The organism is Natrialbaceae archaeon AArc-T1-2 (assembly GCF_030273315.1).
Lineage (GTDB): Archaea > Halobacteriota > Halobacteria > Halobacteriales > Natrialbaceae > Tc-Br11-E2g1.
On record NZ_CP127174.1, the window covers coordinates 1,454,869 to 1,904,017 of the forward strand.

At 64.6% G+C, this 449,149-nt stretch carries 452 protein-coding genes and 7 tRNA genes (2 of these 459 running past the window's edge); 205 read left to right on the forward strand and 254 right to left on the reverse strand.

From position 1 onward, the window contains the following. The 3 genes from QQ977_RS07485 to QQ977_RS07495 all read right to left on the reverse strand — a co-directional run. Window positions 1-47, reverse strand: partial view of a 2'-5' RNA ligase family protein gene (locus tag QQ977_RS07485; protein ID WP_285928533.1) — the start only. Its footprint begins 454 nt before the window's first position; only the first 47 of its 501 coding nucleotides appear in the window; it begins with the start codon at window positions 45-47; the stop codon falls past the left edge of the window. An 88-nt stretch (window positions 48-135) separates the two neighbouring features. Next, on the reverse strand, window positions 136-777 hold the full coding sequence (gene serB / locus QQ977_RS07490; RefSeq protein ID WP_285928535.1) for a phosphoserine phosphatase SerB: 642 nt from the start codon (window positions 775-777) through the stop codon (window positions 136-138). A gap of 67 nt (window positions 778-844) precedes the next feature. Then, window positions 845-1,294, reverse strand: a complete 450-nt coding sequence (locus tag QQ977_RS07495) for a universal stress protein (protein WP_285928537.1) — start codon at window positions 1,292-1,294, stop codon at window positions 845-847. Window positions 1,295-1,472: 178 nt separating this feature from the next. On the opposite strand from QQ977_RS07495, the gene QQ977_RS07500 reads away from it, so the two are divergent. Next, window positions 1,473-2,372: a DMT family transporter gene (locus tag QQ977_RS07500; RefSeq protein ID WP_285928538.1), complete on the forward strand. Its 900-nt coding sequence runs from the start codon at window positions 1,473-1,475 to the stop codon at window positions 2,370-2,372. A 53-nt stretch (window positions 2,373-2,425) separates the two neighbouring features. On the opposite strand, the gene QQ977_RS07505 is transcribed toward QQ977_RS07500, so the two are convergent. Together QQ977_RS07505 and QQ977_RS07510 are read right to left on the reverse strand one after the other, a co-directional pair. Beyond that, window positions 2,426-2,569 (reverse strand): hypothetical protein, encoded by a 144-nt coding sequence (locus tag QQ977_RS07505; RefSeq protein ID WP_285928541.1) that lies wholly within the window; start codon window positions 2,567-2,569, stop codon window positions 2,426-2,428. A gap of 80 nt (window positions 2,570-2,649) precedes the next feature. Continuing rightward, window positions 2,650-2,940 carry a DUF7562 family protein gene (locus QQ977_RS07510; RefSeq protein ID WP_285928542.1) on the reverse strand — a complete coding sequence of 97 codons (291 nt, stop codon included), beginning with the start codon at window positions 2,938-2,940 and terminating at the stop codon, window positions 2,650-2,652. A 94-nt stretch (window positions 2,941-3,034) separates the two neighbouring features. Between QQ977_RS07510 and QQ977_RS07515 the strand changes: the two genes are divergently transcribed. Next, complete coding sequence (locus QQ977_RS07515; RefSeq protein ID WP_285928683.1) at window positions 3,035-3,517, forward strand: RNA-binding protein; 483 nt, start codon at window positions 3,035-3,037, stop codon at window positions 3,515-3,517. Here the strand turns inward: QQ977_RS07515 and QQ977_RS07520 are convergent. After that, window positions 3,499-4,692: an MFS transporter gene (locus tag QQ977_RS07520; protein ID WP_285928543.1), complete on the reverse strand. Its 1,194-nt coding sequence runs from the start codon at window positions 4,690-4,692 to the stop codon at window positions 3,499-3,501. The two genes, QQ977_RS07515 and QQ977_RS07520, sit on opposite strands and share 19 nt — an antisense overlap. 89 nt (window positions 4,693-4,781) lie before the next feature. After that, entirely contained in the window at window positions 4,782-5,495 is a 714-nt protein-coding gene (locus QQ977_RS07525; protein WP_285928545.1) for a DUF1028 domain-containing protein, read from the reverse strand. 109 nt (window positions 5,496-5,604) lie between these two features. Here QQ977_RS07525 and QQ977_RS07530 point away from each other — a divergent pair, with 109 nt between their 5' ends. Together QQ977_RS07530 and QQ977_RS07535 are read left to right on the forward strand one after the other, a co-directional pair. Then, a complete protein-coding gene (locus QQ977_RS07530) occupies window positions 5,605-7,401 on the forward strand; it encodes an SLC13 family permease (protein ID WP_285928547.1) in 1,797 nt (598 codons plus the stop codon). A gap of 33 nt (window positions 7,402-7,434) precedes the next feature. After that, on the forward strand, window positions 7,435-7,791 hold the full coding sequence (locus QQ977_RS07535; RefSeq protein WP_285928549.1) for a cell division protein SepF: 357 nt from the start codon (window positions 7,435-7,437) through the stop codon (window positions 7,789-7,791). Window positions 7,792-7,973: 182 nt separating this feature from the next. Here QQ977_RS07535 and QQ977_RS07540 read toward each other — a convergent pair whose 3' ends face one another. Further along, on the reverse strand, window positions 7,974-10,160 hold the full coding sequence (locus QQ977_RS07540) for an elongation factor EF-2 (RefSeq protein WP_285928551.1): 2,187 nt from the start codon (window positions 10,158-10,160) through the stop codon (window positions 7,974-7,976). Between the two features lie 207 nt (window positions 10,161-10,367). On the opposite strand from QQ977_RS07540, the gene QQ977_RS07545 reads away from it, so the two are divergent. Beyond that, complete coding sequence (locus tag QQ977_RS07545) at window positions 10,368-11,120, forward strand: DUF5781 family protein (protein ID WP_285928553.1); 753 nt, start codon at window positions 10,368-10,370, stop codon at window positions 11,118-11,120. Window positions 11,121-11,436: 316 nt separating this feature from the next. Here QQ977_RS07545 and QQ977_RS07550 read toward each other — a convergent pair whose 3' ends face one another. Both QQ977_RS07550 and QQ977_RS07555 read right to left on the reverse strand, forming a co-directional pair. Further along, window positions 11,437-12,480 (reverse strand): CARDB domain-containing protein, encoded by a 1,044-nt coding sequence (locus QQ977_RS07550; protein ID WP_285928555.1) that lies wholly within the window; start codon window positions 12,478-12,480, stop codon window positions 11,437-11,439. Window position 12,481: 1 nt separating this feature from the next. Beyond that, on the reverse strand, window positions 12,482-14,359 hold the full coding sequence (locus QQ977_RS07555; RefSeq protein WP_285928557.1) for a LamG-like jellyroll fold domain-containing protein: 1,878 nt from the start codon (window positions 14,357-14,359) through the stop codon (window positions 12,482-12,484). 486 nt (window positions 14,360-14,845) lie between these two features. Between QQ977_RS07555 and QQ977_RS07560 the strand changes: the two genes are divergently transcribed. After that, window positions 14,846-15,409, forward strand: a complete 564-nt coding sequence (locus QQ977_RS07560) for a DUF305 domain-containing protein (protein ID WP_285928559.1) — start codon at window positions 14,846-14,848, stop codon at window positions 15,407-15,409. A gap of 61 nt (window positions 15,410-15,470) precedes the next feature. Here the strand turns inward: QQ977_RS07560 and QQ977_RS07565 are convergent, their stop codons facing one another. The 7 genes from QQ977_RS07565 to QQ977_RS07595 form a co-directional block, all read right to left on the reverse strand. Continuing rightward, window positions 15,471-16,079 (reverse strand): 30S ribosomal protein S7, encoded by a 609-nt coding sequence (locus QQ977_RS07565; protein ID WP_285928560.1) that lies wholly within the window; start codon window positions 16,077-16,079, stop codon window positions 15,471-15,473. A 2-nt stretch (window positions 16,080-16,081) separates the two neighbouring features. Next, window positions 16,082-16,510 carry a 30S ribosomal protein S12 gene (locus tag QQ977_RS07570; protein WP_285928561.1) on the reverse strand — a complete coding sequence of 143 codons (429 nt, stop codon included), beginning with the start codon at window positions 16,508-16,510 and terminating at the stop codon, window positions 16,082-16,084. Window positions 16,511-16,745: 235 nt separating this feature from the next. Continuing rightward, window positions 16,746-17,948: a DNA-directed RNA polymerase subunit A'' gene (gene rpoA2 / locus QQ977_RS07575; RefSeq protein WP_285928562.1), complete on the reverse strand. Its 1,203-nt coding sequence runs from the start codon at window positions 17,946-17,948 to the stop codon at window positions 16,746-16,748. Next, window positions 17,941-20,865, reverse strand: a complete 2,925-nt coding sequence (locus QQ977_RS07580; protein WP_285928564.1) for a DNA-directed RNA polymerase subunit A' — start codon at window positions 20,863-20,865, stop codon at window positions 17,941-17,943. Before QQ977_RS07580 ends, rpoA2 begins: the two co-directional genes overlap by 8 nt. 3 nt (window positions 20,866-20,868) lie before the next feature. After that, window positions 20,869-22,698 (reverse strand): DNA-directed RNA polymerase subunit B, encoded by a 1,830-nt coding sequence (gene rpoB / locus QQ977_RS07585; protein WP_285928565.1) that lies wholly within the window; start codon window positions 22,696-22,698, stop codon window positions 20,869-20,871. A gap of 1 nt (window position 22,699) precedes the next feature. Further along, entirely contained in the window at window positions 22,700-24,274 is a 1,575-nt protein-coding gene (locus QQ977_RS07590) for a DNA-directed RNA polymerase subunit B'' (protein WP_285928567.1), read from the reverse strand. Further along, window positions 24,274-24,501 carry a DNA-directed RNA polymerase subunit H gene (locus tag QQ977_RS07595; RefSeq protein ID WP_285928569.1) on the reverse strand — a complete coding sequence of 76 codons (228 nt, stop codon included), beginning with the start codon at window positions 24,499-24,501 and terminating at the stop codon, window positions 24,274-24,276. The genes QQ977_RS07590 and QQ977_RS07595 overlap by 1 nt, the downstream gene beginning before the upstream one ends. Window positions 24,502-24,781: 280 nt before the next feature. Between QQ977_RS07595 and QQ977_RS07600 the strand changes: the two genes are divergently transcribed. The 5 genes from QQ977_RS07600 (at window position 24,782) to QQ977_RS07620 (ending at window position 27,837) form a co-directional block, all read left to right on the forward strand. Further along, window positions 24,782-24,854, forward strand: a tRNA-Asp gene (locus QQ977_RS07600). Window positions 24,855-25,160: 306 nt separating this feature from the next. Then, window positions 25,161-25,233: transfer RNA gene (locus QQ977_RS07605), tRNA-Asp, on the forward strand. A 463-nt stretch (window positions 25,234-25,696) separates the two neighbouring features. Then, entirely contained in the window at window positions 25,697-26,626 is a 930-nt protein-coding gene (locus QQ977_RS07610) for a replication factor A (protein WP_285928571.1), read from the forward strand. A gap of 1 nt (window position 26,627) precedes the next feature. Then, window positions 26,628-27,254 (forward strand): RPA family protein, encoded by a 627-nt coding sequence (locus QQ977_RS07615; protein WP_285928574.1) that lies wholly within the window; start codon window positions 26,628-26,630, stop codon window positions 27,252-27,254. 184 nt (window positions 27,255-27,438) lie between these two features. Further along, window positions 27,439-27,837, forward strand: coding sequence for a CopG family transcriptional regulator (locus QQ977_RS07620; RefSeq protein ID WP_285928577.1), 399 nt, complete (start codon window positions 27,439-27,441; stop codon window positions 27,835-27,837). 12 nt (window positions 27,838-27,849) lie between these two features. Here QQ977_RS07620 and QQ977_RS07625 read toward each other — a convergent pair whose 3' ends face one another. After that, window positions 27,850-28,305 (reverse strand): DUF5814 domain-containing protein, encoded by a 456-nt coding sequence (locus QQ977_RS07625; protein ID WP_285928579.1) that lies wholly within the window; start codon window positions 28,303-28,305, stop codon window positions 27,850-27,852. A gap of 154 nt (window positions 28,306-28,459) precedes the next feature. Between QQ977_RS07625 and QQ977_RS07630 the strand changes: the two genes are divergently transcribed. Then, window positions 28,460-28,532 (forward strand) — tRNA-His (locus QQ977_RS07630). Window positions 28,533-28,718: 186 nt separating this feature from the next. Here QQ977_RS07630 and QQ977_RS07635 read toward each other — a convergent pair. Then, window positions 28,719-29,942 carry a CBS domain-containing protein gene (locus tag QQ977_RS07635; RefSeq protein WP_285928581.1) on the reverse strand — a complete coding sequence of 408 codons (1,224 nt, stop codon included), beginning with the start codon at window positions 29,940-29,942 and terminating at the stop codon, window positions 28,719-28,721. 332 nt (window positions 29,943-30,274) lie between these two features. On the opposite strand from QQ977_RS07635, the gene QQ977_RS07640 reads away from it, so the two are divergent. From QQ977_RS07640 to QQ977_RS07650, 3 genes are all read left to right on the forward strand, one after another. Beyond that, a complete protein-coding gene (locus QQ977_RS07640; RefSeq protein ID WP_285928582.1) occupies window positions 30,275-30,502 on the forward strand; it encodes a MarR family transcriptional regulator in 228 nt (75 codons plus the stop codon). Window positions 30,503-30,636: 134 nt separating this feature from the next. Continuing rightward, the gene (locus QQ977_RS07645; protein ID WP_285928583.1) at window positions 30,637-31,167 is read left to right on the forward strand and encodes a 50S ribosomal protein L16; all 531 of its coding nucleotides are present in this window, start codon (window positions 30,637-30,639) and stop codon (window positions 31,165-31,167) included. Between the two features lie 77 nt (window positions 31,168-31,244). After that, window positions 31,245-32,114: an ATP-grasp domain-containing protein gene (locus QQ977_RS07650; RefSeq protein WP_285928585.1), complete on the forward strand. Its 870-nt coding sequence runs from the start codon at window positions 31,245-31,247 to the stop codon at window positions 32,112-32,114. Window positions 32,115-32,141: 27 nt separating this feature from the next. Here the strand turns inward: QQ977_RS07650 and QQ977_RS07655 are convergent, their stop codons facing one another. The 4 genes from QQ977_RS07655 to QQ977_RS07670 form a co-directional block, all read right to left on the reverse strand. Next, a complete protein-coding gene (locus QQ977_RS07655) occupies window positions 32,142-32,537 on the reverse strand; it encodes an Hsp20/alpha crystallin family protein (protein ID WP_285928587.1) in 396 nt (131 codons plus the stop codon). Window positions 32,538-32,600: 63 nt separating this feature from the next. Further along, the gene (locus tag QQ977_RS07660; protein ID WP_285928589.1) at window positions 32,601-33,614 is read right to left on the reverse strand and encodes a type II glyceraldehyde-3-phosphate dehydrogenase; all 1,014 of its coding nucleotides are present in this window, start codon (window positions 33,612-33,614) and stop codon (window positions 32,601-32,603) included. A gap of 129 nt (window positions 33,615-33,743) precedes the next feature. Further along, complete coding sequence (locus QQ977_RS07665; protein ID WP_285928591.1) at window positions 33,744-33,905, reverse strand: hypothetical protein; 162 nt, start codon at window positions 33,903-33,905, stop codon at window positions 33,744-33,746. Window positions 33,906-34,002: 97 nt separating this feature from the next. Further along, window positions 34,003-34,542, reverse strand: a complete 540-nt coding sequence (locus QQ977_RS07670; RefSeq protein WP_285928592.1) for an HTH domain-containing protein — start codon at window positions 34,540-34,542, stop codon at window positions 34,003-34,005. Between the two features lie 120 nt (window positions 34,543-34,662). On the opposite strand from QQ977_RS07670, the gene QQ977_RS07675 reads away from it, so the two are divergent. Together QQ977_RS07675 and QQ977_RS07680 are read left to right on the forward strand one after the other, a co-directional pair. Continuing rightward, the gene (locus QQ977_RS07675) at window positions 34,663-35,181 is read left to right on the forward strand and encodes a gamma carbonic anhydrase family protein (RefSeq protein WP_285928594.1); all 519 of its coding nucleotides are present in this window, start codon (window positions 34,663-34,665) and stop codon (window positions 35,179-35,181) included. A gap of 60 nt (window positions 35,182-35,241) precedes the next feature. After that, on the forward strand, window positions 35,242-36,297 hold the full coding sequence (locus QQ977_RS07680) for a hypothetical protein (RefSeq protein WP_285928596.1): 1,056 nt from the start codon (window positions 35,242-35,244) through the stop codon (window positions 36,295-36,297). On the opposite strand, the gene QQ977_RS07685 is transcribed toward QQ977_RS07680, so the two are convergent. The 4 genes from QQ977_RS07685 to QQ977_RS07700 are packed head-to-tail and all read right to left on the reverse strand — an operon-like array spanning window position 36,294 to window position 43,574. Beyond that, complete coding sequence (locus tag QQ977_RS07685) at window positions 36,294-36,800, reverse strand: 8-oxo-dGTP diphosphatase (protein ID WP_285928598.1); 507 nt, start codon at window positions 36,798-36,800, stop codon at window positions 36,294-36,296. The genes QQ977_RS07680 and QQ977_RS07685 overlap by 4 nt on opposite strands. A gap of 49 nt (window positions 36,801-36,849) precedes the next feature. After that, window positions 36,850-40,404 (reverse strand): ATP-dependent DNA helicase, encoded by a 3,555-nt coding sequence (locus tag QQ977_RS07690; protein WP_285928600.1) that lies wholly within the window; start codon window positions 40,402-40,404, stop codon window positions 36,850-36,852. Further along, window positions 40,397-41,425, reverse strand: coding sequence for a hypothetical protein (locus tag QQ977_RS07695; RefSeq protein WP_285928602.1), 1,029 nt, complete (start codon window positions 41,423-41,425; stop codon window positions 40,397-40,399). Before QQ977_RS07695 ends, QQ977_RS07690 begins: the two co-directional genes overlap by 8 nt. After that, window positions 41,418-43,574 (reverse strand): hypothetical protein, encoded by a 2,157-nt coding sequence (locus QQ977_RS07700; protein WP_285928603.1) that lies wholly within the window; start codon window positions 43,572-43,574, stop codon window positions 41,418-41,420. The genes QQ977_RS07695 and QQ977_RS07700 overlap by 8 nt, the downstream gene beginning before the upstream one ends. 98 nt (window positions 43,575-43,672) lie before the next feature. On the opposite strand from QQ977_RS07700, the gene QQ977_RS07705 reads away from it, so the two are divergent. Both QQ977_RS07705 and msrB read left to right on the forward strand, forming a co-directional pair. Next, window positions 43,673-44,077 (forward strand): CBS domain-containing protein, encoded by a 405-nt coding sequence (locus QQ977_RS07705; RefSeq protein ID WP_285928604.1) that lies wholly within the window; start codon window positions 43,673-43,675, stop codon window positions 44,075-44,077. A 61-nt stretch (window positions 44,078-44,138) separates the two neighbouring features. Continuing rightward, complete coding sequence (gene msrB / locus QQ977_RS07710; RefSeq protein WP_285928606.1) at window positions 44,139-44,543, forward strand: peptide-methionine (R)-S-oxide reductase MsrB; 405 nt, start codon at window positions 44,139-44,141, stop codon at window positions 44,541-44,543. Between the two features lie 27 nt (window positions 44,544-44,570). Here msrB and QQ977_RS07715 read toward each other — a convergent pair whose 3' ends face one another. Beyond that, entirely contained in the window at window positions 44,571-45,194 is a 624-nt protein-coding gene (locus QQ977_RS07715) for a phosphoribosyltransferase (protein WP_285928607.1), read from the reverse strand. Window positions 45,195-45,298: 104 nt separating this feature from the next. Here QQ977_RS07715 and QQ977_RS07720 point away from each other — a divergent pair, with 104 nt between their 5' ends. The 3 genes from QQ977_RS07720 to QQ977_RS07730 all read left to right on the forward strand — a co-directional run bounded on the left by QQ977_RS07720 (window position 45,299) and on the right by QQ977_RS07730 (window position 47,661). Further along, complete coding sequence (locus tag QQ977_RS07720; protein WP_285928608.1) at window positions 45,299-45,928, forward strand: metallophosphoesterase family protein; 630 nt, start codon at window positions 45,299-45,301, stop codon at window positions 45,926-45,928. A gap of 94 nt (window positions 45,929-46,022) precedes the next feature. Beyond that, window positions 46,023-46,688 carry an MBL fold metallo-hydrolase gene (locus QQ977_RS07725; RefSeq protein WP_285928610.1) on the forward strand — a complete coding sequence of 222 codons (666 nt, stop codon included), beginning with the start codon at window positions 46,023-46,025 and terminating at the stop codon, window positions 46,686-46,688. 733 nt (window positions 46,689-47,421) lie between these two features. Continuing rightward, entirely contained in the window at window positions 47,422-47,661 is a 240-nt protein-coding gene (locus tag QQ977_RS07730; protein ID WP_285928611.1) for a helix-turn-helix domain-containing protein, read from the forward strand. A 150-nt stretch (window positions 47,662-47,811) separates the two neighbouring features. Here QQ977_RS07730 and QQ977_RS07735 read toward each other — a convergent pair. From QQ977_RS07735 to QQ977_RS07775, 9 genes are all read right to left on the reverse strand, one after another. Beyond that, window positions 47,812-47,883: transfer RNA gene (locus QQ977_RS07735), tRNA-Ala, on the reverse strand. Between the two features lie 82 nt (window positions 47,884-47,965). Continuing rightward, the gene (locus tag QQ977_RS07740; protein ID WP_285928613.1) at window positions 47,966-49,123 is read right to left on the reverse strand and encodes a M48 family metallopeptidase; all 1,158 of its coding nucleotides are present in this window, start codon (window positions 49,121-49,123) and stop codon (window positions 47,966-47,968) included. Between the two features lie 76 nt (window positions 49,124-49,199). Next, a complete protein-coding gene (locus QQ977_RS07745; protein WP_285928615.1) occupies window positions 49,200-49,817 on the reverse strand; it encodes a rhomboid family intramembrane serine protease in 618 nt (205 codons plus the stop codon). 100 nt (window positions 49,818-49,917) lie between these two features. Further along, a complete protein-coding gene (gene rpsJ, locus QQ977_RS07750) occupies window positions 49,918-50,226 on the reverse strand; it encodes a 30S ribosomal protein S10 (protein ID WP_004215311.1) in 309 nt (102 codons plus the stop codon). Beyond that, on the reverse strand, window positions 50,227-51,489 hold the full coding sequence (gene tuf, locus QQ977_RS07755) for a translation elongation factor EF-1 subunit alpha (RefSeq protein WP_285928638.1): 1,263 nt from the start codon (window positions 51,487-51,489) through the stop codon (window positions 50,227-50,229). Between the two features lie 184 nt (window positions 51,490-51,673). Further along, window positions 51,674-52,621: a homoserine dehydrogenase gene (locus tag QQ977_RS07760; RefSeq protein WP_285928639.1), complete on the reverse strand. Its 948-nt coding sequence runs from the start codon at window positions 52,619-52,621 to the stop codon at window positions 51,674-51,676. Continuing rightward, window positions 52,621-53,172: an amino acid-binding protein gene (locus QQ977_RS07765; protein ID WP_285928641.1), complete on the reverse strand. Its 552-nt coding sequence runs from the start codon at window positions 53,170-53,172 to the stop codon at window positions 52,621-52,623. Before QQ977_RS07765 ends, QQ977_RS07760 begins: the two co-directional genes overlap by 1 nt. A 112-nt stretch (window positions 53,173-53,284) precedes the next feature. Beyond that, window positions 53,285-53,653 carry a NifU family protein gene (locus QQ977_RS07770; protein WP_285928643.1) on the reverse strand — a complete coding sequence of 123 codons (369 nt, stop codon included), beginning with the start codon at window positions 53,651-53,653 and terminating at the stop codon, window positions 53,285-53,287. A gap of 74 nt (window positions 53,654-53,727) precedes the next feature. Then, a complete protein-coding gene (locus QQ977_RS07775) occupies window positions 53,728-54,678 on the reverse strand; it encodes an aminopeptidase (RefSeq protein ID WP_285928644.1) in 951 nt (316 codons plus the stop codon). Between the two features lie 143 nt (window positions 54,679-54,821). On the opposite strand from QQ977_RS07775, the gene QQ977_RS07780 reads away from it, so the two are divergent. Next, window positions 54,822-55,763: a phosphatase PAP2 family protein gene (locus QQ977_RS07780; RefSeq protein WP_285928645.1), complete on the forward strand. Its 942-nt coding sequence runs from the start codon at window positions 54,822-54,824 to the stop codon at window positions 55,761-55,763. A 7-nt stretch (window positions 55,764-55,770) separates the two neighbouring features. Here QQ977_RS07780 and serS read toward each other — a convergent pair whose 3' ends face one another. Further along, entirely contained in the window at window positions 55,771-57,150 is a 1,380-nt protein-coding gene (gene serS, locus QQ977_RS07785; RefSeq protein ID WP_285928646.1) for a serine--tRNA ligase, read from the reverse strand. 338 nt (window positions 57,151-57,488) lie between these two features. Between serS and QQ977_RS07790 the strand changes: the two genes are divergently transcribed. From QQ977_RS07790 to QQ977_RS07800, 3 genes are all read left to right on the forward strand, one after another. Next, a complete protein-coding gene (locus QQ977_RS07790; protein ID WP_285928647.1) occupies window positions 57,489-58,787 on the forward strand; it encodes an ATP-dependent carboxylate-amine ligase in 1,299 nt (432 codons plus the stop codon). 71 nt (window positions 58,788-58,858) lie between these two features. Then, window positions 58,859-60,118, forward strand: coding sequence for an antibiotic ABC transporter permease (locus QQ977_RS07795; RefSeq protein WP_285928648.1), 1,260 nt, complete (start codon window positions 58,859-58,861; stop codon window positions 60,116-60,118). A gap of 160 nt (window positions 60,119-60,278) precedes the next feature. Then, window positions 60,279-61,295 (forward strand): GNAT family N-acetyltransferase, encoded by a 1,017-nt coding sequence (locus QQ977_RS07800; RefSeq protein WP_285928650.1) that lies wholly within the window; start codon window positions 60,279-60,281, stop codon window positions 61,293-61,295. On the opposite strand, the gene QQ977_RS07805 is transcribed toward QQ977_RS07800, so the two are convergent. From QQ977_RS07805 to QQ977_RS07820, 4 genes are all read right to left on the reverse strand, one after another. Next, complete coding sequence (locus QQ977_RS07805) at window positions 61,269-62,213, reverse strand: proline dehydrogenase family protein (protein WP_285928651.1); 945 nt, start codon at window positions 62,211-62,213, stop codon at window positions 61,269-61,271. The genes QQ977_RS07800 and QQ977_RS07805 overlap by 27 nt on opposite strands. Before the next feature lie 80 nt (window positions 62,214-62,293). Then, window positions 62,294-62,440 carry a hypothetical protein gene (locus tag QQ977_RS07810; protein ID WP_285928652.1) on the reverse strand — a complete coding sequence of 49 codons (147 nt, stop codon included), beginning with the start codon at window positions 62,438-62,440 and terminating at the stop codon, window positions 62,294-62,296. Window positions 62,441-62,668: 228 nt separating this feature from the next. Further along, window positions 62,669-63,247, reverse strand: a complete 579-nt coding sequence (locus tag QQ977_RS07815) for a magnesium transporter (RefSeq protein WP_285928653.1) — start codon at window positions 63,245-63,247, stop codon at window positions 62,669-62,671. After that, entirely contained in the window at window positions 63,247-63,819 is a 573-nt protein-coding gene (locus QQ977_RS07820) for a magnesium transporter (RefSeq protein WP_285928655.1), read from the reverse strand. The genes QQ977_RS07815 and QQ977_RS07820 overlap by 1 nt, the downstream gene beginning before the upstream one ends. Before the next feature lie 214 nt (window positions 63,820-64,033). On the opposite strand from QQ977_RS07820, the gene QQ977_RS07825 reads away from it, so the two are divergent. From QQ977_RS07825 to QQ977_RS07835, 3 genes are read left to right on the forward strand one after another with little or no spacing between them, the layout of a single operon-like run. Then, entirely contained in the window at window positions 64,034-64,201 is a 168-nt protein-coding gene (locus tag QQ977_RS07825; RefSeq protein WP_285928656.1) for a hypothetical protein, read from the forward strand. Next, complete coding sequence (mgtE, locus tag QQ977_RS07830) at window positions 64,188-65,225, forward strand: magnesium transporter (protein WP_285928657.1); 1,038 nt, start codon at window positions 64,188-64,190, stop codon at window positions 65,223-65,225. The genes QQ977_RS07825 and mgtE overlap by 14 nt, the downstream gene beginning before the upstream one ends. Window positions 65,226-65,268: 43 nt before the next feature. Further along, entirely contained in the window at window positions 65,269-65,703 is a 435-nt protein-coding gene (locus QQ977_RS07835) for a universal stress protein (RefSeq protein ID WP_285928658.1), read from the forward strand. On the opposite strand, the gene QQ977_RS07840 is transcribed toward QQ977_RS07835, so the two are convergent. Both QQ977_RS07840 and QQ977_RS07845 read right to left on the reverse strand, forming a co-directional pair. After that, entirely contained in the window at window positions 65,704-66,099 is a 396-nt protein-coding gene (locus QQ977_RS07840) for a fluoride efflux transporter FluC (protein ID WP_285928659.1), read from the reverse strand. It lies immediately after the preceding gene. Beyond that, window positions 66,096-66,488 carry a fluoride efflux transporter FluC gene (locus tag QQ977_RS07845; protein WP_285928660.1) on the reverse strand — a complete coding sequence of 131 codons (393 nt, stop codon included), beginning with the start codon at window positions 66,486-66,488 and terminating at the stop codon, window positions 66,096-66,098. Before QQ977_RS07845 ends, QQ977_RS07840 begins: the two co-directional genes overlap by 4 nt. A gap of 209 nt (window positions 66,489-66,697) precedes the next feature. On the opposite strand from QQ977_RS07845, the gene QQ977_RS07850 reads away from it, so the two are divergent. Continuing rightward, entirely contained in the window at window positions 66,698-67,621 is a 924-nt protein-coding gene (locus tag QQ977_RS07850) for an MBL fold metallo-hydrolase (RefSeq protein ID WP_285928661.1), read from the forward strand. Here the strand turns inward: QQ977_RS07850 and QQ977_RS07855 are convergent. Continuing rightward, on the reverse strand, window positions 67,597-67,875 hold the full coding sequence (locus QQ977_RS07855; RefSeq protein ID WP_285928663.1) for a hypothetical protein: 279 nt from the start codon (window positions 67,873-67,875) through the stop codon (window positions 67,597-67,599). The genes QQ977_RS07850 and QQ977_RS07855 overlap by 25 nt on opposite strands. A gap of 188 nt (window positions 67,876-68,063) precedes the next feature. Here QQ977_RS07855 and QQ977_RS07860 point away from each other — a divergent pair, with 188 nt between their 5' ends. Further along, entirely contained in the window at window positions 68,064-70,013 is a 1,950-nt protein-coding gene (locus tag QQ977_RS07860) for an AMP-dependent synthetase/ligase (RefSeq protein WP_285928665.1), read from the forward strand. A 156-nt stretch (window positions 70,014-70,169) separates the two neighbouring features. Here QQ977_RS07860 and QQ977_RS07865 read toward each other — a convergent pair whose 3' ends face one another. Continuing rightward, window positions 70,170-71,381: a potassium channel family protein gene (locus QQ977_RS07865; protein ID WP_285928667.1), complete on the reverse strand. Its 1,212-nt coding sequence runs from the start codon at window positions 71,379-71,381 to the stop codon at window positions 70,170-70,172. A gap of 217 nt (window positions 71,382-71,598) precedes the next feature. On the opposite strand from QQ977_RS07865, the gene citZ reads away from it, so the two are divergent. Next, a complete protein-coding gene (gene citZ / locus QQ977_RS07870) occupies window positions 71,599-72,741 on the forward strand; it encodes a citrate synthase (RefSeq protein ID WP_285928668.1) in 1,143 nt (380 codons plus the stop codon). 37 nt (window positions 72,742-72,778) lie between these two features. Here citZ and QQ977_RS07875 read toward each other — a convergent pair whose 3' ends face one another. After that, window positions 72,779-73,558, reverse strand: a complete 780-nt coding sequence (locus QQ977_RS07875) for an enoyl-CoA hydratase/isomerase family protein (protein ID WP_285928669.1) — start codon at window positions 73,556-73,558, stop codon at window positions 72,779-72,781. A 109-nt stretch (window positions 73,559-73,667) separates the two neighbouring features. On the opposite strand from QQ977_RS07875, the gene QQ977_RS07880 reads away from it, so the two are divergent. The 3 genes from QQ977_RS07880 (at window position 73,668) to QQ977_RS07890 (ending at window position 77,299) form a co-directional block, all read left to right on the forward strand. Continuing rightward, window positions 73,668-74,090 carry a gamma-glutamylcyclotransferase family protein gene (locus QQ977_RS07880; protein WP_285928670.1) on the forward strand — a complete coding sequence of 141 codons (423 nt, stop codon included), beginning with the start codon at window positions 73,668-73,670 and terminating at the stop codon, window positions 74,088-74,090. A gap of 249 nt (window positions 74,091-74,339) precedes the next feature. Then, on the forward strand, window positions 74,340-75,551 hold the full coding sequence (gene ilvA, locus QQ977_RS07885) for a threonine ammonia-lyase (RefSeq protein WP_285928671.1): 1,212 nt from the start codon (window positions 74,340-74,342) through the stop codon (window positions 75,549-75,551). Between the two features lie 476 nt (window positions 75,552-76,027). Beyond that, window positions 76,028-77,299, forward strand: a complete 1,272-nt coding sequence (locus tag QQ977_RS07890; RefSeq protein ID WP_285928672.1) for a polysaccharide deacetylase family protein — start codon at window positions 76,028-76,030, stop codon at window positions 77,297-77,299. A 162-nt stretch (window positions 77,300-77,461) separates the two neighbouring features. On the opposite strand, the gene QQ977_RS07895 is transcribed toward QQ977_RS07890, so the two are convergent. The 3 genes from QQ977_RS07895 to QQ977_RS07905 form a co-directional block, all read right to left on the reverse strand. Further along, a complete protein-coding gene (locus QQ977_RS07895) occupies window positions 77,462-78,073 on the reverse strand; it encodes an MBL fold metallo-hydrolase (RefSeq protein ID WP_285928673.1) in 612 nt (203 codons plus the stop codon). Window positions 78,074-78,110: 37 nt separating this feature from the next. Further along, window positions 78,111-79,313 carry a hypothetical protein gene (locus tag QQ977_RS07900; protein ID WP_285928674.1) on the reverse strand — a complete coding sequence of 401 codons (1,203 nt, stop codon included), beginning with the start codon at window positions 79,311-79,313 and terminating at the stop codon, window positions 78,111-78,113. A 71-nt stretch (window positions 79,314-79,384) separates the two neighbouring features. Then, on the reverse strand, window positions 79,385-81,157 hold the full coding sequence (locus QQ977_RS07905) for a tryptophan--tRNA ligase (RefSeq protein WP_285928675.1): 1,773 nt from the start codon (window positions 81,155-81,157) through the stop codon (window positions 79,385-79,387). Window positions 81,158-81,320: 163 nt separating this feature from the next. On the opposite strand from QQ977_RS07905, the gene QQ977_RS07910 reads away from it, so the two are divergent. The 7 genes from QQ977_RS07910 to thsB all read left to right on the forward strand — a co-directional run bounded on the left by QQ977_RS07910 (window position 81,321) and on the right by thsB (window position 90,775). Beyond that, window positions 81,321-82,235 (forward strand): TSUP family transporter, encoded by a 915-nt coding sequence (locus QQ977_RS07910; RefSeq protein ID WP_285928676.1) that lies wholly within the window; start codon window positions 81,321-81,323, stop codon window positions 82,233-82,235. 351 nt (window positions 82,236-82,586) lie between these two features. Next, window positions 82,587-83,828, forward strand: coding sequence for an NAD(P)/FAD-dependent oxidoreductase (locus QQ977_RS07915; protein WP_285928677.1), 1,242 nt, complete (start codon window positions 82,587-82,589; stop codon window positions 83,826-83,828). 122 nt (window positions 83,829-83,950) lie between these two features. After that, window positions 83,951-84,175, forward strand: coding sequence for a hypothetical protein (locus QQ977_RS07920; protein WP_285928678.1), 225 nt, complete (start codon window positions 83,951-83,953; stop codon window positions 84,173-84,175). 55 nt (window positions 84,176-84,230) lie between these two features. Further along, entirely contained in the window at window positions 84,231-84,641 is a 411-nt protein-coding gene (locus QQ977_RS07925) for a DUF7124 domain-containing protein (RefSeq protein ID WP_285928679.1), read from the forward strand. A 63-nt stretch (window positions 84,642-84,704) separates the two neighbouring features. Beyond that, window positions 84,705-85,238, forward strand: coding sequence for a DUF5815 family protein (locus QQ977_RS07930; RefSeq protein ID WP_285928680.1), 534 nt, complete (start codon window positions 84,705-84,707; stop codon window positions 85,236-85,238). Window positions 85,239-85,440: 202 nt separating this feature from the next. Next, window positions 85,441-88,629 (forward strand): carbamoyl-phosphate synthase large subunit, encoded by a 3,189-nt coding sequence (gene carB / locus QQ977_RS07935; RefSeq protein ID WP_285928681.1) that lies wholly within the window; start codon window positions 85,441-85,443, stop codon window positions 88,627-88,629. Window positions 88,630-89,107: 478 nt separating this feature from the next. After that, window positions 89,108-90,775, forward strand: a complete 1,668-nt coding sequence (gene thsB, locus QQ977_RS07940; protein ID WP_285925126.1) for a thermosome subunit beta — start codon at window positions 89,108-89,110, stop codon at window positions 90,773-90,775. Between the two features lie 199 nt (window positions 90,776-90,974). On the opposite strand, the gene lrp is transcribed toward thsB, so the two are convergent. Beyond that, entirely contained in the window at window positions 90,975-91,436 is a 462-nt protein-coding gene (gene lrp / locus QQ977_RS07945; protein ID WP_285925127.1) for an HTH-type transcriptional regulator Lrp, read from the reverse strand. Window positions 91,437-91,561: 125 nt separating this feature from the next. On the opposite strand from lrp, the gene glnA reads away from it, so the two are divergent. Then, window positions 91,562-92,917, forward strand: coding sequence for a type I glutamate--ammonia ligase (gene glnA, locus QQ977_RS07950; RefSeq protein WP_285925128.1), 1,356 nt, complete (start codon window positions 91,562-91,564; stop codon window positions 92,915-92,917). Window positions 92,918-92,981: 64 nt separating this feature from the next. Here the strand turns inward: glnA and QQ977_RS07955 are convergent, their stop codons facing one another. Both QQ977_RS07955 and QQ977_RS07960 read right to left on the reverse strand, forming a co-directional pair. Continuing rightward, on the reverse strand, window positions 92,982-93,881 hold the full coding sequence (locus QQ977_RS07955) for a phosphatase PAP2 family protein (protein ID WP_285925129.1): 900 nt from the start codon (window positions 93,879-93,881) through the stop codon (window positions 92,982-92,984). A 217-nt stretch (window positions 93,882-94,098) separates the two neighbouring features. Continuing rightward, a complete protein-coding gene (locus QQ977_RS07960; protein WP_285925131.1) occupies window positions 94,099-95,370 on the reverse strand; it encodes a YihY/virulence factor BrkB family protein in 1,272 nt (423 codons plus the stop codon). Between the two features lie 144 nt (window positions 95,371-95,514). Between QQ977_RS07960 and QQ977_RS07965 the strand changes: the two genes are divergently transcribed. Continuing rightward, window positions 95,515-96,699, forward strand: a complete 1,185-nt coding sequence (locus QQ977_RS07965; protein ID WP_285925133.1) for an inorganic phosphate transporter — start codon at window positions 95,515-95,517, stop codon at window positions 96,697-96,699. A 36-nt stretch (window positions 96,700-96,735) separates the two neighbouring features. Beyond that, window positions 96,736-97,164: a universal stress protein gene (locus QQ977_RS07970; RefSeq protein ID WP_285925135.1), complete on the forward strand. Its 429-nt coding sequence runs from the start codon at window positions 96,736-96,738 to the stop codon at window positions 97,162-97,164. 91 nt (window positions 97,165-97,255) lie between these two features. Here the strand turns inward: QQ977_RS07970 and QQ977_RS07975 are convergent, their stop codons facing one another. Continuing rightward, window positions 97,256-97,624 carry a hypothetical protein gene (locus QQ977_RS07975; RefSeq protein ID WP_285925136.1) on the reverse strand — a complete coding sequence of 123 codons (369 nt, stop codon included), beginning with the start codon at window positions 97,622-97,624 and terminating at the stop codon, window positions 97,256-97,258. A gap of 214 nt (window positions 97,625-97,838) precedes the next feature. Next, window positions 97,839-98,957 (reverse strand): tRNA (guanine(26)-N(2))-dimethyltransferase, encoded by a 1,119-nt coding sequence (locus tag QQ977_RS07980; protein WP_285925138.1) that lies wholly within the window; start codon window positions 98,955-98,957, stop codon window positions 97,839-97,841. Between the two features lie 132 nt (window positions 98,958-99,089). Between QQ977_RS07980 and QQ977_RS07985 the strand changes: the two genes are divergently transcribed. Further along, the gene (locus tag QQ977_RS07985) at window positions 99,090-99,446 is read left to right on the forward strand and encodes a hypothetical protein (protein WP_285925139.1); all 357 of its coding nucleotides are present in this window, start codon (window positions 99,090-99,092) and stop codon (window positions 99,444-99,446) included. A 61-nt stretch (window positions 99,447-99,507) separates the two neighbouring features. Next, complete coding sequence (locus QQ977_RS07990) at window positions 99,508-99,945, forward strand: DUF7344 domain-containing protein (protein ID WP_285925141.1); 438 nt, start codon at window positions 99,508-99,510, stop codon at window positions 99,943-99,945. Window positions 99,946-99,948: 3 nt separating this feature from the next. On the opposite strand, the gene hisH is transcribed toward QQ977_RS07990, so the two are convergent. Further along, window positions 99,949-100,611, reverse strand: coding sequence for an imidazole glycerol phosphate synthase subunit HisH (gene hisH, locus QQ977_RS07995; RefSeq protein ID WP_285925143.1), 663 nt, complete (start codon window positions 100,609-100,611; stop codon window positions 99,949-99,951). An 82-nt stretch (window positions 100,612-100,693) separates the two neighbouring features. Continuing rightward, complete coding sequence (locus QQ977_RS08000) at window positions 100,694-100,876, reverse strand: DUF7470 family protein (protein ID WP_285925144.1); 183 nt, start codon at window positions 100,874-100,876, stop codon at window positions 100,694-100,696. Window positions 100,877-100,997: 121 nt separating this feature from the next. Here QQ977_RS08000 and eif1A (QQ977_RS08005) point away from each other — a divergent pair, with 121 nt between their 5' ends. After that, the gene (gene eif1A, locus QQ977_RS08005) at window positions 100,998-101,285 is read left to right on the forward strand and encodes a translation initiation factor eIF-1A (RefSeq protein ID WP_285925146.1); all 288 of its coding nucleotides are present in this window, start codon (window positions 100,998-101,000) and stop codon (window positions 101,283-101,285) included. 84 nt (window positions 101,286-101,369) lie between these two features. Here eif1A (QQ977_RS08005) and mdh read toward each other — a convergent pair whose 3' ends face one another. Then, window positions 101,370-102,284, reverse strand: coding sequence for a malate dehydrogenase (gene mdh / locus QQ977_RS08010; protein ID WP_285925147.1), 915 nt, complete (start codon window positions 102,282-102,284; stop codon window positions 101,370-101,372). Window positions 102,285-102,451: 167 nt separating this feature from the next. Between mdh and QQ977_RS08015 the strand changes: the two genes are divergently transcribed. Beyond that, window positions 102,452-102,898 carry a TIGR00725 family protein gene (locus QQ977_RS08015; protein ID WP_285925148.1) on the forward strand — a complete coding sequence of 149 codons (447 nt, stop codon included), beginning with the start codon at window positions 102,452-102,454 and terminating at the stop codon, window positions 102,896-102,898. Between the two features lie 114 nt (window positions 102,899-103,012). Here the strand turns inward: QQ977_RS08015 and QQ977_RS08020 are convergent, their stop codons facing one another. Beyond that, window positions 103,013-103,306, reverse strand: a complete 294-nt coding sequence (locus QQ977_RS08020) for a hypothetical protein (protein WP_285925149.1) — start codon at window positions 103,304-103,306, stop codon at window positions 103,013-103,015. 107 nt (window positions 103,307-103,413) lie between these two features. Here QQ977_RS08020 and QQ977_RS08025 point away from each other — a divergent pair, with 107 nt between their 5' ends. Further along, window positions 103,414-104,136 carry an Sjogren's syndrome/scleroderma autoantigen 1 family protein gene (locus QQ977_RS08025; protein WP_285925150.1) on the forward strand — a complete coding sequence of 241 codons (723 nt, stop codon included), beginning with the start codon at window positions 103,414-103,416 and terminating at the stop codon, window positions 104,134-104,136. On the opposite strand, the gene QQ977_RS08030 is transcribed toward QQ977_RS08025, so the two are convergent. Both QQ977_RS08030 and QQ977_RS08035 read right to left on the reverse strand, forming a co-directional pair. Next, the gene (locus tag QQ977_RS08030) at window positions 104,124-106,565 is read right to left on the reverse strand and encodes a DEAD/DEAH box helicase (protein ID WP_285925151.1); all 2,442 of its coding nucleotides are present in this window, start codon (window positions 106,563-106,565) and stop codon (window positions 104,124-104,126) included. The two genes, QQ977_RS08025 and QQ977_RS08030, sit on opposite strands and share 13 nt — an antisense overlap. A gap of 76 nt (window positions 106,566-106,641) precedes the next feature. Next, complete coding sequence (locus QQ977_RS08035; protein WP_285925152.1) at window positions 106,642-108,297, reverse strand: HTTM domain-containing protein; 1,656 nt, start codon at window positions 108,295-108,297, stop codon at window positions 106,642-106,644. A gap of 95 nt (window positions 108,298-108,392) precedes the next feature. On the opposite strand from QQ977_RS08035, the gene QQ977_RS08040 reads away from it, so the two are divergent. The 3 genes from QQ977_RS08040 (at window position 108,393) to QQ977_RS08050 (ending at window position 110,752) form a co-directional block, all read left to right on the forward strand. Further along, on the forward strand, window positions 108,393-108,896 hold the full coding sequence (locus tag QQ977_RS08040; protein ID WP_285925153.1) for a TspO/MBR family protein: 504 nt from the start codon (window positions 108,393-108,395) through the stop codon (window positions 108,894-108,896). Between the two features lie 84 nt (window positions 108,897-108,980). Next, window positions 108,981-109,916, forward strand: coding sequence for an ABC transporter ATP-binding protein (locus tag QQ977_RS08045; protein ID WP_285925154.1), 936 nt, complete (start codon window positions 108,981-108,983; stop codon window positions 109,914-109,916). Further along, window positions 109,913-110,752, forward strand: coding sequence for an ABC transporter permease (locus QQ977_RS08050; protein ID WP_285925156.1), 840 nt, complete (start codon window positions 109,913-109,915; stop codon window positions 110,750-110,752). The genes QQ977_RS08045 and QQ977_RS08050 overlap by 4 nt, the downstream gene beginning before the upstream one ends. On the opposite strand, the gene QQ977_RS08055 is transcribed toward QQ977_RS08050, so the two are convergent. The 3 genes from QQ977_RS08055 to QQ977_RS08065 form a co-directional block, all read right to left on the reverse strand. Continuing rightward, the gene (locus QQ977_RS08055) at window positions 110,753-111,343 is read right to left on the reverse strand and encodes a dolichol kinase (RefSeq protein WP_285925157.1); all 591 of its coding nucleotides are present in this window, start codon (window positions 111,341-111,343) and stop codon (window positions 110,753-110,755) included. 44 nt (window positions 111,344-111,387) lie between these two features. Next, the gene (gene glyS, locus QQ977_RS08060; RefSeq protein ID WP_285925158.1) at window positions 111,388-113,145 is read right to left on the reverse strand and encodes a glycine--tRNA ligase; all 1,758 of its coding nucleotides are present in this window, start codon (window positions 113,143-113,145) and stop codon (window positions 111,388-111,390) included. A 180-nt stretch (window positions 113,146-113,325) separates the two neighbouring features. After that, entirely contained in the window at window positions 113,326-114,183 is an 858-nt protein-coding gene (locus tag QQ977_RS08065; protein WP_285925159.1) for a CBS domain-containing protein, read from the reverse strand. A gap of 126 nt (window positions 114,184-114,309) precedes the next feature. Here QQ977_RS08065 and QQ977_RS08070 point away from each other — a divergent pair, with 126 nt between their 5' ends. Continuing rightward, window positions 114,310-114,483 carry a DUF7556 family protein gene (locus QQ977_RS08070; RefSeq protein WP_285925161.1) on the forward strand — a complete coding sequence of 58 codons (174 nt, stop codon included), beginning with the start codon at window positions 114,310-114,312 and terminating at the stop codon, window positions 114,481-114,483. A gap of 64 nt (window positions 114,484-114,547) precedes the next feature. Then, window positions 114,548-115,021 carry a hypothetical protein gene (locus tag QQ977_RS08075; RefSeq protein WP_285925162.1) on the forward strand — a complete coding sequence of 158 codons (474 nt, stop codon included), beginning with the start codon at window positions 114,548-114,550 and terminating at the stop codon, window positions 115,019-115,021. Window positions 115,022-115,087: 66 nt separating this feature from the next. Here QQ977_RS08075 and QQ977_RS08080 read toward each other — a convergent pair whose 3' ends face one another. The 5 genes from QQ977_RS08080 to QQ977_RS08100 are packed head-to-tail and all read right to left on the reverse strand — an operon-like array spanning window position 115,088 to window position 121,184. After that, window positions 115,088-116,395, reverse strand: a complete 1,308-nt coding sequence (locus QQ977_RS08080; protein WP_285925163.1) for an ABC transporter ATP-binding protein — start codon at window positions 116,393-116,395, stop codon at window positions 115,088-115,090. After that, window positions 116,388-117,518, reverse strand: a complete 1,131-nt coding sequence (locus QQ977_RS08085; RefSeq protein ID WP_285925165.1) for an ABC transporter ATP-binding protein — start codon at window positions 117,516-117,518, stop codon at window positions 116,388-116,390. The genes QQ977_RS08080 and QQ977_RS08085 overlap by 8 nt, the downstream gene beginning before the upstream one ends. A gap of 1 nt (window position 117,519) precedes the next feature. After that, a complete protein-coding gene (locus QQ977_RS08090; protein WP_285925166.1) occupies window positions 117,520-118,518 on the reverse strand; it encodes an ABC transporter permease in 999 nt (332 codons plus the stop codon). Between the two features lies 1 nt (window position 118,519). Continuing rightward, window positions 118,520-119,518 carry an ABC transporter permease gene (locus QQ977_RS08095; protein ID WP_285925167.1) on the reverse strand — a complete coding sequence of 333 codons (999 nt, stop codon included), beginning with the start codon at window positions 119,516-119,518 and terminating at the stop codon, window positions 118,520-118,522. A 49-nt stretch (window positions 119,519-119,567) separates the two neighbouring features. Further along, window positions 119,568-121,184, reverse strand: coding sequence for an ABC transporter substrate-binding protein (locus tag QQ977_RS08100; RefSeq protein ID WP_285925168.1), 1,617 nt, complete (start codon window positions 121,182-121,184; stop codon window positions 119,568-119,570). 253 nt (window positions 121,185-121,437) lie between these two features. Here QQ977_RS08100 and QQ977_RS08105 point away from each other — a divergent pair, with 253 nt between their 5' ends. After that, complete coding sequence (locus QQ977_RS08105; RefSeq protein WP_285925169.1) at window positions 121,438-121,902, forward strand: PPC domain-containing DNA-binding protein; 465 nt, start codon at window positions 121,438-121,440, stop codon at window positions 121,900-121,902. A gap of 1 nt (window position 121,903) precedes the next feature. Beyond that, complete coding sequence (locus tag QQ977_RS08110) at window positions 121,904-125,506, forward strand: DNA polymerase II large subunit (RefSeq protein ID WP_285925170.1); 3,603 nt, start codon at window positions 121,904-121,906, stop codon at window positions 125,504-125,506. Window positions 125,507-126,138: 632 nt separating this feature from the next. Here the strand turns inward: QQ977_RS08110 and QQ977_RS08115 are convergent. The 3 genes from QQ977_RS08115 to QQ977_RS08125 form a co-directional block, all read right to left on the reverse strand. Next, window positions 126,139-127,134 (reverse strand): cytochrome d ubiquinol oxidase subunit II, encoded by a 996-nt coding sequence (locus QQ977_RS08115; RefSeq protein WP_285925172.1) that lies wholly within the window; start codon window positions 127,132-127,134, stop codon window positions 126,139-126,141. After that, the gene (locus QQ977_RS08120) at window positions 127,127-128,578 is read right to left on the reverse strand and encodes a cytochrome ubiquinol oxidase subunit I (RefSeq protein ID WP_285925173.1); all 1,452 of its coding nucleotides are present in this window, start codon (window positions 128,576-128,578) and stop codon (window positions 127,127-127,129) included. Before QQ977_RS08120 ends, QQ977_RS08115 begins: the two co-directional genes overlap by 8 nt. Window positions 128,579-128,754: 176 nt before the next feature. Next, the gene (locus tag QQ977_RS08125; RefSeq protein WP_285925174.1) at window positions 128,755-129,000 is read right to left on the reverse strand and encodes a hypothetical protein; all 246 of its coding nucleotides are present in this window, start codon (window positions 128,998-129,000) and stop codon (window positions 128,755-128,757) included. A gap of 401 nt (window positions 129,001-129,401) precedes the next feature. On the opposite strand from QQ977_RS08125, the gene QQ977_RS08130 reads away from it, so the two are divergent. Together QQ977_RS08130 and QQ977_RS08135 are read left to right on the forward strand one after the other, a co-directional pair. Then, entirely contained in the window at window positions 129,402-130,835 is a 1,434-nt protein-coding gene (locus QQ977_RS08130) for a cytochrome ubiquinol oxidase subunit I (RefSeq protein ID WP_285925175.1), read from the forward strand. A gap of 9 nt (window positions 130,836-130,844) precedes the next feature. After that, window positions 130,845-131,891, forward strand: coding sequence for a cytochrome d ubiquinol oxidase subunit II (locus tag QQ977_RS08135; RefSeq protein WP_285925176.1), 1,047 nt, complete (start codon window positions 130,845-130,847; stop codon window positions 131,889-131,891). A 27-nt stretch (window positions 131,892-131,918) separates the two neighbouring features. On the opposite strand, the gene QQ977_RS08140 is transcribed toward QQ977_RS08135, so the two are convergent. From QQ977_RS08140 to QQ977_RS08190, 11 genes are all read right to left on the reverse strand, one after another. Next, entirely contained in the window at window positions 131,919-132,686 is a 768-nt protein-coding gene (locus QQ977_RS08140) for a helix-turn-helix domain-containing protein (protein WP_285925177.1), read from the reverse strand. A 237-nt stretch (window positions 132,687-132,923) separates the two neighbouring features. Next, window positions 132,924-135,236 carry an amino acid permease gene (locus tag QQ977_RS08145; protein ID WP_285925179.1) on the reverse strand — a complete coding sequence of 771 codons (2,313 nt, stop codon included), beginning with the start codon at window positions 135,234-135,236 and terminating at the stop codon, window positions 132,924-132,926. 437 nt (window positions 135,237-135,673) lie between these two features. After that, window positions 135,674-137,524 (reverse strand): cation:proton antiporter, encoded by a 1,851-nt coding sequence (locus tag QQ977_RS08150; protein ID WP_285928684.1) that lies wholly within the window; start codon window positions 137,522-137,524, stop codon window positions 135,674-135,676. A 76-nt stretch (window positions 137,525-137,600) separates the two neighbouring features. Then, window positions 137,601-138,635 (reverse strand): sulfite exporter TauE/SafE family protein, encoded by a 1,035-nt coding sequence (locus QQ977_RS08155; protein WP_285925181.1) that lies wholly within the window; start codon window positions 138,633-138,635, stop codon window positions 137,601-137,603. A gap of 3 nt (window positions 138,636-138,638) precedes the next feature. Beyond that, window positions 138,639-138,782, reverse strand: a complete 144-nt coding sequence (locus QQ977_RS08160) for a DUF7512 family protein (protein ID WP_285925182.1) — start codon at window positions 138,780-138,782, stop codon at window positions 138,639-138,641. Window positions 138,783-138,816: 34 nt separating this feature from the next. Beyond that, entirely contained in the window at window positions 138,817-139,989 is a 1,173-nt protein-coding gene (locus tag QQ977_RS08165) for an MBL fold metallo-hydrolase (protein WP_285925183.1), read from the reverse strand. Window positions 139,990-140,220: 231 nt separating this feature from the next. Continuing rightward, window positions 140,221-141,060, reverse strand: a complete 840-nt coding sequence (locus QQ977_RS08170) for a universal stress protein (RefSeq protein WP_285925184.1) — start codon at window positions 141,058-141,060, stop codon at window positions 140,221-140,223. A gap of 171 nt (window positions 141,061-141,231) precedes the next feature. Then, window positions 141,232-141,912 (reverse strand): peroxiredoxin, encoded by a 681-nt coding sequence (locus QQ977_RS08175; RefSeq protein ID WP_285925185.1) that lies wholly within the window; start codon window positions 141,910-141,912, stop codon window positions 141,232-141,234. Between the two features lie 256 nt (window positions 141,913-142,168). After that, window positions 142,169-143,014, reverse strand: a complete 846-nt coding sequence (locus QQ977_RS08180) for a DUF1641 domain-containing protein (RefSeq protein WP_285925186.1) — start codon at window positions 143,012-143,014, stop codon at window positions 142,169-142,171. A gap of 3 nt (window positions 143,015-143,017) precedes the next feature. After that, window positions 143,018-144,190, reverse strand: a complete 1,173-nt coding sequence (locus QQ977_RS08185) for an NAD(P)/FAD-dependent oxidoreductase (RefSeq protein WP_285925187.1) — start codon at window positions 144,188-144,190, stop codon at window positions 143,018-143,020. 123 nt (window positions 144,191-144,313) lie between these two features. Beyond that, window positions 144,314-145,423, reverse strand: a complete 1,110-nt coding sequence (locus QQ977_RS08190) for a rhodanese-like domain-containing protein (RefSeq protein ID WP_285925188.1) — start codon at window positions 145,421-145,423, stop codon at window positions 144,314-144,316. A 654-nt stretch (window positions 145,424-146,077) separates the two neighbouring features. On the opposite strand from QQ977_RS08190, the gene QQ977_RS08195 reads away from it, so the two are divergent. Next, window positions 146,078-146,977: a ketopantoate reductase family protein gene (locus QQ977_RS08195; RefSeq protein ID WP_285925189.1), complete on the forward strand. Its 900-nt coding sequence runs from the start codon at window positions 146,078-146,080 to the stop codon at window positions 146,975-146,977. 4 nt (window positions 146,978-146,981) lie between these two features. Here the strand turns inward: QQ977_RS08195 and QQ977_RS08200 are convergent, their stop codons facing one another. Both QQ977_RS08200 and QQ977_RS08205 read right to left on the reverse strand, forming a co-directional pair. Further along, window positions 146,982-147,335 (reverse strand): NifU family protein, encoded by a 354-nt coding sequence (locus QQ977_RS08200; protein ID WP_285925190.1) that lies wholly within the window; start codon window positions 147,333-147,335, stop codon window positions 146,982-146,984. 50 nt (window positions 147,336-147,385) lie between these two features. Further along, a complete protein-coding gene (locus QQ977_RS08205; protein ID WP_285925191.1) occupies window positions 147,386-147,703 on the reverse strand; it encodes a DUF5783 family protein in 318 nt (105 codons plus the stop codon). A 161-nt stretch (window positions 147,704-147,864) separates the two neighbouring features. On the opposite strand from QQ977_RS08205, the gene QQ977_RS08210 reads away from it, so the two are divergent. Further along, entirely contained in the window at window positions 147,865-148,254 is a 390-nt protein-coding gene (locus QQ977_RS08210) for a hypothetical protein (protein WP_285925192.1), read from the forward strand. A gap of 300 nt (window positions 148,255-148,554) precedes the next feature. Beyond that, a complete protein-coding gene (locus tag QQ977_RS08215; RefSeq protein WP_285925193.1) occupies window positions 148,555-149,307 on the forward strand; it encodes a CehA/McbA family metallohydrolase in 753 nt (250 codons plus the stop codon). A gap of 3 nt (window positions 149,308-149,310) precedes the next feature. On the opposite strand, the gene QQ977_RS08220 is transcribed toward QQ977_RS08215, so the two are convergent. The 3 genes from QQ977_RS08220 to QQ977_RS08230 form a co-directional block, all read right to left on the reverse strand. Then, a complete protein-coding gene (locus tag QQ977_RS08220; RefSeq protein ID WP_285925194.1) occupies window positions 149,311-150,741 on the reverse strand; it encodes a DHH family phosphoesterase in 1,431 nt (476 codons plus the stop codon). A gap of 56 nt (window positions 150,742-150,797) precedes the next feature. Further along, a complete protein-coding gene (locus QQ977_RS08225) occupies window positions 150,798-151,292 on the reverse strand; it encodes a 2Fe-2S iron-sulfur cluster-binding protein (protein ID WP_285925196.1) in 495 nt (164 codons plus the stop codon). A 115-nt stretch (window positions 151,293-151,407) separates the two neighbouring features. Continuing rightward, on the reverse strand, window positions 151,408-151,542 hold the full coding sequence (locus tag QQ977_RS08230; protein ID WP_285925198.1) for a transporter: 135 nt from the start codon (window positions 151,540-151,542) through the stop codon (window positions 151,408-151,410). Window positions 151,543-151,659: 117 nt separating this feature from the next. Between QQ977_RS08230 and QQ977_RS08235 the strand changes: the two genes are divergently transcribed. After that, a complete protein-coding gene (locus QQ977_RS08235; RefSeq protein ID WP_285925199.1) occupies window positions 151,660-152,355 on the forward strand; it encodes a helix-turn-helix domain-containing protein in 696 nt (231 codons plus the stop codon). Here the strand turns inward: QQ977_RS08235 and QQ977_RS08240 are convergent. Continuing rightward, entirely contained in the window at window positions 152,339-152,728 is a 390-nt protein-coding gene (locus tag QQ977_RS08240) for a MoaD/ThiS family protein (protein ID WP_285925200.1), read from the reverse strand. The two genes, QQ977_RS08235 and QQ977_RS08240, sit on opposite strands and share 17 nt — an antisense overlap. Before the next feature lie 101 nt (window positions 152,729-152,829). Here QQ977_RS08240 and QQ977_RS08245 point away from each other — a divergent pair, with 101 nt between their 5' ends. The 3 genes from QQ977_RS08245 to QQ977_RS08255 are packed head-to-tail and all read left to right on the forward strand — an operon-like array spanning window position 152,830 to window position 155,987. Further along, window positions 152,830-153,582, forward strand: a complete 753-nt coding sequence (locus QQ977_RS08245) for a DUF91 domain-containing protein (RefSeq protein WP_285925202.1) — start codon at window positions 152,830-152,832, stop codon at window positions 153,580-153,582. A 50-nt stretch (window positions 153,583-153,632) separates the two neighbouring features. Beyond that, on the forward strand, window positions 153,633-154,673 hold the full coding sequence (endA, locus tag QQ977_RS08250; protein WP_285925203.1) for a tRNA-intron lyase: 1,041 nt from the start codon (window positions 153,633-153,635) through the stop codon (window positions 154,671-154,673). Window positions 154,674-154,718: 45 nt separating this feature from the next. Continuing rightward, a complete protein-coding gene (locus QQ977_RS08255) occupies window positions 154,719-155,987 on the forward strand; it encodes an MFS transporter (RefSeq protein WP_285925204.1) in 1,269 nt (422 codons plus the stop codon). Here the strand turns inward: QQ977_RS08255 and QQ977_RS08260 are convergent. Both QQ977_RS08260 and hemC read right to left on the reverse strand, forming a co-directional pair. Beyond that, a complete protein-coding gene (locus QQ977_RS08260) occupies window positions 155,984-156,715 on the reverse strand; it encodes a uroporphyrinogen-III synthase (protein WP_285925205.1) in 732 nt (243 codons plus the stop codon). The two genes, QQ977_RS08255 and QQ977_RS08260, sit on opposite strands and share 4 nt — an antisense overlap. Beyond that, window positions 156,715-157,812, reverse strand: coding sequence for a hydroxymethylbilane synthase (hemC, locus tag QQ977_RS08265; RefSeq protein WP_285925206.1), 1,098 nt, complete (start codon window positions 157,810-157,812; stop codon window positions 156,715-156,717). Before hemC ends, QQ977_RS08260 begins: the two co-directional genes overlap by 1 nt. 103 nt (window positions 157,813-157,915) lie before the next feature. On the opposite strand from hemC, the gene QQ977_RS08270 reads away from it, so the two are divergent. From QQ977_RS08270 to serA, 4 genes are all read left to right on the forward strand, one after another. Beyond that, window positions 157,916-159,667: an excinuclease ABC subunit C gene (locus tag QQ977_RS08270; protein ID WP_285925207.1), complete on the forward strand. Its 1,752-nt coding sequence runs from the start codon at window positions 157,916-157,918 to the stop codon at window positions 159,665-159,667. A gap of 54 nt (window positions 159,668-159,721) precedes the next feature. Next, window positions 159,722-160,018, forward strand: coding sequence for a translation initiation factor (locus QQ977_RS08275; protein WP_285925208.1), 297 nt, complete (start codon window positions 159,722-159,724; stop codon window positions 160,016-160,018). 83 nt (window positions 160,019-160,101) lie between these two features. Further along, window positions 160,102-160,584: a GNAT family N-acetyltransferase gene (locus QQ977_RS08280; protein ID WP_285925209.1), complete on the forward strand. Its 483-nt coding sequence runs from the start codon at window positions 160,102-160,104 to the stop codon at window positions 160,582-160,584. Window positions 160,585-160,704: 120 nt separating this feature from the next. Next, window positions 160,705-162,291 (forward strand): phosphoglycerate dehydrogenase, encoded by a 1,587-nt coding sequence (gene serA / locus QQ977_RS08285; RefSeq protein ID WP_285925210.1) that lies wholly within the window; start codon window positions 160,705-160,707, stop codon window positions 162,289-162,291. A 4-nt stretch (window positions 162,292-162,295) separates the two neighbouring features. Here the strand turns inward: serA and QQ977_RS08290 are convergent, their stop codons facing one another. Next, window positions 162,296-162,439 carry a hypothetical protein gene (locus tag QQ977_RS08290; protein WP_285925211.1) on the reverse strand — a complete coding sequence of 48 codons (144 nt, stop codon included), beginning with the start codon at window positions 162,437-162,439 and terminating at the stop codon, window positions 162,296-162,298. A gap of 189 nt (window positions 162,440-162,628) precedes the next feature. On the opposite strand from QQ977_RS08290, the gene hisI reads away from it, so the two are divergent. Then, entirely contained in the window at window positions 162,629-162,997 is a 369-nt protein-coding gene (hisI, locus tag QQ977_RS08295; protein WP_285925213.1) for a phosphoribosyl-AMP cyclohydrolase, read from the forward strand. Further along, complete coding sequence (locus QQ977_RS08300) at window positions 162,994-164,121, forward strand: DUF7118 family protein (protein ID WP_285925214.1); 1,128 nt, start codon at window positions 162,994-162,996, stop codon at window positions 164,119-164,121. Before hisI ends, QQ977_RS08300 begins: the two co-directional genes overlap by 4 nt. Before the next feature lie 3 nt (window positions 164,122-164,124). Here the strand turns inward: QQ977_RS08300 and QQ977_RS08305 are convergent, their stop codons facing one another. The 8 genes from QQ977_RS08305 to QQ977_RS08340 all read right to left on the reverse strand — a co-directional run bounded on the left by QQ977_RS08305 (window position 164,125) and on the right by QQ977_RS08340 (window position 172,108). Then, entirely contained in the window at window positions 164,125-165,123 is a 999-nt protein-coding gene (locus QQ977_RS08305) for a WD40/YVTN/BNR-like repeat-containing protein (protein WP_285925215.1), read from the reverse strand. A 61-nt stretch (window positions 165,124-165,184) separates the two neighbouring features. Next, window positions 165,185-166,384 (reverse strand): redox-regulated ATPase YchF, encoded by a 1,200-nt coding sequence (locus QQ977_RS08310; RefSeq protein WP_285925216.1) that lies wholly within the window; start codon window positions 166,382-166,384, stop codon window positions 165,185-165,187. A gap of 100 nt (window positions 166,385-166,484) precedes the next feature. Continuing rightward, window positions 166,485-167,033, reverse strand: a complete 549-nt coding sequence (locus QQ977_RS08315) for a hypothetical protein (RefSeq protein ID WP_285925217.1) — start codon at window positions 167,031-167,033, stop codon at window positions 166,485-166,487. Between the two features lie 119 nt (window positions 167,034-167,152). Continuing rightward, a complete protein-coding gene (locus tag QQ977_RS08320; protein ID WP_285925218.1) occupies window positions 167,153-168,223 on the reverse strand; it encodes a pyridoxal-phosphate-dependent aminotransferase family protein in 1,071 nt (356 codons plus the stop codon). Window positions 168,224-168,455: 232 nt separating this feature from the next. Next, window positions 168,456-168,908 (reverse strand): SHOCT domain-containing protein, encoded by a 453-nt coding sequence (locus tag QQ977_RS08325; protein WP_285925219.1) that lies wholly within the window; start codon window positions 168,906-168,908, stop codon window positions 168,456-168,458. A gap of 213 nt (window positions 168,909-169,121) precedes the next feature. Further along, on the reverse strand, window positions 169,122-169,772 hold the full coding sequence (locus QQ977_RS08330; RefSeq protein ID WP_285925221.1) for a class I SAM-dependent methyltransferase: 651 nt from the start codon (window positions 169,770-169,772) through the stop codon (window positions 169,122-169,124). A gap of 73 nt (window positions 169,773-169,845) precedes the next feature. After that, window positions 169,846-170,970, reverse strand: a complete 1,125-nt coding sequence (locus QQ977_RS08335) for a class I SAM-dependent methyltransferase (RefSeq protein WP_285925222.1) — start codon at window positions 170,968-170,970, stop codon at window positions 169,846-169,848. After that, a complete protein-coding gene (locus QQ977_RS08340) occupies window positions 170,963-172,108 on the reverse strand; it encodes a 60S ribosomal export protein NMD3 (RefSeq protein ID WP_285925223.1) in 1,146 nt (381 codons plus the stop codon). Before QQ977_RS08340 ends, QQ977_RS08335 begins: the two co-directional genes overlap by 8 nt. 315 nt (window positions 172,109-172,423) lie before the next feature. Between QQ977_RS08340 and htpX the strand changes: the two genes are divergently transcribed. The 5 genes from htpX to radA all read left to right on the forward strand — a co-directional run bounded on the left by htpX (window position 172,424) and on the right by radA (window position 176,650). Beyond that, a complete protein-coding gene (htpX, locus tag QQ977_RS08345; protein ID WP_285925224.1) occupies window positions 172,424-173,293 on the forward strand; it encodes a zinc metalloprotease HtpX in 870 nt (289 codons plus the stop codon). 75 nt (window positions 173,294-173,368) lie between these two features. Next, window positions 173,369-173,644 (forward strand): hypothetical protein, encoded by a 276-nt coding sequence (locus QQ977_RS08350; protein ID WP_285925225.1) that lies wholly within the window; start codon window positions 173,369-173,371, stop codon window positions 173,642-173,644. Window positions 173,645-173,737: 93 nt separating this feature from the next. Then, window positions 173,738-174,751, forward strand: a complete 1,014-nt coding sequence (locus QQ977_RS08355; RefSeq protein ID WP_285925227.1) for a TIGR04024 family LLM class F420-dependent oxidoreductase — start codon at window positions 173,738-173,740, stop codon at window positions 174,749-174,751. An 80-nt stretch (window positions 174,752-174,831) separates the two neighbouring features. Further along, complete coding sequence (gene pspAB / locus QQ977_RS08360) at window positions 174,832-175,437, forward strand: PspA-associated protein PspAB (RefSeq protein WP_285925228.1); 606 nt, start codon at window positions 174,832-174,834, stop codon at window positions 175,435-175,437. A 181-nt stretch (window positions 175,438-175,618) separates the two neighbouring features. Then, window positions 175,619-176,650, forward strand: coding sequence for a DNA repair and recombination protein RadA (gene radA / locus QQ977_RS08365; RefSeq protein WP_285925229.1), 1,032 nt, complete (start codon window positions 175,619-175,621; stop codon window positions 176,648-176,650). Between the two features lie 34 nt (window positions 176,651-176,684). Here the strand turns inward: radA and QQ977_RS08370 are convergent, their stop codons facing one another. The 5 genes from QQ977_RS08370 to QQ977_RS08390 all read right to left on the reverse strand — a co-directional run bounded on the left by QQ977_RS08370 (window position 176,685) and on the right by QQ977_RS08390 (window position 180,357). Beyond that, window positions 176,685-177,077 (reverse strand): hypothetical protein, encoded by a 393-nt coding sequence (locus QQ977_RS08370; protein ID WP_285925230.1) that lies wholly within the window; start codon window positions 177,075-177,077, stop codon window positions 176,685-176,687. Between the two features lie 222 nt (window positions 177,078-177,299). Then, on the reverse strand, window positions 177,300-177,719 hold the full coding sequence (gene sufU / locus QQ977_RS08375; RefSeq protein WP_285925231.1) for a Fe-S cluster assembly sulfur transfer protein SufU: 420 nt from the start codon (window positions 177,717-177,719) through the stop codon (window positions 177,300-177,302). Between the two features lie 96 nt (window positions 177,720-177,815). Continuing rightward, window positions 177,816-179,108: an aminotransferase class V-fold PLP-dependent enzyme gene (locus QQ977_RS08380; protein WP_285925232.1), complete on the reverse strand. Its 1,293-nt coding sequence runs from the start codon at window positions 179,106-179,108 to the stop codon at window positions 177,816-177,818. Window positions 179,109-179,287: 179 nt separating this feature from the next. After that, window positions 179,288-179,581 (reverse strand): DUF424 domain-containing protein, encoded by a 294-nt coding sequence (locus tag QQ977_RS08385; RefSeq protein WP_285928685.1) that lies wholly within the window; start codon window positions 179,579-179,581, stop codon window positions 179,288-179,290. Then, a complete protein-coding gene (locus QQ977_RS08390) occupies window positions 179,578-180,357 on the reverse strand; it encodes a tetratricopeptide repeat protein (RefSeq protein WP_285925233.1) in 780 nt (259 codons plus the stop codon). Before QQ977_RS08390 ends, QQ977_RS08385 begins: the two co-directional genes overlap by 4 nt. 451 nt (window positions 180,358-180,808) lie before the next feature. On the opposite strand from QQ977_RS08390, the gene QQ977_RS08395 reads away from it, so the two are divergent. Both QQ977_RS08395 and QQ977_RS08400 read left to right on the forward strand, forming a co-directional pair. Continuing rightward, window positions 180,809-181,552, forward strand: a complete 744-nt coding sequence (locus QQ977_RS08395; protein WP_285925234.1) for a hypothetical protein — start codon at window positions 180,809-180,811, stop codon at window positions 181,550-181,552. Between the two features lie 56 nt (window positions 181,553-181,608). Beyond that, the gene (locus tag QQ977_RS08400; RefSeq protein ID WP_285925235.1) at window positions 181,609-182,265 is read left to right on the forward strand and encodes an ArsR/SmtB family transcription factor; all 657 of its coding nucleotides are present in this window, start codon (window positions 181,609-181,611) and stop codon (window positions 182,263-182,265) included. On the opposite strand, the gene QQ977_RS08405 is transcribed toward QQ977_RS08400, so the two are convergent. Then, window positions 182,266-182,856, reverse strand: coding sequence for a DUF5336 domain-containing protein (locus tag QQ977_RS08405; protein ID WP_285925236.1), 591 nt, complete (start codon window positions 182,854-182,856; stop codon window positions 182,266-182,268). It lies immediately after the preceding gene. A 114-nt stretch (window positions 182,857-182,970) separates the two neighbouring features. Here QQ977_RS08405 and gatD point away from each other — a divergent pair, with 114 nt between their 5' ends. The 8 genes from gatD (at window position 182,971) to QQ977_RS08445 (ending at window position 187,504) form a co-directional block, all read left to right on the forward strand. Next, window positions 182,971-184,215, forward strand: coding sequence for a Glu-tRNA(Gln) amidotransferase subunit GatD (gene gatD, locus QQ977_RS08410; RefSeq protein ID WP_285925237.1), 1,245 nt, complete (start codon window positions 182,971-182,973; stop codon window positions 184,213-184,215). A gap of 4 nt (window positions 184,216-184,219) precedes the next feature. Beyond that, complete coding sequence (locus QQ977_RS08415; RefSeq protein ID WP_285925238.1) at window positions 184,220-185,143, forward strand: GNAT family N-acetyltransferase; 924 nt, start codon at window positions 184,220-184,222, stop codon at window positions 185,141-185,143. 141 nt (window positions 185,144-185,284) lie between these two features. Beyond that, on the forward strand, window positions 185,285-186,004 hold the full coding sequence (locus tag QQ977_RS08420; RefSeq protein WP_285925239.1) for a DUF2103 domain-containing protein: 720 nt from the start codon (window positions 185,285-185,287) through the stop codon (window positions 186,002-186,004). 59 nt (window positions 186,005-186,063) lie between these two features. After that, the gene (locus tag QQ977_RS08425; RefSeq protein ID WP_285925241.1) at window positions 186,064-186,330 is read left to right on the forward strand and encodes a 50S ribosomal protein L37ae; all 267 of its coding nucleotides are present in this window, start codon (window positions 186,064-186,066) and stop codon (window positions 186,328-186,330) included. A gap of 2 nt (window positions 186,331-186,332) precedes the next feature. Continuing rightward, on the forward strand, window positions 186,333-186,467 hold the full coding sequence (locus tag QQ977_RS08430) for a DNA-directed RNA polymerase subunit P (protein WP_285925243.1): 135 nt from the start codon (window positions 186,333-186,335) through the stop codon (window positions 186,465-186,467). A gap of 7 nt (window positions 186,468-186,474) precedes the next feature. Further along, the gene (locus QQ977_RS08435) at window positions 186,475-186,738 is read left to right on the forward strand and encodes a KEOPS complex subunit Pcc1 (RefSeq protein ID WP_285925244.1); all 264 of its coding nucleotides are present in this window, start codon (window positions 186,475-186,477) and stop codon (window positions 186,736-186,738) included. A 137-nt stretch (window positions 186,739-186,875) separates the two neighbouring features. Further along, window positions 186,876-187,259, forward strand: a complete 384-nt coding sequence (locus QQ977_RS08440; protein WP_285925245.1) for a prefoldin subunit beta — start codon at window positions 186,876-186,878, stop codon at window positions 187,257-187,259. After that, window positions 187,259-187,504: a DUF3194 domain-containing protein gene (locus QQ977_RS08445; RefSeq protein ID WP_285925246.1), complete on the forward strand. Its 246-nt coding sequence runs from the start codon at window positions 187,259-187,261 to the stop codon at window positions 187,502-187,504. The genes QQ977_RS08440 and QQ977_RS08445 overlap by 1 nt, the downstream gene beginning before the upstream one ends. Before the next feature lie 110 nt (window positions 187,505-187,614). Here QQ977_RS08445 and QQ977_RS08450 read toward each other — a convergent pair whose 3' ends face one another. After that, a complete protein-coding gene (locus tag QQ977_RS08450) occupies window positions 187,615-187,776 on the reverse strand; it encodes a preprotein translocase subunit Sec61beta (RefSeq protein WP_285925247.1) in 162 nt (53 codons plus the stop codon). A 147-nt stretch (window positions 187,777-187,923) separates the two neighbouring features. Between QQ977_RS08450 and QQ977_RS08455 the strand changes: the two genes are divergently transcribed. Continuing rightward, on the forward strand, window positions 187,924-188,193 hold the full coding sequence (locus QQ977_RS08455) for a thioredoxin family protein (protein ID WP_285925248.1): 270 nt from the start codon (window positions 187,924-187,926) through the stop codon (window positions 188,191-188,193). 60 nt (window positions 188,194-188,253) lie between these two features. On the opposite strand, the gene npdG is transcribed toward QQ977_RS08455, so the two are convergent. The 6 genes from npdG to QQ977_RS08485 all read right to left on the reverse strand — a co-directional run bounded on the left by npdG (window position 188,254) and on the right by QQ977_RS08485 (window position 191,979). Further along, window positions 188,254-188,922, reverse strand: coding sequence for an NADPH-dependent F420 reductase (gene npdG / locus QQ977_RS08460; RefSeq protein ID WP_285925249.1), 669 nt, complete (start codon window positions 188,920-188,922; stop codon window positions 188,254-188,256). Between the two features lie 87 nt (window positions 188,923-189,009). After that, on the reverse strand, window positions 189,010-189,267 hold the full coding sequence (locus QQ977_RS08465) for a hypothetical protein (protein WP_285925250.1): 258 nt from the start codon (window positions 189,265-189,267) through the stop codon (window positions 189,010-189,012). 86 nt (window positions 189,268-189,353) lie between these two features. Next, window positions 189,354-190,472: a putative sulfate/molybdate transporter gene (locus QQ977_RS08470; RefSeq protein ID WP_285925252.1), complete on the reverse strand. Its 1,119-nt coding sequence runs from the start codon at window positions 190,470-190,472 to the stop codon at window positions 189,354-189,356. 204 nt (window positions 190,473-190,676) lie between these two features. Next, window positions 190,677-190,838, reverse strand: coding sequence for a hypothetical protein (locus QQ977_RS08475; RefSeq protein WP_285925253.1), 162 nt, complete (start codon window positions 190,836-190,838; stop codon window positions 190,677-190,679). A gap of 267 nt (window positions 190,839-191,105) precedes the next feature. After that, window positions 191,106-191,209: transfer RNA gene (locus tag QQ977_RS08480), tRNA-Arg, on the reverse strand. A gap of 302 nt (window positions 191,210-191,511) precedes the next feature. Then, window positions 191,512-191,979 carry a hypothetical protein gene (locus tag QQ977_RS08485; RefSeq protein ID WP_285925254.1) on the reverse strand — a complete coding sequence of 156 codons (468 nt, stop codon included), beginning with the start codon at window positions 191,977-191,979 and terminating at the stop codon, window positions 191,512-191,514. 364 nt (window positions 191,980-192,343) lie between these two features. On the opposite strand from QQ977_RS08485, the gene QQ977_RS08490 reads away from it, so the two are divergent. After that, the gene (locus tag QQ977_RS08490; RefSeq protein ID WP_285925255.1) at window positions 192,344-192,913 is read left to right on the forward strand and encodes an AAA family ATPase; all 570 of its coding nucleotides are present in this window, start codon (window positions 192,344-192,346) and stop codon (window positions 192,911-192,913) included. Continuing rightward, complete coding sequence (locus tag QQ977_RS08495; RefSeq protein WP_285925256.1) at window positions 192,910-193,320, forward strand: RNA-binding domain-containing protein; 411 nt, start codon at window positions 192,910-192,912, stop codon at window positions 193,318-193,320. Before QQ977_RS08490 ends, QQ977_RS08495 begins: the two co-directional genes overlap by 4 nt. Here the strand turns inward: QQ977_RS08495 and hisB are convergent, their stop codons facing one another. Continuing rightward, complete coding sequence (gene hisB / locus QQ977_RS08500) at window positions 193,321-193,914, reverse strand: imidazoleglycerol-phosphate dehydratase HisB (RefSeq protein ID WP_285925257.1); 594 nt, start codon at window positions 193,912-193,914, stop codon at window positions 193,321-193,323. Between the two features lie 257 nt (window positions 193,915-194,171). On the opposite strand from hisB, the gene QQ977_RS08505 reads away from it, so the two are divergent. Further along, on the forward strand, window positions 194,172-194,441 hold the full coding sequence (locus QQ977_RS08505) for a hypothetical protein (RefSeq protein ID WP_285925258.1): 270 nt from the start codon (window positions 194,172-194,174) through the stop codon (window positions 194,439-194,441). 2 nt (window positions 194,442-194,443) lie between these two features. On the opposite strand, the gene hisA is transcribed toward QQ977_RS08505, so the two are convergent. The 3 genes from hisA to QQ977_RS08520 all read right to left on the reverse strand — a co-directional run bounded on the left by hisA (window position 194,444) and on the right by QQ977_RS08520 (window position 198,154). Beyond that, on the reverse strand, window positions 194,444-195,169 hold the full coding sequence (gene hisA / locus QQ977_RS08510) for a 1-(5-phosphoribosyl)-5-[(5-phosphoribosylamino)methylideneamino]imidazole-4-carboxamide isomerase (RefSeq protein WP_285925259.1): 726 nt from the start codon (window positions 195,167-195,169) through the stop codon (window positions 194,444-194,446). 48 nt (window positions 195,170-195,217) lie between these two features. Continuing rightward, window positions 195,218-196,339 carry a M20 family metallopeptidase gene (locus tag QQ977_RS08515; RefSeq protein WP_285925260.1) on the reverse strand — a complete coding sequence of 374 codons (1,122 nt, stop codon included), beginning with the start codon at window positions 196,337-196,339 and terminating at the stop codon, window positions 195,218-195,220. A 156-nt stretch (window positions 196,340-196,495) separates the two neighbouring features. Next, complete coding sequence (locus tag QQ977_RS08520; RefSeq protein WP_285925262.1) at window positions 196,496-198,154, reverse strand: globin-coupled sensor protein; 1,659 nt, start codon at window positions 198,152-198,154, stop codon at window positions 196,496-196,498. Between the two features lie 194 nt (window positions 198,155-198,348). Here QQ977_RS08520 and QQ977_RS08525 point away from each other — a divergent pair, with 194 nt between their 5' ends. Continuing rightward, window positions 198,349-200,217, forward strand: a complete 1,869-nt coding sequence (locus QQ977_RS08525) for a PINc/VapC family ATPase (protein ID WP_285925263.1) — start codon at window positions 198,349-198,351, stop codon at window positions 200,215-200,217. Between the two features lie 66 nt (window positions 200,218-200,283). On the opposite strand, the gene glmS is transcribed toward QQ977_RS08525, so the two are convergent. The 5 genes from glmS to QQ977_RS08550 all read right to left on the reverse strand — a co-directional run bounded on the left by glmS (window position 200,284) and on the right by QQ977_RS08550 (window position 203,812). Next, entirely contained in the window at window positions 200,284-200,727 is a 444-nt protein-coding gene (gene glmS / locus QQ977_RS08530; RefSeq protein WP_285925264.1) for a methylaspartate mutase subunit S, read from the reverse strand. Between the two features lie 125 nt (window positions 200,728-200,852). Continuing rightward, complete coding sequence (locus QQ977_RS08535) at window positions 200,853-201,254, reverse strand: hypothetical protein (protein WP_285925266.1); 402 nt, start codon at window positions 201,252-201,254, stop codon at window positions 200,853-200,855. A gap of 82 nt (window positions 201,255-201,336) precedes the next feature. After that, on the reverse strand, window positions 201,337-201,630 hold the full coding sequence (locus QQ977_RS08540; RefSeq protein ID WP_285925267.1) for a MarR family transcriptional regulator: 294 nt from the start codon (window positions 201,628-201,630) through the stop codon (window positions 201,337-201,339). 177 nt (window positions 201,631-201,807) lie between these two features. Next, complete coding sequence (locus QQ977_RS08545) at window positions 201,808-202,467, reverse strand: class I SAM-dependent methyltransferase (protein ID WP_285925268.1); 660 nt, start codon at window positions 202,465-202,467, stop codon at window positions 201,808-201,810. Window positions 202,468-202,522: 55 nt separating this feature from the next. Beyond that, window positions 202,523-203,812 (reverse strand): hypothetical protein, encoded by a 1,290-nt coding sequence (locus QQ977_RS08550; protein WP_285925269.1) that lies wholly within the window; start codon window positions 203,810-203,812, stop codon window positions 202,523-202,525. 127 nt (window positions 203,813-203,939) lie between these two features. Between QQ977_RS08550 and QQ977_RS08555 the strand changes: the two genes are divergently transcribed. After that, a complete protein-coding gene (locus QQ977_RS08555) occupies window positions 203,940-204,569 on the forward strand; it encodes a metal-dependent hydrolase (RefSeq protein ID WP_285925270.1) in 630 nt (209 codons plus the stop codon). A gap of 53 nt (window positions 204,570-204,622) precedes the next feature. Here the strand turns inward: QQ977_RS08555 and QQ977_RS08560 are convergent, their stop codons facing one another. The 6 genes from QQ977_RS08560 to QQ977_RS08585 form a co-directional block, all read right to left on the reverse strand. Further along, the gene (locus QQ977_RS08560) at window positions 204,623-206,236 is read right to left on the reverse strand and encodes a long-chain-fatty-acid--CoA ligase (protein ID WP_285925271.1); all 1,614 of its coding nucleotides are present in this window, start codon (window positions 206,234-206,236) and stop codon (window positions 204,623-204,625) included. A 112-nt stretch (window positions 206,237-206,348) separates the two neighbouring features. Next, window positions 206,349-207,536, reverse strand: coding sequence for a DUF5305 domain-containing protein (locus QQ977_RS08565; protein ID WP_285925273.1), 1,188 nt, complete (start codon window positions 207,534-207,536; stop codon window positions 206,349-206,351). A 154-nt stretch (window positions 207,537-207,690) separates the two neighbouring features. Next, a complete protein-coding gene (locus tag QQ977_RS08570) occupies window positions 207,691-208,860 on the reverse strand; it encodes a signal peptidase I (protein WP_285925275.1) in 1,170 nt (389 codons plus the stop codon). 137 nt (window positions 208,861-208,997) lie between these two features. Further along, window positions 208,998-210,197 carry a CARDB domain-containing protein gene (locus tag QQ977_RS08575; RefSeq protein ID WP_285925276.1) on the reverse strand — a complete coding sequence of 400 codons (1,200 nt, stop codon included), beginning with the start codon at window positions 210,195-210,197 and terminating at the stop codon, window positions 208,998-209,000. A 73-nt stretch (window positions 210,198-210,270) separates the two neighbouring features. Next, on the reverse strand, window positions 210,271-210,813 hold the full coding sequence (locus QQ977_RS08580) for a hypothetical protein (protein WP_285925277.1): 543 nt from the start codon (window positions 210,811-210,813) through the stop codon (window positions 210,271-210,273). A 234-nt stretch (window positions 210,814-211,047) separates the two neighbouring features. After that, window positions 211,048-211,182, reverse strand: coding sequence for a hypothetical protein (locus QQ977_RS08585; RefSeq protein WP_285925278.1), 135 nt, complete (start codon window positions 211,180-211,182; stop codon window positions 211,048-211,050). A 512-nt stretch (window positions 211,183-211,694) separates the two neighbouring features. Here QQ977_RS08585 and QQ977_RS08590 point away from each other — a divergent pair. From QQ977_RS08590 to QQ977_RS08605, 4 genes are all read left to right on the forward strand, one after another. After that, window positions 211,695-212,231: a DUF7344 domain-containing protein gene (locus QQ977_RS08590; protein WP_285925279.1), complete on the forward strand. Its 537-nt coding sequence runs from the start codon at window positions 211,695-211,697 to the stop codon at window positions 212,229-212,231. 2 nt (window positions 212,232-212,233) lie between these two features. Then, a complete protein-coding gene (locus tag QQ977_RS08595; RefSeq protein WP_285925281.1) occupies window positions 212,234-212,761 on the forward strand; it encodes a hypothetical protein in 528 nt (175 codons plus the stop codon). A 186-nt stretch (window positions 212,762-212,947) separates the two neighbouring features. Continuing rightward, window positions 212,948-213,274: a hypothetical protein gene (locus QQ977_RS08600; protein ID WP_285925282.1), complete on the forward strand. Its 327-nt coding sequence runs from the start codon at window positions 212,948-212,950 to the stop codon at window positions 213,272-213,274. A 3-nt stretch (window positions 213,275-213,277) separates the two neighbouring features. Next, entirely contained in the window at window positions 213,278-215,092 is a 1,815-nt protein-coding gene (locus QQ977_RS08605; protein ID WP_285925283.1) for a ribosome biogenesis/translation initiation ATPase RLI, read from the forward strand. On the opposite strand, the gene QQ977_RS08610 is transcribed toward QQ977_RS08605, so the two are convergent. Both QQ977_RS08610 and QQ977_RS08615 read right to left on the reverse strand, forming a co-directional pair. Next, window positions 215,093-215,743 (reverse strand): class I SAM-dependent methyltransferase, encoded by a 651-nt coding sequence (locus QQ977_RS08610; protein ID WP_285925284.1) that lies wholly within the window; start codon window positions 215,741-215,743, stop codon window positions 215,093-215,095. Between the two features lie 43 nt (window positions 215,744-215,786). Further along, window positions 215,787-216,308: an archaemetzincin family Zn-dependent metalloprotease gene (locus QQ977_RS08615; protein ID WP_285925285.1), complete on the reverse strand. Its 522-nt coding sequence runs from the start codon at window positions 216,306-216,308 to the stop codon at window positions 215,787-215,789. A 39-nt stretch (window positions 216,309-216,347) separates the two neighbouring features. Here QQ977_RS08615 and QQ977_RS08620 point away from each other — a divergent pair, with 39 nt between their 5' ends. From QQ977_RS08620 to QQ977_RS08630, 3 genes are all read left to right on the forward strand, one after another. Continuing rightward, a complete protein-coding gene (locus QQ977_RS08620) occupies window positions 216,348-216,776 on the forward strand; it encodes a UPF0146 family protein (RefSeq protein WP_285925286.1) in 429 nt (142 codons plus the stop codon). Between the two features lie 50 nt (window positions 216,777-216,826). Further along, window positions 216,827-217,051 (forward strand): hypothetical protein, encoded by a 225-nt coding sequence (locus QQ977_RS08625; protein ID WP_285925287.1) that lies wholly within the window; start codon window positions 216,827-216,829, stop codon window positions 217,049-217,051. A gap of 83 nt (window positions 217,052-217,134) precedes the next feature. Beyond that, window positions 217,135-218,013 (forward strand): TIGR01548 family HAD-type hydrolase, encoded by an 879-nt coding sequence (locus QQ977_RS08630; protein WP_285925288.1) that lies wholly within the window; start codon window positions 217,135-217,137, stop codon window positions 218,011-218,013. Between the two features lie 12 nt (window positions 218,014-218,025). Here the strand turns inward: QQ977_RS08630 and QQ977_RS08635 are convergent, their stop codons facing one another. Further along, entirely contained in the window at window positions 218,026-218,277 is a 252-nt protein-coding gene (locus QQ977_RS08635) for a hypothetical protein (RefSeq protein ID WP_285925289.1), read from the reverse strand. A 201-nt stretch (window positions 218,278-218,478) separates the two neighbouring features. Between QQ977_RS08635 and QQ977_RS08640 the strand changes: the two genes are divergently transcribed. Together QQ977_RS08640 and QQ977_RS08645 are read left to right on the forward strand one after the other, a co-directional pair. After that, complete coding sequence (locus QQ977_RS08640; protein WP_285925290.1) at window positions 218,479-219,243, forward strand: SIMPL domain-containing protein; 765 nt, start codon at window positions 218,479-218,481, stop codon at window positions 219,241-219,243. Between the two features lie 71 nt (window positions 219,244-219,314). Then, the gene (locus QQ977_RS08645) at window positions 219,315-220,853 is read left to right on the forward strand and encodes an FAD-dependent oxidoreductase (RefSeq protein WP_285925291.1); all 1,539 of its coding nucleotides are present in this window, start codon (window positions 219,315-219,317) and stop codon (window positions 220,851-220,853) included. Window positions 220,854-220,937: 84 nt separating this feature from the next. On the opposite strand, the gene QQ977_RS08650 is transcribed toward QQ977_RS08645, so the two are convergent. After that, a complete protein-coding gene (locus QQ977_RS08650; protein ID WP_285925292.1) occupies window positions 220,938-221,786 on the reverse strand; it encodes a glycerophosphodiester phosphodiesterase in 849 nt (282 codons plus the stop codon). 47 nt (window positions 221,787-221,833) lie between these two features. Beyond that, the gene (locus tag QQ977_RS08655; protein WP_285925293.1) at window positions 221,834-222,310 is read right to left on the reverse strand and encodes a hypothetical protein; all 477 of its coding nucleotides are present in this window, start codon (window positions 222,308-222,310) and stop codon (window positions 221,834-221,836) included. Window positions 222,311-222,545: 235 nt separating this feature from the next. On the opposite strand from QQ977_RS08655, the gene QQ977_RS08660 reads away from it, so the two are divergent. From QQ977_RS08660 to fabG, 5 genes are read left to right on the forward strand one after another with little or no spacing between them, the layout of a single operon-like run. Next, complete coding sequence (locus tag QQ977_RS08660; RefSeq protein WP_285925295.1) at window positions 222,546-222,782, forward strand: acyl carrier protein; 237 nt, start codon at window positions 222,546-222,548, stop codon at window positions 222,780-222,782. Continuing rightward, on the forward strand, window positions 222,782-223,999 hold the full coding sequence (locus QQ977_RS08665; protein ID WP_285925296.1) for a beta-ketoacyl-[acyl-carrier-protein] synthase family protein: 1,218 nt from the start codon (window positions 222,782-222,784) through the stop codon (window positions 223,997-223,999). Before QQ977_RS08660 ends, QQ977_RS08665 begins: the two co-directional genes overlap by 1 nt. Window positions 224,000-224,017: 18 nt before the next feature. Beyond that, on the forward strand, window positions 224,018-224,518 hold the full coding sequence (locus QQ977_RS08670; protein WP_285925298.1) for a holo-ACP synthase: 501 nt from the start codon (window positions 224,018-224,020) through the stop codon (window positions 224,516-224,518). Further along, window positions 224,515-225,471: an ACP S-malonyltransferase gene (locus tag QQ977_RS08675; protein WP_285925301.1), complete on the forward strand. Its 957-nt coding sequence runs from the start codon at window positions 224,515-224,517 to the stop codon at window positions 225,469-225,471. The genes QQ977_RS08670 and QQ977_RS08675 overlap by 4 nt, the downstream gene beginning before the upstream one ends. Next, window positions 225,468-226,229 (forward strand): 3-oxoacyl-ACP reductase FabG, encoded by a 762-nt coding sequence (gene fabG / locus QQ977_RS08680; protein WP_285925303.1) that lies wholly within the window; start codon window positions 225,468-225,470, stop codon window positions 226,227-226,229. Before QQ977_RS08675 ends, fabG begins: the two co-directional genes overlap by 4 nt. Before the next feature lie 434 nt (window positions 226,230-226,663). Here the strand turns inward: fabG and thsA are convergent, their stop codons facing one another. From thsA to QQ977_RS08705, 5 genes are all read right to left on the reverse strand, one after another. After that, window positions 226,664-228,340 (reverse strand): thermosome subunit alpha, encoded by a 1,677-nt coding sequence (gene thsA, locus QQ977_RS08685; protein WP_285928686.1) that lies wholly within the window; start codon window positions 228,338-228,340, stop codon window positions 226,664-226,666. Window positions 228,341-228,524: 184 nt separating this feature from the next. Continuing rightward, entirely contained in the window at window positions 228,525-229,082 is a 558-nt protein-coding gene (locus tag QQ977_RS08690) for a KH domain-containing protein (RefSeq protein ID WP_285925305.1), read from the reverse strand. A 97-nt stretch (window positions 229,083-229,179) separates the two neighbouring features. Further along, the gene (locus QQ977_RS08695) at window positions 229,180-229,392 is read right to left on the reverse strand and encodes a metallophosphoesterase family protein (protein WP_285928687.1); all 213 of its coding nucleotides are present in this window, start codon (window positions 229,390-229,392) and stop codon (window positions 229,180-229,182) included. Between the two features lie 24 nt (window positions 229,393-229,416). Then, window positions 229,417-230,361, reverse strand: a complete 945-nt coding sequence (locus QQ977_RS08700) for a hypothetical protein (RefSeq protein WP_285925307.1) — start codon at window positions 230,359-230,361, stop codon at window positions 229,417-229,419. Window positions 230,362-230,503: 142 nt separating this feature from the next. Beyond that, on the reverse strand, window positions 230,504-232,288 hold the full coding sequence (locus tag QQ977_RS08705) for a helicase C-terminal domain-containing protein (protein WP_285925309.1): 1,785 nt from the start codon (window positions 232,286-232,288) through the stop codon (window positions 230,504-230,506). A 145-nt stretch (window positions 232,289-232,433) separates the two neighbouring features. Between QQ977_RS08705 and QQ977_RS08710 the strand changes: the two genes are divergently transcribed. Both QQ977_RS08710 and QQ977_RS08715 read left to right on the forward strand, forming a co-directional pair. Beyond that, window positions 232,434-232,628: a DUF7511 domain-containing protein gene (locus tag QQ977_RS08710; RefSeq protein ID WP_285925310.1), complete on the forward strand. Its 195-nt coding sequence runs from the start codon at window positions 232,434-232,436 to the stop codon at window positions 232,626-232,628. Window positions 232,629-232,756: 128 nt separating this feature from the next. Next, window positions 232,757-232,844: transfer RNA gene (locus QQ977_RS08715), tRNA-OTHER, on the forward strand. 164 nt (window positions 232,845-233,008) lie between these two features. On the opposite strand, the gene QQ977_RS08720 is transcribed toward QQ977_RS08715, so the two are convergent. The 9 genes from QQ977_RS08720 to ahaH all read right to left on the reverse strand — a co-directional run bounded on the left by QQ977_RS08720 (window position 233,009) and on the right by ahaH (window position 242,013). Beyond that, window positions 233,009-233,662: a GNAT family N-acetyltransferase gene (locus tag QQ977_RS08720; protein WP_285925311.1), complete on the reverse strand. Its 654-nt coding sequence runs from the start codon at window positions 233,660-233,662 to the stop codon at window positions 233,009-233,011. A 146-nt stretch (window positions 233,663-233,808) separates the two neighbouring features. Continuing rightward, window positions 233,809-235,227 (reverse strand): ATP synthase subunit B, encoded by a 1,419-nt coding sequence (locus QQ977_RS08725; RefSeq protein ID WP_285925312.1) that lies wholly within the window; start codon window positions 235,225-235,227, stop codon window positions 233,809-233,811. A 3-nt stretch (window positions 235,228-235,230) separates the two neighbouring features. Continuing rightward, window positions 235,231-236,994: an ATP synthase subunit A gene (locus tag QQ977_RS08730; RefSeq protein ID WP_285925313.1), complete on the reverse strand. Its 1,764-nt coding sequence runs from the start codon at window positions 236,992-236,994 to the stop codon at window positions 235,231-235,233. 4 nt (window positions 236,995-236,998) lie between these two features. Then, on the reverse strand, window positions 236,999-237,328 hold the full coding sequence (locus QQ977_RS08735; RefSeq protein ID WP_285925314.1) for a V-type ATP synthase subunit F: 330 nt from the start codon (window positions 237,326-237,328) through the stop codon (window positions 236,999-237,001). Next, window positions 237,325-238,377: a V-type ATP synthase subunit C gene (locus QQ977_RS08740; RefSeq protein WP_285925315.1), complete on the reverse strand. Its 1,053-nt coding sequence runs from the start codon at window positions 238,375-238,377 to the stop codon at window positions 237,325-237,327. Before QQ977_RS08740 ends, QQ977_RS08735 begins: the two co-directional genes overlap by 4 nt. Further along, a complete protein-coding gene (locus tag QQ977_RS08745) occupies window positions 238,374-238,955 on the reverse strand; it encodes a V-type ATP synthase subunit E (RefSeq protein WP_285925316.1) in 582 nt (193 codons plus the stop codon). Before QQ977_RS08745 ends, QQ977_RS08740 begins: the two co-directional genes overlap by 4 nt. Window positions 238,956-238,973: 18 nt before the next feature. After that, window positions 238,974-239,249 (reverse strand): hypothetical protein, encoded by a 276-nt coding sequence (locus QQ977_RS08750; protein WP_285925317.1) that lies wholly within the window; start codon window positions 239,247-239,249, stop codon window positions 238,974-238,976. A 222-nt stretch (window positions 239,250-239,471) separates the two neighbouring features. Then, complete coding sequence (locus QQ977_RS08755; protein WP_285925319.1) at window positions 239,472-241,694, reverse strand: V-type ATP synthase subunit I; 2,223 nt, start codon at window positions 241,692-241,694, stop codon at window positions 239,472-239,474. Continuing rightward, entirely contained in the window at window positions 241,681-242,013 is a 333-nt protein-coding gene (gene ahaH / locus QQ977_RS08760) for an ATP synthase archaeal subunit H (RefSeq protein WP_285925320.1), read from the reverse strand. The genes QQ977_RS08755 and ahaH overlap by 14 nt, the downstream gene beginning before the upstream one ends. 124 nt (window positions 242,014-242,137) lie before the next feature. On the opposite strand from ahaH, the gene QQ977_RS08765 reads away from it, so the two are divergent. Next, a complete protein-coding gene (locus QQ977_RS08765; RefSeq protein ID WP_285925322.1) occupies window positions 242,138-242,770 on the forward strand; it encodes a methyltransferase domain-containing protein in 633 nt (210 codons plus the stop codon). Window positions 242,771-242,783: 13 nt separating this feature from the next. Here the strand turns inward: QQ977_RS08765 and QQ977_RS08770 are convergent, their stop codons facing one another. Continuing rightward, window positions 242,784-243,272, reverse strand: a complete 489-nt coding sequence (locus QQ977_RS08770; RefSeq protein ID WP_285925323.1) for a type IV pilin N-terminal domain-containing protein — start codon at window positions 243,270-243,272, stop codon at window positions 242,784-242,786. 57 nt (window positions 243,273-243,329) lie between these two features. Beyond that, window positions 243,330-244,523, reverse strand: coding sequence for a DUF7096 domain-containing protein (locus QQ977_RS08775; RefSeq protein WP_285925324.1), 1,194 nt, complete (start codon window positions 244,521-244,523; stop codon window positions 243,330-243,332). A gap of 137 nt (window positions 244,524-244,660) precedes the next feature. Here QQ977_RS08775 and QQ977_RS08780 point away from each other — a divergent pair, with 137 nt between their 5' ends. Continuing rightward, on the forward strand, window positions 244,661-245,707 hold the full coding sequence (locus QQ977_RS08780; RefSeq protein WP_285925325.1) for a phytoene/squalene synthase family protein: 1,047 nt from the start codon (window positions 244,661-244,663) through the stop codon (window positions 245,705-245,707). Window positions 245,708-245,837: 130 nt separating this feature from the next. Here QQ977_RS08780 and QQ977_RS08785 read toward each other — a convergent pair whose 3' ends face one another. Then, window positions 245,838-246,692, reverse strand: coding sequence for a 3-hydroxyacyl-CoA dehydrogenase family protein (locus QQ977_RS08785; RefSeq protein WP_285925326.1), 855 nt, complete (start codon window positions 246,690-246,692; stop codon window positions 245,838-245,840). A gap of 169 nt (window positions 246,693-246,861) precedes the next feature. Here QQ977_RS08785 and QQ977_RS08790 point away from each other — a divergent pair, with 169 nt between their 5' ends. From QQ977_RS08790 to QQ977_RS08800, 3 genes are all read left to right on the forward strand, one after another. Continuing rightward, on the forward strand, window positions 246,862-247,422 hold the full coding sequence (locus QQ977_RS08790; protein WP_285925327.1) for a DUF7409 domain-containing protein: 561 nt from the start codon (window positions 246,862-246,864) through the stop codon (window positions 247,420-247,422). A gap of 113 nt (window positions 247,423-247,535) precedes the next feature. After that, complete coding sequence (locus QQ977_RS08795) at window positions 247,536-248,330, forward strand: class I fructose-bisphosphate aldolase (protein ID WP_285925328.1); 795 nt, start codon at window positions 247,536-247,538, stop codon at window positions 248,328-248,330. Window position 248,331: 1 nt separating this feature from the next. Continuing rightward, a complete protein-coding gene (locus tag QQ977_RS08800; protein ID WP_285925329.1) occupies window positions 248,332-249,183 on the forward strand; it encodes a class 1 fructose-bisphosphatase in 852 nt (283 codons plus the stop codon). Between the two features lie 111 nt (window positions 249,184-249,294). Here QQ977_RS08800 and QQ977_RS08805 read toward each other — a convergent pair whose 3' ends face one another. Both QQ977_RS08805 and ppsA (QQ977_RS08810) read right to left on the reverse strand, forming a co-directional pair. After that, window positions 249,295-250,506 (reverse strand): RimK/LysX family protein, encoded by a 1,212-nt coding sequence (locus QQ977_RS08805; RefSeq protein WP_285925330.1) that lies wholly within the window; start codon window positions 250,504-250,506, stop codon window positions 249,295-249,297. Window positions 250,507-250,513: 7 nt separating this feature from the next. Beyond that, a complete protein-coding gene (ppsA, locus tag QQ977_RS08810; protein ID WP_285925331.1) occupies window positions 250,514-252,784 on the reverse strand; it encodes a pyruvate, water dikinase in 2,271 nt (756 codons plus the stop codon). 98 nt (window positions 252,785-252,882) lie between these two features. On the opposite strand from ppsA (QQ977_RS08810), the gene QQ977_RS08815 reads away from it, so the two are divergent. Together QQ977_RS08815 and QQ977_RS08820 are read left to right on the forward strand one after the other, a co-directional pair. Further along, the gene (locus QQ977_RS08815) at window positions 252,883-254,127 is read left to right on the forward strand and encodes a glycosyltransferase (protein ID WP_285925332.1); all 1,245 of its coding nucleotides are present in this window, start codon (window positions 252,883-252,885) and stop codon (window positions 254,125-254,127) included. A 180-nt stretch (window positions 254,128-254,307) separates the two neighbouring features. Then, entirely contained in the window at window positions 254,308-255,195 is an 888-nt protein-coding gene (locus QQ977_RS08820) for a universal stress protein (protein WP_285925333.1), read from the forward strand. 33 nt (window positions 255,196-255,228) lie between these two features. Here QQ977_RS08820 and QQ977_RS08825 read toward each other — a convergent pair whose 3' ends face one another. After that, window positions 255,229-256,191 (reverse strand): sugar phosphate nucleotidyltransferase, encoded by a 963-nt coding sequence (locus QQ977_RS08825; protein ID WP_285925334.1) that lies wholly within the window; start codon window positions 256,189-256,191, stop codon window positions 255,229-255,231. A gap of 277 nt (window positions 256,192-256,468) precedes the next feature. Between QQ977_RS08825 and QQ977_RS08830 the strand changes: the two genes are divergently transcribed. Then, complete coding sequence (locus QQ977_RS08830) at window positions 256,469-257,845, forward strand: ADP-dependent glucokinase/phosphofructokinase (protein ID WP_285928688.1); 1,377 nt, start codon at window positions 256,469-256,471, stop codon at window positions 257,843-257,845. Window positions 257,846-257,865: 20 nt separating this feature from the next. On the opposite strand, the gene QQ977_RS08835 is transcribed toward QQ977_RS08830, so the two are convergent. Together QQ977_RS08835 and QQ977_RS08840 are read right to left on the reverse strand one after the other, a co-directional pair. After that, window positions 257,866-258,075 carry a hypothetical protein gene (locus QQ977_RS08835; protein WP_285925335.1) on the reverse strand — a complete coding sequence of 70 codons (210 nt, stop codon included), beginning with the start codon at window positions 258,073-258,075 and terminating at the stop codon, window positions 257,866-257,868. 2 nt (window positions 258,076-258,077) lie between these two features. After that, on the reverse strand, window positions 258,078-259,250 hold the full coding sequence (locus QQ977_RS08840) for a hypothetical protein (RefSeq protein WP_285925336.1): 1,173 nt from the start codon (window positions 259,248-259,250) through the stop codon (window positions 258,078-258,080). A 312-nt stretch (window positions 259,251-259,562) separates the two neighbouring features. Between QQ977_RS08840 and QQ977_RS08845 the strand changes: the two genes are divergently transcribed. Further along, window positions 259,563-260,018: a pyridoxamine 5'-phosphate oxidase family protein gene (locus QQ977_RS08845; protein WP_285925337.1), complete on the forward strand. Its 456-nt coding sequence runs from the start codon at window positions 259,563-259,565 to the stop codon at window positions 260,016-260,018. A gap of 99 nt (window positions 260,019-260,117) precedes the next feature. On the opposite strand, the gene QQ977_RS08850 is transcribed toward QQ977_RS08845, so the two are convergent. Next, entirely contained in the window at window positions 260,118-260,792 is a 675-nt protein-coding gene (locus tag QQ977_RS08850; RefSeq protein ID WP_285925339.1) for an HD domain-containing protein, read from the reverse strand. Between the two features lie 329 nt (window positions 260,793-261,121). Here QQ977_RS08850 and QQ977_RS08855 point away from each other — a divergent pair, with 329 nt between their 5' ends. From QQ977_RS08855 to QQ977_RS08870, 4 genes are all read left to right on the forward strand, one after another. Beyond that, on the forward strand, window positions 261,122-261,538 hold the full coding sequence (locus QQ977_RS08855) for a cobalamin B12-binding domain-containing protein (protein ID WP_285925340.1): 417 nt from the start codon (window positions 261,122-261,124) through the stop codon (window positions 261,536-261,538). After that, window positions 261,535-262,617, forward strand: a complete 1,083-nt coding sequence (gene meaB, locus QQ977_RS08860; protein ID WP_285925341.1) for a methylmalonyl Co-A mutase-associated GTPase MeaB — start codon at window positions 261,535-261,537, stop codon at window positions 262,615-262,617. The genes QQ977_RS08855 and meaB overlap by 4 nt, the downstream gene beginning before the upstream one ends. Before the next feature lie 44 nt (window positions 262,618-262,661). After that, window positions 262,662-263,591, forward strand: coding sequence for an alpha/beta fold hydrolase (locus QQ977_RS08865; protein ID WP_285925342.1), 930 nt, complete (start codon window positions 262,662-262,664; stop codon window positions 263,589-263,591). 102 nt (window positions 263,592-263,693) lie between these two features. Beyond that, window positions 263,694-263,933 carry a PRC-barrel domain containing protein gene (locus QQ977_RS08870; RefSeq protein ID WP_285925343.1) on the forward strand — a complete coding sequence of 80 codons (240 nt, stop codon included), beginning with the start codon at window positions 263,694-263,696 and terminating at the stop codon, window positions 263,931-263,933. 78 nt (window positions 263,934-264,011) lie between these two features. Here QQ977_RS08870 and QQ977_RS08875 read toward each other — a convergent pair whose 3' ends face one another. Both QQ977_RS08875 and QQ977_RS08880 read right to left on the reverse strand, forming a co-directional pair. Further along, window positions 264,012-264,398, reverse strand: a complete 387-nt coding sequence (locus QQ977_RS08875) for a Zn-ribbon domain-containing OB-fold protein (protein ID WP_285925345.1) — start codon at window positions 264,396-264,398, stop codon at window positions 264,012-264,014. Window positions 264,399-264,494: 96 nt separating this feature from the next. Next, window positions 264,495-265,661, reverse strand: coding sequence for a thiolase domain-containing protein (locus tag QQ977_RS08880; protein WP_285925346.1), 1,167 nt, complete (start codon window positions 265,659-265,661; stop codon window positions 264,495-264,497). A 127-nt stretch (window positions 265,662-265,788) separates the two neighbouring features. Between QQ977_RS08880 and QQ977_RS08885 the strand changes: the two genes are divergently transcribed. The 4 genes from QQ977_RS08885 to QQ977_RS08900 all read left to right on the forward strand — a co-directional run bounded on the left by QQ977_RS08885 (window position 265,789) and on the right by QQ977_RS08900 (window position 270,360). Then, complete coding sequence (locus QQ977_RS08885) at window positions 265,789-266,856, forward strand: M42 family metallopeptidase (RefSeq protein WP_285925347.1); 1,068 nt, start codon at window positions 265,789-265,791, stop codon at window positions 266,854-266,856. 122 nt (window positions 266,857-266,978) lie between these two features. Next, on the forward strand, window positions 266,979-267,932 hold the full coding sequence (gene kdgK1, locus QQ977_RS08890) for a bifunctional 2-dehydro-3-deoxygluconokinase/2-dehydro-3-deoxygalactonokinase (protein WP_285925349.1): 954 nt from the start codon (window positions 266,979-266,981) through the stop codon (window positions 267,930-267,932). Window positions 267,933-268,023: 91 nt separating this feature from the next. Next, window positions 268,024-269,097: a type I glyceraldehyde-3-phosphate dehydrogenase gene (gene gap, locus QQ977_RS08895; protein ID WP_285925350.1), complete on the forward strand. Its 1,074-nt coding sequence runs from the start codon at window positions 268,024-268,026 to the stop codon at window positions 269,095-269,097. Between the two features lie 54 nt (window positions 269,098-269,151). Beyond that, entirely contained in the window at window positions 269,152-270,360 is a 1,209-nt protein-coding gene (locus tag QQ977_RS08900) for a phosphoglycerate kinase (protein WP_285925352.1), read from the forward strand. Between the two features lie 66 nt (window positions 270,361-270,426). Here QQ977_RS08900 and QQ977_RS08905 read toward each other — a convergent pair whose 3' ends face one another. Then, on the reverse strand, window positions 270,427-270,993 hold the full coding sequence (locus QQ977_RS08905) for an SRPBCC family protein (protein ID WP_285925353.1): 567 nt from the start codon (window positions 270,991-270,993) through the stop codon (window positions 270,427-270,429). A 93-nt stretch (window positions 270,994-271,086) separates the two neighbouring features. Here QQ977_RS08905 and QQ977_RS08910 point away from each other — a divergent pair, with 93 nt between their 5' ends. Then, complete coding sequence (locus QQ977_RS08910) at window positions 271,087-271,824, forward strand: NAD(P)/FAD-dependent oxidoreductase (RefSeq protein WP_285925354.1); 738 nt, start codon at window positions 271,087-271,089, stop codon at window positions 271,822-271,824. 16 nt (window positions 271,825-271,840) lie between these two features. On the opposite strand, the gene QQ977_RS08915 is transcribed toward QQ977_RS08910, so the two are convergent. Continuing rightward, a complete protein-coding gene (locus tag QQ977_RS08915; RefSeq protein WP_285925355.1) occupies window positions 271,841-272,503 on the reverse strand; it encodes a helix-turn-helix domain-containing protein in 663 nt (220 codons plus the stop codon). A 93-nt stretch (window positions 272,504-272,596) separates the two neighbouring features. Here QQ977_RS08915 and QQ977_RS08920 point away from each other — a divergent pair, with 93 nt between their 5' ends. Beyond that, a complete protein-coding gene (locus QQ977_RS08920) occupies window positions 272,597-272,944 on the forward strand; it encodes a DUF7344 domain-containing protein (protein WP_285925356.1) in 348 nt (115 codons plus the stop codon). A gap of 5 nt (window positions 272,945-272,949) precedes the next feature. On the opposite strand, the gene QQ977_RS08925 is transcribed toward QQ977_RS08920, so the two are convergent. Next, window positions 272,950-273,603 carry a DUF7095 family protein gene (locus QQ977_RS08925; protein ID WP_285925358.1) on the reverse strand — a complete coding sequence of 218 codons (654 nt, stop codon included), beginning with the start codon at window positions 273,601-273,603 and terminating at the stop codon, window positions 272,950-272,952. Window positions 273,604-273,691: 88 nt separating this feature from the next. Here QQ977_RS08925 and QQ977_RS08930 point away from each other — a divergent pair, with 88 nt between their 5' ends. The 3 genes from QQ977_RS08930 to ncsA all read left to right on the forward strand — a co-directional run bounded on the left by QQ977_RS08930 (window position 273,692) and on the right by ncsA (window position 275,883). After that, entirely contained in the window at window positions 273,692-274,042 is a 351-nt protein-coding gene (locus QQ977_RS08930) for a hypothetical protein (RefSeq protein ID WP_285925360.1), read from the forward strand. Window positions 274,043-274,134: 92 nt separating this feature from the next. Then, the gene (locus QQ977_RS08935) at window positions 274,135-274,854 is read left to right on the forward strand and encodes an alpha/beta fold hydrolase (RefSeq protein ID WP_285925361.1); all 720 of its coding nucleotides are present in this window, start codon (window positions 274,135-274,137) and stop codon (window positions 274,852-274,854) included. A 57-nt stretch (window positions 274,855-274,911) separates the two neighbouring features. Then, a complete protein-coding gene (gene ncsA / locus QQ977_RS08940) occupies window positions 274,912-275,883 on the forward strand; it encodes a tRNA 2-thiolation protein NcsA (RefSeq protein WP_285925362.1) in 972 nt (323 codons plus the stop codon). A gap of 131 nt (window positions 275,884-276,014) precedes the next feature. On the opposite strand, the gene ftsZ is transcribed toward ncsA, so the two are convergent. From ftsZ to QQ977_RS08955, 3 genes are all read right to left on the reverse strand, one after another. Beyond that, the gene (gene ftsZ, locus QQ977_RS08945) at window positions 276,015-277,202 is read right to left on the reverse strand and encodes a cell division protein FtsZ (protein WP_285925363.1); all 1,188 of its coding nucleotides are present in this window, start codon (window positions 277,200-277,202) and stop codon (window positions 276,015-276,017) included. Window positions 277,203-277,205: 3 nt separating this feature from the next. Further along, window positions 277,206-277,385 carry a ribbon-helix-helix domain-containing protein gene (locus QQ977_RS08950; protein WP_285925364.1) on the reverse strand — a complete coding sequence of 60 codons (180 nt, stop codon included), beginning with the start codon at window positions 277,383-277,385 and terminating at the stop codon, window positions 277,206-277,208. A 210-nt stretch (window positions 277,386-277,595) separates the two neighbouring features. Then, complete coding sequence (locus tag QQ977_RS08955) at window positions 277,596-278,267, reverse strand: double zinc ribbon domain-containing protein (RefSeq protein ID WP_285928689.1); 672 nt, start codon at window positions 278,265-278,267, stop codon at window positions 277,596-277,598. 133 nt (window positions 278,268-278,400) lie between these two features. Here QQ977_RS08955 and QQ977_RS08960 point away from each other — a divergent pair. The 12 genes from QQ977_RS08960 to QQ977_RS09015 all read left to right on the forward strand — a co-directional run bounded on the left by QQ977_RS08960 (window position 278,401) and on the right by QQ977_RS09015 (window position 287,652). Continuing rightward, window positions 278,401-278,474: transfer RNA gene (locus QQ977_RS08960), tRNA-Tyr, on the forward strand. Between the two features lie 804 nt (window positions 278,475-279,278). Then, the gene (locus QQ977_RS08965; protein ID WP_285925365.1) at window positions 279,279-279,647 is read left to right on the forward strand and encodes a DUF5789 family protein; all 369 of its coding nucleotides are present in this window, start codon (window positions 279,279-279,281) and stop codon (window positions 279,645-279,647) included. Between the two features lie 74 nt (window positions 279,648-279,721). Then, window positions 279,722-280,336, forward strand: a complete 615-nt coding sequence (locus QQ977_RS08970) for a translation initiation factor IF-2 subunit beta (RefSeq protein WP_285925366.1) — start codon at window positions 279,722-279,724, stop codon at window positions 280,334-280,336. A 467-nt stretch (window positions 280,337-280,803) separates the two neighbouring features. After that, window positions 280,804-281,430, forward strand: coding sequence for an HAD family hydrolase (locus tag QQ977_RS08975; RefSeq protein ID WP_285925367.1), 627 nt, complete (start codon window positions 280,804-280,806; stop codon window positions 281,428-281,430). 52 nt (window positions 281,431-281,482) lie between these two features. Further along, window positions 281,483-282,457: an adenosylcobinamide-phosphate synthase CbiB gene (gene cbiB, locus QQ977_RS08980; protein ID WP_285925368.1), complete on the forward strand. Its 975-nt coding sequence runs from the start codon at window positions 281,483-281,485 to the stop codon at window positions 282,455-282,457. Beyond that, window positions 282,454-283,209: an adenosylcobinamide-GDP ribazoletransferase gene (gene cobS / locus QQ977_RS08985; RefSeq protein ID WP_285925369.1), complete on the forward strand. Its 756-nt coding sequence runs from the start codon at window positions 282,454-282,456 to the stop codon at window positions 283,207-283,209. Before cbiB ends, cobS begins: the two co-directional genes overlap by 4 nt. Then, a complete protein-coding gene (locus QQ977_RS08990; protein ID WP_285928690.1) occupies window positions 283,209-283,790 on the forward strand; it encodes an NTP transferase domain-containing protein in 582 nt (193 codons plus the stop codon). Before cobS ends, QQ977_RS08990 begins: the two co-directional genes overlap by 1 nt. After that, the gene (cobT, locus tag QQ977_RS08995) at window positions 283,781-284,803 is read left to right on the forward strand and encodes a nicotinate mononucleotide-dependent phosphoribosyltransferase CobT (protein ID WP_285925371.1); all 1,023 of its coding nucleotides are present in this window, start codon (window positions 283,781-283,783) and stop codon (window positions 284,801-284,803) included. Before QQ977_RS08990 ends, cobT begins: the two co-directional genes overlap by 10 nt. Then, window positions 284,793-285,809, forward strand: a complete 1,017-nt coding sequence (cobD, locus tag QQ977_RS09000) for a threonine-phosphate decarboxylase CobD (RefSeq protein ID WP_285928691.1) — start codon at window positions 284,793-284,795, stop codon at window positions 285,807-285,809. Before cobT ends, cobD begins: the two co-directional genes overlap by 11 nt. Then, on the forward strand, window positions 285,796-286,569 hold the full coding sequence (locus QQ977_RS09005) for an adenosylcobinamide amidohydrolase (RefSeq protein ID WP_285925372.1): 774 nt from the start codon (window positions 285,796-285,798) through the stop codon (window positions 286,567-286,569). Before cobD ends, QQ977_RS09005 begins: the two co-directional genes overlap by 14 nt. A gap of 88 nt (window positions 286,570-286,657) precedes the next feature. Further along, a complete protein-coding gene (locus QQ977_RS09010) occupies window positions 286,658-287,107 on the forward strand; it encodes an acyl-CoA thioesterase (RefSeq protein WP_285925373.1) in 450 nt (149 codons plus the stop codon). An 80-nt stretch (window positions 287,108-287,187) separates the two neighbouring features. Then, complete coding sequence (locus QQ977_RS09015; RefSeq protein ID WP_285925374.1) at window positions 287,188-287,652, forward strand: universal stress protein; 465 nt, start codon at window positions 287,188-287,190, stop codon at window positions 287,650-287,652. 3 nt (window positions 287,653-287,655) lie between these two features. Here QQ977_RS09015 and QQ977_RS09020 read toward each other — a convergent pair whose 3' ends face one another. Further along, window positions 287,656-288,069: a hypothetical protein gene (locus QQ977_RS09020; protein ID WP_285925375.1), complete on the reverse strand. Its 414-nt coding sequence runs from the start codon at window positions 288,067-288,069 to the stop codon at window positions 287,656-287,658. Window positions 288,070-288,215: 146 nt separating this feature from the next. Here QQ977_RS09020 and QQ977_RS09025 point away from each other — a divergent pair, with 146 nt between their 5' ends. Beyond that, window positions 288,216-289,193: an ROK family protein gene (locus QQ977_RS09025; protein WP_285925377.1), complete on the forward strand. Its 978-nt coding sequence runs from the start codon at window positions 288,216-288,218 to the stop codon at window positions 289,191-289,193. 50 nt (window positions 289,194-289,243) lie between these two features. Further along, on the forward strand, window positions 289,244-290,530 hold the full coding sequence (locus tag QQ977_RS09030) for an LVIVD repeat-containing protein (RefSeq protein ID WP_285925378.1): 1,287 nt from the start codon (window positions 289,244-289,246) through the stop codon (window positions 290,528-290,530). Window positions 290,531-290,623: 93 nt separating this feature from the next. On the opposite strand, the gene QQ977_RS09035 is transcribed toward QQ977_RS09030, so the two are convergent. Continuing rightward, window positions 290,624-291,439 (reverse strand): ABC transporter permease, encoded by an 816-nt coding sequence (locus tag QQ977_RS09035; RefSeq protein ID WP_285925379.1) that lies wholly within the window; start codon window positions 291,437-291,439, stop codon window positions 290,624-290,626. Between the two features lie 232 nt (window positions 291,440-291,671). On the opposite strand from QQ977_RS09035, the gene QQ977_RS09040 reads away from it, so the two are divergent. Then, a complete protein-coding gene (locus QQ977_RS09040; protein WP_285925380.1) occupies window positions 291,672-293,657 on the forward strand; it encodes a primary-amine oxidase in 1,986 nt (661 codons plus the stop codon). 1 nt (window position 293,658) lies between these two features. On the opposite strand, the gene QQ977_RS09045 is transcribed toward QQ977_RS09040, so the two are convergent. Beyond that, window positions 293,659-294,207, reverse strand: coding sequence for a DUF6789 family protein (locus QQ977_RS09045; RefSeq protein WP_285925381.1), 549 nt, complete (start codon window positions 294,205-294,207; stop codon window positions 293,659-293,661). 123 nt (window positions 294,208-294,330) lie between these two features. On the opposite strand from QQ977_RS09045, the gene larE reads away from it, so the two are divergent. Together larE and QQ977_RS09055 are read left to right on the forward strand one after the other, a co-directional pair. Continuing rightward, window positions 294,331-295,176 (forward strand): ATP-dependent sacrificial sulfur transferase LarE, encoded by an 846-nt coding sequence (gene larE, locus QQ977_RS09050; RefSeq protein ID WP_285925382.1) that lies wholly within the window; start codon window positions 294,331-294,333, stop codon window positions 295,174-295,176. 156 nt (window positions 295,177-295,332) lie between these two features. Then, entirely contained in the window at window positions 295,333-295,716 is a 384-nt protein-coding gene (locus QQ977_RS09055) for a hypothetical protein (RefSeq protein WP_285925383.1), read from the forward strand. A 9-nt stretch (window positions 295,717-295,725) separates the two neighbouring features. Here QQ977_RS09055 and QQ977_RS09060 read toward each other — a convergent pair whose 3' ends face one another. Then, entirely contained in the window at window positions 295,726-296,697 is a 972-nt protein-coding gene (locus QQ977_RS09060; protein WP_285925384.1) for a twin-arginine translocase subunit TatC, read from the reverse strand. Between the two features lie 149 nt (window positions 296,698-296,846). On the opposite strand from QQ977_RS09060, the gene QQ977_RS09065 reads away from it, so the two are divergent. Together QQ977_RS09065 and QQ977_RS09070 are read left to right on the forward strand one after the other, a co-directional pair. Further along, window positions 296,847-299,192, forward strand: coding sequence for a twin-arginine translocase subunit TatC (locus QQ977_RS09065; protein ID WP_285925385.1), 2,346 nt, complete (start codon window positions 296,847-296,849; stop codon window positions 299,190-299,192). Window positions 299,193-299,233: 41 nt separating this feature from the next. After that, window positions 299,234-299,410: a ribbon-helix-helix domain-containing protein gene (locus QQ977_RS09070; protein ID WP_285925386.1), complete on the forward strand. Its 177-nt coding sequence runs from the start codon at window positions 299,234-299,236 to the stop codon at window positions 299,408-299,410. On the opposite strand, the gene QQ977_RS09075 is transcribed toward QQ977_RS09070, so the two are convergent. After that, window positions 299,407-300,180, reverse strand: coding sequence for a 23S rRNA (uridine(2552)-2'-O)-methyltransferase (locus tag QQ977_RS09075; protein ID WP_285925387.1), 774 nt, complete (start codon window positions 300,178-300,180; stop codon window positions 299,407-299,409). The two genes, QQ977_RS09070 and QQ977_RS09075, sit on opposite strands and share 4 nt — an antisense overlap. 304 nt (window positions 300,181-300,484) lie before the next feature. Between QQ977_RS09075 and QQ977_RS09080 the strand changes: the two genes are divergently transcribed. The 4 genes from QQ977_RS09080 (at window position 300,485) to QQ977_RS09095 (ending at window position 303,113) form a co-directional block, all read left to right on the forward strand. After that, a complete protein-coding gene (locus QQ977_RS09080) occupies window positions 300,485-300,778 on the forward strand; it encodes a UPF0175 family protein (protein WP_285925389.1) in 294 nt (97 codons plus the stop codon). Beyond that, complete coding sequence (locus QQ977_RS09085) at window positions 300,778-301,266, forward strand: hypothetical protein (protein WP_285925390.1); 489 nt, start codon at window positions 300,778-300,780, stop codon at window positions 301,264-301,266. Before QQ977_RS09080 ends, QQ977_RS09085 begins: the two co-directional genes overlap by 1 nt. Before the next feature lie 391 nt (window positions 301,267-301,657). Continuing rightward, window positions 301,658-302,245 carry a hypothetical protein gene (locus QQ977_RS09090; RefSeq protein ID WP_285925391.1) on the forward strand — a complete coding sequence of 196 codons (588 nt, stop codon included), beginning with the start codon at window positions 301,658-301,660 and terminating at the stop codon, window positions 302,243-302,245. A gap of 124 nt (window positions 302,246-302,369) precedes the next feature. Further along, the gene (locus QQ977_RS09095; protein WP_285925393.1) at window positions 302,370-303,113 is read left to right on the forward strand and encodes a DNA polymerase sliding clamp; all 744 of its coding nucleotides are present in this window, start codon (window positions 302,370-302,372) and stop codon (window positions 303,111-303,113) included. Between the two features lie 172 nt (window positions 303,114-303,285). Here QQ977_RS09095 and QQ977_RS09100 read toward each other — a convergent pair whose 3' ends face one another. After that, window positions 303,286-304,146, reverse strand: coding sequence for an alpha/beta fold hydrolase (locus QQ977_RS09100; RefSeq protein ID WP_285925395.1), 861 nt, complete (start codon window positions 304,144-304,146; stop codon window positions 303,286-303,288). A 146-nt stretch (window positions 304,147-304,292) separates the two neighbouring features. Between QQ977_RS09100 and QQ977_RS09105 the strand changes: the two genes are divergently transcribed. Together QQ977_RS09105 and priL are read left to right on the forward strand one after the other, a co-directional pair. Next, entirely contained in the window at window positions 304,293-304,703 is a 411-nt protein-coding gene (locus QQ977_RS09105) for an SHOCT domain-containing protein (RefSeq protein WP_285925396.1), read from the forward strand. Between the two features lie 68 nt (window positions 304,704-304,771). Beyond that, window positions 304,772-305,839 (forward strand): DNA primase regulatory subunit PriL, encoded by a 1,068-nt coding sequence (priL, locus tag QQ977_RS09110; protein ID WP_285925398.1) that lies wholly within the window; start codon window positions 304,772-304,774, stop codon window positions 305,837-305,839. Between the two features lie 148 nt (window positions 305,840-305,987). On the opposite strand, the gene QQ977_RS09115 is transcribed toward priL, so the two are convergent. After that, on the reverse strand, window positions 305,988-306,968 hold the full coding sequence (locus QQ977_RS09115) for a DMT family transporter (RefSeq protein ID WP_285925399.1): 981 nt from the start codon (window positions 306,966-306,968) through the stop codon (window positions 305,988-305,990). Between the two features lie 245 nt (window positions 306,969-307,213). On the opposite strand from QQ977_RS09115, the gene QQ977_RS09120 reads away from it, so the two are divergent. Next, window positions 307,214-308,008, forward strand: a complete 795-nt coding sequence (locus QQ977_RS09120) for a helix-turn-helix transcriptional regulator (RefSeq protein ID WP_285925401.1) — start codon at window positions 307,214-307,216, stop codon at window positions 308,006-308,008. A 117-nt stretch (window positions 308,009-308,125) separates the two neighbouring features. Here QQ977_RS09120 and eif1A (QQ977_RS09125) read toward each other — a convergent pair whose 3' ends face one another. Next, complete coding sequence (gene eif1A, locus QQ977_RS09125) at window positions 308,126-308,416, reverse strand: translation initiation factor eIF-1A (protein ID WP_285925403.1); 291 nt, start codon at window positions 308,414-308,416, stop codon at window positions 308,126-308,128. A gap of 204 nt (window positions 308,417-308,620) precedes the next feature. On the opposite strand from eif1A (QQ977_RS09125), the gene QQ977_RS09130 reads away from it, so the two are divergent. Continuing rightward, on the forward strand, window positions 308,621-308,800 hold the full coding sequence (locus tag QQ977_RS09130) for a hypothetical protein (RefSeq protein ID WP_285925404.1): 180 nt from the start codon (window positions 308,621-308,623) through the stop codon (window positions 308,798-308,800). Between the two features lie 51 nt (window positions 308,801-308,851). On the opposite strand, the gene QQ977_RS09135 is transcribed toward QQ977_RS09130, so the two are convergent. From QQ977_RS09135 to QQ977_RS09165, 7 genes are all read right to left on the reverse strand, one after another. Continuing rightward, window positions 308,852-309,907: a Leu/Phe/Val dehydrogenase gene (locus QQ977_RS09135; RefSeq protein ID WP_285925405.1), complete on the reverse strand. Its 1,056-nt coding sequence runs from the start codon at window positions 309,905-309,907 to the stop codon at window positions 308,852-308,854. A gap of 166 nt (window positions 309,908-310,073) precedes the next feature. Then, window positions 310,074-310,907 carry a hydroxyethylthiazole kinase gene (gene thiM, locus QQ977_RS09140; RefSeq protein WP_285925406.1) on the reverse strand — a complete coding sequence of 278 codons (834 nt, stop codon included), beginning with the start codon at window positions 310,905-310,907 and terminating at the stop codon, window positions 310,074-310,076. Next, window positions 310,900-311,535, reverse strand: a complete 636-nt coding sequence (gene thiE, locus QQ977_RS09145; protein WP_285925407.1) for a thiamine phosphate synthase — start codon at window positions 311,533-311,535, stop codon at window positions 310,900-310,902. The genes thiM and thiE overlap by 8 nt, the downstream gene beginning before the upstream one ends. Before the next feature lie 151 nt (window positions 311,536-311,686). After that, a complete protein-coding gene (locus tag QQ977_RS09150; RefSeq protein WP_285925408.1) occupies window positions 311,687-312,115 on the reverse strand; it encodes a hypothetical protein in 429 nt (142 codons plus the stop codon). A 158-nt stretch (window positions 312,116-312,273) separates the two neighbouring features. Then, window positions 312,274-313,428, reverse strand: a complete 1,155-nt coding sequence (gene trpB, locus QQ977_RS09155) for a tryptophan synthase subunit beta (protein ID WP_285925409.1) — start codon at window positions 313,426-313,428, stop codon at window positions 312,274-312,276. Between the two features lie 133 nt (window positions 313,429-313,561). Beyond that, window positions 313,562-315,733: a DNA mismatch repair endonuclease MutL gene (gene mutL / locus QQ977_RS09160; protein ID WP_285925410.1), complete on the reverse strand. Its 2,172-nt coding sequence runs from the start codon at window positions 315,731-315,733 to the stop codon at window positions 313,562-313,564. 185 nt (window positions 315,734-315,918) lie between these two features. Next, a complete protein-coding gene (locus tag QQ977_RS09165) occupies window positions 315,919-316,065 on the reverse strand; it encodes a hypothetical protein (protein ID WP_285925411.1) in 147 nt (48 codons plus the stop codon). A gap of 461 nt (window positions 316,066-316,526) precedes the next feature. Between QQ977_RS09165 and QQ977_RS09170 the strand changes: the two genes are divergently transcribed. Beyond that, entirely contained in the window at window positions 316,527-317,228 is a 702-nt protein-coding gene (locus QQ977_RS09170) for a hypothetical protein (RefSeq protein WP_285925412.1), read from the forward strand. 132 nt (window positions 317,229-317,360) lie between these two features. On the opposite strand, the gene QQ977_RS09175 is transcribed toward QQ977_RS09170, so the two are convergent. Both QQ977_RS09175 and QQ977_RS09180 read right to left on the reverse strand, forming a co-directional pair. After that, window positions 317,361-318,353 carry an ornithine cyclodeaminase family protein gene (locus QQ977_RS09175; protein WP_285928692.1) on the reverse strand — a complete coding sequence of 331 codons (993 nt, stop codon included), beginning with the start codon at window positions 318,351-318,353 and terminating at the stop codon, window positions 317,361-317,363. A 69-nt stretch (window positions 318,354-318,422) separates the two neighbouring features. After that, the gene (locus QQ977_RS09180; RefSeq protein ID WP_285925413.1) at window positions 318,423-319,418 is read right to left on the reverse strand and encodes an NAD-dependent epimerase/dehydratase family protein; all 996 of its coding nucleotides are present in this window, start codon (window positions 319,416-319,418) and stop codon (window positions 318,423-318,425) included. A gap of 127 nt (window positions 319,419-319,545) precedes the next feature. Here QQ977_RS09180 and rtcA point away from each other — a divergent pair, with 127 nt between their 5' ends. The 4 genes from rtcA (at window position 319,546) to QQ977_RS09200 (ending at window position 323,870) form a co-directional block, all read left to right on the forward strand. After that, on the forward strand, window positions 319,546-320,571 hold the full coding sequence (gene rtcA / locus QQ977_RS09185; protein WP_285925414.1) for an RNA 3'-terminal phosphate cyclase: 1,026 nt from the start codon (window positions 319,546-319,548) through the stop codon (window positions 320,569-320,571). Window positions 320,572-320,682: 111 nt separating this feature from the next. After that, window positions 320,683-321,636 (forward strand): bifunctional 2-dehydro-3-deoxygluconokinase/2-dehydro-3-deoxygalactonokinase, encoded by a 954-nt coding sequence (gene kdgK1 / locus QQ977_RS09190; protein WP_285925415.1) that lies wholly within the window; start codon window positions 320,683-320,685, stop codon window positions 321,634-321,636. Window positions 321,637-321,712: 76 nt separating this feature from the next. Further along, complete coding sequence (locus tag QQ977_RS09195; RefSeq protein WP_285925416.1) at window positions 321,713-322,672, forward strand: succinylglutamate desuccinylase/aspartoacylase family protein; 960 nt, start codon at window positions 321,713-321,715, stop codon at window positions 322,670-322,672. A 1-nt stretch (window position 322,673) separates the two neighbouring features. Next, window positions 322,674-323,870: a threonine synthase gene (locus QQ977_RS09200; RefSeq protein WP_285925417.1), complete on the forward strand. Its 1,197-nt coding sequence runs from the start codon at window positions 322,674-322,676 to the stop codon at window positions 323,868-323,870. Here the strand turns inward: QQ977_RS09200 and QQ977_RS09205 are convergent. After that, window positions 323,867-324,748, reverse strand: coding sequence for a universal stress protein (locus tag QQ977_RS09205; RefSeq protein ID WP_285925418.1), 882 nt, complete (start codon window positions 324,746-324,748; stop codon window positions 323,867-323,869). The two genes, QQ977_RS09200 and QQ977_RS09205, sit on opposite strands and share 4 nt — an antisense overlap. A gap of 224 nt (window positions 324,749-324,972) precedes the next feature. On the opposite strand from QQ977_RS09205, the gene fer reads away from it, so the two are divergent. After that, window positions 324,973-325,362: a ferredoxin Fer gene (gene fer / locus QQ977_RS09210; RefSeq protein WP_285925419.1), complete on the forward strand. Its 390-nt coding sequence runs from the start codon at window positions 324,973-324,975 to the stop codon at window positions 325,360-325,362. Between the two features lie 154 nt (window positions 325,363-325,516). On the opposite strand, the gene QQ977_RS09215 is transcribed toward fer, so the two are convergent. The 5 genes from QQ977_RS09215 to pyk all read right to left on the reverse strand — a co-directional run bounded on the left by QQ977_RS09215 (window position 325,517) and on the right by pyk (window position 330,298). Then, window positions 325,517-326,134 carry a winged helix-turn-helix transcriptional regulator gene (locus tag QQ977_RS09215; RefSeq protein WP_285925420.1) on the reverse strand — a complete coding sequence of 206 codons (618 nt, stop codon included), beginning with the start codon at window positions 326,132-326,134 and terminating at the stop codon, window positions 325,517-325,519. 84 nt (window positions 326,135-326,218) lie between these two features. After that, entirely contained in the window at window positions 326,219-327,373 is a 1,155-nt protein-coding gene (locus tag QQ977_RS09220; RefSeq protein ID WP_285925421.1) for an SPFH domain-containing protein, read from the reverse strand. Window positions 327,374-327,452: 79 nt separating this feature from the next. Further along, complete coding sequence (locus tag QQ977_RS09225) at window positions 327,453-328,067, reverse strand: NfeD family protein (protein WP_285925422.1); 615 nt, start codon at window positions 328,065-328,067, stop codon at window positions 327,453-327,455. Between the two features lie 56 nt (window positions 328,068-328,123). Continuing rightward, window positions 328,124-328,465: a DUF7312 domain-containing protein gene (locus QQ977_RS09230; RefSeq protein ID WP_285925423.1), complete on the reverse strand. Its 342-nt coding sequence runs from the start codon at window positions 328,463-328,465 to the stop codon at window positions 328,124-328,126. A 72-nt stretch (window positions 328,466-328,537) separates the two neighbouring features. Next, window positions 328,538-330,298 carry a pyruvate kinase gene (gene pyk, locus QQ977_RS09235; protein WP_285925424.1) on the reverse strand — a complete coding sequence of 587 codons (1,761 nt, stop codon included), beginning with the start codon at window positions 330,296-330,298 and terminating at the stop codon, window positions 328,538-328,540. A gap of 73 nt (window positions 330,299-330,371) precedes the next feature. Between pyk and QQ977_RS09240 the strand changes: the two genes are divergently transcribed. After that, a complete protein-coding gene (locus QQ977_RS09240; RefSeq protein WP_285925425.1) occupies window positions 330,372-330,542 on the forward strand; it encodes a hypothetical protein in 171 nt (56 codons plus the stop codon). Between the two features lie 65 nt (window positions 330,543-330,607). Continuing rightward, the gene (locus QQ977_RS09245) at window positions 330,608-331,285 is read left to right on the forward strand and encodes a hypothetical protein (RefSeq protein ID WP_285925426.1); all 678 of its coding nucleotides are present in this window, start codon (window positions 330,608-330,610) and stop codon (window positions 331,283-331,285) included. Between the two features lie 23 nt (window positions 331,286-331,308). Here QQ977_RS09245 and QQ977_RS09250 read toward each other — a convergent pair whose 3' ends face one another. The 5 genes from QQ977_RS09250 to nikB all read right to left on the reverse strand — a co-directional run bounded on the left by QQ977_RS09250 (window position 331,309) and on the right by nikB (window position 338,401). Then, a complete protein-coding gene (locus QQ977_RS09250) occupies window positions 331,309-332,733 on the reverse strand; it encodes a hypothetical protein (RefSeq protein ID WP_285925427.1) in 1,425 nt (474 codons plus the stop codon). A gap of 107 nt (window positions 332,734-332,840) precedes the next feature. Next, window positions 332,841-334,376, reverse strand: a complete 1,536-nt coding sequence (locus tag QQ977_RS09255; RefSeq protein WP_285925428.1) for an ABC transporter substrate-binding protein — start codon at window positions 334,374-334,376, stop codon at window positions 332,841-332,843. 12 nt (window positions 334,377-334,388) lie between these two features. Beyond that, complete coding sequence (locus tag QQ977_RS09260) at window positions 334,389-336,536, reverse strand: dipeptide ABC transporter ATP-binding protein (RefSeq protein ID WP_285925429.1); 2,148 nt, start codon at window positions 336,534-336,536, stop codon at window positions 334,389-334,391. Beyond that, window positions 336,537-337,463 carry a nickel transporter permease gene (nikC, locus tag QQ977_RS09265; RefSeq protein ID WP_285925430.1) on the reverse strand — a complete coding sequence of 309 codons (927 nt, stop codon included), beginning with the start codon at window positions 337,461-337,463 and terminating at the stop codon, window positions 336,537-336,539. Next, the gene (gene nikB, locus QQ977_RS09270) at window positions 337,460-338,401 is read right to left on the reverse strand and encodes a nickel ABC transporter permease (protein ID WP_285928693.1); all 942 of its coding nucleotides are present in this window, start codon (window positions 338,399-338,401) and stop codon (window positions 337,460-337,462) included. The genes nikC and nikB overlap by 4 nt, the downstream gene beginning before the upstream one ends. A 413-nt stretch (window positions 338,402-338,814) precedes the next feature. Here nikB and QQ977_RS09275 point away from each other — a divergent pair, with 413 nt between their 5' ends. Both QQ977_RS09275 and QQ977_RS09280 read left to right on the forward strand, forming a co-directional pair. Then, window positions 338,815-338,958 carry a hypothetical protein gene (locus tag QQ977_RS09275; protein WP_285925431.1) on the forward strand — a complete coding sequence of 48 codons (144 nt, stop codon included), beginning with the start codon at window positions 338,815-338,817 and terminating at the stop codon, window positions 338,956-338,958. Then, the gene (locus QQ977_RS09280) at window positions 338,942-340,201 is read left to right on the forward strand and encodes a transposase (RefSeq protein WP_345783328.1); all 1,260 of its coding nucleotides are present in this window, start codon (window positions 338,942-338,944) and stop codon (window positions 340,199-340,201) included. Before QQ977_RS09275 ends, QQ977_RS09280 begins: the two co-directional genes overlap by 17 nt. A gap of 81 nt (window positions 340,202-340,282) precedes the next feature. Here QQ977_RS09280 and QQ977_RS09285 read toward each other — a convergent pair whose 3' ends face one another. The 3 genes from QQ977_RS09285 to metG form a co-directional block, all read right to left on the reverse strand. Beyond that, complete coding sequence (locus QQ977_RS09285) at window positions 340,283-340,549, reverse strand: AbrB/MazE/SpoVT family DNA-binding domain-containing protein (RefSeq protein WP_285925433.1); 267 nt, start codon at window positions 340,547-340,549, stop codon at window positions 340,283-340,285. Between the two features lie 93 nt (window positions 340,550-340,642). Then, window positions 340,643-341,557: an ATP-grasp domain-containing protein gene (locus QQ977_RS09290; RefSeq protein WP_285925434.1), complete on the reverse strand. Its 915-nt coding sequence runs from the start codon at window positions 341,555-341,557 to the stop codon at window positions 340,643-340,645. Window positions 341,558-341,567: 10 nt separating this feature from the next. Continuing rightward, entirely contained in the window at window positions 341,568-343,658 is a 2,091-nt protein-coding gene (gene metG, locus QQ977_RS09295) for a methionine--tRNA ligase (RefSeq protein WP_285925435.1), read from the reverse strand. Window positions 343,659-343,906: 248 nt separating this feature from the next. Here metG and QQ977_RS09300 point away from each other — a divergent pair, with 248 nt between their 5' ends. Next, window positions 343,907-345,292, forward strand: coding sequence for a sodium-dependent transporter (locus QQ977_RS09300; protein WP_285925436.1), 1,386 nt, complete (start codon window positions 343,907-343,909; stop codon window positions 345,290-345,292). 89 nt (window positions 345,293-345,381) lie between these two features. On the opposite strand, the gene QQ977_RS09305 is transcribed toward QQ977_RS09300, so the two are convergent. Continuing rightward, the gene (locus QQ977_RS09305; RefSeq protein WP_285925437.1) at window positions 345,382-345,777 is read right to left on the reverse strand and encodes an OsmC family protein; all 396 of its coding nucleotides are present in this window, start codon (window positions 345,775-345,777) and stop codon (window positions 345,382-345,384) included. Between the two features lie 181 nt (window positions 345,778-345,958). Between QQ977_RS09305 and QQ977_RS09310 the strand changes: the two genes are divergently transcribed. Then, window positions 345,959-346,678 (forward strand): DsbA family protein, encoded by a 720-nt coding sequence (locus tag QQ977_RS09310; protein WP_285925438.1) that lies wholly within the window; start codon window positions 345,959-345,961, stop codon window positions 346,676-346,678. A gap of 679 nt (window positions 346,679-347,357) precedes the next feature. Here QQ977_RS09310 and QQ977_RS09315 read toward each other — a convergent pair. Further along, the gene (locus QQ977_RS09315) at window positions 347,358-349,274 is read right to left on the reverse strand and encodes an aconitate hydratase (RefSeq protein ID WP_285925439.1); all 1,917 of its coding nucleotides are present in this window, start codon (window positions 349,272-349,274) and stop codon (window positions 347,358-347,360) included. A 147-nt stretch (window positions 349,275-349,421) separates the two neighbouring features. Between QQ977_RS09315 and QQ977_RS09320 the strand changes: the two genes are divergently transcribed. Further along, window positions 349,422-349,760 carry a hypothetical protein gene (locus QQ977_RS09320; protein WP_285925440.1) on the forward strand — a complete coding sequence of 113 codons (339 nt, stop codon included), beginning with the start codon at window positions 349,422-349,424 and terminating at the stop codon, window positions 349,758-349,760. A gap of 69 nt (window positions 349,761-349,829) precedes the next feature. Here the strand turns inward: QQ977_RS09320 and QQ977_RS09325 are convergent, their stop codons facing one another. Both QQ977_RS09325 and QQ977_RS09330 read right to left on the reverse strand, forming a co-directional pair. Further along, entirely contained in the window at window positions 349,830-350,195 is a 366-nt protein-coding gene (locus tag QQ977_RS09325; RefSeq protein ID WP_285925441.1) for a Rieske (2Fe-2S) protein, read from the reverse strand. Then, window positions 350,192-351,268 (reverse strand): amidohydrolase family protein, encoded by a 1,077-nt coding sequence (locus QQ977_RS09330; protein ID WP_285925442.1) that lies wholly within the window; start codon window positions 351,266-351,268, stop codon window positions 350,192-350,194. The genes QQ977_RS09325 and QQ977_RS09330 overlap by 4 nt, the downstream gene beginning before the upstream one ends. Window positions 351,269-351,547: 279 nt before the next feature. Here QQ977_RS09330 and QQ977_RS09335 point away from each other — a divergent pair, with 279 nt between their 5' ends. The 7 genes from QQ977_RS09335 (at window position 351,548) to QQ977_RS09365 (ending at window position 359,185) form a co-directional block, all read left to right on the forward strand. Continuing rightward, window positions 351,548-352,618 (forward strand): mandelate racemase/muconate lactonizing enzyme family protein, encoded by a 1,071-nt coding sequence (locus QQ977_RS09335; protein ID WP_285925443.1) that lies wholly within the window; start codon window positions 351,548-351,550, stop codon window positions 352,616-352,618. 280 nt (window positions 352,619-352,898) lie between these two features. Beyond that, the gene (locus QQ977_RS09340; RefSeq protein ID WP_285925444.1) at window positions 352,899-353,666 is read left to right on the forward strand and encodes an IclR family transcriptional regulator; all 768 of its coding nucleotides are present in this window, start codon (window positions 352,899-352,901) and stop codon (window positions 353,664-353,666) included. 601 nt (window positions 353,667-354,267) lie between these two features. Then, window positions 354,268-354,699 carry a universal stress protein gene (locus QQ977_RS09345; protein WP_285925445.1) on the forward strand — a complete coding sequence of 144 codons (432 nt, stop codon included), beginning with the start codon at window positions 354,268-354,270 and terminating at the stop codon, window positions 354,697-354,699. Window positions 354,700-354,718: 19 nt separating this feature from the next. Then, entirely contained in the window at window positions 354,719-355,906 is a 1,188-nt protein-coding gene (locus QQ977_RS09350) for an MFS transporter (RefSeq protein ID WP_345783329.1), read from the forward strand. 294 nt (window positions 355,907-356,200) lie between these two features. Continuing rightward, the gene (locus QQ977_RS09355) at window positions 356,201-357,079 is read left to right on the forward strand and encodes a tripartite tricarboxylate transporter substrate-binding protein (RefSeq protein WP_285925446.1); all 879 of its coding nucleotides are present in this window, start codon (window positions 356,201-356,203) and stop codon (window positions 357,077-357,079) included. Between the two features lie 2 nt (window positions 357,080-357,081). Then, window positions 357,082-357,630: a tripartite tricarboxylate transporter TctB family protein gene (locus QQ977_RS09360; protein ID WP_285925447.1), complete on the forward strand. Its 549-nt coding sequence runs from the start codon at window positions 357,082-357,084 to the stop codon at window positions 357,628-357,630. Window positions 357,631-357,688: 58 nt separating this feature from the next. After that, window positions 357,689-359,185: a tripartite tricarboxylate transporter permease gene (locus QQ977_RS09365; protein ID WP_285925448.1), complete on the forward strand. Its 1,497-nt coding sequence runs from the start codon at window positions 357,689-357,691 to the stop codon at window positions 359,183-359,185. A gap of 202 nt (window positions 359,186-359,387) precedes the next feature. On the opposite strand, the gene QQ977_RS09370 is transcribed toward QQ977_RS09365, so the two are convergent. Both QQ977_RS09370 and QQ977_RS09375 read right to left on the reverse strand, forming a co-directional pair. Beyond that, a complete protein-coding gene (locus QQ977_RS09370; RefSeq protein ID WP_285925449.1) occupies window positions 359,388-360,911 on the reverse strand; it encodes an amidase in 1,524 nt (507 codons plus the stop codon). Window positions 360,912-360,933: 22 nt separating this feature from the next. Beyond that, a complete protein-coding gene (locus QQ977_RS09375; protein ID WP_285925450.1) occupies window positions 360,934-362,448 on the reverse strand; it encodes a sodium:solute symporter family protein in 1,515 nt (504 codons plus the stop codon). 356 nt (window positions 362,449-362,804) lie between these two features. On the opposite strand from QQ977_RS09375, the gene QQ977_RS09380 reads away from it, so the two are divergent. The 4 genes from QQ977_RS09380 to QQ977_RS09395 are packed head-to-tail and all read left to right on the forward strand — an operon-like array spanning window position 362,805 to window position 367,008. Then, complete coding sequence (locus QQ977_RS09380; protein WP_285925451.1) at window positions 362,805-363,014, forward strand: hypothetical protein; 210 nt, start codon at window positions 362,805-362,807, stop codon at window positions 363,012-363,014. Between the two features lie 4 nt (window positions 363,015-363,018). Beyond that, window positions 363,019-364,461: a sodium:solute symporter family protein gene (locus tag QQ977_RS09385; protein ID WP_285925452.1), complete on the forward strand. Its 1,443-nt coding sequence runs from the start codon at window positions 363,019-363,021 to the stop codon at window positions 364,459-364,461. 7 nt (window positions 364,462-364,468) lie between these two features. Further along, on the forward strand, window positions 364,469-365,557 hold the full coding sequence (locus QQ977_RS09390; RefSeq protein ID WP_285925453.1) for a hypothetical protein: 1,089 nt from the start codon (window positions 364,469-364,471) through the stop codon (window positions 365,555-365,557). Between the two features lie 23 nt (window positions 365,558-365,580). Continuing rightward, a complete protein-coding gene (locus tag QQ977_RS09395; RefSeq protein ID WP_285925455.1) occupies window positions 365,581-367,008 on the forward strand; it encodes an aldehyde dehydrogenase family protein in 1,428 nt (475 codons plus the stop codon). Window positions 367,009-367,019: 11 nt separating this feature from the next. Here QQ977_RS09395 and QQ977_RS09400 read toward each other — a convergent pair whose 3' ends face one another. From QQ977_RS09400 to QQ977_RS09455, 12 genes are all read right to left on the reverse strand, one after another. Beyond that, window positions 367,020-367,760: an SDR family NAD(P)-dependent oxidoreductase gene (locus tag QQ977_RS09400; RefSeq protein WP_285925456.1), complete on the reverse strand. Its 741-nt coding sequence runs from the start codon at window positions 367,758-367,760 to the stop codon at window positions 367,020-367,022. A 90-nt stretch (window positions 367,761-367,850) separates the two neighbouring features. Next, window positions 367,851-369,368 carry a tripartite tricarboxylate transporter permease gene (locus QQ977_RS09405; protein ID WP_285925457.1) on the reverse strand — a complete coding sequence of 506 codons (1,518 nt, stop codon included), beginning with the start codon at window positions 369,366-369,368 and terminating at the stop codon, window positions 367,851-367,853. 12 nt (window positions 369,369-369,380) lie between these two features. Further along, entirely contained in the window at window positions 369,381-370,097 is a 717-nt protein-coding gene (locus tag QQ977_RS09410; protein WP_285925458.1) for a tripartite tricarboxylate transporter TctB family protein, read from the reverse strand. A gap of 46 nt (window positions 370,098-370,143) precedes the next feature. Further along, on the reverse strand, window positions 370,144-370,989 hold the full coding sequence (locus tag QQ977_RS09415) for a tripartite tricarboxylate transporter substrate-binding protein (protein WP_285925459.1): 846 nt from the start codon (window positions 370,987-370,989) through the stop codon (window positions 370,144-370,146). 517 nt (window positions 370,990-371,506) lie between these two features. Beyond that, complete coding sequence (locus tag QQ977_RS09420) at window positions 371,507-372,439, reverse strand: sulfide-dependent adenosine diphosphate thiazole synthase (RefSeq protein ID WP_285925460.1); 933 nt, start codon at window positions 372,437-372,439, stop codon at window positions 371,507-371,509. A 375-nt stretch (window positions 372,440-372,814) separates the two neighbouring features. Further along, window positions 372,815-373,243, reverse strand: coding sequence for a universal stress protein (locus QQ977_RS09425; protein ID WP_285925461.1), 429 nt, complete (start codon window positions 373,241-373,243; stop codon window positions 372,815-372,817). Between the two features lie 142 nt (window positions 373,244-373,385). Continuing rightward, the gene (locus tag QQ977_RS09430; protein ID WP_285925463.1) at window positions 373,386-374,576 is read right to left on the reverse strand and encodes a CaiB/BaiF CoA transferase family protein; all 1,191 of its coding nucleotides are present in this window, start codon (window positions 374,574-374,576) and stop codon (window positions 373,386-373,388) included. A 158-nt stretch (window positions 374,577-374,734) separates the two neighbouring features. Next, window positions 374,735-375,802, reverse strand: a complete 1,068-nt coding sequence (locus tag QQ977_RS09435) for a phosphate acyltransferase (protein ID WP_285925464.1) — start codon at window positions 375,800-375,802, stop codon at window positions 374,735-374,737. An 84-nt stretch (window positions 375,803-375,886) separates the two neighbouring features. Further along, the gene (locus QQ977_RS09440; protein WP_285925465.1) at window positions 375,887-377,614 is read right to left on the reverse strand and encodes a sulfoacetaldehyde acetyltransferase; all 1,728 of its coding nucleotides are present in this window, start codon (window positions 377,612-377,614) and stop codon (window positions 375,887-375,889) included. Between the two features lie 308 nt (window positions 377,615-377,922). Next, window positions 377,923-378,141: a HalOD1 output domain-containing protein gene (locus tag QQ977_RS09445; protein ID WP_430540826.1), complete on the reverse strand. Its 219-nt coding sequence runs from the start codon at window positions 378,139-378,141 to the stop codon at window positions 377,923-377,925. 240 nt (window positions 378,142-378,381) lie between these two features. After that, window positions 378,382-379,812, reverse strand: coding sequence for an acylating sulfoacetaldehyde dehydrogenase (sauS, locus tag QQ977_RS09450; protein ID WP_285925467.1), 1,431 nt, complete (start codon window positions 379,810-379,812; stop codon window positions 378,382-378,384). A 107-nt stretch (window positions 379,813-379,919) separates the two neighbouring features. Continuing rightward, complete coding sequence (locus QQ977_RS09455) at window positions 379,920-380,471, reverse strand: rubrerythrin-like domain-containing protein (protein WP_285925468.1); 552 nt, start codon at window positions 380,469-380,471, stop codon at window positions 379,920-379,922. Window positions 380,472-381,042: 571 nt separating this feature from the next. Here QQ977_RS09455 and QQ977_RS09465 point away from each other — a divergent pair. The 10 genes from QQ977_RS09465 to QQ977_RS09510 all read left to right on the forward strand — a co-directional run bounded on the left by QQ977_RS09465 (window position 381,043) and on the right by QQ977_RS09510 (window position 389,899). Next, window positions 381,043-381,813 (forward strand): IclR family transcriptional regulator, encoded by a 771-nt coding sequence (locus QQ977_RS09465; RefSeq protein ID WP_430540827.1) that lies wholly within the window; start codon window positions 381,043-381,045, stop codon window positions 381,811-381,813. Window positions 381,814-382,837: 1,024 nt separating this feature from the next. Then, on the forward strand, window positions 382,838-383,632 hold the full coding sequence (locus QQ977_RS09470) for a hypothetical protein (RefSeq protein WP_285925469.1): 795 nt from the start codon (window positions 382,838-382,840) through the stop codon (window positions 383,630-383,632). Between the two features lie 94 nt (window positions 383,633-383,726). Then, on the forward strand, window positions 383,727-384,332 hold the full coding sequence (locus tag QQ977_RS09475; RefSeq protein WP_285925470.1) for a hypothetical protein: 606 nt from the start codon (window positions 383,727-383,729) through the stop codon (window positions 384,330-384,332). Between the two features lie 59 nt (window positions 384,333-384,391). Continuing rightward, window positions 384,392-384,760 carry a DUF7475 family protein gene (locus tag QQ977_RS09480; RefSeq protein ID WP_285925471.1) on the forward strand — a complete coding sequence of 123 codons (369 nt, stop codon included), beginning with the start codon at window positions 384,392-384,394 and terminating at the stop codon, window positions 384,758-384,760. Further along, window positions 384,750-385,556, forward strand: a complete 807-nt coding sequence (locus tag QQ977_RS09485) for a hypothetical protein (protein WP_285925472.1) — start codon at window positions 384,750-384,752, stop codon at window positions 385,554-385,556. Before QQ977_RS09480 ends, QQ977_RS09485 begins: the two co-directional genes overlap by 11 nt. Then, on the forward strand, window positions 385,553-386,299 hold the full coding sequence (locus QQ977_RS09490) for a CDP-alcohol phosphatidyltransferase family protein (RefSeq protein ID WP_285925473.1): 747 nt from the start codon (window positions 385,553-385,555) through the stop codon (window positions 386,297-386,299). The genes QQ977_RS09485 and QQ977_RS09490 overlap by 4 nt, the downstream gene beginning before the upstream one ends. A gap of 111 nt (window positions 386,300-386,410) precedes the next feature. After that, complete coding sequence (locus QQ977_RS09495) at window positions 386,411-387,424, forward strand: zinc-dependent alcohol dehydrogenase (protein WP_285925474.1); 1,014 nt, start codon at window positions 386,411-386,413, stop codon at window positions 387,422-387,424. A 39-nt stretch (window positions 387,425-387,463) separates the two neighbouring features. Next, complete coding sequence (locus QQ977_RS09500; RefSeq protein ID WP_285925475.1) at window positions 387,464-387,841, forward strand: 6-pyruvoyl trahydropterin synthase family protein; 378 nt, start codon at window positions 387,464-387,466, stop codon at window positions 387,839-387,841. A 7-nt stretch (window positions 387,842-387,848) separates the two neighbouring features. Beyond that, window positions 387,849-388,994, forward strand: a complete 1,146-nt coding sequence (locus QQ977_RS09505; RefSeq protein WP_285925476.1) for a glycosyltransferase family 4 protein — start codon at window positions 387,849-387,851, stop codon at window positions 388,992-388,994. Continuing rightward, window positions 388,991-389,899 (forward strand): class I SAM-dependent methyltransferase, encoded by a 909-nt coding sequence (locus QQ977_RS09510; RefSeq protein ID WP_285925477.1) that lies wholly within the window; start codon window positions 388,991-388,993, stop codon window positions 389,897-389,899. Before QQ977_RS09505 ends, QQ977_RS09510 begins: the two co-directional genes overlap by 4 nt. A 27-nt stretch (window positions 389,900-389,926) precedes the next feature. Here the strand turns inward: QQ977_RS09510 and QQ977_RS09515 are convergent, their stop codons facing one another. The 10 genes from QQ977_RS09515 to QQ977_RS09560 all read right to left on the reverse strand — a co-directional run bounded on the left by QQ977_RS09515 (window position 389,927) and on the right by QQ977_RS09560 (window position 400,847). After that, window positions 389,927-391,375, reverse strand: coding sequence for an aldehyde dehydrogenase family protein (locus tag QQ977_RS09515; RefSeq protein WP_285925478.1), 1,449 nt, complete (start codon window positions 391,373-391,375; stop codon window positions 389,927-389,929). A gap of 121 nt (window positions 391,376-391,496) precedes the next feature. Beyond that, the gene (locus tag QQ977_RS09520; RefSeq protein WP_285925479.1) at window positions 391,497-392,237 is read right to left on the reverse strand and encodes an SDR family oxidoreductase; all 741 of its coding nucleotides are present in this window, start codon (window positions 392,235-392,237) and stop codon (window positions 391,497-391,499) included. Window positions 392,238-392,599: 362 nt separating this feature from the next. Further along, entirely contained in the window at window positions 392,600-393,655 is a 1,056-nt protein-coding gene (locus tag QQ977_RS09525) for a phosphotransacetylase family protein (protein ID WP_285925480.1), read from the reverse strand. Between the two features lie 7 nt (window positions 393,656-393,662). Beyond that, window positions 393,663-395,759, reverse strand: a complete 2,097-nt coding sequence (locus QQ977_RS09530; RefSeq protein WP_285925481.1) for an acetate--CoA ligase family protein — start codon at window positions 395,757-395,759, stop codon at window positions 393,663-393,665. Between the two features lie 48 nt (window positions 395,760-395,807). Continuing rightward, on the reverse strand, window positions 395,808-396,911 hold the full coding sequence (locus QQ977_RS09535; protein ID WP_285925482.1) for a metal ABC transporter permease: 1,104 nt from the start codon (window positions 396,909-396,911) through the stop codon (window positions 395,808-395,810). Continuing rightward, complete coding sequence (locus tag QQ977_RS09540) at window positions 396,908-397,651, reverse strand: metal ABC transporter ATP-binding protein (RefSeq protein ID WP_285925483.1); 744 nt, start codon at window positions 397,649-397,651, stop codon at window positions 396,908-396,910. The genes QQ977_RS09535 and QQ977_RS09540 overlap by 4 nt, the downstream gene beginning before the upstream one ends. Window positions 397,652-397,712: 61 nt before the next feature. Continuing rightward, complete coding sequence (locus tag QQ977_RS09545) at window positions 397,713-399,122, reverse strand: metal ABC transporter solute-binding protein, Zn/Mn family (RefSeq protein ID WP_285925484.1); 1,410 nt, start codon at window positions 399,120-399,122, stop codon at window positions 397,713-397,715. 139 nt (window positions 399,123-399,261) lie between these two features. After that, window positions 399,262-399,984 (reverse strand): hypothetical protein, encoded by a 723-nt coding sequence (locus QQ977_RS09550; protein ID WP_285925485.1) that lies wholly within the window; start codon window positions 399,982-399,984, stop codon window positions 399,262-399,264. Between the two features lie 113 nt (window positions 399,985-400,097). Continuing rightward, a complete protein-coding gene (locus tag QQ977_RS09555; protein WP_285925487.1) occupies window positions 400,098-400,508 on the reverse strand; it encodes a hypothetical protein in 411 nt (136 codons plus the stop codon). 168 nt (window positions 400,509-400,676) lie between these two features. Beyond that, window positions 400,677-400,847: a hypothetical protein gene (locus QQ977_RS09560; RefSeq protein ID WP_285925488.1), complete on the reverse strand. Its 171-nt coding sequence runs from the start codon at window positions 400,845-400,847 to the stop codon at window positions 400,677-400,679. 153 nt (window positions 400,848-401,000) lie between these two features. On the opposite strand from QQ977_RS09560, the gene QQ977_RS09565 reads away from it, so the two are divergent. Then, window positions 401,001-401,936 carry a biotin--[acetyl-CoA-carboxylase] ligase gene (locus QQ977_RS09565; RefSeq protein ID WP_285925489.1) on the forward strand — a complete coding sequence of 312 codons (936 nt, stop codon included), beginning with the start codon at window positions 401,001-401,003 and terminating at the stop codon, window positions 401,934-401,936. Between the two features lie 6 nt (window positions 401,937-401,942). Here the strand turns inward: QQ977_RS09565 and QQ977_RS09570 are convergent, their stop codons facing one another. The 22 genes from QQ977_RS09570 to QQ977_RS09675 form a co-directional block, all read right to left on the reverse strand. Beyond that, window positions 401,943-402,416, reverse strand: coding sequence for a universal stress protein (locus QQ977_RS09570; protein WP_285928696.1), 474 nt, complete (start codon window positions 402,414-402,416; stop codon window positions 401,943-401,945). A 68-nt stretch (window positions 402,417-402,484) separates the two neighbouring features. After that, on the reverse strand, window positions 402,485-403,507 hold the full coding sequence (locus QQ977_RS09575; protein WP_285925492.1) for an amidohydrolase family protein: 1,023 nt from the start codon (window positions 403,505-403,507) through the stop codon (window positions 402,485-402,487). Between the two features lie 36 nt (window positions 403,508-403,543). Further along, complete coding sequence (locus tag QQ977_RS09580; RefSeq protein ID WP_285925494.1) at window positions 403,544-404,767, reverse strand: HD domain-containing protein; 1,224 nt, start codon at window positions 404,765-404,767, stop codon at window positions 403,544-403,546. Between the two features lie 72 nt (window positions 404,768-404,839). Further along, a complete protein-coding gene (locus tag QQ977_RS09585) occupies window positions 404,840-405,967 on the reverse strand; it encodes a Gfo/Idh/MocA family protein (protein WP_285925495.1) in 1,128 nt (375 codons plus the stop codon). Window positions 405,968-406,036: 69 nt separating this feature from the next. Then, window positions 406,037-407,101 carry a methionine synthase gene (locus QQ977_RS09590; RefSeq protein ID WP_285925496.1) on the reverse strand — a complete coding sequence of 355 codons (1,065 nt, stop codon included), beginning with the start codon at window positions 407,099-407,101 and terminating at the stop codon, window positions 406,037-406,039. Further along, window positions 407,098-408,096: a 5-methyltetrahydropteroyltriglutamate--homocysteine methyltransferase gene (locus QQ977_RS09595; RefSeq protein ID WP_285925497.1), complete on the reverse strand. Its 999-nt coding sequence runs from the start codon at window positions 408,094-408,096 to the stop codon at window positions 407,098-407,100. Before QQ977_RS09595 ends, QQ977_RS09590 begins: the two co-directional genes overlap by 4 nt. Window positions 408,097-408,192: 96 nt before the next feature. Further along, on the reverse strand, window positions 408,193-408,765 hold the full coding sequence (locus QQ977_RS09600) for a HemK2/MTQ2 family protein methyltransferase (RefSeq protein ID WP_285925498.1): 573 nt from the start codon (window positions 408,763-408,765) through the stop codon (window positions 408,193-408,195). A 2-nt stretch (window positions 408,766-408,767) separates the two neighbouring features. Beyond that, complete coding sequence (locus QQ977_RS09605; RefSeq protein WP_285925500.1) at window positions 408,768-409,916, reverse strand: mechanosensitive ion channel family protein; 1,149 nt, start codon at window positions 409,914-409,916, stop codon at window positions 408,768-408,770. A 60-nt stretch (window positions 409,917-409,976) separates the two neighbouring features. Next, complete coding sequence (locus QQ977_RS09610) at window positions 409,977-410,810, reverse strand: 16S ribosomal RNA methyltransferase A (RefSeq protein WP_285925501.1); 834 nt, start codon at window positions 410,808-410,810, stop codon at window positions 409,977-409,979. Between the two features lie 58 nt (window positions 410,811-410,868). After that, window positions 410,869-411,462 carry a DUF655 domain-containing protein gene (locus QQ977_RS09615; protein WP_285925502.1) on the reverse strand — a complete coding sequence of 198 codons (594 nt, stop codon included), beginning with the start codon at window positions 411,460-411,462 and terminating at the stop codon, window positions 410,869-410,871. Window positions 411,463-411,507: 45 nt separating this feature from the next. Further along, window positions 411,508-411,864, reverse strand: a complete 357-nt coding sequence (locus QQ977_RS09620) for an RNA polymerase Rpb4 family protein (RefSeq protein WP_285925503.1) — start codon at window positions 411,862-411,864, stop codon at window positions 411,508-411,510. Beyond that, window positions 411,861-412,151, reverse strand: a complete 291-nt coding sequence (locus QQ977_RS09625; RefSeq protein WP_285925504.1) for a 50S ribosomal protein L21e — start codon at window positions 412,149-412,151, stop codon at window positions 411,861-411,863. The genes QQ977_RS09620 and QQ977_RS09625 overlap by 4 nt, the downstream gene beginning before the upstream one ends. Window positions 412,152-412,205: 54 nt before the next feature. Beyond that, entirely contained in the window at window positions 412,206-412,661 is a 456-nt protein-coding gene (locus tag QQ977_RS09630; protein ID WP_285925505.1) for a DUF5799 family protein, read from the reverse strand. A gap of 70 nt (window positions 412,662-412,731) precedes the next feature. Continuing rightward, the gene (locus tag QQ977_RS09635) at window positions 412,732-413,055 is read right to left on the reverse strand and encodes a hypothetical protein (RefSeq protein ID WP_285925506.1); all 324 of its coding nucleotides are present in this window, start codon (window positions 413,053-413,055) and stop codon (window positions 412,732-412,734) included. A gap of 191 nt (window positions 413,056-413,246) precedes the next feature. Then, window positions 413,247-413,465: a YgaP-like transmembrane domain gene (locus tag QQ977_RS09640; RefSeq protein ID WP_285925508.1), complete on the reverse strand. Its 219-nt coding sequence runs from the start codon at window positions 413,463-413,465 to the stop codon at window positions 413,247-413,249. Window positions 413,466-413,643: 178 nt separating this feature from the next. After that, window positions 413,644-414,729 (reverse strand): tyrosine decarboxylase MfnA, encoded by a 1,086-nt coding sequence (mfnA, locus tag QQ977_RS09645; RefSeq protein ID WP_285925510.1) that lies wholly within the window; start codon window positions 414,727-414,729, stop codon window positions 413,644-413,646. A gap of 110 nt (window positions 414,730-414,839) precedes the next feature. Next, on the reverse strand, window positions 414,840-417,197 hold the full coding sequence (ppsA, locus tag QQ977_RS09650) for a phosphoenolpyruvate synthase (protein ID WP_285925511.1): 2,358 nt from the start codon (window positions 417,195-417,197) through the stop codon (window positions 414,840-414,842). Window positions 417,198-417,314: 117 nt separating this feature from the next. Beyond that, window positions 417,315-418,244 (reverse strand): PhzF family phenazine biosynthesis protein, encoded by a 930-nt coding sequence (locus tag QQ977_RS09655; RefSeq protein ID WP_285925512.1) that lies wholly within the window; start codon window positions 418,242-418,244, stop codon window positions 417,315-417,317. Window positions 418,245-418,305: 61 nt separating this feature from the next. Continuing rightward, window positions 418,306-418,938 (reverse strand): class I SAM-dependent methyltransferase, encoded by a 633-nt coding sequence (locus QQ977_RS09660; RefSeq protein WP_285925513.1) that lies wholly within the window; start codon window positions 418,936-418,938, stop codon window positions 418,306-418,308. Window positions 418,939-419,081: 143 nt separating this feature from the next. Next, complete coding sequence (locus tag QQ977_RS09665) at window positions 419,082-420,470, reverse strand: DoxX family membrane protein (protein ID WP_285925515.1); 1,389 nt, start codon at window positions 420,468-420,470, stop codon at window positions 419,082-419,084. A 319-nt stretch (window positions 420,471-420,789) separates the two neighbouring features. Next, the gene (locus tag QQ977_RS09670) at window positions 420,790-421,557 is read right to left on the reverse strand and encodes an enoyl-CoA hydratase-related protein (protein ID WP_285925516.1); all 768 of its coding nucleotides are present in this window, start codon (window positions 421,555-421,557) and stop codon (window positions 420,790-420,792) included. Window positions 421,558-421,622: 65 nt separating this feature from the next. Continuing rightward, window positions 421,623-424,157, reverse strand: coding sequence for a DNA topoisomerase I (locus tag QQ977_RS09675; RefSeq protein ID WP_285925518.1), 2,535 nt, complete (start codon window positions 424,155-424,157; stop codon window positions 421,623-421,625). 274 nt (window positions 424,158-424,431) lie between these two features. Here QQ977_RS09675 and QQ977_RS09680 point away from each other — a divergent pair, with 274 nt between their 5' ends. Further along, a complete protein-coding gene (locus QQ977_RS09680) occupies window positions 424,432-425,886 on the forward strand; it encodes an MATE family efflux transporter (protein WP_285928697.1) in 1,455 nt (484 codons plus the stop codon). A 7-nt stretch (window positions 425,887-425,893) separates the two neighbouring features. On the opposite strand, the gene gatB is transcribed toward QQ977_RS09680, so the two are convergent. Next, on the reverse strand, window positions 425,894-427,378 hold the full coding sequence (gene gatB, locus QQ977_RS09685; RefSeq protein WP_285925519.1) for an Asp-tRNA(Asn)/Glu-tRNA(Gln) amidotransferase subunit GatB: 1,485 nt from the start codon (window positions 427,376-427,378) through the stop codon (window positions 425,894-425,896). 159 nt (window positions 427,379-427,537) lie between these two features. Here gatB and QQ977_RS09690 point away from each other — a divergent pair, with 159 nt between their 5' ends. The 3 genes from QQ977_RS09690 (at window position 427,538) to QQ977_RS09700 (ending at window position 432,456) form a co-directional block, all read left to right on the forward strand. Next, window positions 427,538-427,873 (forward strand): DUF7518 family protein, encoded by a 336-nt coding sequence (locus tag QQ977_RS09690; protein ID WP_285925520.1) that lies wholly within the window; start codon window positions 427,538-427,540, stop codon window positions 427,871-427,873. Window positions 427,874-427,949: 76 nt separating this feature from the next. After that, complete coding sequence (gene smc, locus QQ977_RS09695; protein WP_285925521.1) at window positions 427,950-431,522, forward strand: chromosome segregation protein SMC; 3,573 nt, start codon at window positions 427,950-427,952, stop codon at window positions 431,520-431,522. Then, window positions 431,515-432,456, forward strand: coding sequence for a segregation and condensation protein A (locus QQ977_RS09700; protein WP_285925522.1), 942 nt, complete (start codon window positions 431,515-431,517; stop codon window positions 432,454-432,456). Before smc ends, QQ977_RS09700 begins: the two co-directional genes overlap by 8 nt. A gap of 60 nt (window positions 432,457-432,516) precedes the next feature. Here QQ977_RS09700 and QQ977_RS09705 read toward each other — a convergent pair whose 3' ends face one another. Continuing rightward, complete coding sequence (locus tag QQ977_RS09705; protein ID WP_285925523.1) at window positions 432,517-432,978, reverse strand: DUF7344 domain-containing protein; 462 nt, start codon at window positions 432,976-432,978, stop codon at window positions 432,517-432,519. 266 nt (window positions 432,979-433,244) lie between these two features. Between QQ977_RS09705 and thiC the strand changes: the two genes are divergently transcribed. Further along, window positions 433,245-434,672, forward strand: coding sequence for a phosphomethylpyrimidine synthase ThiC (gene thiC / locus QQ977_RS09710; protein ID WP_285925527.1), 1,428 nt, complete (start codon window positions 433,245-433,247; stop codon window positions 434,670-434,672). 308 nt (window positions 434,673-434,980) lie between these two features. Here thiC and QQ977_RS09715 read toward each other — a convergent pair whose 3' ends face one another. Both QQ977_RS09715 and QQ977_RS09720 read right to left on the reverse strand, forming a co-directional pair. Beyond that, window positions 434,981-436,282 (reverse strand): YncE family protein, encoded by a 1,302-nt coding sequence (locus tag QQ977_RS09715; RefSeq protein ID WP_285925528.1) that lies wholly within the window; start codon window positions 436,280-436,282, stop codon window positions 434,981-434,983. Between the two features lie 211 nt (window positions 436,283-436,493). After that, window positions 436,494-437,294 carry a class I SAM-dependent methyltransferase gene (locus QQ977_RS09720; RefSeq protein WP_285925529.1) on the reverse strand — a complete coding sequence of 267 codons (801 nt, stop codon included), beginning with the start codon at window positions 437,292-437,294 and terminating at the stop codon, window positions 436,494-436,496. Between the two features lie 120 nt (window positions 437,295-437,414). Here QQ977_RS09720 and QQ977_RS09725 point away from each other — a divergent pair, with 120 nt between their 5' ends. Continuing rightward, window positions 437,415-437,693: a hypothetical protein gene (locus tag QQ977_RS09725; RefSeq protein ID WP_285925530.1), complete on the forward strand. Its 279-nt coding sequence runs from the start codon at window positions 437,415-437,417 to the stop codon at window positions 437,691-437,693. 60 nt (window positions 437,694-437,753) lie between these two features. On the opposite strand, the gene QQ977_RS09730 is transcribed toward QQ977_RS09725, so the two are convergent. Both QQ977_RS09730 and QQ977_RS09735 read right to left on the reverse strand, forming a co-directional pair. Continuing rightward, entirely contained in the window at window positions 437,754-438,620 is an 867-nt protein-coding gene (locus tag QQ977_RS09730) for a hypothetical protein (RefSeq protein ID WP_285925531.1), read from the reverse strand. Window positions 438,621-438,711: 91 nt separating this feature from the next. Then, window positions 438,712-439,590, reverse strand: coding sequence for a deoxyribonuclease IV (locus QQ977_RS09735; protein WP_285925532.1), 879 nt, complete (start codon window positions 439,588-439,590; stop codon window positions 438,712-438,714). Window positions 439,591-439,678: 88 nt separating this feature from the next. Between QQ977_RS09735 and QQ977_RS09740 the strand changes: the two genes are divergently transcribed. Further along, window positions 439,679-440,197, forward strand: a complete 519-nt coding sequence (locus QQ977_RS09740; RefSeq protein ID WP_285925533.1) for a YkgJ family cysteine cluster protein — start codon at window positions 439,679-439,681, stop codon at window positions 440,195-440,197. Window positions 440,198-440,727: 530 nt separating this feature from the next. On the opposite strand, the gene QQ977_RS17340 is transcribed toward QQ977_RS09740, so the two are convergent. Then, window positions 440,728-441,132, reverse strand: a complete 405-nt coding sequence (locus QQ977_RS17340) for a DUF7718 family protein (protein WP_430540828.1) — start codon at window positions 441,130-441,132, stop codon at window positions 440,728-440,730. A 44-nt stretch (window positions 441,133-441,176) separates the two neighbouring features. Next, window positions 441,177-441,881: an SDR family NAD(P)-dependent oxidoreductase gene (locus tag QQ977_RS09745; protein ID WP_285925534.1), complete on the reverse strand. Its 705-nt coding sequence runs from the start codon at window positions 441,879-441,881 to the stop codon at window positions 441,177-441,179. Window positions 441,882-442,015: 134 nt separating this feature from the next. On the opposite strand from QQ977_RS09745, the gene QQ977_RS09750 reads away from it, so the two are divergent. Genes QQ977_RS09750 through cruF form a run of 3 tightly spaced genes read left to right on the forward strand, consistent with a single transcriptional unit; the run spans window position 442,016 to window position 445,222 of the window. After that, window positions 442,016-443,500, forward strand: a complete 1,485-nt coding sequence (locus QQ977_RS09750) for a phytoene desaturase family protein (RefSeq protein ID WP_285925536.1) — start codon at window positions 442,016-442,018, stop codon at window positions 443,498-443,500. Continuing rightward, window positions 443,497-444,363: a prenyltransferase gene (locus QQ977_RS09755; protein ID WP_285925537.1), complete on the forward strand. Its 867-nt coding sequence runs from the start codon at window positions 443,497-443,499 to the stop codon at window positions 444,361-444,363. Before QQ977_RS09750 ends, QQ977_RS09755 begins: the two co-directional genes overlap by 4 nt. Further along, window positions 444,356-445,222: a bisanhydrobacterioruberin hydratase gene (gene cruF, locus QQ977_RS09760; protein WP_285925538.1), complete on the forward strand. Its 867-nt coding sequence runs from the start codon at window positions 444,356-444,358 to the stop codon at window positions 445,220-445,222. Before QQ977_RS09755 ends, cruF begins: the two co-directional genes overlap by 8 nt. Window positions 445,223-445,235: 13 nt before the next feature. Here cruF and QQ977_RS09765 read toward each other — a convergent pair whose 3' ends face one another. After that, window positions 445,236-446,183, reverse strand: a complete 948-nt coding sequence (locus QQ977_RS09765; protein ID WP_285925539.1) for a phytoene/squalene synthase family protein — start codon at window positions 446,181-446,183, stop codon at window positions 445,236-445,238. Between the two features lie 330 nt (window positions 446,184-446,513). Here QQ977_RS09765 and proS point away from each other — a divergent pair, with 330 nt between their 5' ends. Together proS and QQ977_RS09775 are read left to right on the forward strand one after the other, a co-directional pair. After that, the gene (proS, locus tag QQ977_RS09770) at window positions 446,514-448,001 is read left to right on the forward strand and encodes a proline--tRNA ligase (protein WP_285925540.1); all 1,488 of its coding nucleotides are present in this window, start codon (window positions 446,514-446,516) and stop codon (window positions 447,999-448,001) included. A 314-nt stretch (window positions 448,002-448,315) separates the two neighbouring features. Then, window positions 448,316-449,149, forward strand: partial view of a ribonucleotide-diphosphate reductase subunit beta gene (locus QQ977_RS09775; protein ID WP_285925541.1) — the 5' portion only. The gene runs 12 nt beyond the window's last position; the window shows 834 of its 846 coding nt (coding positions 1-834); its start codon is at window positions 448,316-448,318; its stop codon lies off the right edge, out of view.

Here is a 449,149-nt window from a genome sequence, read left to right on the forward strand (position 1 = left end):
GCGAGTTCGCGTACGCGGCCGGGGACCGGGACGTTGACGCTGTACACTGAAGCGATACTAGGGCCGGTTCGGGTATGAGTTTGATGGTTGCCTGCGGCCGACGAGGCGACTCCTGCGGGTCGACCCCGAGGCGGGCTACGCTTCGAGGACGCCGTTTTCGAGTAACACGTCGTGAAGCTCGTCCATCGTCTCGACGACGACCTCACAGCTCGGCTCGACGGCCGGTTTTGGGTCGAACCCGATCGCGAGACCGGCGACCTCGAGCATCGGCAGATCGTTCGCGCCGTCGCCGACGGCGATCGTCTCGTCCATCTCGACGCCCCGGTCGGCGGCCAGCTCCTCGAGGGCGTCGTCTTTCGTTCCCTCGATCAGCGGTCCCTCGGCCTCGCCGGTGAGTTCGCCGTCGACGATCGGCAGGCGGTTCGAGAGGATGTGATCGACCGACACGCCGTTTCGTTCGAGTGCCGACGCGACGCCGCGTTCGAAGCCGCCGGTGAGGATGGCGGTCGTGATCCCGTCGTCGTTGAGCGTCTCGATGAGGTCGGCTGCCCCCTCCCGGAGCTCGACGTTGTCGTAGGCGGCCTGAGCTTTCGCTTCTGGCAGTCCCTCGAGCAGGGCCGCCCGCTCGCGAACGCTCTCGGCGTAGCCGATCTCGTCGTTCATTGCCCGTGACGTGATCTCTGCCATGTCGTCGGCGACGTCGATGCGTTCGCCAAGCAGTACGGTCATTTCGGAGTCCGATAGCGTCCCGTCGAAGTCGAAGGCGACGAGTGTCATCGCCTCGCTCTTGCGACCGACGGGATAAACCAGTTCATGTTTCGATTCCGGTCGCAATTCCGATGTGTTACTCCTCGACCGGTGTCTTGACGATCGTCACCGGGCGAGACGCCAGCCGAGCGACCCGTTCGGTGACGCTGCCGAGCAGGCGGCGGTACTCGCCGGGTCGTTCCTTCGAGCCCATCACCAGCAAGTCGATGTCTTCTTCGTCGGCGTACTCGAGGATCTGCTCGTGGGGCGACCCGTGTCGAATCTCCACCTCCGGCTCGAGGCCCGCTTCGCGGGCCTTGTCGGCGATCTCTTCGAGCGCTTCCTCGCCTTCCTGCTCGAGGGCCGACTCCAGTCCTTCGAACTCGTGGACGTATTCGTCGCCGGTGTAGGAGCCGTAGACGTCGCTGTCGACGACGTACAGCAGGTACAGGTCGGCGTCGTGGCTCTCGGCGACGGTGATCGCGTGTTCGATCGCCAGCTCGGTCCCCGCCTGGGCGTCCGTCGGAAGCAGTATGCGGTCGTACATCACGTAGCAGTACACGGCGGGTCGAGATAAGAGTCGGTGTCCTGTTTTTCCCTTCCGCTTCCCTTCGAGGTGCCGGTCGGCCGCCCGGATCCGCGGTGATCGCCGACATCGCAACGTTGACCCGTCGGCCGTCCCCACTGTCATCGATGGCAGAGACGTCGGACCCGGTGGTCCCACGATGACCGGCGCGACGCTCGAGGTCGTTGCGCTCGCGCTCGTGCCCGCGATCTTCTGGGGACTCGCGCCGATTTTCGACAAGCGCGGGATGGCTGCCGGCGGCGACGCCGTCCAGGCGTCGCTGGTCGTCGTCACCGTCGAGTTGCTGTTGTACTGGGCCGCCATTGCCGTCGTCTACGGCCGGAGCGCGTTCGCGGGGCTCACTCTCGAGGTCGTGCTCGTGTTCGTCTTCGCGGGCGTCATTGGAACGGCGTTCGGCCGGATCACGATCTTCGTCGGCGTCGACAGGGTCGGAGCGAGTCTCAACAGCGCCATCTTGAGCACGCGGCCCCTGTTCGCGACGCTGATCGCACTCGCCGTCCTCGGGGAACCGCTCGGTCCGCTCACCGCGGCCGGCATCGTGATCCTCGTCGTCGGACTCACCTTGCTCGCCCTCTCGAAAGGCGGCGACCTCGAGGGCTGGACCCTGTTCGACCTCGTGTGGCCGATCGCCGCCGCGGCCACGTTTGCCGTCGCCAACGTCGCCCGCCGATACGGCATGCTTGAGGCCCCGATCACTGCTCTCGAGGCCGTCGCGATAAACGAGACTGCGGGACTGATAGCGCTCGTCGCCTACGTCCTCGCGCGTGACCGGGACGTCGACGTCCTCGCGATGCCCCGAGAGACGTACGTCTACTTTACGGGCAGTGGTTTGTTGACGACCGTCGCGATGGTATCGCTGATGGCCGCACTCGGCCTCGAGGCGGGCCGAATCGCGATCGTCGATCCGCTGGTCGCGACCGCGCCGCTTTTTACTATCGTCTTTGCCGCCGTGTTGTTGCGTGATCTCGAGCGCGTGACCAGCGGCGTCGTCGTCGGGGCGGCGCTGATCGTCGTCGGAGCCGTGTTGATCACGATCTGACCGTCCCTCTCTCGGAGGCGAGTCGGTCGGAGCCGTAGACGACCGTCCGTTACTCAGACCACGGCCGTCACCCAGTTCGCGGTGACGAACTTGTAGCGACACCCCTCACAGAGGACGACCTCGACGACCTCGTTCGTATCGAGGTAGACGTGATACCGCTGGATCGGGACGTCGTCCCCACAGTTGGCACAGGTCATGGCTGTGTCTGTCGGTACCGATACACACACTACGGCGGCAGCTGTAATAGATGCACCGCCGTCGTCGCGATACCCGACGGCTACTGTTCCTCGAGTCGATCGTACCGCTGTTCGACGAGGGCGACGTACCACTCGAGAAACGCCTCCTGGCTTCGGTCGCCGGTTCCGATCTCGACGAGCAACGCCTCGAGTTCGTCGCGGTCGTACCGACACAGCTCGCGGTCACAGTCCTTACAGAGGTGTTCGAACGTCTTGCCCTCGCGGTCCCAGCGGTCGCCGTACTTGTCGTACTCGCGTGCCTCCTCGCGCCGAACTGACGTGCCACAGGCGATACACGTCACCGTCGGTGGTTCCGTCCGGCGGGGCCACATACGTCGTCTGTCATCGCGTGCCCACTTAGCGATTACCACACACCGAAGTTCACAGAACGGTCATTTTATGCAGACACCGGCCGTCGTCGAGACTATGCAGGTCAAGTCCAGACACCACCTTCGAAGTGACGCCGTCGCGGCGCTCGAGGACGGCCTCGAGGAGAAACTCGGCGTCGACCTCGAGGGGGAGGCCTACGAGCGCGTCGAGTTCGAGGACGCCGACTTAGAGGAGGTCGTCCTGGTCGACGGCGAGCCGCAGGTGGCGTACTTCGACGGCGAGGCGTTTCTGACTGTCCGGGGGGCAAACGACTACGAGATCGATCAACGGGTCGTCGTGGTCGACGCCGGTGCCGTCTCGTTCGTCAGCGGCGGCGCGGACGTGATGCGACCGGGTATCACGGCGGTCAGAGGCGACGTCTCCGACGGCAATCTCGTGGTGATCGCCGAAGAATCCCACGGCAAGGTGCTGGCGATCGGTCGCGCCCGCGTCGACGGCGAGGAGATGCTCGGCGACGAGGGCAAAGTCGTCGACTCCATCCACCACGTCGGCGACGACCTCTACGAGTTCGCCGGCTGAGGCGTTCGGGCTCGCTCGAGTGCGATCACGGAGCCGAGTCCTGCCAGCGCACCGGCGGCCAGCGTCGGCCACGCCAGCGCGTAGCCGCCGACGTCGAGCGCCAGTCCGAAGACGACCGGCGAAACGACCGTCGTCGAGAACCCGACGAACGACTGCACGGAGAGGGCGGTCCCGACCGCCTCGTCGTCGACGACCTCCGTGACGAGCGTCGAGGTTGGGGCGCTGTCGACGCTTAGTAACGCTCCGTACGCGAGCAGGAAGCCGACCAGCGCCCACGGCGGCAGCCAGCCGAGTACGCCGAGAACGGCGCTGCAGATGGCGCTACTGCCCAGCCCGAGCGCGATCGTTCGCGTCCGACCGACCCGGTCCGAGAGGTAGCCGCCACTGACGTTTCCGACGCCGCTCATGGCCGTGACGACCCCGACCACTAGACCGGCGGCCGTCGCCGACAGCCCACCCTCCGCGGCGAACGCAGGCGTCACGAGCAGGAAGGCGAGCAGCCAGTTTCTGACGCCGAACAGCTCCCAGTTGTGCCAGGAGTAGATGCTCACGGCCGAGAGGTAGGCACGATTGCGCAGGATCGAACTGTCCCAGCCGCCGCCTCGAGCCGTTCGACCGGGACTGTCCGTCGCGAGTCCGAGCATCAGGGGTGGAACGGCAAGTGCCCCGACGCTCGTCGCGGCGATCGCGGTCCGCCACCCGATCGCGTCCGCGACGGCCGTCGCGGCGAGAAACGAGAGGCCGCTGCCGACGGAGAACGTCCCGACGTAGATCCCCATCGCCCGACCGCGAACTGACGCCGGGTACCAGTCGCTGACAAAACGCATCCCGGGAACGTAGACGCCGGCCATGAACAGCCCCGACAGAAACCGCAGCAGCGACGCCGACGGGAATCCGGTCGCGAGCAGAGCAAAGAGCAGGCTAAACCCGCCCGTTCCGGCCGCGCCGATGCTTACCACCCACCGCGGCGAGTACCGATCCGCCAGCCACCCGGCGGGAACGATCGCGACGAGATAGCCCGCCTGGAAGACGCCGAAGACGACCCCCGCCCGCGTCCCCGACAGCCCCCACTCGTCGACGATCAGGGGCAACACTGCAGAGTAGTTGAACCAGACCAGAATCGAGCAAAACAGGGCGAGACAGGAAACGGCGAGCGCACGCGTTCGCGATCTCACGACCCCCCGTTCACAGGGATGATAGTTAACTCTGCTCGCTCGAGGCTCACCTCGTGGCTGGCACCCACCGCTTGCGTCTTCGACGCCGGTTATCCGTCGCTGCTCTCCTCGAGGTCGTCGTCGGCGAAGGCGTCTTCGTATCGGGCCATCGTGTCGGCGTAGCTCCGGGCAGCGAGTTCGTAGGTCTCGTACAGGTCGGCGATCGGCTCCTCGCTCGCGTCGATCCGCAGGTCGTTGACGAACGGCTCGAGGACGTGCGATTCGGTCGTCTGGACGAGGATGGCGGCGCTTTGAACCGGCAACTCGGTGCGTTTGTCCCCGCCTGCCTCGTGGCCGGCCGCTAGCGTGTCGATCAGTCGCTTCGCGAGCGGTTCGCTCTCGTCGCCGGCCTCGTAGGCGTCGGCAGCCGCATCGAGAACGGACGGACCCGTGAGGAGGTTGCCTGCGACCGTGTAGCTCTCGCTCTCACGGTGGCCGTACCACTCCCCGCACGCCTCGCCGGAGAAGGCGAACGCGCCGTCGGCGTCGACGCCGTGGAGCTGGCGCTGGGGGGCGGCGTCGTCGGTAGTCAGCAGTGCTTCGAGGGCGTCTTCGATCGCGAGTCCCTCGTCGACGTACCGGATGCCACGCCGGCCGAGGTCGACGTTGACGAGACTCTGGGTCGCAACCGCGCCGTGCTCGCTGGCGAACGGACAGAGCGTGCCGACGCCGGCCAGTCTGGTCGTGACCGCGACGCCGAACCGACGCTGTGTCGTTTCCGTCTCGTCCGTGTACTCTTCCCGAACGCAGATGCTGAATGTCACGGTAACGTGACATAGGTCCGACCACCCAAAAAGACGACCGTCAGTCGAGCACAGCTCGTGTGTTCGCCATCGACACCACTTAACTGGCGTGCGTAAGATCATCAATCGGATGTCGAACCTGGATAGCCACGTGCTCTGGTCGTATCTGTGGCGTCTCAACGCACAGACGAAGGCGTATCTTCAGCTCGATGGCAGCCGGATCGCCCAGGATCTAGACGGCGTGAGCGACGAGGCGCTCGCGAAAACTGCACGTTCGGACGGCGGGTACGACGAACCGACTGACGCGGGGGGGCCGGGCGGTGGGGACGACTCGCCGTTTGACGTCGGTGACGGTTACGGACGCCGACAAAAGAGCGGGTTCGTGCTCGGACCCGTTCTCTTTGCCCTGATCTCTCTCTCGCCGACGCCTGCAGGACTCGAGCCGGAAGCACAGGCCGTCGCGGCCGTCACAGCATGGGTCGCCGTCTGGTGGATGTCCGAAGCGATCCCGATCCCGGCGACCTCGCTGCTTCCGATCGTTCTCTTTCCGCTGACCGGCGCGCTGCCGGTCGCGGAGACGACACCGTCGTACGCCCATCCGCTGATCTTCCTGTTCATGGGTGGCTTTTTCCTCGCGATGGCCATGCAGCGATGGGGTCTCCACAAGCGGATCGCCCTGCGGACGATCAAACTCGTCGGTACCCGGCCCTCGCAGCTCATCCTCGGGTTCATGCTCGCGACGGCGTTTCTCTCGATGTGGGTCTCGAACAGCGCGACCGTCATGATGATGGTCCCGATCGCGCTCGGAGTCATCTACCAGACCGGCGACCTGATCGACGACGCCGGCCTCGAGATCGACACAAGCGAAGGCGAGTTCTCCTTCGGCGTCGCGTTGATGCTCTGTATCGCCTACGGGGCGTCGGTCGGCGGCGTCGCGACGCTCATCGGCACGCCACCGAACATCCTCTTTGCCAGCCAGGCCGAGACGCTGTTCGATCAGCGCATCACGTTCGGCGAGTGGATGGTCTACGGCGTCCCCATCGCCGTCCTCGGGCTCGGAATCGTCTACGTCTACGTCACCCGTATCGCGCTCTCGCCGGAGTTCGACCAGCTCCCGGTCGGCGTCGATACCATCGACCGCGAACTCGAGCGGCTGGGTGTGATGGGTCGTCAGGAACGACTGGTGCTCGTCGTCTTCGTCGGGATGGCGCTTTCGTGGATCGGAGCGAGTCTGGTCGATCAGGTCGGGCTCCTCTCCGTCCCCGACGACGCGGACACGATCGTCGCCATCGGCGGTGCGATGGTGCTTTTCTTGCTCCCAACCGAGACCGACGACGGAGAGTTCACGTTCCTGCTCGACTGGACGAACGCGAAAGACATCCCCTGGGGCGTCATCCTGTTGTTCGGTGGCGGACTGGCGATCGCTGAGGGCTTCAGCGAGACCGGACTCGCAGTCTGGATCGGCGACGGACTCACCGCACTCGAGGGCGTCTCGCTGCTCGTGATCCTCTTCGTGGTCGTCGTCATGACCGTCTTCCTCACCGAAGTCACCTCGAACACGGCGACGACGGCGATGCTCATGCCGATCCTTGCCAGTGTCGCGGTCGGCATCAAGGTACACCCCTACGGGCTGATGATCGCCGGTGCGACCGCTGCCTCTTTCGCATTCATGCTTCCGGTCGCGACGCCGCCGAACGCGATCGTTTTCGGCAGCGGCTACATCACCATCCCGAAGATGGCGAAAGTCGGTGTCGGACTCAACGTGATCGGCATCCTCCTGATCACCGCGCTCGCGTTGCTGTGGCTCCCGATCGCCTGGGGAATCGACGTGACGACGGTCCCTGCCGAGTTCCTCGAGGCGGCTGGGAGTGACCAACACGGCGTGGCGGCCGACCCGTTGACTCTCCTGACACTCCGTCTGACGTAAGAACTATACTGCCAGCGCGGGTGTCTGTCCGCTATGGGCTTCATGGATACGATTCTCGGCGGCGGAACGTCGCGATCCACCGAGGATTACGTCGAACTCGACCTCGACGACGTCTCCGATCACGCCGGCGACGCGACGATGCAGGTACACATCGCCGAAATCGACGGCCAGGCATCGGCGATCGACATCAAAGACGCCGTCTACGACGGCGATATCGTCATCGCTGACATCACCCGTCTGCGGACGAACGACAGCACGTCCGAACACGTCATCGACGAACTCCGCCAGGTCGCCCGCGAGGTCGACGGCGACATCGTCCAGAAAGGCGACGATCAGATCATCATCACCCCGACCGGCATCGCCATCAGTCGCGAGAAACTCGGCCGGTAATCCGGTCAGGGCCGCTGACTCGAGATTTCGACGGCGTCCTCTTCCATACGTGGCCGGTGTGGCAGCTCGCTGTCACTTCCCCTTCCCTTCCAGATCGCGCTTGAGCCACGGCTGATCGACCCTGACGTAGGCGTGGGCATGAACGTGAACGGTCGACGGCGAAATCCGAGCGCCGTCTAGATCTAGATGTAGTCGATCGACTCGGGCAGCTCGAGCTTCATACCCTTGCGCTCGCGGATCTCCATGATCTTCTCGGTCTGCAGCGAGTCGGACATGACCTCGAAGCCGGCGTTTTCGGTGTTCCAGGACGCACGTCCTTCGGTCGCAGAGCGGATGTCGCTCGCGAAGCCGATCATCTCGTCGACGGGGGCGATACCCTCGACGACCATCAGGTCGCCTTCCTGGTACATGTCGTCGACGCGGCCACGACGACCCTGAATCTCGCCGCTTGCCGCACCCATGTGGTCGTTGGGCACGTCGATCCGGACGTCCTGCATCGGCTCGAGCATCTTGATCTCGGCGTCGATCATCGCCTTGTGGACCGCCTCACGCGTTGCCGGGATGACCTGTGCCGGACCGCGGTGGATAGTGTCCTCGTGGAGCCGGGCGTCGTGCAGGCGGATGAGCGAGCCCTGGACCGGCTCGTTGGCGAGTGGACCGTTGTCGAGTGCCTCCTCGAGCCCTTCGACGACCAGCTCCATCGTCTCGTTTAGGTGCTGGATACCCTTCGTGTCGTCGATGAGGATGTTCGTCCCGTGGATGGTCTCGACGTTCTGGGACGTGTCCTTGTCCATGCCGGCCTCCTGTAGGGCCTCGCGGCGTTCCTGCTCGGGCATGTCCATCGACGCCTCGCCGAGCCTGATCGTCTCGACAAGCTCCTCGCCCATCGGCTCGACGGAGATGTAGAAGCGGTTGTGACGGTTCGGCGAGATTCCCTCGACCTCGGCGCTTGCCTGCTGGGGTGCCTCGCGGTAGACGACGATCGGCTCACCCGTGTTCACGGGGATGCCCTGGTTCTTCTCGATACGCTGGGTGATGACCTCGAGGTGGAGTTCACCCTGCCCGGAGATCAGGTGTTCGCCGGTGTCCTCGTTGATGTCGATCTGGATCGTCGGGTCTTCCTTGGAAACCTGCCGCAGGGTCTCGATGAGCTTCGGCAGGTCGTCCATGCTCTTTGCCTCGACGGACTTCGTGATGACCGGCTCGGAGATGTGCTCGATCGACTCGAAGGGCGTCATCTCCGCACTCGAGACGGTCGAGCCGGCGATGGCGTCCCGGAGACCGGTGACGGCGGCGATGTTACCAGCAGGAACTTCGTCGACTTCCTCGCGCTCGCCACCCATGTAGATCCCGACGGACTGGACGCGGTTCTTGCCCGCGGTGCCGGAGACGTACAGCTCCTGGCCCTTCTCGAGGCTACCCGAGAAGACACGACCGGAGGCGATCTCGCCGGCGTGTGGGTCCATCGAGATGTCCGTGACCATGAAGACGACCTCGCCGGTCTCGTCGACGAGACGCATCCCTTCGGCGAGGTCGCTCTCGGCGTCACCGCGCCAGATGCGCGGGATACGGCGGGGCTGTGCGTCGACAGGGTTCGGGAAGTGCTCACAGACCATGTCGAGCACGACGTCCGACAACGGCGTGCGCTCGTGGAGTTCCTGGCGCTGGTCGCTGCGCTCCATCTCCATGATGTCGCCGAAGTCCATGCCGGTGCGCTGCATCGAGGGCATCGAGACGCCCCACTTGTACAGCGCGGAGCCGAAGCCGACGGTGCCGTCTTCGACGGAGACGGTCCAGTCGTCGACGTCGTCCATCTCCTCGGTCATGCCGCGGATGAGTTCGTTGACGTCGTGGATGACGGCGAGGAGTCGCTCCTGCATCTCCTGGGGACCTTCCTGCAGTTCGGAGATCAAACGGTCGACCTTGTTGATGAAAAGCGTCGGCTTGACGCCCTCGCGCAGTGCCTGTCGCAACACCGTCTCGGTCTGGGGCATCGCCCCCTCGACGGCGTCGACGACCACCAACGCCCCGTCGACGGCACGCATCGCACGCGTGACGTCGCCACCGAAGTCGACGTGGCCCGGCGTGTCGATGAGGTTGATGAGGTGGTTCGTCCCCTCGTACTCGTGGGTCATCGAGACGTTCGCCGCGTCGATGGTGATCCCGCGTTCCTGTTCGTCTTCTTCGGTGTCCATCGCGAGCTGTTCTCCGGCGGTCTCGTCGGAGATCATGCCCGCGCCGGCGAGCAGATTGTCGGAGAGTGTCGTCTTGCCGTGGTCGACGTGAGCGGCGATGGCGATGTTCCGGATGTTCTCCGGCTCGTCCATCAGCCGTTCACACTCCTGTACGATCTTCTTGCGTCGGCCCATATACGCCCTATTACCGGAAGCGGGGTCAAAAGGGTGCTGTTTCCAGCCGGCCAAATCCCGCGAATCTATCCGTTGGAACGAGTGACTGTCGGGTTTACGCGAGTGAATGCCACTCATCCGACGGCGCCTGACCGCAACGAACGACCATCCCAGCATGCGAGGACGGGCGTAAGACCCATATCGACTCAGCCCTTGGGAACGTCACGCATGGATATACGAGTACACGGATCGGGCCCCGCGGCTCCCTTTCTCGGAGCCCGTGACCTCTTCGAGACCGAACGCGATCTCTCTCGACCCGTCCACGTCCGGATTCGCGACGATCCCGACGTTCGAACCTGGGCCGCCCACTACGACGATTGCCACGTGCTGAACATCTCCAGACAGGCCGCCTCGAGCGCGCTCGCCCGCGAACTCGCCATCCACGAGTTCGCCCACATGGCTCGTCACGAGGAGGCCCACCCCTCCCACACCCAGTCGACAGAGGAAGTGCTCTATCTCGCACTGGCCGGCAAGAGCGTCGAACGCCGCAAACTCTCTCACTGCTATCAGATCGCGAACCACATGAAAGACATCTACGCCGACGACATTACGCTGGCCGTCGGCCCGGGCGAGAAACTGCTCGCCTTCCTCGAGTCCAGTCTCGCGACCGCGCTCGCGGATCGGCCACAGTCGCCACCCCGCCCCGGCCTCGAGCGCATCTCGCCTGCCGCCGACCCAGAGATCACAGCCGTCAACGCCGCGTTCGCACTCGCACTCTGTGAGCGTCACGACCTGCTCGAGGACGATCACCGGCTGTACGACCTTGCACACGCGGCCGCGATGGACGCCCCCGAGGTCGATTTCGAGTGGTTCCGCCGTCGATTTCGAGACCTCGTACGAGAGCCCGACTCGAGTACCTACCGCAAGCTGTTAGTCGAGGCGACGCGGTCGTACGTTGGTGGGCGGCCGGCAGCGGATTGATTTTAGCACGCCCTTCCGTCATTTATGTGAGAACATTGAGCTTCTTGCGAACATTGCTAACTATTTGATGGTCTTTATTTACTGTAGCAATACCCATAGGACCACCCAGAAACAAAGCAAACTAACAAATAGCAACACTGCTCCGCCAAGATAAGAAAATAAGCGTTCTAACCCTCCGACTTCTTTGGATTCGATCGCGTTCGTATCACGTAATAGCCCTAGCTTTGGATCTATAATAGCAAGAATACCACCCATCGCAGAAATAAGACCAAGACTAATTATTATTATGAGACCTCTCATACACAATTATATTCGCTCACTTTATACTCTCCACGTCTGCTAGATGCTCAAGTATAATATTTATATGGTTTACGACTTTCCTATGAGGAAAAGACGATTCAGTGATTTGATCCCTACGATTTTTGTTGACCGAGTTCAGAAGCGACTCGAGCTGGTTCATGGCGGTCTTTATCGCATTACTTGCCTGTTTGTTTTGTCCACGTTCGATCGCTGTTAGTGCACGGTTCAGGCTTTGACTTGCTGCGTTAAGCTTCGACACGATTGAGCGTTTTGCTCCCTTCTGACCTAGCTCTTCTTTGACCAAATCTTCTAGACTTATGATCGTCTCTAGTGAAGTATTGACCACTGATTTTTCCGTCCGAACTGTCACAGTATCAGTTTCGGTCAGTGATCCTGCGTTCTCTGTTTCTACTACTGCAGTCAGGTTGGCTGTGCCTTCTGTCGAAGCTTCTAGCTCAAATGTAGTTGTATGACTGTCATTTGGATCGAGACTATCGATCGTAACTGACTGCTCGACACCAAGCGTTTTTGATTTTAATTTAGCTGTGATTCCAGTAGCAGTATCATCACCAATATTTTTAATATCTATTTTAGATGTAACAAATTTGCCAAATAATGGCGATTCAGTAGTTGAGAAGGATAGGATATCAATTTGTGATGGTAATTCAATACCCCGAAGTATCGAGTTGGCTTTATGAGTTGCATTTTTTAACCCCATTTCCCGGCTAATGAGGTCTGAAACCATATCACTCAACTCGTTGGAGTCGATTTCTATCGGATCGATTAGGTATAGTTCGCTCGCTGTTAGAAAACCTCCTCGGGCAAAAACCGTTGTAAGATACCATCTTTCGTATTCACTTAGCGGTTCAAGCTCCTCGTTTGTAAGATCGGACTCGTTTTTTGCTACCTGTAACCGAGCCATCCGTGTTCGCTCCGTGGGTTTAACACCACTATACAGCTCATCCAAATAAGCGAGATTCTCATCGATATTCTTGAGGTCTTCGTTATCGATCGCCTCGTCTACAGTGTTCAGCCCCGAAATGATATCATCATATCTCATATTACACACCCTCGCTTATCTCCATGAGACCATCGTCATGGAGATTTCGGATAGTAAATATACTATTTGCGGCAGTCATTGAACCGAGGAACGCAAAGCTAGCTCCAACAAACGTCCCAATGATAGCCATTGCAGTGCCGACTGGAGCTCCTGTTCCCCATGATCCAAGAGTTAGTAGTGCACCGCCACCTGCTAGGTAGCCACCTGCTGCCGAAACGAATCCAGTCACGCGCAATTCGTCGTTGACGGCTTTGCATTCATCGATGATATCCTCTTGCACATTCACTTTTCTGTCTCCTGCAGTGTCATCAACTTCCAGGTCAAATTCATCATCGTCAATACCGATCTCACTATCAAAGTGATCAAGCATAAACTCGACACCCGCTTCAAATCCCCCCATCACAAAGTTGGCGGCTGGATCCCGATACTCGTTATCGAATGTAGTTTTGATCAAACTGTAGAGTGTTTCTCCTTCGTCTTCCGGACTGTCCAATTCTTCTGCTTCTGTCTCAGCTTCCTCACTTAGATCTACAGATACTTCCCTCAGAAAACCCTTAGCAAAAGGAAGAATATTAAAGATTTTGTTGATACCCTCATCGATATTCTCCAATGCATTGCCGACCCTCGGGCTAATCTTTGATATCCACGCTGCAATATGCTTGAGACCCCTTAGTGCAACGAACATACTCGCAGTGAGCATAGTTATATTCTCAACAGCTTTTCCAACAATAGTAAATGAATCATCTGTTGCTAGTGAGTCAGATGGTTCTCCAACCCGTGATATAGGATCTTCTGGGGAAGAAACCGAGACGGGACCTAGCCCCGCTAGTGATAATTCGGTTATGTCCCGGCCCATTATCATTCTCTCAACTGTCGAGTTCGCAGCCTCTACTTCGACAGTGCCCGCCTGAAGTTCGTCAGCAAGATCGTCCAACGTCGATTCGACTCGAGACACCTCATCGATATCCTGGCTTATATCCGCGATGTGGCTCGCCATCTCCAGTTTCCCGGCTCGCAACTCCTCGAATCGATCCGGAAGCTCGCTGCCAGCGGATTCGGAACTGTTCGCGACTCGACTTCCCGTCCCGTCGTCGAGTTCGTAGGAGAGGAGATCGGAACTGAGCTCGCCTTCACCTGGATGAATCGCCGCTGGCGCCATCACGAACTGATCGTAGTCCACCATCGTCGACGAGCCCGATTCTCGTCCCATCACCCGAAACAGATCCCGAGCGACCCAGCCGTCACCGTTGTAATGGCTCCGTCCGATCTCTTCGCCGTCGATGTAGACCGTGTACGTTTCGTCGCTAGCATCGAGGACGACTCGAACGTTGTACCAGCTTCCGTCCTGAACGTCGCGTCCGTACGCAACGTCGCTCCCGCCGAAGACGTTCCGGAAGTAGAGGCCGTCGCCTGCGATCCCGTTGGTGAACGCCCGAAAGCCGGAGCTCTCGCTGTCGAGGTCGTTGAACATGTAGGCCAGCTCACCGCCGGAGTGGTGTCGCCAGTGGTAATCGATCGTGAAATCGTCCGACGTCGAAAACCGAAACTCCGGTGCGACGCCGCCATCGTCGGTCAGCCTGAGCGCGTGGTCGGTGCCCGTCTCCGGCGCCCCATCCGGGAGCCACTCGTAATCGTTCGCTTCGATCGTTCCGTCCGGCGGCGATTCCGGATTCGTCGGCAGCGACTGGACTGTGACCGGCGCTCGCTCGTCGCTGTCGTCGATCGGTTCTCCACTGTCATCGAGTTCCGTTTCGTCTCCGTCGCTCGATTCGCCAGCCCCGCGTCTGACGCTCGAGAGACCGACTCCGACACTCGCGATTCCTGTGCTGCTGTACTTGAGAAACGTCCGCCGTCCAGGCGAATGGTTGTACCCATCCATACAGAATATTTAACCTCTATATAGTATATATTTAACGGAAATAAATAAATTTAATATATTGAATTGGGCGTGGTGAAGTTCACGTTATAGTGGAAAATAGGCAGTATGGGTGCATTTTTCGAACACGAAAAACGTGTAACGATGGACGGGCACGAATGGTACAAATACTCAAACGGCGGCGATACACCGCTCGAGTTCGACGCCGTACCGTCGGAGTCTATGACCGCCTTCAGAGAGCAGTCGAATTACCGACTCGTCCAGCCTGGACCTCCACCTGAAAGGCGTATTGGCAAGCACATACCGCGTCGCGACCTCCGACTCCGTCGAGCTGTCTCTCCCTTTTCCGATTGCAACCGTTCGTACATAGTTTCATTTCTGCAACAATCCCCCATACTAAAGCGTATTCGGAGTGCGATGTTTGATTCAATGGATAGTACAGCACGACGCCGGGTCCTGTATTTGGCGGGATCGATAGGTATTGCTGGCGTGGCGGGCTTCGCTACTGCGAGCGACCACGAGAAAAACGACGGTCACGACTTTGACAAGGACAAACGAGGACACGACAAGGATGATATCGATTCAGAGGGCCCGTTCAACGACGCCGACATCCTGTTCATGCAGGGAATGATCCCCCATCACGAACAGGCGATCGAGATGGCCGAGCTCATTCCAGGACGAACCGACCGCGAGGAGCTGTGTGAGCTTGGCCCGGAGATAATCGAGGTCCAAGAGGCAGAGATCAAACAGTTGAATGAGTGGCTCGCCGAGGCTGGGGTCGATCCCGACGATCACGACATGGCTCACGAGGACATGGACGGTGTGTTGACCGACGACGAGATGGACGACCTCCGGGAGGCCGAGGACCAGGAGTTTGACTGTCTGTTTGCCGAGTACATGATCCGCCATCACGAGGGTGCGATCGTGATGTCCGAGGAGGTGCTCGAGGAGGGCCGATCACGACGCGTCGCAGATCTCGCGACGGAGATTATCGACGTCCAGCAAGAAGAGATCGAGATGATGGCGTGCTGGCGAGTGAACTGGGGTTGTTAACCTACGCTGCGTTCGTGTCAAGCACGTCTCGAGAAAGCGATCCGAAACCGAAACGACGAGCTTAGCGTGCAGCTGCCGCCACGCGCTCTTTTTCTTCTTTCTGGCTGATCGCGTACGTACCGACGTCGTAGTTGGCCGCGCCGACGAGCTGGTTGGCGATGGCCTCCTCGGCCGGGGTGGGCGATTTGAACGAGTCGTTCTGGACGCCTTCGGCGAGGAACTTAAGCGCCTGGTCGACCCGGCGCTGGGGGGCGACGTCGACCGCTTTCGGGACCGAGATGCCACCGTACTTGAGACGGACGGTCTCCTCGCGGGGTGCGGCGTTCTCGACGGCCGTGACGAGCACCTGGATGGGGTTCTCCTCGGTGCGCTCGTGGACGAGTTCGAACGCCTCGCGCACGAGGTTGAGCGTCTGTTGTTTCTTGCCCGTATTCTCCTCGGTCTGCATCAGACGGTTGATGAACCGTTCGACGATCGAGACCTCGCTTTTCTTGAACTGCTTGCTGGCGTGTCGACCCGCCGTGTGAGCCACGGGGGTAACGGAGATGTACCGCTCCGTCGAGGGATCGCCGTACTCGATCTCGTCGACGTCCCACCGACCGAACAGCTGTGCGGAGACGTCGCCGCCGCCGGCTGGGGCCTCGGGTTCGGGTTGGTCTTCTGCCGCCATGATTATCGCACCGGTTTCTCCGCGTTCCCGCGGACGAGTTCGATCAGCGAGACGCCGTTTACCTTCTCGACCTTGTAGTTGACACCCGAGAGGTCGCCCATCGCACGACCCTTCGCACCACCGATCCCGGCGATGGTGACCTCGTCGTGTTCGTCGATGAACGAGATAGCGCCGTCACCGGGACAGAAGGCGGTGACCTGCTTGCCGTTTTTGATCAGCTGGACCCGGACGCACTTTCGGATCGCCGAGTTGGGCTGTTTCGCTTCGATACCGACTTTCTCGAGTACGATACCCCGGCCCTGGGGAGCGCCCTCGAGCGGGTCGGACTTCTCTCGAAGTCCGCGTTCGCGGCGCGCGTAGTCCGAGTCGGACCACCGCTGGTTCTGGCGGTCCTTCTTGAGCTTGCGCGCGGCGTACTTGCCGTTTGCCATAGTACCCGCCGCTAACCGACGAAGGCACTTAAGCGTCCCTGTTCGGAGCGAGCGCGACGCCACGAGATCGCGTTAGGTACCCCTCTCGCGGAGTCTGCAGCCGTTTCGCCGATCTCGCGTGACGCCCCGAGCGTGGGTTAGCGCCGCTTGGCGACGCACAGACGGGACGAGAAGTCATCGAGAGATGGACACTCGGAACGACCGCGTTGCGTTGTGAACTCGACCGATCTCGAAGTCAGTCGGTCCGACCGGTACTCGAGCCCGTGCCCGCACTCGACCCCATCCGGAGGTCGACGTCGCCGGTGCCGAGTTTGATCGGCTTGCCGACGATGACGTTCTCCGTGACGCCGTCGAGTTCGTCTTCCTCGCCGTGAATCGCGGCGTTGAGCAGGTGATTGACCGTCACCTCGAACGCCGCGCGGGCGAGTACGGACTCCTTCGAGCCGGAGATGCCGTGGCGACCGATCGACTCGATCTCGCCGCGGTTCGTCATGATGTCTGAGACGAGCATCAGGTGGCGGACGTTCACGTCGTCCAGTCCCTGTTCGGCGAGCGTATTGTGAGTCTCCTCGATGATCGCCTCGCGGGCCGCCTCGATGCCGAGGTTGCGGTGAATCTCGTGGATGTTGTTACACGTCGTCCGGGAGGCGTCGACGCCCTCGATCTCTAAGACGTCGCCGAATGCCGATCCTTCGGTGTAGAGGATGAACTCCTCGCTACCGTCGTCGAGTTCCTCTCGGCGGATCACGACACGGGAGACCTCCTCGATACCCTTGAACGTGATGTCCCGCAGTTCTTCGACCAGCTGGAGCAGGTCGCGATAGGACGGCTCCTCGGGGCCGAACTCGATCGTCGCCCCCTGCTGGAGCGTCTCGACGCCGAGTTCGTCTTCGATGATCTCTGCGACCTCTTCTGCCGTGATCATCCGCTCTTCGAGCGTATCGGGGTTCAACGAGATCTGGACGCGCATGTCCGCAACGTTCGTCGAGACGTCACCGAGTGCGAGGATCTTCGTCGCCTCGATCTTCCAGACGACCTCGTGGGCCTTCTCGCGTCGCTTGGCGTACTCGTCCTCGAGGTGGACCGTCATCATCGGCGTGTCCGGCGTCTTCCGGGCGTCGACCAGCTCGATCAGCCGGGGTAGCCCCTGGGTGACGTCGATCTCTGCGACCCCTGCGTAGTGGAACGTGTTCATCGTCAGCTGCGTTCCGGGTTCGCCGATCGACTGGGCGGAGACGGTCCCGACGGGATCGAGCGGATCGATGCGCGTGTCGAGATACTGGTTCTCGACCGCCTGGGCGATCTCGTCTGCTTGCTCGAGGCTCACGTCGCGTTCCTCGACCGTCTCGTAGACCCGGTTTTTGAGCCGGCGAGGGAGCTCGGTGTCCTCGACGAGTGCGACGACGTCGTCGCCAACGTCGTACTCGACGTTAGTCATCGGAGCTCACCTCCGTGACGTCGCCGATGAGACGGCTGTCGGCGTGTTCGGAGAGGTTCGTCGGTTCGGGTTCAGAGCCGAGGAACTGGGCCTTTTCCTCCTTGGTGTCGAACTCGGACTCGAGGATGCGATCTGCGATCTGTTCGACGTCGATGTCGCCGTCCTCGCTCGAGGAGACTTTCACCGGCGAGGTGCCGTCCTCGCCGAACTCGAACTGGACGATCGTGTCGCTGGTGTCGCGAACGGTGCCGTCGTACTGTGTTTCGAGTTCCGAGAGGGCGTTGATCAGCCGGCGCTGGAGGTAGCCGGATTTCGACGTTCGGACGGCGGTGTCGACCAGCCCCTCGCGGCCACCCATCGCGTGGAAGAAGAACTCCCGGGGGGTGAGCCCGCCGGTGTAGGAGTTCTCGACGAAGCCGTGTGCCTCGGCGGAGAGGTCGTTCGGCTGGTAGTGTGAGAGCGTGCGGTCCTCGTAGCCACGGTTGATCCGTTCGCCACGGACTGCCTGCTGGCCCACACAGCCGGCCATCTGGGTCAGGTTCAGCATCGAGCCACGCGCCCCGGATTCGGCCATGACGACCGCCGGGTTGTCGTCCTCGAAGTGCTCCTCGGCGATGTTGCCGGCGTTGTCACGCGCCCGCGAGAGCGTCTGCATGATCTTCATCTCGAGGGTCTCGTCGATGGTGCGGCCGGGCAGGGACTCGAGCTCGCCGCGCTCGTAGGCCGCGATCAGCTCCTCGACACGGTCGTAGGCGTCGTCGATCGTCTCGTCGATACGCGCTTGTGCTTCTTCGGGGATGGTTTCGTCGTCGATGCCGATCGAGAACCCGAAGTGCATGATCGCCCGCATCGCGAGCGTCGAGACCTCGTTGATGAAGATTCGGGCGCGGGTGGTGCTGTACACCTTCGTGATCGTGTCGACGATTTCGCCGCCGAACTCGCCGACCTCGTCTTCGGCGATGGTGCCGGAGACGAGTTGGCCCTCCTCGATGACCACGTCGTCGCCGACGGTTCCGGTGAACTCGAGGCTCAGGTCGTCTGGCAGCAGTTCCGAGAAGACGTCGAGGCCGGTCCAGAACGGCTCGCCTTCGTCGTCGATCCCGCTTGGCTCCGGTAACTCGTCGATCCGGGTCGCCCGCAGGAGGTCGAGTGCCTGGGTCTCGTTGAACCGGGGGTTGTCGTGGGTCAGCAGGTACATCCCGCTGATGTGGTCCTGGATGGCACCGATGATGTTCTCGCCGAACCGTGGGCTCAATATCTGCTCTTGCACGCGCATGAGCACGCGCGCTTCGGCACGTGCCTCCTCGTTTTGCAGCGCGTGCATGTTCATCTCGTCGCCGTCGAAGTCGGCGTTGTACGGCGGACAGACGACGGTGTTGAGCCGGAACGTCTTGTACGGCATCACGACGACCTCGTGAGCCATGATACTCATCCGGTGCAGCGACGGCTGGCGGTTGAAGATGACGATGTCGCCGTCGATGAGGTGTCGGTTGACTTCCCAGCCGGGTTCGACCTTCTCGGCGAGCTCCTCGCAGTTCTTCTCGGTCACCTTGAGTCGGCGACCGTCGTGTCTCCGGACGTAGTTTGCACCCGGATGGACCTCGGGCCCGTTCGAGACGTAGCGACGTGCCTCCGCGACGTTGCGCTCGGTGACGTTCATCGTCTGGGTCATCTCTGTCGCTACGCGGTCGGGGACACCGACCTCGTTCAGGCTAAGCGTCGGGTCCGGCGAGATGACGGTTCGGGCCGAGAAGTTCACACGCTTGCCCGACAGCGAGCCACGGAACCGCCCTTCCTTGCCCTTCAGGCGCTGGGAGAGGGTCTTCAGCGGCCGTCCCGAGCGGTGACGGGCCGGCGGCGTGCCGCTGATCTCGTTGTCCATGAACGTCGTCACGTGATACTGCAACAGCTCCCAGAGGTCCTCGATGATCAGCTGGGGGGCACCGGCCTCGCGGTTCTCCATGAACCGCTGGTTGATACGGATGATGTCGACGAGCTTGTGGGTCAGATCGTCTTCGCTGCGCTGGCCGTTGTCCAGCGTGATCGACGGCCGCGCAGTGACGGGCGGGACCGGAAGCACGGTGAGGATCATCCACTCGGGTCGGGAGCGTTCGGGATTGATTCCGAGCACCTCGATGTCCTCGTCGGGGATCGCTTCGAACCAGTCCCGGATGTCACTGGGCATCAGCTTGTTCGTGTCCTCCTCGGTGAGATCGACGTCTAAGGCCTTCTCGATCGCCTTGCGCTGGCTCTCGCGGGGCCGGAACGAGCCCGAGAGGATCTCGTTGATCCGGCCGAGTTCGATCTCTGTCTCCGCGGCGAGCTCGTCCGGCGACATCCGCTCGCGGTCCTCGCCGCCTTGCATCGCCGCGGCGATGCGCTGGGAGTACTCGCTTGTCAGGACCTGCTGGACTTCGTAGTACGTTGTCGGTTTCTCGTGGTCGATGTCGTACTGGATCTCGCCACAGTGGGGACAGCGATCCTTCTTGCGGGCCTGTCGGATCGCCGCCTTCGTCACGTCGTTTAAGTCGCGACCGAGTTCGCGGGACTCCTGGAGTTGGTCCCGGAACTCCGCTTTTTCGTCCTCGGTGAGCAGTAGTCGGGAACACTCCCGGCAGGTCCCCCGAAGCAGTCGTCGGATGAGCTTCGTGAAGCCGACGTGGATCACCGGTGCGGCGAGTTCGATGTGCCCGAAGTGGCCCGGACACGAACCCGAGTGCTGCCCGCAGGTCTTACACTCGAGGCCGGGGTCGATGACGCCCAGCCGTGGATCCATCAGTCCCATGTCGATAGGGAACCCGTCGTCGTCGTAGGTGTCCGCGGTGATGATCTTCGTCTCGCTCATCTCCCGGTACTCCTCGGGCTCCATCAGCCCGAAGGTGATCGTATCGATGTCTTTGGGTGTCGTATCTCGCATGGTTTAGACGGCGTCTTCGAGTTCCAGTCGCGGTGCGATTCCGAGCGCTTTCATCTCGTCGAGCAAGAGCTTGAACGCGTAGCTCATCTCGATCTCGTGGATGTCCGTCTCTTCGCCACAGTTCGGACAGTACACCCGACGTTGCTCGACGTTCTCGGTTGCGGTCATCCCACAGTTCCCACAGACGTTGATGAACTCCCGGTCGGACTCGTCGAGCAGCCGTTCTTTGAGCGTCATCGCCGCACCGTGGCCGATGAACACGTCGCGTTCCATCTCCCCGATCCGGAGGCCACCCTCGCGGGCACGTCCCTCGGTCGGCTGGCGGGTCAGCACCTGCACCGGCCCGCGCGACCGGGCGTGCAACTTGTTCGAGACCATGTGATACAGCTTCTGATAGAAGATGATTCCGACGAAGATCTCGGCCTCGATCTTCTCACCCGTGATGCCGGAGTACATGACCTCCTTGCCGGCGGAGTCGAAGCCGGCTTCCTCGAGACCCTTACGGAGCTCCGCTTCGTCTTCGCCCAGGAAGGGCGTTCCGTCGACGCGTCGGCCTTCGAGTGAGCCGAGTTTGCCGCCGATCATCTCTAAGATGTGTCCGACGGTCATCCGGGACGGCAGCGCGTGGGGGTTCAAGACGAGGTCGGGCACGACGCCTTCCTCGGTAAAGGGCATGTCCTCCTGGGGTGCGAGGTGACCGATAACTCCCTTCTGGCCGTGTCGAGACGCGAACTTGTCGCCCAGCTCCGGGATGCGCTCGTCACGTACGGAGACCTTCGAGAGCTTCGAGCCGTCCTCGCCTTCCATCAGCGTGACGGTGTCGACGACGCCGGACTCGCCCGAGCGCATCGTCACCGACGTCTCCCGACGCTTCTGGGGTGAGAGCCCGCCCATGTCGTCGGGTTCTTCGAGGAATCGTGGCGGCGAGGTCTTGCCCAGCAACACCGAGTTCTCGTCGACCGGCGTCTCCGGGTTCACGAGCCCGTCCTCGTCTAGGTGCGCGTAGGCTTCCTCGCCACGCGCGCCACGGACGTCCTGGGACGGAATCTCGAAGCGGTCCTCCTGACCGCCCGGATACCGTCGTTCCTCGCCCTCGTAGGTCCGGAAGAAGTGCGACCGGGCGAGTGCCCGCTCGACGGAGGCTTCGTTCATCACGAGGGCGTCCTCAATGTTGAACCCCTCGTAGCTCATCACGGCGACGACGAAGTTCTGGGCTGCGGGCCGGTCGTCGAAGCCGATCTGTTCGGTGGTCTGGGTCTTGACCATCGACAGCTGGGGGTAATGCAGCAGGTGCTGGCGCGTATCCGGTCGGATCCGGTAGTTCGCACTCGGCAGTCCCAGCGACTGTTTGATCATCCCCGCACCCATCGTAATCCGTGGCGAGGCGTTGTGCTCGGGATAGGGGATCATCCCCGCGCCGATCCCGAAGATCAGCTGCGGGTCGATCTCGAGGTGGGTGTGATCCGCGTTCAAGTCGTCCTCGTCGACGGCGACGTAGATGTCCTCTTCCTCCTCGGCGTCGATGAACTCGACGTAGCCGTGCTCGACCAGGTCCTCGAACTCGAGGTCGCCGTTTCGAAGCGCTTCGATCTCCTGGTCGGTGATGCGTGGCTCGCCATCTTCGACGACGAGCAGCGGGCGACGCGCCCGACCGGCGTCGGCGTTAACGATGACCTCGCGGGTTCGGTCTTTCACCGAAACGTTGACCATCTCGCTGACGTCGCCCATACGACGCGCTTCCCGGATCTGTTCGGCCAGTTCGTGCGGGTTCGGGTGGGTCCCCACCAGCGACCCGTTGACGTACACCTTGGCTTCTCGCTGTTGGCTACTCATGTTAGTCGTCTGCCGTGGTTCGGTTGACGCCCTCGATGCCCGGAATGCCCTGGACACCCATCGACGCCAGTTCTCGTTTGAGTTCCTGTTCGTCCTCGACGTTCTGGGAGAGCTCCATCGCCTGTGCGAAGTTTTTCACCAACCCACAGTTCGGTCCCTCCGGGGTCTCGGACGGACAGATGCGCCCCCACTGAGTCGCGTGTAAGTCCCGCGCTTCGAAGTGTGGCTGGCTGCGTGACAGCGGCGACCGAAGCCGTCGCAGATGCGAGAGCACCCCCATGAAGTCCGTTCGGTCGACTAGCTGGCTCACACCGGAGCGGCCACCGACCCAGTTCCCCGTCGCGATCGGGTGCTCGAGTCGCTCCGTGAGCACGTCAGAGCGCACGACCGTGTTGACAGAGAGCTGTCGGTTCCGCATGTTCGCCCGCTCGAGCTGGTATTTGACGTCCCGTGCCAGCTTGTTCAGCGCTGTCCGGAAGAGATCTTTCATCAGGTCGCCGCTGACCTTGAGACGCTTGTTCGCGTAGTGGTCCTTGTCGTCGGCTTCGCGTCGCCCCAGCGCGAGCTCGAAACACGCTTCTGCCATCCGACAGAGGTAGTGGGCCTTGTTGATCCGGACGTCCTCCTCGTCGACACCCTCCTCGTGGAGATGTGGCAGGAGATAGCGGTCGATCACGTAGTTGGCTCGCTTGAGCTGGTAGTTTTTCCCCTGGCCGGAGGCGACGCGTTTGCCCAGCGCCTCGATCGCTTCCTCTTCGGTCTGGACCTCCGCTTCCTCTAAGTTCTCGAGCATGTACTTGACGACCTCGGGATCGTTCGAGACCTTGTGGACGATCTCCTCGTCGGATTCGAGGCCAAGCGCACGCACGAGCGTCACGAAGTTGACCGAGCCCGACACCGAGGGGAACGAGACCTCGAGCAGTCCGTCCCGACCTCGCTCACACAGCACGAGCGCACGGTAGCCACGACGCTGGGAGAAGGTCTTGGCGACCTGGATCTCGTCGCCGTATTTCGTGTCGTACTCCGCGAGGATCTTGTTTGGCGCTAAGTCCTCGCTCGTCATCAGGACTCGCTCGGAGCCGTTGACGATGAAGTAGCCGCCGGGGTCGGCGGGATCTTCACCGATCTCGATGAGTTCCTCCTCGGAGAAGCCTGCGATGTTACACTTGTCGGAGCCGACCATGACCGGCATCCGACCGATTTTCGTCTCCGTGGAGTCGACGACCCGCTGATCGCCCTCCTCGCCTTTGACGATCGACATCTCCATGAAAACCGGCGCGGAGTACGTGATGTTGCGAAGTCGCGCCTCCTGGGGATAGAGCAACTCCTCGGAGCCGTCGGCCTCGCGAACCCGTGGCGTCACGACCCGGACGTCCCCCAGCTCGACGTGGACGGGCTCTTCGCCTTCCTTGTCGCCGATGTCCGTATCGATTGTCGCCTTCTCGTCGACGACTTCCTGCATTCCCCGATTGAGGAAGGCGTTGAACGAGCGGTAATGGTGGTCGGCAAGTCGTTCCCTCGAGAAGTACTCTCGCGAGATGTCACGCCGTTTCGCTCGGTTCATTTCCATCGACATTATTCTATCACGAGTCGGTACACGACGGCTTGGTCGGTTGTCCGTGAATCCCGGACGATTTCGATGACGTCTCCCACCTCGGCTTCCTCCGGCAAAGCGGGATCGTTCGTTTTGATTTTCGGCAGGTCGGTGCGGTCGATGTCGTACTCCGCGAGCACCTCCTCGAGGGCCTCTTCCTCGAGGACAGTGTGCTCCGGAACCAGTTCGTGTTGGCTTACGTCTACCATGTGTTGTGGGCTAACGGGAGAGAAGCGGCTGTCACGATATACTGCAGGGACCTACATCCGGGACCTATTTAACGGTTACTAACTCGAGCCGAGAAGCAGCGCTAACCGGCCGGGCGAACCTGACCGGGCCAGTCGTTCACAATGGAGGTTACCCCGTTCTGGTATATATCCCTTGCGGGACTGTGTGTCGATGACACCCATCGTATCGCCCGTGTCGGGCTACCACACGGCGCTCGAGTGGAAAGTCTTAATACTCCAACTGGGCAATGATGAGTTGCGAGCCCGGGTGGTGTAGTGGCCCATCATACAACCCTGTCACGGTTGTGACGCGGGTTCAAATCCCGCCTCGGGCGTTTTCCGCGAACAACACCGACGAGCACCGCGTAGCGTGTGCTCGTCACCCGTGTGCGGAAAACCGCGTCCGGGATTTGAACTACGGAACGAGCGAGCACTGCGACCGAAGTTCAGGTGGTTCAAATCCCGCCTTTCTCAACAGGTGTGTCTTCGAAGGAGGACAGCCGTGGTAGCATCCTGCCCGTCTCGAGCACGTGTCTGCTTACCGACATCTGGTATTCGGGAACGATACAAGTGCGAACGGAACCCAATGGAGAGCGGATACGGAAGTCTTAATACACCGACGAAGCAACGACGAGTTGCGAGCCCGGGTGGTGTAGTGGCCCATCATACAACCCTGTCACGGTTGTGACGCGGGTTCAAATCCCGCCTCGGGCGTTTTCCGCGAACAACACCGACGAGCACCGCGTAGCGTGTGCTCGTCACCCGTGTGCGGAAAACCGCGCCCGGGATTTGAACCACGGTCGTTCCGTTCGCTCGCTCACTGCACTCCCCGGTTCAAATCCCGCCTCGGGCGTACTTTTGCGGCGAGCAACTCCGCGAGCCGCAAATATCCCACGAACTGTCCCGCCGTCTCCCGTGACGGCTCGAGCCATCTAGTTCATACTATCGGCTGTCACTGTGTGACGATTCTCGCCCCCCGTAACGGCGAGAATCGTACACGACGTACAGCCGGCAGTATCAGTTTTACCCCAGTCACCCCGACAGATCACCGTTCAGACTGGCGGCTCGGGCCGTTCCGAGTCGCGTTCACTTTCGCTCCGGTGGCGGCAGTTTAAATACCATCGGGCGCGAAACCCGGTATGCCTCCCGTCGAAACCCAGGAGGAGGCGTGACACCAATGAGCGACGTACGAGAGCACGCAGAAGACATACACGAGCAGTTTTCGGACCACCTCGAGGTCGACCTCGAAGACGTCGAGGATCGATTGGCGACGCTGGTCGAAGAGTACAAAGTGCCGATGGACGAGGCACGCCGGAGCGTTACCAACCACTACCTGGACGAGGCCGGCTTAGAGCGCGAGGACCTCGCCGGCGGCGGCAGCGACGAGGTCACCGTCGAGGACGTCGACGAACCCGAACAGTGGATCGACCTCACGGCGAAAGTGATCGAACTCTGGGAGCCCCGCAGCGACGCCGTCGCCCAGGTAGGGCTGCTGGGCGATCCCACGGGGACGATCAAGTTCACCAAGTGGGCCAAATCCGACCTGCCCTCCCTCGAGGAAGGCGGCGTCTACCGGCTTCGAAACGTCGTCACCGACGAGTACCAGGGGCGGTACTCGGTCAAGCTCAACTCGACGACGGTAATCGAGGAACGCGAGGAAGACCTCGAGGTCGGTAACGATACGAGCGAGATCGACGGTGCGCTGGTCGACATGCAAAGCGGCAGCGGCCTGATCAAACGCTGTCCCCACGAGGACTGCACCCGCGTTCTCCAGAACGGCCGCTGTAGCGAACACGGCGAGGTCGAAGGCGAGTTCGACCTCCGGATCAAAGGCGTCGTCGACGACGGGATCGACGCCCACGAGGTCATCTTCGACCAGGAGGCTACCGAAGAGCTGACGGGACTCAGCCTGGAGGAAGCGAAGGACATGGCTATGGACGCGCTGGATACGACCGTTGTGGCCGACGAGATCGCAGACGAGATCATCGGCAGCTACTACCGGATCGAGGGGCCGACGTTCGGCCGCTACGTGCTGGCCGACGACGTCGAGGAACTGGGCGGGCCGACCGATCCTGACGACCTGCTGATCAAAGCGAGGTCGATGTGACATGAGCCAGGCAGAACTCACTCGCGAAGTCGCACGCCGCGTCTTCGCGTCGGAATTTAACGATTCGACGTACACGTTCAAAGAGAGCGACGACGACCGTGCGCCGAACTACGCGCTGTTGCCGACCGGCGACCGTGCCAACCGCGTCTTCGTCGTCGGCACCCTTACCGAGACCGAAGACGTCGGCGACGACAGCGAGTACTGGCGTGGCCGGATCGTCGATCCGACGGGGACGTTTTTCGTCTACGCCGGCCAGTACCAGCCCGAGGCCGCCTCGACGCTTCGGGAGACCGAACCGCCAGCGTACGTCGCCGCCGTCGGCAAGCCCCGGACCTACGAACCCGAGGAGGGGACGGTAAACGTCTCGCTTCGCCCCGAGTCGATCGCCGTCGTCGACGACGACGTCCGCGACCGCTGGGTCGTCGAGACCGCCGAACGCACCTTGGAGCGCATCGAGGAGTTCGAGGCCTGGAAGGCCGAACAGGAAGCCCCCGAGAGCGCCTCGACGGTTCCCAGCAACGAGTACGCCGAGATGGCCCGCGAACGGTACGACTCCCCCGTCGAGAACTACCGCCGCGACGTGATTCAGGCGCTCGAGAGCCTCGAACAGACGGAAGCGACCGCCTAACGACCGGACCGCTGACTGCGACCGACGGACCACCATTCCCACCACTACCATCCGTTTTTCACCGGAACCACGACCGAAGCCGGCGGGTCGGCGATACGGTCGATGACGTAGCCGAAACGTTCGAGCCCCGTTCGTGACCTGTCTCACGAATTGTTAAGTAGGACGACCGACGAGTACGGACACCATGGGCAACAAGAACAAGACGATCTCGTTCCGGGTGAACGAAAAGGCGTTCGAGGCGCTCCAGGACATCGCCGAGGAACGCGATATCTCGTTGTCCGCAGTCTTCCGGGACTACGTCGACATGCTCGTCGAACACGACGGTCGGGTCGAGGTCGTGCCCGAGACCGAACTCGAGGAGCGCCGCCGCGACGACGGCGAACCGGCGTTTCCGCCGACCGTCGAGGTTCCAAAGAGCTTCGTACGCGAACACGAACGCCTCGAACTCGAGGCCGAACACCTCCGTGAGCAACTCGAAGAGCACAAAGCCTACGTGGCCGATCTCCGGGAACGACTCGAAGACGAAGAAGAGGTCCTGTTGCTCGACGATCTGGACGACGACGAACCCTATCAGGTCCGGTAGCCCCTCTATTTGTCACTTCGCGAGATCCTGTTTCGTCCGTCTGATCTCTGCTTGCTTGTCCTCGTCACCTTCGACCGCGGCGAGTGCTTCGGCTGCCTCGAGCGTCCGGACGCCCTGGTCGAGAAACGAGAGGACGTCGCCGGGATAGGCATAAACCATGTAGTCGTCGCTCATTACGTCCACGATGGCGTCGGGGCCGAGTCCCTGTGCGCGCAACTCGAGGACGTAGCGGATGAACTTCCGTTCCGGACAGCCACAGTAGGGGTTGTTGTCACAGCCACAGTCGAGAAAGTCCCCGGCGAAGTCGAGCACCCGCTCGCGGGTGGCGTCGTCTAACTTCTCGAGGCCGTCGCCCTGAAACAACACGTCGAGCGTCGCTCCCTTGAACGCGCCTTTCGGAATGGATGTCTCGAGCTGGGAGCTTAGCTGCTGGTGGTTCTTGACGTAGATCTTGTCGGTGAGGGCCACGCGTTGTCGGTCCTACGGGCGGGGCCGGCAAAAGCGCGATGGTCTCGTACGCGAGTGCGTTCGGCGAACGGACTGACCCCGTCGCGTCCGGCGACTGCGCCACGAGTCGTAACGTATTTCAGGCGCTCCCCGTTTAGCTACGGGTGCGAACGTGTCCGGGTTAGGGTAGTGGACTATCCTTCAGCCTTGTGGAGGCTGAGACGCGGGTTCGATTCTCGCACCCGGACTTTTTCACGACGACCGAAGGGAGGAGTGGAAAAGCCGAAAGGCGAGATCGAACCACGCGAGACGAGCGAAGCGAGTCTCGCAGTCGGGTTCGATTCTCGCACCCGTTACGGACTGCTGTAACTATTTCCCGGGACAACCGCGCCTCGTCTTGCGGTTGCCCCGGTACGGACTTACAGCAATCCGTATCAGTCTGCGGGCTGACTCGATTGCATCGGTTCGACCGCGCCGCTTTGTTGGATGATGTTCAGCGCTGTCATGACGTCGGTTCGGGTGATCAGCCCGACGAGATCGCCGTTTTCCGTGGGATCACCCTGTAGCTTCTCGCCCTCTGCGTCGTCGACGACCAGCAGGCGGCCGATTCGTTCCCGTTGCATGCGCTCGAGGGCGTCCATCGCATCCGCGTTGGGTGCGACGGTCTCGAGTTCGGTCGTCATCACGTCCTCGACGTGGTGGGCATCACGTTCGACGGGTTGGATCTGCTGGGCGTCGTCGAGCGTCACGAGGCCGACGAGGCGGCCGTCCTCGACGACGGGATAGCCCGTGTGGCGTTCGCTGAACATCCGCTGGACGAGTTCTGCGACGGTCGTATCCGGGGAGACGGTGTCCAGATCGGGTGCGGCCGTCATGATGTCGCTGACGGTGACGTCCGTGAATGCGGCTTTGATCACCACCTGCTGGGCCTCGCTCGAGGCGGCGATGTAGACGAAGACCGCGATACCGATGAGGATGATGTTGAACGTGAACAGGCCGAAGATTCCCATGAGGACGGCGAAGAACTTGCCGATGCCGGCGGCCTGTTGGGTCGCGCGCGTGTACGATTGATTACGAGCGAGCAGGGCTCGGAGCACGCGCCCACCGTCCATCGGGAACGCAGGGAGCATGTTGAAAATCGCAAGTGCGACGTTCAAGAATGCGAGATAGGCGAGGACGAACAGTGTACCGTTGAGCACCGTCGTCGGTGCGACGCCTTCGAGTACTGGTGTCAGCAAGAACAGCCCGTACGTGACGACGCCGACGAGGATGCTGACGATCGGACCGGCGATAGCGATGTTGAACTCCTTGCGCCAGTCTTCGGGCATCTCCGAGAGTGCGGCGATACCACCGAACAGCCAGAGGGTGATCGAGTCGATCGGAAATCCGTACCGCTGTGCGACGAGCGAGTGACCGAGTTCGTGTAAGAGAACGCCGACAAACAGGCCGATCGCCGCGACGAGCCCGAGGATCCACGGCGTCGTCCCCTCGGTCAGCGGGGCGATAACGATTCCGGCTCCCATGAGCTCGTTTAGAATTTCCGCGACCGGCTCGAGCTGTGCACCGATGAGATAGGCGAAAATCGGCAGTATGAGCAGGAACGTCAGATCCAGTTTGATCGGAATGCCAAACAGCGATCCAATCCGGAAACTCTTCATACCGGAAGATACTGGTGGCAACGTCTTAAACGCGCTGCCAACGCCGGTGAGTTCGCCGAAAGCGGTGGGTAGGAGGCGGGGTAGCGTGTCGAATCGGGTGGGATCGATCGTTCCGAAATACCGTGTAGAATGTTGGCATATTCCTCGTGAGCGTTATCTACGATGACGTGGTACGGTCTCGACCGACGCGACGATCGGTGGATCGTGGACTGACGTCTAGTTTTTGTTCGACTTTGGACAGTATATCGATATAATCTCATTAATATCGACTATGGTGTGTATACACAATGCAACGTAAGTTTATATGCAGTCGCGTCGTTCGTGTAGATACAATGATGGAACAGCAAGCCACGACACGTATCGATCCCGTTCCCGAGGAGCTCGCCTCGCCTCGAGCCAAACTGGTGTACCTCTATCTCGACGCAGCCGGCGGTGCGACGGTCGACGATCTGAACCAGACACTTGCGATGAAGAAGATCGCCATTTTGAGCGTACTGAACGAGTTAGCGAGCAACGACCTCGTCGAGAAAAACGGTGACGAATACGTCGCGACGAACTGATACTGCCGCTGTTTTCTTCCCAAGGACACGAGACGGTCTGGAACCGATCGCCCACGATTTCCCGCCGGCGTTACGGATCTTCGACGCTTCGAAGGCTTTATCCCCGCGGTAGGCTTCCTCTTCCGTAAGTAACCATGTCGGAGAAACCCGCCTCCATGTACCGGGACATCAGTAAACCGGCCTACACGCGCCGCGAGTACATCACTGGAATCCCGGGCTCGAAGATCGCACAGCACAAGATGGGTGACCTCGAGGCCGATTCCGAGGATTATCCCGTTCAGATCAGCCTCGTCACCGAAGAAGAAGTCCAGATCCGCCACGGCAGCCTCGAGGCCTCCCGCCTGTCGGCCAACCGCCACATGCTGAAAGAAGCCGGCGAAGGTAACTACAAGATGATCCTCCGGAAGTTCCCCCACCACGTCATCCGCGAGAACAAGCAGGCGACGGGTGCCGGGGCGGACCGCGTTTCCGACGGGATGCGTCAGTCGTTCGGCAAGATCGTCGGCACCGCTGCCCGCATTCAGCAGGGCGAACGGCTGTTTACGATCTGGTGTGACGTCGACGACGCCGACCACGCCAAGGAGGCGTTCCGTCGCGCCTACAACAAGATCACCCCGCCGTGTCGGATCGTCGTCGAGAAGGGCGAAGAGAAGCTGATCGCGTAACTCGACCGGTTACGCCGTACTCGTTTCGCACTGGGGCGACGGCCCACCTTTTTGCCCGCCCCGTTCGGACTACACGTATGATCGACCTCGCTGTCGCCAACCGGCAGGAGACGTTCGAGCGAATGTGCGGTCCGCTCTCCGAGCGAGGGATTCGCGCCCATCACGTCCCGGTATCCGAGCGAACGGTTCCCCTGGGCGAGGATGCCCCGTGGTCGACAGACGAGTTCGACGTCGGCTTCGTCTATCCCGGCCGACTGATGGAAGGCGGGGTCGCTGACGCACTCCTCGAGGTATCCTGGCTCAATGACCGCAAGGCCGTCTTGACCTCACGGAACAAAGCCGAGGTACTCGCCCGGCTCGAACGTGCTGACCTGCCGGTGCCCGACTCGGTCTACGTCTCGAGCGACGTCGGCGAAGCCGAACTGACGGCGGTCTTCGAGCGGCTCGAGCCGCCGATCGTCGTGAAACCGAACTCGACGACCCGCGGCGTCGGCGTCGCCAAGGCGTACGACCTGGATTCGTTTCTGGGGATCTGTGATTATCTCTCGCTCGTCCACGACTACCGGGCGACCGGCGACAAGTCGTTTCTGGTCCAGGAGTTTCTGCCCGACGCGGTCGACTACCGGGTGATGGTACTCGAAGGCGAGTACGTCGGCGCCGTCGAGCGCCGGCTCCCCGAGGACGTACACGCCGGCGGCCAGTGGAAACACAACGTCCACCGTGGGGCGAAAGCGGCGGGCGTTTCGCTTCCCGAGCCGTGGCGAGAGATCGCCGAAGCGGTCGCGTGTGAACTCGAGATTCCGTTTCTCGGCGTCGACCTCCTCGTGACCGGCGATCGCGTCGTCGTCACCGAGACGAACGCCCGGCCGACGATCGACGCGGCGACGAAGTACGAACCCGGCTTCTACGATCGGCTGGCGGATTCGATACGCGCCGCTAGAGAGTGAAGCCGGGAGAACCGCCGAGCGGGACCGCTACTCGAGGCTGATGTCCGAGGATCGATCGGCCGGCTCGAAGACGACCTCGAGGACGCCGTTGTTGTAGGAGGCGGTGGCGGTGTGTTCGTTGACCCGGCGGGGAAGCGAGACGCGTTCGTCGTACTCGCGGTGGTCGCTTCGAGCCGAGATGGTCAGGGTCTCCCCGTCGCACTCGAGGTCGATGTTGTCTTTCTCGACGCCGGGGAGGTCGGCGACGACGCGGATCTCGTCGTCGGTGTCGTGGACGTCGACGTGGGTATCCGTGCCGAATCCGGTATCGACGCTTGCGTTCGACTCGAAGTCGACGTTCGCACCGCTCATCATCTCGTTCATCATCCGTTCGATCTCTCTGAAAAAGTCGTCGAAGGGCTCGTCGCGGTCGTCTCGGCGCATACTCGCCCGTAGCGGCCGACGCGGCAAAAACCTTCTGTCGGTGCGAATTTTCGAGCCCTTTATCTAGAGGCCGATACCGAGCGTCTCGTCGGTCGTCTCCATGCTCTCTGTGGCGTCTGCCGTTCCGGTTACGGCGCGGATGGCGTCGATGTTTTCGGGGACGACGTCGCTTTCCTGGTGAATGCCCTGGAAGAGATAGAGGTCCCGTCCGACGGTCGAGATCGACTCCTCCCAGATACAGTTCTCCCAGAGGTCGCCACGCGGGCGGCCGGCGTCTAAGGCGTACTCCTTGAGTTTGCCGCTGCCGTCGATGGCCATCCGCTCGGGGATCAGGAACAGCCGGCTCTCGTCGGCGAACAACTCGCGAACGTCCGCGGCGTCGACCTCCTCGGAGAGCGTGACGTTCAGGCTGTGCATGTGCATCAGCGTTGCGGGCACCTTCATCCCGAGCGTGTCGATCTTGAGGTCCGGGAAGATGGTGTTGACGTCGGGGCCGTGGTGAGACGGGACGGTGACCGGGTTCGGGAGGATGTCGTTGATCGGACCCCGCGAGGTCTGACCTGGGTCGCCACCGCGACGAACCAGCGTCGCGCGAACCTTCTCGACGCCGTAGGTCTCGCGAAGCGGTGCGATGACCCGCGAGAGGCCGGTCGTGTTACAGGAGACGACCCGAACGTGGTCGGCACCCGTTGCCTCCGCGAAGTTCGACCGGGCGTTGAAACTGACCTCGGCTAAGTCGGCGTCCTCGCCACCCTGGTAGAGTGCGGGGGTGTCGTGTTCTTCATACAGCGCTTTGTTTTCGGCCCCGATTCCAGAGGGCGTCGCGTCGACGACGACGTCTGCTGCGTCGACCAGCTCGTCGACCTGTCCGGCGATCTCGAGGCCGGCCGCTGCGAACTGGTCGGCGCGCTCCTCGACGGCGGCATAGAGCGGAAATCCGTTCTCGATCGCGGTTTCTGCCTCGAAGTTCGGTCGGGTCTTCGCGACGCCGCGTACCTCCATGTCCGGCTGTTGTCGGACGGCATCAGCGACGCGTTTCCCGATCGTGCCGTACCCGTTGATGGCGACCTGCAGCATGTACCCGAAAATCCAGTACCGAGGCGGATAACCGTTTCGAGGCTTCTCGAGCGATTTTTTACTCACGGGGGAGTTCTCACTCGAGCCCCGGTCCGCCGAGAGCCACCATGGAATCGGCTCGACAACGCCCTACCGGCCGGTGATGATGTTCGTGCTCTCACAGCGAGGACACTGTGTCATCCGGCCGAGACCGGGGACCTCGACGCGGTTCCACTCGTCGTCGCCGCCCGGCGCTTCGAACCCACAGTTCAGACACCGTGATCGTTCGACTGCCGATGGTTCGCTGGCCATACCTGCTATCACGGCTCGTGGTACCATAGAACTTTCCACGCCGTCTCGAACTCGTCCACCGCTCGAGCGAAACGACCACGACCCGCGGCCTCGCCGTTTACCGGGGATAGCCGCGACGGTATCGCCGGGGCTGCTCGTCCGCCGATCGATCGCTCGAGTCGTCGAACGCGAGCGTCGGGTCCGTGGCCTCGCCGCAGACCAGCGCCTCGAGTCGATCGAGCACGTCGATCGTTCGGTCGCCGTCGCGTGAGGGGGCGACGTGGACGACGTTCCCGCCGCGATACTCCGCCAGCGCGATCGACGGTAGCCGACAGATTTCGAAGGTCTCGCCGGTGAGTTTCGACTCGACGTGACGCATCCGGAAGAACGGCTCGAGCTGACGGCCGGTGCGGTCGGCCCACGTCTCGAACGACGCGATCGTCGTTTCGATCCGCTCGAGCTGTGGGATCGATCGCACGCGGTCGGTCCGCTGGAACGCCCGTCCCCAGACACCGACCCTGACCGAGTCGATCGAATCTCGCGTCTCGAGACGGTCGACGAACTCGAGGGCCCGGTCGTGTGCTGGCCCCGCAGTCATGGGATCGAACGACCGGAGCCAGAGTTCAACGGCCTTTCCGTCCGGCGAGTGATCGATCACGGGTGTTCTCCGTCGAGGCTGTCCACGGACTGTGTCAAAAGCGTTGTCGAGACGTCGTGATAGCTTACGCCGTTTTGGCGGAGGACAAACGTTTTGGACGCAGGTCTGGTCACGAGGGACATGGTCGATAGCAGACGATACGAGTTCGAGGGGACCGAACCGTCGATCCACGAGGACGCACGTGTCAGTCGAGAGGCGACGCTGGTCGGAGACGTGACGATCGAAGCCGAGGCGAGCATCTGGCCGGGCGTCGTCTGCCGGGGTGACGTCGCGCCGGTCACCGTCGGCCGGATGACACACGTCGGGGACAACGCAACGTTGCACGCGTCGCAACTTGGCGAACAGGTGATGTGTGGCCACGGCGCGATACTCAACGACGCGGTCGTCGAGGACGACGCGCTCGTGGGGTTCAACGCGACGCTCAACTCCAGCGTACACGTCGGTGCGGGGAGTATCGTCGCCTCCGGGACGGTGGTGCCCGAAGGCTACGACATTCCGCCCGAATCGTTCGTCAGAGGTGTCCCCGCCTCGGTGTCGCCGCTTTCTGAGACGACGATCGATCCCGACGAGATCTTCGAAGAGCACTCCTCGGGGGCGTACACGAATCTGGCACAGCGACACGGCCCGCTGTTCGAGTGAGCCGACAGTCTGCCGCAACGACTCAACAAAACATATACCGTTCTGGTAGCACCGGTCCGTATGCACCGAAGACGACTCCTCTCTGTTGCCGGCGTCTCGCTTGCATCGCTCTCGCTCGCCGGCTGTCTCGATGACGACGATACTGACGGCCCCGCCGACGACGGGGGCGACAGTACCGGCGGTGACGAGGGATCCGGCGACGGCGCCGACGATTCAGAGCCCAGCGTCGACGCGCGGGCGCGAATCGAGTCGGCCGACGAAACCCTCGAGGAGGCGCTCGAAAAGTTCGACGACGCCCTCGACGAGGCCGACGATCCGACCGGCGACGGTACACACGCCATCGAGACGCGGCCCATCGAGACGCTGCTCGACGACGCCGCGGCCGACCTCGAGGCTGCTCGCGCGGACGCGACCGACGAGCAACTGACGACGATCGATGCCCTCGAGGAGACGGTCGAGTTCTTCCGTGCATTCGTCGACGTGTTCAGGGAACTCGGCGACGCGCTCGATGAGATCGACACCGCCGACGTCTACCTCGAGCAAGACCGGTTCGAGGACGCCCTCGGGTCGCTCGAGCGCGCCGAAGACCACGTCGACGACGCGATCGGCCACCTGAACGTCGCGCAGTCGACTTTCGAGACCATCGACCCGGACGCACTCGAAGACCTCGACGACGTCGACTACGTCGAGATGGAGATCGCCCTCGAGGACGTCGACGACGCGCTCTGGGCGATCGACGTCCTCGTCGTCGGCCTCCGGCAGCTGGTCGAGGGAATGATTCCGTTCGAGACCGCAGTCACGGAGTTCGAAGCCCAACGATACGACGTCGCCACGGCGGAGTTTTCGACCGCCTCGAACGAACTCTACACGGCCCACACCACCTTCAGAGACGCCGAAGACGACGCACCAGCGGCGTTTCGCGAGGACATCATCGAACTAGCCTGTACGGCGGACGCACTTAGCGAGGCTGCAGAATCCCTCTCACGGGCCGTGGAGGCGCTCGACGAGGGCAGCGACGCCGACGCCCACGACCACCTCGACGCGGCCGACGAAGCGATTGAGCGTGCCGAACGCTGTGGCGGGGAGGAAACAAGCACTCAGCTCTCGTTGCTCTAGCTCGGCGGCTCACTCCCGTCCCCGATCGAGTCGTCCCACACACCCCACTCGAGGTCACTCTCGACGAAGTCGGCCTCGTCTAACGGTTCACCACCCTCGAAGTGAAACGTCCCGGTGACGGTCCGTCCGTCGAGGACGCCGGGCAGCCACAACCGGTCGTCCTCCCACATCTGCTCGTACGGAACGTCCTCGATCGGGACCCACTCCGGACGGGCCTCCGTAGAAGGTGTCGGCTCGCCAGCGAACGAATCGGTCCGGAAGACGTGACAGTGGGTGTGTGCGTCTCCGTCCAGGTAGAAGGTGAGTTCGCCCGCTTTCTCGAGTTCGGTCACCTCGAGACCGACCTCCTCGCGGACCTCCCGTCTCGCACATTCCCTGGGCGTCTCGCCGGTCTCGAGCTTGCCGCCGGGGCCGTTGTACCACCCCTCGCCCAGACCGCGTCGTTTCTCGATCAACAGTACCTCGTCGTCACGGACGACGAAACACAGCGTCGCCTCGATCATCGGCGACGATACGGACGCCGGCGAGTAAAACGTCGCGACTCGGAATTCGTTACTTCTCGTCGTCGCCATCTGGACCACAGCCCAGCGAACGGTGAGCACAGAACCGGCAGTGGTCTCCGGGCTCGGTCTCGGCGAACGAGGGGTCGTCGACGGCCGCGAGTCGCTCCCGGACCGACGACCAGGCAGGCAGCTCGTCCCGGTCGAACAGGTCGACGGCCGGCCCCGCCTCGCCGACGTAGACGTAGCCGGCCCGCGAAATCGCCTCGTCGAAGCGATCCCGACAGGCCCGCAGGTACAGGCGAAGCTGGACGGCGTCGTCGGGATCGACGCGCTCGTTCGTCGTCTTGTAATCGAGCACGACGACCTCGCCGTCGGGCGTCCGTCGAACCGCGTCGACGTAGCCGACGACCTCGCCGCCGATCCCGTCGACGTCGGCGAGCGAAAAGGGGAGTTCGGCCGCGAGGGGCTCCCACTCGCGGACGGGCGTCTCGATCCCGGACGCGGTCGCCTCGAAGTACCGATCGATGCAGGCGAGGACGGCCTCGCGGCCGTCGGTCCGGTCCCGGGCCGTGAGCTGTCGGTCGGCGGCTTCACGCCACGCGTCCCGACTACGGTACTCGCGGTGAAACGCCTCCTCGGCGACGGCGTGAAAGAGCCGGCCGACGATCCGTGCGTCGTCGCCGTCCTCGGGCGGATCTGCGACCGCGTCGACGACGTGATCGAGGTAGTGTTTGCGCGGACACTCACCGTGAGTTCGCACGGCGGAGTAGCTGTGGCGTACGGCCACGGGGACGTCGGTCGCACTCGAGAGCGTCTCGACGGGAAATCTGGTGGTTTCGGTCGAGAGCGCGCTCGCGCTGCGGTCCGCCGGAACCCGAACCTCGTCGACGTGAGAGGCCGCGTCGGCCGCCGGGAGCAACGTCTCGGATCGGAGCAACCGCCCGAGCCGGTGGACCGTCTCGATCGCCTCCCGGCTCTCGAGAGGTTCGACCGACCGGTCGGCGTACCCTTCGTAGTAGGTGATCGTTCCCGGCGTCTCGTCGGCCGAGCGTGCGATCTCGTCGGTCCGGTCGGCGACGGTCTCGGGGTAGGTCTCCCGGACCCGCTCGACGCTCTCGGTCAGGCGATCCCAGAGGTCCATCCGCCGGCCGGCGACGTCCCACTCGATCGGATCGGCCAGACAGGTCTCGGCGGTCGAGACTCCGAGCTGGTCGTCTTCACCCTCGTAGTCGTAGCTCGAGCCGAACAGGAACAGGTGGTTCTCGGCGCGAGTGAGCGCGACGTGGAGTACGCGCCACTCCTCGCCGACCGTTTCCGCTGCGAGGTCTGCACACAGCGGCGAGTCGACGTCGTCGTCGATCGTCGCTGCGAGCAGCCGCTCGCGGGCGCGGTTCGTGTAATCGCGTTCGACGCACCACTCCTCGTCGGAGAGATACGGTACGAGTACGGTGTCGAACTCGAGGCCTTTCGCCTGGTGGACGGTCATCACGTCCACGCAGTCTTCGGATCGGCTGCCCCGATCGTAGCCAGTCCGGCCGCCGGTCAGTGCCCGCTCGAGGGCGTCGACGAACTCCTCGGTGAGCGTCGCGAGCACCGAGTCGGGATCGTAGCTCTCTGCGAACCGTTCGATCCGCTCGAGATCCGCCCGTTCGTCGCTCTCTGTGAACCACTCGAGGCGGGTCAGTTCGCGAAACCGCCGGACGAACCCGCCGAGCGGGTAGACCTCGCGTACGGTCTCGAGCTCCGTGAGGTGCTCGCGAGCGCGCTCGAGGGCCTCGGGATCCGCGAAGGCGCTCTCGTCGGTCAGGTCGGCCGAAAGCAGCCCCTCGTACAGCGATCCCGATGGTCTGGCCAGACGCGCGAGGTCGGCTCGGGAGACGCGGTAGCGATACAGCAGCACCCGCCGGAGGTGGACGTCGGCTCCCGGCTCGACCAGCACCCGGAGATAGGAGACGACGGTCCGGATTCCCGGCGAGAGGTCGCTTCCGGCCGAGCCCGACACCTCGTGTGGAATCTGTCGCTCGCGGAGCTCGTCGGCGACCGCCCGGGCGTGGCGGTTCGTACGGACGATCACGGCCACGTCCGACAGCGACCGCCGCGGAACGTCCTCGAGTTCGCCGTTTAACAGCCGTGAGACCGTCGTCGCGACCTGCTGGGCCGGCGAGGAGTCGATCGCGTCGCTCGCGACTCTCCCGACGCGAAGCGGCGGCTCCGGCTCGTCGTACTCGCCGGGCGTTCGCCCCACCTCCCGGAGCGTCTTCGGCGAGTCGAAGTCGTAGGCACACTCGTTGGTCAGGTCGAGAATCTCCTGTTTCGAACGGAAGTTCAACTCGAGAGCGACGGATTCGTGATCGTCGTAGGCGTCGGCGAGGCGATCTAGCCCCTCGCGGTCGGTGCCGCGCCAGCCGTAGATCGACTGGTCTTTGTCACCGATCGCGAAGAGGTCCGGACGGTCCGGCCCCGCAGTCAGCCGCCGGACGAGTTCGAACTGGGTGGCGTCTGTGTCCTGGAACTCGTCGCAGTATACCTGCTCCCACCGCCCGGTGATCTCGCCTGTAAATCGCTCGTCGGCGAGCAGATCGGTCGCCGTCCGGACGAGGTCGTCGAAGTCGGCGATCCCCTCTCGTTCGAGCGTCGCCCGGTAGTCGGCGTAGACTGCGGTGTAGTGACGGGCCAGCCGGAGGAACTCGACGTAGCTTCCGAGCCGGCCGATCGGAGTTTGCTCGAGGCGGTCGGTCGCTTCGCCTGTGATCTGGTTGCAAAAGAGCGCCCGTGGCAGGTGTTTCGTCGTCGGTTCGGCGAGCGAGAGCGTCTCGCGGACGTTCGTCACGCAGCCTTGCAAGACCGCGACGTAGCGATCGACGTCGGCGACGACCGGATCGTCGCGGTACTCCTCGGGCGCTTCGGCGATTTTCTCCTGACAGATCGTCAACAGCTTGCCGTACTCGAGCAGCGACTCCCGGGCCGTCTCGAGGTGGGCCTCGCCGTCGAAGTACCGAAGCGCCTCGTTGTCGAACGACAGCGTCTCCTCGGCCTGCTGTTCGAGCCGGAGGACGAACTGGGCGAGTAACTCGAGGGTGCGAACGTCCGGCAGCCGTCTCGTGAGGTCGTCGGGATCGATCCCCTCCTGGCTCATCACCCGGACGAAGTGGTCGATCTCCGCTGTGAGGTCGTCGACGGAGCCGTCGCCGCCGGTCGTAGCGAACTCGTAGTCGTTCTCCGCGAGCAGCCGCCGGACGATGCGACGCCGGCCACGCCCGGTGACGACGTCGAACTCCGGCGAGCGACCGATGGCGTAGGCGTACTCGCGGACGAGCCGGTGACACAGCGAGTGATAGGTGTAGACGTCGATGTCGGCTGCCGTCGCCGGTCCCAGCCGTTCGCGGACGGCCTCCCGGATGCTCGCGGCGGTCTCGTTCGCGAACGTGAGCACGAGCACGTCGCCGGGGTCGACGCCGTCGCGATCGATCGCCCGTTCGATTCGCATGAGCATCGTCGTCGTCTTTCCCGTTCCCGCGCCGGCGTCGACGGAGATACACGCCGCCTCGCTCTCGAGGGCTGCAGGCTGGTTTCCCCGCGGCTCGAGTGGCTCGTCCTCACCCATCGAACGCCACCTCCCTCGAGAGCCGATCGGCACAACAGACCGCGTACTCGCAGTCGGGACAGGCGTCGGCGGCGACCCGGTCCCACACCGGCGTCGGATCGAACTCGCCGTCGACCAGCGCCGCGAGCGTTTCAGCGAGTCGGTTCTCGACGGTCCGGTTGCGGTGTTCGTGAGTCATCCCGAAGGTGTGGTGGTCGAGAAAGACCTCGGTCAGGTCGACGGTGTCGACCGACGCCTCGACGCGCTCGCCGACCCAGTCGACCGAGACGTTCGAGCGATCGGCCACCGACACGAGGACGTACCGGCAGGTGCGCTCGTCCAGTCCGAGCCGGTCGCAAAGCTCGCGCAGCCCCTCGAGGACGACTGCAGTCTCGAGGAGAGCGCCGACTGCGTCGGGGTCGGTCCGCTCGGCGTCGGGATCGAAGTGATCGGTGAAGAGGGCGGCGACGTCTCCCTCCCAGCTCGAGCGGTACCGCAAGAGCCCGAGGGGTACAGTCGTCGGCACGAATCGCACGCCCACGAGCGACGCGCCGTCTGCGGTGACGTAGTCGACCGTCGATTCGACCGCGACCGACCGGTTTCGTTCCGTCTCGGGCAGCGAGATCGGCGCTCGCAGCGGCCGGTCCGGACCGACAAACTCGCCGTCGGCGGCTTCGCGAAGTCGTTCGAGGCCGCGGGCGTGATCGGTCCCAACCGTCTCGACGTAGGCTTCGACCGTCGCCTCGAGGACGCGTTTCTCGTGACGACGCTGTGTGTGCGAGTGAAACCGGTCGTCGCCGTCGGGCCACACTGCGTCGAGCCGATCGGTCGCGGCGTCTACGAGTGCGCCGGGATCGGTCGTCCCCGTCTCGAGGGAGGCACAGAGTGCCCGTCGCAACGGCTCGAGTCGCGGTGTCTCGGTCGCCCCGTCCTCGGCGGCAAGATCCTGGACGTGGGCCAGCTCGTACCGGCGGGGACAGTGCAGGTAGGTCCACAGCCCGTCGACCGTACACTGCGGACGGTCCGTATCCTCGTCACTCATCCCGACACACCTCCCCGGCGGCGAACTCGAATCCAGACCGGACGGCGTTTGCGAGCTCCGGATCGACGGCTCCCTCCGCAAGAACGAGTGCGATCTCCTCGAACAGCGCCTCCGTCTCGGCGAGGTCGGCCTCGCCGCCGGTGCTCGCCTCCCGGAGCACGCGCTCGAGTTCGCCTCGTGGCTCGGCGAGCAGGGCCTCGAGGGCACGTGCGTCGCCGTCGATCGCGGCCCTGCGAGCGCGGGCGTCGACGTCCTCGAGGGTGATCTCGGGATGGGACGCGAGCAGTCGAACGTAGCGTGACTCCTCGCGGGTCCGCCGGAGACCGCCGGCCTCGCGTTCGTACGAGCAGAGATACAGTCGCGACCGTGCTGCTCGCGTCCCGATCGCGAGTCGTCGACGCGCTCGTTCGGCGTGGTAGGCCTCGAAGGCGTTGCCGACCTCGTCGGCGTCGACGGGTGTGAACGTCCGGTCGACGTCGGCTGGCGACGGGTCGGTGACGGCGGGATAGGCCGGCATCGACTCGAGCCACGGCTGGGGAAACAGCTGTGTCAGGTGTTGCTCGCCCGGATACTGACGCTCGACGAGATCGAGCAGGAAGACGACCTCGCGACGGTCGTACTTGAGGTCGGTGACGGCACAGACGGTGACCCCGCCCGAATCAGGACTGGTTTCGACGTCGTGGGCGTAGGGGGCGTCGTACTCGATCGTCCGCCGGAGCATCCGTCGGAGCCCGTCCCAGTCGGGCGCGACGGCGTCTGTGTCCTCGACGAAGCGAGCAATTGCGAGCACGCGACGGACGTTCTCGAAGCTCTCTCGCGCGTCGACCCACACCTCCTCCCTGGCGAGCCGGCCTTTGAGCTCCGTCGCGACGACCCAGCGCTCGAGCGACCGCCGGAGGCTCGAGCCGACGCAGTCGGCGACGAGTGCGGACGAGAACTCGGGGACGCGGGCGGCAAGACGGTCGCGTGCCCGCTCGCGGTCGTAGTCGGCGTTGTACGCGACGAACGCGTAGAGCTCGTTGACCGCGGGATCTTGCTCGAGGGCGGGCGTGCCGACCGTCGCCGTTGGAATCCCTGCGTCCCGGAGGTGTGATCGGGCGTCGGGAACCCGTTCGACGGTCGGAACCGCGACCGCAACGTCGTCGTAGCGCCAGTCGTGGCGGGACAGAAGCGTCTGGATCTCGGTCGCGACCTGGCGGTCCTGTTCGCGAGCGGTCCCGGCGCGGATGCGACGGGCGCTTCCCGGTTCGTCGCCGGTCGAACCCGTCGCGAGCCAGCGGGTGATCGGTCGGTGGTCGGGCGTTGGCCGATCTCGTCGCTCGGACGTCGGATCCGAGCTCGGCACGCCCTCCTCGCGGGACTCGGGTGTGAGACCGGCGGCGATCTCCTCGAGCGAGCCCACTTCGACGCGTGCCCGCTCGACGCTCGCGTGGCGTTCGCCCAGGCAGACGAGGTCGGCGTCGGCTGAAAGCGCCGCGAGGTAGCGGCGGTCGAGACGCCGACACTCTTCGAACTCGACCGCGAGGACGGCGTCGAACGACGAACACACCCGCGTTCGCAGTTCGTCGGCGTCGTCCTCGAGCAGCGAGACGGCCCGCGGGATCACGTCCGCACGCTCGAGGTATCCCCGCCTTGCGAGCTCCTCGTGAAACCGGTCGTTCGTCGCGTAGAGGAACTCGAGACACGGATGTATCTCTTCGGTCTCGAGCTCGTCCAGGCGGATCCGCTGGCGGGTCGCCTCGAGCAGGAGCTGTCCGACGTCGCGGGCAAAGCTGTCGTGATCGCGTGCGCGCTCGAGATACTCGGGAAGCTCACGGTTCGCACCGGCGACGACCATCGAGAGCAGCTCGATCCGTTCCTCGTAGGACAGCCGGTCGAGCGTCGGGTCGTACTCTTCGATCACCTTCGAGGCGTGTTCGGGCACCGACTCGACGCGAGCGGAGCGGGCCGCACCGGTTTCGGTCTCGACGGTCGACAGTGCCTCGCGGAGACGCTCGAGACCCGCCGGGAGCCGCTTCAGGACGAGTACGTTTCGTGGCCCGTACTCGTCGGCGAGCGCTGCGTACTCGTCTGCGACGACCTCGAGGAGGTCGGGACGAAGCGCCGGGAAAGCGATGAGCGTCCCCTCGAGGTCCGGTGCTGTGGTCATCGACTGTCGGTTCTATGTGACCGTCTCGTATTTAAACTGTTCCAGACCGTGGTGGGCGGGACCAACTCTTATATCGACACCGACAGAAGTGCCCGTGCATGGACGACATCTTCGTCGCACGACTCATGTCCACCGACCTGCGGACGATCTCTCCTGACACGCTCGTCGAGGACGCAGCCGAAGCGATGCTCACGAACGACGTCAGCTCGCTCATCGTCGTCGACGACGACGGCGGACTCGACGGGATCCTGACGACGACCGACTTCGTTGGAATCGTCGCCGAGAGCCACCCCAAAGCCGAGACGCCGGTCTCGCGGTACATGACGACAGACGTCGTCACCACGACCGCGAACACCCCGATCCGCGACGTCGCGGACACGATTACCGAGCACGGCTTTCACCACGTCCCCGTCGTCGACGAGGCGGAAGGCGTCATCGGGATGCTCTCGACGGCGGACCTCGCGGCGTATCTCGCACACGTCCAGACGCCAGAGCCGGTCTGACGCCCGGTCCGACTTCGACGGCGCAGACAGACTCTTGAGTCGCTCGCCCGTACCGGCTCGTATGAGCCAGGAACGCGACGACCTCCCGACGACCGAGGTGGAGTGGCGCGAGCGGCTCTCCGAGGAGGAGTATCGCATCCTCCGTGAAGCTGGCACCGAACCGCCGTTCAGCGGGGAGTACGTCGACCACGAGGCGGACGGTCGGTACACCTGTGCGGGCTGTGGCACGACGCTTTTCGAGGCCGACACCAAGTTCGAGTCCGGCTGTGGCTGGCCGAGTTTCTACGACGTCGACGACGACCGCGTCGAGACGCGTCCCGACACCAGCCACGGCATGCGCCGCACCGAGGTGCTGTGTGCGAACTGCGGCGGCCACCTCGGACACGTCTTCGAGGACGGCCCCGATCCGACGGGGCTGCGTTACTGTATCAACTCCGTTGCACTCGAGTTCGAGGAAGACGGCTAAGAGACGCCGTCGGCGACCCCGGGGCGTTTACTCCTCGAGGTATTCGATCGCCTCCTCGTCGCTGACTTGCGGGAAGGCACTGTAGTGTCTGCCGACCGCACCGAAGTCCCGGGGTGTCTCGAGTGCGACCACCTCGTCGGCTTCGGCCTCGAGTTCCGAAAGTGAGTCGGGCGGGGCGACGGGAACGGCGAGGACGACGTGGCCGGCGTCCGCCTCATGGACCTGTCGTAGACACGCCCGCGCGGTCGCGCCGGTCGCGACGCCGTCGTCGACGACGACGATCCGCCTCCCCTCGAGGTCGGGGACGTGGCCGTCGTCGCGGTAGCGTTCGGCCTTTTCGCGGGCGTACTCGGCCTCGCTTTTGGCTTCCTCGTCGACGTACTCGTCGGGAACGCCGAGTTGCTGGATGAGCGATTCGTTGCGCCAGACGCTGCCGTCGCTCGCGACCGCCCCGATCGCGAGTTCGGGGTTGCCCGGCGCGCCGATCTTCGAGGCCACGACTACGTCGAGGTCGGCCTCGAGCGCGTCCGCGACCGGTCGGGCGACCGGCAACGCGCCGCGTGGAATCCCGAGGACGACGTCGACGTCGAGCCCGCGCTCTTCGAGTTCCGTGCCCAGTTCCCGTCCGGCTTCGGTTCGATCTCGAAACATGTGGTATCGATTCGACGGGGATGACCTTTGTTGTACGTGCCCGTCAGCGAACCGGAACGACGGGGACCGGAGACGTTACACGAGCTCGGGACGAACCGTCGACGATGCTCGTTCTCGGCGACGCTCACGCCGCCGACCCGGGGAACCGTGAGGCGCTTCTGGCCGCCTACGAAGCCGCAGATCCCGACGCTGCACTCCACGTCGGCGACCTCGAGTACTACGACCTGCCGGCTCCGACGTGGTTCGTCGCGGGCAACAACGAGGATTTCGAGATCGTCGACGCGTTACGAGCCGGCGACGAGCCGCCCGAAACTCGAAACGCCCACCTGCTCGCGAGCACGGCCACACGCGTCGCGGGGCTGCGCGTCGCCGGCCTCTCGGGTAACTACGCCCCGACGAAGTACGACTGCTCGCGCGACGAACTCGACGGTGGCCGCCGTCGTCACTTCACCCGCGAGGACGTCGACAGGGCGGCCGAACTCGAGGACGTCGACGTCTTTCTCTCCCACGAGGCCCCAACGGGACTGCTCTCGTACGGCTACGACCCCGGCTGTGAACACGTCACCGGCCTCATCGAGACGCTCGCGCCCGAACTCTGTCTGGTCGGCCACCACCACACTCACCGCGAGACCGAGATAGCCGGCAGCCGGGTAGTGAGTCTCGCACCCGTCTGGGAACGGTACTACACGCTCGATCCCGACCGGCTGGAACTCGACGCACACGAGACACCGTGATCGATTCGGCGATTCGTGTCACACCGCCCCGTCCACGGCGATCGTTCGATGACACCCCCTATTATACCATCCGGCGAAGTACGCTCAGGTGACCATGTCCGTCGAGTACGACGATCTGACCTTCGAGCGACTCGGCCACGCGAGCATTCGTATCGAGACCGGTGACGACACCGTCGTCTACGTCGATCCCTGGAACGACGTCCTCGAGGGCGAACCCGGCGACGGCGACGTCGTGTTCGTCACACACGACGACTTCGATCACTACGATCCCGACGCCATCGCGGCCGTCGCCGGTCCGGACACCACGGTCGCCGTCTACGAGGCTGTCGACACCGACGACCTCGCGTTCGACGTCGTCGACCTGCCACAGGAGGGCGAAACTACCGTCGACGGGATCGACGTCGAGACCCTCCCGGCGTACAACGATCCCGACGGCGAGCACGTCGACGACGCCGGCGACCCCTTCCACGCCGAGGGTGACGTGATCGGGCTCGTTCTCGAGCTTGCCGACACGAGCGTCTTCGTCCCCTCCGATACGGACGTCCTGTCCCATCACGAGTCGACCGCCGCCGACGTCCTCGTCCCGCCGATCGGCGGCCACTACACGATGGACCGCCACGAGGCCGCCGACCTCGCTCGTAGCGTCGAGCCCGAACTCGTGTTGCCGTGTCACTACGACACGTTCGACCCCATCGAGACCGACGCCGAGGCGTTCGCAGACGACCTCGAGGCCGACGACATCCGCGTCGAACTGTTCTGACGCTGTCGATCTCCTGGTCCCGTTACGCGACGACGGAGTCGCCTCCTCCGAAACTCGAGGGGTTTCGGGACCGTGTGATTTGCTCACACTCCTTCATGAACATTTATTATATTCCGTTCCGTGAGTTACGGATACCACGAGGGTCGTCGTCCAGTCGGCGACCGGCGTGACGACCACCACCATGAGTATCCGACACTCGACGTCTCGATCGTCCACCGTTTACTCACGCACTGGCCAGACGCGGTTGCCGACTGATCGTGCCCCCGCCACGTTCGACGCCACGAGCGCGAGTCGTCTTCGAAACCTCATCGACGAGGACAACGCCGTCCTCGAGGTCGTCGTTCTTTGAAACTGACACGTAATACTAGTTTCGATTCGACTTCACAGTTGTGTGACGAGCGTGAACTACCAGTGGTAGTTTTGGTAGGTCACAGTGGTCGGTGATCACTGATCGCTGTCCAGCCGCAACCACCCTCACTAGCGCCCAATGGACGGATTTGGACGATTTGACGCGGCTCGATCGATGCGATCGGCGTTCGAGAGGTGGACCAGTATTTATTCAACCTCGTGTCGCTACGTGTCCGGTATGCCCATGAATGAGAACCCCGTTAGTAGCGAGACAAGGTTGTGTGATTCGATTTGTCTCCAGCTTGCAATTCCCGACCGCGAAGCAACGGTCGAACTTCTCCATCTGTTGGGGAATGCCGAAACGGAGTTTCAGGTTCAGTCGGTCATGGAGACGACGTCGTCGGAACAGACGGTCGTACCCGTCAACGTCGACACGCTGACGGCAAAACAGCGCGAGGTCGTGTTGCTGGCGCTCGAGCACGGCTACTACGAGACGCCACGTCGAACGACGCTCGGCGAGCTCGCCGACAAACTCGATATCTCGAGTTCGGCGGCCTCCCAGCGGCTGAACGCCGCAGAACGGACCCTCATTCGAGAAACGTTCGGGCGATTCGTCCAGAAGTAGCGTCGGTCGCGGTGCATCACGGCCGACAGCCCACAGACGTCGGCGAGCTTGAACGAACGGTATATTCCGACCGGTCGAAGTTAGGAAATTGTATCGCTGATCAGTGACGATACGACTAGCTGGATCCTTCGAAACGTGACAAAACTGTGATGGACTCGCCGGGATTTGAACCCGGGGCCTCTTCCTTGCGAAGGAAGCGATCTGCCACTGATCTACGAGCCCTCACCTGTTGCTACCCGCGAGATCTATTTGTAGCTTGTGTTTCCAGGATGGCGTGAGAGATGATCCCGCGATGACACAGCCGTCACTCGGCCGCCAGCTGCCTGAGTCGTGCGATGCGGTCCTCGGTCGGGGGATGGGTCCGGAACGGTCCGGAGACGCGATCGTCGGCTGCCGGCGGGAGGATGTCGAGCGCGACCACCGTCTGCTCCCACTCCCGGAGATCCGTCGTCGGCGTCCGCCTCTCCTCCGCGAGCGTCTCGAGCGCGCTCGCAAGCGCCGCGGGCGAGCCGAGCAACGCCGCCGCCCCCGCATCGGCGTGAAACTCCCGGCCACGCGAGAGAACGGCGACGCCGAACTGGCTGACCCGCTTCAACAGCCGGAAGAGGGCGTTCCAGAACCTGTCGCCGACGTCGTCCGGGCGCTCGTCGATCCAGTCCTCGGCGATCAACACGGGGACGATCGCCGCCGACATGAGCCGGCTGTCCCAGTTCGCCAGGTGGCTGACCTCGTGGGCCAGCACCGCCTCGAGCTCCGCCGCCGAGAGCGTCTCTTGGAGCCCACTCGAGACGACGATGGCGGCCGTCTCGCCGTTGCCGAGCGTGAACGACTCGGCCCGGTCGGTCTCGGTGACGTAGACGCCCGGCGTGGGCACGGCTGCGAGCTGGGCAAGCCGGGCGACCGTCGCCTCAAGTTCGGGGGCGGTCTCTGCGGCGGGGACGCTGTCGTCGACGAGTCGCTCCCGGAGCCGGCGGATTTCCCGCCGGGATTCGGCCACCATCACCACGACGGTGAGGAGGCCGCTCAGGCCGAACACGAGCAGGAGCTGTCCCACCGCCGAGGCCGTCTCGACGGCCGTGACGATCGCCGCGCTTCCCTCGACGGCGAGGAGGTACAGACAGCCAAGCGCCCAGCCGGTGGCCAGCAGGGAGACGGGGGTCGGCTGCAGCAGGGACGTCGCACTGGTGTGTCGGGCGATCGTCGACCACCAGTCGAGGATGAAATATAGCCCGAGCGCGGCGATCACCGCGACGTGAACCGCTTCGGCGGGTGTCACGTCGCTGAGCGACGGCAACGTCGCGAGTGCCACGAGGCCGCCGAGTATCCAGTCCCAGGCGGTCAGGCCGAGTACGCCCCCGAGGATGCCGATGATCACTGCGACGACGAGCGAGACCGCCGCGAGAATCGAGACCGCAATTCCCATGCGGAGAAACAGCGAGAGCCGGAGTCGATAGCCGTCCATGCCTGCCGTCCTGTTGACAGTCGCATGAAACCAGCTGTGGAAAAAACTTCCGGACGGCGGACGCACGCGCCGCCGCCTACGCCACCACGCTTTCGGCCGGGCGGCGGTCGTCCACCTTGAGCAGCCGGGCCCGGCCCGCGACCAGTCCGAGCAGGAAGCCGACGAAGTGAGCGATCAGGGCGGCCCGTGGACTTGCCGTCGCCACCGTGACGACGGCCGCCATCGCGAGGAAGACGAGCCAGACGAACCACTGCGGGAGCTGGACGCTCGAGGCCAGCCCCTCGGCGATGGGGTTCGCCGCGAGCAGGTAGCCGAGCAGAGCGAAGACCGCACCGCTGGCCCCGAGGACGGCAGCGTTGACGCCGAAGACCGCCCCGGCGACCCAGATCTGGGAGACGCCGGCGAGCGCGCCGGTCGTGACGAAGAAGGCGTGAAACCGGGCTCGCGAGGTCGCACGCGCGACGGGCCAGCCAAAGAGGACGAGTGCGACGCTGTTCGAGAACAGGTGACCGAGGTTGTCGTGGGCGTAGACGCTCGTGACGATCGTCCACGGGTTTTCGGTGACGGGTGGAGTGAGCACGAACAGGCCGACCATCGCACCGACGAGCCCGGCGATCGTCTGGGCGACGGCGACGAGCAGGAAGACAACGAGCGTCTCGACGATCGGACTCCCCGACGCCGATACACGGGACATGCGGTGACCTACGGCTGGCTGTTACAAAAGAACTCGCTACGTGCTCGCGATCCTCGAACGTCCGATCGAGAACGAAGCTACACGGGAGAGTCGATCGCGATCAGTCCTCGAGGACGATCTCGATCGAGACGTCGTTCGGTACCTGAATGCGCATGAGCTGACGGAGTGCGCGTTCGTCGGCGTCCAGATCGATCAGGCGTTTGTGGACGCGCATCTCCCAGTGCTCCCACGTCGCGGTGCCTTCGCCGTCGGGCGACTTTCGAGTCGGCACCTCGAGCGTCTTGGTGGGTAGCGGAATCGGTCCGCTGAGGTTGACGCCGGTGTTGTTTGCGATCTCGCGGACGTCGTCGCAGATGTCGTCTAAGTCGTCGGGGCTCGTGCCCGCGAGTCGAACGCGTGCCTGCTGCATTTATTTCTCGTTGACGTCGAGCACCTTGCCGGCCGCGATGGTCTGACCCATGTCGCGGATGGCGAAGCTCCCGAGCTCGGGGATCTCGCTCGAGGGCTCGATGCTGAGCGGCTTCTGTGGCCGGATGGTGACGACAGCGGCGTCGCCCGACTGGATGTAGTCGGGGTTTTCTTCGGCGACCTCGCCGCTTGCCGGGTCCATCTTCTTGTCGATGGACTCGATCGTACAGGCGACCTGTGCGGTGTGGGCGTGGAAGACCGGCGTGTAGCCCGCGGTGATCACCGAGGGGTGTTGCATGACGACGACCTGTGCCTGGAACGTCTCGGCGACGCTCGGTGGCTCGTCGGCGGGGCCACAGACGTCACCGCGGCGGATGTCGTCTTTGCCGATGCCGCGGACGTTGAATCCAACGTTGTCACCGGGCTCGGCCTTGGGGACTTCCTCGTGGTGCATCTCGATCGTCTTGACCTCGCCACCCACGTCGCTGGGCTGGAAGGAGACGTTGTCGCCGACGTTCATGACACCGGTCTCGATCCGCCCGACGGGGACGGTACCGATACCGGAGATGGTGTAGACGTCCTGGATCGGCAGGCGAAGCGGCGCGTCCGTCGGCGGCTCCGGCTCCGGCAGGGCGTTCAGTGCGTCGAGGAGGATCTCGCCGTCGTACCAGTCGGTGTTGTCCGAGGCGTCGGCGATGTTGTCGCCCTCGAACGCCGAGATCGGGATGAACGAGGCGTCTTCGGTGTTGAACTGGACCTGCTTGAGGAGTTGTTCGACCTCCTCGATGACCTCGTTGTACGTCGACTCCTTGTAGTCGACGACGTCCATCTTGTTGATGCCGATGATGAGTTCGTCGATGCCCAGGGTGCGGGCCAGGAAGACGTGCTCCTGGGTCTGGGGGGCAACGCCGTCGTCAGCGGCGACGACGAGGACGGCGTTGTCGGCCTGGCTCGCGCCAGTGATCATGTTCTTGACGAAGTCGCGGTGACCAGGACAGTCGACGATGGTGAAGTCGTACTCGTCGGTGGAGAACTCCTGGTGGGCGATGTCGATGGTGACACCGCGTTCGCGCTCTTCGGCGAGGTTGTCCATGACGTAGGCGAACTCGAAGCCGCCTTTGCCCTTCTCTTCGGCTTCCTCGCGGTGCTGTTCGATGACGTGCTCGGGTACGCTCCCCGTCTCATAGAGGAGGCGCCCGACCAGTGTGCTCTTACCGTGGTCGACGTGGCCGATGATGGCCAGGTTCTGGTGTTGTTCGCTCATTGTTGTAGCTCACGCGCAGAGGCGCTTATATCGGTCTCTTTTGCCCGTTGCGGTTAAAACCATTTCGAAAGCACGCTCAGCTCACCCCGACGCCGTCCCGTGGTTTGTGTCACGTCCACACGCATTCAGGCGAACGTGAGTTCTGGGCGTCGGGTCGGATCCGTCGACTGCGGGCTCGAGGGCGTTACAGCGGCGGGAGCCGTCCGACGTCGGACAACACTGCGGTCGCGGTCTCGGGTCCGCCCGCACCACGGCCGCTGTTGTGGAGGCTGCCGGCGTTTCTGGTCTCGATCTGGACGATGTTGCGGGTGCCGGTTACCGCGAGCGCGCCGTTTTCGGGCACCAGCCGCGGACCCACGCGCACGCCGTCGCGGGTCGCCTCGCCGATGAGCCGGATCGTCCGCCCGTCCTCGGCCGCGAGCTCTAAGGCACTGCCGGGAACGTTCTGGATCCCGGTCACGTCGGCGTCCTCGAGGCTGAACCCACCGTCTGCCAGCACGTTCGCCAGGATGACGAACTTCAGGGCGGCGTCGGTGCCGTCGACGTCGAAGGTGGGGTCGGCCTCCGCGACGCCTAAGTCCTGGGCCTCCGCGAGGACGTGTTCGTAGTCCAGTCCCTCGGCGGCCATCCGCGTGAGGATGAAATTCGCCGTCCCGTTCAGGACGCCACGGACGGCGGTCACCGCCTGTGGCGTACAGTCCTCGATCGTCGAGAGGATCGGGATCGCGCCGCCGACGGTCGCCTCGAACCGGATCGAGCCCGCACTCGCGGCCTCGAGGTCGCGCAGTTCGTCGTAGCGTTCGGCGATCGGTCCCTTGTTCGCGAGCACGACGTGGCGGTCGGCCTCGAGGGCACGTTTCACGTGCGAGAAGCCGGGCTCGGCGTCGCCGAGCGTCGTCGGCGTCGCCTCGATCAACACGTCGTAGTCGGTCTCGAAGACGTCCTCGGGATCGTTTGTTCCGATGGCGTCGCCAGCGTCTTTGCGTCCCAGCGCGTCCGCGACGTCGACCCCGTCCGGGGAAACGGCGGCGGTCGTCGAGTCGGCAAGTGCAACCACGTCGTGGCCGTACTCGCTCGCGAGATCGGCGACGGAGCGACCGACTGCGCCGACACCGAGGATGGCGAGTCGCATCAGGCATCACCTCCCGGGAGCGGTTCGACCACACAGAGATTTCGTTCGTCGGCGATCGACCGCACCGCATCGAGCGCCCGCTCGATACGTCCGGAGTCGACGGCCAGCCGCAGGCGCGCACTCGAGGTCTCGTCGATGCCCTCGGGGGCAGCGAGCGAGAGGTCGACGACGGCCGCCTCGGCCTCGTCTTCGATCGCGGTCAGCGTCGCCGAGAGGTCAGTCTCGACGAGCTGGCCCACGAGGACGACGCTTATCTCCTCGCCGTAGCGTTCGGCACCCGCCTGGATGACGTTGATGCCGGCCTCGCGCAGTCCGTCGACGACGTCGTCGAACCGATCGGGCGGACACTCGAGGTCGACTTCGACCGGGATGTGCCCTCGCGGTGTGATGTTGCCGCGTTCGTGGTGGATACTCAAGAGATTGCCACCGTTGTCGGCGATCGGCGAGAGCGCCCGCAGGAGCTCTCCGGGCTCGTCGACGAGTTCGAGCCGAACGGTGTACGCACGGATACCGCCGTCCGTTTCGGCGTCGCCGTCGCTTTCTTCACCCATCACGGACACCTCCGAGCTGCGGACGTCCACACGTCATATACGAGTACGAGTGGGCAATTGGAGCGTAAAAACATATAGGCGTTCCCAAAACCGGCCGGCGTTCGGTTCCGACTCACAGGTGATCCGATCCAGGGTTGGACGATCCCCAGTCGCCACGTCCCCCCTCGGTTCGGTCGATGCCCATGACCGATTCGGCCTGGTCGGGGCCGCCGAGTTCCTCCCGGGGGTCCGGAACCCGCACCGTCACCGCCTCGATCTCGGGCCACTCGAGCAACGCCGCTTCGATGTTTCCCGTCGTGACGTCCGCCACCGAACAGCCGCTACAGCCGCCGCCGAGTTCGACGATCACCTCGCCGGTCTCTGGGTCGGCCTCGCGGACGGCACTCGTCCCGCCGTGCATCTGGATAATCGGCATCTCTCGTGAGAGCCAGCGCTCGACACGCGTCGCGAGTGACGCGTCGTCCCCATCGGAGTCAGTCATCGCCTGTCCTAGGGAAGCGACGTTGGAATACCTTCGGGTCACTTCGGGCCGACTGTCGAACGGAGCCTCGACGCTCACTCCGCGCGTGGCAAGGTAACCTCTTCGCCGTCGGCCTCGACCGTCGGCTCGCAGACGATGCCATCGAGGTGGATCGGTGCCTCGGTGTCGCCGCCGATTCCTGCGTCGTCGCCGATCGCGACGTGGATCGTTCCGGCGGCTTTCTCATCGAGCAAGACGCTGCCGACGAGGTCTGTCACACCGACGTTCGTCCCGATGCCCAGTTCCGCGACGTTGTAGGCCGCGTCGCCGACCTCCTCGGCCGCGCCCTCGACCGTCTCGCGGATCTCCGGGTCCGAAATCTCGGTTACGAGTCCGTCCTCGAACTCGAGGGTGATCGCCTGGTCGTCCTCGAGCAATCCGTGCGGTCGCATAGTGCCGTCGACGACGACCGTCCCATCGGCACTCGAGGGGCTGACGAACACCTCGCCGGCGGGCAGGTTCGACATGTCGCCCGGTTCGTGGACGATGCCGGTGTCCTCGAGGAACTCCCGGTCGCCAACCGTGAAGGTGACGTCGGTGCCGCGGTCGGTCGTGACCCGGATCTCGTCGGCCCCGGTGACCTGTTCGTGGACTGTCTCGCAGTGGTCCGCGATCGCCTCGTAGTCGGCCTCGAGGCCGGCTACGAACACCTCGTCGGTGATGCCGGGCAGCGTCGCCACGCGGGCACCTGCCTCGTTCGCTTCCGTGCGGGCTCTGGTGTGGCTCAGGCTCTTCGTCGTCGGCGCGAGCACGACGTCCGCCCCCGCCATCGCGGCTGCGACGGGCTCTGGCGGCTCGCCACCGTGAGTTTCGCCGGGCGGATAACGGGTGACGACGGCGTCGTCTGTGATCTCGCCGGCCACCTCGTACAGCGCCTCGGCGATCGGCGCGCGCTCGTCGTCCGTGACGACGAGACAGGATTCCTCGGCGGCGAGGTTCAGACACTGGCGAACGGCCGTCTCGGCCGGCGTACGATGATCGGTCATGGATCAACGTGAGGTAAGGGAACCGATAGCTTTTGCCCTCCTGTCGGTCGGTTCGGTTTCGGCCGCTCTCGTTTCGTCTCGTCTCGTCCCAGCGATCACCGGATCCAGTAACGTTTTAGGTGTCAAACGTGCCCTAGGGTAGCATGGCCGGCCCGGCCCTCGAGAACGCGCTGTTCGACGAGTCGGTAAACGAGGCGATCCGCGCTGGCCTCCCCGACCCGGCGATCGCCTTCTTCGAACTCGTCACCCACCTCGGCGACGGTGCGACGCTCGTGGTCGTCGCCGTGGCGCTGTACTGGTTCGGGCCGCCGTCGCGACGGGAGACGTGGGCGCTCGTCATCGCGATCGGGATCGCCGCGCTCGCGATCAGCGCCGGACTCAAGGGTATCGTCGCGCACGCGAGACCGGAGCTTGCGTTTGCCCCGGCCGGATATCCCGGTTACAGCTTTCCGAGCGCCCACGCGCTGGGCTCGGCAGCGGTCTACGGCGCGCTCGCGACGCTGACCAGAGTCGGCACTCGCCTGAAACGGTACGCGATCGCCGGAACGATCGTCCTGCTGGTCGCACTCTCGCGGATCGTCATCGGTGTCCACTACCCCGGAGACGTCGTCGCCGGCGTCGTGCTCGGACTCCTCGTGGTTGCACTCGTCGCCAGATCGACGAATCCCACGCCCGAACCCATCTTCGCGTTCTCCGGGCTGCTCGCCGTCGTCGCGTTCGCCCTCGGCTCGAGCGAGTACACGACGATGACGATCGGAGCCGCGGTCGGGGCGACGCTTTCGTGGGGGTACGTCAGCCGGCGGTCGTGGTACCCACACGGCGGGTCGCTTCTCGTATTGGGCTATCTCTTCGTCCCGCTCGTGGTCGCGATCCACGCGGTGACGTTTCTCTGGCAACCGCGGTTCGTCTGGGGACTGTACTGGATCGTCGAGATCACCGGCTACGCACTCGCTGCGAGTGTGACGATGCTGATTCCAGCCGTGGCCGGGGGACGGATCGACCGGCTCCGGAGCCGACTGCCGGCCTGGGCTCGTCACGACGACTCCCGTGAGTCGTCCGACGACCACACCGGAGCGAAGCGGTGAGCGACTGCTACTCGCGTTCGCCCGCGCCGACGGCAGCCTCGCCGACTTTCTCGTGGCCCTCGATCAGTTCCTGGCCATCCATGTACGGTCGCAGGGCCTCGGGAACCGTGACGGTGCCGTCGTCGTTCTGGTAGTACTCGAGGATCGCCACCATCACCCGCGGGAGCGCGAGCCCGGAGGCGTTCAGGGTGTGGAGATACTCCGCGGATTCGTGTCGCTCCGGACGGTAGCGAAGCCCCGCACGACGGGCCTGGAAGTCCTCGAAGTTCGACGCCGAGGAGACCTCGAGCCAGCGGCCGCCTTCCTCGGGGCCGTCGGGCATGTCGTCGGCGGGTGCCCAGACCTCGATGTCGTAGGTCTTCGCCGAGGCGAAGGTGAGGTCGCCGGTACAGAGTTCGAGAATGCGGTAGGGAAGTTCGAGTCGTCGCAGTACTTCTTCTGCCTCGTCGAGGAGGGTCTCGAGACGGTCGTAACTGCTCTCGGGCTCGACGAAGTTGACGAGTTCGACCTTGTTGAACTGGTGGACCCGGACGATGCCACGGGTTTCGGTGCCGTGTTCGCCGGCTTCGCGCCGGAAGTTGGGGGTGTAGGCCTGGTGTTTCAACGGAAGATCATCGGAGAGGAGGATATCCTCGGCGTACATGTTGGTGACCGGCACCTCCGCGGTCGGACAGAGCCAGAGATCCTCGTCCTCGTAGGGCTCTGCGTTGCTCCCGCCCAGCCGGTAGGCGTCGTCGGCGAACTTCGGGAGCTGGCCCGTTCCGCGCATCGACTCGCTCGAGACGGGAACCGGCGGGAAGAGATCGACGTAGCCCTGCTCGCGGTGGACGTCCATCATGAACTGGATCAGCGCGTGCTCTAAGCGCGCGCCGTCGCCCTTCAGGAAGTAAAATCCCGCCCCGGTCGTCTTCGCGCCGCGGGCTTCGTCGATGATGTCGAGTTCCTCGCCGAGATCGTAGTGGGGAACGACCGTTTCGGGTAACTCACGGCGGTCCTCGAAGCCGTGTCGTCGGTGTTCGACGTTGTCGGCTTCGTCCTCGCCGACGGGGACGCTGTCGTCGGGAATCTGGGGGATCTCGAGCATCGCCTCCTCGAGGTCGGCCTCGAGACGCTTCGCTTCGCTTTCGACCTCCTCGATTTCGGCTTTTAGCGACTGGGAGCGCTCGATAGCCTCCTGGGCTCGCTCGTCCTCGCCGTCCTGTTTGAGCTGGCCGATGCGTTCGCTGACCTCGTTGCGCTCGTGACGCAAGTCGTCGCCGCGGGCTTTCAGCTCGCGCCATCGCTCGTCGCGTTCGAGGATCGTCTCGAGGTCGACGTCGGCTCCTCGGTTTTCGAGAGCGTCGCGTACTTCCTCGGGACGCTCGCGCAGGTCCGTCCGGTCGATCATTGCCCGTGGCTTCTTTGTGCCCGGTCAAAACCGTGTCGGAAAATCCGGAAGAGACGGCCGCGTCGCGGCCGATGATCGAACGACGAGGCGCGCTCGAGCGAGGACGGCGCTCGGAGAACGAAGCGATAGGCGTCCGCTACGATCGGTGTTCCGGCTTTCGATGCTCGACGATGTCCCCGCCCAGTCCCGCGTGAGTCGCCGTAAGGGACGGGTTACGGGTCGCGCTCGTCGCGTCGAGATCGAACCGCGATCACGCCGAGAACGGGACACACACCGGCTGGCGGTTCCGTTCGAATACCAACCAGTTACTTTTGCTACTGGAGGATGCCCGTCCGGGCATGCGTTCCGCCTCACCGAGGGTACTCCTGCTCGACGGGGATTACGACAACACGCTGGTGATCGCGGACGAACTCGTCGAAGATCTCGATGCGACGGTCGTCGGCGTCGGAACGACTCGTCACAGCAGGCTGCTCCGGTCGACGTACTGTGACGACGGCCGGATCCTTCCGCCCCCTGACTCGCCCTCCTACGCGGACGCGTTGCTCGAGTTGATCGAGCGCGATCGACCGGACATCGTGTTGCCGGTCGGCTACGACTCGATGGCGGCCGTCCAGACGATTCGGGCTTCGATTCCCGGGTCGGTCGCGCTCTGTGTCCCCTCGACCGACGCGTTTCGCGTCGCAGCGGACAAGGCGGCGACGCTACGTCGCGGCCGGGAGATCGGTCTCGAGACGCCGGCCGACTACTCGGACGTCGTGGCTGACCTCGAGGCCGACGGCCGTCCGGAGCCGGACGGGACGCTCCCGTTTCCGATCTTCCTGAAGGCGCGATGGGAGAACGGTGGTGTAACGACTGCACCCGTCACGGAGCCGGCGGCGTTCTGGGAGACGTACGACCGAATCGCGGCCGGCGCGCCAAACGACGACGTACTGGTTCAGGAGTACGTCGACGGCACCGACTCGACGTACGGCTGCGGACTGTGTTGTTTCGACACCGACGTCGAGCTCGCGATCACCCACGAGGAGCTCCGTTCGGTCCCGCGTCACGGAGGAAGCGGGACACACCTCAGGATCAGTCCCGGAACGGAACTCGAGTCACATGCTCGACGATTACTGCGTGAGCTCGGCTGGCACGGCGTTGCACTCGTCGAGTTCAAACGCCGGCCCGACGGGACCGCCGTCCTGATGGAGATCAACCCGAAGTTCTGGGCCTCCTACGCGCTCGCCAGTCGGTTCGGCTACCGTTTCGCGTCGACAATCGTCGCAACCCAGCTCGAGCTGGACGTCGACCTGCCGGTCGGATCGCCGGCACCGTCGGGCGAGATGGTGTTTCCGCTGCGGGAGCTGCAGTTCGCGGCGACGAACTGGGCGGACGAGCGCATCCTCGAGTCGCTGTCGACGCTCGCCGCTCCGGGGGCTGTCTGGGACGTCGATCGGCGCGACCTCGGCGCGTGGCTGACGCCGCCGCCGTCGCTGCTCGAGCGATTTCTGGACGACCGGTCTCCCCACTCTGTGGATCGCGGCCGATCGAACGCGGCCGTCGAACTGGCCGCAGACGAATCGGATCGGAAGGCGACGAGACGGGCAGCCGAGACGGAGAGATTGCCGCCGGTCGACGACTCCGCGCCGACGGAATAGTCGCTTGACTGGCCCGGAATGCGAGGCGAACCGATCAGCGACGAACGACGAGACGGTTACGAACCAATCAGATGTCATCGATACGAGCGACGAACGAATACGCACCGCCGACGAACGACGCAGACGAACCGCACGAGGTCGACACGGATCCGGTCTTCCGGCGCTGCCAGGCGACGCTCGCGTACGCGAGAGAACGCGAATACGTCGGCTGGGATTACGCGGACGGGTTGAGCAGCGCGTACATCAAGCGACTGCCGTTCGAGAGCAAGCTCTTGAACCTCGTCGTCCAGGAGAGTATCAAGCGTGCGCCGATCAACCTGCGGCCGTACTTTCGGGTCGAGACGAAGCGCAACTACAAAGGGGCGGCGCTGTTCGCGATGGCGAATCTCGACGTCTACGCCCTCTCCGGCGAGCAACGGTACGCTCGAGAGGCCCGCGAGCTCGTCGAGTGGCTTCGCGAGGCGGACAACGACTGGTGTGACGGCTTCTGTGGCGGCGGGCACAGACATCCCTTGCAGGACCTCTCGAGCGACGGGGCGTCGACCCCGGGTGAGGTGTCCGGAATCGTCTCGACGTCGTACGCGGTCCAGGCGCTGTTGCAGGCCGCCGACGTGCTCGAGGCACCCGAGTACGCCGATCTCGCCCGGACGGCGACCGAGTTCGTCTTCGAGGAGCTCGCATACACCGACCGCGAGACCGGTGCCTGCATCGCCTACACCGCCGCGAACGGCTCGTCGAACGACGGCTCTCCGCCGTATACGCTCAACGCGAACGCCCTCGGCGCGCGGCTCTTGCTCGAACTCGCCGCGTACTTCGACGAACCGCAGTGGCGCGAGGCTGGCGAGAAAATCCTGGATTACGTGGCCGCGAAACAGACGGCGACCGGCGGGTGGATGTACACCGATCCGCCGACGGCGTCGCACCTCTCGATGGACAACTTCCACAACGGGTTCATCGTCGAGTCGCTGCTTCGCCACCGGGAGCTGACCGACTCGAAGCGCTACGAGACGACCCTCGAGCGAGCGCTGTCGTTCTACCGGTCGGAGCTATTCGAGGAGGACGGCGCACCGAACTGGGACGAGTCGAGCGCGTACCCGCGGGACGTTCACGCGGCCGCACAGGGGATCATCACGTTCACCGAAGCTGGTGACCTCGAGTTCGCCCGCCGGATCGTCGAGTGGACGACCGACGCGTTGTACGCGGGGGACGGCCAGTTCTACTATCAACAGCGCCGGTTCTATACGAAGCGATTTACCCTGATGCGGTGGTGTCAGGCCTGGATGGCCTACGCGCTCTCGACGTACATGCGTGCTCGATACGGTCCGCTGTAACGATTTACTGGTGAAACCACAAGACGGGTCGTGGTTTCGCGGCAATGACGTACAGCGGTCCGTAGACACGCCTAGAGCCCGTACGGGTTCCCGTACGGATCGCCAACCGTTCGGTAATGTGAGCGTAATTATGGGTCGCGCTCTGCAAGCGCCGACAACGATGGCACTCGAGGTCACGCGTCTCGACACCGTCTCTCACGCGAACCGAAATCAATGGAACAACGTCGTCGAACAGGCCGACCTCGGCTGCGTGTACCACCGCTACGAGTGGCTCCGGGCCGTCGAGGAGGGGACCGACCACGAGCCGAGTCACCTGTTGGTCTCGAAGAAGGGGAATCCGGTCGCGCTCTTTCCGAACTTCGTCACCGACCTCGGCCGGATCAAGCGGCTGAGTTCGATCCGACCCGGCTACGGCGGGCCGATCACGATGACCAACGAGGAAGAGACCCTCGAGTTGTTGCTCGATGCCGTCGGCGAGAGCTGTCGGGGAACCGTCCTCTACAACGAACTCCGGACCTACGACCAGAACTACGTCCGGTACCACCACCTCCTCGAGTCGAAGGGCTATCGGCCGACGATCCTCTCGTGTCGGTTCACGCTGGATCTCACCCGGGGGTGGGACGCGCTGTTCGCCGAGATGGACAGCGAACGACGGCGGGGGATCAGACGTGGCCACGACTCCGACTTCGAGGTCGTCGAGGAGCGACTCACCGAGGCGGCCTGTCTCTCGTTTTACGAGGAGTACGAGACGGTGGCCGAACGCGTCGGGTTGCCGACGCTTCCTCGCTCGTTCTTTCGCGAACTGCCCCGCCTCGAGGACCGACTGGCGCTCTTTACGCTACGCGTCGACGGCGAGGCCCGCGGTCAGTACCTGTACCTGCTCGACGAAGAACAGTCGACGCTCCAGCACCTGTTTACCGGTGTCACGGAAGACCACTTCGAGTACCACGCGCCGGAACTCCTGCACGAACACGCGATCAAGTGGGGAATCGACGAGGGATACGAAACGTACGAACTCCGGGGCTCGCCGCCGGATTTTCGAAACGGCGTCTTCCGGTTCAAGGAGTACTTCGGTGCGGAGACGATCCCGCTCGTCGTCTACGAACGGGGACGGCCGGCACCGGCGCTGTCGGTGTTGAACGTCGGCCGATCACTCTCGCGACGACTCGAGTCCTGAGCCGGAGTCGCTGCCCGCTCCGTCGGTCGCGACCACACCGGTTCGAGCCGCGTCGGTCCCGCTCGTCCCGGTGAACGACAGGACGTTCCCGGCGACTGCGCGTGCGGCGAACCCCGCGTTTCGTTTCACCCGGTTGAGCGCCCACCGCTTCCAGCGGGTGCCGTACGGCAGAAACTGCCAGACGTCGTACTCGGTCGCGAGCTCACGCTGGGTCTGCGGACGAACGCCCATCAGCAGCTGGAACTCGAGGTCGGCCTCGGCGTCTCCGGCGCGGTCGATCGCGTACTCGATCATCGCGGGATCGTGGGTGGCGACGGCGACCGTCCCCTCGACGCTCTCGAACGCTCGCTCGAGGAGTTCGCGGTAGGCTCGGTCGATGCGATCTGCGTCCGTGTAGGCGACCCCGGGCGGGCGCTCGTAGGCACCGCCTTTGACGAGACGTAGCTTTCCCGGGACGGACGCGAGACGCTCGAGGTCGTCGGCCGTGCGCTCGAGGTCAGCCTGCAGACAGACGCCGATCCGGCCGTCGGAGACGCGTGCGAAGCGTTCGTAGGCGTCGAGCGTGGCGTCGACCGTCGTGTGTGCTTCCATGTCGAGCCAGACGAAGACGTCGTGCTCGACGGCCGTCTCGAGAACGCAAGCGAGCAGGTCGCGAAACCGGACGGGACTGCACTCGAGCCCGAGCTGGGTCGGTTTGAGCGAGATCGCCGTCTCGCATCCGAGATCGGCGGCGGCGACGTCTGCGATCAGCTGGCGATACTCCGCAGTGTCGGCCTCGGCGGTCGCCAAATCGTCGTGGTGTGAGCCGAGCAGATTGAACATCGGCTTGATGCCGTGGACCGTCTGCCGCCGGGCGTGGTCGATCGCCTCGGACGCCGTCTCGCCGGCGACGAAACGGTTCGCGACTGGCGGGAGCATGATCGTCGTTCCGACCGATCGGGTGATAGTTAGTGTCTCGTTTCCGTTTCGACGGCCCGCGTTCGAAGCCGACGAAGCGGTCACTCGAGCGCCTCGAGCAGGATGCCGACGAGCTCGAGATAACCGAGCGTCCCGACGACGACGACGCCGAGTGCGAGCAGGAACGGAACGATCGTCCGGACGTGCGCTCGGAATCGAACCGGGATCGGTTCGAGACGTCCGCTCATGGGTTGTCTCCGCCCGCGTCCTCGAGGCCGTCGGGTGATTGTCGATCGCTTCGACGGGATGGGTCACTTTCTGGCACAGAACCGACGGCAACACCGCGGCACTTGAACCCTGGTCAGACGTTCAGAATCTGAAACGGCGTCAGACGTGCGTCAGACGGCTGGACGACCACGTTTTCGTCTCGTTGATAGGAAAACAGGTCGTTACGAACGGGGAAAAACCCTGTCCGGTCAGAACCCGAGGACTAGCGCCGAGACGCCGATGAAGATGACCATCCCGAAGACGTCGACGACGTTGGTGACGATCGGGATCGTCGTGTCGTCCGGGTCGATCCCCAGCCGGTAGGAGGCGTAGGTCGCGGCGAAGCTGAAGACGATCGCGATCACGGCCACCGACATGCCGCTGACGAGCGAGATGAGCAGTAAGGTACCGAGTCCGAGCGGCGAGCCGATGACGGTGCCGACCAGATACGCGCCGATTGCGAGCGCGGTAAAGACCGTCACGGCGAGTGCCAGGATTGCGCCGACGTTCGCCCACAGCACCCGGTCTTTCGGGTCGATCGTCGTCGTTCCCAGGTGAAACCGGGTCGACAGTCGCGAACTCAAGATCGCACCGAGGTTGCCGCCCATGTCGACCATCGTCGGCACCATCACCGCCAGAAGACCGTACCGTTCGAGCATCTCCTCTGCACCCTCTAAAGTGATACCAGCCCAGAGGACGATGATCGAGAGCACGATTAGCAGCGGAAACATGTTGCCGACGATCGATCGCCAGTCCCACGTCCCGAGCGAGCCCTGGGGGACGACCATCAGACGAGCACCCCCACGAGCGTGACCGCGAACAACATGAACAGCATGCCGAAGATGTCACCGAGCGTCGTCACGATCGGACCGACGAGGTTGTCGGGATCGTAGCCGTACCTGAAGCCAGCGAAAATCAACGCGAGCAGCCCGACGATCATCACGACCGAGGTCAACAGGCCGGCGATCAGCATGATGCCGACGAGTTCATAAAGCGCCGCAGGATCCTCCCAGCCTAACACGAGCAGTGCGAGCCAGGTGATCACGCCGATCACGATCGAGATGCCGATCCCGTTGACGAACGAGGCGATCACCGCATTCACGAGCCGGTCGTTGCGCTCGAACCGCGGCGGGATCAACCCCTGATGGAGCCCACTCGCGATGCGCCCACCCAGCGCGCCGTAGACGTTTCCACGCGTGGCGAGAAAGACGGGGATCATCACGAACAGCCCGGTGAATCGCTCGAGTTCTTCGACCATCCCCTCGAGAACGATCCCGGCGAAGAGCCCGCCGGCGAGTGCGATCAAGAGGATCGGAAGCGCCTCGCGATAGATCGACCAGAACTCACCTCTGACGCTCATATTGGGTAGTCGACCAATTCCTTGTTAAAGGTAGCGTGAACGTGTGACTGACGCCCGACTGTGCCTCGAGCCGATTCGTCGTGCCGTCGCCGTCACGGCGTTCGACTGCTCCGACGGCAAGCCGTCCGTCTGTGATCGACACCCATGTGAAGTAATACTGACAGTAGTACTAGAGGAAAACTGATTTTAGCCCCTTCTAATAACGAGCCACTGTATGTTAGATACCAACCACAGCAGTCGAAACGGTACCGGTACGGCGACCGACGACGGCGATCACGAACACGGACCGACGCTCGAGGAACTGATTCTGGACCTGCTCGAGGGCGAGTTCGCCGGCGTAATCGACTCACACACGCGAGGTGAGGTGTATGGAGGCCGGTGATCGCGACCTCGAGTTCCACGCAGACCGCGTCGCCGAGATCGCCGACGACGAATACGTCGCCGTCACCCAGGACACGTTCGTCGAGATGGCGATCGAGGAGTTCCGGAAGTTCGACCCGGTCTCCGACGAAACCACCGTCTACTACCTCTACGTCACGGACAACTACGGTCGGTTAGTCGGCGTCATGTCCCTTCGGGAACTGCTCAACGTTCCGGAGGACGACGTCGTTGAAGATCACATGGAGACGGACCTGTACACGATCGACGCCGACGCCGACCCAGAGTTCGCCGTCGACGAGATCGTCGAACGGGACTTCCCCGCGATGCCGGTCGTCGACGACGAGGGCGTCCTCGTCGGCGTGCTCCGAACCGACGACATGATCGAGGTCGTCGAGGAGGAAGCGACCGAGGACATCTTGAAGAGCGCGGGCTTTTCCTTCGCCGACGTCGAGGAGACCCGGAGTTCGCTGATCCTCGAGTCCTCGATCACGCGGATCCTCCGGCTCCGGCTGCCGTGGCTGATCGTCGCGCTGGCCGGTGGCTTGCTCGCCGGCGGCGTCATCGAGGCCTACGAGGACACCCTCGAGGCCGTCGTTGCACTCGCCTTTTTCGTGCCCGTCATCATGGACATGGGTGGCAACGTCGGCACCCAGGCGTCGACGATCTTCGTCCGCGGGCTGGCGCTCGGTCACATCGACGACCGGAACGCGATGAAACACTTCGCCCGCGAGGGGGTGATCGGCCTGCTGATCGGGCTCATCATCGGCGGCATCGGTGCGGGTGCGGCCTACGTCTGGCAGATGGACGAACCGTACGCCGTCGAGCTGGCGACGGTCGTCTTCGTCGGCCTCGTCGCGGTCTGTGTCGTCGCGAGCGTCGTCGGCTACGTCATCCCGTGGCTCATGAACAAACTCGGCTTCGACCCGGCCGCGGCCTCGGACCCGCTGATCACCACCGTCAAGGACGTGACCGCGTTGCTGATCTACTTCGGCCTCGCGGCCGTCCTGCTGGCTGAGTTGCTGTAAACTGCCCCGGCCGTTTTTCTTCCTGCCCATCGAACGCTCTCGCATGAGTCACCACGTCCTCGTCCCCGTCGACGGCTCCCAGCCCGCTCGCGACGCGCTCGCGTTCGCGTGCGAACACTTCCCCGACGCTCGCCTGACGATCCTCTACGCCGTCGATCCGATGAGCGAGTACAGTCGCCACCGCACCGGATACGGCCGCGAACACGAGTACGATAACGAACGCGAGAAAGCCGAAGCCGTCCTCGAGGCCACACTCGAGGACGTCCCCGACGACGTCGACGCGGAGACGAGCCTCGAAGTCGGCTCGGTCGCGCGGACGATCGTCGAGTACGCCGACGCGGAAGATCTCGATCAGATCATCATGGGGAGTCACGGCCGCGAGGGACCGGCCCGGTACCTGCTTGGCAGCGTCGCGGAGACGGTCGTTCGCCGGGCCGGCGTGCCGGTGACGGTCGTCCGTACGGAAGACACCGCGTGATCAGACCGCGACAGCGATCACGACCCACGCGAGCCCGATCGCCGCGACGGCGACGAGCAGGTTCGCTGCGGCGACGGCGACGGCGAGTTTTCGGTCGCCGCGTTCCCAGATCTGGACCGTCTCGACGGAGAACGACGAGAACGTGGTGAACGAGCCACAGAAACCGATCCCGGCGAGTCGCAGCGTCGCGTCGTCGACGCCGGCGAACAACAGGGCTCCGAACAGGAAGCTGCCGAGGACGTTGACCGTAAACGTCGCCGCCGGGACGTCCTCCCAGCTCACGTACAGGTAGACCCAGTGACGAGCGAGCGCCCCGAACGCAGCGCCGGCACCGACGAGGTGAGTTGGCTCCGGCTCGAGTGCGAGCCCCATCGCGAACAGTGTGGCGTCGATCACGGCCGATCACCGCCGGATATCCGGCGGGCGAGTTCCCGCCCGACCAGCACGCCCGCGATCCCCAGTCCGTAGTTGCCGGCGACGACGGCGACCGTCTCGAGTGGGCCGCCGGCGAGTGCCACCTGGGCGGCGAACGTGCTGTAGGTCGTCAGCGAGGAGAGAAAGCCGGTCGTAAAGACCAGATTCGCCCGGCGATCGAGCAAGCCGGCGTACTGGGCCTCGTAGGCAAGAAAGCCGAGTATGGCGCTACCGAGGACGTTGACGAGCAGGATCGCCTGGACGTCCGGAAGCTCTCCGAGGGCGGCGTACCGGAGGTTCGCGCCGGCGAACGCGCCGACGGCGATCAGTGCGAGCGTCTCGAGTCGGACGAGTGGGTGATCGCGTGACATGGCTGACAGTGGACAGGGACCGTCAGCCGAACGCAGTGGGTGTACTGACAGTCTGACCCGTCGTCGGCGGTTGGGTCGGGCGGGCCCCATCGCCCGGAGCGTGCGGCGTCGGTTTTCGGCGGGTGACAATGAGGGTTGCGAAACGGTCTCGGCGGGCAATGACTTGCACGGACGCCAGCGTTTATGTGAGGGGGTCACCGTCTACCGGTATGGGAATTGGCGACGTTCGCGAGGTCACGGCCGGTGACTGTTCGGACCTCTACGTGGTCGACACCGGCATGTTCGAGACGAGCAACTACGGCGCGGCGTACGTACTCGACGCCGACCGCCCCGCCGTCGTCGAGAGCGGGATCGGTGCCAACGCCGAGCACATCCTCGAGGCGCTCGAGGCGGCCGGCATCGACCGCGAGAAACTCGAGGTCATCGCCGTCTCGCACATCCACCTCGACCACGCTGGCGGTGCCGGCTTTCTGGCCGAGGCCTGTCCGAACGCCGAGGTCTACGTCCCCGAGGTCGGCGCACACCACCTCGTCGACCCCGACCGACTGGTCGAGGGAACGAAGACGGCAGTCGGCGATCAGTGGGAGTTCTACGCGGAGCCAGAACCCGTCCCGGAGGAGCGACTCGTCGGCCTCGAGGACGGCGACGTCATCGACCTCGGTGATCACGAACTCCGGGTTCACGCGGCACCCGGCCACGCACCCCACCACGCCGTCTTCGAAGACCCCGCAAACGACGCGGTCTTCACCGCCGACGCGGCCGGCCTCTGGGCCGCCGACCGCGAGGAGATCATGGAGACCTCTCCGCCCTCGCAGTTCAACTTCGAGAGGTGTCTCGAGGACGTCGACATGCTCATCGATCTGGATCCCGACGTGCTTCTTTACACGCACTTCGGTCCGCGAGAGGTCGGCGACGACGCCGAGGCGGCCCTCGAGGAGTACAAGGACGTGCTCACCGAGTGGGTCGAGACCGTCGAGGAAAAACGCGCGGAACTGGACGACGACGAGGCGGTGATCGAGTACTTCGGCGACAACCCGAAGATGGAAGACGTCTGGAGCGAGCGCAAGGCCCGCGAGGAGCGGATGATGAACGCCCGCGGCGTGCTCGGCTACCTGGACTGGCGCGAGGAGTGAACTCGCTCTGTCGTCTCGTGGCGACGCCAGAACAGTATCGTCGCGGGGAGCGCGATGGCGACGCCGAGTGCTCCCGTCGTACTCACCACCACGCCGACGACGAACGTGGACGTCGCGAACGGCTCCGTCTCGGCCGGGGTGGCGGTAGCCGAAGCCAGAACGGTCGCACCGACGACGAACAGGACCGTCGCGCCGCCGACGACGATGGCCGACACCAGGGCCAATTTCCGGTTTCGACCGCTCGAGTTCCCCATACGAAGGCTATGAAACATGTCGAAAAGACTCTTGTGTTCGCCAGGAATCCGGCGTGTGTCTCCAATCGTCTCCGTGGCGAACGCCGGATCGACGCTGACGACGCCGGTGGCGTCCTGGCCGAATAAACCGCCCGCAGTGTGTGAACAGTTCCCGCACGCTTATCCTGTCTGACGTCCTGACACGACGTATGGACTGGCGGGACGCCGAACGCGAGCACGCCGACGCCACCGCCGGGGAGACGACGCTTGGCCGGCTGTTCGAAGCGACCGTCGAACGCAACGCGAACCGACCGGCACAGCGGTACAAGGGCGGGGTGTACGACCGCTCGCTGGCCGACGTCGCGCTCCCGCCAGCGCCGGCGGGCGAGTTCGTCGCGATCTCTTACGCCGAGATGGGCGAGATCGTCCGCGCGCTCGCGGCCGGGCTGTGGGAACTGGGACTCGAGTCGGGCGATCGCGTGGCGATCTTCGCGAACACGCGCATGGAGTGGGCCCAGACGGACTTCGCCGTTCTCGCCGCGGGCGGCGTCGTCACGACCGTCTACTCGAGTTCCTCGCCCGAACGGCTCCGGACCCTGCTCGCCGACGCCGGCGTGACCGCAGTCGTCGCCGAGAACGAGGAGCTGCTCGAGCGCGTCCGTGCGGTCGAGGACGACCTCGAGTTCCGTGTCGTCATGGACGGAGACGCCGTCGATCACGAGGATGTCTACACGCTCGCGGACGTCTACGAACGCGGCACGGCGGCGTTCGACCGCGAGACGTACGAGTCCTGGCTCGAGACATCCGATCCCGAGCGCCTGGCGAGTCTGATCTACACGAGCGGCACGACCGGCGAGCCGAAAGGCGTCCGGCTGACACACCGGAACTTCCTGGCGAACGTCGCCCAGATCCGCACGCGGTACGGCCCCCGACCCGACAGAGGCGACGACGTACCCGTCGTCGACGCCGAGACGCAGACGGTGTCGTACCTGCCGCTCGCTCACGTCTTCGAACGGACCGCGGGTCACTTCTTCATGTTCGCAAGCGGTGCCTGCATCGCCTACGCCGAGCATCCGGACACGCTCCGGGCGGACTTCGGGGCGGTGGCACCGACCGCGGCCACGAGCGTCCCCCGCGTCTACGAGACGATCTACGACGCGATTCGCGAGCAGGCGGCCGAATCGGACGCGAAACGACGCATCTTCGAGTGGGCGACCGACGTCGCCCGAGCGTATCAGCGAGCCGACTCGCCCGGGCCGACGCTACGAGCGAAACACGCCGTCGCCGACCGACTGGTGTTCTCGTCCGTCCGCGAGGCGCTGGGCGGCAACCTCGAGCTGTTGATAAGCGGTGGCGGCAGCCTCTCGACGGAGCTGTGTACGCTCTATCACGGGATGGGGCTGCCGATCTACGAGGGGTACGGACTCACAGAGACGGCCCCCGTCGTGACGGTGAATCCGCCCGAAGAGCCGAAGATCGGCACGATCGGTCCGCCGGTCGTTGACGTCGAACTCGCAGTCGAGGAGTCGGTCCTCGACCAGTCCGGCGTCGACGACCCCGGCGAGGTCGGCGAGTTGCTCGTCAGGGGACCGAACGTCGCCGACGGCTACTGGAACCGCCCGCAGGCGACCGACCGGGCGTTTACCGAAGACGGGTGGTTTCGTACCGGCGACGTCGTCCACCTGCGACCCGACGGCTACGTCGAGTTCCGCGAGCGCGTCAAACGGATCCTCGTGCTCTCGACGGGCAAAAACGTCGCCCCGGGCCCGATCGAGGACGCCTTCGCCGCAAGCGAGGTCGTCGAACAGTGTCTGGTCGTCGGCGACGGCAAGCAGTTCGTCGCCGCGTTGCTCGTGCCGAACCTCGAGTACCTCAAAGAGCGAGCCACAGCGGACGGCATCGAGCTCCCCGACGATCCCGACGCTCGCTGTGCGGACGAGCGCGTCCGCGAGTACGTCGCCGAAGAGGTCGACCGCATCAACCGGGGATTCGAGCCCCACGAACGGATCGAGGAGTTTCGACTCCTGCCACGCGAGTTCACCGAGGAAAACGGGATGCTCACCCCCACGATGAAGAAGAAACGACGAGTGATTCTCGATCGGTTCGAGCATCTGCTCGAGGAGATCTACGAGGACGAGGAACCGATCGCGCCGACGTGATCGACCGGCCCGAGTGATACTGTCGGTCATGGACCTGTGAACTGGTGTCCGGGTGATCCGGCCGTTGAACGTGTGTCTGGCCGTTCTGTCACCAGCCGTGTTCACGTCGGTATGACCGACAGTATGAGAACCGAGAGGAGTCCCGGTTTCGATCGGTTAGACGACCAGTTCCTCGAGTCGGTCGGAACCTTTCCGGGTCCCCTTCGCGAGCAGGACGTCGCTGGCGTGGAGTTCGGTCTCGGGGCCAGGCTGGATCTCCCACTCGTCGTCTTCGTCGGCCGAGGCTCGAGGGTGCCGGACGGCGATGACCCGCATGCCGGTCTCGGTCCGGACCATCTGTTCGCCGAGCGTTGCGCCGTCTAAACTGCTTCCCTCGCCGACGGTAAAGCGGACGATCACCTCGTCGCTCTCGTGGACCGCCTCGGCGACGACTGGATGGGTACCGAGTCCACGCAGGACGCCTTCGCTGATCTCGAGGGCGGCGTCACTTATGACCTCCGTCGATTCCGCGAGGTGGACGAGCCCGCGCAGGTCGACCGGATCGTCGACGCGGGAGGCCGCACGCAACGTCCAGGCCTCGAAGCGAGACTCGAGCTGGTCGACCTCGGCCTCTAAGGCCGCCACCTCCTCTGCGAGTTCGGAGCTGTCGTACAGCACCGAGCCGTAGGCGATGTCGACCGCGAGCTCGCTCATGTTTTTCATGAGGACGATGGCGTCGACTGCTCGTTCCAGGTCAGCGATGCCGGGCTCGACTGGCTCGGGGGTCTCGTACGGCGTGCCGGTGACCGTCTCGTAGACCGGCGCGAGGTTCTCCTCGGAGCCGCGCATGAGAAGCGAATCGCCCGGCTCGAGGGTGGTCTCCAGATCGGGGTTGAGGAGCCACTCCCCGTCCCCGCCGCGACGGATGGCGATCACCCGGACGCCAGTCTCCGTCTCCAAGTTGATCTCGCCGAGGGTCCGGTCGGCAAAGCGCGACTCCGCCTCGAGGGTCCCGTGGACGATCGATTCGACGGCCTCGGGCAGTGCTGTTCGCATCGCATCCGGCAGACCGATCTCCTCTAAGACGATCTTCGCGATGTCGCCGGCAGCGTCGGAGATCTTCTCTGCGGCTCCGACGACGCCGAGTACCGGCGCGAGCTGTTCTGCGTCGTCGGTCGTCCGGGCGGCCATTAGCAGACTCATCCGAGCCTGCAACTGGAGGACGTCCATCCGCTCTTCGAGTTCGAGCACTTCTGCCGCGACGTCTTCGCTGCCGAACAACACGGCCGAGTACGACAGGTCGATGAGCAACTCGGCGGTGTCTTTCATCTCCGAGAGTACCTCCTTGACGCTGACCGGACGGTACTCGACCTCGCGGGACGCGTCCATACGAACCGGATTGTGCCGGCGCGAGAAAACGTTACCGGGGACGTACTCGAGTCCGTGTGCTGGACCGCTGTGTGGCCCGTCGAGTTCGACGATTGACGCGAACTGCCGTGAAAATCGCCACGTGACGAGCTTGAATAACGACAATCGTCTATAACTAGTGGTTCGTTCCGGACGGAAAAAGACAATCCTTTTCCAGTGGCGTGCGAAAACTCCTCTCATGGCTGACGACCTCAAGAAAGGGCTAGAGGGTGTGCTGGTCGCCGAATCCGAGCTCAGCTCGATCGACGGCGACGAAGGCCGACTGATCTATCGCGGTCACACGATCGAGGACCTGGCCCAGGGTGCGAGCTACGAGGAAGTGCTGTACTTGCTCTGGCACGGTCATCTTCCCGCCGAGGACGAACTCGAGGAGTTCACCGAGGCGATGGCCGACGAACGAGAGCTCGACGAGGGCGTCCTCGAGACGGTCCGGACGCTCGCCGACGCCGACGCCAACCCGATGTCGGCCTTACAGACCGTCGTCTCCGAGCTGGCGGCGTTCGATCCCGACGCCGACGCCGATCCGACCGACCGCGAGGCGAACCTCCGGAAGGGTCGTCGTATCACGGCGAAGATTCCGACCGCTCTCGCCGCGTTCGAACGCGCCCGCAACGACGACGAGTTCGTCGCCCCTCGCGAGGACCTCGGCCACGCCGCGAACTTCCTGTACATGCTCAACGGCGAGGAGCCCGACGAGGTGCTGGCGGAGACGTTCGACCAGGCGCTCGTCCTCCACGTCGACCACGGTCTGAACGCCTCGACGTTCGCCGCGATGGTCACCGCGAGCACACTCGCCGACGTCCACGCCGCGACGACGAGCGCGATCGGTGCACTCTCCGGGAGTCTCCACGGCGGCGCGAACCAGGACGTCATGCGGATGCTCAAAGAGGTCGACGACAGCGACATGGAGCCACTCGAGTGGGTCGAGACCGCCTTGGAGGAGGGTCGTCGCGTGCCCGGCTTCGGCCATCGCGTCTACAACGTCAAAGACCCCCGTGCGAAGATCCTCGGCCAGCGCTCGGAGGCGCTCGGCGAGGCCGCTGGCGATATGCGCTGGTACGAGATGAGCGTCACCATCGAAGAGCACCTGATGGAAGAGAAGGGACTGGCTCCGAACGTCGACTTCTACTCGGCCTCGACGTACTACCAGATGGGCATACCCGTCGACCTCTATACGCCGATCTTCGCGATGAGCCGTGCCGGCGGCTGGATCGCCCACGTGTTAGAGCAGTACGACGACAACCGGCTGATCCGCCCGCGCGCTCGCTACGTCGGTCCCGACCCCGAGGAGACGGAGTTCGTCTCCCTCGAGGACCGATAGAACCGTTTTGTCGGGTCGAAGCCGACGACGTTTGGGTTTATTGCTCTGGCCATTCCGGCTCGCGACCCTCGAGAAACGCCTCGATCCCTTCGGCCGCGTCCGCCGTCGCACACAGTTCGGCGAACCGTTCGTTCGAGTACTCGAGTGCGTCCTCGTATCTCATCCCTGCCATCGCGTAGTAGGCCCGCTTGCCCCGCTGGACGGCGACGGGGCTGTTCTCGGCGATCGACGTCGCAAGCTCCATCGCCGTCTCCCGGAGGTCGTCTTCGGGGACGACCCGGTTCGCGAGCCCCCACTCGAGGGCGGTCTCGGCGTCGATCAGATCGCCGGTGAGCAACAGCTCGAGACATCGCGTTTCGGTGACGGAGTTCATGATCGGCACCGCAGGTCCCATACAGAACAGCCCGACTTTTGGGGCGGTTGCGCCGACTTTCGTCCCCTCCGCGAGCACCGCGAGGTCACAGGCAGCGACCAGTCCGAGCCCGTTCGCGGCGGCGTGGCCGTGTGCCGCGGCGATAACCGGCGTCCCCATCTCGGTGAGCGTCAGGAACGGTTCTTCCATCCCCGACACCCACTGTTCGTAGTCGGCTTTCGTCTCGTGGTCGGCGTGTTCTGAGAGGTCGATTCCGGCCGAGAACGCGTCGCCGGCTCCGTCGACGACGATCGCACGGACGTCGTCGTCGGCCTCGAGGTCGCCGAATGCCTCGTCGAGGTCCGTCGCGAGTTGCGTGCTGAACGTGTTCATCGCCTCGGGTCGGTCGAGCGTGATCGTTGCGACGTGGCCGTCGGTTTCGACGGTAACGGTTTCGTATGGCACGTGTTGTGTGCCGTTACCACGTGTTTCGTCCCCTCAACCTTTCGCTTCATCCCAATCTTGGCCGGCCCCGGCGACAGGACCAAGGATTCGCCGGGCTAACACGTCGTGTGTGTTCGTGTTCGTCTACGGGACGCTCACCGACCCCGGCCGGGTTGCAGCCGTGTTGGCTGACGGGGCGGACGACCTCGAGTACGAGTTCGCCAACCCGGCGACACTCGAGGGACTGCACCGCGTCGACGGCGAGTATCCAACCCTCGCACCCGGCGGCTCCGCCGAGGGACGACTGCTCGAGGTCGATCCCGCGGGAATCGAGATGCTCGACGCCTACGAGGGCGTCGAACGGGGGCTGTACGTCCGCGTCGCGGTTCCGGTTGCCGACGACGGAACGGCGTGGGTCTACGTCGGCGATCCCGACGCGCTCGCGGTCGCCGACGCCGTCTTCTGGCCGCCGGGGCGGCAGTTTCGCGACCGCGTTCAGACCTACCTCGAGCGCGAGCGCGTCGTCGTACGACGCGCCAACGACCGCGCGTGAGACCGGTCACGTCGGCCGGGATATGTGTCTCGCCGTGACGAATGACGACTGTCCGTCGTCCGTCAGACGGGCCGATGATCGCCGCCCCGTCTTGCACTTTCACTTTCACCACGCGGCCATGAGCTTTATATGGTCTGCGCACTCCTCTACACCCGCACGTCACACGCCGTGCATTCCCTGTCGTCCCTGTCGTGCTGTTCGACGACAGACAGCACAATCCTTACGACAACTTCGCCAGTAGGTCGTCGTATGTTACAGCTCTCGGATATTCTCGAGGCACGTGATCGGGTCTGGGAGACGTCCCGGCATACGCCGCTTGCACACTCGTACACCTACTCGAAGATGACCGACGCGGACGTCTATCTCAAACTCGAGAACTTCCAGCGGACGGGTGCGTTCAAGATTCGCGGGGCGACGAACCGGATCGCGACGCTCTCTGCGGCCGAAAAGGACGCGGGGGTCGTCACGGCAAGCGCCGGCAACCACGCCCAGGGCGTCGCGCTTGCGGCGTCTCGGACGGGCGTCGACGCGACGATCGTCATGCCCGAAGACGCCCCCATCTCGAAGGTCAATGCGACCCAATCCTACGGCGGCGACGTCGTCCTCTCGGGAGCCGACTACGACGAAGCCGCCGAACGCGCCCACGAGATCGAACGCGAGGAGGGCCGGACCTACGTCCACGCCTTCGACGATCCGTACGTGATGGCCGGGCAGGGAACGCTCGGTCTCGAGATCTTAGAGGACTGTCCCGACGTCGAGACCGTCATCGTTCCGATCGGCGGCGGCGGCCTCATCAGCGGGATCGCCGTCGCGATCAAGGAGAAACGTCCTGACGTCCGCGTGATCGGCGTTCAGGCCGAGGGGGCTGCAAGCGCCGCAGCCGCCCTCGAGAAGGGTGAACTCGTCACCTTAGACGGCGTCGACACCGTCGCCGACGGAATCGCTACCCGCTCGATCGGCACGCAGACGTTCGAGGTCATCTCCGAGTACGTCGACGAGGTCGTCACCGTCCCCGACTCCGAGATCGCCATGGCCGTCGTCTACTTACTCGAGCGTTCGAAGACGCTCGTCGAAGGGGCCGGTGCGGTGGGACTGGCCGCGTTGTTGTTCGAGCACTTCGAATTCGAACCCGACGAGACGATCGTCCCGCTCATCTCGGGCGGAAACATCGATCTCAACACGCTCACCACCGTCATCGTCCGCGGACTCGTCGAGACCGGCCGCTACCTGAAGATCCGGACCGTCCTCGAGGATCGACCCGGCGCGCTCGAGGACTTGCTCGCCGTCCTCTCGGGATATCGCGCGAACATCTACGCCATCCAGCACGATCGTACGTCACGGGACATCGGCATGAGCGACACCGAAGTCGAGATCGACCTCGAGACCCGCGGCCCGGACCACGTCGCGGAACTCATCGACGCGATCGAGGACGCGGGGTATCCGGTCGAGGTGCTCGTCTAGCGAGAACGGTTCATACGCCCTCGATACAGATTCTGTCACCGACGAGTGTTCCAGGAGCTGTTCTGTAACAGGCACTTACACGGCCGTCCCTGACCGCCCGTCGTCTTGCCTACGTCGTCTGTCCCCTCTCGATACTGTAAAAATATGAACACATTTTGGTCAGCCATACAGTCGTCCCGACGTCGGCGACGTCCCTCCTCGAGGTCGGCTCCGGTCCCCGCTCGCGGTGACGAACGACGATCGACCGGTGTGTCGACGAGAGATCGTTTGGACCTCTGCAACGGTTCGCTTCCGGATCGGAAACCCCGCCGAAACGTGGATACGCCGTGGCTGATCGCCTCTATCGAGGTTGCTACCATCCCGATTCCACGGCATTCGAGGCCAGCCGAGACACCGTTCGCGTATCTGTTACGTTCAGACGCTGTACTACAGAATTAACAATGTGTCGACGGGTCGGTCGGTCATCACGTTGCACAATGAGACGACGTGCGTATCTCGCGACGGCAGGTGTACTGTCCCTCGCCGGATGTCTGGGAATCGGCGACTCCAGCGATCCGGACGACGAACCGACGGACGACGAACCGGTCGACGACGATGACGACGATTCGGCGGATCGCGAACCGGAAGACGATGACGATGACGACGAGGAGACCGACGTCGGTCCGGAGACGTACCACGACTTCGAGGACTTAGACCAGTGGGAGGTCATCGTCGGCTCGCTCTCGGCCGACGAGGACAACTACTACACCGGCTCCCAGTCCGCCGTGCTCGAGATCGACGAGGGCGAGCAGATGGCGAACATCGCACTCGAGCTCGACGAGCCGGAGGACCTCTCGAACATGAACGCCGGACTCGCCGTCATGGCCGAGTCGGTCGAGAACCCCTCGATTCAGCTGTACGACGACGACGGTGACCGGGTCGACGTCATGTGTGAGGTCGCGCCCGATATGCCGTTCATGCGAACCAACTTCGGCATCTCGAACACCAACGGCGACCCCGACCTGTCCCAGATCGAGGAGATCCAGATCGCGTTCGACGCGGCCGAGGATACGACCGCCCGGCTGTGGATCGACGATCTGCACTTCGTTCCACGGGAGCGACCGGGGCTGGTCATGCTCCAGTTCGACGGCGGCTACGAAGGTCATCACAGCACGGCGTTGCCGTTGTTCGAGACCTTCGATTTCCCCGCGACCGCGTTCGTGCCGACCGCTCGCATCCACGAGGACGAAGCCTGGCACGAAAACCGCCTCTCCGAGGACCAGGTCGCAGACCTCCACGACGCCGGCTGGACGATCGCCAGCAACGGCGCAAACGGACAGAACCTCACCGCGCTTAGCGAGCGAACGCCGGAAGGCGAGATCACGAACGCGATTGAGTGGCTCGAAGAGCACGGCTACGAGGACGGTGCCAGGTTCTTCTCGTATCCCGTCGGTGCGTACGACCAGATCTCACTCGAGACTGTCGAGGAACACCACGACGTTGCATTCGCCGGCCGCTATCCGTGCCAGGGACGCGCCGTTCACCCCCACCTCTGTAATCGGGTCGTCAACCCGTCGGTCGCGCAAGCGGAGACGGTGCTCGACAGAACCGCGGAGTACGGTGGCGTCACGACGCTTGCGTACTATCGGATCGATAGCGACGACCGCGAACGACTCGCCGACACGCTATCACACCTGAACGTTCTCGTCCAACGCAACGAGGTCCGGGTGATCACGCCGGAGCAGTTCGCAGACGAGCACGTGTACTGACCAGCGTCACTCCTCGGGATACTTCGGCTCGCGTCGTTCGGCCCGCTCGAGAGCCGTCTCACACCCACTTTTTTCTCGTCGGGTTCGCTCGCGGTGCTCGCTCACCCTCCTCCAAAAAACGTGGACCAAAAAGCCGCTCGTTCGCAGGCTCACTCGCGGGCGTTACTCCTCGGGATACTTCGGCTCGCGTCGTTCGGCCCGCTCGAGAGCCGTCTCGACGACGTCGCGAACGTCCCCGTGGAAGACGCCGCCGTGGCCCGCGTACATGTGTTCGACGCCAGCGGGCATGCGCTCGAGCAGCTCCTCGATGCTCTCGATGAGTCGCTCGCGGGACTGGCCGGCCATGTCGGTCCGGCCGAAGCTGCCGTAATCGAACGCGCCGTCGTCGTGGACGACCACGTCGCCGGAAAACAGCGTGGTGTCAGACACCAGCGAGACGTGGTCGTCGGCGTGGCCCGGCGTGTAGACGACTTCGAAGGACTCGTCGCCGATCGTGATCGCCTCGCCGTCCTCGAGGACGTCGGTTCGACGAGGATGGTGAGCGTAGGCGTAGACGTCGGGATCGAACGCCTCGCAGACGGCCTCGAGTTGCTCGACGTGGTCGCCGTGTTGGTGGGTGAGCACGACGGCATCGACGTCGTCGACGTACTCGCGGATCGCCTCGACGATGCCGTCCATCGTGCCCGCGTCGACCAGCGTCGTTCGCTCGCCGACCGCGAGAAAGACGTTACACGTGAACGTCTCCGCGTCTTCGGTGACGTGGTGGACTTCCATAGCCGTGACATCGATTTCCGCCGGCAAAGTCGTGACGTTACCCGTTCGAGATCCGCGTCGTCTCCATCGAGCCCGCATCGACCCACTCGAATCCCGACTCCTCGGCGACGGCACTCGCCCTCGAGACCGCATCCGGATCGAACGGCTCCTCGAACTCGATGCGGGTCTCCTCGGGCTCTGCGGCTGGAATCTCCGGGAGAAACGCGTCGTCCTCGAGCAGCCCGCGCACCGAGACCGCTCCGCCCGTCTCGAGGGCGGCTCCGAGCGCCAGGTAGCGCTCCTCGTCGTCGTAGGGGTCGACGTCCGAGCCGAACGCGTCGTTCGAGACGCGAGCCGTCGTCGTCGGTCCCGAGAGTTCGCCGAACCCCTCGGTGTCGGTTCGACGGTCCGTTCGCGGGACCGCCGCGGTGCGATCGTTGCGCTCCGTCGACGACTCCCCTTCCCGGTGCGTTCGATCGATCGATCCCTCGAGCGTCCAGCCGTTCGTCTCGCCGGTCCCGGCGTCGCCGGCTCTCGTCCGGTCGGGTTCTGCCTCTTCGATGACCGAGTCTGCAGCCGTTCGGCCGTCGGTCGGCGACCCTGCCGTCTCCGGCGTCGAACCGTCGTTCTCGAGCGCCCACGCCGGCCACGGTTCGCCGTCTCCGTCACCCGTGGGGACGTACGCCTCGAGGTCGTACTCAGGCAACAGCGGTCGGTCGAACGCCTCGATCCGGTCGCCGTAGCGCTCTCGCAGCGCCGTGAGGTCGTCGGTCTCGACCAGCGCTGCCCGCCACCGATCCCGACCCGACGAGAGCAAGACGAACCGGGCGTCGATCCCCTCGAGCAGGACGTCGGTGATACCGTAGAGGACCGCCGGGAGGTTGTCCGTCCCGAGCGGCGTCTCGGGGTAGACGACCGTCGCCCGACGGCGTTTTCCCGCCGCTCCGCTCGCCTCGAGCACCAGCGCCCGCTCGCGTTCGGTCACCGACAGCGACCACTCCATCGCCTCGAACGCCGCCGCCAGTTCGGACGCGAGCGTCTCCGTCGCGTACTGTGCCGAGACGTCGACACCGCGGGCGGACCGACAGATCAACTGCCGGAGCGTCGCCGTCCGGTCTCGGGCGTCTGCGAGCCTGGCGGCGAGTTCGTTCTCGAGCGAGTGCGTCGTCCGCTCGCCCCCGACGTCGGCGGGCGTGACGCCGAATGCACCGAGTACGTCGGCACACACGAGCACGTCCTCGGACGCCCGGGACCGATCCATGTGTGGCGGTTTGCCACCTGAAAGGTTATGTCTTCCGTCAGACAAAACGGCATGAGAACGGCGGATCGAACTTATCGACGTCGCGACGACTCGAGCTCGATGTCGGTATTCTCGAGCAGGTCTTCGACCTCCTCGCGTTTCTCCTGGTGTTCGGCGAGGAACTCCCGCATGAGCTGGGCGGCCTGTTCCTTGCAGTCGCCACAGAGGCGCTCGCCGCCGACGCACTCGTCGTAGACGCGTTTGGCGAACTCGTCGTCGTCGCCGGAAAGCAGGTAGGCGTACAGTTCGTAGACCGGACACTCGTCTGCTTTCCCGCCGAGTTCGCGCTGTTTTGCGGCGGTCTCTCGGCCGCCGGTCGTCGCCGCTTTCACCTTGTCGTAGCCCTCGTCGGGGTCGTCGAGCAGGGAGATGTGACTCGCCGGCTCCGAGGAGGACATCTTCCCACCAGTCAGCCCAGTCATGAACCGGTGGTAGATCGACGACGGCGGCAGGAAGCCGTAGCCGCCGTGGTCAAGTTCAATTTCACGGGCGAGTTCTTTAGCTTCCTGATAATGCATTCCAAATGCATCGATATGATTCTCGTAAACTCGCTTCTTACCGGGAATTGCTTCTATTAGTGCTGAAAACGCTTCTTCAGTTGCGTTTCGATTCAAGAACCGACGTCGGATTTGAAGTGGCTCTTTTCCTGAATTACGAAGTTTTGTGACGAGTGAGTCGAAGGTTTTTGTTGAGATACCTTCTGGAGGGAACGTCTCAACTGCGAAAAGATCGTCAAATACGCTTTCAGCCGATGGATCAGGAAGTCTGAGATTGTTGTCATCGTCGCGGAACGCATCTTTGATGAACAGACCGTCGGACCCTTCGGGTGATCCATGGGCTTCTGCTCCATGTGGGACCTTTTCTTGTAATTCAGCCTGCCGGGAACGATACTTGCTCAGTAACTCTGCTGCGAGGTCACATCGGATAGCTTCTGACTCGAGCCCCTGTGAGTGAGCAGATTCTTCGAGATTGCTGTATGCCCATTCCAACAGTTGGGATTCGGCGTCGGATTCAGTCTCGAAACTGGCAAATGCTTCTGTTACGCCAAAGTAACGCATCCGTTCGGCCAGGTCTCGAGCGAGCCGAACGTGGGGGTCTTGGTCGGCTCCGACGGGGATCACCGTCGGCTTCGGTTCGTCGACCACCTGCGGATAGAGGATGTCGGCCATCTGGGTGACGACCGACTGCATGTGCGAGACGTCCGTCTCGCCATCGAAGCCGTAGATCGCCTGGAACTCCGAGAAGTTCGCCTCCGCGCCGAGTTCGAACGCCAGATCCTGCAGCTCGCGGTTTGCGGACTGGCGATACAGCGTCCCCTCCTCTGGGTCAAAGCCAAGCGCCAGAAGCGACAGCAGGTAGTCCCGGGCGTGTTCGTCGATCTCCGCCCAGGTCATCCCGCGGGCCGCGTGGGCCTCGAGGTCGGCGATCAACGCGTAGGCGTCCCCGCCCTGTTGCTGGTGCCAGATGATCTCGTCGAAGACGAGCTTGTGGCCGATGTGGGGGTCGCCGGTGGGCATGAACCCCGAGAGCGCAGCAAAGGGGTCGTCGTTGGCCATCGCCTCGGCGACGGGTCGGTAGTCGCGGTGGCCGAAGATGACGCCCCGGCGCATCAGGTAGTGGGGAGTCGGGACCTCCTCGAGGAGGGCGTCGAACTCCTCGATGCCGAACTCCTCGAACAGTTTGCGGTAGTCGGAGACGCTCGAGGATCCCCAGGGATCGAGCGCGACGTCGTCAGCTCCTGCTGTCTCACCGTTAGCTCGCGGATCCCCGCCCCCGGATTCTTCGCGTGTCTCGTCTCCGGTCATTGGTTGCGATTTCGCGCCCCGTCGCGCAAAAATCTTTGTCTTCCCTGCCGTGACCTCCTCGAGATGGACCGTGGTCCAGCGCGGTCGCCCGTAACAGTGATTACGACGCCGCGTGGCTATCTCTGTACAGCTGTTCCGCCGCTTTGCGTTCGACACTCCGTACATGGACAACGCTCCACTTCATCCGAGGCGGTTCGTTCGGAACCTGCTCTCGTTGCGATATCGCGAGGTCACGATGACCGCCGCGACCGGAACCGTCGTCGCGCTGTCGATCGTGCTGTTTCCGGGCGTCGATAACGTCCTCGCCGGTATCGACGGCGGAGTCAGCGCCGGAACGCTACTCGTGTTGTTGCTCGTCGCGACGCTTTCCGGGGTCGTGAAAGGTGTCGTCGGCTTCGGTGCGTCGCTTCTGGCGACGCCGATTTTCGCGATCATCATCGATCCGACCGTCGCCGTCATCGTCCTCGCGGTGATGCCGTGGATGATGAATATCTTTCAGATCGGCGAGACCCGGACCGGGCTGGCGTACGTTCGTGAGGACTGGCCACTCGTCGTCCTCGCGATCGTCGGTACCGTACTCGGGCTGTATCTTCTCGCTTCGATCGAGCTGGGAGCGGCCGTCCCGTTTCTCATCGGCGTCTTACTCGTCGCCTACGTCGGCTACGAGATTCTGACCGGGTTCGTCACGATCGACGGGATCGACCACCCGGTGGTGAGCAGCGTCGTCGGCTTCTCCCACGGGTTTCTCATCGCCGTCTCGAACATGGGTCCGGTCCACCCCGCCTACCTGCACACGATCGAACGGGACATCGAACGCTACGTCGGAGGGCTGTCGATCGTCCTCGCCATCATCCTGTCGCTTCGGCTCGTGATGATGTATCCGCTTGGGCTGTTGACGCCGTACCGGCTGTGGCTCGGCTCGGCCATCGCGACCGCCTCGATCGGCGGACTGCTCCTCGGGACGGTCCTGCGTCGTCTCGGGCTCGACCAGTCGCTGTTCGACCGCGCGGTTATCGTGCTGTTGTGTGTCCTCGGGCTGAATCTACTGCGACAAACGGCTCCTGACGTCGTTCTTTGATACGGATTGCTGTACCGATGTCCCGGTGCAACCGCAGAACGGTCGCGGTTGCGCCGGGACAGACGTACAACGGTCCGTATGAGATCGCGTTTCGTCTCGACCGCGACTGACCCTGTGCCAACGTCGGGGCTCGAAAGCGGCGGGCTCGACGCTCTCGAGTTCGTCCGGCCACGTCGGATCGAGCCGTGCGATACGACTACGGCGGTCGTGGTGTCGGGCGTATCATTTCTTTCGAAAGACCGCCCAAACTACCGATTCGTGACGGTATCGTGTTCACGTGGTGTGTTCTCATAACGTACTACAACCGGCGAGATAGCAACCCACTTTAACCCGCGTTGCGAACGTTCTGCCATGACCGAGTACGTCATCATCGGGGACGGCATCTCTGGCAGTTCGGCTGCCGAGACGCTCCGGGAGGAGGACCCGGACGGGAACATCACCGTCATTACCGATGAGGGGGAGCCCCTGTACAATCGCATTCTGATCAAAGAACACGCGAAAGGAAAACTCCCCGAAGCACCCATCTCGATCCACGACGAGCAGTGGTACGAGGACCGGGATATCGATCTCTCGCTTTCTACTCACGTCACGACCGTCGACGTCGACGGGAAGGTCGTCGTCACCCACGAGGGCGAGCAGATTCCCTACGACAAGCTGCTGGTCGCAACCGGGGGGACGCCGACACAGCTGCCGGTGGCAAACAGCGACGCCGACGGGGTTCGTCACTTCTGGACGTTCGAGGACGCTCGCCGGATCCGCGAAGCTGCAGAGAACGCAGAACAAGCCGCCATCGTCGGTGCGGGGCTGCTCGGAATCGACTTCGCGGCGGTCTGTGGCGCACAGGGCGTCTCCGGGAAGTACCTGATGCGTGGCGACCGCTGGTGGCGCTATGCTCTCTCGGAAGACGGTGCCGAGATTATGCACGAAGGGATGCGCGAGAAAGGCGTCGAGCCCGTCTTCGACAGCGGTGTCGACCGCTTCGAGGTCGACGACGACGGCCACGTCACCGCTGCAATCGACCCCAACGGCGACCGGTACGAGTGTGACTGGGCCGGCGTCGCGATCGGACTCACGTTCAACACCGAGTACCTCCACGGCACCGGCATCGAGGAGGAAAACGGCATCCTCGTCGACGAGTACATGCAGACCAACCTCGAGGACATCTACGCCGCCGGCGACATTACGCGATTCCACGACGTCTTGCTCGGCGAGCGCGCCCAGAACGGCTCGTGGGGATCGGCCAAAGAACAGGGGCGAGTCGCCGCGGTCAACATGGCCGCCGACGACGAAGCCGAGGTGTTCGAGTGGGTCTCCTCGTACTCGATCACGCACTTCGACTTTCCGTTTCTCTCCTTTGGCCATCCCACGCTCGGCGACGACCACGCCGAACGCAAGTACTCGGATACCGAGTGGCGACGTATCGCCTTCAAAGACGGCAAGGTCGTCGGCGGCGTCCTCATCGGCGACCTCTCGCCTCAGAGTACGCTCAAACAGCTGATGCGTGACGGACGCGTCGTCGCCGATCAGAAGGAGGTCTTGCTCCAGCCCGAGATCGACCTCGACGACCTCGCGTCGCCCCCGCAGGAACAGTAGCGTCGCCGTTCTCGATCACCGATACCGCTCGGTATCGGCCATCGGTGGCAACGTCCGGAGCTGCTGGCCGACCGTCTCACGAAAAGAGTTAAGTCTGCGCGTGCTAGTATGTACCACGCCCAATGTCCTCAATCGACACTGCTTCCCGAACGCTGACGATTCGACGGACCGACTCGGTGCCCGCCGCCGCCCGAGTTCGACACGTCGACCAACTCGAGGAGTCGGCCCGGGAGCAGTTCTACGATCTCGTCGCATCCGACTCGCCGTCTGCGGCCGTCGACGGGACGTCGTTCGTCGACGGTGAGGTGATCGTCTTCACCGACTACTACCGGATCGACGTCTCCTGATGCAGGTACTTGCGGTATCGAAGCCGTTTTGGCTCGTCCCCGCCACCGCTTCCGTATGAACGGCGGCAGCGACATGACACTCGCGTTCGAACTCGAGGCACTCAAAGAGGTTGCGTCCCCAGAACGGGTCTTCGAGGACGCCCGCGGCTGGTCTGAGTACGTCGGCATCGTCTCCGAGGAGCCGACCTACGTGGTCACGAACTTCACGCGCGAGAATCGCGTCCGACAGGATTTCTTCTCGGGTCCACGCGGCAAACGCGAGAGCCTCTCGAAGGTCAAAGCCCAGTTCAGCACCGAACGTCACGTCTTCATCGGCGCGGGAGACGAGGACGAAGCTCTCGCCGAGGACCTCGAGTGGGAGTATTTAGACGTCGAGGACGCCGCCGAGGCAGCCGAGTGGGAACTCGCAGCCGACGAAGCGGAGGTACCGAGTAATACCGAGCCCGAACGCGACGACTGGCCCTGAGCAGGCGTCCCCTCGCGTCGGCTAGCCGCGGCCCTTATTGGCCCGCCGATCCAACTCGAGGCGATGGCTGAACCCCGCGTTCCGGGCGACGGTGGACGAACGATCGAGCTTCCCTGTGGTGCGACCGTCGATCCCCACGACGTCGACCTCGGGATGCGCGAGTACACCTGTGCGAACGGCGACCGTCACGCGGTCGTCCTCGACGTCCACCCACCGTCGCGGTTCTTCCCGGAGTCGATGGTCGAGGTACTGCGCGAGACGATCGAACCGGCAGACGAGCTCGAGGAGTTCGGTACGCCACACCTGCTCGGGATCGTCATGGAGGAGTTCCCAGCGGAGGTCCTGGCCTACGACGCCTCCGAGGATGGTGCCGTCGGCTACGGCCTGTTGTGGATCGCCGACTTCGATTCGCGCCGACTCCACGAGGTGGTCGTCGAGCTCGTCGTCGAGCTGATGGAACACGCCGTTAGCCACGCCGACGACGAGACTGCCGTCACGGAGTTTCAGTCCCAGCTCGCCGAGTTCGACGTCGAGGCGTTCGTCGAGGAGTACAGACGACAACGGAACTTCGAGAGCGCGGGCGATCGTCCGGTCTGATACGGACCGCTGTCGGTCAGTGCCGGCGAAGCCACAGACGGGTCGCCGGCACATCGGTACAGCAGACCGTATGAGTCGCGTCAGACGCGACTGTCGGCGGTGTGCCAACGCAACCCAATACGAATTTCGAAAAACTCCTTCGAGAATCGTATCGTTTCGTGGGGCTTATTACGATGTGCGAACTTCGAACGGACAAGGACCGATGAGTACGGATCACGACAGTGCCGGAGACGGCACAGGGGACGGACGCACGATTCTACTGATCGGCAGCGGACCGATACAGATCGGTCAGGCTGCCGAGTTCGACTATTCGGGTGCACAGGCCTGTCGGGCACTCCAGGAGGAGGGTGCAGAGGTCGTGTTGGTCAACTCGAATCCGGCGACGATTATGACCGACCCGGAGATGGCCGACGAGGTGTACATCGAGCCGATCACCACCGAGGCGATCGCCGAGATCATCCGGGAAGAGAACCCCGACGGCGTCATCGCCGGGCTGGGCGGCCAGACCGGGCTGAACGTCACGGCCGAACTCGCAGAGGAGGGCGTCTTAGAGGAGCACGACGTCGAGATCATGGGGACGCCGCTGGACACGATCTACGCGACCGAGGATCGTGATCTGTTCCGCCAGCGGATGGAGAAGATCGGCCAGCCGGTTCCCGCCTCGACGACGATCGCACTCGACGAGGGTGAGGAGGTCTCGGAACTGACCGAGGACGACATCGAGGACCGGGTTCAGGACGCCGTCGACGAGGTCGGCGGCCTGCCGGTTATCGCCCGCACGACGTACACGCTGGGCGGTTCCGGCTCCGGCGTCGTCCACGAGTTCGACAAACTCGTCGAACGTGTCCGGAAGGGGCTGCGCCTCTCGCGCAACAGCGAAGTGCTCATTACGGAGTCGATCTCCGGCTGGGTCGAGTACGAGTACGAGGTGATGCGCGACGCCGACGACTCCTGTATCATCATCTGTAACATGGAGAACATCGACCCGATGGGCATTCATACGGGGGAGTCGACGGTCGTCACGCCCTCCCAGATCGTCCCCGACAAGGGCCACCAGGAGATGCGAACTGCCGCCCTCGACGTCATCCGCGAACTCGGCATCCAGGGTGGCTGTAACATCCAGTTCGCCTGGCACGACGACGGCACCCCCGGCGGCGAGTACCGCGTCGTCGAGGTCAACCCCCGCGTCTCGCGCTCGTCTGCACTCGCCTCGAAGGCGACCGGCTACCCGATCGCCCGCGTCACCGCGAAGGTCGCCCTGGGCAAACGGCTCCACGAGATCGAAAACGAGATCACCGGCGAGACGACGGCGGCGTTCGAACCCGCGATCGACTACGTGGTTACCAAAGTCCCGCGCTGGCCCAAGGACAAGTTCGACGACGTCGACTTCGAGCTGACGACGGCGATGAAGTCGACCGGCGAGGCGATGGCCATCGGGCGGACCTTCGAGGAATCCCTGCTGAAGGCGCTTCGCTCCTCGGAGTACGAGCCAAGCGTCGACTGGGCGGACGTAAACGACGAGGAACTCGAGGAGCGCTACCTCGAGCGTCCCTCGCCGGACCGCCCGTACGCGATGTTCGAGGCCTTCGAGCGGGGCTACAGCGTCGACGAGGTCGTCGAACTCACCGGCATCTTCGAGTGGTACACCGAACGCTTCAAGCGCATCGCCGACTCGACGCGTGCCGCCCAGGAGGGTGACTTCACCGACGCCGCGATCGCCGGCCACACCAACGCCGCGATCGCTGCGGCCGCTGGCGGCGAGACCGACGTCGACGCCGTCGAACAGGAGGTGCCCGGTCGCACCTACAAGCAGGTCGATACCTGCGCCGGCGAGTTCGAGGCCGAGACACCGTACTACTACTCCGCCCGCAAGAACGAGTTCGAGGCCGGCCCCCTCGAGGGCCAGGCCGCCGCGGGCGAACTCGAGGTCGACCCCGAGGTCGAGAGCGTCATCGTCGTCGGCGGTGGCCCGATCCGGATCGGGCAGGGCGTGGAGTTCGACTACTGTTCGGTCCACGCCGTCCAGGCGCTGCGCGAACAGGGTATTGACGCCCACGTCATCAACAACAACCCGGAGACGGTCTCGACGGACTACGACACCTCCGACGGACTCTTCTTCGAGCCGATCACGGCCGAGGAGGTCGCAGACGTCGCCGAGGCGACCGACGCCGACGGCGTGATGGTCCAGTTCGGCGGCCAGACCTCGGTCAACATCGCCGAACCGCTACAAGACGAGATCGACCGCCGCGACCTCGAGTGTGAGGTCATGGGCACGAGCGTCGAGGCGATGGACCTGGCCGAGGACCGCGACCGGTTCAACGCCCTGATGGACGAACTCGGGATTTCCCAGCCCGACGGCGGCACGGCCGTCTCGAAAGAGGAGGCCCTAGAGCTCGCCCACGAGATCGGCTACCCCGTGCTCGTCCGCCCGAGCTACGTCCTCGGCGGCCGTGCGATGGACGTCGTCTACGACGACGACGAACTCGAGACCTACATCGAGGAGGCGGTGCGGGTGAGCCCGGACAAGCCGATCCTCGTGGACGACTTCCTCGAGGACGCGGTCGAACTCGACGTCGACGCCGTCGCCGACGGCCGGTCGGTGCTGATCGGCGGCGTCATGGAACACGTCGAGAGCGCGGGCGTCCACTCGGGCGACTCCGCCTGTATGATCCCGCCACGCTCGCTCGACGAGGAGACGATGGCCCGCGTACGCGAGGTCACCGAGGACATCGCGGTGGCGCTGAAAACGCGTGGCCTGCTGAACGTCCAGCTCGCCGTGAAAGACGGCGAGGTGTACGTCCTCGAGGCCAACCCCCGGTCCTCCCGGACGGTGCCGTTCGTCTCGAAGGCCACGGGCGTGCCGATCGCCAAACTCGCCGCGAAGGTGATGGCCGGCGAGACCGTAGCGAGTCTCGACGTCGACGAGCAGATCCCCGAACATACGTCGTTCAAGGAGGTCGTCCTGCCGTTCGACCGCCTGCCGGGTTCGGACCCACGCCTCGGTCCCGAGATGAAATCGACGGGCGAGGTCATGGGGACGGCAAGCGACGTCGGCATGGCCTACTGGAAGTCCCAGCAGGCCGCCCACAACGACGTCAGCGAGGGCACTGCCGTGGTCGACCTCGAGGTCGACGGCTTCGAGGACTTTTTCGAGGTCGCCGAGTTCGACGACGTCCCGGCAGCCATCCGCGAGGGCAAGGTCGACTTCATCGTCAGCCGCGACCGCGAGGCCTTAGAGATGGCCGTCGAGGAGGAGATCCCCTACCTCTCGACGGTGGCAAGCGCCGAGGCCTACCTCGAGGCACTCGAAAGTGCCACGGCTGCAGACGACCTCGAGGTGGCGGCGGTGACCGACCGGCCCAAGCGGACGGCCGACTGGGGCGACGAATAGCGGTCGGCTACCGTTCGAGTTCGGCCGGCGAATCGGTCGCGATCCAGCAGTCGGGTTCGTCTCGATCGCGGAGCTCGAGGGTGCCGTCCGAGCAGACGACCAGTTCGTACCGGTGGTCCATACGCGAGTATCGACTCCGGTCGGTTATCGTAACGGACTCGCTACCTGCGGGTTCGCCGATGGTATGTGGCAGATAACGAGTAGTCCACGTGTCGAAACCCCGTCCTCGTGAACGGTCGACCGACGAGCCGTCGCTGCCCGAACTGGTCGATTCGTGACCCGGCAACGCGAACTAACTTAAATGTGGCGTCTTCTCGAAACGTCCTCGAGCGAGTGCGCCGGTCAGCCGATTCGGGAGAGCCGATGTAACCGGCCGTATTCCGGCGGTTTTCCGCCCCGACCTCGCTTGCCACATCAGGAGACGAATCACAGATACCGGTACTTTTATGTAGAAGGACAATCATAGCTCCGGGTGACTATGAGCCAGCGAATGCAGCAGGGTCAGCCGATGATCGTAATGAGCGAGGACTCCCAGCGCGTCAAAGACGAGGACGCGCAGGACTACAACATCAGCGCAGCCCGTGCGGTCGCCGAGGCCGTCCGGTCCACACTCGGCCCGAAGGGGATGGACAAGATGCTCGTCGACTCGATGGGGTCGGTCACCATCACCAACGACGGCGTCACCATCTTAAAGGAGATGGACATCGACAACCCGACGGCCGAGATGATCGTCGAGGTCGCCGAGACCCAGGAGGACGAGGCCGGCGACGGGACCACGACGGCCGTCGCGATCGCGGGTGAACTGCTCAAAAACGCCGAGGACCTCTTAGAGCAGGACATCCACCCCACCGCGATCATCAAGGGCTTCCACATGGCCGCCGAGCAGGCCCGCGAGGAGACCGACGACATCGCCACGGAAGTTGACACGGAGGACGAGGATCTCCTGCGTTCGGTCGCTGAGACGTCGATGACCGGCAAGGGTGCGGAGGTCAACAAAGAACACCTCTCTCGTCTCATCGTCGACGCCGTCGCAAGCGTCACCGTCGAGAACGACGAAGGCGAGAACGTCGTCGACCTCGAGTTCCTCAACATCGAGAGCCAGGAGGGCCGTGGCGTCGGCGAGTCCGACCTGCTCGAGGGCGGTATCGTGGACAAAGATCCCGTCCACGACAACATGCCCGCCGAGGCCGAGGACGCCGACATCCTGCTGTTGAACGACCCGATCGAGGTCGAAGAGACCGACGTCGACACCGAAGTCTCCGTTACGGATCCCGACCAGCTCCAGCAGTTCCTCGACCGCGAGGAAGAACAACTCCGCGAGAAGGTCGATCACATCGCCGACCTCGGTGCCGACGTCGTCTTCTGTCAGAAAGGCATCGACGACCTCGCCCAGCACTACCTCGCGAAGGAAGGCATTCTCGCGGTGCGTCGCGCCAAGAAGTCCGACCTCGAGTTCCTTCAGGAGGTCGTCGACGCGAACGTCGCCTCCGACTTAGAGAGTGCGACCGAAGACGACCTCGGCCAGGGCGACATCACTCGCGACGACGAGGACGAGCTGTTCTACGTCGAAGGCGAGGACGCCCACGGCGTTACCCTCCTGCTGCGTGGTTCGACCGAGCACGTCGTCGACGAACTCGAGCGTGGCGTCAACGACGCGCTCGACGTCGTCGCCCAGACCGTCTCCGACGGCCGCGTCCTCGCAGGTGGCGGTGCGATCGAGGTCGAACTCGCCTCGCGCCTGCGTGACTACGCCGACAGCGTTTCGGGTCGCGAACAGCTCGCCGTCGAGGCCTTCGCCGACTCGCTCGAGCTCGTCCCGCGCGTGCTCGCCGAGAACGCCGGCCTCGATTCGATCGACACGCTCGTCGACCTCCGTGCGGCCCACGAGGACGGCGACGTCGAAGCCGGCCTGAACGTCTTCTCGAGCGACGTCGAGGACACGTTCGAGGCTGGCATCGTCGAACCGGCCCACGCCAAAGAACAGGCCGTCACCTCCGCCAGCGAGGCCGCGAACCTCGTGCTCAAGATCGACGACATCATCTCCGCCGGCGACCTCTCGACGGACAAAGGCGACGACGAGGAAGGGGGTGCCCCCGGTGCCGGCGGCATGGGCGGCGGCATGGGCGGCATGGGCGGCATGATGTGACGACGGCGTCGTAACCGTCTCACCCGACGGAGCGTCGACCGGCCCAGTGTCCACCCGATCGCGTTTCGACGGCTGTCGCGTCCTGTGTGCCGTCTCGAGTGCGATCGGTGTGTGAACGGTGTTCGTCGCCAGTATCATTGACTATCCGTTCGACGTATCCGACAGGATAGCGCCGCCTTCCGGCGGACGCGACGAACGATCAGTCCTGTTCGATCTCGAGTTCGAACTGCTCGTTCTCGGAGACGGGATTCAGGACGACGCTCGTGTTCGATTCTTTGATGTCGGGATCGGTTAGCAGCTCCTTGATCTGCTTGTTCATCCCGTCGGTGTCCGCGAACTTGCCGATGGCGATGACGTCGTAGTCGCCGGTGACCTCGTAGACGCTCGTCATCTGGCGGTGTTCGCGGAGACTGTCGGTGATCTCGGGCAAGGCGTGTCCCTCGACTTTGAGCTGGATGATCGCGGTGACGTCGTATCCCAACGCGTCGTAGTTGACTCGCGGCGTGTATCCCTCGATCACGCCCTCTTCTTCGAGGTCCGAGAGGTGATTCGAGACCGTCGTCACGGAGACGTCGAGCTCTTCGGCCAGGCTCCGCAGACTCGCCCGACCGTCGCCCAGGAGTGCATTCACCAACTTCGAATCGAGATTTTCGTACGTCATCACGTGCAACAACTCATTCCTCCCTTTAGAACTTTACGAATATGCAGTTTCGGAGTGTGGAGCGGAGATTTGCTCGGATCAGTAGGGTTTTAGTCACAGGGATAGTTGGATACGACGACTAGAGAATGACAACTGGCAATCTCACCACGACGGAACGAGAGGTCCTAGACGAGATCGACGCGAACGACGTCGACTTCCTTCGCCTGCAGTTTACCGACATTCTGGGGACGGTAAAGAACGTCTCGGTCCCCGCCCGCCAGGCCGAGAAGGCGTTTACCGAGGGGATCTACTTCGACGGCTCCTCGATCGAAGGCTTCGTCCGGATTCAGGAATCGGACATGCGTCTCGTTCCCGACCCGGAGACGTTCGCGATCCTCCCCTGGCGACAGGACGAGGAAAGCGCCGCCGCCCGGATGATCTGTGACGTCTACAACACGACCTCGGGCGAACCGTTCGTGGGCGATCCCCGGTACATTCTCACGCAGGCGCTCGAGCGAGCCCGGGAGATGGGGTACACCGTCAACGCCGCCCCCGAACCCGAATTCTTCCTGTTCGAAGAAGACGAGGATGGCCGGGCGACGACCGAGACCAACGACGCCGGCGGCTACTTCGATCTCGCGCCGAAAGATCTCGCCAGTGACGTTCGCCGTGACATCATCTACGGTCTCGAGTCGATGGGCTTCGAAGTCGAGGCCAGCCACCACGAAGTCGCCGAGGGCCAACACGAGATCAACTTCGAGTACGACGACGTTCTCACGACGGCGGACAACGTCGCGACCTTCCGGACCGTCGTCCGGGCGATCGCCGCCGAACACGACCTCCACGCGACGTTCATGCCGAAACCGATCGCCCGCATCAACGGCTCGGGTATGCACACGCACGTTTCGCTGTTCGACGATGACGGCGAGAACGCCTTCCACGACGAGGACGACGAGTTCGACCTCTCGGAGACGGCTCATGCCTTCCTCGCGGGCGTCTTAGAGCACGCGCCGGCGATCACGGCGATCTGTAACCCGACGGTCAACAGCTACAAACGGCTGGTTCCGGGCTACGAAGCACCCGTCTACGTCGCCTGGTCCGACCGTAACCGCTCGGCACTGATCCGCAAGCCCGCCGCCCGGGTGCCCGCAGCCTCCCGGGTCGAACTTCGCTCGCCCGACCCCTCGTGTAACCCCTACCTCGCGCTGGCGGTCATCCTCCAGGCCGGCCTCGACGGCATCGAACGCGACCTCGAGGCTCCCGAACCGGTTCGGGAGAACATCTACGAGTTCGACGAACGGAAACGCGAGGAGTACGGCATCGACACGCTGCCGGCGAACCTCGGCGAAGCGGTCGACGCCCTCGAGGACGACGAGGTCGTCTACGACGCACTCGGCGAGCACGTCGGACCGAAGTTCGTCGAGGCGAAACGACGGGAGTACGAAGAGTACATGATCGACGTCTCGGAGTGGGAACTCGACCGGTATCTCGAGACGTTCTAGACGTCCGTTTCTCGTCTTTCGTCCCGTCTACACTCGATTATGTGAGCTAAACCGGATCTCAATCTCACCTCGCCGGTTCGGGCTCTGTCGACGAGCGACGCGTGATTCGTGACGGAACGAACGCGGGCAAAGAGACGACGGTCGCCGCGGCGACGAACCCGACGATCCACCTGGCGAGGAGGCCGTCGGTCACCGTGAGCACGAGTGCGACCAGTCCTAGCGATCCGACCCCGGCGACGGCCAACCCGGCACCCGTCGGCGTTCGTGGCCAGGGATCACGCGGCGGCGTCGCCAGCCGCCAGGCGACGAGCGCGCCGACTGCACCGCCGAGGAGCGTGGCCGCGTCTGGTTCGGCGCTGACTGCCAGCGCGACGACGCCGACGGTCGCGGCGAGGCCGAACGCGGCCGTTGCCCGATCGTCGATCCGGCGGACGACGGCGAATGCAACCACGAGATACGTCACACCGACCCCGAGTCCGACGACGACGTCGATGGGATAGTGGACGCCGACGGCCACCCGCGAGAACGCCACGAGGATTGGAATCAGGCCGGCGACGACGAGGCGGTCGCGACGCCGACCGACGTCGCTCTCGAGGGCGAACATGCCCCAGACGACGACCGCGGCGAGGGCGTGACCGCTCGGAAACGCCGGCGTATGAACCTCCACGAGCGGTGCGTAGAACAGCCCCGCGACGGTCGGCAGCGCCGCCGGTTCGATGGCCGGTCCGACACCTGGTCGGGAAACTGCGAAGACGCTTTTGATTCCGACCATCAGGGCGTACCCGCCCATGACGATCCCGAGCCACGGTGCGAACCGACGTCGGTCGACGAACCAGAACGCGAGGACGACGACGGGCGCGACGAACCACACGCTTCCGAGATACGAGAGGACGGCAAAGAGCAGCGCCATCCACTCGGGGAACGCGTCTCTGACGGCCTCGACGGTAGCTGGTTCGAACCACATAGCTGGCGTGATCGACGCAGCTGGGGACGGGGACGATGGAGGGTCGACGGTCGAAGACACGACATCGACATCAAAGAAAGTGTCGGCGACCGACGATATCGCCAGAATCATACTGTCGGTCATGGACCGGTGAACTGGTGTGTGCCAGCGCCGGCGGTACAGCCCATGTCACCCCGTCCTCTCTCACGGATAGGTAACGTATGTATGACCGACAGTATCAGGAACGCCACTCGCCGATTCGATCGCGAAGCCGACCCGGAACGCCGAGGACGGAAAGCCCCGCGCCGAAAAGTACCATCAGCAGGTAGACGCCGATCGTCGAAGTCCAGACGACGAACATCGCGAGGATCGCCCACCCGCCGGAGAGAAAGTAAAAGGCCGCGATTGTCATCGCCGTACCGTACCCCAAGACCAGGTACGGTCCCCAGCCACGGGCGTGACTCTGCCGGATACGCCGCCGGACGTATCGTTTGAGTTCCCCCTCGAGCGATTCTTTCCGGACGGTCCGGCGGTCGACGTCCTCCTCGAGGTCCTCGAGCTCGTCCCGCAATCGCTCGATCTCCTCGCGCAGGACGTCGGGATCGTCGGCGCGGTCGCTCGTTCGCGCACTCGCCCGTCGATCACCCGGCTCGTCGTCGCCCTCCGTGGCGTCGTCGGTCATCGCTTCGTGACGAACCTGTCGCGCGCCGGGACTTTGTAGCTGCCGGTCCAGATCGCGGCCGGCGAGTACGGCGTTGAGGATTGCCCCGAGGACGAGCACCATCGAACCGACGTACAGCCACGTGAGGACGAGAAAGACGCCCCCGAGTGCGCCGTACAGCGCGTACGTCCCCGCAAGCGCCGTGTAGACGCTGAAGGTCCTGCTCAGGAGCGTCCAGCCGAGAGCCGCAAGCGCCGCACCCGGCAACGCCTCCCGGAGGCTGACGTTCGCGTCGGGAAACACGACGTACATCGGAAGGAAGGCGACGAGCAGCGTGACGACGAGCAGAACTGGCCCGAATACGGCGAGCACGTCCGTCGTCGCCGCGCCGATGGCAGCTTCGATCGTCCCGAGCGCGAGCAGCCCGAACGTGACCGCGACGAGTACGATCGCGCCGTCGAGAAACTCCCCGAGTAACGACTTCGATTCGACGCTGCCGTACACTTCAGAGAACGCACGATCGAGTCCGCGTAACACCCGCGTGCCGCTCCAGACGAGTCCGACGAACCCGACGACCGTCGCACCACCCCTGCCGGTCTCTTCGGTGATCGCCTCCGCGAGCAGCTCCTGTGCACTCGGGGTGAGCACGTCACGTACCGCCTCCGTCGCGAGCTCGGCGAGTACCTCGCCGCCGACGAGCGTCGCGACGGCGACGCCGAGCAACGCGAGCGGAATCAACGAGACGAACGCGTAGAACGCGACGCCCGCGGCCACGAAGGTGAGTTGCTCGGCTCGAGCCAGCCGGATTACGCGTCGGACGGTCCGAGGGCTGTCTCTGTCGTCGGTCACGGAAACTACGTCGACGCCGAGAGACAAATATGCGAACGGGTGGGCGTCGCGACACTGCGAACGGCGACCCACGTCCATTACATCGAGGTAACGTGTTTGTCTGCTACACTACTTACTTTACAATCACACCTGTATTATCCACCGATGGTCGAAACCGTTCTGTTGGTCGGGATCGTCGCCTCGATTTTCGTCGGGTTCAACATCGGCGGATCGTCGACGGGGATCACGTGGGGGCCGTCCGTCGGCGCGGGAATCGTAACGAAGACGACGGCGGCGGCGGTCATGACGTTTTTCGTCTTTCTCGGCGGGTGGACCGTCGGTCGGAACGTGATGGACACCCTTAGCGAGGGTATCGTCACGATCGATCTCACGCTGACGGCGGGTGTCGCCGTCCTCTTTTTCATCGGACTGGGGATTCTCGTCGCGAACATCTTCGGCGTCCCCGTCCCGACGTCGATGACGACCGTCGGCGCGATCGCCGGGCTGGGACTCGCGACCGACACGCTCAACTACGAGACGGTCGCGTGGATCATCTCCTGGTGGATCGTGACGCCGATCGTCGGATTCTGGGCCGGTGGGATCATCGGCCGTTACATCTATCCGTGGGTCAACCGGCGGGTACAGATCGAGACGTCCGACGGGCCGTTGCTCGCTTTCGATCGTAGCGGCGCGGTTCCGACGCCGACGCTGGGTCCGAACACGACCAGGGTGGAACTCGCCACCACGGCGCTCGTTCTCGTCATCGGCTGTTACATGGCGTTCAGCGCTGGCGCGAGTAACGTCCCGAACGCCGCTGCGCCGCTTGTCGGCGGCGTCGATGGGCTGGACGTCGACGCCGCGATCGTCGTCGCCACGCTCGCGATCGGCCTCGGCGGGTTTACGATCGCTCGCCGGACGATGGAGTCGGTCGGCGGCGAACTGAGCGACATCCCGCTTCTTGCGGCACTATTCGTCATGGTGACCGCATCCACGATCACGACCCTCCTCTCGTGGGCCGGCATCCCGATCAGTCTCGTGATGGCGACGGTGATGACGATCGTCGGCATCGGGTGGGGTCGGGCGACCCGTCCAATCACCGTCCGCGAGGCGGTCACCCGCGAGCCGGAGATCGAAGAGCGTGAGATCGAACTCGGCGCCATCGTCGCCGAAGAGAAAGAAGGCGAAGAGGCACCGCCCATCGGCGAGGAAGAGCCCGAAGAAGTGCTTCGTGGCGAAGACCTGTTCAACCCCCGGGCGGTGATCAAGTACGTCTCGATGTGGATCATCGGGCCGTCGATGTCGACGATCCTGGCGTACGGGTTTTTCCTCCTCCTGCCGGGGATCGCTTGACGGAAACTTACGTCCCCGGACGGCGTACCGTGGCGTATGCTCTCGACGATCCTCGTTCCGATGGACGACTCCGAGCCGGCCGGCCGCGCCCTCGAGTACGCACTCGACAATCACCCAGACGCCGCGGTCACCGTCCTCCACGTCGTTGGCGTCCCGTCGATGATGATGGGCGACGCGGTGAGTCTCACGCTCGAGGACGACATCAGCGAGGCCGCAGCCGACCGCGCCGAGCCAATCTTCGACCGCGCCCACGAGATCGCAGACGAGCGAGACCGAGAGATCGAGACGATCGTCGGGTTCGGCCACCCGGCCCGGAACGTCATCGACCGCGCCGACGACTACGACACGGTCGTTCTCGGGAGTCACGGCGAGGACTGGAGCCGTGCGACGCGTCAGTTTCTCGTCGGGAACGTCGCCGAGACGGTCTCCAAGCGGGCGCCGGTGCCGGTGACGATCGTACGCTGATACGGATTGCTGTACCTATGTCCCGGGGCAACCGCAAGACGGGACGCGGTTTCCCCGGTACGGACGTACAGCAGTCAGTATGAAACGTCGGCTACGACTCCGACTCGTCTCCGACCGACTCCTCGATGATCTCTTCGACCTCGTCCTCTCGAGGCCGTCGGTCGACCCGTTCCTCGACGGCTTCGACCTGCGCCTGCACTCCTTCGACTTGCTTCTCTACCGTCTCGCCGACCGTTTTCTCGACTGTCTCTTCGACGGTCTCCTCGACGGCCTGGGTCATCCAGTCGGGATCGAACCGGGCCATCTTCCAGACGACGTGGACGACGTAAGCTGAGAAAACGCCCAGGCCGAACGCGATCCCGATACCGAACTCGAGGGTCGCGATCAACACGATCGCGAGGACGATCAACGCTCCGTACGCGAGGTCGACGGCCGCGTCGACGCGAACTGGGTTCAGCATGGCTGATCGGTATAGAGGTCGGTACACGGTTTCACGCGCTGTGAACCGGATCCCGCTCGAAGACGACTGTTCCGTTGGACCGCCTGCCAATCCGTGGCCATGACGTCTGCTATACGTTAGACGGTTGAAACCCTTTGGCAAGCAGTCGATAGATGGCACGATACGCCTCGGCGTCAGCGCGTGTCGACGTCTTTCGTCGGCTGTGTCCGATCGATCACTCACCCGTCCCGTCTCTCGTCGCCGCACGAATCTCGGCGACGTCGGCGTCGGTCTTGAACGTCGTCCCGCCGTAGTGTGCCCGCGACGCCTCGTGGCCAGCCGCCTCGAGATCGGAAAGGAACTCGTCCATCGCGTTCGCGGAGACGCCCCACTCCTTGCAGAGGCGATGCTGGTCGTAGTGGGTCGGAACGGCGAGTTCGGCCGCGAGCGTCTCGAGCAACGCACGACCCGTCTCGGCGGTCCCGAACGCGTCGGGAACCCGCTCGCGGACGTCGGCGACGAACTCGGGTTCGCAGGTGCGTCCGAGCCAGACCGGACCTGCCGTGAGCATCCGTTCTCCCCCGCAGTTGGGACAGGTCTCGAGCGGGTTCGCGATCAATCCAGGATCGGCCTCCCGGTAGAGACAGTCCTCGCAGTGATAGAGGTGGCCGAGTTCTTCGAGGGTGGCGTCGGCGCTCGTCGCCTTCTGCTCGAGCTCGAGGTAGGTCCGGACGTAGTGACTCGAGGCGTGTGTCAGCAACGGCGTGACGCCGACGTCGTGGCGAGCAGCGGTGCGAGCCAGCGCAGATACCAGGATTCGAACGCCCATCTCGGCGTGGTAGTCGGTGTTTCGCGGGACCGCTGAGTACGACCGGACGCCGCTTGCGAAGTGTGCGCCACAAAGCGGCGCGGTATCGGTCGCGGTGACACAGAGCAGGTCCCGACAGTTCGCGACGGCGGCGTCGGCAAACGGCATCGGCGTTCCGTAGGGATCGAGATCGATCACGTCGTAGTAGTCCTCGTGCATGACGACGTTCGCGTCGCCGTGGACGACGCCGGCGTCGCAGTCGTTTCGCCGGCAGTTCTCGCGGGCGAGCGACACCGCCTCGCGGTCGCGATCACAGCAGGTCACCTCCCAGCCGTCGGCCCCAGCGCGGATCCCCCGGACGCCGCTTGCCGTCATCGCGTCGAGATAGGAGTCGGCGCGAGGCTCGCGCTCGCGGTAGGCTCGCAGGGTCGCGATCGTCAGATCCCGGTTTAACTCCTGTCGTGGATTGTAGAACACCGACTCCTCGACGCCGTCGGTCGACTCCCCCGGAACCTCGAACTCGAGGCCGCCCTCCGTCACGCGCATACGACTCACTCGAGTGGCGACGGCGTTAAACGACGTGGTCCGCCGCCGGTGGAAACGTCGCGACTACGACTTCGATCTCGCTCGCGACGAGACAACCAAACCGATTTTACAGTCCGGTGCAGAGTCGGTGACGTGTCCGAGGCGAATCCGGTCGAGCAGTGGGAAGCCCGACTCGAGGAAGCCGGAGAGCTGACACCGGCACTCGTCGGTCGGATCACGGATTTACACGGCGACCGCGGCGCGAAAGCCATCGAGGCCGTCGCCGAGGGCCGGGTGAAAGTCTACCGCGATTTCACCGTCGTCGTCGGCTACGAGGACGAGTACGTCGTCGAGGGCCGGGGCTGTACCTGCAAGGACAGCGAGTACAACCTCGACCCCGACGATCCGACCGACCTCTGCTGGCACGCGCTCGCGGTCGCTATCGGCCGTCGGATCGGCCACGTCGACTACCACGACATGTGGTACTCGGACGTCCGGGAGTTCCTGTGATGGCCGACCCGTCGTGTACTGACGCCGAAAATTGTAATACCCTCTCGTGCGATCCGTTACCATGGGAGTTGCCTGTTCGCTATACTGTACACTCACTGTGAGCAATCTGAGTGCAATCGTCGCCGCGTTACAGCCCGAGACCATCTCCAGGATGGGGCTTACCCCAGCCGTCACGTTCTCGTTGCTTTCCGATCGACGGCGACGCCGTCTCCTGTCGTTGCTGTCGGACCGGCGTGCCGTTCGAATCGACGAGGCGGTCGCGTGGATCGCCGCCTGCGAGGCGGAGACGACGCTCGAGGAAGTACCCACGGAGACGAAACGACGCGTTCGGGTATCACTCGTCCACGTCCATCTGCCGAAACTGGCCGACGCGGGCGTCGTCGACTACGACCCGCGCCACGGAGACGTCGTTCTGACAGACCGGGGCGAGACACTCGTCCGAACGCTGTCGGCGTTGCAACTCGAGACGTCACCGCCACGGAGCGACGCTCCTGACTGACGATTATCGTTGTGCACAGAGGTTCACGAAGTTTCGCAGAATCTGCAGCCCCGTCTCGCCGCTTTTCTCCGGGTGAAACTGGGTGCCGAAGACGGTTCCGTCCTCGCTGGCGACGACCGAGGGAAACGCGCGACCGTAGTCGGTCGTCGCGACGGTCGCGTCGCCGTCGTCCGGGCGGGCGTAGTAGGAGTGGACGAAGTAGGCGTACTCCCCCTCGACTCCCGCGACCAATGGGTGCTCGCGCTCGACCGACAGCTCGTTCCAGCCCATGTGGGGGACTTTCTGGCCCTCGTCGAAGCGGACGTTGGTCCCTGGGACCAGGTCGAGCCCTTCGACGGCGGCCTCGCCGTCGGTTTCGCCCTCCTCGCTTGCGGTGAGCAGCATCTGCATCCCGAGACAGATGCCAAACAGCGGCTGGTCGCGTTCGGCGACCGCGAGCAGATCCTCGCGGATCGGAGCGGCGTTCTCGACGCCCTCGCGAAACGCCCCGACGCCGGGGAGGACGACCCCGTCGGCGTCTGCGAACGCGTCGGGATCGTCGGTGATCGCCACCGCGGCACCGGCGCGCTCGAGTCCGCGCGTGACGCTGCGGAGGTTCCCGAGGCCGTAGTCGACGACGACCACCGACGCGATCGGCTCGTCGGTGGCGGGGGTGGTCGTGTTCATGTCTGTCTCTGTCCGTCGGCGGTGGGTGGGCAAGTGTATTGCCCTTTGGCACGAACGCGTCTCGGTGGTCGACCGGTCACGATCAGGCCATCATCCCGAACGAACGGAGCATCCCGCTTATCAGCGCCTTGACGACGATGCCGAGGCCAGCCAGCACGAGGGCGATACCGGCGGCGATCTGTAAGCTCGCGTGTGCGACGAGGGCGATGCCGGCGAGCATGACCACGATGCCGGCGATGCCGACCGGTCCGAGATTGTCGAGCATGGACCGGTGTGGACGGTCGACGGGCATAAACGCCGTGATTCACAGAGGCGACCGGAATCGATTGCGGCGGGCGGGCCGAAATCGATAAAGGATTAAACGCCTCGAAACCCAATTTCGGCCTATGAGTGACGACGGCGACGGTCGAACGAACCTCCGGATGCCAGAGGAAGACGAGGTATTCGCGACCGTCACGGACATGCTCGGGGCGAATCGCGTCAAAGTACGGTGTGCCGACGGCAAAGAACGCACGGCACGCATCCCCGGCAAGATGCAAAAACGCATCTGGATCCGCGAAGACGACGTCGTGCTGGTCGAACCGTGGGACTGGCAGGACGAGAAAGCCGACATCACCTGGCGGTACGAGAAAAGCGACGCCGATCAGCTGCGCCGGGAAGGACACATCCAGTAACTGCTCGCTTCGCTCGCAGTTTTGACACCTGCCGATGAGCCGTCCGAGACGCGCTGTCGCGCGTCTCCCTGCGGGGTGTGACCCCTAGGCGATCTCGTCGTACTGCTCGGCGAGCTTCTCGGCGGCTTCGCCGAGCTGGTTGCGTTCGAACTCGGGCAGCTCCCACTCGACGACTTCCTCGACGCCGTCGGAGCCGAGCTTGCAGGGGACGCCGAAGGCGGTATCCTCGTGGCCGTACTCACCCTCGAGTTTGACACTCGCCGGCACCACTTCGCCCGTGTCGCGGAGGATGGCCTCGACCATGTGGCCGACGCCCGTGGCGGGGCCCCACTCCGTCGCGCCCTTGCGCTCGATGACGTTCATCGCCGAGGTCTGGAGCTCGGAGAGCAGCTCCGCTTTTTCCTCGTCGGAGAACTCGAGGTCCTTGCCGTTGACCCGGACTTTCGAGAAGACGGGGACCTGAGCGTCGCCGTGTTCGCCGAGGATCGTCGCCTCGACGTTCTGGACGGGGGCGTCGTAGCGTTCCGAGATGACGTAGCGGAACCGAGCGGAGTCGAGTCGGCCGCCGAAGCCGATCACCTGCTCGCGTGCCAGATCGCCCGATTCGTAGAGGTGACGGTTGAGCAGGTCGACGGGGTTCGAGGTGGTGATCGTGATGAAGTCGTCGTTGTGCTCGGCGAGCGAGGAGCCGATGTCTTCCATGATCGGGGCGTTGTCGCCCGCGAGGTCGATGCGAGTCTGGCCGGGCTGGCGCGGAATGCCGGCCGTGACGACGACGACGTCCGAGCCGGCGGTGTCCTCGTAGCCCCCCTGTCGGATCGTCGTGTTCGAGTCGTAGGCGACCCCGTGGTTCACGTCGGCTGCCTGCCCGACAGTGTCGTCTTCTTTGTCCGGAATGTCGACGAAGACGAGTTCGTCCGCCACCTCTCGCAGTGCGATGTTGTAGCCAGCAGCGGCACCGACCGTTCCGGCCGCGCCGACCACGCTAACTTTCGTCATACCACGTAAACCTGCACCGGGAATCGCGTTAAATCCGTCGAATCTCCCACGTTGGCACGGTTTGACGAGTCGGAGTTCGTCGGTTGTCGAACCCTCTCGCGCCGCCGACGCATCGACACGACCCCGGCTTCGTCACGCTCATGCGCGTTCGTCACACGCACTCGAGCATGCGCATAAGCGTCATCGGCGGCAGGACGATCGAGGACGAGCAGGCGACGATCGCGGAGTCCGTCGGACGCGAACTTGGTCGACGCGGCCACACCGTCATCTGTGGTGGCCTCGGCGGGACGATGGAGGCCGTCTGTCGGGGCGCGAACGCCGAGGGCGGCGAGACGATCGGTATCCTCCCCGTCGAGGACCGCGACCGCGCGAACGAGTTCGTCGACACGCCGATCGCGACCGGGATGGGCCACGCCCGGAACGCGCTGGTTCCGCTGAACGGCGACGGCGTGATCGCCCTGGCTGGGGGCTCCGGGACGCTCTCGGAGATCGCCCTCGCGGGCGTCTACGATCGTCCGGTCGCCGGCATCGGAACGCACGACGCTCCCGGGGTCGAAGCTGTCGAGACGCCCGACGAGGCGGTTGACTATCTCGAGGAGGCCGTTCGGCGGTGATACTGTCGGTCATGGACCTGTGAACTGGCGTGTGCCAGAACCGGCGTTACAGCGTGTGTCGGCCCGTCCGCTCTCACGGGTGGATCACGTACGTCTGACCGACAGTATGAGTCGTCACAACCGTTCCATCGTCGACTCCGAACGGCGGCCGAGAACGATCCACACGAGGGCAGCGAGCAGCCACACGCCGGTGCCGAGGAGTCCGACCTGCAGGCTCGTGACGGGCACGAGCAACCACACGACGAGCAGATAGCCAACGCTTGCCGGCACCGCCGGCGCGAACTCGAGCCAGAGTCGCCACTCCCGTTCCAGCCGGGAGCGAACGCCGGCCAGCCACCGTTCGAGTCGGGACCGAAGATCCGATCGCCCGGCACCGACGCCGTCGCTCGAGTCGACCCGCTCTGTCATTCGTCTCTCGAGCATCCACGGGAGCTACCTAAGGGTTACGTTCCGTGACGTGCCGGCGAGCGAGACGGGTCGCAGCTTTTTCGATCGGCCAGCACCTCGAGACGAGTATGAGCGACTTCGACAAGGAGGCAGAACGCGAGAAGCTTCGAGAGAAGTACGAACGCGACAGGCAAGACCGGGAGGCGACGAAACGGATGAGCGACCTCCTGCTCAAGGGCGCGACGATGACGAACGCCCACTGTGACGTCTGTGGCGATCCGCTCTTTCAACAGAACGGGACCACCTTCTGTCCGAGCTGTCACGGAGGGCCGGAGGGCGTCGAGGCGACGGCTGCCGACGAGGGCGGTACCGACGCGGCGACGACGGACGCAACGGCCACGGCGGAGCCGACACCGGTAGACGAGTCGTCCACGGACGAAGCCCCGGCGGGTGCGGACGCGGAGACGACGGCGACCGACGACGCGACCGCCGACCGCGAAAGCGCCGACGATACCGACTCGAGCGACCGCGACCAGCCCGCAGCTCGATCCCGGTCCGAGACGCCGGCGACCGACCGAGCGACCCGTCCCGCCCGGACGCCAGCCTCCCGGGCGGACGACGGGCGAGAGGCGGCGAGACGGCCGTCCCGCGAGGATCGACCCGCGAGGACGCGACCGCCGTCGAGAGTCGACGGTAGTGATCTCGAGACCGCCCGATCGTCGTTGGTCACGGCCCTAGAGCACTTTGCCGGCGAGGCTGCGGCGACCGAGAATCCGCGGTACGCACGGGAGTGTCTCGAGGCCGCCCGCGAGGCCGCCGACGCGCTCGCGGCGCTCGATCAGCAGGTGTAGTCGCTGCCGACGACCTCGCGGATCCGTTCGGCGGTCACCTCGCCGACACCCTCGGCGTTCTGGAGTTCCTCCTCGCTCGCGATCATCACCGCCTCGACGCTGCCGAACTCGGTGAGTAGCGACCGTGCGGTGACGGGGCCGATCTCGGCGATCGAGGCGACGACGTACTCCTGTTGTTCGCCGAGCGTCTTGGTCCCTTTCTCGCCGTGGACGGAGACGTCCCGTCCCGAAACGTCCTGCTCGCGGCCGGCGATCACGGCGAGCAGTTCGGTCGTGTCGGCCTCGCTTTCGGTCCGGAGGACGCTCGCACCGAAGTCGACCGCGAGACTCGAGAGCGCCCCCCGGACGGCGTTCGGGTGGACGTCGCGCTGTTCGTAGATGTCCTCGCCTTCGACGACGACGATCGGCCGCGAGTAGTGTCTGGCCATGTCGCCGACCTGCTCGAACAGCGAGCGATCGCCGCCCACCAGCGAGTCGACGAAGTCGGCGACGGACTTGCGCTCGACGACGACCCGGTCCGAGAGCACGTAGTCGCCGACCGCGAGCGTCTCGAGGCGGACCTCGTACTCGTCGCGTCTCGAGAGTTCGCGAGCGATGTCGGCGTCCATCTCGCGCTGGTCGGCGACGACTTCGATCGTCTCGCCCTCGGCGCTTGCGACCGGCGGCTCGTCCTCGAGGGATGCGGGCTCGTCGTCTCCCTCGGTCGACTCCTCGTCGGCGACGTCGGCGAACGCCTGCAAGCCGGGCTGGCCCGCAACCCCCTCTGTTCCACTGGAGACCTCGCTGCCGTCTCCGGGTTTTCCATCGTCGTCGTTCACTTTCGCTCCGCTCTCGAACGCCGCGAGTGAGCGCTGGCTCTCGTCGAGTTCGTTCTCGAGGTCGTCGGCCATCCCCTTCAGCTCGCGCAGCTCCGACTCCATCTCCTTTTCGCGTCGCCGGGAGATCCAGAAGTAGGCCTCGTCGCGGGTGTCCTCGGCCATCAACACGACGACCCGGCCCTCCGACTGGCGACCGGTTCGGCCCTTGCGCTGGATCGATCGGATCGCGGTCGGGACGGGTTCATAAAAGAGCACGAGGTCGACCTCGGGGACGTCGAGTCCCTCCTCGGCGACCGACGTCGAGACGAGCACCTCGAACTCGCCCGCTCGGAACTGCTCGAGCACCTCCTGTTGCTCGTTCTGGGTCATGCCGTCCGATCCGTCGCGGTCGCCTTGGCCGACGAACCGCCGGACGTCGACGCTCTCGGCGAGGAAATCGGAAAGCGCTTCGGCGGTATCCCGTGACTCGGTGAAGACGATCACGCGCTCACCGTCCTCGAGGCCGAGCGTCTCGGCGAGCAGCATGCGAGTCTTGCGGTACTTGGGGTGAAGCTGGTCGAACGACTCCGCTTTCCGCATCGCCTCGCGGACGCGAGGATCCGAGACCATCCGCTGGCTGGCCTTCGACGCGCCGGAAGTGCGGGCCTGGTTGCGCTGGCGCTCGAAGTACCGCCGCAGGGCCTCGACGCTTTGGGTCTCGACCAGGGTGACCGCCTGACGCAGTTTCATCACCTCCGCGTGGATCGACATCCCCTCGTAACCTTTCGACTGGTCGTTGCCGATCAGTCGCTGTAACTCGCCGCGCATCGCGTTGAGCTCCTTCTGGGACTGGTCGGGCTGGGTCGAGTCCGCGATGCCGAGTTCCTTGAGTTTCTCGAGGCGATCTCTGATCACCTCGTTCAGCGCGTCCCGGATCTCTATGACCTCCTCGGGCAACTCGATGCGTTCCCACTCGAGGTCGGTCTCGTGGGTGTACTCCGCGACGTCTGCGTCCTCTTCGGTCATCACCTCGACCTCGCCGATGCCGAGGTTCTCACAGACTTCGAGGATGGCCTCCTCGTCGCCGCCCGGCGAGGCGGACATGCCGGTGACAAGCGGGTTCTCGGCCTCGTCGTGGTAGCGTTCGGCGATGTAGTTGTAGGCGTAGTCGCCGGTCGCGCGGTGACACTCGTCGAAGGTGCAGTGGGTCACGTCCGCAAGCGAGATCCGCGAGCCGACGAGGTCGTTCTCGATCACCTGCGGGGTAGCCATCACGATCGTCGCTGCCTCCCACGTCTCGGCGCGATCCTCGGGGCTGACGTCGCCCGTGAAGACGACGATCTCCTCGTCGGGAATCGCCAGTGCCTCCCGGTAGAACTCGGCGTGCTGGGAGACAAGCGGTTTGGTGGGGGCGAGCATCAGCGATTTCCCGCCGACTTCCTCGAGTCGCCGCGCCGTCACGAGCAGGCTCACCGTCGTCTTGCCGAGCCCGGTGGGCAGACAGACGAGCGTGTGGTCGGTCGCGGCCGTTCCCGCGAGCTGGAGCTGGTAGAGTCGTCGCTCGAGGATGCCGGACTCGAGCAGCGGATGGTCGATCGTCGGCGTCTCGTTCTCGGAATCCGGCACAGCCATTGCCAGCGATTCGACGTCGGCTCGGTTAAGCCTTGATGTACCACGGTGAAAGTGAAACGAACCCGGCGGACGTGCGCTACGTCGGTGGCCTGATCACCGTCCGCTGGTTGTCGCCACAGCCGTGTCGGTAAATCAATGCATACTCGCGGTCACGGTTCGCCGGGTCGTCGATCGTCTCGGCGGTTACCGCCTCTTCGACGACGTACATGTTGACGGCGACGAGTTCCTCGCCGTGGTCGTCCGGCCAGCGCTCACAGCGGTGCTCGGCGAGCCGTGCCGGGACGGCGTCGTCGATGCTTCCCCGGCGGACGCTGTTCATGTAGAACCGCTCCCGGTACGTGCCGTGTTGGTTCTGTAACTGATCGTACGGGCGCTCGTAGGTCAGTGCTCGCTCGTTGTAGGCGTCGATCAGCTCGCCGGAGGCGGTCTCCGCCGGGAAGACGTAGTAGCGATCCGTCGTCCGCGGATGAGGGCCGGCGAAGACGCCCCACCCGATCGGCTGGTCGATCCCCAGACTCGAGGCGGCCGTCTCGACCTGTCTCACGCCGGTCGTCTCCGCGAGCGTCGCATCGATCTCGCCGTCGACTCGCTCCCCGATCGGGCGGTCGTCACCATCGCCGCTTTCGAGTGCGACCGGGGCGACGTTGACCGCGATCGCGACGGCCACGAACAGGACGGTGACGACGACGGCGGCGAGTGCGAGGTCGTACGTTCGCGCCCGCAGCTGTCGCACCCCTTCGTCGCCCAGTCGCGGATTCGGGAACCGCGTTGCAAGCGCCTCGAGTCGGCCGGCCAGGTGCTCGAGTCGCGTGCGGTCGACGCCGGCCCGGTCGGCGACAGTGGCCAGGTCGTCCCAGAACTGCGCCTGCAGGAACAAGAGTACGCCCGCCAGCGCGACGTACGGGAACGCCCCGATGCGAACCGTCAGCGCGAACGCCAGATGGCCACCGACGAACAGCCCGGCCAGCAGCATCCGCGCCCGGCCGCGCAGGAGGATCAGGAGCCACGCGAACACGAGCATGTAAAACCACAACAGCCCACCGGCCTCGAGCAACGTCGGGAACGCCCGGAGGGAATCGCCGAGGAAGAACGTCATCTCGTCGAGGCCGAACACGAGCGGTGCCGCGTCTCCGCCGGTCCAGAGTTCGGACTGTGCTTTGATCAGTCCGTTCGTGACGTACATGTAGACCATCTGGCCGAGGATCAACGCCGAGGCGGCGTTCGCGACGGACGGTCTCGGCGGACGATCCCTGTGAACGGCGTCGACGGACCAGCGTTCACCGAGCGGGAGGAAGAGTGCCCAGAACAGCAGCAACCGAAACAGCGTGTCGGCGTAGCTCAACACGAACGGGTTGTGGTGATCGAGCGAGACGACGAACAGGAACGTGAGGGCGGTCGCGAGCCTGGTCCGGTAGCCGACGATCAACTGGACGGCGAGCAGCCCCTGGAGGACGAAAAGCGCCGCGATGAGCGTCGGATCGGTCGTGAGATGATACACCGAGACGGCGTACTCCGGCGTGGCCTCTCTCGCGAGCGATCGCGGAACGACGCCGTCGTCGGTGTAGAAGAACTCGAAGTTACGCGACCGGAGCAACAGGTCGGCGACGACGAGCACGCCGACGACGACGCGGAAGACGGCGAGCGTCCGCGTGTCGACCTGCACGCATCGCCGCAGGTACTGCCACAGCCGATTGTCCGACTCGAGGAGGGCAGGACGGACAGTGGGGCCCATCTACTGTCGTGATTTCGAGCGAACAGTATAGGTATTGTTACTCCCGGGTCGCCAGCAACGTTTTCCTCGCTCGAGGTGGTGCGATCGGTACCGAGATGTCCGACGACGCTCGCGTGCTGTCTCGACTGCCCGGCAGTACTGCACTCCTTCGAGCCGTCGCGTTCGTCGTGGCGATAAACGTCGTCGGCAGCGTCCCCGGCGTCCTCTTTTCGCCCGACAGCGCCTGGTTTCGTGCCCTCGAGAAGCCCCAATTCTACCCGCCAGAGATCGCGTTCCCGGTCGTCTGGACGCTGCTTTTTACCCTCATGGGAGTTGCGCTGTGGCTCGTCTGGGAGCGCGATCGGACGGGCCGTGGACTCGCGATCGGACTGTTCGCCGTCCAGATGGCGTTCAACGTCGCCTGGACGCCGGTCTTTTTCGGGCTCGAGGAGCTGTTTTTCGGCCTCGTCGTCATCGTCTCCCTCTGGGTGGTGCTCGTCGCGACGATCGTCGCGTTTTCCCGCGTGGATCGACGGGCGGCGGCGTTGCTCGTCCCCTACCTCGCCTGGGTGACGTTCGCGGCCGTGCTCAACGCCGAACTCTGGCGGCTGAACGCGTGAACCGCGACTCGTCCCGTCCGTCCCGACCCGTGAACCGTCCGGAACGATCAAAAGACTAATATCTCAGACCGATAGTTCGCTCCTATGGCCGCGATCGAACTTCGCGGCGTGACCAAACGTTACGAGAAAGCCGGCCTCCTCGGCGGCCGGTCGGTCACCGCCCTCCACGACCTCGATCTCACAGTACGAACCGGCGAGATATTCGGGTTTTTAGGCCCGAACGGCGCGGGAAAGTCGACGACGATCGACATCCTGCTCGATTACACCGCCCCGACCGAGGGTTCGGTCCACGTCCTCGGACGCGACGTCGCCACCGACGGCACCGCCGTTCGCGACCGCGTTGGCATCCTCCCGGACGGCTACGGGCCGATCGGCGAGCGTACGGGTCGAGAACACGTCGCGTTCGCCATCGAGGCGAAAGACGCCGACGACGACCCCGACGACCTCATCGAACGCGTCGGGATGGCCGGCTCCGATGCGTACCCCGTCGAACAGTACTCGAAGGGGATGGCCCAGCGGCTCATGCTCGCGATGGCGCTGGTCGGCGAACCCGATCTGTTGATCTTAGACGAACCCTCGACCGGACTCGACCCAAACGGTGCCCGGACTATGCGCCGGATCGTCCGCGAGGAAAACGCCCGCGGCGCAACCGTCTTCTTCTCGAGTCACATTCTCGAACAGGTCGAGGCGGTCTGTGACCGGGTCGCCATCGTCGACGGCGGCGAACTCGTCGCCGTCGATACGATCGACGCCCTGCGCGAATCGAACGGCGCGACCTCGACTGTGACCGTCGAACTGTCGGCGATTCCCGACGGCACGCTCGAGCGCGTTCGCGCCATCGACGGCGTCACCGACGTCGCCACCGACGGGACGGCGGTCGTCGTCACCTGCGAGAACGCCGCGAAGGCGGCGGCTGTCGCCGCGTTCTACGACGCCGGGGCCGACGTCACGAACGTCACCACCAGCGAGACGTCGCTCGAGGAGCTGTTCGAGAGCTACACGCGGGGTGTCGCCCAGTGAGCTCGCTCGAGACGCTCGCGTTGTTCGTCCGGGAGGACGTCCGCGACACCGTCCGCGAGCGACAGTTTCACCTCCTCGTCGGCATCTTCGCGCTGCTGGCCGCATTGATGACGTACGCGGCGGATCGATCGGCGTCCGCGACCGGCGGCGAGGCCGAACTGATCCCGTCGCTGGTGCCGATCGTTGCGATGCTGACGCCGCTTCTTGCGCTTGGCTTTTTCGCGTCGACGCTCGTCGAGAAGCGGACGACCGGTGCGCTCAAGGTCGTCCTCGGATTACCGATCTCCCGGGGGACGGCGGTTCTCGGGACGTTCGTCGGTCGGACGATCGTGATCTGTACGGCGGTGGTCGCGTCGTTTCTCCTGGCGCTTGCGCTCGCGACCGTTTTGAACGTGACCGTCGACCCGGTACGGTTCGTCGCCGTGACGGCGGTTCTCGCACTGCTCGGGACGACGTTTACCGCCCTCGCCGTCGCCATCTCGGCGATCGTCCGCACGACGACGCGGGCGACGGCGACCGCGTTCGGCGTCTTCGTCCTGTTTTTCTTCGGGCTCTGGGCACAGCTCCCGACCGCTCTGTTGTACGTCCGCCACGGCTTTTCGTTTCCCGAGACGACGCCCGGATGGGTCGACGTCGTCGCAGCACTCAACCCGGTCGCCGCGTACACGAACCTGCTCGCCGGACTGTACCCCGATCTCAACAGCGGCGCGTTCGTCACGCCGCCGTCGGAGCCGGCCGTCTACGAACGGCCCGCGTTCGCACTCGCCGTCCTCGTCGGTTGGATTGTCCTCGCGATCGGCGTCGGCTACCGTCGGTTTCGGGCCACCGACATCTGATCACGCGGGGACGACCTCGAGTACGAGCCAGGCGAGGACCGCGGCGTAGATGGGAATCGTCAGGTTGTCGTCGACGACGAACTCGCGGATCGTCACGGTCACGCCGTCTGCGACCGTCGCGCCTGCGGCTGCGGCGACCGCGGCTGCGGGCGTCTCGTGGAGAAACGGAAGCGCGAGCACTAACATGACGCCGAAGGTCGCCGCGAGTACCCACGGGCGCTTGACCCGGCGCAACGTATCGTCCGAAAGTGCCCCGCTTATGGGGTCGCCGATCGCGAGCATGAGCATCGCGGGCAGGGCGATCTCGGGTTCGAAGACCAGTACGACGATCGTCATGCTGACCACGTAGTAGCCGTAGCCGGCGAACTGCTCGCGTTCGTACTCGCGGGTGAGCTTCTCGTAGAACCACCACTCCAGCCCGACCCGCAGCCGGAGGAACTCGAGACCGATCGCGCCCACCGCCAGCGCGACCATCAGGATCCGAAAGCGACCCCAGCTGAGCGACAGCTCGAGCGACTGCGCGAGGAGGTAGAGAGCGACCAGCCCGGCACCGCTTGCGTGGACCAGTCGTCGCTTGAGTTCGTCGGCCATCCAGTCGTCGGTCAGCGGGAGGACTAATCAGTTCGTCGGAATCGCTACCCTTCGAGGTCTTCTAGCTCCGCGAACTCGAGCGATCCCGCACGGAGCGCGGCGAGGGTGTCGGGGAGTTCCGCGATCGGGAGGCGTTTCTGGGCGGTCGAATCGCGCTCGCGGACCGTCACCGCGTCGTCCTCGAGACTCTCGTAGTCGACGGTGACACAGAACGGCGTCCCCACCTCGTCCTGGCGGCGGTACCGGCGACCGATCGCCCCGGAGTCGTCGTAGGTGATCGCAAGTCCCGCCGCACGGAGGTCGGAAGCGATCGCCTCCGCCCGGGCCTCGAGGTCGTCGTCGCGTTGCAGCGGGAAGACGCCGACGAACGTGGGCGCGACCTCGGGATCGAGCGCGAGATACGTTCGTTTTTCGCCGTCGACTTCGTCCTCGCGGTAGGCGTGGTGGAGAACGGTGTAGACGAGTCGGTCGACGCCGAAGGAGGGTTCGACGACGTGGGGGGTGACGTGCTCGCCGGCGATCGTCTCCTCGTCGACCGAGAAGCCGGTCTTCTCGACGGGAATCTCGGAGGGCTCGCCCTCGAGGTCGACCGTGACCGTCTCGCCGTCGAACGCCGTCCGGTCGCGCTCGGCGAGTGCCTCGAGTTCCGCGACGACTGCCTGGGCGTCGCTGCCGAACTCCGGTCCCAGATAGCTCATGTCGGGGTCGACCGTCGCGCGCTCGACGGTTTTCGGGTCGTCGTACTGGTTGAAGATCGTAAAGCGGTCCTCGGAGTGCTCGCCGTGTTTCGAGAGGTCGTAGTCGCCGCGGTGAGCGAAGCCGGCGATCTCGATCCAGTTCCCGTCGATCTCGCTTTCGGCGTCCCAGCAGTCGGCGGCGTAGTGAGCGCGCTCGCCAGAGAGGTGTTGGCGGTAGCGGAACCGCTCCGTGTCGACGCCGACCGAGGCGTACCACTCCTGGGAGATGCCGAGGAAGTAGCCGATCCAGGGATCCGCGATCGTGCCGTCGGCGACGGCTTCACCGATCGTCGTCTCGACGGCGTTGCCGTCCTCGGCGTGTTGTTCGCTCGCGGGATACAGCGTCACCGTGACGTCCTCGACCTCTGTGAGATCGGGCTCGTCCTCGGGATCGATGAAGAGTTCGAGTTCGGCCTGGGTGAACTCCCGCGTGCGGATGATCGAGCGACGGGGGCTGATCTCGTTGCGGTAGGCCCGGCCGATCTGGGTAACGCCGAAGGGAAGCTGGTTGCGGGCGTACTCCTTCAGCCGGGGGAACTCGACGAAGATGCCCTGTGCGGTTTCTGGACGCATGTAGCCGGGCTGGGAGTCGCCGGGGCCGATGTTCGTCGCGAACATCAGATTGAAACGCTCGACGGCCTGGCCCGCAAGCCCCGCACCGCAGGCGGGACAGACGAGTTCGTACTCGGCGACGATCTCTTCGACCTCCGGGATGGGGAGGCTCTCTGCGTCCTCGTAGTCGGTGTTGTCCTCGACGATGTGATCGGCCCGGTGGCTCGTGCCACACTCGGGACACTCGACCAGCATATCGTCGAACCCCTCGAGGTGGCCCGACGCTTCGAAGACGGGTTCGGGCATGATCGTCGGCGCGTCGATCTCCATGTGGCCCTCGCCGACGGCGTAGCGCTCGCGCCAGGCGTCCTCGATGTTCTGTTTCAACGATGCGCCCTGCGGACCGAAGGTGTAGAAGCCGCCGACGCCGCCGTAGACCCCGGCGGACTGAAAGAAGTAGCCGCGTCGTTTGGCGAGCTCGACTAGCTTTTCGCTCGTGGATTCCTCACTCATGGTTCGTCGATGTCGGTGTTCGTCGCTCGATCCGACCGCGCCGACTCGGCAGGGTCAGGACGTGTCGACGCGAGTCGATCGTCGCTCGGTCGTTCATACGTGTACCCTGAAACGCGGTGCAAAAGTCACTTTCGTAGCCGTAGCGCTGTAGCTGAGGTCGTCGGAGTCGCCCGCTGTCGGTCACTCCCGGTCGGCGAGCGCCGCGACGACGTCGACGTCGCGGACGATCCCGACGAGCTGGTCGCCGCTGACCATCGGAATCTGCTCGACGTCGTGTCTGATCATCAGCTGGGCGACCTCCTGGACGGGTTTCCGTCCCGAGACCGTGACGACGTCCTCGGTCATGAACTCCGAGACGGGATCGGTCGGGAGTTCGATGTCCCGCGTCGGCAGGTACCGACTGCCGACGCCTTTGATCCCTTCCCAGGCCCACTCCGAGTCCTGATCGGCGAAGGAGTTGCCCGTCTCCTCTTCGCCTTCGACGATCCGGGCGACGTCGATGATGTCGACCTCCGTGAGGACCCCGCTCATCGATCCCTCGTCGTCGAGCGCGACGGTGTAGGGGACGTTCGCGTAGGACAGCTCTCGCTCGGCGACGGGCAACGGCGCGCCTTCGTAGGTCGTGTTCACGTTCTCGCTCGCGTACTCGCCGATCTCGACGTCCGTCTCGGCGTCGCCGGTTGCGATCGCGTGGACCACGTCCGTCACCGTGACGATCCCTTCGAACTCGCCGTCGACGACGGGAACGCGGCGGCCGCCCTCCGTGAGCATCAGAGTCGCGACGGCCTCGATTGCCTCTCCGGCCGTCGTCGTCGGGACGTCTTCCATCAGCATGACCAGCTGGTCCTCGTCGGGCTGTTCGATCAGAGCGTCGCGGGTAACGAGTCCGCGATACTCCGGTCCGTTGTCGGTCGGTTTGACGACCGGCACGGACGAGAACGATCGCTCCTGGAGGTACTCGAGGACGTCTTCTCTGGTGCCGGGCAACTCGACTGTCACGACCCTCGAGCGCGGCGTCATCGCGTCGGCTACGTTCATGTCCATCTCGTACGGCCAAACCGAGTATAAAGCCAGTGTTTCGACCTACCGGTCGACCCGCAGCGACGGCGACCGAGGCCGAGTCACTTCGACGGGTTTATACGCGTGAGAATGTCATACTCACTCATGGTGGTGGATCCCAACGGACACGCCGAGCCGGCGAGCGAGACCATCGTCGGAGCGATCGACGCGAGCGACCACGGCGAGGGCGAGGAGTACATCATCGCAGACATTTCGGCAGACGGCGCGTGGCTTTCGATCGGTGCCGAGGACGCGCCGACGCTTCCCGCCTGGCGCTGACGTGACGACGATCCGCAGCGATCCGATCGCTTTTTCGTGCTGTCACACCCCGACCGTAGAGACGATGGACCGACGAGACACGACCGTCGGCAATGCGAGTGCGACCGGAACGCTCACCCGTGGACTCGCCAGGTTCGTCCCGTCGTCGCTCGCACGGCGGGCGGTCTCCGTCGACGTGACGACCGATCGCGCAGTCTACGATCGCGGCGATCCCGTCGCGGTCACCGTCACGTTCGAGAACCGCCTCCCGGTCCCCGTCGACGTGCCGACGCCGGCGGCACGACGCTGGGGCTGGACGGTAAACGGCAACCTCGAGGCCAGCGACGAACGCCGGTACACCCGCTCGCAGCCGTCGACGTTCGCGTTCCGGGCCGGCGAACGAAAGCAGGTCTCGTTCGTCTGGCACGGTCGTCTCGAGCGGACCGACGACCACGAGTCGGTCCTGCCCGACCCGGGCGAGTACGAGATCCGGGCGTTCGTCGCGACCCACGAAGGAACACATCGACCCAGCGACGCGGCGACGATCCAGATCCGATAGGGCCGAGGCGAAAACGCCGGGGTCGGTTCGAGCGCGAGGGCCCGGGAGCGACAGTCGGATCGAAGATCAGCGATACAGGTGACAGCCAACGAAGTGCGTCCCGTGTCCGTACTCCGGTTCGACCTCGTACGTCGGACGCTCCCGGGCACAGATGCTCCGTTCGGCGAAGGACTCGAGCAGGAGCTCGGTCGCCGCCGTCCATCCCTTGCGGTCGCCGTCGCCGTCTGTCCTGCCAGCTTCGCGGTCGGTCGCGACGAGGTCGATGGCCGCCTCGACGACCTCGCCGGCCTCGCCGTGTGGCAACTCGCCGTCGAAAAAGCGCGTCCGGACCTCGGCCGCGGTCGTGGGCTCGAACGTCCGTCGCTTGACGGCCCGCATGAACGCCCGCGTCCGTTCCCACTCCCGGTCGGTCAGCTCGTACTCGGCGGGCGCGATCAGACGCGGACACCGGGTCCGGAACCGACAGCCGGAGGGCGGATCGACCGGGCTCGGCACCTCGCCCTCGAGGACGCCGCGTTCGCCCCGGTCGCGGGGATCGGGCGTCGGAATGGACTCGAGCAACGCCTCGGTGTAGGGGTGGGCCGGGTTCTCGAAGAGTTCCTCGCGTTCGGCGAGTTCGACGACGTGGCCGAGGTACATCACTGCGACGCGGTCGGAGATGTACCGGATCACCGAGAGGTCGTGGGCGATGAAGAGGTACGTGAGCCCGAACTCCGCCTGGAGCTCCTCCATCGTGTTCAGCACCTGTGCCTGGATGGAGACGTCGAGTGCGGAGACGGGTTCGTCACAGACGACGAAGTCGGGATCGACCGACAGCGCCCGTGCGAGGTTGATCCGCTGGCGCTGGCCACCCGAGAAGGCGTGGGGATAGCGGTTGTAGTGGTGGGGATCGAGGCCGACCTTCTCGAGTAACGCCTTCGCTCGGGCCTCCCTGCCCTCCGCGTCCAACATGTCGTGGGCACGCATCGGTTCCTCGACGATCTGGCCGACTTTCATCCGCGGATCGAGCGAGGACTGGGGATCCTGGAAGATCAGCTGAATCTCCGAGCGTTTCCGTCGCAGCTCCTCGCCGCTCAACTGGGTCAGGTCCTCGCCGTTGAACCGGATCGTCCCGTCGGTGGGTTCGAGCAGGCGAAGGATCGTCCGCCCGAGCGTGCTCTTGCCACAGCCCGACTCGCCGACCAGGCCGAGCGTCTCGCCCTCCCGGATCTCGAAGGAGACGCCGTCGACGGCTTTCACCCGGTCCCGGCCGACGCTGATCGGCGGAAACTGGCCCGGGTCGAACTCGATACCTGCGAACAGCCCCGAGTCGGCGACGAAGTGTTTGGTGAGGCCGTCGACCTCGAGCAGCGGCTCCTCGCCTGCGTCACTCACGGCTCTCACCCCCGTCGGCCGAGGCGGAATCGTCCGCCGCGGCGAGGCGTGCGTCCGGATCGATCGATGCGCTCTCGTCGTAGCCGACGTCGAAGGCGTCGTGTTTGACGCAGGCGGCCCGGTGGGCCCGCCCATCGGCGTCGGCGACCTCGCGCGTGTCCGGGTGAACGCGCTTGCAGACGTCCCTGGCGTCGGGACAGCGCGGGTGGAACCGACAGCCCGACGGCGGATTGATCGCCTCGGGCATCACGCCCTCGATCGGCTCGAGCTCCTCGACGGTCCGGTCGGGCCGTGGCATCGAGGAAAGCAGGGCTTCGGTGTAGGGGTGTCTGGTGTCGTAGAACAGTTCGTCGACGGGTGCCTGTTCGACGATCTCGCCGAGGTACATCACGTTCACTCGATCACAGATCTCGGCGACGACGCCCATGTCGTGAGTGACCCAGATGAAGCTCGTGTCGTACTTCGACTGGAGGTCGTCGACGAGGTCTACGATCTGTCCCTCGACGGTGACGTCCAGCGCCGTCGTCGGCTCGTCGGCGATGATCAGGTTTGGCTCGCAGGCGAGTGCCATCGCGATGAGCACGCGCTGGCGCATCCCGCCGGAGAACTGGTGTGGGTACTCCTCGTAGCGTTGTTCGGGATCCGGAATGCCGACCTCCCGGAGCATCTCGAGTGCCTCCTCGCGAGCCGCCTCGGCGGAGAGATCGCGGTTGAGCTCGATGAACTCCCGGAGCTGGCCGCCGACGGTGAAGACGGGGTTGAGCGACTCCATCGGATCCTGGAAGATGACGGCGATCTCGTTGCCCCGGATCCGATCGCGCATTTCCCGTTCGGTAAGCATCGCCTCGCGCTCGCGGAGTTCGCCGTCTGGCCCCTCCTCGAGGCCGAAGATCGTCTCGCCCCGGTAGGTTATTTCGCCGCCGACGATCTCGCCGGGGCTGTCGACGAGTCGGAGCAGACTCATCGAGGCGACGCTCTTGCCGGCCCCCGACTCGCCGACGAGGCCGACGATCTCGCCCTCCTCGACGGTGAACGAGATGCCGTCGACGGCACGGACGGTGCCGGCTTCCGTGAAAAACTGTGTCTTGAGGTTCTCGACGCGAAGGAGTGGGTCGGAGCTCATGTTAGTCCTCGAGTCGTGGGTCGAGTGCGTCTTGCAGGCCGTCACCGAAGAGGTTGAAGCCCATGATCGTCACCAGGATGGCGAGGCCGGGCCAGATCGAGAGCCAGACGTTCGAGTGCATGTAGCCGTGTGCGGTGTTTAACATCTCGCCCCAGTCCGGCGTCGGCGGCTGTGCGCCGTAGCCGAGAAAGGAGAGGCCGGCGACGATGAGTATCGTCACGCCGATCTGTAAGGTCGCGTAGACGAGCACGGGCGCGAAGCTGTTCGGGATCACGTGTCTGCGGATGATGTTTCGATCCCTGACGCCGGCGGCACGGGCCGCCTCGATGTAGTCCATCTCGCGGACGGAGAGGACCTCGCTTCTGATGATCCGGGCGAACACCGGCACGAACGTGATCCCGACGCCCAACACGGCGTAGGTGATGTCGGGAGTCCCGCCGGTGACGAAGACGGTGAAGACGATGATGAGGATCAGCGGCGGGATGGCGTAGATCGTCTCGACGGCTCGCATCAACACGTCGTCGATCTTGCCGCCGTAAAAGCCCGAGACGGCCCCGATGATCGTTCCACCGACGAAGCCGATCAGCGTCGAGACGATGCCGACGCTGACCGACACCTGTGCGCCGTAGACGATCCGGGTGAAGTAGTCCCGCCCGTTCGGGTCGGTGCCCAGCGGGTGGCTCATCGAGCCCTCGGGGTGAAACGCCGGCGGGACGTTCCCTTCGCCTTCACCCGGCGGCGGGAGCCGCTCTGGATGATCGAAGATGGGAAGCGCCTCGGCGACGGTGAAATCGGCCATCGCCCCGAAGGTGAGCCGCGAGAGGTTGCTGTCGACGATCGTGTACGCCGAGATCGCGAGCACGACGGCCACGACGTACAGCCCCCACCGTGCGGTGGTGTCCTGCATGACCTTCGCCATCGTGTACCGCCACCCGAACTTCGCCTCGACGTCTTCGGTCGGTCCGGTCTCCTCGCCCAGTTGTGATTCGCCGATCGCCATCTCACTCACCCTCCCCGTACGTGACCCGGGGATCGATGTAGGCGTAGGAGATGTCCGTGATGATGACGCCGACGACGAACATCGTCCCGATCACGATCGTGACGCCCATGATCAGCTGGTAGTCGTTGCTCTGGATCGCCTCGAGGAACAGTCGCCCGATACCGTTGATGTTGAACACGTACTCGATGAGGACGGCTCCGCCCAGTGCCGTCGAGAGGTTGAGCCCGACGATGGTGATGATCGGCAGCTGGGAGACCTGGAACGCGTGTTTCCGGAGGATCGTCCGCTCGGGGACGCCGTAGGCCCGTGCGAGTTTGACGTACTCGCCCTGGAGGGACTCGATCATCTGGGTGCGCTCGACGCGCATCAGCGTCGCCATCTGGAGGGTTCCGAGTGCGATCATCGGCAACAGGAGGTGTCTGATCGTCTGATAACCCAACTCGAGGTAGCCGCTGTAGCCGTAGTGGGCCGGATCGCGCCAGGGGTAGACGAGCCCGCTCGAGGGAAGCCACCCGAGCTGGATGGCGAAGATCAGGATCAGCATGATGCCGATCCAGAAGGAGGGCGTGCTCACGCCGATCAGGGCGACGATCCGAGAGATGTGGTCGGTAGGTTCGTTTCGTCGCGTCGCGGCGACGATGCCAAGCGGGATCGCCGTGACGAGCGCGAAGGCATACGCCGACAGGACCAGAAGCAGCGTCGGCCCGGCACGCTGGGCTAACAGCTCCGCGACGGGCCGGTCCCGGTGGATGCTGTGGCCGAGGTCGCCCTGGAGCAGGTTCGCCATGTACGTGACGTATCGTTCGTGCATCGGCCGGTCGAGGCCGTACTGGCGTTCGACTCGCTGGATCACTTCCTGGTCGACCTGCTGGCCCTGGAGCATGAGCCGTACCGGATCGCCGGGCGCGAGGTTCGCGAGGACGAACGTGATGACGGTGATCCCGATGAGGACGGGAATCGCCTGTACGACGCGGTAGATCGTGTATCGGAGCAGTCCCATTCGTTGGTGTGGTGTCGGTAGTCCCGCTCGAGGGGGCCGACCGAGCGGGTCAGTCGTCGATCCAGACGTTGCCGTACTCGGAGACGATGCGTGGATTCTGCTGGACCATCGGATGGGCGTGGAGGTCCTTGACGTACTCACGAGACGCCATCGTGTTGTGGAACGAGTACGCCGGCAGCGACGGCACCTCCTCTAAAATCTCGATCATCACGCCCTCGTAGCGGTCGTATCGCTCGTCCTGGTCGGCGAGTTCGCGAGCCTCGGCGATATCGTCGTGGAAGTCCGCGCTCCCCTCGTAGAAGTGGGCCTGGTTGATTCCTTCCTGGCTCTCGTGATAGAGGTTGTAGATGTACGCGTCGGGGTCCGGGCCGCCGGTCCAGCCGAGGAGATACGCCTGAAAGTCGTCGGGGCTCGGGTCCTCGTTGTAGACGGTCTCGTCGAGCAAGGTCCCGAAATCGAGCGTCACGGCTTCGGCCCCGTCGTAGCCGAGTTCACCGAGTCGGGTGGCGATGCGCTCTGCCAGGTCGCCCCGGTGGTCGCCGGGGGCCAGGATCGACGGGCTCCAGTCGTCGGGCACCGCACCGTCGAGCAGTTCCTCGGCCCGCTCGGGATCGTATTCAGGATAGTACTCCTCGTGCCAGTCCTCGAGCGGGAACCCCCACATCTCGTTCGTGATCGGCGGGATCGGAGCCGACAACGGCTGTGCGACGTTTGCGAGCTGAGTCTCGACGAAGTCGGTCATCGAGAACGAGTGACAGATCCCCCGGCGCACGTCGGGATCGCCCGTCGGCGCGTCGTCCCGGCAGTTGAAGGTGAGATGCATGTAGGAGGGACTCTCGCTGATGTGGACCCGGACGCCGTCTTCGGCCTCGAGTTCGGCCCAGTCGTCGTTTGGCACGTCGGCGATGGCGTCGGTGTCGCCGGCCCGGATCTCGCCGATTCGACTCGCCGGGTCGACGTTGTCGACGAACGTGATCTCCTCGAGGTAGGGCTCGGGTTCGTCCCAGTAGTCGTCGTTGCGCTCGAGGGTGACGTACTCGTTGAACTCGAAGTCGCTCCAGACGAACGGGCCGGAGCCGACGGGGTTCGTGTTGAACTCCTCGCGTTGGTCTTCGGTCTCGCGTTCGCTTTCCGGAACGACGTAGATCGCCTGGGTCTGCAGCTCCCAGGGGCCGTAGGGGTGCTCGAGGTCGACCTGAACCTGGTAGTCGTCGATGACCTCCGCGGACTCGATCATGTCGTACTGGGCCTCGTTGACGCTGTCTTCCTCCTGGAAGGCCATGAACGAGTGCGCGACGTCGTCGGCGGTGAGCTCCTCGCCGTTGTGGAACTCGATGCCCTCGTGGATCTCGTAGAGGTATCGCGTGTCGTCGCGTTCGACATCTGGCATGTCGACGGCGACTTTCGGCTCGAGGTCGAGGCCGTCGTCCCACGCGTAGAGGCTGTCGAAGACGAGTTTGAACGCCTGCGTGCTGTAGGCGTCGTTCGAGTGGATCGGATCGAAGTCCTCGTCACGTTCGAGTTCCTGGGTGAACTCCATCGTGCTCTGGCGTGCGGCCTCCTCATCGTCGGGTTCGTCTCGCTCGTAGTCGTAGTCGTCCGGATCGATGAGGTCCGCCCCGTCACCGTCCGGGTCGTCGTCACCGATACACCCCGCGACCACCATTGCCGACGCTGCCCCACCGGCCGCGAGGATGCGACGCCGGGTGGATGTATAACTAAACTCGGACATTATACGCGACCATCCTATCTGAACGCTCTATGTTACTCACTGCCTACGTATAACAATTGTCGTTCGACGATTGACAACACGACTCATTACCGGACACAATAGTCGATTTATAAAATGTTAGCACGGTGGTGTGACGACGAGTGACGAAACGAGTGGGTTTTTCCGCATACCACTCCATCTGGCGCATATGAACTACCGAGAAGTCGAACTCGAATCGGAGTACGTCGCCCGCCTCGAGACGGGCGCGGAGTGGCGATCGGAGATCGAGTCCCTTGCGGCCGACGTCGAGGCCGACGCCGCGTGGTTTACTGCCCTGGGTGCCGTCCAGGACGCGGAGGTGTGGTTCTACGATCAGGACGACTGCGAGTACCATCCGGTCGAGTTCGACGAACCGCTCGAAGTGGCAAGCTGTGTGGGCAACGTCGCCTGGCTCGAGGTCTCCGAGTCACACTCGGAGGACAGCGAGACGGAGTCTCGCCAGTGGGAGCGGTTCGCTCACACCCACGTCGTCCTCTCGAGGCCCGACGGCGAGGCGGTCGCCGGCCACCTGAACGAGGCGACGGTCTGGGCCGGCGAGGTTCACATGCGCGTCTTCGAGGAGGGTCTCGAACGCGCTCACGACGAGACGACCGACCTCGATCTCTGGCTCTGAGATGCGTGCGGAAGACGAACGGTACTTCGATCGGCTCGAGGCCCAGCTCGAGGCGGCGTTTGTCGTCGCCGAACGGGCGAAAGCCGACAGCGCGGATCCCGAACCCGAGGTCGAGATCCCGACCGCACGCGACATGGCCGACCGCGTCGAGAACATTCTCGGCATCGACGGCGTCGCCGAACGGGTCCGCGAACTCGAGGGGGAGATGAGCAGGGAAGAAGCCGCGCTGGAACTGGCCGCGGACTTCGCCGAGGGCCGGGTCGGCGACTACGAGACGAAAGCGGGGAAAGTCGAGGGCGCGGTTCGCACTGCGGTTGCCCTGCTGACCGAGGGCGTCGTCGCCGCTCCGATCGAGGGGATCGACAAGGTCGAGATCTTGGAGAACGACGACGGCACCGAGTTCGTCAACGTCTACTACGCCGGGCCGATCCGGTCGGCCGGCGGGACTGCACAGGCGCTGTCGGTGCTGGTCGCGGACTACACCCGGGCGCTCGTCGGCATCGACCAGTACAAGGCCCGCGACGACGAGATCGAACGCTACGCCGAGGAGATCTCTCTCTACGACAAGGAGACCGGCCTGCAGTACACGCCGAAAGCGACGGAGACGACGTTTATCGCCGAGCACATGCCGATCATGTTAGACGGCGAGGCCACCGGCGACGAGGAGGTCTCGGGCTTTCGGGACCTAGAGCGCGTCGACACCAACAGCGCCCGCGGTGGGATGTGTCTCGTCCTCGCGGAGGGGATCGCACTCAAGGCCCCCAAGATCCAGCGTTACACCCGGAACTTAGACGAGATCGACTGGCCGTGGCTCCAGGACCTGATCGACGGCAACTACGGCGACGGTGACGATGCGGCCGAGGAAGACGACGACAGCGAGGACGGCGAGACCAGCACCGACGCCGACGACGGCGACGACGGGGTCGACCCCGACGACGAGGAAGACGGCCCCGACGGCCCGCCTCGCGTCGATGAATCCGAGAAGTTCCTCCGGGACCTGATCGCCGGTCGGCCGGTGTTCTCCCATCCCTCCGCCGAGGGTGGCTTTCGCCTGCGGTACGGCCGCGCCCGCAACCACGGCTTCGCGACCGCCGGCGTCCACCCCGCGACGATGCACCTCGTCGATGACTTCCTCGCGACCGGCACGCAGGTCAAGACCGAACGGCCCGGCAAGGCCGCCGGCGTCGTCCCCGTCGACTCCATCGAGGGGCCGACGATACGGCTGGCAAACGGCGACGTCCGCCGGATCGACGACCCCGAGGACGCACTCGAGGTGCGAAACGGCGTCGAGAAGATCCTCGACCTCGGCGAGTACCTCGTCAACTACGGCGAGTTCGTCGAGAACAACCACCCGCTCGCACCCGCCTCCTACACCCCCGAGTGGTGGAAACAGGACCTCGCGGCCGCCGGCGCGGACGTCCAGGCGCTGGAAGACGACCCCCACGTCGACCTCGAGCATCCCTCCGTCGAGCGCGCCCTCGAGTGGGCCGAGTCCTACGACGCCCCCCTCCATCCCGAGTACACCTACCTCTGGCACGACCTCTCGGTCACGGCCTTCCGTACCCTCGCCGCGGCGGTCGCCGACGGCCGGATCGACGGCGACACGCTCGTCCTCGCGTGGGACGAGGACGTCCGGGACGCCCTGGAGACGATCGTGATCGAACACCGCCAGCGCGAGCGCGAGGGCCGCCTCGAGATAGACGACTGGCGGCCGTTCGCCCTGACGGTGGGCTGTCAGCCCCGGCAGACGGTCGCCGACGGGGCCTCCCTCGGTGTCGACCGGGGGACCGCCGGCATCGACCTCGAGCGCACCTGGGACGACGACGACCTCTCGGAACGCGCCCGGACGTGGGCCGACGGCGAGAACGCGATCGAGGCGGTCACCGAGGTCGCTCCCTTCGAGGTTCGGGAACGCGCCCCGACCCGGATCGGCAACCGGATGGGCCGACCCGAGAAGTCCGAACGGAGAGACCTCAGCCCGCCGGTGCACACCCTGTTCCCGATCGGCGAGGCCGGCGGGTCACAGCGCGACGTCGCCAAGGCCGGCAAACACGCCGAGTCGATGTCCGACACGCCCGGCGTGGTCGAGGTCCAGGTCGGCCGCCAGTACTGTGACGCCTGCGACATCGAGACCTTCGAGAACCGCTGTCCGGAGTGTGGGGACCGGACCGAACCCGACTACCGCTGTCCGGACTGTGACGCGACGATCGAACCCGACGAGGCCGGCCGCGTCGAGTGTGACCGCTGTGAGGTCGAGGCGACCTGCGTCGAGACCCGGGAGATCGACATCAACGAACGGTACCGGGATGCCCTCGAGTCCGTCGGCGAACGCGAGAACGCCTTCGACATCCTGAAAGGCGTCAAGGGGCTGTCCTCGACGACCAAGATTCCGGAACCGATGGAGAAAGGGATCCTGCGGGCCAAACACGACGTCTCCGCGTTCAAAGACGGCACCGTCCGCTACGACATGACCGACCTCCCGGTCACGTCCGTCCGGGCCAGCGAACTCGACGTCGACGTCGGCCAGCTCCAGGCGCTTGGCTACGAGGAAGACGTCCACGGCGACCCCCTGACCCACGAGGACCAGCTCGTCGAGCTCAAAGTCCAGGACGTCGTCCTCTCCGACGGCGCGGCCGAACACATGATGCAGACGGCCGACTTCATCGACGACTTGCTCGAGTCCTACTACGGGCTGGAACCGTACTACGAACTCGAGGAGCGTGACGACCTCGTGGGCGAACTCGTCTTCGGGATGGCTCCACACACGTCGGCAGCAACTGTCGGGAGAGTGATTGGTTTCACGAGTGCGGCTGTCGGATATGCTCATCCGTACTTTCACGCCGCGAAACGCCGTAATTGCGACGGTGACGAGGATTGTGTGATGCTGCTCTTGGACGGCCTTTTGAACTTTAGTATCAGCTTCTTGCCAGATAAAAGAGGGGGGCGTATGGACGCGCCCTTGGTCATGTCCTCCCGTATCGATCCCTCCGAGATCGACGACGAGGCCCACAACATGGACATCGTCTCCCAGTACCCACGGGAGTTCTACGAGGCGACCCTCGAGATGGCCGATCCGGGCGAGGTCGACGTCCAGATTGCGGAGGACACGCTCGGCACGGACGGGGAGTACACCGGCTTCGCCCACACCCACGACACCACCGACATCGCGCTCGGGCCGGACCTCTCTGCGTACAAGACGCTCGGCTCGATGATGGACAAGATGGACGCCCAGCTCGAGCTCTCCCGGAAGCTGCGGGCGGTCGACGAGACCGACGTCGCCGAACGGGTCATCGAGTATCACTTCCTCCCGGACCTGATCGGCAACCTCCGGGCCTTTTCCCGCCAGGAGACCCGCTGTCTCGACTGTGGCGAGAAGTTCCGCCGGATGCCCCTGACCGGCGACTGCCGGGAGTGTGGCGGCCGGGTCACCCTCACCGTCCACAAGGGGTCGGTCAACAAGTACATGCAGACGGCGATCCAGGTCGCCGAGGAGTACGACTGCCGGGACTACACGAAACAGCGACTCGAGGTCCTCGAACGCTCGCTCGAGAGTATCTTCGAAAACGACAAGAACAAACAGTCAGGTATCGAAGACTTCATGTGAGCCGACGGGTGGACAGGTTCGCTCACCGGTGAACGGCCTCGTCCCCGACTGATCAGTAATCTCTTATTTCCGGTCGCGTAACGGGACCAAAGCGACTGGTGACGCGGCGTCGACGGTGTCTCGTCGTGACGGATGCGAGAGCCAGCCGACCTCGGAGGAGACCACACCAACAGACGTGACACTGGCGGGAGTCCGTATCCAAAATGAGATAGTCAGAAATCGTAGTATAATACATATATGTCTATATTACATAAAGTATCTCGTCGGGAGGCGACCTCGAGACGTGTCGTGGATACAGCGAGCAGTCGAGACGCACGACACGCCACGCTATCGTGAGCCAAGAACGCGGATAACGCCCACCTCGAGCGGTGTGCTGGCTATACAGCCACTTTTGAAAGGGCGTTGAAAGGGTAGCCGATACCAGAAGGTGGGGATCGGTCAGAGACACGCGTCACCAATTTTGGACGCGACTTTCGGGAGATCAACCGGCACGGCAGTTACGTCGCGGCGTGGCGACTCGACCAGTCGGGTGCGGACGAGGTCGCCGAGAGAAATGCGACCGATCGGGACCAGTTCTATCGAAATAGCATCATATTTGTCGGTCTGAGAGGTTGTCTCTCCGACCGACGGTATCAGCCGTAGTGGTCGCTCTCGCGTGGCGGACCGCTGAACACCGAGTACAGGGTGACGAAGTAGCCGAGGATCAGCGGGATGAAGATCGCGGCGAAGATCGAGGTCACGTTCAGTGCCAGCGGGGAGACGACGGCGTCGGCGATCGTCAGTTCGGCGGCCGGATCGACCGACGGGTACAGCAGGTACGCGATGAAGGCGACGAAGGCGGCGGCGACGAGGCCTGCACTGCCGACGGCGAGGCGGTATCGTTCCCACAGGCTCGCGTAGACGAACGCGGCGGCGGCAGCGACCGTCACGGCGACGACCAGCAGCGTCGGTGCGGAGGCGACCACCGGACGAAGGTCGGGATAGAGGGTGTACAGGGCGGCGGCCGTGAGCACGAACAGCGCGAGGTAGACCCCCGTCGCGATCCGTCCACGGCGGGCGGCGGTCTCGCGAAGCTGTCCCTCGGTTTTCACGCCCAGGAATGCGGCCCCGAGGACGACCGAGAGCGCGACGAGCGTCAGTCCGACGACGATCGGGGCGGGCGCGAGCGCGGAGGGTTCCCCGAGCACCCAGCTCGCGGCGAACATCCCGAGCAACAGCGGCGAGAACGCGCTGCCGGCGACGAAACAGGCGTCCCAGAACCGCACCCAGGTCTCGTCGTCTTTCTCTTCACGGAGCTTCGAGCCGAGGCCCCGGATCGAGAGCGCGAACACGATGGCAAAGGCAAGCAGATAGTGCCGGCTCAAGAGGTTGGCGTACACTCGCGGGAAGGCGGCAAACAGCACCGTCCCGAACAGCACGAGCCAGACCTCGTTTGCCTTCCAGAGCGGACCGAAGGCGGCGAGCATTGTCTCTCGTTCCTCGTCGTCGGCGTCGGCGTACAGTATGCCGAGCCCGAAGTCGAAGCCGTCGAGCAGGAGGTATCCGCCCAGCGCGAAGATGACGAGCCCGAACCAGAGCTCGGGAAGGACGTCGACGATGTACTCGCTGTCCGAGAGCAGGTCAGTCATCGGCGGTCACCCCCGGGGAGTCGGGCGTTTCGCGGTCCTCGATTCCCGTCTCGTGGCGTTCGGCCTCCTCGTCGATGATCCGCTTGAGCACGTACAGGAAGATCCCGAACAGGAGGATGTAGCCGACGACGAACGCCACGAGCGTCAGCATCGCCTCTGCGGAACCAAGCGGCGGTGAAACGCCCTCGCTGGTCTTCAACACGTCCTGGATGATCCAGGGCTGGCGACCGATCTCGGTGACGTACCAGCCGGTGATCAACGCGACGAAGCCAAGCGGCGTCGAGGCCATCAGTGCCTTCAGGAGCCGATCGTCCTCGGAGAGCTCGCCCTTCCAGAGCCGGTAGCTGCCCCACAGTCCGAGCGCGACGAACCAGAAGCCGAGCCCGACCATGATCCGGAACGACCAGAACACCCAGGCGACGGGCGGTGAGTCGTACTCGAAGTCGTTCAGGCCGGTCACCTCCGCTGTGGGATCACCTTCCGCGAGGAACGAGGCGAGCATCGGGATACTTATCGTGTAGAGGTTATCGGCCCGCGGATCGGTGATCGCGGAGACGTCGGTCGGGAACGCGACGACGTGTAAGTCCGCCTGGCCGGTCTCGTAGTGGGCCTCCATCGCGGCGAACTTGTGTGGCTGGGTGTCGGCGACGTGACGGCCGTACATGTCGCCGTGGATCACCTGGAAGATCGAGGTGACGAGCAAGACGACGACGGCGGCCTTGAGGGCGGTCTGCCAGACCTCGCTGTCGCGGTTCGTCCAGATGAAGTAGGCGGCGATCCCGGCGATCACGAGCGTCACCGAGATGATCGCCGCGTTCTGCATGTGGACGTACATCCACGGCAGCCGGGGATTGAAAAACGCCGCCATCGGGTCGGTCAGCTGGGCGATCGGCAGCCCGTCTTCCATCACGACCTCGTAGCCACGCGGCGTCTGCATCCAGGAGTTGACGACCAGGATCCAGAACGCAGAGAGCCACGCACCCAACGCGACGAGAAACGCCGAGAACGCGTACGCGAGGTCGGAGACGCGTTCACGACCGAACAGCAACACGCCGAGTGCGACGGCCTCGAGGAAGAAGGCCATCTTCGTCTCGAACGACAGCGGGCCGCCGATCATCTCGCCCGCGGCGGCTGAGAACGCGCTGAAGTTCGTTCCGAACATGAAACTCATCGGGATCCCCGTCACCGTCCCCATGATGAAGCCGACGGCGAAGATCTTCGTCCAGAACGCCCGGAGGCGTGCGTACCGTTCCCGCCCCGTCCTGATCTCCTGGACGGTGAAGTAGACCAGAAACGGCGCAAGCCCGACCGAGAGGGCAGCGAAGATGATGTGTATCGTAATCGCCCAGCCGAACTGGATCCGACTCGCCAGCTCGGGCGTCAAAAACGCCAGTGCCAGTACCTCGCTCGCGTGTGCAGTGGCAAGCTCCGGTATCGGCGTCACTCGAGTGGGAAACATGTGTACCTGATATCCGGGGATAGGGATCCAATATCGGTAAACTAGCCTTTGGGTATAGCCAAGATTCGATTGACAAACCAAAACCCGCGTACTAGCACAGTCTGCCGACTACCGAAATCGACTCGCGGTGACCGATCCCGTCCGACCCACGGAGACCACGATCACGAGGAGCCGTCGACGTGGCGGTTCGCGGAGACGAACCACGCGCCGAAAACGACGAAGAGGCCGACGATCGCCAGAATCACACCGATCGGCGGGTTGAGGAAAAACAGCGGAATACCGGCGACGAACGTGAATGCACCCTTCTTTCTCACCGTCCGCTTGGGCGCGTTTCCACAGCTGGGACAGCTCGATGCACCCGCCTCGAGCGGTTCGTCACAGGCCGCACACGAGTCAACCGATACCATAGTACGAGTCTCGAATTCGAACGTCTTAGCGCTTTGCATCCCGCCGCTGGATCGATCGTCCCGACCGGCGAATCGATCGGACCCAGCCACGAGCTGCCGTCTGAGTCTCGATACGGGGATGCCGAAGCCGATGGCGGGTGACACGGAGGGTTCGACTGGACGAGACGTCGTGGCCGTCGGAGGCAGAACGGGCGGAACCGTCGTCGCGAACGAGCTTGCGGAGCTTGCGCGACGACCTCGGCGAGGAGATACACCGGCAGCGAGAGGACCGATGACCGTTCTCGTGTGTGCTGGCTAACATTTATGCCGGCCGGTAAAGACAGCAGACGCATGATCGGGCTTCAGGCGCGAATCGAACTGGACCGACGTGTACGAACACGCACACGGGGTGAGAGCGACGCGTGATCGAACCACTCCTGATCGACCCCGAACTGGGGAGTCGCATCCAGTTCGGCGGCACGCTTTCGGTCCACATCGTCTTCGCCGCCCTCTCGGTCGGACTCGCACCCTACATCGTCTACTTCACCTGGAAAGAGATCTCGACGGGACGAGAGAAGTACGAACGGTTGCGTTCGTTCTGGACGAAGGTCTTCGCCGTCGGCTTCGTGATGGGAACGGCGACCGGTATTCCGATGAGCTTTCAGTTCGGGACGAACTTTCCCGAATTTGCCGAGTTCGCCGGCGAACTCATCGGCGGCCCCCTCGCCTTCGAGTCGACGATGGCCTTCTTCCTCGAGGCCGTCTTCCTCGGCGTCTTGCTGTTTGGCCGCGACCGGGTCAGCGATCGCGTCTACGTCCTCTCGTCGGTGCTCGTGATGGTCGGCGCGTGGCTCTCTGCGTTCTGGATCCTGATCGTCAACTCCTGGATGCAGACGCCACAGGGGTACGAACTGGTCGAGGAAAACGGCACGACGGGGCTCGTGCTCACCGATCCGATCGCGGCCTACTTCACGCCGCGGCTGTTCTGGATGTACGTTCACATGCAGAACGCGGCGGTGATCTCGGTGACACTCTTCGTCGCCGGCGTCGCCGCCTACTTCGTCTGGACGAACCCCAACAGCGAACCCTGGCGCGGGACGCTCAAGCTCTCGGTGGGCGTCCTCGCGATCACCTCAATCTTCCAGGTGATCCACGGCGACATGTACACCCGCCACGTCGTCCAGACCCAGCCGATGAAATTCGCCGCGATGGAGGCGATCTACGAGACCAAAGAGGGTGCACCGTTGCACCTGCTGGCGTTTCCCCGTAACCTCGCGGACATCACCGATCCACGCGCCGAGGAGCTGTTCACGGTGAGTATCCCGTACCTGGCGTCGTTGCTGGCCGAGGCCGACCCGGCCGGGGTCGTCTACGGCCTCGAGGAGTTCGACGTCGAGAACCCGCCCGTCGCCTGGGTGTTCTGGTCGTTCCGGACGATGGTGTTTCTCGGCTTCTGGTTCATCGCGCTCGGACTGTGGGGCGTCTACCGGATGCGCACGGGAACGCTCTTCGAGCGCAGTCGGTATCTCAAAGCGCTCATGGCGTCGATCCCGCTCGGGTTCGTCGCGACTATTACGGGCTGGTACGTCACCGAGATCGGCCGCCAGCCCTGGGTCATCCAGGACGTCCAGTTCACGAGCGACGGCGTCTCCCAGACGCTCACGTCGACTCAGATGACGATCTCGCTCACCGCCTTCGTGATCGTCTATGCGATTCTCGTCACCATCTTTCTCGGCGTCATCAAGTGGATCGTCGACGGCGAACTCGAGCGAGTCACGCGCGACGATCGCGAGGAGACCGAGCGAGAACGCGAACGGTCGGACGAACGGACACAGAGCGGCTCCGGGGAGGTGTAAGCCGTATCGATGTCGCCCGTTACCGCTTCTCTCGTCGGTCGGACGGTCTCGTTCGGCCCCGTCGTTCCCGTCGACGAGTATCTGGTCCCGACACTGCCCGAACTCTGGTTCGGAGTCTTGCTGTTTACGCTCGCGATGTACGTCTTTCTCGACGGATTCGACTTCGGGATCGGGATGTTGTACGCCACGCGCGAGGACGAGGAGGAACGGGAGCTATTGCTCGCGGCGTTCGGACCGGTCTGGGACGCGAACGAGGTCTGGCTCGTCGCGTTCGGGACGATACTGCTCGCTGCCTTTCCACCGGTGTACGCGGCGTTGTTGAGCGAGCACTACCTGTTGATCTTCGCGATCGTGTTCGCGCTCATCCTCCGCGGGGTGACGCCCGAACTCAGAGAGCAGCGAGACGATCCCGAATGGGAACGGGCCTGCGACCGCGGCTTCGTCGCCGGGAGCACCCTCTCGCCGCTTTTTATCGGCACGCTCGCGGGAAGCTGGGTGTTCGGGACGGGGACGCTTTCCCTTCCGGGCGTGTTGACCGGCGTCGCGACCGTCTTCCTGTCGCTCGCAGCCGGCGCGGCCTACCTCGGGATGAAGACGACCGGCGAGCTTCGCGAGGAGATGGCTGCGTACGGACTGTACGCAAGCGGTGGCTATCTCGTGACCGTCGTCGCCTTGCTCACCGTCGTCTTCGTCACCGATCCGCTCGGCGTCCGCGAGACGCTCCTTACCGTTCCGGTCGCGGCGGTCGTCGTCGCGACGGTCCTCTTGCTCGTCGGCGGGGCGGCCGCCGCCACTCGTGACGCAGTCACCGTCTGGTTCTCCGCCACCGGGGGCGTCGCCGTCGCGCTCGTCGTCCTCGTGGCTATTTTCCTCTATCCGACCGTCTACCCATCGACCGGAACCACCGTTCGCGAGGCGGTGATCTCGCCGCTTGCGCTCAACGTTCTCACAGTCGTCGTGATCCCGGCGCTGGTGCTCGTATTGCTCTACTTCCGATATCTGTATACGGTGTTTTCGGGACCGGTCGAGAGCGAGGGATACGGAACCTCAGACTGAGTCGGACGAGCGAACGACCACGTACCGTCAGTCCGACGGCGTCTCGTCGGGGTCGACGAACCGCTCGAGGTGGTGCTTGACGAGCGCCGACTCGGCCATCCGGAGCCGATAGGACAGCGTCGACTCCGGAACGTCGAGTTCGTCGGCGAGTTCGTCGAGCGTGACCTCCCGCGGGCGCTCGTAGTATCCTCGGGCAGCCGCCGCCGCGATCGCCTGTCGCTGTGGGCCCGACAGGCCGACGTCGACGATGCCGTCGCCGTGCCACTCCGTCGCCGTGCCGAGATGCCCCATCTCGAGCGTTACCCCCTCACAGAGGGTCGTCTCGAGGTGATCGTAGAGTGCGCCGACGCCGTCGTCGGAGCGGGTCAGTAGTCGCCACCACACGGTCCCATCGCGACAGCGACTCTCACAGATCGTACCGGGTGCGACGTGTGCCGCTGCGAGTCTGTCGACCGAAACGCCCGTCCCGACGTCCTCGACGTAGACGTAGAGCAACCGACGTCGTGGCGCACACTCGAGTCGGTACCACGAACTCCGGCCGCCACAGGGCTCGGCTCCGAGCGAACGCGGGCGGTAGTCGCGATCCTCGAGTGCCGTCTGGAGGCGATCGGTCGCGTTCGGGGGGCCAGTGAGCTGGACGAGCCGGATACACGAGCGGTCCCCGAGGACGACGTCGATCGTCGACATCTCGAGCGTCGGGTGTTCGCGAACGATGTCTGCGATCGGGTCCGTGCCGGGTTCGTACTCGAGGCTGAAGGTAAATTCACGAAGCCGATCGTCCGGCGTGGCACTCATCGTTTCCGTTCCGACGCCCGGCTCTCGACCCGCCGTCGCGTGTCGCGAACGCGTATCGGTTTCCGTACCCTGGCGTGCGTCACAGTCGATCCCATCTCGTCTCGTACTAGACGACCACAGCGCCTAAAGGGGTCGAACGGACCGATTTTCAGGACTGGTTCGCACTCGACCGACGCTGTTCGAAAATGTTGCTCGTTGCTGTGACGAACCGGCGATCCACCGCCGTGAAGCGGTCGGTCAGCCGAAGAGGTGATCCATCAGCAGTCGCTCGAGGGGGCCACGCCTTCGACCGTCGTGTGTCTGGACCATGACGGCGGTGGTGTCGACGCTGTCGATCAGCCGGTTGCCGGGTCGTCCGAGCAGTCGGGCACCGAGTCCGGTTCGATCGATGCCGGTCACGAGGAGGTCGGCGTTGCCGACGAACCGCGCCAGGCCGTCGATTTCGTCGTCGGTTTCGATGACCGTCGAGCGCGTCGGCACGGTCAGGGTGGAGATGAGCTCCTCGTGGTAGCGTTCGACCGTTTCGCGCTGGCTGTCGGGGGCATCGGCGGGAATCGCCTGTAAGAGGTTGAGTTCGGCGCCGGTTTCTTCGGCGACGGCGTCGGCAAACAGCAGCTTCAGCGGATCGTACGGTCCCTGGTTCGCGACGACGGCGATCTCGTCGGCGCCGTCGAAGCCGTCGTCGTCGACCAGCATGACGTCACAGGGAGCGTTCTCGAGCAGCCAGTCGGTGTCGCTGCCGAACAGCCGCTTGTGGAACTCGGCCTGGTCGCGTTCGGCGATCACCAGATCGTAGTCGCCGTAGGTCGCGAAGTCGACGATCGCGCGGTTGTGGTCCTCGCTGTCGACCTCGCGGTACTCGATGCGTGTGTCCGTCGTCGGTTCCGACTCGTCGTCGGCGACGGTGACGCCGCCGGAGGTTCGTACCGATCGCCCGATGGTCGGACCGTCGGGGAACCACGACGGTGTGTCGTCGTCGTCGTTCGGCAGCCAACCTGGAACGTCGTCGGTACAGACGTCGGCGTGATCGCCGGCGAACACCCGACAGGGGACGTCGACGAACTCGACGACGGAGACGGTCGTCGATCGTAGCCGTCCCATGTCGGTCGCCATCCGGAGCATGTCTCGTTTCGCCTCGGGTGAGGTCGTCTCGGTGATCGCAACCAGCACGTCGTACTCCTGGTCGGACTCGAAGAGCTCGCGGGTACGGTCGGTGGCACGTTCGCTGACGTTCTCGCGGACGCCGGCGCGGGCCGCTCCTTCGCGGTCGATCCGCTTGCGGGCGTAGACGTAGTACCACGCCATCGCACCGGCGGTGATGAGAACCGAGCCGACGAACGGAATCGTCCCCATCGTCGTCAACACGACGAGTCCGCCGACGATGCCGGCCACTTGGACCCAGGGATACAGCGGGGAGACGAAGTCGGGGTCGTATCCCTCGACGGCTCCCTCCCGGAAGCCGACGACCGCGAGATTGACCAGGATGAACACGAGCACCTGGAACGCGGAGGCCAGTTTCGCGATCTGGAGGATCGGCACGAACGCGATCAGTACCATGATGACGGCACCCGTGAGGAGGATCGCCCTCATCGGCGTGTTAAAGCGGGGGTGAAGCTCCTCGAGCGAGTCGGGAACGAGGTTGTCACGCGCCATCGCGAACGGATACCGCGAGGCCGAGAGCACGCCGGCGTTGGCGGTGCTGACAAGCGCCAGCAAGGCAGCGACGACGACTGCGACGACGCCGATCGTACCGAGGGTCTGCTCGGCAGCGACGGCGACAGGCGCGTCGGTGGCAGTGAGGACGTCGCCGGGTGTGACGCCGATGAGCACCACGACCAGCAACACGTACAGCAGGGTCGTGAACCCGAGCGAGACCAGCATCCCGAGTGGGATGTTCCGGGAGGGATTTTCGATCTCTTCGGCGACGCTTGCAATCTTGGTGACACCGGCGTACGAGACGAAGACCGCACCCGTCGCCGCGAGCAGACCGGTCGATCCCGGATCCATCGCACCCTCGAGCCGTGCAGTCTCGATGGCGAGGCCGCTGCCGGCGACGAACCAGACCATCGCCGCGAGCATGACCGCGACGATTGCGACCTGGAACCGGCCGGTGACGTCCGAGCCGACGAGGTTGACCAGGATCAACACCGCCGCAATTCCCAGCGCGATCCCCGTGACCGTCCCCGGTGAGAGACTGCGCTCTAGCAGATAGACGAGATACGGGACGCCGCCGACGAGTGCGAGCGCGCCCTTGAACGACAGCGAGAACCACGTCCCGATGCCGGCGACGGTGCCAAGCAACGGTCCCATCCCGCGCTCGATGTAGACGTAGCTGCCGCCGTCTTCCGGCATCGCCGTCGCCATCTCGGACTTCGACAGCGCTGCGGGGATGACTAACAGCCCAGCCAGGATGTACGCCAGCACGACCGTCGAGCCGGCGATCTCGTAGGCCAGCGCCGGGAGAATGAAGATTCCCGATCCGACCATCGCACCGATACTGATCGCGACGACTTCGGGCAATCCGAGATCGCGGTTGAGTCCCGACGCCATGGCTAGACGACCTCCTGTGACGTCGTCACCCCGACCCCGAACTCGCGGAGATCATGGCTGTCGAACGATGCTTCGTTTCCGAATCGATACGTCCTCCCTGTCATCACGTTCGCTCGAGGTGACTGGGTGTCGCAACTGTCTGCACTTCGTCCGACTCGAGGCGACCGTTTGAGACGGTCTCGAGGACGAGCGGGAATCGGTTCCGACCGAACGACGACCGGTTGTGCACTATCCATACACTCCTAACTACCACCATCTAACGGGCGATCGAATATAATGGTTCTGAATACAGTGCGACCACGCATTGCTAGGGGATTGTACCAGGTAAATACGGAGGGTGGGAGATCGAGATGTCCTACCCGCTGCTGGACCTCCTGCCCACTGTAATGTAAAACTCGTGGAATACTGGTGGGCCCCGGGAAACGACGCGTCACGTATCAATCGTGGGGATGGAACCGCTTGACGGCACGGTCGACCGCGTCTGTCCGTCCGAGGAAGGTGACGCGATCTCCCTCGCGAAGTTCGTGATCGCCGGTCGGTACCTCCGTCGTTCCGTCGGCGTGTGTGAGCAAGCCGACGATACAGCCGTCCGGAATCGCGGCGTTGAGTTCGGCGATCGTCTTTCCGACCAGGTCCGAGGCGGTCACTTCGATCTCCTGGACGTCTCCCGTCCGTCCGAGTTCGTTCATCCAGGCCGACAACGAGGGCCGTTCGAGGACGTTCTCGAGCGACCAGGCGGTCGCCATCGAGAGGTCGATCGCGTGGACGCCAAGCGACTCGAACGCCTCGACGTTGTCGGGCTGGTTGACTCGCGAGGCGACCGTCTCGACGCCGAATTTCGTCGCCGCGGTCTGACAGACGAGCAGGTTGACGTCGTCGTCCGGCGTCACGGCGGCGACCGTCTTCGCGTTGTCCGTGCCGGCGCGTGCCAGAACCTCGGCGTCGGTACCGTCGCCCTCGATGGCTCTGAGGCCGCGTTTCCGCGCTTTTTCGACCGCTTCGGGGTCGTGGTCGACGAGCAGTACGTTCTCTCCGTCACGTTCAAGCCGTTCCGCGAGAGACAGGCCGACCCGTCCCCCGCCGACGATGATAGTACGCATTGGTGATACCTCGAGGACGTCCGCGATCTGTCGTGCGAGGCCGGCCTGGAGGACGACCGTCGCGAAGATGAGCAAGAAGACGGTGCCGGCGAGCAGCTGTGCCTCCTGTGGTCGGCCAAGCGCCTGGAGTTCGACGGCAAACAGCGTCGCGACGCTCGCGGGAATGATCCCGCGTGGGCCGACGGCACTCAAGAAGAGCTGTTCGCGAAGCGTAAACCGTGTGCCGGTCGTCGAGAGGTAGATCACGGCCGGTCGAAGCACCATCGTGACCGCGGCGACGATGGCGAGCCCGGCCAGTCCGAGCGCGAAGATGTCCGCGAAATCGATCAACGCCGCCAGCGCGACGAAGATAAACGAGAGCACGACGACCGAGAGATCGTCGAGGAAGTCGATGACCTCCTCGTGGTGTGGGAGGTCGACGTTCCCGAGCGCGAATCCGGCCATCGCTGCGGCGGCGATTCCCGTCTCGTGGGCGATCAGTTCGGAGCCGGCGTAGGCCACGACGATGCCAGCGAGGACGATCAACCTGGCGTGGAGTGGTCCGTTTCCGGGAGCGAGGTTTGCACGATTCAACACGAACCACACGCCTGCCGCAACGAGCGCGCCGACCGCCAGTCCGACTGACAGGCGCATGAGAAAGTCCCCGACGAACCGGACCGGACCGCCGTTGCCCGCGATCAACACCTCGAAGACGACGACGACCAGAATCGCCGCAGTCACGTCGTTTATCACGCCCTCGCCTTCGAGGACGGCGGCGACGTTATCTCGGACGGTGACGACCTGCAGGATGGGACCGATCACCGTCGGGCCGGTCGCGATCAACAACGCTCCGACTAACAGGCCGACCTCGAGACTGGTATCGAGAACGACGACGACGGCGGCGGCCGTCCCGAGCCAGGTGACGAGCGCACCGACGGTCGTGAGACGGGCCAGTGCCGTTGGACTCTCTCGGAGTTTGTGTAGCTGCAGGTGATAGCCGCCCTCGAAGAGGATGATCGCGACACTGACGCCGACCATCGCCGAGAGTCCGCCGCCGAACGTCTCCCGGGAGACGATCTCGATCCCTTCGGGACCGATCGCGATCCCTGCAACGATCAGAAAGAGGACACTCGGGATCCGGAGTCGATCCGCGATGACGCGGGAAGCGACGCCGAGTGCGAGGATGACGGCGACGGCGACGATGAGTATCACGATTTAGAACGGTTTCTCGAGTGGCGGCTGAAGCCGGCTGATCGATCACTGAGCTGGTGACTCGTCGGCATCGTTAGTCGTCTCCGTCGGGCGTCGGCGCTGTGTTCGGATCGCCGACGTCGGCCGACTGGACGGCCTGATAGAGGATGATCAGCGCGACGAAAAACGACGAGCCGACGAGCAGGAGGACGCTCACGATCTCGAGGCCGTCCGTGCCGATCCAGTCGGCGGCCTCGCTGATGGCGATCCCGACGCTTGCAAGTAGCATCATGATGCCGAAGTAGACGATGACGTCGTCTTCTTCGACGATGGCCGTGGCGGCCGAGCCGATGCGAGCGCCGAGTGCACTCCCGACGAGCAACAGCCCGACGACCGCGAGGTCGACGCTACCCTGCATGCCGTAGGTGAACGCACCGAACGCACCCGAGAACAGCCCGGCGAAGAGGCTGGTCCCGACTGCGGCAGTAAGCGGCGTCCCGATCAGGTAGTAGATCGCCGGCATCCGGATGAATCCGCCGCCGACGCCGATCAGTCCCGAGACGAGGCCGACACCCCCGCCGGCACCCGTGACCGTCCACAGCGACGTCCGGCCGCCGGAGACGAGCGAGATCATCGGCGGAATTCGGTACGACTGGATCTTCTGAGCGATCGGCGGAATCTCGTCGTCGTCGACGTCCTCGTCCCCGTCGTCAGCGTCGTCCTCGTCGTCGAGGGCGTATGCACGCCGGAGGAACAGCAAGCCGATGCCTGCAAGCAGGACGATGTAGGCTCCGCCAGTGACGAGTTCGGCGATCCCTAGTGCCTCGAGGGCGAAGACGAGCCGACTGCCGAGTTCGATCCCGATCGAGAGGACGACGAACAACGCTGCGCCGAGTTTGTAATCGACCTGGCCGACGTCGTAGTGTTTCATCACGGCGATGACCGACGTCCCGAAGTAAAACGCCAGCCCGCTCCCGATGGCGACGGAGGCGGGGTAGCCGAGGATCAACAGCGTCGGCGTGATCAGGAACGAACCCCCCATTCCGAAGAATCCGAACAGTACTCCGACCATGAAGCCGAAGACGACGAACAACACCAGCAACGACAGGCCGAGTCCGAGCAGTTCCATTCGCTATGCCTCCCCTCGATAGCGTACGACAGCCTTCTCGACGATCGACTCGAGCCAGCCGTATCCGACGTAGAGGGCCACTGCCTGCACCAGGATGACGCCGACGACTGCGGCTGCGCCGATCACCCCACCTTCTATTCCGATCATTTTCTAACTAGTAACGATGGAGGGCTGTATCGACTTAGTCGTCAGCGACGGCGCTGTCTTCGGTCGCCGCACACCGGTTTGGACCGAGCTCGAGTTCGTTGCGCTCGTCTTCGTCCGCGGGCTCGTAGACGCCGAGGTTGGTCTCGATGACCTTCTCGTAGTTCGGCGGCTTGGAGGGCAGGTTGTCGAACATGTGCTCGACGAACTCGTCCTCGTCGAGCTGGATGATCTCGTTTTTCGCCCAGATCTCGCCGACGGTCGAGAACATCGGCATGCCGGGTTCGACGTCGATGTACTCGCCGCAGTTGGTCAGCGAGAAGTGCCCGGGGAGGATCTTGACGTGGTCGGGCATCGTGGCGATCTTGTGCTGGAGCGTCTCGTACTGGACGCGAGCGCCGGCTTTCGCGTCCTCGCCGGCGAACTGGAGTTCGGTGCGGCCGATCGACTCGACGAACAGCGTGTCGCCGGTCATCAGGGCCTCGTCCTCGACGAGGTAAGAGGTCATGCCAGTCGTGTGGCCCGGCGTGTGAACGGCCTTGATGGCGACGTCGCCGACCATCACCGTCTCGTTGGGCTCGAGGCCGTCGAAGTCGTAGTTGGGGTCACGCGTGTTCGCGGGCTCGCCGAGGTGGTAGGGGACCTCGTACTCGTCGGCGAGGTCGCGACCCGCGGAGATGTGGTCGGCGTGGATGTGGGTGTCGAAGACCCGGTCAATCTCGTAGCCGCGGTCGGCTGCAGCCTGCTCGAAGGCGTCGGTCGCGCGGGTGACGTCGACGAGTGCCGCTTTACCGGTTCGTTTCGATCCGACGAGATACCCGAGACAGCCCTTCGAGCGGCGCTGGAGCTGGAGAATCTCGAGGCCGTCGCGCTCGGTCGCAATCGAGACGACGTCGTAAACGAGACTCCAGTCTTCCATCCCGCCCTCGACGCGGGCGACGTTCTCGAAGTCCTCGTCCTCGAGGTACTCGGCGAACGCTTCTGCAGAGCAACCGGTCGCACACGTGACGACGATCTCGTCGTCGGCGTCGTACGCCTCGGGGTCGAACTCACCGACGAGTTCGTCGTTCGACGCCGAGTACTCGACGTTCTCGGCTTCGGCGATGCGCCAGTCTTCGTAGTCCTCCGGTGCTCGGGTGTCGAAGAGGACGTCGACATCGTCCGCCTCGATACGATCGCGTAGTTCGGCTGCTGAAATCGTCTCGACCATGTAGTAGAACGTTCGAGCCGGGCGTTCTTAAGGCCTCGAGCAACCCATATATTTATGCCATTCGTCCGCTGTACCACTGCACCGAGCGGGCATAAGTGACGAAAGTTGCTGGCACTGCGTGTACCGACTCTCTGTGGCATATACACTGACATATGCTGAAGAAAGCCACGCAAGCCGTTGGGATACAGCCACATCAATGACTATTCACGAACGCTGAAAGAAGACGGACAGTTACCGCCGTCCACGCGGTGGAACGACGAGTACGTTGGCCGATGCTTCCTCGAGGACGGTCTCGGAGACGCTACCGAGCAGTAGTCGGCGCAGTCGGCTGAGTCCGCGGGCTCCGACGAGCACCGTCGTCGGCTCGACCTCGTCTTCGGCGGCCAGGATCTCTTCTTCCGGGTTCCCGGTGCGAACCATCGTCTCCGCGTCGATTCCGAGCGTCGCGAGTTCGCTCGCCAGCGTCTCGAGTTTCTCGTGTGCCTCGGCGCGGTCGTCGTCGATGCGTTCCTGTTCCGGTCCCTGCACGTGAACGAGCGTCGCTTCCTCGACGGCGTCCTGTACGACGCGGAACTGGTCGAACGCCCGTTCGGCGTTCTCGGAGAAGTCGGTCGCGTACAGCATCCGTTCGAAGAGGTGCTCGCGGACGATTTCGGGACCGTCGTCCTCGACGATCCGTTCGACGAGGACGGGACGGGTCGCTGCGCGCACGACGTTTCGTGCGGTCGATCCGAGCACCCGTCGGTCGGACTCGCCGCGGCCACGTGATCCGACGAGGATCAGGTCCGCGTCAACGCGCTTTGCGATCCCGTTGATCCGCTGGTGGGGTGGCCCGCGGACGACGTGGACGTCGACGTCGAAGCCGGCGTCCTCGATGGTGCGACGCTGTCTCGAGAGCGCCTTCTCACGCGGTTTGGTCATTCCGGGAACGCCGTAGTGGACGTTCGAACTGACGACGGTGACGACGTGTACCGTCTCGACGCCGATCCGGGAGAGACACTCGAGACAGGTCCGGGACTCGATCGCTGCTCCGGTCGCTTCGGAGAGGTCGGTCGCGAAGACGGCTTCCATAGCCGCTCATGGGTGACCGCTCCCTTTCAAGATTCCGTCGACACCGAACACCTTCGGTACTCGAGATACCAGTCCGGACAAGCGGAAAAAACGTCGCAGTTCGAGCCGGAGACGGTCACGCCGACGGGAGACGGGTCGGCGACCGGCTGTGTCAGTTGCGTCACCCAGGCTCTAGATGTCCTTGAGCGTGAACCACCAGTCGTAGGAGTCGTACTCCTCCTCGTCGACCTCTTCGAGTCGCTGTTCGGCTTCCTCGACCGTTCCAGGCGGCGAGAGCAACGCCTTGTCGCCGAAGTTTTCGTTCTCGGGCCAGTCGGCCGGCAGGGCGACGTCTTCTTCCTCGTGGGTCTGCAACGCCTCGAGCGAGCGCAGGACCTCGTCGATGTTGCGGCCGATCTCTTTGGGGTAGTAAAGCACCTGGCGTGTGATACCCTCGTCGTCGACGATGAAGACCGCACGAACCGTCGACGTTCCCTGGCCGGGGTGGACCATACCGAGCTCCTCGGCGACGGTACCGCTCTCGTCGGCGATGATCGGGAATCCGATCTCCTCGTCGAGTTCGTCGTCGATCCAGTCGGTCCACTTGATGTGTGAGTGGACGCGGTCGACCGAGAGGCCGATCAGTTCGGTGTTGCGTTCGGCGAACTCCTCACGGCGCTGTTCGAAGCCGACGAACTCGGTCGTACAGACCGGCGTGAAGTCACCGGGATGGCTAAAGAGGACGAACCACTCGCCCTCGTAGTCGTCCGGGATCGTCTTCGTTCCGTGGGTCGTCTCTACCTCGAGCTGTGGGAATTCGTCGCCGATGAGCGGGAATCCGTTCGCTCCGTCGTCGTCAGTCTCTGCGGACATTGCATCCGATACTATGTGACGGCATAATGATTGACCTTTCGAAAAGAGAAGTTTTCGTAGCCTGTGGTTATTCTACACTTATCTCGAAATATTTTCGCATCAATGGAGTCGTGGCATGGCTACGGGTAGCAGGCGAAGCGACGACGTAGCCGTGACTGCTCGGAAATGGACAGGACAACGATGCGCTCGAGAGACGACCCCGCTCGCTCGGCGATCGTCGAAAACACAGGTACCCGACTTCGGTCGTCGAATGCAGTCAGTTCGACCGCGAGGACCCCATCCGCCGGAGGAACTCGATCAGGATGCCGAGGCCTTGCCTGACGTCGTCGTCACGAAGCGCGCCGAGCATCCCGAAGAGACCGACTTTCTTCGGCGGCTGCTCCTCGGTGAACGCACCGAGGCCGGCCTCGACTGAGTCGATGAGCTGTTCATCACCCAGCTTACTGCCCAGCACGAGCATGTTACCGAGGTTCTGCCCGAGCTGGTAGGGCTCGAGGTCGGCCTCGCCGTAGGCGTGGCTCATGCCGGCGACCATCATTCGCAACTCCGTGATCGGCTGTCTATTCTCCTGAACGACGCTTATGGCCTCCGGGATCAGGTCCTCGGCGAGCTCGTAGGTCACGTCGAGCAACTCGAGCAGCTCGATCAGCGTCTCTTCGTTCTCGCCGAGCCGTTCGAGCAAGACGAGCGTCTCCTCGCGCTCGAGGGCGAACCGGAGCCGTTCGATCGTCTCGCGGTTCTCGCGAACGATCGTCTTGACCTCTGGCACCAGATCGCCGACGAGTTCGTCGACGACTTCGAGGGTCTCTAAGAGCTCGACGAGCGTATCGGCGTTCTCGCCGACGCGCTGGACGAGTACGAGCGTCTCCTCGCGCTCGAGAGCCATGCGCAGCTCTGCGACCGGCTCGCGGGACTCGTGGGCTGCCTCGCGCAGCTCGGGCGCGAGATCCTCCGAAAGCTCCTGGACGACGACGAGCAACTCGAGTAACTCGGCGAGCTCCTCGTCGTTCTCCTCGAGCGTGCGGGCGAGCTCGTTTACTTCGGCGGCCTCGAAGCCGGTGCCGTCGAAGTCGCTGTCTACCGATTGGTCTTTCTGAGCCATTGGTTACGGAAGCGGGTCGTAGCCTTTCATCCAGGCGTCCCAGTAGACCGACGGGAGGACGTTGACGTCCATGATCCAGTTCATCTTGCTCTCGACGGGTGCGGAGATCGAGTTCTCGTAATCGAACTCCGCGATCAGTGCCTTGCCTTTCTCGGTGAGCAACGGACAGGCGGCGTAGCCGTCGTACTCCTTTGGCATCGGTCGGCCGTTCATCACCGCCGGCAGGTTGTTCGCGACGACGTGAGCCTGCTTGCGAGCGGCCGCGGCCGTCTTCGAGTGGGGTGCGTTCTCACAGTCACCCAGCGCGAAGACGTTGTCGTACTCGTCGTGCTGACAGGTGTGTTTGTCGATCGTGACGTACTCGCCGTCGTCCGAACCCTCAGTCAGCGGCGAGTTGTCGGTGATCGGCTCCTGGCCGAACTGCGGCGTCACTGGCGCGTAGAGATCGTAGGAAATCTCCTCGCCGTCGGCCGAACGGACGACACCGGCGTCGGGATCGATCTCCTCGACGGAGAAGTTCTCTTCGAACTTGATGTCGCGATCGTTCCAGATCTCATAGAGCTTGTCGCGGTAGGGCTGGACGCCGAAGTGGTGTTCGGCGTTTCTGGTCATGATGACCTCGACGTCGTCGCGGATGCCCTGCCGGCGGAAGTAGTCCTCGGCGAGCATCGTCAGCTTCAGCGGCGCGCCGGGACACTTAATCGGCGTGTTGGGCTGGGTAACGAGGAAGGTCCCACCGTCGAAGTCCTCGAGAGCTTCACCCAGCTCGAGGGCGGCTTCGTAGTGGTAGAACGGGAAGACCTCGTCCGTTTCCTGCCAGGCCTCGAGCAGGCCGGGTGTGGCGGTCGGGTCGAGTCGGTGGCCCGTCGCGACGACGAGGTAGTCGTACTCGAGGTCCTCACCCGCCTCGAGCGCGACGGTCTGTTCGTCGGGGTCTACGCCCGTCACCGCGTCATGGACAAACTCGACGCCCGGTTTGAGCAGTTCGTCGACGTCCCGTGACTGGTCGGGCTCGAGGTACCCGAACGGGATGAGGTAAAACGACGGCTGGTAGAAGTGTTCGGTACTCTTATCGACGACGACGACCTCCGCCTCGTCACTGTCTAGCTTTCGCCGGAGGAGGTTCGCCGTCATCGCACCGCCGGAACCTGCCCCCAGTACGGCTATCGTATCCATATGCGGCTAAATATTGCAGCGTCTCCCATCTAAACGCACGTCTTTGAGAAACAATTGTATGCAGAGGTCTGCCACGACGAGAAAGCGGAAAATGTTGCTCGATCGTGCTAACGCGTGGACGTATCAGTTCCCCGTATCGGATTCGACCGGTGCGTCGATCAGGTTCCCCCACTCGATCCAGGAGCCGTCGTAGTTCGCGACGGCGTCGTACTCGAGCAGCTCCGAGAGAATGAACCAGACGATCGAGGACCGCTCTCCGATGTGACAGTAGACGATCGTCTCCGTCCCGGGGTGGACGTCGCGGTCGTGAAACAGCTGTTCGAGCTCGGCCCGATCCTTGAACCGTCCGTTCTCGTCGATGACGTCCGACCACATGAGGTGAGCGGTACCGGGGATGCGACCCGCCGATCGGGCTTCCGGCAGGTCCTTGTCGGGCGGTCGTGCTTGATCGCCGCGAAACTCCGAGGACGAACGCACGTCGACGATCCTCACGTCGCGCGCGATGGCCGCCTCGACGTCCGTTCGGTACGCACGGATCCGATCGTCGGACGGATGCGCGCTGTACTCTCGGGGCGTAACCTCGGGCGCGTCGGTCGTCATCGGACGGTCGGATCGTTCCCAGTGTGTCTTCCCACCGTCGAGCAACCGTACGTCGGTGTGACGGTAGTACTTGAACAGCCAGTAGAGATACGCCGCGTACTGATTGTGGCCGGTACTGTAGATCACGACCGTGCTGTCGACCGTGATGCCGCGGTCGCCGACGCAGGTTTCGAAGGTCTGACAGTCGGCGATTCCACAGCCGTTGACGTCGACGAGTTCTTCGAGCACGTCGATCTGGACGGCACCCGGCAGGTGTCCCCGCTCGTACTCCTCGTCGCTGTCGGCTTCGACGAGTCGCAGGTCCGGGTCGTCCGCCTCGAACTCCGAGAGCCGGCTCTCGACCCACTCGGGCGACACCACCACGGTCTGTTCGTCGTCGGTCGGCTCCGACCCGTCGGGGCCGTGTTTCAGCCTGTAACAGGTCTGTCGACCGTCGTGAAGCGCGGGCGAGGAGTCGATGAGATCGGCCTCCTCGAGTTGATCGAGTCCGTACCGGGCGGTCCGGGAGGAAAGCAGCGTCGTCTCGGTCAACCCCTTGAGCGTCATCGATCCCTCGTCCGCCAGGGTCTTGTAGATGAACTTCGAACTCGGGGGAAGGTCCTCGAGTGCGTCGTCGACGTTTTGATCCGGCATGATCCTTGGGCTATACTAGCCCTCGTTAATATACAGGTCTTTCGCCATCACACCGTATGCTCGAGATGAAGTCGGGAGATTACGGGTTTGCGGGATGGCCGAGCCGATCTCCGGGCAGTATCCGCACGGAAGGAGCAATAATTACTCGCTATCACACACATATATCTGTGATCTTTCTGCTCGATACAAGCAATATTGTGTGGTAACAGTCGATGGGGGACGATCATGTTTGGAAACTAATGAGATCGGTCTGAAGGCGCTGGGGACTCTCCATTAATATCGTAATTAATATAGTACTCAAATACCACCATGCAGAATATATAATACGAATAGTGACATACAAATACACATCAGCCCGTTTAGAAAAACGATCTGGTGATATTTCAATAAATACTGGAAATATGGGTGAAATAAACACTATACTGCCGTTCTCCACACATATCACTCGGCAGCCCTCTACACTGAGATGGCCTAAGATAACTCAGCTGGTGTAATATATCTCTGTATATAAAGAATATGTACTTCTTCTCTATATATAGATAATAGAAGAATATATAACTCCCGATATAACAGTCCGACGCTCGACTCTGGCGGTCTCCTCGCAGTGATCGGAGAGTCGAAGAGAACTTACTCTCACCTTCCGCATCACGGGCTATGGATATCGTCGTCTTCGGAGCGGGGAGTCTGGGGAGTCTCGTCGGTGGCGTCCTCGCTGACGTTCACGACGTTACTCTCGTCGGTCGTGGCGATCACGTCGCGGCCGTCCGCACCGACGGACTCGCGATCACGGGTGAACTCGAGACGACCGTTCATCCGAATGTGACGACCGACGGCACGGATCTCGACGCCGAACTCGCGGTTGTGACGGTCAAATCGTTCGATACGACCTCGGCCGCGGCGGCGCTCGCGACGGGATCGATCGACGTCGTACTTTCGTTGCAAAACGGGATGGGAAACGAGGAGGCGCTCGCGTCCCGGCTCGAGTCACCGGTGCTCGCGGGAACGGCGAGCTACGGCGCTCGCTCGCCGGAACCGGGCATCGTCGACTGCACCGGCATCGGTGAAATTGTCCTCGGTCCGCGAGACGGCGGCAGCTCGAACACGGCGGACCGCGTCGGCGAGGCGTTCGAGTTGGCCGGTCTCGAGACGATCGTCGCCGGCGACATGCCCCGTCGGCTGTGGGAGAAACTCGGGGTCAACGCCGGTATCAACGCCGTGACCGCACTCGCACGGACCGAAAACGGTGCAGTACTCGAGAAGCCAGCTCGCGACGTCGCGCGCCGAGCGACCTGCGAGACCGCACGGGTCGCACGTGCGTGTGACGTCGCTCTCTCGGACCGCGAGGCCGTCGAGGCGATGGAATCCGTCGCGTCGGCGACGGCGGCGAACACGTCCTCGATGCTCCAAGACGTCCACGCAGGCCGACGAACCGAGGTCGACGCGATCAACGGCTACGTGCTCGAGCGAGCGCGCGAGTCCGGTCTCGAGGTGCCGACGAATCGAACGCTCGCGGCGCTACTGCGGGCGTGGGAACGAGGCGAAGGAGTACGCTGATCCGTTAGAACGGCGCTTCGGGGCCTTCGTCTGGCTCGCCGTCGTCGACGGTCTCGCCGGGGAACGACGGCTCCATACCGCCGCCGCCGTCGTCGCCGTCCATGCCGGTGTGGGCGTTTACCGTCTCGATCTCGGGAATCTCTTTGACCATCCGGCTTTTGATCGCCTGGATCGTCATCGGCGAGATGCCACAGCCGCTGCAGGCACCGCCGAGTGCGATCGTGACCTCGCCGTTCTCGCGGTCGAGTTCCTGGATGGCCGCGCTGCCGCCGTGCATCTGGATCTGCGGGAAGTTGCGTCGCAGGAAGTTCGAGACGCGCTCCTCGAGGTCGTCGCCGTCCTGTGTCTCCGTGCTCATACGTCGCGGTTGGGGGCGAACGTCCTTAGACCTTCCGTCGGCGGCGACGGCTACTCGAACCCGAACACCCGTCGCAGCTCCGTCTCGATCTCTTCGACGTGCGTCTCGAGGACGCTCTCGAACCGCTCTTCGTCGACGGCGACGCCAGTGAGTCGGTCGTACGGCTCGTCGGGAAGTTCGACGCGGAACTCGCCGTCGCCCTCGTAGAACGGTTCGCTCTCGTTTAACACCTGCTGGTCGATGGCGTGAACGAGCGTCGAATCGTAGCGGTCGTTCATTCGGTTGAACGCGTTCTTGTACGCCTGCTGGAGTTCGGGAAAGTAGTTGGCGTACTTATCTTCGAACTGTTCGGGATCGAACTCGGCCATACACGACCGTCGGAGAGCACGGACAAAAGTCGGACGATCAGCCACGACGATCGGTCGCTACCAGTGACTCTCGTGACCGGTGACTCGAGTCGGCCTGCTATTTACGGAGGCTGCGTACGCAAGCCGAACGACCACCCCCGACAGTCGCGACTCACCAGTATATGCCTCTCGAGCACCCCCCCATCCCACCCGAAACGCTGCCGCCCGGATGGGGAGCCGCCGAAACCGACGACGAGTACCTCGCGTACCGCCACAATCAGCCACCGATCACGCTGATCGCGGAACAGACCGAGCTCGACCGGGTCCACCCGGGGCTTGGCCTCGGTCGGTGCTGGGAGCTGCGGTGTCGTCACTTCGTCGGTGAACTACCCGTTTCGGAGTCGATCGGCTGCGTCTCCACCCGCCGTGCTGCCCTCGACGGCTTGCTCGCGTGTATGGATCGGATCCACGACTCCGTCGACGAGCCACACGACTCGATCGGGGTCGGGACGATCCTCGAGAGCGTTTCGCTCGAGGAACTCGTTCCCAATGGCACGACTCGGATTCGCTGACCGCCACCCTGTGCTTTGATATATCGGTATGTAGTTCATATCTGTCGGCATGCCGGTTGAGTGCACACTGTATCGAATACGAGCACGAGCGACGCCGTCTCGTCGTAGCCGGTAGCGATCACGTCCCGCTTGCCATCACTCGACAACGGACACCCGCTCGTGAACGAGACCGTACCCGTGCCGCAAGCCATAAACTGTATATCACGATACGGAATTGCCAGCGATCGACGAACCGACGGGCAGTAGCGCAGAGCTTATACACCCCAACGAGGTACCTGCAACGGAGCCCCTCTGCTGGCCATGACATCGCCGATCCCTTTCGCGATCGACTTTCACGTTCACTCCGACGACTCCTACGACGGTCACGAGCCGATCGAGCTCATCTTAGAACACGCAGCCGACATCGGCCTCGACGGGGTCGTCATTACCGACCACGACGAGATCGGCGAATCGTTGCGTGCGGCCGAACTCGCACCCGAGTACGGACTTGTCGGGATCCCGGGCGTGGAGGTGTCGACGCGTCACGGCCACCTGCTCGCCATCGGCGTCGAGGAACGACCCGATCCCGGACAGCCGTTCATGGAAACCGTCGAGACCGTCCGCCAACTGGGCGGGATCGCTATCGTTCCACACCCGTTCCAGCGCAGCCGCCACGGGGTCCGCAAGCGCCACATCAAAGACGCCGACGCGATCGAGGTGTACAACTCGATGCTGTTTACCGGCTACCGGAATCGGCGCGCGCGAACGTTCGCGAGACGTCGTAATTACCCCGGTATCGGTGCGAGCGACGCACACTACCTTCCGAACGTCGGCAGGGCCTACACCGAGATCCTCGTCCTGCCGAACGGCTCGCCCGCCGGCAAGGCCGACATCGACGGCGACGACCTCGTCGACGCCATCCTCGAGGGTCGCACCCAGATCCGTGGGAAACGAACACCGATTCACAAAAGCTCCGTCCAGTACGCGAAGGGGGCGGTTCGGAAGTCGACGTATCTCGTCACCTCGAGAACACCACTCGTTCCGACGGTGCCGGCGTCGATGGATCGATCCTGACGATCAGGACAGCTGGTCGCCGGCGAGCTCGTCGGCCCGCTCGAGAAACTCGGCTTCGCTACCTGCAGGAACCGTCGCCCCCGCAGCGACGTCGTGGCCGCCGCCGTCGCCGCCGACTGCCCGCGAGGCCTCGCCCATCACGACCGAGAGGTCGAGCCCTCGCCGGACGAGCGCGTGGGTCCCACGCGCCGAAACTTTGAGTTCGGTAGACTCGTCCTCGCTCGAGCCGTCGCGTTTCTCGGCGAAGGCGACGATCGGCATCGACCGGCTGATGCCGTCGGTACCGAGTGCCATCCCGGCGACGATGCCGACGATCGTCTCGCGGATGCGATCGCCCGCGTGAAACCACTGGAGATTTTCCTCGCGGGTAACGCCCTCGCTCGTGACGAGGTCGATTCCCGTAGAGAGGTTTCGGCGGTGGTCGCGCAGGAGGGTCCGTGCCCGTTCGAGTGCGCCCGCGCGATTGCCGAGACAGACGCCGAGACCGACGTCGGCCCGGTCGTAGCGGGCGGTCGCGTTCAAAAGCGTGGAGAACTCGCTCGCGTCCCGGAGTTCGGTGCCGACGGGCTCTTCGCTCAAGACGTAGGCGGTGCCGACGAGGGAGTCGATCTTCGAGGCGGGAACGCCGTTCGTGACGGCTCGTCTGACCAGCGCGCTCGTGACGATCCGCTTCTCCTCGCGGGTGAGCCCCGACCACCGTCGCCATTCACCGTCGCGTTTCAACTCGAGGTCGAGGCCGTCCAGAAAGCGCAGTGCGCCGTTCTCGTCGTTCGAGATACCGGGAATGTGGACGTCGGTGGCGTACTCGAGCAGCTTCGGCAACGGACGGGTCTGTTTGCCATAGAGCGCGAGGTCCTTGTCGGTCTCGAGGACGCCCGCGTCGACGCCATCGGCGACGATCCGTTCGTTCGCGCCCTCGAGTTTCCCGCCGGAGGCCTGCATGTCGCCGACGGCCCCGACGACGGCCAGCGCGGCGAGGTCGCGGTTGTCCGTCCCGTTTTCTAGCTCACGAGCGAGGACGTAGCTCGTGCCCGCACCCGAAAGCTCCGAGGCCCCGTCGATGCCGACCAGCAGGGGATTGAGGTGGTAGGCGGTGTCGGCGTCGGCGGGCTGGTGGTGATCGGCGATCACCGGCGTGAACGCGCCCGCCTCCTCGTACTCCGCGATGGCCTCGAGCTGGCCGCTTCCGAAGTCGGTGAAGAGAACGGTCTCGTAGTCGGTCGCCGCGATGGCGGCGATGGCGTCGGCGTCGAGTTGCTTCTCGAAGACGACTTCGTGGGAAATTCCGGCCCGTTCGAGCGCCCGCGAGGCGATCGCGGCGCTTGTCAGCCCGTCGGCGTCGATGTGAGAGGCGAGCAAGACGCGATCGGCCGCCCGCAGGCGGTCTGCACACGCTCGAGCGCGGTCGGCGAGGTCGGGAACCGGCACGTCCATCACCGGCGATTGGTCCGTCGTCCCGAATAAAGGTGCGGATCGACCGCGATGGAACGTTACTCGTCGTCTGGATGAGCGACCTCGAGTGCGAAGTCGTCGTCGGGGTAGGCGACGCAGGTCAGGATCCAGCCGTCTTCGATCTGGTCGTCCTCGAGGTACTCGTTGCCGTCGTGGGTGACGACCTCGGTCGCGTCGCCGTCGTACAGTGCCGTACACTCCCCGCAGGTGCCGACCTCGCAAACGTAGGGGATGTCGACGTCGGCCTCGAGCGCCGGATACAGTATCTCATCGTCCTCTGCGACCTCGACGATCTCGTCATACTCGAGGAACTCGAGTTCGTAGGTTGCCACGTCGTTGTCCGGTTCGTCGTCGTCCGGCTCCGCGTCGGGATCGTCCTCGTCGAGACAGCCCGCGAGGACGACGACGCCGGCACCGCCGATCGCGGTAAGCAACCGTCGACGCTCGACGTCGGGAAGGTCGCGTGGGCACGCGACGGCCACAGCCGAATTGTCAACCGCTTCGTCGGAGCCACCGTCGGGTCTCTCTGGCATACGCGTAGTCACTCCACGCCGAGGCTCTTATCATTCCAGTCAGTTTTCACGAACGTGTGTCGAGACCGTCAGGTAGCTCACGAGCGAGCCCGACCTCGAGCCGAACCGAGACGGCCTACTTGTCCGTGAGCATCCGAAGACCCACCCCGACGAGGATCACGAACGCACCCAACAGCGTGGCAAACGGCGGGATCGGGACGAAAAGTAGTCCGACGCCGACGAGTATCACGACGGTCGAGAGCCGTACCATATTCGTTTGCCGACGAGCGATACGGGTGTATCCGCCCCCGGCGTGTGCCGGGAGCGCGGCCGTCGACCCGAACGTGTTCGGGACAGGTTGTTAATCCTCCCGGCCCAACCCGTTCGTATGGCACGGGCGACGCTTACGATCACGCTTCCCGAGGACGTCTGGATCCAGCAGATATCGACGTCGTATCCGGACGCGACCGTCGAGGTACTCGCGGCTGTCCCCGACGCCGAGACCGGATTCGCGCTGGTCCGGATCACCGACTCCGACGTGGCGTCGATCGTCGAGGACGTCGATGACCACCCTCAGATCGTCGAACTCTCCGTAACGAAACTTGACGACGACCAGGCGACGGTTCACTTCGAGACGACCGCCCCCTTGCTCCTGTTTTCCTCGCAGGCATCCGGCGTCCCGATCGAACTTCCCGTCGAGATTCGAAACGGCGAGGCGACCGTCGAGGCCGCCGGCTCCCGCGAGCGACTGTCCCAGTTCGTCGATCACCTCGAGGCGTTCGGGTTCACCTACCAGGTCGAGAGCGTGATCGAACAGCTCCACGAGCGCCAACTCCTCTCGGAGCGCCAGCGCGAGATCCTGCTTACGGCCGTCGAGGCCGGCTACTACGATACGCCGCGTCGCTGTTCGCTGACCGAGCTCGCCGACCGACTCGACATCGCGAAATCGACCTGTAGCGAGACGCTTCACCGGATCGAGGAAACGATCGTGAAACGTTTCGTCGACGAGCTGGAAGGCGACACCGACGCCGGATTGCTCGAGGAACGACTCACGGATCGGGAGTCGGTCAACAACAGAAGATAAACGGATACAGAAGCGACACCCGATCGCCGTCCTCGAGGCTGGTATCGAGTCCCTCGAGGTGTTCGTTGAACGTCCCGTTGACGCAGACGCGGGCGTACCGTCTCGTCTGTTCGCCCTCCGGGTTCTTTTGCCACGTCCCGGGCAGCTCCTCGGGGGGGTGAGCCCAGCCCCGGGCGGTCGCGTCGGCTTCGGTCTCGGCGATCAGCAGCTCTTCGACGTCGTACTCGGCGAAAAACGCCTCGAGAAACGCCCGGAGTGTCGTCCCCTCGAAGCGAAACTCGAGGCTGTGGGCCCCGACGGCGTCCCGGACGTGACCGGTACAGCGAACGTCGACCGTGGTCTCGCGCGTGCGTTGATCGGTGTCGATGGCCATCGATGGATCGTATCCTTCTCGGGGCCGGACGCGGAAACGTGTCGTCCCGAACGTGTTCGACCGACCGCGAGTTTAAATACGAAATCGCGGCCACCGTCTGTATGATCGACGACGCGATTCGCGTGCTCGCAGGCGACTGTACGGTCATCACCGACGGCACGGACCGCGAGGAGTACCGGGGCCGTGTGACGACGATCGTCAAGCCGGACAACACCGTCCTCGTTCACGACGTCGACGGCTATCAGCCCGTCGCGTGGCTCACCCGGGCGGATAGCGTCTCGAGCGATCGCGCCGACGGCTTCTCGCTCGTCGCGAGGAAAGACGACCGGACAGTCCGGATCGCGGCCCACGATCGGGACGGGTTCGCACATTATCCGGCCACGGTGGCGGGTAGACCCGTCGGCGACTGTCCCGACTGTGACGGCGAACTGATCCACGCTTCGGACGTCAACTGCGTCGACTGTGACAACGCCTACGCCATCCCCGCGGACGCGACGATCCGCGACGACCGGTGTCCGTGTGATCTCCCGCGAATACGCGTCGAACGCGGGCTCGCCTTCGACATCTGCATCGACCGCGACTGTGAGTCGCTCGACGACGCCGTCCGCGAGGCGTTCGACCGCGAGTGGACGTGTCCGAACTGCAGCGGCGACCTTCGGATCCTCCGGCGGGGCGGCCTGATCGCCGGCTGTGAACAGTATCCCGAGTGTGATACCGGCTTCGTGATCCCCGGTGGCGTCGTCGACGGCGAGTGTGACTGTGGTCTCCCGACGTTCGAAACCGCGAGCGGGAGACGCTGTCTCGATGCGACCTGCGAGCACGTAGGCGATCTGGTTCGGACGCGGACGCCGTAAGCGCCGCCCGGATCCACAGTCCCTTTGTGAGACGCAGCCGAGTCTCGAGTATGGGACTCGAGGGACGGTTCGAAGACGGCGTGGTCCGGGTCGGCGGGGACGCACGTCAGCGCTATCACGACTCGCGTGGATACGGCTACCCGCTTTCGGGCAACGAGATCGCACTCGCGCCCGTCGAGGCGGCACACCTCCTGTTCAGAGGCGACCTCGAGGCCGTCGTCGACGGCGACGACCGTCTCGGATTCCGCGCGTTCGCCGCCCGCGAGCCCGGTCCCGCCTTCGACGTCCGATTTCTGGTCTACGCCGATCTGCGCTCGCGGGGGTTTTATCTCTCGCCGGCCGCCGAACCGTGGGTGGCCGATCCGCCCGACGCCGACTTCGTCGTCTTTCCCCGCGGGAAAGGCCCCGGTGACGGTGAGATCGAGTACGCCCTTCGTGTGATCGGCGAACGGACGGACGTCCACGCCGACGATCTGGCGGCGGGTGTTCTCGCGATCGTCGACGAGGAAAGCGAGATCACCTACTTCGAGCTCTCCCGGGCGGACGTCACGGGCGAGACGGAGACGACGCTGCCGACGGCCGTCGGTGCGGACCTGCTCACGGACCGAGTCGTCCTCTGGGACCCTCCGGTCGCGCTCTATGAGGAGGCGTTCTACGGTCAGCCTCTCGAGGGTCGAGAGTACGACGAGCCGACGCTGCAGTGTTCCCTGCTCGAGGCTGCCCACCTCGCCGAGCGGGGCGCGATCGATCTCGAGCCGGAGACGGTACTCGAGCGCGGACGGGGAGTCGAAGGCGAGCGGTTCGATCGCCGACTCGCGGCGTATACGACCCTGCGCGAACGCGGCGTCGTACCGAAGACGGGCTACAAGTTCGGTGCGGACTTTCGGACGTACGCCGACGTCGAATCCGTCGAGACGCTGGGTCACTCAGAGCTGTTGATCAGGGTGGTGCCGGCCACACACGTCTTCGAACCGCGGGACCTCTCGCTCGACGTGCGACTCGCCCACGGCGTCCGCAAGACGATGGTGTTCGCGCTGGTCGACGACGAGTCGGGACTCGAGTGGTGGTCGATCGAACGGCTCACACCGTAATTACGGGTGTACTAAGTATCCGGAGCGACCTACCAACGGACTCCGATGGCACTCGATCCGAACGATCGGACGATCGCCGGCTTCACGATGGCCGGACACGCGCTGGTTCACTGGTTCGAGACGTCGATCCCGATCTTTCTGGTCGTCTGGCTCGCCGCATTCGACGTCGACGTCGCCGTGTTGGGGCTCGTCGTCGCGCTCGGGTACGCGCCGTTTGGCCTCGGTGCGTTGCCGGCCGGCGTCCTGTCGGATCGGTTCGGGCCGAAGCGGCTCGTCCTCGCCTGTCTCGCCGGGATGTCGCTTTCGTTTCTCGTGCTGGCGGTTGCCGACTCGATCGCTGCCGTCGCCGTCGGACTGGTTCTGTGGGGGATCGCCGCCAGCGTCTACCACCCGGCCGGACTCTCGCTGATCAGTACCGGCGTCGACGAACGCGGGACGGTCTTCGCCTGGCACGGCATCGCCGGCAACGTCGGCATCGCGCTCGGGCCGTTCGTCGCCGCCACGCTGTTGATCGTCTTCGAGTGGCAGGTCGTCGCCGCCGTCCTCGCCGTGCCCGGGCTGGTCGCGGTCGCGTACGGAGTGGGTGCCGACTTCGATCCGACGGCTGCCGTCGACGACGACGCCGCGGCCGGTCCCGACGACGCGCTCTCGCTCCCCGAATTCCTGTCGAACTCCCGGACGCTGTTTGCGAGCGCGTTCGCGGTCGTCTTCGCTATCGTCACGGTCGAGGGACTGTTCTACCGGGGGATCCTCACCTACCTCCCCGAGATCCTCCAGGGACTGCCGGCGATGGCCGCGATCGACCTCGAGGCCGACCTCGAGGGAATCGACCCCGGTGATTACGTCTACGTCGGCCTGCTAGTCGTCGGAATGGCCGGTCAGTACGCCGGCGGCAAACTCACGAATCGGCTGCCGGCCGAACGGGGGCTGGCGGCGATTTTCGCCGTCCTCGCCGTCCTCGCGCTCGCGTTCGTGCCGGTGACGGGGATGGGACTCGGTCCGTTGCTCGTTCTCTGTGGACTGGTCGGCTTCTTCCTGTTTGCCATCCAGCCGTTCTACCAGGAAGCCGTCGCGGTCTACACGCCGCCGGAGACGCGCGGCCTCTCGTACGGCTACACCTACCTCGGGGAGTTCGGCCTCGGTGCGACGAGCATCGCCATCGGCGGGTTCGTCCTCGGCTCGGTCTCTCTCGCTGCGTTTTTCGTCCTGCTCGCCGCGTTCGCGCTCACCGGCGTGGTACTCTCGGGTGGACTCGTGTTCGCACTCGATCGATTCGAGACGGCCGGGGGACAGACGGCCGCCGAGACCGATTAGGACTCGAGGTCTGCGAGGACGGCCTCGAGCAGCGCGTCGACGGTCGCGTCTGCAGGAACGACGTCGACCGGGAGTCCGTGTTCGACTGCCGTCTCGCGGGTCGGTTCGCCGATCACGCCGACGACGGCGTCCTCGAGGCCCTTACGAGCGTCGGCTTCGACCTCGCGTTCGTCGGCCGCTTCGAGGAAGTGCTGGACGGTCAGCGAGGAGGTAAAACAGGCGGCGTCGAGTTCGCCCGCGGCGGCCAGCTCGGCGGAGTCGCCGCTTCCCTCCGGCCGGACGAGTCGATAGAGGATCGTCTCGTGGACGTACGCGCCCGCGTCCTCGAGGCCGTCGGTGAGGACGGGACTCCCGTGGTCGCTGCGGGCGACTTCCACCTTTTGGCCGTCGACGTCCTCGCCGAGATCGGCGACGAGTCCGCTCGAGGTGTACTCCACGGGGACGACCTCGACCGCGTAGCCGGCCGTCTCGAGGACGTCGGCCGTGCTCGGGCCGATGGCACAGACGGTGGCGTCGCCGGGCGACCACCCCGCGTCGGCGGCGAGCTCGACGCCGGTCTTGCTCGTCAGGACGGCGTAGTCGGCGTCGTCCCGTGGTGCTTCGCCAGTCGGTTCGACGGCCAGCATCGGGTCCGGAACGGGCTCGACGCCGCACTCTTCGAGTGCGGTGACGGTCTCTTCGAGGCGGTCGTCGTCGGGCCGAAAGACGGCGACGGTCGGCTCGCTCATCACTTCCCCTCCGGTTCCTCGGGTTCGGCCTCCCGACGTGCCTCTTCGATCAGCTCGGCCGCGCCACGATCCGCGAGGTCGTCGGCGAACTCGCGGGCGGCGCTTGCGTGGGTTTCGATCGGCAGGTCCCGGCTCGCGATCACCGACTGCTGGCCGTCACGATCGTAGACCTGGACGGTCGTGTGGACGTACTCTCCCTGGACGATGGCGTAGATTCCGATCGGGGCGATACAGCCCCCTCCCAGCTCTGCGAGCACGGTCCGTTCGACGGTCGTCTCGACCCGACTGCGTGGGTGGTCGATCGCCGACTGGATCTCGCGGGCCGTCTCGCCGTCGCGGGCCGTCACCGCCAGTGCTCCCTGGCCGGGAGCGGGGGGAAACGTCGTCGGTGGCAGCCGGTCGTACTCGACGGAGCGTGCTAGCCCGCTTCGTTCGAGGCCCGCTTCGGCGAGGACGATCGCGTCGTACTCGGTCTCGACCTCACGGCCCAGCGCCGCCTTCTCGAGTTCTGAGCGGTCGTCGAACCACTCCTCGGCGGTGCGGTCGTCGTCTTCCTGGTTCGTTTCCCGCTCGTTCTCCGCTTCGATACGCTTCTGGTGGTCTCGCTGGAGCGTGGGCGCGAGCAGCTTCTCGACGCGCGTGTCGACGTTCCCCCGGAGCGGTTCGACCTCGAGGTCCGGCCGCTCCGAAAGCAACTGTGCGCGTCGGCGCAGACTCGAGGTGCCCACGGTCGCACCCTCGGGCAGATCCGCGAGGGCGTCGCCGGCGGGCGTCACCAGCGCGTCGGTCGGCTGGCCCCGTTCGGGGACGGCCGCGGTGACGAGCTCGTCGGGCTGTTCGGTCGGCATGTCCTTCATCGAGTGGATCGCGGCGTCGACGTCGCCCTCGAGGACGCGTTCGTCGAGCTCCCGGACGAAGGCCCCGGTCTTCCCCAGGCGGTGGATCAGTTCGTCTCGAACCTGATCGCCCGTCGTCTCGACGGTCACGAGTTCGACCTCGTACCGACGCTCCTCGAGTGTCTCCCCGACGAGGGCGGCCTGTCGTCGGGCGAGCGTCGACCCCCGCGTCGCCAGTCGTAACGTCCCACGCGTTCGCATACTCAGGTCTCGGCGCTTCGGCGATTAAAAGCGCACGCTCTGGGTGCGAGCCAGCGCGTGGCCGACGTCAGGCTCAAAGCCCTCGCCTCGCTAGGTGACGGCGATGAACGCCGACGCGGTCCGTGCGCGTGCCGACGACCTGCCACGCGAGCCGGGCGTCTACCAGTTTCTCGACGGCGAGACGACGCTGTACGTCGGCAAGGCCGTCGACCTGCGCGACCGGGTGCGATCTTACGCCGACCCGCGCAGCGCCCGTATCCGTCGGATGGTCGAGCGCGCCGACGGCCTCGAGATCGCCGTCACCGATACCGAGACCCAGGCGCTGTTGCTCGAGGCGAACCTGATCAAACGTCACGCCCCCCGGTACAACGTCCGGCTGAAAGACGACAAGTCCTATCCGATGGTCCAGCTCACGGCCCACGAGGCCCCCCGCATCGAGATCACCCGCGATCCCTCGGAGTCGGCGACCGTCTACGGGCCGTTCACGACCAAGGGTCGCGTCGAGACGGTCGTGAAGGCGTTGCGCGAGACCTACGGCGTGCGTGGCTGTTCCGATCACACGTACGCCGGGCGCGATCGGCCCTGTCTCGACTACGAGATGGGACTCTGTACCGCGCCCTGCACCGGGGAGATCGACCTCGAGAGCTACCGCGAGGACGTCGCCGCAGTCGAGCGCTTTTTCGAGGGCGAGACGGGCGTCCTCGCCGACCCGATCGAGCGACGCATGGCGGCCGCCGCCGAGGACCGGCAGTTCGAGCGCGCGGCGAATCTCCGGGATCGGCTCGAGGCCGTCGCGGCCTTCCACGGCGAGGGCGGCGAGGCGGTCCAGTCGCCGGGGGACGAGCGGGCCGTCGACGTCCTCGGGGTCGCGATCGAGGGCGAGACGGCGACGGTCGCCCGACTGCGCGCAGAAGACGGCAAGCTCGTCGACCGGGAGCGACACGCCCTCGAGGCCCCGGGACGGTCGGACGGGGGCCGGGCCGGCGTCCCCGCCGTCCTCGCTGCCTTCCTCGTCCAGTACTACGCCGAACGCGAGCTGCCCGACGCTCTCCTGTTGCCCGAACGCCACGGCGACGAGGAGATCTCGGCCTGGCTCGCGGCGGAGGGCGTTTCCGTCCGGGTGCCGGGCGCGGGCCGGGAGGCCAAACTCGTCGACCTCGCGCTGAAAAACGCCCGGCGCACCGTCGGCGGCCGCGACGAGTGTGCCATGCTCGCGGACGCACTCGAGCTCGCGGTCGGCCGCGTCGAGCGCATCGAGGGGTTCGACGTGAGCCACGCCCAGGGGACGTCGGCGGTCGGCAGCAACGTCACGTTCGTCGACGGCAGCGCCCGAACGAGCGACTACCGACGCAAGAAACTCACAGACGTTAACGACGACTACGCAAACATGCGGGCACTGCTCGAGTGGCGTGCCAGCCGCGCCGTCGCGGGCCGGGACGACCGCCCCGATCCGGACTTACTCGTGATCGACGGCGGCGAGGGCCAGCTCGAGGCCGCCCGCGAGGCGATTGCTGACGCGGGCTGGAATGTGCCCGCCATCGCGCTGGCGAAAGCCGAGGAACGCGTCGTCACACCCAACCGCGAGTACGACTGGCCGGCCGACGCCCCACACTTACACCTCCTCCAGCGCGTGCGCGACGAGGCCCACCGCTTTGCGGTGCAGTACCACCAGACGATTCGCGACGACGTCTCGACGGTGCTCGACGACGTGCCCGGGATCGGCCCCAAGACGCGAACGCGCCTGCTCGGACGCTTCGGCAGCGTCGAGAACGTCCGCGAGGCCAGCCGCGAGGACATAGAGAGCGTCCCCGGCGTCGGCCCGAAAACTGCCGAGCGGATCGAGTCACGGCTGTGACCGGTCGGTTCGCGGGAGAATAGCCCTATGTTCTTCGGTACCGTATCACAGCCCGTGTCCGAAGACGACCAACTCGAAGACTTGCTCGACGAGCTGGACAGTCGCGGCGACCTCGAGACGGCGGAGCAGCGACTCTCGATCCGGATCGAACGGCGGCGCTACGACAAGCCGGTGACGATCGTGGAGGGCTTTGACCTGTCCGACGACGAGTTGCAGTCGATCGCCTCCGATCTCAAGAAGGCCGTCGGCGCGGGCGGGACGGTCGACGACGGCCGGGTCGAACTCCAGGGCGATCACCGTGCTCGCGTTCCCGAGTTGCTTCGCGAGCGGGGGTACGACGTCCGCGAGTAGAATCGCCGATCGATCAACTGGCGTTTCGCCGATACAACTGCTCTTGAGCGAACTCATTTGTGGATAGATACCAAAGCACGCGTATGGAGATCCGACCGGCAACTCCTGACGACCGCGCGGCGATCCGTAACCTCGCCCGCGAGACCTGGCACGACACCTACGACGAACTCGACGCCGAGACGATCGACTCGACCGTCGACGACTGGTACGCCGACGACGCTCTCGAGCGCGCACTCGACGAACCCGGCACCACCGTTCTCGTCGCCGCCGACGACAGCGAGATCGTCGGCTTCACACACGGCGTCGTCCAGGGCGACGAGGGCGACGTCTTGCGAATGTACGTCCATCCGGACCACCAGGGCGAGGGAATCGGCACCGCCCTTCACGAGCGGTTGCGTACGGATCTCGAGGACTTCAACATGAAACGGATGCGTGCGATCGACTTCGCCTCGAACGAAGACAGCCGCCGGTTCTACGAGAACCTCGGCTTCGAGCAGACCGACACTGGCGACGTCGAGATCGGTGGAGAAACGCACGAGGAGGCCGTCTACACGCTCGAACTGTAGCTCACTCGAGACCGCCGACGAAACCGGCCGACAGCAGCAGGTCCGTAGGTTGGCAAACGTGGAACGTTCTGGCTCGCGGCAAACGGAAGCGTTTACCGTCTCGACCCCACTCTCTCGCGCATGAAGGTACTGGTCACGGATCCCATCGCGGACGCCGGGATCGAGGTGCTGCGCGAGGCCGGCCACGAGGTCGAAACAGGCTACGAACTCGAGGGCGAGGCCCTCCTCGAGGCGGTTTCTGACACGAACGCGCTGATCGTCCGCTCGGGGACGGAAGTCACTGCGGACGTACTCGAGGCCGCTTCGGAGCTCGTCATCGTCGGCCGAGCGGGAATCGGCGTCGACAACATCGACATCGACGCCGCCACCGACGAGGGGGTCATCGTCGCTAACGCTCCGGAAGGTAACGTCCGGGCGGCCGCGGAACACACCGTCGCGATGGCGTTTGCGACCGCCCGGTCGATCCCGCAAGCACACGTTCGTCTCAAAAGCGGCGAGTGGGCCAAGGGCGACTACCTCGGCACCGAACTCAACGGGAAGACGCTGGGTATCGTCGGCCTCGGCCGCGTCGGCCAGGAGGTCGCACGGAAGTTCGACTCGCTGGGAATGGACCTGGTCGCGTTCGACCCCTACATCTCCGAGGAACGCGCCGACCGCCTCGGGGCCGAACTCGTCGGTCTCGAGGACTGTCTCTCTCGGGCGGACTTCCTGACGATCCACACGCCGCTCACACCCGAGACGGAGGACATGATCAGCGACGAGGAACTCGAGGCACTCGGCGACGGCTACCTGATCAACGTCGGCCGCGGCGGCATCGTCGACGAGGACGCCCTCGCTCGCAAGGTCGACGACGGTACCGTCGCCGGCGCGGCGCTCGACGTCTTCGCCGAGGAGCCCCTGTCCGAGGACTCGCCGCTACTCGAGCACGAGGAGGTCATCGTTACGCCCCACCTCGGGGCTTCGACGGAGGCTGCCCAGGAGAACGTCGCGACCTCGACCGCCGAGCAGGTCGTCGCCGCACTCGAGGGCGAACCCGTCGCGAACGCCCTGAACGCTCCCTCGATCGACGAGAGCGCGTTCCCCCGCGTCGAACCGTACATCGAACTCGCCGACACCGCCGGCAAGGTCGCCGCCCAGCTGCTCGAGGGTCGCGTCGAGGGTGTCGAGGTGACCTACGAGGGCGAGATCGCCGAGGAGGACGTCGAACTCGTCACCGCAAGCGCCCTGAAAGGCGTCTTCGAACCGCTCGAGTGGCAGGTCAACGCCGTCAACGCACCCCAGATCGCCGACGACCGCGGCGTCGACGTCACCGAGTCGAAAACGCGCCAGGCCGAGGACTTCCAGAGTCTCGTCTCCGTGACCGTCTCCGACGGTGACGAGGAGGTCTCGGTCGACGGCACACTGTTCGCCGACGAGGATCCACGGATCGTCCGCGTCGACGGCTACCGCGTCGACGCCATCCCCCACGGGAAGATGGTCATCACGCGAAACACCGACGAACCCGGCGTCATCGGTCTCATCGGCTCGGTCATGGGTGAGCACGACGTCAACATCGCCGGCATGTTCAACGCCCGTGAAACTCACGGCGGCGAGGCCCTGACCGTCTACAACGTCGACAGCGAAGTCCCCGAGGCTGCGAAAGACGAACTCGAGACCGACGAACGGATCATCGGCGTCCGATACATCACGCTGAACGGCCAGTCGTAGCCGATCACCGACGGATCACGAACACCGCGATTCCGAGCACCAACAGCCCGATTCCCCACCACACCGAATCGCCGGGTAGCGCCGTCAGCGCCAGCGTGACGACGCCCGAGGTTATGAGCGACCAGCCGACCGTCGTTCGATAGCTCATGGAACCACGTCATCGTCGAGCAGGACGTGTCTTGTGCCGGTCCTTGCAGCCCGTGGTCGTTTCCTCGTGCCGAACCGCCGAGACAACTGCGCCTGTCGTCCGGTCGAAGCCGAAGCCCTCTTCGAGCCAACCGCCTCCCGCCAGCGTCGCGGCAAAAGACCTATCGGCTCGACGGTCATCCTCACGACCATGAACGACGGCATTTCGGTCGATTTCGGCGAGAACGGGCTGGTCCCCGCGATCGCCCAGGACGTCGAGACCGACGAGGTGTTGATGCTCGCGTACGTCTCGCCCGAAGCCCTCGAGCGGACCCGCGAGACGGGACTCGCCCACTACTACTCCCGGAGCCGAGACGAGTTATGGCAGAAAGGCGCCTCGAGCGGGCACCGCCAGCACGTCGCGGAGATCCGGGTCGACTGCGACGAGGACACGCTGTTGTATCGCGTCGAGCAGGAGGGCGGTGCCTGTCACACGGGTCGCACCTCCTGTTTCTTCCGGACGATCGAGGGCGAGGACGTCGGCGAGCGCGTCTTCGACCCCGACGACGTCTACGAATGAGCGAGCGCGTTTCCCGCCCCCCAACCGTCGAACGCCTCGAGGCGGCACGCGAGCGACTGGCCGACGTCGAGGCACGGATCGACGACCACGGCGAGGAGACCGTCGAGCAGGCGGCCGAGGCCTACCGGCAGGCGGCGAAACTGCTCGAGGACTACGTCGACCGGGCGACCGGCACCGGCCGGGAGAACTTCAAAGCGTACATCGAACTCGAGGGCCAGTTCGCGACGCTGGTCGAGAACCTGCCAGCGGATCTGCACCGCCGTGGAGCGTTCGAGGACGCCCTGGACGCGATCGACAAGCGCCGACTCAGCGAGCACGATTTCGAACGCGCCGAGGCCGCCCTCGAGCCCGCCGAGACGTTCGCCGAACTGCTCGCCGAACGCGAGGCCGCCCGCGAGGAGCTCGAGACCGCTCGCACCGAGGCGAGCAGCCGGCTGCGGGAACTCGACGACGAGATCACAGCGCGCGAACGGCTGCTCGAGCTGTCGACCGTGGATCTGGACGCACCCGTCGGGCGGCTCCGCGAGCCGATCGAGACCTACAACGCGGCCGTCCGCGAGACGTTCCAGGAGTTTCGGTCCTCGGCCTCGGCACGCGAGGTCTTTGCCGTCCTCGAGCGCAGCCAGTGGTATCCGCTGGTGGAGTACGAGGCCCCACCCGACGAGCTCCGGGAGTACGTCCGGGAGAACCCGGCCGGCGAGTACACGATCCCCGAGTTGCTCGAGTACGCCGACTACTCTCGATCGAAGCTCTCACACTACGTCGACGACGCCGACGAGCTCAAACGACGCGTGGCGACGAGACAGACGTTCCTCGAGGGAATCGACGCCGGGCCGCTGACGATCGCGTGGCCGCCCGAACCCGCGGACGTCCTCCGGTACCGTATTCGGGAGCTGCGCCCCCTCGTCGCCCGGATCGCGGACGAGGACGTCGTTTCCACCCTCCGGGAGGTCCGCGAGCTGACCCGCGACTCCGAGTACGAGCGCCTGCGGACGGCTGCTGTCGCGACCGACCGACTCGACGAGAACGAGCAACGCCGACTGGCGAGTGGCGAGGTCGAGATCGAACTCGAAGAGCTTCGTGCCGAACGCGAGGCGATCGAGGCCACACTCGAGGACGGGTAACGATCAATCGACGACGGCCAGTCCCCGCGGCGTCTGGCGCTCGAGGTCGTCGCCCCACTCGACCGAGAGTCGCGTCCAGTCGTCGCCGAAGTCGTCGGTCCGGAACAGTCCCCGGTTGGTGACGGCGACGACCTCGCCGGGCTCGCCCGTCGTCGCGAACACTGCCCGGACGACGCCCTCTCCCGTAGGGAGGCCACGGTCCTCGAGGTGTTCCCAGCGCCCGCCGGATTTCCGGTAGACGTACGAGTCGGCCCGCTCGGGCGTGTGTGCAGACCGCGCCCCGCTGGCCGCGGAGACGAGCACGCGGTCGGGATCGCCGGGATCGGGAACGACGCTCCAGCAGTAGGTGTGCTCGAGGCCGTCCTGGGGGTGCTCCCAGCTCTCCCCACCGTCGTCGCTCTCGGCGTAGCCGTCGCCGGCCGCCGAGTACACCCGCCCCTCGTGGTCGGGGTGGGTCGCCAGGCTGTGGTTGTCCCGTCGCGAGCCCGGCGGTCGTTCTCGCCAGCTCTCGCCGCCGTCTTCGCTGACGACGAGCGCGCCGAGTTCGATGCCGACGTAGAGCCGCTCGGGATCGAACGGATCGACCTCGATCCAGCGGACGTGATGCGTCTGCGGCCGCGGCGGGAAGTACCACTCCGGTTCGGAGGGGAGGTCGGACAGCCCCTCGAGACGGTCCCAGGAGTCGCCACCGTCTCGCGAGCGGTAGATCCGACTCGGTTCGGTTCCGGCGTAGACGACATCGGGGTCGTGCGGGCTTATCGCGAGGCTCATCACCGCCGACTCCCCGATGCTCGATCCGATCGACTCGAAGGAGTCGCCGCCGTCCGTGCTCCGGTAGAGGCCGGACTCGAAGGTGCCGACGAAGATCCGGTCGGGGGCGGCCGGCGAGACCGACACGCACTCGAGGTCGCGTCCCTCGAGGCGAGGGGTCGTCTCCCACCCCTCGCCGACGTCGGTGCAGACGAGCAGTCGGTCCCGCAGTGCTGCGTGGATCGTCGTCATGGACGTCGGTACGGGAGCGGACGGGAGAAGCCTTCCTCCGGACGGCCGGGTTCCGATCGCGTCAGTTCGTCGTGATCACTTCGATGACGTCGCGGGGCTCGACCTCGTAGTCGGCCCCGAGCTGGCGGTTCGTCCGGCAGTCGATCGCGTGCAGGAAGCCGTCGCCGATGTCCGAGTGGAGGCTGTAGGCGAACTCCTCCGCGGTCGACCCCTCGGGGATCAGGTAACAGTCGGGCAACACCTCGCCGCGTTCGTTGCCCAGGCCGTTCGCGCCGCCGGGGAAGACGGGGACGACGCCTAACACGTCAAACAGCGCGGTCTCGAGCGCCGCCTGGACGCCCGTCGCGCCGTAGGCGTCGAGAAAGTCACGGATCTGCTCGAGACCCGCTTGCTGGTCGCCCGAGACGTCGCCCGTGATCTCGAACTCCTCGTCGCCGGGCCGGTAGTCGACGACGCCGGCTTTCTCGGCCGATTTCAGCGCCTTCTCGGCGTGGGCGCTACAGGGGACGATCGTCAGGTGCTCGTAGTCGGGATCGGCCGTGATCTCCGCGTAGTTCTCCTGGGCCGCGGGCGTGTCCATCTTGTTCGCCGCGATCACCATCGGCTTGGTCTCGAGACGGATCTCCCGGGCCAGCGCGAGTTTGTCCGCGTCGTCCCACGCCGCGGGATCGAAGCCGACGTCGGTCCGGCGGATGAGGCGTTTGATCTCGTCTTCGCTCGTCTTGAACGCGCTCATTTGTTCGGCGAGCTCCTCCTCGATGGCGTCGTCTTCGGTCGTATAGCCCGACTCGTAGCGGTCGATGCCCTTCTCTAAGACGTCGAGATACCACTGGTCGAGTTCGTGCTCGAGGACGTCGATGTCCTCTCTGGGGTCGTGGCCCTCGGTCGACTCGCCCTCGAGATCGGTCTCGCCGGAGAAGTCGACGACGTGGACGAGGACGTCGGTTTCGTTCAGGTCGGTCAGGAACTGGTTGCCGAGTCCCGCGCCCTCGTGTGCGCCGGGGATCAGCCCGGCGACGTCGACGAGTTTCGTCGGGACGAAGCGGGTGCCGTCCGCACAGAAGCCGACCGACGGCGTACACTCCTCGTCGAACTCGGGGGCGGCACAGTCGACGCGGACGTAGGCCTCGCCGACGCTCGGGTCGATGGTCGTGAACGGGTAGGCCCCCTCGGGGACGTCGTTCATCGTCGCGGCGTTGAAGAACGTGGACTTGCCGACGGAGGGTTTGCCGACGAGTCCGATCCGGTAGCTCGTACTCATTACCCGTCCCTGGGTCGGCCGGCCTAAACGGGTTACTGTCCGCGCTCGCAGTGGCATGCCGTCCCGTATCGAGCGACGTCGACGCCGGGCCGGGAGCGGTTCACGTTGCCGCGAGTCGCCGGATCCGCGGATCGTCGAGGACGTAGATCCCGCCGTAGACGAGCGCCAGGAACACGCTCAGCCGGATCAGCGTCGCGACGAAGACGGTGGCCGCGAACCGCCAGGGGTCGTCCTCGAGGACGCTGAAGGCGTACAGCGTCGCCGTCACGGGTAGAAACGGGATCGAGAGCGCGGCCGTCAGCCCGACGTAGCGGTACTTGCGGACGAACGCGACCGAGGATCGTCGTCGAAACCGTGCGTAGCCGGGAACCCGCTGGAACAGACGCGTCACGGGTGCGGCGTGGCTCACGCCGTACCCGAGCCGCTGGGCGAAGAGACTCCCGAACGCGTTCCCGCTCGCTGCGACGACCATCACGACCGCGAGAGCGGTCCGTCTCGGCAGGCCCAGGCTGAACACTGCGAGGAAGACGAACTCCGCGGGAAACGGGAGTGCCACGGCGAGGAGAACCGAGTAGACGAACACCGCGGCGAGGACCAACGACGTCGACTGGGTCGACGTGAGCTGTTCGATGACCCACTCCTGGACCATGTGCTACGTCCCGGCCGTCGCGTCGTGGTCGCCCAGCGATCGATGCACGTCCGAACCGTCGTATGCGCCCGATATTTACGTTTTGATGGGGCCGCGCCGACGGACGTCTGACAGGTCGGTCACTCGAGGACGGCCTCGAGCGCGTCCATCGTCCGGTCGACGTTCTCGACGCGGGCGTTGTGGCCCATGTGGCCGATCCGGAGGACGTCGTCCTCGAGGTCGGACAGCCCCGTCGCGAGGACGACGTCGTGTTCCTCGTCGATCCGTTCCTGCAACTCGCGTGCCCGTCCCTCGACTTCGAGTGCGGTGACCGTCGGCGAGCACAGCGTCTCGTCGTCGGGGTAGAACTCGAGTCCCAGCTCGCGTGTCCGGTCGCGACACAGCTGGGCGCACGTCTCGTGGCGTTCGAAGACCGACGCGAGTCCCTCCTCGCGAAGCAGGTCGATCGCGGTATCGAGCGCATAGAGGGTCGCCGTCGGCATCGTGTAGGGGAACCACTCCTCTTCCAGCGCCGTCTTCCAGGGCTCGAGGTCGAGGTAGTTTGAACGCGTCTCGGTGGCCTCGATCCGGTCCCAGGCCCGGTCGCTGACCGAGAGCACGGTCAGCCCCGGCGGCGCGCTGAAACACTTCTGGGTCGCACCGATGCAGACGTCGATGTGCTCGGTCGGCACGGGTGTGCCCCCGAGCGAGGAGACCGCGTCGACGACGCTCACCACGTCGTACTCGGCGAGCAACCCGAGAACGGGCTCGAGGTCGTTCAGGACGCCCGTCGGCGTCTCGCAGTGAACCATCGTCGCCGCGGCGAACTCGCCGTCCTCGAGTTCGGCCTCGACCGCCGCGAGGTCGAGCGGTCCGGCCCAGTCGGCCGCACAGACGACGGCCTCACCGCCGTAGGCCTCGACGAACCCCGCGAACCCCTCGCCGTAGATGCCGTTGGCGAGACAGAGCACGCGGTCGCCGGGTTCGATCAGCGAGGCGACCGCGGCCTCGAGCCCGAGGATCCCCTCGCCGCTCAGGATCGCGAGGTCGTCGGAGCCGTAGACGGCCTCGAGTTTCTCGGTCAGCCCCTGGTAGAACTCGAGGAACTCGTCCTCGACGTCGGGATTCGGCGTCGGCTCGGCCAGCCGCTCGCGAACGGGGGCCGGCACCTCGGTCGGCCCGGGCGTCATGCGAAGTCGGTCGTCGCTCATAGCCACACCGCCACGCCACGGGCGCATAAAACGCTCGAGTCCGCTTTATTGGCCATCGAGAAATCCACCAACCAGCGTAGACGTTCAAAGAGCCGTGATGAATACAGAGCGCGAGTGTTACACGAGTCGAAAATCGGCTCGTGGAGGGGAATGATCGGTCAACACAGATGACTTGCTGAGCTAATGGTCATACAGGCAGCCGAAGGTTTGAGATAGATAATGGGTGCCGGGATCAGCGTTCTCGCTCTTTTTGTTGACCTGTTGGATTGACATCTCGACTAGATCTCTTCGGACGATCCAGTTGCCAATCTGGACCAGCTAGCATCTCATCAATCCGTTGTTCGAAGGTGTCTTCATCGATTTCGCCGGCCAGATACTGTTCTTTGATTTCAGAGACCGCGTCTTGTTCCCAATCGTCAGTATGCGGATCATCTTCTCGTGAACCCTCGTCGTTTCCTATGAACGCTATTATGAACGCTAGGACCGGTCCGAGGACGATGAGAAGGCCGACGAGGGCGGCGATAACACCGAGGGTAACGCTACCGAGCTCGATTCCGACAGCGATACCTGCGAACACGACGCCGAGAACCATCGAAATTCCCGTCAGTATTACCAAAATCCCGAGAAGAGCACTCACTACCGCTGCCCACGGAGGAAGGTCACGAAGCCAGGCGGGAGCTTCCATACGGCATTCCTTTACGTCAACCGGTTTAGACTTTGGGGTAAGACAGTATCCAGAGTGGTCAGTATGGGTATTTGATGAACGGCTGATCGGTTATGCTGTATTTTCGGGTAGTTCATAGTCAGCTGGGCGAAATAAAGCCGGCAACCGTGCTGACTCATTCTCTGGGTGTTGCACGCTGTTTTTGCCAGTAGATGCATTAGACACTTTTCTGCCCTACTCCGAAACGCACGACCCCTCTCGCCGTCGCAACCGACCACGAACGATCGGCTCCGCCGGGAAGATCCCCGCCTCGAGGCGTTCGATCTCGAGGACCTCGAGGTCGGGATGACAGACGAACCGTTCGACGGTCTCACGCTCGAGGTTGCAGCCGCCGGCCAGCCGATTCCAGACGGGGTTGAGCAGTTCCTGGCCGCTCGCGCGCCAGCCGTCGGCGCGGACGTGCTCGAGAAAGCGCAGTTCCCCGCCCGGCCGGAGGACGCGGGCGACCTCCGCGAGGGCGGCGTCCGGATCGCCGATCGTACAGAAGACGAGACTCGAGAGTACAGCGTCGAAGGCGTCGTCGACGTAGGGAAGCGATTCGGCGCGGTCGCCTCGAAGGTGGACCTCGAGGCCGGCGTCGGCGGCTTTCTGACTCGCCCGTTTACGCATGTACGGATCGGGCTCGATCGCGTGGACCTCGCAGCCGTCGCCGTTGCGGGCGAGGTGGGGAAAGGTCGCACCCGTGCCCGCGCCGACGTCGAGTACGCGACCCGAGAGACCGCTCGCGAGGTACTGGCGGTGGCGAGCGAACAGGAACCGCTCGGGGACGACCCAGTCGTAGACGGCCGCGACGAGCGGGTGGGCAACCTCGTCCTGACGTGACATGGTCGGCGAGACGGCAGGAGGGATGTTAGGTGTTGTCGTCTCGCCGACTCGATACGACGTCACCGTCTCGTTGCTACGACACCCGCACGTCGATTACGACGTGGGCGACGCCGGCGCTGTGACTCTTCACGCGGCGTTTCTCGAGCACCTCGAGCTCTCGTCTCTCGCGATCCGCGGCCCGCTCGAGGCGGGAACGCGGTCGCTCCCACAGCCGGGACTCGGGGGTGGCCTCGTGGTAGTGGACGACGCCGCCCGGCTCGAGCGCCGACAGCGCCGCGGGGAGGAACTCGTGGCCCTCGTCGGTTCGCGTTCCCCGTCCCTGTTCGTCGGTCCCGTCGGCGCTGCCGTAGTAGCCCATGACGACCCGGTCGGCGGCGACCTCCTCGGCGAGGTCGCGACAGTCGGCGCGGTAGGCCTCGATCCGGTCGGTGACGTCGTTGAGGACGGCGTTCTCGAGCAGGTACCGGAACGCGGCCGGATTGATCTCGGTGGCCGTCACCGACGCGCCGGCCCGGGCCATCGGCAGGGTGAAGTAGCCGATGCCGGCGAACATGTCGAAGACGCACTCGCCGTCCGCGACGACCTCGCCCATCCGGACTCGTTCGGCCTGGTTACCCGGCGAGAACATCACCCGTGCCGGGTCGAGCGCGTAGCGGGTCCCGTGTTCGGTGTGGATCGTCTCGGTGTCCCGTACGCCCGCGATCACGCGCCGTCTCGGCTCGCGGTGGGTGCCCGCCGCCCCGTCGTTTGCGATCCCCTCGTCTGCGAGCACCGTCTCGGCCTCGCCGTGCAGTTCCAGCAACGCCTCGCCGACGGCCGCCTCGTCGGGACAGCGCTCGGGCAGGCGGACGACCACGACCGACCCGACCACGGCCCAGGAGCCGGGTGCGCCCTCGAGGTCTGTCTCGCTCCAGCCCCGCTCGAGCAGCAGGTCCTCGAGGTCCCGGCTCCGGCGGTCGGGGTCGACCTGCCGGATCACCTCCCGGACCCGCGTCTCGGCGGGTGGGTCGGTCACCGGCAGGGCCACCGTCTCGGCGTCGTACTCGCGGACGCGCCGGTCGTCGTCGTAGACGCCCTCGGCCCGAAGCGACTCGATCGCGGTCTCAGAGCGCGGTTTCGCGACGACGACCGCGAGCGGACCCTCGCCCCGCGTCTCGAGTGCGTCGTCCGCGGGCGGGATCGCTCCGTCGTCAGTCATCGCCCTCGTCGGGCAGGACGTGCAGGCCGGCCCGGCTCTTCAGCACCGGCACCGTCTCGGCGTCCGGATCGAAGTAGTCGGGTCGGGCGATCGTTTTCGCCTCGTAGGTCTCGGGGTCGAGCACCTGGACGGCGTGTTCGTCCTCGACGGCGACGACGGTCGTCTCGGCGGCGTCTGCGAGGGTGCCGAGTTTGCGGGCGTCGGGCGAGTTACCCTCCTCGTAGTCCGCCTCGTAGCGTTCGCCGGTGGTCACGCGCGTGCCCTTGAGGTTGCCGTGGGCGCTGCGGACGAGGACGGGGCCGCCGTCGTCTGCGAGGTCGATGACGTCACCGGGCGTGTACGGCGGGAGTCGCACCGCGAAGGTCACCCGGTAGACCTCGTTGCCGTCTTCGTCTTCGGTGACCAGCGTCTCCGAGTCCGAGACGGTGCCGCCGAACTCCTCGCGGATCTTGTTCGCGACCTTCTTGCCGATCTTGTTCGTCGAGACCTTCATGTCGAGGCCGTCGTCGGTCTCGCTCGTCTCGGTGACGAAAGCGTTGCGATCGCCCGTCGCCTCCATGTCGGCGACGATTTCGTTTGCGATCGCCTCGGCCCGTTCGCGTTCCTCGCTCGTCGGCGTGCGTCCCTCCGCACGGAGCTGGACGACGCTCGCGTAGTAGTCGCCTGCGATCCGACCACACCGCGAGCAGGTCTGCCGGGAAATCTTTACGGGGACGGTGACCTGTTCCTCGACGGGTGTCCCCCGGACCACGCCCGTGAAGTAACAGTGCATCCGGATCGTGTTCGGGTCGACCTGCTCGGGTTCGACCTGCCAGGCGACGTCGTCGACGTCGACGTGGACGCCGAGGGCCTCGCTTACCTCCTCGATCGCGACGTCGGTGTAATCTTTCGCGCCGACGTCGACCCACCGGTTGCCCCGATGGACGGCCCCACACTGGGAACAGACCAGCACGTCGATCCGCTCGGGCGCGTCGACGAACTCGAACTCCTCGAAGTAACAGGCGTCACAGACCTCGACGTCGGCCCCCGGCCGGAGCGGGTCGGTCGCCTCGCCGCTTTCGGACGCGTCGCTCTCGGAGCGGTCGGGCATGGGCTCCCCACAGCGGGGACAGAACGCACGCGAACGCGACTCGGTCATTGTCCGTAGTTGCCGGCCAAACGGTTTAAACGACGCGTTCGGATCCGCGTCAGCGCGTGCCTTTCGAGTATCCCGCCGTACGGGGGTCGTCTCCCTCTCGAAGCTGTCGGTCGCTCTCAAACCGTGCGAACTCCAGGCGAAACGAGGGGGTGCGGTTTCGACCGTGTCAGACGGCCGTCAGACGATCGAACCGCCACCCGTGCGTACTGTTACCGCTGAACGCTCCCTCCACGCGAAACGGGGGCGTTCGGATAAGGGCCTCGAGCGAGGGTCGTCTCGGTGATATTTATCCCGATGCGTCCCGTCGACACCCACATGGAGTGGCAACCGGACTGGGGGCTTCGTGTGCGGATGTTCCTGACGATGTTCCTGCTGTTTGCGTTGTACATCGTCTTCGCGGGCGTGATCACCGCCTACATGGGCGGTGGAATCGTCGTCTTCGCGCTCTTATTCGGCGGGATGTCGCTGGTCCAGTACTACTTCAGCGACACGCTCACGCTCAAGAGCATGGGCGCGACGACGGTCTCCGCGGACGAGTATCCGCAGCTGCACGCCTCGGTCGAACGACTCGCACAGCAGGCCGACCTGCCAAAACCGACGGTGGCCGTCATCGACTCGAACATGCCGAACGCGTTCGCCACTGGCCGCAACCAGCGCAACGCCGCCGTCGCCGTGACGACCGGGCTGATGCGCACCCTCGACAGGGACGAACTCGACGGCGTGCTCGCCCACGAACTCGCCCACGTCAAAAACCGGGACATGATGGTGATGACGTTCGCCTCGTTGCTCGCGACGATCGCGTTCATGGTGGTTCGCTGGGGCGCTTTCTTCGGCGGTCGCGGCCGCGGTGGTCGCGGCGGCGGTGGCGTCGTCGTTGCGATCCTCGTCTCGCTCGTCGTCTGGATCATCAGCTACATTCTCATCCGCGCACTCTCGCGGTACCGCGAGTACGCCGCCGACCGAGGGGCCGCTGCGATCACTGGCAGGCCGGCAGCGCTCGCCTCCGCGCTCGCGAAGATCTCCGGCGAGATGGAGAAGGTCCCCACAGAGGACTTACGCGAGGAAGCCGAGATGAACGCTTTCTTCATCATCCCGTTGCGCTCGGGAATCGGCCGGCTGTTCAGCACCCACCCGCCGACCGAGAACCGCATCGAACAGCTTCGCGAACTCGAGCGCGAGCTGTAGTCCCGGTCACGCCGTCTCTCTCGGCCCGAGGTGCGATAGCTATATACGATTTCGGGATGCTAGCTACCGCGACACATGCATCCGTCCCGGCTGGTCGCACTGTGTTGCTGTACCATCGGCGTCCTCGTCGTCTCCCAGGCTGCAGTAGTGGGCCAGTTTCGACTCGACCTCGAGAGTGGACTGCGGCTGGCAGGCGGTGCGGGACTGGTTCTCGCCAGCCTGTATGCGGCTGCTCGCTCCGAGCGAGACCCGATCGTCACCGAGTACGGCCCGCGTACGTACCTGCTCGTCGCCGCCGCGTTCGTCTGGATCGCCGGGTTGTCGGTGCGGCTCGCTCTCACCGTCTCCTGAACGTCGTCGGCTTCCCTGTACGTTCTCCGGTTGTGCCTTCCCGTTTCTTCCCTGACCCAAGTCTTTACAATCTCGAGCGAGCCATCGACTTACATGTCAGCCGACATCAACCGCGACGTCGTGTTGCCGCTCGACGAGTACGACAACATCGAGGAGGCCGTGTCCCTCGCCCAGCGAGCCGAAACGATGGGGTACGGGGCTGTCTCTGTCGGGGAGACTGCAGGCCGGAACGTTCCACTCGTGTTGAGCGTCGTCGCCGAGCGCACCGACGAGATCGGTATCGCGGACGACGTCATCTCGCCGTACTCTCGCTCGCCCGCCGCGATCGGCCAGACCGCGGTCACGCTGCAAGAGATCAGCGACGGTCGTTTCCGCCTGCGCATCGGAGCCTCCTCGCCTGCACTCGCCGAACGCTGGCACGGCCTCGAGTTCGACCGGCCGCTCCGGCGCGTCCGTGAGGCCGTCGAGATCGTTCGGCAGGTCCAGTCCGGACAGCGCCTCGAGTACGACGGCGAGATATTCTCTCCCGACGGGCTCACACTCGAGTGCGAACCGCCCGAACCGCCGGCTCCGGTCGACGTCGCCGCGCTCGGCCCCAAAGCGACCGAACTCGCCGGCCGCTTCGGCGACGGCTGGGTACCTCAGCTGTTACCGTACGAACAGCTCCAGGCACGCCTGGGTGATCTCAAACGCGGTGCCGAGCTGGGCGATCGCCAACTCGACGACCTGCGTGTGGCTCCGTTGCTTCGGTGTTGTGCCCTCGAGGACGGCGAGCGCGCCCGCGAGTACGCCCGCTCACAGCTGGCCTTTATGATCGCCGTCTACGGTCCCTTCTACCGACAGGCGATCGCCGACGCCGGCTGGACCGAACTCACCGAACGAGTCCGGGATCGGTGGCACGAGTCGGGCCGAGAGGCCGCTGCCGCGGCGATCACCGACGACCTCCTCGAGGCAGTCGTCGCCGCCGGCACGCCCGCGGAGGTCCGCGACCAGGTTGAACGCTTCGAGGCTATCGACGGCGTCGACGCGATCCAGGTCGCGTTCTGTGGCGGAATGAGCGACGACGAGCGGGATCGGACGCTCGAGGCGCTTGCACCCTCGCGCTGACTGGAACCGTCGGCACACGACCTGTCCTGGCGTGAGCCCGAGCGGATTCTTTAAAGGACGACGATACCTTCGGTCGAGGTATGGGACTACTGGACGGGCTCCGTGCCGTGCTGGGGTTGCGTGCCGAACGTGACGCCAAGCGCGACGCCGACCCTGACGACCTCTTCGGGATGAGCACCGCCTACATCACGATGGAGGCCGAACTCGGCTACGAGGCCATGGCGGAGGGCGCACTCTGTTTCTCAGGCGTCGACTCACACCAGTTTCGCGAGGCCGTCGACGAGGTCGAGGCCATCCTCGAGGCGGGACGTGAGGAGACCGGCACCGACTTCACGGTCACCGAAGACGACCACGGCTACCACTGGGTCGTCCTCGAGGACGACGACCCGGAAGATCTGATCACGAGCATGCACTTCGCCGCCGACACGTTCGTCGAACACGGCTACGGTTCGCGGCTGCTTGCGGCCGTTTTCGGCTACCGAAACGAGGACGGACCGGCTTACTGGATCTACTCGTTCCGTCGCGGTGCGTTCTACCCCTTCGTACCCCGGCCCGGCCGCGAGCGCGACTCGAGCACGGAGTTTACGCTCGAGGCGACGCTCGACGGCGAACTCGAGATCGAACGCGACAAGGAGTACTGGTATCCGCTGTGGCCAAGCGAGGGTGGGACGCGTCCCTGGGAGTAGCCGTCGGTCAGTCGGAGCGATCCAATCACTGCCCTCGCTCGCCGTTTCGAGCGGGGCCGACACTCGTCTTCGATGATAGTATCACGTCTTCCAACCGAAACGACCCCGGTGCCGCCCGCCAGTTTCACTTTCACTCTCCTGTTAACGAGGGTTTATGGGGGAGCCCGAGCAACGACCGACCATGCCAGACGTAGACCTCGAGACTCTCCCCGGCGTCGGACCGGCGACAGCGGACAAACTCCACGACGCAGGCTTTGACTCCTTCCAGAGCCTCGCCGTCGCTTCGCCCTCGGAACTGTCGAATACGGCGGACGTCGGCGAGTCCACCGCCGCTGACATCGTCAACGCCGCCCGCGACGCCGCAGACGTCGGCGGCTTCGAGACCGGCTCGGCCGTCCTCGAGCGACGAAACGAGATCGGCAAGCTCTCCTGGCACATCGACGAGGTCGACGACCTCCTCGGTGGCGGCATCGAGACCCAGTCGATCACCGAAGTCTACGGCGAGTTCGGCTCCGGCAAGTCTCAGGTTACCCACCAGATGGCCGTCAACGTCCAGCTGCCAAAGGAGGTCGGCGGCCTCCACGGCAGCGCCATGTTCATCGACAGCGAGGACACGTTCCGACCCGAACGGATCGACGACATGGTCCGTGGACTCCCCGACGAGGCGATCGACGCCGCCCTCGAGGACCGCGAGATCGAGGGATCGGCCGACGACGAGGCGGCCGTCGACGAACTCGTCGAGGCCATGCTCGAGAAGATCCACGTCGCGAAGGCGTTCAACTCCAACCACCAGATGCTGCTGGCCGAGAAGGCCCAGGAACTGGCGAGCGAACACGAAGAGGCCGACTACCCGATTCGGCTGCTCTGTGTCGACTCGCTGACCGCTCACTTCCGGGCGGAGTACGTCGGCCGTGGCGAACTCGCAGAGCGCCAGCAGAAACTCAACAAACACCTCCACGACTTAGACAAGGTCGGCAACCTCTACAACGCTGCCGTCGTCGTCACCAACCAGGTGGCCTCGAACCCCGACTCGTTCTTCGGCGATCCGACCCAGCCCATCGGCGGCAACATCCTCGGTCACAAGTCGACGTTCCGGATCTACCTTCGCAAGTCCAAAGGTGACAAGCGGATCGTCCGCCTCGTGGACGCACCGAACCTCGCCGACGGCGAGGCAGTCATGCGCGTTCAGGACGAGGGGCTGAAACCCGAGTGAGGCGTCCCCAGGCGTCCTCGCCTGGTTCCGAGCACTACCCGAGCGCTTCGAGTGCCGCCTGTCGCTTCCGGGCGACCGACTCGATTTGTGCTTTCTTGTCTTCGGGATCCTCGAGCCCCTCGAGCCAGTAGAGTGCGCTGTAAAAGGCCACGAGTCGGCCGATCTCGCGCTCCGTAAGCAGCCCAAGGTCTCCGGCTGCCGACTCGTAGAGCACGGGCGCCTCGACGCGTTCCGTGAGCCGTTCGTAGCCGCCGTCGGCGATCAGGTTGTCGACGTACTCGTAGGTTCGAAGCTCTTCGGCGAATGCCCGGCGGAGTCGCCGGGTGGCGTCGCGTTCGCGCTTCCAGTAGAGCAGATACGAGCCGACGGCGGTCGCGACCGCGCCGATGATCGCCCCGAGGACGAAGCCGACGGCCGTCTCGACCATGCCAGTCCGTTGGTCCCGCGGCGGGAAGGGGTTGGGCTTGCAGCGCCCAAAGAGTCATACTGCCGGACAGAAGTTCGTGAACGAAAGAGACAGCCACCCGGACAGTAGACGTAACAGAGGGCGCGAAGAACGGGACTGCTGTCTCGTGATGAGCGCCCGGACACTGACACACAGCGGTCAATACTGGCGGGCGAAAATCTGTGAGATTTTCGTCCGTCAGTATCAGTCCTCGGTCGTCGTCTTCTCGACCTCGAGTTCGCCGCGGTAGATCTCCGCGCCGTCCTGGGCGACTTTCTCCGCGAGAACGGCACACTTGACGCGCATCGGCGAGATCTCGACGCCGAGCATGTCGATCACGTCGTCGCGATCCATCTCGAGTAACTCCTCGACGGCCATTCCCTGGAGTTCGCTCGAGAGCATGCTCGCGCTGGCCTGACTGATCGCACAGCCGTCACCCGAGAAGGCGACCTGCTCGATCGTCTCCTCGTCGTCGTCGAGTTTGACGTCCATGCGAATCTCGTCGCCACACATCGGATTCTCGCCGACGTGGCTGAAAGTGGGATCCTCGAGTTCCCCGTAGTTGCGGGGATTCTTGTAGTGATCGAGGATCTGCTGTCTGTACATATCGGAGCCGAGTCCCATCTTGGATTCGCATAGGAAAGTGCGCTGTAAAAGGGTTCCGGGGGAGGGTTCGCGTTCGCACGATCGGTGGCCGTTGGTCGGTGCCAAGCGGAGATCTCAGGCGAACAGCTCGCGAGCGTCCTCGAGCGCGTCGACGAGCACGTCGATCTCCTCGCGAGTGTTGTAAATGTAGAACGACGCCCGCGCGGAGGCTGCGACGCCGAGTTTGTCGTGCAGCGGCTGGGTACAGTGGTCGCCGGCCCGGATCGCGACGGCGTGGTCGTTCATGATCGAGGCGAGGTCGTGGGCGTGGACGCCCTCGAGGTTGAAACTGACGAGGCCGCCCCGGTCGGGACCGGGTTCGGGACCGTAGATATCGACGTCGCCGACCTCGCTGAGTCGCTCGTAGGCGTACGTCGAGAGCTCTCGCTCGTGGGCCTGGACGTTCGCCATGCCGATCTCTTCGAGGTAGTCGACGGCGGCGTGGAGGCCGACGGCCTCGGCGATCGGCGGCGTGCCGGGTTCGAACTTCCAGGGAAGCTCGCCCCAGGTGGTGTCCTCGAAGGTTACCTTTCGGACCATGCCGCCGCCGTAGAGGTACGGCTCCATCTCCTCGAGCAGTTCCTTGCGGCCGTAGAGGACGCCGATGCCGGTGGGGCCGGCCATCTTGTGGCCGGAGAAGGCATAGAAGTCGGCACCGATCTCCTCGACGTCGACGGGCTGGTTGGGAACGGCCTGTGCGCCGTCGATCAGCGAGAGGGCGTCGTGGTCGTGGGCGAGCTCTGTCAGTTCCGAGACGGGATTGACGGTGCCTAAGGTGTTCGAGACGTGGACCGCCGAGACGAGCGCCGTGTCGTCGGTGATACACTCCCGGGCGTGATCCATGTCCAGGCGACCATCCTCGTCGATCCGGATGTATTTCACGTCCGCACCCGTCCGCTGTGCGACCTGTTGCCAGGTGACGAGCGAGGCGTGGTGTTCCATCTCCGTCAACACGACCTCGTCGCCGGGACCGAGTTCGGAGAGTCCCCACGAGTACGCGATCAGGTTCTCGCTTTCGGTGGTGTTTTTCGTGAAGATGATCTCCTCGCGGCCGCCGCTTGCTCCGACGAACTCGGCGACGCGGTCGTGGGCGTCCTCGTAGGCGATCGATGCCTCCTGGCTGAGGTGGTGGATACCGCGATGGACGTTCGAGTTGTACCTCCGGTAGTAGTCGCTCATCGCCTCGACGACCGGCTCCGGGGTGTGAGTCGTCGCCGCGTTGTCGAGGTAGACGAGCGGCGTCCCATCATCGACGGCTTCGCCGTCTGCTCGTTGGGTCTCCGACCCAACGCTGAACTCGCGCTCGAGGATCGGGAAATCGGCCCGGATCCCTTCGACGTCGAGAGCTTCGACGTTCTGTCGGCTCATTACCGAAGGGAAGGAACCGGAGACAAAACACTCCTTCGGTCGCGACACCTCCGTCGGCCTGATCGCCATACTCGTCTACTACCATCTCCGTAGACCTCGTGTGACCGAAACGAGGCTCGACGACGGGTTCCTCACGACCGAGACCAGCCCGTCACAGCCGAGCCAGCACTCGCCCGCCGTCAGTACAGCCGCAACAGCTGGGCGTGACGGGTCGTATCCACCTCGAGGACGTTCGTCTCGTCGACGAACCCCTCCTCGATAGCGAGTTCGACCGAGCGGGTGCCGACGATGTTGGCGATCGTCGCCCGCGAGAGGCTGTCGACGACGGCCTCTCGACCGACCTCGTCGCCGCCGTAGAACTCCTCGGTGACCGTAAGCGAGACGTCTCCCTCCTCGAAGGTCTCCCCTAAAACGTCGCTGTCACAGACTGCGACGAGCAACCCCTCGGCAGTCTCGCGTTCGTTGACGATCATTCGAACGCGCGTTCGTTCCACTCGTCGGCCCGCTCGGTTCGCTGTTCCATCAGCTCCTCTTCGGCTCGCTCGCGAAGCTCTTCTGCCTGCTCGGAGATCTCTTCGGCCTCGTCGTATTCGCCGAGGTCTTCGAGAATGCGAGCTTTCTCGTCGAGGACCTGTGCGTTTCGCATCCCGAGGCGGATCGCGTTGTCGATACACTGGAGGGCGTCCTCCGAGAGTCCCCGTTCCTGCAGGAAAAAGGCCCGGTTGTACCAGGCCTGCCCGAACCGTTCGTCGATCTCGACGGCTCGCTCTGCGTGCTCGAGCGCTTGCGTGGTCTCGCCGAACTCCCACAGCGCGTACGCGAGGTTGGTCTCGGCCGTAGCGGCGTGTTCGCTCTCCTCGTCGGTCGCGATCGCCTCCCGGTATGCGCCGATCGCTTCGTCGTACTCCTCGAGTTCGGCGTGAGCGACGCCTTTGTTCACCCAGGCCTCCTGCTCGAGGGAGTCGTCCTCGGCGAAGCGAGCGGCTCGCTCGAAGGCCTCGGTCGCCTGCTCGAAGCGGTTGATCTGCATGTAGTTAAGCCCCACGTCGAGCAACGCCTCGGCGTCGACCTCGTCGCTTGCGAGCTGGCGCTCGTCGAGTGCGTCGGCGACGACTCGGGAGTCGACGGGATCGATCTTCGAGGGATCGACGTCTAGCTCCGGCGGATCCAGGTCAAACTCCTCGTAGGGGTCGTCGAACCCACCCCCCTCAGAGAACGCGTGATCGCGATCGTCCTCTCGGTCGGTCATCGACGCGCAGTTGGGCTGCACGAGGGTTAAGGGCTACGCTCACGCCGGATCGGCGCGTTATCGAACGTACTTAACTCTGTCCCCCATTTCGCCTTTCGAATAACGTACTATCTCGTTTACCTTCCAACGGTGGGAACGAACAGATGCAGCCGTCGTGTTCACCTCGATTGCACGAGCTGTGACGAAGATCACGGGGGTAATACGGCCACGCGGCCGGCCGACTGAGCATCGGCTCCCGACTTTTCCTCTCGCGGAACGAAAGATACGAACGTCGGAGAGTCCCGACGGGGTCGATCGAGTACGGTGACCGTTTACCACTTGCGGTGAGCGAAAGTGCCGGACGCAAGTGGGGCTTGAACGCTTCGAACGGAACTGAACGTTCGAACCGATCGAAGTGAACGGTCGGAACGAAGATCCACCTTTTTAATGAGTTCCACCATCGGTGGGTGTAATGACAGCGACCCGTGCTATGGTACTCGTGTTTGCCGTCGTCTGCGGTCTCCTTTTCGCCCCGGTCGTCAGCGCAACGTTTGCGGGGCCCGTGGCAGACATCGATGGGGGAGCCAGCGACGAAACAGAGACGGACGAGGGGATAGATGACGACGCCGCGCCGATGGGGGCCGAGGTCTCCTCGTTCATGCAGTCGAGTTCGTCGTCGACCGACGAGAGCGTCGATTCGAAGCTGTTCGCTTCCGCGTACGACAACGCCGCCGACGATGACGACAGGGCGGACGTCGTCGCCGACAGGACAGACCAACTCGAGCGCCGACTCGCCGAGCTCGAGGACGAGCGCGAAACGCTTCGCGAGGAGAGAGACGAACTCAACCCGGTCGCCTACGACGCCCGAATGACGCGTCTCGCCGTCCAGATCAACGAGATCGAGCGAGCGATAAACGATACCGAAACCCGCGCCGAAAGCGCGGACCTCGAAACTGACCGGTTCGACGAACTGCGGGGCAACGCGGCGAACATAGCTGACAGAGAGGTGGCGTCGGCCACACGCGGGCTCGCCAGCGTCGATCCGCCGGGCGGACCGCCCGAGGATGGAGCGCCCGGACACGACGGCCAGCAGCAGCCAGCGACCGGCGTTGACGCATCTACCGCCGGTTCTGGCGGTGTCGATGTCGACGCATCCGACGAGAGTCAGAGTCAGAGCCAACCCGACGACCGCGACGACCGCGACGACGACGCGTAACCGTGCGATCTAGGGAGCAGACATCCTTTTCAGCGACGGCTACCAACGGTCGAGTGATGGACTCTGCCGCGTTGCTGGATCTGCTCGGGAACGAGAACCGGAGACGAATCCTCCAGTTACTGGCACGCAAGCCCTGTTACGTCACCGAGATCTCCGAGTACCTCGGCGTGAGTCCAAAGGCCGTCATCGAACACCTCCAGAAACTCGAGGACGCGGGTCTCATCGAGAGTCGCACCGACGATCAGCGACGCAAGTACTTTCACATCGCCAGACACGTCCGTCTCGAGGTCAACGTCTCGCCGTACGGCTTCGCGAGCAAGAGCGCCTACCCGGAGAACAACAGCTTCGACATCACGACCTGTCGACACATCTCTCTCGAGCTAGAGTACGACGAGGAAAACGACCTCGAGGAGCTTCTCGGCACGCTCGAACGTCTCGAACAGCTCGAAAACGAGCTGTCGCTGGCCCAGCGATGGGTGCAGGGACGGCTGTGTGACGTCCTCGACCAGATCTCGGAGACGGTGGGGACGGAACCGGAGAGTCGGATCTACGCCGACGTGCTCTCGAGCGTTCGCGAGGAGCCGAAAGCTGTCAACGCGCTCGCCCGCGACGTCGACGCGCCACGCGAGGTCGTCGCCGAGTTGCTCGAGACGATGGCCGACGAGGGAATCGTCCGCCGGACCGAACGGGGCTGGGAGCTTACGGTCGACTGATCACTCGACATCTCTGACGAGCCCGTCGCGGAGGTCTCGCCCGAAGTAGTACGCGAGCAGACAGACGAGGAGGCCAGCGCCGGCCCCGACGGCGGCGACCGCCTCTCCCGAGCCAGCGATCGCGAGTACGGCGTGGTTGAGCACGGCGGCGACGCCGCCGACGGCGACACCCGCCACCCCCATCTCGAGGTAGCGACGCTTCGAGCCGACGAGCCCGACGAGAAAGGCGACGGCGGCCATGCCGACGGTTCGTCCCCCGATCGGGATCGCCACGCTGCCGGCGAGCAGTCCGGCTCCGAGCACGGCCACGAGGACGAGAAAGGCCGTCGGGGAGAAGTACGCCGACGGGGAGAGTCGCGAGCCGAGCGACCGGAGTCGCGACCCGCTCGCACTCGCCGACTCTCGTGGCTCCGACGACTCCCGCCACGACTGTGTCTCAGACGCCGATCCGAACTCGGTCGGGTCGTCGACGGTGCGGTCCCCGCGCTCGCTCGAGCCGTCGTCGCCGAGCAGTCGGTCGGTCTCCTCGAGCAGGTCGTCGGTCGAGCGGGCATCCCGGTTCGTCGTCACCTCGTCGGACCGGTCGCTCATGTACGTCCCGTAGACGTCTGACGGCATGGGCCTTTCCCTGTCGGCGACACGCCGCGTGACCGTGGGCTCACCCGAAAGGGTGCCTTCAAGTCCACCGCTGCGCAAGCACTCCGCATGAATCCAGGTGACCGCGTCCGCGTCGAACGCACGGACCGGAGCTACGAGGGCGTGTTGCTCCCCTCGAGTGACGACGACCACCTCGTCGTCAAACTCGAGGGCGGCTACAACGTCGGCGTCGACCGCGAGGGAAGCGACGTCGAGGTACTCGAAGAGAACGTCTACGACGTGACAGACACACAGAACGGCGACGGCGACTCGGAGATCGAGTTCGACGAGGAGCTGCCGACGATCTCGTTGATCTCGACGGGCGGTACGATCGCCTCGACGGTCGACTACCGGACCGGCGCGGTGACCGCCCAGTTCGACGCCGAGGACGTCCTGCGTGCGGTGCCCGATCTGGCCGGCCGGGCGAACTATCGCGGGCGCGTCGTCGCGAACATCCTCTCCGAGAACATGACTCCCGAGGTCTGGCAGGAGCTCGCCCGCGCGGTTTACGAGGAGATCGAGGCTGGCGCCGACGGCGTCGTCGTCATGCACGGCACCGACACGATGCAGTTCTCCGCGGCGGCGCTTTCGTTTACCCTCGAGACGCCGGTGCCGATCGTCTTCACCGGCAGTCAGCGATCGGCGGACCGGCCGTCCTCGGACAACGTGATGAACGCCGTCTGTGCCGTCGAGGCCGCCAAAAGCGACTGTGCGGAGGTGCTCGTCTGCATGCACGCCACCGAGTCCGACGACCGGTGTGCGCTCCATCGCGGCACCCGCGTCCGGAAGAACCACACCTCCCGCCGGGACGCCTTCGAAACCGTCGGCGCGGAACCGCTCGGCGAGGTCGACTACGACTCCCTCGACGCGTCGTTCCATCGCGAGTACCGGGAACGGGGCGAGACGGACCTCGAGATCGCTCCCGACCTCGAGACCGACGTCGAACTGCTGACGTTCACGCCGGGAATGGATCCCGCCTTCCTCGACGTCGTGGAGAGTAAGGCGGGACTCGTTCTCGAGGGTACCGGGCTCGGCCACGTCAACACCGACCTCATCCCCCGAATCGAGGAACTGATCGACGACGGGACGACGGTCGTGATGACCAGCCAGTGTCTCGAAGGCCGGGTCTGTGACCGGGTCTACGACACCGGCCGGGACTTACTCGAGGCGGGCGTGATCGAGGCCGGCGACACCCTCCCCGGGACCGCGAAGGTCAAGCTGATGTGGGCGCTCGAAAACGCCGACGACCTCGAGGAGGCGATGAACACCTCCCTCGCCGGGGAGCTGACCCGCCGGTCGGTCCCCTGGGAGTAGGGCCATGAGCCTCGAGATCCGACGCGCGACACACGACGACTACGAGGCGGTCGTGGAGCTGACGAGCGACGTCTGGGCCGACCGCGGCGGAGACTACATTCCGCGGATCTACCACGACTGGCTCGAGGACGACGACGAACCCCACCGGAAGACGCTTCTCGCCGAGGTCGACGGCGAGGTCGCAGGTCTCGTCCAGGCGGTGATGCTCTCGTCCGACGAGGCGTGGTTCCAGGGGATGCGGGTCGCTCCCGAGCACCGTCGCGTGGGCGTAAGCGAACGGCTCAACGACGCCTGTTTCGCGTGGGCTCGCGAACGAGACGCGACCGTCGGTCGGATCATCGTCTTCTCGTGGAACGTCGCCGCTCTCGGGGCTGCCCGCGCCGGCGGCTACGAGCCGGTTACCGAGTTCCGGTGGGCCTACCCCGGTCCAGATCCCGACGCGACGGGACCGCTCGAGGTCGTCTCCGATCCGTCCGTCGCGTGGCGCTACTGGACCGACAGCGACGCCCGCACCCGGCTCCGTGGACTCGCGCTCGATCCTGACGAATCGTGGGCGTTGCGAGAGCTCACCCGTCGCGACCTCGAGCGACTGGCAGCGGAGACGGCCGTCTTCGCCGTCGTCGGCGATCGAGGCGTCTCGGGGATGACCTACCGGGTCCGGACGGTCGAACGCGAGGTCGACGGCGAGACCGAGACCTGGGCCGAGTACGGCGTCGGCGCGTGGGACGACCTCGAGTCCGCCCGAACGCTGTGTGCTGTCGTTTCCCGAGACGCCGGGGAACTCGCGGTCGACGGGGCGCGGATGCTACTCCCCGAAACCGCCGCCTCCGTCACCGACGCGGCGTACGTCTGTGAGACCGTCTCCGAGGAGGCAGATTTCGTCCTCGAGGTCGACCTCACCGGTTATACTGCCGGACGTACGTCGTGAACGATTCTCGCCGTCTCGGGGTGGCGAGAACCTTCACACAGTTACGTCCGACAGTATAACCGTCCGCCACTGGACGGCGGAAGTCCTGGCGGCGACGGACGAAAACGCGTCCGTTTTACGTCAGCGACCCGAACGACCGACATGGAGTGTCGGCACTGCGCCTCGCCGCTCGAGAAGCCGGGAGACTTCTGTCTGGTCTGTCGGGAGGGAAACGCCGACACGATCGTTCTCGAGGCCGACCGAGACCGGGCGACGATCACGATACTCGACGGCGAGGACGTCGTCGGCGAGACGACGATCACGACGACGCCCGAGGACGACGAGGAGACGGTCGTCGTCGAGTTGCGAAACTTCGCGGGGCTAGTCGCCGACGAGATTCGACGGAAGCGACCGGAGGAAATCTACGCCACGGGCGACCGGGATGTCGTCCGAGCCGTCAGGACCGACCTGCATCACTCGTTTTACCGCGTCGACGGCACGGATCCGGTCGAGACGGTCCTCGAGCGACGCGGCGATCGGGCACTCGACGTCGTCGAAACGCCGCCGGTCGAGAAGATCGGCGGCAGCCACTCGACGCTGATCGGCGGTCGAACGGGAATGCGCGCGATCCAGACCGTCGCGGGCCACCCACACGTCAAGAAGGTGATTCCGGGACCGATCGACGCCGGCGGGAAAGGGTCTCAGTCCGGGTTGCGAGCGAAGGTGACCCGCGCCGACGACGGCGGCAACGTCCGGATGATCCTGCGAAACGGCTCGAGCGTCCAGGAGAACCGGATCGTTACGACGGCCCGCGACCGACAGACGGGCGAACGCGTCCGCGAGGACCTAAACGACGTGCTCGCCGAGGCGGACCTGCGGTAGCCGGCTTTCGATCGTAACTCAACACCTTTTTACGGTCTCTGCGAGTACGGAACGGTACTATGGCCGAACAAGGGAAACGAAAGGTCGGTAGTGCGGGTCGATTTGGCGCACGCTACGGTCGCGTCGCGCGTCGCCGCGTCGCCGAGATCGAAGACGACATGCGAAACTCGCAAGTCGACGGCGACGACGTCACCCGTCTCGGCACTGGCATCTGGAAGAACGAGGAAACTGGCGAGGTCTTCACCGGCGGCGCCTACCGCCCCGAGACTCCCGCCGGAAAGGCCGTCACGCGATCGATTCGTGCTGCACTCGGCGACGACGAGTAAGTATGAGCTACAAGTGCTCTCGCTGCAAGCGTGACGTCGAACTGGACGAGTACGGCGGCGTCCGCTGTCCGTACTGCGGACACCGCGTCCTCCTGAAAGAACGCAGCCGGGACGTGAAAGAAGTCGACGCCGAGTAACCGCCGCGTGTTCTCTCACGACGCGACACTCGAGTTCGCCTACGAAGAGGAGACTCGAGCACGCGTCGTCTACGACGCTGTCGCCCGCGAGATCGGCGAGATCGACGACGAACGGTCACGGGCGAGGATCGACAGGGACGGACCGGTCCTCACGCTCGCGGTCGACGCGCGAGACCGGACCGCGCTCCGGGCTGCGTTGAACACCTGGTGTACGCTGATCGACGTTGCAGAACGGTCGACGGCGCTCGGTGGTCGGTTCGAAACCGGGTGAACGCGACTGATCGCTACGCGAAGGTGGCATACTGCCGACAACACCCCGCTCGGGCATCGATCGCACTCGAGACGCGATGTCCTGGACGGTCGGTGACAAAGCTTGGCTTTATCAGTCCGGAGGGCGAGAGTCGAGATATGCAAGGTAATCTGCCGCCGGAAGCGCAGGAAAAAATCGAACAGCTGCAGGACCTCCAGGAGACGGCTCAGACCGTCGCCGCCCAGAAACAGGAAGCGGAGTCGACGCTCACCGACGCCGAGAACGCCCTCGAGGAACTCGACTCGATCGACGAAGAGACCACGATGTACCGACAGGTCGGCGAACTGCTCGTCGAAACCGAGTACGACGACGCCGAAGACGACCTCGAGGAGAAAGTCGACAACCTCGAGATCCGTCTCGAGACGCTCGAAAAGCAGGAAGAACGCGTCCAGCAGCAGTTCGAACAGCTCCAGGAAGAGCTCGAGGACCTACTCGGTGGCATGGGTGGCGGGATGGGTGGACCCGGTGCCGGCGGCGCGTAATGCCAACCCAGCCGTCTGACGAAACGGTCGTCGAAACCGCCGCGGAGGCTGCCGAGGGGTTGATCTTCTCGCGGTACAAGCAGTCCGACGTCCGCGATATGGACGTCACTGTCACCTTCGAGGACGGCGTCCTCGAGGTCGACGTCTATCTCGACGCCCCAGACGACGACGTCGATCCCGAACGGGTCGCCGACGACGCGGCGCTGGCCGCTCGAGCGGCGGTCGACGACTTACTCGAGGGCTAGACTGAACCCGCCGCTTCGGTTTTTTGCGGTGAACGATCGACCCGTACGGATCGAGCCGTCGCTATCGGACCGCAAGCGCGGAAGGAAACGGGAAAAACGCAGACCGCCGATTATGCGACGAACGTCAACAACTGGACGAGCACGCCCAGCATGACACCGAAGGCGATGACCGTCTTCGGATTGATCTGGATCGCGTTCGAGTCCTCGGAGTCGAAGTACCGGACGAGTCCGGCACTGGACATCAGTCCGCCAGTGTTCTGTCCTCTGTCCATATGCGACACACGGGGCTACCCGACACTAAATCTTTCGACACCCGATCCGAACTGTCGGCGTCTACTCGACGGATCGCGCTCGTCGGAGACCGATTCGGCGGGTGGGAAACCCTTATGCGCGATGCGACGGAACACCCAATGAACGGTATGACTGTCACGCTCAAGGACTTCTACGCAGACTGGTGTGGCCCCTGCAAGACCCAGGATCCGATCCTCGAGGAACTCGAGGAAGACTGGGAAGGAAGATTCGAAGTCGAGAAGATCAACGTCGACGAACAACAGGAGATCGCAAACGAGTACCAGGTACGATCGTTGCCGACCCTGATCGTCGAGAACGAAGACGGCGTCGTCGAGCGCTTCGTCGGCGTCACCCAGCGCGGTGACCTCGAGGACGCCCTCGAGTCCGCCGGCGCGTAACTGATCGGCGCCGATCGCCGGCCGCCGACGTCGTGAAGATCGTCGCTCGAGACCGACGGGTTATATGAACCGGATGCCGACGTCGTGAAGGTCGTCGGTGTACCGGCCGACGTTGATCAAAAGCGGTGTCAGACTCTCCACCTCGGCGGCGTTTGCGAGCGGCCCGGCGTCGACGACCCGCAACCCTTCGATCCCCGTCGCGAGCAGTCGGACGGTCTCTTTTGCGTCTTCGTCGTCGCCGACGATGGGAACGTCGAGGTCGAACTCGAGTTCAAGGTTCGCCAGCCGATCGGCGGCGAGGTTGTGAAACGCGCCGACGACTGCGACGCCGTCGGGAGCGCGGTCTGCGACCAGCTCCGTCACGCTGCCGACGCCCGGCGGGTGGTAGTGCATCCCGTCGCCGTCGCTTTTCATGCCGACGGCCGGACTGACGAGGATCGTCTCGTCGTCGAGCTTTTCGGCGACGGCGTCGACGGTGTCGCCGACGTGATACGGCGGAACGGCGAGGACGACGACGTCCGCCCGGTCGGCCGCCATCTCGTTTGCAAACCCGTTGATCGTTCGATCGCGACCGCGGCTGTCGAGTTCGGTCTCGTACTCCTCGGCTGCTGTCCGGGCTTTCTCGGGATCACGGGAGCCGATCAGAATCTCGTGATCAGTGTCGTACGCCCACCGCAGGGCAAGCCCCTGTCCGATGTCTCCAGTACCGCCCAGTAGTGCGATTCGCATGGTCGTTCCTGCGGCCGGGATGGGATTAAAGGGACCGGGGGCGGCCATCGTCGCCGCTACCTGGCACCGTCGTCCAACACGACGGGCTCACGGGGCGTCTTCGTCGTCGGGATTCATCGCTGCACCCAGTTCGCTATCGTAGGCCTCGCGTTCTCCCACCTCGCGGATCCGTTGGTCGAGTCGATCCGCGAGCGCCTGTCGGCGCGTCTCGTCGACTGCTGGCTCGGTACGGAGCTCGTGCACGTCGTCACGAGCCGACTCGAGGACGGCGAGTGCCGCCTCGTCCTCGAGGCCGGTCGCTCGATCGAGGGCGTGCGCGATTGGCTCGAGTTCGTCGTCGGACATACGTCGCCGTCCACCGGCCACACCTATGAACGACGGCCCTGCGATGCCTGTGTCGGTACGGTACCGGTTCGGACGTTCGCGAACGTCTATCGACCATCCGCTCCGAAACGAGTCGAGACGAGCCAGTACGCGACCGTTCCGAGGACGAACGCGAGCCCCACGTTGCCGACTAGCCCGACGGCACCGACGACGAAGACGATAGCGAGTGCGGGCACCGTCTCGATCGGAGCCAGCGCGGCCCGGCCGAGCTCGAGGGCGACGACGACGAGCAAGACGCCGAGTAAGGCAAGCGGAAACGCCGCGAGCAACGCGCCGGTGGCGACGAGCGCGAGCGCGAGATAGCCGACCCCGAGCAGGACGTTCGCGCCGCCGGTCCGAGCGCCGAAGGCGTACTTGCCGGCCAGTCCGCCGCTGCCATGACACATCGGCACGCCGCCGGCGGGGATTGCCGCCAGACAGGTGACGCCCATACTTTCGGAGAGGTCGTCCGCCGAGATTCGCCGATCGTAGAGGTCGGCACAGAGCAACGAGGTCGCAATCGCCGCGTTCCCGACGGTCATCCCCAGCTGGGCGACGGTTCCCTCGAGCGCGGCGATGCTCGCGGTCGGCGAGCCAGCCGGAAAGACCGCGAGTGCAGGCAGCGTCGGCGACGGAAGCCCCGCGACGAGGACGGCGGCCACGCCGCCGACGCCTAACACGACGAGGACGCTCTCTTGCCGGTAGCCGACGACGGCGAGTGCGACCACCAGCGCGAGCCCGGCGGCGGCCACCGGCACGTTCCCGACCGAGAGCCCGACCGCCGCCTCGAGCAACAACAGCGCAACGGCGAGTTGAATCCCGCGGACGACGGGCTCGCCGACGACCTGCTGGAGGCGACCGATCAGCCCGAAGCGACCGGCTGCGAGGAGGACGACCCCCGCGAGCAAGCCGGCGGCGGCAAGTTCCGCATACGAGAGTACGCCGACGATCGCCAGCCCGACGAGTGCCTTCATCGGCTCGACCGAGATCGGCATCCCGTAGTACAGTCCCCAGACGATCTGGAAGACGCCGAACCCGACGAGCACGTGGGGTAACGAGACACTCGTTGTCATCGCCAGCGCAACGATCAAGGGAAGAACCGTAACCGAATCTCCTAACGCCCCCGAGAGTTCCGACGACGAGAACTCGAGTTCGTGTTCTGTCCCGAACACCGACGAAATGGCCATCGAAAGATGCTATGGCCCCCGGACCCTTCACTGTTGTTAGTAACGCCCGTGCGTTACTCTCTGACATGGGGTAACTGACATCAGTTACTTCAGTTGCGCTTCGGCGCACGAGGCTAGTCCCGTACCGACGGCCGAGCGAGGCCGATGGATAGACGTCACTACCGACGAGCCGAGTACAAAAACGGCGGCTCGAGGTCCCGCGATTTACTGCGGTTCCGCGTCGCTCGAGTCGCCCTGTGGCGTCGCGACGACTTTCTTTGCCCACGCACTCGAGAGGTGTGGCGCGAGCGCGACTGCCACGAAAAAGAGCGTGGACACGGCGACCGTGATGGACGCGAGGATGGCAACGATGGTGGTGATACTCATAATTCAACACGAGGTTTTTCGTACCAATATATTAGTATTACTGTTTTCTTGCTTCTTTGTGGATTGGTACCAATGATTCCGCGAGGGCGTGGGCTGTACCGACACCTACGCGGAGCTTCGGGGAGATGGCAGAAACCGACAGTTTTCGCACGGGCACGATGGGATTTGAACGACGCCCGAGAACCTGCGCTTCGTGCAGAACCTCGGTCTAATTCAAATCCCCTGCGTACTGCGGTTCAGCACGCCTCGTAGTGCTCGGCGACTTCACGGGCACGATGGGATTTGAACCCACGACCGTCGGATGTCTTCCCCCATCGCACCTGCGATGAGGATAGAAGTCCGACGCTCTGTCCAGACTGAGCTACGTGCCCTCGAGTACGAATCGACGATCAATTGGTATAAGCGGTGCGGATTATCCCGCCGATCATTCGTGAACGCGGAACGCAGTCACTCTGACGGTCGACTCGACGAGACCTCGAGGTGATCGTACTCGCGAACACGAGAAGTGACGAGCACAGCGAACGATACGTCCCGGCAGAAACTGGTGTGCTCGGAATTGCCCGACGTGGTCCCTCCGCAGATTCTCGTTACCGATTGTGATAGTTCCAACGTATCAACATCTGTCTTCAGACGGTCGAAAAAAGAACGGTGCTGACCGCGTCAGCAGTCGTGATTACGCTCCAAGTCCGCCGTCCTCGTCATCTTCGTCCATCTCGTCGTCTTCGCCGTCACCGTCGCCCATCTCGCCGTCTTCATCGTCCATCTCGTCACCTTCATCGTCACCGAGGCCATCGTCTTCGTCGTCGCCGAGCCCGTCGTCTCCGTCATCCATCTCGTCGTCTTCGTCGTCGCCGAGATCGTCGTCTCCGTCATCCATCTCGTCGTCTTCGTCGTCGCCGAGACCGTCGTCTCCGTCATCCATCTCGCCGTCTTCGTCGTCGCCGAGACCGTCGTCTCCGTCATCCATCTCGTCGTCTTCGTCGTCCATCTCGTCGTCTTCACCGGGCTCTTCCTCACCACCGTCGTCGTCGCCGATCGGACCGTCGTCGTCGTTGTCCATACAACCCGCAATCGCTGCGATCGCACCGACGCCGAGCGCCTTCGTGAACCGACGTCTATCGAGGTTCGATGGGTCTGTCATAGCGCAGTCGATCCAACGAGGAACCTCCCAATAATGTGGATGCTCCGTTCGCTCGATCAATTCCGATTCAGACGAATTATCGACTTTCCAACCTGGATATGCGAACAGTTGCAAACGCGACCGCCGTTTCTCCTCGTGCAACCGGGTTCTACGGCGCTCGTATCGTGTCAGAACGTTTCGTTTCCGAATGCTGCCGGGACGACGCTCGTACGGGCCGTTCGTCGTCCCCGAGGGGTTAGGTTTGCTCGCAGTACACCCCCGTTAATGACGTTTCGATGGTCGAAATTCGCGCTCGAGAGCGGCTCCGGCGTGTGACGAGCGACGAACACAGCGCTTATACACGCTACGCCTGTACCCTCTCCCGATGCAGGTTATCGCAACCGTGGGACTTGCCGGCAGCGGCAAGAGCGAAGCTGCCACGGTCGCTCGCGAGGAGGGGATTCCGGTAGTGACGATGGGCGACGTCGTTCGTCAGGAGACCAAAGACCGCGGACTCGACCCGACGAAAGACCACGGTACGGTTGCACAGGCGCTTCGCGAAGAAGACGGGCAGGCAGCGATCGCCGAACGGTCGTTGCCGATGATCGACGATCGTCTCGCAGACCACGAGGTCGTCCTCGTCGACGGCATCCGTTCGGACGCCGAGGTCGACGTCTTCGAGGAGCGATTCGGCGAGGACTTCACGCTCGTCAGCATCGACGCGCCGTTTGAACTCCGAGCCGAGCGGATCGACGCCAGAGGACGAGACGCGAGCCAGGACGACGGCGGCGAGGCACTCGCTGCCCGTGACGACAGAGAGCGAGGCTTCGGGATGGACGACGCCATGGAACGTGCAGACGTCGTCGTCGAGAACACCGGTTCGCTCGAGTCGTTTCACGACCGGATCCGATCGCTCATTCGCAAACATACGAGGACACGAAACGCAAACTCATGACTGACATTTACCGCATCGACGTCGAAATCACGGCACCGGTTTACGACACCGAGGTGACCTCCCGCGTCGCAGACGCCGTCGCGAACGTTTTCCCCGAGGCCGACCTCGAGGAGGCCCACGGAGAGGTCCGCGGGACTGCACACTCCCTCGAGCACTTTTCCGAGCTGCTCCACCGCCAGGAAATTCTCGACACCGCCCGCGGGGAGTTCTTCACGAATCGCGAGAACGGTACGTTTACGTTCGCGCTGAAAAAACAGGCGGCGTTCGAGGGGCGGGTGAACTTCGCCGTCGGCGAATCCGACGAACTCGGCGAGATCACCGTTCGCGTCCGGGTCGACGACCCCGACCTCGAGTCCTACGTCGACCACGTCGCGCCACCGACCGAGGACGGCCGGCCGATCGAGTGATCACTCCGAGAGCGTCCCTTTCGTGCTCGGCGTCCCCTCGCGGCGCTCGTCGATCCGGGTCGCGTCGTCCAGCGTTCGTGCGAGTGATTTGAAAAGCGCCTCGATCTCGTGGTGTGCGTTCTCGCCGTCGACCGACAGGTGTAGCGTCAGGCCGGCGTTGGTCGCGAGCGACTCGGCGAAGTGTCTGGCCATATCGCTCGTGAACTCGCCGACGTGGGCCTGGGAGAACTCGCCGTCGAAGTAAAACCGTGGGCGGCCACTGACGTCGACGACCGTCGCGGCGACGGCCTCGTCGAGTGGGACCCGTCGATCCGCGTACCGGACGATGCCAGTGCGGTCGTCGAGCGCCTCGTCGAACGCCGTCCCGATGGCGATCGCGACGTCCTCGACCGTGTGGTGGTCGTCGACCTCGAGGTCGCCGTTGCACTCGAGTTCGAGATCGAACAGCCCGTGGCTGGCAAACGCCGTCAGCATGTGATCGAAAAAGCCGATACCCGTCTCGACGGCCGTCTCGCCGGTGCCGTCGACCGCGAGAGTGCACTCGATCGTCGTCTCTGCGGTCTCGCGCGTGACGGTCGCGGTTCGATCGCTCATGGACGAACGAGGCGACCGATGATACAAGGCGATTCCGCTCTCTGTTCCCGTCTCGCGAGCCCAGTTCGGCGTTCGTTCGTGTTAAAATACGAAACGCCCTCAGAACTCTGTATAAAATTTTAGACCGCAGTAGCGGACGTTTCGAAACGACGTATGCGTCCCCTGTGATCGGTAAAACGGGTCGAAACGGATCGAATATTCACCGTATTATATGATGTCTGTAGTGAAAGTCACTGTTACACCGAAGGTGTCTCACAATGTCAACACCCCCGCTTTCGGATGACACGGTCCCTCCCTCCGGCGCCGACGCCGACTCGGAGCCGTCACACCTGTACAGTCGATTCGTCGATTCGATCAGGGGTCCGATCCGGTTTCTCGCGTTCTGGACCGCGATCGCCCTCCCGTTCGTGTACGTTCCGCTCCTCGTTCGCGGGCTCGAGAATCCGACCGTCACCGTCGCCTTCCTGACGCTGCTCGTGGTAAATTCACTCGCACTCTACGTCGGCCACGATTACAACCGGCCGTGAGTTTACTCCTCGAGTCGGTCGTGCGTTTCTTCGAGCGTGAACGCACCCTCGTACAGTGCGGTGCCGACGACAACTGCGGCCGCGCCGGCGTCGCGTAACGCGGCCACGTCCTCGAGAGACGCCACGCCACCGCTTGCGACGACCGGGACGTCGGTCGCGTCGACGAGCTCTCGGACCGGCTCCGTATCGACGCCCTCGAGTCGCCCTTCGACGTCGACGTTCGTGAAGAGAATCGCCGCGGCACCGCGTTCTTCGTACCGCTTTGCGGCGTCGGCCGGCGTGATCCCTGCGCTTTCGGTCCAGCCCTCGACGACGACCTCGCCGTCTTTGGCGTCGAGGCTGACGACGACGCCGTCGGGATACTCGTCGCTGAGTTCGCCGACGAGTTCCGGATTCTCGACGGCCGCGGTGCCGAGGATGACGCGGTCGACGCCGCGTTCGAGCAGGTCGCGGGCGTCTTCGGCCGTCCGGATCCCGCCGCCGAGCTGGGTCGGAACGTCGACCGCGTCGACGACCGCGTCGATGGCTGTGGCGTTCGCTCGTTCGCCCTCGAACGCGCCGTCGAGGTCGATCAGGTGAAGCGTCTCCGCACCCGCCTCGACCCAGCGTCGGGCGGCTTCGACCGGGTCGCCGTAGCGTTTCTCGGTGCCGCGTTCGCCCTGGACCAGCTGGACGACCTCACCGTCCTGTACGTCGACCGCCGGGATGACCTCGAACCCCTCGTGCATGGAAGAGAGCGAGAGGCCGACGCGAGTAAAGGCGACGGTTCGTCTCGGTCACAGCCACCGTCGTGCGACGCTTCGATAGATCTCGTGACAGCGCTCGAGCACCGTCACCGAGACACTCTCGTCTTCCGTGTGGGCCTCGCCGGGTTCTGCAGCGCCACAGATCACACAGTCGGTGCCCGCCGCCGCGAGCCAGCCGGCGTCGGTCGCGTGGGGTTTCGTCACGAGGGCGGGTGAGCCCGACTGCACTTCGCTTGCGGCCGCGAGCACCGTCTCGGCGAACGTCTCGTCCGTACACCGCATCGGCGGCAGGTCCTGGTCGACGGTCCACTCGACGCCGTCTATCCGTTCGACGCGCTCAAGCGGGGCACGTTCGCCGGGGACGGTTCGCTCGTCGACCGTGATCGTACATCGGTCGGGAACGACGTTCATCGCCGCGCCGCCGTCGATCTCGGTGACGACGACGCTGCCTTCGAGGCGGTCGCCGGCAACCGAGACGGCGGGGGCCTCGAGGCTGCGAACGAGGTCGACGGCGTCTGTCGCCCGATAGATCGCGTTCTCGCCGGCGTGGGGTTCGCTGGCGTGAGACGAGACGCCGTAGGCGGTGATCGTGCTCCCGCGTCGCCCCTTGTGAGCGACGGCGACGTCGGTGACGTCCGGTCCCGAATACCCCGTCGATCCTTCGCCGACGACGGCGTAGTCGGGGACGAACCCGTGTTCGATGGCGTGTCGAGCGCCGACGCCGCCGACTTCCTCGCCGACGAAACTCGCGAAGACGAGTTCCCGCGCAGGCTCGCCGTCTCTTCGATCGATTTCCGCGTTCGCGACGTCCCGGAAGGCGACGGTCGCCGCCGCGAGCGTGCCTTTCATGTCCGCGGTACCGCGGCCGTAGAGCCGCCCTGCGCGTTCCTCGAGGGCGTAGCCATCGCCGTCGATCTGCGTGCCGTCGGGGGCGACGACGTCGTGGTGACCGACGAACGCGAGCGTCGCACGGTCTTCGGTCTCGGCGCCGCAAGCTTCGCCAGTCCGAGCGAACACGTTCCCGATCTCGTCACGGAAGACGTTTGCATCCGTCTCGCGGCGGAGCCACCCCTCGAGGTAGTCGCCTGCAGCCGCCTCGTCGTCGTGACTCGGGATCGCGACGAGCTTGCGGGTCAGCTCGAGTACTGTCATACGATACGGACCGATACCGCCTCGAGCGTGTTGACCCCATCGGCCGCTGACTGATACGGTCTGTTGTGACTCGTTCCCGGTGATCGTTCGAACGGGGCAGCGATCACCGGGAACACGGTACAACGATCCGTATGACAGCTTCGGAACGGAAGACGCTTAGTCGGCTGAAAGCTGCTCGTACAGCGGTTTTTCGGTGATCTCTTCGGGTTCGGTGAGTCGGCTCACCGACTGGACGACCTCGTTGATGCTCGCAGACTGCTCTTGGCTGGCTGCGGCGACGGCCTCGGCCTCTCGTGCAACGCTGTCAGCCGCCTGGGAGACGTCCTCGACGGTCGTCGCGATCACCTCGACGCTTTCGGCCTGCTGGTCGGTCGCCTCGGCGACGTCGTCCATGCCGCTTGCGGTCGTCTGTGCCGATTCGTGAATGGCATCGAGATCGTCGATAGTCTCGCGGACGAGGTCGGTTCCCTCGTCGACCCGGTCGACGGTTTCGTCCATCGCGTCGACCGTCTCGACGGCGCCTTCGCGGACTTCCTCGACCACGTCTTCGATCTCCTCGAGATCGTCGCGTGCGTTCTCCGAGAACGACATGACCTCGTCGGCGATCACGCCCAGCGTGTCGGCGTCACCGCCGCCGCTGCGTGAGGCCTCGATGTTCGCGTTCGTCGCGAGCACCTTCGTTCGTTTCGCCAGTTCGTCGATCCGTTCGACGACCGCGTCGATCTCCTGGGTCCGTTTCTCGAGGTCAGCAGCCGCCGCACTGACCCGTTCGGTCGCCTCGTCGATCTCCTCGAGCGCCGACAGCGCCTCGTCGGCCGACTCGGAACCGCTCGCCGCCAGTGATTCCGTCCGCTGGCTCGCCTGATACGTCTCGTCGGCGACCGCCGACACCTCTTCGATGGCCGCGCTCACGTCCGACAGCTCCGTTGCCGCCCGGCCGACGTCTTCGGCCTGCTTGTCGGTCATTCTGCTGATCCGCTCGGCACGCGTCGCGACGCCCTCGCTCGCGTCGTGGAGCTCCTGGATCGGGGCTTCGACGTCCTCTTCGACTTCGGTTGCCAGCTCGTCTCGACGGCTGACCGCCCGCTCGAGGTCCTGGGCGTAGGCGTCGACGTACGTGTCGGCTGCGACCTGCAGATCGAGGTTGATGATCCGCAACACGGACAGCAACTCGTGCATCCCGTCGTCGATGGCGTCACGGACGGTCTCTTCGAGCACGTCGTCAATACCGTCCTCGAGGTCGTCGTCCTCGTCGTCGTCCCCACCGAGGATGCCCGACAGGAGTCCGCCCTCGTCGGCTGTCTGCTGGTCGTCGAGTTCGGCGAGTCGCTCGTCGATCGCTTCGACGACGCGATCCTGGATCCGGTCGTTCATGATCCGCTCGAAGATGAGATCGTAGTAGACGCCGTACTGCCCCACGTACTGTTTCAGGGGCATGTCGAGCATCTCGTGGAGCTTGCCGATCCGAGCCCGGTTTTTGAAGTAGTCCCGGTCGTACTCACCCGTTGCAAGCGAGACGAGATACGCCTGCTGGGTCCGTTTGAGCTGGTCGATGTTCTTCGGCGACCGATCGACGATCTCGATCGCCTCGTCGTACTGGGTCAGATTCGCGTAGAAGTCGCCGGCGATCGCTTCGCGGTGGTCGCGTAACGGCTCTTCGAGGTTCGATAACCGCCGCTCGTCCCGTTCGTCAAAACCGATAAAGTCCTTTCGCCAGTCGATCTCGTCCTCGTCGAGGCCGATGTTCTCGACGAGTTCGTCCGTGTCGACGAACTCGTTGAATTCACCCTCCCCGAACGTTCGCTGTGGATCCATAGGATGGACATGTTCCGACTGTCTTTTAACTCTACCTGTGTCTTTTCGGACAGATAGACGCGGCCGAACGACGACTCGTTCGTGTCTCGTCCGCCGCCCGGACGAAATCTGGCAGGTGCGTATATTCGCGAGACAGTCCGGCGTTTCGCTGCTCGTCCCGCATCCTTATACCTGCACACGACCAACGATTCGGTATGAACGTCGTGCCGGATACGAGCGTGGTCATCGACGGCCGCGTCTCGGCGACGATCGAAGACGGGCAGTTCGAGGGAGCGACGATTTCGGTACCCGAAGCCGTCGTCGCAGAGCTCGAAGCGCAGGCAAACGACGGCATCGAGACCGGATGGGACGGCCTCGAAGAGCTCCAGTGCCTCGCCGAACTCGCCGACGAGGGCGTCATCGACCTCGAGTACGTCGGCGACCGACCCAGCGCCATCGAGCGCGGCCACGCCTCCGAGGGCGAGATCGACGCGTTGATCCGTGACCTGGCGGAGGATCTCGAGGCGACCTTCCTCACGAGCGACGTCGTCCAGGCCGAGGTCGCCGAAGCGAAAGGCCTCGCGGTCGAGCACGTCTCTCCCGAGGTCCGGGAGGTCGGGACGCTCACCGTCGAGAACTACTTCGACGAGGCGACGATGAGCGTCCACCTCAAGACGGGGATGGTCCCGATGGCAAAGCGGGGCGAACTCGGCGAGATGCACTACCAGGAGATCGCCGAGGACCCGCTCGAGGAGGAGACGATGGACGAGTACGCCCGCGAGGTCGTCGACGCCGCCAAGGAGTCTCCCGACGGCTTCCTCGAGCTCTCCGAACCCGGGATGAAGATCGTCCAGTTCCGGGACTACCGGATCGCGATCGGTCGACCGCCGTTTGCCGACGGCATCGAGATCACGGCCGTTCGGCCGATCGCCCAGACCGACATCGAAGACTACGAAAACGCTGCAGAGCTCAAAGAACGGCTGCTCGAACGCCAGCGTGGCGTCCTCATCTCGGGCGCACCCGGCGCGGGGAAGTCGACCTTCGCCCAGGCGGTCGCCCGCTACATCTCCGATCACGACTACGCGGTCAAGACGATGGAGAAACCCCGGGACCTGCAGGTCGGCCCCGAGATCACCCAGTACACCGAACTCGCCGGCGAGATGGAAAAGACCGCCGACGCCCTGTTGATGGTTCGGCCCGACTACACGATCTACGACGAGGTCCGCAAGACCGACGACTTCGAGGTCTTCGCGGATATGCGACTCGCTGGCGTCGGCATGATCGGCGTCGTCCACGCGACCCGCCCGATCGACGCCCTCCAGCGACTCGTCGGCCGGGTCGAACTCGGGATGATCCCCCAGGTCGTCGACACCGTCGTCTACATCGAAGCCGGGATGGTCGAGACCGTCTACGACGTCCGCACGGAGGTCAAGGTCCCGGCCGGACTCACCGAGGAGGATCTCGCTCGGCCGGTGATCCAGGTGACCAACTTCGAGACCGGCGAACCCGAGTACGAGATCTACACGTTCAACCGGCAAGTCGTCACCGTCCCGCTGAAAGAGGAAGAGGGTGGTCCCGGAGCCGAGTCCGGCGTCGACCGTATCGCCAAACAGGAGATCGAACGCGAGATCCGCTCGGTCGCCCACGGCTACGTCGACGTCGAGCTCAAGAGCCAGGACCGCGCGGTGGTCTACGTCGAGGAAGCCGACATCTCGAGTGTCATCGGCAAGGGCGGCGGCCGGATCACCGACATCGAGAACCGTCTCGGGATCGACATCGACGTCCGAACCCACGACGAGAACCCCAACTACGGGACCAGAACCGGCGGTGGCGGCGGAACCGGCGACGCCACAGGTCAGCCCGACGGCCAGCTCGTCACTCCCGAGATCACGTCGCGTCACGTCGTCGTCCCCGTCGACGGCAACCACGGTGAGACTGTCGAGCTGCAAGCCGGCGGCGAGTATCTCTTCACCGCAACGGTGAGCCGCGGCGGGGAGATTCAGGTCTCACGAGGCAGTGCAATCGCGGACGAACTTGAGCGTGCGATCGACCGGCAGGAACCGATCACGGTCGTTCCCTCCTGAGACGCGAGGGCGAGTGACCCTCTATCGTCAGCTCGATCTCCAAAATCAGTTCGAATCCCGCTCGAGTCAGGCGGCGGTGATCTGCTCGCGTTCGTCCTCGCTCGAGCGCTGATCTAGATCGGCCTGGAGCGCGGCGATCGCGTCTTCGGGGTCGGTTTCGGAGTCGAAGACCCGATCGAATCCGAGGTCGCGGAAGAACCGTTCGGTCTCTTCGAAGTCGTCCTGGCCGACCGCGAGGTTGCCGCCGATGTAGGTGACGACGTCTACGTCGGCCTCGGCGAGCTTCTGGGGGAAGCCCTCACAGTCCTGTTTGGCGTGGCCGTAAAGCGAGGAGACGAGTACAGCCTCGGCGTCGTGTTCTTTTGCGGCCTCAACGAACTCCTCCTGGGAGGTCTGTACACCCAGGTTCACGACGTCGAACCCGTTCGCCTCGAGGGCCTGTTCTAGAATCGTGATGCCGACGACGTGGGCGTCGGAGCCGATCACGCCGAGGATGACTTTCGTCGCCATGTCGGTATTCACCACCGAAGGAGAGGACCTACATAAACCTAATGATTCATAATCAACTATGCGACCGATCCGACGACGGTCCGGCGTCTACCGGCAGTCGCGACGGCGAACGGATCGAGAGACGATCAGCGCTGATAGACCTCCGGGTTGCGCCACCAGAATAGCACCCAGCCGAGCAGGAAACCGCCGCCCATCGCGATCAGGTCCGACGCGATTCGTGGGAGGGCGGTGTCGACGGTCACCAAGAGAGCGATTGTCGATCCAACGATCGCCCCGAGCACCACGAAGAAGACGTCGCCCGCGATCCACTCGCGAGAGCGTTCCCAGTAGTGTGCGTTCTCCTCTTCGTACCAGATCCGAAGGTAGATGATCACGGGTGCCATCGCGGTGATGACCGTGATGACCCGATACTCTTCCGGCAGCCCGACCGGCACCAGTACCACGGCGTTTACGATCTCTGCGAGCATCAACGCGACGAACAGCCCCACCACGAGCCATCCCCACCGCGGTAGCGTCTCTTTATCCATACCCTGGATCGGTTACCGGTAGAAAATAACTGTGCCGTAATCGTTCGGTTCTCGCTCTCGCTTCGGAGACGTGACGCCGACGTTACTCCGCACAGCAGGCGTCCTCGCCGCTGTTCGATTCGTCGACGCCGCCGTCGGCAGTCATCGCTTCCTCGATACGGTAGAGACTCTGGCGTGCGTCGGCGAAGTAGATGTCTTCGTCGACGACGCCGATCCCCTCGAGTCGTTCGAGTGCGTACCGAACCGTCCGAGCGGACAGCATCGATTCCTCGACGATCTGCTTTTGGGTGAGCGGGCCATCGTACTCCAGTACCTTGAACACGAGTTTGGCACTCGGCGGCAGATCTGCGATCTTCTCCCCGTCAGTCTCTTCCATGTTACGGATCGAACGGAGCCAACAGTATAAAAGTTGAGTCTTCCGTCAGCAGCGATACGCTCGCTCGTCGACACGATATTATCACTCGACAAAACGGTCGTTTCTGCACACGAGCGGATCTCGCTGTGGCGACGAGAGTGACGAGCCACGACGGAGGATACGTTGCGCGTTCGCCGATCACGGCGGTGTGGCGACGACACCTTCGACGGGCAGTCCGTACAGACTCTCGGTCCGAACGGCTCGGATCTCGAAGTCCGCTCGCTCGAGGGCGGCCACGAGGTCGATCGGCCGACAGTCGAAGACGTCCGGCCGGAGCCGATGGAGCCGGTCGTACAGCGACACGGCGAGGCGATCCTTCCGGGACAGCGAGAGCGCGCCGAGGCGGCCCTCGGACGTGAGAACGCGTCGACACTCCCCGAGGACCGTCTGGCGGTCTGTCGACGACAGTAACTCGAGCGTGAACGACGACACCACCGCGTCGACCGAGTCGTCCGCGACGTGGCGCATGTTTCTGGCGTCGCCGTTGATCAGGAGCGCGCGGTCGCCGAACCCACGATCCTCGAGACGGCGTCGGGCACGATCGATCATCTCCGCCGAGAGGTCGAGTCCGACGACGGTGCCGTCGGCTCCCACCTGCTCTCCAGCCGTCACGAGGGCCGTTCCCGGACCACAGCCGACGTCGAGAACCGTTTCGCCCGGTTCGAGTTCGAGATCGTCGACGAGCCGGTCGACGTGTCTGCGCTCCAGTCTCGTGATGTAGCGGTCGTAGTAGGGTGCGAGCCGATCGTATCGCGTTCCGGCGTCGGCCTCCGAACGAGCGGACTCGAGGCGGTCCATACGTCACGTTCGCTCCGATCGCATCTAATACCGGCGACGAATCGGCTCGTCGGTATCACGCCGACCACTCCTCGAGTCGATCCGAGAGCGACTCGGAGACGTCGGTGAGATACACCGTTCCCCAGATCGCGACGACGATCGCGCCGACGAGGTTGAAGAGCAGGTCGACGATCGTGTCGTGAATGCCGTACTGGGCGAGCACCGCCGGGAGGTCGGCGTAGATCGCGAACTGGTCGATCGCGAACTCGAGCAGTTCCCAGACGACGCCGGCCGCGAGGACGAAGACCAGGATGAGAACGACCATGAACGCCGGTGGGATGTAGACGTCGTCGGTGTGAAGCTCGACGGCTCGAAAGAACGCGTATCCGGCGGCAGCGACGACCGACGCCGACAGCACGTGCGTGACGTTATCCCACGGATCGACCGCGTCGTAGAGGCCGGCCGAACCGAGCGCGTGCAAGAACACTGCTGTCGTGATCCAGAGCACGAGCCCGGCGTCCATCGGAAGCTCGAGGTCACGTTCCAGGGCGGCGGGAACGAACGTGACGACGAGGGCGACGCCGGCGTTTGCGATCGTCGGGAGGTGAAGCGTCACGACTCCGTACGTGAAGACGACGACGAGCAGCCCCTGCATCCCGCGGACGAGACGTCGCTGGGTTTGCACCGAGAGATGGAGCCGTTCGGCGAGGGTCTCCCCGTCCGTGTCGGCTCTCTCCTCGAACGTCGACTGCGACGCGACGGCCGGTCGGTCGCTTCCCGGCGGGATTCGGTTCCGAAAGAAGAGGGTGAACGCGACGCCTGCGAGCACGCCAGCAACCGTCGCGTAGGCGAACTCGATCATCACGACGGCGTTTATCACGTCCGGATGGCGACCATCGAGTAGGAACGAGGTACCGAGCAGGACGTCGGCGAGCCACAGCGCGACGTTGTACATCGCCGCAGCGGCCATCGTCGTCAGCGTCACGAGGACGATCGCGAACGTCTGGTTCATCCGAACCGACGTGAACGCGTGGAGTTCGACGACGACGAGCAACGCGACGACGGCGACGGCGACGTAGGGTACGACGTCCGTCGCGAACGGAACGCCGACGACGACGTCCCACAGGATCGGTACGCAGGCGACGGCGAGTAGATCCCACGGCAGCGTGACCGTCGGATCGCGAAACGCGGCCGGCGGGACGACGGCGACACCGACGAGACACGCCGCGAGCACCGCCGTTCGTACGTCGCCGGCGAGGACGTGGTAGCTCGCGAGACCGACGAGTACACAGACGAGTACCCAGAACGGAACGGCGTTTCGGCGACTCTCGCGCAAGACGCTGGCTAACCTGTCGCCGTCTGTCATGCAGTCGACTCGAGGTCATCGACCTATCTAACCGTTCGGGTGTGTGCGGTGTCGACCGACGGGTCTGTGAACCAATCACACAGTGTCCGATACGTTGATGGGATCGTGTCGCCTAGAAGAGGACACGATGATGCTTCCGACCCACGCACTCTCGGGAATGGCGCTCGCGGCACCGGTCGCCGTCGTTTCCCCCGAGTTCGCGGGCGTCGCCTTCCTCGCGGGACTTCTCGGCGGCGTCGTCCCCGATCTGGACATGTACGCGGGCCACCGGAAGACGCTTCACTACCCCGTCTACTACACGATCGCCGCCGTCGTAGCGACCCTCCTCGCAGCCGTCGTCCCGACGACGGTGACAGTCGCCGCGGCAGTGTTCCTGGCCGGGGCAGCGCTTCACTCCGTCACCGACGTCTTCGGGAGCGGCCTCGAGTTGCGACCGTGGGAGGGGACCTCCGATCGTGCAGTGTACGATCACGCTCGTGGCCAGTGGATCGAGCCGCGGCGGCTGATCCGATACGACGGCTCGCCCGAGGACTTCCTCCTGTCCGTGGGGCTTGCCGTCCCGCTGCTTGCTACCCTCGAGGGTGGATTCCGGACGGTCATCCTCGCAGCGCTTGCGGTCGGGTTCGTTTACACCGCCGTCCGTCGCACCCTCCCGACGATTGCGACGGTCCTCCTCGCTTACGTCCCGACGGCACTTCGCGAGTACGTGCCGGCGCGGTACCTCGCGGACGACGGCAGGGCTGCTCGAGTTGGGTAACTGAAACACGAAAACGACGGTTCTGACGGCGGGACGGCCGTCGGTCAGACGGACTACCCCTGCCCGACCATCTCCTCTTCGTCTTCCCACTCCTCTTCGCGGAGTTCGAACTTCTGGATCTTGCCGGTGGCCGTCTTCGGCAGTTCCTCGACGAACTCGACCCGGCGGACGACCTTGTAGTTCGCGAGCCGGTCGCGGGTGAACTTCGTCAACTCCTCTTCGGAGACGGGTGGGTTCTCGGGGTCGCCGTTTGCAGGGACGACGAACGCCTTCGGCGTCTCGCCCCACTCCTCGCTTGGCGAGGGGATGACGGCGACGTCGCCGACGGCCTCGTGATCGAACAGGGTGTCCTCGAGTTCGATCGAGGAGATGTTCTCGCCGCCGGAGATGATGATGTCCTTGTCGCGGTCTTTGATGGCGACCATCCCGTTCTCGTTGACGGTCGCGAGGTCGCCGGTGTGGAACCAGTCCTCACGCCGGCCGCTGAACGCCTCGTCGGTCTCGTCGGGTTTCTCCCAGTAGCCCTCCATGACCTGATTCCCACGGACGAGAATCTCGCCGATCGTGTCGTCGTCCCAGGGCACTTCGGTACCGTCCTCGTCGACGACCTCGACCTGGGTCCCCAGTGGGGCGATCCCCTGGCGTTTTTTCAGCGCGAAGCGTTCCTCGCTGTCCTCGTCGATCAGCCGGCGGGTCGCGGAGGTGCTGATGAGCGGCCCGGTTTCAGTCGCCCCGTAGAGCTGACGGAAGTGCCAGCCGAACTCTTCTTCGACCATCTCGATGACGCTCTCGGGGGCGGCTGCGCCGGCGGCGGTGACCCGCATCGGGTTCTCGCCTTCAGTCGAGACGTCGTTGTTCTCGTAGTGCTCGCCGAGCATGCTCAACACCGTCGGGGCACAACAGAGGAACGAGACGTCCTCCCCGTTGATGGCCTCGAAGACGCCCTCGGGGTCGACACCGCGGGTACAGACGTGTTTCGCTCCGATGCCGGTGATGGCGTAGATGTGGCCCCAGCCGTTGACGTGGAACATCGGCAGCGTCCAGAGGTAGACGTCGTCGTCGGTGATCTCGTGGTGGATCGTCACGAGCTGGGCGTGTAGCGACTCGGTGCGATGGGTTCGCATGACACCTTTCGGATCGCCCGTCGTCCCGGAGGTGTAGTTGATCGTGATGATCTCGTCCTCTGTCATCTCTGGACGCTCGTAGTTGGGCTCGGTCTCCGCGAGAAGCTCGTCGAAGTCCTCCCAGTCGCCGGAAACGGCGTCTGTGTCGTTCGTGATGAACGTCTCGGTGGGAACCTCCTCGCGGACCTCCTCGATCTTCTCGGCGTACTCGTAGTCGGCGTAAATCGCCTTGACGTCGGCGTCGTTGAGCAGGTAGACGTAGTCTTCGGGGGTGAGCCGATAGTTGAGCGGCGTGTGGACCGCTCCGATCTGCATGATCCCGTAGGCGGCCTCGAGCTGGTAGTGGGTGTTCGGATCGAGCACGGCGACGCGGTCGCCTTTCTCGATGCCACGCTCTGCCAGTGCCGCCGAAACGCGGTCTGCACGGTCGCCGAACTCCTCGTAGGTGAACCGCTCACCCGTCGTCGCGACGATGGCCTCCTCATCCCCGTAGTACTTGCGTGCCCGGTCAAGGAAGTCGGTTACCAGCAGTGGAACCTCCATACGTATTTGTGGGGGATAGATCGTGATACTTTTTGCGAAGTCTTGCCGTGTTCGACACAATAAATGGTGATGAATTTCGTTGCCACGAACGAAACACGATCGTTTGGCCTCGTTAGAGCTGTTCCCAGGCGTCGTCGTCGTCGGGATCGGGCAACTCCTCGTCGGGAACGTCGGTCTCGTCGAACGCGTCCGCGGCGTCGAACGACGCGATCGGATCCGGTTCGTCCGCTCGGTCGGTGTCACTCACTCGTTTCTGTCGGCCGATCTCCGGGTACGGCCAGGTGGTCTCCTCCCAGGATCCCTCCGCGCTGTAGTAGTACACCACGTCGCCATTGACGACGGCGTACAGCTCCCGGTTGTCGTCGTAGACGACGCGTTCGTTCGTGTCGATCGCGACGTCGACGACGTCCTCGAGCGAGTCGAGTTCGAGCTGGTGGTCTCCGATCCACATCGGAATCGTTCCCTTCGAGATCCACTCCGCGTACCGCTGTCGGTGGAGGGCAAGCCGTGCCTCCTCGGCGTCGACGTTCGACCGGCTGTAGACGAACCCTGCAGCGCCGATCGAAAACACCGCAAGCATCGCGATCGCCCCGACCAGTGCGGTGTTGGGCTGCTCTTCGACCGTGATTTCGGCGGTCTCGGTGTGTGTCTCTTCTGTCGACGGCGACGCCGCGAGCCAGTAGGCGTCGTCGGTCAGAACCAGCTCCGTCGCCATCGTCGGCTCGTCCGGGCTTCGCTCGTACCAGGCGTCGTCGTCGCTTTCGACGTGGACGTAGAACTCGAGGGCGACCTCGACCGTTCCCACGCCCGCGATCGCCTCCTCGAGTTCGTCACGGCGGTCGGCGAGCTCGGAGACGTTCACCGTCGTCTCCGCGGCCGCCGTCCCATCCTCGACGGTCGCCGTCGCCCGATCTTGAAACGCCGTTTCGGTGTAGAACACGTCGTCGTCGTGGACCGCCTCGTACCGCACCTCGGTGTCGTAGACGACGGTGGATCCGTCGTCCGGCACGCTCGTCGTCTGCTCGATGGTCAGCTCCGGGGTGGCGTTTACCATGTAAACGGCGTTGTCCTCGAGCGTCTCTGACTCGTTCCAGAGATCTCCGCCGACGACGACTGCACTCGTGTGGACGTCGCTCGTGAACTCCTCCTCGCCGATCTCCTCGGTGACCGTCCGCTCCGACGGCGTCGCGACGACCCAGCCGGCTGCGACGGCCGCGACCAGTCCGAGGAGCACGAACGTGACGAGCAGGACGCGGCCGTTCCGTGCGATCACGAGGTCGAGGCGGGGACTGTTTAGCATTGTCTCCTCCTGTCGTGACGGCTCGAGAGACGGTCTACGGCAGCGAAGCGTTTTACCTCTGCACCCCCCCGACCGCGGCCGCGCTCACCACTCACGTGTACGTGTTCCACTCTCTCTCCCTGTCGTATAACCGTAGTGTTTGTATCACTGATTCTCATCGCCACTTTCGAAGTTTTCGACGGAGCCGCGTCACAACCGGGACGTGATCGCCTGCGGATCGAAGTCGGAGCTCGCCGGAACCGAACAGCACCAGCACGCCGCCGACGACGACCCCGACGACGACGCCGTTGACCGCGGCGATCGCGACCAGCGGGTGGATCCCGTGGAGGGCGGCGAGCACCGACGGCGGTGCGACGAGCAAGTAGCGGTGTTCGGCGACGTCTCGCGTGTACTCGCCCGGTTCGTCGGGCGCGTGCAGGGTGACAGCCGCCTCGGCGTCCCCGCGGCTCCCGACCGTCAGCCGCTCGGGTTCGACCTCGACGCCGGAACTCGCCGGCTCGAGGACGGTCACGACCGGCACCAGGCCGGCGTTGTCCACGGTGTGGATGAGCGTCCCCGTCTCGCCGGGTGCGAGCACCTGCGGATCGTCGGTCGGGTCGTCGGTGCTCACGACGCCGTATTCGACGACGCCCGAGGGAAGCACCATCGCCGCGGTCCCGAACGTGACGAAGACGACGAGAATTACCGCGAGAACGACCCGCACCGCCAGGACGTTCTCGCGGCTCGTCGACCGCCTGGCCTCGCGTTTCGCGGGCCCGAACCGATCGAGCAACACCCCGAAGCCGAGCAACGCGACGCCGAGTCCGACAAGCAGCGAGCCGAGCCCGTCGCGCTCGAGCGTCGTCGTCAGCCCGAGCGTCGAGGCGAGCGCATCGTAGCCGCCCTCGAGGACGCCGTGGACGCCCATGACGACCGTCCCCAGATGGGGGACCGTCACGACCTCGCCGTTTACCTGCAGGGCGACGGCGACGATCCGGCCGTCGGTCACGGGCGGCTCCCCGCCGTCCTGGTCGGTGAAGGGATTGGCGTCGCCGGCCGTGACGTATCCCTCGTCGGTCTCGTCGACGACCCGGTGGGTCGTCAGTCCCCCGTCGTGTAGCTCCCGGGCATCGAAGACGACCACGTCACCCTCCTCGACCTCGCCGGCGACGACGCTCGGGATCGCGACGAAGCCGTCGCCGGCCGCCATCGTCGGCTCCATGCTGCCCGTGGCGACGTAGCCGAGCAAGATTGGCTGGCCGAGCAACTGCCCGAGCACCAGCAGGAGGACGACGACGACCGCGAGGCTCCCCAGCGCCTGCTTGAGTACCGACCGCTCGCTCATGCTGGTGTCAGCATCTCGCGGCCGACTCGAGTCGGCCGGCGACGGCGCGACTCGTCCCGTCCACGCCCCCTCGTTTCATTTCCACGAACTATCAGTCGTATATTACAATCCAACACGTCTAAACGTTACGGCCGGACTCACTCGCTTTTCGGGTCGGTCCAGGTCGGATCCCATACCGCTCGGTGGCGTTTCGCAATCGGGGCCAGAAACAACAACCCGGCCGCAAGCGGCGGGGCGACGGCCGCCGCGGTCGACGTCGAGAGCTCGCGGTCGACGACGGTGATCTCCTCGTCGTCGCTCACCGTCACCGTTCCCGCCACCGTGCCGTCGACCGCGAGTTCGTACGTGCCCGGCTCCTCGAGGACCCACTCGAAGCTCACCGTCGTCTCCTCGTCGGGCTCGAGGGCGAGCGTCTGGGTGTCGACGACGGTCCCGCCGACCGCGAACTCGGCCGTCGCCTCGCCGGCCCGGTCGCCCTCGTTCTCGTAGGTCGCCTCCACGACGACGGGTTCGCCCGGCTCGAGTTCGGCTGCGTCGACCGCGGCGTCCGAGAGGACGAGAGCGGGTCCGTCCTCGGCCACGTCGACCGTCTCGGCCTTCCCGTCGACCTCGAGTCCAACGGCACCCGGCTCGTCGAGCGTCCGCTCGAACGTCACCGTCTCGACCTCACGCGGTGCGATCGTCACCGACTCGCGGTCGACGACGATCCCGTCGACGGTCAACTCCGCGACGACCGTCCCCGACTCCCCGCCCGCGTTTCGGTAGGTCGCCGTCACCTCGAGGTCGTCCCCGACGAGCGGATCGGTCGGCGTCACCTCGAGGTCGGTCGCCTCGATCGACGCGGCGGAGGCCCCGTCTCGGGTTCCGCCTCCGGCACCGTCGTCGCTCTCGGGCTCCTCGTCGTCCTCGGACAGGACGTGCACCGTGAACGTCTCCGTGCCCGCGTCCGCGACGTGTGTGTCGACCGCGACGCCGACCGTAACGGTGTCGCCGGGGGCGGGCTCGAGTCTCGAGTCGTTCGTCACCTCGCTGCCGTCGGCGTAGAAGGCCACCCCGTCGACGTCGTGGTCGATCCAGATTTCCTCGAGGTCGTCTGCGTCCTCGCCGACGGTGATCGTAAACACGTCCGCGAACGTCGTCTCGGCGTCGTCGTTCAACGCCCCGAACGCGAGCTCGAGTTCGCCGTCCTCGAGGGTGACGTAGTCGTCGTCGACGGGCTCGAGGACGACCTCGTCGCTGGCCGGATCCTCACCCACCGTGATCGCCGCGGTCGGGACTGCGAGCGCGAGGAGAAAGCAGATTGTGGCGGCGGTGAGCAGGATTTTGGTAGACGGCATTTCCCCAACACGTATTTGGCAAGTTGGTCTGAGGGGATTGGGGCCGGATTTCGCTTATAACTTCGTTAGTGGATTACTCAGTATTAGTATCAAATGCGTAGATTGTTAGCTCCTGATTATCTTCACCTGGATCCGTCGTGGTATCCACTTCAACATTCACATCGACGGAATCCCCGTCGGAGAGCTCGTAATAGTCACCGCCGTTGGTCTCTGCTAGTGTGAACGTAACCTCACCCACATCATTAAACTCAACAGTTGCGGATTCGGAATGATCATCGCCCTCACGGTCACCGAAGCTCACTTCAATATCTTCATCATCAGCAGCGTTGTTAGTCAGGGTCAGCACACCCTCGACATTCGTGATTGCATTGTCGTTGAATCCATCAGTGTGATCCGAACCCTCAAGACTGATCTCGACGGCGTCTTCTTCTGCACCATCAGCCGCATAGTCACTATCCACGGATATTCCGAGGAAAGCATCCTCGTCACCAGCAGTATCAACACTCACCGTTCGATTGGCTTCCACACTACTAAACGCGCCCGTCCCGAGCGCGGCTCCGCCACCGGCGACGATCGTTCCCAATCCGATCAGCACATTGCGTCGGTTCATTGTCATGGGTATGGTCTCCGTTCGGTCGTGGCTGGCACCCATCTCCGCCGGGTGCCGCCCGACCGTCTACTCCTACGTAGTGGCTACACCCCCTTTGTATTGAGTCTCGAGACCGTCTACAGACCGAGTAATACTCGAACGCTGAACGAAGAAACCGGTTTCAAGACCGTCTTGAACGGCCGAAATCGGCCGTCTCGAGCAGTTCGTGATCCTATCGGTACCGTGTCACATACCCTCGAGTCACAGTCGATTCCCGCCACGGTCGGTCGTGAGCTCGAGCGCTGCCGTCGGCGTGACTTCCAGCGGTAGCCCCCGACGCTCGAAGCCGACGGCAGCGCCGTCGAACGGGGCGATAGTGCGACGGTAAGTACACACCACGCACGTGTCACCCGCGTGTACGTTCTCTGACGCCCGTGCCTTCGTCGCTGGAACTGCGTCGAAAGGTGGCAGGTCCCAACCCCATCGACGCTCGGCGACGGCTGTGGCTGTGGTTCGCCAGACTCCTCGTTCCGACCCCGGCCAGGACGATCCCCGGACACCCCCACGAGTTGGTGGTCACCCGTTCGTCGTATAATTTGTGGCCGAAATGGGGACAGCGTTCAGATTACGCGCTTTCGGGAGCAGATCGATTGGGATCGATCGGGCCAGGGGTTTTCGTGGTGGTCGTGTCGACGACACATAACTCGGAGTAGTATCCGAGATGGCCGAAATGGGAGCCGATACCACTGTGGGGACAGCCCCTGGCGGTCGAAACCGCCTTCAATCCGGGCTTGAGGACCGCTGTGAGGCCTGTCGTCGGCACAGGCCGTGCCTGAATGATATGTGATATCGACTGACAGTACAGAACACTTATTCATCGTCCGTTCGTCAGTTCTAGTTGGGATCCGATGGGGACACAGGGTGAGACACGTCCGGGACGCGGGGAGATCTTCGACCTGCTGAGTAACCACCGTCGCCGGTACGCGATCCACTACTGCAAACGCGAGGACGAGCCCGTCGAACTCGGGGACCTGGCCGAACACGTCGCCGCCTGGGAACTGGACAAGGAGATCGAGGAGCTGACCTCGAGCGAGCGAAAGCGCGTCTACACGGCCTTGCAACAGCAACACCTGCCCACGCTCGAGCGTGCGAACATGATCGAGTTCGAGGATCACACCGTCGAACTCACCGACGGGGCCGAACAACTCGAGGTCTATCTCGACGTCGTCCCCGAGGAGTCGATTCCCTGGGGGCTGTACTACGTCGGCCTCTCGGTGCTGGCTGGTGTGGTGATGGGTGGGCTCTGGCTCGAGGTCATCCCGACGGGGACGATTCCGGAACTGGGCTGGGCAACGCTGTTGATCGCGCTGTTTGCGGGATCGGCGATCGTCCACGTGGTTCAGAATCGACGGATGCGGCTGGGCGAGATGGAGAAACCACCGTAATCATGACACGAATACTCACTGTCGTCGCGGTCGGGTTGATCGTTCTGGGAGCGGTGGCTATGGCCGGGCCGACGTTCGGGTTTAGTACGATTGCATCTGATCGAGGAGTGCAGGTAAGCACTGCCGAAGGAGAAGACGCGTACCTCGGCATGGTCTCCACTGATAACGAGATCGACAACGAAGACGGAGTTGAAGTCGCTACGCTGTATAATAATCTTTATTCGGATATGGACTCAGTTGAGGTTGAAGTTGATATTGAGAATGACGACGATGAACTAGAAACTATCGATCCTCCTTCCGAGATTGGTGCAGAAGATGACGATGCAGTTGAGGTAGCATGTGAAGAGGTTCATGGCAACGGAGGGGAAGGTGAAGCCACTATTACTGTTACTGTTGAAGCAGTCGCTAACGGGGTAACGATTACAGATGCCTCGCTTGAGGATGAGTTTGAGTACGACTGCCACCCAGGGGATGACCCTCCCGAAGATCCCCCAGGTCAAGGGGATGACACTCCCGGTAACGGTCCTTAATACAATTAAGCTATAGGGAGTCTGTGATAATTGGCGATTTGTAAACATATTAATCCTCAATTTCTATGAGGTTATATAACATTCATAGAATATTATGCCATCTCTGAATCGTACAACAGTGATCCAGAATACGCTCTTCGAGACCAACCCGAACGCCTTTTCACGTCCGCCCGCGGACAACGAGTCATGTCGACGGAATCGATGAGCGACCGACGCGAGCACGTCCGCTCGGTCGGCGTAACGGCACTGTCGGCCCTGATCGGCGTCGGGGCGGCACTGCTGTCTGCGGCGATCACAGCAGACGCGCCGACGGCGGAGGCGGCAGCGACCGACACGACCGCCTACATCGTCGTTTTCACCGCGATCATCGCCCAGTTTCCCCTGTTGCAGCTGACGGGCGTCTACGACGACGAGGAGTTCGGCCCGAAACACTACCTGTTCCTCACCTTCATGACCTTCTCGCTGTGGTTCGTCGTGTGGGGGATCTTGCTCACCGTCGAGTACGGTGGCTAATCCATGGCCGAGGACAGTATCGCCGTCGTCGACCTAGAGCGGTGTCAGCCCGACCGGTGTAACTACGAGTGCAAGAACTACTGCCCGCCGAATCGCACCGGTAAGGAGTGTATCACGCTCCGTGGCGAGGAGACGGACCAGGGCCAGCCCGACCAGATCCAGATCTCCGAGGAGATCTGTCTGGGCGAGAGCTGTGGCATCTGCGTCGAGAAGTGTCCGTTCGACGCGATCGAGATCATCAACCTGCCCCAGGAACTGCAGGACGACCCGGCCCACCGCTACGGCGAGAACGCCTTCTCGCTGTACGGCCTGCCGGCTCCACAGGAGGGGAAGGTGACCGGTATCCTCGGTCCCAACGGGATCGGGAAGACGACCGCCGTCCGCATCTTAGCCGGCGAACTCGAGCCGAATCTCGGTCGCCACGAGGAGTCGCCGGGCTGGGACGAGGTGCTCGAGGCCTATCGAGGCACCGAGTTGCAAGATTACATCGCGGACGTCCGCGACGGCGAGGTGACCGTCGCCCGCAAGCCCCAGTACGTCGACCAGATCCCCGAACAGTTCGACGGCAACACCCGGGAGCTGCTCGAGCGGACGAACGAACGCGGAGCGCTGGCGTCGCTGGTCTCCCGGCTCTCGATCGAGCCCGTCATGGACCACTCGATCGACGATCTCTCCGGCGGGGAGCTCCAGCGGGTCGCTCTCGCGGCGACGCTGGCTCGTGACACCGACTTCTACTTCTTGGACGAGGTTACCCCCTACCTCGACATCGGTCAGCGCGTGACCGCCGCCCGGCTCATCCGCGAACTCGCCGAGGAGGAAGGTAAGTCGATGCTCGTGGTCGAACACGACCTCGCGATCCTCGACTTACTCGCGGATACGCTTCACGTCGCCTACGGTGAGCCCGGGGCCTACGGTGTCGTAACGACGCCGAAATCGGTCCGCAACGGGATCAACGAGTATCTCTCGGGCTATCTGGAGAACGAGAACATGCGGATCCGTCCGAACCCGATCGAGTTCGAAGAACACGCACCCCGGACGGCGACCCACGGCGACGTCCTGATCGAGTACCCCGATCTCACCAAGAGCTACGGCGAGGGCGAGTTCAGCCTCGAGGTCGAGGGCGGCAAGATCAACGAGAACGAGGTGCTCGGCATCGTCGGGCCGAACGGGATCGGGAAGTCCACCTTCGCGAAGCTGCTGACCGGAAACCTCGAGCCCGACGAGGGCGACGCCGACCTCGACCTCGAGATTTCCTACAAGCCCCAGTACGTCACCATCGATCAGCATATGCGGGTCGACGCGTTCCTCTCCTCGATCACGGATCAGTTCGGTTCGTCGTACTGGAACACCGAGATCGCCCAGCCGCTGCAACTCGAGCGGATCATGGAACAGACCCTCTCGGATCTCTCCGGTGGGGAACGCCAGCGGGTCGCGATCGCCGCCTGTCTCTCCGACTCGGCGGATCTGTACCTGCTCGACGAGCCCTCTGCACACTTAGACGTCGAACAGCGCGTCCAGGCCACCAGTGCGATTCGCCGGTACGCCGAACAGCAAGACGCTACCGTGCTCGTGATCGATCACGACATCTACATGATCGACCTGCTCGCCGACCGGCTGATGGTCTTCGACGGCGAGCCGGCCGCTCGGGGTCACGCCGGGACGCCACAGCCGATGCGTGACGGGATGAACGAGTTCCTCGCGAACCTCGAGGTCACGTTCCGCCGGGACGAACGCACGTCCCGGCCGCGGATCAACAAACCCGACTCGCAACTGGATCGCGAACAGAAACGCGACGGCGAGTACTACTACGCGCCCTGATTACGGCGTCGGACGCGCTTTGATCACGGCGAACAGCCCCTCGCCGTGGCCCTCCCGAACGTCGGCGTCCTCGAGGGAGGGTGCCTCGAGTGTGGCCGGTTCCTCGAAGACCGTCTGCCAGCGGCCCTCGAGTTCGAAGCCGGCCGCCTTGAGGGCGTCACACACCTCGCTCGCGGCCAGGAACTCGGCGTCGGCGTAGAACGGATTCTCGTCTTTGTGCTCCTCGTAGACCTGTCCGATCGGACTCGAGCAATCCAGCGTGCCGATCACGCACACGCCGTCGTCGGCGAGCGCTCGACGGGCTTCCGACAGCGTCGCGTCGACGTCGTCGACGAAACACAGCGTCGCGACGACGAGGGCAACCTCGAGGGTGTCGTCCGCGATCGGCAACTGCTCTGCGACGCCACGAACGGATTCGATGCCACGGTCGCGGGCGAACTCGAGGGGCGTCTTCGCGGGATCTACCCCGACGGGGATCGAGAGCGGAGCGGCGAAACGGCCGGTGCCGACACCGATCTCGGCGGCGTGGTCGAATGTCTCGGGAAGCGCCCGCTCGAGGGCGGCCTGTTCGGAGCGGTACGCGCCAGCGTTTGCCTCGTACCAGCCGTCGTACTCCTCGGTGAGGGTTTCGAATGGGGCGGTGGTCGACATCGACCGATACGTCTCGATGGAGCTACAAGAGTTCGGGGGTGGGTCAGTCGACGATCCGCCGACAGCTGCCACACAGGTTCTCCTCTTTGATGTCGACCTCGCGGACGGTCGGAGAGAAGTTCATCACGCAACGTTGATTGTCACAGTGTTCGAGCCCCCGCGTGTGACCGATCTCGTGGACGATCTCCTTGCGGACGCGGTCTTCGAAGATGCTCGCGGCGCTTTTGTTCGAGAAGCCGCCGTCCGAGGAGGTCTGCAGCCGATAGGTCGAGACCACGCTGCCGCTGCCGTCCAGATATGCGAGTCCGAAGACGTAGTTCCGGCGACGGTAGTAGAGATCGTGTGAGGTGATCCCAATGTTTTTCTCGCCGCGGCCGACGCGTTCTGCGAGCTGGATGAAGTTCTCGGCGCAGTACTGGTTCCGGCCGGCGTCGTAGGCACCGTTTGGAACCGACTGGGAGTCGTTGACCGTGACCTCACAATCGTAGACCGATCGCAGCCCCTCCGAGGCGGCTCGCTTGACCTCCGCGGGGACGTTGCCGACCGGCACGATGTCGACGAGCATGACAATACCTTTGGCCGCCCGAAGCTTAAACGTCCCGCTGTGGGGCGCTTCCGACGAACTGTCGAGGCAATCGCCGAGTATCTCGAGTCTTACGACCGGCTCGTCGAGGTCGGGGTCGGGAACAGGCCGGCCGTCGCAGCCGAACTCGTCGAGCGAGGCTGTGTCGTCACCGCGACGGACGTCCACCCGCGCGAGACGTCTGACGGCGTCACCTTCGTCGAGGACGACGTCGTCGAGCCCGAGATCGACGTCTACGCGGACGCGGACGCGATCTACGCGCTGAACCTGCCGCCGGAGCTTCACCGGCCGACGCTTGCGGTCGCCCGCCGGGTCGACGCCGACTGCTGGTTTACGACGCTTGGTGGCGACCAGCCGGCGGTTCCGGTCGAGCGACGGACGATTCCCGGGGATACGCTGTACGTCGCTCGAGACGGCTCCGATAACGCGACGTCGACACACGGCGGCTGATGGACAGGGCCTTTTATGTTTGCTCGGCAAGAGCTTCAGGACGAGTCACGATGGACGCGTCCACGCTACAGTCGAAACTCGAGGAAGCAGGTGAGATCATGGTCGCTGTCGGGGAGTTCGAGGAACCGCTCGAGTTACACCTCCACGACACCGAGATCGAAGAGGAAACGATCACGCTCGAACTCGCAGACGGCACACTCGAGTTCGACGCCGACGAGGTCACGGGCGTCTGGCACCACTGTCACTCGCTGGACGATTACGGCCTCGGCGACTGAACCGGTCTCGACCACCCGTTTTTGCAACCGCGATCGGACGGGAAGTCGACACGCCCAAAGCCTTTGCCCACTTCGTCCCCGCTATGAACGCAGACGCCGTCGTCCTCGACGTAGACGGCGTGCTCGTGGACGTCGCCGACTCCTACCGGCGTGCGATCCTCGAGTCCGTCGAGTACGTCTACGACCGGACGATTCGCAGAGACGACATCCAGCAGTTCAAAGACGCGGGCGGATTCAACAACGACTGGGAACTCACCGACGCCGCTGCCCTGTACGTGCTGGCGACCGCCGAAGGATACGGGGCGTCTATCGATGAATTCACCGACGCCATCGCAGCCGAGGGCGGCGGGCTCGAGGCCGCCGAGGCCGTCGTCCGGGCGGAACTCGACGCACGCACAGCCCAGCGGGTCTTCGAGCGGTGGGATCGCGACCGCCTTCGGGACGTCTTCCAGCAGCTCTACCTGGGCGAAGAGCTCTATCGTGCCCTCGAGGGCGGCGAACCCGACCTCGAGACGCGGGGGTTCATCCACGACGAGCCGGTGCTTCTCGAGGCGGACACCCGCGATCGGCTGACCGAGACCTACGACGTCGGCGTGTTGACGGGCCGACCGGAAGCCGAGGCGGAGATCGCCCTCGAGCGAGTCGGACTCGAGATCCCGCTCGAGCATCGGTTCACGATGGACGACTGGGAGGAAGGGAAACCTCACCCTCGTGCGCTGACGACGCTTGCCGAGCGGTTCGACGCCGACGCCGTCGCCTTCGTCGGCGACACCTTAGACGACGTTCGGACGGCGGTCAACGCGAGCGAGGCCGACCCGGCGCGGGCGTACCACGGCGTCGGCGTACTGACCGGCGGGTTGACCGGCGAGGAGGGTCGTCGCAAGTACGACCGCGAGGGTGCAAGCGCCGTCCTCGAGTCGGTCAACGACCTGCCGGACGCGCTCGAGTCCCGGTCCCGGTGAGCGCAGTGCGTGTCACTCGATCAATCCGGCCCGAACGGCGCTTTTGACGACGGCGTAACAACCCGCGGTGGCGAGCGCGGCGAGGATCACCGTCCCCTCGCCGGCACCGACCTCGAACACCACGACGGAACCGATCACGAGCCAGAGCGAAAACAGCAGAACGTCCGTGGCAAGTCTCGAGAACGGCCGTCCCAGCCGGATCGAGTCGACGACGAGGACGGCCGCGAACAGGCAGGTGACCGACCAGAGGACGGTGGCGATCATCGTCGTTCGTTCACATATCACATTCGGATATACAGTTCTTCCGGCGACCGTTACACCTGGTCGTGGTCCGGTCACCGTCACTATGGTAGTGACTCGGCCGCGACGACCGCGCGATCGTTGTATCGACGGCCGTCTGCCGTCGGTAAAACGGCTCTTTTACCTTTAGGGCGTTTGATAACACTGGCTCGCGACGGTAGGCGTATGAGACGACGACGGCTTCTCCTCGCAAGCGCCACCGCAGCGGCGGGTGCGTTCGCGGGCTGTCTCGGAAGCGCAGACGAAGGAACCCCCGCCAATCGCGACGAGAGCGACTCGCGAACGATCGCGGTCGACGAGTCCGGCACGGTCGAGACTGAACCCGATCTCGCGGTCGTCGGCGTCGCCGTCGAAGCGACCGGCGACGACGCGGACGCGGTCCGGGACGAACTCGCGACCCGATCCGAGGAACTCGAGGACGCCCTGCTCGCGTTCGGGATCGACGACGACGATATCACGACGACACGGTACGACATTAGCGAACGCTCCCGCCCACCCCGTCCCGAGCCGTCCCCCGACGACGTCGAGACCGACGACGGGCCGCGCTACGAGGGCGTCTACGCGTTCCGCGTCGAATTCGCCGACGTCGACGAAGTCGGCGCGCTGATCGACGCCGCGGTCGACGGCGGTGCAGACGATGTCGGGCGGATCGAATTTACTCTCTCCGAGGAGAGACGCGAGACGTTGCGCGAGCAAGCCCTCGAGGAGGCCCTCGCGGACGCCCGGTCGGAGGCCGACGTAATCGCGGTCGAACTCGATGCCGACGTGATTGAGGCGAAACGGGTCGACGCCACGGGGGGACGGTTCCGTGCAACGTACGCCGAAGCAGACGTTGCGGCTGACGACACAGCAGATACTCCCGAGACGGAGCTACACCCCGACGACGTGACGGTCAGCGCGAGCGTCACGGTCGAGTATACGATCGCGTGACGAGAGCGCGATTACCGGGCCTGCCGTTTCGGACGCCCGTTTTTTGCCCCGTCGTGTCGTACGGCGGCAGTATGCACGACGAGTTTACCCGCGGCTCCGGCAGCCTCCCCGGCGAGGCGACCTCGCCGTGGCTCGCGACGACCGCCGACGCGGGATACGATGCCCTCGAGGGCGATCTCGCGGTCGACGTCGCCGTCGTCGGCGCGGGAATTGCGGGGCTCTCGACTGCAGCGGTCCTCGACGAGCGGGGGGCGTCGGTCGCCGTCCTCGAGCGCGACCGGATCGCGACGGGAATCACGGGCAAGACGACCGCGAAGGTGACGAGCCAACACGGGCTGATCTACGACCACGTTCGTCGTGAGTTCGGCCGAAAGCGAGCCCGTCAGTACGCCGAAGTGAACGAGGCGGCGATCGAGACGGTCGCCGACAGAATCGACGACCTCGAGGTCGACTGCGGGTTCCGTCGAGCACCGGCGTACGTCTACGGCGACGACCGCGACGCGATCGAACGCGAAGTCGACGCCGCCCAGGGTGCCGGCCTGCCCGCGTCCTTCGTCACCTCGGTGCCGCCGTTCGACCGAGCTACGTGTGCGGTCCGGTTCGAGGACCAGGCCTGTTTTCACCCGCGAAAGTACCTCCTCGCACTCGCCGACGCGCTGTCGGAGTCGGGCGTCGAACTCTACGAACACACCCGCGTCACCGACGTCGACCCCGGCTCTCCGTGTCGTCTCGAGACACCCGATGGGATGGTGACGGCCGACCACGTCGTCCTCGCGACCGGCTTTCCCGTCCTCGACCGGGCGGGGTACTTCGCCCGGCTGCACCCGAAACGGTCCTACGTCCTCGGGCTCCGGACCGACGCCGATCCGCCGAGCGGGATGTACTACGACGCCAGCGAGCCCTACCGGTCCGTCCGTACTCACCGCGACGCGGACGGCACGCTCGTGCTCGTCGGCGGCGAGAACCACAAGACCGGCCAGGGCGGTTCGGCGGTCGAGCGGTACCGTCGCCTCGAGCGCTGGGCACGCGATCGGTTCCCGGTCGAATCGATCGACTACCGCTGGTCGACCCAGGACTACGTGCCGGCCGACAAGGTCCCCCTGATCGGCCGGGCCGGTCCGACCGCGTCGAACGTCTACGTCGCGACCGGCTTTCGCGGCTGGGGGATGACAAGCGGCGTGGCGGCCGGCCGGCTGCTCGCCGACGCGATCGACGGCGTCGACCGTCCGGCGCTCGACCTGTACGATCCGCTCAGGTTCACCCCGAAGACCTCCGTCGCCGATACGGTCACCGAAAACGCCGACGCGGCGAGCCAGTTCGCCACCGACTGGGCCCGGACCCTCCTCTCTCCCGACCGCGAGTCGATCGGCCGCGGCGAGGGACGAGTGATTCGCGAACGCTCGAAGCCGATCGCGGCTGCCCGCGACGACGACGGCGACCTCCACACCGTCTCCGCCGTCTGTACGCACATGTACTGTCTGCTCGAGTGGAACGACGCCGAAGCGAGCTGGGACTGTCCCTGCCACGGCTCGCGGTTTTCCCCCGACGGCGAGGTGCTCGAGGGACCGGCGACCGACGATCTCACGGACGTCGACCCCGGTCTCGAGTGATGCGGGTTCCCAGAGAGTGACCGGTGCTCAGTTCGGTCGGCCAGCAGTCGACCGCCAGCGTCCTCGGTACGCCGTTTCTGGCAGCTATCGATGCGATCGATTCTCTCCCCGGTCGGCACTTTTTCCAAGCCCCGGGTAGTCCGCGATGATCCCGTCGACGCCCACACGGCGGAGTTCGTCGAACTGCACCCACGTCTCGACGGTCCAGACGTTGACGGTTCGTCCCTCCTCGTGAGCGACCTCGAGGACGTCGACCGACGGCTCGCTTGCCGGATAGCCGCCGTAGCGCTCGTCGACCGTCGCCGTCCCGGCGATCGCGTTCCGTGGCGGATGGATCGCCTCGCAGTCGTACCGACGGGCGATCGCGATCCCGTCCTCGAGCGAGTCCCAGACGAGCGCAGCCGTGGCGTACTCGGGGGAGACGTCACGAAGCGCTGCCAGAGCGCCTTCACAGAACGACGAGAACAGGATCTCGCCGCCGAAATCGTCGCAGTCGTCGACGACGCGCTCGACGAACGGTTCCCACAGATCGCGTCGACGACTCCGTTCGTCCTCGGGGAGCGACTCGCCGACTCGCAAGTCTTTCGTCCCCGGGTTCTTCAGCTCGACGTTGATGGCCATCGTTTCGGGGACGGCAGCAAATAACGCCGCGAGCGTCGGCACCGTCTCGCCGCTGTCGAGGACGTCGGCGGCACGGACGTCCTCGAGGGGCGTCTCCCACACCAGCCCTGCAGCGTCGGTGAGCGCTCGCCCGTCGCGGCGGCCGTCGAGTCGGGCGTCGTGAACGACCACGGGCGTCCCGCAGGCGGCGGGCTGGACGTCGATCTCGAGCGCCGTCGCCTCGCACTCGGCGGCGAACTTGGCGGCGGCGACGGTGTTTTCGGGGGCGACCCCGGCGAAACCCCGGTGGGCGATGACGGCAGGCTCGTCCATCGACGTACCGGTTGCACGCCGGCACAGAAGGAATTTGTCGCTCGTCGCTACGCCGAGACGTCGAACTCGGAGCCGACGTCATCGGCGGCGTCGGAGACGCTCGTCTCGAACCGTTCGTGGGCCTCGAGTGCGGCGTCGAAGCCCTCGTCGACGGCCTCGAGGTAGGACGCGGCGAGCTCGTCGTAGACCGCGTCGGACTCCTCGAGCGCGTCGGCGATCGCCTCGAACGACTGGCGCTGGCTCTCGGTCGCGGCGTCGAAACTCTCGTCGACGATCTCCCGAAGCGTTTCGACGTCGGCGGCGTCTTCGGGCGCGTTGGCCTCGAACGCGTCGACGGAGGCGTGGACGGCGTCTCTCGTGAGCTCGGCGTTTTGCTCGAGAAGCGTCTCGGACGCCTGCAACGCGTCGGCGAACGCACCGAAGGAGGCCTCCTGGGCCTCGATCGCATCGCGGGTCAGCTGCTGGGTCTGTTCGATCGCGGTACGCTGTGTCTCGAAGACTGCGGTGAACGGGTTCTGTGTCATGGGTATCGAACGTCGATCCGACCGGTTTCCGCTCGCCCGCGCTATCACGCGACGGCGGCGGTCGCGGTCGAAATCGACCGTCGTCACCCGTAACGACGTGCTCGAGGGCCATAAATGCTGCCACTAGAAACCATCTAATGGCATAGAATGGAGAGACGTTCGGGCCGGTCGATTGTCGCTCGCGTTGCCGACTCGAGGAGTGACGTTTTTTACCGTGCGACGAACACGCTCCAGTATGTCAACGACGACTGAATCTACGGTTGACGAGATCGTCGCCGAACGGCTCGGACTGGCGGAATCGGCCTTCGACGACGAGACGCGATTCGAAGAGGACGTAGACGCGGAGTCGCTCGACCTCGTCGAACTCGCCGAGGCGGTCGAGGCCACCGTCGGCGTCCACGTGCCCGACGAGGATCTGGCCGACCTCGAGACCGTCGGCGAGTTCAAAGCGTACGTCGCCGAGCGGGCCTGATGAGTCGACGCGTCGCGATCACGGGCGTCGGGGCGGTGACCTCGATCGGGACGACGGCGACCGAGACGTGGACGGCGCTGTGCAACGGTGAAAGCGGTGCCGACCGCATCGGACGGTTCGATCCCGACGTGGCTGACCTGCGTGCACAGATCGCCTGCGAGGTCGACGCCACGCTCCCCGACCACGGAACCGACGACCGATCGACGGGTCGGGCCGCCGACTACGCCCTCGTGGCGGCTCGCGAGGCGATCGCCGACGCCGGCTTCGACCCCGACGAGCCCGACTGGGTGCCCGAACGGGTCGGGACGAGCGTCGCCTGCGCGCTCGGCGGCGTCTCCGAGTGTGAAGACGCCGCACGCGCTGACCGACGACCGTCACCGCGGTTTCTGTTGACGTACCTGCCGAGTCTGGTCTCGGGCCACCTGAGCATGGCGTTCGACGCGTGCGGTCCCGCACGCACGCAGGCCTCGGCCTGTGCCGCCGGTGCCTACGCTCTCGCCGACGCCGTAGACGACGTGCGAACCGGCCGGGCCGACGTCGTTCTCGCCGGCGGAGCCGAGGCCCCGATTTCACCCGTCGGCGTCGGCGGCTTCGACGCGATGCGGGCGCTGAGTACGCGCATCGACGAACCCGCCGCGGCGAGTCGGCCGTTCGACGCCGACCGCGACGGGTTCGTCCTCGGCGAGGGCAGCGGGATGCTCGTCCTCGAGGCCGCGTCCCACGCCCGCAGGCGAAACGCCCCGATCGACGCGTGGCTCTCCGGGACGGGCCTGACCGCCGACGCCCACCACCCCACCCGCCCCGCAGACGGCGGGACCGGCCTTCGGCGGAGTCTCGAGCGTGCGCTTGCCGACGCGGCCCTCTCACCCGACGCGATCGACGGCGTGCTCGCTCACGCTACGGGGACGCCGGCCGGCGACGCCGCGGAGGCGACCGCGCTGGGAGACGTCTTCGGCGACTGCCCTCCGACCACGAGCGTCAAGAGCCAGCTCGGTCACGCACTCGGCGCTGCGGCGGCGATCGAGGCCGTCGTCGCGACGACGAGTCTCGAGACGGGCGTCCTGGCGCCGACGATCAACTACGAGACGCCCGACCCCGACTGCGAACTGCCGGTCGTCACCGACCCGACTGACGCCGCCGTCGGGGCGATCGCGAGCACCGCCGCCGGATTCGGCGGGACGAACGCCACGCTCGTGTTCGAATCATCCGAATCCTGAACGACTGTACCACAACCCATGACGACAAACGACGTGGCCGAAATCGGACGAACAGCACGCGACCGACACGGGAACGCGACGGAAGACGCGCCGGGCGGTCCCTGGACCGCAAGCGGCGTCGACGTCGTCTCGATCTCCCGGATCGCCGACCTGCTCGAGGAGTTCGACCCCTCGTTCGCCGAGCGAGCGTTCACCGCCGCCGAACGAGCCTACTGCGATCGGCGGGTCGATCCCTCCCAGCACTACGCCGCTCGCTGGGCAGCCAAGGAGGCGTTTTACAAGACGCTGGCCGACCCCTCGCCGTCGATCCCGGCCGCCGAGATCGAGGTTCGTCGAGAGCCGACCGGTCCCCGACTCGAGCTCGGTCCGTCGGCGGCGACCGCACTCGCCGACCGACTCGAGGCTGCCGGCGTCGACCCCGATCGGACGGATCGATCGGTGAGCCTCAGCCACGACCGCGACCGGGACGTCGCCGTGGCACAGGTCGTCGTCGTCGGCGAACTGGAGGGAAGTCGATGACGACGACCGCGTTCGTCTTCCCCGGCCAGGGCAGCCAGCGACCGGGCATGGGAACCTCCTTTTACGACGCCTGGCCCGAGACCCGCGAGCGACTCGACGCGCTGTCGTCGTCACTCGGCGAGGATCTCGCCGATCTGTGTTTCGACGGCGACGCCGCATCCCTTCGGGAAACCCGGAACACCCAGCCCGCGCTGTTTTCGGTCGGGCTCGCGACCCTGGCCGGACTGCGTGCTCGCACCGACGGTCGGCCCGACTACGTCGCCGGCCACAGCCTCGGTCACTTCACCGCCCTCGCCGCGGCCGGCGCTCTCGAGCCCGCCGCGGGCGTCTCGCTCGTTCGCCAGCGGGGACGACTGCTCGCCGAAGCGGGCCGGCAGGCCGGACCCGGAACGATGCTCGCCGTCTTGCTCGCCGATCCCGAGGAGGTGGCCGCGACCTGTGCCGACCGCGACGACGTCGGTGTCGGGCTGTACAACGGCCCACGTCAGACCGTGATCAGCGGTACCCGCGAGGGCGTCGACGCCGTTCGGGCCGACCTCGAGGCGACGACTTGTGCCCGGTTTCGCGAACTCGAGGTCGCTACTGCTTTCCACTCGCCGGTGATGGAACCCGCTCGCGAGGCAGTCGACGAGGTCATGGCCGACGTCGCCCTCGAACCCGCCGACGTACCGGTCGTCTCGGACGTCTCCGGGCGTATCTACACGGATCCCGACGTCGCCCGTCAGGACCTGGCCGAGCAGGTGACTGCGCCGGTCGACTGGCACGGCGTCGTCGAAACACTCCGAGAGCGGGACGTCGACCGCTACGTCGTCTTCCCGCCGGCTGGGGCCCTCGCGAGCCTGGTCGAACGGATCGCCCCCGACGCCGAGGTGCTCGCGCTCGCGGAGCCGGGGGACGTGGCTGCACTCGAGTCCGAGGGTACCGGCGTCGAGGTGCGAGGTGAGGATGGATGAGTGAGCAGCCGGGACGGTTCGCGAACGAGGTCGCCGTCGTCACCGGCGGCACCCGTGGCATCGGTCGTGCCGTCGCCGAGCGATTCGCCGCCGGCGGTGCGACGACGATCGCTACCTACCGCGAAGACGAGGAGTCAGCACGCGAGGCCGCAGACGCGCTGGCGGGATACGACGCGCCCACGACGGTCGAACGGTTCGACGTGGCCGACTTCGACGCCGTACACGCGGCGTTCGAGGCGATCGCCGAGGCCTACGGCCGGCCGACGATCCTCGTCAACAACGCTGGCGTGATGGACAACGGGCTGCTCGTCCGGATGGACCCCGACCAGTGGAGACGCGTCCTCGAGACGAACCTCACGGGCGCGTTCAACTGCACCCGGGAAGCCGCCCGGCTGATGCTTCGAGGCGAGGGCGGTCGGATCGTCAACGTCGCGAGCGTCGCCGGGGTACAGGGCTGGGCCGGCCAGGCCAACTACGCCGCGAGCAAGGCCGGCCTGATCGGGTTCACGAAAGCCGTCGCGCGAGAACTCGGCGATCGCTCGATCCGGGTCAACGCGGTCGCACCGGGGTTCGTGGACACGGCGTTGTACGACGACCACGTCACCGGCGGCGACGAAGAATCGATCGCCGATCGGACTGCGAGCGGCCGCGTCGCCGATCCAGCGGAGGTCGCCGACGTGATCGCGTTTCTGGCGAGCGAGGAGGCCGTGTACGTAAACGGCTCGGTCTATCGGGTCGACGACGGGCTGATCGGTTGAGCTCGCCGACGTCTGCGATCGAGAAGCGTTGGTATCGATCGAACGGCGGTGCCGTCGTCGGGGCCGGCCGCTACAGGACTCCCAGAATCTCGAGTATCGGATGAATGAGAAGTTCGCCGAGGACTGCGAGGAATACGATCACCATTATCGCCGCGATCAGTAGTTCGAACACGGTAGTTCACCCAGTTCGGGGGTAGCTATTCGAAACATATAACGCTTTCATAATCCCTCGAGAGCCGTCACTCTCTGGTGAAAGACGAGAGAAAACGGCGTGGAGAAGTCGGAAATCGGTTTCGGTGGTGTCTTCGAACCGCTCCTACATCGCCTTGGCCGAGGAAACCTCGGCCGTGCAATGAAGTTTCTCCTGACGTCGCAACTTCTGGCTCACGGCTTCGCCGTTCGCCTTATCGAGGTCTCGCGTTGCTCGACCTCGCTTACATTGCGCCGCCCATGCCACCCATACCGCCCATGCCGCCCATGCCGCCGCCCATTCCGCCTGGGCCGCCAGCCGGCATGTCGTCGTCATCGTCGTCGTCGGTCTTGCCACCTTTGAGCTCGCCGGCCGCGATGACGTCGTCGATGCGAAGCAGCATGACGGCGGCTTCGGTGGCGGACTCGATGGCCTGGGTCTTCACGCGAAGCGGTTCGGAGACGCCCTCCGCTTCCATGTCGACGGTGTCGCCGGTGTAGGCGTCGAGTCCGGCACCCGTCTCGCCGGCGTCGTGGTCGGCACGCAGCTCCACGAGGGAGTCGATGGGATCCAGCCCGGCGTTCTCCGCGAGGGTACGCGGGATGATCTCGAGTGCGTCGGCGAAGGCCTCGACGGCGAGCTGTTCACGCCCGCCGACGGAGTCGGCGTAGTCACGCAGGGCAAGCGAGAGTTCGACTTCGGGTGCGCCGCCGCCGGACAGCACCTGCCCGTCCTCGACAGTCGTGCGAACGACGCCCAGCGAGTCCTCGACGGCGCGTTCGATCTCGTCGATGACGTGTTCGGTGCCGCCACGAAGGATCATCGTGACGGCTTTGGCGTCTTCGACGTCCTCGATGAAGATGCGCTGGTCGCCGCCGACGTCCTGTTGGGCGACGTGTCCCGCGTAGCCGAGGTCGTCTTCGGTGATGTCCTCGACCGTCGAGACGGGGCGGGCACCGGTCGCACGCGCGATGCGGCCCGCGTCCGAGTCTTTGACGCGGCGTACTGCGAGGATCCCCTCCTGGGCGAGGAAGTGCTGAGCCATGTCGTCGATACCGCCGTCGACGAAGACGACGTCTGTGCCGACGTCGACGAGCTGATCGACCATCTCCTCGAGCTGGGCCTCCTCCTGTTCGAGGAACTGCTGGAGCTGGTCGGGGTCGGTGACGTTGACCTCGGCGTCGATCTCCGTCTCCTTGACCTCGAGGGCGCCGTCGAGAATCGCCACGTTAGCGTCCTCGGCGAAGTACGGCATATTCTCGGAGACGCGCTCTTTGTCGACGATGACGCCCTCGACGAGTTCGGACTCGTCGATCGAGCCGCCGACGACCTTCTCGATGGCGACGTTGTCCGTGTCGATGCTGTCCTCGTCGGCGACCGCGCGGACGGCGTCGACGACGAGCTCGGCAAGCAGGTCTTTAGCGTTTTCTGCGCCCTTGCCAGTCATCGCCGTCGCGGCGATCTGGGTGAGAATCTCCTCGTCGTCGGGCTCGACATCGATGGCGATCTCCTCGAGCTCCTCGCGGGCCTGTTCGGCGGCCTGGCGGTAGCCCTGTGCGAGCGTCGAGGCGTGGATATCCTGCTCGAGCAGTTCCTCGGCGCGTTTGAGCAGTTCGCCGGCGACGACGACGGCGGAGGTGGTGCCGTCACCGACCTCTTCTTCCTGCGTTTCCGAGACCTCGACGATCATGTTGGCCGCCGGGTGGTCGATGTCCATCTCGGTCAGCAGGGTGACGCCGTCGTTGGTGACGACGACGTTGCCCGTCGAGTCGACGAGCATCTTGTCCATACCCTTGGGACCGAGTGTGGTCCGGACGGCTTCGGAGACGGCCTTGCCGGCCGTGATGTTCATCGACTGAGCGTCCTCTCCGGAGGTTCGCTGGCTCTCCTCGGAAAGTACGATGAGGGGCTGGTTACCCATCTGTTGTGCCATAGTCACTGGATGGATTGATTGCTATTCTATATAAATCATTCGCTACCGGGAGAGACAATCCGGACTCGCCTCCGTCGTCTCCTGGATTCGTCTCGACAGTAATCGGCGTATTTATATCTTCCATACGGACGGCCGCAGTTGGCGAGGTTCCGAGCGTGTGCGGGGCCGTCGATCAGGATTTGCCGCCGGGGAAGCGGTGGTACTCGAGTCCCTGATGTTTCATCTCGTTGTGTCTCTCCTCGAGGAAGGCGTACACCGCCCCGTGTGGTGCGCCGTCTAAGATCATCTCGGCGGCGCTGCGGACGGCCTCGACTTGCTGAGGGGTGCCGATGACCCCGAGCGTCGTGCCGTAGATGACGACCGACGCTCCGGTCAACTCCTCCATCAGTTCGCGAGTGCGGCCGTCTTCGCCGATGAGTCGACCCTTCTGTCGTTGTAGGTCGTTTTTGTTCCGCGCGGCTGCGTCGATGTCGACGACGTCGAACATCATCATGTCGTCCTCGAGCAAGTCCATCGCGTCGCCGGGAGCGAATCCTCGTCCGATCGCACGGACGATCTCGGGGCCTTTGAGGCCACGGACCGGATCGCCGACGGTTTCGATGGCGACCGAGCCGTTCTCGGAGTCGATGTCGAGTCGTACCTCCGCTCGCGCTTCGATCTCGCGCATCGTCTCGCCGCCCTCGCCGATGAGTGCGCCGATGCGGTCCTGCGGAATCTTCACGTGCTGCATACAATGTCGTACTCGCTCGGGCAGTTTAAGGGCTTGGACCGATCCCGTCGGGCGAACGCGGCGCTCGTGACGGCGACGATACGCGGCGTGGCTGTGACTACTCGAGAACGGACCGAAACTGTACTGACTCCGACAGCGTATCGAGGATCGCGACGGTCCGGTGGTCGTCGGGCACCGTCGGGAAGTGCGCGCCGGGGTTGACGACCGCCGTCCGACCGGTCTCGGTGTGTTCGCGTTCGTGGTGGTGACCGTAACAGACGTAGCTCGAACCCGTCGAAGAACTCGACCGTCGGCGGCGTCGACCTCGAATCCCGAGAGGCGCCGGAGCCGAGCGTTATCCGCCGCCGCAGTCGTCGTCGCCCGTTTTCTTCTCGAGTGCCCGTTCCAACAGCTCCTCGCGGTCGACGTCGTCCGGATCGAGCTTTCGGTGATCGACGTCGTCGACGTCGAGATCGCGTTTTCTCAGCTCTTCGAGATCACGTTTCTCTATCTTCTCGAGGTCGATCGCCTCGAGCACGGTGTGGGGATCACACAACTCTTCGGGATCGCTCTCCGCGCGGGCGATCTCCTCGTCGGCGTCGACGAGTCGCATCGTCGCTTCCCCGTCGGGAGCGTGTGCGAGGACGTACTCGCTCCCTCCTGCGGGAACGGTGATCGCTCCGTCGGTCGGTGGGGTGTAGTTCTCGAGGGTCCAGTCGTCGTCCGACCCGTCCGGATCGCCGTCGCCCGACGTACCGAGTACCCGCCGCCGGCAACCCTCGACGTCCGGGTGGTCACGAACGTCACCGCCGCCCGGTGCGACCGGCGTCTCCTCGAACAGCTCGACGGCGGTGATGATCGGCCCGGCAGGGAACTCGCCGAACTCGGCTTCGGCGGTGATCGTCCGTCGATCTTCGACCGGCCCGACCGGCCTGACGAAGGTCCCGACGCCGCCGTCTTCGGCGATGAACTCGGCGTAGAGGATCACGTCTGCGACGTCGCCCCGAATGACGACGGTTTCACAGTCGGGAAACGCGACGATCGGCTCTTCCGGTGGTCGCTTCCGGACGGTCCACTCGAGGTCGATTTGGCGGTCGGTGTCGTTGTCGATCCGGAAGATCGCGACGTCGACGGCTTTGACGGCGCACTCGAAGACGAGGTCGATCGCGTCGAGATCGACGTCTCTGCCGCCGTCGGACGCGACCGCCGAGATGCCGGCTGTCCCCGCACCGAAAAACGCACCCGCCGCCGCCAGGATCCGGATGCTGTCCCGCCGTGATGGCGGACCGTCGTCGGTCATGGTATGGCATCTGATCGGGCCCACCCTCTATTGTAATCGTTCCCGTACAAATGGAACACAACAGTCGGTGAACGGTAACGACCCGGCGCTGACTGGACACGAACTGACGCCGGCACGATCGGTATCGACGCCGTACACCGCACTAGCCGTCGGTTTCCCAGACGTCCGTCAGCGGGCTCGAACTCGACCCCGGGCTCTTCGATCGCCGCGACCGGCGACGCCGCGTCGTGTGATCGCTGTGGCTACTCGAGGCGCGTCTGTCGTTCTCGAGTGCTGTCTCGGGATCGAACGCCGGCAGCTCCGGTCGGCGCATGCGATCGACCTGGGCTGTGAACCAGTCTGGCATGTCCGTCCGGGCTCGTTCGAAGAGATCGAGCAGACTTTCGTCGGCGAGGTAAGTCGCTCCCCGGTCGTCGGGCGAGCGAACGACGCGTCCGCAGGCCTGGATCACGGTCCGTAACGCGGTCCGGTAGTACCACGCCCACTGACCCTGCTCGAGGCGGTGGGCGACCCGGGAGTCGCCCGTGTTGAGGAAGGGAGCCTTACACAGCACCTGGAACCGACAGCGCTCGCCCTCGAGGTCGAGTGCCTCTTCCATCTTCACCGAGAGGAAGACGTCGGGGTCGTCGCTCGCCTTCCAGGCCTCGAGTTCGGCGTCGCGGCGCTCGCGATTGTGTGTGCGGATCCGGTCGCCGACGCCGAAGTCACGAAGGAGCGAGGCGAGTCGCTCCTGGATGGCGTACGAGTGGGCGTGAACGAGCCCCTTCTCGTCGGGATGGCGTTGCATGATCCGGACGATCGTCCGGGCGACGTTGGGGAGCGTCTCCTCGCGGTGCTCGTAGGTCATCTTTCCCTGGGTGACGTCGTACAGCGGCCGGTGTTCGACGGGGAAGGTGTGGCCGACGTCGACTAAGGCGACGGTCGTGGGATCGAGCCCGACGCTCCGGCAGAACGCCGCCTTGTTCAGGATCGTCGCCGACAGCAGTGCGAACTTGTTCCCCCGGTCCCAGACCGTATGCTGGAGATAGCGGGCGGGGTCCATCGGCTTGATCGTGATCGGCCCCCCGCTGCCGTCGGCGTCGTCCCCGCTCGAGGACTCGGTCTGGTCGACCAGCCACGTCGTCGGACTCTCCGGATCCCGATAATCGGCGACGAACCACTCGAGGTCGCCGATCAGTTCCTGGAGGCGGTCGCGTTCGCGTGCGTCACCCGGGGTAAGCGTCTCCTGGGCGAGCAGGTCGTCCTTGCGACGGACACAGACCGATGCGAGGCTCTCGGCGTAGGAGACGGCACGCTCGACGTCGTCGATCTCGGGAATCCGCAACTCGTCCCAGATCGGAACGGTGCGGGGCCCGAGCTCGATCGTGGCGTACATCTCCGCCCACTCGGCCAGCCCGTGGGCCTCGTCGATCACGACGACGTCGCGTTTCCGGAAGACCTCGCTGCCTGCGGTCTGCATGAAGTACGCGAGCGTCATCGCCGCGATTGCCCGGTTCGAGGCGATCGCCCGGTCGGAGAAGTACGGACAGCGGTGTTTGACCGAGCAGTCGTAGCCCCGTTCGCGCACACACGGGGCCCGGTCGACCGGCGTCGCGCGCTCGTCGGGCAGGATGCAGGTGTAGTTCGACTTCCCCCGGACGACGTTGAGGTCGGCGAGCAGGTCGTCCTCGGCGACGTCGTCGAGCTGTGAAACCTGTGGCGTCGTGTAGTACGCCCCCGTCGCCTCGCTGGGGTCGGCCTCCTCGACCGTTCGGGCACAGCCGGCGATCGCTCGAGCCAGCAGCGACTTGCCGCTTCCGGTCGGTGCACGCACCAGTACGACGTCGTTTCCCGCACGGAAGGCGTCGCGAATGTCACGAAGCGCCCCCTTCTGGTTGCCACGATAACTCGGGGCGGGAAACGCCTCGAAGATGCGGTCCGGGTTCACCGTTCGATCTACGGGACGGCCGTCACCCTAAAGGCTACGAACCGTCTGTCAGATACACGAATCATCGTTACAGGCCAATTACGGTGCCGGGAGTAACGGCTATATACGATCGAATCCGTACGTACGACCACAGAAGGAACTCATAATGACTGGAACGTCAGAGTTACCGGAACGACAGGAGGCTGACGACGACACCCGGTTCGAGCACACGATCGTCGAGAACGACGACGGCGTCTCCGTGTGTACGATGTATCCCCCGGGGTGTGACGACGACCTGATGGCCACCCACTGGATCACCGCCCGAGACGAGTCCTTCGTCGCACTCGAGGAACACCGATGACGGCTCGAGCGATCCGCCACCGCGTCGGGACACGATGTTCGACGCCGCCATCCACGTCCGGCGATAATCGACGCCTTCCGTGAGTAGCCGTCGGATTACTAATACGAACGTCGCCTACCGAGAGGACAGGAAGGGTAGCTCAGCGGAAGAGCACCGCGGTGTCTTTGACACGCGGCGGCCAGCCGGCCACGTGGCGTTCGAATCCCACCCCTTCCGTTCGCCGGCCATTCGATCTTCCTCCTCCAACCGCCTCGTCGTTGCCGTAGTACGTACGCGTCCGGTCCAGAAACTCGGTCACGAGCAGTGGTTTTCCCTCACATACCACGACCACTACGGGTGTTTCAGTTATATCGACTCGCCGTCTCGACCGCTCCGTGAGGTCACTTCGGCCCGGCGGCGTACTCGTCGGCCGTGATCACGTACCGGTGGGCGTCGACGACCTCGTCGCCGTCAACCCGCCAGTTTCGGAGCCGACCGACGTACTCCCCGCCGTAGGCCTCGATGTACCGTTCGACCGCCCGGCGAGATCGCTCGTTCCCGTCCTGGTGAACGACTTCCACGATCTCGAGATCAAGTCGATCGAACGCCAGCGAAAGCAAGGCACCCGCGCGTTCGCCGGAGTACCCTCGCCCCCAGAACCGCCTGCGCAACCAGATCCCGAGCGTCCCGACCGATCGCTCCCGGTCGACCTCGAGCTTGGTCACCCCGGCCAGCTCGCCGGCGTCCGGTTCGGTCGTTCGTGGACGAACGACGTATCGAGCGACCGAACCCTCCGTCCACTCCCGTTCGAATCGGGCGAGCACGTCGGCAGTCTCCCGCGGCGTCTCGTCGGGTTCCCAGGGGAGATACTCGACGACGTCGTCGATACCGTCGCTCGAGCGGATGCGATGGAACTGGAGCGGATCGACGTTCTCACAGCACGCGCGCTCGAGCAGGAGCCTGTCGGTCGTGAGTCTCTCCGGGAAGCCGGGTCCGCTCTCCCTCGAAGCGGTCTCGGGAGCGGTTCGACCGATCCTGCGGCGTTCGAGTACCATCACCTCGCACGCGAACCGGCACCCACATACTTACTATGTGCTTAACCGGTTCCCAGAATCGAACGGTGTGCGAAGCGACCGTGTGAGCGTCGGTTACCGGCGAACGCACACGCGATCGAGCGTCGACACGAAAAGAATTGCCGGGATTAGTCGGCCTGAACGGCTTCGGCTTCCTCGGCGTCCTCGCGGTAGTGTTCCTCGATGAGGTCCTCGTCGACGCGGTTGAGTTCCTCCTTCGGGAGCATCGAGAGGAGGTCCCAGCCGATCTCTAAGGTCTCCTCGATGGAACGGTTGGTGTCGTACCCCTGCTGGACGAACTCCGTCTCGAAGCGGTCGGCGAAGTCGAGGAACTTGTTGTCACGCTCGGACAGCGCCTCGCGGCCGACGATGTTCACGAGGTCACGGAGGTCTTCACCCTCCGCGTACGCGGCGTACATCTGGTCGGAGACGTCGGCGTGGTCGGCGCGGGTCAGCCCCTCACCGATACCGTCGTCCATCAGCCGCGAGAGACTCGGCAGGACGTTGACCGGCGGCTCGATACCCTGGCTGTTCAGGTCCCGGTCCATCACGATCTGGCCCTCGGTAATGTAGCCGGTCAGGTCCGGGATCGGGTGCGTATCGTCGTCGCCGGGCATCGTGAGAATCGGAATCTGCGTGACCGATCCCTCACGGTCCTTGAGCCGACCCGCACGCTCGTAGAGCTGGGCCAGGTCGGTGTACATGTAGCCGGGGTAGCCACGCCGGCCCGGAACCTCCTCGCGTGCTGCACCGATCTCACGAAGCGCCTCACAGTAGTTCGTGATGTCGGTGAGGATGACGAGCACGTGGTAGTCCTTCTCGAAGGCCAGATACTCTGCCGTGGTGAGCGCGAGTCGCGGTGTGACCGTCCGCTCGACTGCGGGGTCGTCTGCGAGGTTCATGAAGACGACCGAGCGCTCGAGTGCGCCGGTGCGCTCGAAGTCTTGCATGAACTCGTTTGCCTCTTCCTGGGTGATCCCCATCGCGCCGAAGATGACTGCGAACTCAGAGCCTTCGCCCTCGTCTCCTTCTTCTTCTTCCGGCACCGTCGCCTGACGGGCGATCTGCAGGGCAAGCTCGTTGTGCGGCAGGCCGGAGCCGGAGAAGATCGGTAGCTTCTGGCCACGGACGAGGGTGTTCATGCCGTCGATGGCGCTCACGCCGGTCTGGATGAACTCCTCGGGGTACTCACGCGAGAAGGGATTGATCGCCTCGCCGACGATGTCCTGGCGGTCGTCCGGAACGATCTCCGGTCCACCGTCGATCGGGTTCCCCGACCCGTCGAGTACCCGCCCGAGCAGGTCCTCGGTGACGGGCATCTTCATCGTCTCGCCAAGGAACCGCACCGAGGCGTTTCGATCGATACCGCCGGTTCCCTCGAACACCTGGATCGAGACCAGGCCTTCCGAGGACTCCAGTACCTGTCCGCGTAGCGTCTCGCCGCCCGGCGTCTCGATCTCGACGATCTCGTCGTATCCGACCGGCTCGTCGACTTCGGCGAACACCAGCGGACCGCTGACTTCCGTAATCGTTTGGTATTCCTTCATGGTTCAGTACAGCTCCCTGATCTGATCTTCGAGATCGGACTCGAGGTCGTCGATGAACTCGTTCCACTCCGCTGCGGTGCCCATCCGGTTGAGCCGCGGGGCGGCGTCGACGTCCTGGATCTCCTCGACCGGGACGCCGGCGTCGAGTGCGTCGAACGCCTCGTCGTTGAACGTCTTGATCGCCCGCAGCATCCGGTAGGTCTTCATCGGCTCACAGTAGGTGTCGACGTCGTGGAACGCGTTCTGCTGGAGCCACGCCTCACGCAGGTAACGGGCGACCTCCAGCGTGAGCTGTTGGTCCTCCGGCAGGGCGTCCTTGCCGACGAGCTGGACGATCTCTTGGAGTTCGTCTTCCTCGTCGAGCACGTCGACTGCCCACTGGCGAACTTCCGGGAAGTCCTCGGTGACGTTCTCACGGAACCACGGATCCAGCTGCTGGCGATACAGCGAGTACGACTCGTTCCAGTTGATCGACGGGAAGTGTCGTCGCTCCGCGAGGTCGGCGTCGAGCGCCCAGAACGTCTTGACGATACGCAGGGTGTTCTGGGTGACCGGCTCGGAGAAGTCACCGCCTGGCGGGCTGACTGCACCGATGACCGACACCGACCCCTGGGTGCCGTTTATGTTCTGGAACAGGCCGGCTCGCTCGTAGAACTCAGAGAGCGCCGCAGCGAGATAGGCCGGATAGCCCTCCTCGCCGGGCATCTCCTCGAGTCGGCTCGAGATCTCTCGCATGGCCTCTGCCCACCGCGAGGTGGAGTCGGCCATCAGCGCGACGTCGTAGCCCATGTCCCGGAAGTACTCCGCGATCGTGATTCCCGTGTAGATACAGGACTCGCGGGCTGCGACGGGCATGTTCGAGGTGTTCGCGATGAGACACGTCCGGGACATGAGCGGCTTGCCGGTCTTCGGGTCCTCGAGTTCGGGGAAGTCCTCGATGACCTCGGTCATCTCGTTGCCACGCTCGCCACAGCCGACGTAGACGACGATGTCCGCGTCGGCCCACTTCGCGAGCTGGTGTTGGGTGACCGTCTTGCCCGAGCCGAACGGACCGGGAATCGCCGCAGTACCGCCTTTGGCGATCGGAAACAGGCCGTCGAGAATTCGCTGGCCACTGACCAGCGGAATCGTCGGCGTCTCTTTCTCCTCGGCCGGGCGGGCCTGGCGAACCGGCCACTCCTGGTGCATGGTGATTTCCTCGCCCGAGTCGAGCGTCACGACCGGCTCATCGACCGTGAACGAACCCGACTCGACGGCGGTGACCTCGCCGCCCTCGTGCTCCGGCGGCACCATCACTCGATGGGTGATGCTCTCGGTTTCGGGGACTTCGCCGACCACGTCGCCGGGCTCGACATCGTCACCCTCCGAGACCGTCGGCTCGAACTCCCAGGTCTTCTCGAAGTCGATCCCGGGAGCGTCGACCCCGCGGTCGAGAAACGCCGACCCCATCTTCTCTTCTAGCTCGTCGAGCGGACGCTGGACGCCGTCGTAGATGGCGTCGAGCATCCCCGGCCCGAGGTCGACCGACAGCGGCTCGCCCGTGTTCTCGACGGGTTCGCCGGGACCGACGCCGGAGGTCTCTTCGTACACCTGAATCGTGGTCAGGTTCCCTTCGATCTCGATGACCTCGCCCATCAGTCCTTCGTCGCCGACGTAGACGACGTCGTTCATCCGGGCGTCGAGGTCCGTGGCGGTCACGACTGGACCGCTCACGCTTTCGATAACACCGTCCTCCTGGACGGTTTCGGTGTCTTCTGCCTGACTCATAGTTTTATTCGTTGTCTTCCTCCATCAGGTCGATACCGATCGCGCGTTTGATCTGCTCGCGCAAGCCGCCGCCACCGGTGCCGCTTCCGATGGTGACGACGACCGGTTCGACGCTCGTCTCGACGTCTTGTCGAACGTTCCTCGAGAGGTGTTCCAGGTCGTCGTCGTGCATGACGACGATCCCGACGCCGTCGTCGTCGAGTACGTCCGTCACCGCGTCGTCTAACTCTTGTGCTTTCTCGTCGTCCGGGACGTTCTCGAACCGTCTAACGCCGGCGAGTCGGAATCCGGTCGTGAACTCCGGACTGCCGACGACTGCGATCTCCTGGCTCATAGGATCACCAGTTCGTCCTCGATTTCGCTCTCGGTGAGGCCGACCTCGCGACCGCGTGCGATCGCACGGATGTTTTCGACCTCCCGCTCTTTCGCGAGGATGTACGACAGCACCGCGGAGACGGAGACCGGATAGATGCTCGAGAGCCGATCGGCGTACTCGAGCAACGCGGCGTCGAGTGCGTGCTCGAACTGGATGAGGCTCTCGGCTTCTCGTAGCCTGGTCAGCGCCGACGACAGCCGGTCGCCGTATCGCTGGTTGTCTGCGATGTGGCTGACGAGTTCGTCGTAGTCGTTGACCAGCCGCGACAGCTCCGCCTCCGTAAAGAGGACGCCGCCTTCGATGTAAAACTCTGCGGGGTCGAGGTCTGCGCCGCTGCGGGCGAGTCGCAAGGCGTTGCGGGCGTTCCGGAAGTCGATCTCGGCCTCGAGGAACTCGACGTACAGCGCCTCTGGTCCCTCCTCGGACCGACCGAGGTCTTCGAGGAGGTTCTCGTAGAACTCGCGGTCCAAGGCGTTCTCGAGCGGGATCAACATCTCCGTCTGCTCGTACTCCTCGTAGGCCTCCTCGAGGGGGTCGTGGAAGATCGTCCCGTCGAGCACCTCGATGGCGTCGTCGATCGAGTCGACCTCGACGAGCCGGTCGAGGACGTTGTCCTCGAGTTCGCCGGCACGGATGAGGTCGGTCTTGATCTCTTCCGGCGGCGTCTCCGTATAGATGCCACGGATGATCGTCTTGACGTTCCAGACGTCGAACTTCCGGAGGTACCGTGCGATGAGGTCGTAGAGACGTCCCTCCGACCACTCGAGCAGATCGTGGAAGTGTTTCGCGAGGTTGCGATTCAGCGCGTACTCGACCAGGTCGACTCCCGAAAAGCGGGTGCCGAGTGCGTTGATCTCGCGTTCGTACTCGGTCTCTTCCATGAACCGCGCGATCCCGCTTGGCCCCATCCGGATGAGTTTCCGATAGTCCTCGTCTGCGAACAGCGCTGCTCTGCGGGCCCTGACGCGGGCGTTTACGAACTCCGGATTCGAGGCTCTCGTGCTCATTGCTCGAAGAGTTGGTTACTGATTTCCCGGAGGTTCTCCTCCCAGACGTCCTCTAAGACCGAATCGAACGTGTTGTTCACGCGGACCCGGGACTGCTCGCTCTCGACGACGACGCCGCCGAGACAGTCGTACTCGCCGGCGTACTCGTAGCTGCCGTAGTCGGCGAGAATCGACTCGAGCAACTCCTGGTCGTCACCGTGACCGTAGACCGACACGTCGTCGCCCTCGTCGAACTCGACACGTGCAGCGTCGAGCAGGGCTCGAGTGAGCTCCTCTCTGGTCTCGCCTTCGAGGTCGGCGAGTTCGCGTTCGACCTCCTCGCGTACCTCACCGAGGACGTTACGACGAGCCTCCAGGCGCTTTTGTTTTGCCTCCAGTTTCGCACTGGAGCGTCGCTGTTCACGTAGCTGGTCGATTTCGCGTTCGACCTCCTGTTCTGCCGTTTCGAGGATCTCTTCTGCGTCGTCTTCGGCGGCCGATACGATCTCGTCTGCGCGTTCTTCGCCCTCCGTACGGATGCTCTCCGCACGCGCGTTGGCCTCGTCTCGAATGTCCTCAACGACTGTGTCCAAACTCATTGGTAAAGGAGTGGTCGTTTAGACCAGGAAAATGACGACGATCGCGAAAATGACGAGCGTTTCCGGAAGCACCGTCATGACGATACCGGGAACGAACATCTCGTCGTCTTCGGCGATCGCGCCGACGGCTGCGGCACCGATACCGCGCTCTGCGTATCCGGCGGCGAGTGCGGCGAGACCGACGCCGACGGCTGCGGCGGCGTCGGCGAAGTGGTCTGCAGCTTCGACGTCGAATTCGTTGGTTTCTGCGGCCTCCAGTGCGACGTTTGCGAGTTCGACTTCGGGTCCAATCATGGGTAATTAAGTTCCGTTGGGTTCGACTGCTCCGAACAAGTCGTATCTGTCCGTGCACCCCTCATAAAACTCTCGAAAGAATTCGACATAGCTAAGCCGGATCAACTGATTCTGCGACCGCGTGTCACTACCTTCCAGTATCTCTACGTACCACATTAAATATGTGTCCGAACGAGCACTTCTCGAATACGTCAAGACAGTGAGAGCGTTCCGACCGTCCGATCAGTCGGCCTGCGTTCGAGCAGTGCCGTCGTGACCGAACGGATCGTACTCCTCGCCGCTGCCCTCGTAGAACTTCTGGAAGAACTCCACGTACTCCAGACGCAGCATCTGGATGCCTGCCGCGGTGATCCCGAGCAGGAGCACCAGGATGTGCCCGAGCACGAACACGGCGATCGCGAGCGGGATCGTAACGATCAACGGATCGATGTGGACGAGTCCGGCGAAGCCGGGCTCGAGCATCTCGTACTCGTAGCCGGAGATCTCCTCGATGCCCAGCCCGGGGTAGTTGAAGTAGGTGTACCCCTCAGGCGTGTCGTACGCACCGAAGACCAGCAGGTTCACCGCGAAGGCCATCCCACCCTTCGCGAGCAAGACGGCGACCATCCGCAGGTACGAGAGAACGTGTCCGAACGCCCAGGCGGGCGTCTCGAACACGCCGGCGATCCCCTCTCCGATGGCGATCAGGACGACGCCGACGAGTAACATCGCGAGGCCGGCGAGTCCGGCGACCTCGGGCAGGGCAGTGAAACCGACGAATTCGTTGAGGATGCTCTCCTCTCCGACGAGGAACGCGGGTTTTCCGCCGAGAGCGTGGGCGCTGAAGATCCAGATGAACAGGCCGTTCATCGCGAGGATCCACGATGCTCGCTCGTAAATCGCCGCCTTCACGCCATGACCGAGCTCATTGATAAAGCCAAGCACCAGGCCGATGTTGAGGTGGACGATCCCGAACAGGATGCTCAGGATAACCCACAGCAGCGCCCACTGCTCGAGCTGGAGCCCCTTGCTCAACGCGCCGGCAAGCGGGAGGAACTCGAGGCCGACGTCGCCCATGTGGATGCCGAAGATGTCGTCGTAGAGGTAGCCGAAGATGACGGTGAACACGCCGGCCCAGATGCCGATCGTTCCCAGGGCCTTCCCGGCGTCGGAGTCGAAGATCTTCCAACAGCCCCAGCCCATCAGCATATAGAGGAGCCCGTAGCCGATGTCCCCGATCATGAACCCGAACGCGAACGGGTAGGTGAGGAAGACAAAGAGCGTGGGATCGAGTTCACTGTATTTGGGCTGGCCGACCATCTTGACGAGCAACTCGAAGGGCTTTGCCGGCGTGATGTTGTTGAGCACGACCGGCGGTTCCTCGTCCATCGTTACGGTCCCGTTCTGGGACCGGCCGCCGTCGGTGGCGGCTTTGGACGACTCCGTGCGCTCTGTCGTCGCTTTCGTGTCGCCCTCCTCGCCTTCGCCATCGCCCGACCCCGTGTGGGCCTGGGCACCGTGTGCGTGGTCCTCGTAGTCGGCGACCTCGAGCTGTTCGATCTCGACGCTGTCGCCGACAGCGTCACGCAGTGCCGAAGCGAACTCGTCGTACCGCTCCGCGGGGATCCATCCTTCGGCGATGAACGCACGTTTGGTCGTCGCGAACTGCAACGGTGCGTCGGCACGTTGGGCCTCGATCGACAGCTCCGCTTCGAGCCCGAGCAGAAAGCCGCCCTCGGCGCGTTTGAGCTGCCCGAGTTCGGCGTCTACCTCCTCGCGTTCGGTCTCGAGTTCGCGTCTTCTGTCCTCGAGCTGGCCGACGTACTGCTGTGGACTCTGTTCGGTCTCCGGAACCGCATACCGGTCGAACTCGATGCCCACGAGCGCGTCGTCGATGACGCCCTCGGCGTCGTCTTCGTCCTCGGCCGGTGCGGCCACGATGGCCACGACGTCGCCGCCGGTGAACGTCTCGTAGGCACGGATCGACTCCTCGGCTGTGAGTGCGTCTTCGACGGCCGAGTGCGGTCCTTCGCCGACGAGGACCTCGACGCTGTCATATCCCGACAGCAGGTCGAGGTCGATCCCGAGTTCGGCAAACGGCGCGACGCGGTCGATCTCCTCGTCGACCTCCCGGAGTTCGGCTCGCAGCTCGTCTCGCTGGTCGTCGAGCCCGTTGATCCGGGTCCGGACGTTCTCGAGTCGGCTCTCCCAGTCCTCATCAGGCGTCTCGGGAGTGACGTCGTCTGCCTCGAGGCCGAGGGTGCTCTCGAGTGCCCGGACGGTCACGAGCTTCTCGGAGACGTCGTCGGCTCCCTCGATGGGGTTGCCGTTGTCGAACCCGTCCCAGGAGCCGTCGTAATCCGAGAGATGCACCAGGTTCAACTCGTGGACCGTCTCGATGACCTCGGGCATGACGCCCTTGGAGCCGGCCACCGAGACCTTGCTCATCCGCTTAGGTCTGAGCATGGACGTCCTCCTGGAACAGGGACACGACGTGTTCTGTCACCTCGTCGATTCGCGTTTCGGCGCGTTCTTCGAGTTTCCTGCGTTCGTCTTCGCCCTCCGCGAGGAGCTGTTGACACTCCTCGTCGATCTCCTCGCGGGCCTTCTCGAGTCGCTGTTCTTTCAGTTCACGCGCTTCCTGCTCGGCTTCAGAGCGGATCTGTTCGGCGCGCTCCCGGGCCTGGGCTATTCGCTCGTCGCGATCGGCCTCTGCCTGTGCGACGATGTCGTCGGCCTCCTCCTCCGCCGACTGGAGTCGTTCGAGAACCTCTGGCCTCGGCATAGTCTAAGCGTGTGAACGTTTGCGACAACGCGTATAAGGTAGTTGCGGAACCGTTCGATACCGCCACGGCGGCTGCCCGAGGAGAACGGCAGACATATTGGTCCCGCTTCGAAACGCACGACCGATGGGAATCCTCGAGAACAAGGCCCGTGCCCGGCTGTTCTACAAGTACCTCTCGACGGTGTACGACCGGATCAACCCGTTCGTCTGGACCGAGGAGATGCGAACCGAGGCGCTCTCTCTCCTCGAGTTTCCCGATGACGCGACGGTACTCGACGTCGGCTGTGGCACCGGCTTCGCCACCGAGGGACTGCTCGAACACGTCGACGAGGTCTACGCGCTCGACCAGAGCGAACACCAACTCGAGCAGGCCTACGCGAAGTTCGGCAAGCGGGGCTCGGTCAACTTCCACCGTGGCGACGCCGAACGACTGCCGTTTGCGACCGACACGTTCGATGTCGTCTGGTCGTCGGGTTCGATCGAGTACTGGCCGAACCCGATCCTCGCGCTCAGGGAGTTTCGCCGCGTACTGAAACCCGGCGGCCAGGCACTCGTCGTCGGACCGAACACGCCCGACAACCCGGTCACGAAGCGACTCGCCGACGCGATCATGCTCTTTTACGACGAGTACGAGGCCGACCGGATGTTCAAGACTGCCGGGTTCGAAGACGTCAGGCACCTGTTTCAGGGGCCGTCGTACAACCCCGACGTCGCGATTACGACGGTTGCTCGCGCACCGGAGACCGGACGGTCGTAGTCGGTACCGGATATCACGTCGCCGTCGCCTCGAGCGTCGCCACTGTCTGTCCGTCGACGGCGAGTCGGACGGTGACCTCGTCGCCGGCCTCGATCGTCGGTTCGTTCGTCGAGGCGACCACGAACGTCGCTCGTTCGCCGGTCGTCCACTGCGACTCCGTCGCCGCGTTGAACGGCCCACTCGGCGCGTTTTCAAAGCCCGTCGCTCCGACGAACGGAACCGGCGGTTGATGAGCGAGCGGTTCGCCGTCGACCTCGACCGTGACGGTGAGTTCTTCGACGTCGACGGGATCGCCGGCGACGTGCTCGATCGTTACCGTCCCGTCCGTCTCGACTGCGAGGGAAAACGCCGCGTTTGGGCCGGGCGACGGGAGCGACCACGCGCCGACGCTCGCAGCGACGACCCCTGCGATAACGACGGTGATCGCGACGAGCAACACGACGCCGACGGCGGGGCTTACGCTTCGGTTTCGGTCGGTGATCCCGATGTCACTCGGCGACACGGGGACGCTGGCTCTCCGCTCTTACTTGAACCTGCGGTCGCTTCCGTACTCCGTGGATCAGGAATCCGGCAGCGTCGCCGTCACGTTCCCCTCTGCCGTCGCCGCCGTCAGCTCGAACTCGCTCGCTGGCGGTACCACCCACAACGTGCCGTCGTCCGTCTCGTCGACTTCGTAGTCGTCGACGACGATCGTCGCGTCGACCGGTTCGTCCGTCTCGCGGTCGGTGACGGTCACCTCGAGCGGGCCGTTAGCTGGCGTCTCGTTGACCGACAGCTCGAGCGAGTCGTTCGTCCACGTTCGATCGGCGGGCGTCGTGGGAAGCTCCTCGACGGCCAGTTCCTGAACTTCGCGGTGGACGTCGCCGGTCCCGCCGTCGAGATACACCGTGAGGTCGCCCTGGACGGTCGGGAGGCTGGTCCGGTAGAGATTCGCTGCCGGGAATCCGACGGTCCCTCTCGAGCCGTCGGCGAGGTTGTCGGCCGCCCACGGGTACTGCTGGAGGACGTACTCCTCTGCCGCTCCGGGCGTCTCGAACTGATCGGGCTCGGTAGCGTCGCGGTTGTCGAACCGCGTCGTCTCGCGGACGTACGTCCCGCCGTCGATCGCGCCGATCGTGTAGCCGTCCTCGGACGTATCGACGACGACGTCGACCGACGTCGGCCCGCCAAGGTTGTGACTCGCCGCGTCGAGTCGCGTCCGGGTGGCGCTCTCGTGGCGTTCGAGTCGTGCCTGATCGGAGTCGACCGAGATGGAGTAGCCGGGCACTCGGTCGGCACGGTCATCGAGCCGGTTCAGAGCGTCCTCGAGCGCGGCGGCCTCGTTCGTGTTGCGAACGAACGTCCGGATCAACTCCGCGTCCGAGAGCTCGCCCTCGGCGTGGCGGCGTATCGCCTCCCGTTCGCGATCCTCGAGGTCGTCGATCCGGTCGCGGATCCGTTCGTGTCCGGCGTCGACTGCCTCCTGTTGCTCTTCGAACGTACGATCCACGAACTCGTCCTCGGCGACGAAGAGGTCGTAGTCGACCCGGAGTTCGTCGTCCTGGGTCGCAAGCGCCGTCCCGAGGTCGGGACCGGTGCCGGCGTAACCGCTTTCGGCGTCCTCGTGGAGGGCGAGCCTGTTCGTCGTTTCCTCGGCCGTGGTGGGATCCGGCGACATCGCGTGACTGGCAAGCGGCGCGGCCGAGACGACGGTGATGGCTGGCAACGACAGGGCTAAAAGCAACGCGAGGAGGGCTGAAGCCGCGTTGGTCATCGACCCGACAATCACACTCGAGGTACAAAAAGGAGTCGACACGTTCTATTGCGGTACGTTCGTCGCCACCGGGTGGTCGGCGACGGTGCTGGTACCGGGGCGTTTTTCCGGGTTGCTCTCTAAACGGTTGGTAGTAAATGACGACGGGACAGACCGGGCGTGCAACCGACGCCGACATGGAGTGGTGTTACGAGGCGGTTCACGGCGTCTCGCGGACGTTCTCGATCACTGTCGACCGACTCGAGGAGCCGATGGCGAGACACATCTGTCTCGGGTATCTCCTCTGTCGAGTTGCCGACACGATCGAGGACGCCGGTCACGTCCCGCCCGAGACACAGACCGAACTCCTCTCGACGTACGATCGGCTGCTCGACCCCGAGGACTCACTCGCGGTCGAGACGTTCATGGACGACGTCGAGCCATGGATTCCCGAAGAGCGCACCGACGACTGGGACGTCGTCGCGAACACGCCCCGCGTGCTGGCGACCTTCGAGTCGCTCGAGGCAGAGCCCCGCGAGATCATGCGCGACCCCGTCCGAGAACTCGTCGACGGGATGGCGATGTTCACCGACCGCTACGCCGACGAGGGCGGGCTTCGCTTACAGACCGTCGAGGAACTCGAGGAGTACTGCTGGTACGCCGCCGGCACCGTCGGCACGCTCATCACGGGACTGGTCGCTCGCGGTACCTCGCCCGATCGGGCCAGAGAGCTGCGCGAGAACGCCCGCTCGTTCGCGCTCCTGTTACAGCTCGTCAACATCGCCAAAGACGTCGAGCCCGATTATCGCGAGGAGAACAACGTCTACCTCCCCGCGGAGTGGCTCGCCGAGGAGAACGTCGACGTCGACTGCGTCGTCGAAGCGGACAATCACGGCGGCGTGACAGACGTCGTCCGGCGCGTGACCGGTCGTGCCGAACGGTACCTCGACGACGCCCAGCGCTATCTCGAGGTGTTGCCCGAACACCGCGGCAACACCCTCTCGGCGTGGGCGATTCCCTACTTGCTCGCCGTCGGTACGCTCCGCGAACTTCGCGAGCGGCCGGAGGACGTCGTCCGCGAGGGTAACGTCAAAGTTTCGCGCGCGGAAGTGTATGCCCTGCTCCAGCAGTTCGAGGATGGCGTCACACACGCGAGCATCGGTGATCTCCGCGAGGAGATGGCAGAGAAACCGCTGCATCGCTGATACGATACGGTCTGCTGTACCGAGGTATCGGAGAACAGCGAGCCGCCCTGCGGTTGCTCCGTACGAAGTATCGCGATCCGACGTCGGCCTCGAGTCGACGCTCGCCCGTCGTATCTGGTTCCGGCCGAACTCAGTCGTACTCGTAGAAGCCTTTCCCCGTCTTCTTGCCGAGTTCGCCGGCCTCGACCTTGCGTTTGAGGAGGTACGCCGGTTTGTAGCGATCGCCCAGCTCCTCGTGGAGGGTCTCGGAGGCGTGCAGACAGATATCCAGCCCGATCTGGTCGGCAAGCGTCAGCGGCCCCATCGGGACGTTCGTCCCCAGTTCCATCCCCGCGTCGATGTCCTCTTTCGTGGCGACACCTTCGTCGTAGGCGCGGATTCCCTCGTTGATCCAGGGCATCAGGATGCGGTTGGTGACGAAGCCGGGCTTGTCGTCGGACTCCCAGGTCGTCTTCCCCAGGTCCTCGGCGAGGTCGTGGGCTAACTCGACGGCCGCGTCGGCGCTTTTCTCGCCGACGACGATTTCGACCCCTTCCATTATCGGAACGGGGTTCATGAAGTGCAGACCGACGACCCGCCCGGGCGTCTCCGTGGCGGATGCGATCGACGTGACCGAGAGCGTGCTCGTGTTCGTTCCAAGCAGGACGTCCTCGTCGACGATCTCCTCGAGGTCGGCGAAGATGTCCTGTTTGACGTCCATCTCCTCGAGTGCCGCCTCGACGACGACGTCACAGCCCGCGAGGTCGGCAAGCGACGTCGTCCCCTCGATACGTTCGACGATCGCCTCGGGCGATTCGTCGAGGTGGCCTTTCGAGTCGAACCGCTCGAGGCTCCCCTCGATCGAGTCGAACCCGTTTTCGACGAACGCTTCTTCGATGTCACGCATCACGACGTCGTAGCCGTTCGTGGCAGCGACCTGGGCGATGCCGTTGCCCATCGTTCCTGCGCCGACGACGCCGATCCGGTCGATGGTATCACGCACCATATCGGGCCGATTCGCCGGAGGGTTACGTAAGTCTGCCGATGCAACTGGACCGGTGCAATATTTGACACGATCGCTGTGGATGGCCGCGCCGTTACGGGGTCGACTCGGTAACACGAGAAGATAACTTTCAAGGCGTGACGGTCCGAGTTACGGACGATCGGTGAATCGCGTGACAGAACACGTCGTCGACGACACGGAACCGACCGTCCGAACGCTCGACGCCGACGAGCGAGCGAGCCTCGAGGACGCAGGTATCGAGCCCGACGCCGTCCTCGAGAAGGAGTGTTCCTACCGGACCCTGCTCGATGCTGGCGTCGAGGAGGGGGTCGCAACGGCGCTCCGGCGGCGGCTCTCGCTGCCGTGGTCGTTCGAGTCCGACGGCGACCTCGACCGGCGTTCGAGCGAGATTCGCGGCCTCGGCGAGGAGGAACGGGCCTGGATCGCCGCAAGCGCCGACGAGGAGTGGCAGGCGTTCGAGGCGGCGCGCTCGCGAGCCGAGGACGAACCGACGCCGTCGGACGAGGAGGAACGGCCGTACCCACGACCGACGCCGGTGACCGCCGTCACGGCCGTCGGTCCCGACGATGCGTCTCGTCTCGCCGAGGCAGGCGTCGTCTCCGCCGAACGGCTCGCGACGATCGACGCCACCGCAGTGGCACGGGCACTCGAGTTGGACATCCTTCACGTCCGGACCTGGCGACACAACGCGCGAGAACTCGTCGCCGACTGACGATCGAGATCGCCCCGCTCGTCCGCCGACTCGGCTGTTAACTACGATCTGAAGTAAATTCATTGCACGACGACCATCAGAGATTTATACGGCCCTGTCGGAGCATTTAGCAGATGATTCCGATCGACGACTCCCCGATCGTCCGTGACGGTAAGGTACTCATTCTGGCGATGGACCACGGTCTCGAGCACGGACCGGTAGATTTCGACGAGGTACCGGAGAAACTCGATCCGTCGACGGTGTTCGAGACGGCGACTCACGACGCCGTCACCGCGATGGCCGTCCAGAAAGGCGTCGCCGAGGGCTACTACCCCAGCTACGAGGACGACGTCAACCTGCTGGCGAAGATAAACGGGACGTCTAACCTCTGGATGGGCGAGCCCGACTCGGCGGTCAACTGGTCGGTCGACTACGCTGCCGAGCTCGGTGCCGACGCCGTCGGCTTTACGCTCTACGGCGGCTCGAACCACGAGGTCGAGATGGCAGAAGAGTTTCGCGACGTCCAGGAAGCCGCCCGCGAGCACGACCTGCCGGTCGTCATGTGGTCGTATCCGCGCGGCCAGGGGCTGAAAAACGACACCAAACCCTCGACGATCTCGTATGCGACCCGCATCGGCCTCGAGCTCGGTGCCGACGTCGCGAAGGTCAAATATCCCGGCAATAAGGAGGCGATGGCCCACGCCGTCGACTGCGCCGGCGACATGAAAGTCGTCATGAGCGGCGGCTCGAAGACCTCCGATTACGAGTTCCTCTCGACGGTCGAGGCCGTTATCGACGCCGGGGCAAGCGGCCTCGCGGTCGGCCGCAACGTCTGGCAGCGCGAGGACCCCACGCGGATCCTCGACGCCTTGGAGAAGGTCATCTACGAGGGCGAAACCGCAGACGCCGCCCTCGAGGCGACCGAGTAGGATGACTGATCCAGTCGACGACGTCGTCGCCACGATCGCCCGCTCGGCAGCCGAGATCCGCCAGGGACTGGTCGGTCGCCGGGGCAAAGCCGACGAGGAGAACCCAAGCGGCGAGCTCCAGGCCGAGGCCGACGTCTGGGCCGACGACCTGCTCGCCGACCGGCTGTCGTCGATCGACGGCGTCGGCCAGTACGCAAGCGAGGAACGATCCGAGATCATCGACGGCGGGGACGAGAAGGTGTACGTCGCCGTCGACCCCCTCGACGGCTCGTCGAACCTGCAGTCGAACAACACGATGGGGACCGTGTTCGGTATCTACGACGAACCGCTCCCCGCACCGGGGTCCGCACTCGTCGCCTCCGGCTGGATCCTCTACGGGCCGATCACGACGATGGCCTACGCCCGCGACGGGGTCGTCACGAAGTACGAACTCACCGGCGGCGAGCGAACCGTCGTCGAGGACGACGTCACGCTTCCCGACGACCCGCTCGTCTACGGCTTCGGCGGCCGCGTCCCCCACTGGACCGAGGGGTTCCGTGAGTTCGCCCGCGAGGTCGAGTCCGATCCGAGCCACAAGCTCCGCTACGGCGGTGCGATGATCGGCGACGTCAACCAGGTGCTGACCTACGGCGGCATCTTCGCCTATCCCGCCCTCGAGGACAGCCCCCGCGGAAAGCTCCGCCTCCAGTTCGAGTGCAATCCGATCGCGTACCTCATCGAGGCGGCTGACGGGCGCTCCTCCGACGGGACCCAGTCGATCCTCGAGGTCGAGCCAACCGACCTCCACGACAGGGTTCCCCTGCACGTCGGCAACGCCGCGTTGATCGATCGCCTCGAGGACGTACTCGAGTGAGCCGAACCGGTCTCGTCCGGACTTTTCCTCATACGGACTGCTGTAACGATTTACCGGTGCAACCGCCGGACGTGTCGCGGTTGCGCCGGAACTGACTTACAGCAAACCGTATCACTCCCCGAACGATTCGTCGCCTCGCTCGTCGAAGCGTCGGCCGACGTCGATTTGAAAGTCTCCCAGCACGTCGCGACCGAGCAGTAGCGGATACGCCGACGACGACCGATCCTCGACCGTCGCGTCGACGGTGCGTTCGGTGCCGGCGATCCCGACGACGACGTCGACGACCGGCTGGCGGCCGTTCGTTCTGCCCTTGCTCGCCGCGGGATCGCTGACCTGAATGGGACCGGCGCCGATCGCCGCCGCGAGTTGCAGGTCGATGCGCGTTCGCGAGCGCCCCGTATCGGCGCGGCCGACCACGGCTCTCGTGTCGGTCGTGCCGCTAACGACGACGCGTTCGGTGAGGCCGACGGTCGCCGCGTCGCTCTCGGCCGACTGATCCGGCTTCGGAACGCAGGAGGGGACGGAGTCGTCCAGCGTCTCCCGGAGCGTCGCGACCCGGTCACCGTCGACCGATCCGCCGGCGCGTTCGATCGCAAGCGCCGCGATGTCGGGCGCCGGACTCCGGCGCGTCGCCCGTCTGGCGATTTCGTCGACGGTTTCTGGCAGCGATTCCGTGACGTCCTCGACGGTACCGCCGCGTGCGACGTTGGTTCGCCACTCCTCGTCGGCCGCGTAGCGGTACATCGCTCCCACGACGTCGTCGTCGACCACATAGACGCGAAGGTCCCGCGGTCGCTCGCCCGCTGTCCCGACCAGTTCCTGGAGGAACGCCCGGCGTGACCCGACGCTCCCGGTAAGCAGGTCCGTCCGGTCGACTTTCCAGGCGCCCCCGCCGTGAGTCCCGACGACCGTCTTGTAGACGTGTTCCTCGCCGAACTCGTGGCGAACGCGCGAGAGCGGTTCCGATCCGAGCGCGAGTGCCGTCTTGGGGACCGGAACGCCGTCTGCGACCAGCGCCGCGCCCGCCGCGATCTTGTGGGAGGCAAGCGCCGCGGTGTCGGGGTGGTTGACGATCGGGCGAAAGCGAGCGATCGCGTTCGCGAACCCGGCAGCTTCGGCCGGCTGTTGTGCAGTCGACAGCAACAGCCGGTTGATTATCACGTCCGCGTCCGGCTCCAGAACGAACCCCTCGTCCGTGAACCGGACGAGGACGTTCTTCTCGCGGAGCCAGACGGGTTCGTGGCCGAGGTCCTCGACGGCGTTGCAGATCGCTTTCGACTCCTTGCTATTGTGAAAGCTCAGGACGCCGACCCGGACGGTCATCGTTCGGTCACTCGAGTTCTGCCACCTCAAGCAGCGTCTCGATGGCGACGTCGGGCGAGACCGAGATCGAATCGATCTCTGCCTCGAGCAGGAACTCGGTGTATCCCGAGATCGTCGAGGGGGCGTCGCCACAGATGCCGACCGGCCGGTCGTGGTCGTGGGCCGTCTCGATCACCGACTCGATCGATCGCTTTACCGACTCGTCGGTCTCGTCGAACAGCGGGGCGAGTTTCTCCGAGTTGCGATCGACGCCGAGGGTCAGCTGGGTGAGGTCGTTCGAGCCGATCGAGAAACCGTCGAACAGCTCTGCGAACCGATCCGCGAGGACGATGTTCGAGGGCAGTTCCGCCATCACGTAGACGTCCATCCCGTCTCCCGAGAGGCCGTACTCCGCCATCAGGTCGAGGACGCGCCTGCCTTCCTCGACCGTGCGACAGAACGGGACCATCACGATCACGTTGTCGAGTCCGACGTCCTCGCGGACCTGCCGGAGCGCCTCGCACTCGAGGCGAAACGCCTCCTGGAACGCCTCGTCGTAGTACCTGGACGCGCCGCGCCAGCCGAGCATCGGGTTATCCTCTTCGGGTTCGTACCGCCGGCCTCCTTCGAGGTTGCGGTACTCGTCGGTCTTGAAGTCGCTTAGTCTGAAGATGACCTCGTCGGGATAGAACGCGGCGCCGATCTTCGCGACGCCGGTTCGTAACGCGTCGACGAACCGTTCTTCTTCGCCACGCTCGAGCAGCGCAAGCGGGTGATAGCCGACGTGAGACGTCACGATGAACTCCTCGCGCGCCAGCCCGATGCCGTCGACCGGCAGGTCCGCGAGCGCGAACGCCCGGCCGGGATCGCCGAGGATCAGCCTGACGTCGGTGTCGGTCTCGGGGAGGTCGTCGACGACTTCCTCGTCGACCTCGTACTCGAGGTCGCCCTCGTAGACGCGGCCGGTGTCCGTCGAGCAGTCGACCGTCACGTCGGTTCCGTCCGACAGCGCGTCGGTCGCATCTCCGGTGCGAACGATCGCCGGGATACCAAGCTCCCGGGAGACGATCGCGGCGTGGGAGGTCTTGCCGCCCCGGTCGGTGACGATCGCACTCGCGCGTTTCATGACGGGAACCCAGTCCGGATCGGTCATCTCCGTGACGAGGACGTCGCCCTCCTCGACCTGGTCCATCTCCCGGTGATCCGAGAGAACCCGGACCGTTCCGCTCGAGATCGCGTTGCCGATTGCGACGCCTTCGAGCAACTGCTCGCCCGTCTCATCGAGACTGTAGGTGCGGATGACGTTCGATTCGGTCGCCCCGTGGACTGTCTCGGGCCTGGTCTGGACGACGAACAGCTCCTCGAGATCGCCGTCGACGAGCCACTCGATATCCTGTGGCGTCTCGAAGTGCTCCTCGATTCGGGTCGCGTACGTCGCCAGCTCCCGGATCCGATCGTCGTCGAGCGCGAACGCCTCTCGCTTGTCCTCCGGCACCGACTCGAGTTTGGTGCCGCCGTTTCGACGGACCATTCGCTGGGACTTGCCGCCGAGTTCTTTCTCGACGATTCCCGTCGTCGGCTTGAAGACGACGTATCTGTCGGGGTCGACCACACCCTGGACGATCGGTTCGCCGAAGCCGTAGGCCGCCTCGATCGTGACGACGTCGTCGAAGCCGGTGTCGGGATCGAGGGTAAAGAGCACGCCCGAGGACGCCAGGTCGGCCCGCCCCATCTTCTGGACCGCGACGGCGAGTTTGACCTGGAAGTGATCGAAGCCCTTGTTCTCGCGGTAGGCGATCGCCCGATCGGTAAACAGCGACGCGAAGCAGTGTTTGATCGACTCGAGCAGTTCGGTCTCGCCGGCGACGTTCAGGAACGTCTCCTGCTGGCCAGCGAAGGAGGCATCGGGGAGGTCCTCCGCGGTCGCGGAGCTCCGGACGGCGACTTCGGGGTCGTCGATCTCGAGGCGTGACGCCAGCGCGTCGTAACGGTCGACGATCGCGGACGCGAGCTCTTCGGGCATCGTGGCCTCCGAGATCGTCCGCCTGATTCGCTCGCCCTGTTTCTGGAGATCGGCGACGTCCTCGACGTCGAGTCCCTCGAGTTCGTCGGCGATCGTCGCCTCGATCCCTGTCTCCTCGACGTAGTAGTCGTAGGCCGACGCGGTCGTCGTGAACCCCGGCAGGACCGGCACGTCGAGAGAGGCGAGTTCGCCGAGGTTCGCGCTCTTGCCACCGACCGCTGCCGTGTCCTCGCCGCTGCAGTCTTCCAGCCACTGGACGAATTCGGTCTCGGTCATCGATTTGGCGATCCGACTACGAGTACGGCAATAAAGCAGTGGGGAGACTGTGCCCCACAACTGATACCAGTACCGTCGTGGTAGGACCGGTACCGACGATGCACCCGCCCTCGCTCCCGGACCGATCGATCGAGGCGTACGCTGCCGTGACGGATGACGATCGGCTCGAGCGGCTCCGAGAACTCACAGCGACGCTCGAGGACGCCCGCATCCTCCATCTCAACTCGACGGCGACCGGCGGCGGCGTCGCGGAGTTGCTCCGGTCGATCGTTCCCCTCTGTCGTGACCTCGGTCTCGACGATAACTGGCTCGTGATGGACGCCGGCGACGACTTCTTCGAGGTGACGAAGGCGATCCACAACGGGCTCCAGGGCAGCGAATCGCCGCTGACCGAGGCGATGAAAGCGACCTATCGCGAGGTAAACGAGCGAAACGCCGCCGAACTCGAGAAGACCTACGACGTCGTCGTGATCCACGACCCACAGCCGCTGGGTGCGATCGAGTCGATACGCGAGACGATGCCGGAGGCAGCGATCGTCTGGCGCTGTCACATCGACCTCACCGATCCCGTCGAGGAGTACCTGACGTTCGTCACCGACTACGCCGAGCAGGTCGACTACGCGATCGTCAGCCGATCGGCCTACGGGGCGGCGATCGATGGCCCGGAGACGAGCGTCGTCCACCCCTCGATCGACCCGCTGACGGCGAAGAACCGGTCGCTGGACGAGGAGACGGCAACGGCAGAGTGTGACCGACTCGATCCCCTCTCGTTCGACGCGCCGCTCGTGACGCAGGTGTCGCGGTTCGATCCGTGGAAAGACCAGTTCGGTACCCTCGAAATCTACCGTCGCGCCCGCGAGTCGATTCCGGAGCTGCAACTGGCGCTGGTCGGCGGGATGGCCGGCGACGATCCGGAGGGGCTAGAGCTGTACGAACGGGTCGCCGAGGAGGCGGTCGACGATCCGAACGTGCACGTGCTGACAGACCTGCCGGATACGGCGGTGAACGTCCTGCAGCGTCGGTCCGACGTCGTCGTCCAGAAGTCTCTCCGCGAGGGGTTCGGCCTCGTCGTCTCGGAAGCACTCTGGAAGCGTACCCCGGTGGTCGGTTCGAACGTGGGCGGCATCCCGCTTCAGATCGAGGACGGCCACAACGGCTATCTCGTCGAGCCCGAGGACGTCGAGAGCGCCGCGGACCACGTCGCCGGCCTCCTCGAGGACGACGAACGTCGACGACGGTTCGGCGAACACGCTCGCGAGCACGTCCGCGATCGGTTCCTGTTGCCCCGCCAGCTCGAGGAGCTACTCGAGATCTTTCTCGAGGTGTGCGACCTCGAGTCGTGATCGCTGTGAATCGTCTTTGCGAATGTCAGCACTCAGTTAGGCATAAATATCTCGACAAGTGAGCGTATATTGTAATATCGCTCGAGTTTAGCCCTCGTTCTGAACGACGAGGCTGTGCTGGTGTGTCGGTCTGCTATCATTCCCTACACCATTATCTGACGAGACGGTGAGTGGCTACCCATGAGTCGGCTCATCGAGCGGGTGCTGATACCGACCGACGACAGCGACGGAGCTCTTTCGGGGGCGAAACGCGGGATCGCGCTCGCATCGCGGACCGGTGCCGACGTCCACGTCCTCTCGGTCGTCGAGACTGGCAACGAGCCGCCAGAGTACGACGACGAACTGCTCGCCTCGCTCGAGGCGCAGGCGGAGGGGGCGGTCGAGACGGTCGAGCAAATGGCCCGTGACTACGACGAGGAGGTCGACGTGACGACTGTGGTCAGACGTGGCATTCCGTTCCAGTCGATCAGGGAGTACGCCAACCGACGCGAGATCGACGTCGTCGCTATGGGAACGACGGGACGGGCCGGGATCGACCGAATCCTGCTCGGCAGCGTCACCGAGAACGTCCTCCGGACCGCTCGAACGCCCGTGCTCGCGGTGCCCCCGAACGCGGACCAGCCCGCGATCGACGACGTGGCGTTCGATCGGCTCCTCCTGCCGACCGACGGCAGCGACGGCGCCGAGATCGCAGCCGAGTGGGGGATTGCCCTTGCAGATCGGTTCGAGTCGACCGTTCACGCGCTGTACGCCATCGACACGAGTCCCTTCTCGGCGATCGGTGACGAGGTCCCGGAGGCGCTCGGACACCGAGGGGAAACGGCGGTCGAGTCCGTCCGGAAGCGTGCCGGCGACGCCGACGTCGACGCCACCGGATCGATCGCGACCGGGTCGCCGACGGACGTCATCCTCGAGTACGCGACCGACGAGGACGTCGATCTGATCGTCATAGGGACCCACGGCAGGACGGGAATCGGACAGTGGTTCCTGGGGAGTGTCACCGAGAACGTCGTTCGTCAGGCCGACGTCCCGGTGTTCTGTGTACCCGTCAGCGCCGACTCGCCGTGATGGTCGTCGTCGCGTTCGGCCACGGCCGATCCGTCACTTCGGAATCCGCGTGTACTCGCCGATCATCGCCTCGACGAACTCGCGGTCGCCGAGCGTGGCTCCGTCGTCGACGATCGATCGCTGCAGGGTCGTTCCCTCGAGCGTCGCGTCCGGGAAGACCACCGCCCGCTCGAGGTCGGCGTCGACGACGGTCGCGTCTGCCATGACGTGGACGTTCGATCCGATCGTCGCGTTCTCGACAGTCGCCGAGTCGACGACCAGCGACTCGCCGTCCAGTTGCCAGGAAACGGCGTCTAAGTAGCTCTCCCGCGTACCGACGTCGAACCAGCTGCCGTCGAACGCGTAGGCGTAGGTCGGCTCCCGGGCCTGGAGCCAGGAGACGAACCAGCCGGGTTCGTCCGGGTCGTTGCCCTCTTCGAGGTACGTCTCGAGCAACGACAGCGTCTCGCGGGGAAACGCGTAGCAACCGATCGAGACGCGCGTCCCCGGCGGGTCGTCGGGTTTTTCCTCGAAGTCGACGACGCGATCGTCCTCGAGATCGACGACCCCGTAGGACCTGGCCCGTTCCCGGTCGCCGACGTCGTAGACGGCGATCGTCGGCCCTTCGCGTCGGTCGAAGTACTCGAGGAAGTCCGCGATCGAAAAGTCGAAGACGTTGTCGCCGGCGATCACCAGCAGGTCGTCGTCGACTCCCTCGCGCTCGACCAGCTGGCCGAGTGCCCCGACGACGCCAAGTTTCTCGTCTTCAGCGTGCGTCTCCTCGATCGACAGCCGCGGTTTGTCGTAGTCGCCGTCGGCCAGGTGGGCCTCGAAGTCGGGAGCGAAGCGTTCGTTCGTGCTGACGTAGACCGTCTCGATCCGGTCGTCGGCCTCGAGTTTGGCGTACAGTCGATCGAGGACGGTGGCCCCCCCGAGCGGGAGGAACATCTTCGGGCGGTGTCTCGTGATCGGCCACAGCCGGGTCGCGTAGCCGCCGGCGAGGACGACGGCGTTCATCGGCTCACCTCGCCGGTCGCTCCCGGCTGTCGACCCCGTCGTTTCGGCTCGGCCTGCGCGAATCGACTCGGTTCGCGTCCGTCGAACGGTCGCCTGTGTACACGCATACGTATCCGGGCGGTCCCCTCCGAACTCCCACGACGTCAGGTATAACGTTTTCACCCCCGCGATCCCCGGCTGGACCGACCCACAATCGTGGCGACCGGTTCGACCCGATCGACGGCCGGTGCGTATCGGGCACAGCATTAACCCGCTGGGTATGGGAGTAGCCGGCGAGATGACCGACGCCCGCACCCAACTCGAGGCCGACGTCGACGCACTCGAGGGTTTACCGGTGTTCGTCGCCTACAACGCGAACGTCGACGCGATCGTCCGGGTCGACGAGGAACTCGAGTCGTTTCTCGAGCGGCCGTCCGATCCCGGAACGGCGCTTCCCTCGAGCCCGCTCGAGTCCAAACGCGAACTCGCGGCGGCGATCGCGCACACGATGGCGGCCGGCCGGGGCGACGAGATCGCGATGGCAGACGCGTTCGCGCGGACGCTCGAGGCGGAACTCGAGCCCGACAGCCAGCAGATGGGCGGTCAGGCGGGGATCATGACGAACCTGCTCACCGCGCTGGGGACGTCGCCGATCACGTACACGTACCTGGTCTCCGAGCGACAGCTCTCGATGTTCGAACGCCCCGACGAGGTGGGGTATCCGACCGTCGAGGACGGACAGGTGCGCTACGTTCCCCTGCCCGACGCCGTCAACACGGATCGGACGAAGATCAACTGGGTGTTCGAGTTTCGGAAGGGTGACGACCTCTTCGGCGTGACTGCACGGGAAGATACCCGGTTCATCGCCGCCTCGAGACCGCCGGAGTTCGACCTGAGCGCGGGCGAGCTCGACGAGCGAGTCGGCCAGGTCGGCGAGGTCGTCGACGGCGCGTTACTGGCGGGGTATCACAACCTCACGCCCGACCACGTCGAAGACGGCTACGAGGAGACACACCGCCACGCACGCGAGGTCATCCGCCGACTCCGGTCGGGAGGCGACGTCGACGTCCACATCGAGTACGCCGTCACCCACGACGACGACCTCAGAGAGAGCATGTACGAGTGGATCTTACCGGCGGCGAACGTCGTGGGCGCGGACACCCACGAGCTGACCATGCTCCACGACGACGCGGGGATCGACGCCGTCGCAGAGCCGCCGTCGGAGGCGACACCGTTCGAACCGGACGAGATTCTCGACCACTACCGGATGCTCGAGGCGGTCCGCGAGGAACTCGGCGTCGACTGTCTCCAGTTGCACGCGATGGAGTACCACCTCGCCGTGATGGAATCGTATCACTCGCCGGAGGCGCTTCGCCGGGGGCTCGAGTTCTCCGCCGTCAACGCCGCAGCCAAGGCCGCGAAAGGTGAGATAACGTCACCCGCGGACCTGGAGACCGGACTCGAGTACGAGCCCTCGGCGATGGGGCGGGACGCAATCGAGTTGCTGGCAGATCATCTCGGCGAGACGGCCGAGGATGGGGTTCTCGTGACCCCCACAGTGGCTGCCTGTCCCAACCGCGTCGTCGACGACCCGGCGGGAACGGTCGGCATCGGCGACATCGTCTCGTCCTCGAGTTTCGTCCTCGAACTCGCCGTTGCCAACGACCGCGGCTGAGACCCACTCATACGGATGGCTCAGTCCGATTCGAGACGCGCCCACGGCGAGGTCACCTGGACGTACGCGACGACGCCTACCAGAAGCAGGAGGTAGAACTGCCACCGCGTCCAGCTCCCCGAGAGCGCGAGCAACGTCACGAGCAACACCCACAGTGCAATCGCGAGGAGGTCCGCGAGGAGCCGCCAGCCGTTCGCAACGATCGTTCGCCAGCGACTCGTGCGTGTCATGTTCAGAAGTGATAGCCGTACTTCTCGGTCAGTCGGTAAGCGGCGGTGCCCCAGACGTAGTTCTGTCCCGGCCACCACGTCCGGGCGTTGTTGAATCCCGCGATGAGGACGCCGTCTTCGATCGCCTCCGGATCGGGATGGTAGCTCACCGAACCGCTGTCGCCGTCGGTCATGTCCATCTCTTCGCCCCACCGAATCTGGTCGCGCCGGCAGTACTCGTCGGTGAGACAGGTCACCGCGTCGATCCCCTGGATGTCGCCGGTCGTATGCCCCGTCATAGTGCCGACTTTCTCGAGCGGTTCGTCTTCGGCGACGAGAGTGGCTAACCCGAGCCGGGTGAACTGACCACGGACGCGTTCGGTGACTGCTCCGTCGAGTCTGCTATCGGGTTCGTAGCCGTCGACCGGGGCGGCGACGACGACGTCTTCGACGGGATGGTCGTGACGAATGCGTGCGACCTCGACCTGATCTAGATCCTCGTTCTCCCGATCCAGGATCGGGACCTCGAGAGGCTCGTCACGCGGGTCGTCGATCGACGCGTAGGCGTGACTTGCCGTCGCGAAGCAGGGTCCCTCAGTCGGGTGATACAGCGCCGGCGCGAGCGTCGCTAAGTCGCCGTCGGTCTGGCAACCGATCCCGCCTGGAATGGGCTCGCTTACGGTCTCGGCGAACGTGGGCGTGACGTCTTCGTGACCGTCCTCGAGTTCCTCGACCGTCTCGACCACCTCGACGTCGTGAGGGATCCCCTCGAGGAGCCGTCCGATGGTGTCGATCGCCCGATCGAACTCCTCGGCGACGATCTCGACCGAGATACGTGCGCTGCCGGAGTCGTAGCCGCCGGGTACGACCGTGCTGCCGAGATAGCCCGCGATCGGCGTCTGAGCGAGGAGATCGTTCAACTCGACGGCCTTCGTGACCGCAGCGTACCAGTCTTCGGGAACGGGTCGAGTCCGTTCGGTGATCGAGGTCGGATCCGACGGATCGTCCCTGACCAGCGCCGTCACGACGGGGATCGTCTCACTTCCGGCCGAGAGAAACTCCTCGGCACCGAGTGCGTGTGCCACTCCCAGCGCGTACGCGCCGGTCCCGACCGTCCGGAGGAACTCGCGCCTGCTCGCCCCCTCGAGTCGCTCACGAACCGTCGCGATTCGATCGTCGGAATCCTGTTCTGACATGCTTCGATAGCCGCCTGGACGAGTCGTGAGCCGACAGTGACGGGTGGACACGCCGAGATCTCGAGACGAACTGTCGCCTTCGGCGAATCGGACGGTTTCGTGTCGACTCTCGTAAACGCCCACGTACCGGCTGATCGCGGTCTAGCGATACTCTCGGTGGTAGTACCGAAGGTCGTTATGCCTGCATTCTACGCTATTGATAACCGCTGTCGTGCGGTTGCGACACGACTCCCGCCGTCTTCGTCGGACGGCTACCGACCGACGCCACCAGCAGGTTTTTTCGCTCGGTCGTCCTACGTGTGGCTGTTTCACATGCCACCGGAGTTTACCGAGTCGGAGACCGAACTGAGCCACGAGGCGTGCGAGGAGATCCTTCGGGACCGGGGAACCGGCGTTCTGTCGCTCGCCAGCGGAGACGAGGCGTACGCGGTGCCGATCTCGTTTGGCTACGCAGGAGAGACGGAGACGGTCTACGTGAGCTTTCTCGGCTACTCGGCCGACAGCGAAAAGGTCGCATTCGCCGAGGACACCAGCCGTGCGTCGCTCGTGACGTACGACGTCCGCGGGAAGTTCGACTGGACGAGCGTGGTGGTCCGTGGACCGATCCGCGAGATCGACGACGACGAGTGGGACGGTCTCGTCGATGCCATCGAGGACAATGCCTGGTATCCGAGCCTGTTCTCCACGTCAGACCCGCAAGGGAAACTGCGCGGGTTCGCACTTACGGTCGAAGAACTCAGCGGACTCGAAGACGACTCGGGCGCCTGACATCCACCACACGGCTAAAGCCGATGGGCTTTCGCCTCGCTACCGCTGTAATCGGGCCGCTTTTTCGAGTGCTGACAGGCGACGCCACGACCGTCGACGTCACTCGCCCATGACGGCGATCTCGTCTTCGAGCCACTCGCGGAACCAGCGGACGCGTTTGAGTCGCTGGTGGGCGATGCTCTCGGCGGTATCGCTTCGGACGCGGTTTGCAGCGTCGATACCCCGTTCCATCACCCGATCGACCATTTCGTCGGCGTCCATGTGAGACCGTGCCTCATAGCCCATCCGCAACAGAATCAACGCCGTCCCGTTCGCGCCGACTTTATCGAGCAGGTCGGCCTCGACGAGACACTGGGCCTCGAGCGTGAGGTCCTCGAGATCGCCCTGGTAGGAGTGGTTCTCGATGGCACGACACACCTGCTCGACGAACGACTCTGGATACTCGCCACGAGACTCGAGGTACTCTCTGGCGACGCGTGCGCCGGCTTCGGCGTGCAGTTCCTGATCGGTCTCGAGTTTCGCCACGTCGTGAAAGAGGGCAGCGACGCGCGTGACGTCGACGTCTGCGCCTTCGCTGCGGGCGATCTCCTCGGCGAGGTCGACCACGTTGAGGATGTGGTTGTGCCGGTACTCCGCCGAGTGCCAGGGGTACCAGCGCATCCGTCCGCCCTCGTCTTCTTTCTCGACGCTGGCAGCGAGATATTCGAAGACGAACTCCTGCATCGCCTCGAACTCGGCGTCGCTTACCTTCGTTTCTCTTATTTCGACGCCCACGAGAGATCCCTCCGCAGCATACGAGCGGTAGTCATTATACGAATGATAGGCCGATTCGCTCTTTAGCCTTTGGTTCGGTTGCTTCGCTGTGAAAGGCTCGGACAACGCCGCCCTCGGACGGCCAATCTCGTGACGTTCGTGCCAACCGATACGTCTGTCCGGGACGGTGTGCCCGGCCCTCTCGACGGCGTCGTCACGGCTCGCGGTCGGGAGTACAGCGGCTGTCGCGACAGGTACGATCACTGCCACGAACGACGAGACGAGGAATGTCGAAACAATCCTTGGTATTTTCCGTTAAAGTCAAACGAGAGCGTCCGAAACACTGTAGCATGGGTAGCGAACAAGAGCAGGAATCGATCCGGTGTCTGGTAGCCAAAGTCGGTCTCGACGGTCACGACCGTGGCGCACACGTCATCGCACGTGCGTTTCGCGACGCCGGATTCGAAGTGATCTACTCCGGGTTGCACAAGGCTCCGGAGGAGATCGTGCAAGCGACGGTCCAAGAGGACGTCGACGTCTTGGGTATCTCCATCCTCTCGGGAGCACACAACACGCTCATTCCGAAGATCATGGACGGCTTAGAGGAGTACGACGCGGCAGCGGATACGCTCGTACTGGCCGGCGGCGTCATCCCGGACGAGGACAAGGAAGGATTGAAAGAAGAAGGCGTCTCGGCGGTGTTCGGTCCCGGCACCTCCATCGATGAGACGATCGAGTTCGTCCGCGAGAACGCCCCGGAGCGATGAACGAAAACGACGAGCAACTGCTCGAGGAACTGCTTGCCGGCAAGCATCGGGCGCTCGCACGGACGATCTCGAAGATCGAGAACCGCTCGCCGGGATATCGGGCCCTCGTCTCGGCGCTGTACAGCCATACGGGAAACGCCGACGTGGTCGGAATTACTGGCAGTCCAGGCGCGGGAAAGTCGACGCTCGTGGATAAACTCGCCGAGACCTACCGCGATCGAGGTGAGACGGTCGGCGTGATCGCCATCGACCCCTCCTCGCCGTTTACCGGCGGCGCGGTGCTCGGTGACCGCATCCGGATGGCCTCGACGGTCGGCGACATGGACGTCTTCGTCCGGTCGATGAGCGCACGCGGCACCCTCGGAGGGCTGTCGACGGCGACCGCAGATGCCGTCAAGGCGATGGACGCCTTCGGCAAGGACAAGATCATCATCGAGACCGTCGGTGCGGGCCAAAACGAGATCGACATCGTCCGCACCGCAGACAGCGTCGCCGTCCTCGTTCCGCCGGGCTCTGGCGATTCGATCCAGACGCTCAAAGCCGGCATCTTAGAGATCGCGGACGTCTTCGTCGTCAACAAGTCCGATCGACCCGGCGCGGACCGGACGGTACAGGAACTCTCGGAGATGATCGAACTCGGTGAGGGCACAAGTTTCGGCGGCACTGGCCATCACGGCGCGGACGCGATGGACGTCCACGGCGGCGACGCCGACGACGACGTAGACGAGACGGATACGGACGACTGGACGCCGTCGATCGTCGAGACCGTCGCCACGGAAGGCGACGGCGTCGACACGTTCATCGAGGCACTCGCCGACCACCGCGCGTACCTCGAGTCCTCGGGCGAACTCGCCGAGAAGGCCCGCCAGCGATACGCCGAGGAGATCCGAACCCTGCTTCGTGAGGACGTCCACGCCCTGCTCGAGGACGAACTCGAGCGAGCCGGCGGCATCGGCGAACTCGCAGAGGCCGTTCGGCAGGGCGAGACCGATCCGTACGCGATCGCCGGCGACGCGTTAGCGCCCGTCGAGGAGTGCATCGATACGCTCGAGCGCGAACCCCTCGAACCGATCGACTGAGTGTCGTCCCCAGATCTAAGCCCGTTGCCGTCGAAACTGGCGGTATGACGCTTCGAACGGCACTCGCCGCCACCACCGGTGCGGTTGGGGCGGCGGTCGTCGGGAATCGGTTGCTCGAGCGACGCGCTGGCGAACTCGAAAACCCGCTGTCTGGCGTCGAGCGCGAGTACCGCTGGCGCGGGATGACCGTCACCTACACGACGGCCGGCGATCCGTCGGATCCGGAACTTCTCCTGTTACACGGCGTTCACGCGGCGGCAAGTAGCTACGAGTTCGAGCCGATCTTCGAGATGCTGGCCGAGCACTTCCACGTGATCGCGGTCGACCTCCCCGGATTCGGCCGGTCTGACCGGCCGCCGCTCGTCTACTCGCCGACGATCTATACGGCGTTCGTCCGTGCGTTCGTCGCCGACGTGACCGACGAGCCGATCGTCGTCGCCTCCTCGCTGGCCGGTTCGTTCGTCGTTGCCGCCGACGAGATCGAGACCGAGATCGATCGCCTCGTGTTGATCTGTCCGACCGCCGAGACGGCTCGCGAGCGTCCGTGGCTGCGAACGCTCCTCAGGACGCCGATCGTCGGATCGACGCTGTTCAACGCCCTCGCGAGCAAGCCGTCGATCCGGCGCTTTCTCGAGCGGGAGGGGTACTACGATCCGGCCAGCATCGACGCCGACGAACTCGAGTACGCCTGGCGAAGCGCCCACCAGCCCGGGGCGCGTTTCGCCCCGGCGTCGTTCGCTGCGGGCACGCTCGATCCCGACGTCGATCTCGAGGCCGACCTCGCCGCTCTCGACGTCCCCGTGACGCTCGTCTGGGGGCGAGACGCCGAACTCGTCCCGCTCCGGGAAGGCCGGGAGCTGGCCGAAGCCGCAGACCTCGAACTGGTCGTGATCGACTACGCGACGCTGTTACCCCACGCCGAACACCCCGAGGCGTTTCTCGAGTACGTCGAGTCGGAGCTTCCTCGAGCGTAACGGAGACGGCGTCGCTCGCGCCGATGTCGCTGTCGACGAGCTGATCGCCGCGGCACCTGCAGGCAACAGATACAGTCTCGTCTCTCCCGGATCGTCTACTGTATGTCTCCGAACATAACCGGCGACGACGAAGGAAAACGTGTCGTCAACGCAAACGGCGAGAAGATCGGTCTCATCGAAGACGTCGAGGGCGGTACCGCCTACGTCGATCCCGACCCCGGCATCACCGACACTATCGCGTCGAAACTCGGCTGGGGCGACGCCGACGAGGAGACCTACGCCCTCGAGGAGTCAAACGTCGAATCGGTCACCGACGACGAGATTCGACTGCAACGCCTCTAGGCGGACCACCACACCGTCACGACGCTGTTTTTGACGACGGACGACGAATGCCAAATGCCGAACCGGGAGTCGCCGTCGTTATCGTGGCCGGAGCGTAAGCACCCGTTCGTCGGTCGTCTCGGAGATGCCGACTGCGGGTTCGACTGTGAGCCCGTTCTCGATCTCTTCGAGGTCGACGCCAGCGACCTGACCGGTCACGCGAACGGGGCCGAAGTCTGCGACCGCGGTCGCGTAGGGGGCGTCCTCTTCGAACGCCGGCGTCGGGACGTGCGTGATCGTGAACGTCTCGACCTCGCCGCCTGCCGGCAGCGGTCGTTGCTCGAGGTCGGTCGCGCCACAGTCCGGACAGACCCGGCGGGGCGGTAGGGAACCGTGTCCCTCGGGACACTCGAGGTAGTACGGCTCGTCGTCCTCGAGGGCGTCGAGCCATTCGTCGAAGGCACCGTCTCGCGGTTCGTCGCTCATGCGACCACCTCCAGAGCAAGCACTGGCGTAGTCGCTTTCACGTCGCTCATGCGACCACCTCCAGAGCAAGCACTGGCGTAGTCGCTTTCACGTCGCTCATGCGACCACCTCCAGTACGTGAACCGTCGCACTCGCGACCGTGCCACCCGCGTTGTGGGTGAGGCCGGTCGTCGCGTCGGACACGGCGTCGCTGTTGACGTGATCGCCACGCAGCAGCGACGCCATCTCGGCGATCTGGGAGACGCCGGTCGCGCCGACGGGGTGGCCTTTCGCTTTGAGCCCGCCGGAGAGATTGACCGGCGTCTCGCCGTCGGCGGTCGTCCGCCCCGCTCGAGCCGCCGAGACCCCCTCGCCGACCGGCTCGAGCTCGAGCGCCTCGAGGGCGAGCACCTCGGCGATCGTAAAGCAGTCGTGGACCTCGGCGAGGTCGACGTCGCTCGCCTCGAGGCCGGCGTCTGCATAGGCCTCTTTACCTGCTTCGCGTGCAGCAGGCGAGCGGGCGAGGTGTTCGCGATCGTGCAAGGCGATATTGTCCCCGCCCTGGCCGGTACCGGTGATCGCGACCGGCGCGTCCAGGTCGTGGGCCTCGACGTAGGACTCGCTCGCGAGCACGACCGCCGCCGCCCCATCAGAGATCGGACAGGAGTCGTACAGCCCGAGCGGCGAGGAGACCGGCGGCGCCTCGAGGACGTCTGCGACGTCGATCGCCTGCTGGTACTGGGCCTTCTCGTTCTCGAGGGCGTTCTCGTGATTCTTGACCGCGACGTGTGCGAGGTCCTCGCGGTCGCCGCCGAACCGTTCGAAGTACGCCTGAGCCATCAGCGCGTACGCGCCAGGGAAGGTCATCCCTGCGCGTACCTCCCAGAGATCGTCGGCGGCGATCGCGAGCGCCTCGGTCGCACCCGCGGTGCCGAGGTTCGTCATCCGTTCGGCACCGCCGACGAGCAAGACGTCGTTCTCGCCGTTGCGGATGCGCATGGCCGCTTCACGGACGGCCGTCCCGCCGGAAGCACACGCCGACTCGTATCGCGTCGCCGGAGCCCGTACGCCTGCGGCTTCTGCCATCAGCGGCCCCTGGTGACCCTGGTGTTCGGACAGTTCGCCCATGAAGTTGCCGTAGAGAACGCCCTCGACGTCCTCTCGGGGAACTCCGGAATCGTCGAACGCCTCGATGCTCGCCTCGCCGAAGAGGTCCCGGCCCGTCCGTTCGGCGAAACTGCCGAACGGCGTGAGACCGACGCCGACGACTCGTACGTCACTCATACACACCCACTATAGCGAACCGAGACGTTAATACCTCGCGGTTGGTACGCACGCCTTACGCGACGTTTCTCTCGGCCTACCATCTTCGTTCCCGGAGTTTATACGCCAAACGATCCCATTCGAGGACATGAGCGACGTCCCGTTCGATCTCGACCTGCTCGCGGAACTGACCGAGACCTCCGGCGTGCCGGGCTACGAGGACCGCGTTCGTGACCTCGTCCGGCGCGAACTCGAAGACAGCGTCGACCGGCTCGAGACCGACGCGATGGGCAACGTCGTCGCCACGATAGCGGGCGAGACTGACTACGCCGTCGCCGTCGCGGCTCACATGGACGAGATCGGGTTCATGGTGCGACACGTCCGCGGCGACGACGACGGCTACGGCTTTCTCGAGCTCGATCCGCTCGGCGGCTGGGACGCCCGCGTCCTCAAAGCCCAGCGGGTCACCGTCCACACCGAAGACGGCGACCTGCCGGGCGTGATCGGTTCGCCGCCGCCACACACGTTAGACGAGGACGAACGCGAGGAGACGCCCGACGTCGAGGACGTCTACGTCGACCTCGGGCTCCCGACTGAGGTGGCCAAAGAGCGAGTCTCTCCCGGTGACCTCGTGACGATGGACGCCTCGACCGAGCGCGTCGGCGAGACGGTCACCGGGAAGGCACTCGACGACCGGGTCTGTCTGTTCGCGATGCTCGAGGCCGCCCGCCGGATCGAGGAGCCGGAGGTGACGATCCACTTCGCCGCCACCGTCCAGGAGGAAGTCGGCCTTCGCGGCGCTCGCGCGCTCGGGGTCGACGTCGATCCCGACCTGGCGATCGCACTCGACGTCACCGTCGCCAACGACGTCCCCGGCTTCGAATCCGGCGAACACGTCACCCGGCTGGGCGAGGGGACGGCGATCAAGCTCAAAGACTCGAGCGTCATCACCAACCCGAAGGTCCACCGACGGCTGCAGTCCGTCGCCGACGAGGCGGATATCGACTACCAGCTCGAGGTCCTACCAGCGGGCGGAACCGACACCGCGGGCTTTCAACACACATACGGCGCGAAACCCGTCGGCGCGATCTCGGTCCCGACGCGATATCTCCACACGACAACCGAGACCGCTCACGTCGACGACGTCGCCGCGACGATCGATCTGCTCGCGGCCTTCCTCGAGCGCGAGGACGGCGAGACGGACTACACGCTCTAGCTGGATCGCTCGCCGGGCCGGTTGGATCGACACGTCGGCTGTGAGTCGGTACCGCTGGGACCGCAAGACGGTTCGCGGTTGCATCCCGCTCCATTATGCCGCCGGTCGTCGACACGTGACGTATGACGGATCTCGTCACGTTCGGCGAAACGATGCTCCGGCTGTCGCCGCCCCGGCACGAACGTCTCGAGACTGCGACCGCGCTCGATGTCCACCCGGGCGGTGCCGAGAGCAACGTCGCGGTCGCCGCCTCTCGTCTCGGCGTCGATGCCACGTGGCTCTCTAAGCTGCCGGACTCTCCGCTCGGTCGTCGGGTGGTCTCCGACCTGAACCGGTACGGACTCGAGGCCGACGTCGTCTGGTCCGACTCCGGCCGACAGGGCACCTACTACCTCGAGATCGCAGGCGGTCCCCGGGGAACGAACGTCGTCTACGACCGGGCCGACGCCGCGGTGACGACCGCGACGGCGGACGAACTGCCGACCGAGACGATTCGAGACGCGGAGCTGTTTCTCACGAGCGGCATCACGCCCGCGCTGTCTGCGACGCTCGAGCGAACGGTGACCGATCTGCTCGAGATCGCACGGGAGGCGGACACGCGAACCGCCTTCGACGTGAACTATCGAAGCAAACTGTGGTCCCCGTCGACGGCACGGGAGACGCTCGAGACGTACTTTCCGCTGGTGGACGTGCTCGTCACGCCAGCCCGCGACGCCCGCACCGTCCTGGGAGCGGCCGGCGACGCGGGTGAAATAGCCACGGCACTCGACGACGAGTGGGATTTCGAGACGGTGATCGTCACCCGCGGTGCAGACGGCGCAGTGGCGTCTCACGAGAACTCGCTCGTCGAGCGACCGGCGTTCGAAGCCGAGACGATCGCACCGATCGGGACGGGAGACGCGTTCGTCGGTGGCTTTCTCGCGAGCCGACTGGCCGGCGACGACGTCGGGACGGCACTCGAGTATGGGACCGCCGTCGGCGCGCTCAAACGAACGATTCCGGGCGACGTCGCGATCGTCGACCGTGCGGAGGTCGAACGCATCGTGGCGGGAGCACACGCGACGATCTCGCGGTAACGGTAGCCGTCAGGATTCTGCTCGGGCTGTATGTCGCGTTTACTAACGTGTTGGGGGAACAAATTTAACGACAGAGGGTGGGATCTCAAACATGGCGAACGATCCAAAAAGCGGGGGCGCGACCTCGAACGAGACGCTTCGAATCGGGCTCAACGGCTTCGGACGCGTCGGTCGGAGTGTCCTTCGCGCGTCGCTGACGTACGACGACGTCGAGATCGTCGCCGTCAACGACGTGATGGACGACGACGACATGGAGTATCTGCTCCGGTACGACTCGGTCCACGGACGGCTCCGCGGGGTATCCCGCGAGGGAAGCACCCTCTACGTCGGCGCAGAGGAGATTGAGCTGCTCTCCGAGCGCGACCCGTCGGCGCTTCCGTGGGACGACCTCGACGTCGACGTCGCCCTGGAGGCGACGGGACTGTTCCGAACCCGCGAGGAAGCCGCCCACCACCTCGAGGCCGGCGCCGACAAGGTGATCATCTCGGCTCCGCCGAAAGGCGAGACGGCGGTCCCGATGTTCGTCTACGGCGTCAACCACGAGGAGTACGACGGTGCGGACGTCCTTTCGAACGCCTCCTGTACCACCAACTCCGTCGCACCGGTGTTGCAGGTCCTCGAAGAGGAGTTCGGTATCGTCTCCGGCCTGCTCATGACCGTCCACGCCTACACCGGCAGCCAGGGCTTGGTCGACGGGCCGCTCGACAAGCGCCGTCGCGGCCGCGCGGCCGCCGAAAACATCGTGCCGACGACGACCGGTGCCGCGGTCGCCACCACCGAAGTTCTGCCCAGCCTCGAGGGGAAACTCGACGGGATGGCGATGCGCGTTCCGGTCCCGAACGGGTCGATCACCGATCTCACCGTCAACGTCGAGGCGGACGTCACCAGAGACGAGGTGCTCGAGGCCATCCGCGACGCGGCCGACGACGGACTCGCCGGCGTGCTCGGCTACACGGACGAGGAGATCGTCTCCCGGGACATCGTCGGACTGCCGGTCGCCTCGTTCGTCGATCTCGATTCCGTACTGGTCGTCGCGAACGACCTCGTGAAGGTGCTGGCCTGGTACGACAACGAGTACGGCTTCTCGACACAGATGCTGGATCTCGCGGCGTACGTCGCGGCCGAAACCGAGACGATCGATACCGACAAAGCGGTCGCGCCCTGACGCCGTTTTCCAGTTCATCGAGACGACTGCAACGAACCCATCGACTTCCCCTCTATGACCACGTTTCGAACCATCGACGACCTCGACAGCGGACAGCGACTGTTGGTACGCATCGACGTCAACGTGCCCGTCGAGGACGGCGTCGTCCAGGACAGCCGCCGGTTCGCCCGCCACGCCGAGACGATCCGGGAACTGCTCGCAGACGACCACGCGATCGCGTTGCTCGCTCATCAGGGACGGCCGGGCCGGACGACGTTCGTCTCGCTCGCACAACACGCCGACCTCCTCGCCGACCACCTCGGACGCGAGGTCGGGTTCGTCGACGACACGTACGGCGAGGACGCCCTCGCGGCGGTCGGCGACCTCGAGTCGGGCGAGGTGCTCCTGCTCGAGAACGTTCGGATGTGCGAGGACGAGCTCCCGGAAGAGTCTCCGGAGGCCAAAGCCGAGACCGAGTTCGTCCGGACGCTCGCGCCGAAATTCGACGCCTACGTCGACGACGCCTACTCGGCCGCCCACCGTTCGCACGCCTCGATCGTCGGCTTTCCGCGCGTGATGGACGCCTACGCGGGTCGCGTGATGGTCGACGAGTACACGGCGACGACTGCGATCCGAGACCGGGCGTTCGACGGCCCCATCACGCTGGTACTGGGCGGCACGAAAGCCGAGGACACTATCCCGGTCGTCGAACGACTCGCCGACACCGTCGATCGGTTCTGTCTCGGCGGCGTCGTCGGCGAACTCTTCTTGCGAGCCGACGGCTACGATGTCGGCTACGACGTCACGGGAACCGACCTGTTCGACCACCAGTGGGACGCCCACCAGGAGACCATCGAACGCACACTCGAGTCCTCCGGCGACTGCATCGCCCTTCCGACCGACCTCGCCTACGAGGGCGACGACGACGAGCGCGCGGAGACGACCGTCGAGGGCGTGACGAAGGACCGACCCTTCCTCGACGTCGGCTCCGGGACGGCCGAACGCTACGCCGACGCCGTCGCCGACTCCGCGGCCGTCTTCGTCAAGGGCGCTCTCGGCGTCTTCGAGGACGACCGGTTCGCCGACGGCACCGTGACGGTCCTCTCGGCGATCGCCGACGCCGACTGCTACTCGGTCGTCGGCGGCGGCGACACCGCTCGCTCGCTCGAGTTGTACGAGCTCGAAGAGGACGACTTCTCGCGCGTCTCGCTCGCCGGCGGGGCGTACGTCCGCGCGCTCACCGGCGAACCCCTCGTCGGAATCGACGTCCTCGAGCGAGGGTGAGTTCGACCCGTACCCGACCCATATCCGGCCACTCGACTCGGCGACGTAAAAAAACCGGCCGCCGGATTACGGCATCTCGTGGACGTCGAATTCGACCGACCGTGGTTCGCCCTCGACGTCAGCGACGAGTCGGTTTACCACCCGTTCGGCCTCCGAGAGCAGCCGCGGCCTGATCTTGTCGATCACCCACCCCATCGAGACGAACCGCGGTAGCGAGACGGCCTCTTCGTTCGCGGAGTGGGGATCGTAGCTCGCGTCGAAGTAGACTCGACTCGCCGTCTTCGCGTGTTCCGGTGCCGACTCGGGTTCGGGTTCGACGCGCCACTCGCCGCGGGCGTCGAGGTCTTTCACCAGTCGCCACTCGAGCGACGTCGGTTCGTCGACGTCGACGATCTCGGATCGGGCGGTGTAGGAGAGCTTCCACCAGGACAACTGGAGGTCGTACCGCGCGCCGACGAGTTCGTCCGTCGGGTCCACGACGTCGCCGTCTGCACGCACCTGGCGGCCGTCGTCGCGTCTGCTGACGGCTTCGAGGTGGTCTGCGTATCGCGGATAGTCGGTGAACGACTCGAGGTAGGGAAACACCGTCTCGGGAGGGCGATAGACGACCGTGCTGACGAGGATCCGATCCACGAGCGTCGGTACGTCGCTGTCGAACCTAAGCGTTGTGTCGGCACGGGCACGCCAGCCGTCAGGTTGTATAGCCGTCGACTCGAACGCCTGCCCATGCGAGACGTCTGCATCGTCGGCGGCGGCGTCGCCGGACTCGCCGCCTCGATCTTCACCGCCCGTGCCGGACTCGAGACGCTCGTCCTCGACGGCGGCGAGTCGATCCTCGCGCGCAACGCCAGCCTCGAGAACTACCCCGGCTTTCCCGACGGGATCGATGCCAGACTCTACCTGCGGATGGTCCGCGAACAGGCCGGCGAGGCGGGTGTGACGTTCGAACTCGGTCGCGCCACGAGCGTCGAGCCGCTCGAAGACGACGACCTCGCGGCCGGCTTTCGCGTCGCGACCGAGGGCGGCGAACCGCTCGAGGCAGGGCGCGTGATCGCCGCCTCCTGGCCCGACAGCGAGTATCTTACTCCGCTCGACGTCGGGCGAAAACAGCGTGGTAGCAAGCACGTCGTGGCTGTCGACGAGGCAGGCCGGACGGCCGTCGACGGCGTCTACGCCGCGGGACGGGTCGCCGGCGAGCCCCACCAGGCGATCGTCGCAGCCGGCCACGGCGCGAAAGTCGCCCTCGCGGTCGTCGCAGACGCCGACGTCCCCTTCTACCACGACTGGGTGGCCCCCGAGGGCTACTTCACGGGTCGCGACCGGGAAGTACCACCCGCCTGCGAGGAGATCGACGACGCAGAGCGGAGACGGCGCGACGAACGCGCCCGCGAGACGCTCAAGGAGTTCGTTGCCGAACCCCTCGAGGAGACGCCGACGATGCATCCGAGCGTTGACGACTCGTGATCCCGGCCCGGTTTCCCTACAACGCTTCGGGATCCGGATACACGGTGTGTTCGATCAGCGTCCGGACGCCGCGACGAAACCGCTCGGAGGTGGCGTTTGCCGACACGTCGAGACGTTCGCCGAGTTCGGCGAGGGTACACGACCGGGGAACGTCCAGGTAGCCGGTCTCGACCGCGGCGACGAGCGTCTCTCGTTGTCGGTCGGTCAACCCGAACTGGCGGCGTCCGTCCGGCTCGCGTTTCTCGTACAGGTGGCGTAACTCGCCGAGCATCCCACGTTCGGTACAGAACCTGTGAAACCGTTCGAGCGACTCTTCGTCCGGAAACGCCACGCGCAGCTCCCACCCGCCGTGGCTGGCGGTGACGTGTTCGAGGACGACCCCGTCATCGATGACGATCGGGTAGACGCTCGCGTCTTTCCCCTCCGCGGTCAGCTCGAGCTGGTAGAGACGGCGGCCGTCGATTTCGACGATCCGTAACGGTGGCTCGACCGTGGGATCGCGTTCGAGGCCGTCCTCGAACGCCTCGAAGTCACGCTCGTCCCCGTCGGCCCAGACGAGCAGTTTGTGCTCGCCCGCTTCGGTCCTGTCCGACTGGATCCACGTCAGCGTCAGACCGGGAGCGGCTGAAAGCGCCTCGCGCAGGATTGGATACTCGAGCACGAAGGTGGCGATGAGCATGGCCGAACACTAGGCGTACCATCCATGCAGTTATAAAACCCGGGAATATTTCGCCCGGTCGAATAAGGACGACAGTGACGTCCACACTGGCCAATGAGCGAGTGGCCCGAAGACGTGGACCCGGCGGTGGTGGATACGCTGTTCGAACTGCTATCGGATCGATACAGACGCTGGATCTGTCTGTATCTGCAATCATCGGACCGAGCGGTCGTGACGTACGACCGCCTCCTCGATGAGCTCTCGCCCCGAGCGGGCGAACCGGTCGATCGCGACCGCCTCCGGGTACGGCTCCGACACGTTCACCTGCCGAAGCTCGCGGAGATCGGCGTCGTCGCCCACGACGAGCGTCGCCACGCGGTTCGCGTGGCGGATCCGTCGCTGCTCGAGTGTTGTGTCGCCGTTCAGAACGTCGTCGAGGACTGCGAGTCGACCGAGCGGTGACGGCGTCAGACGACGTCTCCCCGGACCGTCACGCCCTCCTGATCGTCTCGCCAGGCGTGGACCTCCTGTGCCGCCGTCTCGGCTTCCGTTTCGTCCATGCCTAGCATCTCGAGAGCCGCAGACAGCGTCGGCAAGGCGAGTTCGCCCGCCCGGAGTTTCGCAAACGCCGTCTCGCTCGTCGTGCCGTCGACCCACAGGCAGACGCCACGCGGATCGAGCAACTGGGTGTAGTCCTCGCGCAGCTGTGCGCCGCGCAGACGCTGGGTGACGTTGTCCTCGAAGGCGGCGTTACAGACCTCGAGGTGGATCGGCTCGTCTTCGGAGAGGAGCTGTGCCGCGAGACACTGCTCGGGGGCGGCGTGGCCGGCAGCGTTAGCCCGGAGGTACTCGGGGTACTCGGCTGCCCAGTCGGCACGGACGGACTCGCCGACGCCCTCGATACCGTAGGCGTCGACCGCCTCGGTCGCGTCGCCCCCGTCGTCGCCCAGTAAGACGTCTTTCGTCAGGTAGACGTCGAGCCGATCGACGGGATCGAGCCCGAGTGCGACGTCGCCGTAGGCCCACACCTCGCGGACGGGGACCGGCATCCGCTCGGTCGCAACCGTCTCGACGAGTTCCTCGAGTCTGGAGACGGCCGCTTCGCGATCGAGTTCGCTCATCGGCGGCGTTTTGGACCGGCGCGGGCAAAACGGTTCTGTTGAACGCGCCGGGCGAACGACTAACTCGCCCACCGTCGTACCCGGTTCCGTGACCGACCGGACCGCTTCGATCCCCTCGCTTTCCGTCCTCGACGACCTCGCCGAGCGGATCCTCGAGTACGCCGCAGACGAACTCGACCCCGAACGGACCACTCTCGAGGTAACCGGCTACGCCGACGGGGATTACCGGATCGAGGCCTTCGAGACGATCTCGATCCGGATCGATCCTGACCGCGACGAGGAGATCACCGAACGCGTCGCGATCGAGTACGACAGGCAAACGGAGTGGATTCGACGACGCCACTATCACGAGTCGCCGTCCGGCCGGGCCACGGAGGAGGTCGTCGACCTCGAGGCCTATCCCGATCCAGTGGCGCTTGCGGCGGTCGACGAGGAGTGACGGCCCGGTAGCTGAGACGCGATCTGACAGCGACCCTCACTCACGCGCAGCCATCTGCCAGGTTTTTGTCGTCTCACGCTGAACGTACACGTATGAGACATCGCATCTTCAACGAGGACGGCGAGGATGACCTCGTCTTCGTCATGGGCTGGGGCAACCGCTGGACCCACGAGAACGTCAGCTGGCTGATCGGCAACCTCGGCGACGCTGGCTATCGGGTCCACGCGTTCGAGTTACCCACGAACATCGACGATTTCAAAGCCGACTGGCTCGAGCCGATCGCGGAGTACGTCCTCGACCTCGACTCGTACCAGCTGCTCGGCCACAGTGCGGGTGCGCTGGTCGGTCAGGCCCTAGACGGTGCGGAAAACCACGTCTACCTGAGCCCGTGGTGGGGCTACAGCGAGACCTACCCCGAGTTCGCACTCGAGCTACTCGCCGAGATCCCCACCGACTTCCCGTTTCTCCCGGTGCCCGGGATGGACGCCGACGCCCTCGGCGAGCGCGCGACCGACCACCAGGTCGCGACGATCCCGCGGTGGATCTCACCCGCGTTCGTCCGCGAAACCCGACGCGCACAACAGGAGCTGCTGGCGATCGATCACGACGCCGTCGTCTTCTGCTCGCTTCGGGATCCGGTGATCAGCCATCGCGCAATCGGCGAGCGCGTCCCGTCCGAACACGTCGTCCTCTACGACGGCGGCCACGAGCTGTTCTCCTCACCACTCCGTGAGGAGTACGTCGACCTCGTACTCGAGTGTCTCGAAGACGGCGCCGCCGTCGTCGAGGACCGAGCGTCGGTTACCGCCTGATCGTCGTCGACGTCCGGAGCGAAACCGGTTTCCACCCGAGGCCGTTACGGTCCCGTGATGGAGTGTGATCGATGCGGCGGGGACGCGGTCATGCACGCCGCCTACTCCGGGGCCCACCTCTGTGAACGTCACTTCCGCGAGTCGGTCGAAAAGCGGGTTCGACGACGCATCCGCCGGGACGATCTCGTCCCGGGAGACGCCTCACCTGAGGATCCGGAGACGTGGGTGATCGGTCTCTCGGGCGGGAAAGACAGCGTCGTCCTCACGCAGATCTTACACGACACCTTCGCCGAAGATCCACGGATCGAACTCGTCGGCCTGACGATCCACGAGGGGATCGAGGGCTACCGCGACGAGTCCGTCGCGGCCTGTCTCGAGCTCGCAGACGACCTCGGCATCCGTCACGAGCTCGCAAGCTACGAGGAGGAGTTCGGCATCCGGATGGACGACGTCGTCGAGGACGACCCCGAGAACATGGCCGCCTGCGCCTACTGTGGCGTCTTCCGGCGGGATCTGCTCTCCCGCTACGCCGCAGAGCTCGAGGCCGACCTCCTGCTGACGGGGCACAACCTGGACGACGAGGCCCAGACGGCGCTGATGAACTTCCTCGAGGGCGATCTCGGCCAGATTGCCAAACACTTCGACGCAAGTCTGGGTCCGCTCTCCGAACGCAACGAGCAAGACGAGTTCGTCCCGCGTGCGAAGCCCTTGCGGGACGTGCCCGAGAAGGAGGTCGCCCTCTATGCTCACCTCGCCGACCTGCCCGCCCACATCACCGAGTGTCCCCACGCGAGCGAGGCCTACCGCGGCGAGATTCAACAGCTGCTGTACGACCTCGAGGAGAACCACCCCGGCACCCGGCACTCGATTCTCTCGGGCTACGAGGAACTCGCCGCGATGGTTGCCGACCAGTACGGCGACGACGGCGACGAGAGCCGCGAACTCCGGGAGTGTGCCGAGTGTGGCGCGACCACGACGCGGGAGATCTGCCGGAAGTGCTCGCTGCTCGAGTCCCTCGAGGCCGTGTAAACGCCGCCATCGGCGCGTTTACGTCCCATTTTTGCCTACGGAGACGTACGTCTCGACTCGAGTGAACCCCTGACAGCCGATGGTGCCACGGCTCCGGAACGCTGTGGGCTGCAAAAACGGCTGTGGACGGCCTACCGGATGACGTCGACGCCGTTTTTCTTCTCGCGTTCGCTCCGGCCGCCGTCGCTCTGGGCACCGAAGCTATCGGGCGCGTTCTCGACGTTGTTGCTGGCGTCGAAGTCGCTCTCGGAGACGCCTTCGATGCTCGCCCGGGACTTGTCGGCCTGTTTCTGTGTCGTCGGTCCGAGCACCTGGGCGCTCTGGACACCGGTCATGATCGCCATGACCCGGACCTTGCCCTTGTAGCTCTCTTGGATGCGAGCGCCCCAGATGACGTTCGCCGAGGCCTCGAGACGCTCGGTGATGTTGTCCGCGATGCCTTCTGCCTCTTTCAGCGTGAGGTCGGGACCACCGGTGATGTGGACGAGACCACCCGAGGCACCGCGGTAGTCGACGTCGAGTAACGGATGGTTCATCGCGTCGTTGACGACCTCCTGTGTCTTGTTCTTGTCCTGGGTCTCACCGACCAGCATCACGGCGACGCCGCCCTGGTTCATGATCGTCGACATGTCGGCGTAGTCCAGGTTGATCAGCGACGGCTGGGTGATCGTCTCCGAGATTCCCTTGACGGTCTCGGCGATGATCTGGTCCATCACCGAGAACGCCTTGCCGATCGGGAGGTTCGGGACGTAATCGAGCAACCGGTTGTTGTCGAGTACGATGATCGAGTCGGCCTGTTCACGAAGCTTCTCTAAGCCTTCCTCGGCTTTCACCGTGCGGGCACGCTCGACGTTAAAGGGCGTCGAGACCATCCCGACGACGATCGCGCCCTGTTCTTTCGCAATTTTGGAGACGACGGGGGCGGCACCCGTGCCGGTACCACCGCCCATGCCCGCGGTCACGAACACGAGGTCTGCATCGCCGAGGACCTCCTTGATCGTCCCCTGGGCCATCTCGGTCGCGCGTTCGCCCATCGACGGATCGCCGCCGGCACCGAGGCCGTTCGTGAGCGACTTGCCGACGAGAATCTTCGTGTCGGCCTCGATCATCTTCAGGTGCTGTTTGTCCGTATTGATCGCGATCGTGTCGGCTCCTTCGACGCCGATGTTGTACAGGCGGTTTATGGTGTTGTTCCCTGCACCGCCACAGCCGACGATGACGATGCGCGGATCGCCGAACTCGTCGTCGTCCATCGACGCATCCATCTCGCGGGCCTCCTCTTCTGCGTTCTCGAGTGCATCCTGAACGATGTCCTGCATCGTTTACACCTTGGCCCAGTTGCGTTTCTCCGACCGCTCGTTGCGACCGTCGTCCTGTTCGTTGATCATCTCGCGGACGGCCGACCGGATCGCCTCGCTCCGGTTCGGGAACTCGCCCGAGTCGACCAGCTGCTCGACCTCCTCGATCTGCTGTTTCGGGATTCGCAGTGTCACACGCTCCATGGTTGTATTCCCCTGTTTGGTAAGACGGTGCGCGCCCCTGTCAGACGCAGTGTGTCTTACACGAAAACCGCGTTACGGGAGCGGGATTTCCCGTCACGAGGCGGGTGTGTAAGACAATCCGTCTTACGCGATTGTGGCAACTCCGTCGGACACAATAAACCTTTCGCAAAACAGTATAGTATTCTACGAGTGAGTGTTTGTATTTACTACCTATCCGGATTCTAGAACGTCGGCCGCTGGCGTCCGACGACCACAGCCGGGACAGAACGCCCAGTCCGATCGGATCTCGTCGCCACACTCACAGAACAGTCGTCTCGATGCCTTCTCCCCGCAGTTCGGGCAGTAGACGTGATCGATGTCGACGGCTTCACCACACTGGCTACACCGGTGTCGGTCGGCCGCGTCCGCGTCAGACGACGCTGCGGTCCGCGTGCTGTCTGACGCCACGTCGGTGTCTGACGCCCCGTCCGTTCGCGGCGTGTCGGACGCGACCGATCGCCGTCTGTCGGACGGCTGATCGTCCCCGGCCGTCTCGACGGCCGCCGTTTGTGCGCTCTCGATACCCTCGAGCGACACCGTAACGTCGACGTCGGGGCGTCGCTCGCGTCGATCGTGCAGGCGACGCTCGAAGTCGTCGAGCCGTTGCTCGAGTCGCTCGTCGACGCACTCGCGGACGAGATCGTCGATGCTGGTGCTCGTGTCGGTCGTCCCAGCCCCGGTGTGGCGGCCATCTCGCGACCGGTCAGCGTCGGCCGGTCCGATCCGGTCGCTGGTTCCGAGATACGCCCGAAGCGCCTCGCGGAGCACCTCGCTTTTCGACGCGTCGAACGCCTCGAGTTCCTCGAGGAGGTCGTCGTCCGCACGGAAGGTGATCTTTCCCATGACCGACTCGTCGCTGACAGTGTTTCGCCTCCTCATACATTAATCGCTCGCCAGGTCAGACGTCTGTCACACACGCTCCCTCGCCGGGAATGATAACCCTTATGTCTCCCTCGAGCGCTACGTACAGGTGCGCCCGCCCTTAGCTCAGACTGGTAGAGCAGTCGACTGTAGATCGACTTGTCCCCCGTTCAAATCGGGGAGGGCGGACTTCTCCTGCGAACAACGTGAGCAGTGAGAAGTCTCTCCCGAACCGATTTGAACACGAGAGTCGCAGCCCGGGAGCGCAGCGAAGCGAGCACCCCGGAACGTCTCTCACCTGTTCAAATCGGGGAGGGCGGATCTGACTTCGTCGGTAAACGGTGATACTGTCGGTCATGGACCGTCCACGTCACCGACCGGTTCGGTCGCATCGTTGAGTCAGACGATGTGCTCGGTGTAAGACAACCGTCGCCATCGACCGACGGCTCTGCTCGAAGTGCACTCGAGACGTCCCTCGAGCGCGGGGTGGTTCTCTGTGAACGTCGCGGCCAATGCCGACTGGGGACGGACCGTCGATCACCGAGGAGGAACACCAAACCCTTCGAATCGTGTACAGCCACACGTGCAACTGCGTCTGCTCCCTGCGGCGATCACTCGGCCGTCCGGAAGTCTCGTCACGGCGTACAACGCTCCACACTCTGTACACACGCCGACCATCCGCATTTCGCTCGATGAATTCATGCGCTGTCTAGTACGCCACGTGTGGTGTTAACTGATCTCGTGGGTCGGCAGGAATATGCCTCGAGCCAACGATTGTCGAACGAAACCGAGGTTGTGACCGCCGAATCCCCGGGAGAGGGAAAGGGGTACATGCAGAGGTGCCGCGGTGGTGATGGTGGATACGTGTCCCTCTCCCACCCACAGCCATCGGCCGAACCGAGTTATAGATGTGGGTCACCAGCGAGCGCTGCCGACGGCCAGGGGCGCGTTTGCCGGCCGGTCGCTTTTGCCGACGGTTCCGGTAACGCCGGTATGGATCGCGAACCGAACCGCGACCGCGCGCAAGACCACGCCGAAACGCGCGCGTCGAACCGAGCCGAGACGACCGAGTCGATCCTCGAGGACGTCGAACGCCACCTCGGCGAAATCGAGTATCCCGTCAGAAGCGAAGAGCTCGCCTCGGAGTACGCGACGACGCCGATCGACATGCCGAACGAGACGGAGTCGCTGGGCAGCGTTTTCGATCGCCTCGTAGACGAGAAGTTCGAGTCCCCGGAAGAGGTCCGCGAGGCGGTCTACGGCGAGATAACGGGCAACGCGGGTGACCGAAACGAAGCGAACCCGGAGCGGGACCTCGAGTCGCTCGACGAGGGGGACGAACCGTCCGGCGATCGTCCGTGACACGCGCTAAGCGGTCTTCTGACCCGACAGACGATAGCAGAACCGATTTACGTTGCGGGGACCTGGTTTCGTGTATGGATTACGAGTCTAGTCTCGACCGTGCGATGGAGAGCGTTCCGGATATCGGTGGCGACGAAGAACGACTCTCGATTCCGGACGCCCAGGCACAGAAAGACGGTGCATTCACCCGATTTACCAACCTCGGTGAGATCGCCGACGTCCTCTCGCGAGAGCCCGAACACCTCCACCGGTTCGTCCAGCGCGAGCTGGGGACGAGCGGCAAACTCGACGGCGGCCGAGCCAGGTACAACGGCTCGTTCTCCGGCCAGGACTTCGACGCCGCCGTCGACGCCTACCTCGAGGAGTACGTCCGCTGTTCGGAGTGTGGTCTGCCCGATACCCGCCTCGTCCGCGAGGACCGGACGCCGATGTTGCGCTGTGACGCCTGTGGGGCGTTCCGGCCGGTGACGAAAGGCAGCTCCGGCAGCCAGCAACAACAACAGCAACGCGAGGCGGTCGAGGAGGGCAAGACCTACACGGTCGAGATCACCGGTACGGGCCGGAAGGGCGACGGCGTCGCCGAGAAAGGCGAGTACACGATCTTCGTCCCCGGTGCCGACGAGGGTGACGTCGTCGAGATCTACATCGAGAACATCTCCGGCAATCTCGCGTTCGCCCGACTCGACTGATCGCAGTCGTCGTTGCGTCGTCGCGTTCGGATCGCCGTTTCTCCGTCGAAAATCGGCCGCTCAGCTATCGATCGGCGTCCACCGACGATAGCCGTAAGACCAGCCGCGGAGCCAGCACCCGAGAAGGACGCCAGCGAGCCGTTTCGTCGATCGAAACGGCGCTGGGCGCTCGTCGTACGAACGCCGGACCGTGATCGTGTGACCACAGTCGGGACAGCGGTAGTGTCGACCGTCGACGCGGCGGCGAACGAGCCAGTCGCCGTCGGGTGGGCTCTCGTGCTCGCAGGACTGACAGAACAACGTCGTCTTGGGTCGCGACGATGGATCTGGGACGGTCACGTTCGTTCGACGGGCCGGGTCGGGATATCCGTGACGTTGCACTCGAAAGTATCCGAGGGAGTCTCACGCGTTCGCGGTCGGTTCGGGATTTCGGCAGTGTAAAGTCAGTTTGTGCTAGTCCCACGAACGTGGGAGTATCGTTCGACCTCTTCGGAACGCTCGTGAGCGCAGATCGGTCGGCCGATCCGGCCAGCGCCGTCGCTGCCGAGCTTCTAGCGCGTGACGTCTCGGTTCCCGACGACTGGGACGACGCCTACGCGAGACCACACCTCGAGGTCGCCGCGGGACGCGAACTCCCGTTGCCCGACCACGTCGTGGCAGCCCTCGAGAGCCGCGGCGTCGAGGCCGACCCGACGACGGTCCGACAGGCGGTGCAAGCGGCGTTCGACCGTGCGGTCACGACCCGGCCCGGCGCGTGCGAGGCGGTCGCGGCCGCCAGCGAGTGCGGCCCCGTCGCGATCTGTTCGAACTGTAGCGTCCCCGGCCTCGTCGAGCGGACGCTCGAGCGCTCGCGGCTCGATTCCGGGGCCTTCGACGCGGTCGTAACGAGCGTCGACTGCGGCTGGCGAAAGCCCGCACCGGAGATCTTCGAGACGACGGCGGCGAGACTCGGCGTCGAGTCCCGAGATCTCGTTCACGTGGGTGACGACCCCCGCGCCGACGGCGGTGTCGAGGCCCTCGGTGGGACGTACGTCTCGCTCGAGGACGTCACGCTCGCGTCCGTCCCAGTCGAACTGGAGGCGATCGACGGATGACGACGGCCCAGGCTCGGACGCGGCGTCGACGGGTACTGATGGAGGTGTCGCGGTGTCAGTGACGATACTCGCGATCGTCGCGTTCGCGTTCGTGCTCGATCTCGCAGTTGGCGAACCGCCAACCGCGGTCCATCCCGTCGCCTGGTTCGGCCGACTCGTCGGGACGATCGATCGCGAGTGGGTCGACGGTGAGCGTGGCCAGCGACTCGCCGGCGTCGCGATCGCCGTCCTCGCGCCGGTACTCGCCGCGACGATCGCAGGGGTTGTCGTCGTCGCCGCTGGCACTGTCCACTCGATCGCGGGTGTGCTCGTGGCAACGCTTGTCCTCTACGCGACGACGAGTTTACGGATGTTGCTCGAGCTCGCCCGGACGGTGATCGAGGAGAGCGAGGCCGACCTCGAGACGGCTCGAGAACGGATCCGCGGGCTCGTTGGACGCGACGCGAGCGAGCTCTCGCCGGCCCAGCTTCGCAGCGCCGCCGTCGAGAGCGCGGGCGAGAACCTGGCCGACGGGCTGGTCGCGCCGCTTCTGGCGTTCGCGATCCTCGCGCCGGTCTCGCTGCCGGCGGCTGCGGCCGCCGCAGCGTGGGTCAAGGCCGTCAACACGCTCGATTCGATGCTTGGCTACCCCTCGAAACCGGTCGGGACCGCGAGCGCCCGGCTCGACGACCTGGTGATGTGGCTGCCGGCCCGCGTCGCCGCCGTTGCCGTCGCGCTCGCGGCCACCGATCCGCGCTCGCTCGTGCGGGCCCGGCGGGACGCCCGCGTCCCCGATTCGCCCAACAGCGGCTGGCCGATGGCGACGCTTTCGGTCGCGCTCGAGGTTCGACTCGAGAAGCCGGGCGCGTACGTCCTGAACGAAGACGGCGAGTTGCCGACGCTCGCGGACGGCCAGCGTGCGGTCCGGCTCGTCGGGGTGGCCGGCGGGCTCGCGGTCGGTCTGTGCGGTGCGCTCGCAGTCGGCGTGGCGACGGTCGTCGCCGCCGAGAGCGCCGTCGTTCTCGCGACCGCGGGGGTGAGCCCGTGAGCCGCCTCGCCGCGCTCCGGGGCGCACTCGCGTTCCTCACGCGGCTGCCGGCCGGGAGTCGCGAGGGCGATTGGGCGGCGTTCCGGACGACGCCGGCGGCGTTTCCGGTCGTCGGCTACGTCGTCGGCGCGCTCGCAGCGGTCCCGCTGCTCGCGGCAGGATCGGTACCGGCCCCGACGGTCGCGCTCGGATACCTGCTCGCGGTGTATCTCGTCACCGGGATCCACCACCTCGACGGGGTCGCGGACGTCGGCGACGCCGTCGTCGTCCACGGCGACGCCGACCGGCGACGCGAGGTCCTGAAGGACACGACGACCGGCGTCGGGGCCCTGCTCGCGGTGACGGCGACGGTCGCGGGCGTGGCGCTGGCGGGGCTCGGACTGGCCGGCCTGCCAATCGCCGTCGCCGTCGGCGTCGCCGTCGCCGCGGAAGTCGGCGCGAAAGTCGGCATGGCCGCGATGGCCTGTCTCGCGAGCGCGGGCTACGAGGGGATGGGCTCGAGCGTTACCGGTGCTGTCGGTCCCGTCGCGTTCGTCCCGGCTGCCGCGGTCGCCGTCCCGGCGGCCGCACTCACCTGGCCGTCGCCCGTCGGGGCCGTCGCTCTCGCCGGCGCGCTCGGCGGCGCGGCGATTCCGTGGCTGTGGGCGCGACGGCGACTCGGCGGCGTCACCGGCGACGTCTTCGGCGCAGCGAACGAACTCGGCCGACTCGTCGGCGCACACGCGGGGGTGATCGCGTGGACGCTCTCCTGATGTGTGGCGGACTGGGAACCCGCCTCGAGAGCGACCGCGAGAAACCCCTCCATCCAATCTGCGGGACGCCGATGGTCGAGCGAGTGCTCGCCGCCCTCGAGGGCAGCCGGATCGAGCGGATCTACGCGGCGGTCTCCCCGCACGCGCCCGCGACCCGAGCCCACCTCGAGCGCGAGGTCGACGGGTCGGCCTCGATCCTCGAGACGCCCGGCGAGGGCTACGTCGCGGACCTGACCGCGGCCCTCGAGTCCGACGCCCTCGAGCCCCCCGTCCTCACCGTCGCGGCCGACCTCCCGCTGCTCGCATCCGCGGCCGTCGACCGGCTCCTCGCCCGTCACGAGACGGGATCGACGACGGTCTGTGTCCCGGTCGCGCTGAAACGACGCCTCGGGGTGAGCGTCGACACGACCCTCTCGCCCCACCTCGCACCGACCGGCGTCAACGTCGTCGGTGCACCGAACACGCAAGATATGACACACGTGAGCTACGACTCGAGACTGGCGATCAACGTGAACAGGATCGAAGACACACGGGTTGCAGAGAGACACCTGACGCGACAGGAGGGAGACGAATGCGCGTAATCCTCGCTGCCGGCACGACCGAGACGGCACTGATCGACGGCATCTCCGCGGCCGGGGCCGCCCCCGAGCTGATGGCACACACGCCCTCGGCCGACGCCGAGATCGTCGCCTACGGCGAGCCCACCGCCGCGCCGGTCACGCCGGTGAGTCCGACGGGCTGTCCGACGCCCGCGGCGATCACCCGCGCGGTGCGGGAGGTGGTCGACTTCGAGTGGACGGTGCTAGACGCCGGGCTGGCCGAGCCGACGGCCGCGCCGACGGTCGACCTCGGCGCGGAGCCGGGCAGCGACGTCCGCGAGGCCGAGGCCGTCCCCGACGCCGGGGCGATCTTCGATCGCGCCCACGACTTCGGCGCGAGCCTCCCCGACGAGGAGGTCCTGATCGGCGAGACGATCCCCGGCGGTACGACCACCGCACTCGGCGCGTTCACCGCCCTCGGGGAGCCGTTCGGCGTCTCCTCCTCGCTCCCGGCGAACCCCCTCGAGCAGAAACGCGCCGTCGTCGACGAGGCGCTCGCGGCCAGCGACCTCGCGCCCGGCGACTGTGCCGGCGAGCCACTGGCGGCGATCCGGGCGGTCGGCGACCCGGTCCAGGCGGCCGTCGCGGGCGTCGCCGCCGGCGCGCTCGAGACCGGGACGTCGGTTCGACTCGGCGGCGGCACCCAGCTCGTGGCCGTCGCGGCGCTGCTTCGTCACGCCGACGTCTCCGCCTCCCTCGAGCTGGCGACGACCTCGTTCGTCGCCGACGATCCGGGCGCGGACCTCGAGACCGCCGCGGAGCGACTCGACCTCGACCTCGTCGCGACCGATCCCGGCTTCGACGGGGCAGACCACGTCGCGATGGAGCGCTACTGTGCCGGCGAGGCGAAAGAGGGCGTCGCGATGGGTGGGGCGCTCTCGCTCGCCTCCGACGGCGAACTGGCCGCGGTCCGGGACCGCCTCGAGGCAGTCTGTGACCGGCTGGGGATCGACGCCGACGACGGGCTCGCGGGCGGCCCCGACGATGGAGCCTGACGCGATCCGGTCGGCCGAGCGCGTGCCCCACGGCGGGGAGACCGACCCGTCGGTGCTGGATTTCAGTGCCAACATCAACCCGCGCGTGCCGGCGGGTGTCGACGCGGTCTACGCGGACGCACTCGAGGCGTCCCGGCGCTATCCCGACGACGACTACCCCGACTACCGCCGGGCCGCCGCCGACTACGTCGGCTGTGAGCCCGAGGCGGTGATCCCCACCCCCGGCGGCCTCGCCGCGATCCGGCTCGCGCTCGAGACGATCCTCGAACCCGGCGACGACGTTCTGGTCCCCTACCCCAGTTTCGGCGAGTACGCCCGCGAGGTTCGCCTGCAGGGGGCCAGCCCGCGGTTCGTCCGCCACGACGACCTCCTCGACGCCGATCCCGCGCCCTACGCCGTGGCGATCGTCTGTACGCCGAACAACCCGACGGGCGAGGCGGCCGACCCGGGTCGGCTCGCGGCGTTCGCCGATCGCTGTCTCGAGGCGGGGACGACGCTTTTGGTCGACGAGGCGTTTCTCGGCTTCACCGACCACGCCTCGATGGCGGGCCGGGAGGGCGTCGTCGTCGCTCGCTCGCTGACGAAGCTGTTCGGGCTGCCCGGGCTCCGGGCCGGCTTCGCCGTCGCGACCGGCGACCGCCGCGACGACCTCGCCGTGTCCCGGCCGGCCTGGAACCTCGGGACGCCGGCCGCACGGGTCGGCGCCCACTGTCTGCGCCAGGACGGGTTCGTTTACGAGACGCGCAAGCGCGTCGCCCGGGAGCGCAAACGGATGCGCGATGCGCTCGAGGCGGCCGGTTTCGACGTCCATCCGTCGGACGCCCCCTACCTGCTGTGTGCCGTCGACGGCGACGTCGACGCCTTGCTCGCCGACGCCCGCGAGCAGGGAATCGCGTTGCGGGACGCCCGGACGTTCCGCGGACTCGACGCCCACGTCCGCGTCGCCGTGAACGACCGCGCGGCGAACGACCGACTGCTCGAGGTGCTGTGCGATGGCCGGCCCTGACGCGTACGCGGCGACCCGTACCGACGGCGTCCTCCGGGTTCGCCGGCCGGGGACGGAGTGGCTCTCGACGGGCTGGAACGGCGGCCGGCAGGAGAGTGACTGTGTCTACAACGTCTCCGTCCCGGAGGGGTGGGACCGCGTCGACATCGCGGCGTACGTCCCCGAACGCCTCGAGCGGGCCGGCTTCGAGGGCGACGGGCCGGCCCTGTTGACCGGCGTCGACCTCGAGCACGCCCGCGGGGCCCGCTGTGGGCCCGTCACGGTCTACGCGACCGCCGGCGTCTCGAACCCGGCCGGGCTCCCGATGGAGCCGGCAGGCGGGACGTTGCCAGGGGGCGGGCTCGAGGGTGGGGACGGCGACGAGGCCGACGACCACGGGACAGCGCCCGTCGGCACCGTGAACCTGCTCGTCGGGACGACACGGGCGCTCGAGGCCGGCGCGCTCGCGAACCTGGTCGCCGTCGCCGCGGAGGCGAAGGCGACGACGCTGTTCGCCACGACCGGCTTCCCGGGAACGACGACGGACGCGATCGTCGTCGGTCACGATCCGACGGGGCCGGCCGCATCCTTCTCCGGCAGCGCCACGCCCGTCGGGGCGGCGACGCGGGCCTGCGTGCGAGAGGCGTTACAGGCCGCGGTCGCCTCGCGGTACGACGGATCGGCGACGATGCCCGACACCGTTTCCGACGCCGAGTACGGCGTCTCGACCGACGTGCGGGCCGAGGTGTTCCGCCCCCGGCTCGAGGGAAATGGCCGATAATCACGTTCGAAACCTGGTGACTGTTTCTACGACCGATGGCAACCGACCGTCACGGAACTTAATGACGTCGCGAGCCACGTGTGAATCGATGCCTACTGTTCTCGAGACCCACATCCAGAACCGCTTTCGCGTCCAGCCGAACCACGCGAACAACCTCGAGACGCTCCACGGCGGCAATCTCATGAAGTGGCTCGACGAGGTCGCGGCGATGTCGGCGATGCGATTCGCGGGCGAGACCTGCGTCACCGCCCGGGTCAACCAGCTCGATTTCAAGCGGCCGATCCCGATCGGCGAGACGGCGCTGGTCGAGTCCTACGTCTACGACGCCGGCCGGAAAAGCGTCGACGTCGCCTTGCGGGCCTGGCGCGAGAACCCCCGTAGCGGCGAGCGCGAGGAGACGACCGCCTCCTCGTTTACCTTCGTCGCCGTCGACGAGGACGGCTCGCCAATTCCTGTCCCCGACCTCGACGTCGAGACCGACGAGGGGCGGGAACTGCGTGAACGTGCCCGCCGACTCGATGCGAACGCCGAGCGGTGACCTCGGGCTGTGAGCCTCCTCCAGCAGCGTTCCGTCGCGAGACGGGAATTATTAACCGCCTGGCGGGCACTACCCCGCGTATGGCAATCGATACTATCGCCGTCGCCGTCGGACCGATGGACACCGTCCGTGCAGACGCGCTCGCCGAGACCGTCCTCGAGGTCGCGGAGCCGCTCGAGGCGACGGTCGTGCTCGCTCACGCCTTTACCGACGACGAGTACGAGGAGTTCCGGGAGGCCCTCGGGTTCGACGAGCGCGTCGAGGACGTCGACCCCGATGCGGTCGCCGCCGAGCGCGCGCCGATCCCCGACCTCGTCGACCGCCTCGAGGAGGCAGACGTCGACTACGAGATCTGCGGCGTCCGCGGCGATCACGGCACGGGCGTCGTCGAGGTCGCGACCGACGTCGACGCGGACCGGATCGTGGTCGGCGGACGACGTCGGACGGCTGCGGGCAAGGCCGTCTTCGGCTCGACCTCCCAGGAGGTCATGGAGTCTGCGCCGTGTCCGGTCACTTACGCCCGCGACACCGACGTCCTCGAGTAGCGATCAGGGTCGATTCGACTGGTCTTTCCACGCCCGTTCCTGTCGCCGTTCGGCGACGTGTCGCCGTCCGTCGGCGAGCTCTCGACGAACCCGACGCTCGAGAGACACGGCTTCGGCGAGCAACGTCCCCTGGAAGTCCTCGAGGACGTCGTACGACCACCGATCGCCGTCGACGACCCCGTGTGGTAAGAGTTCGTCTCGAATCGCGTTCGCGAGTTCGTCGTGACCGCCCTCGCGCAACAACGACTCGGCACAGTAGAGGTGATCCATCCCGTGGCCCGTCGCGTGGTGGAACTCGATCAGGCTGCCCTGTGCGCGCTGGAGCCACTCGAGGCCGAGCTCGACCTCGTGAAGCGCCTCGAGTTCCGCCTCCGTGAGCTGTTCGCCCGGATCGGCAGTGGAGTCGTCGGTAGCCATGTCCGTGTATATGTGACAAAGTGACATACGACTGTCGACGGTATTCGTTATCCGACCCTGTCGCCGCCATCCGGATTCGAATCTGATACTCGTCCTCGAGTAAGGATGTGTGCAGTTAAGTGTGCTCGAGCCGTCAGTGCGGGCGGATGCGCTACTACGCGGGCGTCGACCTCGGTGCGACGAACGTCCGAGCCGTCGTCGCCGATCCCGACGGGACGACGATCGGCTGGAGCGACAACGCCACGCCGCGCGGGCCGACGGGGATCGACGTGACCGAAGGCGTCCTCGAGACGCTGCGTGAGGCGTGTGTCGACGGGGGGATCGACCCGGACCAGATACGGGCCGTCGGCGTCGGTTCGATCGGCCCGTTCGACCTCGCGGAGGGTGCGGTGATCGATCCCGCGAACCTCCCGGATACGATCGACCGGATCCCGCTGACGGGACCGATCGAGAAACTCGTCGGCGGCGAGGAGGTGTACCTGCACAACGACACCAACGCCGGCGTCATCGGCGAACGATTTCACGCCGATCGTAACCCCGACGATATGGTGTACGTCACCATCTCCTCGGGGATCGGCGCGGGCGTCTGCTGTGACGGCACCGTCCTCGGCGGCTGGGACGGCAACGCCGGCGAGGTCGGCCACTACGTCGTCGACCCGCGGGGACGGATGACCTGTGGCTGTGGCCGCGACGGCCACTGGGAGGCTTACTGTGCGGGCTCGAACATCCCCGACTACGCCCGCCTGCTCGCCGAGGACGATCCCACGATCTCGACGTCGTTGCCGCTCGAAGACCCCGGCCTCACGGCGAAAGACGTCTTCGAGCTCGCCGGCGAGGACGAACTCGCCGATTACACGATCGACCAGCTGGCTCACTGGAACGCCATCGGCGTGACGAACGTCGTCCACGCGTTCGCGCCGCTTTCGATCTCCTTCGGCGGCGCGGTCGCGTTGAACAACGAGGAACTCGTCGTCGATCCCATCCGCGACCGTCTCGACGAGATGGTGATGACGAACGTTCCCGCGATCTCGGTGACCGACCTGGGCGACGACGTCGTCGTCGAGGGCGCGCTCGCGAGCGCGCTGACCGAGGGGACCGGCGACAGGAAACTGCTGGGTCCATGACCCGACCGCCCAGCCGGGTGTTTTACTGCCGTCGTCACGAAGGACGCGGCATGCACCGACGGGCGTTTCTCCGGCTCGGGACCGGCGCCGGCCTCGCGCTGTCGCTTGGCGGCTGTCTCACGCCGTCGGCGCTCGAACCAGAGGGCAGCGACGAACCCTACGAGCCGCTGGGGCGAGTCCCGGTCGAGGGTGCAGCCGAAGCCGTCGTCGGTGACGACAACGAGATCGTCTACCTCGCCGCGACCGACGGCTTTGCGACGGTCGACGCGAGCGATCCCACCGACCCGACGGTTCTCGCCGAGCGCCGGGACCTCGAGGTCGACGGCCGGTCGCTCACCGAAATCTTAGACGTCAAGGTTTCCGACGACCGGCTGGTCGTCCCCGGCCCGGCGAACCCCGGCGACGACGAGGCGTTCCACGGCTTCGTCTGCTACGACGTGAGCGATCCCGCCAACCCCGTCCCCGCGAGCGAGCCCTACGAGACCGGCTATCACATCCACAACTGCTTTCTCGACGGTGACACCCTCTATCTCGTCCGCAACGGTGCTGAGGGCAATCCGCTCGTCGTCTTCGACGTGGCCGACGACGAGCCGGAGGAACTCGCCCGCTGGTCGATCCTCGAGCGCGAGCCCGCCTGGGAGGACGTCGAGTGGCGACTCCAGTACCTCCACGACGTCACCGTCCACGACGACGTCGCCGTCCTCGCGTACTGGAACGCCGGCACCCACCTGCTCGACGTGAGCGATCCCGCCGATCCCCGACACCTCGGCGGCGTCGTCGACCCGGACGTCGAGATCGAAGACCAGCGCGACCTCGTCGGCGGGGCGGTCGACGACGCCTACTTCGGACTGCCGGGCAACGATCACTACTCGGCACTCGACGATCGGGGTGAACTGCTCGCAGTCGGTCGCGAGAGCTGGGAGAGGGGCTCCGACGACCCCGACGGCCCTGGCGGGATCGACCTCTACGACGCGAGCGATCTCACGGCACCCTCGCTCCGGGCGGCGATCGAGGCTCCGCCGGCGGACGACGCGACGTACCACGGGGGGACGTGGACGACGGCGCACAACTTCGAACTCCGCGAAGGGCGGCTCTACTCGTCGTGGTACCAGGGCGGCGTCAAGATTCACGACGTGACCGACCCCGCCGATCCCGTCGAACTCGCGTGGTGGCGAGACCCCGACGAGGCGGGCTTTTGGACCGCTCGCGTCCTCGACGAGGACGTCTTCGTCGCCTCGAGTACGCCGATGATCCCGAACGCCTCGACAGAGGGAGCGCTGTATACGTTCCCGATCCGGGAGGGCGAACAGGCCGATCCGCCGTCGCTTGTTGATTGATAACAGTGGTTGGTAATACGGTTTCTTTACGGCGCGACACCCCCATCCGCCACCTGGAGAGCGAAGATCGCGAGGCCGGGACGACGGGCGACGTCACAGGAGACCCGTAACGAACGCCAGTCCCATGCCGACGAGGACGACGGCCGTGACCGTCGGGAGATAGGGCGTGTACCGTTCGACCGTCTCGCGGTGGCGCTCGTAGCCGGCGATCAGAAGCAGCGTCGGCGCGAGGATCGCGCCGATCACCGCGAGCGAGTAGAGCAGCATCAACTCGAGACAGTACGCCGTCCCGACACAGATCGCCAGGATCTGGATCGGCTCCTCGTGGGCGAAGCCGAGCAACAGGGCCGTCGTCCCGAGGGCGACGAGTCCCCGCTCGGCGTGTTCCTCCTCGAGGTGTGCGTGTCCGCCGCCGGGGAGATGCGACCGGAGTCGTTCGAGGCGGCCGACCTCGGTGTCTGTCCCGCCGTCGGCCCGTTCGGGGTCGCCGTGATGGTGGCTGTGGTCGTGATGCTCGTGGCTGTGGTCGCCGTGGTCGTGGTGGTCGTGACCGTCGCCGTGGTCGTTGCGATCACCGTGATCGTGCCCGTCGTCGTGGTCGTGCAGGTGCCCGTGTCCGCCGTGGCGGTACTCGTGAATCCCGAGCAGAATCAGGAGAGTCCCAGCGACGTACTGGAGCCACGGCCCCTCCGCGAACGCGGCGAATCGGCTGAACCAGACGTACGCGAACACGAGGGCGACGCTGCTGATCAGGTGACCGATCCCGAGAACCAGCGCCGCGACCGTCCCGTAGAACCACCGACTCGAGCGATTGAGGGCGTACGTCGCCGCGATCGGCCAGCCGTGATCCGGCAAGACGCCGTGGACGATTCCGATCAGGACGACGCCGGCGACGAGCCCCGGTTCCATGAGAGACAGTGATGGACGCGACGGTTTACCGGTTGTTATGAACGAACCCGGCGATCCGTAATACGCATACCAAATCCGTCAAATTGGGTGTGGACGTCCTCTCAGAAACGGCACCGATAGTGCCACCGTTCCGTACGCTCAGTAGACGAAGACTGTTTCCAACGGACGACGGTCCTCTTTATATCAATTTAAATACCTTTAATAGCCTGCCCGAAGTGTTATTTGGTGTCATATGGCACAAGTGGAAGCTCCAGCGGTAGATCATCCACTCGATCCGCTGACCGAACAGGAGATCGAAGCGACGACGACGATTCTCGAGGAGTCGGGGAGACTCGAGGGAGAGGTCGGCTGTTACAGCTATCAGCCGGTCGAGCCGTCGAAAGACGACCTCGCCGAGTGGGACGACGGCGACCCGATCGACCGGGAGGTGTTCGCCGTCCTCCGTGATCTGGACGATCGGGAGACCTACGAGGCGATCGTCTCGCTCTCCGAGAAGGAGGTCTCCTCCTGGGAGCACGTTCCCGGCGCGCAACCGCACATCATCGGCCAGGACGTCCTCGACGCCGAGCAGGCGGTCAAAGAGAGCGAGGAGTTCCGCGAGGCTGCCCGAAAACGCGGCGTCGAGAACGTCGATCTGGTGATCGTCGATCCGTGGCCGATCAACAGCAGCGAGTTCGTTCCGGACGGACTCGAGGATCGTCGCCTCGCCCGAGGGCTGTCCTGGGTCGCAACGAGCGAGGACGACAACGCCTACGCCCGGCCGATCGAGGGCGTCCACGCGTTCGTCGACTTAGACGAGATGGAGGTCCTCGAGGTCGTCGACAACGGCGTCGTCGACGAGGACAGCCCCCTGCCGCCCGAGGACGCGAACTACAAGCCACACCAGATCGACACCCGGACCGATCGCGAACACCTCGACGTCGTCCAGCCCGACGGGGTGAGCTGGGAGGTCGACGGCCGGGAAGTCGAGTGGCAGGGCTGGAAATTCCGCGTCGGCTGGACCGATCGGGAGGGACTCGTCTTCCACGACGTTCGCTACGACGACGACGGCGACAGCCGGAAGGTGCTCCACCGGGCGTCCGTCTCGGCGATGGCCGTTCCCTACGGCGACGTCGACCCCAACCACAACTGGAAGAACGCCTTCGACATCAGCGAGTTCAACGTCGGCCGGATGGTGAACTCACTGACCGAGGGCTGTGACTGTCTCGGCGTGATGCACTACTTCGACGCGGTCACGAACGACCGCGACGGCGACGTCCTTCACGTGCCCAACGCGATCTGCATGCACGAGGAGGACGACGGCCTCATGTGGAAACACACCGAGTGGCGCAAGGACGACCAGACCGAAGTTCGTCGTCGCCGTCGGCTCGTCGTCTCCCAGATCGCCACCGTCTACAACTACGATTACGCCTTCTACTGGTACTTCTACCAGGACGGACGTATCGAGGCCGAAGTGCGACTCACCGGTATCGACTCCAACGGCGTCGTCCCCCAGGGAACGACGGCGGAGGACACCGGCGGCTTCTACGAAGTCGTTTCCCCCCAGGTAAAGGCGTCGATCCACCAGCACCAGTTCAACTTCCGGCTCGACTTCGAGGTCGACGGTGGGGACAACTGCGCCTACGAGGTCCACAACCAGCCCGTCGACGAGGTCGCCTGGAACCACGAGAACTCCGAGAACCCGGGCGGCCAGGGCTGGTACGCCAAGGAGACGCTACTCGAGACCGAACAGGAGGCCCGCCAGGACATCGACCCGCTCCGGGCGCGCTACTGGAAGATCGCCAACCCGAACGAGACGAACGCCTACGGCTATCCGACGGCCTACACGCTTCACCCGGGAACGAACGTCGAGTCGCCGATGCAGCCGGGCGCGCCCAGCCAGCGACGGGCGGGATTCCTCGAGAACGGCTTCTGGGTCACGCCCTACGACGAGGACGAGCTGTACGCCGACGGCGAGTACCCGAACCAGAACGACCACCCACACGGCCTCCGGGAGTGGACCGCGGCGGATCGGGACATCGTCGAGGAGGACCTCGTGGTGTGGTACACCCTCGGCGTGAACCACCGCACCCGACCCGAGGACTGGCCGGTGTTGCCCGTCGAGATCGCCCACTTCGAACTCGAGCCGGAGGGCTTTTTCGACGAGAACCCCGCGATCGACGTGCCGCCGGAGCCGTCCGCGTGCGAGATGGACGAGGCGAGTGCCGACGACGACTGAGTCAGTTCCCGCCCTCGTACTCGTACTCTTCTTCGGGATCCTCGACGCCCTCCGTTCGCGAGCCGACCCAGGCTCCGAGCGAGAGCCCGTAGACGAGGTGGGCGGCGTGAAACAGCGCGAGTTCGTCCGCTTCGAGACGAACGTCGAGCAGTTCAGAGAGCATGAACTGGGAGCCAAACGCCGACAGCCCCATGCCGTAGACCGCCCCCCAGATGATCCCGCGCTGTTCGGCCTCGATCGAACGTTCGGCCTCGAGCAGGGCGAACAGGCCGCCGAAGACCGCACCTGCGCTCGTCCCATACAGCAGGTGCAAGACGAGCCCCGCGATCGGGTAGTCGTCGGGATCGCCGCCGCGTACGTATCTGGCCCAGAAGTTCGCCGACGGCGGCAGCGAGCGCATGATCGGGAGCCGAAACGCGGTCATGATGAGCGTCGCTACCAGCCCCGCCTGGAGACCGCGAACACTCGCGGCGACGACGTGGGTAAGTCGGGACCGCCCTTCGGGACCGGTACCCGACCCAGTCGATTGCCCTCGAAGTCGACCCAGCATTGCCGTTGTCGACGGGTGCCGGCGACGTAAACGCCGTGCCGGACAGTGCCGGTTTCTCGACAGTTCGTCGACCTCGATCGGAACGACAACGTCCTTTTGCCCGTCGGCCTCGAACGCCGACCTATGACCTCGGTCGAGGCAAAACTCGAGGCCGCCCGCGAGGACCTCGCGAGCCGCGACGGGGTCCTCGTCGCCTTCTCCGGCGGCGTCGACTCGAGCGTCGTCGCCGCGATCGCGGACGACGCACTCGGGGCCGACGCCGTCGCCTGTACCGCACGGAGTGAGACGCTGCCGGCGGCCGAACTCGAGGACGCGAGACGCGTCGCCGAGGAGATCGGCATCCGCCACGAGGTCGTCTCCTTCTCGGAGCTAGAAAGCGACGCATTCGTCGAAAACGACGACGAGCGCTGCTATCACTGCCGAACGATGCGACTCGGCGAGATGCTCGAGACCGCCCGCGAGCTCGGGATCGAGACGGTCTGTGACGGGACGAACGCCGACGACCCCGGCGCGGGCCACCGGCCCGGACTGCGGGCCGTCGACGAACTGGACGTCCACTCGCCGCTTCTGGCCCACGGGATCACCAAAGCCGAGGTTCGCGAGATTGCCGACCGCTACGACCTGTCGGTCGCCGAGAAGCCGTCGATGGCCTGTCTCTCTTCGCGTATTCCCACCGGCCTCGAGGTGACCGACGATCGGCTCACCCGCGTCGAACGCGCCGAGGCCGTGCTCCGGCAGTGGGGGTTCGACCAGTTCCGCGTCCGCGACCACGACGGCCTCGCCCGCATCGAGGTCGCCCCCGAGGAACTCGAGCGCGCCCTGACCCTCGAGTTCGCCGAACCCGTTCGCGAGGAGCTGTCCCGGCTCGGATTCGAACACGTCACGCTCGATTTACACGGCTACCGGACCGGCAGCGTCAGCCCGGGCGAGGACCCGGCGGAGATTGCCGACGGAACGCTCGAGGATTGACGGTCGGTCAGTTTCACGACCGGTGCTACCTGGATGGTGACTGAATGTACTATACAGTGCGTGAAATAATTACATACCTCATACAATAACCATTACTTGTGGAGAATATTGTACTATTGTGGGTGCTACTATACGTACGGCCGATACTAACTGTCGATGACGGGAGACCTTCCAGGTGCGTGGAGCCACGACCGAACCGACGTCTACAAGCCGACGCCCGACGCCACGACGCGACGATTTTTCACGTACGTCCACGACTCCGGCGACGTCTCGCTTCGAATCGCCCCGACGACTCTCGAGGTGACCGAGCGACCGGGGTACGAACTCGTCGTTACGAGCTATCCCGGCCTCGAGCTAGAGCGACGAGACGTCGTCAGGACGGTCACGACCGCTACGAGCTGTGACCGGCTCGCTCGAGAGTTTATGTCGCTTTTCGAGGGGGTCTACGACGGACCGGGCGACCTCGAGACGGCCGTCGCGTACGCGACCGAACACGTCCAGCCGTCGGCGGCCAACGACGCGATCGTCGTCGACGAGTAGTCGGACGCGTTACTCCCGCCCGGTCCACTTAAGCAGGAGGAGCGTCCCCTCGAACAGGAGAATCATGACGATCGCGACGATGACGGGTGCCATCATCGTCGGGTCGACGGTGAACATGAACGAGAGGCCGAAGAAGGCCGCCCAGAAGTACAGTCGTTTCTGGGCGAGCCAGCGTCTGGTCGTCACGCCCATCATGATCGCGAGCATGATAAAGAGCGGAATCTGGAAGACGATCGCGAGAAAGCCAGTCAGCGTGATGATCAGGTTGAACGTCTCGCCGAGTGCGTAGGCGATATCGGCGCTGCCCTCCGCGTAGAACGTGAAATACCGGAACAACACGGGCAGGACGAGGAAAAACGAAAAGAGCATTCCCATCCCCGCGAGGACGACGCTCGTCGGGACGGCTGCGAGGTAGTACTTTCGTTCGTTGGGATACAGCCCCGGCCGCATGAACAGGTAACACTCGTAGACGAACATCGGCAGGGCGGCCATGATCCCGAGCAGACCGGCGACTTTGATCCTGGTCAGCCACAGCTCGAGCGGGTGATAGACGTGCGGCGGCGGGACCTCTCCCGTCGGACCGGGGAAGATGTTCAGCCAGATGTATTCGATCGCCGGCGACGCCCCAAGGAGCCCGATCGCGGTCGCGGCGGCGCCGACGAGGAACACCCGGGCGAGGCGCATGATCATCTCCTCGATGTGATCCGCAAGCGGCATCTCCTGGTCGTCCGGCGGCGCCTCGATTCCGCCGACGTCGTCGTCGGGGTCGGGATACGACGGCTCCTCGCGTTCGTGTTCGGGCAGGTCGTCGACGACGCCGCCTTCGCCGTCGGTTTTCGCCTCTCGTGGCGGCTCTGACCCGTCGCTGGCGTTGGATGTAGAGTCGGCACTCTCACTTCCCGGAGCCGTTTCGTCGGAAGCCGATTCGCGTCGCTTTTCGGCCTCGCCGACGTCGACACCCTCGTCCGGCTCGTCCGCCATCTATCGAGAGATAGATAGGCCGCCGGTTATAGGCCTTTTTCTTACGTTCACCCGCCGACAGTGAGAAGCGACGAGCGGACGGCCGTCGCCTCGAGCGAATGCGCCCTCGAAAGGTTGATAACTGGCTGTAAGTTACCCTCGTACACTCAATGAGTTCTGCCGTCGACGAGGACACGGCCCGAGCTATCAACTCCGGTCGGGAGACGCTCGGGGCCATCTTCTCGAGTGCCCAGACGCACCTCCAGAAGGTCTTTATCGTCTTCGTGATCGGCTTCATCGGCTCGTTCTACGCGCTTCGAATCTGGATCTGGGACTTCCTCGAGGAGACGGCGAAAGCCGAGATGGGCCCCGAAGTGGCCGCCTCGACCGACCTCATCACCCGGACGCCGTTCGAGGTGATCCTCCTGCAGGCGAAGATCGGAATGCTCGTCGGGCTCGTCGTCGCCATCCCTGCCTTGCTTTATTTCTCGCGGGACGCGCTCCGTCGTCGCGGGTTCCAGTCTGCGATCCCGATCTCGCGACGGTACGTGGCTGGCTTCGTCGCGACCTCGCTCGTCCTCTTCTGGGGCGGCATCGTCTACGCCTACAGCATCTTCTTTCCGTACGCCTTCGACTTCCTCGCGTCGAACGCCGTGGCCGCTGGCGTCAAACCGAGTTTCGGGATCACGGAGTTCACCGAGTTCATCGCGTTGCTGACGCTGTCGTTCGGGCTGGCCGCCCAGCTTCCCTTGCTCATGGGCGTGCTCTCCTACACCGAGATCGTCCCCTACGAGACGTTCCGTGACAAGTGGCGTCATGCGATCGTCGGGATCACCGTCTTCGGTGCGCTCTTTTCGCCGCCGGATCCGTTTACGCTACTCATGTGGGCGATGCCGCTTGTCGCCCTCTACGTGTTCAGCCTCGGACTCGCAAAGCTCGTCACCAACATCCGCCGTCGCGGAGCGGCCGAAGGTCCCGGGAAAGGCACCGGACTCCTGAAAAAACGCGTTCTCCAGTTCGGCGGTGCGGTCGGCATCGTCTTCGCCGTCGCCTCGGCGTTCATCAACCAGGGCGGGCTCGACCTGCTTGAGGATGACGCCTATCCGCTTTTGCCCGAGTACCTCCAGCCCGGCGGCCCGACGACGCTCGAGGTCCTCGCCGTCGAACACGGCCTGCTAGGTGAGCTCGCTGGCGGACTGTTGGTCGCCATCGGCATCGGATTCGTCGTCTTGCTCGCGTACACCATCGCCGTCCTCCGAAGTCCGGTCTACCCGCGCGAGGAGGTGCTTCGCGCCGGCGATCCCGACGAGATCGACTTCGACGTCCTCGACGCGGCGGACGTCGAGAAAGTCTCGGCGCAGGTCTTCCTCGAGATGGAAGAGGAGACGGCCATGGAACACGCCCGCGAAGCGATGCACGCCGAGGATCGCGAGAAAGCCCAGGCGATTCTCGATCGCTACGACTCGCTGCACGCCGAGGCGGGCGGAGGCGACGGCGGAGACGGTTCGCCTTCGACCGCCGGCTCCGCGTCGGCGGCCACAGCGGACAGTGCCGGGGCCGGCGAGGAAGAAGAGGGCAGTTTCCTCTCGAGCACCGCCGCCGGGATGGTCGATCCGTTCACCGAGGAGGAGACGACCGAAGACGACATCGGCGGCTACGCCTACGATCTCGCGTTTATCCTCAACAGCCTCACCTCGAAGATGTTCCGCATCGTCGCGGTGTTCATGATCGTCCTCGGGGGATCCTTTTTCTGGCTCTACCAGGGTGGACTCGGCGACGTCCTCGAGTTGTTCCTCGATCGCGTGCCCGACGACGTCCTCTACCAGGTGGCGGTCCGCAACGAGGTCGACCCGGCTGGGATGGACCTCCAGAACCTCATCCAGCAGATGGACATCGTCATCGCGCTTCACCCAGTCGAGGTGTTGATCTTCATGGTGAAGGTGAGTACGATCGCCGCGATCGTCTCGATTCTGCCGATGGTGCTCTACTACGGCTGGCCCGCAGCCAAAGAACGCGGGCTGGTTCGTGGCGATCGACGCGTGTTCGTCGTCTGGGGCGGCACCTTGCTCGCCGGCTTCGCCGTGGGAACGTACCTCGGGTTCTTCTGGGTCGCTCCCGCCGTCATCTCCTATCTCGTCTCCGATGCGATCTCTAACGGGATGGTCGTCTCCTTCCGGATCCGGAGTTTCTTCTGGCTCGTGATATTCACCACTGTCGGCATCGGCTTCCTCTTTAACATGATCGTCACGATGGCGCTGTTTCACGCCGGCAACATCGTCTCCTACCGGACGATGCTGCGAGGCTGGCGGCCGATCGTCGTCGCCATCTTCACGGTCGCCGCCTTCGCCAGTCCGAAGGGCATCCTGACGATGATCGCACTCGCGACGCCGGTCGCGCTCACGTACCTGCTCGGACTGGCCGTCCTCTACGTACTCACCGGCGGCGGACGGCTGTTCGGCGGCGGTGGCGGGAGCGAGGCCGAGGTCGATCCGGACGGGACCGCCGCGACGGACTGATCGTCCGACGGCTTAAGGACCCCCCATCCGAACGCACCGGTATGCCGAAGATCAGCGTCGAAATCCCACAGGAACTGCTCGATGACCTCGACGAACACGTCGGCGACGACGGCAAGTACGTCAACCGCAGCGACGCTATTCGCGCATCGATACGGAAGAATCTCGATATCTTAGACGAGATCGACGAACGACACGGCCGCCTCGAGGACGAAGCTTAACCGTCGATCCGCTCGGCGAACCCGAAGTTCGGTTTGACGTCTTCGACGCGAACGCACACCTCGTCGCCGGGCTCGGTTCCGGAAACGAACAGCCGGTAGCCCTCGACGCTTGCGATCCCGTCGCCCTCGCTGCCGACGTCTTCGATCGCGACCTCGAGTTCGTCGCCGGGCCGGACCGGTGCGGTGAGTCGTCCCTTCCCGACGAAGTAGATCTCGGAGGATTCGTCCCGCGAGGCGTCGGGACTCGTGGCACGAACGTACTGGAACTCCTCGCCGACGTCCTCGCGAAACGCTTCGACGTCTGGACCCTGGAACACCTTCACGACGAAGTCGCCGCCGGACTCGAGTAGTTCCAAGGCTGTCTCGAACGCCTGGCGGGCCAGGTGCAGGGATCGGGCCTGATCGAGCGAGTACTCGCCGGACATGTTCGGGGCCATATCGGAGAGGACGACGTCGACCTCCCCGTCGGCGGCGTCGCTGATGCGGTCGCGGGTTCGCTCTTCGGTCATGTCACCGCGGACCGTCTCGACGTTGTCGTACTCTTCGAAGTCGTCGATTCGCTGGAGGTCGACCCCGATCACCGTACCGTCGGGCCCGACTTCCTCGGCGGCGACCTCGAGCCAGCCCCCCGGTGCGGCCCCGAGGTCGACGACGGTGTCGCCGCGGGAGAGGACGTTCTCGAGGTCGTCGAGCTGTTTGAGCTTGTAGGCCGCTCGGGAGCGATACCCCTCCTGTTTGGCCTTGTTGTAGTAGTGGTCTCGTCGTGTCATAGGTACCTCACCGAACTCCGTGAACCGTTCCGTGTGAAAACGGTCGGCCGATTTGTGTTCATACGGAATGAGACGCCCCCAGCTCGGAAAGGCACATCGGATAGTATCGGCAGCCGTCGGGCTCTACGAAGTCTCCCGTCACTAAGGGAAACGCAGACCCCGCGAACTCAGCGAGAGCGGGACTCTCGCCGAATCACGAAATCGACAGTTTTCGAACCACTTTACCTCGAGGCGATTCGCTATTCGAAGTGCTGGACGGGGCCCGTTACATCTATTGCGTATCGTAACGTAGTAGATCGTAACGATGAAAACAGTCACCACACGCATCCCGGAGGATGACGAGGAAGCTCTCGCCGAACTCGAGACGGAGTTGAGCGCCGATCGGTCGGAGGTGCTTCGCCGCCTGATCCGACAGGGTCTCTCCGACTGGCGCAAGGAGCAGGCACTCGACCAGCTCCGTGACCACCGCATTACGCTGCGGAAGGCGGCGGAGCTGGCGGACGTCCCGTACGTCGAGATGTTGTCCCTCGCCGCCGAAGAGGGGATCGACATCGGGTACACGACGGACGACCTCGAACGCGATCTCGATCGCGTCTAATGGTTGTCGTCGATTCCTCCGCGCTGATCCCGCTCGCATGGGTCGGTCGACTCGACCTCGTCTCGACTTCCTTTGACGATATTCGGACGACAGAAGAAGTTCGGGAGGAAGTCCTCACCGAAGGAAAGCGTGGTACCGCGACGCTCGACGAGTTTCTGGCGGACGTAGCTGTTCGTGGGATGCCGGACGCAGCCGACGAGGTAGCGTCGATGGAGGGGATTGCGGTGGCCGACGCGTCGGTGATCCTGCTGGCAGAGACTGACGAGGAGATTCTTCTCGCTAACGACAATGGACTGATCGAGGTTGCTCAGAGCCACGGCGTCGAGTGCTGGTGGGTGACGACGTTGTTGCTCAGATGTGCGAAAGAGGGTGACTTGACGGCGGAGGAGGTAACCGATATCCTCTACGACCTCGTGGACGAGGGAATGAACCTGCATCCGAAAGTCTACACACAGGTGCAAAAGAAGCTCCGAGAACTGGGGAATTGAACCAGAGTACGCGGTCGTATCGAGACGTGTTCAGTTAGTAGGTACAACAGACCGAGAAGAGTAGTTGTAGTAGTGATCCCGTCGTGTCAGGGGCACCTCACCGAGTTCCGTGATACGTATCGGCCGCGAGTCGCGGACGAATTCGCGTTCATACACGGTCTGACGCGGTCGACTCGGAAAGGCCCGTCGGATGTGAAACCGGCCGGCTCGAGGTACGAGCGGAGAGCGGCCGTGGTGCGATCTGCAAACTCGTCCGATCGTATGAACAGGTCGGGACCCCACACGACTTCGCCTCGTTCGGCCATTGCTTACGTATTTTCGAGGGTGACTTGTTATACTGTTAATTCAGTAGAGCCTATATTTCTCTACTCGAAATGCGTCAGTATTCAAGATGGAATCGAAGAATGACTCCACTGGAGAGCCAGCTCGGACCGCTCTATTAACGCAGTATCGAGAGGTCCGATCAGAATTAAGAGAGATTTTAGGACGGCTTCGACAACGAGCGCTCGCAGGGGTTGGTGTTGTCGGAGCGATTATTGGCTACGCACTCAGTACGGACACTCATTTATTACTGCTCACAATCCCGTTCCTTATTGGATATGTGTATGCAGCTAGCATCCATTCTGGAATAGTTATGATGTATTTAGCGAAACACGCCAGAGATATCGAGGATTCGATCACCGAAGACAAATTCTCATGGGAGAGTAAGTACGGTGGTATCTGGGAAGATACTGACCGAGATGTACCAGCGAACGATTCAGTTAATTGGAATGAGATACCAAAGTTCGCTGTTTACGGCTTTTTCATTGTCGGATACCTTGCTTCGATCGGAGTCGCATTGTTCATCGCAGCTACCGAGCTCGCGTCGGATCTGTTGATAGCATTTTGTATTCTCACGTATCTCATACTGACACTGATAGTGCTCGCTGTCACGTACTCGTATTATCAAGTCGCAGTAACCCTCAACGACAGAGTGTGACATCCTTCGCGCCATGGACGGTGGGGTTCTCTCGCTGAATCAGATAGACCTCGCCTCGGCTGCATCGTACGCGGTCGCGCACAAAGGGTGGCTTTTTATGCCGACCGTCCGTACCCCGACCCATATGTTCAAGGCCATCGTGAGCGCGGACACGCTCTCCAGCGCGCTCGATTCGGTCAGCGTGCTGGTCGACGAGTGCAAGATCCACCTCGAGGAAGAGGGCCTCGAGATTCGTGCCGTCGACCCCGCAAACGTCGGGATGGTCGACCTCTCGCTCGATGCGGCCGCGTTCGAATCGTACGAGGCCGACGGCGGGCTCATCGGCGTCGACCTCTCGCGACTCGAGGACATCGCGGGCATGGCCGAATCCGGCCAGCTCGTCCAGCTCGAACTCGACGAGGAGACCCGGAAACTCCACATCCAGATCGACGGCCTGGAGTACACCCTCGCGCTCATCGACCCGGACTCGATCCGACAGGAGCCGGACATCCCCGACCTCGACCTCCCTGCGGAGGTCGTCCTCGAGGGGAAAGACGTCAACCGGTCGGTGACGGCGGCGGACATGGTCTCCGATCACATCGCGTTGGGCGTCGACGAGGGCGAGGGATACTTCTACGTCGACGCGGAGGGTGATACCGACGACGTCCACTTAGAGCTCACCGCCGAGGACCTGATCGACATCCAGCTCGGGCCGGCACACTCGCTGTTTTCACTCGAGTATCTCAAGGACATGAACAAGGCAATTCCAGGTGACACCGAGGTGACGCTCGAACTCGGCGAGGAGTTCCCGATCAAGACACACTTCGGATTCGCCGAGGGACACGGTCAGGTCACGTACATGCTGGCACCGCGTATCCAGAGCGACTGATACGGATTGCTGTACCGATGTCCCGGTGCAACCGCAGAACGGTCGCGGTTGCGCCGGTAACGACTTCCGACCGAGTGATGCTGCAGGAGGGCACCGTTCACACACCGATCGCGCTCGAGACACCGTCAGCTGGTCGCTGACCGTCGTCCGGTCGTACGAAACGCGGCCCGGCTCACGTCTGTTCCGCGAGGAACGTTCGGATCGCCTCGTTGACCTGCGACGCGTCCTCGAGGAAACAGAAGTGTGATCCTCCCTCGACGCGCTCGAGGCGGGCGTTCGACAGTGTGTCCGCGAGCAGCGTCGCGTTCTCGAACGGAAGCACGCGATCGTCGGTCCCGTGAACCACGAGCGTCGGGACGCGGATTCGATGGAGGTGATCGGTCGCGTCGAAACTCGCCACGGCGGCCGCCTGGGCCGTGCGGGCGGGATCGGATGCGTCCTGCTCCAGTCGCCACTCGACGATCCGATCCATCAGGTGGGGGTTCCGGCTGGTGAACCGCTCGGTGAACGCGGGTCGTATCCGGTGACGGAGCCGTTCGCGTTCGGACGCATCCGCCGGTACGTCAGTGAACTGTGCTCGCGTCTCCTCGGGCACGGAAGCGACGTCGGGACCGCCTGCACTCGTCGACAGAAGCGAGAGGGTCTTCACACGGTCGTACTCGAGAGCGTACTGCTGGGCGATCATCCCGCCCATGCTCGCACCCACGAGGTGGGCCTCGGAGACGCCGGCGTCCTCGAGGACGGCCTCGAGGTCGGCGGCTAGCCCCGACATCGAGTAGCCGGCGAGTTTGAAGAGGAGAGGCGTTCGAATCCGTCCGGGAAGCGTTTTGACGACCGCCGAGAGGCCGTCCGCCGACCGCCCGGTTCCCCGGTTGTCCGGGGCGACGACCTCGTACGCGCCCCGAACCGCCTCGCGTTGCCATCGCCACATCCAGCGGCCATAACCCAGCCCCTGGACGAACGCGACCGGATCGCCGTCGCCCTCGTCGTGTTCGTAGTAGATCGACACGCCGTCGCTGTTCGCCCGTGGCATACGCCGAGTGACACGCTGCAGTCCCTTGAAATCGAGCGTCGCGCCGACGTTCGGACCCGACGCTTGTCCGGACTGTCGCGACCGACGAACAGTCCAAAATGGTCATACGAGTAAGGTATTTGCGCGCACCGATCCCACGTCTGGATATGACCCTGCGAACGATCGCACTCGCGACGCTGGCGGCGATCGGTCTGTTCGTCGTCTTGAGTGTCGTGTTGACGCTCGTCTCGATCGTCGTCGGCTTGCTCACCACGCTCGTCGTGACCGTCGTTGCGCTCGCCGTCCTCGTACTCGCCGCCGTCGGTCTCTACCGCATCGTCAGCTGGTCGCTGGACGGATCGTCGACCGGACGAGAACGCGACTCGAGTCGGGACGACGTCGGGACGGATGGTGACTCGCTTGAACAACTGCAGGACCGGTACGTCGAGGGTGGGCTCTCCGAAGCGGAGTACGAACGCGAACTCGAGCGCCTCATGGAGAACGACCCGGCCGGCCGGGACAGACTGGACCTGGATCGCGATCGCGACCTCGAGGACTCGTTCTCGAGCCGGAACTGACTCGCACAACCGGGAACGATCGTCGGCGACCGTCGCGCTTAACCCTTCCCAGCAGAATCCTACGAGCGATGCAGCGACTGCACGCCCGGTACCCGTTTCTCGAGGGAGCTCGCGAGGCCGTCGCCACGGAGGCCGTCGACCTCGCGACCGTCGTCGAGCGGGACGGGGCGGTCGTCGACAGGGCCTGTGAGCGGGTGCTGGCCGCCCTCGAAGACGGCGACACGGGCGAGCCACGGCGGGACGTCCGCACCGAGTTGCTCTCGTACCCGGTCGCGCGGGTGCTCGTCTCGCTGGTCGACGAACGAGTGCTCGTCCGCAAGTACGCCTGGGCGGAAGCCACCGTGGCGTACGACCGCATCACCGACGACCTCGAGGACACGACGGAGCTCAAAAGCGTCGCGTCAGCCGGCATCGACCTCGAGACGCTGCTCGCCGAGTTCGACCTCGAGGCGTCGGCCAGGGAGACGGGAGACGGCTACCGGATCGAGGACGCGACGTACCTGTCGCTTGCGGCTACCCTGCGAGACGACGAGTGGCGACTCGTCAATCGCGCACTCGCCAACGGCGAGGTTCCCGTCTCGGAGAGCGAACTCCTCGTCTTGCTCCGGGAGGCGATCCGCGGGCGCGTCGCGGACGGACTGCCCTTCGACGTCCCCGAGGCGATCGCGGCCGAACTCGAGGACGAGGTCGCGACGATCCGGGACGCGCTCGCGGACCTCGAGTTGACACGCGAGATCGACACCGTCGTTCCCGAGCTGTTCCCGCCGTGTATGAAGGCGCTGCTCGATGCCATCCAGCAGGGCGAACACCTGCCACATCACTCCCGATTTGCGATCACCGCGTTTCTCACCAGCATCGGGATGGATACCGACGAGATCGTCGAGCTCTACCGGGTCAACTCCGCGTTTGGCGAGGAAATGACTCGCTACCAGACCGACCACATCCGCGGGGAGACCTCGCCGACTGAGTACTCCGCCCCTTCGTGTGCGACGATGCAGTCCTACGGCGACTGTGTCAACAAAGACGATCGCTGTGAACGGATCGCCCATCCGATGGCCTACTACGAGAGCCGCCTCGACGAGACGGACGAAGACGACCTCGAGGACTGGCGGGAGGCGACGGCCGAGGATTCCTGATACTGTCGGTCATACAGACGTGAACGCGACGAGCGACACCAGATACACGTTCACCGGCCGGCTCACCCGGACGTCAATTTCCAGGTCCATGACCGACAGTATGACCGTCCGCGAACGCTTCGAGTGTCTTCGTCGACTGCGCCGACGCTCAATCGCTTTTGCACTCGAAGCCGCCGCTGTGGCCGTCCTCGCTGCTTGCCGGTATTCCGAGCCGACGCGAGCCGAGGCGGCGAAGCGCCGGTAGGAGCGTCTCGTGGCCGAGTACTGCGAAACCGAGGACGATCGTGGCGAAGCCGGCGACCGTGACGGCGGTGATCGACTCGCCGAGAAACAGCCAGCCCCCAAGCGCCGCGACGATCGGGCTGGCGTAGAAGGTCAGACTCGAGTGGATGACGCCGACGTCCTCGAGCAACGCGAAGTAGGCGATGTACGCGAGCGCGCCGGCGAAGACGGTGACGTAGGCAAGCGAGACGATCGCGGTCGTGGTCCACTCGATCGCCGCGACCGACTCGCCGGCGGCGGCACTCATCCCGTGAAGCAAGAGCGCACTTAGTGGCAGCCCCCACGCGACCCGGGCCGTACTCGAGATCGTCGACGGCGAGCGACGGATCAACACGGCTCCGAGTGCGGCGCTGAACGCGCCGATCAGGACGATGACCGCGCCACCCTCGAGCGTCGCCAGCAGGTTGCCGGGGTCGATCCCGACCACCATCCCGACGCCGGCCAGCCCGACGAGCGAGCCGACCGCGCCGACCGGGGAGAGCCGTTCGTCCGAGAGCAAGACGGCGGCGAGCACTGGCGAGAAAATGGGAACGAGGCTGAACGCGATCGCACCCACCGCGCTCGTCACGTAGCCCTGCCCGACGAACAGCAAGGCGTTCGCCAGCCCGATCGTCAACACGCCAGCGGCGACGATGCCGACGAGGTCGCCACGGGTCCGGGGAACGAACTCGTCGCCGATTGCGGTGTGGTAGGCGTACGCGAGCAACAGGATCGCCGCGAGGTCGAACCGGATCGCGACGAAAAGCAGCGGCGGGATGTACGCCTGGCCGGCCCTGGCGGCGACGAACGTGCCGCCGAAGAAGACACTCGCAAGCAGGAAGTAGGCGATCGTTCGCGTCCGGCTCATCGAGACGCCAACACCCCATCGTGGACGCCGGCCCCACTCCCGCAGGAGTGGACGATCGTCGTCGTTCCTGGTTCTATCATTACTGGATAGAACGTGCTGAACACACATAAGTTAATTCGGAAAATAATTCACGGTAAGAAATGTGGCGACGCCGTGACGAACGTTCGCGGATCGACACGCGACTCACGACGTGAAAGATATTCACGCTCCGTAACTCACTTTTCCGCCCGGCCGAAACGTCGACCATGGACCCCGCACTCGAGGAGGTCGAGTTTCTCGCTCGTTCTACGAACCGCGTCGAGGTGCTGGCAGCGCTTGCCGACCAGCCACGGACGCGGCGCGACCTCGAGTCGGTGACTGGAGCCTCACAGCCGACCCTCGGGCGGATCCTCCGGGACTTCGAGGATCGACGGTGGGTCGAGCGGACCGACGAGGGGTATACGGCGACGGCAACCGGTCGGCTCGTCGCCGAGGGGATCGTGGACTTACGCGAGACCGTCGAGACGGAGCTGAAACTCCGGGACGTGATCGAGTGGCTGCCGACGGCGGAGATGGACGTCGATCTGCGTCGGTTCCGGGACGCGACGATCACTGTCCCGACCGAGACGCGCCCGAGCGCGCCGGTCGGACGATCGCTCGAGCTCGTCCGGGACGCCGACTGCGTCCGGTCGGTCTCACACGCGTTCAACGATCGCAGCCTGGACCTACTGCGCCGGCGGACGACCGAGGGCGAGGCCACCTTCGAGGGCGTCTTCGCGGCAAGTGCGATCGAGGCGGTCACCGACGACGCGGTGCTCTGTCGGCGCTTCCGGGAGCTGGTCGACTCGGAGAACGCGACGATCCGGGTCTACGACGGCGCGGTCCCGCTCGCGGTGACGATCGCCGACGACGTCGTGAGCCTGCTCGTACGCGACGACGACGGCGTCCTCCAGGCGGCAGTGGACACCGACGACGAGGCGGTCCGTGAGTGGGCCCGGGAGACCCACGAGCGCTACTGGACCGATTCGCGGCCGCTCGAGGTGGCCGATCTCGAGGAGTGATCGCCCGAACGCGTCGCTCGACGTCGGAAAATCGGCGGCAAAACGGCGTGTCATACTGACTGCTGTACGTCCGTCCCGGGACAACCGCAAGACGGGACGGACGTACAGCAATCCGTATCAGTCGATGTGACCTTCGCGTCGCAGCTGGGCGGCGTCCTGACCGGTGTAGCGCCACTCGATGTTCGCTTTCTCGTCCTGGAAGTCCCACGGTTCGACGAGTACGACGTCGTCCTCGTTGATCCAGGTCCGGTACTTCATGCGGCCGGGGATCCGTCCCATTCGGTTCTTGCCGTCCTCGCAGCGGACGCGGACGTGGTTGCCGCCGTTGTGTTCGGTCACGACGGCGAAAAGCTCGTCGTCGGAGGGCATGCGGAGATTGCGACTCTCGCGTTCGGGTTCGTTACTCATACCACCACTACGAGCGATACACGTATAAGTTGTTGGAGACGAACGGTACCGCGTCACACACCTGCCGTCGGTGTGGATCATGAACTTTTATTATGGATGCGCGAATAGCAGGAGGTACAGATGTCGGTCGTACGCGTAGTAGGCTCGTGAACTTCTTGACAGGGCACCGTCCGACGAACGAACGACGATATCACGCGACCGACAATGAGCATCCGACACTCCCACACCCAGACCGAACCGACACCGACCCCCCAGTCTCCGACAGTCGCCGCCCGATCGGCGATCGACCGTGCACCCGTGACGTTTACCTATCACAACACCCAGCGGCTGCGAAACCTCATCGACGACCGGAACGAGGCGTTCGTCACGATCGAACTCGAGTGAGACGGTGTCTTCCCCGCCGTATCATACACAATACGTCCACGACCGACAGTATCACGTCTCCGCCGGAGACGGCGTCGGCTCGGTCGCAGTCTCGATCCGTTCTCTGGCGTAGGCATCGGCAGCGTCGAGGACCGTCGTCCCCCGGCCGTCGGCGCGTTCGATCAACGCGAGCAGTCGGTCGCCGATCCGGTCGGCCGCCTCGAGGGCGTCGGCTCTCGTGTCGCCTGCGTACTCGGTGGCGACGGTGATTAGCCCGCCGGCGTTTATCACGTAGTCGGGTGCGTACAGGATTCCCCGCTCGCGTAACGCCTCGGCGTGGCGACGCTCGGCGAGGACGTTGTTCGCCGCACCGGCGACGACGTCGCACTCGAGTCGTGGAATCGTCTCGTCGTCGACGACGCCACCGACGGCACACGGCGCGAAGACGTCACAGGGCTCGTCGTAGACGTCCCCGTGGGCGACCGCCTCGACGTCGCGGCCGTCGGTGAACGACGCGACAGCCGCCGGGTCGACGTCGCTTACTTTCACCGCCGCACCGGCCTCGAGCAGTCGCTTTGCGAGCCGGCTCCCGACCTTGCCGAGTCCCTGGACGAGCACGGTTCGATCGTCGAGACCGTCGCTTCCGTACGTGGCTTCGACGCACGCACGGATCCCGGCGACGACCCCGCGGGCGGTCACCGGCGAGGGATCGCCGAGGCCGTCGCTCGTTCCGACGACGTGGTCGGTCTCCTCGGCGACGACGTCCATGTCCGCGACGGTGGTGTTCACGTCGACGCTCGTGACGTACTGGCCGTCGAGTCGGTCGACGATCCGGCCGTACGCTCGCATCGTGGCCTCGTCTTTCGCGTCCGGCTCGGCGACGATTACCGCCTTTCCCCCGCCGAGGTCGAGTTCCGCCGCGGCCGCCTTGTAGGTCATCGCCCGCGAGAGTCGAAGGACGTCCTGCAGGGCTTCGTCTTCGGTCTCGTAGGGGAGCAACCGCGTCCCGCCCAGAGCTGGCCCGAGCGTCGTGTCGTGGATCGCGACGATCGCCCGCAGTCCGACGTCGTCCTCGAGGGCGTACGTCACCTGGTCGTGTCCGAACTCGGCCATCTCGCGGTGTACCATGTCGGACCATCTCACCTGGACGGACAAATATTCAATGTACCCTGTTCACAGTACGAAAACCCCGAACTATCGGTCGGTACGATCTCTGGACGTCTCGGACTGGTGTCTACTTCCGACCGCCCGTAGATATCGAAGCTCGCCGTTCCGGGCCCAGCTCGAGATGACTCTACGACGTCTGTTCGACCCGCCCCTCGAGCGCGAGATCTCCGGCGACCGCTGGCGTCAGCCCGTAGACGGCGTCGAGGAAGTTGATTCGGTAGCTCGCCGGCCCGTCGTACGCGCGTTCGGCCGCTCGTTCGCCGGCGATGCCGTAGGCGAGGGTGCCATGGAGTGTGGCCGTGAGCTCGTCCTCGAGGCTCCCACAGAAGGCGGCGAGCGAGGCCCCGAGCATACAGCCGGTGCCGACGACCTCGCTTAGCATCTCGTGGCCTGCCGCCACCCGGTACGCCGCGTCGGCGTCGGCCACGACGTCCTCGACGCCGGAGGCGACGACAATCGCGCCGGTCGACTCCGCGAGTGCCCGGGCCGTCTCGCCGATCTCGTCGTAGTCGCCGATCGATTCGACGCCTTTGACCTCCGCCTCGACGCCAGCGAGGTGACTGATCTCGCCGTGGTTGCCCTTGATGGCGGCGAAGTCGACCTCGGCGAGGAGACTCTCGTGGACCTCCTCACGGGTCGGCGTTGCACCCGCCCCGACGGGGTCGAGCACGACCGGAACGCCGAGGTCGTTCGCCGCTTGCCCCGCCGCGTGCAACGCCTCGACGTTCGAGTCGGTCATGCGGCCGGTGTTGAGCAGTATCGCGCCGGCCAGTTCGGCCATCTCGGGCGCTTCGCCCGGGGCGTCTGCCATCACCGGCAACGCGCCCCAGTGTAACGTAATGTTCGCCAGATCGTTTTTCGTCACCTCGTTCGTGAGCTGTTGGACGAGCGGCTCCGTCTCCTCGATCGCCTGTAGCGACGTCGCGAGCGCCTCGCCGGTGACCGTGTGCTCGTCAGTCATGCGTCACCCCCTCACACAGCGCGGCGGTTGCCGCTTTCGGATCGTCGGCCGCCGTGATCTCGCTGATGACCGCGACGCCGGTCGCACCCGCCTCGCGGACTGACGCGGCGTTGTCGGCCGTGACGCCGCCGATTCCGATCACGGGGACGTCGACCGCCTCGGCGACTGCGCTCACCTGCTCGAGTCCGATGCCGTCTTTCGGGTCGTCGACGTCCTTCGAGTCCGTTCCGTAGACGGCACCGACGCCGAGGTAGTCCGCGCCGGCTTCCTGGGCCTGTCTGGCTTCTGCCGGATCGGCCGTCGAGTAGCCGATTATGGCGTCGGGACCGAGCAGCTCTCGGGCGACCGAAACCGGCAGATCCGCCGATCCCAGGTGGACGCCGTCGGCGGCTACCGCCTGGGCGATGTCGACCCGGTCGTTGACGAGCACGTCGACGTCGGTCCCGGCGGCGAGGTCGCACACTTCCTGTCCGAGTTCGTACCGCCAGCGTGCGCTCGTCTCCTTCTCGCGGAGCTGTACGACGTCGACGCCGCCGTCGATGGCCGCCTCGACGACCTCGAGCGTCGACCGACCTGCCGAGAGCGACTCCTGGGTGACGAGATACGTCCGCCACTCTTCGGGATTCATGGGTGATACTACTCTGGACTCGTCATAGCCGCTTCGGTCCCGCGGCGGCGGGTGCACTGTCCGAGCGACCGTTTCGCCCGTTCGACGTGATAAATGGAATACTGGTATACAGAATTCCCCTGCGCGGTTTCCTCGGTCGGGCCTCGCCCGGTCACGCCTCGAGCAACGCCAGATACCCCACGTAGACGAGCGCCGAGAGCACGAGCGCGGCCGCAAAGACCGTCACGCCGACGTAGCCCTCGAGCGCCGCGTCGGGGTTCGACCAGAGGTATGCGCCGCCCTCGACGGCGACGACGAACAGCGCACCGTAGACGGCGGTGAAGGCGATGGCGCGAGCGAAGCCGACGACGCCGAGTCCGCGGCTGTTGAACAGCTCGAGGACGAACAGGACGGCGAACGCGAGCAGGTAGAACGGTTCGGGGACGGCGCTGCCGAGCTCTCCCACGTCGTCGATGGCGACGACGCCGTAGTACGCAAGCGCGAGCAAGATCGCACCGATCAGGGTGATCGTGAGCCCGTAGCCGGTCGCGTCGTCGGGGCTCGGGGCCGCGGTCGGCGCGCTCGAGGCGTCCTCGGCCATGAGGCCAACTCGAACGTGTGGCACCTTCGTTATGGGTGGCGTATCGGCGCTGCCGGCCGGTTGTGGCCGGACGTCTCTCACACTGACTGCTGTCGTCCTCCGGGGGCAACCGCGCTCCCATCTGGCGAGTGTCCCGGAGATCGGGACAGCAATCCGTATCAGGACAGATCGAACTGCTCGGCTGCGGTCTCCATATCCTTGTCGCCGCGCCCGGAGAGGTTGACGAGGATCGTCTCGTGGTCGCTCTCCTCCGCGAGCTGGAGGGCACGCGCCACGCCGTGGCTGGATTCCAGCGCGGGGACGATCCCTTCGGCCTCCGAGAGCTCGCGGAAGGCGGCGAGTGCCTCGTCGTCGGTAATGCCGGTGTACTCACAGCGCCCGACGGCACGGTACATGGCGTGTTCGGGGCCGACGCCGGGGTAGTCGAGTCCCGCCGACACCGAGTGAACCTCGACGTCCTCGTCGATGACCCGCGTTTTCATCCCGTGGATGACGTCGTCTGTCCCCTCCGCGAGCGGGGCGGCGTGTTTCTCGGTGTCGGCTCCCTTGCCGCCGCCCTCGGCACCGTAGAAGGCGACGTCGTCGTCCCGGAAGGCGTGGAAGAGTCCGATCGCGTTCGAGCCGCCGCCGACGCAGGCGACCGCGGCGTCGGGCAGCTCGCCAGTCCGTTCGATGAACTGCTCGCGGGCCTCCTCGCCGATGACGCTCTGGAAGTCCCGGACCATCCGCGGGAACGGGTCCGGGCCGACGACGCTGCCCACTAGGTAGTGGGTATCGTCGACGTTTTCGGCGAAGTCCTCTAAGGCGGCGTCGACGGCGTCGGCCAGTCCCTCGCCGCCACGGGTGACCTCGTTGACCTCCGCACCCATCAGTCGCATCCGGAAGACGTTCATCTCCTGGCGCTGCACGTCTTTCTTCCCCATGTAAACTTCCGTCTCGAGGTCGAGCAACGCGCCGGCCATCGCGGTCGCGACACCGTGTTGTCCCGCGCCCGTCTCGGCGATCAGCCGGGTTCGACCGGCCTTCTTTGCGAGCAGGCCCTGCCCGAGTACGTTGTTGATCTTGTGTGCACCACCGTGGAGGAGGTCCTCGCGTTTGAGGTAGATTTCCGCGCCGTAGCGCTCGCTCAGGTTGCGCGCGTGGTAGATCGGGGTCGGCCGCCCGGCGAACTCCTCGAGCAGCGCCCGGAGTTCGGTCTGGAACTCGTCGGTCTCGCTTACCTCGTCGTAGGCCTCGGCCAGTTGCTCGAGGGGCTCGCGTAACGGCTCCGGTACGTGTCGTCCCCCATAATCGCCGAACTCTTCCTGTGTCATACCCTCTCCTTGCCGGGGACGGTAAAAATACGTTCTGACGTGCAGCGTCGGGGACTCGTGATCGACTCCGTGCGTCGTCACCCGCCTCCCCGCGGTCCCGGTCCACGGCAGTTGGAAGGGACCCAAATCCGTCTCAGGCGTGACCGGGATAATCCCGCTCGAACCGGTCCTCGAGTTCGCCCTCGTCGATTTCGACGAGCACGGGCCGGCCGTGTGGACAGGCGTAGGGGTTCTCGCAGTCGTCCAGGGCCTCGAGTAACTCGAGGACCGACCCTTCCGTGAGCGAGGTGTTGCCCGTGATCGAGGGATAACAGGCGAGGTCGGCGAGGAACTCGTCGGCCAGCGCGTCGACCGTCTCCGCGCCGGACTCGCGGTCGCCCTCGAGGACGGAGGCGAGGACGTCCCGCAGCCGGTCGGGCGCGATGGTCTCCTCGAACACCGCCGGCACGGTCGTCACCGAGACGGTCCGGTTGTCGACGCGGTCGGCGTAGAAGCCGAGCCGGGAGAGCGCCTCGCGATAGCCCTCGAACGCTTCGGCCTCGGCGGCGGTGAGCTCGAGGGAGACGGGCGAGGCGAGCGTCTGTGCGGTCGCGTCCGACTCGAACGCCGCCTGCAGGCGCTCGTAGTTGATCCGCTCGTCGGCGGCGTGTTGGTCGACGAGCACGAGTCCCTCGGGTCCCGCACAGACGACGTAGGTGTCCTGTAGCTGGCCGAGCACCCGCAACGGCGGCAGCGAGTCGAACGTGGCCTCGTCGGTCGCGGTCTCGCCCGTGAGGGTGCGCTGTTCGGTCGCCGCGGCGAACTTGCGGTCGGGGTCGGGGTTGCGATCGCGCCCGCTGCCAGCCGAGTCGGCCCCGGCGTCCGCCCCGGTCGCCGACCGTCCCGGCGTCGACGCGCTCTCTCCGGTCGACGGCGGCGGACTCGAGGGTTCGGCTGCACGCGAGGTATCTGCCGTCTCCGACCCGGACGACGGCTGGTCGGTCCGCCCGTCCGGGCCCGCGCGTGACCGCGCCGCGTTCGATACGGATTCGTCGCCCGACCCGGGGCCTGCACCGGAGCCGTCGTCGGTGTCGAACCCGGGTTCGGCAACGGTCTCGGTCTCGGTCTCGAGCTCGCTGTCGATGTCGGCCGTCGTGCTCGAGTCCGTCGACGGGTCGCTGTCTGTCGACGCTGCAGGGCCGCCCGTCCCGGGCTCGATCCGGGCCTCGCCCGGTGCCGACCGCCCGCGGGGGGCCCGCGAGCGAAGCAAGCCGTCCTCGAGCAGCGCCGACTCGACGGCGGCGTCGACCTGCCGGCGCACCGCATCGTCGTCGTCGAACCGGACCTCGCGCTTTCGCGGGTGGACGTTGACGTCGACGGCCTCGCCGGGGACCGTAAGGAAGCAGACGACGAAGGGGTAGCGGTCGCTCCCGAGCTGGTCGCCGTAGGCCCCCATGATCCCCTCCCTGATCGCCTCGGCGGCGACGGCCCGGCCGTTGACGTACGTCGCGAGGTACTCCCGACTCGAGCGGTTCGTCTCCGGATGTGAGACCAGCCCCGAGATGGAGTCGACCGGCCCCGGCGGTAGCTCTCCGTCGTCGGTCTCGAGGGGAATCATCGAGGCGGCGACCTCGCGTCCGTAGACCGCCATCACGGCTGCCTGCAGGTCGCCCTGCCCCGTCGTCGAGAACACCTCCCGGCCGTCGTGAGAGAGCGAGACGGCGACCTCGGGGTTTGCGAGCGCGTAGCGGGTGACGACGCGATTGACGTGGGAAAACTCCGTTGCCGTCGTCTTGAGGAACTTCCGGCGGGCCGGCGTGTTGTAGAACAGGTCCGTAACCTCGACGGTCGTTCCCTCGGGACAGCCGACGGGTTCGACGCTCGTCACCTCGCCGCCCTCGTAGCGCAGTTCCGTGCCCGCAGTCGGGGCGTTCTCGACAGTATCCGCCCGCGGTCGGGTTCGGATCGAAAGCCGTGAGACCGACCCGATCGTGTGCAAGGCCTCCCCACGGAACCCCAGGGTGGCGACGCCGTCCTCGAGGTCCTCGAGGCCGCCGATCTTGCTCGTCGTGTGCTGGCGGACGGCCGCCCGGACGTCGGCTTCGGTCATCCCGCGGCCGTCGTCTCCGACCCGGATCAGTTCGGTGCCACCTTCCTCGACGTCGACGTCGATCCGGGAGGCGTCGGCGTCGAGACTGTTCTCGACGAGCTCTTTGACCGCCGAGGCCGGTCGCTCGACGACCTCGCCGGCGGCGATGCGGGCGACGGTGTCCTCGTCGAGAGAGCGGATGTCGGTCTCCCCCGCGTTCGGGTCCTTCTCGCTCATCCTATCGTGTGTCACGAGGGTGTCCCAATAGGTCTTGCGTCGATAGCGGTCTGATCTTTGGGCTCCAGTCGAACTGTCCCGGTCGACACCGTGGCCGTCGGCGTCTCGTGTCCCGAGCCGACGCCGATCACGTCGTACCCAGACCCGATACGGGAGCCACGCTATGCAAAAATGAAATCGAACCGTCAGCTATCGTTCTTTTTCTTGGACCTCGATGCCTTGTTCGCGTACCGTATCCCGGTTATCGCAAGTCCGACGCCGGGAAGGGCCGCATCGACGGCACGCTCGGCGACCTGGCATGCACCCTCTTCCGTGAGTTCTTCCTCGACCATTCGTTTGTCACCTCCGTTGCATCCTGTCGTAGGGACGGTGATGACTTAATAATTACAAGAATACATATGGGAAATAAATGCACGGTTCAGTGTCGATTCCGAACCACTCGACGGGGTCTACTGGCAGCTTGAAGAGTACCAGGATGTTCTCGATTCCACAGTCGTGTACAGAGTCTACAGGCGGATGTCGAATCCGTACCCAGGAGAACGTGGCCGTAGATTTATATTAGTTGAACAGAGTGTTACAGGCAGCCCCCTTCTGGTGACGGTCTCTGGTCACCACACCGGGAACGGGCGGGGACAATCATGAGTACATCTTAAACAGGCAGCCTGATCGTCGGGTTGTCAAAAATCGGTGTCGGCGAGTCTGGCACAGTCGTCGACGCTGCGTGATGATCAGCCTGTACAGTCATACCGATCGTAGACCGTGTGCTGTACCATTTCCAGCCTACGCCCACAGCATGACCCGAACCACACTACACGCATTCAACCCCCGGTCACCACAGAACAGCACGGAGAGCGTCAAGTTTACACCGCCACCTGAACTCTACGAACTCGGCCTCCTCGAGCCGAACTGCGACGTGTTCTGGGGGTTCGATCCGGTTGCACACCTCGCGGTCGTCTCGACGAGCTACGCGCGCGTTCGCGACATCTACGGTGACGACCGGGCGGGAAAAGGCTCGCGAGTCGTCCCGATGAAAATCGAGGAGACGCGTGTGATGACGATCCCGAAGTGTTTGACCCCGTATCTAGAACACGGGACTCCCGTCGACGTCGTCAACATCCGGCGGGACGATCAGTTGGTGTTTTTCGCCTTCGATTCGATGCTCCGGGCCGATCACAATACGTTCTACGTGGGAACGGTGGCGGAATACTACGAGATGCTGGAGAACCCGCTGAACCGGCTCCAGTTCGCTCCGACCGCGTCACCCGAACTCGAGAACACCTACATTCCGGTCGTCTGGGAAGGGAAGAAAACATTGAGCAGACTTCGGCCGGAGGTCGACGACGGGCAAACGGAAGTCTGGGAACTCTTCGTTCCGGAGACAGACGACGGGCTATCCACGACGTTCGATATCCCGGCAGCGGAGGCCGATGCGCTCCTGTTCGGTTACGAACCGGCAACGGAAGTCATCCCCGAGCGGGCGATGAGCCAGCTGTAACCTTCATACGGACCGTTGTCTGTACCGGCACAACCGCGACCGTTCTGCGGTTGCACCGGGACATTGGTACAGCAATCCGTATCACACTACGTCTCCAGCGCTGCCAAGCGAGACGGCGGTGACCGACTATGCCTACCCCTTACGGCCGATCATATCCAGTTGCGTCCCCGCTTCGGCCTCGACTGCCCGCTCGTAGACGACGTGGGCGGCGGCGACGTCCTGGATCGCCAGCCCGGTCGAATCGAAGACCGTGACGCCGGTCTCGTCGGTACGGCCCTCGTGAGTCCCGACGGCGAGTTCGCCGATCTCGGCGTCGATGTCCGCGTCCGTAAGCGTTCCCTCGCTGTAGGGGACGTTGATCTCCCCGGAGTGGGTACACTGCTCGTGGTCGTCGATGACGATGGTCGCCTCGAGCAGGAGGTCGTCCGTGAGTTCGTGTTTGCCCGCGGCGTCGGCTCCCATCGCGTTGATGTGGGTGTGCTCCCCGACGTCCTCGAGGTCGACGATCGGCTCCTCGACTGGCGTCACCGTCGAGCAGACGTCACACTGTCCCGCCTCCGAGACCGATCCCTCGCGGACGTCGAACTCCTCGCCGAAGGTCTCTTCGAACCGTCTGACGTGCTGGCTGATGACGTCGCTGACGACGACCTCCTCGATCGGACGGACGGCGCTGATCGCCTCGAGTTGGGTGTACGACTGAACGCCGGCCCCGACGATCCCGAGGCTGGTGGCGTCCTCGACTGCGAGGTGGTCGGTGGCGACGGCAGCGGCCGCACCCGTTCGTTTCATCGTGAGCTCGGTGCCGTCTATCACCGCCAGCGGGAACGCAGTCTCGGGATCGGAGTAGATCATCGTCCCCATCACGGTCGGCAGATCGTGATCGACAGGGTTGTCCGGGTGAACGTTGACCCACTTCAGCCCCGCGGCGTCCCACTCGCCCGTATCGAGGTAGGCGGGCATCGACCGAAAGTCGCCGTTGTACTGGGGCAGGTCGATGTAGGACTTCGGTGGCATCGTGGCGTCGCCGCGTTCGTAGGCGGCAAACGCCTCCTCGACAGCCCGGACGACCTCGGGCATCCGGGCGTTCTCGTCGACATCGTCGCTGTCCAGCATGACCGTGTGCATGCCCGGAAATTTTTCCAGGGGCATACTTAACTCGGCGGGTGTCCGTCGAGTGACGACACTCGTACCTGATCACCGGTCAGCGTAGTCCAGCGCAGCCAGAACCCGGTTCTCGTCGTCTCTGCATGGACCCTGTCCACGTCCGTCGCGGCCGCTCTCGAGGTGTTCGGCGACGGTGCGGTCGATCGCCGTCGACAGCGGCGTCGACTCCCAGCCGAGCTCCGCGAGCTTCGCCGTCGATACGATGTGGGGGTGATCGCGGTACAGTGGGTAGTCCTCGAGCTCGATACCGCCGGCTGCGAGTTCGCGGGAGCCGGCGTAGACGACCTCGACGTCCGTTTCGAGTGTGTCTGCGAGCCGTTCGATCATCCTCTCCAGCGTGACGATGCGTCGGTCGCCGACGTTGTACGCCTCGCCGGGCTCGCCGCGTTCGGCGACGACGCGAAGCGCACTGGCGACATCTTCGACGTAGACGCGGTGCCAGACGTTCGTCCCGTCACCGGGAACGACGATCCGATCGAAGCGGCGCACCCGATCGACCCAGAAGGCGAACCGTTCGGTGTAGTCGTGTGGGCCGTAGACGATCGGTGGTCGAACGGCCATGGCGTTGACGCCGTCGTCGGCAGCCGCAAAGACCACACGGTCGCCTTCTGCTTTCCGGTTCCCGTAGCTGTCCCGCGAGTCGTTGGTCGCCTGCTCGGCCGTACAGGAGGCAAGCGGCGTCTCGTCTTCCCGCTTGGGGATGTCCTCGCGGCCGTAGGCTGCGCCGCTCGAGACGTAGACGTACGCCTCGCAGTCTTCGAAGACCCGTGTCGCTGCCCGGACGTCTGCCGGATGGTAGGCGACGCAGTCGAAGACCGCATCGGGATCGACCGTGCGTGCGGCCGCCTCGAGGGCGTCGTCGTCCGTTCGATCGCCCTCGACGTGGTCGACGCGGCCGTCCTCGGCGAACGGATTGTCGTGGTTTCCGCGGTTGAACAGCGTTACGTCGTACTCGTGTGCGAGCAGTTCCGCGACGAGGTGGCGACCGATAAACCGCGTGCCGCCGACGACGAGTGCGTCGTCCATGCTCGGTGGTCGTCACTTCGGGGGGAAAACGATGACGGAGGGAAGCGATACGTACGACCGTCTCCACCCAACCGATTGCCACCGTCGTGGACGACCGATATACGGTCCTCGAGCACGACGATCACCTATGCGAGAACTGGATGGCTCTGAGGCGGGTGGACAGTTCGTCAGGTCGGCGCTCGCACTCGCTGCCCTCGAGGACGACCCGGTCCGGATCGAAAACGTCCGCGGAAACCGCTCGACGCCGGGGCTGCGACCTCAACACCTCGCGGCGCTCGAGACGATGGCGTCAGTCTGTGACGCGGACGTCACGGGTGCGGAGGTCGGCGCGGAGGCGATCACGTTCGAGCCCGACCCCGGCTCGATTCCCGGCGGCGAGTACGCGGTCGACATCGGTACCGCGGGCAGTATCACGCTGTTGTTCCAGACACTCGTGCCGCTCGCGACGCGACTCGATACCCCGCTGTCGGTGACGGTCACCGGCGGGACGGACGTGAAGTGGTCGCCACCGCTGGATTACGTCCGATACGTCACACTCCCGCTTCTCGCTCGCTACGGCATCGAGGCCGAGGTCGAACTCGAACGCCGCGGCTTCTACCCCGCCGGCGGCGGCGAGGCGACGCTGCACCTCTCGCCGTCGTCGCTCGCGCCGATCGAACTCGAGGAGCGCGACGAACTCGAGGCCGTCCGGGTGTACTCGACCGAAGCGAACGCCCTCGAGGACAGCGACGTCGCGAAACGGCAGACCGAGGGCGCACTCGAGCGACTTGCGACCGACGAGTACGGCCTCGAGGTTCGCGACCGCGTCGAGACGACGGCCGCAAGCGACTGCCCGGGCTCGGCGCTCGTGGTCGTCATCGAGGGCGGACGAACCCGGGCCGGTTTTACGGCGCTCGGCGAGCGGGGAAAACCCGCCGAACGCGTCGGTGAGGACGTGGCCGACGCCGCGAACCGCTTTCTCGAGGGCGACGCGCCGGTCGATCGACACATGGGCGACCAGCTGCTCGTCTTTCTCGCGCTCGCAGGCGGTCGTCTAACGGTGCCGGCGATCACCGATCACGTCGAGACGAGTCTCGAGTTGCTCGCGTCGTTCGAGTACGACGTCGGCCTCGAGGACGAGACGACGGTCGTCGCTCGCGACCGCCCCGAGTGACAGACGTGTGGGAGAAACGGCGACGCTTATACCCCAGCCTGTTCTTGTTCGAATCATGATCGTGATCCGAACGGTCGCCGTCCGGCTGTCCTGGTCCTCTGGGTGGTCGCCGTGACCGATCTCGTCACCTTCGGCGAGACGATGTTACGCCTCTCCCCGCCGGGGAACGAACGCATCGAGTCGACGAGTGCGTTCGACGTTCACGCTGCCGGCGCAGAGAGCAACGTCGCCGTCGCCGCGAACCGACTCGGCGCGGACGCGACGTGGCTCTCGAAACTCCCCGACTCGCCGCTTGGCCGACGCGTCGTCGGCGAGCTCGAGCAGTACGGCATCGATACGGAAGTCGTCTGGAGTCAGACGGGACGACAGGGCGTCTACTACCTCGAGACCGGCACCAGCCCCCGCGGGACGACTGTCATCTACGATCGCGAGGACGCTGCAGTCACGACGGCCGAGCCGACGGAGTTCGACGCCGGCCTGATCAAAGACGCCGGGATCTTCTTCACCTCGGGGATTACGCCCGCCCTCTCTGAGACGCTCCGGGAGACGACGCTCACGATGCTGAAAACGGCCCGGAACGCGGGGACGACGACGGCGATGGACGTCAACTATCGGGAGAAACTTTGGTCGCCCGCGAAAGCCAGAGAGACGCTGACGACGCTGTTTCCCGGCCTCGACGTTCTCGTCATCGCCGCGCGGGATGCGGAGACGATTCTCGAGTACGAGGGCGATCCGCGACAGCTCGCCCACCAGCTGGGATCGCAGTACGATCTCGAGACGGTGATCGTCACCCAGGGCGAACGCGGCGCACTCGCCTGGCACGACAACGTCGTTCACGACCAGGACGCCTACGAGGCGGAGACGGTCAACCCGGTCGGCTCAGGCGACGCCTTCACCGGCGCGTTTCTGGCCCGTCGACTCGCCGGTGACGACGTCGGACGCGCACTCGAGTACGGAGCCGCGACGGCGGCACTCAAGCGAACGCTTCCGGGCGACGTCGCGCTCGTCACGGCGTCTGACGTCGAGAATATCCTCTCGGAACGGAACGTGCTGATCGATCGGTGAGGCCATCGCCTTCCCCGTGCCGTTCGCGTCGGCCGGTACCGAATCAGTAAAGGCAAGCGGGGTCTTCGTCGGGCATATGACGACGACGCTCGGAACGGCGAGCGCAGCCCCGGGGGAACGCGATACGGGGCGGCTCGAGGTCGGCGAGACCCGCGACGGCAGCCCGATCGGGCTTCCCGTCGCCGTGATCAACGGCACGAAGCCGGGGAAGACCCTCTACGTGCAGGCGGTAAGCGACGGCGACGAACTGAACGGTCTCGGCGTCGTCCGACGATTCGTCCCCCAGATCGACCCCGCCGAACTCGCGGGAACGATCCTCGTCGTAGGGATCGTCAACTACCACGCCTTCCAGGTCGCCGAACACCGGAACCCGATCGACGACACGAAGATGAACCGCGCCTACCCCGGCGACGAGAGCGGGACCTCGAGCGAACGCATCGCGGCTGTGACGTTCGACGTGGCGACGCGAGCGGATCTCGCGCTCGATCTCCACCAGGCCTCGACGAGCCGGATGATAAACGAGGCCCGCGTCCGCTGTGGCACGCGCCACCGGCTGCACGACCGGTGTCTCGAACTCGCGAAGGTCTTCGGCTGTGGACACGTCCTCGACCAGAAGGGACCGGACGGCCAACTCGCCCGGGCCGCCCCGGACGAGGGGATCCCGACGATCGATCCCGAACTCGGCGGCTGCGTCGGCTGGGACGAACGGAGCATCCGCATCGGCGTCCAGGGCGTGTTCAACGTACTCACGTACTACGGTTTCCTCGAGGGCGAACTCGACCCCGAGCCCCAGACCCGAGCCTCCGGCTTCGAGCAGTACGGTGCGCCGGCGGGTGGGCTCGTCACCTTGCACAAAGACCTCGGTGACGAGGTCAGCGCCGGCGAAGCTCTCTTCGAGGTGACGACGCCGTTTGGTGATCCGAAGACGACGGTGACGGCGGACAGCGACGGTATCCTCTGGCGATCGCGTCGATTACCCCAGGTCGCGACTGGCGAGTACGTCTGCTCGGTCGGGACCAACGTCGACACCATCTAGGATGGCCACCGATCTGTACTGTCCCGCCTGTGAGACGACGTACGACGCGGGGGCGGACGAACCCTGGCGGTGTGGCTGTGGTCACGCCCTCGAGTTCGCTGACCGGCCCCTCCCGAGTGGGACGCCGCGTCCGCTCTCACGACTCGATACGAGCGCCGGCCTGTGGACGTTCTTCGAGTTCATTCCGATCGAGCCACACGTCACGTACAACGAGGGCTTTACGCCGCTTGTCGACGCACCCGAGTGGAACGCCGCGTTCAAACTCGAGTACGTCTTCCCGACGGGGTCGTTCAAGGACCGCGGGGCGACGACGACGCTCTCACGGGCCGTCTCCCTCGGCGTCGAGACGGTCATCGAGGACTCTTCGGGCAACGCCGGCTCGTCGATCGCGACCTACGCCGCCCGGGCGGGGCTCGACGCCGAGATCTACGTGCCGGCGGACGTCTCCCAGTCGAAACTGGTGACGATCCAGCGTGCTGGCGCACGTCCGGTCCGGATCGAGGGAAGTCGAGCGGACGTCACGGCGGCCTGTCTCGAGGCGGTCGAGGGCGATGGGGACGGAGATACCGCCCCTCCACGACAGTCCGGCGAGGGCTGGTACGCGAGCCACGCCTGGAACCCCGCGTTCTACGCCGGGACGATGACGTTCGCTCTCGAGGTCGCCGCCCAACGCGGTTGGACCGTCCCCGACGCCGTCGTGTTGCCGATCGGTCACGGTACGCTCTTTCTCGGGGCCTACCGCGGCTTCTCGCTTTTGAACGAGGCTGGGATCGTCTCCGAGATGCCCCGACTGCTCGGGGCACAGGCCGCCGGCTACGCTCCCATCGCCGACGAGTACGGCGGTACGGTCGACGACGTACCGTCCGATCTCGACTCCGCTACCGACGTCGGGTTCGGACTCTCGAAACGCGACGACGAACCCACGGTCAACGACCTCGCAGACGGCATTCAGATCCGCGATCCCGCTCGCGAGGCGCAGATCCACGAGGCGATCGACGCGACCGACGGCGACGCCGTCGCGCTTGGAGAGGACCGTCTCGAGACCGAACTCGATCGACTCCACCGCAACGGTTTCTACGTCGAGCCGACCTGTGCGGTCGCACCCGCCGCGCTCAGGGCCTATCGCGAACGGGGAGCGCTCGCCGAAGACGACGACGTCGTCGTCCCGCTGACCGGCAGTGGACTGAAGACCCTCTAGTCGGGCCGTCCCCGGACGAGCGTCACCGTGATCGACGATCGTCGCGTCACCGTCTCCGCGACCGTCCCGGTTACGAGCCGGGCGGCCAGCGAGCGCCCGTGTCCACCCATGACGATCTGATCGCACTCGGCCTCGAGGGCGTACTCGACGATCTCGCTCTTTGGATCGCCGTAGATGCTCGCCGTCTCGACCGATCGACCCTGCTCGTCGGCGATGGTCTCCGCCGAGGCGAGGATCTCGTCTGCGCGTTCGTCGAACTCGTCGCGGATCGACTCGAGGTAAGTGCCACCGACCTCGTCGTGGCCCGTCTCGAACGGCAGGTCGACGACGTGGACGACCGCAATCGTGGCGTCGGGAAACGCCTCGAGGGCGTACTCGAGTGCGGCATCCGCCTGTTCGGAGCCGTCGACCGGGACGAGGATCCGTCCGGGCAGGTCCCGCTGTGTGAGATCGGCCGGCGGCTCGGAGACGACGCTCGTCGAGACGGGCGCACGCCGGACGACGGCCTCGCTGACGTGGCCGAGAAACGGCCGCGTGATCGGCGACTCGCCGTGGCTCCCCATGACGACGTGGTCGACGTCTTCGGCGACGACGTGTTCTAAGATCTCGGTCTGGGGCGAGCCCGTTCTGACCGCAGTCTCGAGCTCGTGGCCGCGGTCGTCGGCTCGCGTCCGTGCCCGATCCAGGATCCGATCGGCGGCCGCTTGTGCCCGATCCTCGATCGATTCGCGCTCGCCGACGCTCGCGTAGTTGTCGTAGCCGGGATCGACGACGTACAACGCGGTGATCGTCGCGTCCGGAAACGACGCGAAACAGTACTCGAGGCCGGCTATGGCCTGCTCGGAACCGTCGATGGGAACGAGAACGTTCGATGGCATCGTGTCGTGTGTCTCCGTCTCCGGCAGCTGTGTGCCGGTTCGATCGCAGTTCGGCGAGCGTATCAATAAAAGAACCGCCGAATCCGAACTCGCCGTCGCTGGCTTCCGGACCGAGACGACCGGATCGGTCGATTCATAGCCGACGACGACACTCTCTCGATCACGATATATAATCAAAATCGGAACAGCAAGCTATACCAGTCCGGCCATCGAATCGGCACACGATGCCCACGGTAGAATACCTCAACTACGAAGTGCTAGACGACCAGGGCTGGGAGATGGACGACGACGACCTCTTCGAGAAGGCTGCCGACGCCGGCCTCGGCGATGAGGATTACGGCACCCTCGATGTCGCCGAAGGCGAGTACATCCTCGAGGCCGCCGAGGCTCAGGGCTATGACTGGCCGTTCTCGTGTCGTGCCGGCGCGTGTGCGAACTGTGCATCCATCGTGAAAGAAGGTGAGATCGAGATGGACATGCAACAGATCCTCTCGGACGAGGAAGTCGAGGAACGACAGGTTCGACTGACCTGTATCGGCCACCCCGTCGCCGACGAGGTCAAGATCGTCTACAACGCGAAACACCTCGACTACCTCCAGAACCGCGTCATCTAGACGCCGGCAGAACGACCCGATTTGACACGACCCCACATTGGGGAACCGTTTTTGACGGCACTCACGTAGCCGCGTCTCCACCGAGCGTTTGCACTCGCGTTCGAATTCTTAGTAGACGCGACACTCCAAGCACTGGATTCGATTCGAGGTGTCGTCAGCCCGAGTACGTGACAAGCGAGTCGGCTTCCGTGGCCAGCTCGGTCGCACCCTCTCCGAAGGAGTCGGCGTACCGAACGAGCAACACGAGTACAGTCTCGGGACGTTCGACCGCGTAGCCGTCCTCTCGCGAGAGCAGCCCCGCCTCCTCGAGTTCGCCTGCGTACTTGCTCACGGTCGGGGCCGAGACCTCGAGGGCATCGGCGAGCTCGCCCGCAGTCGCGTCCGGATCCCGGAGGAGTTCGACCAGCATCCCCCGCGGCGTTTCCCGCCGGAGGTAGCCGAGTGCCGTCTTCTCGAAGTCGTCGAAGCGACCGGCGGGGACGAACCGCTTGTAATCGCCGTCGCTGTAGCGTTCGACGGCACCACGCTCCTCGAGCTGGCGGATGTGATGTTGGGTCTCGCCGGTCCCGAGCTGGAGGTCGTCTCTGACCTTCGAGAAGTGTGCACCGGGCGTCGTCGAGAGGTAGCCGACGATGGCGTCTCGAGCGTCGCTGTCGCCCGTCTCGGCCGTGGCCGACTCCGAGAAGCCGACGAGGGGTGCAACGGCACCGAGGGCGGCGAATCGGCGCAACGTCGCCCGTTTTTCCTCGTCGACGCCGTCGTTCGTTTCCATGCGTTACCTACGGACCGAAACGCGACGAGGCCTAAAACGCGTTTCGCTCCGTCTCGTTCTCCGAACCGTGAGTGTCTGGTCGTTCTAGGTGTTCTTCGTCGACTCGTTCCCGCCGTCGCTTTTGAACTCCTGGTCCATCTCCTCGATGACCTCGTCGGGGTCGGAGATGTCTTTCGGATCGCGTCCCTCCTTGATCGCCTGTGCCTGCTGTTCCATCTCCTCGAGGTTCATCTCGGCTTCTTCGTCGATTTCGCCGATGATCTCGGCGATGTCGTCTAAGCCGATCAGTTCGCGAGTCTCATCGTCGAACTCGAGGCTCTCGAGCTGGTCGCCGTCTTCTTTGACGTCGCTGCCGGTGAGGTGTTTGCCGTACCGGCCGACCAGCGAGGACAGCTCCTGTGGCAGGACGAACGTCGTCGATTCGCCCTTGCCGATCTCCTCGAGCGTTTCCATCCCCTTGTCGATGACGGCGCGTTCGCCCATCGATTCGGCGGAGCGAGCACGCAGCACGGTCGAGATGGAATCACCCTGGGCTTCTAAGATCTGGCTCTGTTTCTCACCCTGGGCGCGGATGATCTGACTCTGTTTGTCACCTTCGGCTTTCTCGATTTCGCTGCGTCGTTCACCCTGTGCCTCGAGAATCATGGCACGCCGTTTGCGCTCGGCGGAGGTCTGTTGTTCCATCGCCTGCTGGACGTCCCGCGAGGGGTTGACCTCCCGGACCTCGACCGACTCGACGCGGATCCCCCACTCGTCTGTCGGCTCGTCGAGTTCCTTGCGGATCTTGGCGTTGATCTCCTGGCGTTTGTTGAGCGTATCGTCGAGTTCCATATCACCCAACACGGCACGCAGCGTCGTCTGGGCGAGGTTCGAGACGGCGCGTTTGTAGTCGTCGACCTCCAGAAACGCCTTCTTCGGATCCATCACCTTGATGTAGACGACGGCGTCGGCGGTCACCGGCGAGTTGTCCCGCGTGATCGCTTCCTGTCGGGGGACGTCTAACGTCTGGGTCCGCATGTCGAAGCGGTACGTCTTCGAGACGAACGGCGGCACGAAGCTGATCCCCGGCTCGAGCATCTTCCGGTACTCGCCGAGCACCGTCAACGCGCGCTTCTCGTAGGCGTCAACGATCTCGATGGCGCTGAACAACGCGGCGAGCACCACGATGAGAACCAACGCACCGATGAGCAACCCGATCGTTCCGGCGTCGGCTTGCAGTACGATAGTTTCGAGGGCCATACTGTGGCTTACGGCGGTGAGGTGAAAAACGTTCCCGTGGGTTCCAGACAGGTATTCTCTCGTGACGGCAGGTCGGCCGTCACGTTCGTTCCGATTCAGTTTCGGTCGTGCGATCGTCGTCGGTCGAGTCCGTGCGTTCTTGGCCCGTCTCCGTCGACCGCTCCTCGTCCGTCTCTCCTGTCGTCTCCCGAGCGAGCGCGCGATCGATCTCGTCTTCCTCGAGCGCGCCGAAGGGAACGACGGTGAGGACGTTTCCGCCGCCGGGGTCGAGGACGATCACCTCGGTTTCTTCCTCGATCTCGCCGACGTCGGCGGTCGTCCGCGCGCTGTAGTACGGGTTGAAGCCGCCGTCGTCGAGCTTTATCTCGCCGCTTCGAGGCGTGACGGTGTCGGTGACGTACCCGGTCCGGCCCGGCAGCGAACTCGAGTCACTCGTCTGGGCCTGGCCTTTGCCGCCGTAGAAGTCGAACTCCCGGTAGACCCAGGCCGCACCGACGCCGAAGACGAGTGCGAGCCCCGCGAGGACAAGCGGCGCGGCGGCCGGCGGAAACAGGAGTCCGATCGCGCCCGCACCGATCAGCGCGACGCCGACGACGATGAAGTGTGCGCCGGGAGAGACGGCCTCGAGCGCCATGAGCACGAGTCCTGCCGCCAGCAACACGAGCGGCACGTTGTCGAAGAGCAGCTCAAGCATGGATCGGACTAGGGTCTCGCCCCGATTAAGTGTTTACAGAGCGAGGAAAACCAGTCTCACACCACGAGAAACAGGACCCGAACCAGCACGACCGTCATCGCGATCGCCCCGAGCAACACGAACAGCGCGTTCTCGAGGCTCGGGTCCCCCGGTTCGACGACCGCGGAGTTCGGCTCGGGACCGACGGCATCGTCCGCTTCGTCGTCCGTGTCGTCCTCGAGATCGACCGGAAACCGGTCGGTGTCGTCGTCGTCGTCGAATCGATCGCGAGCGGACTTGCCGGCGTCGGTCGGCGACGGATCCACGGGCTCTCGGATACTCGAGTCCGCTGTCGGCCCGTCGGGGTCGGCCCGACCGCCGTTTCGTCCCTCGTCCGACCCGGACGCATCTCCTGCCATGTGACTCTGTAGTGTCCCGTCACGCAAAAACCCGCCGTCTACCGACGGTCCGACGAACGGACGTCTGCCGAGTCAGCTTGTGGTCACCGATCGCTCGAGGATGCCGTCGTAGACGACGCCTCGTTCGGCGTCGATCGTCACAGCCGTCCCCGCCTCGAGCTCCGAGAGATCTACGCCGCTTACCATGGGAACCTCCAGCTCGCGAGCGATAAGCGCCGGATATCCCGTCATGCCGCGCTGAGGGTCGACGATACCTGCAATCTTCGAGAGGTCGCCGTCGAACTGGTCGTCGAACGACGGGGCTAGCGCGAGGATCGCACCGTCGGGGACGTCCGAGAGGTCGCCGTCGGAGACGTGAACGATCGATCCCGAGACTCGTCCCTCGACGACCGGCCGGCCAGTCGCGAGCTCCTCGGCGGCGACGTGGACTTTCAGCATGTTCGTCGTGTTCGCGCCCTCGAGGTGAGTCATCATGCCACAGAGGACGACGACGGTGTCGCCGCTGTCGGCGATACCAGCGTCGAGTGCCGACTGGACCGCCCGCTCGATGACGGCGTCGGCGCTTTGGTCGGCCACGTCGGCGTACAGCGGCGTGATCCCCCACGAGAGCGCGAGTCGACGGCGAATCTCGTCGTTCGGTGTCGATGCGACCACGGGGACTGTCGGTCGGTACTTCGCGGTCTTCAACGCCGTGTACCCGGAGTCGGTCGCCACGACGACGGCGTCGGCCGCGACGTCGTGTGCGAGATATCGGGCAGCCCGCGCCAGCGCGCCCGTCCGGGCCTCGCCCGGTTCCGGGACCCACTGTTCGAGCGCCTCGTCGTACTCGCTCGAGGCTTCGACCTGTTTGACGATGCGGTCCATCGCCTCGACGACCGCGACCGGGTGGTCGCCGACGGCGGTCTCCGCCGAGAGCATCACCGCGTCGGTGCCGTCGAGAACGGCGTTTGCTACGTCCGAAGCCTCCGCTCGCGTCGGCCGAGGGGATTCGACCATCGAGTCGAGCATCTCCGTCGCCGTGATCACCGGCACGCCCGCGTCCCGACAGAGACGGATGAGTCGCTTTTGGATCACCGGGACGTCCTCGAGCGGACACTCCACGCCGAGATCACCGCGGGCGACCATGGTCCCGTAGGCGGCCTCGACGATCTCGTCGATGTTCTCGATCGCGCCGGATCGTTCGATCTTCGCGACGACCGGAATCTCTACGCCCTGTTCTTCGAGCGTCTCGCTGACCGCGTAGACGTCCTCGGCGTCTCGGACGAAACTCGCCGCCACGAAGTCGACATCGTGGTCAGCGGCGAACTCGAGTTCTGCGCGGTCGGCCTCGGTGACGGCCTCGAGGTCGAGGTCGACGCCCGGGACGTTGACGCCCTGTCGGCCGGCGAGTTCGCCGCCGCTGTCGACGCGGGCGCGGACGCCGCCGTCGGCCTCGGTGTCGGTGACCGTCGTCTCGATCAGCCCGTCGGACAGTAACATTCGGTCGCCGGGTTCGACGCCGTCGATCGACGTCGAGAGCCCGATCTCATCTGGCGTCGCTCGCTCGCCCTCGACGAACCGGATCGTCGAGTCGCTCTCGAGACGAACCGTCTCGCCGTCGGGCAGTGGAGCCGTCCGGATCTCGGGGCCTTGCAGGTCGAGCATGACCGCGACCGGTTCGGCCCGGGTCTCGTCGACCCGACGGACGCGCTCGCAGAGCTCGGCCCGGTCCGCGGTCGTCCCATGGCTCGCGTTCAGCCTGGCGACTGCCATCCCGGCGTCGGCGAGTGCCTCGATAGTCTCCCTGTCGCTCGAGGCCGGCCCGAGCGTACAGACGATCTTCGCGTTTCTCATGGCTGGACGTAGCGGCGACGAGCGCAAAAAGGTGGGTGAGGGATTCGGTGCCGAGTCAGGTTGACGCATGCGTATGTCACACTCGAGCGTTGCACGTTGTGTTACCCTCGTCGAAGAACTGAACGACGCGCTCCCGCCGTCGACGATGGGCGAGCTGACGCTCCGGAAGCCCCATCCGAACGACGCCTCGGACGCCGACGCCTACCTCGTCTTTCAGCCACAGGGACAGTGGGTCGTCGAGTGACCGCCGCCCGGGCGGCCGTCTCGGATCCGGTACTTCGATGTGAGTCGCGACACAACCCTCTGCCGATGGGTTCGGACAAGAAGGCGGTACACGAGGAGCTGGTCGATGCCGTCGAGACCGTCGTCGACCGGACGGTCGGAACGGGCGTCGTCGAGTTCGGACAGGACAACTGGTACGTCACGGTCGCGCCGCGTCAGGACGCGCTCGTTCCGTCCGAGGGGGACGCCGTCGTCCGCGTCGCCTCGGAGGAGCAGGCGGACATCGAGGAAGAGATCGGCGACAGCCACTACTACTACCGGCACGTACCGGACGTCGTCGAAACCCTCGAGACGGCACTGACCGAAGACGGGTTTGCCGCCAAATCCTACCGATCCCGGGACGGCCAGGCCGTACGGGTGCTCGGCTGGGACCGCGATCCATCGTGGTTTCGAGACGGCGACTACGTCAAGCTCTACCGGTGGCGAACGCCGCTCGAGGTCGTCGCGGTCGCCGGGATCGGCGAGCGGCCGCCGGCCGAGTTCCCGACGCCGGTTGACGAGAACGGCGACTACGTCGGCGCGGACTCGATCCACCTCTGTCTCCGGGGGAATCGCGGCGGGGAGTACCTCGTCGACGCCGTCGGCGGTGAAACGGCGCTATACCACCGCGAGGACAGCGACGCCGACGTCCTCGAGAAGGCGAGCGAGATCACCAGGACGATCTTCGTCGGCAACCCCGAGACCGGCCCGCGCCTCGAGGGGTGACCGATCGGCTCGAGACCGGGAGCTCAGGGATCGTAGTGATAGACGTAGGGGTGATCGACTTTCCCGTCCGGCATGATCGCCTCGAGCGTTTCCCGGAGGTCATCCGCCGTCGGCGCGGTCGCGACAACCTGTTCGTCGTAGATGGCGACGTGGGCCTCGTCCAGCCCGTACTCGCGGAACTGCCGGCCGAGGCTACGCGCCCGTGCCTTGCCGACCTGTTCGTGGTAGATCCGCTCGAGGTCTTCGCTTCGCTCCCGGAGATCGGCGATCTCGTCCGCGTATCGTTCGCGGTTGTCCCTGTTTTTCGTGTAGAACCGGAGCCGTTCGGCGTCGGTCCGTTCGGGCTCGCCCGACGGGGGAAGCGAGTCGGCGATCCCGTACCGGTGTTTCGCCTCCTCGTACGCGGCCTCGATGTCGGTGTTCATCACGTCCCACACCATCGACGCGATGAGGTCGGGCCGGAACCAGCCGTCGGTCACGATCTCTCCCTCGAACGGGAGCAAAGCGGCGTCGGACACCGTCGTCGGAAGGTCGTCCTGGCTCCACCGGTCGGTAAACGGGATCGCGACCGCCGTCACGGCGTACGCTCGCGGTTCCTCGGGATCGAGAAAGACGGCGTCCTCGTCGCGATGCTCGACGACGGCGAACTCGCCGCTCTCGTAGTCAGTCCACGCCGCGACCTGCTCGAGGTCATCGTCGTCGAGACCGGCAGGGTTTTCCTCGACGAACGCCCCGACGAGTGCGGCCGTGTCCTCGCGGTAGAGCGTGTCACGGAGCGGGAGCAACTCGTCCCTGAAGTGACTCTCGAGAGCCGCGAGCGAGTCGATCCCCTCGATGACGTCGAAGCGATCGTTGACGTACACCAGCAAGTGGCCGTACAGCTCGAGGAACCGATCCGCGCTCTCGCTCTCGAGGACTCGTGGGCTCGTGCCGGGATCGAGTTCGATCTCGTTCGCACCGGATTCCTCGAGGAGACTCTCGACCTCCTCGACGTCGAGGTCGCCGACGTTGACGCCATGCTCTTCTGCGGCTTCCATCACCATCGACTTGGCCGGTCCCCAGCTGTCGGGGTCGGCCGCACCCTCGCGGATCTCGTCGTCGAGTTCCGCCACCCGATCGGCGAGTTCGTCCGCGTTCTCGAGGTAGCCGCGGTCGTCGAGGAACGCGAAGAAGGCCTCGAGCACCGGCGCGACGTTCGCGAAGAACTCCTCGCCCGCGCTGATCTTCGCTGGGTAGAGCTCGGTACAGACGCGCTCGAGGACGTCAACGTTCCACGCCGCCGGTGGACTGTCCTCGTACTCGTAGGCGAGTTCCGTAAACGTCGTCACGATCAGATCCGACTGCTCCCACTCCTCGTCGGACAGCCTGCCCGCGTACGCACTCGCGTCGAACTCGACTCCCCACTCTCCGACCGTCGCGCGAACGTCCTCGAAAGATGTCGCTGTCATCGACCGTGGCTACTCGAGGTTCCACTAAAAAAACGACCGTCGCAATCCCGCTCGGATCCTGCGGTCGCGGGCAGACCGGGTAACTCGGCTCGCCCCGTGGCTGTCTCTCACTCGGCGTCGAGGGAAACCGTCTCGAGTCCGTAGCTGATCTCCGTCGGGTGCGGTTCGTAGCCGCTGACCTCGGAAGCCGTGGCGACGACGTTCGTGTAACTCGTCAGGACGGCGATCGGGGCGTCCTCGAGCACCGTCCGCTGGACCTCGTGGTAGCGTTCCGTTCGTTCTTCGGGGTCCTCGAGTTCGCGGGCTTCCTCGAGCAAGGCGTCGACCCCCTCGTTCTCGTAGCCGTGGTGGAGGTCTCCCTCGGAGTGGAACATGTCGGCGAGCCGGTCGGGGTCGGGATACCACAGCGTCCCCCAGGAGGTGAGGTAGGCGTCGAAGGCGTCCTGGGAGACCTGATCGAGCATCGTGCCGTACTCGACGACGGAGATCTCGAGGTCGATGCCGACCTCGGCGAGCTGTCCCTGGAGCACCTCGGCGATCAGCGGGAGGCTCCGGGCGTTGAAGGTGACGACCTCGATCGAGAACTCTTCGCCGTCGCGGGTCCGGACCTCCTCTGAACCGGTCGTCCAGCCGACATCCTCGAGTAACTGGCGGGCCCGGTCGGGGTCGTACAGCGACTCCTCGAGGTCGGGGTCGGCCCAGTCGGTCATCTCCGGGGAGATGGGACCGACGGCGGAGTCGTCGACGCCCTCGAGGACGGATTCAGTGAGTTCCTGCCGGTCGACGGCATAGTTCACCGCCTGCCGCACCCGCCGGTCGTCGAACGGTTCGGTGGTCGTATCGAAGGTCAGGAAGCGAATCCGGGGGATCTCCGGCGTGTATACGTCGATCCCCTCCGTCTCCTCGAGGTCGCTTACGGTCTCCTGGGGGAGGATGCGGGCCATCTCGAGTTCGCCGTTCTCGAGGGTCATTCGGCGGGTCTGGTCGTCCTCGACGACTTCGTAGCGGACGGTCTCGAAATTCGGGGTCTCGCCGTAGTAGTCGTCGCTCCTGACCGCCCGGAGCTCTACGCCCGTCTGCATCGACTCGAAGACGAACGGGCCGGTACCGATCGGCTCGACGAGCTCGCCGTCCTCGAACGAGCCAGGGCTCAGGATGACCGCCTCGTGGCGGGAGAGGTGGGCCGGCAGCGGAGCAAAGGCCGACTCGGTCTCGACGGCGACCGTCGCGTCGTCGACGGCTTCGACCGCCGTGATCGGCACGCCGGCGAACGCCTCCGACTCGACGGTGCGCTCGAGGGAGTCGACGACGACGGCGGCCGTGAGCTCCTCGCCGTCGTGGAAGACGACGTCCTCGCGCAGCGAGAACTCCCAGCGGGTGTCCTCGACGCGCTCCCAGTCGGTCGCCAGTCCCGGGGCGGGTTCGGCGTCGTAATCGACGCTCACGAGCGCCTCGGTGATACCGAGTCGCCTGAGCGCGTGGCCGTCCTCGAGCGGGTCACGGCCGACGTCCCACGGCGAGCCGATGCGGAACTCGTCCTCGTCGCCGCCGGCGAGACAGCCCGCGAGCGCGAGCGTGCCAGCGCCGAGGGTGGTTTTCAGTGCGGTGCGTCGATCCATCGTGAAGGCTGCTTCGTCTGTCATGGTGAGTATCGATTAGTTCTCGTCGTGTTCGTCAGCGAAGTCGTCCGCGTAGTGACACCGGGAGCTGGCGTCCCCGACGGTCTCCCAGGCCGGCTCGCTCGTTGCGCAGTCGTCGTCGGCCATCGGACACCGCGGGTGGAACGCACAGCCCGACGGCGGATCGGTCGGGCTCGGCGGCTCGCCCGCCAGCCCGGCCCCGCCGGCCGTTGCCTCCCCGTCCGGGATCGCCTCGAGCAACGCCGCCGTGTAGGGATGGGCCGGCTCCGAGAGCACCTGGCTCGCCGGGCCGACCTCCAGCAGTCGACCCAGGTACATCGTCGCGACGCGATCTGCGACGTGGCGGACGACCTCGAGGTCGTGGGAGACGAACAGGTACGCCAGATCGAGCTCGGCCTGGAGCCGTGCGAGCAGGTTGAGGACGGTCGCCTGGACCGAGACGTCCAGGGCGGCCGTCGGCTCGTCGAGCACCAAAACGGCGGGGGAAACGGCCAGCGCCCGGGCGATCGCCACCCGCTGGAGCTGTCCCCCCGAGAGCTGGCGGGGGTACCGGTCGGCGAACTCCGGTGGGAGTTCGACCAGCGAGAGCAACTCCTCGACGCGCTCGTTCCGACGGCGCTCCCCCCAGCCGGCCTCGAGGAGCGGTTCGGCGAGTGACTCCCCCACCGTTCGCTTCGGGTTGAGACTCGTTCCCGGGTTCTGGAAGACGACGCCGACGTCCGCGAGCTGGTCGTCCCGCCTCGAGTCGACGTCGCCGACCGCCTCGCCGTCGAGCCTGACCGTACCCGCGGTCGGCGACTCGAGGCCGGCGATCACGCGGGCGAGCGTCGACTTCCCACAGCCCGATTCGCCGACCAGTCCGAGCGTCTCGCCGGCCCGGAGCTCGAGGCTGACGTCGTCGACCGCCGTCAGCCGCTCGTCCGTTCCGAGAATCCGATCGAGCACGGCGTCGGTGGTACGGAAGGACTTGGTGACGCCCTCGAGTTCGAGGACGGGTCGGTCGACGGTGCTCCCGGACGGGCCGGGCGTGGGGGCCGTCGACGAGTCCGCCTGGACGCCGCCGTCGACCGCCACAGCGGCCTTTCGTCCCCCGGCGTCAGGCCCCTCGGCTACGTCGGCGATCGTGGCCTCACGCATGGCCTCGAGGTCGGCCCCTCGAGCCTCGGACACGTCACAGCGAACGGTTCGTTCACCCTCGAGCTCGAGAGCCGGCTGGTCGCCCTCCCGACAGCCCTCGCGGGCGAACGGACACCGATCGGCGAAGACACAGCCGGCTGGTGGCGGGGAGCCGTCTGGTGGGCTCCCGCCGACCGTCGGCAGCGTCTCGCCCGGTTCGGATCGGCCGGGGAGACAGCCGAGCAACGCCTTCGTGTAGGGGTGGGCTGGCCTCGAGAGCAGTTCTCGAGTCGGCCCGGACTCGACGACGACCCCGTCGTACATGACGACGATCCGGTCACACAGCTGGGAGACGACGTCCAGGTCGTGGCTGATGAGCAAGAGGCCCATCCCGTACTCGTCGTTGAGCGTCGCGAGTCGCTCTAAAATCGCCGCCTGCGTGGTCGTATCGAGTGCCGTGGTCGGCTCGTCGGCGATCAACAATGAGGGGCGACGAGCGAGCGCGATCGCGAGCATCACCCGCTGGCGCATGCCCCCGCTGAACTGGTGGGGGTAGTCGTCGATCCGCTCTTCGGGACGAGGGATGCCGACCTCGCGGAGTAACTCGAGGACTCGCTTCCGGGTGCGCTTCGAACCGACCCGTGAGCGCACGCCAGCGAGCAGTTCCCGGAGGAACGGCTGGTCGTCGGGATCGCGACGGACCCGCAGCGCCTCGGCGATCTGCTCGCCGACGGTGTAGGTCGGGTTGAGCGTCGTCTCGGGGTCCTGGAAGACCATCGCGAGTTCGCGCCCGCGCAGCCGCTGGAGCGTCCGGTCGTCGGCACTCGTCAGGTCCGTCCCGCCGAACTCGATACTGCCGCCTGTGATCTCGCCCGGATCCTCGAGGCGAATGATCGAGCGGGCCGTGACGGATTTGCCACAGCCGCTCTCGCCCACTAGCCCGACGATCTCGCCCGAATCGACCGCAAAGGAGGCCCCGTTGACCGCGTGGACGGGGCCCGAACGAGTGCGAAACCGGACGTGGAGGTCCGAGACGTCCAGACGCATTCAGGACCGCCTCCGTTCGCGTTCCTCGAGGTGGTCGGGGTCTAAGACGTTCCGCAGGCCGTCGCCGAGGACGTTGAAGCCGATGACGGTGGCCATGATGGCGATCCCCGGCGCGGTGACGAGCCACGGGGCCGAGCGCAAGTAGTCCCGCCCGCCCGCGATCATCGTCCCCCACTCGGGCGTGGGTGGCTGTGCGCCCAGCCCGAGAAAGGAGAGGCCGGCGGCGGTGAGCACGATCGTCCCGAGGTTCATCGTCGCCAGCACCACGACGGGGTTGATCACGTTCGGCAACAGGTGCCGCCGGGCGATCCGCCGTCGCGGCGTGCCATAGAGGCGGGCGGCCTCGACGAACGGCCGGTCTTTCACCTCGAGGACGTTCCCCCGCACGACGCGTGCGTAGGAGGCCCAGCCGACGACCGAGAGCGCGAGCGTTACGTTCCGAAGGCTTGGCCCGAGAACACCCGCGATCACGAGTGCGAGCACGAGGCCCGGGAACGCAAGTTGCACGTCGACCAGCCGCATCAACGCGGCGTCGACGAGTCCGCCGAGGTAGCCCGCGAGCAGCCCGATCGTCGTCCCGATGACGACGCGGACGGCGGTCGCGGCGACCGCCAGCGCGAGCGAGACCCGCGCACCGTGGACGATCCGGGTCGCCACGTCGCGCCCGAGCGCGTCGGTCCCGAGCGGGTGAGCGAGCGAGGGCCCCTCGAGGCGGGCCTCGAGTGCCTGTGCCGTCGGATCGTACGGGGAAAGGAGTGGGCCGAAGACGGCGACGACGGCGAGCAGGCAGACGAGCGTCCCGCCGAAGCGAACCCCCGGGTTCGTCCGGAGTGCCCACGCGAACTGTGAGCGGGTTCGCTCGCGGAGCCACTCGAGGGCGGCGTCCGGGGACCGCCACGTGCATTCGTTGGCGTGGCGCTCGCTCACGCGCGCTCACCCCGTTCGATCCGCGGATCGAGGGCGACGTAGGCCAGGTCGACCAGCTGGTTCGTAATCACGAACGCGACGGCCGTCACGAGCACGACACCCTGTACGACCGGGTAGTCCCGGGCGAAGACGGCGTCCACCAGCAGGGTCCCGAGCCCGGGTCGCTGGAAGACGACCTCCACGACGACCGCGCCGCTGAGGACGAAGCCGAACTGGAGGCCGACGATCGTCACGACCGGGATCAGGGCATTTCGCAGGGCGTGTTTGGACACCACGAGCCGTTCGCGCACGCCTTTCGAACGGGCAGTGTCGACGTAGGCAGTGTCGAGGACCTCGAGCATCGACGTCCGGACGAGTCGGGTGACGATCGCCGCCAGGCCGGTGCCGAGGGTGACCGCCGGTAGCACGAGGTGGGCGAGTGTGCCCGATCCCGACGTGGGAGTGAGCCCGAGGTGCAACGAGACGAGGAGGATCAGCAGGTAGCCGAGCCAGAAGTTCGGCATCGAGACGCCAAGCAGGGCGGCGAACTGGCTCGTCCGGTCGATCCAGGTGTCCTGGTGGACGGCACTCACCACGCCGACGGGGATCGCGAGCGCGAGCGAAACGGCCATCGCCGCGAGCGCGAGTTCTACGGTGTTCGGGAGGTGCTGGATGAGAAGCGTCGTCACGGATTCGGAACTGGTGTAGGAGGTCCCGAGATCGCCCCGAAAGACGTCGGTGAGCCACCCGACGTACTGGACCACGAACGGCTCGTCGAGGCCGTGTTCGGCCCGGAACGCGGCGACTTCGGCCTCGGATGGTGGACTCCCGCGTCGCTCGTGGAGGATCGTATGGGCCGGATCGCCCGGGGTGAGATAGATCAACCCGTAGGTGATAAGCGAGACGCCCGCCATCACGATCGTCAGCGAGCCCAGCCGGGCGACGAGCGCGCGCAACATGGCTACCGGATCAGCCCCGACCGACGGCGTGGACACCTGGTCTCGTCCGTCGAGCTCTTCGAGGCCGTGAGACGCCGCTGCTCTCTTCGTTCGCTCGCGTTCGAACGCACCCTCCAACCCATGAAAACTGAGTTTGAATATTGAAACCTAGGTTGTAAAACTTCGGATTTCGGCGGACGGCAGGCTCGGTCTGTGGACGTCCTCGAGGTGTCACGCCGTTCGTGACTCCGGTTTCCCCACTGTTATGAATTCAGACGTTCTTCTTAATAACTTCGTCGCTATCTTTAAACAGCGAGAGAATCCCGCCGTTCACGGCGGGCGTGAATCGCGTCACTCGACTACTCAATCCACAGTCTACAGCAGTCCGAATACCGAACGAAAGCTATTAGTACCAAAATAACGTACAAAATATTGTGCGAACTGAAATCGATATGGAGCGGGGGGGCGACCTCCACGAACGGGTGAAAGAGTACGCCCGTGACAATGGCATCCGCCATCCTCGAGCCTACGCTGAACTAATCGAGAAGGGATTAGACGCCAGTGACAACGATAACTAAGACGCTTCAAGCGACGTTCGCCCCACCGACGGCCCACAAGCAGTCGAAACTCAACGACCTCCTCGAAACGTACCGTGACGGTCTGCAAGAGGCGTTTGACGCCGGGGCAAGTACCATGTCGGCGGTGAGCGACATCGTGACGCCCTACGACCTGCCGTATCAGGCCAAAGCAGCCCTCTGCAACTACGTCCCGAAACTCCGCAAGACGTACCACGCCAAGGAGTTGGACGACGAACACCCGATACGGCTCACCAACCAAGCCGCCAAGTTCGACCACTCCGCCGAACGCGACTACGAGTTCACGTGGTGGGTTCCTCGTCCCGGTCGGGGAACGAACTTCTGGATACCGCTCCGTATCAATCCCGAACAGGAAGACCTCTGGCACGACCTCGTTTCGGAGGACGCGAAGGCGGGCGAGATACGCCTTCAGAAGCATCGGAAGAACTGGGTACTGCACGTCACCGTCGAGTACTCAGTTGAAGAACCGGCGACTGACGGTGACGCCACGCACATCGGCTTAGATATCGGAGAAACCGGTCTCATCACGGGCTGTGCCCTCAAGGACGGTTCTCCGACTGACCCGTTCGTGTGTAGCGGAAGCAGAGCGAAACATCTCCGCAAAGAGATGCACACGACCCTGAAACGCCTCCAAGAGCGTGACGCATCCGGGTGGCGGATTGAAGACCGCTTCTCGCACTACCAGAACGCGCTCACCGACATCGTGGAGAAGGCGTCTCGGCAAGCCGTCGAGTACGCCAAGCAGTACGAGAATCCGGTGTTGGTGATGGAGGACTTGACGTACATCCGTGAGCGTCTCGACTACGGGAAGTACATGAACCGTCGCCTTCACTCGTGGGCGTTCGCCCGACTCCAAGGGCACATCGAGGACAAGGCGACGGAAGCAGGCATCCCGGTCGAGTACGTGAATCCGGCGTACACCTCGCAGACGTGCCACTCGTGCCACCGCATCGGTCGGCGGGATTCACAAGCCGAGTTCCGGTGTCCGCACGACGACTGCCACGTTTCGACGTTTCAGGCCGACATCAACGCTTCCGCGAATATCGCACGACGGGTTGACCCGTGGGGAGAGAGCGTCCCGCTTGACAAGGCGGAACGCGATGACTCGCCTCGGGATGGGCGCGGTTGTGACACCGCCACGACTCACCGTGAGACGAGCGAGACACCCTCGCAGATGACGCTCACGGCCTACGAAGAGTCGGAACCCTCTGCCAGCGACGACTGACTGGTATTCCCCATGCGTGGGAAGCCTCGCCGTTTACGGCGAGGAGGATGTCACGAGAAAGTCAGTTTCGACGTACACAGTTCACTCCGCATCGTCTCGAGATCGGTCTTGAGATTCCTCTCGAACCTCCCGGGAGATCCCCTCGCGTGCGTCCGCTTTCAACTCGTCGGCCTCCGTCTCTACAAATGCATCGCCAACGGCAGCTTGGAGTCCCTCTAGCGGGTCCTCGTCGACGGGGAAGAGCGCGACGTGGCTCGGGAGTTCGACGATCCGATACTGGTCACCGAACCGCTCTCGGACGTCCTTGGGGAGGTAGATCCGCCCCCGTTCGTCCGTCGACTTTGACATGGTATGATTACCTGTTGTACGGGAAGATTCAAAAGTATTCCCGAAGATTTAGTATATTTCCCACCCATCTTACAGTGATAGCGAGGCGAAAGCTCATCCCTCGGTCGCTCGAGTGTCCTCGAGGTCGTCCCGAACCAGCGAAATAAACGCCTCGACAAAGCCCTCGAGGGCATCCTCCTCCCGAGCGAGTCCGAGATACGGCTCGATGAGTTCCAGTTCCATGACAGAGACCGTCCCGTCGCGTTCGACGTAGTCGACGCGGGCGTAGGGCAGATCCGCGGGAGGACACTCGAGGATCTCACAGGCCGTCTCGAGTGTCGACTCGGCCACCTCGAGAACTCCCTCGTCGGGCTCGTAGGAGAGCTCCGGCTCCACGAAGTCGCTGAAGTCGTCGGCTTTTGTGGGGTCGTTCCAGGCGTGGCTGTACGCCCCGCGGACGAACACGATCGAGCGTTCGCCCCGTTCGATCGCCGGGGTAAACGCCTGGACCACGACGTCACCGTCCGCACAGGCGGCGTCGAACCGCTCCTGGTCGTCCGCGGCGTCCTCGAGTGACGTCTTCCAGACGCCCGCCGAACCCGCGCCGACGGCGGGTTTGACCACGGCCTCGGCCCAGCCCTGTTCGTGCAGGATCGACTCGAGTGACGTCTCTGTCCCGGCCTCGAGGCATACCGACGACGGAATGGGAACGCCCGCGGCCGCGAGCTCTCGGTAGTAGGACTTGTGGGCGTTCCACCGGATCACCGCGGGTGGGTTGTAGACGGCGACGCCGGCTCCCTCGAGATCTTCGAGGAAGGAAAGAAACGCCTCGGCGTCGGTGTGGTAGTCCCAACAGGAGCGAACCACGGCGGCGTCGTAGGCGGCGAGGGTGTCCACCTCGGACCAGACGATCGGCTCGACCCGGACCCCGCGGTCCTCGAGTGCGGCGGCGATCGCCCGCCCGTCCTCGGCCAGGTCGGCGTACTCCTCGCTCGTGAGTATCCCGACCCGGGGCTGGTCAGCTGTCATCCGTCGGCCGTCACTTGATCTTCTCGCCGAGGTCGGCGTCGTCGTGGGTCGTCAGCAGGTCCGCCTCCTCGCCCGCCGCGAGGATCATGCCGTTGGACTCGACGCCGAACAGTTCGGCCGGCTCCATGTTCGCCAGCAGGATTACTTTCGTCCCCGGAAGCTCCTCGAGGTCGTGCAGCTGTTTGATGCCGGCGACGACCTGGCGGCTCTCGAGGCCGATGTCGACCTCCAGCCGGGCGAGGTCGTCTGCGCCCTCGATGCCCTCGGCCTCCTCGATCCGGCCGACCCGGATGTCGAGTTCCTGGAACTGTTCGAAACTGATGCGGTCCTCGAGCAGGGGCTCGAGGTCGTCGGTGGCTGTCACGTCCTCGCGTTCGTCGGCGTCGGTGTCGTCGCTTTCGGTTTCGTCGTCCTCGTCGTCGGCCGCCTCCGCGACCCGCTGTTCGAGTTTCTCGTTGAGTTCGGCGACGCGATCGTCTTCGATCTTCGCGAAGAGTTCGCCGGGTTCGTCGAAGCTCCGGGGCGGGGACTCGAGTGCGTCCTCGAGGGTGGCGTCGGCGACGTCGCCGTCCTCGCCGATCTGGTCCCACAGCGCCTGGGCCTTGTCGGGGGCGATGGGGTCAAGCAAGACGCCGACGGCTTTCGCGATCTGGACGCAGTCGCGGATGACCTGGGCCGCCTCCTCGGGGTCGTCGTCGGTGAGCTTCCAGGGCTCGTTGCGCTGGATGTACTCGTTGCCAAAGCGTGCGAGATCGGTGGCTGCCGCCCCGACGCCACGCAGCGAGTAGTCGTTGACCGCCTCGCGGAACTGCTCGAGCGCACCGTTGATGCGGCTTTCGACGTCCGAAGAGACGTCGACCTCGGGCGTTCCCTCGTAGTTCCGGTAGGCAAAGAGCAGCGACCGGTACCAGAAGTTGCCGACGACGCCGACGAGGTCGCCGTTGACCGTCTCCTGGAAGGCGTCCCAGGAGAAGTCGACGTCCTGCTGGAGGCCGCCGGTGGTCATCAGGTAGTACCGCAGGAGGTCGGGGTGAAAGCCCTCCTCGAGATACTCCGTCGCCCAGATCGCCCGGTTGCGGCTGGTCGAGAGCCCCTTGCCGTTGATCGTGATGAAGCCGGTTGCGGCGACCGCCCGTGGCGTGTTGTAGCCCGCTCCCTCGAGCATCGCCGGCCAGAAGATCGTGTGGTGCTGGATGATGTCACGGCCGATGACGTGGACGATGTCGCCCTCGCCTTTCCAGACCTGCTCCCAGTCGTAGGTCTCGTCGCCGACGCGGTCGGTGTACTGTTTCGTCGAGGAGATGTACTCGATCGGGGCGTCGACCCAGACGTAGAGCACGAGGTCGTCGTCGGCTTCACCCGGATAATCGATCCCCCAGTCCATATCGCGGGTGATACACCAGTCCTGCAGCCCCTCTTCGATCCACTGGCGGGGCTGGTTGCGGGCGTTCGAGGTACCTTCGAGGTCGTCTAAGAAGTCGGTGAGGAACTCTTCGAACGCAGAGACGCGGAAGAATTTGTGGGCGCGCTCGCGGTACTCCGCGGGGTTGCCCGTGATCGAACTGCGCGGGTCCTCGACTTCGCCCGGCTCGAGGTGTCGCTGACACCCCTCGTCACACTCGTCGCCGCGGGCTTTCGCGCCACAGTACGGACAGGTCCCTTCGACGTAGCGGTCGGGGAGGTACTGGTCGGCTTCCGGATCGTACGCCACCTGGATCTCTTTCTCGTAGATGTATCCCTCCTCGTCTAACGTGCGGACGATCTCTGTGGTCGTCTCGGTGTTCGCCTCGTCGTGCGTGTGACCGTAGTTGTCGAACTCGACGTTGAACCGCGGAAACGTCTCCTCGTACTGTTCGTGCCAGCGTAATGCGAACTCCTCGGGCTCGACGCCCTCTTTTTCGGCGTTGACGGCGACGGGGGTGCCGTGCATGTCCGACCCACAGACGTAGGCCGATTGCTGGCCGAGGGTCCGTAACGCACGGTCGAATGCGTCTGCGCCGATGTATCCGCGGAGGTGACCGATGTGTAAGTCGCCGTTGGCGTAGGGCAACCCACAGGTCACCACCGCCGGACGGTCCGTCGGGAACTCGTCGGTGCTCATACGCGTGATAACTGGGTGGCGGGCGTAAAACCCGCCGGTTTCGCTCCGTCGTCTCTCGCCGTTCCCGTCGGCACGCGACGGACTCGAGGACGGTGTCGAACGCACCGAAAAACACGTAGCGACGCCACCGTCGTACACGTGTCAGAGCCAAGATCTGTTCGAACCACCCTCTAGCAGCCGGCTTAGCCGGTTTCTGTCCGGACTGTGGTACCCGTGGGTTTTTTTATGAGTCGTGGTGACATTCAACTATGGCATCTTCAATCGACGTACCTCGCGAACAGTGGGCGACCCGTCTCGGGTTCATCCTCGCAGCGGTCGGGAGTGCCGTCGGCCTCGGGAACATCTGGCGGTTTCCGTTCCAGGTCGGACAGGAAGGCGGCGGGGCCTTTCTGTTGATCTATCTGCTTTTTATCGTCCTGATCGGCTTTCCGGCGATGCTCGTCGAGTTCGTCGTCGGTCGCCGAACCGAGCGTAACCCGGTCGGCGCGTTGCGGGCACTCGGCGGCGACATCTGGAAGTACGTCGGCGGGATCTTCATCGTCACCGGATTCGTAATTCTTTCCTACTACAGCGTCGTCGCCGGCTGGACGCTCCGGTACTTCATCGTCGGATTGCAGGACGGATACGTCGCCGACGTCGAGGGCGCCGAGGGTCAGTTCGTCGACCTCGCGACCGGACTGGATGCGATCGTCTTCCACGCCATCTTCATGGCCGCCGTGGTCATCATCGTCGCGTTCGGAATCAGACAGGGGATCGAACTCGCCGTGAAGGTAATGGTGCCGACGATCATCGTCATCACGGTCGGGATGGCCGCGTACGCGTTCACGCTCGAGGGCGCGAGCGACGCCTACGCGTATTACCTCTCGCCCGACCTCGGCGTCATCGCCGCCGAGTGGCAGAGCATCCTCCCCGCCGCGGCGGGACAGGCGTTCTTTACCCTCTCGCTTGGAATGGGCGTGATGATCACCTACGCCTCCTACCTCGGCGAGGATCGCAACCTCGCAGAGGACGGGGCGATCATCATCGGCCTCGACACCCTGATCGCCTTTATCACGGGACTTATCGTCTTCCCGATTCTCTTCACCGCCGGCGTCGCCCCCGGCGATCCGGGCGCTGGCGCGATCTTCGTCACCCTCGCCGCCGCCTTCGCCGACATCACGCTCGGCTGGCTGCTCGGGGCGATCTTCTTTGCGACCGTCGCGATCGCCGCGCTCTCGAGTGCCATTTCCATCATGGAGGTCGTCGTCTCCTACCTGATCGACGAACACGACGTCGACCGTACGCGCGCGACGGTGCTCATCGGTCTCAGCCTGTTCGTCCTCGGTATTCCCTCGGCGATCGATCTCGTCTTGCTCGATCTCTTCGATGGCTTCGCCGACCAGATTCTACTCGTACTCGGCGGGCTGTTGCTCGCGATCTTCGTCGGCTGGATCGCCGTCGACTTCGGCGTCGACGAACTCCGGAAGGGAATCGGCGACCTCGGGTCGTACGGCGACGCCTGGATCTGGCTCGTCCGGATCCCCGTCGTCATCACGCTGATCGTCGCGCTCGTTCTCGGTATCCTCGGCTACCTCGAGTTCCTCACCGGCACCGAGGAAGGACAGTTCCGGTGGTGGATCGAAGAGACCTTCTAACCGCTCCCGGTCTCGAGTTACCTCCTCGCTTTTCACTGATCGGATCGACAATGGCAGCTCCGGCCGTGGGTAGGACCCGTACTGGAATCCTAGAACGCGCCCCCGTCGATCGACGCCCCGGCGTGAAGGCTCTCTTTTAACGCGTCGTGGACCTTACAGAGCTCGAACGCGCGCTCGAGGATCGCGTCGCCTTTCTCGTCGTCGACGTCGGCGCCGACCCGGACGTCGAACTCGATCGACTCGAGTTTGTCGTCGTCGGTGAGCTCTCCGGTGACGTCGATTTCGATTCGACCGAGATCCTCGACGTCTCGCTGCTGGCCGCCGACTCGCAGGGCGGGAACGTAACAGGAGCCGTAGGCCGCGAGCAGCGACTCGAGCGTGTCCGGCGCGTCCTCGCCGTTCGCGTCAATCGTCGTCTCGAACTCGCGGATCTCGTTCGTGGCACTGAACCCTTCTTCGGAGACGGTGGTGACGGACTTCGACATTGCAACACGACGGACCACGGCCCGCGGTATAACCGTTTTCACGATCTCGACGCCGTTCGACGTGACGGGTTCAGGTACGAGAGAAAACCGAGCCGCCCCCCGTTTCACTCGATTTGCCAGGTCAGCAAATCGTCGGTTTCGTTAAGGGGGATCAGTGTGAAGCCAACCACAATTACAGTCGATGACACTCGGTCGCCCATCTCGTCGCGCATTCCTCGCCGGATCGGCTCTCGCCCTCGGTGGCGGTGCCTACTACCTCACGCGGTCGGGCGGAGACGATGCTCCCGACGTATCGCCGGACCTACACCCGAGCGACGCGACGTCGGAACTCGGCGTCGAGTTGGCCGGAAAGCCGATCGTGGGTTCGCCCGAGGCACCGATCGAGATCTACTACTGGACGGACTTTCAGTGTCCGTACTGCGAGTGGTTCGAACGCGAGGCGCTCCCGCATCTCGTTTCCGACCACGTCGAATCCGGCCGGGTTCGTATCGTGTTCATTATCCTTGGATACTTCGGTGAAGACTCGGTGAATTCGTCGGTCGCCGCCAGATGCGTCTGGGATCAGGTCCGCGATTCCGAGCCGTCGGCGTACTGGGACTGGCACGAAGCCGTCTTCGCCGAACAGGGCGACCGGAACTCGGGCTGGGCTGCGATCGATAACCTCACCGAGACCACGCGCTCGGTCCCCAGTGTCAACGCGGACGACCTCGAGACGTGTGTCGACGATCGCCGCTCGTCGTTCGAAGACGAGATCGACGCGGACACGGAACGGGCGGAGTCACTTCAGATTACGGAGGTCCCGTCGTTCATCATCTTCAACCCCGAGTCCGGGGCGGACCAACGACTCACCGGTGCACAACCGTCACAACGGTTCACGGACGTGATCGACAGTCTCGAGTAGCGCCCGGACGGGGTACGATCGCTCGAGCGGCAGTTCGGTGCTCGCGTGTTCCTCATACTGTCGGACGAAAACCCTGGCGGATTTTCGCCCGCCAGTATCGAACACGGTGTTTCAGTGTCCGGGGGCTCATCACGGGACAGCAGTCCCGTTCTTCGCGCCCGCTGTTTCGTCGGCTGTCCCGATTGCCGTCTTCTTTCGTTTACGTACTTCTGTCCGACAGTATCACCACCCCTCGGCTGCGCAGATGCAGAGATAACATCTGCAACCAGTTGGCCGTGAGATGATCTTCTTGGCCGGTTACAGTGTTCGAGAGGCCACGCGTTCGTCCGATACATCCAGCGATCTTCCGTCTCCGGCCGCGTTCGGACGTCTCCCTGATACGTTTTATCGTGATTGGGCAAGAAAGGAGTGTATAACCCGATTTCTCCTCGAGAAAAGCTCGTTTTGGTAAGAAAATGTCGAACGCCCCTGGGGTACTCCCACCAGGCCATTTCGCCGGTCGCTTGACGCTGTCAGCGTCTCGGTCGTCGACCGTTCCGTTCGGCGATCCTCGTCTATACTATCACGTTCTTGTCTTTCGAGAGACTCGCCGAGCCAACAACTCCCAATAGCTTCCTCACCATTCGTTCAACAGATACGGCGAGTGGATCGAGACCGGAAGCTCCTGCGACGACGGTCGTCAGACCTTGCTTCGAACGTACGGTAGTTTCCCACCCTGCTCGAGGAACTTTTTCTGCCGGTCGGTTACGTCCAGCTCGGCCGTGAACCGACGTCCGCTCGTCGTATTTTCGACCGTGAGCTCCCCGCGTTCGATGCCGTCGGCGACGTTTTCGATCGAGAGCGTGTCACCCTGCTCGATGGCGTCGTACTCCTCGTCGTCCGCGAACGTCAGCGGCAGGATCCCGAAGTTCACCAGATTGTCCTTGTGGATCCGGGCGAATCCCTTCGCGATGACGGCTTGGACGCCCAGGTGAAGCGGCGCGAGAGCAGCGTGTTCTCGTGAACTGCCCTGTCCGTAGTTTTCACCGGCAACGATGGCGCTCTGGCCCGCCTCTTTCGCTCGTTCGGGATACTCCTCGTCGATGCCGGTCAGTACGTACTCGGACAGCTTGGGAATGTTCGATCGGTAGTGGTCGGCCTCGGATGGCGAGAGGTGATCCGTCGTGATATTGTCTCCGAGTTTTATCCCGACCGGAACGGAGACGTCGTCCTCGAGCGGCTCTTTGATGGGGATCGATGCGATGTTCTCCCCTTTGACCAGCGAGTGGTCGAGATTCGGCTCGTTGTAGACGATTCCCGAGTCGGAATCGGGGTACTGGGCTGGCTCCGGTGCGCGTTCGTGGCTCTGGTCGGCCGCGACGTCTCTCGGATCCGCGATCTCGCCCGCGACGGCCGACGCTGCTGCGACTTCCGGGGAGGAGAGATAGACGCTGTCGTCCGTGTACCCGCTCCGTCCGGGATAGTTGCGGTTGAACGCCCGCAGACTCACCTCACCCGGGCCGGGAACGTGTCCGTTTCCGATACAGGCTCCACACGTCGCTTCGCTGATGCTTGCTCCCGCCGAGACGAGATCGGAGAGTATTCCTTCGTCCGACAGCGCCTCCACCGTCTGTTTGGAACCAGGGTAGATGACGAAGTCCACGTCCGGATGGACTTCGTTACCCTCGAGTATGCTGGCTACCGACGCGATGTCCGCGAACGATCCGTTCGTACACGACCCGATGAGGACCTGATCGACGGCCGTCCCGGCAGCTCCCTCGACCGGCACCAGGTTGTCCGGCATACTGGGTTCTGCGACGAGCGGTTGAATCTCCGATAGGTCGACCTCGAGCTGATCGTCGTACTCGTAGTCCTCGGAGGGCTCGACGCGCACCCAGTCCTCTTCGCGGTTTTGCCGTCTGAGGTACTCCCGCGTAACCTCGTCGCTGGGGAAGATGCCGCTGATAGCTCCCAGCTCCGTCGTCATATTACAGATCGTACAGCGTTCGGGAACCGAAAGCGACGAGATCCCTGGGCCGGTGAACTCGAAGATTTTGCCGGCCCCGCCTTTCACCGTCAGCTCCTCGAGAATCGACAGGATGACGTCCTTGGCCGAGACCCACTCCGACAGCTCGCCGGTAAATCGAACGTTGACGACGTCGGGGTCGTCCAGATAGAACGGCGAACCGGCCATCGTCGCTGCGACGTCCATTCCGCCGGCGCCGATGCCGAGCGTTCCGAGTCCGCCCATCGTCGGCGTGTGTGAGTCGGATGCCAGGATGAACTCGCCCGGTTTCGCGAACCGTTCCCGGTGTACCTGGTGGCAGATCCCGTTCCCCGTTTTGGACAGGTTCGAACCGTACTTCTTTGCAGCACTCTTCAACAGCGCGTGATCCTGGCTCTGTTCGTCGTAAAACTCGAGCGAGTTGTGGTCGTGATAGGTGACCATCTCGTCCGTACTGACCGCACCGGCACCGATCGCCTCGTACTGGAGATACACCATCGTACCGGTGTTGTCGTGCGTGTAGACCTGGTCGGCCTCGAGTGCCACCTCGTGGTCTGCAGCGTCCTCGTCATCAACTGTATGCCGGCTGATAATTTTTCTGGCTACTGACATCAGGCGACTAGCCACGCTGTGTAAACTTATACCGTTCGATTCCGGTAGTCGTCCTCGCCGACGGCGGAGATCGATACGGCAGTGGTCGCGTCTACGATACCTTTTTACAACGATGGTCCGATATCTACTGCTAGGTCGGTCGGCAAAATGTCACGCGAAACCATGGGCAGTGAGCAAGACAAACCGGACTGGTGGAAAGAGAACAACCGAATCCGCGAGGAGATGGATCTCCCGCCGTACGATCCACCCCGATTTATAGACGGCGTGTACCTCCACGAGGTCGTCGACGACCTCAAGGCCGAGTGTGACTGTACGATACGGTTCGTGGGTGAGAACACGGAGTACGGTGACGACTGGGACATCCGGATCGACGGCGACCGGGTCGCAAAGATTGGCAGGCACAGAAACGAAAACGCGAATACGGTCTACGAGATGACTGCGAGCGAGTTTCGGACGCTCGTCCGTTCGACGCTTCGGGACGAATAACCGTTCAACGCCGTTTCGGCCGCCGAACAGGACGTTGCCGGGTACGACGAGTGTACCCAGTCTCGCCCGTTACAGCGTGACGTAGATCGTGCCGTCGCGGACTTCCGTGGGGTACTCCGGCAGTTTGACGCCCTGGCGCGACAGGCACTCGCCGGAGGTGAGATCGTACTCCCACCCGTGCCACGGGCAGTTCAGGATCTCGCCTTCGCGACAGTAGTTGAGTTCGAGTTCGGTCGTCTCGCGGTCGTACTCGACTTCGGTGGTTCCGGTGACGTTGCCCTCACAGGCCGGGCCAGCCTGGTGGGCACACCAGTTGTTGTACGCTTTGTACTCGCCGTCGAGGTTGAAGACGGAGATCTCCCTGCCCTCGAGCTGGATCGTGACGCGTTCGCCGTCGTCGACGTCGTCAACCGATGCGACTTCGTACTCGCTCATAGGTCTAACCCGAATGCGTCGGCGGCGTTTCCGGACAGCACGTTCTCGCGATCTTCGTCGTCGTATTTCGCAGCCAGGTGCTTGTCGAGGGCTTCGGGATGGTCGAAGTCCCAGTGGGGGTAGTCGGTCGCGAACATGAGCGAATCCGCTCCCACCATGTCGATCAGCTGTTGCATGTGTTTCGGATCGTTCGCTTCGCCGATCGGCTGGCTGGCGAAGTAGAAGTCCCGAATGTACTCTTCGGGACTTTTCTCGAGTAGCGGCGCTTCGCTACGGCGGATCGAGTACTCCTTGTTGAGCCGGAACATCATCATCGGGATCCAGCCGATGCCTGCCTCGAGGAACGAGAAGTTCAGGTCCGGGAACTTCTCGGGAGCGCCGTTGATGATGAGACTCGACAGCGTCATCATCTGGCTCCAGGTGTGAGCCATGGTGTGGACCTCGATGAACTTCTCGAAGCCCTGGTTCTGGCGGGGGAACTCGAACATGAATGCGCCCCCGCTGCCGTGGTATGCGATGTCGAGGTCGTTGTCCTCCGCTGCCTTGTACATGATGTCGTACTCGGGGTCGCCCAGCGGCGGGTTCGGTCCGGTACTCGCGATGTACGCACCAACGATCTGGTCTTCGTCGCCCAGCCGGTCGAGCTCTTCGGCGGCTTTGTCCGGTGCCTGCGTCGCAAGCGCCGCGAGCCCGTAGAAGTTGTCGTACTCGTCGAGATACTGATCGATCATCAGGTCGTTGTATCCCGACATGAGTTCGACGGCGAGGTCCGTCTGGGGGAGCCTGGTCAGTTTCGACGTCGGGTTGAGGATCGGGTGATCGATCGAAAACTCCTGACAGAGGACCTCGTCGACGTCCTCCGGACTTTCGACGGTGTAGTGTTCGATCTTCCCGCGGAGGTTACGGTCCCAGCCGCTACCGGGAAGCGGTGCGTAGCCGTCATTGGTCATGTGGCTCCGGTACGGTTCGTCGATGTACTTGGCGACCTCCTTGGGCGACACCGAAAGGTGCACGTCAGTGTCGACGATCGTCGTCTCTTCTATCCCTTTGGATGTCTGTGACTGTGCTGCCATACTAACCGGTTGTGCTCCCCAATCAATTAAATGTTTGGGTTCTCGGATATGTTACCCACCCACGCTCACGCGGACGTAACTAGTATTGTGCAGGAGTAGTACCCTAGTATTGTGCAGGAGTAGTACCGCGGTGCGGACAGCCGGAGTGACTCTCCACCGTCCGGACCCTGGGGTCGTACTGCCCGAGACAGCAGATTTTTATCGTCAGATACGGAACGTTCGGTAGGTGTTACAGTTATGCATATATCATCCGCCACGATTCATCGGCTCGAGGTGCCGATGAAAACGTCGTACGAAGCGTCAGTACATCCCGATTTCTCGACGATGGATGCACTCCTCGTCGTCATCTCAACCCCTGACGGGGAGCGTGGGATCGGAACAGTCGATCCGTCTCCGGGCTACTCGCGGCAAACGCCCGAGGAGATTCTAAGCGGACTCCAAGAGCTGGTACCTCGAGTGATCGACGAATCGCCGGACCATCCGAACGAACTCGTCGACCTCTTCGAGACGGTTCCCGGGAACGAAAACGTGAAATGCGGAATCGAGATGGCGTATCTGGATCTTTACGGTCGACAGTACGGACTCTCGATAGGCGAGTTGCTGGGGGGGAAGCGCCGAGACTGCGAACCGCTGAACGGATGGGTCGGAATAGACGAACCCGCCGAGATGGTCTCCGATGCAAAGGGGTACAGAGACGACGGGTTCGACTCGATAAAGATAAAACTTAGCGGTGACGGGAGCGATGACATCGAGCGAATCAAACACGTGTGTGATGCCGTCGGTGACGAGATGGAGGTCAGAGCCGACGTCAACGGTGCCTACGACCGGGAAACAGCGATCGAAGTGGCACAGGCCGTCGAAGAGTATCCGCTTGCACACCTGGAACAACCGGTTCCGCTCGAGGATCTCGAGGGGCTCGCAGACGTTACGGCATCCTCGTCGACGACCGTGATGGCCGATGAGTGTCTACTCACCGTCGAGGACGTCTTCCACGTGCTCTCGAACGACATCGCTGGTCGGCTGAAGCTGAAAGCGCTTCGACTCGGTGGCGTGCTTCCCACGAAGCGGGCACTCGACGTCGCATCGAGTGCGAATGTGCCGTGTGTGATCGGACACGGGTTCGGACTGTCGCCGTCGACCAGTGCAGAGCTACAGCTTACCGCCTCTCACGACAACATAGTTAGACCGATCGAGAGTGTGGGGCCACTGAAAATGACCGACGAACCGTTCGAACCGACGATCACCGTCGAGGACGGACGAGCACATATCCCGGAAGGTGACGGACTCGGCATCACCCTGAACGATTCGTCGCTCGATTCGTTCGCCGTTCACTCGGAGCACGTCTCGTAACGGTCGTCCACTCGAACGATTCGTGGGGGAAACTGATCGAGTAACACACCCACGGCTTGGAACTGCCAGCTGACCGTTGTTTCGATCACGGGTTCGTCACCTCTGTTTCTGGACGGTCGACGTGATTTGATACGCATTCGAGTGCCACACCAGTTTGGTCGACGAGCGTACGACCCGTCCGTCGGTGTTTTCTGTAGCGCAGCGAACGCGTCGCGATGGTGTCACACCGTGTTTACCATGAGTAAATTTATGTGGGTGGGAGACATCGCAACTACACACCATGGGAAGCGACAAAACGGGGGATAAACGAGTAAATTCGGTCGAGGTATCGTTTACCATCCTCAAAACGATCCAGGATCTGGAGGGGGCGACGCTCTCTGAGATCTCCGACGAACTCGATTTACACAAGAGCACGGTGTACGTCCACCTCAATACGCTCACACACAACCGGCTCGTCGTCAAGGACGACAATCAATACAACGTCGGGCTCCGGTTTCTGGGCTTCGGCGCGAGCGCCAGAGCGAACCGGACGATCTACCCGAAGATCAAACCGAAGATGAGGCGGCTGGCGAAAGAGACCGGTGAACGGGTACAGTTCATGGTCGAGGAACACGGACGCGGTATCTATGTCCACCGGGTCAGGGGAGAGTACGGGGTACAGACGGCAAACCACATCGGGAACTGTCGGTACCTCCATACGAGCGCAGCCGGGAAGGCGATTCTCTCGAAAACTGCCGACGAAGAAATCGACGAAATCATCGACCGATGGGGACTGCCGAGCCAGACGCCACACACCGTCGTCGATCGATCACAGCTCATGGAAGAGATCGCCTCGATTCGGGAGAACGGATACGCCCTCAACCGCGAAGAGCACATCGAAGGGCTGTGGGCGATAGGGGCACCGGTGACCAACCAGGATGGGACCGTACTCGGTGGGCTAAGTATCTCCGGGCCTGCGCACAGAATTCGTGACGAGAACAACCGTACCGAACTCATCGACCAGCTCCTCGGCATCGTCAACGAAACCGAGTTGGACCTCCGGAAGTAGATCACCGGAACCGATACTTGACACGCTGTATTACATACATACGGGTGTAATATATGGTATCGGTCGACCGATCGTGTACGGCGTCTGTATCGTATCGTCACGGCGCTGGTACGGGAACCGCCGCTCGAGCAGGAACCAGCGCCCGGCAGCCGGTGACGAAATGGACCGACGAATCGGCGTTCGAGTCCGCCGATGACGGTACCGGCGTTTACTCGCTCCAAACTTCAAAATAGTATAGCAGGAGTTTATTTTTCGCTTCTGACCCTGTCTTCCCCAAAGGATAAAAACAACGCCTCTACATCCGGGTAACGGGATATATACGTCCACTATTACTGCTGTCTCGACTCTAGAACCAATGTTTGATATTGGTAAATGGCTGTTGATCGGTTCGAATTTGGCGCTCGCATCCGTCGTCCCCACCGGCCAGTGCACGTTGTCTTCCAGCCCTCCCGGCGAACGCTGGCTTCCCTTCTCGAGAGAAAATCCCGAAGTACGACAGAGGGTAACCACGGTACTGACGGCATTTCGCAACTAAAACGACGTCGTCGTGACGAACGTGCCTAACGGAAAAGTAATATGGTTCCCCAGTTAACGCCTCGGTATGGTAGTAGTGGCAGCAGTCGATCAATCTGACCAGTCAGATATCGTTGTAAAAGAGGGTGAAAAAATATCGGCGGCGCTCGACCAACCGCTCCACGTCGTTCACGTGATGAGCTACGCGGACTTTTACGACCTGCAGAAATCGAGCGTCGAAGAGACCGGAAGTCCGAGGGAGATGGAACGAGTAAAGGAGACAGCAGAGACTGTCGCTACCGAAGCGAGCGACGTGATCGACGGGTCGTCGGTATCCGTTGGACTCGTCGGCGACGCGGCGACCGAGGTCGTCGATTACGCCAAGCAACACGACACCGAGTACATCGTCGTCGGACCGAAGAAACAGTCACCGACAGGAAAGGCCTTGTTCGGTAGTGTCTCTCAGAGCATAATTTTGAACTCGCCTTGCTCCGTAATTACCACCTCTCGTTCCGAGTAGTTTATTTCTATCGACACAAATGAAGAAGGACATCCTTCGGTCTCACACCGTCTTATTAATTTCGCTGATATGGTTCATGGTACAATTTCTGCGGTACGTTTTTCCACCACTGTTCGAGACCTTTCAGTCGACCTACGGCGTTACGAACACGCAGACTGGCTTACTGTTTACACTGCTGCTGATCGGCTACTCCTCGATGCAACTCCCCTCCGGAGTCATCGCCGATCGATACGACAAAAAGAACGTGATCGTGATCGGCGTGGCGCTTTTCACCGCCGCATCTTTCAGTGCTATTTTCGCCCCGACGTTCGGGTTTTTACTGCTCGCTACGGCACTGATCGGTATCGGAACCGGCGTGCACAAAACGGTCGCCGTCGCGTATCTCTCGATCGTCCACTCGAAGAACACGGGATCGGCACTCGGAATAATGGACACCGTCGGTCAGTTCGGCGGTGTCGTCGCTCCGATCCTCGTCGTCTTGCTGCTCGACGTAACCGGCTACTGGCAGTCGGTTTTTCTCATCGGCGGCGCGGTCGGGGCGGCGCTTGCGGCACTGTTCGTCACGTACGGAGAGACCGAGTACGTCCATCGATCTGCTGACACTAGCTCGACGTCTTCGAACCCCCAACTGAGCGATTATATCTCTTCCCTGCTCAATCCTCAGTTGCTATCATTCACAGTAGTGATAACGATATTTACTTTTCTCTGGAATGGTATTGTTTCGTTTCTTCCACTCTTTCTTACGACCCAGAAAGGGTTTTCGACCGAGCTTGCGGGGATAGCCTATTCGATACTGTTTATCGCTAGTCTTGTCCAGGCTGTGACCGGAACTATTAGTGACAACTTTGGATCGCTGAAATTATCCCTCGGGCTGTTCACACTGGCCACGATTAGTATCATACTGCTGGTAACGGTGCAGTCGTGGCTGGCTATCTTCGTTGCAGTCGGGTTAATCGGAATCGGATTTCACGGGTTCCGTCCCATTCGGGACGCATATCTCATGGAACTGATTTCTACGGATGTTGGCGGTGGTGTCCTCGGTACGGTACGGACCGTAATGACCGTCATCGGTGGGCTCGCACCGGTTACCGTGGGATTTCTCATCGACTTGTTCGGCTATACGACTTCGTTCAGCTTTCTTATCGTCGTTATACTCGTTGGGAACGCTATCATCGGGGTGATGTTATTGACTGCGAAACGTACCTAATCCTGCCCGTGACTCTCGTCCGCACGACTGATCTCGGGTTGGGATAAGTATAGCGCTTCAATTTAAAGCCTATATTCCGAAGTAGATTAGAAACATATTTATGGTTAACCTCTAAACGTGACTGTGCAGCCATAGCATAACAAGTATACTATGAACGGAAAACCAAGTCGTCGAAAACTGTTATCTGGTATTGGTACTGCGGCCGGCATTGCAGTTGCAGGCTGTCTCGGGGATGAGGGAGAGTTCCCGAACGACCCGATTACGATGGTTGTCCCCTTCGGGGAAGGGGGTGGCGTGGACCGCAGCACGCGCGAGCTGCAGGAAGCGCTCGAAGACGAACTCGGCGTTAACCTCCGGTTCGAGTATCATCCGGGTGCTGGCACGCAGATCGGACAGCAAGCCGCCCTCGAGGAAGACGACGCGTATACGATCGGGGTCGCGTCGTTACCGGCGTTCAACTTCACGATGATTACCGGGGATGCGCCTTACGACCTCGACGATTTCGCGTGGGTCGGCAACTTGCTCCAGGACCCTGGACTGATCCGCGTGCACGAGGACGACGACCGGTTCGATGACATAAACGATCTCATCGACTATGCGGTCGACAATCCCGGGGAGCTGTCCGTCAGTACCTCGGGCCCGTACAACCAGAACGTGCTGGGGCTTGCTCACCTCGAGGAGATCACGGGTGCCGAGTTCAACGTCGTCCCGTACGACGGCGGTGGCGACGCGAGAAACGCTCTCGTTACGCAGGAGGTCGATTTCGTCCACGCCAACGTGTTCAACAGCCTCGGAACCGCAGAGGACACGAGAGTGCTGGCAGTCCACGCGGAGGAAAACGAGTGGGCGGACATCACGGACGACGCACCGACGTTCAGCGACGCCCTCGGGTTCGATCAGGAGGAGCTGCGGCCGAACTGGCCCGAAGTGCGATACTCGTGGTACATCTCCCAGGACGCAGCCGACGCTCACCCCGACCGGCTGGAGTTCCTCCAGGATGCGTTCGAGACGGCGGTGAACTCGGAGACGTACGAAGAGACGCTCGCAGACCTCTCACCACCACAGGAGACGAAACGGGACTACATGTCGCCTGAGGAGACGGAGGAGGCGAACAGGGAGAAACACGAGACGATGGAGCAGTTCGTTGACCTGATGGGCGAGATGACGGAGTAAGCATGTCCAGTCTCGAGAACGAAGAACCACTGAACGGGGGTGACGAACGGACAGAGGACCGGTGCGAATCGATCGACGATTCGTTTTTTTTGGCGCTAGTAAAGCCGTTAGTGTTCCCGACGCTCGGGCTCGTGTTTGCGCTTCTTTATCTTCACTCGACGTACGGACGAATCGACCTATCCAACCTGACGTATCCATACGTTATCATCGGATCGCTGCTTGCTTTACTCGCCTCGGTGTACGTGAGTGAGATCCGATCAGTCGTTCAGAAGAAAGACCGGTACGAACTCGACACGAAAGAGGCGTTGTCGGATTTGATCGACGAGTGGAAGATGTCGATCGTCGTCTGTGTCATCGCCGTCGTATATGTCGGTGTCATCGACACCGTCGGCTTCTTCACGAGCTCGGCACTGGCGATGATCGCTCTCATGTCTCTCAGTGACGTCGATTACAAGGTGCTGGTCGCGGTTACCGTCTTCACGATCGGGATGATTTACGTCCTGTTTATCGGCGTCCTGGACGTCCGGCCACCGGAGGGGTTCCTCATATGAGCGCCCGAGGAACCGCCGGTGTAACAACTGACATGTACGAAAACCCATTCGGTGACACATGATCGGAAACCTCGCTGCAGGAATCGAGATCCTGTTAACGCCAACGAACATCCTCCTGATCATGTTTGCAGTCATTGTCGGGATCGTAGCTGGGGCTATCCCCGGTTTCACAGGGACGAACACGGTCGCTATCGTTCTCCCGTTTACCCTCGCGATGACGCCGGAAACCGCCATCGTCTTTATGGCTGCGATATACGTCGGTGCGAACTACGGTGGCGCGATCCCCGCCGCCTTGATTAACACACCGGGTACGGCTGGCGCAACCGCTACCGTCCTGGACGCCTACCCGATGAGCAAAAAGGGCAAGGCTGGACAGGCGATCGGGATCTCCATACTGGCCAGTGGAATCGGCGGAATCATCTCGGCGATCGTCATCGTGGCCTTACTGAACCCGCTCGGCTCTGTCGCGCTTATGTTCGGTCAGCCCGAGTACTTCGCGCTGGCGCTTTTCGGCATCATCGCGTTGGCTTCTGTCCTCGGCGAAAACGTCAGGAAAGGCCTCATTTCGGGACTTTTGGGTCTGTTGATCGCGGCCGTGACCCTCGACCCGATCACCGGACAGAGTCGACTCGATTTCGGCTTCCCGGAACTCGTTTCTGACGTGCCGTTCGTTCCGATCATCGTCGGCCTGTTCGCCATCTCGGAGTTGATGTATCTAATCAAGAAGCGACAAATTAGCGACGCCGACTTCGATATCAGCTCGATGTCGGAAGTCAAAAAAGGAGCAAAGCAGGTCCTCGCCCGACCGTTCCAGACCCTTCGAGCGATCTCTATCGGAACACTAATCGGCGCGATTCCCGGTGCCGGGACGTCCGTCGCGAACTTCATCAGCTGGGGCGAGGCGAAACGGGCGTCGGACAAGCCGGAGGAGTTCGGCGATGGATCTCCCGAAGGCGTGATCGCCTCCGAGGGGTCGAACAACGCCGTTACCTCGAGTTCGTTGCTCCCAACGCTCGTGCTCGGTATTCCAGGCAGTGGTACGACGGCAGTTATGCTGGGCGCGCTGTTGCTTCACGGGATCCAGCCCGGACCGAACCTCATGGCCGAGTTCGGTGCCGAGGCAACGGCGATCATGCTGTCGCTGCTGATAGCCAACCTCGTCCTTATCGCGTTCGCGTTCGCCATTTCGAAGTATATCGTTCGAGTAGTGCTCTTGCCGACGGAGTGGCTGGTGCCGGTCATCCTCGTCTTGACCGCGATCGGGATATTCTCGCTGAACAACTCCCTCTTCGAGGTGCGATTCATGATCCTGTTCGGCATCCTCGGGTTCATCATGCGGGAGTACGACTACTCGCTGATTCCGATGGTACTCGGCGTCATCCTGGGCCCGCTAGCCGAGGGGGCGTTCCGCCGAACGCTGGAGTTGGGTAACGGAGATGTTACCCTCTTCTTCATCAACAGTCCGATCACCGTCATCCTCTGGGTACTCATCGTCGCCGTGTTCTTCTCGGACCACATCTCGCGGTTCTTCAAAAGCCTCCTCTCACGGGTGTAACGATATAGCTATATCAAGTTTATATTATCGCTGCTTCCCTCTGCTCGACCACGACCGCGGCTGTCACTGTCGCACCGAGGTGGCGACTCCGTTCACGTCTGTCTGACCGACGGTATACTGTCGCGGTGGCGTTCCAACGAGAGTGTGAGCGTATCGTGTGCCTGTCTACGCTTTTGGTACGAAACGACGCGTCCGTATCGGACTACGCCGTTTTGTTTTCGTCACTCCGATCCGTGATCGCCGATTCGATCGTATGTGCGACCTCGAGGAGGCGCTGATCGTCGTAGGGGCCGGCCACGAGCTGCAGCCCCGTGGGGAGACGGTCAGGGTCCTCGAGCGTGTGCGGAATCGTGATCGCCGGGAAGCCAGTTACGTTCGCGATTCGAGTGTTTCGTGCGTAATCGATCGTCGTCTCGAATGCGTTTTCGACCCGCGGCGGGACGTCCGGCATCGTCGGCAACAACAGACAGTCGACGTCATCGAGGAGTTGCTCGAACTCCTCGCGGATCGTCTTCCGGGCGGCGTGGGCGCGCGTGTAGTGTCGCCCGTTCAACCTATCAACGAGGTGTGCACCTGAGAGTAGCTTGCTCTTGTAGAAGGGGTGCAATTCGGCGCTCGTGGCCGCGCCTCGCCGGGCGAGTCCCGCCTGGTACCCGTCGTCGACGATTCCCCCGCGACGGTACGGTGCACCGCCTGCCCGCCAGTGCGTCGCCATCTCGACGGCGCTAATGCAGTTTTTGACGGCCTTGCCGTAGTGGAAATACTCCGAAGAGACGTCCCGGACGCTGGCGCCCATGTTAGATAAGTTGTCAATAGTCTCTGCAAACCGGTCGGCGACTGTCGACTCGACACCGTCGCCGATCCCCTCCGCTAACACGCCGATCGTCAGCGACGAGACGGACGGCGTCGACCTTGAGTCGGGGTCCCACGTCGGGAGTGTATACGCCTCTCTTCCCGCGGCTTGCAACGATGCGGGGTCGCGGGGATCCGTACCGGCGATGGCTGTGAGGACGCGCCCGGCGTCGGCGACCGTCTTCGTTAGCGGCCCGACGTGATCGAGCGTGTACGTGTTTTCGACGACGCCGGTCAGCGGGACGAGCCCGTACGTGGGTTTCAGCCCCGTAATCCCACACCACGCCGCCGGAATGCGTATCGATCCACCGGTGTCCGTTCCCAGTGCGGCCCGTACCTGGTCGGTCGCGACCGCGACGCCGCTTCCGGCGGAAGAGCCGCCGGCGAGTCGCTCTCGGTCGTGGGGATTGCAAACGGCACCGTCCGTTCCGGTCACGCCGTGGGGTGCGCCCGCGAACTCGTCGAGGGTCGTTTTCATCGTGATCGTCGCTCCGCTGGCGCGAAGCCGGCGGACGACCGTCGCGTCCGTCTGCGGACAGAACCCTCGCAGGACTTCCGATCCACACTGGAGTGGGATGCCTGCGACGGCGATGTTGTCTTTGACGCCGACGGTGAACGCCTCGAGTGCCCCGGAGTGGTCGGCAGGCGGAGGGACGTCGCAGGTGACGCTGCAGGCAGCGTCGGGGCTGTCGGTCCAGGTCCGCCCGTGGGTGTCGCCGTTGGCCGGCCTGTCGACCGGGACGTCGTCTATCTCGTCGATATCGTCGAGCATTTCGTTGACGAACTCGCAGACGTCGGCGAGTTCGGACTCGTAGAGCGTGACGTTGAACGCCTCGCCGAGTTCGACGAGTTCGGATTCGGATACTGATTTCATGGATGAATTCGTGTCGGTGGGTTCAGTCGTCGTCGTCGGTCGCAGTTATCTGTTCGGTTCGTTCGTCGCGAATCTCCTGCATTTGGGCCGCCGCGGCCTCGCGGACTTCGTCGACGTCGAAGCGCTCACCGTATCCGGCGTAGCTAAGCACGGCGATCACGATGAGGGTTGCGGCGGTCGCGGGAACGGCGGTCTCGAGCGAGCCCTGTCCGAGTAGTTCCGGTTCGCCGAGGACGACGCCCCAGATGAACACGACGGTTCCGCCGACGACGAAGGCCGGAAGCGCCGACTGGCGGGTGGTTTTCTCCCACAACATCGCGAGGATGCCGGCAAAGAGGATGGACATGACCCCCATTCCGAGCGTGTTGATAGCGACGATTTCGATTCCGGTCTGGGCGATCAACGCGGCGAAGACGCCGAAGCCGATGATCGTCAGCCGGGTCATCAGGACGAGGTGTTTGTCCGAGAGCCGCTTGCGGCCGCCACGGAGTGGGATGTAGAGGTCGTTGACGAACGTCGTCGCGCCGGCGAGGAGGAACGAGTCGGCGCCGCTCATCACCGCGGCGACGGAGGCTGCGAGCAACAGTCCGGCGAACACCGGCGGGAGCATTTCGGTGAGCGTCCACGCGAACGCCATCGAGGAGTCGATGTTTGCACCGTGTGCGTTGGCGATCATTCCCGCGGTCGCGGTGAGAATGCCGAACCCGACGATAACCGAGCCGGCGAGGAAGGTGCCAAGAATCGCGACTCGGCGACTCTTTGCCGACCAGGTCCGCTGGAGCATCTGCTGGTTCGCCCCGGCGACGGTGATGTACATGAGATACCACGAGCCGATCTGGATCAACCCGACGCCGAACCAGCTAAGATGTGGGTCCGGAACGCCGCCCGAGATGGTGCCCAGACCGCCGGCGTTACTCACCGCCATGGGGATCGCGATCACCATCCCGACGATGATGAGAACGCCGTGGAAGGCGTCGGCCCAGGCGACCGACGCCATGCCGCCGTAGGCGGTGATGGCGATGAAGACGGCGACGCTGACCCAGAAGGCAACGTCGAGCGGAATGTCGGTAGCGACCGCGATGATAGACGCCATACCAATGGTCTGGCCGGCGGTCAGGGCAACCTGGCCGATGACGGTGAAGATGGCCGCGAAAAACTGCGTGTATCGACCGAAGACGCGTCCGAGCAGTTCCGGCACGCTGACGACCTTGAACGAGTAAAGAAAGCCAATGAGGATCGTTATCGTTATCCAGGCGAGCCCCTGGGTCATCGCGTACCACTGTGCGCTGATTCCGTCGATGAACGCCTCCTGTGCGACGCCCATGATCAACCCGCCACCGACGAACGTCGCGAAGTAGGTCATCATGTAAACGAACAGTCCGAGATCCCGTCCGGCAAGCGTGAACGAGATATAATCCTCGCCGGCGTGGCGCCCGAACCACAGGGCAACGGCGATCGTCGCGATGAAATACAGGGCCATTGTGACGATTAACGGATCGGTCATGGTGTCAATGACTGCCATGGTTGTGTATGCCATACAATGTAAAATAAGATGGTAGATAATAAAACTTTCCACTGAAGTTGAAATACTGGCTATAGTATGGATTGATCTATTATCATATAATGGAACGGTTGTCAATAGTGACTGCTTCTCTACCGTTCGGCGAAGTACCGATCCGTCCGATCGGTGTGCCAGACGATGCTGCAGGTAGAACGATACGACGTAAACGCGTGCCTCCGGACTATAGACGCTCTGACGCGACGCGTCCGAGACCGATCACGACCGTACACGTCGTCGGAACGAGCTCGGTAGTCATCCGCTGGCCGAGAGATCGTCGAATGCTGATTTCGACATTCTTATAACGATGTAAAAGGCAGTTGTATAACGTAATTATGGAACGTGAACGACGCTCGATCGAACCCGATCGGATGCTCTCGGTCCTGTTCGTCGCATTGTTTCTGGGCATGGTAGCGACGGTGTGGGTACCCGTCGAGCCGATCGTTCTTGGCGTACCGTTCTGGGCCGGGAGCGCACTCGCGCTCATGATCGTCTCCGTGATCGCCGCCGGCTTTGCAGGCTGGTACTGCGGGTGGCCGAACTGAAATCATGACGACCGTTGCACTCACGATCATCGCGCTGTACGTCGTCGTTACGATCGCAATCGGCTGGTACGGCTACGTTCGGACGGGACACACCCCCGCCGAGTACTTCTTGGCCGGTGGCACCCTCGGGGTCGTCGTGTTCCCGCTGACGATGTTCGCGACGCTGATGAGCGCGTTCATCTTTCTCGGCAGCGCTGGCTGGGGATACGAACACGGGATGGGCTGGTTCGCGTTGCTCGGCGTCGAAGTGATCGCCGGCATTCCGCTGGCGCTTATCGGTCTCAAGGTCTGGCGCGTCGGGAAGCGATACGGCGTCATCACGCCGACCGAACTCGTCGGTCGGATCTACGACAGCGACGCGACCAAACTGGTCGTACTCGTCGTCCAGTTCGTCTGGGCCGTTCCGTACCTGGCGATCCAGGCGATGGGTGGCGGAATCCTGTTCGAAACGATTACCGACGGTGCGATGTCGTTCACACAGGGTGCAGTACTGATCTCCGTCGTCACGGCCGTCTACCTCACTCTGGGCGGCCTGCGAAGCGTCGCGTGGTCGGACGTGTTACAGGGGCTGTCGATGGTCGTCTTGCTGATCGCGGCGCTCGTGTGGCTCTACCCATCGCTCGAGCCCACGGCGGCAGCGCAGACGCTCGCTACGGAGACGGGACATCTCGAACCCGCGGGCGATCGAGGGTTCTTCACACCCGGGATCTGGCTGTCGTTCCTGCTGATGAACACGATGGCGATCATCGCCTATCCGCAGATGTTCCAGCGGTTTCTCGCGGCCGAAGACGAGCGCGCGTTTCGATCGCTGCTGGTCTGGTGGCCGATCATGGTCGTCGTTGCCGTGCTCGTTCCCGTGTTGCTCGGCGTCTGGGGGGCAGCGGCGATGCCCGGTCTCGAGGATCCGGATACGATCGTCCCTGCGCTGCTCGCCGAACACGCTCCACCGGTCGTGTTTGGAATCGTCATGGGTGGTGCGGTAGCTGCGATGATGAGCACCGCCGACAGTCTCGTGTTGACGCTCTCGTCGGTGGTCTCGCGCGACCTGTACCGGGACCACGTGAACCCGGACGCGAGTCCGGGCCGCGAGACGTGGGTCGGGCGCGTCACTGCCGTCGTCTTGCTTGCTGGCGGGCTCGTCCTCGCACTGGCTCGACAGGAGACGATCATCGAACTCGCGGTGTATTTCATTCAGGGCAACGCGCTCTTGTTGCCGGTGTTGATCGCACCGCTTTACTGGAGGCGCGTCACAGCTACTGGTGCCCTCGCTTCGGTCGCGCTCGGGCAGGGCTTTTTCGTCGCCGCGACGTTCGGACCGGTCCCGGCGGGACCGTTTATGCCGTTCGTCCCCGCCCTGGTGCTTGCCTGTGCCGGACTGCTACTCGGCTCGCTTCTCTCTCCCGAACCGGAACCGAACGAAACCGCTACGCTGTCGTTCGACCCGTAACGTACCCATGTCGATTCCCACTACACTCACGAACCCGTACGTACCGACGGACGAAACGCTCGACGAATGGACGACCACGGTGATCGACACCCACTTCGATCCCGAGACGGGGACGCCGTACTGGCTCGAGTGGCAATCCGACGCCGGTATCGACGTCCGCTCCGCCGTCGGCGGATTCGACGATCTGCGGACCGTCTTCGAGCCGTTCGACGAGGACGTCCTGCGGACGCTCCCGGTCGAGGAGTTTTCCCCGAACGGCCTCTCGGGCGACCGCCGAGTCTACGAGACCGGCGGTACCACCGGCGAGCCCAAGCGCATTCTCATGTGTGAGTACTGGCGACAGCAGGCCCGCTGGACGGCGAACGTACTCGAGGAGTGGACGTTTCCGCGTGGCAACGTCCTCGGGCTAGCTCCGCCCGGCGGTGCCAACAACGCGGGGACGTTCGTCCAGCACCTGGCTCACGAGTGGGGTCGGCTCCCGTTTCACGTGACCATGGATCCCCGGTGGGTGAAACGGCTCTCGAGACGACGCGACGCGAGCGAGTTCGACGCCTACCTCGAACACCTCTGTGACCAGGCCGAACGGATCCTCACCAGTCAGGACGTTCGAGTGCTATTTACGACCGCGCGGCTGCTCGAGCGACCGCGCGTGCGCGACCTCGTCGCCGAGTCGTCGATCGAGGGGATCGTCCACGGCGGCACGGCACTCGACCGCGACACCCATCGCATCTTCCGGGACGAGTGGTACAGCGACGTCACCCTCGTCGGCGAGTATGGGAATACGCTCGTGGGCGTCGCCCCCGAGGTGCCGCCCTCGTTCGGATCGCCAACCGATCGCGACTATCACCTCGATTACGTCCCCTGTTACCCCTACTTCGTCACCGAGATCGTCGACTCGGACGGCGAGCCCGTCGCCTACGGCGAGCGTGGAACGGTCCGGCCGACGGTGCTCACCGAGGAGTGTTTCCTCCCGCTGTTACCCGAGCGGGATACGGCAGCACGGATCCGCGGTGAGGGCGACTTCGGGTGGGACTGGGTCCGAACCCCGACGACCGGCGAACACGCCGCTGACAGCGCCGTGGAGGGGGTCTACTAAGATGCAACCGAGGTGACCTACGCATGTTACCACTGCTCTCGCTCGAGGAACGTGAGACGGCCCGAAGCGACCCCATCGACGGAATCGACGGCACGGTCTGTGACGTCGCCCGAACACCTCGCGTTCGCGTACACGATGCGCTCACGACGGCCCGTGAGGACGGTTTCGAGACGTTACAGGAGATCGCAGTCCGTGACCTCTTAGAGCGTCTCGCGACCGCGGGCCAGCTCTTCTTCGGACGGGGCGTTCCCGCACACAGCGGCGAGCTCCCGCCGTTCGAACGCTACCAGCGGCGAGTCGTCGCAGCGACCGGTATGCCGGCCGGGTGGGTCCGGACGGCCGCTCACTGGATCGCGTTCGGTCTCCGACACCTATCTGAATCGTTACGGGCCCAGTCTCCGACCGGCGGGCTCGAGGTCTACGACGATCCGGGCTACGTTCGCGAGACGAACGTCGGGCTGGCGTTTGCACCCCGCGTCCGCGCGCTCGGTGCGACGATGCCGGCGAACGATCCCACGGTGTACGTCTGGCCCGTCGTCGCGCTGGCGATGAAGATTCCTCTGGTGTTACGTCCGTCCGACCGCGATCCGTTCACCGCGATTCGACTCGGACGCGCCCTCCGTCGCGCCGGGATTCCGGCGTCGGCGGTTCACGTACTGCCCGGCGATCGGTCGATCGGCGAGACCGTCTGTCGGGACGCCGACCACGCGATGGCCTTCGGCGGAGACGCTGTCGTCGATCGGTTCCGTAGCGATCCGACCGTTTCGACGTACGGCCCCGGCGAGAGCGTCGCCGTCCTGGCACGCGATCCGACCGACCGGGAACTCGAGACGCTGGCTCGAGGCGTCGCCCGCTCCGGCGGTCGGGCGTGTTTTTGTCTGACGCGTCTCGTCGCGACGGGCGAGTGTGACGCCGACGCGCTGGCGACCCGACTCGCCGACCGGATCGTCCGCGTCGACGCCACGCGGTGTGGGTCGCTCTACGACGAACGGACCGGCGTGCCTGGCTTTTCCCCACGGCGTGCAGAACAGATCGACGCCACGGTGGGCGAGCTGACGGGAACCGACGTTACTGCCGACCGTCGAGGCGGAGGTCGAGACTGCGCTTGCGACGCCGGCCGGGGGTCCGATTCTGATTCCCGCCTCCTCGAACGCGACGGCGTCGCCCGCCTGCTGCCGACCGTTCTTCGGACCGACGAACTCGTTCCGGAGCTTCCGTTTCAGTTCGCCGGCGTGACCCGGCGCGACGTCGACGAGTTGCCGGACTGTCTCGACGGCGCGTATCTCGGCGTCGTCATCGGCGACGACGACCTCGAGCGGACGTTCGTTCGGTCGCCCGAGATACGGAAGGTATACGGCGGTCGGTACCCCGCTGCCGTCGACCTTCGGGAGACGCACGAAACGTACCTCGGATCGGAACTCTACGAGACGACGACGTACGATCCGGGGTGAGGGCTGTGGTATCAGACCGACATTCCGCCGTCGACGTGGAGCACTTCGCCCGTGATGAACTCGTGACTCGCTACGAACCGAACGGCATCGGCGACTTCCTCTGGCGTCGCCTCGTAGCGATCGAGCAGGGTGTCGACGGTGTGATGCCCGCGGAACCGCCGGTCCTCCAGTGACTCGGTGATCACGTCGTTCATCGGCGTATCGACGGGACCGGGCGCGACGGCGTTGACGCGCACGCCGTCCGGTCCGACTTCACGTGCGAGCGCTCGCGTAAAACCGAGCAGCCCCGCCTTCGACGTCGCGTACGTGGTGTCGACGGATCCGATCGTCGCCGCCACGCTCGCGACGTTTACCACGTTGCCGTCCGTTTTCCGCAGGTAGTCGATCGCTTCCGCCGTCACGTTGACGGCTCCCTCGACGTTGACCGCGAGCGTGCGCTCGAGCGACGTTGGCGCGTCATCGATCGAACCGGGGTCGACGACGCCAGCGGCGTTTACGACCGTACAGAGCGGTCCAAGCTCCAGTGCCGCATCGACGAGCCGGGACGCGTCCGTTCGGTCGGAGACGTCTCCCTGCACCGCTGTCGCTTTCTGTCCGCGTGCTTCGACGGCTGTTGCGCTCTCGAGTGCGGCCGATTCGTCACGGAAGTATCCAACGGCGACGTTCAATCCGTCGTCGGCCAGTGCTTCGGCAGTTGCGCGACCGATGGCCCCTGAACCGCCGGTCACGAGCGCCGTCGCGTCGTCGGTCATGGTCGATATCTCGCGGCCTGCAAGTTAAGATCATCGTCGTGACCCGTCACGCGTCACGATACTGAAACGAAACGTGTTGGTGCTGGTTGCTCAGTTTTTGATGATGGTGACGATGATCGAGAGCGCGATGATGGCGAGCAATCCGATGGAGATCGTACTCTCGAAGAAGAACGCCATCGGATCGCCACGGTGGAGCAACCAGCCCGTGACGAATCCATCTTCGGCGATGCCGCCGAGAATGATCCCGAGAACCGGACTGACGAGAGGGTAATCGTACTTGACGAAGAGCACTCCGAGGATGCCGAACACCCAGACGATCCAGAGATCGAAGAGGGAGTACCGGACGGCGAACCCGCCGATCACGGCCAGCACGCACACGGCCGGAATGATGTACTCTGCGGGGATGTACGCGAGCTTTCCGAAGTACCGCGATCCGGGGATGCCGTAGACGAAGATCAACGCGTTACCGATAAACAGCGAGAAGATGATCGCGTACACGATCACGGCGGACCGGTCGAACAGACCCGGGCCGGGGTTGAGTCCGTGGAGGGCGATCGCGCCGAGAAGCGCAGCCGTCGAACCGCTGCCGGGAATACCGAGGGTAAGCGTCGGGATCAAGGCACCACCCTGCGTCGCGTTGTTGCTCGAGTCGGCCGCGATGATGCCCTCGATAATTCCGGTTCCGAACTTATCCGAGAGTTCCTCTTTCGACCAGCGCTGGGCTTCGTTGTAGCTGACGAAGTTTGCGACGTCGGCACCGGCGCCGGGGAGGGATCCGATGAACGCACCGATCGACATGCCACGAACGACGTCGACCGGCCGCTTTCTGACGGCTCGGAACGCATCACGGACCTGCCCTTTTCCGCCCTTTACGTCTGCGGTATCCTGGGCGACCGTGCCGCGGTACGCGAGTTGGATCATCTCGGCGAGCACGAACAGTCCGATGAGGGCGACGATGAAGTTGACGCCGTCTTGCAGGATGGTGAATCCGAACGTGCTACGTGGCTGTGCCAGCTGTGGGTCGTTACCGATGGTCGCGACCAGCAAGCCGAACGCTCCACCGAGTAGGGACTTCGAGAGCGATGCGCCCTTGGCTGCGGGAATGATCGTGAGCGCGAACACCGCCAGGAGGAACATCTGGGGTGGGCCGAACTGCAGGGCGAAGTCGGCGATCTGTGGCCCGATCAACAGCAACAACACGGCGGCGAAAATTCCGGCGATCGACGAGACGATAGCCGACACTGCCAGTGCGTAAATTGCCCGCCCGTCCCGGGTCAGTTCGTACCCGTCCCAACACGTCACGACGGACCCGGGCGCGCCGGGCGTATTGATCAAAATTGCAGGAATCGAGCCGCCGTACACCGCCCCACCGTACGCCGAAACGAGGAAGATCAGCGCCGGCGTGGCGTCAAACGGTATCGTAACGGGCGTAAGCAAAATGATCGTCATCGTCGCAGAGAACCCTGGAATGGCACCGAACAGTATTCCGAGCGCGACTCCGATGAAAATGGCAGCAATTATCACCGGGTCGCTTAACAGCAAAAGAGCGTCGCCGATCGCCGCGGGGGCAAACACATCAGCACTTGCACCTGTAATTGAGTTTCTCATCGTGTCACCTCGTTAGGGGAGTGGAAGGTTTAGCCAGTTGATGAACACACCCCAGACCAGAATCGTAAATCCGACTGAGTACGCGATGAGTATTGTCGGCCGCCGTTCGCCGAACATGTAAAGCGACGCCGCGAGGAAACCGACCGACGACACGGTGAACGGGACTTCGACGTAGAGGAGCCCGACGTACACAAGCGAGAGAGCCGTGATTCCGGCGGCGGTTCGAACGGTAAAGCTTCCGTCCGCTTTCTGATCGGTCTCTGCGGTACGTTCGGTCTCGTCGAACTGCTCTACTACGTCCGTGCGTCCACGAGAGTGATCTCGCTGTTCTGTCGCCCCGTCGACGTTGCTCGTTTCCACGTAGCTGCCGTTCCCGTCCGGTGACATCTCCTCGGCTGTTTCTGACGTGTTCGAACCCCCGTCCGTCGACCCGCTCGGACCGTCCTCTGGCGTTTCGCCCTGTGTAGTACCCGGCTCCGCTTCTTCCGACGTCGGTGTTATAGAAATGACATGAATGAGAAGGGTAACGACGGCGAGAAGTATAGTCGCGTACAACAACGGATTGGCGTACAACATCGATTGCTCCGGCAGCCCCCGCGTGTCCCAGTAGTACAACGCACAGAACACGAGTGCTATCAGCGGAAACAGTAATTCGCCCGTATCGATACGTACCTGCCGTTCCCCGAGCCGGAGATCGACTGTTGGCGGCTCCAAACTTTTTGCTTGCATTTTAGGTGCTCTACTCAAAGGAATGTTATATATGTTTTTTCAGTCTCTAGAATTCTTCGAACAGGGGCTGGTACTGTTCCATGAATTCCGAGTACGCTTCCACCTCTTCCTGCGTTTCTTCTGGACCCTGGTAGTTGACGATCAGGTCAAGGTTCCCTTGCTCTTCGGCAGCTTCCTGGAACTCGTCGCTTTCCATGGCCTCCTCGTAGGAGTCGACGAGCATCTCGAACCGATCGGGGTACTCCTCTTGCAGTCCGCCCGGGGCGACCATGAGCTTCCACTGTCCGAACCCTTCTTCGACGAGCGGCAGTTCGTCGCCGAGCCCGAGCTCTCCGAACGTCGGCACGTCCCAGAGGTCGGTCGGCTCGTCGTTGTGCGTTCCAAGCGCGGTCACTTCGCCTTCGTGGTCCGGGTTGAACGACCACGGCTGGTTGACGGCTGCATCGACGTCCCCGGCCAGAATCGCTTCACGTACTGGCGACCCACCCTCGAGGTTGACGATATTGAAGTCGACGTCGTACGTGTCCTGCACCAGAAGGGCAGAGAGTGCCGTGTTCCCGATCGCTGCCGTCGTCCCGACGTTCACTTCGTTGTCTTCGGCGTAGTCGATGAACTCGGCCATGTCGTCGTACGGCGAGTCCTCGGGAGCGAACCACGTGGTCGGGTCCAGGTGGTGAGTCCCGATGTAATCGAAGTCCGTGTGGTCGTACTCCGCGTCCTGGAACAGCCAGGTCGCCTGCATGTGTGGCAGGTTCCACATGGCGATGGTATAGCCGTCCGGTTCGGAGCCATACAACTCCTCGCCGCCGACCTGCGTACCGGCACCGGGTTGATTCCGCACCGCGAAGTCCGCGTCCATTGCCTCTTGCCATGCCGGCGTCGTCGCTCGCATAGACCGGTCGGTCCCACCACCCTGGGACCACGGCACGATTACGTCGATCGCCTGGCTCGGGTAGTCACCGTTACCGTTGCCGTTGTCACCCATACAGCCAGCGAGGCCCGCAACTGTTACTGCTCCCCCATACTTCAGGAATTTCCGCCGCGATTTATCAACGTTCTTTGTCATAAATTGTATCCTTTTGTCCCAGTTATTAACCCCACAACAACTTCTCTTGTTGGGAGTTATCCTACACCATGGGCATACACCCTATTATAGTTAATTATTTATACAACATAGGCTCCATTCGAAATAATAACTCTACTGCCAGTACTGGAACGCAGTATGTATCAATACTCCCGAAACGGCTTGGAACGTTATATAAGCTGGCGGCGTCGCTAGGACACGGTCTCTCTGTCGGAAGACGACGTCAACTACACCGGCCGTGCTGTCATACGGTCTACCCTACCGATGTCCAGGCGAAACCGCAGACGGGCCGTGGGTTCGCCGGAATGGCGTACAGCGGTCCGTATCAGTCGTCGGCGGGCTCGGGGCTGCGAGACGTCATCTCGACGGGGGCGGCGTCGACCTCGAGTTCGTCGAGGGCGACCTGTGCGGCGCGTTTACCGGAGACGAGCATGGCACCGAAGGTCGGACCCATCCGCGGAAGTCCGTACGTGGTCGCGGTGGCCATGCCGGTGGCGATCAGGCCGTCGTGGACGAGTCCCGTGTGTTCGACGACGGCGTCTTCGCTCTTGCCGACCCACATCGAGTCGTGGCCGGGGGAGTCGTGGCCGGGCGCACCGTACTGGTCGTCACCGGTCTGGTCCATACCCGTTGCACTGGCTTCGGCGTCGCCGATACCGGGAGCGTTCAGTACGCCGCGTTCCTGCAGTTTCGAGACGGCCATCGCGTCGTGGCCGGTCGCATCGATCACCAGGTCGGCTTCGACGGCGATCGGATCGACACAGGTGATTTCGCGCGGGAGTGCGTGCACCGGCGTCCAGTTCATCACGATCCCCGAGACCTTGTGGTCTTCGCGGATGACGATGTCCGTAAACTCGGTCATGTTCTGCATCTTCGCACCCGCGTCACAGGCGGCCTTGATGAGTCCGGAACAGGCTTCGGGTCCGTTCGCGACGTAGAGATCCTCGCTGTCCTGAGACTCCTTGTACGAGACGTCGAGTTCCTCGAGCACTTCCTGGGCCGGGTCGCGAACGGTCACCTTGTTCATCAGGAAGCCGCCGAGCCAGAAGCCGCCGCCGAGGTAGTTGTTCTTCTCGACGACCATCGTCTTGACGCCGCGTTCGGAGAGTTCTTTCGCGGCCGTCAGCCCCGACGGTCCGCCGCCGACGATGATGACGTCCGAGTCCGAGAAGTCCATGAACTCTTCGGTCCACTCCTGGCCGATCGCACGCGTCACGTCTGCTTCGCCAACGTCACTGAACTGGTCAAATTCGTTCATACAACCGAGTGTTACCATCCAGTGTATTAACGGTTGTGGTAGTCAACGAGAGATAACAAAACGTCGTCACGAAGCCGGCATATTCTCGATTGCCATGGTCGTAACAATTAATATGGTATACGCTGTTCGGTCACATGCAGCCAGAGACGAACCCGGTGTAGCTGACGTACTCGGGCACTGTTAGCCATCGGAGTCACTCGTGGCTGCAGCTGTGCGCTTCCTCTGACAGTCCACCCCCGGACTTCCTTCCCGATTCACCCCATTTCGGGAGGCGACTACGCCGTTTGGTTGCCCGCCGTGGATACGAGCATCAAACGACTGCCAGCAAGTTAGAGCGGTCGTCCCGGCAGATCAAGCCACCCTATTTCTGGTGGATTACGAATCTATGACCACGAGGACACTTTGGTCACTACTCATCAGCACCGATTGTGCGGTACTGCCGAACACCGCCTTTCCGATCGGACTTCGCTTTCGTCCGCCGATGACGGTGTATCTGGCGTCTTGCTCACGAGCATACCGGACGATGCGCTCGTCCGGATCGCCGATGAGTCCGACGGGTGTGAACTCGTCGGTGACCTGTTCAGCGAGTTCGGTAGCGATGTCGGCCGCTAGCTCTTCGACGTTTTGCTTTCCTGCGGGCTGGCCGGTCTGTTTGACTTGCTCCTGTTCGATGTCGGTAAATTCGGATCGGGTCAGTACGTGCACGACGTGAAGTTCGTCGTCGAACCGGTCGGCGAGCGTCCGTGCCTCCTCGACGACGGCCCCTGCCCGCTCCGTTTCGTTTACGGCTGCGACGATTACCATACAGAAACAACTGTACTGACGGACAAATATTTTCCCCCGCTACAGTGGCTCTCTCGCCCGGCTCACGTCGAGAATTCCCTCCGACTGGTCACTCGAGCGTCGCCAACCGGTCGGCGATCTTCGACCGGTCTCGATCGGTCCGTCAGATGACACCGTCTTCTTCGAGTTCTGCGATCTCTTCGGGCGTTAGCCCGAGCCGTTCTTCGTACACGTCGTAGTTGTCACCGCCTTTGGTCGGAGACGGCGTGATCTCCGGCAGCTCCGCCTCCGACAGGCGGATCGGCGTTCCAGGTACCCGGATCGGCTCGTCGAACTCCGGATGCTCGATCTCGTTTACCATCTCCCGGACCTCGAGGTGGCGGTCGTGGATGACCTCTTCGATCGTCTGCACGGACCCACACGGAACGCCCGCGTTGAGCAGCGTCTCGACGATTTCCTCGCGCGTCTTATCGCGCGTCCACTCCTCTATCGCCTCGTCGATTTCCTCCATGTGTTCGATTCGCTGGACGTTCGTCTCGAGTCGTGGATCGTCTTTGAGATCCTCGCGGCCGATGGCGTCGGCCAGTTTCACCCAGTGGTTGTCCGACGCACAGAGGATCGTGACGTACCCATCGCTGGCTTCGTATGCATTGTACGGTGCTTTGGCGAGACCGCTGTGTCGGCTCCCCGTTCGGGGCGGGACGTCGTCGTCTTTGTAGTACGCGCCAAGCTGTGAGAGCAACGCCGGGTAGATCGCGTCTTGCATTCCTACTTCCACGAACTGTCCTTCGCCCGTTCGCTCCCGATGGAACAGTGCGGAGATGACGCCGGTGGCGAGATGAATTCCTCCAAGGAAGTCACCGGGAGCGATGCCGGTTTTGACCGGCGGCCCATCGGAGAACCCGGTCACGTCCATGATTCCACCTTCGGCCTGGACGATCAGGTCCATCGCCAGCCGGTTGCTCTTCGGCCCCGACTCGCCGAACCCGCTCGAGTGAGCGTAAATGAGCTCGGGGTTGATCTCCGAAAGCGTTTCGTATCCGAGGCCGAACGACTCCATCGTCCCGACCGCGTAGTTTTCGACGAGAACGTCGGCGTCGCTGATCAGGTCCGTGAACAGTTCTTTCCCGCGCTCGGATTTCAGATTCAGCGTGATCCCGTCTTTGTTCGAGTTCAACATGGCGAACTCGGGTGGCTCTCCCTCGTCGACTCGCGACCGGAGCGGTTCGCCGAACGGTGGTTCGACCTTCGTTACGTCCGCTCCGAGGTACGAGAGGATGAGTGAACAGTACGCCCCGTTGTAAATTTGACCGAGGTCTATAACCTCGACACCATCGAGTGGCTGCTGGGCCATGTGCCCATAATACACGTAATATAATATAAAATTTGGGGCGGAAAACGGTAATCGGATACGCCCCTATTCGTGTCGAGATCCGACGCCGCGTGGACGGTCCGACGTCGTCCGGACCTCCCGCGAGGACCGTCCGACGATGGAGAGCTATCAGTCGCCGTTCATACAGGATCGGACAGCTCGTTCTGTTCGACGTTCGATTCCCGCCGGCTCAACAGCCCACCGTTCGTGATCGGCCCTAACGTCTGTCGGCCGTGAGACGCTCTGACGGCCGAAACGGCGGTGATATCGACGATGTCCTCGACGCTTGCGCCGCGTGAGAGGTCGCTCACCGACCGCCCGTATCCCTGAAGGATCGGTCCGAGCGCTCGCGCACCGGCCAGTCGCTCGGTGAGTTTGTATGCGATGTTTCCCGTCTCCAGGTTCGGGAAGATGAAGACGTTCGCGTCGCCTTCGATCGGACACGCGCCGTCTACCTTTCGGTTGGCGACGTCCGGATCGAGCGCGACGTCTGCCTGTATCTCGCCCGCGACGGCTGCATCGTCGAGGCGCTCTCGTACCTGGTCGGTCGTTTCCGCGACCTTCTCGGCTCGCGGGTGGGAAGCACTACCCTGCGTCGAGAACGAGAGCATGGCGATTTTCGGCGACCACTCGAGCAGTGTTCGTGCGGTTTCGGCTGTCGTCACGGCGATGTCGGCGAGTCTGTCGGCGGACGGCTCGATGTTGACGCCACAGTCGGCGTACAGGAGCGCACCGTTCTCGCCGATCGACGGATCGTCGAACCCCATCACGAAGAAACTCGAGGCGGTGTCCACGTCGGGATCGAGTCCGACGACCCCGTTAGCGGTCGCGACGACGTCGGCGGTCGAGTTGACCGCACCCGCGACCATCCCGTCGACCTCGCCGAGTCGTACCAACAGCGCGCCGAACACGAGTGGATCGTCCAGGAGGGTGGCTGCGACTGCTCGTTCGACGCCGCGAAGATCGGCGTAGTGAGCCGCGTAGTCGTCGCGTCGGCTTCCGTCCGGAACCGAGACGACGTCGATCCCGGCTTCAGCGTCGAGTTCGTGGTCGGTCGCGTCGCTCGCGACGACGACGGGCTGTGCGATCTCCTCGGTAGCGATCCGCCGTGCGGCGTCGACGACGCGTTCGTCGTCACCTTCGGGGAGGAGGATCCGCGTCGACGTCTCTCGAGCGCGCTGGCGAAGTGCTGTGATTGTATCGGTCATCGGCCTTCTGGGCGAACGTCGCTGGAACGGTACTGCAACCGCCCCCACGACGTAGGAGTGGTGGTGTTCCACTCCGTCGATCGCTTACTCCTCGTAGTTCGGGTCACCGGGCTGGCGGTACTTCTCGAGGATGCGCTCGGGATCGTCGAGCGCGTCGCGGCGGAACGGTTCGAGCAGTTCGGTGCCGTCAGTGCGGATGTCCAGCACGGACGGTTTGTCCGTCTCGAGCATCTCTTCGACGGCGCCTGTGATCTCGTCGGGATCTTCGACGCGGATGCCGTGGGCGCCCATGTCGCGGGCGATTTCCGCGAAGTCCGGGTTCTCCGGCAGGTCCGTTCCCTGGAAGCGGTCCTGGTAGAACCAGTACTGGTTCTGTTTTTCGGCGCCCCACTGCATGTTGTTGAAGACGACCGCGTTCACGTTGATCCCTTCGCGAACGCACATCATCACTTCGTTCATCGACTGCATTCCCCAGGCACCGTCGCCGACGAACGCAACCGACTCGTCTTCCGGCCGGGCGACCTTCGCGCCGATGGCGGCCCCGTAGGCGAACCCACAGTTGCCGAACGTCCCTGCGGCCAGACAGTTGCCGCCTTCCTCGAACTCGAGGTAGGCGTTGGCCATCGAACAGGTGTTGCCGATGTCCGTTGCGATCATCGTCCCCTGTGGCAGTGCCTCCGTCACGTCGTAGAGTGCACGCCGCGGGTGGATCGGCGTCTGATCCACTTGGGACATCTCCTTCAGCTCTTCCTTCCAGTCGGCGTAGTTCTGCTGAACCTCTTCGACGCGACTGTCGGGCGCACCGTAGGAGTCGTCGAGCTTGTCGACCAGCCCTTCGACGGTTCGGGCGGCGTCACCGACCAGACCGAGTTCGACCTGGGTGGTGCGGCCGATCTGGGAGGGATCGATGTCGATCTGGATGATGTCCGCGTCGTGTGGGAACCAATCGAGGCCGTACTGTGGGAGCAGGCCGAAGCCGCTTAGACGGCTGCCGACGGCGATGACGGCGTCGGCGTCGTTGAGTTCTTCCATCGCGGCTTTCGAACCACCGTAGCCGAGTGCGCCGACCGCCAGCGGGTGGCTGATCGGGAACGAGTCGTTGTGCAGGTAGGAGTTCGCCACTGGCGCATTCAGCAACTCCGCCAGGTCCGCGACCTCGTCCATCGCGTCGGAGTAGATGACCCCGAGGCCGGCGATGATCGCCGGATTCTCGGCGTCCTCGAGGAGGTCGACGGCTTTGCTGATTTCGGCGTCGTCTGCGCCGCCGACTTTGGTCTGGCGGTACTGGTGTGGCTGGAGAACGTCGACCTCGACTTCGCCGTAGAGGTTGTCGCGAGGGAAGTCGATCTGTGCGGGGCCCTTCTGGTTGAGCGATTCGCGGTGGGCCGTGCGGACGTACTCGGCGATGCGACCTTTGTCTTCGAGGCGCTGTTGCCAGTCGACGCAGTCCTCGAAGATGGACATCTGGTCGGCTTCCTGGAACGTGTCGGTGCCGATGCCGCCGGTGGTCGCTGTCGGGGACAGCATGATGACCGGGGAGTGGTTGAGCTGGGCCGCCTTGATACCAGTGACCATGTTGGTGACGCCGGGGCCGTTCTGGGCGACACAGACGCCGGGTTTCTCACCCTTGAGTGCCTGCGCGTAGCCGTCGGCCATGTGCGCGGCGTTTTGTTCGTGCCGAACGGCGAGATAGTTGATACCCGCCTTGGGCATGATATCGAGGAAGTCCATGAACGCCGAGCCGACGATCCCGAACATCACCTCGGTATCTTCGGCGGCGAACTGCTCGAGCAACGCCTCGCTCGGCGTCATCCGCTCATTCTCGTGAATCGGCTCACTCTCGATAGATTCGCGTGATTGTTGTTCCGACATACCGTGTCGTATGCTGTGTTATCCTTCACCCACTTATATCTTCTGCAAGGGGTGATTTCGGGGGAGGGCGTCCAGGTGTGGCCCCTTCTGTCTCTCGGATCCGACGTCGCAACCGGACCGATCTCGGTCGACCCCCACGTCACCGACCGACTCTCTCGACATCTCGAGCGAGGTACGTCATCGCGTCAGTTGTCTCAACTACGCGTGTTGGAAGCTGAAACGAAGGTACACGAAGAAGAGGCGGCGTGTTATGAACTCGATCGGATGCGGATCGTCGGAGACTGTTTCCGGAGCCGGAGTTCGATCTCGTAGCCACAGTACGGAAAGACGATCCGGTCGGCGCCGGCCGCAGAATCCGGTGTGTGTAACCCGTTCAGCGAGTCGGGATCGATGACGTCGTACAGCGGTGGAAGCTCGACCGGCTCGCATCCCTCCAATTCGGCGACTGCCATGGTTATCGCACACACTGGAGTGTCGTCGGAATCTTCCCGCCAGTTCGACTCGTATACGACGTTTGAATCGGTTGCCGATACGGGTTCGGGCTGTCCTCCCCTATCCTTACCCATACCACGTCTCTCTCACGCCGACGAGTAAAGTACTTTCCCTCGTTTGAGACGCAACTCCTCGCGTCTTACGACGCGGGGTGGCGTCGGTCGATCGAACCGAGACGTTGATGCCGTGTCTCCGATCGAAACGACGATGTCGATTCACCGACCGTGCTTCTCGTGATACGATTCGAACACGTCCTCTTCGGACGGGACGTCCTCTTCGATGACCTCAGAGACGGTCGTCGTATTGATGAAGTGGGTGTATTTCAGGTTCTCGTCGAGCTGGTTTCCGCCCCACGTCCCAGCACCCATCGACAGCGTGAAGTTCATCCCGTTGTTGAAGTTCCCTCCGTTGCCGTAACACTGGGGCTGGTTGATCATGATCCGTGCGACGTCGATCTCCCGTCCGACCTGATCGACGTGCGCGTCCGACGTCGTGTGGAGTCCACAGGAGTGGCCGGAGCCCTCGAAGTCCAAGATATCCTGCGTGGTCTCGAGCGCGTCGTCGAAGTCAGACGCGTCGTAAAGCGTCAGGACGACCGACAGCTTCTCGCCGGACAGCGGATAGTCGTGTCCGATACCCCGTCCTTCGACCATGAAAAACTCCGCGTCCCGTGCGTCTGGATCGTCCAGTCCTGCAGCGTCGGCGATCGCCTCCGGTGGCTGTGCGATGACGTCACCGCTAAGCGACCCGTGACCCTCGGGGAACATTGCTTGCTCGAGCTTTTCGCGCTCCGCTGCATCGCAGAGATATCCGCCTTCCGCCTCCAGCGCGGCGAGCGCGTCGTCGTACACCGATTCGACGATCACCGCGGAGTTGTCTGCTGAACAGCTGGTGGCGTAGTCGAACGTTTTGCTCTTTTTGATGCAGTTGGCGGCGTTTTCGAGGTCTGCCGTATCGTCGACGATCGAGACGACGTTTCCTTCGCCGACACAGTAGTTCGGCGTCCCGGACTCCTGCCCTCGCTGGACGTTGTTCGACGAGCCGGTCACCTGCAACAGGTCGACTTCGTCCATCAACGTGTACGTCTTGTCCTTACTGGCCGGCGGTGGGACCATCTGTACGAGATCTGTCGGAGCACCGATCTTCTCGAGCTCGTCGTGGATGTACTCGAGTACGAGCTCACAGACCGAGATACCGCGTGGTGACGGCGAGATGATGATCGCGTTGCGACCTTTGAGCGCCATCATCGCCAGGTTCGCCGGCGTCGCTCCCGGGTTCGTCGACGGAACGACGGCACCGACGACGCCGACCGGCTTCGCGATCTCGGTGATTCCCGCTTCTTCGTCGACGTCGATGACGCCGACCGACGGCTCGCCGAGGATGTCAGAGAGCGTTCCGAGCGTCTTCCGTCGTTTTTTGCTGATTTTGTCCTCGACGTTTCCGAACCCGGTGTCCTCGACGGCGACTTCGGAGATCTCTCTGGCCCGGTCTTCCTCGTAGATCGACCACGCGGCCGCCTGTACGAGTTCGTCGACTTCCTCCTGGTCGTAGTCGGCGATCTCGTCCATCGCCGCCCGTGCCCGCTGGATCAAACTGTCTATAACGTCGTCTGCAGACTGATCGGCATCTACGGTATCGATGCTCATACCGAGTCGTAAGTCGAAGATTGTGACATATATAGCTTTGGGTGGTGCAGCTTTCGTCGCCGGGTGCGAATTCGGGTCCTCGAACCGCGTATACTCCGCGTGTGAATTCACTCGAGTGTCGTTCTGAGGTTTCGCAACTCGCCGCCACAGTCGGGACAGGTGTCGGCGTTCGCCGTGACGACGACGTTCCCACACTCGAAACACTCGTACTGACCCGCCTCACTTGGATCGTAATCGACGTCGTGTACGCTATCCTTGAGGACGTCTTTGGTCGCTTCGTCGTCGAGCGCCTCGATGACGTCCTCGGCCCGGACGACGCCGCTGAATTGTCCTTCGTCGTCGACGACCGGCAGGACGGCAAACTCGTTGGCCGCGATCGTCCTGGCGACGTCTCCGACCGACTCGTGCTCCTCGACGGTAACGACGGACTCGATCATCACGTCGGCAAGCGCCGTGTCGCCGGAGGCGTTCAGCAACTCTCGCATCGAGACCACTCCCTCGAGGTGGTCGTCTTCGTCGAGTACGTACGCGTAGTAGACCGTCGTCTCGGTGCCGGTCGATGCCGTCCGAATGGCTTCGATCGCTTCCGCGACGGAGGTCGTCGCCTCGAGCGCTGGTACGTGCTCGTCGATTACGTTTCGAACTGTCCCAGAGGACATACACTGCACATCGTGACGAACCCACCTATCAGTTGTGGTTATACGGGTAGAACGAGTGTGAAAAATATGACCACACTCGGTGCGTACTCGTCCCCCCGGGTCTCGATGCGATTGATGACCGGACTCGACCGACTCTACAATTCGAATATCTCGGACGACTATGGTTCGAATAGCTGTCCCCCAGTCGGAAGAACCGTCGCTATCGCCCGAGTCTGACGGTCGAGAGAGCGAACGAACAGCCGTGGTATAACCCAAGATAATATACTATATATTGGAATGGGGCGTGTGGAACGAGTTCCCGGGATAGATAACCGGGAAATCACGACGTAGAGATGGTATCTGGCGATCATACGAATAAATAGTCAATTGTTGATACGACTGTTTTCGACCGCCGTATCTGGCATCGACGGCAGCCGGCAAACGGCTACGACGCCGATCTGTAGACGGATAACTGAAAGATCCCAAGAGGGGCATAGATGGAGTATAGAGACGTCTTGCTATTGTATTCTCGTCATATGTCTCGAATATATTCCCAGAAGGTTAAATAGTCTGTAGGAGCCTACCAACTAGCATGCACGGTCCAAGTCAGACGGGAACGCCCCTCAAAACAGTCGTTCGAACGTTCGAAATAGTCGAATTCATAAAGGATAGAGAAGGAGCGAGAGTTCTAGAGGTATCCGAGCACTTCGATCTCCCGAATAGTACGGTGCACAGCTATCTCGCGTCGTTACACGAGCTCGGATACCTCGTGAAAGACGGCGACGAGTACCACGTCGGATTACAGTTCCTACACGTTGGTGGGCACGCTGCGACGCGTCACCGGGCGTATCAGATGGCGAGGCCGAAGGTCAAGGAGTTGGCGATGGAGACGAACGAGCGAGCCCAATTTATCGTCGAGGAGTTCGGCTACGGAATCTATCTCCACATGGAAACGGGTGATAACGCGGTCGAAACGGACGTTCGCATCGGAAAGATGGCGAGTCTACACACGACGTCGGCGGGAAAAGCGATCCTGGCACATCTTCCCGAGGAGCAAGTGATGCGTATCGTCGACCGGTACGGGCTGTCGAAACGGACCGAGAACACGATAACAGATCCCGACGCGTTGCTCGAGGAGCTAGAGACGATCAGAGACCGTGGATACGCGTACAACGACGGGGAGCGAATTACGGGCATGCGTGCCGTCGGCGTCCCGATTACGGACGTCGAAGACGACGTTGTCGGGGCGCTTAGCGTCTCGGGACCCGCTCATCGAATGAAGGGTAACTGGTACGAAAAGGAGATTCCCGATCTACTGTTGGGGACGGCAAACGAGCTAGAGCTGAATCTCACGTACCAGTAAGCCGTTCACGGTTCGGTTCGTATTCGCCCGCATCCAATTCGATATATTCGAACTATACGTTCCTCGATCGGTGAAACACTCGCATACTGGCGTACCGTTCCGACCGGAACGGGTTACACACCGAGCGCACTCTAACTAATTACAGATATATGGCTGTAATACCGAACGGGCTGTACTCGCTGTATGGCACACGTGATACGAACTCCGGGTTTCGTATCGACCTGGCAGGCGGAAGTAGGAGATTCGTTCTCGCCTGCCAAACTGCGGCCAATCCGGTCGTCTCGAGGTCGGTCGTGAGATGTGGTGACAGCATAACAGACCTAAACCTGTTATCCATAATTAACTTCCATGAAGTTAGGGCACTTCGTTTGCGTAACGGTCAGTCCGTAAACGCCGTACGATTCAAGATAATAGGAATCCTTTGGGAGCATAGGTTGATAGCCGACCGAAATATTCACCATCGATAGACGGTAGTATTTTAATTCTTACTACAACCCGAGACGAATATTCGGCGTAGAACAGATCACCGGGAGCCGAGCAGACGACCCGAAACCGATGAACTCGTTCGGTGCACGTGCGAACCGGAATGGCGTCTCGGAAGCGCGAAGACGGTGCATTCGAGCGGTTACGTGACTGTCCGGGCTGGCCGATGCCGCTCGAAGACGACGGGATTCGTCGATTCGAGGGTCGGGCAATCGGTCTCCTGATGCGTCGTGGATGTTGATCGTCCGCCCGCGGCCGACTACCGCCCGTGCTTTCGGCCAAATCCGTCTGATTCGCCCGACTCAGTTCACCTCACTCCGTTTTTCACTGCAGTACGTCTCGAGAAGCGGTCCTCGTCGAGCCCGATCGGGATAATCGACCTCAGGTTCGGAACCACCTGTTTGCTGTCATAGATGCCTACGCTCATATAGAACGAATAGAACGATATTTAGATTCAATAGTTATCTAACCTGGACCGACTCTCGTTCGACGCATCGAAAGAGCAGTCAGCTATTTCCGTCGACCGGCGAGAGGAACGGGTATGGACGACGGAAAACAGGCAAGGTTCGGGTCTGAAGGTGAGTTACAGACCGACGACAGGGACGAGACCGACGACGAGTCGGAATCCGTTCGCGACGACTTCGGCAACGAACTCGAGGAGAACGAGACCAAATCGGGCGTAAACCGGTACGTCGTCACCAGTTTGCTCCAGAAGGCCGTCCGTCGGTCTGACGAGGAGACTGCAGCGTGGGCCGCGTGGGAGCTGGTTCGATCCGGATACGCCTGGAACTTCTGGGATCGTATCACCCTCTTTCTCGTCGAAGATCTGCGGGCGGGCCACGAGGTTGCCCTCGTGGTGCGTCGGTACGAGGAGTTGGCCCGCGAGCGGTGGTCGGAAGACTCCTGGCGCGGACGACTCTGTGCCGTACACGCTGCTCTGGCGGCTGCTCGAGCGCCGTCGTCTCGCGAATCCGTCCACGCCGAGGAGTACTTCGATGCGCTCTCCGACGAGCGGGTTCGTGCACGCGAGGAAAACCGCGAGCCACGGTACGAGCATCCCGCCGACGGACTCGAGCCGGGCGGGACGTACGACGCCGTTTTCGATCACCACACGGCCGACGGCAAACGACTCGGCCGTGACGTCGACTTCTTTCGGGCACACGGCGCCCGGGTCGGGCCCGACGGAGAGCCGGAACTGAGCCGCCAGTGGCGACTGCGGAGCATGCGACTCGAGGATCGCGAGTACACGGAAGACGAGCTGGCTCGAGCCGTTCGGCCGGTCGACCCGGACGACAGATGGTCCGAATCGGAGCCGGATCGCTGCAGTGAGGAGTGACAGAGGTCGATGTGTTACAGTTACTTACCGCCTTCGCGCCGAACAGATAAGGGTAGACGAAATTTATTTTGTGGTGACTGTCTATGATTCGTGCATGGTGCCCTTGCAGCGTACTGAGTTGGCGACTGTCTTGCCGCGCGGTGATCCGATCGTACTGACGGCGATAACCGAACCGCTCGAGTTCTATCACGGACTCGAAACTCCCGAACAGGCCGCAGTTCAGTTCGGCATTGCGGTGTTACTCGGTATCGCCGTGCTCGGACTCGCCCCCGGTCACGGGACCGGCGCGGTCCGGACGGCCACGAGAAGTCCCGTCATCTCGGCGATCGTGGGCGTGCCAGGCACGCTCGCTCTCGGAACGATGTCGTACGCCGGCTACGTACTCGCCGGTTCGAACGTCGGCATCTTCTTTGCGGTGCCGTTGCTCGCGGTCGGTGCGACGTTGCTGCCAGCCTGGATCGCCGTCGGTATCACCGCCGTCGGCGGCGTTCTCGCTCGCCGGGTCGGGATCGAACAGCAAGCCGGCTGGCTGCTCGTCGGCAGCGGCCTGATCGGTCTCGCCGCCTTCTTTCCGGTGGCTGGCGTCGCTGTTCTCGGTCTCGCCGCCGCTGTGGGCGTCGGTGCCGGTGCTCGGACGCTGTTCGGCACTGACACAGCGCAACGGGAAGACCGGGTCGTTCCGCCCGCGAACAAGGTTTGAATCGCTCGAGGACGACGATGCCGAAGACGTTTTTACCGCACGTGTGGAATGTGTGAGCTATGAGCGCGGCTGGTCGACGACTGGAGACGGCGTCGCTTACCCCGCTGCACTGGGTAGCGATCGCGCTCGCGATCGTCACCGGCGTCGTCCATCTCGTTCTCGGCGTCGGGTTTTTGCCACACTGGATGGGGATCGCGTTCGTTCTCGCGGCCGGTGGATTTTTCGGTGCCGTCGTGCTCGTTCTCGTCGGCTACCGTCGTCGGCTGCTCTATCTCGTCGGTATTCCTTACACCGGAATCCAGATCGTACTCTGGTACGCGCTCAATCGACCGGCCTCCGTTGCGGACGTCTCGGCCGTCGAAGCTATCGACAAGATCGCACAGGTGGCGCTGATCGTCGCGTTGATCGTCCTCTACCGTGAGTCCTGACCGTCCCGTCCTCGACGGCGAACCTGCCGGTCTGGTCCGTCGGCTCCGTGGTCGACTCGTCAGCGCTTGCCGTCGGCGAATCGCCAGACCGGCACTCGCATCCCTCCCTCTCGGGACGCTCGAGGCTTGCCACCGGAGCCGGCGTCGCCTCCTGCCCTCGAGATACACCGACGCGCCGGCGTTCGACCTGATCGAGGTCGATCCGAACCGGATCGAGTGGAGTCTCCTCGAGTCAGCGCCAGCCCGGCCACAGTGGGGGCGGGTCGTCGGTGGCGACTGGGATCGGCGAGCGGACCGGTTCGAAGACCGGGCGGTGTACCGGGGGCTCTGCCAGCGCTACCGGGACGGGTACGAGTGGGCGGAGACGGCGCTGGTCGACGCGTTCGCAGATCAGCTTCGACGGTTCGGGACCGCGTGGGGATACACCTCGATGACGGGATTCGAGAACCGATGTACGGAGATCGACCGCCTCTACGAGTCGGTCCGCGAACACGGCTACCGACGGCAGGCGGAACTCATCGACAGGACCGGAACGGCCGTTCCCCGGCTCGACGAGATCAACGTCGACGTCGGTCGGGACGGAACGCTGTACTGGCGATCGTACGGCCAACACCGCCTCGCGATCGCGAAGCTGCTCGCACTCGAGTCGGTACCGGTCCTCGTCCATCGCCGACACCGGCGCTGGCAAGCGATTAGAGATCGCGTTCGGACGGACCGTCCAGGCGATCTTCCGCCGTCGGTCCGTGCTCGTCTCGACCATCCCGACCTTCGAGACCTGGACGGAGGGATATCGTGACCGACCGCACCGTCTGCGAGCCGCGAGATCGGTGGCCCCTTGGCGTCGTTGCGGTGCCACTTGCCGCGTTCACAGCGTTCGCATTCGACGTCAGCCACGTCCCGACACCGACGGCTGCGTTCGCTTTCGGCGTCGCGACGACGCTCTCGGTTGAACTCGTCGTCGTCTGGCGCGCCCTCGAGGCGACACGCAGTGACGCGGGCTGGCCGCGGATCACGCCCGCGACCGTGGTGACGATCGGTCGCGGGAGCGTGCTGGCGGTGCTTGCAGGCTTTCTGTTCGTCGAGGTACCCGCCGGTCCGACGGCCTGGCTTCCGGGCGCGTTGTTCGCCACCGCAGCCGTCCTCGACGGCGTCGACGGACGACTCGCGCGTGCGACCGACTCGGTGTCGGAACTCGGACGGCGACTCGACACCGAGATGGACGCGCTGACCGTTCTGGTCGGTGCGGCGCTCGTCGTCTCGAACGGCCTCGCCCCGGTCGCGTTTCTCGCGCTGGGGCTCGCGCGGTACGCGTTCGTCGCCGGCATCCACGTCCGACGTCGCCGCGGGCTCGCCGTCTCCTCTCTCGAGTCGAGTCGTCGTCGCCGTGTCATAGGCGCGACGGCGATGGTCGCGATCTGGCTCGCGTTGTCTCCCATTCCGGGACGGGACCTCTCGCGACTCGTCGCGACCGTCGTACTCGTCCCCTTCCTCCTTAGCTTCGCCCGGGACTGGCTCGCGGTCACCGGTCGGCTTCGGTGACCTGTTTGCACACAACTACCAAGTGTCTCGGTTCCGAACGGTCGGCTACGTGATCGAGCGAACCGACGCGCCGGGACCCGAATCGACGAGAGAGACGCCCGGTGGTCGACCGTGACCACCCGAACGCTGTATTTCACCGGCCCCGGAACAGTAACCGTCAGCCGGTCCCCGATACCCGATCCCGATCCGGGAACGGTCCGCGTCCGAACGGCAGTGTCGGCGATCAGTGCCGGAACCGAGCGGCTGCTCTACCGGGACGAGGCCCCTCCCGGACTGACGGCCGACGAGACGATCGACGCCCTCGAGGGTGATCTCTCCTACCCCATCTCGTATGGCTACGCGGCGACCGGACACGTCACGGCCGTCGGCGAGGGCGTCGACGACGAGTGGCTCGGCCGGCGCGTCTTCGCGTACAATCCGCACGAGAGTCACTTCCTCGCGGAGCCGACCGACGTGCTTCCGATCCCCGAGGACGTCTCGGTGCGCGAGGCGGCACTGTTCGCGAACGCCGAGACCGCCGTCACGTTCGTCCTCGACGGCAACCCGACCCTCGGCGAGCGGGTCGCGCTTTTCGGACAGGGCGTCGTTGGCCTCCTGACGACCGCGTTGCTCGCCGCGAATCCGCTCGAGACGCTCGTCACGTTCGACAGGTACGAGCGTCGACGCGACGCCGCCCGGACGCTCGGAGCGGATCGCTCCCTCGATCCGGACGACGGTCCCGTCGACGACGCGTTCGAACGCGTCGCCGGCTCACGGGCGGATCTCAGTTACGAGGTCTCGGGGAATCCGGACGCGCTCGACGACGCCATCGCGACGACCGGCTACGACGGCCGGGTGATCGTCGGCTCCTGGTACGGCACCAGGGAGTCGACGCTCGCACTCGGCGGGCGCTTTCACCGCGACCGGATCGCCGTCCGGAGCAGTCAGGTCAGCACCATCGAGCCCACCCACCGGGGCCGCTGGGATCGGAGCCGTCGCCACGACGTCGCCTGGGAGTGGCTTCGTCGACTCGACGTCGAGTCGCTTCTCACCCACGAGTTTCCCCTCGAGGACGCCGCCGACGCCTACCGCCTGCTCGAGCAGCGGCCGGGGGAGACGCTTCAGGTGCTTTTGACCTACGACTGACCGGCCTAGAACTAAGTGTTCTCCAACGTACGCTGACATATGTACGCCGTCTCCGTCTCCCGATCGTTCGTTGCCCAGCACTACCTGACGGTGCCGGATCCCGGACCGGAAGGATCGCTGCACTCTCACCGGTTCACGGCCGAGGCGACGTTCCGTGGCCCCGAACTCGACGAGTACGGTTACCTCGTCGACATCGACGCGGTGGTCGACGCACTCGAGGCGGTCGTCGACTCCCTCCGGGATCGGACGCTCAACGACCTGGCGGCTTTCGAGGGACTGAATCCGAGCGCCGAACACCTCGCACGGCTCGTCGGCGACCGGCTGCTCGAGCGCCTCGAGCCCGAGACGGCGACGACTCTCGAGATCGAGATTCGGGAAGACGACGTCGCTCGCGTGACCCACGAGCGCGCCCTTTGAGATCGAGATGCACGTCGGACTCGTCGTCTACGACGGTCTCGAGGGTGCCTCGGGCGGCTTTCGGTACGACAGACGCCTCCACTCACACCTGCACGCAAACGGCGAGACGGTCGAGGTGATCGAACTGCCCTGGCACGACTATCTCCGCGCGCTCGTCGACGGTCTCTCGCCGCGGGTTCGGACACACCTCGATCGGAACGTCGACGTCTTACTCGTCGACGGGCTCTGTCACCCGTCGCTGTGGCGACACCTCGATCGCCTCGAGGGTCCCGACGCCGTCGTCGCGCTCGTCCATCACCTCCGTGGCGACGACCCGACGACCCGACACCGTGTCGTCGCTCGAGCGTTCGAACGGCGATACCTCGAGTCGGCCGACGCGATCGTCTGTACGAGCGCGTTCACTCGCGACCGAGCCAGGGCCCTGGCTCCCGGCGTCGGCGCGACTCGGACGCTGGTCGCACCGCCCGCCGGGCGCGCCGAGGGGGCCGCGGTGTCGCCCGACCGGGTCGACGAGCGGGCCGACGAGGGACCGCTCCGGATCGTCTTCGTCGGCTCGCTGATCCCGCGCAAGGACCCGAAGACGGTGCTGTCGGCGTGTGCCCGTCTCGAGGGAGTCGACTGGGAACTGACAGTCGTCGGGAGCCACGCCGCCGACCCGGCATACGCCGCCGACGTCCTCGCCTGCGCCGCCGACCTCGGGATCGACGACCGGCTCACGGTCACCGGCACGGTTTCCGATCCGGCGCTCGCGGCCGTCCTCGAGCGAAGCCACGTCTGCTGTGTCCCCTCGCGCTACGAGGCCTTCGGGATGGCGTACCTCGAGGCGATGGAGTACGGCGTCGTCCCGATCGCGAGTGCCGTCGGCGGCGCAGGCGAGTTCGTCACGGACCGCCGGGACGGCTTCCTCCTCGAGCCCGGCGACGACCGCCGAATCGCGGCGATTCTCACTCGGCTCGCCGCCGACCGGGATCGACTCGCGTCTCTCGGACGCACAGCCCTCGAGACCGCACGGGCCCATCCGACGTGGGACGAGACGCTCGGTGACGTCCGATCGTTCCTTCGGGCGGTCGGCGGCTGCGACGCCGACCCATCAGCGGGTCGCTCGAGCGTCGCTGCCGGCTCCGGTCTACGGGGAGGAGGTGAAACGCGGTGACGTCGACGGTCGAGTACCTCACTGCGAAGCGAGTCGTCGACGACCGAGCGCTGAACCGTCGCGTCTGGGACCGATTCGTCGCCGAACTCGCCGACGGGGTGTGCGAGGCCGACGAGCCGATCCGTATCGTCGACGTCGGTGCTGGCGTCGGCTCGATGATCGCCCGGCTGGCCGCGTGGGACGGACTGCCCGCGCACGTCTCCTACCGTGGCGTCGACCTCGACGAGGACGCCGTCGCCGCCGGTCGCGACCGGCTTCCCGGCTGGCTCGAGGCCGCAGGCTACGACGTCTCCGGGCGATCAGACGCCATCTGCGCTCGACGGGACGCGGGCGGCCGGGAGTCGGCCGAGCAACGACTCGACGTCACCCTCGAGGTCGGCGACGCCTTCTCGATCACCGACGACGCCGACGCCGTGATCGCAGCTGCGTTCGTCGATCTGGTCGCTCTCGAGCCCGCACTGGCGCGGTTCCGGGAGCTGCTCTGTGAGAATGGCATCCTCTATGCGCCACTGACGTTCGACGGTGCGACCGGCTTCGCTCCCGCTCATTCGCTCGACGACCGGATCGAGCGCCTCTACCACCGCCACATGGACGAGATCCGCGACCAGCCGGGGAGCAGTCGAGCCGGCCGAAAGCTGCTCGCGGCGTGTCCCGACGCCGGCTACGACGTCCTCGAGGTGGGCGGCTCGGACTGGCTCGTAGGAGCCGGCGACGCCGGGGACAGAGAGCGAACGGTCGCGAGATACCTGCTCGAGACGATCGACGGTGCACTCGCTGACTACCCCGACGACGTTCTCGGGCCGGCGACGAGAGCGCGCTGGCTCGAGACGCGAACGGAACAGCTCGAAAACGACGAGCTCGTCGTCGTCGCCCACCACCTCGACGTGCTCGCTCGTACGAGATGATCGACGCTCTCCAGCCGAGACCGGACGTCAGCGATCCCCGTCGTCGAGGTTCACGGAGATGTTCTTCGTCTGGAGGTACGATTCGAGCGCCTCGAGTCCTTTCTCGCGGCCGATTCCGCTTCGTTTCGTTCCGCCGAACGGCGTCTCGACGGAGCCACCGAACCACTCGTTGACGTAGACGCTTCCGGCGTCGATGTCGCGGGCCACGCCGAGTGCCCGTTTGACGTCTCGAGAGAAGACTCCGCCCGTGAGACCGAACTCGACGTCGTTTGCGATCTCGATCGCTTCGTCACGGTCGGAGAACGGGATCACGGCGAGTACCGGACCGAAGATCTCTTCCTGGGCGATTCGCATCCCGCTTTCGACGTCGGCAAAGACCGTCGGCGGGATGAAGTAGCCGTCCCGGTCGAGGGGTTCGCCGCCGGTCTCGAGCGTCGCTCCCTCCTCGAGGCCGACGTCGAGGTAGGTTCTGACCGTCTCGAAGTGTTCGGCGTGGTTGAGCGGACCCATGTCCGGATCCTCCGTCCCCGGACCGAGCGTGTACGACTCCGCTCGGTCGACGATTCCCTCGAGGAACTCGTCGTAGACCGACTCGTGTACGAGCGCGCGGTCGGCTGCGGAGCAGATCTGTCCGGCGTTCGAGAAGATCCCGCGAGCGACCCACTCGACCGCCTCGTCGACGTCGGCGTCGGCCATCACGACGGCCGGGTTCTTGCCGCCGAGTTCGAGCGTGACGGGGGTGATCGTCTCCGCTGCGGACTCCATCACCGCCTGTCCAGTGGGGACGCTGCCGGTGAACGTGAGCTGGTCGACGTCCTCGTGTGAGGTAAGCGCCGCGCCGGGCTCTGTCGCCCCCGTGACGACGTTTACGACGCCGTCGGGGACGCCCGCGTCCTGGCACAGGTCGGCGAAGTGCAACGCAGAAAGTGACGTCGTGGGTGCGGGTTTTATGACGACCGTGTTCCCGGCCGCCAACGCCGGCGCGACGCCTCGAGCGGTGAGGTTGAGCGGAAAGTTCCAGGGAATAATCTGGCCGCTCACGCCGTACGGTTCACGGACCGTAAAGTCGAACTTCTCGCGATCCAGTGGGATGCTGTTTCCTTCGAGCTTGTCTGCGGCACCGGCGTAGTATTCGAAGTACCGCGCCGCTTTCTCGACGTCGCTTCGGGCCTGTGACAGGGGCTTTCCCTGGTCGCGACTCTCGATCACTGCGAGATCCTCGACGTTCTCTCGGAGCGTCGTCACGACTCGCTGGAGCGTGCGGCCGCGTTCGGCGGGCGTCTTCGATCGCCACGCCGGAAACGCTTCGCGAGCCGCCGCAACCGCTCTGTCGACGTCGTCGGCGCTTGCGGCGGCGATCCGGGCGATCGGGTCTTCGGTCGCAGGATCGCTCGTCGTGAACCGTTCACCGCTCGATGCTGACACGCTCTTGCCACCGATGTGTAACTGGTAGCGGTCGTTCGTTGTGATCGACATAGGGATGGGAAACTACTGCTGTACCCGCCTAACCGATGTGAGTGAATAGTCCTATTGGTAGCGGAACAAGTAGCCAACCGCCGGCGTCCCGGTGTCGCACTCGAGTTCGCCCCCGGACGAGCTACACCGTCTCGGGGAGCCAGCCGCCGTCGACCTCGAGGTTCTGACCGCTGACGTAGTCGTTTGTGGGCTCGAGAAAGAACCACAGCGCCCGGACGAGGTCCTCGAAGGCGGCGGGTCGGTCCCGGGGTAGTTCGTCGGGGAACTCATCGGAGTTCTCGACGACGTACGGCGAGACGGCGTTGACCGTGATCCCGTCCTCGCTCGTGTCGGCGGCGAGCATGCGAGTGAACATGACGACGCCCGCCTTGGCGACGAAGTACGGGAAGTTCACCGGATTCACGAGCCCCTTCTCGGACGAAGCGTAGCCGACGTTGACGATCCGGCCGTACCCCGACTCGCGCATGGCGGGCAGGGCGCGTTTCGAACAGAGAAAGGTACCGGTGAGGTTCGTCTCGAGGACGCGGTTCCAGGTCTCGAACTCGAGGTCCTCCCAGTGGACGGGCGCGAAGTCGCCGACGTTGTTGACGAGGACGTCGACGCTGCCGAGGTCCGTCTCGACCGCCTCGAAGAGCTCGTCGACGGCGTCGGGATCGGTGACGTCGCCCTGAACTGCGGTGACGTCCTCGCCACCGCGCTCGGCGGCCAGTTCGGCGACGTCGTCGGCCGCGTCCGCGCTCGTATTGTAGTGGACCGCCGTCTTCGCGCCGCAGTCGGCCGTCCCGAGTACGAGTTCGCGACCGACGCCGCTGGCGCTTCCCGTAACGAGTACCGTCTGCCCCGATAGGTCCGGCCTGTCCATACCGACAGGTCGCTGCTCGAGCGGAAAAGTCGCCCGGAACCGGCGACCGACGACCGGCGACGCCGTGGTCCCGATTCTCGGCGCCGAGCGATCGGCGTCCCGAACGATGGTTCGCGTTCAATGGTATTTGAACGAGCGGTATCTTTATATATGGGTATCCAGATACTGAAGGGCAGTGCGAGAAGTGAGGATATATCGCTGGAAGACGTGTGAGTTATCGCCGGGGTGCCTCTGACAACCGGTATTCCATGGGTATCCGTTTCCCATGGTTTTCGGACGACCGCGTAGCCTCGCGAGTGTACCCGATACCCGGCCACGGTCTACTCAACAGTTCCGAGCCCTGAACGACGTTTGAACGAATATCAGTCCCGATAGATCGCGTCGACGTCGGCGTGATCGGCGAGCATCGACTCCATCTCCGCGACGGTTCGTTCGTCTCTCGTTCGGCCACTTCGGACGACGTCTTCGGCACGCTCGACCGTCGTGAGCGTGTCCGTCCGGACCGAGAGGATCGGCGTTCCCTTCTCGGCGGCCTGGCCGAGGATGGCTCCCGACGGGCGGTGACCGCCGGTGAGGATAAGACACCGGACGCCGGGTGCCTCGAGTGCGGCCGTATGGATCTCCGCACGATCGCCGCCAGTGATGACCGCCGCGTCTTTCGTTCGTCGGAAGTGTCGCAGAGCGCTGTCTGCGCCCATCGCGCCGACGATGAACCGCTCGACGTAGGTCTCGACTCCCTCCTCGGCGAGGACGGTCGCACCGAGTTCCGTCGCGAGCTCGTCGACGGTGACGCCGGCGAGAAACTGCTCGCGCGGGAGTACGCCGTGGACCGGGACCCCCTTGCTCTCGAGGAAGGGAACGACGTCGGTCTCGAGGTCGTCGAATGCGGCGTCGGCGACGTTGTTGAAGAGTACGCCGTCGAGGCGGTCGCCGAACCGACGCGTCGCGGCGAGGACGTCGTCGACGTCGCCGGGGTGGTCGTACGGGGCGATCACCAGCACCCGCGCGTCGAGCAGGTCGGCGATGTCGGGGTCGGTGAGTTCGACGATGCCGCCGAGCTCGAGGTGGCCCCCGCCCTCGATCAGCATTCGATCGTGGTCCACAGCGAGCGTCTCGAATGCGTCCCGGACGCGTTTGCGGAGCTCGTCGGGGGCTTCGCGACCGCGGATCGCGTCCTGGACGAACGTCGGGGAGTAGACGATCGGCTCGAGGTCGCTCACGTCGGCCTCGAGTCCGAGCAACTCACGGGCAAACAGCGGGTCCTCGTCTAGGGTCTTCCCGACGTTGCTCTCGAGTCGCGTTCCCTTGGGTTTCATGTAGCCGACGCTGTCGCCGCCGTCGCGGGCCAGTTCCGCGAGCGCGAGCGTCACCGCCGTCTTGCCGGTGCTTTCTTCGAGTGAGCTGATGAGTATGTTCATGGGTAGCTTACAGCGTCTCCGTATCGAGTGTCACGACGAGGTCGAGTGCCTGTACGCCGTCCGGGCCGGCCGCGAGCGGGTTGACGTCGAGTTCGACGATCGCCGGAAAGTCGGTCACCAGCTGTGAGAGTCGCTGGAGCGACTCGACGACGGCGTCGATGTCGGCCGGTTCGCGCCCGCGTGCACCCCGCAACAGCGGTGCCGCCTGAATCTCCCCGACCATCTCCCGGGCTTCCGTCTCGCCGATCGGAGCGACCCGTACCGAGGTGTCCTCGAGGATCTCGACGAAGACGCCACCGAGCCCGAACACCAGCAGGGGACCGAACTGGGGATCGCGGTTCACCCCGAGCAGCGTCTCGGTCGCCGCCTCGAGGTCGACCTGCTCTTGGACCTGCACCCCGAGCAACTGTGCGTCGGGCTGATACGCTCGTGCCCGTGAGACGAGGTCCTCGTAAGCGTTTCTGACCTCTTCGTCGGAGACGCCGATCTTGACGCCGCCGATGTCGGTCTTGTGGGCGATGTCCGGGCTGACAATCTTCATGACGACCTCGCCCGGAAGTGACTCGGCGACCGCGACTGCGTCGTCGGGGTCGTCGACGACCTCCCCGTCCGGGATCGGGATGCCGTAGGCCTCGAGCAGTTCCATCGCCTCGACGCCGAGTTGGTTGCCCTCGCGGTCGTGGACTCGCTCTAAGATCGACCGGGCGCGCTCGCGATCGACGTCGAACGTCTCCGGCTCGTCGATCTCGCGGCGGCTCACCTCGCGGAAGGTCGCGAGCGCGTCCAGCCCCGAGACGGCCCGTGCGGGATCGAAGTAGTTCGGGATGCCCGCCTCGCGCAGGACGGTCTCCGGCTCGGTCGTTCGCTCGCCGCCCATCAGACAGGGAACGATCGGCTGGTCGCGTTCGTCGGTGTGTTCGACGACCATCGCCGCGAGCTCGTCGTACTCGAGGACGGCCGTCGGCGAACTGACGACCACGGCGGCGTCGACGTTGTCGTCCTCGAGGACGATCTCGAGGGCGCGCTCGAAGCGGCCGGTGTCGGCGTCACCGATGACGTCGACGGGGTTGTAGACGTTCGCCTCTGCGGGCATCGCCTCGGCGAGTCGATCGACCGTCGCGTCCTCGAAGTCGGCCATCTCAAGTCCTGTGTCGCCAACGGCGTCGGTTGTGAGCACGCCGGGGCCGCCCGCGTTGGTGACGACGGCGACGCCGTTGCCTTCGGGTATCGTCAGCCCAGACAGCGCCCGCGCCCAGTCGAACAGTTCCTCGACCGAGCGGGCCCGCAAGACGCCGGCTTGCTCGAGTCCAGCCTCGTAGGCCTGCTCGCTGCCGGCGATCGCGCCCGTATGCGAGGAGGCCGCCTGCGCCCCGGCGTCGGTGCGGCCGGACTTGACGATCACGACCGGCGTCTCGTCGGCTACCTCGCGGGTGACGTCGATGAACGCCTCACCGTCGTCGATCCCCTCGAGGTAGCCGATGACGACCTCGGTGTCGGGATCTGCGCCCCACTCGCGGACGAAGTCCGTCTCGTCGAGGACGGCCTTGTTGCCGAGCGAGACGACGTGTCGGAAGCCGACCTCCTGCTCGTTCGCCCAGTCCAGCACCGCGGTGACGAACGCGCCCGACTGACTCATAAAGGAGACCGAGCCCTCGAGTGGATCCTCCGGGCCGAAGGAGGCGTTCATGCCGACCGGGGTGCTCATGACCCCCAGGCAGTTCGGGCCGACGACGTCGAGGTCGTACTCGGCGGCGACCTCGCGCAACTTCCGTTCGCGCCGTGCGCCCTCGTCGCCGGTCTCACTGAAGCCGGCGGTGATGACGACGACGTGGTCGGTGTCGGTCTCGCCGATCTCTTCGAGGACGTCGACGACGACGGGGGGCGGGACGACGACTACCGCCAGGTCGACGGGAGGGGCACTCGACACGTCGGGATAACACGTCGTCCCGAGCAGTTCGTCGCGATCGGGGTTGACGGGGACGACCTCGCCGTCGAACTCGGTGAGGAGGTTCTCGAGGATCGCCCGGCCGACCGATCCCTCGCGGTCTGTCGCACCGACGACGGCGACTGTCTCGGGTGCGAATAGCTCCGATAGCCTTCCCATCGTCGGAATCCACTTCGGGAGTCGAGTTAAAGCTGTGCCAACCTGCTGTCAGTGCATCGAGATCGACGCCCCGGACCGATCCGAGAGTGCGATCGCGAGCAGGTAAAAGGCGATCGCGACGACGACGATCGAGCCACCGGGGGGGAGGCCAGCGCCGATCGAGAAGGCGAGTCCGCCGAGAATCGCGACCTGCCCGAACAGGATCGAGAGATACAGCGTCTCACGGAAGCTCCGGGCGAGCTGGGAGGCGGTCGCGACCGGGATCACGAGCATCGCGGCGACGAGGATCACGCCCAGGATCTGCATCGCGCCGACGACGACCACCGCGGTCATGACGATCAACAAGGTGTTGTACCGATCGACGTTCAGCCGTGCGACGCGGGCGGCCTGTTCGTCGAACGTGATAAAGAGCAGCTGTTTGTAGGTGACGGCGACGACGGCGACGACGGCGACGCTAAGGACGGCCACCATCCGTGCCCCCTCGACGGTGACGATCGCGAGGCTGCCAAACAGGAAGTCTTCGATGTCGATCGCCATCGCGGCGAAGTCCCGTCCCCAGCTGATGAGGAGGGTTCCGACCGCGAAACTCCCGCTCAAGACGATCGCGATTGGCACGTCGCCGTAGGTGTTGGTCCGTTCGGTCAGTTTCTGGAGCCCGATCGCACCGAGTGCGCTCACGACGAGCGCGACGAAAAGCAGCGAGCCGGTCCAGCCGGTGAGCGCGATGAACAGGAGGCCAACGGCGACGCCAGCAAACGCCGTGTGAGCGAGCGTCTCGCCGATGAGCGCCATCTGACGGTGCACGAGGTAGGTACCGACCAGCGGCGCGACGATCCCGATGAGCACGCCCGTCGCGATCGCCCGCCACATGAACGGATGCCGAAAGACGTTCGTCCCGAGGTAGACGTCCATGTAGGCACCCACGATCCGGAACTGCTCGAATGCAAGCGCCGCGTAGGGGCCGACGACGGCCCACTCGGGCGCAAACCGGAGCCAGTCGAGGACGATAAAGCCGATCATCAGGGTCGCGAGCACGCCCGTCAGGACGATGCCGCCGAACTCGAGTCGTTCCCGTGTCGAGTCGCCGAGGAACCACTCGAGGCGGCCGGCGGTGCGGTCGACCCCCTCCTCGGATCGCGTATCCAGGCTCATGGATGATCGTGTTCGACGATGCCGTGGGCTGCGCCGTAGGCCTCCGCCAACGCATCGCTCTCGAGGAACGAGGCGGTGTCCCCGTGGTGGTACAGTTTCGTGTTGATACAGGCGATCTTGTCTACGTGTTTTGTCAGGACGTCGATGTCGTGTTCGATGAGGATGATCGTGATTCCCTGTCGGTTGAGGTCGTCGAGCAGGCCGTAGAACTGCTCGCGGGACTCGGCGTCGACGCCGACGGTGGGCTCGTCGAGCGCCAGCAGATCGGCCTCGGAGGCAAGCGCCCGGGCGATGAAGGCACGCTGGCGCTGGCCGCCCGAGAGCTGGTTGATCCGGCGATCGGCCAGATCCGCGACCTCGACGGTCTCGAGTGCCTCCTCGACGATCCGCTGGTCCGCCTCGCTTAGTCGCGAGTGACCGACGTGTGCGAACCGGCCCATCGTCACCGCCTCGCGGACGGTGATCGGCATCGTTCCGCCTCTGTCGGTCGATCGCTGGGCGACGTAGCCGATGCGCTGTCCGTCCTCGAACTGCTTGGCCGGTTCGCCGAACAGCTCGACGGAGCCGCTGTCAGGCCGTCGCAGGCCGAGCATGAGGTGTAACAGCGTCGTCTTGCCCGAGCCGTTCGGCCCGATCAGCCCGAGGAAATCGCCCTGCTCGATCGACAGCGAGACGTCTTCGACGGCGACTTTCTCGCCGTAGGCGAACGTGACATCCTCGACGGTGACGGCCGGATTCACGGTACTCGTACTGGAGTCTCGACCGTCGCGCGGTTTAGTTCTTCTATCTCTCCGTCCATCGTCAGTCATCGACACCTAATGCCTTCTCGAGTGCGGGGATGTTCACTTCCTCCATCTGTTCGACCCAGCCCCAGCCCTGCTCGGCCCACTCGTGGGTCGTCCCCTCGGCGGGACTAAGCGGCTCGGCGTCGGTCGCCGGACTGTTCCCGAGCAACATTCTGGCCGCGCTCGGCAGTTCCTCGTCGTCGGGGGCCTCGAACGGGTCGTAGAGGATCGTCTCGACGTCGTGCTCCTCGACGACCTCGATCATGTCGCCGATGTCATCGAGGGACTCGGCAGCGTCGGGTGCGACACCGACTGGCGTGTGCAACCGGAAGTCGTACCGTCGCTCGACGTACTGGAACGAATCGTGAGCGACGAAGACGGCGACGTCGCGCTCTGCGTTTGCCGTGAGTTCCTCGAACTGTCTGTCGACGTCAGCGAGTCGGTCCTTGTAATCCTCGGCGTTTGCGGCGTAACGGTCGGCGTTGTCCGGGTCGACCTTGGCGAGCCCGTCCGCGATGGTGTCGACGACCTGCCCTGCGAGGACTGGATCGACCCACACGTGTGGGTCGTGGAACTCGTCGGCACCGTCGTCGTCGAGTTCCTCGACGACCTCGACGTCCATCGGGGCCGTGTCAGTGTCGTAGACGATCTCGCCCTCGTGTCGAAGCTCGAAGACGATCTCCGTCTCCCCCGTCCCGAGACCGACCAACTCGGCGGAATCGCCGTGGGACTCGATCCCGAGGATGTCCTCCGGCGCGCCCTCGACAAGTCGTGCGTCCAACTCGAACGGCTCGTCGGGGCCGAGTGGGACGATCCGTTCCTCGTGATCCCAGAAGACAGCACCGACCGGAACGGAGTCGTCGACGGGAACGTCCGGAACGCCGCCGTGCCAGTGGTCGTCGTCGGGCGTGCTGTGCCAGTAGCCGAGCTGTTCGTCGGATCGAAGATCGTAGATGTCGAACCGGTTCCGGGCGATCTCGTCGGGATCGAACTCGTGGTCGTGGTCGGGTTCGGGTAACGACTCGTCCTCGCCGCCGTCGAACGGAATGAGATACGGCCCCATCCCCTCGAGGCCGTCGATGACCTCGACGTCGCCCTCGTAGTCCCGTTCCAGATCCGCGACGACGTCCTGTGCCCAGGCAAACTCGGGCGTATCGAGATAGAGAAAGACCTCGCTCTCGGCAATCTCCGGGGCGAGGTTGCCGTCGGGTTCCCAGCCGTGGCCCATCTCTCCCGTGTCGACGGGATTTTCGAACTCCATCTCGTCGCCAGCGATCTGGTTCGCCCAATCCCAGAGCGCGAAGAAGGCGGCGTATCCGCCCTCGCCGCTTCCGCCCTCTAAGGGATCGCTCAGGCAGCCGGCGAGCGTCCCGAGCGTGACGGCGCCAGCACCGCTTTTGAGGACTGATCGCCGTGTGAAATTCATATCGATACCTGGCGATGCTCGGTTAAAAGTATTATTATCCACCACCTCTAGGTTAATAACTCGTGGCGGTGAACAGGGCCGGTACTAGCAACTCGACCGGACGGACCGGCTGGCAGGCTGTGTGACCGCGTCGCCCGCTCTAGCTGTCGGCGGCGAGCCTGAGGACCGCTCGATCGTCGTGTAACTCGACGATGGCGTACTCCTCGATGTCGTCACATCCTGGGACGTCGTCGGTATCGTACTCGAGGTGGCCATCGACGACCTCGATCGTGCCGGCCACGTCGGAGAAGAACGCGAACGTACCGTCGTCGTGGTCGTGATCGTCGTCGTGGTCGTCGGCCTCGAAGACGACGTATCCACTGTCGCCCTCGATGGTAACCTCGAACGGCTGGTGCGTATCGGAGATCGTCGGCGCGTCGTCTTCGGAGGCACCCGCCGAAAGGGGTTCTCGCTCGTCGAACTCCATGTGGTCACAGGCGTGGTCGATGTCGTGATCGCTTAGTCCGTGATCGTCGTCGTGGTCGTGATCGTCGTCGTGGTCGTGATCGTCGTCGTGGTCGTGATCGTCGTCGTGGTCGTGATCGTCGTCGTGGTCGTGATCGTCGTCGTGGTCGTGATCGTCGTCGTGGTCGTGATCGTCGTCGTGGTCGTGATCGTCGTCGTGGTCGTGATCGTGGCCACCGACACCTTCGACGAGCAACGTGACGGTTGACTCTGTCGTCTCCGTCCCGTCGTCGTCAGCGGACTCGTCGTCGGCCGGTTCGTCGTCGCCACCGAGACAGCCAGCGACCCCGAGCAGCGACAGCGAACCGGACGTTGCGAGTACTTTCCGCCGCGTCAGCGCGTTATGATTGGACGCCATTGTTAGGCTCTACCCGAAAAATAAGATTGGTTAGTAATGAATCCACCGATGTTAATAATACTATGAACGTCTATCGCTCGGTCCATATTCGGTGATCGACGACGTCGCGAGTATCATTCGAGCGAGACGACGAGATCGGTTCCATCGCGTCGTCGATACCGGGTCGGCTCACCCCGGACGACTTCGAACACGTCCAGCCGGATCACCAGCCTGCCGGGGCCGATCGTCGCCCGGAGGACGGGTCCGCGACTCGTCACGACGACGTACGGCGGTGCAGGGACCGGCGACGCGGAGAGTGCGTGTCCCGTCGCGTCCACGGCGTCGGCGAGTACTCGGGGCAGCCGGGACGCCACGCCTCGCTTCTCGAGGACGGTCTGAAACGGATCGACGACGGCGGTTCGATCGCTCGTCGCTTCGCGGTTCCACGAGGCCGCGACCGCGTCTGCACAGGCGTCGACGGCCTCGAGGACATCCTCGTGCTCGCGTTCGATCCGACGACGGGCGGCTGTGACGACTGCTGACACGTGCGACGGTGTCGCGGCGACGGACAAAACGCTCCCGGATCGTCGCGATGGCTTCGGTGCCTTTACGGTCTGTTGTGATTCGGTACCGGCGATCGCTCGAACGGGGCAGCGATCACCGGTACCACGGTACAACGATCCGTATCGAGGCGTCGCCGGAGACACTCGTTCTCAGAACTCGGTCGCGCCGATCCACGACTCGTCGCTGCAGTATCGACACTCGAACGCCGTCTCGTACTCCCTGCAGCGCCGGTGGAGCTCGCGCCCGCACGTGTCACAGGACGTGAGATCCGTCGGATCGATGCGGCCGTTGCATATCGTACAGCGGTTGCCAATTCTCATGTATCTTGTTACCACCTCCCGTTCTCCAGTCGCCATCCACCGGGCCTGGACATAAACGTACGGACTCGGTGCTTGCCGGACAGGTCAGTTTCGACGGCAACGGATCACCGCGAGCCGTTCGATTCAAGGGCGTTGCCCTCCCTCTTCGAGGGCATGAACGAGACGCGCCGACGGGTCCTCGAGGAACTCGCGGATGGCCCCGTCACCGGTCCCGAGATCGCCGACGCGCTCGACGTCTCGCGGGCGGCAGTCTGGAAGCACGTCGAAGCGCTTCGAGACGCCGGCTTCGAGATCGAGAGCCGTACCGACGGCTACGAACTCGTCGACGTGACGGGGTACAACGGGCCGACGATCGAGTACGGCCTCGAGGCTCCGTTTACGATCGAGTACCACGAGACAATCGCGAGTACGAACGACCGGGCACGCGAACTGGCGGCCGAGGGTGCCGAAGACGTCGTCGTTCTCGCGAACGAACAGACGGGCGGACGCGGTCGCCTCGATCGCCGCTTTGACTCGCCGCCAGGGGGCGTCTGGGTGAGTATCGTCTGTCGACCCGACATCCCCCCCGTCCGCGCACCGCTTTTCACCCTCGCCGGGGCGGTGGCGATCGCGCGGGCAGTCCGGGAGGTCGGCGTCGACGCCCGGATCAAGTGGCCCAACGACGTCGTCGTCCCGGTTGGCGAGGACGGCGAGTACCGAAAGCTCGCGGGCATCCTCACCGAGATGGAAGGCGAGGCCGACCGGGTCACGTGGCTCATCGTCGGCACCGGTATCAACGCGGACATCGCGTCTGAGGAGCTTCCCGAGGGGGCGACCAGCGTCCGCGACGAGGTCGGCCCGTTCGACCGGCGGGTCTTCGTCCAGCGGCTGCTCGAGACGTTTCACGAGTACCGCGACCTCGAGGGCGTCCTCGAGGACTGGCGTGACCTCTCGCTGACGCTCGGCCAGCGCGTCCGGGTCGAGCTGCCGGACGGCGAGATCGAAGGTGACGCAGTCGAGATCGCAGACGGTGGTGCACTCGTCGTCGAGACCGAAGACGACCGGGTACAGGTGTCTGCGGGCGACTGTGAACACCTCCGGCCGACGTGACCGCTCTCACTCCACCGTCGCCCGTGGGTCGGCCGGCACGTCCTCGAGGTCGCTCTCGTCGACGGTGATCGTCAGGACGGGCACTGGAGCCGACCGAACGACCCGCTCGGTGACGCTGCCGAGCAACAGCCGATCGATGCCACCGCGGCCGTGCGTTCCCATCACAACGAGGTCACAGTTCCAGGCCGTAGCTTCCTCGACGATGACCCGACTCGGCGATCCCTCGAGAATCGCCGTCTCCACTGGCACGTCCTCGACTACCTCTTCGACTCGCGCAACGGCCTCCTGGCCTTCGTCACGGAGCGTGGTGACGATTCCGTCCCAGGACGTTTCCATCGGTAACCCGCCGTAGCTTGCCGTATTGACGACGTACACCGCGCGGATCGTCGCGTCGTGAGCGCTGGCGAGATCGGCCGCGTACTCGATCGCCCGCTCGACTTCCGCCGATCCGTCGGTCGGGACGAGAACCCGATCGAACATTGATACCATGTCTCATATTCTCACGGTAGAACAAAAGCGTTGGTGCACGAGCGACGAGATCCTGGCCCTCACGCGGGAACGACGACCTCGCGGACGTCGGCGACGCCTGCGCGTCTGACGACCGCCCGGACGGGATCGATCGCACCCGAGAGGTTGTTCGAGTCGCCGTCGAGTACCACCAGTCGCGCCTCGGCCCCGGGTTCGACGACGCCGTACTCGAGACCGACGATCTCGGCACCGTTGACCGTCGCCATCCGGAGGACCTCGCGCGCCGAGAGGTCGGAGAGCTTCGAGAGCGTGGCCATCTCGCGGAACATCGATGGCGAGTTGAGCATGACGTTGTCGGTTCCTAACGCGACGGTCGTCCGTGCCGTCAGCTCCTCGACGGGCGACACCCCGACGTCGGTGACCAGGTTCGATCGCGGACAGACGACGACGGGCACGCCTCGATCCTCGATCCGATCCAGGTGGATCGGCTCGGGGTGAACGACGTGGACCAGAAAGTCCGGATCGAGGTCCAGCGCCGGATTGATGTCGCTTGCGTCGACCTCTCCGGCGTGGATACCGAAGGGTTTGCCCGCCTCGCGGGTCGCCGTCCGTTCGCGATCGAAGCTGTCGTCGTTGGCTCCGCTCGCGCCGAAGCCGTCGCCTTCTTTCATCGCGTCGATCGAGCCGCGGGCGAACGCGAGCGCCTCGACGTCCAGCCCGCGTGCGGCCTCCCGGAGCGCCCGAACGCCGACGACACCACCCTCGCGAAAGTCCAGGCAGGCCGCCGTTCCACCCTCGAGCATGTAGCGCAACGACCGACGCATCGCGCCGACGAGTTCCTCGCGGGACGTCTCCCGCAGTAGCCGGTGTTTGAGTCCGTCCGGCGGCGCGACGAGTTCCTCGAGGCTCAAGCCGCCGCCGGCTTCCTTCGCGATCGAGTCTCCGACGTGAGTGTGGGCGTTGACGAACGCCGGCACCACGAGGTCGTCGCTCTCGACGGACGTCTCCTCGATGCGATCGATGCGTCCGTCGTCGTCGATCACGACGCGACCCTCGACGGGCTCGAGCTCTCGCCCTCGGAGGATCGTCCCCGCACGTTCCATACCCCCGATTTCGGCGCCAGTCCCTTGAACGCGTCGTCACTCGAGGAACTGATCGAGCGTCGCGTACAGCCCGTCCCGGGTCTCGCTCACGAGCGGGCCGTCGATCTCCAGCCCGAGGACGCTGACTGCGGCCTGGCCGACTCGTTTCCGGACGTCGGCCGGCGAGTAGACGCCGAGTCGCCACTGGGAGTACTGAGCCGCCCGCAGGGCGTCGACCAGCGGCGACTGGTGGCCGAGCCGTCGCATCTCGCCGTTGACCAGCACCCGGCTCGTCGACTCCGTCATCGACGGCCTGTCGGGGACGTCGAGGATGACGGCCGCTTCGTCGACCGCAGCCTCGCTCGCGATCTCGCGCTCGAACGTCCGAACGGCGTCGTGGTCGGCCTCGATGATCCCGCCGGGGACGTCGTCGATCTCGGCCCAGACTGCCCGCTTGTAGAGGTCTCGCTCGTCGAGGCGTCTCGAGAACTCGCTCGTCCGATCGCTCGAGCGCAAGGCGACGATCAGGTCGTGGTCGTCCATGCGCTGGAGCGTCGCCGCGTCGACGTCGGTCTCGAGCAGCTGTTCGCTCGCCCGTCGGAGCATCGCCTTGCTGATCCGGGCGACGCTGTGGTTGTACACCGTCGGGTTCATCAGCGCCCGCGCGACGAGTAAGCTCTCTGCCGTCTGGACGTTGCCTTCCGCGAGGACGAGTTCGCCGTCGACGAACGTCAGCTCACGGACGAGCCGGCCGTGGTCGATCGTCCCGTAGGGGACGCCCGTGTGGTGGGCATCCCGTACGAGATAGTCCATCCGGTCGACGTCGAGCTCGCCCGAGACCAGCTGGCCGAATCGGCCTTCGCCCGCGACCAGATCCGCGACCGCGTCGGGATCGAGGTCGTGTTCGCGTAACACCTCGCCGACCTGGCCCGACGCGAGCAGTTTGTGGACGTCGTCGTGGTACCGCCCCGTTCGACGGTAGGTTAGCTCCTCGAGGTTGTGGCTGAACGGTCCGTGACCGACGTCGTGTAAGATTGCCGCCGCACGAATCCGTTCCGCCTGGATCCCCTCGACGCCGAGGTGATCGAGTGCCGAACACGCGAGGTGGTAGACGCCCAGGCTGTGTTCGAACCGGGTGTGATTCGCCGACGGGTAGACGACCGAGACGGTGCCGAGCTGGCGTATCCCCCGCAGCCGCTGGACGGCGGGTGTATCCAGCAGGTCTCGAGCGATGCCGTCGACCCGGATGTGGTCGTGGACGCTGTCCTTGATGTGTTTCATTGCCGGGGTTTCGGCGGTTTCGTACAAAAACCGTCGCCCGGTCACGGTCGGGACGACGCGCACAGCTCTCGATCAGCCGAGCCGCGAGAGCTCGACCCACTCGCCTCGCGTGTCGCTCAGATCGATCGCCGCGAGGACGCGCTGGGCGGCCAGCCCGTCGGCGAACCCCGGCTCGAACGCTCGATCCTCGTCGATCGCCCGCAGAAACTCGTAGTTCTCGTGGACGAAGGTGTGTTCCCACCCCAGCACGTGCCCCGGCGGCCACCAGCGGTCGACGTAGGGATCGTCGGCGTCGGTGACGAGAATCGTCTCGTAGCCCCGATCGCCCTCGCGGAGGAGTTCGAGTTCGTTCAGCCGCTCGAGCGAGAAGCGAAGACTCCCCGCCGAGCCGTGGATCTCGATCGTGTGGTCGTTCTTGTGGCCCCTCGCGAACCGCGAGGCCTCGAGGGTGCCCATCGCCCCGGTTGCGAACTCGAGCTGAGCGGAGTAGGCGTCGTCGACCGTCACCGGCCGCGTCTCGTCGTCGCCGGCAACGGGTCGCTCGTCGACGAACGTCTGCAGGTGACCGCTCACGCGTTCGATCTCGCCCGCGAGGTCGTCGTCGCCGACGAGAAACCGCAGGAGGTCCACGGTGTGCGAACCGAGATCTCCGAGCGCGCCCGACCCGGCCAGTTCCTCGTCGGTTCGCCAGGACCAGGGTTCGTCGGGATCGACGAGCCAGTCCTGCAGGTAGCGACCGCGGACGTGGTGGATGTCGCCCAGTTCGCCCGCCTCGAGCAGTTCTTTGGCGTGCTGGATCGCCGGCACGAACCGGTAGTTGAACGCCGCGCCCGCGGGAACGTCGGCCGCGACGGCCGCCGCTGCCATCCGTTCGGCCCCCTCGAGCGTCGGTGCGAGCGGCTTCTCACAGAGCACCGGCGTGTCGGCCTTCAGCGCGGCGATCGAGGGCTCGACGTGGACGTGATTCGGCCCGAGGTTGTAGAAGACGTCGACGTCGTCGACAACGTCGCGCCAGTCGGTAGCGACCTCGGTAAAGCCGAGCCGGTCGGCGGCGGACTCGAGTGCATCCTCGTCACGGCCCACGAGCACGCGCCGTTCGACGTCGGGCGCGTCGGGGAAAAACGTCGGGAGCCGTGCGAGCGCGTTCGCGTGTGCCTTTCCCATGAACCGGTAGCCCAAGACGCCGACCTCGAGAGTCATGAAACGGGCGTCATCGAGCAGGTAGTTAGCGTTTGGCCCGACGACGTCGCGACACGCCGAGAACGGGGATCAGTCGCCCGCGGGCGTCGGCGCGCCCCGGTCAATCTCGAGGCCCTCGTCGAGTTCTTCCTCGACGTTGCGGGCGGCCTCGACCATGTTCGCCATCTTGCCGTAGGCGACCTCCCGGGGCAGCAGCTTCACGCCACAGTCCGGCGAGACGACGAGCTGTTCGGGCGGAACGACCTCGAGACCTTTCAAAATGTTCTCTTCGATCTGTTCGACCGATTCGACCTCGGCGACGTGGACGTCGGTGACGCCGAGTGCCAGATCGGCGGTGAACTCGGGGTCTTTGAAGACGTCGAGCTGTTCGTAGTCGCCGTTTGCGAGCTCTAAGTCGAACTCGTCGACGGGGAACTCGAGAATTTCGGGGTAGATGCGCGAGTAGTCGCCGTAACAGACGTGCAGCCCGATGCGCACGTCCTCGGGGATGTCGGCGACGATGCGCTCTAAACACTCGCCGACGATGGCGTGGTCGTCGGGCGTGGTCGCGAGTGCGGGCTCGTCGATCTGGATGTAGCGAGCGCCGGCGTCGACGAGCTTTTCGATCTCCTCGTTGACGAGGTCGGCGAGCGCGTAAGCGAGTTCCGCGTCGTCCTCGTAGGCCTCGTTGAACGACCAGCTCGCCAGCGTGTACGGACCGGTGATCGGTACCTTCACGGGACGGTCGGTGGCGCTTGCGGTGAACTCGTACTCGTCGACGAGCCAGGAGTCGGTGTACTCGACGTCGCTGACGACGCTTGGCTTGTCGAAGTAGTTGTGTCCCCACACCTTCACGGGGCCGTTGAACTCGTAGCCCTCGATCCGGTGGGCGAAGAACTCGACCATCTCGTTTCGGCGCATCTCGCCGTCGACGACGGCGTCGAGTCCGGCACGCTCGTGTTCGGCGGTGATCAGGCGGGCGGCGTCGTCTTTGGCCTCCTGCCAGTCCTCGGCGTCGAAGTCGTGGTCGGGGTCCTCGTACAGCTCTTTCGCGCGGTTGAGCCACTTCGGCTTCGGGTACGAGCCGACGACGGTCGTCAGCAGGAAGTGGTCGTTGTCGTGATCGTCTGGTCGGAACTGGTCTTTGTCGGTCATGCCGTGGTCACCTCCGCGAGGTCTGCGGCCTCTGCAAGAACGGCGAGTTTCTGCTGGAACTTGCTGTAGGGCAGGTAGAACGTCTCGGTGTTCGTCGTCAGGTAGGCCGTCTCGAACTCGGAAACGGGGATCTGATCGAAGACCCACTCGGCGCGGTCACGGATCGCCTCGGGGTCCTCGACCAAGGTGTTCTGGCCGTCGGCGAGGCCGAGTGCGATGCTGTCGGCAGCGCCGTACTCCTGGATGTTGTAGCGGTTGTCGTCCTGCTCGGTCACGAAGTCGAAGCCGACGGCGTCGACGTCGGCGTCGAGTAAGTGGGCGTAGACCTTCTCCTCGAGGGCGTCCCAGTACGGCTGGACGACGACGTCGGCGTCCGTGGCGGCCGCGACGGCGTCGATCGCCTCGCTCGCCCGTTCGTCCTCACCGTCGCCGGGTGCGTCGGTGGCAAGCGAGGGCTCGAGCAAGAACAGCGTCTCGTGGGCGGGGAAGGCCTCGGCCTCGCCGGCGAGGAACTCGGCCACCGCGGCGAGAAAGTCGGCGTCGTCGCCGTAGTGCTCGTCGGTCGCGAGGTCGGCGAGCGAGTACGGCCCCGGCAGGACGGCTCCGAGCTCGTCGGTCAGTTCGCTCGCGGCCTCGAGCTCGCTTGCGACGTCGCCCGAGAACTCGAGGTCGCCGGTGACGACGGGGTCGCGATAGAAGTTGTTGTTGTCGTAGTAGCGGACGATGCCGCGGGTCTCGACGTTGTCGTGGACGGCGAGTGGGTGTGCGAGCATGTCGTCCCAGCGCAGCTGGCCCTCGACGACGAGGTCGAGGCCGGCCTCGGCCTGTACGCCGATCACTTCTTCGCGAGCGCGCTCGTACGCCGCGGTGATCTCCTCGCCCTCGTCACCGCTGATGAGGTCGCCTTTCTGGTGACCTTTCAGGTCCGAAAGGTCGTCTTTCGCCCAGTCCGGGAGCGGAAACAGCCCCGGTGTGGTCGAGACGTAGTCGGTCATTCGTGAGAGCGGCTAGGCTATGCCGATGCTTAATATTTACCATCTTCGCGAATACGTGTGAGTAATTATGGCTGACGGAACGGTGCCGGCAGCGACTCACGGTACCAACAACAAGACGGTGAGCGTCTCGAACGGAAACGACTCGTCTTCGAGCGCGACGGCGCTAAAGCCCGCCTCGCTCGCCCGCTCGACGACCGTCTCGACGCCCGTGAGGCTACTGACGAGCAGGTAGACGACGCCCTCGGGTGCGAGGACGCGACCGACAGTCTCGAGGAACGGGTCGATGATCTCTCGGCCCGACTCGCCACCGGAGAGGGCGACCTCCATCCAGTCGTCCCACTCCGTGTCGGGGTCGGTCGGGAGATACGGCGGGTTGAAGACGACCGCATCGAACGTGTCGTCGGCAAACGGCGAGACGAGGTCCGCACGGACGGCCTCGAGCCCCCGTTCGCGAGCCTGTCGACACGCGTGTGGATTGAGATCCGAGGCGACCACGCGAGCACCCGTCTCGGTCGCGATTCGCTCTGCGACGTAGCCCGAGCCGGTGCCGACCTCGAGGATGGACTGGTCTCCGTCGATTCGCTCGCAGGCGACGGTTGCGAGAAGTTCCGAATCCTCGGCGGGTTCGTACACGGCGGTTTCGAGACCCCGTCGCTCGGCGAGGTCCACTGTTACTCACCTCCCGGAGACGTCGTCGACGGCCCCGCGGATCGTTTTGCGTCGTCCGACGCTCGCCGTTCGCCGACGTCGACCTCCGTTCCGTCTCGATGCGAGAGTTCCCGCTGTGGATACGGAATCCCGATCCCCTCGTCGTCGAACCGGGTCTTGATCGCGTCGATCGCGGCCGTCCGGGCCCGCGAGCGTTTCGGCGCCGTCGGCTCGTCGATCCAGAACCGGACCCCGAGTACCACCGCCGAGTCGCCGAACTGCTTGGTGACGACGCCGGGGTTTGGGTTCGACACCGCGTCGTCGACGTCTGCAAGTGCCTCGAGTGCGATCTCACGAGCGTACTCGACGTCAGCCTCGTAGTCGATCCCGACGTCGACCTCGAGTCTGAGCTGCCCGTTCGCCGACCGGTTCGTCACCATGCTCGAGCCGACCAGGTCGTTCGGTATCTCGACGTACTCGCCGTCGAAGGTTCGAATGCGTGTGTTGACGATCGAGATGTCGGTGACGATTCCCTCCCGCTCGTCGATCTCGACCCAGTCGCCGACCTCGAACGGACGGGCGAACATCAACACGAAGCCGGCGATCAACGCGCCGAGCGTCTGGCGGGCGGCCATACCGACGACGATGCCGAGGAAGCCGGCCCCGACGAGCAAGCCGCCGAGGTCGTCCGTCCAGACACTCAAGACGATTACTAGAGAAGCCCCCCACAGCACCACCTGACTGACCCGGTGAGTGACCTCGTGTTGATGCTGGCTCACGGCCGCCGAGGACTCGAGTAGTTCCCGTAGCACGCGCTTGAGAAAGCGGGCGACGATGTACGTCCCGACGAGAACGACGAACGAGACGATCAGCCTGGCGACGAAGTCCCCGCCCAGGTCGCGTTCTGCGTACATCTGCTGGACCTCGCCGGTCTGGCCCCAGACGCCGAGGGTCACCGACAGCCCCACGACGAACGTGCCAAGGAGCACGACCGTCGTCACGATGTCGGCGTACAGCGGCCGGATCCGCTCGTTGAGCCACCGCTGGAGCGTCTGGGAGGCGAGCAATACGAACACCATCGCCCCGACCGCCAGGGCGGTCACCGCGAGTCGCTGGTTCGTCGTCGCGAACTGCTCCGACAGCCAGTCGAGTGCGGAAAGCGGCTCGAGCATCGGATCACTCGCCCGGGAGGAGAGCGCCCACGGTTGTGTATCCGTCGATCGCCGGTTCGGTCACGCGTCCTCGGGACGGCCGACCTCGGCAGCGAGTGCGGCGAGTTCGGCGAACTCCGTCGGCGTCACCGCACCGGCACGCTTTGCGAGCAGCTCCTCGCCGGCCGCCTCGACGACGGCGTCGGGCTCGTCAAGTCCCGAGATGTGAGCCGTGTTCCGGATCGCGTTTCGCATCGTCTTTCGACGCTGGGTGAAACAGGCTTTGACGAACCGCAGGAAAAACGCCTCGTCGTCGACGTCGTACTCGGGGTCGCGCGGCGTCGTCCGGACGACGGCGCTCTCGACGGCCGGCGGCGGCGAGAACGCTTCCTTCGGCACCGGCTCGACGAGCTCGACGGCCGCGTAGTGCTGGGCCGACACTGACAGCCGTCCGTACTCGTCCTCGCCCGGCTCGGCGACCATTCGCTCGGCGAACTCCTTCTGGAACATCAACACGAGCGGACACTTCGTGGGCAGCAGCCGGAAGGCGATCTCGCTCGAGACGCCGTAGGGCAGATTCGAGACTGACGCGGTAAAGTCGGGGAGCTCGACCTCGAGGGCGTCACCCTCGAGGACCGTCAGTTGTCCGGCGTCGATCTCGTCGGCGAACTCCTCGCGCAGAAACGCCACCAGATCGGGGTCGCGCTCGACGGCGGTCACCTCGTCAGCGATCGCGAGCAACCGGTCTGTCAGCGCACCCGTCCCCGGTCCGATCTCGAGGACGTGGTCCGGGTCGTCTCCCTCGAGGTAGGTCGGGAGTCGATCGAGCACCCGGTCGTCGACGAGAAAGTGCTGATCGCGGTCCGGATCGCCTCGGACGCCGGCACGGGCGAGCAGCCCGTCTGGATCTCTCATCGGGCGCGGCTACGGCGTCGATCGGCGTAAACGCACCGTCTTTTCGTCGCCGGCCAGCTCACTCGCTGTCGTTTTCCTGGCGTCCGACGAACGTCTTGTACTTCAGATCCTCCTCGCGTAGCTCCTCTAAGATGCGTTCGACGAGCACGTCGGCGGGGTCGTGCAGTCCCGAGATGCGCTCTTCCATCTCTGCGAAGCCCTCGAACGGCTTTCGCTTTCGTTCTTCCAGAATGGCGTTTCGAAGCTTCTTGCCGATTCCCGGCAGAAGGTTCAGCTGGTGGAGTCGTAGCGTGATCGGCTGGGCGTCGTTGTAGAAGTCGACGAACCGTTGTTCCTCTTCCTCGACTAAGTCTTTGACGACGTACTCGAGTTCCGACTGGGCACCCGAGGAGAGCTCCTCGTACTCGACGGGCTGGCAGTCCTCGACGACGTCGCGCTCGGATTCGGGCTCGACGACGACGTGGGTCCCGATCGTGAGCCGGGTGTCCTCGTCGAATGCGACCTCATAGAGCGTGAAGTCCTCGACGTCCATCGCGTATCCGGCGGGAGACTTCTCGTACTGGGGCCGGCTATCGTCCGACAGTCCATGTGGAAGGTAATCGAGTACGACTGCACGTCGACGGTCCGTCCCGTCGCTGTCCGAATCGGTCATTGATGCTGGATACGGCGACGGCATACTTAAAGAGTCGGCCCCGTCTCAGACGTACTGGGCGACGACGTCGAGAATCTCGTCCAGTTCCTCGCCCGACAGGGAGTACCGCTCCTGGGCGTAGACCGCGCGCAGTTCGTCCCGATCCTGGGGGAGCAGGTTGGTTATCTTGTAGGCGGTCGGCTCGTCGACTTTCTCGAGTTCGAGCAGGTCGCCGACGAGCTGTTGGGCCTCCTCGGGATCGAGGACGGCAAAGCGATTGACGTGTTCGATAGCCCGTGCGAGTTCGTAGCGAAGCTCGCGGTCTTCCTCGAGAGCACGCTCTGTTTCGATGTCGGCGAGCAGCTCTTTCGTCTCCGAGACCGTCAGGAACTCCTCGTCGACGATCTCCTTGAAGATTGTCATTCCTGAGCGCGCAGGTGAGCCGCGGTGACGATCAGGGTCTTGTCCTTGCCGCCGTCGTTGATCTGCACTTTAAACGCGTCACCCTGTCGACCGACGACTTCACCCGTCATCCCGTCGAATCGGGGGTGAAAGCGGCCGTCGGGGATGCTCGGGTCGATCGTGAGGTGGACGTTCTGTCCCTCCTCGTACTCCTGGATCGCACGCTGTGGCGGGGACGTGCCACGCTCTCGAGGATCGTTCGCGAGTTTGTTCCGGGTTCCCTGACGAGGTCCATTAGACTTCGGCATAGTCGTACGACCCTCTTGTCCGGTGATGGTTATAAAACGCACGTTCCACGGCGATCACTCGGTAGCGGCCTCGCGGACCGTCTCCCAGCGTCCCTTCGACTCGAGGTGTGACTGGAGTTCGTCGGCGTACTCCTGCGTGAGCGTTTCGGCGGCCTCGCGTTCGGCCTCGTAGGCGTCCTCGTCGTCCTCGCCCATCCCCAGTGCGCCCTTTATCGTATCGACGACGCCACCGCCGCTCGAGCGATCCGGCCCCTCGGCCGTCCCTCCCATCGCGCCGGTCTGTTGTCGTACGTTCTCGAGTTCCGGCAGAATCTGTTCTACCTTCTCGGTGTTGGCGACGATGCGTGCCTGGTCGGGGTCGTCAGGGTGTTCGATCTCGAACTCCGTCGCGGTCATGATGAGGCTCCACTCCTGATTCGAGAAGCGAGAGTTTCTGACCCGCGAGGAAAACTCCTGATCGACGGCCATCCGTTCGCCGACGATCGTATCGGTCCAGGAGGTATCGCTCATGCGCGTGCGTTCGCCCGGTGGCAGTATCAGGGTTTCCCCGGTCCGGACCGTCACCGAGAGAGGGCCGAATCTACGCGTTCTCGAGGCCGGGTTCGGGCAACAGCTCGAACCGACCGCAACACTGCAAGCAGAGTCCGAGTACCAGCGAGCCCAGAAACAGCGCCAGCAGCGTCGGCCGTCCCTCGAGTCCGACCGCGAGCACGACGGCGCCACCGACCCACGCGAGCCAGCCGAGCGCCTCCCAGAGGCGTCCGTCGTAGACGCGCCAGACCGCACACGAGAGAACGAATCCGCCGAGCAACGCCGCGAGCACCGCCGGTTCGAGCGCGACTGACCACGCCGTCGCGGCGAACCCGACGAACCCGACCACGGCGACGGCGTCTAGCCGATCCATCGTCTCGAACGATCGCGCTGCGACGAAAAACGCCTATCGGTTCGCGAGCGCCCCGGCTACCGCTCGCCCTGCGCGTCGCCGTCGCGTCTCGACTCGCTTGAGACGGATTGCGGTAACCGCTTACCGGGGAAACCGCAAGATGAGTCGCGGTTGCCCCGGAACGGACGTACAGCAGTCAGTACGAACCGTCACTACCCCCTGTCACACGGGTTGATGCCGACGAGCTGGTAGATGGGACACAGCTGTATCGCCCCGGTTCCGACCAGGACGACGCCGGCGACCAGTGCCACTGCTCCGGCGGTGACGCCGAACTCGAGGACGCCGGCGACGGCGGCGACCCCGGCCGCTATCAGTACCACGCCGAGTGCGAGTCGGACCGTACGGTCGATCGAACACACGTTCGTTTCCATACGCTATTCCCGTCCCGTGCACTCGGAATAACCGTTGTGGTACACGCGTCGAAAGCCCGTGGCTCATACTGCCGGACGTACGTCGTGAACGAGTCTCGCCGCCCTGGGGGTGGCGAGGATCTTCACACAGTTACGTCCGATAGTATCAGCACCCTCGCGGCTCGACTGCGCGTCGGGATCAGTCGTCGCCCGGAACCGAGGCTGGCAGTCGCGACTCGAGTCGATCGAAGTCGGCGAGAAACGTCTCGAGGATCTCTCGGGTGACGTGGGGCATACAGACGATTCGGAGTTCGTTCGCGCCGGTTCGGGAGATGCGCCAGCCGTCCATCCGAAGCGCCTCGAACAACGAGCCCGGAACGGATGCGGCCACGATCGGCAGCTCGGGCTCGACGACGGGGTAGCTCCGGTTTCGCAACTCCCTCGCGAGCCACTCGGCATTTTCCTGTGAGCGTTCGTACTGGGCGTGGTAGCCATCGGGCCACAGCTCGTCGATCGCCGCGACCGCACTCGCGACGCCCGCGCCCGATCGGGTGCCGGTGAGCGTCGCCTGCGAGGTCGACTCGAGGTAGGGTGTGTCGACGGCGAGTTCGTCGAGCAGGTCGTCGTCGCGGACGAGCAACCCGCCCGCGGGAACCGCAGCCTGGCCCATTTTGTGGGGATCGATCGTCAGCGTGTCGACGGCGGCGTGTGAGAAGTGCCACTCGTGGTCGGTAAACGGCAGGACGAACCCGCCCCAGGCGGCGTCGACGTGAAAGAGCGCGCCGACGTCTTCGGCGACTCCCCCGAGGGCGGGGATCGGATCGACGCGGCCGTACTCGGTCGAACCCGCGACGCCGACGACGAGTGCCGTCTCCTCGTCGACGGCCTCTTGGGCCGCTGCGAGATCGATCCGGCGGTCGTCGTCGACGGGGACGACGCGCAACTCGACGCCCAGCAGGTTCGCCGCCTTCCGGAAACTGAAATGACCCGATTCGGACATGACGACGTTCGGCGTCTCCGTCTCGGCGCGGTTGCGGGAGATCCGGACGGCCTGGATGTTCGCTTCCGTGCCGCCACTCGCGACGTAGCCGTGGGGATCGGCGAGGCCAGCGATCTCGCCGAGTCGGTCGATGACCTCATCCTCGAGGTCCGCGACGGTCGGATAGGAGCCGGGATCGCCAGGGTTCGTCGCGAGAAACCGTTCGGCCGCCTCGCGCGCCGCCGGGTGTGGGTCGGTACACATCGAAGAGAGCACCCGGTCGAACGCCTGCGGCTCGGCCTGCATACCACGTCAAATGGGGGTCACCGGTTTATTCGTTGCGTTTGACGCATTCGAATCGCCGTCGAACCTGGCAGGACTCGAGTCGCTCGAGACGAGTTTCGGAGACGCCGGAACTACCGGACGGAGTCGAGCAACAGTTTCTGTTCGACGCGTTTGACCTCGTGTTGGACGTCACGAACCGCGTCGATGTTCGCGGAGATCGAGCTGACGCCCTCGTTGACGAGGAACCGGACCATCTCGGGTTTCGAGCCGGCCTGGCCACAGATGCTCGTGTCGACGTCGTGCTCGCGGCAGGTCTCGATGACGTCGCCGATCAGCGCGAGGACGGCAGGGTGGAGTTCGTCGAAACGGTCGGCGACGTTCTCGTTGTTGCGATCGACCGCCAGCGTGTACTGGGTGAGGTCGTTCGTCCCGAACGAGGCGAAGTCGATGCCTGCCTCGGCCATCTCCTCGACGCCGAGTGCCGCGGCAGGAGTCTCGATCATCACGCCCCAGCTGCGTTTTGCGGGATCGATGCCCGACTCTTTCAGTAGTTCCTTTGCGCGGTAGACGTCCTCGGCGTCGTTGACCAGCGGGAACATGATCTCGACGTTGTCATAGCCCATCTCGTAGAGCCGGCCGAACGCTTCGAGTTCGTGGGCGAAGACGTCGGGTTTGTCGAGGCTGCGCCGAATGCCACGGTAGCCGAGCATCGGGTTGTGTTCGTCGGGTTCGTCTTCGCCACCCTCGAGCTGGCGGAACTCGTCGGTGGGGGCATCGAGCGTGCGCACGCGGACCGGTCGTGGGTAGAACTCGTCTGCGACCTCGCGGACGCCGTCGACGAGTTCGCTCACGTAGGCGTCTACGCCCTCGGTCTCGATGATCCGCTCGGGCGTTTTGTCCTGCGAGAGGATCATGTGCTCCGTCCGCAGGAGGCCAACGCCGTCGGCTCCCGTCGCTGCCGCCCGCTGGGCGGCCTCGGGGATCGAGACGTTGACTTTGACCTCGGTCGCGGTCATCGGCTTGACCGGCGACTCGGGCCGGACCTCCTCGACCGGATCGTGGCCGGTGTCGCTCACGTCGGCTCCCTCGCGGATTGCGCCTTTGTCGCCGTCGAGGGTGACGATCTGGCCGTCGGTGAGGACCTCCGTCGCGGTTCCCGCGCCGACGACGGCCGGCACACCGAGTTCCCGGGAGACGATCGCGGCGTGGCTCGTCATCCCGCCTTCGTCGGTGACAATGCCGGCGGCTCGTTTCATCGCAGGCACCATATCCGGCGTCGTCATCTCGGTGACGATGATGTCGCCCTCGCCGACCTTGTCGAGCTCGTCGAGCTTGCCGACGATCCGTGCCGGTCCCGTTACCGCTCCCGGGCTCGAGCCCAGACCGTTGACGATGACGTTGCCCGTGCCGTCCCCACCCGACTCGGCGGTCGCCGTGCCGGCCCCGTCGGTGAGGCCCTCGGCGGCGTCGACCGCCCCTGCGTCGGCTGCGGCTTCGTCCTGGTCGCTGATCGTCGTGATCGGGCGAGATTGGAGCATGTAGACGTCGCCGTCGCCGAATTGCAGCCGGCTGCCGGATGAGCTTCGCTCGTCGCTGTCGGCGATCGCCCACTCGACGTCCTGGGGTTCGTCGTAGTGGTCCTCGACGAGTTCGCCGAGTTCGACGAGGGCTTCGATCTCGTCGTCGCTGAGCACGCGCTCGTCGCGTCTCTCCTCGGGAACCTCGCGTTCGACGGTCGCACCGGTTTCCTCGTCTTTGACGTGCATCACCTTCTTGTCGGCGACGGTGACGTCGACGCTCCCGTCCTCGCGGGAGACGACGTAGTTGTCCGGCGAGACGGCACCGGAGACGACCGCCTCACCGAGTCCCCACGCGGCTTCGAGGATCATCGTCGGCTCGCCCGTCGAGGGGTGGCTGGTGAACATTACGCCGGATTTCTCGGCCTCGACCATCTGCTGGACGACGACCGCGATGTTGACGGCGTCGTGGTCGAAACCCTGCTCGTTGCGGTAGTAGATCGCCCGCTGGGTAAACAGCGACGCCCAACACTGCCGGACCCGATCGAGCAGATCGTCCTCGGTGACGTTGAGAAACGTCTCCTGCTGGCCGGCGAAGGAGGCGTCCGGCAGGTCCTCGGCGGTCGCCGACGAGCGCACGGCGACGAACGCCTCGCCGTCGCCGACCTCGCGGTACGCCTCGAGGATCTCCTCGCGTAACGCCTCGGGAAAGGGTGTCTCCTCGATGAGCTGCTGGGCGCGATCGGCCGCCGCCGACAGCGCCTTCGAGTCGTCGACGTCGACGTCGACGGCCGCGAACAGCTCCTCGTCGATCTCGGCTTCTTCGATGAACGTGCGATAGGTCCCGGCCGTGACCACGAACCCGGGCGGGACGGGCAATCCCGCCCCCGTAAGCTCGCCCAGGGATGCGCCTTTGCCGCCGACCGTCTCGAGGTCGTCGGCCCCGATCTCGTCCAGCCAGAGTACAGCCATCTGTATGTGGATGGAGTGCAATCCGGATAAAGAACCTTGCGACCGCCGCTCAATATTTCTCACTCGAATACGGGTTAATTCCTGAAATCCCGTGCGTTCGTGTGTTATCAGATCGTTTCACGCTTCGAGAATGGCTTCGTCTTCGGCGGCCGGCACGATCAGTCGTCCGTCGAGGACGATAACGCCGCGGCCGCCGACGCTGACCTCGCCGCCGACTCGCACTCGGACGGTTCCCGGCCGGTCGAGGTAGTGACCCTGCTCGAGTCGCAGTTCGGTGGCCGACTCGTTCGCGTCGGCACCGTCCTGACCCTCGCCCTCGAGTGCGCCATAACGGGTCAGATACGCGCCGACGGCACCGCTTGCCGTCCCCGTGACCGGATCTTCTGGCACACCCACACCGGGCGCGAACATCCGCCCGTGAAGGGTCGAGTCGGCCTCGAGCGTGTCGAACGTAAAGAGATAGAGCCCGGTCGCGTCGACGGTTTCAGAGAGGGTTTCGATCGCGGCCGGATCCGGCTCGGCGTTGCCGACGTCGGCGAGGTACGTGACGGGAACCATCAGAAACGGGAGGCCGGTCGAGGATACTGCAAGCGGCAGATCCGCGCTGGCTCCCTCGAGTGCCGCCTGCTCGACGCCGACGGCCTCGGCGACCCGGTCGTAGCCGACGTCGACCTCGCGGATCGTCGGCCGATTCTGCGTCATCCAGACCGTGCCGTCGTCTTCGATCTCGATCTCTACGATTCCCACGTTCGTCTCGAGCGTCGTGGTGCCGGCCTCGAGATCGCCTTCCGCGTGGAGGTGGGCGAGCGCGCCGATCGTCGCGTGTCCACAGCGGTCGATCTCCTGGTTCGGCGTAAAGTACCGAACCCGGCGGTCTGCCGCGTCGCTCGAGCGCAGGAAGGCGGTCTCGCTGACGGCCAGTTCGCGGGCGATCGCGCCCATCTGGTCGTCGGTGAGGTCGTCGGCGTCGGGCACTACGCCGGCGGGGTTGCCCGAGAGCGGCTCGTCGGTGAAGGCGTCGACCTGCAGGACCCGGATCGTCTCCATACGACCCGCGTCGTCCGGGGAGGCCATCAATCCACCGCCGTCGAACGATCTTCGGACTCCGTTACGTTCTCTCTCGGGACAGGTCGGGATACGACTGGGCTCCGCCACTCGAGTTGCGCGCGACCAGCGTCATCACGGCGGCGGTGCCGTCGTTGACCGCACAACGGCGCTCCTCGTAGGTGAGGATCGTCAGATCCAGACACGCCCGTAGCAGGTCGTTCGAGCGATACCGATGTCGGTCGCTCGAGGGGCCGATCTCGACCGGCTCGCTCGAGCGGAGGTGGTGTTCGTAGACCAACACGCCACCCGGCGCGAGCGCCTCCTTGAGGTCCGGCAAGAGATCGAGCGCGGCGAAGAAGCTCACGGTGATCAGGTCGTAGGCGTCGGCCTCGAGGTCGAACCCGGAGTCGGGGTCGGTGAGGTCGGCCCGAATCCACTCGACGTCGGCGTCGCGCTCGTCGGCCCAGCGCCGGGCCCGCTCGAGGGCCTCGTCGGAGACGTCGACGGCCTCGACGTCGTACCCCTGTGTAGCGAGGCAGATCGCGTTGCGCCCGGTGCCGGTCGCGACGTCTAAGGCGCGACCGTCGGGAAGCGTGTCGATCCGACGCTCGAGTTCGGGAATCGGATCCTCGGGGAGCTCGAACTGGTCGTCGCTGCTGTACTTCTCGTTCCAGCGTTCGCGGTCGTCGGTCACGGTCGAACCGTGGTGGGGAACCATCTTGGAACTAGTGGCGTTCAAAGCCTGAACTGATGGGTGAAACCGAGTGCGGTTGACCGGTTTCACTCATCAGTCGACGCTTGGAACGGTACTAGCGACCCCGGATTCTCGACCGATGATTAGTCGTCGAGGGAGGACGCTGGCCCCGAATCCTCGAGTTCGCGGAGTCCAACGGCGAGCGTGATGACTGCAAACCCGACCATGACCAGGCTGATCGGTCCGGTCGTCGCGCCGTATCCGCTCGGCTCGACGCCGAGGACGAGTCCGCTCGCGACGAGCACGACCGCCACGAGTCCGAGTGCGTGCCACGTCGGGACCGAGCCTGCCATCTGTTGGGAAAGCGTGACCGACGCGGGAGCCTGTGACCGTCCGCTGACCGCATCGAGGCTCGCGTGGCGGCCGCCGAGGGCAGCCGCAGCGACCGCACTCATCAGTAACAGCGGAGCCAACCGCACGAGTCCGAGCGCGATCAACACGGTCAGGTAGCCGACCGCGACCGATCCGAACAGACGCGTCCGGTAGCCGACGAACAGCGCGATACCGGCCGCCGTCTGGACGGCCGCGAAGACGCCCACCCAGACGGGCAGGGCCGGGAGAACGACGGTCTCGATAACCGCCGCGACGGGCGTGACGTGGGCGGCTGCGATATCGGTGAACACCGCCTCCTGAAGCTCGAGGGGGGCCCAGCCGGGCAGCGTATTGACGCCGGGCTCGACGCGGACGAACACCTCGTGAAGCAGCCGGTAGCCGATAAAGACCCGCAGCCCGTCCGCGGCGATCGCCGTCGGGTCGCCCCCGCGGTACGCGAGCACGAAGCCACCGGCGACGATCGCACTCAGCAGCGCCAGTTCGACGCCGACGAGTGCCAGCCCGTCGGCAAACGTATAGCCCCGCTCGGGAATCGTCAGCAGATAGTAGAGCCCGACGAGAGACGCAATGGCAGCGATCGGTGGGTACCACGACCGGGGGATCGAGCCGACCGAGGCGATTCGATCGGACCGTCGCGCCCACGCGCCCGACTGTCGGCTAATCCAGCCGTCGAGCCCGTAGTGATAGCCCGCGTTGGCGACGAGCAGGAAGGCAATCGCCACCCCGAAGGTGGGCGAGGTCCGGATCGTCCCCATGTTGAATACCGGCAGGAAGTACAACAGACCGACGATCGCTGCCGGACGCGTCCAGAATCCAACCAAGAGTGCGACCCCGAACGACAGCTGGAGCAACAGCGCCAGATTGCTCCAGAACCAGGCGTGTGGAATCACGACCGCCTCGAGAACGGCCGCGTACCAGACGTAGGTCCCATCGGAGACCGCACGCGCTGCCCGGTCGGCAAGCGGTCCGCCTGCGCTGAATCCGATCCAGTCACTGTTTAACTTCCACCAGCCGCCGAACGCCAACTCATAGAGCAACAGGAGTCCGACGAGGACTCGCGTCGCCGCGATCCACGAGCTCGCGCTTGTTTCGAAATTTGACACCTCGTGCTGTGCTATCGTCGATTTCGGTCCCGACATTAGCAACTCTGCTAATTAATTTAGTCCTATTTAATATTTTTGAGTCTATCTTTAATATACGATACATTATTATTCTCGGGTGAAACGGTAAGGCCAATTGCGCCGAGCGCCGATACGACCATTCGTTCTCCTATTGGGCGTGTTGCTGGTATTTGTATCCATTTGGACTATAAAAACTAAACGAACTAGGAGATATTGTTTAAAATAGGATAAAATTTATCGTCGAGGGCGTTCGGGTCACTGTCCTCGTAAGGCTGATTCACCGAACGTTCGACGAACCGGCTGAAAAACGTCTATTGTCACTCGATCTCGTGGTAGTTTACTCGAACTCCGGCTCCCGATCCTCGACGAAGGCGGCCATTCCCTCACGCTGGTCGTGAGTGCCGAAGAGACCGCTCCAGAGACGACGCTCGAACGCGAGGCCCGCCTCCTGGGACGTCTCGTGGGCCTGGTTCAGCGCCTCCTTGGCTGCCGTCATGGCGGCGGTGGGTTTGGCCGCAACCTCGGCTGCCATCTCGGCGACGACCTCGTCGAGTTCGTCCTGGGAAACGACGTCGTCGACGACCCCCTCCTCGAGGGCCTCTTCGGCGCCGAGTCGTTCACCCAGGAACACCATCCGCCGGGCCGTCGAGTCGCTGGCGATCCGGGGGAGTCGCTGTGTGCCACCCCAGCCGGGAACGATGCCCAGATCGATCTCGGTCTGGCCGAGGACGGCGTTCTCGCTTGCGATGCGGAGATCGCTCGCGAGCGCGAGTTCACAGCCGCCGCCGAAGGCGTAGCCGTTGACGGCGGCGATCACCGGCGCGTCGTGGGTCGTGATCGCGTCGAACACCCGATGGCCGAGTTCGGCGTACTCCTGGGCCTCGGGGGTCGAGAGATCCTGCATGTAGCCGATGTCTGCGCCCGCGACGAAGGCGTCGTCGCCGGCACCGGTGACGACGACTGCCCGTGCCTCATCTGTCTCTTCGAGTACGTCCTCGAGATCCGAAAGCGTCTCGCGATTCAACGCGTTCAACCGGTCCGGCCGGTCGATCGTAACGGTTGCGACGTCGTCTGTCCACTCGAGGTCGACGGTCTCTCGTGTCATACGGGCACAATCGTCGAGGCTTCATATAAGATCACCGACAGCGGCGACAGATGCGACGGCGCGTCTCACGCCTTCGCCTGCCAGTTTCGAACCCGGTCCGCACTGATCCCGTCGACGTCCTCGGCGACGCTTTCGGGGTCGGCGTCGGTCAGGTCGTCGATGTTCTCGATGCCGGCCGCCTCGAGCTTTTCGGCCGTCTTCGCGCCGATACCGTCGAGGCTCTCGAGATCGGTGCCGGACTCGTTCTCGCGGGCCTGAAACTCCCGATAGTTACAGATCGGACAGCCCAGTTCCCAGGGGTCGTCGCCGTTGTGGACGACGAGTTCGGGTAGCTCGTGTTCCTCACAGTGCTCGTCGGTGACCTCGATCTCGCCGCGACGGGGAAGCGGCAGCGAGTACTCGCAGTCGGGGTAGCGCGTACAGCCGACGAGTCGGGAGCCGCTCTGGAGTGTCTTGATAGCGAGCTCTCCGCCTGCTCCGACGGTTTCACCGTCTTCGCCTCGCGACGTCTCCGACGTCGCGCCCTCTTCTGAACCGCATTCGGGACAGTCCCCGAGAACCGGCCCCTCGCCGGCTTCCTCGGCCTTACAGAGCGGACAGCCGTGGACGAACGTCTGTCGGCCGGCGAGCATCTTGACGTGATGGAGGTCGTGCTCGTCGCATTGCTCCTCGAGAATCAGCGGCTTGCCCGTCGAGGGCAGCGGGAGGGTAAACTCGCAGTCGGGATAGCCGTCACAGCCGACGAAGTACGAGCCGTGGCGGCTGCGCCGGACGAGCAGGTCCTCGCTACACTCCGGACAGGGACCCAGCCGCTTGTCGGCCTTGAGCGACTTCCGGAGCAGGTCGCCGATCTCCTCGCGGGAATCGACGAGGTCGGCGAAGATCTCCTCGAGCATCGCCCGGGAGTCGTCGGTGACGTCCTCGAGACTCGCCTCGCCGGAGGCGATGGCGTCCATGTCGGCCTCGAGCTGGGCGGTCATCTCCTCGCTGACGACCCGGTCGGCGTACTCCTCGGCGGCCTCGACGACGGCCATCGCGAGTTTGGTTGGTCGTGGTGGATCGTCTTCGATATAGCCACGATCGTACAGTTTTTGCAACGTATTGTGTCTAGTCGACTTTGTTCCCAGCCCAATATCCTCCATAGTTTCAATAAGTCGTGACTGGCCGTACCGGCGGGGCGGCTGGGTCTGTTTGTCCTCGAGGTCGACGTCCTCGATCGCGACGGCCTCGCCGTCCTTGAGGTCGGGCACGTAGTTCTCGGTCGTGCTGAAGTAGGGGTAGACGTCGTGGTAGCCGGGCTCGACGAGGCGTTTGCCGTTTGCCTTGAGCCGGCAGTCCTCGACCTCGGCGACGACCTTGAGGTGGTGCCACGTCGCGGGGTCGGCGACGGTCGCGAAGAAGCGCCGGACGACGAGTTCGTAGATCTGCCACTCGTCGTCGTCGACGTCGGTGCCACGGACCGGGATCTCGCCCGTGGGGTGGATCGGCGGGTGGTCGGTCGTCTCCTCGTCGCCCTCGGTGGGGGTGATCTCCTCGGCTGCGAGCAGGGACTCGGCGTCGTCGTCGAAGGTGCGGTGGGCAGTAAACGCCGCGAGCAGTTCCTCGGGATCGAGGTCGTCGGGGTAGACGGTGTTGTCGGTGCGGGGGTAGGTGATGTAGCCGGCGGTGTACAGCTCCTCGGCGATGGACATCGCCCGCTGGGCCGAGAAGCCGATCGCGCCGGCCGCGCGGATGAACTGGGTGGTGTTAAACGGCGTCGGCGGCCGGTCGGTGCGGGTCCGGCGGGTGACGTCGACGACGGTGGCCTCGGCGGCCGACGAAAGCGTCTCGTAGACGTCCTCGGCGGTCGCCTCCGCCCAGACGCGTTCGGCCTCGTTGTCGTCCTCGTCGCGGTAGAAGTACTGGGCGTCGAACCGGTCGTCGTCTTTCGCGAGTCCGGCGTACAGCTCCCAGTAGTCCTCGGGATCGAACGCCTCGATCTCGCGTTCCCGGTCGACGATCAGTTTCAGCGTCGGCGACTGGACCCGGCCGACCGAGATGAAGTCCTCGCCGAGCTGGCCCGCAGACAGCGAGAGAAAACGGGTGAGCGCGGCCCCCCAGATCAGGTCGATGATCTGGCGTGCCTCGCCGGCTTCCGCGAGGTCGAAGTCGAGGTCGTCGGGTTCGTCGAACGCGCTCGTGACCTCGTTTTCGGTGATCGAGGAGAACCGGACTCGTCGGATGGGGACGTCCTCGTTGACGTCCCGGACGATCTCGTATGCTTCCTTGCCGATGAGTTCGCCCTCGCGGTCGTAGTCGGTCGCGATCGTCACGGTCTCGGCTCTCCGGGCGAGGATCCGCAGCGTCGCGACGATCTCCTCTTTGGTGGGCGTCTTCTCGATCTCGGCGTCGACGAGTTCGACCGGCTCGACGTCGCGCCAGTCTTCGTACTCCGGCGGGAAGTCGACGCCGACGACGTGACCCGACAGCCCGACACAGCGCTTGCCGCCCCACTCGTAGACGTTGACGCCGTTCTCGCGACTCGAGTCGTACGTGTCGCCACTCAAGATGTCGGCGATCCGGCGTGCAGCGTTGTCCTTCTCGGTGATAATTAGCTCCACGACGGGTCACCCCCCGCTACGCGAGTCCCGGTCATCGTCGCCGGCTACGCCGGTCGACCGGATAATCCTTTCGGGGAAATCGACCGACAGCGCGGGTGTGCGCGCGGTACGCGGGACGAACGCGTCGCCGGCCGCGACTCCGGTCGATCCACACCGACGTCCGGAACGGCAGCGATCCCCGGCAACCGACGTGCGGAACGGGAGTCCTTTTCCCCCGGCCGGCACGACCAACGCATACGCATCCGTGGCCGACACCGAGCGCAAACGCGTCGACATGACGACGGGCGCGATCCCGCCGAAGCTGCTCGAGCTAGCCTGGCCGCTGGTGCTTGGCAACCTGCTCCAGACGTTTTACAACCTCGCGGATATGTTCTGGGTCGGCCGGGTGAGCGCCGAGGCCGTCGCCGCGGTGTCGCTGATGTTCCCGCTGTCGTGGATGTTCGTCTCGACGGCGATGGGGATCACGGCCGCGACGATCGCGCTCGTCTCCCAGCACGTCGGCGCGGGGAACGATCGGGCGGCCGACACCGTCGTCGCCCAGACGATCCTGCTGACACTGGCAGTCTCGAGTGTCCTCGCTGCGATCGGCCTCTACTTTCGCCGGCCACTGCTTACCCTCATCGGCGCTCGCGGTGACGTCTACGTCGAGGCGATGGCCTACATCGAGATCATCTTCCTCGCGCTTCCCTTCACGTTCCTCTTCTTTGCATTCCGGGCGTCCCTGCAGGGAGCCGGCGACACGAAGACCGCGATGTGGCTGATGGTCCTCTCGGCCGGACTGAACGTCGTCATCGATCCGTTCTTCATCCTCGGCTGGGGACCGTTCCCCGAGCTGGGAACCCAGGGGGCGGCCGTCGCGACCTTCATCTCGCGTGGGGTCGCGGTCGCGGCCGGCATCTACGTCCTGCTCCGTGGCGGCTTCGGCGTCCGCCTGCGGATCGCCGACTTACAGCCCGACCTCGGGATCCAGCGACAGCTGCTCTCGATCGGTTATCCGGCGACGGTAGACGGCTGGGCGCGCAGCTTCGCGTCCGTCGCGATGGCCGGCTTCGTCGCCCGCTTCGGCGCGGCCCCGACCGCCGCCTACGGCATCGGCGTCCGGCTGATGTCGGTCACCTGGACCGTCGCCGCGGCCGTCGGCCAGGCGACCGCGACCGGCGTCGGTCAGAACCTCGGCGCAGAGATTCCCGACCGGGCCGAATCCGTCGCTCGCGTCGCGACCGCGGGCACGATGGCGACGATCCTCCTCGCGGCGGCGGTCGTCTTCGCGTTCCCCGCCCAGTCGATCGCGATCTTTTCGGGCGATCCCGCGGTGATCGCCGAGGGCGTCCTCTTCTTGCGGATCACCGCGCCCGTCTGGGCGCTGTTTGCGGGGATCATGGTCCTCCAGGGAGCCTTCCGCGGGGCCGGCAACACCCGGGAGGCGATGGTCCTCTCTTTCCTCTCGCGGTGGATCTTCCGGATCCCCGTCGCGCTCGTGCTCGCCTTTACCGCCGTGACGGTTCCCGTCGTCGGCGTCACGATCCCCACCGTCGCCGCGATCGACCTCGGCGTCGCCGGCATCTGGTGGGCGTTCGTGATCGGCGCGACGCTCACGTTCACCCTCGCCGTCGCGTGGTTCCGGCTGGGTACCTGGCGAGAGGACGTGATCGAGGACGAGCCGTCCGGCCCGGAGCCGCCCACATCGGCCGAGACGGGCGAAAGCGAGAGCGTCGACGTCGACGACTAACCGCTGGTCAGGACTCGAGTTCCTCTCGAAGCAGTCCGTTCACGTCGCCCGGATCGGCGCTGCCGCCGGTCTTTTGCATGACCTGGCCCACGAGGAAGTTGATCGCACCGTCCTCGCCGGCCTCGTAGTCGGAGACAGCGTCGGGGTTCTCCGCGATGGCCGCCTCGACGGCCTGTTGTACCTCGTCCGCGCCGGTCTTGCCGAGGTCTTCGCGCTCGACGACCGTATCGGGATCGTCGCCGTCGTCGAGCATTCCTCTGAGAACGGTCTCGCGGGCGTTTTTCGTCGTAATCTCCTCGCTCGCGACGAGTTCGACCAGCCGCTCGATCTCCGCGAGGCGGTCCTCGACGTCCGTGATCTCCATGTCCCGGTAGTTGAGTTCGCCGAGCAGTTCGTCTGCGACCCACGTCGCCGCGAGGTCGGGGTCGAACTCGCTGGCGAGGTCCTCGTAGAAGTCCGCGACCTGTTTCGTCGTGGTGAGCTTCGAGGCCGCCTCCTCGCTCAGGTCGTACTCCTCGCCGAAGCGTTCGCGACGGGCCGAGGGAAGCTCGGGAATGGCGATCTCTTCTTTCCAGTCGGCGACTTGCAACGGCGGGAGGTCGGCCTCCTCGAAGTAGCGGTAATCCTTCTCCGCTTCTTTCGAACGCATCGAGACCGTGATCCCCCGGGACTCGTCCCAGTGGCGGGTCTCCTGTTCGACCGCCCGACCGCGCTGGATGGCGTTTTTCTGGCGGGTCTCCTCGTAGGCCAGGGCCTTCTCGGCCCCCTTGTGACTCGAGATGTTCTTGACCTCGGTGCGGTTTGCGTCCGCGAGCACGTCGTCGGCGATCTCGCCGCCGTCGCCGACCTCCTCGCCCGGAACGATCGAGAGGTTGGCGTCGACCCGCAGGCTGCCGTCCCGTTCCGCGTCGAAGACGCCCAGGTACTCGAGCACTTCCTCGAGTTCGGCGAGAAACGCCCGCACCTCGGCGGGACTACGGAAGTCGGGTGCGGTGACGATCTCCATCAGCGGCGTTCCCGCGCGGTTGTAGTTGACGAGGGTGTAGTCGGCGGTGTCGATCCCGCCGCCGACGTGCTGGAGGCTCCCGGGGTCTTCCTCCAGGTGAGCGCGTTCGATCGTCACGGTCCGGCGCTCGCCCTCGACGCTGATCTCGAGGTCGCCGTCGGCACAGATCGGCTCGTCGTACTGGGTAATCTGGAAGTTCTTCGGCAGATCGGGATAGTAGTAGTTCTTGCGGTGAAAGCGGGTCTCTTCGGGGATGTCGGCGTCGATCGCCTTGCCAATCTTGACCGCGGCTTCGACGGCGGCCTCGTTGAGCACGGGGAGGGCTCCGGGCAGGCCGAGACAGACCGGACAGACGTTCTCGTTCGGTTCGTCGGTCGGCGCCGTCGAGCAGCCACAGAAGATCTTCGTCTCCGTCTCCAGCTGGACGTGGACTTCGAGACCGATGACGGTCACGGGCTCGCCCTCCTGGACGGTCTGAGCAGTCATTGGGCCTCGATTCGGGCCGGCGGGGGTAAAACGTAACGGGATGTGATAGCGCCACTGGGATCCCACATCGTTTCGACCGCCCTGGGCCCTCCATGACGTACCAGAACGGTTATTCATGTCTGACGTACGTTTATGTGTCAGCGAAAACGTCTAGAACCTATGTCGAAAAACCGCGTCGAAGAGCTCGAGACGGCGGTATCGGAACTCGAGTCGACGGTAACGGGACTCACGGAAGAACTCGTCGAGGCCAAAGAACGGATCCGCGTTCTCGAGGCCGAACTCGACACCGAGTCGCCGACGCGCGTTCCCGACAGACGCTCGAACGAAGCCCAGACACGGGAAGCGGAGCCGGACGACGTCGCGGAGGCGACGGCCGAGGCGACGAACGACGCCGAGACGGACGACGACGCCGAGACGGACGACGACGCCGAGACGGACGACGACGCCGGCGACGAAACGGAAGACTCAGGTAGCGACGACATTATCGTCGCGTAACGCGGTCGCGGCTCTCTCCGGCCCGCCCGGGAGGCGTCGCGTCGAACGAGCCACGACCGAACGAGTGGAAAACGCCATGCACATCACGGAAGTCGTTCTGGACAACTTCAAGAGCTTCGGCCGGAAGACGAAGATTCCGTTCTACGAGGATTTCACCGTCGTCACCGGACCGAACGGCTCGGGGAAGTCGAACATCATCGACGCCGTGTTGTTCGCGCTCGGGCTGGCACGAACCCGTGGCATTCGTGCGGAGAAGCTGACGGATCTCATCTACAACCCTGGACACGAAGACGGCGACCGATCCGGTGGCCCTCGCGAGGCCATCGTCGAGGTCGCACTGGACAACACCGACCGCACGCTCGAGCGCTCGCAGGTGGTAAACGCCGCGGGCAGCGAGGACGTCGGCGGCGTCGACGAGATTCGTATCCGCCGGCGGGTCAAAGAGACCGACGACAACTACTACTCGTATTATTACCTGAACGACCGCTCGGTCAACCTCTCGGACATCCAGGACCTGCTCGCGCAAGCGGGCGTCACCCCGGAGGGATACAACGTCGTCATGCAGGGCGACGTCACCGAGATCATCAACATGACGCCACACGCCCGCCGGGAGATCGTCGACGAGATCGCCGGCGTCGCGGAGTTCGACGCCAAGAAGGAAGACGCGTTCGAGGAACTCGACGTCGTCGAAGAGCGCATCGAAGAGGCGAACTTGCGCATCGAGGAGAAACGCACCCGGCTCGACCAGCTCGCAGACGAACGCCGCGAGGCACTTCGGTACCGGCGGTTCCGTCGCGAAAAGGAAGAGTACGAGGGCTACCTGAAAGCGAGCGAACTCGAGGAGAAACGCGAAGAACGCGACCGCATCGAGGGGCGAGTCGAGGACCTCGAGGACGACCTCGCCGAGTTACAGCGCGAACTCGACGAGCGCCAGGGGACGGTCGTTCGCCTGCAAGAAGACCTCGAGGATCTCCGAGCCGAGATCGAACGCAAAGGCGAGGACGAACAGCTCCGGATCAAAGGCGAGATCGAGGAGGTCAAAGGCGAGATCTCCCGGCTCGAGGACCGCATCGAGGCCGCCGAGGAACGCATCGAGGAAGCGGACGCCGAACGCCGGGAGGCGTTCGTCCAGATCGACCGCAAACAGGAGACGATCGACGACCTCGAGACGGAGATGCGCGAGCGAAAACTCGAGAAAGCCTCGGTCAAACGCGAGATGCAAGGTCGGGAAGCCGACCTCGAGGAGCTCCAGGCCGAACTCGCAGCGATCGACACCGAGTACGACGAGCTGAAAGCCGATCTCGCCGATCGGAAAGCCGACCTCGAGGCGGCCAAGACCGAGAAAAACGACCTCCAGCGCGAACAGGACCGGCTACTCGACGAGGCACGCCGGCGGTCGAACGAGATCGAGGAGACGGAGGCCTCGATCGAGGAGAAATGCGACCGGCTCCCCGAACTCGACGAGCAGCGACGCGACCTCGAGCGCGAACGCGAAAAGGCCGAGACGAACAGAGAGAACATCGCGGGCGTGGTCGAGGACCTGACCGCGAAGAAACGACGCCTGCAAGACGACGTCGACGAGCTCGACGAGGAGATCCGGGCGAAACAGGCCGAGTACGCCGAACTCGAGGCCAAAGCCGAAGAGAGCGGGGACTCCTCGTTCGGTCGGGCGGTGACGACGATCCTGAACGCGGGCATCGACGGCGTTCACGGTGCGGTCGCCCAGCTCGGCTCGGTCCCGGGCGAGTACGCCGTCGCCTGCGAGACCGCCGCGGGCGGCCGACTCGCGAACGTCGTCGTCGCAGACGACGTCGTCGGCCAGCAGTGTCTCGATCACCTCAAGTCCCGCAACGCCGGTCGGGCGACCGTGCTCCCGATGACCGAGATGCACGAGCGGGGCCTGCCCTCGGCACCCGCGGATCCGGGGGTCGTCGACTTCGCGTACAATCTCGTGGCGTTCGACGACGAGTACGCCGGCATCTTCTCGTACGTCCTCGGGGACACCCTCGTCGTCGAGGACCTCGAGACGGCTCGCTCGTACATGGGCGATTACCGCATGGTCACGCTCGACGGCGATCTGGTCGAGAAAAGCGGCGCGATGACCGGCGGCTCGCGGAAAGGGTCGCGGTACTCGTTTACGAAAAGCGGTCGGGGCCAACTCGAGCGCGTCGCCGAGCAGATCACCGACCTCCAGGAAGAGCGCGAGTCGCTGGCCGACGAGCTTCGAGACCTCGAGGGCCGTCTCGAGGACGCCCGCGACCGGAAGACGGATGCGGCCGATTCGGTCCGCTCGATCGAGACGGAGATCGACGGCGTCGCCGACGAACGCGAGCGCGTCGAAGCCGAGATCGACGACCTCGAGACGGAACTCGAGGAACTCCGGGACGAACGCGAGTCCGTCGACGAACGGATGACCGATCTCTCGGAGACGATCGAGGAGAAGACGGCGACGATCGAGGAGATCGAAGCGGCTATCGACGAGCTCGAGGCCGAACTCGAGAGCTCACGGATTCCCGAACTCACGGCCGAGATCGAGGAGATCGAAGCGGAGATCGACGAGTTCGGGGATCGACTCGACGAACTCGACGGCGAACTCAACGAACTCGAACTCGAGAAGCGATACGCCGAGGAGGCCGTCGCAGAGCTCAACGAGACGATCGAGACCGCCCAGAACCGCAAGGCCGAACAGCAAGAGCAGATCGAGACCTACGAGGCCGAGATCGACGCCCACGAGGCGACACTCGCCGAGAAACGCGAGGCCGTCGCAGAGCTCGAAGACGAGTTGGTGGAACTCAAAGACGAACGAGCCGCGCTCACGGACGAACTCGAAGACACAAGAGCCGCCCGCGACCGGCAACGAGAGCGCGTCGAGAAGACCGAAAGCGAACTCGAGTCGGCCCGCGAGCGAGCCGAGACTCTCGCCTGGGAGATCGACGAGCTCGAGTCCGAGGTCGGCGACTACGACCCCGAGTCGATTCCGGACCACGAGACGGTTCGTGAGACCGTCGAACTGCTCGAAGAAGACATGGATGCGATGGAACCAGTGAACATGCTCGCGATCGACGAGTACGACGAGGTCGAGGCGGAACTCGAAGAGCTCGAGAACGGGAAGGAGACGCTCGTCGAGGAGGCCGAGGGGATCCGCGACCGGATCGACCGCTACGAGGCCACGAAAAAAGAGACGTTCATGGACGCCTACGAGGCGATCGACGCCCACTTCCGGGAGATCTTCGAACAGCTCTCCGAGGGGACCGGCCGGCTCCACCTAGAAGACGAGGACGACCCGTTCGAGGGTGGACTGACGATGAAAGCCCAGCCGGGCGACAAGCCCATCCAGCGTCTGGACGCGATGTCCGGCGGCGAGAAGTCCCTGACCGCACTCGCGTTTATCTTCGCCATCCAGCGACACAACCCGGCTCCGTTCTACGCCTTGGACGAGGTCGACGCCTTCCTCGACGCGGTCAACGCCGAACGCGTCGGCGAGATGGTCGACGACCTCGCGGGGAAAGCCCAGTTCGTCGTGGTCTCGCATCGGTCGGCGATGCTCGATCGCTCAGAGCGGGCGATCGGCGTCACGATGCAGGGGGACAACGTCTCGGCCGTGACGGGAATCGACCTGAGCGAGGAGGGGGTGCCCGCGGATGACTGACGAGGACGTCCCACTCGAGATCGTCGGCCACGAGGACAGGGAGCCGCCGGGAGCGGACGGGACGACCCTCGAGTTTGCCGACGGCGGCGCGGACGGCGACTCGGCGGGAGACGACCGCGAGGGCGTCGAAACCGAGGTCGAACCCGTCGAACTGCTCGTCCAGCTCGCCGAAGACGGCGAAATCGACCCCTGGGACATCGACGTCGTCCGTGTCACGGACAAGTTCCTCGAGGCGCTCGAGGACGCAGACCTCCGGACGTCGGGGCGGGCGCTGTTCTACGCGAGCGTCCTCCTGCGGATGAAAGGCGACGCGCTGTTTGCGAGCGACGAGGACGAGACGGACGACGAACTTCCGCCCTGGGAGGCTCCGTTCGTCGAGGACGCCGACGCCGGAACCGGAACCGGAGCCGAGCCGGCGTTCGACCCCGTCGAGCGCCTCGAGGCGGAGATGGACCGTCGTCTCGAGCGCAAGCGAGCGCGCGGAAAGCCCGAGACGCTCGACGAGCTCGTCCGCGAACTCCGCGAGGCCGAACGCGACTCTCACTGGAAGCGTTCACGCAGCTACGACACGCGGGACTCGCCGAGTGGCTTCGATCGAGGCGTCCAGGAACTCGACTACCGTGCCGGCGACGACCGTCGGATCGACGACGAGCCGACTGCCGACGACGTCACCCACACCGCTCACGACGAAGAGATCGAAGACGTCATCGAAGACGTCGAACGCGCGCTTTCGTCTCACTACGAACGGGGCCGTGAGGAGGTGTTGTACGCCGAAGTCGACGACGCTGGCGGTTCGCGCGTGATGACTTACCTCGCCTTGCTCTTTCTCTCTCACCGTGGACGCGTGCAACTCGAGCAGGACGAACTGTTCGGCGATCTCTGGGTCCAGCGAGCGACGCTCGAGACCGAACCCGACGAAGCCGTCGCGGACTGATACGGCCCGTTGTACGTCAGTGCCAGCGAACTCACGACCCGTCTGACGTGTCCTCTCGGATCAGTCGTCTTCGGGCGAGGCCGGTTCCTCGCCATCGGCCTCACCCGACTCGGGCGGATACGGCTCCGGTGGCGGCGTGCTGTACAGCACGGAGAGCTGTGATCGATCCGGCACCGTCGACGTCCCCTCCTGTGCTCTGGCCTGCTCGAGAAACGGCCGGAGCTTCTCGAACGTCGGCGTCGTCACGGCGTCGCCGTTTCGATCGTCGTACTCTAAGACGTCGTGATCGGCGAGTCTCGGCATGTGATTGTGGATCAGCGATACCGCTACCCCCCGCCGGTCGTCCTCGTCGACCTCTCTGACCGACGAGTCGGCCTCCCAGGCGGCGATCCGGGCGGAGAGGTTCTCGACGTTGCCGACGTCGTTCTCGAGGAAGTGATACAGGAGATAGCGACGCCGCGATTCGGACAGGAGCGCGAATACGGTATCTAGCTCTAGCGTCGACGATTCGGTCTCGGGCATTGGCGTCACTTACTCGCCGTCGGGTACAACCTTCTCGCCTAAACGCTTAGGCTATTTCGTGGTCGTGACGGTCGTTACGGTCGATATTTGGTGAATTCCGACACGTCTCGGATCGGTTGTGCCTTGCAATCTCGCACCGCTCGTGTGCCTTCGAGTCGGGTCCTTTCGGTACGAATCGTCTTGCGGTCTCACCGGCACCTGGTCCATGCTGAACAGTCACGTTCTCGAGGTCAGGTTTATAATCTAGTAGTATAACCTAGTTATCAATGGCGAACACGCAGCTTCAGGCCGCCCGTGAGGGCACGATCACCGCGGAGATGGAACGCGTCGCACAACGAGAGAATCGAGACCCCGAGTTCGTCCGCGAGCAGGTCGCAGCGGGCCAGGCCGTGATTCCGGCGAACCACGGCCACGAGTCGCTCGACCCGATGATCATCGGTCGGGAGTTCGCGACGAAGGTCAACGCGAACATCGGCAACAGCGAGACGACGAGCGACCTCGAGACCGAACTCGAGAAGCTTCACACCGCGGTCCACTACGGCGCAGACACGGTGATGGATCTCGGTACCGGCAGCGACCTCGATCGGATCAGAGAGACACACGTCGAGCACTCGCCGGTGCCGATCGGGACGGTGCCGCTTTACGAGGCCGTCAAGCGGGCGGGGAGTCCCGAGGAGCTGACGATCGACTTGCTGCTCGAGGTGATCGAGAAACAGGCCGAACAGGGCGTCGACTACATGACGATCCACGCCGGCATCCTGCTCGAGCACCTGCCGTTGACCGAAGACAGGAAGACGGGGATCGTCTCCCGTGGCGGCTCGATCGTGGCGAAGTGGATGGGTGCCCACGGCGAGCAGAACCCGCTGTTCCAGGCCTTCGAGGAGATCTGTGCGCTCTTCGCGGTCCACGACGTCACGGTCAGCCTCGGCGACAGCTTGCGACCGGGCTGTCTCGCTGACGCCTGTGACGAGGCCCAGTACGCCGAACTCGAGACCCTCGGGCAACTCACGCGGACCGCGTGGGACCACGGCGTCCAGGTGATGGTCGAAGGGCCGGGCCACGTCCCGATGGATCGGATCGGAGAGAACGTCGAGCGCCAGCAGGAGGTCTGTGACGGCGCACCCTTCTACGTGCTCGGCCCGCTCGTGACCGACGTCGCGCCGGGCTATGACCACATCACGAGTTCGATCGGCGCGGCCATCGCGGCACAGGAAGGAGCCGCGATGTTGTGTTATGTCACCCCCAAAGAACACCTCGGGCTGCCAGACGAGGCGGACGTCCGGGACGGGCTCGCCGCCTACCGGATCGCCGCCCACGCCGGCGACGTGGCGACCGATCGGCCGGGCGCGCGAGACTGGGACGACGCGCTTTCGGAGGCGCGGTACCACTTCGAGTGGGCCGAGCAGTTCCGGCTCGCGCTCGACCCCGACCGCGCCCGATCGTTCCACGACGAGACGCTTCCGGAGGTCAACGACGAGGACGCCCGCTTCTGTTCGATGTGTGGCGCGCAGTTTTGTTCGATGCGAATCGACCAGGACACGCGAGCCGACAGCGAGCTGGGGACGCTCGAGGGAAGAACCGACCTCGAGGCGTCGTCCGCCGCCGAGGTGAACCTGCCGCCGGTGGGGACAGACGAGGGTGGGAGACGGAGTGACGACGGACACGGTCGAGAACGGTCGGAGGCGGACGACTGACCGCTGTGGCGGAACTGGTCGACTCATACGTCCGACACGTGACCGGGCCCGTGGTCGGGGACTCGCCGTGGCACTCGAGACGCGACTGCTGACGACCTTCTCGAGGACGGACTGGCCGAGTTTCACACGGACGGCCGCTCAGGTGCTCGAGACGTGGCGTGAGGAGACCGGTATCCAGTACGTCCATCTTCACAAGAGTCTGACCGGCGACGTCGGGCCGTCCGACTCGTCGATTACCTCGAGCGGCGCCGTACGTTCGTCTCGTCCGGTAGCGATCGACGAGCCAACGGTGACCGCCACACTTCGCCTCAAAACGGCGGCGACGTCGCGATCTCGGTGTCGTACTCGCCGATCGGCCGGACGCCGAGGCCGTGGAAGTCCGGCGTCGGCGTGTCCTCGTCCTCGATCTCTTCGTCGGTGTACTCCTCGATCGGGTCGGGCTCGAGGACGGTCTCTATCTCGCGGCTCTCGACATCGAGCACGGAGACGCCGGGGGTGACGCCGGTGGCGGCGTGTGGGTCACCCGACAGCGGGCTGGGACCACGGAGCGTGACGAACATGTACTCGCCGTCGGGCGAGCTCCAGAGAATGTCTGGCGCGTCGCTCTCGGCGGGGTCGTCGTCCTGGGCCGGGCCGTAGGCGTCTATTTCCTCGACGATCTCGTCGGTCCCGGGATCGACGACGATGCCGTCGTTGGTCTCGCGGTTCAGCACCCACAGCTCCTCGCCGTCAGGCGTGTACCAGTAGCCGTGGGCGTCGATCCCGCGGGTGCTCTTGTGCTCGATGACCTCGTCCTCGGCGGTGTCGTAGACGTAGAGGTCGCCGACGCCTTCGACGCCTTCCTCGGGGTCAGAGGGGAGTCCGGCGGTGAGGTAGAACTTCGAGTCGGTCGGGTGGGGCATCGTCCCACAGTTCGTCGGCACCTCTTCACCCGGGTGTGCCACGTCGACGGTGAACTCCTCGTGGTCGACGATCACGAGGCCGGCGTCGTGGTAACTCGGTCCCAGCGTGTGCACCGAGCGCCCGCGGTCGTCGAACATGTGACAGATCGGTGCGGCAGAGTCGATCCCGGCTTCCTGGACGGTCTCGTCATTCGGGAGATAGAGTTCGTCGTCGATTTCGAGCTCTTCGTTCTCGAGGTCGGCCTCGACGCGGACGATCGTCTCCTCGTCGATCACGTCGACGTGGACGTACTCGTCGTCTGGGGAGAACGCGGCCATGTGCGAGCCCGCGCCCGTCTCGAGGTTGCCAACGAGTTCCTTGTCCTCGGTCCGGAAGACGAGCGTGCGCGCGCCGGCCGTACAGGCGACCGCCGCGTACTCGTAGTCCGAACTGAACGCGATCATGTGTGGGACGACCCCTTCGTCGGGGACGCCCTCGAGGTCGTTCACGTCGAGCGTGTCGGTGTGTTCGAAGTCGTCGCCGTCCGGTTCGTAGAAGTGGATGTTGTCTCGACCCTGATCGAGCGCCCAGAGTTCGTATCCGCCATCGGCTGGTTCGTCGCCGGGTTCGTCGTCGGACCCCTCTCCACCGAAACAGCCGGCGACGGTTACTGCGCCTGCGGTTGCCGTCCCTGCCAGGAACCGTCGCCGAGTTGCGTCGCGATCCATGGTCGAAGCTACCGACCCGATGGACAAAAGTTTGCGGGTCTCAGGTCCTCTAACCGGAAAATCTCGGATATTAGCGCAGACAGAGGTAACACTTGACGGGGGCTGTGACACCCTCGATCGATAGCGGCCGATTGCGACGATTCGCCCGCGATAGGGACGTCTGAAGCGGCAATAACGCCCTCGTTCTGTGTCGACGAGTGGCGCTTCGGCGCTACCTGCGGATCCGTCCGACAGTGACGTAGAAGGGAACGACTTCGCGTCGGCGGTACTCGCCGGCTTGCATCTGCTCGATTACGTCCCGGCCCATCTCGCGCCAGGCGCTCCGGAGGTCGTCGTAGCTCTCGGCCGAGAGACTCCCCTCGAGCATTGTCTCCCGGTCGTCGGCCAGTCCCGCCCCCGTCGCCTTCCGCTTTGCGACTGCCAGCGCGTGGTCGTCGTACGGTGGTTCGATCGTCTGGTCGTGGTCGTATCGGCGGGTCTCGAGTACCTCGATACCGGCAGCCTCAAACGCCTCGCGGGCGTCGGAACCGATCGTGACGTCGGTCTCGACGCCCTCGAGGTAGGCCCGGCGGGCCCGCCGCTCGAGGCGTTCCTCGGCGGGGACGCTCGAGTCGATCCGGACCGCACCGTTGTCGGGTTCGACGGCCGCGACCAACTCCGTCGAGACCCGGGCGAACTCCTCGAGGGCGTCGACGGGATCCGGGAGGTTGATCAAAAGCGCCTGGCAGACGACGAGGTCGACGGCGTCGTCGGCGACCGGCAGCCGAGTCGCGTCGCCTTCGAGGACCGGGACGTGCTCGCGGGCGATCTCAAGTAACTCCCGGTCGGCGTCACAGCCGACCACCTCGGCCGGCGACGCCGCCTCGAGGACGCGACTCAGCTCCCCGGTCCCACAGCCGACGTCGAGAATTCGTTCGCGGTCGGCGAGCTCGAGGGGGGCGAGTGCTGCCTGAGAGTCGTCCCACATCCCTTCGCGGGTCCGTCGCAGGTAGTCTTCGGAGAACTCGCGCACGCGGCGCAGTTAGGGTGTGGCGAGTAAAAACGGGTCGATCTCCGTCGATGTGGGGCCACACGGTGAACCGATGCTGACGGTGATCGCTTAAGTGAACGGTGATCGACGGTATCCGTATCCATGACACGAACTGTCGACGATCTCCGGAACGAAATTCGCCTGGCTGTCGGAAGATACGAACGCGTCGAGTCGACTGCCTTCACGAAAGAGGCCCTCGCCGCGATCTGTGACGCCGTCGACTACGACATCGACACGACCGACCGTCCATCCAAACCCCAGATGCGTGCGGGTATTCTGTGGAAAATCGGCGTTCTGGACGAGGACGATCCGGACAGTGTCGACCGTCCCTTCCGGAAGGCAGAACTCGAGTCTATCGCCGCCGCGCTTGGAACCGAGTAGCGAACGGCGAGCGAACGACGATCGCGTCGCGGACGAGGGAGACGCCAAGCACCGGCCACACTAGTCGGTGGCGAGGTATCGCTCGAGGTAGCGGGCGACGCCTTCCCGGACGCCCTCGCTGAGCGTGGTCGTGTACTCCCACCGATTCACGCCGTCGTAGCCGTCGTGTCGGTAGAACGAATCGTGGTCGTAACAGCCGGTGCCGTGGAACTGGGTGCCGCCGCCGATTCGGTCGGGCCCGGCGTAGGCGGTGGCGATCGGCGAGATTCGAAGCGTCTCGCCGACCCGGGTCGCGCTGCCGAGGTCGTGGTCACATCGGCTATCGATCACGTCGTCGACGACGTCGGGAGCGAGAAACGTGTGTAACGTCTCGTGGATCGCCATGTTTCGGGTGACGGCCCGCGAGTCCCAGGCCTCCGTTGCCCCGACGTTTGCGACGGTCTGTGAACCCTCGTCGGCGTCTTTGCCGACGTGGCTGTTCGGCCACCGGACGCCGCCGTAACCCAGGTCGTAGTTGAGCGGGTCCCACCACAGAAGCAGGTGACAGCACTCGCCCGTGATCGCGTTTCGTTCCCGGAGTCGCTCGCGAAACGCGTCGAGGATGGTTTCCTGTGCGTCCCGGCCGACCTCGAGGGAGACGGGGGAAGCCGGCTCGAGGCGGACGTCGACGCCCTCGAGTGCCGTCCGCCGCTCGGCCTCCCGCGCGAGCGTATCGAGTGCACGGGAGACGGCGATGGCGGACTCGAGGTGGGCCCACGACCAGCCGCGGACCGTCCGGACGTTCTCGGGGGTTGGACCGGGATAGATCCGGACGTGGAGAGTCGCCGTCTGCCTCGCGCCGGCGGCGAGGCCGGAGACCGTCGCGACCGAGGCGACGCTGCCGACTCCGGCGAGTAGTTGCCGACGGGAGAGACGGGGATCGTCCATTACCTCGACGTTCGAGCGTCGCGAGAAAACGGCTGCGGTCGTCCGATCGTTCACACTCGAGATCTACGGCCGGAGCGTTCGGTCGTTCCGGTCAGTCTTGGCCTTCCTCGCGGAGCTCTTTCGCTTTCTGTATGTTCCAGGCGAACCCGCGCCCATCCTCGGTCGGCGTCTCGAGGGCGAAGGGCAGGTCCCGGAGGTCGGGGTGGTTGATGATCGCGGCCATCCCGTCCTCGCCGATGTAGCCTTCGCCGAGGTGGGCGTGTTCGTCCTTGTGCGTGCCGACGTCGTGTTTCGAGTCGTTGAGGTGGATGTACTCGAGATGCTCGAGGCCGACGATGTCGTCGAAGCGGGAAACGGTCTCGTCGACCGCTTCCGGGGTCGTCAGGTCGTTGCCCGCGACCAGCGTGTGGGCGGTGTCGATACAGACCCCGATCTCGGTATCCGTGCGGTCGATGATCTCGGCGAGGTGGGCGAACTCGCCGCCGAGTTTCGTCCCGCTGCCCGCGTCGGACTCGATCAGGATCGTCACGCTCTCGGGCACGTCCAGCTCGTCGACCGCACTCGCGGCGTTGTCCAGCCCGCCCTCGACGCCTGCCCCGGTGTGCGCGCCGAGGTGGGTATTGACGTAGGGGATCCCGAGTTTCTCGGCGGCGTCGAGTTCGGCCTGCAGCGAGGACAGCGACTTCGCCCGGAGGTCGTCTTTAGGCGTACAGAGGTTCACGAGGTACGAGGAGTGGATCACCCACGGCCCCTCGAGTTTCACCGCCGTCTCCTCGCGAAAGCCCAGGGCGGCCTCCTCGGAGATCTCGGGCTGAGCCCAGACCTGCGGCGAGGTGGTGAATATCTGTCCGCAGTTGCCGCCGAAGGCGACCTGGCGACAGACGGCGTTTCGGATGTCGTCGTACGGCGGCGTCTCCGTATCGGAGGAGACTCTCGAGCCAGAGATCGAAACGTGTGCGCCGACGTTCATGCCACGACGTCAGTACCGGGCGATGAAAGGTACTTCGGACTGTCGCCGGGGAGAAAGGCACTTGCCCGCGGGTCCGCTCCCCTCGAGTGTGAGCGCAGACACCGCCCGCCGCGTCGAGGTCTATCCCGGCCGCGAGGTCGTCGTCGAGTTCGACCCCGAGCTCACCTTCGAGTGTATCGACGACTGCACGTGGTGTTGCCAGCACGGCGTCTTGCTGTACGACCGTGACTTGCTCGAACTCGCCGCGCGGGCGAACCTCGCCGAGACGACGACCGAGTTTCGCGGCGAGAAGTTCGTCAGACGGGAGTCGAAAGACCGTGACGAGCACGTCGCCGAGGACGGTAAGGCCTGTGCGTTTTTGCGCGAGGACGGACTCTGTCGGCTTCACCTCGAGGGCGAGGACGACTGGAAGCCCACCCGGTGTTCGGTCTTCCCGCTGGGGGTGTGGCTTGAGGACGGTGACCTCCACGTCGACGTTCGAGACTCCGCACACGACCACTGCGAGGGGTTGGGTGTGAGCGACCGGCGCGTGATCGACGAACTCGAGGCGTTCCTGCCGGAACTGCTGTGGGACCTCGAGAACCCGGACTCGGACCGGGAGCTGTGAGCGGTCGGTCCGTTTGCCGTCCTGTCTCCTACCCTATGACAGCGGGAGAGTCTCGCCCTTGCCGTGAGGTCGTTCGAAAACGCGTGGCGCGACCGAGTGGGTGGCGATCGGAACCGTGGCGACAGCATTATCTGGCAGCGACCGAAGTCAGCTCGTCGTTTCTGGAGACGACGTCGTTGACGAGTCCGAACCAAGCGAGGGGAGCAAACTGTAACACCATTTAAAAAATCTCTGTTTTCGGCCCGGAGACAGCCCTATACCACGCATTCTCACGATAGCTAAGACTTATCTATGTTGAGCAACTGTACGTTATTGTGAACGTAAGGGACAGCCTAACTAGCCGTAAGCTGTCTCTATCAAAATGAACGGAGGTCGACGGGCACATACGCCCGAGGTGTGAATGACGTTGAAAAAGAAACCGGATGGGCTCGCTGAACGACTGGCGGACGAAACTGGCCGTTCGACAGAGGAGTTTGAGCCGGATTTCGACGAATATCCGATGCCGGATCTAGACGATCTCGAGTGGGAGGTTATCGACGAGTAGGACGGTTCCACTTTGGAATACCGGCGAGCTTCGCGTAGCGGGCCGTGATCCGGTGGTGATTCTGCTTGAAGTATTCTTCACACCAGCGTGGAGCTTGATTTACCGGAACGTCTGGAAAACCGGTTGCTCGGCGCTCGGTCCCATCCGGGTCTCGAATATCCATATGTAACCCTTCTTTTCGAATGTCATGACCGTTCACGCTGTGTGGGTTGTGGTCGAACCGAGCGACTTCTTCCCACTGTTCCATTAAGGCCGTATTTTCAGACATATTGTACTCGAGCTTAACCAGAAAAGATCGTACTTGTCCTCGATGTTTCGAGAAATAAACTCGGATACGGGTATAGGGATATGCAATCTTGTTTGTATACTCTCGCTCCCTCACACCGGCCACCTATCATCATTCGTGATGAACCGTCATTATAAAAAACCACTCGTCTATCGCGTCGCCGTTTTCCACGCCCGTAAGCCGACGATCTCCCCGTCGAGGTCGGCCGCGCTCGCGTCGGTCGCTGCCCAGACGAACAGCCCCGCGACCGACTCCGGATCGCGACCCGTCCCGCCGGTCAGTTCGGTCGCGACCTGGCCGGGCTCGAGACAGCCCACGACGTGGTCGGTGTCGGCGGCAAAGGCGCGAGCGACGGCCTCCGCGCCGGCTTTCGAGACGGCGTAGGAGCCGTACCCCGATTTTCCATCGCGGGCGACCGTACCCGTCGGCACGAGTACCCGTGCGTCGTCGGTGAGGTGGGGCAGCGCCTCGCGAATCGTCGTGAAGACGCCGCGGGCGTTCGTCCGCCAGCTGTCGTCGAACGCCGAGTACGCCTCTTCGTCGATCGGTGTCGCGCCTGCCTCGCCGTGGTAGACGCCCGCGGCCGCGACGACGACGTCGATTCCGCCGGCAGGGCCGAACCGCGAGGCCGTCTCCATCAGTCGCTCGAGGTCGAACTCGTCGCGGACGTCCGCCCGGAGCCCAGTGGCGACATCGCTCTCTGTGCGCTCCTCAAGGTCGGCCACGACCGACTCGACCGCCTCGGCGTCTCGCGCGCCGATCGCGACGGTCGCGCCCGCGTCGACGAACGCGTCGGCGACCGCTCGCCCGATGCCGCCAGTGCCGCCGGTCACGACGGCTGTTGTCCCATCCATACTCTCCGTACGGGCCCGGGCTACAGGAACCTACTGCCAACCGATTCCGGCGCTGGTCTCGAGCGCTCGTTTCGCCCCGAGAACCTACGTAGTAAAGACGTACGCTTATCACCGAGCCGAAACTCCTCTCGCACATGAAATCGCTTGCCGGGACGTCGCTTCTCGTGATCGGCGGCGGCATTGGCGGCCTCTCGACGGCCTGCTACCTCGCTGACAGCGGCGCGGACGTCCACGTCATCGAGAAAAACGAGCAACTCGGCGGGCGAGCCTCGAGACTCGAGGTCGACGGCTTCCGGTTCGACATGGGGCCGTCGTGGTATCTCATGCCCGACGTTTTCGAACGGTTTTTCGGCCAGTTCGACCGGACGCCGACGGACTACTACGGGCTGACCCACCTCGATCCACACTACCGGATTTTCTTTAAAGATGGCGACGAGGTCGATATCACGCCCGACCTCGAGCGCACGAAACGGGTCTTCGAGTCCTACGAGCCGGGTGCCGGCGAGGCCCTGGAACGCTATCTCGAGACCTCGCGTGAGAACTACGAGGTCGGGATGGAACACTTCGTCTACGAGGACCGCGAGCGGCTGCGGGACTTCCTCGACCTCGACGTCGCCCGCCAGGCGCGGGGACTCTCACTCTTGGGCTCGATGCAGGGCCACGTCGAGAACTACTTCGAGCACCCGAAGCTCCAGCAGATCATGCAGTACACGCTGGTCTTTCTGGGTGGGTCGCCGACGAACACGCCGGCGCTGTACAACCTGATGAGCCACGTCGACTTCAACCTCGGCGTCTGGTACCCCGAGGGCGGACTCGGCGGCGTGATCGACGGCATCGTCGAGCTCGGTCGGGAACTCGGCGTCAGTTACGAGACCGATCGGCCGGCGACAGCGATCACGGGCCGTGCGGGCGGGTTCAAAGTCGAAACGCCCGACGGCCCGATCACCGCGGATCTGGTCGTCAGCAACGCCGACTACGCCCATACCGAACAGGAGCTGCTCCCGCCGGAGAAACGGGGCTACGACGCCGACTACTGGGAGTCACGCACCTACGCTCCCTCCGCGTTCCTGCTGTATCTCGGCGTCGAGGGCGACCTCGAGGAACTGGCTCATCACACCCTCGTGCTCCCGACCGACTGGCAGCCCCACTTCGATCGGATCTTCGAGGAGTCGGCCTGGCCCGAGGATCCCGCCTACTACCTGTGTGTCCCCTCGAAGACCGACGAGACGGTCGCCCCCGACGGTCACAGCAACCTGTTCGTCCTCGTCCCCATCGCGCCCGGCCTCGAGGACGACCCCGAGCGCCGCGAGGCGTTCCGGGACCGGATCCTCGAGGACGTCGCCAGGAACACGGGGGTCGACCTCCGGGACCGGATCGTCCTCGAGGAACGGTTTTGCGTCGAGGAGTTCGCCAGCCGCTACAACAGTTTCAAGGGATCTGCCCTGGGAATGGCACACACGCTCCGACAGACCGCCCCGTTCCGTCCCTCACACCGTTCGACGGAAGTCGACGGGTTGTACTTCGTCGGCTCCTACACCACCCCCGGCATCGGCGTCCCGATGTGTCTCATAAGTGGCGAACACACGGCCGAAAAGGTACTCGCAGATCACGGCTCATGACGGCACCCACGACCGCGACAGCGAGCGTGCGCGAGGAGCTGTCGTACCTGCTCACGCTCTCGCGACCCCGGTTCTGGCTCTACCTCGCCGGCCCGGTGCTCGTGGGCGTCGCCTACGCCGCCGGCTCGCCCGCCGACCTCCTCGAGCCGGCTGCCGTCGCGCTCTTTGTGTACTTCCTCCTCCCGGCGAACGTCTTCCTCTACGGCGTCAACGACGTCTACGACCGCGAGATCGACGCAGAGAACCCGAAGAAAGAAGACAGGGAGGCCCGCTACGAGGGCCAGCGGTACGTCCCGGTCGTCGTGACGCTGTGTGCCCTGCTCGGGGTCGCCCTCGTCGCGGTCGTCCCGCCGGCGGCCTGGCCCTGGCTCGCCGTCTTCCTGCTCCTCGGGGCGGCCTACAGCGTGCCGCCCGCACGGTTCAAGACGACGCCGCTTCTGGATTCGGTCTCGAACGGGCTCTACGTCGCCCCCGGCGTGGCCGCCTACGCCGCCGTCGCGGGGAGCCAGCCGCCCGTCCTTGCGGTCGTCGGCGGCTGGCTGTGGGCGATGGCGATGCACACCTTCTCGGCGATCCCCGACGTTGACCCGGACCGACGGGCGGGAATCCGGACCACCGCGACGGTCCTCGGGGAGCGGCGGGCCTACGCTTACTGTGCCCTCGCCTGGCTCGCCGCCGCGGGGGCATTCGCCGCGCTCGATCCGCGGCTCGGAGCGCTCCTGCTGTTTTACCCCGCAATCGCCGTCGCCATCGCGACCGCGAGTGTCCCCGTCGACCGGGCGTACTGGTGGTTCCCCGCGATCAACGTCGTCGTCGGCGCGCTGTTGACGATGGGCGGGCTCTGGAGGGTGTTCTATGGATAACCCGACCCGAACCGCGGACGAGCCGACGCGGGCGCGACTCCAGCGACGTCTCGAGGAGACGATCCGGAACAATCGCTTCACCATTGCTGTTATCTTCCCCGTCGTGGGCGCGGTGACGCTGGTCGCGAGCGCCGAGGGACTGCTGCCGTCACCGCTCGCGTACAACCCGCTTTTGATCCTGTTCGGGACGCTGGTGATGCGCTCGCCACTTCTCGTGGGGCTGTTGCCCCGGATCGGTCCGTGGGCGCTCGGCTGCCTCGGCGTGTTGGCCGCCTACACCTACGCGATCGAGGTCGTCGGCGTTCGGACCGACTGGCCCTACGGTGCGTTCGAGTACACGATCCAGCTGGGACCGATGCTGTTCGGCGAGGTACCGCTCGCGTTGCCGTTGTTTTTCGTTCCGCTGGTGCTGAACGCCTACCTGCTCACCCTGCTAGTGCTCGGCGACTGGAGCGAGCGCCTGTTCCTGCGAGTGCCGGTCGCGATTGCGGCCGTCGTCGCCATCGACGTCGTGCTCGATCCCGCGGCCGTCGCCGTCGGGTTCTGGACGTTCGAATCGGGCGGCTTCTACGGCGTCCCCCTCTCGAACTACGCCGGCTGGGTGCTCTCGGGGACCGTGGCCGTTCTCCTCGTCGACCTCGCGTTCGATCGACCGGGGCTGCTCGAGCGCGTCCGCTCGTGTGAGTTCGTGCTCGACGACCTGGTGAGTTTCGTCCTGTTGTGGGGGTCGATCAACGTCCTTTACGGCAACTGGATCGCCGCGGCGGTCGCGAGCGCGCTCTGTCTCGGGCTGTTCTCGACGGATCGGTACGACGTCGACGTGCTCCTGTCGGCGCTGCCGGGGCGGATCGAGCGGTGACCGCCGCAGTCGCCTACCGGGTCGGAACCCCCTCGCCGTGGCCCGATCCGGACCGGTCGGCCTCGAGGGTCGGAATCGCCGAGACGCGCCGAAACACCGCCTCGGGGTCGCGGTTCCAGTGCCAGTGCCAGCGGGTCTTCGCGAGACACCACAGTTTCCGGGGCGTCGACAGCGACGGCTCCTCGGTGAGGACGTCGTACCCCTGCGCTCGAATGAGGCGGTGGTGTTCGGCGTAGAGGACGGCCGCCAGCAGCACTGGTAGCTGGCAGTCCTCGGGCAGGTACCGGATGCCGGCGACGCCCTCGCGGTAGAGCTCTTCGGTCCGTTTCAGCTCCTCGGCGATGGCTCGTCTGAAGCCCGCGCTCGTCTCGAGGCGTTCTACCTGTTCGGGCGAGACGCCGTGGGCCTGCAGCGTCTCCTGTGGAATGTAGATCCGATCGCGCTCGACGACGTCCTCGCGGACGTCCCGCAGAAAGTTCGTCAGCTGGAAGGCCTCACCGAGTGCGATCGCGTGGGGCAGGGCGGTCTCGACGTCGTCGGGCTCCATGATCGCGGTCACCATCACGCCGACGGCGGCCGCCGAGCCCCGCATGTATTCCTCGAGGTCGACGTAGCTCTCGTAGCGGCTCGTGTGGATGTCGGTCTTCATCGCGTCGACGAAGGCGTCGACCTCCTCGGCGATGTCGTACCGCTTCGCGAGTTCCTGAACGGCGACGAGGACCGGATCGGTGGGCTCGACCTCGCCGAGTGCTTCGGCGCGGAGGCGCTCGAGGCGGGCGGCCTGTTCCGCGGGCGGGACGCCGGCGGCGTCGTCGACGACCTCGTCGGCGATGCGAAAGAAGCCGTAGAGAACGTGTGTCGCGTGTCGGACGCGTCGGGGGAGAAACCGGGTCGCGAGGTAGAACGTCTTCCCGGTTCGTTTCTGGATCTCCTTGCCGGCGGCGATGTGTTCCTGTTGCATTCTCACGGGGTGATGTCGGTCTGCTGTCGAGACGGTGAGTAGTGTTAGACAGATAAGTATAAAACGGCTAGCCCTCACTAGGCAGGCACGACTGTCACGGTATCGAATATGTACTGCTTAGTTCCTGCTCTCGGAGCCGACTGCAAATCGATACGTCTACTGGAAGGACGGCGGACAGGTTCGAAACCACTACTGTCACGGTCACGGATCGATTCGACTGCGATTCGAGCACTATCGAACTCGTCCACGACGCACGCGTCACTGCGGTCGACCGCACGATCCGGACGGTCGTTCGCATCGTTTAAGACCGCGCTGGCTGTTGCTCGAGGTATGAGCGACGAGAGTCAGGAACTCGGCATCACCGAGTCGAAGTCACATCGACCCGGCGAGTGGTACGCCGAAGTCGTCCAGAAGGCCGGACTTGCGGATTACGCCCCGATGGGTGGCTTCATCGTCACGAAACCCCGTGGGTACGCGCTGTGGGAGGCGATTCAGGACGCCTTAGACGGCTGGTTCAAGCAGACGGGCGTCCAGAACGCCTACTTCCCGATGTTCATCCCCGAGTCGTTCCTCGAGCGGGAGAAAGACATCGTCGAGGGCTTCGACCCCGAGGTCGCGTGGGTGACCCAGGGCGGTCACGACGAACTCGAGGAACGTCTCGCGGTGCGGCCGACGAGCGAGTCGATCATCGCCCCGTTCATGGCCGACTGGACCCGCAGCCACCGTGACCTGCCCCTGCGGCTCAACCAGTGGTGTTCGGTCGTTCGGTGGGAAGCGACGGAGACGAAACCGTTCTTCCGGACGAAGGAGTTCATGTGGCAGGAAGGCCACACCGCCCACGCGACCGACGAGGGTGCCTGGGAGGAGGTCTGGACCCGGCTGGACCAGTACGAACGCGTCTACGAGGACGTGCTCGCGATCCCGGTGCTGCGCGGGAAGAAACCCGAACACGACAAGTTCCCCGGCGCGAACACGACGACGACCGTCGAGGCGTTGATGCCCGACGGCAAGTCCGTCCAGGGCGCAACCAGCCACCACCTCGGTCAGAGCTTCGCCGAGGCGTTCGAGATCACCTACGTCGACGAGGACGAGAACGAACAGACGGCCTACACGACCTCGTGGGGGCTGTCCTGGCGGGCACTCGGCGCACTCATCATGACTCACGCCGACGATCAGGGACTCGTGCTTCCCCCGACAGTCGCACCGACCCAGGTCGTCGTCGTTCCCATCTGGCAGGCAGACACGAAAGACGAGGTCCTCGAGTACGCCGAGGGGATCGAAGCGGATCTCACAGACGCCGGCGTCCGGGTCGAACTCGACGACCGCGACGAGCGCAATCCTGGGTTCAAGTTCAACGAACACGAGTTGAACGGCGTTCCCCTCCGGATCGAGGTCGGCCCCAACGAGGTCACGGACGAGGAGGTCACGCTCGTCCACCGCCCCGACAACGAAAACGTCGTCGCCGATCGGACGGGACTGGCCGAGACGGTCGACGAACAGCTCGAGACCGTCTACGAGAAACTCTACGAGGCGGCCGAACAGACCCTCGAAGAGAACGTCCGGACGGCAGACAGCGCCGAGGAGATCATGGGTACGATCGGGCGATACGGCGGCTACGTCGAGGTGCCGTGGTGTGGCGATCAGGCCTGTGAGGAAGCGATCAAAGAGAAAGTCGCCGCCGAGATCGTCATGCAACCGCTCGCAGACGACGGCGGGGCGTCTGAAGGAACGCCGAAAACGCCCGAAGACGACGATGCGACGTGTACCGTCTGTGACGAGCCGGCGGACGAAATCGCGTACTTCGCCAAGACCTACTAGTACCGTTCCAAGCGTCGACTGATGAGTGAAACCGGTCAACCGCACTCGGTTTCACCCATCAGTTCAGGCTTTGAACGCCACTAGACCGGTCGTCGGCCTCGGCTTCGGCGCGTCCGTGAACCTAACTGTTTAGCCCCTCATTCCTTATCGATCGGTCACCATCACCTGAGTGTAGCGCCCTGCTGTCGGCACCGTCCGACGCGGTGACGCTACAGTGCCTCTGACTTTCCGTCATTCGTTCGATAGCTCCGACGCCGTCTACTCGTCAACCGTCATTCGGAGGTTCTTTGACGAGCGTCCGCGACGAACCGTCTATGACCGACGACGCCACTGACGCCCTCGACCGAGCCGGCGAGAGCGCAACGCGGTACACCCGGGTGGCGATCGACCGACGCTGGAACCCGGCGACGATCGACCTCGAGCGAGACGCCGAAGCCGTCGCCGAACTGGACCGAATCGAGTTTACGCGCCTGCGCGGGTTGCTCGCGCAGTTCGGCGCGGGTGAACAGGCGGTCACCGAGGACCTGGCACCGCTTGCGGTCGTCGTAGAAGAGCCAGCCGACCAGCGGTTCGTCGCGACCCAGCTGTACGACGAGGCGGTCCACGCCGAGTTCTTCGACCGCTACTGGGAGCGTGTGATCCGGCCCGCAGAACGCACTCGCGGACTCGGCGAGAGCGATCCGACCGACGACCGCTGGCACGCCCCAGCCTACCGGGAGCTGTTCGACCGGACCGAACGGGCGATGACACGCCTGCTCGAGCGCGACGGGCCCGAAACCCGTGCCCGAGCGTACTGTCACTACCACCTCACGGTCGAGGGCACGCTCGCGCTGACGGCCTACGACTGGATCAGGGAGCGATACGGCGGCGAGACGGCCGGCGTTCCCGCACTGTCGGGACTGCTCGAGGGCGTTGAAAACGTCCGTCGGGACGAGGGCCGTCACGTCGGCTTCGGCTGTCTGTGCGTCCGCGACCTGCTCGAGTCGGGTGCCGTCGAGCCCGGGCTGGTCCGTCAGGCGCTCGCCGACCTGCTCGAACCCGTCGAGGCGACGATCGCCGAGATGGCCACCGACGACGCTCGCCCGGCGCTGCTCGAACGCGTCGAAGACGCCCACGAGGCACGGCTCGCACAGGTCGGACTCGATCCA

Coding starts and splice junctions, on each gene's coding strand:
- QQ977_RS07775 (WP_285928644.1), bottom strand. CDS start 54,678: ATGACCGATCATCGTACGCCGGCCGAGACGGCCGTTCGCCAGTGTCTG.
- QQ977_RS08595 (WP_285925281.1), top strand. CDS start 212,234: ATGACACGAATACTCACTGTCGTCGCGGTCGGGTTGATCGTTCTGGGA.
- QQ977_RS08290 (WP_285925211.1), bottom strand. CDS start 162,439: ATGAGCTATCGAACGACGGTCGGCTGGTCGCTCATAACCTCGGGCGTC.
- QQ977_RS09105 (WP_285925396.1), top strand. CDS start 304,293: ATGACCCTGCGAACGATCGCACTCGCGACGCTGGCGGCGATCGGTCTG.
- thsB (WP_285925126.1), top strand. CDS start 89,108: ATGAGCCAGCGAATGCAGCAGGGTCAGCCGATGATCGTAATGAGCGAG.
- QQ977_RS09090 (WP_285925391.1), top strand. CDS start 301,658: ATGGAATCGAAGAATGACTCCACTGGAGAGCCAGCTCGGACCGCTCTA.
- QQ977_RS08045 (WP_285925154.1), top strand. CDS start 108,981: ATGGCCGCGATCGAACTTCGCGGCGTGACCAAACGTTACGAGAAAGCC.
- QQ977_RS08865 (WP_285925342.1), top strand. CDS start 262,662: ATGACGCTTCGAACGGCACTCGCCGCCACCACCGGTGCGGTTGGGGCG.
- QQ977_RS09735 (WP_285925532.1), bottom strand. CDS start 439,590: ATGAACGTCGGCGCACACGTTTCGATCTCTGGCTCGAGAGTCTCCTCC.
- QQ977_RS07555 (WP_285928557.1), bottom strand. CDS start 14,359: ATGGATGGGTACAACCATTCGCCTGGACGGCGGACGTTTCTCAAGTAC.
- QQ977_RS08990 (WP_285928690.1), top strand. CDS start 283,209: ATGTGTGGCGGACTGGGAACCCGCCTCGAGAGCGACCGCGAGAAACCC.
- rtcA (WP_285925414.1), top strand. CDS start 319,546: ATGCGAGAACTGGATGGCTCTGAGGCGGGTGGACAGTTCGTCAGGTCG.
- QQ977_RS08625 (WP_285925287.1), top strand. CDS start 216,827: ATGGACGCGTCCACGCTACAGTCGAAACTCGAGGAAGCAGGTGAGATC.
- QQ977_RS09060 (WP_285925384.1), bottom strand. CDS start 296,697: ATGGCGGACGAGCCGGACGAGGGTGTCGACGTCGGCGAGGCCGAAAAG.
- QQ977_RS07770 (WP_285928643.1), bottom strand. CDS start 53,653: ATGACTGACTCCGATGGGGACGACGCGTCACTCGCGACGCGTGTCGAG.
- QQ977_RS07595 (WP_285928569.1), bottom strand. CDS start 24,501: ATGGTAGACGTAAGCCAACACGAACTGGTTCCGGAGCACACTGTCCTC.
- QQ977_RS09515 (WP_285925478.1), bottom strand. CDS start 391,375: ATGTCGATCACAACGAACGACCGCTACCAGTTACACATCGGTGGCAAG.
- serA (WP_285925210.1), top strand. CDS start 160,705: ATGAAGGTACTGGTCACGGATCCCATCGCGGACGCCGGGATCGAGGTG.
- QQ977_RS07565 (WP_285928560.1), bottom strand. CDS start 16,079: ATGGCGGCAGAAGACCAACCCGAACCCGAGGCCCCAGCCGGCGGCGGC.
- QQ977_RS07895 (WP_285928673.1), bottom strand. CDS start 78,073: ATGGAAGTCCACCACGTCACCGAAGACGCGGAGACGTTCACGTGTAAC.
- QQ977_RS07590 (WP_285928567.1), bottom strand. CDS start 24,274: ATGTCGATGGAAATGAACCGAGCGAAACGGCGTGACATCTCGCGAGAG.
- QQ977_RS08185 (WP_285925187.1), bottom strand. CDS start 144,190: ATGGATACGATAGCCGTACTGGGGGCAGGTTCCGGCGGTGCGATGACG.
- QQ977_RS08450 (WP_285925247.1), bottom strand. CDS start 187,776: ATGGACAGAGGACAGAACACTGGCGGACTGATGTCCAGTGCCGGACTC.
- QQ977_RS07730 (WP_285928611.1), top strand. CDS start 47,422: ATGGAGACGACGTCGTCGGAACAGACGGTCGTACCCGTCAACGTCGAC.
- QQ977_RS08830 (WP_285928688.1), top strand. CDS start 256,469: ATGACCGACGCCCGCACCCAACTCGAGGCCGACGTCGACGCACTCGAG.
- QQ977_RS08740 (WP_285925315.1), bottom strand. CDS start 238,377: ATGAGCACGAGAGCCTCGAATCCGGAGTTCGTAAACGCCCGCGTCAGG.
- QQ977_RS09670 (WP_285925516.1), bottom strand. CDS start 421,557: ATGACACGAGAGACCGTCGACCTCGAGTGGACAGACGACGTCGCAACC.
- QQ977_RS08820 (WP_285925333.1), top strand. CDS start 254,308: ATGAGTCGGCTCATCGAGCGGGTGCTGATACCGACCGACGACAGCGAC.
- QQ977_RS07910 (WP_285928676.1), top strand. CDS start 81,321: ATGGACAACGCTCCACTTCATCCGAGGCGGTTCGTTCGGAACCTGCTC.
- QQ977_RS09395 (WP_285925455.1), top strand. CDS start 365,581: ATGTTACCACTGCTCTCGCTCGAGGAACGTGAGACGGCCCGAAGCGAC.
- QQ977_RS09375 (WP_285925450.1), bottom strand. CDS start 362,448: ATGGCATACACAACCATGGCAGTCATTGACACCATGACCGATCCGTTA.
- hisH (WP_285925143.1), bottom strand. CDS start 100,611: ATGAACACGACCACCCCCGCCACCGACGAGCCGATCGCGTCGGTGGTC.
- QQ977_RS09630 (WP_285925505.1), bottom strand. CDS start 412,661: ATGAGCGATACCTCCTGGACCGATACGATCGTCGGCGAACGGATGGCC.
- QQ977_RS09045 (WP_285925381.1), bottom strand. CDS start 294,207: ATGCTGGGTCGACTTCGAGGGCAATCGACTGGGTCGGGTACCGGTCCC.
- QQ977_RS08445 (WP_285925246.1), top strand. CDS start 187,259: ATGCCAACCCAGCCGTCTGACGAAACGGTCGTCGAAACCGCCGCGGAG.
- priL (WP_285925398.1), top strand. CDS start 304,772: ATGCAGCGACTGCACGCCCGGTACCCGTTTCTCGAGGGAGCTCGCGAG.
- QQ977_RS08745 (WP_285925316.1), bottom strand. CDS start 238,955: ATGAGTTTGGACACAGTCGTTGAGGACATTCGAGACGAGGCCAACGCG.
- QQ977_RS08950 (WP_285925364.1), bottom strand. CDS start 277,385: ATGGAGCGTGTGACACTGCGAATCCCGAAACAGCAGATCGAGGAGGTC.
- QQ977_RS09465 (WP_430540827.1), top strand. CDS start 381,043: ATGCACGGTCCAAGTCAGACGGGAACGCCCCTCAAAACAGTCGTTCGA.
- QQ977_RS08515 (WP_285925260.1), bottom strand. CDS start 196,339: ATGACAGTACTCGAGCTGACCCGCAAGCTCGTCGCGATCCCGAGTCAC.
- QQ977_RS08335 (WP_285925222.1), bottom strand. CDS start 170,970: ATGACTGACGACGGAGCGATCCCGCCCGCGGACGACGCACTCGAGACG.
- QQ977_RS09305 (WP_285925437.1), bottom strand. CDS start 345,777: ATGTCGAAGTCCGTCACCACCGTCTCCGAAGAAGGGTTCAGTGCCACG.
- QQ977_RS08280 (WP_285925209.1), top strand. CDS start 160,102: ATGGAGATCCGACCGGCAACTCCTGACGACCGCGCGGCGATCCGTAAC.
- QQ977_RS08090 (WP_285925166.1), bottom strand. CDS start 118,518: ATGGCGATCGGCGAATCACAACTGGGCGAGGAGACCGGACCGACCGAA.
- QQ977_RS09320 (WP_285925440.1), top strand. CDS start 349,422: ATGTCACGCGAAACCATGGGCAGTGAGCAAGACAAACCGGACTGGTGG.
- QQ977_RS08020 (WP_285925149.1), bottom strand. CDS start 103,306: ATGACAGAGCGGGTCGACTCGAGCGACGGCGTCGGTGCCGGGCGATCG.
- QQ977_RS07890 (WP_285928672.1), top strand. CDS start 76,028: ATGAGACGACGTGCGTATCTCGCGACGGCAGGTGTACTGTCCCTCGCC.
- QQ977_RS08170 (WP_285925184.1), bottom strand. CDS start 141,060: ATGGAAGCCGTCTTCGCGACCGACCTCTCCGAAGCGACCGGAGCAGCG.
- hisI (WP_285925213.1), top strand. CDS start 162,629: ATGAACGACGGCATTTCGGTCGATTTCGGCGAGAACGGGCTGGTCCCC.
- QQ977_RS09565 (WP_285925489.1), top strand. CDS start 401,001: ATGAACGAGACGCGCCGACGGGTCCTCGAGGAACTCGCGGATGGCCCC.
- QQ977_RS09475 (WP_285925470.1), top strand. CDS start 383,727: ATGGTGCCCTTGCAGCGTACTGAGTTGGCGACTGTCTTGCCGCGCGGT.
- QQ977_RS07805 (WP_285928651.1), bottom strand. CDS start 62,213: ATGCTCCCGCCAGTCGCGAACCGTTTCGTCGCCGGCGAGACGGCGTCC.
- QQ977_RS09180 (WP_285925413.1), bottom strand. CDS start 319,418: ATGGACGACGCACTCGTCGTCGGCGGCACGCGGTTTATCGGTCGCCAC.
- larE (WP_285925382.1), top strand. CDS start 294,331: ATGACCTCGGTCGAGGCAAAACTCGAGGCCGCCCGCGAGGACCTCGCG.
- QQ977_RS08065 (WP_285925159.1), bottom strand. CDS start 114,183: ATGAACGTAGCCGACGCGATGACGCCGCGCTCGAGGGTCGTGACAGTC.
- QQ977_RS08780 (WP_285925325.1), top strand. CDS start 244,661: ATGACGACGGGACAGACCGGGCGTGCAACCGACGCCGACATGGAGTGG.
- QQ977_RS09590 (WP_285925496.1), bottom strand. CDS start 407,101: ATGACCGACAAAGACCAGTTCCGACCAGACGATCACGACAACGACCAC.
- QQ977_RS09415 (WP_285925459.1), bottom strand. CDS start 370,989: ATGCGAGCGACGACGCCGGCATGGCAAGAGGCAATGGACGCGGACTTC.
- ppsA (WP_285925511.1), bottom strand. CDS start 417,197: ATGGCTGTACTCTGGCTGGACGAGATCGGGGCCGACGACCTCGAGACG.
- QQ977_RS07955 (WP_285925129.1), bottom strand. CDS start 93,881: ATGTGGTTCGAACCAGCTACCGTCGAGGCCGTCAGAGACGCGTTCCCC.
- QQ977_RS08650 (WP_285925292.1), bottom strand. CDS start 221,786: ATGGACGAGCCTGCCGTCATCGCCCACCGGGGTTTCGCCGGGGTCGCC.
- QQ977_RS08570 (WP_285925275.1), bottom strand. CDS start 208,860: ATGAGCGAGCGGTCGGTACTCAAGCAGGCGCTGGGGAGCCTCGCGGTC.
- QQ977_RS08415 (WP_285925238.1), top strand. CDS start 184,220: ATGAGCCTCGAGATCCGACGCGCGACACACGACGACTACGAGGCGGTC.
- QQ977_RS08040 (WP_285925153.1), top strand. CDS start 108,393: ATGTCCGACGACGCTCGCGTGCTGTCTCGACTGCCCGGCAGTACTGCA.
- QQ977_RS07765 (WP_285928641.1), bottom strand. CDS start 53,172: ATGGGTGAAGAAAGCGACGGCGACGCCGAAACGGACGGCGGTATCCGT.
- QQ977_RS07675 (WP_285928594.1), top strand. CDS start 34,663: ATGGTCGATAGCAGACGATACGAGTTCGAGGGGACCGAACCGTCGATC.
- QQ977_RS09165 (WP_285925411.1), bottom strand. CDS start 316,065: ATGGTCGAGGAAGAACTCACGGAAGAGGGTGCATGCCAGGTCGCCGAG.
- QQ977_RS08730 (WP_285925313.1), bottom strand. CDS start 236,994: ATGAGTCAGGCAGAAGACACCGAAACCGTCCAGGAGGACGGTGTTATC.
- QQ977_RS07725 (WP_285928610.1), top strand. CDS start 46,023: ATGTCCGTCGAGTACGACGATCTGACCTTCGAGCGACTCGGCCACGCG.
- glyS (WP_285925158.1), bottom strand. CDS start 113,145: ATGAGTGAGGAATCCACGAGCGAAAAGCTAGTCGAGCTCGCCAAACGA.
- QQ977_RS08835 (WP_285925335.1), bottom strand. CDS start 258,075: ATGACACGCACGAGTCGCTGGCGAACGATCGTTGCGAACGGCTGGCGG.
- QQ977_RS09150 (WP_285925408.1), bottom strand. CDS start 312,115: ATGGCCGAGGACGCCTCGAGCGCGCCGACCGCGGCCCCGAGCCCCGAC.
- QQ977_RS08675 (WP_285925301.1), top strand. CDS start 224,515: ATGACGACGACCGCGTTCGTCTTCCCCGGCCAGGGCAGCCAGCGACCG.
- thiM (WP_285925406.1), bottom strand. CDS start 310,907: ATGACTGACGAGCACACGGTCACCGGCGAGGCGCTCGCGACGTCGCTA.
- QQ977_RS08520 (WP_285925262.1), bottom strand. CDS start 198,154: ATGGATCCACAGCGAACGTTCGGGGAGGGTGAATTCAACGAGTTCGTC.
- QQ977_RS09360 (WP_285925447.1), top strand. CDS start 357,082: ATGTCCAGTCTCGAGAACGAAGAACCACTGAACGGGGGTGACGAACGG.
- QQ977_RS09545 (WP_285925484.1), bottom strand. CDS start 399,122: ATGAATTTCACACGGCGATCAGTCCTCAAAAGCGGTGCTGGCGCCGTC.
- QQ977_RS09380 (WP_285925451.1), top strand. CDS start 362,805: ATGGAACGTGAACGACGCTCGATCGAACCCGATCGGATGCTCTCGGTC.
- QQ977_RS09635 (WP_285925506.1), bottom strand. CDS start 413,055: ATGGATCGGCTAGACGCCGTCGCCGTGGTCGGGTTCGTCGGGTTCGCC.
- QQ977_RS08655 (WP_285925293.1), bottom strand. CDS start 222,310: ATGACACAGAACCCGTTCACCGCAGTCTTCGAGACACAGCGTACCGCG.
- lrp (WP_285925127.1), bottom strand. CDS start 91,436: ATGACGTACGAAAATCTCGATTCGAAGTTGGTGAATGCACTCCTGGGC.
- QQ977_RS08490 (WP_285925255.1), top strand. CDS start 192,344: ATGCAGGTTATCGCAACCGTGGGACTTGCCGGCAGCGGCAAGAGCGAA.
- thsA (WP_285928686.1), bottom strand. CDS start 228,340: ATGGGTAACCAGCCCCTCATCGTACTTTCCGAGGAGAGCCAGCGAACC.
- QQ977_RS08405 (WP_285925236.1), bottom strand. CDS start 182,856: ATGAGCGACCGGTCCGACGAGGTGACGACGAACCGGGATGCCCGCTCG.
- QQ977_RS08925 (WP_285925358.1), bottom strand. CDS start 273,603: ATGAGCGAACTCGATCGCGAAGCGGCCGTCTCCAGACTCGAGGAACTC.
- QQ977_RS09620 (WP_285925503.1), bottom strand. CDS start 411,864: ATGACAATCTTCAAGGAGATCGTCGACGAGGAGTTCCTGACGGTCTCG.
- QQ977_RS08390 (WP_285925233.1), bottom strand. CDS start 180,357: ATGACCGACCGAGAGGACGATCGCGATCACGCGTTCTCTGAGGGGGGT.
- QQ977_RS08260 (WP_285925205.1), bottom strand. CDS start 156,715: ATGAGCGAGCCGACCGTCGCCGTCTTTCGGCCCGACGACGACCGCCTC.
- QQ977_RS09100 (WP_285925395.1), bottom strand. CDS start 304,146: ATGCCACGGGCGAACAGCGACGGCGTGTCGATCTACTACGAACACGAC.
- QQ977_RS08920 (WP_285925356.1), top strand. CDS start 272,597: ATGAGCGAGTGGCCCGAAGACGTGGACCCGGCGGTGGTGGATACGCTG.
- QQ977_RS08610 (WP_285925284.1), bottom strand. CDS start 215,743: ATGTCGACCACCGCCCCATTCGAAACCCTCACCGAGGAGTACGACGGC.
- QQ977_RS07795 (WP_285928648.1), top strand. CDS start 58,859: ATGTCATCGATACGAGCGACGAACGAATACGCACCGCCGACGAACGAC.
- QQ977_RS08735 (WP_285925314.1), bottom strand. CDS start 237,328: ATGAGCCAGGAGATCGCAGTCGTCGGCAGTCCGGAGTTCACGACCGGA.
- QQ977_RS07990 (WP_285925141.1), top strand. CDS start 99,508: ATGGGAGTTGCCTGTTCGCTATACTGTACACTCACTGTGAGCAATCTG.
- QQ977_RS08965 (WP_285925365.1), top strand. CDS start 279,279: ATGGATCGCGAACCGAACCGCGACCGCGCGCAAGACCACGCCGAAACG.
- QQ977_RS08455 (WP_285925248.1), top strand. CDS start 187,924: ATGACTGTCACGCTCAAGGACTTCTACGCAGACTGGTGTGGCCCCTGC.
- QQ977_RS09400 (WP_285925456.1), bottom strand. CDS start 367,760: ATGACCGACGACGCGACGGCGCTCGTGACCGGCGGTTCAGGGGCCATC.
- rpoB (WP_285928565.1), bottom strand. CDS start 22,698: ATGAGTAGCCAACAGCGAGAAGCCAAGGTGTACGTCAACGGGTCGCTG.
- QQ977_RS08910 (WP_285925354.1), top strand. CDS start 271,087: ATGCGAGACGTCTGCATCGTCGGCGGCGGCGTCGCCGGACTCGCCGCC.
- QQ977_RS07545 (WP_285928553.1), top strand. CDS start 10,368: ATGGATATACGAGTACACGGATCGGGCCCCGCGGCTCCCTTTCTCGGA.
- QQ977_RS07970 (WP_285925135.1), top strand. CDS start 96,736: ATGCTCTCGACGATCCTCGTTCCGATGGACGACTCCGAGCCGGCCGGC.
- QQ977_RS09700 (WP_285925522.1), top strand. CDS start 431,515: ATGACTGACGAGGACGTCCCACTCGAGATCGTCGGCCACGAGGACAGG.
- QQ977_RS09175 (WP_285928692.1), bottom strand. CDS start 318,353: ATGCACACGGTCATGCTGGACAGCGACGATGTCGACGAGAACGCCCGG.
- QQ977_RS08505 (WP_285925258.1), top strand. CDS start 194,172: ATGTCAACACCCCCGCTTTCGGATGACACGGTCCCTCCCTCCGGCGCC.
- cobT (WP_285925371.1), top strand. CDS start 283,781: ATGCGCGTAATCCTCGCTGCCGGCACGACCGAGACGGCACTGATCGAC.
- QQ977_RS08555 (WP_285925270.1), top strand. CDS start 203,940: ATGATGCTTCCGACCCACGCACTCTCGGGAATGGCGCTCGCGGCACCG.
- QQ977_RS08575 (WP_285925276.1), bottom strand. CDS start 210,197: ATGCCGTCTACCAAAATCCTGCTCACCGCCGCCACAATCTGCTTTCTC.
- QQ977_RS07915 (WP_285928677.1), top strand. CDS start 82,587: ATGACCGAGTACGTCATCATCGGGGACGGCATCTCTGGCAGTTCGGCT.
- QQ977_RS07510 (WP_285928542.1), bottom strand. CDS start 2,940: ATGTGGCCCCGCCGGACGGAACCACCGACGGTGACGTGTATCGCCTGT.
- QQ977_RS09255 (WP_285925428.1), bottom strand. CDS start 334,376: ATGACAGACGAAGCAGCCTTCACGATGGATCGACGCACCGCACTGAAA.
- QQ977_RS07550 (WP_285928555.1), bottom strand. CDS start 12,480: ATGAGATATGATGATATCATTTCGGGGCTGAACACTGTAGACGAGGCG.
- QQ977_RS09015 (WP_285925374.1), top strand. CDS start 287,188: ATGGCAATCGATACTATCGCCGTCGCCGTCGGACCGATGGACACCGTC.
- QQ977_RS08015 (WP_285925148.1), top strand. CDS start 102,452: ATGCGCATAAGCGTCATCGGCGGCAGGACGATCGAGGACGAGCAGGCG.
- npdG (WP_285925249.1), bottom strand. CDS start 188,922: ATGCGAATCGCACTACTGGGCGGTACTGGAGACATCGGACAGGGGCTT.
- endA (WP_285925203.1), top strand. CDS start 153,633: ATGGGACTCGAGGGACGGTTCGAAGACGGCGTGGTCCGGGTCGGCGGG.
- QQ977_RS09250 (WP_285925427.1), bottom strand. CDS start 332,733: ATGACAGCGACATCTTTCGAGGACGTTCGCGCGACGGTCGGAGAGTGG.
- QQ977_RS08840 (WP_285925336.1), bottom strand. CDS start 259,250: ATGTCAGAACAGGATTCCGACGATCGAATCGCGACGGTTCGTGAGCGA.
- QQ977_RS09315 (WP_285925439.1), bottom strand. CDS start 349,274: ATGTCAGTAGCCAGAAAAATTATCAGCCGGCATACAGTTGATGACGAG.
- QQ977_RS08340 (WP_285925223.1), bottom strand. CDS start 172,108: ATGACCGAGTCGCGTTCGCGTGCGTTCTGTCCCCGCTGTGGGGAGCCC.
- fabG (WP_285925303.1), top strand. CDS start 225,468: ATGAGTGAGCAGCCGGGACGGTTCGCGAACGAGGTCGCCGTCGTCACC.
- QQ977_RS08540 (WP_285925267.1), bottom strand. CDS start 201,630: ATGGAAGAGACTGACGGGGAGAAGATCGCAGATCTGCCGCCGAGTGCC.
- QQ977_RS08845 (WP_285925337.1), top strand. CDS start 259,563: ATGCCACCGGAGTTTACCGAGTCGGAGACCGAACTGAGCCACGAGGCG.
- QQ977_RS08880 (WP_285925346.1), bottom strand. CDS start 265,661: ATGAGTGACGTACGAGTCGTCGGCGTCGGTCTCACGCCGTTCGGCAGT.
- QQ977_RS07815 (WP_285928653.1), bottom strand. CDS start 63,247: ATGGTCGTCCCCCAGGGCTCGCTCGGGACGTGGGACTGGCGATCGATC.
- QQ977_RS08155 (WP_285925181.1), bottom strand. CDS start 138,635: ATGGAACTGCTCGGACTCGGCCTGTCGTTGCTGGTGTTGTTCGTCGTC.
- QQ977_RS09200 (WP_285925417.1), top strand. CDS start 322,674: ATGGCCACCGATCTGTACTGTCCCGCCTGTGAGACGACGTACGACGCG.
- proS (WP_285925540.1), top strand. CDS start 446,514: ATGAGCGACGAGAGTCAGGAACTCGGCATCACCGAGTCGAAGTCACAT.
- QQ977_RS08545 (WP_285925268.1), bottom strand. CDS start 202,467: ATGGACCGCCTCGAGTCCGCTCGTTCGGAGGCCGACGCCGGAACGCGA.
- QQ977_RS08115 (WP_285925172.1), bottom strand. CDS start 127,134: ATGACTGACCTGCTCTCGGACAGCGAGTACATCGTCGACGTCCTTCCC.
- QQ977_RS08100 (WP_285925168.1), bottom strand. CDS start 121,184: ATGGTGGTCGCGGGGTGTATCGGTGACGACGACCCGGACGGTGACGGG.
- QQ977_RS08225 (WP_285925196.1), bottom strand. CDS start 151,292: ATGCCAGAGAGACCCGACGGTGGCTCCGACGAAGCGGTTGACAATTCG.
- QQ977_RS08160 (WP_285925182.1), bottom strand. CDS start 138,782: ATGATCGGAATAGAAGGTGGGGTGATCGGCGCAGCCGCAGTCGTCGGC.
- gatB (WP_285925519.1), bottom strand. CDS start 427,378: ATGACTGCTCAGACCGTCCAGGAGGGCGAGCCCGTGACCGTCATCGGT.
- QQ977_RS08000 (WP_285925144.1), bottom strand. CDS start 100,876: ATGCTCGACAATCTCGGACCGGTCGGCATCGCCGGCATCGTGGTCATG.
- QQ977_RS09575 (WP_285925492.1), bottom strand. CDS start 403,507: ATGGAACGTGCGGGGACGATCCTCCGAGGGCGAGAGCTCGAGCCCGTC.
- QQ977_RS08200 (WP_285925190.1), bottom strand. CDS start 147,335: ATGAGCACGGAGACACAGGACGGCGACGACCTCGAGGAGCGCGTCTCG.
- QQ977_RS07515 (WP_285928683.1), top strand. CDS start 3,035: ATGCAGGTCAAGTCCAGACACCACCTTCGAAGTGACGCCGTCGCGGCG.
- QQ977_RS08255 (WP_285925204.1), top strand. CDS start 154,719: ATGGCACTCGATCCGAACGATCGGACGATCGCCGGCTTCACGATGGCC.
- QQ977_RS09285 (WP_285925433.1), bottom strand. CDS start 340,549: ATGTCAAAGTCGACGGACGAACGGGGGCGGATCTACCTCCCCAAGGAC.
- QQ977_RS08195 (WP_285925189.1), top strand. CDS start 146,078: ATGGATATCGTCGTCTTCGGAGCGGGGAGTCTGGGGAGTCTCGTCGGT.
- tuf (WP_285928638.1), bottom strand. CDS start 51,489: ATGAGCGAACAACACCAGAACCTGGCCATCATCGGCCACGTCGACCAC.
- QQ977_RS08825 (WP_285925334.1), bottom strand. CDS start 256,191: ATGAACGCCGTCGTCCTCGCCGGCGGCTACGCGACCCGGCTGTGGCCG.
- QQ977_RS08425 (WP_285925241.1), top strand. CDS start 186,064: ATGGCCGAACAAGGGAAACGAAAGGTCGGTAGTGCGGGTCGATTTGGC.
- QQ977_RS09480 (WP_285925471.1), top strand. CDS start 384,392: ATGAGCGCGGCTGGTCGACGACTGGAGACGGCGTCGCTTACCCCGCTG.
- QQ977_RS07760 (WP_285928639.1), bottom strand. CDS start 52,621: ATGCGACTCGCCATCCTCGGTGTCGGCGCAGTCGGTCGCTCCGTCGCC.
- QQ977_RS09750 (WP_285925536.1), top strand. CDS start 442,016: ATGAAATCGCTTGCCGGGACGTCGCTTCTCGTGATCGGCGGCGGCATT.
- cruF (WP_285925538.1), top strand. CDS start 444,356: ATGGATAACCCGACCCGAACCGCGGACGAGCCGACGCGGGCGCGACTC.
- QQ977_RS08690 (WP_285925305.1), bottom strand. CDS start 229,082: ATGCAGCACGTGAAGATTCCGCAGGACCGCATCGGCGCACTCATCGGC.
- QQ977_RS08600 (WP_285925282.1), top strand. CDS start 212,948: ATGTCGACGGAATCGATGAGCGACCGACGCGAGCACGTCCGCTCGGTC.
- QQ977_RS08055 (WP_285925157.1), bottom strand. CDS start 111,343: ATGGCCGACGAACTCAAGCGACGACTGGTCCACGCAAGCGGTGCCGGG.
- QQ977_RS09595 (WP_285925497.1), bottom strand. CDS start 408,096: ATGACCGACTACGTCTCGACCACACCGGGGCTGTTTCCGCTCCCGGAC.
- QQ977_RS08125 (WP_285925174.1), bottom strand. CDS start 129,000: ATGGTATCGGTTGACTCGTGTGCGGCCTGTGACGAACCGCTCGAGGCG.
- QQ977_RS09705 (WP_285925523.1), bottom strand. CDS start 432,978: ATGCCCGAGACCGAATCGTCGACGCTAGAGCTAGATACCGTATTCGCG.
- kdgK1 (WP_285925349.1), top strand. CDS start 266,979: ATGACGGATCTCGTCACGTTCGGCGAAACGATGCTCCGGCTGTCGCCG.
- QQ977_RS09665 (WP_285925515.1), bottom strand. CDS start 420,470: ATGTCGGGACCGAAATCGACGATAGCACAGCACGAGGTGTCAAATTTC.
- QQ977_RS07810 (WP_285928652.1), bottom strand. CDS start 62,440: ATGAGCGGACGTCTCGAACCGATCCCGGTTCGATTCCGAGCGCACGTC.
- QQ977_RS07645 (WP_285928583.1), top strand. CDS start 30,637: ATGTCGGAGAAACCCGCCTCCATGTACCGGGACATCAGTAAACCGGCC.
- gatD (WP_285925237.1), top strand. CDS start 182,971: ATGAATCCAGGTGACCGCGTCCGCGTCGAACGCACGGACCGGAGCTAC.
- QQ977_RS09230 (WP_285925423.1), bottom strand. CDS start 328,465: ATGGCAGGAGATGCGTCCGGGTCGGACGAGGGACGAAACGGCGGTCGG.
- QQ977_RS08245 (WP_285925202.1), top strand. CDS start 152,830: ATGATCGACGACGCGATTCGCGTGCTCGCAGGCGACTGTACGGTCATC.
- QQ977_RS08380 (WP_285925232.1), bottom strand. CDS start 179,108: ATGAGCCGACAGAACGTCGAAGCTCTCGACGTCGAAGGGATCCGGGCC.
- QQ977_RS09020 (WP_285925375.1), bottom strand. CDS start 288,069: ATGGCTACCGACGACTCCACTGCCGATCCGGGCGAACAGCTCACGGAG.
- ftsZ (WP_285925363.1), bottom strand. CDS start 277,202: ATGCAGGACATCGTTCAGGATGCACTCGAGAACGCAGAAGAGGAGGCC.
- QQ977_RS07845 (WP_285928660.1), bottom strand. CDS start 66,488: ATGTCACGCGATCACCCACTCGTCCGACTCGAGACGCTCGCACTGATC.
- QQ977_RS09195 (WP_285925416.1), top strand. CDS start 321,713: ATGACGACGACGCTCGGAACGGCGAGCGCAGCCCCGGGGGAACGCGAT.
- QQ977_RS09745 (WP_285925534.1), bottom strand. CDS start 441,881: ATGGATGGGACAACAGCCGTCGTGACCGGCGGCACTGGCGGCATCGGG.
- QQ977_RS09405 (WP_285925457.1), bottom strand. CDS start 369,368: ATGAGAAACTCAATTACAGGTGCAAGTGCTGATGTGTTTGCCCCCGCG.
- QQ977_RS08605 (WP_285925283.1), top strand. CDS start 213,278: ATGGCCGAGGACAGTATCGCCGTCGTCGACCTAGAGCGGTGTCAGCCC.
- QQ977_RS07505 (WP_285928541.1), bottom strand. CDS start 2,569: ATGACCTGTGCCAACTGTGGGGACGACGTCCCGATCCAGCGGTATCAC.
- QQ977_RS07665 (WP_285928591.1), bottom strand. CDS start 33,905: ATGGCCAGCGAACCATCGGCAGTCGAACGATCACGGTGTCTGAACTGT.
- htpX (WP_285925224.1), top strand. CDS start 172,424: ATGGAGTGGCAACCGGACTGGGGGCTTCGTGTGCGGATGTTCCTGACG.
- QQ977_RS08785 (WP_285925326.1), bottom strand. CDS start 246,692: ATGGTGCGTGATACCATCGACCGGATCGGCGTCGTCGGCGCAGGAACG.
- QQ977_RS07580 (WP_285928564.1), bottom strand. CDS start 20,865: ATGCGAGATACGACACCCAAAGACATCGATACGATCACCTTCGGGCTG.
- QQ977_RS08635 (WP_285925289.1), bottom strand. CDS start 218,277: ATGATCGCCACCGTCCTCTGGTCGGTCACCTGCCTGTTCGCGGCCGTC.
- QQ977_RS08700 (WP_285925307.1), bottom strand. CDS start 230,361: ATGACCGACGACGGTCCGCCATCACGGCGGGACAGCATCCGGATCCTG.
- trpB (WP_285925409.1), bottom strand. CDS start 313,428: ATGACACAGGAAGAGTTCGGCGATTATGGGGGACGACACGTACCGGAG.
- QQ977_RS08190 (WP_285925188.1), bottom strand. CDS start 145,423: ATGCCGGATCAAAACGTCGACGACGCACTCGAGGACCTTCCCCCGAGT.
- QQ977_RS08025 (WP_285925150.1), top strand. CDS start 103,414: ATGAGCGACTTCGACAAGGAGGCAGAACGCGAGAAGCTTCGAGAGAAG.
- QQ977_RS08935 (WP_285925361.1), top strand. CDS start 274,135: ATGAGACATCGCATCTTCAACGAGGACGGCGAGGATGACCTCGTCTTC.
- QQ977_RS08590 (WP_285925279.1), top strand. CDS start 211,695: ATGGGGACACAGGGTGAGACACGTCCGGGACGCGGGGAGATCTTCGAC.
- QQ977_RS07975 (WP_285925136.1), bottom strand. CDS start 97,624: ATGCTGAACCCAGTTCGCGTCGACGCGGCCGTCGACCTCGCGTACGGA.
- QQ977_RS09085 (WP_285925390.1), top strand. CDS start 300,778: ATGGTTGTCGTCGATTCCTCCGCGCTGATCCCGCTCGCATGGGTCGGT.
- QQ977_RS08210 (WP_285925192.1), top strand. CDS start 147,865: ATGCCTCTCGAGCACCCCCCCATCCCACCCGAAACGCTGCCGCCCGGA.
- QQ977_RS08270 (WP_285925207.1), top strand. CDS start 157,916: ATGAACGCCGACGCGGTCCGTGCGCGTGCCGACGACCTGCCACGCGAG.
- QQ977_RS09505 (WP_285925476.1), top strand. CDS start 387,849: ATGCACGTCGGACTCGTCGTCTACGACGGTCTCGAGGGTGCCTCGGGC.
- QQ977_RS07660 (WP_285928589.1), bottom strand. CDS start 33,614: ATGCTGCAGGTCGCCATCAACGGGTACGGCACGATCGGGAAACGCGTC.
- QQ977_RS08915 (WP_285925355.1), bottom strand. CDS start 272,503: ATGCTCATCGCCACCTTCGTGCTCGAGTATCCAATCCTGCGCGAGGCG.
- QQ977_RS08525 (WP_285925263.1), top strand. CDS start 198,349: ATGAACGTCGTGCCGGATACGAGCGTGGTCATCGACGGCCGCGTCTCG.
- QQ977_RS07800 (WP_285928650.1), top strand. CDS start 60,279: ATGGCACTCGAGGTCACGCGTCTCGACACCGTCTCTCACGCGAACCGA.
- QQ977_RS09520 (WP_285925479.1), bottom strand. CDS start 392,237: ATGGACAGGCCGGACCTATCGGGGCAGACGGTACTCGTTACGGGAAGC.
- QQ977_RS07740 (WP_285928613.1), bottom strand. CDS start 49,123: ATGGACGGCTATCGACTCCGGCTCTCGCTGTTTCTCCGCATGGGAATT.
- QQ977_RS09010 (WP_285925373.1), top strand. CDS start 286,658: ATGCCTACTGTTCTCGAGACCCACATCCAGAACCGCTTTCGCGTCCAG.
- QQ977_RS08140 (WP_285925177.1), bottom strand. CDS start 132,686: ATGAGTGCCACGCCGGACGATCGGCTTCGTGAATTTACCTTCAGCCTC.
- QQ977_RS08175 (WP_285925185.1), bottom strand. CDS start 141,912: ATGTCCGCAGAGACTGACGACGACGGAGCGAACGGATTCCCGCTCATC.
- QQ977_RS09225 (WP_285925422.1), bottom strand. CDS start 328,067: ATGCTTGAGCTGCTCTTCGACAACGTGCCGCTCGTGTTGCTGGCGGCA.
- QQ977_RS07905 (WP_285928675.1), bottom strand. CDS start 81,157: ATGACCGGAGACGAGACACGCGAAGAATCCGGGGGCGGGGATCCGCGA.
- QQ977_RS08475 (WP_285925253.1), bottom strand. CDS start 190,838: ATGAGTATCACCACCATCGTTGCCATCCTCGCGTCCATCACGGTCGCC.
- QQ977_RS08710 (WP_285925310.1), top strand. CDS start 232,434: ATGACTGGAACGTCAGAGTTACCGGAACGACAGGAGGCTGACGACGAC.
- QQ977_RS09365 (WP_285925448.1), top strand. CDS start 357,689: ATGATCGGAAACCTCGCTGCAGGAATCGAGATCCTGTTAACGCCAACG.
- QQ977_RS09690 (WP_285925520.1), top strand. CDS start 427,538: ATGTCGAAAAACCGCGTCGAAGAGCTCGAGACGGCGGTATCGGAACTC.
- QQ977_RS07715 (WP_285928607.1), bottom strand. CDS start 45,194: ATGTTTCGAGATCGAACCGAAGCCGGACGGGAACTGGGCACGGAACTC.
- QQ977_RS07835 (WP_285928658.1), top strand. CDS start 65,269: ATGAGTCACCACGTCCTCGTCCCCGTCGACGGCTCCCAGCCCGCTCGC.
- QQ977_RS08085 (WP_285925165.1), bottom strand. CDS start 117,518: ATGAGCTCCGACCCACTCCTTCGCGTCGAGAACCTCAAGACACAGTTT.
- QQ977_RS09455 (WP_285925468.1), bottom strand. CDS start 380,471: ATGTCCTCTGGGACAGTTCGAAACGTAATCGACGAGCACGTACCAGCG.
- QQ977_RS09755 (WP_285925537.1), top strand. CDS start 443,497: ATGACGGCACCCACGACCGCGACAGCGAGCGTGCGCGAGGAGCTGTCG.
- mgtE (WP_285928657.1), top strand. CDS start 64,188: ATGGAGGCCGGTGATCGCGACCTCGAGTTCCACGCAGACCGCGTCGCC.
- QQ977_RS07930 (WP_285928680.1), top strand. CDS start 84,705: ATGGCTGAACCCCGCGTTCCGGGCGACGGTGGACGAACGATCGAGCTT.
- msrB (WP_285928606.1), top strand. CDS start 44,139: ATGAGCCAGGAACGCGACGACCTCCCGACGACCGAGGTGGAGTGGCGC.
- QQ977_RS07820 (WP_285928655.1), bottom strand. CDS start 63,819: ATGAGCGTCAGAGGTGAGTTCTGGTCGATCTATCGCGAGGCGCTTCCG.
- QQ977_RS08795 (WP_285925328.1), top strand. CDS start 247,536: ATGATTCCGATCGACGACTCCCCGATCGTCCGTGACGGTAAGGTACTC.
- QQ977_RS09610 (WP_285925501.1), bottom strand. CDS start 410,810: ATGAGAGATCCAGACGGGCTGCTCGCCCGTGCCGGCGTCCGAGGCGAT.
- QQ977_RS07720 (WP_285928608.1), top strand. CDS start 45,299: ATGCTCGTTCTCGGCGACGCTCACGCCGCCGACCCGGGGAACCGTGAG.
- QQ977_RS08235 (WP_285925199.1), top strand. CDS start 151,660: ATGGCACGGGCGACGCTTACGATCACGCTTCCCGAGGACGTCTGGATC.
- QQ977_RS08645 (WP_285925291.1), top strand. CDS start 219,315: ATGCACGACGAGTTTACCCGCGGCTCCGGCAGCCTCCCCGGCGAGGCG.
- QQ977_RS09310 (WP_285925438.1), top strand. CDS start 345,959: ATGACACTCGGTCGCCCATCTCGTCGCGCATTCCTCGCCGGATCGGCT.
- QQ977_RS09075 (WP_285925387.1), bottom strand. CDS start 300,180: ATGACACGACGAGACCACTACTACAACAAGGCCAAACAGGAGGGGTAT.
- QQ977_RS07635 (WP_285928581.1), bottom strand. CDS start 29,942: ATGAAGAGTTTCCGGATTGGATCGCTGTTTGGCATTCCGATCAAACTG.
- QQ977_RS09350 (WP_345783329.1), top strand. CDS start 354,719: ATGAAGAAGGACATCCTTCGGTCTCACACCGTCTTATTAATTTCGCTG.
- QQ977_RS08230 (WP_285925198.1), bottom strand. CDS start 151,542: ATGGTACGGCTCTCGACCGTCGTGATACTCGTCGGCGTCGGACTACTT.
- QQ977_RS08420 (WP_285925239.1), top strand. CDS start 185,285: ATGGAGTGTCGGCACTGCGCCTCGCCGCTCGAGAAGCCGGGAGACTTC.
- QQ977_RS08400 (WP_285925235.1), top strand. CDS start 181,609: ATGGACTCTGCCGCGTTGCTGGATCTGCTCGGGAACGAGAACCGGAGA.
- QQ977_RS09120 (WP_285925401.1), top strand. CDS start 307,214: ATGGACCCCGCACTCGAGGAGGTCGAGTTTCTCGCTCGTTCTACGAAC.
- QQ977_RS08370 (WP_285925230.1), bottom strand. CDS start 177,077: ATGGTCGAGACGGCCGTCGGCTTCGTCCTCGGGGCGATCATCGGCGCG.
- ilvA (WP_285928671.1), top strand. CDS start 74,340: ATGTTACAGCTCTCGGATATTCTCGAGGCACGTGATCGGGTCTGGGAG.
- QQ977_RS08350 (WP_285925225.1), top strand. CDS start 173,369: ATGCATCCGTCCCGGCTGGTCGCACTGTGTTGCTGTACCATCGGCGTC.
- QQ977_RS09070 (WP_285925386.1), top strand. CDS start 299,234: ATGCCGAAGATCAGCGTCGAAATCCCACAGGAACTGCTCGATGACCTC.
- QQ977_RS09570 (WP_285928696.1), bottom strand. CDS start 402,416: ATGTTCGATCGGGTTCTCGTCCCGACCGACGGATCGGCGGAAGTCGAG.
- QQ977_RS07855 (WP_285928663.1), bottom strand. CDS start 67,875: ATGGGGAACTCGAGCGGTCGAAACCGGAAATTGGCCCTGGTGTCGGCC.
- QQ977_RS09335 (WP_285925443.1), top strand. CDS start 351,548: ATGAAAACGTCGTACGAAGCGTCAGTACATCCCGATTTCTCGACGATG.
- QQ977_RS09025 (WP_285925377.1), top strand. CDS start 288,216: ATGCGCTACTACGCGGGCGTCGACCTCGGTGCGACGAACGTCCGAGCC.
- QQ977_RS07620 (WP_285928577.1), top strand. CDS start 27,439: ATGGGCAACAAGAACAAGACGATCTCGTTCCGGGTGAACGAAAAGGCG.
- QQ977_RS09435 (WP_285925464.1), bottom strand. CDS start 375,802: ATGACCGATACAATCACAGCACTTCGCCAGCGCGCTCGAGAGACGTCG.
- fer (WP_285925419.1), top strand. CDS start 324,973: ATGCCCACGGTAGAATACCTCAACTACGAAGTGCTAGACGACCAGGGC.
- QQ977_RS07695 (WP_285928602.1), bottom strand. CDS start 41,425: ATGAGTGACGAGGATACGGACCGTCCGCAGTGTACGGTCGACGGGCTG.
- QQ977_RS09325 (WP_285925441.1), bottom strand. CDS start 350,195: ATGAGCGAGTACGAAGTCGCATCGGTTGACGACGTCGACGACGGCGAA.
- QQ977_RS08885 (WP_285925347.1), top strand. CDS start 265,789: ATGAGCGACGTCCCGTTCGATCTCGACCTGCTCGCGGAACTGACCGAG.
- QQ977_RS07865 (WP_285928667.1), bottom strand. CDS start 71,381: ATGGACGCGTCCCGCGAGGTCGAGTACCGTCCGGTCAGCGTCAAGGAG.
- QQ977_RS08165 (WP_285925183.1), bottom strand. CDS start 139,989: ATGGTCGAGACGATTTCAGCAGCCGAACTACGCGATCGTATCGAGGCG.
- serB (WP_285928535.1), bottom strand. CDS start 777: ATGACACTCGTCGCCTTCGACTTCGACGGGACGCTATCGGACTCCGAA.
- mutL (WP_285925410.1), bottom strand. CDS start 315,733: ATGAGCGAGAAGGACCCGAACGCGGGGGAGACCGACATCCGCTCTCTC.
- QQ977_RS07925 (WP_285928679.1), top strand. CDS start 84,231: ATGAACGGCGGCAGCGACATGACACTCGCGTTCGAACTCGAGGCACTC.
- QQ977_RS09410 (WP_285925458.1), bottom strand. CDS start 370,097: ATGCAAGCAAAAAGTTTGGAGCCGCCAACAGTCGATCTCCGGCTCGGG.
- QQ977_RS08640 (WP_285925290.1), top strand. CDS start 218,479: ATGAGACGACGACGGCTTCTCCTCGCAAGCGCCACCGCAGCGGCGGGT.
- QQ977_RS08550 (WP_285925269.1), bottom strand. CDS start 203,812: ATGACAGACGGCGACAGGTTAGCCAGCGTCTTGCGCGAGAGTCGCCGA.
- metG (WP_285925435.1), bottom strand. CDS start 343,658: ATGAGCACCGACGAGTTCCCGACGGACCGTCCGGCGGTGGTGACCTGT.
- QQ977_RS08440 (WP_285925245.1), top strand. CDS start 186,876: ATGCAAGGTAATCTGCCGCCGGAAGCGCAGGAAAAAATCGAACAGCTG.
- QQ977_RS09035 (WP_285925379.1), bottom strand. CDS start 291,439: ATGGAACCGGGGCTCGTCGCCGGCGTCGTCCTGATCGGAATCGTCCAC.
- QQ977_RS08800 (WP_285925329.1), top strand. CDS start 248,332: ATGACTGATCCAGTCGACGACGTCGTCGCCACGATCGCCCGCTCGGCA.
- smc (WP_285925521.1), top strand. CDS start 427,950: ATGCACATCACGGAAGTCGTTCTGGACAACTTCAAGAGCTTCGGCCGG.
- QQ977_RS08430 (WP_285925243.1), top strand. CDS start 186,333: ATGAGCTACAAGTGCTCTCGCTGCAAGCGTGACGTCGAACTGGACGAG.
- hisB (WP_285925257.1), bottom strand. CDS start 193,914: ATGAGCGATCGAACCGCGACCGTCACGCGCGAGACCGCAGAGACGACG.
- QQ977_RS07685 (WP_285928598.1), bottom strand. CDS start 36,800: ATGATCGAGGCGACGCTGTGTTTCGTCGTCCGTGACGACGAGGTACTG.
- nikB (WP_285928693.1), bottom strand. CDS start 338,401: ATGTTGCGCGCGCTCGTCGCCCGGCTGGGCTCGCTGACGATCGTGATG.
- radA (WP_285925229.1), top strand. CDS start 175,619: ATGCCAGACGTAGACCTCGAGACTCTCCCCGGCGTCGGACCGGCGACA.
- pspAB (WP_285925228.1), top strand. CDS start 174,832: ATGGGACTACTGGACGGGCTCCGTGCCGTGCTGGGGTTGCGTGCCGAA.
- QQ977_RS07540 (WP_285928551.1), bottom strand. CDS start 10,160: ATGGGCCGACGCAAGAAGATCGTACAGGAGTGTGAACGGCTGATGGAC.
- QQ977_RS07705 (WP_285928604.1), top strand. CDS start 43,673: ATGGACGACATCTTCGTCGCACGACTCATGTCCACCGACCTGCGGACG.
- mfnA (WP_285925510.1), bottom strand. CDS start 414,729: ATGCAGGCCGAGCCGCAGGCGTTCGACCGGGTGCTCTCTTCGATGTGT.
- QQ977_RS08180 (WP_285925186.1), bottom strand. CDS start 143,014: ATGGCTCAGAAAGACCAATCGGTAGACAGCGACTTCGACGGCACCGGC.
- QQ977_RS07610 (WP_285928571.1), top strand. CDS start 25,697: ATGAGCGACGTACGAGAGCACGCAGAAGACATACACGAGCAGTTTTCG.
- QQ977_RS08215 (WP_285925193.1), top strand. CDS start 148,555: ATGACATCGCCGATCCCTTTCGCGATCGACTTTCACGTTCACTCCGAC.
- QQ977_RS08110 (WP_285925170.1), top strand. CDS start 121,904: ATGCGTGCGGAAGACGAACGGTACTTCGATCGGCTCGAGGCCCAGCTC.
- QQ977_RS08135 (WP_285925176.1), top strand. CDS start 130,845: ATGTCGCCCGTTACCGCTTCTCTCGTCGGTCGGACGGTCTCGTTCGGC.
- QQ977_RS07900 (WP_285928674.1), bottom strand. CDS start 79,313: ATGGATCGGTCCCGGGCGTCCGAGGACGTGCTCGTGTGTGCCGACGTA.
- QQ977_RS08495 (WP_285925256.1), top strand. CDS start 192,910: ATGACTGACATTTACCGCATCGACGTCGAAATCACGGCACCGGTTTAC.
- QQ977_RS08720 (WP_285925311.1), bottom strand. CDS start 233,662: ATGGTACTCGAACGCCGCAGGATCGGTCGAACCGCTCCCGAGACCGCT.
- QQ977_RS08315 (WP_285925217.1), bottom strand. CDS start 167,033: ATGGTCCAGGAGTGGGTCATCGAACAGCTCACGTCGACCCAGTCGACG.
- QQ977_RS08300 (WP_285925214.1), top strand. CDS start 162,994: ATGAGCGAGCGCGTTTCCCGCCCCCCAACCGTCGAACGCCTCGAGGCG.
- QQ977_RS07700 (WP_285928603.1), bottom strand. CDS start 43,574: ATGACCACAGCACCGGACCTCGAGGGGACGCTCATCGCTTTCCCGGCG.
- QQ977_RS08815 (WP_285925332.1), top strand. CDS start 252,883: ATGCACCCGCCCTCGCTCCCGGACCGATCGATCGAGGCGTACGCTGCC.
- QQ977_RS08630 (WP_285925288.1), top strand. CDS start 217,135: ATGAACGCAGACGCCGTCGTCCTCGACGTAGACGGCGTGCTCGTGGAC.
- QQ977_RS08580 (WP_285925277.1), bottom strand. CDS start 210,813: ATGACAATGAACCGACGCAATGTGCTGATCGGATTGGGAACGATCGTC.
- QQ977_RS08145 (WP_285925179.1), bottom strand. CDS start 135,236: ATGGCGTCGGGACTCAACCGCGATCTCGGATTGCCCGAAGTCGTCGCG.
- QQ977_RS09425 (WP_285925461.1), bottom strand. CDS start 373,243: ATGGTAATCGTCGCAGCCGTAAACGAAACGGAGCGGGCAGGGGCCGTC.
- QQ977_RS07495 (WP_285928537.1), bottom strand. CDS start 1,294: ATGTACGACCGCATACTGCTTCCGACGGACGCCCAGGCGGGGACCGAG.
- QQ977_RS09040 (WP_285925380.1), top strand. CDS start 291,672: ATGGCACAAGTGGAAGCTCCAGCGGTAGATCATCCACTCGATCCGCTG.
- rpsJ (WP_004215311.1), bottom strand. CDS start 50,226: ATGCAGCAGGCACGCGTTCGACTCGCGGGCACGAGCCCCGACGACTTA.
- QQ977_RS09500 (WP_285925475.1), top strand. CDS start 387,464: ATGTACGCCGTCTCCGTCTCCCGATCGTTCGTTGCCCAGCACTACCTG.
- QQ977_RS09525 (WP_285925480.1), bottom strand. CDS start 393,655: ATGAACATACTCATCAGCTCACTCGAAGAAAGCACCGGCAAGACGGCG.
- QQ977_RS09330 (WP_285925442.1), bottom strand. CDS start 351,268: ATGGCAGCACAGTCACAGACATCCAAAGGGATAGAAGAGACGACGATC.
- QQ977_RS07535 (WP_285928549.1), top strand. CDS start 7,435: ATGGGCTTCATGGATACGATTCTCGGCGGCGGAACGTCGCGATCCACC.
- QQ977_RS09130 (WP_285925404.1), top strand. CDS start 308,621: ATGAGCATCCGACACTCCCACACCCAGACCGAACCGACACCGACCCCC.
- QQ977_RS08485 (WP_285925254.1), bottom strand. CDS start 191,979: ATGACAGACCCATCGAACCTCGATAGACGTCGGTTCACGAAGGCGCTC.
- eif1A (WP_285925146.1), top strand. CDS start 100,998: ATGAGTGACGACGGCGACGGTCGAACGAACCTCCGGATGCCAGAGGAA.
- thiE (WP_285925407.1), bottom strand. CDS start 311,535: ATGAATCCCGAAGAGTGGCGGACGTATCTCGTCACCCAGGAGTCGCTC.
- QQ977_RS09625 (WP_285925504.1), bottom strand. CDS start 412,151: ATGCCGAAGTCTAATGGACCTCGTCAGGGAACCCGGAACAAACTCGCG.
- QQ977_RS08775 (WP_285925324.1), bottom strand. CDS start 244,523: ATGACCAACGCGGCTTCAGCCCTCCTCGCGTTGCTTTTAGCCCTGTCG.
- QQ977_RS09260 (WP_285925429.1), bottom strand. CDS start 336,536: ATGCGTCTGGACGTCTCGGACCTCCACGTCCGGTTTCGCACTCGTTCG.
- ncsA (WP_285925362.1), top strand. CDS start 274,912: ATGGAGTGTGATCGATGCGGCGGGGACGCGGTCATGCACGCCGCCTAC.
- QQ977_RS09550 (WP_285925485.1), bottom strand. CDS start 399,984: ATGGCGTCCAATCATAACGCGCTGACGCGGCGGAAAGTACTCGCAACG.
- sufU (WP_285925231.1), bottom strand. CDS start 177,719: ATGGGACTCGGCTCCGATATGTACAGACAGCAGATCCTCGATCACTAC.
- QQ977_RS07570 (WP_285928561.1), bottom strand. CDS start 16,510: ATGGCAAACGGCAAGTACGCCGCGCGCAAGCTCAAGAAGGACCGCCAG.
- QQ977_RS09535 (WP_285925482.1), bottom strand. CDS start 396,911: ATGAGCCTGGATACGCGATCCGAGGAGGGGGTCGACCGCACCGCCGGC.
- QQ977_RS09345 (WP_285925445.1), top strand. CDS start 354,268: ATGGTAGTAGTGGCAGCAGTCGATCAATCTGACCAGTCAGATATCGTT.
- QQ977_RS07790 (WP_285928647.1), top strand. CDS start 57,489: ATGCGTTCCGCCTCACCGAGGGTACTCCTGCTCGACGGGGATTACGAC.
- QQ977_RS08355 (WP_285925227.1), top strand. CDS start 173,738: ATGTCAGCCGACATCAACCGCGACGTCGTGTTGCCGCTCGACGAGTAC.
- ppsA (WP_285925331.1), bottom strand. CDS start 252,784: ATGACCGAGACCGAATTCGTCCAGTGGCTGGAAGACTGCAGCGGCGAG.
- QQ977_RS09725 (WP_285925530.1), top strand. CDS start 437,415: ATGACACGAACTGTCGACGATCTCCGGAACGAAATTCGCCTGGCTGTC.
- QQ977_RS09420 (WP_285925460.1), bottom strand. CDS start 372,439: ATGAACGAATTTGACCAGTTCAGTGACGTTGGCGAAGCAGACGTGACG.
- QQ977_RS07530 (WP_285928547.1), top strand. CDS start 5,605: ATGTCGAACCTGGATAGCCACGTGCTCTGGTCGTATCTGTGGCGTCTC.
- QQ977_RS09370 (WP_285925449.1), bottom strand. CDS start 360,911: ATGAAATCAGTATCCGAATCCGAACTCGTCGAACTCGGCGAGGCGTTC.
- QQ977_RS09430 (WP_285925463.1), bottom strand. CDS start 374,576: ATGGCCCAGCAGCCACTCGATGGTGTCGAGGTTATAGACCTCGGTCAA.
- serS (WP_285928646.1), bottom strand. CDS start 57,150: ATGATCGACCGGACGGACCTGCGCGAGCGTCCCGAGGAAGTACGCGAC.
- QQ977_RS08560 (WP_285925271.1), bottom strand. CDS start 206,236: ATGGAGGTTCCACTGCTGGTAACCGACTTCCTTGACCGGGCACGCAAG.
- QQ977_RS07655 (WP_285928587.1), bottom strand. CDS start 32,537: ATGCGCCGAGACGACCGCGACGAGCCCTTCGACGACTTTTTCAGAGAG.
- QQ977_RS09615 (WP_285925502.1), bottom strand. CDS start 411,462: ATGACCGATTCGGACAGCGACGGGACGGACCGTCGACGTGCAGTCGTA.
- QQ977_RS09585 (WP_285925495.1), bottom strand. CDS start 405,967: ATGACTCTCGAGGTCGGCGTCTTGGGCTACCGGTTCATGGGAAAGGCA.
- glmS (WP_285925264.1), bottom strand. CDS start 200,727: ATGGCGACGAAAGTCATCCTCGGCGTGATCGGCTCCGACGCCCACGTC.
- QQ977_RS07965 (WP_285925133.1), top strand. CDS start 95,515: ATGGTCGAAACCGTTCTGTTGGTCGGGATCGTCGCCTCGATTTTCGTC.
- QQ977_RS07860 (WP_285928665.1), top strand. CDS start 68,064: ATGGACTGGCGGGACGCCGAACGCGAGCACGCCGACGCCACCGCCGGG.
- QQ977_RS07920 (WP_285928678.1), top strand. CDS start 83,951: ATGTCCTCAATCGACACTGCTTCCCGAACGCTGACGATTCGACGGACC.
- QQ977_RS08750 (WP_285925317.1), bottom strand. CDS start 239,249: ATGATTGGACCCGAAGTCGAACTCGCAAACGTCGCACTGGAGGCCGCA.
- QQ977_RS08565 (WP_285925273.1), bottom strand. CDS start 207,536: ATGCTAAACAGTCCCCGCCTCGACCTCGTGATCGCACGGAACGGCCGC.
- QQ977_RS08310 (WP_285925216.1), bottom strand. CDS start 166,384: ATGAGTACGAGCTACCGGATCGGACTCGTCGGCAAACCCTCCGTCGGC.
- QQ977_RS07650 (WP_285928585.1), top strand. CDS start 31,245: ATGATCGACCTCGCTGTCGCCAACCGGCAGGAGACGTTCGAGCGAATG.
- QQ977_RS07500 (WP_285928538.1), top strand. CDS start 1,473: ATGACCGGCGCGACGCTCGAGGTCGTTGCGCTCGCGCTCGTGCCCGCG.
- QQ977_RS08105 (WP_285925169.1), top strand. CDS start 121,438: ATGAACTACCGAGAAGTCGAACTCGAATCGGAGTACGTCGCCCGCCTC.
- QQ977_RS07780 (WP_285928645.1), top strand. CDS start 54,822: ATGGCCGGCCCGGCCCTCGAGAACGCGCTGTTCGACGAGTCGGTAAAC.
- QQ977_RS08075 (WP_285925162.1), top strand. CDS start 114,548: ATGGACCGACGAGACACGACCGTCGGCAATGCGAGTGCGACCGGAACG.
- QQ977_RS07615 (WP_285928574.1), top strand. CDS start 26,628: ATGAGCCAGGCAGAACTCACTCGCGAAGTCGCACGCCGCGTCTTCGCG.
- QQ977_RS07850 (WP_285928661.1), top strand. CDS start 66,698: ATGGGAATTGGCGACGTTCGCGAGGTCACGGCCGGTGACTGTTCGGAC.
- QQ977_RS08870 (WP_285925343.1), top strand. CDS start 263,694: ATGTCTCCGAACATAACCGGCGACGACGAAGGAAAACGTGTCGTCAAC.
- QQ977_RS08325 (WP_285925219.1), bottom strand. CDS start 168,908: ATGGAAGCTCCCGCCTGGCTTCGTGACCTTCCTCCGTGGGCAGCGGTA.
- QQ977_RS09095 (WP_285925393.1), top strand. CDS start 302,370: ATGTTCAAGGCCATCGTGAGCGCGGACACGCTCTCCAGCGCGCTCGAT.
- mdh (WP_285925147.1), bottom strand. CDS start 102,284: ATGACGAAAGTTAGCGTGGTCGGCGCGGCCGGAACGGTCGGTGCCGCT.
- QQ977_RS08755 (WP_285925319.1), bottom strand. CDS start 241,694: ATGCTCAGACCTAAGCGGATGAGCAAGGTCTCGGTGGCCGGCTCCAAG.
- QQ977_RS08875 (WP_285925345.1), bottom strand. CDS start 264,398: ATGAGCGACGAACCGCGAGACGGTGCCTTCGACGAATGGCTCGACGCC.
- QQ977_RS08070 (WP_285925161.1), top strand. CDS start 114,310: ATGGTGGTGGATCCCAACGGACACGCCGAGCCGGCGAGCGAGACCATC.
- QQ977_RS08030 (WP_285925151.1), bottom strand. CDS start 106,565: ATGGCTGTGCCGGATTCCGAGAACGAGACGCCGACGATCGACCATCCG.
- sauS (WP_285925467.1), bottom strand. CDS start 379,812: ATGAGCATCGATACCGTAGATGCCGATCAGTCTGCAGACGACGTTATA.
- hemC (WP_285925206.1), bottom strand. CDS start 157,812: ATGCGAACGCGTGGGACGTTACGACTGGCGACGCGGGGGTCGACGCTC.
- QQ977_RS09030 (WP_285925378.1), top strand. CDS start 289,244: ATGCACCGACGGGCGTTTCTCCGGCTCGGGACCGGCGCCGGCCTCGCG.
- QQ977_RS08535 (WP_285925266.1), bottom strand. CDS start 201,254: ATGGATAAAGAGACGCTACCGCGGTGGGGATGGCTCGTGGTGGGGCTG.
- QQ977_RS08900 (WP_285925352.1), top strand. CDS start 269,152: ATGACCACGTTTCGAACCATCGACGACCTCGACAGCGGACAGCGACTG.
- QQ977_RS09385 (WP_285925452.1), top strand. CDS start 363,019: ATGACGACCGTTGCACTCACGATCATCGCGCTGTACGTCGTCGTTACG.
- glnA (WP_285925128.1), top strand. CDS start 91,562: ATGACAACTGGCAATCTCACCACGACGGAACGAGAGGTCCTAGACGAG.
- QQ977_RS09730 (WP_285925531.1), bottom strand. CDS start 438,620: ATGGACGATCCCCGTCTCTCCCGTCGGCAACTACTCGCCGGAGTCGGC.
- QQ977_RS08725 (WP_285925312.1), bottom strand. CDS start 235,227: ATGAAGGAATACCAAACGATTACGGAAGTCAGCGGTCCGCTGGTGTTC.
- cobD (WP_285928691.1), top strand. CDS start 284,793: ATGGAGCCTGACGCGATCCGGTCGGCCGAGCGCGTGCCCCACGGCGGG.
- thiC (WP_285925527.1), top strand. CDS start 433,245: ATGGCGAACACGCAGCTTCAGGCCGCCCGTGAGGGCACGATCACCGCG.
- eif1A (WP_285925403.1), bottom strand. CDS start 308,416: ATGAGTAACGAACCCGAACGCGAGAGTCGCAATCTCCGCATGCCCTCC.
- QQ977_RS08665 (WP_285925296.1), top strand. CDS start 222,782: ATGAGTCGACGCGTCGCGATCACGGGCGTCGGGGCGGTGACCTCGATC.
- gap (WP_285925350.1), top strand. CDS start 268,024: ATGGCGAACGATCCAAAAAGCGGGGGCGCGACCTCGAACGAGACGCTT.
- QQ977_RS08320 (WP_285925218.1), bottom strand. CDS start 168,223: ATGAGCGACGACCGACTTCGCATGACGCCCGGGCCGACCGAGGTGCCG.
- QQ977_RS08470 (WP_285925252.1), bottom strand. CDS start 190,472: ATGGCCATTTCGTCGGTGTTCGGGACAGAACACGAACTCGAGTTCTCG.
- QQ977_RS08305 (WP_285925215.1), bottom strand. CDS start 165,123: ATGACGACGATCCACGCAGCACTGCGGGACCGACTGCTCGTCTGCACC.
- QQ977_RS08240 (WP_285925200.1), bottom strand. CDS start 152,728: ATGGCCATCGACACCGATCAACGCACGCGCGAGACCACGGTCGACGTT.
- QQ977_RS09605 (WP_285925500.1), bottom strand. CDS start 409,916: ATGCTCGAGCCGCTTTCCGCACTCGACTGGCTGTCGGAGCAGTTCGCG.
- QQ977_RS09580 (WP_285925494.1), bottom strand. CDS start 404,767: ATGAAACACATCAAGGACAGCGTCCACGACCACATCCGGGTCGACGGC.
- QQ977_RS08670 (WP_285925298.1), top strand. CDS start 224,018: ATGACGACAAACGACGTGGCCGAAATCGGACGAACAGCACGCGACCGA.
- ahaH (WP_285925320.1), bottom strand. CDS start 242,013: ATGCCGAGGCCAGAGGTTCTCGAACGACTCCAGTCGGCGGAGGAGGAG.
- QQ977_RS09055 (WP_285925383.1), top strand. CDS start 295,333: ATGACGGGAGACCTTCCAGGTGCGTGGAGCCACGACCGAACCGACGTC.
- QQ977_RS09065 (WP_285925385.1), top strand. CDS start 296,847: ATGAGTTCTGCCGTCGACGAGGACACGGCCCGAGCTATCAACTCCGGT.
- QQ977_RS08765 (WP_285925322.1), top strand. CDS start 242,138: ATGGGAATCCTCGAGAACAAGGCCCGTGCCCGGCTGTTCTACAAGTAC.
- QQ977_RS09245 (WP_285925426.1), top strand. CDS start 330,608: ATGGGTTCGGACAAGAAGGCGGTACACGAGGAGCTGGTCGATGCCGTC.
- QQ977_RS09715 (WP_285925528.1), bottom strand. CDS start 436,282: ATGGATCGCGACGCAACTCGGCGACGGTTCCTGGCAGGGACGGCAACC.
- QQ977_RS09390 (WP_285925453.1), top strand. CDS start 364,469: ATGTCGATTCCCACTACACTCACGAACCCGTACGTACCGACGGACGAA.
- QQ977_RS07680 (WP_285928596.1), top strand. CDS start 35,242: ATGCACCGAAGACGACTCCTCTCTGTTGCCGGCGTCTCGCTTGCATCG.
- QQ977_RS09340 (WP_285925444.1), top strand. CDS start 352,899: ATGGGAAGCGACAAAACGGGGGATAAACGAGTAAATTCGGTCGAGGTA.
- QQ977_RS07640 (WP_285928582.1), top strand. CDS start 30,275: ATGATGGAACAGCAAGCCACGACACGTATCGATCCCGTTCCCGAGGAG.
- pyk (WP_285925424.1), bottom strand. CDS start 330,298: ATGAGAAACGCGAAGATCGTCTGTACGCTCGGGCCGGCCTCGAGCGAC.
- QQ977_RS08220 (WP_285925194.1), bottom strand. CDS start 150,741: ATGGACGTGCCGGTTCCCGACCTCGCCGACCGCGCTCGAGCGTGTGCA.
- QQ977_RS07825 (WP_285928656.1), top strand. CDS start 64,034: ATGTTAGATACCAACCACAGCAGTCGAAACGGTACCGGTACGGCGACC.
- QQ977_RS07980 (WP_285925138.1), bottom strand. CDS start 98,957: ATGCGCGTGACGGAGGGCGGCCTCGAGTTCGAGGTTCCGGGGGAGTCG.
- QQ977_RS08385 (WP_285928685.1), bottom strand. CDS start 179,581: ATGATCGTCAACGAACGCGAGACTGCCGAGGGGTTGCTCGTCGCAGTC.
- rpoA2 (WP_285928562.1), bottom strand. CDS start 17,948: ATGACTAACGTCGAGTACGACGTTGGCGACGACGTCGTCGCACTCGTC.
- QQ977_RS09530 (WP_285925481.1), bottom strand. CDS start 395,759: ATGGGAAGGCTATCGGAGCTATTCGCACCCGAGACAGTCGCCGTCGTC.
- QQ977_RS09205 (WP_285925418.1), bottom strand. CDS start 324,748: ATGCCATCGAACGTTCTCGTTCCCATCGACGGTTCCGAGCAGGCCATA.
- QQ977_RS09680 (WP_285928697.1), top strand. CDS start 424,432: ATGACGACGGGCGCGATCCCGCCGAAGCTGCTCGAGCTAGCCTGGCCG.
- QQ977_RS08615 (WP_285925285.1), bottom strand. CDS start 216,308: ATGCTCGTCGACATCGTGCCGGTCGGCAACGTCCCCGCGGAGGTCAAG.
- QQ977_RS09440 (WP_285925465.1), bottom strand. CDS start 377,614: ATGACGCCGAGCGAGGCGTTGCTCGAGCAGTTCGCCGCCGAAGATACC.
- QQ977_RS08330 (WP_285925221.1), bottom strand. CDS start 169,772: ATGTCACGTCAGGACGAGGTTGCCCACCCGCTCGTCGCGGCCGTCTAC.
- QQ977_RS09655 (WP_285925512.1), bottom strand. CDS start 418,244: ATGGAGACGATCCGGGTCCTGCAGGTCGACGCCTTCACCGACGAGCCG.
- QQ977_RS09640 (WP_285925508.1), bottom strand. CDS start 413,465: ATGGAAACGAACGTGTGTTCGATCGACCGTACGGTCCGACTCGCACTC.
- QQ977_RS09170 (WP_285925412.1), top strand. CDS start 316,527: ATGACCCGAACCACACTACACGCATTCAACCCCCGGTCACCACAGAAC.
- hisA (WP_285925259.1), bottom strand. CDS start 195,169: ATGCACGAGGGGTTCGAGGTCATCCCGGCGGTCGACGTACAGGACGGT.
- QQ977_RS09220 (WP_285925421.1), bottom strand. CDS start 327,373: ATGGCCCTCGAAACTATCGTACTGCAAGCCGACGCCGGAACGATCGGG.
- citZ (WP_285928668.1), top strand. CDS start 71,599: ATGGCTGACGACCTCAAGAAAGGGCTAGAGGGTGTGCTGGTCGCCGAA.
- QQ977_RS09005 (WP_285925372.1), top strand. CDS start 285,796: ATGGCCGGCCCTGACGCGTACGCGGCGACCCGTACCGACGGCGTCCTC.
- QQ977_RS09135 (WP_285925405.1), bottom strand. CDS start 309,907: ATGGTACACCGCGAGATGGCCGAGTTCGGACACGACCAGGTGACGTAC.
- carB (WP_285928681.1), top strand. CDS start 85,441: ATGAGTACGGATCACGACAGTGCCGGAGACGGCACAGGGGACGGACGC.
- QQ977_RS07690 (WP_285928600.1), bottom strand. CDS start 40,404: ATGGGTGAGGACGAGCCACTCGAGCCGCGGGGAAACCAGCCTGCAGCC.
- QQ977_RS09470 (WP_285925469.1), top strand. CDS start 382,838: ATGGACGACGGAAAACAGGCAAGGTTCGGGTCTGAAGGTGAGTTACAG.
- QQ977_RS08095 (WP_285925167.1), bottom strand. CDS start 119,518: ATGGGACTGCTCCGATACACGATCTACCGCGTCGTACAGGCGATTCCC.
- QQ977_RS09290 (WP_285925434.1), bottom strand. CDS start 341,557: ATGACAGCTGACCAGCCCCGGGTCGGGATACTCACGAGCGAGGAGTAC.
- QQ977_RS08205 (WP_285925191.1), bottom strand. CDS start 147,703: ATGGCCGAGTTCGATCCCGAACAGTTCGAAGATAAGTACGCCAACTAC.
- QQ977_RS08855 (WP_285925340.1), top strand. CDS start 261,122: ATGGGTAGCGAACAAGAGCAGGAATCGATCCGGTGTCTGGTAGCCAAA.
- QQ977_RS09560 (WP_285925488.1), bottom strand. CDS start 400,847: ATGAGAATTGGCAACCGCTGTACGATATGCAACGGCCGCATCGATCCG.
- QQ977_RS08805 (WP_285925330.1), bottom strand. CDS start 250,506: ATGACCGTCCGGGTCGGCGTCCTGAGCTTTCACAATAGCAAGGAGTCG.
- QQ977_RS08970 (WP_285925366.1), top strand. CDS start 279,722: ATGGATTACGAGTCTAGTCTCGACCGTGCGATGGAGAGCGTTCCGGAT.
- QQ977_RS08465 (WP_285925250.1), bottom strand. CDS start 189,267: ATGTCCGACGACGAACTCGAGCCAATCGCGCACGCCCTCGATCGAGCG.
- QQ977_RS08395 (WP_285925234.1), top strand. CDS start 180,809: ATGACAGCGACCCGTGCTATGGTACTCGTGTTTGCCGTCGTCTGCGGT.
- QQ977_RS09240 (WP_285925425.1), top strand. CDS start 330,372: ATGTCACACTCGAGCGTTGCACGTTGTGTTACCCTCGTCGAAGAACTG.
- QQ977_RS08955 (WP_285928689.1), bottom strand. CDS start 278,267: ATGGGAAAGATCACCTTCCGTGCGGACGACGACCTCCTCGAGGAACTC.
- QQ977_RS09765 (WP_285925539.1), bottom strand. CDS start 446,183: ATGCAACAGGAACACATCGCCGCCGGCAAGGAGATCCAGAAACGAACC.
- QQ977_RS07745 (WP_285928615.1), bottom strand. CDS start 49,817: ATGTCCCGTGTATCGGCGTCGGGGAGTCCGATCGTCGAGACGCTCGTT.
- QQ977_RS08035 (WP_285925152.1), bottom strand. CDS start 108,297: ATGGGCCCCACTGTCCGTCCTGCCCTCCTCGAGTCGGACAATCGGCTG.
- QQ977_RS09080 (WP_285925389.1), top strand. CDS start 300,485: ATGAAAACAGTCACCACACGCATCCCGGAGGATGACGAGGAAGCTCTC.
- QQ977_RS09215 (WP_285925420.1), bottom strand. CDS start 326,134: ATGGAAACGAACGACGGCGTCGACGAGGAAAAACGGGCGACGTTGCGC.
- QQ977_RS09300 (WP_285925436.1), top strand. CDS start 343,907: ATGGCATCTTCAATCGACGTACCTCGCGAACAGTGGGCGACCCGTCTC.
- QQ977_RS09115 (WP_285925399.1), bottom strand. CDS start 306,968: ATGAGCCGGACGCGAACGATCGCCTACTTCCTGCTTGCGAGTGTCTTC.
- QQ977_RS08660 (WP_285925295.1), top strand. CDS start 222,546: ATGTCAACGACGACTGAATCTACGGTTGACGAGATCGTCGCCGAACGG.
- meaB (WP_285925341.1), top strand. CDS start 261,535: ATGAACGAAAACGACGAGCAACTGCTCGAGGAACTGCTTGCCGGCAAG.